Annotated in this window: 356 protein-coding genes, 1 other RNA gene and 15 pseudogenes (2 of these 372 only partly in view); 194 read left to right on the top strand and 178 right to left on the bottom strand. The window is 41.7% G+C overall.

Features of this window, described 5'->3' with window-relative positions; translation table 11 throughout:
• The 18 genes and pseudogenes from HUN01_RS12205 to HUN01_RS12120 all read left to right on the top strand — a co-directional run.
• Window positions 1-1480, top strand: the end of a protein-coding gene (locus HUN01_RS12205; protein WP_181931495.1) for a non-ribosomal peptide synthase/polyketide synthase. The gene continues 20312 nt to the left of window position 1, outside the view; only the last 1480 of its 21792 coding nucleotides appear in the window; its start codon lies beyond the left edge, outside the window; the stop codon is at window positions 1478-1480.
• Between the two features lie 2 nt (window positions 1481-1482).
• Window positions 1483-5847: a non-ribosomal peptide synthetase gene (locus HUN01_RS12200; protein WP_181931494.1), complete on the top strand. Its 4365-nt coding sequence runs from the start codon at window positions 1483-1485 to the stop codon at window positions 5845-5847.
• 207 nt (window positions 5848-6054) lie between these two features.
• Window positions 6055-8082, top strand: coding sequence for an ABC transporter ATP-binding protein/permease (locus tag HUN01_RS12195; protein ID WP_181931493.1), 2028 nt, complete (start codon window positions 6055-6057; stop codon window positions 8080-8082).
• Window positions 8083-8189: 107 nt separating this feature from the next.
• Window positions 8190-9359 (top strand): DUF6014 family protein, encoded by a 1170-nt coding sequence (locus HUN01_RS12190; RefSeq protein ID WP_181931492.1) that lies wholly within the window; start codon window positions 8190-8192, stop codon window positions 9357-9359.
• A 1137-nt stretch (window positions 9360-10496) separates the two neighbouring features.
• Window positions 10497-12626 carry a patatin-like phospholipase family protein gene (locus HUN01_RS12185; RefSeq protein ID WP_181931491.1) on the top strand — a complete coding sequence of 710 codons (2130 nt, stop codon included), beginning with the start codon at window positions 10497-10499 and terminating at the stop codon, window positions 12624-12626.
• A 188-nt stretch (window positions 12627-12814) separates the two neighbouring features.
• Complete coding sequence (locus HUN01_RS12180; RefSeq protein ID WP_181931490.1) at window positions 12815-13906, top strand: isocitrate/isopropylmalate dehydrogenase family protein; 1092 nt, start codon at window positions 12815-12817, stop codon at window positions 13904-13906.
• 139 nt (window positions 13907-14045) lie between these two features.
• Window positions 14046-14189 (top strand): annotated as a pseudogene (locus tag HUN01_RS36550) (3-isopropylmalate dehydratase); the annotation flags it as partial.
• A gap of 63 nt (window positions 14190-14252) precedes the next feature.
• A complete protein-coding gene (locus HUN01_RS12175) occupies window positions 14253-15599 on the top strand; it encodes a 3-isopropylmalate dehydratase large subunit (protein WP_420832810.1) in 1347 nt (448 codons plus the stop codon).
• A gap of 585 nt (window positions 15600-16184) precedes the next feature.
• Complete coding sequence (locus HUN01_RS12170; protein ID WP_181931488.1) at window positions 16185-16577, top strand: hypothetical protein; 393 nt, start codon at window positions 16185-16187, stop codon at window positions 16575-16577.
• 523 nt (window positions 16578-17100) lie between these two features.
• Window positions 17101-24057 (top strand): non-ribosomal peptide synthetase, encoded by a 6957-nt coding sequence (locus HUN01_RS12165; RefSeq protein ID WP_238846207.1) that lies wholly within the window; start codon window positions 17101-17103, stop codon window positions 24055-24057.
• A gap of 132 nt (window positions 24058-24189) precedes the next feature.
• Entirely contained in the window at window positions 24190-27420 is a 3231-nt protein-coding gene (locus HUN01_RS12155; protein WP_181931487.1) for a non-ribosomal peptide synthetase, read from the top strand.
• A 268-nt stretch (window positions 27421-27688) separates the two neighbouring features.
• Complete coding sequence (locus HUN01_RS12150; protein ID WP_181932664.1) at window positions 27689-35635, top strand: non-ribosomal peptide synthetase; 7947 nt, start codon at window positions 27689-27691, stop codon at window positions 35633-35635.
• Window positions 35632-39846 (top strand): non-ribosomal peptide synthetase, encoded by a 4215-nt coding sequence (locus HUN01_RS12145; protein ID WP_181931486.1) that lies wholly within the window; start codon window positions 35632-35634, stop codon window positions 39844-39846. The genes HUN01_RS12150 and HUN01_RS12145 overlap by 4 nt, the downstream gene beginning before the upstream one ends.
• Window positions 39847-39889: 43 nt before the next feature.
• Window positions 39890-41068, top strand: coding sequence for a 2-isopropylmalate synthase (locus HUN01_RS12140; RefSeq protein WP_181931485.1), 1179 nt, complete (start codon window positions 39890-39892; stop codon window positions 41066-41068).
• Window positions 41069-41216: 148 nt separating this feature from the next.
• A complete protein-coding gene (locus HUN01_RS12135; RefSeq protein WP_181931484.1) occupies window positions 41217-43007 on the top strand; it encodes an ABC transporter ATP-binding protein/permease in 1791 nt (596 codons plus the stop codon).
• A 200-nt stretch (window positions 43008-43207) separates the two neighbouring features.
• On the top strand, window positions 43208-44911 hold the full coding sequence (locus tag HUN01_RS12130; RefSeq protein ID WP_181931483.1) for a GUN4 domain-containing protein: 1704 nt from the start codon (window positions 43208-43210) through the stop codon (window positions 44909-44911).
• Window positions 44912-44936: 25 nt separating this feature from the next.
• Window positions 44937-45362 (top strand): hypothetical protein, encoded by a 426-nt coding sequence (locus tag HUN01_RS12125; protein ID WP_181931482.1) that lies wholly within the window; start codon window positions 44937-44939, stop codon window positions 45360-45362.
• A 153-nt stretch (window positions 45363-45515) separates the two neighbouring features.
• Window positions 45516-45755: a hypothetical protein gene (locus HUN01_RS12120; RefSeq protein WP_238846205.1), complete on the top strand. Its 240-nt coding sequence runs from the start codon at window positions 45516-45518 to the stop codon at window positions 45753-45755.
• A 581-nt stretch (window positions 45756-46336) separates the two neighbouring features.
• On the opposite strand, the gene HUN01_RS12115 is transcribed toward HUN01_RS12120, so the two are convergent.
• Complete coding sequence (locus HUN01_RS12115) at window positions 46337-46840, bottom strand: hypothetical protein (protein ID WP_181931481.1); 504 nt, start codon at window positions 46838-46840, stop codon at window positions 46337-46339.
• Between the two features lie 1028 nt (window positions 46841-47868).
• On the opposite strand from HUN01_RS12115, the gene HUN01_RS12110 reads away from it, so the two are divergent.
• Window positions 47869-48537, top strand: coding sequence for a phosphoribosyltransferase (locus HUN01_RS12110; protein ID WP_181931480.1), 669 nt, complete (start codon window positions 47869-47871; stop codon window positions 48535-48537).
• Window positions 48538-48855: 318 nt separating this feature from the next.
• Window positions 48856-51231, top strand: a complete 2376-nt coding sequence (locus tag HUN01_RS12105) for a glycoside hydrolase family 31 protein (RefSeq protein WP_181931479.1) — start codon at window positions 48856-48858, stop codon at window positions 51229-51231.
• Between the two features lie 36 nt (window positions 51232-51267).
• On the opposite strand, the gene HUN01_RS12100 is transcribed toward HUN01_RS12105, so the two are convergent.
• Window positions 51268-51417 carry a hypothetical protein gene (locus HUN01_RS12100; protein WP_181931478.1) on the bottom strand — a complete coding sequence of 50 codons (150 nt, stop codon included), beginning with the start codon at window positions 51415-51417 and terminating at the stop codon, window positions 51268-51270.
• A 130-nt stretch (window positions 51418-51547) separates the two neighbouring features.
• Between HUN01_RS12100 and HUN01_RS12095 the strand changes: the two genes are divergently transcribed.
• Window positions 51548-56077, top strand: a complete 4530-nt coding sequence (locus HUN01_RS12095) for a PAS domain S-box protein (protein ID WP_181931477.1) — start codon at window positions 51548-51550, stop codon at window positions 56075-56077.
• On the opposite strand, the gene HUN01_RS12090 is transcribed toward HUN01_RS12095, so the two are convergent.
• Window positions 56055-56210 carry a hypothetical protein gene (locus HUN01_RS12090; RefSeq protein WP_181931476.1) on the bottom strand — a complete coding sequence of 52 codons (156 nt, stop codon included), beginning with the start codon at window positions 56208-56210 and terminating at the stop codon, window positions 56055-56057. The two genes, HUN01_RS12095 and HUN01_RS12090, sit on opposite strands and share 23 nt — an antisense overlap.
• Before the next feature lie 602 nt (window positions 56211-56812).
• Here HUN01_RS12090 and HUN01_RS12085 point away from each other — a divergent pair.
• Window positions 56813-57424 carry a LuxR C-terminal-related transcriptional regulator gene (locus HUN01_RS12085; protein WP_181931475.1) on the top strand — a complete coding sequence of 204 codons (612 nt, stop codon included), beginning with the start codon at window positions 56813-56815 and terminating at the stop codon, window positions 57422-57424.
• A 212-nt stretch (window positions 57425-57636) separates the two neighbouring features.
• Here HUN01_RS12085 and HUN01_RS12080 read toward each other — a convergent pair whose 3' ends face one another.
• Window positions 57637-58119 carry a DUF4168 domain-containing protein gene (locus HUN01_RS12080; RefSeq protein WP_181931474.1) on the bottom strand — a complete coding sequence of 161 codons (483 nt, stop codon included), beginning with the start codon at window positions 58117-58119 and terminating at the stop codon, window positions 57637-57639.
• Between the two features lie 109 nt (window positions 58120-58228).
• Window positions 58229-59218: a DNA polymerase III subunit delta gene (gene holA / locus HUN01_RS12075; protein WP_181931473.1), complete on the bottom strand. Its 990-nt coding sequence runs from the start codon at window positions 59216-59218 to the stop codon at window positions 58229-58231.
• 216 nt (window positions 59219-59434) lie between these two features.
• Between holA and HUN01_RS12070 the strand changes: the two genes are divergently transcribed.
• A complete protein-coding gene (locus HUN01_RS12070) occupies window positions 59435-60223 on the top strand; it encodes a DUF1868 domain-containing protein (RefSeq protein WP_181931472.1) in 789 nt (262 codons plus the stop codon).
• A 171-nt stretch (window positions 60224-60394) separates the two neighbouring features.
• Here the strand turns inward: HUN01_RS12070 and HUN01_RS12065 are convergent, their stop codons facing one another.
• Window positions 60395-61180, bottom strand: a complete 786-nt coding sequence (locus HUN01_RS12065) for an RDD family protein (RefSeq protein ID WP_181931471.1) — start codon at window positions 61178-61180, stop codon at window positions 60395-60397.
• Between the two features lie 45 nt (window positions 61181-61225).
• On the bottom strand, window positions 61226-62071 hold the full coding sequence (locus HUN01_RS12060; RefSeq protein WP_181931470.1) for a hypothetical protein: 846 nt from the start codon (window positions 62069-62071) through the stop codon (window positions 61226-61228).
• A gap of 80 nt (window positions 62072-62151) precedes the next feature.
• On the opposite strand from HUN01_RS12060, the gene HUN01_RS12055 reads away from it, so the two are divergent.
• The 3 genes from HUN01_RS12055 (at window position 62152) to HUN01_RS12045 (ending at window position 64229) form a co-directional block, all read left to right on the top strand.
• On the top strand, window positions 62152-63105 hold the full coding sequence (locus tag HUN01_RS12055; RefSeq protein ID WP_181931469.1) for a stage II sporulation protein M: 954 nt from the start codon (window positions 62152-62154) through the stop codon (window positions 63103-63105).
• 30 nt (window positions 63106-63135) lie between these two features.
• The gene (locus HUN01_RS12050) at window positions 63136-63477 is read left to right on the top strand and encodes a hypothetical protein (protein ID WP_181931468.1); all 342 of its coding nucleotides are present in this window, start codon (window positions 63136-63138) and stop codon (window positions 63475-63477) included.
• A 182-nt stretch (window positions 63478-63659) separates the two neighbouring features.
• Window positions 63660-64229 carry a Uma2 family endonuclease gene (locus HUN01_RS12045; protein WP_181931467.1) on the top strand — a complete coding sequence of 190 codons (570 nt, stop codon included), beginning with the start codon at window positions 63660-63662 and terminating at the stop codon, window positions 64227-64229.
• Between the two features lie 68 nt (window positions 64230-64297).
• Here HUN01_RS12045 and HUN01_RS12040 read toward each other — a convergent pair whose 3' ends face one another.
• The 5 genes from HUN01_RS12040 to ssuD form a co-directional block, all read right to left on the bottom strand.
• A complete protein-coding gene (locus HUN01_RS12040; protein ID WP_181931466.1) occupies window positions 64298-65245 on the bottom strand; it encodes a D-2-hydroxyacid dehydrogenase in 948 nt (315 codons plus the stop codon).
• Window positions 65246-65387: 142 nt separating this feature from the next.
• Complete coding sequence (locus tag HUN01_RS12035; protein ID WP_181931465.1) at window positions 65388-66335, bottom strand: D-2-hydroxyacid dehydrogenase; 948 nt, start codon at window positions 66333-66335, stop codon at window positions 65388-65390.
• A gap of 395 nt (window positions 66336-66730) precedes the next feature.
• A complete protein-coding gene (locus HUN01_RS12030) occupies window positions 66731-67501 on the bottom strand; it encodes an ATP-binding cassette domain-containing protein (RefSeq protein WP_181931464.1) in 771 nt (256 codons plus the stop codon).
• A gap of 141 nt (window positions 67502-67642) precedes the next feature.
• Window positions 67643-68470: an aliphatic sulfonate ABC transporter permease SsuC gene (gene ssuC / locus HUN01_RS12025; protein ID WP_181931463.1), complete on the bottom strand. Its 828-nt coding sequence runs from the start codon at window positions 68468-68470 to the stop codon at window positions 67643-67645.
• 115 nt (window positions 68471-68585) lie between these two features.
• Complete coding sequence (ssuD, locus tag HUN01_RS12020) at window positions 68586-69734, bottom strand: FMNH2-dependent alkanesulfonate monooxygenase (RefSeq protein WP_181932663.1); 1149 nt, start codon at window positions 69732-69734, stop codon at window positions 68586-68588.
• A gap of 662 nt (window positions 69735-70396) precedes the next feature.
• Here ssuD and HUN01_RS12015 point away from each other — a divergent pair.
• The 3 genes from HUN01_RS12015 to HUN01_RS12005 all read left to right on the top strand — a co-directional run bounded on the left by HUN01_RS12015 (window position 70397) and on the right by HUN01_RS12005 (window position 73902).
• Complete coding sequence (locus tag HUN01_RS12015) at window positions 70397-71962, top strand: hypothetical protein (protein ID WP_181931462.1); 1566 nt, start codon at window positions 70397-70399, stop codon at window positions 71960-71962.
• Window positions 71963-72183: 221 nt separating this feature from the next.
• The gene (locus HUN01_RS12010; protein ID WP_181931461.1) at window positions 72184-72894 is read left to right on the top strand and encodes a TVP38/TMEM64 family protein; all 711 of its coding nucleotides are present in this window, start codon (window positions 72184-72186) and stop codon (window positions 72892-72894) included.
• Window positions 72895-72897: 3 nt separating this feature from the next.
• Window positions 72898-73902: a glycosyltransferase family 2 protein gene (locus tag HUN01_RS12005; protein ID WP_181931460.1), complete on the top strand. Its 1005-nt coding sequence runs from the start codon at window positions 72898-72900 to the stop codon at window positions 73900-73902.
• A 24-nt stretch (window positions 73903-73926) separates the two neighbouring features.
• Here HUN01_RS12005 and HUN01_RS12000 read toward each other — a convergent pair whose 3' ends face one another.
• Window positions 73927-75657, bottom strand: coding sequence for an iron uptake porin (locus HUN01_RS12000; RefSeq protein ID WP_181931459.1), 1731 nt, complete (start codon window positions 75655-75657; stop codon window positions 73927-73929).
• Window positions 75658-76478: 821 nt separating this feature from the next.
• Between HUN01_RS12000 and HUN01_RS11995 the strand changes: the two genes are divergently transcribed.
• The 11 genes from HUN01_RS11995 (at window position 76479) to HUN01_RS11945 (ending at window position 90834) form a co-directional block, all read left to right on the top strand.
• Window positions 76479-78098 (top strand): FAD-dependent oxidoreductase, encoded by a 1620-nt coding sequence (locus tag HUN01_RS11995; RefSeq protein ID WP_181931458.1) that lies wholly within the window; start codon window positions 76479-76481, stop codon window positions 78096-78098.
• Complete coding sequence (locus HUN01_RS11990) at window positions 78095-78424, top strand: 4Fe-4S dicluster domain-containing protein (RefSeq protein WP_181931457.1); 330 nt, start codon at window positions 78095-78097, stop codon at window positions 78422-78424. Before HUN01_RS11995 ends, HUN01_RS11990 begins: the two co-directional genes overlap by 4 nt.
• 19 nt (window positions 78425-78443) lie before the next feature.
• Window positions 78444-79499 carry an ABC transporter substrate-binding protein gene (locus HUN01_RS11985; protein WP_181931456.1) on the top strand — a complete coding sequence of 352 codons (1056 nt, stop codon included), beginning with the start codon at window positions 78444-78446 and terminating at the stop codon, window positions 79497-79499.
• 240 nt (window positions 79500-79739) lie between these two features.
• Window positions 79740-81257, top strand: a complete 1518-nt coding sequence (locus HUN01_RS11980; RefSeq protein ID WP_181931455.1) for an amidohydrolase family protein — start codon at window positions 79740-79742, stop codon at window positions 81255-81257.
• A 101-nt stretch (window positions 81258-81358) separates the two neighbouring features.
• Complete coding sequence (locus HUN01_RS11975) at window positions 81359-82837, top strand: amidohydrolase family protein (protein WP_181931454.1); 1479 nt, start codon at window positions 81359-81361, stop codon at window positions 82835-82837.
• Window positions 82838-83035: 198 nt separating this feature from the next.
• Entirely contained in the window at window positions 83036-84217 is a 1182-nt protein-coding gene (locus tag HUN01_RS11970) for an acyl-CoA dehydrogenase family protein (RefSeq protein ID WP_181931453.1), read from the top strand.
• A 363-nt stretch (window positions 84218-84580) separates the two neighbouring features.
• Window positions 84581-85402, top strand: coding sequence for a class I SAM-dependent methyltransferase (locus HUN01_RS11965; RefSeq protein ID WP_181931452.1), 822 nt, complete (start codon window positions 84581-84583; stop codon window positions 85400-85402).
• 314 nt (window positions 85403-85716) lie between these two features.
• Complete coding sequence (locus HUN01_RS11960; protein WP_181931451.1) at window positions 85717-86811, top strand: aliphatic sulfonate ABC transporter substrate-binding protein; 1095 nt, start codon at window positions 85717-85719, stop codon at window positions 86809-86811.
• A 37-nt stretch (window positions 86812-86848) separates the two neighbouring features.
• Window positions 86849-87739, top strand: coding sequence for a TauD/TfdA dioxygenase family protein (locus HUN01_RS11955; protein ID WP_181931450.1), 891 nt, complete (start codon window positions 86849-86851; stop codon window positions 87737-87739).
• Window positions 87740-88272: 533 nt separating this feature from the next.
• A complete protein-coding gene (locus HUN01_RS11950; RefSeq protein WP_238846203.1) occupies window positions 88273-89346 on the top strand; it encodes a sulfonate ABC transporter substrate-binding protein in 1074 nt (357 codons plus the stop codon).
• 444 nt (window positions 89347-89790) lie between these two features.
• Window positions 89791-90834, top strand: coding sequence for an aliphatic sulfonate ABC transporter substrate-binding protein (locus tag HUN01_RS11945; protein ID WP_181931448.1), 1044 nt, complete (start codon window positions 89791-89793; stop codon window positions 90832-90834).
• 202 nt (window positions 90835-91036) lie between these two features.
• Here the strand turns inward: HUN01_RS11945 and HUN01_RS11940 are convergent, their stop codons facing one another.
• Entirely contained in the window at window positions 91037-93496 is a 2460-nt protein-coding gene (locus HUN01_RS11940) for a PAS domain S-box protein (RefSeq protein WP_181931447.1), read from the bottom strand.
• Window positions 93497-93542: 46 nt separating this feature from the next.
• Window positions 93543-93770: a helix-turn-helix domain-containing protein gene (locus tag HUN01_RS11935; RefSeq protein WP_181931446.1), complete on the bottom strand. Its 228-nt coding sequence runs from the start codon at window positions 93768-93770 to the stop codon at window positions 93543-93545.
• Window positions 93771-94048: 278 nt separating this feature from the next.
• On the opposite strand from HUN01_RS11935, the gene HUN01_RS11930 reads away from it, so the two are divergent.
• The 5 genes from HUN01_RS11930 (at window position 94049) to HUN01_RS11910 (ending at window position 102190) form a co-directional block, all read left to right on the top strand.
• Window positions 94049-94333, top strand: a complete 285-nt coding sequence (locus HUN01_RS11930; RefSeq protein ID WP_181931445.1) for a hypothetical protein — start codon at window positions 94049-94051, stop codon at window positions 94331-94333.
• Window positions 94334-94516: 183 nt separating this feature from the next.
• The gene (locus HUN01_RS11925; protein ID WP_181931444.1) at window positions 94517-96715 is read left to right on the top strand and encodes a CHASE2 domain-containing protein; all 2199 of its coding nucleotides are present in this window, start codon (window positions 94517-94519) and stop codon (window positions 96713-96715) included.
• 367 nt (window positions 96716-97082) lie between these two features.
• The gene (locus HUN01_RS11920) at window positions 97083-100241 is read left to right on the top strand and encodes a tetratricopeptide repeat protein (RefSeq protein ID WP_181931443.1); all 3159 of its coding nucleotides are present in this window, start codon (window positions 97083-97085) and stop codon (window positions 100239-100241) included.
• A gap of 151 nt (window positions 100242-100392) precedes the next feature.
• The gene (locus tag HUN01_RS11915) at window positions 100393-100794 is read left to right on the top strand and encodes a hypothetical protein (RefSeq protein WP_181931442.1); all 402 of its coding nucleotides are present in this window, start codon (window positions 100393-100395) and stop codon (window positions 100792-100794) included.
• Window positions 100787-102190: a hypothetical protein gene (locus HUN01_RS11910; RefSeq protein ID WP_181931441.1), complete on the top strand. Its 1404-nt coding sequence runs from the start codon at window positions 100787-100789 to the stop codon at window positions 102188-102190. Before HUN01_RS11915 ends, HUN01_RS11910 begins: the two co-directional genes overlap by 8 nt.
• 85 nt (window positions 102191-102275) lie before the next feature.
• Here the strand turns inward: HUN01_RS11910 and HUN01_RS11905 are convergent, their stop codons facing one another.
• The 3 genes from HUN01_RS11905 to HUN01_RS11895 form a co-directional block, all read right to left on the bottom strand.
• The gene (locus HUN01_RS11905; RefSeq protein WP_181931440.1) at window positions 102276-103259 is read right to left on the bottom strand and encodes an RNA polymerase sigma factor, RpoD/SigA family; all 984 of its coding nucleotides are present in this window, start codon (window positions 103257-103259) and stop codon (window positions 102276-102278) included.
• 558 nt (window positions 103260-103817) lie between these two features.
• On the bottom strand, window positions 103818-105548 hold the full coding sequence (locus tag HUN01_RS11900; RefSeq protein ID WP_181932662.1) for a helicase HerA domain-containing protein: 1731 nt from the start codon (window positions 105546-105548) through the stop codon (window positions 103818-103820).
• Window positions 105549-105643: 95 nt separating this feature from the next.
• Window positions 105644-106438, bottom strand: a complete 795-nt coding sequence (locus tag HUN01_RS11895) for a glutathione S-transferase family protein (protein WP_181931439.1) — start codon at window positions 106436-106438, stop codon at window positions 105644-105646.
• A gap of 737 nt (window positions 106439-107175) precedes the next feature.
• Between HUN01_RS11895 and HUN01_RS11890 the strand changes: the two genes are divergently transcribed.
• Window positions 107176-107994: a fasciclin domain-containing protein gene (locus tag HUN01_RS11890; RefSeq protein WP_181931438.1), complete on the top strand. Its 819-nt coding sequence runs from the start codon at window positions 107176-107178 to the stop codon at window positions 107992-107994.
• A gap of 466 nt (window positions 107995-108460) precedes the next feature.
• On the opposite strand, the gene hemL is transcribed toward HUN01_RS11890, so the two are convergent.
• Complete coding sequence (gene hemL / locus HUN01_RS11885) at window positions 108461-109759, bottom strand: glutamate-1-semialdehyde 2,1-aminomutase (RefSeq protein WP_181931437.1); 1299 nt, start codon at window positions 109757-109759, stop codon at window positions 108461-108463.
• A 374-nt stretch (window positions 109760-110133) separates the two neighbouring features.
• On the opposite strand from hemL, the gene hisIE reads away from it, so the two are divergent.
• A complete protein-coding gene (gene hisIE, locus HUN01_RS11880; protein ID WP_069071976.1) occupies window positions 110134-110784 on the top strand; it encodes a bifunctional phosphoribosyl-AMP cyclohydrolase/phosphoribosyl-ATP diphosphatase HisIE in 651 nt (216 codons plus the stop codon).
• Between the two features lie 115 nt (window positions 110785-110899).
• On the opposite strand, the gene HUN01_RS11875 is transcribed toward hisIE, so the two are convergent.
• Together HUN01_RS11875 and HUN01_RS11870 are read right to left on the bottom strand one after the other, a co-directional pair.
• The gene (locus HUN01_RS11875; RefSeq protein ID WP_238846201.1) at window positions 110900-111793 is read right to left on the bottom strand and encodes a phosphotransferase family protein; all 894 of its coding nucleotides are present in this window, start codon (window positions 111791-111793) and stop codon (window positions 110900-110902) included.
• A gap of 161 nt (window positions 111794-111954) precedes the next feature.
• Entirely contained in the window at window positions 111955-113214 is a 1260-nt protein-coding gene (locus HUN01_RS11870) for an MFS transporter (RefSeq protein WP_238846199.1), read from the bottom strand.
• Window positions 113215-113702: 488 nt separating this feature from the next.
• On the opposite strand from HUN01_RS11870, the pseudogene HUN01_RS11865 reads away from it, so the two are divergent.
• Window positions 113703-113894: pseudogene (locus HUN01_RS11865) on the top strand (DUF2811 domain-containing protein); the annotation flags it as partial.
• Between the two features lie 494 nt (window positions 113895-114388).
• Here HUN01_RS11865 and HUN01_RS11860 read toward each other — a convergent pair.
• Window positions 114389-115108, bottom strand: coding sequence for a response regulator transcription factor (locus tag HUN01_RS11860; RefSeq protein ID WP_069071980.1), 720 nt, complete (start codon window positions 115106-115108; stop codon window positions 114389-114391).
• 647 nt (window positions 115109-115755) lie between these two features.
• Here HUN01_RS11860 and HUN01_RS11855 point away from each other — a divergent pair.
• Window positions 115756-116382 carry a CPP1-like family protein gene (locus HUN01_RS11855; RefSeq protein WP_181931433.1) on the top strand — a complete coding sequence of 209 codons (627 nt, stop codon included), beginning with the start codon at window positions 115756-115758 and terminating at the stop codon, window positions 116380-116382.
• Window positions 116383-116728: 346 nt separating this feature from the next.
• Complete coding sequence (locus tag HUN01_RS36060; RefSeq protein ID WP_257798125.1) at window positions 116729-116863, top strand: hypothetical protein; 135 nt, start codon at window positions 116729-116731, stop codon at window positions 116861-116863.
• 5 nt (window positions 116864-116868) lie between these two features.
• Here HUN01_RS36060 and HUN01_RS11850 read toward each other — a convergent pair whose 3' ends face one another.
• The 8 genes and pseudogenes from HUN01_RS11850 to HUN01_RS11820 all read right to left on the bottom strand — a co-directional run bounded on the left by HUN01_RS11850 (window position 116869) and on the right by HUN01_RS11820 (window position 123262).
• Window positions 116869-118245 (bottom strand): dihydrolipoyl dehydrogenase family protein, encoded by a 1377-nt coding sequence (locus tag HUN01_RS11850; protein WP_181931432.1) that lies wholly within the window; start codon window positions 118243-118245, stop codon window positions 116869-116871.
• Between the two features lie 207 nt (window positions 118246-118452).
• Window positions 118453-119202 carry an SDR family NAD(P)-dependent oxidoreductase gene (locus HUN01_RS11845; protein WP_181931431.1) on the bottom strand — a complete coding sequence of 250 codons (750 nt, stop codon included), beginning with the start codon at window positions 119200-119202 and terminating at the stop codon, window positions 118453-118455.
• A 112-nt stretch (window positions 119203-119314) separates the two neighbouring features.
• On the bottom strand, window positions 119315-120139 hold the full coding sequence (locus tag HUN01_RS11840) for an alpha/beta fold hydrolase (protein WP_181931430.1): 825 nt from the start codon (window positions 120137-120139) through the stop codon (window positions 119315-119317).
• 322 nt (window positions 120140-120461) lie between these two features.
• Window positions 120462-120869, bottom strand: coding sequence for a hypothetical protein (locus HUN01_RS11835; protein ID WP_238846197.1), 408 nt, complete (start codon window positions 120867-120869; stop codon window positions 120462-120464).
• 284 nt (window positions 120870-121153) lie between these two features.
• Window positions 121154-121279 carry a hypothetical protein gene (locus HUN01_RS36055; RefSeq protein WP_257798124.1) on the bottom strand — a complete coding sequence of 42 codons (126 nt, stop codon included), beginning with the start codon at window positions 121277-121279 and terminating at the stop codon, window positions 121154-121156.
• A gap of 487 nt (window positions 121280-121766) precedes the next feature.
• A pseudogene (locus HUN01_RS36545) lies at window positions 121767-121893 on the bottom strand (IS4 family transposase); the annotation flags it as partial.
• Window positions 121894-122052: 159 nt separating this feature from the next.
• The gene (locus HUN01_RS11825) at window positions 122053-122745 is read right to left on the bottom strand and encodes an HAD family hydrolase (protein WP_181931428.1); all 693 of its coding nucleotides are present in this window, start codon (window positions 122743-122745) and stop codon (window positions 122053-122055) included.
• A gap of 82 nt (window positions 122746-122827) precedes the next feature.
• On the bottom strand, window positions 122828-123262 hold the full coding sequence (locus tag HUN01_RS11820) for a GNAT family N-acetyltransferase (protein WP_181931427.1): 435 nt from the start codon (window positions 123260-123262) through the stop codon (window positions 122828-122830).
• Window positions 123263-123664: 402 nt separating this feature from the next.
• Between HUN01_RS11820 and HUN01_RS11815 the strand changes: the two genes are divergently transcribed.
• On the top strand, window positions 123665-128623 hold the full coding sequence (locus HUN01_RS11815) for a beta strand repeat-containing protein (protein WP_181931426.1): 4959 nt from the start codon (window positions 123665-123667) through the stop codon (window positions 128621-128623).
• An 86-nt stretch (window positions 128624-128709) separates the two neighbouring features.
• Here the strand turns inward: HUN01_RS11815 and HUN01_RS11810 are convergent, their stop codons facing one another.
• The 5 genes from HUN01_RS11810 to HUN01_RS11790 all read right to left on the bottom strand — a co-directional run bounded on the left by HUN01_RS11810 (window position 128710) and on the right by HUN01_RS11790 (window position 132130).
• Window positions 128710-128862 carry a hypothetical protein gene (locus tag HUN01_RS11810; RefSeq protein WP_181931425.1) on the bottom strand — a complete coding sequence of 51 codons (153 nt, stop codon included), beginning with the start codon at window positions 128860-128862 and terminating at the stop codon, window positions 128710-128712.
• Window positions 128863-128883: 21 nt separating this feature from the next.
• A complete protein-coding gene (locus HUN01_RS11805; RefSeq protein WP_181931424.1) occupies window positions 128884-130221 on the bottom strand; it encodes a ferredoxin reductase family protein in 1338 nt (445 codons plus the stop codon).
• Window positions 130222-130329: 108 nt separating this feature from the next.
• Window positions 130330-130683, bottom strand: a complete 354-nt coding sequence (locus HUN01_RS11800) for a phage holin family protein (protein ID WP_181931423.1) — start codon at window positions 130681-130683, stop codon at window positions 130330-130332.
• A 17-nt stretch (window positions 130684-130700) separates the two neighbouring features.
• On the bottom strand, window positions 130701-131141 hold the full coding sequence (locus HUN01_RS11795) for a hypothetical protein (protein WP_181931422.1): 441 nt from the start codon (window positions 131139-131141) through the stop codon (window positions 130701-130703).
• 329 nt (window positions 131142-131470) lie between these two features.
• Window positions 131471-132130 carry a hypothetical protein gene (locus HUN01_RS11790; RefSeq protein WP_181931421.1) on the bottom strand — a complete coding sequence of 220 codons (660 nt, stop codon included), beginning with the start codon at window positions 132128-132130 and terminating at the stop codon, window positions 131471-131473.
• 303 nt (window positions 132131-132433) lie between these two features.
• Here HUN01_RS11790 and rppA (HUN01_RS11785) point away from each other — a divergent pair, with 303 nt between their 5' ends.
• The 6 genes from rppA (HUN01_RS11785) to HUN01_RS11760 all read left to right on the top strand — a co-directional run bounded on the left by rppA (HUN01_RS11785) (window position 132434) and on the right by HUN01_RS11760 (window position 139542).
• The gene (gene rppA, locus HUN01_RS11785; RefSeq protein WP_181932661.1) at window positions 132434-133114 is read left to right on the top strand and encodes a two-component system response regulator RppA; all 681 of its coding nucleotides are present in this window, start codon (window positions 132434-132436) and stop codon (window positions 133112-133114) included.
• Between the two features lie 58 nt (window positions 133115-133172).
• Complete coding sequence (locus tag HUN01_RS11780; protein ID WP_181931420.1) at window positions 133173-134435, top strand: sensor histidine kinase; 1263 nt, start codon at window positions 133173-133175, stop codon at window positions 134433-134435.
• A 268-nt stretch (window positions 134436-134703) separates the two neighbouring features.
• Window positions 134704-136068 (top strand): IS4 family transposase, encoded by a 1365-nt coding sequence (locus tag HUN01_RS11775; RefSeq protein ID WP_181931419.1) that lies wholly within the window; start codon window positions 134704-134706, stop codon window positions 136066-136068.
• 494 nt (window positions 136069-136562) lie between these two features.
• Complete coding sequence (locus HUN01_RS11770) at window positions 136563-137318, top strand: class I SAM-dependent methyltransferase (RefSeq protein ID WP_181931418.1); 756 nt, start codon at window positions 136563-136565, stop codon at window positions 137316-137318.
• A 378-nt stretch (window positions 137319-137696) separates the two neighbouring features.
• Window positions 137697-138545 (top strand): S-formylglutathione hydrolase, encoded by an 849-nt coding sequence (fghA, locus tag HUN01_RS11765; RefSeq protein ID WP_181931417.1) that lies wholly within the window; start codon window positions 137697-137699, stop codon window positions 138543-138545.
• A gap of 511 nt (window positions 138546-139056) precedes the next feature.
• Window positions 139057-139542: a response regulator gene (locus HUN01_RS11760; protein WP_181931416.1), complete on the top strand. Its 486-nt coding sequence runs from the start codon at window positions 139057-139059 to the stop codon at window positions 139540-139542.
• Between the two features lie 303 nt (window positions 139543-139845).
• Here the strand turns inward: HUN01_RS11760 and HUN01_RS11755 are convergent, their stop codons facing one another.
• Complete coding sequence (locus HUN01_RS11755) at window positions 139846-140280, bottom strand: hypothetical protein (RefSeq protein ID WP_238846195.1); 435 nt, start codon at window positions 140278-140280, stop codon at window positions 139846-139848.
• A 290-nt stretch (window positions 140281-140570) separates the two neighbouring features.
• Window positions 140571-140876 (bottom strand): RNA recognition motif domain-containing protein, encoded by a 306-nt coding sequence (locus HUN01_RS11750; protein WP_181931414.1) that lies wholly within the window; start codon window positions 140874-140876, stop codon window positions 140571-140573.
• Window positions 140877-141429: 553 nt separating this feature from the next.
• Between HUN01_RS11750 and ilvA the strand changes: the two genes are divergently transcribed.
• Entirely contained in the window at window positions 141430-142941 is a 1512-nt protein-coding gene (gene ilvA, locus HUN01_RS11745) for a threonine ammonia-lyase, biosynthetic (protein ID WP_181931413.1), read from the top strand.
• Window positions 142942-143034: 93 nt separating this feature from the next.
• On the opposite strand, the gene HUN01_RS11740 is transcribed toward ilvA, so the two are convergent.
• A complete protein-coding gene (locus HUN01_RS11740; RefSeq protein ID WP_181931412.1) occupies window positions 143035-144075 on the bottom strand; it encodes a hypothetical protein in 1041 nt (346 codons plus the stop codon).
• Between the two features lie 10 nt (window positions 144076-144085).
• A complete protein-coding gene (locus HUN01_RS35310; protein WP_094327534.1) occupies window positions 144086-144331 on the bottom strand; it encodes a hypothetical protein in 246 nt (81 codons plus the stop codon).
• A gap of 189 nt (window positions 144332-144520) precedes the next feature.
• Here HUN01_RS35310 and HUN01_RS11735 point away from each other — a divergent pair, with 189 nt between their 5' ends.
• Window positions 144521-144742, top strand: a complete 222-nt coding sequence (locus HUN01_RS11735; protein ID WP_181931411.1) for a hypothetical protein — start codon at window positions 144521-144523, stop codon at window positions 144740-144742.
• Window positions 144743-144887: 145 nt separating this feature from the next.
• On the opposite strand, the gene HUN01_RS11730 is transcribed toward HUN01_RS11735, so the two are convergent.
• Window positions 144888-146324 (bottom strand): energy transducer TonB, encoded by a 1437-nt coding sequence (locus HUN01_RS11730; RefSeq protein WP_181931410.1) that lies wholly within the window; start codon window positions 146322-146324, stop codon window positions 144888-144890.
• Window positions 146325-146667: 343 nt separating this feature from the next.
• Between HUN01_RS11730 and HUN01_RS11725 the strand changes: the two genes are divergently transcribed.
• The 3 genes and pseudogenes from HUN01_RS11725 to HUN01_RS11715 all read left to right on the top strand — a co-directional run bounded on the left by HUN01_RS11725 (window position 146668) and on the right by HUN01_RS11715 (window position 149429).
• A complete protein-coding gene (locus HUN01_RS11725; protein WP_181931409.1) occupies window positions 146668-147321 on the top strand; it encodes a MotA/TolQ/ExbB proton channel family protein in 654 nt (217 codons plus the stop codon).
• Window positions 147305-147706 (top strand): ExbD/TolR family protein, encoded by a 402-nt coding sequence (locus tag HUN01_RS11720; RefSeq protein WP_069074637.1) that lies wholly within the window; start codon window positions 147305-147307, stop codon window positions 147704-147706. The genes HUN01_RS11725 and HUN01_RS11720 overlap by 17 nt, the downstream gene beginning before the upstream one ends.
• A gap of 354 nt (window positions 147707-148060) precedes the next feature.
• Window positions 148061-149429: pseudogene (locus HUN01_RS11715) on the top strand (IS4 family transposase).
• Between the two features lie 319 nt (window positions 149430-149748).
• Here HUN01_RS11715 and HUN01_RS11710 read toward each other — a convergent pair.
• The gene (locus HUN01_RS11710) at window positions 149749-150504 is read right to left on the bottom strand and encodes a thioesterase II family protein (protein ID WP_181931408.1); all 756 of its coding nucleotides are present in this window, start codon (window positions 150502-150504) and stop codon (window positions 149749-149751) included.
• A gap of 697 nt (window positions 150505-151201) precedes the next feature.
• On the opposite strand from HUN01_RS11710, the gene HUN01_RS11705 reads away from it, so the two are divergent.
• The 3 genes from HUN01_RS11705 (at window position 151202) to HUN01_RS11695 (ending at window position 154248) form a co-directional block, all read left to right on the top strand.
• Entirely contained in the window at window positions 151202-152902 is a 1701-nt protein-coding gene (locus tag HUN01_RS11705) for a sensor histidine kinase (protein ID WP_181931407.1), read from the top strand.
• Window positions 152903-153045: 143 nt separating this feature from the next.
• Complete coding sequence (locus HUN01_RS11700) at window positions 153046-153570, top strand: DUF937 domain-containing protein (RefSeq protein WP_181931406.1); 525 nt, start codon at window positions 153046-153048, stop codon at window positions 153568-153570.
• A gap of 123 nt (window positions 153571-153693) precedes the next feature.
• A complete protein-coding gene (locus HUN01_RS11695; RefSeq protein WP_181931405.1) occupies window positions 153694-154248 on the top strand; it encodes a pyridoxamine 5'-phosphate oxidase family protein in 555 nt (184 codons plus the stop codon).
• 34 nt (window positions 154249-154282) lie between these two features.
• On the opposite strand, the gene HUN01_RS11690 is transcribed toward HUN01_RS11695, so the two are convergent.
• From HUN01_RS11690 to HUN01_RS11680, 3 genes are read right to left on the bottom strand one after another with little or no spacing between them, the layout of a single operon-like run.
• Window positions 154283-154762, bottom strand: a complete 480-nt coding sequence (locus HUN01_RS11690) for a GNAT family N-acetyltransferase (RefSeq protein WP_181931404.1) — start codon at window positions 154760-154762, stop codon at window positions 154283-154285.
• Window positions 154763-154784: 22 nt separating this feature from the next.
• Window positions 154785-155441 carry a glutathione S-transferase family protein gene (locus HUN01_RS11685; protein WP_181931403.1) on the bottom strand — a complete coding sequence of 219 codons (657 nt, stop codon included), beginning with the start codon at window positions 155439-155441 and terminating at the stop codon, window positions 154785-154787.
• A 6-nt stretch (window positions 155442-155447) separates the two neighbouring features.
• A complete protein-coding gene (locus tag HUN01_RS11680) occupies window positions 155448-155732 on the bottom strand; it encodes a hypothetical protein (RefSeq protein WP_238846193.1) in 285 nt (94 codons plus the stop codon).
• Between the two features lie 177 nt (window positions 155733-155909).
• On the opposite strand from HUN01_RS11680, the gene HUN01_RS11675 reads away from it, so the two are divergent.
• Window positions 155910-156803, top strand: coding sequence for a LysR family transcriptional regulator (locus HUN01_RS11675; protein WP_181931402.1), 894 nt, complete (start codon window positions 155910-155912; stop codon window positions 156801-156803).
• Window positions 156804-156979: 176 nt separating this feature from the next.
• On the opposite strand, the gene HUN01_RS11670 is transcribed toward HUN01_RS11675, so the two are convergent.
• Both HUN01_RS11670 and HUN01_RS11665 read right to left on the bottom strand, forming a co-directional pair.
• Window positions 156980-157621, bottom strand: coding sequence for a transaldolase family protein (locus HUN01_RS11670; protein WP_181931401.1), 642 nt, complete (start codon window positions 157619-157621; stop codon window positions 156980-156982).
• A gap of 329 nt (window positions 157622-157950) precedes the next feature.
• Complete coding sequence (locus tag HUN01_RS11665; RefSeq protein ID WP_181931400.1) at window positions 157951-159357, bottom strand: sensor histidine kinase; 1407 nt, start codon at window positions 159355-159357, stop codon at window positions 157951-157953.
• Between the two features lie 539 nt (window positions 159358-159896).
• Between HUN01_RS11665 and HUN01_RS11660 the strand changes: the two are divergent.
• Both HUN01_RS11660 and HUN01_RS11655 read left to right on the top strand, forming a co-directional pair.
• Window positions 159897-160217, top strand: a pseudogene (locus tag HUN01_RS11660) (response regulator); the annotation flags it as partial.
• Window positions 160218-160742: 525 nt separating this feature from the next.
• Window positions 160743-161366, top strand: coding sequence for a glycosyltransferase (locus HUN01_RS11655; RefSeq protein ID WP_238846191.1), 624 nt, complete (start codon window positions 160743-160745; stop codon window positions 161364-161366).
• Window positions 161367-161665: 299 nt separating this feature from the next.
• Here the strand turns inward: HUN01_RS11655 and recA are convergent, their stop codons facing one another.
• Complete coding sequence (recA, locus tag HUN01_RS11650) at window positions 161666-162745, bottom strand: recombinase RecA (RefSeq protein ID WP_114082455.1); 1080 nt, start codon at window positions 162743-162745, stop codon at window positions 161666-161668.
• A 531-nt stretch (window positions 162746-163276) separates the two neighbouring features.
• On the opposite strand from recA, the gene HUN01_RS11645 reads away from it, so the two are divergent.
• The 13 genes from HUN01_RS11645 (at window position 163277) to HUN01_RS11585 (ending at window position 180074) form a co-directional block, all read left to right on the top strand.
• On the top strand, window positions 163277-163435 hold the full coding sequence (locus HUN01_RS11645; protein ID WP_181931399.1) for a hypothetical protein: 159 nt from the start codon (window positions 163277-163279) through the stop codon (window positions 163433-163435).
• Window positions 163436-163644: 209 nt separating this feature from the next.
• A complete protein-coding gene (locus HUN01_RS11640) occupies window positions 163645-163914 on the top strand; it encodes a type II toxin-antitoxin system Phd/YefM family antitoxin (RefSeq protein WP_181931398.1) in 270 nt (89 codons plus the stop codon).
• On the top strand, window positions 163901-164182 hold the full coding sequence (locus HUN01_RS11635) for a type II toxin-antitoxin system RelE family toxin (protein WP_181931397.1): 282 nt from the start codon (window positions 163901-163903) through the stop codon (window positions 164180-164182). Before HUN01_RS11640 ends, HUN01_RS11635 begins: the two co-directional genes overlap by 14 nt.
• A gap of 60 nt (window positions 164183-164242) precedes the next feature.
• Window positions 164243-165511, top strand: coding sequence for an exodeoxyribonuclease VII large subunit (gene xseA, locus HUN01_RS11630; RefSeq protein WP_181932659.1), 1269 nt, complete (start codon window positions 164243-164245; stop codon window positions 165509-165511).
• Complete coding sequence (gene xseB, locus HUN01_RS11625; protein ID WP_099102361.1) at window positions 165504-165731, top strand: exodeoxyribonuclease VII small subunit; 228 nt, start codon at window positions 165504-165506, stop codon at window positions 165729-165731. The genes xseA and xseB overlap by 8 nt, the downstream gene beginning before the upstream one ends.
• A gap of 81 nt (window positions 165732-165812) precedes the next feature.
• Window positions 165813-168071, top strand: a complete 2259-nt coding sequence (locus HUN01_RS11620; protein ID WP_181931396.1) for an ATP-binding protein — start codon at window positions 165813-165815, stop codon at window positions 168069-168071.
• Entirely contained in the window at window positions 168068-168541 is a 474-nt protein-coding gene (locus HUN01_RS11615; RefSeq protein ID WP_181931395.1) for a response regulator, read from the top strand. Before HUN01_RS11620 ends, HUN01_RS11615 begins: the two co-directional genes overlap by 4 nt.
• Before the next feature lie 2 nt (window positions 168542-168543).
• A complete protein-coding gene (locus HUN01_RS11610) occupies window positions 168544-171429 on the top strand; it encodes a response regulator (protein ID WP_181931394.1) in 2886 nt (961 codons plus the stop codon).
• Between the two features lie 739 nt (window positions 171430-172168).
• Entirely contained in the window at window positions 172169-175903 is a 3735-nt protein-coding gene (locus HUN01_RS11605) for a PAS domain-containing protein (protein ID WP_181931393.1), read from the top strand.
• A gap of 773 nt (window positions 175904-176676) precedes the next feature.
• Window positions 176677-177435 carry a sucrose-phosphate phosphatase gene (locus tag HUN01_RS11600; protein WP_181931392.1) on the top strand — a complete coding sequence of 253 codons (759 nt, stop codon included), beginning with the start codon at window positions 176677-176679 and terminating at the stop codon, window positions 177433-177435.
• The gene (ruvA, locus tag HUN01_RS11595) at window positions 177435-178067 is read left to right on the top strand and encodes a Holliday junction branch migration protein RuvA (RefSeq protein ID WP_094328759.1); all 633 of its coding nucleotides are present in this window, start codon (window positions 177435-177437) and stop codon (window positions 178065-178067) included. Before HUN01_RS11600 ends, ruvA begins: the two co-directional genes overlap by 1 nt.
• Before the next feature lie 149 nt (window positions 178068-178216).
• The gene (gene bioF / locus HUN01_RS11590) at window positions 178217-179410 is read left to right on the top strand and encodes an 8-amino-7-oxononanoate synthase (protein WP_181932658.1); all 1194 of its coding nucleotides are present in this window, start codon (window positions 178217-178219) and stop codon (window positions 179408-179410) included.
• Window positions 179411-179624: 214 nt separating this feature from the next.
• Window positions 179625-180074 (top strand): hypothetical protein, encoded by a 450-nt coding sequence (locus tag HUN01_RS11585; RefSeq protein WP_238846188.1) that lies wholly within the window; start codon window positions 179625-179627, stop codon window positions 180072-180074.
• Between the two features lie 396 nt (window positions 180075-180470).
• Here the strand turns inward: HUN01_RS11585 and HUN01_RS11580 are convergent, their stop codons facing one another.
• Window positions 180471-180611: a hypothetical protein gene (locus HUN01_RS11580; RefSeq protein WP_181931391.1), complete on the bottom strand. Its 141-nt coding sequence runs from the start codon at window positions 180609-180611 to the stop codon at window positions 180471-180473.
• A 78-nt stretch (window positions 180612-180689) separates the two neighbouring features.
• On the opposite strand from HUN01_RS11580, the gene HUN01_RS11575 reads away from it, so the two are divergent.
• Window positions 180690-181532, top strand: coding sequence for a DUF4351 domain-containing protein (locus HUN01_RS11575; protein ID WP_181931390.1), 843 nt, complete (start codon window positions 180690-180692; stop codon window positions 181530-181532).
• 164 nt (window positions 181533-181696) lie between these two features.
• On the opposite strand, the gene HUN01_RS11570 is transcribed toward HUN01_RS11575, so the two are convergent.
• Window positions 181697-182035, bottom strand: coding sequence for a hypothetical protein (locus HUN01_RS11570; RefSeq protein WP_181931389.1), 339 nt, complete (start codon window positions 182033-182035; stop codon window positions 181697-181699).
• 136 nt (window positions 182036-182171) lie between these two features.
• A complete protein-coding gene (locus HUN01_RS11565) occupies window positions 182172-184697 on the bottom strand; it encodes an AAA-type ATPase lid domain-containing protein (RefSeq protein ID WP_181931388.1) in 2526 nt (841 codons plus the stop codon).
• Window positions 184698-185302: 605 nt separating this feature from the next.
• Between HUN01_RS11565 and HUN01_RS11560 the strand changes: the two genes are divergently transcribed.
• Both HUN01_RS11560 and HUN01_RS11555 read left to right on the top strand, forming a co-directional pair.
• Window positions 185303-185455, top strand: a complete 153-nt coding sequence (locus tag HUN01_RS11560; RefSeq protein ID WP_181931387.1) for a hypothetical protein — start codon at window positions 185303-185305, stop codon at window positions 185453-185455.
• 84 nt (window positions 185456-185539) lie between these two features.
• A complete protein-coding gene (locus tag HUN01_RS11555) occupies window positions 185540-185863 on the top strand; it encodes a thioredoxin family protein (RefSeq protein WP_181931386.1) in 324 nt (107 codons plus the stop codon).
• Here HUN01_RS11555 and HUN01_RS11550 read toward each other — a convergent pair.
• Together HUN01_RS11550 and HUN01_RS11545 are read right to left on the bottom strand one after the other, a co-directional pair.
• A complete protein-coding gene (locus HUN01_RS11550; protein WP_181931385.1) occupies window positions 185850-186083 on the bottom strand; it encodes a hypothetical protein in 234 nt (77 codons plus the stop codon). The genes HUN01_RS11555 and HUN01_RS11550 overlap by 14 nt on opposite strands.
• Before the next feature lie 127 nt (window positions 186084-186210).
• A complete protein-coding gene (locus HUN01_RS11545; protein ID WP_181931384.1) occupies window positions 186211-188061 on the bottom strand; it encodes a S8 family peptidase in 1851 nt (616 codons plus the stop codon).
• Window positions 188062-188181: 120 nt separating this feature from the next.
• Between HUN01_RS11545 and HUN01_RS11540 the strand changes: the two genes are divergently transcribed.
• From HUN01_RS11540 to queF, 6 genes are all read left to right on the top strand, one after another.
• Window positions 188182-188616, top strand: coding sequence for a hypothetical protein (locus tag HUN01_RS11540; RefSeq protein WP_181931383.1), 435 nt, complete (start codon window positions 188182-188184; stop codon window positions 188614-188616).
• 17 nt (window positions 188617-188633) lie between these two features.
• Window positions 188634-188900, top strand: a complete 267-nt coding sequence (locus HUN01_RS11535; RefSeq protein ID WP_181931382.1) for a YciI family protein — start codon at window positions 188634-188636, stop codon at window positions 188898-188900.
• 37 nt (window positions 188901-188937) lie between these two features.
• Window positions 188938-189034: signal recognition particle sRNA small type (gene ffs, locus HUN01_RS11530), an RNA gene on the top strand.
• Window positions 189035-189059: 25 nt separating this feature from the next.
• Window positions 189060-189446 carry a phasin family protein gene (locus HUN01_RS11525; protein ID WP_181931381.1) on the top strand — a complete coding sequence of 129 codons (387 nt, stop codon included), beginning with the start codon at window positions 189060-189062 and terminating at the stop codon, window positions 189444-189446.
• Window positions 189447-189602: 156 nt separating this feature from the next.
• The gene (locus HUN01_RS11520) at window positions 189603-190004 is read left to right on the top strand and encodes a hypothetical protein (protein ID WP_069072742.1); all 402 of its coding nucleotides are present in this window, start codon (window positions 189603-189605) and stop codon (window positions 190002-190004) included.
• Window positions 190005-190111: 107 nt separating this feature from the next.
• A complete protein-coding gene (gene queF, locus HUN01_RS11515; protein WP_069072741.1) occupies window positions 190112-190525 on the top strand; it encodes a preQ(1) synthase in 414 nt (137 codons plus the stop codon).
• Window positions 190526-190628: 103 nt separating this feature from the next.
• Here the strand turns inward: queF and HUN01_RS11510 are convergent, their stop codons facing one another.
• The gene (locus HUN01_RS11510; protein ID WP_181931380.1) at window positions 190629-192029 is read right to left on the bottom strand and encodes a cytochrome c biogenesis protein; all 1401 of its coding nucleotides are present in this window, start codon (window positions 192027-192029) and stop codon (window positions 190629-190631) included.
• 29 nt (window positions 192030-192058) lie between these two features.
• On the bottom strand, window positions 192059-192799 hold the full coding sequence (locus tag HUN01_RS11505) for a cytochrome c biogenesis protein CcdA (protein WP_181931379.1): 741 nt from the start codon (window positions 192797-192799) through the stop codon (window positions 192059-192061).
• A 184-nt stretch (window positions 192800-192983) separates the two neighbouring features.
• Here HUN01_RS11505 and HUN01_RS11500 point away from each other — a divergent pair, with 184 nt between their 5' ends.
• Window positions 192984-200069, top strand: a complete 7086-nt coding sequence (locus HUN01_RS11500; RefSeq protein WP_181931378.1) for an AAA family ATPase — start codon at window positions 192984-192986, stop codon at window positions 200067-200069.
• A gap of 139 nt (window positions 200070-200208) precedes the next feature.
• A complete protein-coding gene (locus HUN01_RS11495; RefSeq protein ID WP_181931377.1) occupies window positions 200209-200370 on the top strand; it encodes a hypothetical protein in 162 nt (53 codons plus the stop codon).
• Window positions 200371-200419: 49 nt separating this feature from the next.
• On the opposite strand, the gene HUN01_RS11490 is transcribed toward HUN01_RS11495, so the two are convergent.
• Complete coding sequence (locus HUN01_RS11490; RefSeq protein ID WP_181931376.1) at window positions 200420-200719, bottom strand: 2Fe-2S iron-sulfur cluster-binding protein; 300 nt, start codon at window positions 200717-200719, stop codon at window positions 200420-200422.
• 146 nt (window positions 200720-200865) lie between these two features.
• Entirely contained in the window at window positions 200866-201726 is an 861-nt protein-coding gene (locus HUN01_RS11485) for a uroporphyrinogen-III synthase (RefSeq protein WP_181931375.1), read from the bottom strand.
• A 725-nt stretch (window positions 201727-202451) separates the two neighbouring features.
• On the opposite strand from HUN01_RS11485, the gene HUN01_RS11480 reads away from it, so the two are divergent.
• The gene (locus HUN01_RS11480) at window positions 202452-203489 is read left to right on the top strand and encodes a glycosyltransferase family 4 protein (RefSeq protein ID WP_238846186.1); all 1038 of its coding nucleotides are present in this window, start codon (window positions 202452-202454) and stop codon (window positions 203487-203489) included.
• Here the strand turns inward: HUN01_RS11480 and HUN01_RS11475 are convergent.
• A complete protein-coding gene (locus HUN01_RS11475) occupies window positions 203443-203691 on the bottom strand; it encodes a hypothetical protein (RefSeq protein ID WP_181931374.1) in 249 nt (82 codons plus the stop codon). The genes HUN01_RS11480 and HUN01_RS11475 overlap by 47 nt on opposite strands.
• Window positions 203684-203917: a hypothetical protein gene (locus HUN01_RS11470; RefSeq protein ID WP_181931373.1), complete on the bottom strand. Its 234-nt coding sequence runs from the start codon at window positions 203915-203917 to the stop codon at window positions 203684-203686. The genes HUN01_RS11475 and HUN01_RS11470 overlap by 8 nt, the downstream gene beginning before the upstream one ends.
• Window positions 203918-204619: 702 nt before the next feature.
• On the opposite strand from HUN01_RS11470, the gene HUN01_RS11465 reads away from it, so the two are divergent.
• The 4 genes from HUN01_RS11465 to HUN01_RS11450 all read left to right on the top strand — a co-directional run bounded on the left by HUN01_RS11465 (window position 204620) and on the right by HUN01_RS11450 (window position 211343).
• The gene (locus HUN01_RS11465; RefSeq protein WP_181931372.1) at window positions 204620-207292 is read left to right on the top strand and encodes a beta strand repeat-containing protein; all 2673 of its coding nucleotides are present in this window, start codon (window positions 204620-204622) and stop codon (window positions 207290-207292) included.
• A gap of 418 nt (window positions 207293-207710) precedes the next feature.
• Entirely contained in the window at window positions 207711-208517 is an 807-nt protein-coding gene (locus HUN01_RS11460) for a hypothetical protein (protein ID WP_238846184.1), read from the top strand.
• Window positions 208518-208988: 471 nt separating this feature from the next.
• Window positions 208989-210218 carry an MFS transporter gene (locus tag HUN01_RS11455; protein ID WP_181931371.1) on the top strand — a complete coding sequence of 410 codons (1230 nt, stop codon included), beginning with the start codon at window positions 208989-208991 and terminating at the stop codon, window positions 210216-210218.
• Window positions 210219-210365: 147 nt separating this feature from the next.
• Complete coding sequence (locus HUN01_RS11450) at window positions 210366-211343, top strand: hypothetical protein (RefSeq protein WP_181931370.1); 978 nt, start codon at window positions 210366-210368, stop codon at window positions 211341-211343.
• Between the two features lie 76 nt (window positions 211344-211419).
• Here the strand turns inward: HUN01_RS11450 and HUN01_RS11445 are convergent, their stop codons facing one another.
• Together HUN01_RS11445 and HUN01_RS11440 are read right to left on the bottom strand one after the other, a co-directional pair.
• Window positions 211420-212964 (bottom strand): hypothetical protein, encoded by a 1545-nt coding sequence (locus HUN01_RS11445; RefSeq protein ID WP_181931369.1) that lies wholly within the window; start codon window positions 212962-212964, stop codon window positions 211420-211422.
• Between the two features lie 189 nt (window positions 212965-213153).
• Window positions 213154-214599: a deoxyribodipyrimidine photo-lyase, 8-HDF type gene (locus HUN01_RS11440; RefSeq protein ID WP_181931368.1), complete on the bottom strand. Its 1446-nt coding sequence runs from the start codon at window positions 214597-214599 to the stop codon at window positions 213154-213156.
• Window positions 214600-214852: 253 nt separating this feature from the next.
• Between HUN01_RS11440 and HUN01_RS11435 the strand changes: the two genes are divergently transcribed.
• Window positions 214853-215407 carry a 1,2-dihydroxy-3-keto-5-methylthiopentene dioxygenase gene (locus tag HUN01_RS11435; RefSeq protein WP_181931367.1) on the top strand — a complete coding sequence of 185 codons (555 nt, stop codon included), beginning with the start codon at window positions 214853-214855 and terminating at the stop codon, window positions 215405-215407.
• A 61-nt stretch (window positions 215408-215468) separates the two neighbouring features.
• Window positions 215469-216308, top strand: a complete 840-nt coding sequence (locus HUN01_RS11430; RefSeq protein ID WP_181931366.1) for a DUF4351 domain-containing protein — start codon at window positions 215469-215471, stop codon at window positions 216306-216308.
• Window positions 216309-216313: 5 nt separating this feature from the next.
• On the opposite strand, the gene HUN01_RS11425 is transcribed toward HUN01_RS11430, so the two are convergent.
• Window positions 216314-217111 carry a hypothetical protein gene (locus tag HUN01_RS11425; protein WP_181931365.1) on the bottom strand — a complete coding sequence of 266 codons (798 nt, stop codon included), beginning with the start codon at window positions 217109-217111 and terminating at the stop codon, window positions 216314-216316.
• Window positions 217112-217478: 367 nt separating this feature from the next.
• Between HUN01_RS11425 and HUN01_RS11420 the strand changes: the two genes are divergently transcribed.
• The 4 genes from HUN01_RS11420 to ftsH4 all read left to right on the top strand — a co-directional run bounded on the left by HUN01_RS11420 (window position 217479) and on the right by ftsH4 (window position 221388).
• On the top strand, window positions 217479-217922 hold the full coding sequence (locus HUN01_RS11420) for a TOBE domain-containing protein (RefSeq protein ID WP_181931364.1): 444 nt from the start codon (window positions 217479-217481) through the stop codon (window positions 217920-217922).
• A gap of 159 nt (window positions 217923-218081) precedes the next feature.
• Window positions 218082-218759: a DsbA family oxidoreductase gene (locus HUN01_RS11415; RefSeq protein ID WP_181931363.1), complete on the top strand. Its 678-nt coding sequence runs from the start codon at window positions 218082-218084 to the stop codon at window positions 218757-218759.
• A gap of 477 nt (window positions 218760-219236) precedes the next feature.
• Window positions 219237-219422 carry a DUF2949 domain-containing protein gene (locus HUN01_RS11410; RefSeq protein ID WP_181931362.1) on the top strand — a complete coding sequence of 62 codons (186 nt, stop codon included), beginning with the start codon at window positions 219237-219239 and terminating at the stop codon, window positions 219420-219422.
• A gap of 91 nt (window positions 219423-219513) precedes the next feature.
• A complete protein-coding gene (ftsH4, locus tag HUN01_RS11405; protein WP_181931361.1) occupies window positions 219514-221388 on the top strand; it encodes an ATP-dependent zinc metalloprotease FtsH4 in 1875 nt (624 codons plus the stop codon).
• Between the two features lie 151 nt (window positions 221389-221539).
• Here ftsH4 and HUN01_RS11400 read toward each other — a convergent pair whose 3' ends face one another.
• The 5 genes from HUN01_RS11400 to HUN01_RS11380 all read right to left on the bottom strand — a co-directional run bounded on the left by HUN01_RS11400 (window position 221540) and on the right by HUN01_RS11380 (window position 228014).
• On the bottom strand, window positions 221540-224362 hold the full coding sequence (locus tag HUN01_RS11400) for a right-handed parallel beta-helix repeat-containing protein (protein ID WP_181931360.1): 2823 nt from the start codon (window positions 224360-224362) through the stop codon (window positions 221540-221542).
• A gap of 350 nt (window positions 224363-224712) precedes the next feature.
• On the bottom strand, window positions 224713-225912 hold the full coding sequence (locus tag HUN01_RS11395; protein WP_181932655.1) for an MFS transporter: 1200 nt from the start codon (window positions 225910-225912) through the stop codon (window positions 224713-224715).
• A gap of 89 nt (window positions 225913-226001) precedes the next feature.
• Window positions 226002-227174, bottom strand: coding sequence for a molybdopterin-synthase adenylyltransferase MoeB (gene moeB / locus HUN01_RS11390; protein ID WP_181931359.1), 1173 nt, complete (start codon window positions 227172-227174; stop codon window positions 226002-226004).
• A gap of 139 nt (window positions 227175-227313) precedes the next feature.
• Entirely contained in the window at window positions 227314-227772 is a 459-nt protein-coding gene (locus HUN01_RS11385) for a M67 family metallopeptidase (RefSeq protein ID WP_181931358.1), read from the bottom strand.
• Window positions 227769-228014, bottom strand: coding sequence for a hypothetical protein (locus HUN01_RS11380; RefSeq protein ID WP_181931357.1), 246 nt, complete (start codon window positions 228012-228014; stop codon window positions 227769-227771). The genes HUN01_RS11385 and HUN01_RS11380 overlap by 4 nt, the downstream gene beginning before the upstream one ends.
• A 1140-nt stretch (window positions 228015-229154) precedes the next feature.
• Between HUN01_RS11380 and HUN01_RS11375 the strand changes: the two are divergent.
• Window positions 229155-231842 (top strand): annotated as a pseudogene (locus HUN01_RS11375) (beta strand repeat-containing protein); the annotation flags it as partial.
• Window positions 231843-231975: 133 nt separating this feature from the next.
• On the opposite strand, the gene HUN01_RS11370 reads toward HUN01_RS11375, so the two are convergent.
• A complete protein-coding gene (locus HUN01_RS11370) occupies window positions 231976-234081 on the bottom strand; it encodes an acylase (RefSeq protein ID WP_181931355.1) in 2106 nt (701 codons plus the stop codon).
• 30 nt (window positions 234082-234111) lie between these two features.
• Between HUN01_RS11370 and HUN01_RS36050 the strand changes: the two genes are divergently transcribed.
• The 5 genes from HUN01_RS36050 to HUN01_RS11350 all read left to right on the top strand — a co-directional run bounded on the left by HUN01_RS36050 (window position 234112) and on the right by HUN01_RS11350 (window position 239584).
• Window positions 234112-234237: a hypothetical protein gene (locus tag HUN01_RS36050; protein ID WP_257798123.1), complete on the top strand. Its 126-nt coding sequence runs from the start codon at window positions 234112-234114 to the stop codon at window positions 234235-234237.
• A 223-nt stretch (window positions 234238-234460) separates the two neighbouring features.
• Complete coding sequence (locus HUN01_RS11365) at window positions 234461-235492, top strand: FecCD family ABC transporter permease (protein ID WP_181931354.1); 1032 nt, start codon at window positions 234461-234463, stop codon at window positions 235490-235492.
• Window positions 235489-236529: a FecCD family ABC transporter permease gene (locus HUN01_RS11360; RefSeq protein ID WP_181931353.1), complete on the top strand. Its 1041-nt coding sequence runs from the start codon at window positions 235489-235491 to the stop codon at window positions 236527-236529. Before HUN01_RS11365 ends, HUN01_RS11360 begins: the two co-directional genes overlap by 4 nt.
• A 129-nt stretch (window positions 236530-236658) precedes the next feature.
• Window positions 236659-237519 carry an ABC transporter ATP-binding protein gene (locus HUN01_RS11355; protein ID WP_181932654.1) on the top strand — a complete coding sequence of 287 codons (861 nt, stop codon included), beginning with the start codon at window positions 236659-236661 and terminating at the stop codon, window positions 237517-237519.
• Between the two features lie 244 nt (window positions 237520-237763).
• On the top strand, window positions 237764-239584 hold the full coding sequence (locus HUN01_RS11350; RefSeq protein WP_181931352.1) for an ABC transporter ATP-binding protein: 1821 nt from the start codon (window positions 237764-237766) through the stop codon (window positions 239582-239584).
• A gap of 110 nt (window positions 239585-239694) precedes the next feature.
• Here HUN01_RS11350 and HUN01_RS11345 read toward each other — a convergent pair whose 3' ends face one another.
• The 4 genes and pseudogenes from HUN01_RS11345 to HUN01_RS11330 all read right to left on the bottom strand — a co-directional run bounded on the left by HUN01_RS11345 (window position 239695) and on the right by HUN01_RS11330 (window position 243293).
• Complete coding sequence (locus tag HUN01_RS11345; RefSeq protein ID WP_181931351.1) at window positions 239695-240072, bottom strand: DUF1636 family protein; 378 nt, start codon at window positions 240070-240072, stop codon at window positions 239695-239697.
• 333 nt (window positions 240073-240405) lie between these two features.
• Window positions 240406-241386, bottom strand: coding sequence for an iron-siderophore ABC transporter substrate-binding protein (locus HUN01_RS11340; protein ID WP_238846182.1), 981 nt, complete (start codon window positions 241384-241386; stop codon window positions 240406-240408).
• A pseudogene (locus tag HUN01_RS11335) lies at window positions 241374-241751 on the bottom strand (TonB-dependent receptor domain-containing protein); the annotation flags it as partial. The pseudogene HUN01_RS11335 and the gene HUN01_RS11340, both read right to left, overlap by 13 nt.
• Before the next feature lie 279 nt (window positions 241752-242030).
• Entirely contained in the window at window positions 242031-243293 is a 1263-nt protein-coding gene (locus HUN01_RS11330) for a GAF domain-containing sensor histidine kinase (RefSeq protein ID WP_181931350.1), read from the bottom strand.
• A gap of 347 nt (window positions 243294-243640) precedes the next feature.
• Between HUN01_RS11330 and HUN01_RS11325 the strand changes: the two genes are divergently transcribed.
• Window positions 243641-244171 carry a DM13 domain-containing protein gene (locus HUN01_RS11325; protein ID WP_181931349.1) on the top strand — a complete coding sequence of 177 codons (531 nt, stop codon included), beginning with the start codon at window positions 243641-243643 and terminating at the stop codon, window positions 244169-244171.
• 161 nt (window positions 244172-244332) lie between these two features.
• On the opposite strand, the gene HUN01_RS11320 is transcribed toward HUN01_RS11325, so the two are convergent.
• From HUN01_RS11320 to HUN01_RS11255, 12 genes are all read right to left on the bottom strand, one after another.
• Window positions 244333-246828 (bottom strand): single-stranded-DNA-specific exonuclease RecJ, encoded by a 2496-nt coding sequence (locus HUN01_RS11320; protein ID WP_181931348.1) that lies wholly within the window; start codon window positions 246826-246828, stop codon window positions 244333-244335.
• A gap of 462 nt (window positions 246829-247290) precedes the next feature.
• A complete protein-coding gene (locus tag HUN01_RS35305) occupies window positions 247291-250947 on the bottom strand; it encodes a DUF4912 domain-containing protein (RefSeq protein ID WP_238846180.1) in 3657 nt (1218 codons plus the stop codon).
• A 731-nt stretch (window positions 250948-251678) separates the two neighbouring features.
• On the bottom strand, window positions 251679-253256 hold the full coding sequence (locus HUN01_RS11300) for a hypothetical protein (protein WP_181931347.1): 1578 nt from the start codon (window positions 253254-253256) through the stop codon (window positions 251679-251681).
• A gap of 108 nt (window positions 253257-253364) precedes the next feature.
• Window positions 253365-254207: a DUF2382 domain-containing protein gene (locus HUN01_RS11295; protein WP_181931346.1), complete on the bottom strand. Its 843-nt coding sequence runs from the start codon at window positions 254205-254207 to the stop codon at window positions 253365-253367.
• Between the two features lie 293 nt (window positions 254208-254500).
• On the bottom strand, window positions 254501-255196 hold the full coding sequence (locus HUN01_RS11290) for a rhomboid family intramembrane serine protease (protein WP_181931345.1): 696 nt from the start codon (window positions 255194-255196) through the stop codon (window positions 254501-254503).
• A gap of 35 nt (window positions 255197-255231) precedes the next feature.
• The gene (locus tag HUN01_RS11285) at window positions 255232-255885 is read right to left on the bottom strand and encodes a hypothetical protein (RefSeq protein ID WP_181931344.1); all 654 of its coding nucleotides are present in this window, start codon (window positions 255883-255885) and stop codon (window positions 255232-255234) included.
• A gap of 282 nt (window positions 255886-256167) precedes the next feature.
• Window positions 256168-257121 (bottom strand): YihY/virulence factor BrkB family protein, encoded by a 954-nt coding sequence (locus tag HUN01_RS11280; protein WP_181931343.1) that lies wholly within the window; start codon window positions 257119-257121, stop codon window positions 256168-256170.
• A gap of 28 nt (window positions 257122-257149) precedes the next feature.
• On the bottom strand, window positions 257150-258547 hold the full coding sequence (gene mgtE, locus HUN01_RS11275) for a magnesium transporter (protein ID WP_181931342.1): 1398 nt from the start codon (window positions 258545-258547) through the stop codon (window positions 257150-257152).
• A 44-nt stretch (window positions 258548-258591) separates the two neighbouring features.
• Window positions 258592-258945, bottom strand: coding sequence for a phage holin family protein (locus tag HUN01_RS11270; RefSeq protein WP_181931341.1), 354 nt, complete (start codon window positions 258943-258945; stop codon window positions 258592-258594).
• Window positions 258946-259217: 272 nt separating this feature from the next.
• Window positions 259218-260441, bottom strand: a complete 1224-nt coding sequence (locus HUN01_RS11265) for a PQQ-dependent sugar dehydrogenase (protein WP_181931340.1) — start codon at window positions 260439-260441, stop codon at window positions 259218-259220.
• Window positions 260442-260861: 420 nt separating this feature from the next.
• On the bottom strand, window positions 260862-262571 hold the full coding sequence (locus tag HUN01_RS11260; RefSeq protein ID WP_181931339.1) for an alpha/beta hydrolase: 1710 nt from the start codon (window positions 262569-262571) through the stop codon (window positions 260862-260864).
• 509 nt (window positions 262572-263080) lie between these two features.
• Complete coding sequence (locus HUN01_RS11255) at window positions 263081-264004, bottom strand: DMT family transporter (protein WP_181931338.1); 924 nt, start codon at window positions 264002-264004, stop codon at window positions 263081-263083.
• Window positions 264005-264485: 481 nt separating this feature from the next.
• On the opposite strand from HUN01_RS11255, the gene HUN01_RS11250 reads away from it, so the two are divergent.
• Window positions 264486-266390, top strand: a complete 1905-nt coding sequence (locus HUN01_RS11250) for a cytochrome-c peroxidase (RefSeq protein ID WP_338044542.1) — start codon at window positions 264486-264488, stop codon at window positions 266388-266390.
• A 252-nt stretch (window positions 266391-266642) separates the two neighbouring features.
• On the opposite strand, the gene HUN01_RS11245 is transcribed toward HUN01_RS11250, so the two are convergent.
• Window positions 266643-267944 (bottom strand): serine hydrolase, encoded by a 1302-nt coding sequence (locus HUN01_RS11245; protein WP_181931336.1) that lies wholly within the window; start codon window positions 267942-267944, stop codon window positions 266643-266645.
• 715 nt (window positions 267945-268659) lie between these two features.
• Complete coding sequence (locus HUN01_RS11240; RefSeq protein ID WP_181931335.1) at window positions 268660-269838, bottom strand: GNAT family N-acetyltransferase; 1179 nt, start codon at window positions 269836-269838, stop codon at window positions 268660-268662.
• 519 nt (window positions 269839-270357) lie between these two features.
• On the opposite strand from HUN01_RS11240, the gene HUN01_RS11235 reads away from it, so the two are divergent.
• On the top strand, window positions 270358-270678 hold the full coding sequence (locus HUN01_RS11235) for a DMT family transporter (RefSeq protein WP_181931334.1): 321 nt from the start codon (window positions 270358-270360) through the stop codon (window positions 270676-270678).
• 740 nt (window positions 270679-271418) lie between these two features.
• Here HUN01_RS11235 and HUN01_RS11230 read toward each other — a convergent pair.
• The 3 genes from HUN01_RS11230 to HUN01_RS11220 all read right to left on the bottom strand — a co-directional run bounded on the left by HUN01_RS11230 (window position 271419) and on the right by HUN01_RS11220 (window position 274270).
• Entirely contained in the window at window positions 271419-272438 is a 1020-nt protein-coding gene (locus HUN01_RS11230; protein WP_181931333.1) for a FecCD family ABC transporter permease, read from the bottom strand.
• Between the two features lie 174 nt (window positions 272439-272612).
• Entirely contained in the window at window positions 272613-273239 is a 627-nt protein-coding gene (locus tag HUN01_RS11225) for a 4Fe-4S single cluster domain-containing protein (protein ID WP_181931332.1), read from the bottom strand.
• Between the two features lie 404 nt (window positions 273240-273643).
• The gene (locus HUN01_RS11220) at window positions 273644-274270 is read right to left on the bottom strand and encodes a PadR family transcriptional regulator (protein ID WP_181931331.1); all 627 of its coding nucleotides are present in this window, start codon (window positions 274268-274270) and stop codon (window positions 273644-273646) included.
• A gap of 302 nt (window positions 274271-274572) precedes the next feature.
• Here HUN01_RS11220 and HUN01_RS11215 point away from each other — a divergent pair, with 302 nt between their 5' ends.
• Both HUN01_RS11215 and HUN01_RS11210 read left to right on the top strand, forming a co-directional pair.
• Window positions 274573-274749: a hypothetical protein gene (locus HUN01_RS11215; RefSeq protein ID WP_181932970.1), complete on the top strand. Its 177-nt coding sequence runs from the start codon at window positions 274573-274575 to the stop codon at window positions 274747-274749.
• A gap of 321 nt (window positions 274750-275070) precedes the next feature.
• The gene (locus tag HUN01_RS11210) at window positions 275071-275529 is read left to right on the top strand and encodes a helix-turn-helix domain-containing protein (RefSeq protein WP_181931330.1); all 459 of its coding nucleotides are present in this window, start codon (window positions 275071-275073) and stop codon (window positions 275527-275529) included.
• 67 nt (window positions 275530-275596) lie between these two features.
• On the opposite strand, the gene gatA is transcribed toward HUN01_RS11210, so the two are convergent.
• The gene (gene gatA, locus HUN01_RS11205) at window positions 275597-277057 is read right to left on the bottom strand and encodes an Asp-tRNA(Asn)/Glu-tRNA(Gln) amidotransferase subunit GatA (RefSeq protein WP_181931329.1); all 1461 of its coding nucleotides are present in this window, start codon (window positions 277055-277057) and stop codon (window positions 275597-275599) included.
• A gap of 410 nt (window positions 277058-277467) precedes the next feature.
• On the opposite strand from gatA, the gene HUN01_RS11200 reads away from it, so the two are divergent.
• A complete protein-coding gene (locus tag HUN01_RS11200) occupies window positions 277468-278820 on the top strand; it encodes a helix-hairpin-helix domain-containing protein (protein WP_181931328.1) in 1353 nt (450 codons plus the stop codon).
• Between the two features lie 201 nt (window positions 278821-279021).
• On the top strand, window positions 279022-279618 hold the full coding sequence (locus HUN01_RS11195; protein WP_238846178.1) for a hypothetical protein: 597 nt from the start codon (window positions 279022-279024) through the stop codon (window positions 279616-279618).
• Window positions 279619-279731: 113 nt separating this feature from the next.
• Here the strand turns inward: HUN01_RS11195 and HUN01_RS11190 are convergent, their stop codons facing one another.
• From HUN01_RS11190 to HUN01_RS11170, 5 genes are all read right to left on the bottom strand, one after another.
• A complete protein-coding gene (locus HUN01_RS11190) occupies window positions 279732-280334 on the bottom strand; it encodes a cytochrome c oxidase subunit 3 (RefSeq protein WP_181931327.1) in 603 nt (200 codons plus the stop codon).
• A 94-nt stretch (window positions 280335-280428) separates the two neighbouring features.
• A complete protein-coding gene (ctaD, locus tag HUN01_RS11185) occupies window positions 280429-282090 on the bottom strand; it encodes a cytochrome c oxidase subunit I (RefSeq protein ID WP_181931326.1) in 1662 nt (553 codons plus the stop codon).
• 13 nt (window positions 282091-282103) lie between these two features.
• Entirely contained in the window at window positions 282104-283030 is a 927-nt protein-coding gene (locus tag HUN01_RS11180; protein ID WP_181931325.1) for a cytochrome c oxidase subunit II, read from the bottom strand.
• 88 nt (window positions 283031-283118) lie between these two features.
• Window positions 283119-283736, bottom strand: coding sequence for a DUF2231 domain-containing protein (locus HUN01_RS11175; protein ID WP_181931324.1), 618 nt, complete (start codon window positions 283734-283736; stop codon window positions 283119-283121).
• Window positions 283733-284233, bottom strand: a complete 501-nt coding sequence (locus HUN01_RS11170; RefSeq protein WP_181931323.1) for a DUF2231 domain-containing protein — start codon at window positions 284231-284233, stop codon at window positions 283733-283735. The genes HUN01_RS11175 and HUN01_RS11170 overlap by 4 nt, the downstream gene beginning before the upstream one ends.
• A 1052-nt stretch (window positions 284234-285285) precedes the next feature.
• On the opposite strand from HUN01_RS11170, the gene HUN01_RS11165 reads away from it, so the two are divergent.
• From HUN01_RS11165 to HUN01_RS11145, 5 genes are all read left to right on the top strand, one after another.
• Window positions 285286-286287: a metal ABC transporter substrate-binding protein gene (locus HUN01_RS11165; protein WP_181931322.1), complete on the top strand. Its 1002-nt coding sequence runs from the start codon at window positions 285286-285288 to the stop codon at window positions 286285-286287.
• 150 nt (window positions 286288-286437) lie between these two features.
• Window positions 286438-287217, top strand: coding sequence for a metal ABC transporter ATP-binding protein (locus tag HUN01_RS11160; RefSeq protein WP_181931321.1), 780 nt, complete (start codon window positions 286438-286440; stop codon window positions 287215-287217).
• A 44-nt stretch (window positions 287218-287261) separates the two neighbouring features.
• On the top strand, window positions 287262-288125 hold the full coding sequence (locus HUN01_RS11155; RefSeq protein WP_181931320.1) for a metal ABC transporter permease: 864 nt from the start codon (window positions 287262-287264) through the stop codon (window positions 288123-288125).
• Between the two features lie 64 nt (window positions 288126-288189).
• Window positions 288190-288762 carry a chemotaxis protein CheB gene (locus tag HUN01_RS11150; RefSeq protein ID WP_181931319.1) on the top strand — a complete coding sequence of 191 codons (573 nt, stop codon included), beginning with the start codon at window positions 288190-288192 and terminating at the stop codon, window positions 288760-288762.
• Window positions 288763-288766: 4 nt separating this feature from the next.
• Window positions 288767-290893: a hybrid sensor histidine kinase/response regulator gene (locus tag HUN01_RS11145; RefSeq protein ID WP_181931318.1), complete on the top strand. Its 2127-nt coding sequence runs from the start codon at window positions 288767-288769 to the stop codon at window positions 290891-290893.
• A gap of 51 nt (window positions 290894-290944) precedes the next feature.
• Here the strand turns inward: HUN01_RS11145 and HUN01_RS11140 are convergent, their stop codons facing one another.
• A complete protein-coding gene (locus HUN01_RS11140) occupies window positions 290945-291316 on the bottom strand; it encodes a DUF2237 family protein (protein WP_181931317.1) in 372 nt (123 codons plus the stop codon).
• A gap of 654 nt (window positions 291317-291970) precedes the next feature.
• Between HUN01_RS11140 and psbA the strand changes: the two genes are divergently transcribed.
• Both psbA and recR read left to right on the top strand, forming a co-directional pair.
• Complete coding sequence (gene psbA / locus HUN01_RS11135) at window positions 291971-293053, top strand: photosystem II q(b) protein (protein ID WP_181929512.1); 1083 nt, start codon at window positions 291971-291973, stop codon at window positions 293051-293053.
• Window positions 293054-293382: 329 nt separating this feature from the next.
• Complete coding sequence (gene recR / locus HUN01_RS11130; protein ID WP_238846177.1) at window positions 293383-293940, top strand: recombination mediator RecR; 558 nt, start codon at window positions 293383-293385, stop codon at window positions 293938-293940.
• Between the two features lie 41 nt (window positions 293941-293981).
• Here recR and HUN01_RS11125 read toward each other — a convergent pair whose 3' ends face one another.
• From HUN01_RS11125 to dpdE, 7 genes are all read right to left on the bottom strand, one after another.
• Complete coding sequence (locus HUN01_RS11125; RefSeq protein WP_238846166.1) at window positions 293982-294164, bottom strand: response regulator; 183 nt, start codon at window positions 294162-294164, stop codon at window positions 293982-293984.
• Window positions 294165-294216: 52 nt separating this feature from the next.
• Window positions 294217-295167, bottom strand: a complete 951-nt coding sequence (locus HUN01_RS11120) for an AAA family ATPase (protein ID WP_181931315.1) — start codon at window positions 295165-295167, stop codon at window positions 294217-294219.
• 62 nt (window positions 295168-295229) lie between these two features.
• Complete coding sequence (locus tag HUN01_RS11115) at window positions 295230-296324, bottom strand: DUF4350 domain-containing protein (protein ID WP_181931314.1); 1095 nt, start codon at window positions 296322-296324, stop codon at window positions 295230-295232.
• Between the two features lie 390 nt (window positions 296325-296714).
• On the bottom strand, window positions 296715-297266 hold the full coding sequence (locus HUN01_RS11110; protein WP_181931313.1) for an ATP-binding protein: 552 nt from the start codon (window positions 297264-297266) through the stop codon (window positions 296715-296717).
• A 139-nt stretch (window positions 297267-297405) separates the two neighbouring features.
• Window positions 297406-297906 carry a DUF3850 domain-containing protein gene (locus tag HUN01_RS11105; protein WP_181931312.1) on the bottom strand — a complete coding sequence of 167 codons (501 nt, stop codon included), beginning with the start codon at window positions 297904-297906 and terminating at the stop codon, window positions 297406-297408.
• Window positions 297896-299413: a GNAT family N-acetyltransferase gene (locus tag HUN01_RS11100; protein ID WP_181931311.1), complete on the bottom strand. Its 1518-nt coding sequence runs from the start codon at window positions 299411-299413 to the stop codon at window positions 297896-297898. Before HUN01_RS11100 ends, HUN01_RS11105 begins: the two co-directional genes overlap by 11 nt.
• A gap of 224 nt (window positions 299414-299637) precedes the next feature.
• A complete protein-coding gene (gene dpdE, locus HUN01_RS11095; RefSeq protein ID WP_181931310.1) occupies window positions 299638-302952 on the bottom strand; it encodes a protein DpdE in 3315 nt (1104 codons plus the stop codon).
• A 625-nt stretch (window positions 302953-303577) separates the two neighbouring features.
• Between dpdE and HUN01_RS11090 the strand changes: the two genes are divergently transcribed.
• From HUN01_RS11090 to HUN01_RS11055, 8 genes are all read left to right on the top strand, one after another.
• The gene (locus tag HUN01_RS11090; RefSeq protein WP_181931309.1) at window positions 303578-303832 is read left to right on the top strand and encodes an RNA-binding S4 domain-containing protein; all 255 of its coding nucleotides are present in this window, start codon (window positions 303578-303580) and stop codon (window positions 303830-303832) included.
• A 47-nt stretch (window positions 303833-303879) separates the two neighbouring features.
• On the top strand, window positions 303880-304296 hold the full coding sequence (gene arfB, locus HUN01_RS11085; RefSeq protein WP_069068197.1) for an alternative ribosome rescue aminoacyl-tRNA hydrolase ArfB: 417 nt from the start codon (window positions 303880-303882) through the stop codon (window positions 304294-304296).
• Window positions 304297-304345: 49 nt separating this feature from the next.
• A complete protein-coding gene (locus HUN01_RS11080) occupies window positions 304346-304540 on the top strand; it encodes a hypothetical protein (protein WP_181931308.1) in 195 nt (64 codons plus the stop codon).
• A 566-nt stretch (window positions 304541-305106) separates the two neighbouring features.
• Window positions 305107-305991 (top strand): lipid kinase, encoded by an 885-nt coding sequence (locus HUN01_RS11075; RefSeq protein ID WP_181931307.1) that lies wholly within the window; start codon window positions 305107-305109, stop codon window positions 305989-305991.
• 97 nt (window positions 305992-306088) lie between these two features.
• Complete coding sequence (locus HUN01_RS11070) at window positions 306089-306694, top strand: exopolysaccharide biosynthesis protein (RefSeq protein WP_181931306.1); 606 nt, start codon at window positions 306089-306091, stop codon at window positions 306692-306694.
• Window positions 306695-307558: 864 nt separating this feature from the next.
• A complete protein-coding gene (locus HUN01_RS11065; protein ID WP_181931305.1) occupies window positions 307559-308116 on the top strand; it encodes a hypothetical protein in 558 nt (185 codons plus the stop codon).
• Between the two features lie 703 nt (window positions 308117-308819).
• Window positions 308820-309761: a class I SAM-dependent methyltransferase gene (locus HUN01_RS11060; protein WP_181931304.1), complete on the top strand. Its 942-nt coding sequence runs from the start codon at window positions 308820-308822 to the stop codon at window positions 309759-309761.
• A 381-nt stretch (window positions 309762-310142) separates the two neighbouring features.
• Window positions 310143-310919: an SDR family NAD(P)-dependent oxidoreductase gene (locus HUN01_RS11055; RefSeq protein ID WP_181931303.1), complete on the top strand. Its 777-nt coding sequence runs from the start codon at window positions 310143-310145 to the stop codon at window positions 310917-310919.
• A 278-nt stretch (window positions 310920-311197) separates the two neighbouring features.
• Here the strand turns inward: HUN01_RS11055 and HUN01_RS11050 are convergent, their stop codons facing one another.
• The 3 genes from HUN01_RS11050 to HUN01_RS11040 form a co-directional block, all read right to left on the bottom strand.
• Window positions 311198-311977 (bottom strand): photosystem II electron transport protein, Sll1252 family, encoded by a 780-nt coding sequence (locus HUN01_RS11050; protein WP_181931302.1) that lies wholly within the window; start codon window positions 311975-311977, stop codon window positions 311198-311200.
• 44 nt (window positions 311978-312021) lie between these two features.
• Entirely contained in the window at window positions 312022-312216 is a 195-nt protein-coding gene (locus HUN01_RS11045; RefSeq protein WP_181931301.1) for a hypothetical protein, read from the bottom strand.
• A gap of 101 nt (window positions 312217-312317) precedes the next feature.
• Entirely contained in the window at window positions 312318-312827 is a 510-nt protein-coding gene (locus tag HUN01_RS11040) for a hypothetical protein (protein WP_181931300.1), read from the bottom strand.
• A 543-nt stretch (window positions 312828-313370) separates the two neighbouring features.
• Between HUN01_RS11040 and HUN01_RS11035 the strand changes: the two genes are divergently transcribed.
• Complete coding sequence (locus HUN01_RS11035) at window positions 313371-314534, top strand: DUF58 domain-containing protein (RefSeq protein ID WP_181931299.1); 1164 nt, start codon at window positions 313371-313373, stop codon at window positions 314532-314534.
• A 140-nt stretch (window positions 314535-314674) separates the two neighbouring features.
• Here HUN01_RS11035 and HUN01_RS11030 read toward each other — a convergent pair whose 3' ends face one another.
• Window positions 314675-315331 (bottom strand): PEP-CTERM sorting domain-containing protein, encoded by a 657-nt coding sequence (locus HUN01_RS11030; RefSeq protein ID WP_181931298.1) that lies wholly within the window; start codon window positions 315329-315331, stop codon window positions 314675-314677.
• A gap of 437 nt (window positions 315332-315768) precedes the next feature.
• Here HUN01_RS11030 and HUN01_RS11025 point away from each other — a divergent pair, with 437 nt between their 5' ends.
• The 5 genes from HUN01_RS11025 (at window position 315769) to HUN01_RS11005 (ending at window position 319355) form a co-directional block, all read left to right on the top strand.
• The gene (locus HUN01_RS11025) at window positions 315769-316134 is read left to right on the top strand and encodes a ferredoxin thioredoxin reductase catalytic beta subunit (RefSeq protein ID WP_069068208.1); all 366 of its coding nucleotides are present in this window, start codon (window positions 315769-315771) and stop codon (window positions 316132-316134) included.
• Window positions 316131-316523: a DUF309 domain-containing protein gene (locus tag HUN01_RS11020; protein WP_181931297.1), complete on the top strand. Its 393-nt coding sequence runs from the start codon at window positions 316131-316133 to the stop codon at window positions 316521-316523. The genes HUN01_RS11025 and HUN01_RS11020 overlap by 4 nt, the downstream gene beginning before the upstream one ends.
• A 233-nt stretch (window positions 316524-316756) precedes the next feature.
• Window positions 316757-317254, top strand: a complete 498-nt coding sequence (locus HUN01_RS11015) for an LptA/OstA family protein (RefSeq protein WP_181931296.1) — start codon at window positions 316757-316759, stop codon at window positions 317252-317254.
• A gap of 30 nt (window positions 317255-317284) precedes the next feature.
• Window positions 317285-318013, top strand: a complete 729-nt coding sequence (gene lptB / locus HUN01_RS11010) for an LPS export ABC transporter ATP-binding protein (protein WP_069068211.1) — start codon at window positions 317285-317287, stop codon at window positions 318011-318013.
• Between the two features lie 226 nt (window positions 318014-318239).
• On the top strand, window positions 318240-319355 hold the full coding sequence (locus HUN01_RS11005; protein ID WP_181931295.1) for an LptF/LptG family permease: 1116 nt from the start codon (window positions 318240-318242) through the stop codon (window positions 319353-319355).
• On the opposite strand, the gene HUN01_RS11000 is transcribed toward HUN01_RS11005, so the two are convergent.
• From HUN01_RS11000 to HUN01_RS10975, 6 genes are all read right to left on the bottom strand, one after another.
• Complete coding sequence (locus HUN01_RS11000; protein ID WP_181931294.1) at window positions 319329-319490, bottom strand: hypothetical protein; 162 nt, start codon at window positions 319488-319490, stop codon at window positions 319329-319331. The two genes, HUN01_RS11005 and HUN01_RS11000, sit on opposite strands and share 27 nt — an antisense overlap.
• Before the next feature lie 65 nt (window positions 319491-319555).
• Complete coding sequence (locus HUN01_RS10995) at window positions 319556-320176, bottom strand: CP12 domain-containing protein (protein WP_181932650.1); 621 nt, start codon at window positions 320174-320176, stop codon at window positions 319556-319558.
• A gap of 322 nt (window positions 320177-320498) precedes the next feature.
• Window positions 320499-321095, bottom strand: a complete 597-nt coding sequence (locus HUN01_RS10990) for a CPBP family intramembrane glutamic endopeptidase (protein ID WP_181931293.1) — start codon at window positions 321093-321095, stop codon at window positions 320499-320501.
• A gap of 88 nt (window positions 321096-321183) precedes the next feature.
• Window positions 321184-322251 (bottom strand): DUF3326 domain-containing protein, encoded by a 1068-nt coding sequence (locus HUN01_RS10985; protein ID WP_181931292.1) that lies wholly within the window; start codon window positions 322249-322251, stop codon window positions 321184-321186.
• Window positions 322252-322369: 118 nt separating this feature from the next.
• Window positions 322370-322549: a hypothetical protein gene (locus HUN01_RS10980; protein WP_181931291.1), complete on the bottom strand. Its 180-nt coding sequence runs from the start codon at window positions 322547-322549 to the stop codon at window positions 322370-322372.
• Window positions 322550-322696: 147 nt separating this feature from the next.
• Window positions 322697-323017: a 2Fe-2S iron-sulfur cluster-binding protein gene (locus tag HUN01_RS10975; RefSeq protein ID WP_181931290.1), complete on the bottom strand. Its 321-nt coding sequence runs from the start codon at window positions 323015-323017 to the stop codon at window positions 322697-322699.
• A 274-nt stretch (window positions 323018-323291) separates the two neighbouring features.
• Between HUN01_RS10975 and HUN01_RS10970 the strand changes: the two are divergent.
• Window positions 323292-323507: pseudogene (locus HUN01_RS10970) on the top strand (hypothetical protein); the annotation flags it as partial.
• Between the two features lie 37 nt (window positions 323508-323544).
• Here the strand turns inward: HUN01_RS10970 and HUN01_RS10965 are convergent.
• From HUN01_RS10965 to HUN01_RS10950, 4 genes and pseudogenes are all read right to left on the bottom strand, one after another.
• Window positions 323545-323889: a DUF5615 family PIN-like protein gene (locus HUN01_RS10965; protein ID WP_181931289.1), complete on the bottom strand. Its 345-nt coding sequence runs from the start codon at window positions 323887-323889 to the stop codon at window positions 323545-323547.
• Window positions 323886-324179, bottom strand: a complete 294-nt coding sequence (locus HUN01_RS10960; RefSeq protein WP_181931288.1) for a DUF433 domain-containing protein — start codon at window positions 324177-324179, stop codon at window positions 323886-323888. The genes HUN01_RS10965 and HUN01_RS10960 overlap by 4 nt, the downstream gene beginning before the upstream one ends.
• 141 nt (window positions 324180-324320) lie before the next feature.
• Window positions 324321-324614 carry a helix-turn-helix domain-containing transcriptional regulator gene (locus tag HUN01_RS10955; protein ID WP_181931287.1) on the bottom strand — a complete coding sequence of 98 codons (294 nt, stop codon included), beginning with the start codon at window positions 324612-324614 and terminating at the stop codon, window positions 324321-324323.
• Window positions 324607-324945 (bottom strand): annotated as a pseudogene (locus HUN01_RS10950) (type II toxin-antitoxin system RelE/ParE family toxin). The gene HUN01_RS10955 and the pseudogene HUN01_RS10950 overlap by 8 nt, the downstream one beginning before the upstream one ends.
• Window positions 324946-325428: 483 nt before the next feature.
• Here HUN01_RS10950 and HUN01_RS10945 point away from each other — a divergent pair.
• The 9 genes and pseudogenes from HUN01_RS10945 (at window position 325429) to HUN01_RS10910 (ending at window position 335026) form a co-directional block, all read left to right on the top strand.
• Window positions 325429-325824 (top strand): hypothetical protein, encoded by a 396-nt coding sequence (locus HUN01_RS10945; protein WP_181931286.1) that lies wholly within the window; start codon window positions 325429-325431, stop codon window positions 325822-325824.
• A gap of 213 nt (window positions 325825-326037) precedes the next feature.
• The gene (locus tag HUN01_RS10940; RefSeq protein WP_181931285.1) at window positions 326038-326922 is read left to right on the top strand and encodes a DUF4351 domain-containing protein; all 885 of its coding nucleotides are present in this window, start codon (window positions 326038-326040) and stop codon (window positions 326920-326922) included.
• A gap of 12 nt (window positions 326923-326934) precedes the next feature.
• A pseudogene (locus HUN01_RS10935) lies at window positions 326935-327177 on the top strand (DUF4351 domain-containing protein); the annotation flags it as partial.
• A 359-nt stretch (window positions 327178-327536) separates the two neighbouring features.
• Entirely contained in the window at window positions 327537-330197 is a 2661-nt protein-coding gene (acnB, locus tag HUN01_RS10930) for a bifunctional aconitate hydratase 2/2-methylisocitrate dehydratase (protein ID WP_181932649.1), read from the top strand.
• A gap of 356 nt (window positions 330198-330553) precedes the next feature.
• A pseudogene (locus HUN01_RS36045) lies at window positions 330554-330844 on the top strand (nuclease-related domain-containing protein); the annotation flags it as partial.
• The gene (locus HUN01_RS10925; protein WP_257798598.1) at window positions 330821-332377 is read left to right on the top strand and encodes a UvrD-helicase domain-containing protein; all 1557 of its coding nucleotides are present in this window, start codon (window positions 330821-330823) and stop codon (window positions 332375-332377) included. The pseudogene HUN01_RS36045 and the gene HUN01_RS10925, both read left to right, overlap by 24 nt.
• Window positions 332378-332558: 181 nt before the next feature.
• Window positions 332559-332978, top strand: coding sequence for an endonuclease domain-containing protein (locus HUN01_RS10920; protein WP_181931282.1), 420 nt, complete (start codon window positions 332559-332561; stop codon window positions 332976-332978).
• Window positions 332979-333567: 589 nt separating this feature from the next.
• Window positions 333568-334209: a beta-carboxysome protein CcmP gene (locus tag HUN01_RS10915; RefSeq protein ID WP_104908762.1), complete on the top strand. Its 642-nt coding sequence runs from the start codon at window positions 333568-333570 to the stop codon at window positions 334207-334209.
• A gap of 10 nt (window positions 334210-334219) precedes the next feature.
• The gene (locus tag HUN01_RS10910) at window positions 334220-335026 is read left to right on the top strand and encodes a pentapeptide repeat-containing protein (protein ID WP_181931281.1); all 807 of its coding nucleotides are present in this window, start codon (window positions 334220-334222) and stop codon (window positions 335024-335026) included.
• Between the two features lie 567 nt (window positions 335027-335593).
• On the opposite strand, the gene acsF is transcribed toward HUN01_RS10910, so the two are convergent.
• The 5 genes from acsF to HUN01_RS36360 all read right to left on the bottom strand — a co-directional run bounded on the left by acsF (window position 335594) and on the right by HUN01_RS36360 (window position 338393).
• Window positions 335594-336649, bottom strand: coding sequence for a magnesium-protoporphyrin IX monomethyl ester (oxidative) cyclase (gene acsF / locus HUN01_RS10905; protein WP_181931280.1), 1056 nt, complete (start codon window positions 336647-336649; stop codon window positions 335594-335596).
• A gap of 74 nt (window positions 336650-336723) precedes the next feature.
• Window positions 336724-336897 carry a hypothetical protein gene (locus HUN01_RS10900; protein ID WP_181931279.1) on the bottom strand — a complete coding sequence of 58 codons (174 nt, stop codon included), beginning with the start codon at window positions 336895-336897 and terminating at the stop codon, window positions 336724-336726.
• Between the two features lie 321 nt (window positions 336898-337218).
• The gene (locus tag HUN01_RS10895; RefSeq protein ID WP_069068802.1) at window positions 337219-337524 is read right to left on the bottom strand and encodes a hypothetical protein; all 306 of its coding nucleotides are present in this window, start codon (window positions 337522-337524) and stop codon (window positions 337219-337221) included.
• 287 nt (window positions 337525-337811) lie between these two features.
• Window positions 337812-337988, bottom strand: coding sequence for a hypothetical protein (locus tag HUN01_RS36365; RefSeq protein ID WP_338044541.1), 177 nt, complete (start codon window positions 337986-337988; stop codon window positions 337812-337814).
• A 123-nt stretch (window positions 337989-338111) separates the two neighbouring features.
• The gene (locus HUN01_RS36360) at window positions 338112-338393 is read right to left on the bottom strand and encodes an adenylate/guanylate cyclase domain-containing protein (RefSeq protein WP_338044539.1); all 282 of its coding nucleotides are present in this window, start codon (window positions 338391-338393) and stop codon (window positions 338112-338114) included.
• Window positions 338394-338820: 427 nt separating this feature from the next.
• Between HUN01_RS36360 and HUN01_RS10885 the strand changes: the two genes are divergently transcribed.
• The 4 genes from HUN01_RS10885 (at window position 338821) to aroA (ending at window position 345233) form a co-directional block, all read left to right on the top strand.
• Window positions 338821-339840 (top strand): helix-turn-helix transcriptional regulator, encoded by a 1020-nt coding sequence (locus HUN01_RS10885; RefSeq protein ID WP_181931278.1) that lies wholly within the window; start codon window positions 338821-338823, stop codon window positions 339838-339840.
• Window positions 339841-340050: 210 nt separating this feature from the next.
• Window positions 340051-342633, top strand: a complete 2583-nt coding sequence (locus HUN01_RS10880; RefSeq protein WP_181931277.1) for a TonB-dependent siderophore receptor — start codon at window positions 340051-340053, stop codon at window positions 342631-342633.
• A gap of 22 nt (window positions 342634-342655) precedes the next feature.
• Window positions 342656-343624 carry an iron-siderophore ABC transporter substrate-binding protein gene (locus HUN01_RS10875; RefSeq protein WP_181931276.1) on the top strand — a complete coding sequence of 323 codons (969 nt, stop codon included), beginning with the start codon at window positions 342656-342658 and terminating at the stop codon, window positions 343622-343624.
• A 328-nt stretch (window positions 343625-343952) separates the two neighbouring features.
• The gene (gene aroA, locus HUN01_RS10870; RefSeq protein ID WP_181931275.1) at window positions 343953-345233 is read left to right on the top strand and encodes a 3-phosphoshikimate 1-carboxyvinyltransferase; all 1281 of its coding nucleotides are present in this window, start codon (window positions 343953-343955) and stop codon (window positions 345231-345233) included.
• A 375-nt stretch (window positions 345234-345608) separates the two neighbouring features.
• On the opposite strand, the gene HUN01_RS10865 is transcribed toward aroA, so the two are convergent.
• The 6 genes from HUN01_RS10865 to kdpA form a co-directional block, all read right to left on the bottom strand.
• Window positions 345609-347387: an iron uptake porin gene (locus tag HUN01_RS10865; RefSeq protein ID WP_181931274.1), complete on the bottom strand. Its 1779-nt coding sequence runs from the start codon at window positions 347385-347387 to the stop codon at window positions 345609-345611.
• 738 nt (window positions 347388-348125) lie between these two features.
• The gene (gene pabB, locus HUN01_RS10860; protein ID WP_181931273.1) at window positions 348126-350309 is read right to left on the bottom strand and encodes an aminodeoxychorismate synthase component I; all 2184 of its coding nucleotides are present in this window, start codon (window positions 350307-350309) and stop codon (window positions 348126-348128) included.
• Window positions 350310-350592: 283 nt separating this feature from the next.
• The gene (gene kdpC, locus HUN01_RS10855) at window positions 350593-351231 is read right to left on the bottom strand and encodes a K(+)-transporting ATPase subunit C (RefSeq protein ID WP_181931272.1); all 639 of its coding nucleotides are present in this window, start codon (window positions 351229-351231) and stop codon (window positions 350593-350595) included.
• Window positions 351231-351500, bottom strand: coding sequence for a potassium-transporting ATPase subunit F (locus HUN01_RS10850; RefSeq protein WP_181931271.1), 270 nt, complete (start codon window positions 351498-351500; stop codon window positions 351231-351233). The genes kdpC and HUN01_RS10850 overlap by 1 nt, the downstream gene beginning before the upstream one ends.
• Before the next feature lie 6 nt (window positions 351501-351506).
• Entirely contained in the window at window positions 351507-353648 is a 2142-nt protein-coding gene (gene kdpB, locus HUN01_RS10845) for a potassium-transporting ATPase subunit KdpB (RefSeq protein ID WP_181931270.1), read from the bottom strand.
• A 165-nt stretch (window positions 353649-353813) separates the two neighbouring features.
• Window positions 353814-355559 (bottom strand): potassium-transporting ATPase subunit KdpA, encoded by a 1746-nt coding sequence (gene kdpA, locus HUN01_RS10840; protein WP_181931269.1) that lies wholly within the window; start codon window positions 355557-355559, stop codon window positions 353814-353816.
• 829 nt (window positions 355560-356388) lie between these two features.
• On the opposite strand from kdpA, the gene HUN01_RS10835 reads away from it, so the two are divergent.
• The 3 genes from HUN01_RS10835 to HUN01_RS10825 all read left to right on the top strand — a co-directional run bounded on the left by HUN01_RS10835 (window position 356389) and on the right by HUN01_RS10825 (window position 358884).
• A complete protein-coding gene (locus HUN01_RS10835; RefSeq protein WP_181931268.1) occupies window positions 356389-357363 on the top strand; it encodes a cysteine synthase A in 975 nt (324 codons plus the stop codon).
• A gap of 80 nt (window positions 357364-357443) precedes the next feature.
• Complete coding sequence (locus tag HUN01_RS10830) at window positions 357444-357782, top strand: (2Fe-2S) ferredoxin domain-containing protein (protein ID WP_181931267.1); 339 nt, start codon at window positions 357444-357446, stop codon at window positions 357780-357782.
• Window positions 357783-357915: 133 nt separating this feature from the next.
• Window positions 357916-358884 carry a DUF5331 domain-containing protein gene (locus HUN01_RS10825; protein ID WP_181931266.1) on the top strand — a complete coding sequence of 323 codons (969 nt, stop codon included), beginning with the start codon at window positions 357916-357918 and terminating at the stop codon, window positions 358882-358884.
• A gap of 110 nt (window positions 358885-358994) precedes the next feature.
• Here the strand turns inward: HUN01_RS10825 and ygfZ are convergent, their stop codons facing one another.
• Window positions 358995-359990, bottom strand: coding sequence for a CAF17-like 4Fe-4S cluster assembly/insertion protein YgfZ (gene ygfZ / locus HUN01_RS10820; protein ID WP_181931265.1), 996 nt, complete (start codon window positions 359988-359990; stop codon window positions 358995-358997).
• A 136-nt stretch (window positions 359991-360126) separates the two neighbouring features.
• Between ygfZ and HUN01_RS10815 the strand changes: the two genes are divergently transcribed.
• Together HUN01_RS10815 and HUN01_RS10810 are read left to right on the top strand one after the other, a co-directional pair.
• Window positions 360127-360333 carry a type II toxin-antitoxin system HicB family antitoxin gene (locus HUN01_RS10815; protein ID WP_181931264.1) on the top strand — a complete coding sequence of 69 codons (207 nt, stop codon included), beginning with the start codon at window positions 360127-360129 and terminating at the stop codon, window positions 360331-360333.
• On the top strand, window positions 360323-360544 hold the full coding sequence (locus tag HUN01_RS10810) for a type II toxin-antitoxin system HicA family toxin (RefSeq protein ID WP_181931263.1): 222 nt from the start codon (window positions 360323-360325) through the stop codon (window positions 360542-360544). Before HUN01_RS10815 ends, HUN01_RS10810 begins: the two co-directional genes overlap by 11 nt.
• Before the next feature lie 68 nt (window positions 360545-360612).
• Here HUN01_RS10810 and HUN01_RS10805 read toward each other — a convergent pair whose 3' ends face one another.
• Window positions 360613-360876, bottom strand: a complete 264-nt coding sequence (locus HUN01_RS10805) for a hypothetical protein (RefSeq protein ID WP_181931262.1) — start codon at window positions 360874-360876, stop codon at window positions 360613-360615.
• Between the two features lie 66 nt (window positions 360877-360942).
• Window positions 360943-361959, bottom strand: coding sequence for a helix-turn-helix domain-containing protein (locus tag HUN01_RS10800; protein WP_181931261.1), 1017 nt, complete (start codon window positions 361957-361959; stop codon window positions 360943-360945).
• A gap of 136 nt (window positions 361960-362095) precedes the next feature.
• Here HUN01_RS10800 and HUN01_RS10795 point away from each other — a divergent pair, with 136 nt between their 5' ends.
• The gene (locus HUN01_RS10795; protein WP_181931260.1) at window positions 362096-362356 is read left to right on the top strand and encodes a hypothetical protein; all 261 of its coding nucleotides are present in this window, start codon (window positions 362096-362098) and stop codon (window positions 362354-362356) included.
• Window positions 362357-362465: 109 nt separating this feature from the next.
• On the opposite strand, the gene HUN01_RS10790 is transcribed toward HUN01_RS10795, so the two are convergent.
• A complete protein-coding gene (locus HUN01_RS10790) occupies window positions 362466-362954 on the bottom strand; it encodes a hypothetical protein (protein WP_181931259.1) in 489 nt (162 codons plus the stop codon).
• A gap of 163 nt (window positions 362955-363117) precedes the next feature.
• On the opposite strand from HUN01_RS10790, the gene HUN01_RS10785 reads away from it, so the two are divergent.
• Window positions 363118-365046 carry a serine/threonine protein kinase gene (locus tag HUN01_RS10785; protein WP_181931258.1) on the top strand — a complete coding sequence of 643 codons (1929 nt, stop codon included), beginning with the start codon at window positions 363118-363120 and terminating at the stop codon, window positions 365044-365046.
• Window positions 365047-365147: 101 nt separating this feature from the next.
• Here the strand turns inward: HUN01_RS10785 and HUN01_RS10780 are convergent, their stop codons facing one another.
• The 4 genes from HUN01_RS10780 to HUN01_RS36540 all read right to left on the bottom strand — a co-directional run bounded on the left by HUN01_RS10780 (window position 365148) and on the right by HUN01_RS36540 (window position 370994).
• Window positions 365148-366752, bottom strand: a complete 1605-nt coding sequence (locus tag HUN01_RS10780) for a serine/threonine-protein kinase (protein ID WP_181931257.1) — start codon at window positions 366750-366752, stop codon at window positions 365148-365150.
• Window positions 366753-367050: 298 nt separating this feature from the next.
• Entirely contained in the window at window positions 367051-367881 is an 831-nt protein-coding gene (locus HUN01_RS10775) for a squalene/phytoene synthase family protein (protein ID WP_181931256.1), read from the bottom strand.
• 1022 nt (window positions 367882-368903) lie between these two features.
• Window positions 368904-370433: an FAD-dependent oxidoreductase gene (locus tag HUN01_RS10770; protein ID WP_181931255.1), complete on the bottom strand. Its 1530-nt coding sequence runs from the start codon at window positions 370431-370433 to the stop codon at window positions 368904-368906.
• Window positions 370434-370868: 435 nt separating this feature from the next.
• Window positions 370869-370994, bottom strand: coding sequence for a tetratricopeptide repeat protein (locus tag HUN01_RS36540; RefSeq protein WP_420832809.1), 126 nt, complete (start codon window positions 370992-370994; stop codon window positions 370869-370871).
• A gap of 5 nt (window positions 370995-370999) precedes the next feature.
• Between HUN01_RS36540 and HUN01_RS10760 the strand changes: the two genes are divergently transcribed.
• Window positions 371000-371209, top strand: coding sequence for a hypothetical protein (locus HUN01_RS10760; protein ID WP_181931254.1), 210 nt, complete (start codon window positions 371000-371002; stop codon window positions 371207-371209).
• Between the two features lie 88 nt (window positions 371210-371297).
• A complete protein-coding gene (locus HUN01_RS10755) occupies window positions 371298-374438 on the top strand; it encodes a COR domain-containing protein (RefSeq protein WP_181931253.1) in 3141 nt (1046 codons plus the stop codon).
• 388 nt (window positions 374439-374826) lie between these two features.
• On the opposite strand, the gene HUN01_RS10750 is transcribed toward HUN01_RS10755, so the two are convergent.
• From HUN01_RS10750 to HUN01_RS10740, 3 genes are all read right to left on the bottom strand, one after another.
• A complete protein-coding gene (locus HUN01_RS10750; RefSeq protein WP_181931252.1) occupies window positions 374827-375378 on the bottom strand; it encodes a Uma2 family endonuclease in 552 nt (183 codons plus the stop codon).
• Window positions 375379-375423: 45 nt separating this feature from the next.
• Window positions 375424-376467 carry an agmatinase SpeB gene (gene speB / locus HUN01_RS10745; protein ID WP_181931251.1) on the bottom strand — a complete coding sequence of 348 codons (1044 nt, stop codon included), beginning with the start codon at window positions 376465-376467 and terminating at the stop codon, window positions 375424-375426.
• A gap of 156 nt (window positions 376468-376623) precedes the next feature.
• Window positions 376624-377055: a nucleoside deaminase gene (locus tag HUN01_RS10740; protein ID WP_181931250.1), complete on the bottom strand. Its 432-nt coding sequence runs from the start codon at window positions 377053-377055 to the stop codon at window positions 376624-376626.
• 18 nt (window positions 377056-377073) lie between these two features.
• On the opposite strand from HUN01_RS10740, the gene HUN01_RS10735 reads away from it, so the two are divergent.
• Window positions 377074-377997: a nucleoside hydrolase gene (locus HUN01_RS10735; protein ID WP_181931249.1), complete on the top strand. Its 924-nt coding sequence runs from the start codon at window positions 377074-377076 to the stop codon at window positions 377995-377997.
• 161 nt (window positions 377998-378158) lie between these two features.
• On the opposite strand, the gene gloA2 is transcribed toward HUN01_RS10735, so the two are convergent.
• Window positions 378159-378545 carry an SMU1112c/YaeR family gloxylase I-like metalloprotein gene (gene gloA2 / locus HUN01_RS10730; protein WP_181931248.1) on the bottom strand — a complete coding sequence of 129 codons (387 nt, stop codon included), beginning with the start codon at window positions 378543-378545 and terminating at the stop codon, window positions 378159-378161.
• Between the two features lie 166 nt (window positions 378546-378711).
• Window positions 378712-378906, bottom strand: a complete 195-nt coding sequence (locus HUN01_RS10725; RefSeq protein WP_238846157.1) for a hypothetical protein — start codon at window positions 378904-378906, stop codon at window positions 378712-378714.
• Window positions 378907-379132: 226 nt separating this feature from the next.
• Here HUN01_RS10725 and HUN01_RS10720 point away from each other — a divergent pair, with 226 nt between their 5' ends.
• Together HUN01_RS10720 and HUN01_RS10715 are read left to right on the top strand one after the other, a co-directional pair.
• Entirely contained in the window at window positions 379133-379354 is a 222-nt protein-coding gene (locus HUN01_RS10720) for a DUF433 domain-containing protein (protein WP_181931247.1), read from the top strand.
• Between the two features lie 110 nt (window positions 379355-379464).
• Window positions 379465-380106: a restriction endonuclease subunit R gene (locus HUN01_RS10715; RefSeq protein ID WP_181931246.1), complete on the top strand. Its 642-nt coding sequence runs from the start codon at window positions 379465-379467 to the stop codon at window positions 380104-380106.
• 187 nt (window positions 380107-380293) lie between these two features.
• Here the strand turns inward: HUN01_RS10715 and HUN01_RS10710 are convergent, their stop codons facing one another.
• Complete coding sequence (locus HUN01_RS10710) at window positions 380294-381358, bottom strand: ATP-dependent nuclease (RefSeq protein WP_203219532.1); 1065 nt, start codon at window positions 381356-381358, stop codon at window positions 380294-380296.
• A 114-nt stretch (window positions 381359-381472) separates the two neighbouring features.
• Between HUN01_RS10710 and HUN01_RS10705 the strand changes: the two are divergent.
• Window positions 381473-382507 (top strand): annotated as a pseudogene (locus tag HUN01_RS10705) (IS630 family transposase); the annotation flags it as partial.
• Here the strand turns inward: HUN01_RS10705 and HUN01_RS10700 are convergent.
• Window positions 382490-383122, bottom strand: a complete 633-nt coding sequence (locus HUN01_RS10700; RefSeq protein ID WP_181931245.1) for a hypothetical protein — start codon at window positions 383120-383122, stop codon at window positions 382490-382492. The pseudogene HUN01_RS10705 and the gene HUN01_RS10700 overlap by 18 nt on opposite strands.
• A 380-nt stretch (window positions 383123-383502) precedes the next feature.
• Between HUN01_RS10700 and HUN01_RS10695 the strand changes: the two genes are divergently transcribed.
• Together HUN01_RS10695 and HUN01_RS10690 are read left to right on the top strand one after the other, a co-directional pair.
• Entirely contained in the window at window positions 383503-383826 is a 324-nt protein-coding gene (locus HUN01_RS10695) for a type II toxin-antitoxin system Phd/YefM family antitoxin (protein WP_181931244.1), read from the top strand.
• Complete coding sequence (locus tag HUN01_RS10690; protein ID WP_181931243.1) at window positions 383804-384274, top strand: PIN domain-containing protein; 471 nt, start codon at window positions 383804-383806, stop codon at window positions 384272-384274. The genes HUN01_RS10695 and HUN01_RS10690 overlap by 23 nt, the downstream gene beginning before the upstream one ends.
• 237 nt (window positions 384275-384511) lie before the next feature.
• Here HUN01_RS10690 and HUN01_RS10685 read toward each other — a convergent pair whose 3' ends face one another.
• From HUN01_RS10685 to HUN01_RS10675, 3 genes are all read right to left on the bottom strand, one after another.
• Window positions 384512-384649 carry a hypothetical protein gene (locus HUN01_RS10685; RefSeq protein ID WP_181931242.1) on the bottom strand — a complete coding sequence of 46 codons (138 nt, stop codon included), beginning with the start codon at window positions 384647-384649 and terminating at the stop codon, window positions 384512-384514.
• 224 nt (window positions 384650-384873) lie between these two features.
• Window positions 384874-386154 (bottom strand): vWA domain-containing protein, encoded by a 1281-nt coding sequence (locus HUN01_RS10680; protein WP_181931241.1) that lies wholly within the window; start codon window positions 386152-386154, stop codon window positions 384874-384876.
• Between the two features lie 12 nt (window positions 386155-386166).
• Window positions 386167-387423 (bottom strand): vWA domain-containing protein, encoded by a 1257-nt coding sequence (locus HUN01_RS10675; protein WP_181931240.1) that lies wholly within the window; start codon window positions 387421-387423, stop codon window positions 386167-386169.
• Between the two features lie 238 nt (window positions 387424-387661).
• On the opposite strand from HUN01_RS10675, the gene HUN01_RS10670 reads away from it, so the two are divergent.
• The 3 genes from HUN01_RS10670 (at window position 387662) to HUN01_RS10660 (ending at window position 389902) form a co-directional block, all read left to right on the top strand.
• Window positions 387662-388324: an ATP-dependent Clp protease proteolytic subunit gene (locus HUN01_RS10670; protein WP_069072491.1), complete on the top strand. Its 663-nt coding sequence runs from the start codon at window positions 387662-387664 to the stop codon at window positions 388322-388324.
• Window positions 388325-388431: 107 nt separating this feature from the next.
• Window positions 388432-389043: an ATP-dependent Clp protease proteolytic subunit gene (locus tag HUN01_RS10665; protein WP_069072492.1), complete on the top strand. Its 612-nt coding sequence runs from the start codon at window positions 388432-388434 to the stop codon at window positions 389041-389043.
• A 238-nt stretch (window positions 389044-389281) separates the two neighbouring features.
• A complete protein-coding gene (locus HUN01_RS10660) occupies window positions 389282-389902 on the top strand; it encodes a J domain-containing protein (RefSeq protein WP_069072493.1) in 621 nt (206 codons plus the stop codon).
• Window positions 389903-390043: 141 nt separating this feature from the next.
• Here the strand turns inward: HUN01_RS10660 and HUN01_RS10655 are convergent, their stop codons facing one another.
• The 5 genes from HUN01_RS10655 to HUN01_RS10640 all read right to left on the bottom strand — a co-directional run bounded on the left by HUN01_RS10655 (window position 390044) and on the right by HUN01_RS10640 (window position 393231).
• On the bottom strand, window positions 390044-391243 hold the full coding sequence (locus HUN01_RS10655; RefSeq protein ID WP_181931239.1) for an aminotransferase-like domain-containing protein: 1200 nt from the start codon (window positions 391241-391243) through the stop codon (window positions 390044-390046).
• Between the two features lie 305 nt (window positions 391244-391548).
• The gene (locus HUN01_RS35300) at window positions 391549-391689 is read right to left on the bottom strand and encodes a hypothetical protein (RefSeq protein WP_181927386.1); all 141 of its coding nucleotides are present in this window, start codon (window positions 391687-391689) and stop codon (window positions 391549-391551) included.
• Between the two features lie 46 nt (window positions 391690-391735).
• Window positions 391736-391867, bottom strand: coding sequence for a hypothetical protein (locus tag HUN01_RS36040; protein ID WP_257797973.1), 132 nt, complete (start codon window positions 391865-391867; stop codon window positions 391736-391738).
• Between the two features lie 179 nt (window positions 391868-392046).
• The gene (locus HUN01_RS35295; RefSeq protein ID WP_238846155.1) at window positions 392047-392664 is read right to left on the bottom strand and encodes a hypothetical protein; all 618 of its coding nucleotides are present in this window, start codon (window positions 392662-392664) and stop codon (window positions 392047-392049) included.
• A 249-nt stretch (window positions 392665-392913) separates the two neighbouring features.
• Entirely contained in the window at window positions 392914-393231 is a 318-nt protein-coding gene (locus HUN01_RS10640) for a hypothetical protein (protein ID WP_238845426.1), read from the bottom strand.
• A 384-nt stretch (window positions 393232-393615) separates the two neighbouring features.
• Here HUN01_RS10640 and HUN01_RS10635 point away from each other — a divergent pair, with 384 nt between their 5' ends.
• Complete coding sequence (locus HUN01_RS10635) at window positions 393616-394176, top strand: putative antibiotic biosynthesis monooxygenase (protein ID WP_181932645.1); 561 nt, start codon at window positions 393616-393618, stop codon at window positions 394174-394176.
• Between the two features lie 53 nt (window positions 394177-394229).
• Here the strand turns inward: HUN01_RS10635 and HUN01_RS10630 are convergent, their stop codons facing one another.
• The 3 genes and pseudogenes from HUN01_RS10630 to HUN01_RS10620 form a co-directional block, all read right to left on the bottom strand.
• A complete protein-coding gene (locus HUN01_RS10630) occupies window positions 394230-394565 on the bottom strand; it encodes a XisI protein (protein WP_181931238.1) in 336 nt (111 codons plus the stop codon).
• A pseudogene (locus HUN01_RS10625) lies at window positions 394553-394964 on the bottom strand (XisH family protein). The gene HUN01_RS10630 and the pseudogene HUN01_RS10625 overlap by 13 nt, the downstream one beginning before the upstream one ends.
• Before the next feature lie 46 nt (window positions 394965-395010).
• A complete protein-coding gene (locus HUN01_RS10620) occupies window positions 395011-395616 on the bottom strand; it encodes a Uma2 family endonuclease (RefSeq protein ID WP_181931237.1) in 606 nt (201 codons plus the stop codon).
• A gap of 73 nt (window positions 395617-395689) precedes the next feature.
• On the opposite strand from HUN01_RS10620, the gene HUN01_RS10615 reads away from it, so the two are divergent.
• The 5 genes from HUN01_RS10615 (at window position 395690) to HUN01_RS10595 (ending at window position 399537) form a co-directional block, all read left to right on the top strand.
• Window positions 395690-396370 carry an NADPH-dependent F420 reductase gene (locus HUN01_RS10615; RefSeq protein ID WP_181931236.1) on the top strand — a complete coding sequence of 227 codons (681 nt, stop codon included), beginning with the start codon at window positions 395690-395692 and terminating at the stop codon, window positions 396368-396370.
• 95 nt (window positions 396371-396465) lie between these two features.
• On the top strand, window positions 396466-397212 hold the full coding sequence (locus tag HUN01_RS10610) for an SDR family oxidoreductase (protein WP_181931235.1): 747 nt from the start codon (window positions 396466-396468) through the stop codon (window positions 397210-397212).
• Between the two features lie 6 nt (window positions 397213-397218).
• A complete protein-coding gene (locus HUN01_RS10605) occupies window positions 397219-398157 on the top strand; it encodes an SMP-30/gluconolactonase/LRE family protein (protein WP_181931234.1) in 939 nt (312 codons plus the stop codon).
• 202 nt (window positions 398158-398359) lie between these two features.
• Entirely contained in the window at window positions 398360-398920 is a 561-nt protein-coding gene (locus HUN01_RS10600) for an antibiotic biosynthesis monooxygenase (RefSeq protein WP_181931233.1), read from the top strand.
• A 230-nt stretch (window positions 398921-399150) separates the two neighbouring features.
• Window positions 399151-399537 (top strand): mannose-binding lectin, encoded by a 387-nt coding sequence (locus HUN01_RS10595; RefSeq protein ID WP_181931232.1) that lies wholly within the window; start codon window positions 399151-399153, stop codon window positions 399535-399537.
• Between the two features lie 252 nt (window positions 399538-399789).
• Here HUN01_RS10595 and HUN01_RS10590 read toward each other — a convergent pair whose 3' ends face one another.
• Complete coding sequence (locus HUN01_RS10590; protein ID WP_181931231.1) at window positions 399790-401403, bottom strand: NAD(P)H-quinone oxidoreductase subunit 4; 1614 nt, start codon at window positions 401401-401403, stop codon at window positions 399790-399792.
• A gap of 733 nt (window positions 401404-402136) precedes the next feature.
• Between HUN01_RS10590 and HUN01_RS10585 the strand changes: the two genes are divergently transcribed.
• The 4 genes from HUN01_RS10585 (at window position 402137) to HUN01_RS10570 (ending at window position 410474) form a co-directional block, all read left to right on the top strand.
• Window positions 402137-404881: a toll/interleukin-1 receptor domain-containing protein gene (locus HUN01_RS10585; protein ID WP_181931230.1), complete on the top strand. Its 2745-nt coding sequence runs from the start codon at window positions 402137-402139 to the stop codon at window positions 404879-404881.
• A 133-nt stretch (window positions 404882-405014) separates the two neighbouring features.
• Window positions 405015-407813, top strand: coding sequence for a peptidoglycan-binding protein (locus tag HUN01_RS10580; RefSeq protein WP_181931229.1), 2799 nt, complete (start codon window positions 405015-405017; stop codon window positions 407811-407813).
• Window positions 407814-407897: 84 nt separating this feature from the next.
• Window positions 407898-408920: an NADP-dependent oxidoreductase gene (locus tag HUN01_RS10575; RefSeq protein WP_181931228.1), complete on the top strand. Its 1023-nt coding sequence runs from the start codon at window positions 407898-407900 to the stop codon at window positions 408918-408920.
• A 150-nt stretch (window positions 408921-409070) separates the two neighbouring features.
• Window positions 409071-410474 (top strand): collagen-like protein, encoded by a 1404-nt coding sequence (locus tag HUN01_RS10570; RefSeq protein WP_181931227.1) that lies wholly within the window; start codon window positions 409071-409073, stop codon window positions 410472-410474.
• 3 nt (window positions 410475-410477) lie between these two features.
• Here the strand turns inward: HUN01_RS10570 and HUN01_RS10565 are convergent, their stop codons facing one another.
• The 5 genes and pseudogenes from HUN01_RS10565 to HUN01_RS10545 form a co-directional block, all read right to left on the bottom strand.
• Window positions 410478-411038 carry an ABC transporter permease gene (locus HUN01_RS10565; protein WP_181931226.1) on the bottom strand — a complete coding sequence of 187 codons (561 nt, stop codon included), beginning with the start codon at window positions 411036-411038 and terminating at the stop codon, window positions 410478-410480.
• Window positions 411039-411510: 472 nt separating this feature from the next.
• Window positions 411511-411967 (bottom strand): annotated as a pseudogene (locus HUN01_RS10560) (ISL3 family transposase); the annotation flags it as partial.
• A 162-nt stretch (window positions 411968-412129) separates the two neighbouring features.
• The gene (locus tag HUN01_RS10555; RefSeq protein ID WP_238846146.1) at window positions 412130-415432 is read right to left on the bottom strand and encodes a type 2 lanthipeptide synthetase LanM family protein; all 3303 of its coding nucleotides are present in this window, start codon (window positions 415430-415432) and stop codon (window positions 412130-412132) included.
• A gap of 334 nt (window positions 415433-415766) precedes the next feature.
• Window positions 415767-416057 (bottom strand): Nif11-like leader peptide family natural product precursor, encoded by a 291-nt coding sequence (locus HUN01_RS10550; RefSeq protein WP_069069406.1) that lies wholly within the window; start codon window positions 416055-416057, stop codon window positions 415767-415769.
• A gap of 241 nt (window positions 416058-416298) precedes the next feature.
• Window positions 416299-416580 (bottom strand): Nif11-like leader peptide family natural product precursor, encoded by a 282-nt coding sequence (locus tag HUN01_RS10545; RefSeq protein WP_181931224.1) that lies wholly within the window; start codon window positions 416578-416580, stop codon window positions 416299-416301.
• Between the two features lie 432 nt (window positions 416581-417012).
• Between HUN01_RS10545 and HUN01_RS10540 the strand changes: the two genes are divergently transcribed.
• The 3 genes from HUN01_RS10540 to HUN01_RS10530 all read left to right on the top strand — a co-directional run bounded on the left by HUN01_RS10540 (window position 417013) and on the right by HUN01_RS10530 (window position 427135).
• Entirely contained in the window at window positions 417013-422637 is a 5625-nt protein-coding gene (locus HUN01_RS10540) for a PAS domain S-box protein (RefSeq protein ID WP_181931223.1), read from the top strand.
• Between the two features lie 604 nt (window positions 422638-423241).
• On the top strand, window positions 423242-424681 hold the full coding sequence (locus HUN01_RS10535) for an NHLP bacteriocin system secretion protein (RefSeq protein WP_181931222.1): 1440 nt from the start codon (window positions 423242-423244) through the stop codon (window positions 424679-424681).
• 198 nt (window positions 424682-424879) lie between these two features.
• Window positions 424880-427135, top strand: coding sequence for an NHLP family bacteriocin export ABC transporter peptidase/permease/ATPase subunit (locus HUN01_RS10530; RefSeq protein WP_181932644.1), 2256 nt, complete (start codon window positions 424880-424882; stop codon window positions 427133-427135).
• Here HUN01_RS10530 and HUN01_RS10525 read toward each other — a convergent pair.
• Window positions 427112-427633 (bottom strand): GNAT family N-acetyltransferase, encoded by a 522-nt coding sequence (locus HUN01_RS10525; protein ID WP_181931221.1) that lies wholly within the window; start codon window positions 427631-427633, stop codon window positions 427112-427114. The two genes, HUN01_RS10530 and HUN01_RS10525, sit on opposite strands and share 24 nt — an antisense overlap.
• A gap of 86 nt (window positions 427634-427719) precedes the next feature.
• On the opposite strand from HUN01_RS10525, the gene HUN01_RS10520 reads away from it, so the two are divergent.
• Window positions 427720-430599 (top strand): NHLP bacteriocin export ABC transporter permease/ATPase subunit, encoded by a 2880-nt coding sequence (locus HUN01_RS10520; protein WP_181931220.1) that lies wholly within the window; start codon window positions 427720-427722, stop codon window positions 430597-430599.
• A gap of 27 nt (window positions 430600-430626) precedes the next feature.
• Here the strand turns inward: HUN01_RS10520 and rppB are convergent, their stop codons facing one another.
• The 4 genes from rppB to HUN01_RS10500 form a co-directional block, all read right to left on the bottom strand.
• Window positions 430627-432015 carry a two-component system sensor histidine kinase RppB gene (rppB, locus tag HUN01_RS10515; protein WP_181931219.1) on the bottom strand — a complete coding sequence of 463 codons (1389 nt, stop codon included), beginning with the start codon at window positions 432013-432015 and terminating at the stop codon, window positions 430627-430629.
• The gene (gene rppA / locus HUN01_RS10510) at window positions 432012-432719 is read right to left on the bottom strand and encodes a two-component system response regulator RppA (protein WP_181932643.1); all 708 of its coding nucleotides are present in this window, start codon (window positions 432717-432719) and stop codon (window positions 432012-432014) included. The genes rppB and rppA (HUN01_RS10510) overlap by 4 nt, the downstream gene beginning before the upstream one ends.
• A gap of 125 nt (window positions 432720-432844) precedes the next feature.
• A complete protein-coding gene (gene vapC / locus HUN01_RS10505; RefSeq protein WP_238846144.1) occupies window positions 432845-433255 on the bottom strand; it encodes a type II toxin-antitoxin system VapC family toxin in 411 nt (136 codons plus the stop codon).
• Window positions 433230-433514, bottom strand: coding sequence for a type II toxin-antitoxin system VapB family antitoxin (locus HUN01_RS10500; RefSeq protein ID WP_238846142.1), 285 nt, complete (start codon window positions 433512-433514; stop codon window positions 433230-433232). The genes vapC and HUN01_RS10500 overlap by 26 nt, the downstream gene beginning before the upstream one ends.
• Before the next feature lie 478 nt (window positions 433515-433992).
• On the opposite strand from HUN01_RS10500, the gene HUN01_RS10490 reads away from it, so the two are divergent.
• Window positions 433993-434658: a permuted SH3 domain-containing protein gene (locus HUN01_RS10490; RefSeq protein ID WP_181931218.1), complete on the top strand. Its 666-nt coding sequence runs from the start codon at window positions 433993-433995 to the stop codon at window positions 434656-434658.
• 5 nt (window positions 434659-434663) lie between these two features.
• The gene (locus tag HUN01_RS10485) at window positions 434664-437795 is read left to right on the top strand and encodes an efflux RND transporter permease subunit (protein ID WP_181931217.1); all 3132 of its coding nucleotides are present in this window, start codon (window positions 434664-434666) and stop codon (window positions 437793-437795) included.
• Between the two features lie 71 nt (window positions 437796-437866).
• Here the strand turns inward: HUN01_RS10485 and HUN01_RS10480 are convergent, their stop codons facing one another.
• Window positions 437867-440206 (bottom strand): response regulator, encoded by a 2340-nt coding sequence (locus tag HUN01_RS10480; RefSeq protein ID WP_181931216.1) that lies wholly within the window; start codon window positions 440204-440206, stop codon window positions 437867-437869.
• 803 nt (window positions 440207-441009) lie between these two features.
• Here HUN01_RS10480 and HUN01_RS10475 point away from each other — a divergent pair.
• Window positions 441010-441201, top strand: a pseudogene (locus HUN01_RS10475) (tyrosine-type recombinase/integrase); the annotation flags it as partial.
• Here HUN01_RS10475 and HUN01_RS10470 read toward each other — a convergent pair.
• Window positions 441149-441475, bottom strand: coding sequence for a helix-turn-helix domain-containing protein (locus tag HUN01_RS10470; protein WP_181931215.1), 327 nt, complete (start codon window positions 441473-441475; stop codon window positions 441149-441151). The pseudogene HUN01_RS10475 and the gene HUN01_RS10470 sit on opposite strands and share 53 nt — an antisense overlap.
• Window positions 441472-441858: a type II toxin-antitoxin system RelE/ParE family toxin gene (locus tag HUN01_RS10465; RefSeq protein WP_181931214.1), complete on the bottom strand. Its 387-nt coding sequence runs from the start codon at window positions 441856-441858 to the stop codon at window positions 441472-441474. Before HUN01_RS10465 ends, HUN01_RS10470 begins: the two co-directional genes overlap by 4 nt.
• Window positions 441859-442227: 369 nt before the next feature.
• Between HUN01_RS10465 and HUN01_RS10460 the strand changes: the two genes are divergently transcribed.
• The 3 genes from HUN01_RS10460 to HUN01_RS10450 all read left to right on the top strand — a co-directional run bounded on the left by HUN01_RS10460 (window position 442228) and on the right by HUN01_RS10450 (window position 445978).
• On the top strand, window positions 442228-442443 hold the full coding sequence (locus HUN01_RS10460; RefSeq protein WP_181931213.1) for a hypothetical protein: 216 nt from the start codon (window positions 442228-442230) through the stop codon (window positions 442441-442443).
• Window positions 442444-442565: 122 nt separating this feature from the next.
• Complete coding sequence (locus tag HUN01_RS10455) at window positions 442566-444230, top strand: FAD-dependent oxidoreductase (RefSeq protein ID WP_181931212.1); 1665 nt, start codon at window positions 442566-442568, stop codon at window positions 444228-444230.
• A gap of 347 nt (window positions 444231-444577) precedes the next feature.
• Window positions 444578-445978, top strand: a complete 1401-nt coding sequence (locus HUN01_RS10450; RefSeq protein WP_181931211.1) for an ATP-binding protein — start codon at window positions 444578-444580, stop codon at window positions 445976-445978.
• An 84-nt stretch (window positions 445979-446062) separates the two neighbouring features.
• Here the strand turns inward: HUN01_RS10450 and HUN01_RS36535 are convergent, their stop codons facing one another.
• From HUN01_RS36535 to HUN01_RS10430, 4 genes are all read right to left on the bottom strand, one after another.
• The gene (locus HUN01_RS36535; RefSeq protein WP_420832788.1) at window positions 446063-446230 is read right to left on the bottom strand and encodes a hypothetical protein; all 168 of its coding nucleotides are present in this window, start codon (window positions 446228-446230) and stop codon (window positions 446063-446065) included.
• A gap of 367 nt (window positions 446231-446597) precedes the next feature.
• Window positions 446598-447080, bottom strand: coding sequence for a hypothetical protein (locus HUN01_RS10440; protein ID WP_181931210.1), 483 nt, complete (start codon window positions 447078-447080; stop codon window positions 446598-446600).
• Window positions 447081-447189: 109 nt separating this feature from the next.
• Entirely contained in the window at window positions 447190-447750 is a 561-nt protein-coding gene (locus HUN01_RS10435) for a hypothetical protein (protein WP_181931209.1), read from the bottom strand.
• A gap of 122 nt (window positions 447751-447872) precedes the next feature.
• Window positions 447873-448325 carry a cupin domain-containing protein gene (locus HUN01_RS10430; RefSeq protein WP_181931208.1) on the bottom strand — a complete coding sequence of 151 codons (453 nt, stop codon included), beginning with the start codon at window positions 448323-448325 and terminating at the stop codon, window positions 447873-447875.
• A 205-nt stretch (window positions 448326-448530) separates the two neighbouring features.
• Between HUN01_RS10430 and HUN01_RS10425 the strand changes: the two genes are divergently transcribed.
• From HUN01_RS10425 to HUN01_RS10415, 3 genes are all read left to right on the top strand, one after another.
• Window positions 448531-450084 (top strand): ATP-binding response regulator, encoded by a 1554-nt coding sequence (locus tag HUN01_RS10425; RefSeq protein ID WP_181931207.1) that lies wholly within the window; start codon window positions 448531-448533, stop codon window positions 450082-450084.
• A gap of 109 nt (window positions 450085-450193) precedes the next feature.
• On the top strand, window positions 450194-450565 hold the full coding sequence (locus tag HUN01_RS10420) for a response regulator (RefSeq protein WP_181931206.1): 372 nt from the start codon (window positions 450194-450196) through the stop codon (window positions 450563-450565).
• Between the two features lie 129 nt (window positions 450566-450694).
• A complete protein-coding gene (locus HUN01_RS10415) occupies window positions 450695-451738 on the top strand; it encodes a tRNA-dihydrouridine synthase family protein (protein WP_181931205.1) in 1044 nt (347 codons plus the stop codon).
• A gap of 28 nt (window positions 451739-451766) precedes the next feature.
• On the opposite strand, the gene urtD is transcribed toward HUN01_RS10415, so the two are convergent.
• The 6 genes from urtD to HUN01_RS10385 form a co-directional block, all read right to left on the bottom strand.
• Window positions 451767-452513, bottom strand: coding sequence for an urea ABC transporter ATP-binding protein UrtD (urtD, locus tag HUN01_RS10410; protein WP_181931204.1), 747 nt, complete (start codon window positions 452511-452513; stop codon window positions 451767-451769).
• On the bottom strand, window positions 452488-453609 hold the full coding sequence (urtC, locus tag HUN01_RS10405) for an urea ABC transporter permease subunit UrtC (RefSeq protein ID WP_181931203.1): 1122 nt from the start codon (window positions 453607-453609) through the stop codon (window positions 452488-452490). The genes urtD and urtC overlap by 26 nt, the downstream gene beginning before the upstream one ends.
• A gap of 27 nt (window positions 453610-453636) precedes the next feature.
• Window positions 453637-454797 (bottom strand): ABC transporter permease subunit, encoded by a 1161-nt coding sequence (locus HUN01_RS10400; protein WP_181931202.1) that lies wholly within the window; start codon window positions 454795-454797, stop codon window positions 453637-453639.
• Window positions 454798-454911: 114 nt separating this feature from the next.
• Window positions 454912-456228: an urea ABC transporter substrate-binding protein gene (gene urtA, locus HUN01_RS10395; protein ID WP_181931201.1), complete on the bottom strand. Its 1317-nt coding sequence runs from the start codon at window positions 456226-456228 to the stop codon at window positions 454912-454914.
• A gap of 750 nt (window positions 456229-456978) precedes the next feature.
• Window positions 456979-458118: an NAD(P)/FAD-dependent oxidoreductase gene (locus tag HUN01_RS10390; protein ID WP_181931200.1), complete on the bottom strand. Its 1140-nt coding sequence runs from the start codon at window positions 458116-458118 to the stop codon at window positions 456979-456981.
• Between the two features lie 25 nt (window positions 458119-458143).
• On the bottom strand, window positions 458144-459037 hold the full coding sequence (locus HUN01_RS10385; RefSeq protein ID WP_181931199.1) for an isopenicillin N synthase family dioxygenase: 894 nt from the start codon (window positions 459035-459037) through the stop codon (window positions 458144-458146).
• A 52-nt stretch (window positions 459038-459089) separates the two neighbouring features.
• On the opposite strand from HUN01_RS10385, the gene HUN01_RS10380 reads away from it, so the two are divergent.
• Both HUN01_RS10380 and HUN01_RS10375 read left to right on the top strand, forming a co-directional pair.
• Window positions 459090-459602: a GNAT family N-acetyltransferase gene (locus tag HUN01_RS10380; RefSeq protein WP_181931198.1), complete on the top strand. Its 513-nt coding sequence runs from the start codon at window positions 459090-459092 to the stop codon at window positions 459600-459602.
• Window positions 459599-460105, top strand: a complete 507-nt coding sequence (locus HUN01_RS10375; RefSeq protein WP_181931197.1) for a GNAT family N-acetyltransferase — start codon at window positions 459599-459601, stop codon at window positions 460103-460105. The genes HUN01_RS10380 and HUN01_RS10375 overlap by 4 nt, the downstream gene beginning before the upstream one ends.
• Before the next feature lie 298 nt (window positions 460106-460403).
• Here HUN01_RS10375 and HUN01_RS10370 read toward each other — a convergent pair whose 3' ends face one another.
• Window positions 460404-461373 carry the 3' portion of an AtzE family amidohydrolase gene (locus HUN01_RS10370; protein WP_181931196.1) on the bottom strand. The gene runs 410 nt beyond the window's last position, so the window shows 970 of its 1380 coding nt (coding positions 411-1380); its start codon lies beyond the right edge, outside the window; it ends in the stop codon at window positions 460404-460406.

Genomic DNA, 461373 nt, shown 5'->3' with positions numbered 1-461373 from the left:
AGAAATTGGTTGCGGAACGGGGTTACTGCTATCGCGCATTGCCAAGGGTTGTCAGCAATATTGGGGAGCCGATTATTCCATTGCCGCCATTAAGTACGTTGAGCAGGTTTGCAGCACGGTTGAGGGTCTAGAACATGTGCGGCTGCTGCACCAAATGGCAGATAACTTTGCAAGTATCCCCCAAGGAGAATTCGACACTGTAATTGTGAACTCGGTAGTCCAGTATTTCCCCAGTGTTGAATATCTGTTACAAGTTCTAGAAGGAGCGATCGCCACAATTGGCCAAGAGGGGACAATTTTTGTGGGCGATGTCCGCAGCTTGCCGCTACTGGAGCCATATCACGCAGCCGTACAGTTATCCCAAGCAATTGATGAAAGAAGTATTGAGCAATGGCAGCAGCAGGTACACCAGAGTGTAGCCGCTGAGGAAGAATTGCTCATCGAACCCAGCTTTTTCATCGCTCTCAAACAACGTTTTCCCCAGATTTCTTGGGTAGAGATTCAGCCCAAACGCGGTCATTCTCAAAATGAGTTAACTCAATTCCGCTATGATGTCACTCTGCATCTGGGTACTGATGTCCAAACACCAGTAGTTCCTTGGTTAGACTGGCAATTAGACCAACTTTCCTTTACCCAAATTAAAAATCAACTGCTTTCCGAGCAGCCGGAACAGTTGGGAATCAGACGCGTACCAAATCAACGGGTGCAGCAAGCATTACAAATTTGGGAATGGTTGTCCAATCCTCCTGGTGTCGAAACAGTCGGGCAATTGCGGGAAATACTGGCACAACAGCCAAAAGTTGGGATCAATCCAGAGCAGTTTTGGGAACTGGGGCAGGATCTCGGCTACGCTGTTCACTTAAGTTGGTGGGGCAGTAGTCAGGATGGTTCATTCGATGTGGTATTTTGCCGCAATAGTTCAACCCTAGGACACCAAGCGATCGCTTTTTGGGATAGTTCAACGGTTACTACTAAATCCTGGACTGACTACACTAACAATCCTCTACACGGTAAGTTAGTCCAGAAGTTGGTGCCCCAGGTGCGGGAATTTATCCAACAAAAGCTACCCAATTACATGGTTCCGAAAGCTTTTGTCCTGCTCAATGCTTTGCCCCTGACACCTAATGGCAAAGTGGATCGTCGGGCGCTCCCAACACCTGATACGGCTTCCAGAAATCTCTCAACTGGCTTTGTTTCTCCTCGAACTCCAATTGAAGCTCAACTAGTTCAAATCTGGGGTGAAGTTCTGGGACTGGAACGGATTGGTGTTAAGGATAACTTCTTTGAATTAGGGGGACATTCGTTGCTGGCTACTCAGGTTATTTCACGCAGCAATTCAGCTTTTGGACTTGATCTCTCTGTACAGAAGATGTTTGAGTTTCCCACTGTTGCTGCGATCGCATCCTACATGGAAGTAATGGATTGGGCAGCTGAAGATTTAGCGGAACCTGATATCACTGGCGAAATAGTGGAGTTTTGAGAATGACTAACAGCACATTTGATTTTCTTTGTCAACTCAGAAATTTAAGTATTAATCTAGAAACCGATGGCGATCGCTTGCGCTGTCATGCGCCTGAAGGAGCGTTAACTCCAACCCTGCGCCAAGAAATCGCCCAGCGCAAAACAGACCTGATTTTATTATTACAAGAGGCAAAGCAGCTTAAAGTCTCCGAGCAGTTGTCCATTCAACCCGTACTACGGGATGGTAAGCTACCACTGTCTTTTGCCCAACAGCGGCTCTGGTTTATCCACCAGATATCACCCGACAGTACTGCTTACAATATGCTGGAAGCTCTGCGACTAGACGGTTCGCCCAATATTGGGGCACTGGAGCAGAGCCTCAGCGAACTGATTCGCCGCCACGAGATATTAAGAACCACTTTTCCCACAGTAGACGGAAACCCGATCCAGCTAATTGCCCCTCCCACTGCCTTAACTTTGCCAATCCATGACTTGCAGGGGTTGTCCACCGAGGAGCAAACTGAGCAAATTCGACAAATAGCCAAGTCCATTGCATCCGAGCTTTTCGATCTGGCTGCTGAACCATTAGTACAATTCACCTTACTCCAACTGAATTCCCAGGAGTATGTACTGCTGTTGAAGATGCACCACATTATCTACGATGGCTGGTCTTTGAGCATCTTTTTCCGTGAGTTATCTCAGTTATATGCAGCTTTCACTCAAGGATTACCCAACCCACTAGCCCAATTACCTATCCAATACGCCGACTTTGCAGTTTGGCAACGCCAGTGGCTCACAGGCGAAGTTCTTGAGCGCCAACTCAATTACTGGCAAAAACAATTAGCAGGTGCGCCTCTAGTACTAGAACTCCCTGCTGATCGAAAACGTCCCCCAGTTCAGACCTTTCAAGGTGGAGTTGAGTGTTTTCAACTGGATCGCGACCTCACACAATGCCTCAAGCAATTGAGCCAGGAGTCAGACACAACCTTATTTATGACCCTACTGGCAGCTTTTTTGGTCTTGCTCTCTCGTTACAGTGGTCAGTCAGATATTGTTGTTGGTTCTCCGATCGCTAACCGTAACAGTCCAGCGATCGAACAGCTAATGGGGTTTTTTGCTAATACCCTACCATTAAGGGGCAATCTGTCTGGAAACCCCAGCTTTGCTGAGTTCTTAGCGCAAGTGCGGCAAACCACGTTGTCAGCATACTCCCACCAAGACTTGCCTTTTGAAATGTTGGTGGAAAAGTTACAGCCAGACCGAGATTTGAGTCGTAATCCCCTGGTACAAGTAATGTTTTCCCTCCAGAATGCGCCACAATCTTCTGCTAATTTGCCAGGTTTAACTATCCAGAATGTGCCGTTACCACTTGATGTCAAAGTCAGATTTGATTTGGAAGTGAACTACTGGGAAAATCCAGGAGGTCTGGAGGGTGTTTGGTGCTATAACACTGATTTATTTGATGCCACCACAATTACTCGCATCGGCCAACATTTTCAAACTTTACTCAAAGCAATTGTCGCAAATCCCAGAATGCGAATTTCTGAATTACCACTATTGAGTTCAGCAGAAAGACATCAATTGTTGGTGGAGTGGAACGATACTCAAGTCGATTATCTCCAGGATTTGTGTATCCATCAGTTATTTGAGAAGCAAGTTGAGAGGACACCCGATGCAGTGGCGGTGGTGTATGAAAATCAACAACTGACTTATGGTGAGTTGAATAGTCGTGCTAACCAGTTGGCGCACTATTTGCGCTCCTTGGGCGTGGGAGTAGATGTACTGGTCGGGTTGTGTGTAGAGCGATCGCTAGAAATGATTGTGGGACTACTAGGAATTCTCAAGGCGGGTGGAGCATATCTGCCACTTGACCCAGAGTATCCCCAAGAACGCTTACAATTCATGCTTCAAGATGCTCAAGTTTCAGTATTGCTAACTCAGCAGCAACTTGTTAATAGACTGCCACAACATCAAGCACAGCTTGTTTGTTTAGACACTGACTGGCCCTTGATTGACCAATGTAATCAGGATAATGCGATCGCGCAGTTTACCGTAGGTATCGCGGATGTGCAAGCAACTAATTTGGCTTATGTGATTTATACATCAGGATCTACAGGTCAGCCGAAAGGAGTTGAAGTGATTCACCGTGGCGTTAACCGTCTGTTGTTTGGCGTCAATTATGTTCATCTCGATACCACCCAAAGATTTCTTCAGTTAGCCCCAATTTCTTTTGATGCTTCCACCTTTGAGATTTGGGGAGCTTTATTACATGGTGCTAGATGCGTTCTTTTCCCAGGAAGTATTCCTACCGCTAAAAGTCTCAGGGATGAAATTCACAAACACGGCATTACGATTTTATGGCTGACGGCTGCTTTATTTAACTCCATAATTGATGATGATGAAAAAGCTCTGTCAGGAATTGAACAGTTACTAATTGGTGGGGAAGCCCTTTCAGTTGCTCACGTTCAGAGAGCTTTGGCGGCTCTGCCATTTACGCAAATCATTAATGGGTATGGGCCGACAGAAAGCACGACTTTTACTTGTTGTCACCCTATCCCTAGACAGATTGACGCAACCATAGAGTCAATTCCCATTGGCCGAGCGATCGCTAACACCCAAATCCACATCTTAGACGAATATCTACAACCAGTGCCCGTGGGTATGCCAGGAGAATTGCATATTGGTGGTGCAGGATTGGCACGCGGCTATCTCAACCGACCAAAGTTAACACAAGAGAAATTCATCCCCAATCCATTCGGTGGAAGCAGAGGGGCAGAAATTCTTCCTAATTCTCAATCCCCATTGCCCCTAATCCCCAGTTCCCAATCCCCAGTCCCCAGTCCCCGACTTTATAAAACTGGGGATTTAGCACGCTATTTGAGTGACGGCAATATCGAATACTTGGGACGCATCGATAACCAAGTAAAAATTCGTGGTTTCCGCATTGAGTTGGGAGAAATTGAAGCCGTACTGAGCCAACATCAAAATGTGCAGGTATCTTGCGTCATTGCCCACGAAGATACCCCAGGTGAAAAGCGGTTAGTCGCTTACATCGTGCCGCACCCACAGGTGACACCCACAGTAAGCGTTCTGCGTCAGTTCCTTGCTAAGAAACTACCTGCATATATGGTGCCAAATGCTTTTGTGATGTTGGAGTCCTTACCACTAACTCCCAATGGAAAAGTAGACCGCCGCGCCTTGAAAGCACCTTCTAACACCAGCAACTTAGACAAATTTGTTCAACCTCGTAACCAATTAGAACTGCAACTAGTACAAATCTGGTCAAAGATTCTGAAAGTTGACAAAGTGGGAGTACAAGATAACTTTTTTGACCTTGGTGGTCATTCCCTTTTAGCTCCCTACTTAATGACTCAAATTAAACAGCAGCTTGGTAAAGATGTCACCTTAACCAACATTTTTCAAAATCCAACTATTGAACAGTTGGCGACAATTGTACAAAAAGGCGCAGATGACCCTGATTCGTCTTGTTTGGTAGCAATTCAACCAAACGGTTCAAACTTGCCTTTCTTCTGCGTTCCCGGAGCAGGTGGCAGGCCTTTTTACTTCTATCACTTAGGACGTTATTTAGGAGCAGATCAACCGTTATACAGTTTTCAAAATGATTTATATAGTGACTTAGAGTCAGTTACTCGTATTGAGGATATGGCTAGTATTTACATTCAAGCAATGCAAGCTGTGCAGCCCCAAGGCCCATACTTTTTGGGAGGACATTCCTATGGTGGTAACGTCGCTTTTGAAATGGCCCAACAGCTAGTTGCTCAGGGACATGAAGTTGCATTGCTGGCGATAATTGATTCTTCAGCACCGACTTATAAGGATAAGCAAATGCTGATTGATTATATTAATTGGGATGATGCAATGTGGCTAGCGGAGGTGAGCAAAGGAATAGAACTTTATTTAGAAAAAAGCGTAGATATTTCCTACGATACTCTCCAAACCTTGACTATGGAGGAGCAACTAAAATACGTTTTACACTATTTTAAAATGGCTAATATGTTGGCTCCTAATGCTGAAATTACGCAGCTGAAAAATATCGTCCAAGCTTATAAAACTAGCTGTTTATGTCTAGTTGATTATCTACCAAAACAGATTTATCCGGGTAAACTTACGATTCTACGAGCTAACGAGGATATGCCAGAAGACCCTAATAGTGAGTTAAATGCTGAGGTTTCACAGGATTTATCCTTGGGCTGGAGCGAGTTTTGTACCGAACCAGTGGATATCGATTTTGTGCTAGGTAACCATATCACGATTATGGCTGAACCCCATGTCCAGGTTTTAGCCGAACGCTTGAAAGCTTGCATCCAGCAAGCATCAGCAAACTATAGCCATTTTCAATTCGATGAGGTACATGTGTGTAAATAGACCTAACCCCCTAACCCCCTTCCCGAAGGCGGGAAGGGGGAACAATTCAAAGCCTCTCTCCTACAAGGAGAGAGGTTTGGAGAGAGGTCAAAATTGTACTTCACGCTTATCGAGAACCGCTATAAGTACAAAGATCCTTATCACTGATTATTCAGTACTAAAAAGTGCTAAATCTGATTATAAAAGATTTCAATTTATTTCTAAAATATGCCAACCCAAGCTGTTCAAGCTCAACCCATAACAAATGCTTTTTCAAGTTTTACTCAATTTTGGGAAGATGTAAAAGCGATCGCAGGCCCTTACTGGTATCCAACAAAGCCCGGTGATAGAACATTTCCAGACGTTCTTCGCGCCTGGGGAATGCTTATTCTTCTGATATTACTAATAATCGGGCTTGTGGGCGTAACTGCTTTTAATAGTTTTGTTGGTCGCTATTTGGTCGATAGTCTTATTCAAGACAGAGATTATGATAAGTTCCTTAATACCTTAGCAGTTAATATTGTTGGGCTAGTCTTAGTAACCCTGTTAGTAGGATTTTCTAAATTCGTCAGAAAAAAAATTGCTCTGGATTGGTACAAATGGCTAAACAATCATATTTTAGATAAATATTTGAGCAATCGTGCTTATTATAAAATTAACTTTAAAGCCGATCTTGATAACCCAGATCAACGCTTATCTCAAGAAATTGAACCTGTTACCAATAGTGCTTTGAGTTTTTCAGCTACTTTTTTAGAAAAAGTACTGGAAATGACAACTTTTTTAATAATTGTCTGGTCTATTTCCCAACAAATCGCTGTTGTTCTACTTGCTTATACGATCATAGGTAATTTTATTGCTGTTTACTTAAATCAAACATTGAGTAAAATTAATCAAGAAGAACTTGAATTTAAAGCTGAATACAATTATTCCTTGACTCATGTTCGGAATCACGCTGAATCGATAGCTTTTTTTCAGGGAGAAAAACAAGAATTAAATATAATTGGACGCCGATTTAGTAATCTGATTAACAACACGGAACGCAAGATAAGTTGGGAAAGAGGTACAGAAATTTTTAGCAGAGGATATCAATCTGTTATCCAAATCTTTCCCTTTTTAGTACTCGCGCCTTTATATATTAGAGACGAAATTGATTTTGGACAACTAGGACAAGCCGCTTTAGCTTGTAATATGTTTGCTGTTGCTCTGGGACAATTAATAAATGAATTTGGTACTTCAGGACGCTTTTCTAGTTACGTTGATCGTTTAGCTGAGTTTTCAAATTCTTTAGAAGAAGTAACTAAGCAACCCGAAAATGTCAGTACTATTAAAACAATAGAAGAAAACCATCTTGCTTTTGAGCATGTCACCTTACAAACGCCCAACTATGAGCAGGTGATTGTCGAAAACTTATCACTTTCTGTTGAATCGGGAGAAAGTTTATTAATTGTTGGGCCTAGTGGTCGAGGTAAAAGTTCTCTGTTAAGAGCGATCGCTGGCTTATGGAATGCGGGAACTGGTCGTCTGGTGCGACCGCCTTTAGAACAAGTCTTATTTTTGCCCCAACGTCCTTATATAATTTTGGGAACTCTGCGCGAACAGTTACTCTATCCTCATACAAATCGTCCCATGAGCGATCGAGAACTCAAAGAAGTTTTACAACAAGTTAATCTACAAAACTTGCTTAGTCGAGTCGATGGTTTCGATACAGAGGTTCCTTGGGAAAATATACTCTCCTTGGGAGAACAACAACGCCTTGCATTCGCCCGATTATTAATTACTCATCCTAGCTTCACTATATTAGATGAAGCAACAAGTGCTTTGGATTTGGATAACGAGGAGAGCTTATATCAAAAGTTACGAGAGACAAAAACAACATTTATCAGTGTTGGACATCGAGAAAGTTTGTTTAATTATCATCAATGGGTTTTAGAACTATCACAAGATTCTAGTTGGCAACTTGTTACCGTGGAGGATTATCGGCGTCAAAAAGCGACAGAAATAGCCACTAATCCTCCTGAAAATACTGAAATCATCATAGATGTTTTACCCAATAATCAATCCCAAAATCCACCCGAACTAGGGACAATAACAGGCACAATTGCAGGGCTTTCTCATAAAGAAATGCAGGAATTAACAGACTATTCCCTTGCCAGTATTAGAAGTAGAGCAAGCCTTGGTAAGTCCACTACTGGCAAAGATGGCTTTACCTACCGCTACAACAAAGACTCCAAGGTGTTGAAATGGGTAAAAATTTAGCGTTTACTAATGCTTTTACCGAAAAACGAGCAAACTTTTGAAGCATAAATAGAGCAAAAGATAACATAATTTCGGACTCCAGCTAATTTCAATATTAGGTGTAAAAAATGACAATAATATTTGCAGATAAACAAGAATTAGCCAAACAAATAGTTCAATATATTAAGCAAGATGAAATTGCCATTGCTGTCAAAAAACTGCGTCAACAGGCGAAAAACTCTTGTGAACTTCCTCCAACTTGGCTACTCAATACAGCAGATGCTTTAGAAAATAACGATTGGAGTATCTTGTCTGAAGGCTTTATTAATATGGATTTTATTGGTAAAAATGGTTATTTCTTGATAATCGCACCTTACCAAATAAATCGACAATGCCAAAGCCAGGTAACTTTAAGTGCAATTTACGGCAAAATGCACGATAACTCTCAGCCATCTATTGAACAATTAGAAAATCTGAGTCGCGAAAAATTTGGAACCCTAAGCCAACCAATTCCAAGGAATCTTTCTTTTACCGAAATTGCTAGTTGCGGTAATGTCAGTGGTGAAATTAGTGAAGCCTTCATCGTCCCAAATGGATGGTCATTTCCTAACAGTGTTTGTGGCCCAGCATTAAACAATGCAAGCGAGCAGCGACGACGTTTTTTAGGTTCTAGTCGCCAATGCATTCAAAAAGTATTTGAACATGAAACAGCAAATTTACTATTAGGCCCCTTAGAAGACGAAATCAATAGTGAACGCTATCGCCATATAGATACTCAAGTTCATGAAGCAGGACATGCTAGTGGTTTAGGATTTGACTTCAAAGTAAAGCATAATCTCTTCCAAAACTATGCCTATGCTGGTGTAGAAGAATGGCGATCTGATAGTTTAGGGTTTGAGTTTGCAGCTTGCATTTTACCTGCTCAAGAAGCTGGGAAGTTGGTAGCTGTCAATTTTTGCATTCGCTTTGGCTTAGATGCTCACCGTTTAGGAGGCATAGAAAAAGATACGGATGTATATGCTAGCCTTATAAGCTTAGAACATCTTTTTCAAAGTGATGCTATATATATCACTAAAAAAGGTCAATTAGCTTTACGTAATTTGAGTTATCCAGGTTTACTCCAAGCCGTTGAACTCCATCGGACACAAGCATTATCTCTTACCCGAAGAGAGTTAAACCTTAAAAGTCCTACAGGTATTTTCTATCTGTACAAAATAGACATTCATCCATCAACTCAATCAATTTTTCAAGGGCTAGTTATGGAACGCTGTCAAGGAATTTGGGCAGAGTTACAATAATTAGCAATACTTCTCGGTTAAGCATTTTTAATTCGGAATCGGGTTTTGGGAAAAGGGCAAAGGGTAAGGGTTAAAGGTTTTTTATTTCCTATTTCCCTCTTAACCGAGAAGTATTACAATAATTAGTTTCCCCCTCTTTTTGGCGTTGTTGCATAAGTAGGGGGAATATTAAAATAATTCGTAATTCGTAATTCGTAATTTGTAATTAAGTTTTGTAAAGGATATTTTATCTACTTAACTGTCTTAACTGTCTTAACTGTCTACTTAACTGTCTTAAATGTCTTAACTGTCCACTTTTACTGTCTTAACTGTCCACTTTTACTGTCTTAACTGTCTACTTTTACTGTCTTAACTGCTATTGCATTTTCTTGATAAAGCTGAGATTATTTGAGAGTAGAGATTAAGCGCTTTGCCATACTACTAGCTTTGTGTATTTTTAACTTGGAATTGATTTCATTCTCAAGCTTAGATGGTAAAAGTTAAAGATTTTTTTTACCTTTTCCCCTTAGAGGATGTTTGAAAAGTTCTCTTGTCGTCGGCATCAAAAATTTTAGATCCCCCTAAATCCCCCAATAAATTGGAGGACTTTGATTCCGGTTCCCCCCTTTTTAAGGTTACAGTGTACACACAAGTCGAAAAAAGATCAATTTCTCATCATTGTTCTCTCGTTTATCTCGTTCCTATGCTCTGCATAGGAATGCCTGATTAGAGGCTCTGCCTCTAGTCAGATATTGAGTCAGAGACTCAATGAATGCATTCCCAGTCGGAGACTGGGAACGAGGAAATGCTTATCAAGCAAGTTAGGTTTTTAGGACTTGTGTGTACACCGTAGCCTTAAAAAGGGGGGTTAGGGGGGATCAAAAAGTGCCTAAAGTCACAGTGAAATACTTTTCAAACAACCTCTTAACCGACAAGTATTGAAGCACGTTGTTTTTAAAAAAGTTAGTCGATTTAATAAAAAAATTAATCTTTGGCTATAAAAAATTACTAATTTCCGATAAATTGCCTAATTAAGGCAAAAATACTTTTAACACAGGTAGTTCAAGAGATTTACTAACAAACATAGTTTATTCATCTATTGCATTGATTAATTAGAATTACGAATTACGAATTATCCTATTTGGAGATTAAACTCTTGTGACAAAGCAGGTATATAGCCAATCAGTTCTGACATTTGATGGACAAGATGATTACATAGACTTTGGCAAAAATGATTTTTCTGGTGTTTTTGCTCAAGGAAGTTCGGCCTTTACGATTTCTGGATGGGTGAATCCTCATCAGCTAACAGATAAAGCCACTACATACGGCACGCGCAATGTTTTTTTTGCTCGTTCTTCAGATCGATATAGTGATAATTTTGAGTTCGGCATCAGTGAATCAGGGAACCTAGATGTATTCATTGATGAGACTCTTGAGAAGAAAATTAAAACTTTTGGCAATGGAGAATTAACTATCGGACAATGGCACTTCTTTGCCATTGTTTTTAATAAAGGTCAACTGAGCATATATCTTGATGAGAATGAGTATTTTGGGTACTTTACAGGTGACTCTTTAAATAAAGCAACTAGTTCTGTGACACTGGGCGCGACTTTACACAACAACATATATTTCACAGGTCAATTAGCGAATATTAGCGTCTGGAATTATCCCTGTCCCCCAGCGGAAATTCAAAGGCATCGCGATCAGCCTTTAGTTGGGAATGAACAAGGATTAGTCGCTTACTGGAGATTAAACGAAGGACAAGGAAAAACTGTAAAAGACCAAACTGAAAATGGTCTTGATGGAAACTTGCGTGGCAATCCTAGTTGGGATGTCGCACAACTTCCATTTGGAATTACACAATCATCGAACGAGAGTGAGCCACAAGAACAGACAGCGAGTAGTTCCGAGGAGAGAAACCTTGCGGAGCCAGAAAGCCAATCTGTTGCAGAAGTTATCTCCGTTGAAGTAGTTGCTGTCAGTGAAACCGAGTTGCAGCAAGAGTCCGTTGAGGTTCCTCCAATTCTAGAAACTGGCATCCCAACCCAGACAACAACTGTGTTAGCGCCAGAGGAGCGTCACCCAAAGGCAAAAAAAGGGACAAAAAGACAGAGCGAAAAATCTGCAAACATTCAAACTCCCCAGCCAAAAGAGGAGAAAGCCGAAACAGTTCCAGTCGATATTCAACAGCAAACATTAACTCAGGAGCGATCGCCAAAAACTATGAATACGAAAGCTAATCCCAAATACAAAATACTTGCTATTGATGGCGGCGGTATTCGGGGCATTATCCCAGCCCTGGTACTAGCAGAAATTGAAAAGCGGACACAAAAGCCGATTTTTAGTTTGTTCGATTTAATTTCTGGCACTTCCAGCGGCGGAATTCTGGCACTCGGATTAACCAAACCCCGATTAGACTTAGAAGCCACTGATAGCTTACCCACCGCCCAATACAGCGCCGAGGATCTAGTCCAAATATATCTTGAGTATGGGGCTGAGATATTTTACGAGCCATTTTGGGAACAAATACTCGGTCAACTAGAAGATATATTCGTCCAACCAAAATATTCTTCTGAGGGGAGAGAAGAAATTATCAGGCAATATTTTGGCGACACTCCTCTAGAAAATAATCTCAAAGAAGTTTTCGTAACTAGCTACGATATCGAGCAGCGAATTCCCATATTCTTTACTAATAAAATCGAAAAGCAACAGACAGAATCGAAAAGATTCCGCAAGTTATGCTCAGGTTTTACCCTCACAGATGCGGCATTAGCAACTAGTGCAACTCCGACTTATTTTGCTCCCTATCGCGTTGCCAGTTCCCATAATACCAACGGTTTCTATACTTTAGTTGATGGCGGAGTAGTCGCTAATAATCCAGCTAATTTGGCTATTTTAGAAGCGCAAATTAGTAGACAAGAAAATAAACAAGTTTTGAATACAGATGATGTCTTGATAGTATCCTTGGGTACCGGTTCCCTGACGAGTGTTTACCCTTATGAAGAAGTGAAAAAATGGGGACTATTACAATGGGCAAACCCGCTGTTAAATATTGTGCTTGATGGTGGCAGTGAAGTAGTAGCTGGAGAATTAGAAAGGTTGTTTGAGGCTAATAGTAAAGGTAGTAAAAGTTCTTATTATCGATTTCAAACATTCTTAAAAAGTGAACTCGAAGCAATAGATAATGCCAAGCCAGAAAATCTGCGGCAGTTACAAACTTTAGCTAATACACTGATTCAAGAAAAAAGTAAAGAAATCGATGAGTTGATTAGTATTTTATTAACCTAAATACAGCGGATTTCAAGTTAGTGAACTACACAAGCTAAGTCTCAAAGCCAGGTATAAAGCCTGTTTTAATTCTGAATTCTGACTCCTGAATTCTGACTCCTGAATTCCGACTCCTGAATTCCGAATTCTACTGTATGAGCTTTTCTTGATGTTAATGGAGTTGAGCCAGTAATTTTCAATAGGTCGAAATGGGGTCTTTAAGTAAGCCATCTTATCGGATAGTCGCCATTCTTGGGGAAGGAATTGGGTCAGAAGTTGTGGAAGCTTCCTTAAAAATTCTGCAACACGTCGCTAAAATTGAAGGATTTACCTTACAGGTAGACTATGGCTGGCTTGGCGCAACTGCCTTTGAAGAACTGGGTAGTTACTTCCCTCAAGCTACCGCCGAACTGTGCGATGGAGCCGATGGCATTGTATTTGGTGCAGTTACTCAAGGCGGACTACTAGAACTCCGAAAGCATTTCGACTTTTTTTGCAATCTTCGTCCGATCCGTAGCGTTAAAAGTCTCGTACATAAATCTAGTCTTCGACCAGAGAAAATTCAAGGAATTGATATTCTCATCGTTCGAGAACTGGTCAGTGGAATCTATTTTGGCCCATCTGGACGCGGCTCAGATGATAAGGGAGATTATGGTTATCATACGATGCGCTATTACGATGAAGAGATTCGTCGAATTGCTCGCAAGGCTTTAGAACAAGCCCAATACCGCCGAGGATTACTCACCGTAGCCCACAAAGAAAATGCCTTGCCTTATTTGCCTTGGACTCGTCTAGTGGAAGAAGAAGCCAAAGAGTTTCCTGGCGTTGTTATCGAACCAATGCTGGTAGATAACTTAGCTATGCAAATGGTTCTGAATCCCCAACGGTTTGATGTAATTTTAGCGGGCAATTTGTTTGGAGATATTCTTAGTGATATTGGTGGTGCATTAATTGGCTCAATTGGTTTATTAGGATCGGCGAGTCTTAATGCTGATGGATTTGGTTTGTACGAAGCGATTCATGGTACAGCCCCAGACATTGCTGGGAAGGGAATTGCTAATCCTCTTGGCACCCTTGGAGCTTGTATTTTAATGCTTCAACAATGGGGGGAAGTGCGGGCTGCCCAACTAATTATTGCAGCGCAAGACCGGATTTTAGCTAAGGGATACCGAACAGCTGATTTATTTAGCCAAGGAGAAGAAATTTTAGTCAATACTGCAACATTAGTTGACCTTTTACTTGAAGAACTTTCAGTTGTGCAACATTCTCAATTAGGAGTGCTTCATGAGTCATGCAAATAACGTTTTGCACCTGGGAGATGATATCAATACCGATGATATTATTCCTGCCAATCGGGCGACAACAGATGACCCTGATTACTTAAAAAAGTATGCTTTAGAACATATTATTGGAGCAGGTGAACTGCTAAAATTCAATGTGATTGAAGCAGGAGAAAATTTCGGCTGTGGTTCCAGTCGAGAAGTTGCCCCCATTGCCTTGCAAGCTGCGGGAATTGAGAAAATTCGGGCGCGATCGTTCGCTGAAATTTTTTATCGTAATAGCATCAATATTGGACTACCCTTAGAAATTCTGGGGGAGAAACAGGAGAATCCTGTAGTTGATGCGATCGCACTAGCCGGTGGGTTAATGTCTTTTAATCAGCTGCGTCGTCAGGGTAAAATCACCATTCCTCGCAGCTTCACCCCGCCACGCCCCATGACTTTAGTCGAAAAACTCTTAGCTAAAGCCTCTGGAAATTCCTACGTCCAGCCAGGAGAAGTGGTTTTTGCCCAGGTCGATTTAGCCTTATCCCATGATGCTGTAGCCGGGCCTGTGGCCAAGATATTTTATCAAGAGTATGGAGAAGGAGCAAAGTTATGGGACTCCCAAAAGGTAGTTTTAGTAGCCGATCACTTTATCCAAGTCAACGACATCCGTGCTGATCACAAAGCTCATGTCATGTATGACCAGATGATTCAGTTTGCTAAAGTCCAAGGATGCCACTTATTTGATATGGTTTCCCCTGGTGAAGCAGCGGGCATCTGTCACGTTTTACTCCCAGAAAAAGGGTTTGTCCGACCAGGAATGCTGATTGCTGGTACAGATTCCCATACCTGCACCTACGGAGCATTGGGAGCCTTTTCCACAGGAGTAGGAACCACCGATATGGCTAATATTTATGCCACAGGAGATATGTGGATTCGTGTTCCTCCAACCCTAGTATTTGAGTTGTCTGGAACCTTGTCTCCTAAAATTAGTGCCAAAGATATTATCCTATTTATCCTCGGAAAAATCGGCTGTGCTGGCGCGACCAGTAAGGTAATAGAGTTTAGAGGGTCAATCCTTGCACAACTACCCTTTGATGAACGATTAACTCTAGCCAACATGGCTGTAGAGTGTGGTGCAATATGTGGTTTGATTGTTCCTGATGAGGTGACACGTGAGTATTTAAAAAACCGAACTTCACAAGAATTTGTAGAAATTAGCGGCGATGCTGATGCTGAGTATGAAAAGGTTTATCAATTTGACCTTAGTGATTTAGAAGCACAAGTGGCACGTCCCCCAAAACCGGATCAAGTAGTTGCCATTAGTCAATTAGAAGATATTCCGATTACCAAAGCTTTTATTGGCTCTTGTACTGGGGGTAAACTCTACGATTTAGCTCAAGCAGCCGAAGTTTTGCACGGTCGCCAACTGGCAGACGGTGTAAACTTGTTTATTGTACCTGCAACCATTGAAATTCGAGAACAAGCCCAAGAGTTAGGTTATCTCGATATTTTTGAACAAGCAGGAGCACAAATTCTCAAGACAGGTTGTGGGGCTTGTATCAATTCTGGACTTGGGGTTTTGGCAAAAGAAGAAGCAGGGATTTATGCAACCAATCGCAATTTTAAAGGACGTAGCGGCGATCCAACGGGCAAAAATTATTTAGCCTCACCAAGAACAGTGGCTATCTCTGCTGTAAATGGGAAAATTAGCGATCGCTTTGATTGAACTGGGGATGGGAGCAATGCGATTTTGTGAGATGGGTAAGCAGGGGCTACGTGTACACACAAGCCCTTTCCACCCCCTCTAACTCCCCCTTGGTAAGGGGGAGAACCGGATATTTCCCCCCTTTGCAAGCTACGGTGTATACACAAGTCCTAAAAACCTAGCTTGATAAGACTTTCCTCGTTCCCAGTCTCCGACTGGGAATGCATTCATTAAGTCTCTGACTCAATGCCAGATTGGAGGCAGAGCCTCAACGAGGAGCATTCCCATGCAGAGCATGGGAACAAGATAAACGAGAGAACAATGAAAAATCAAACTTTTTTGACTTGTGTATACACCGTAGCCTTTGCAAGGGGGGATTAAGGGGGGTAAATCCAGGGATTGGGGATTGGAACCCCAACTAAATCGAACTATCAGAGCGGGGTAAATTAGAGATAAAACTCAAAAAATATTAACCCAATCTGAGCGTGAATGACTTTTATCTAGCTTAGTCTAGGTTTTGAGATAGGTTTCTTTATTTACAAAGATTCTATTCTCGTACTCTTAGTAATGTTTTAACCAAGAAAAAAAGGATTTTAGGTAATTACAATGGACGAAATCGTTAAAAAACTTGCTGGTCTGGGTCTTCCTGGTATCATTCTCGTGATTTTAGCAGTCACATCAGCAGGTAGTAATGCTGCTATTGTTGCTGCCCTCACAGCCTTGGGAGGGCCCTTCGGCATTGTCGGAGGTATAGGTATACTTGGTCTAATAACGGTTGTAGGGGATACTGTCGCGGGATATGGAATTGAAGCTGTTCTCAAGGCCGTCTATACAGAACGTAGTAAAACAGAATCAGTGAGATATCTCCTCAAAGAAATTAAAGATTTACCCATTTCAGATGAGCTAAAACTCAAACTGAGAAATGAACTGAGTCCAGAAGTTATTATTGATACTGAAGAGATTCAGCCACCAAAAACAATTGAAATTGTCGAGGAATAATTTCACTATTACATTCGGTGACATTTTAAATCAAATAGCACTAATACTATTTTGGATTTTAGATTAAGATTTGGGAGTCTGAAAAGCTGACTGTACTTTGCTTTGAGACATCTATCCATTCATATTCTATTTTCCGATTGGTGTCAGGAAAGCGATCGCAGCAAATTGCTGTGAGCAAACAAAATGGCCTCTGAGTCTGATTTCATCGGATTAAAGCCTCAAAGGCCTATTCTTTTAAAGATTCGTGCAAGATATCTGTCAATACTGTTCGGTTAAGACAAGAGACGCGATGAATCGCCGTCTCTACAATAATCAGTCTTTCATCTTGAGGGCAAAAAACCTTAAACGAACCGTATTGAAATATCTGTTATCTAAGAGAAGAGAGGACTTTTTAAACATCCTCTAACAGAAGCCGAAAAATCGGTCTACCTATTTTTCCAAAAAATAGCTATAGAGCCGGGTCAAGCATATATTCAAAAACTATAACTTTACTAAAACTTTCAACCTTTATACTAAATTTATTATGGAAGAAATTGTCATTAACTCTACTCAGTATGTTGATGATTTTTGTGCTTTAACTGATCAGGAACGACATAAAGTATTAGTTGAATGGAATGATACAACGGTAGATTATCCCAAACATCTATGCATACATCAGTTATTTGAAGCACAAGTAGAAAAAACTCCAGATAATATTTCTGTCGTCTTTAATGAGGAACAACTAACCTATCAGGAGTTGAACCACCGAGCCAATCAATTAGCACATTATTTGCGAATTCTAGGAGTAGATACAGAAGTTCTAGTAGGCATTTGCGTTGAGCGCTCCTGGGAAATGGTAGTGGGTAGTTTGGGTATCCTCAAAGCGGGTGGAGCTTATGTGCCGTTAGATCCAACGTATCCCAAAGAGCGTCTAGCGTTGATGCTCTCAGATTCACAAGTGCAGGTGCTATTAACACAGCAAAAGTTTGCTGAAGGGTTTGCGGGTAGCGGAGTGAATGTGGTTTGTCTGGATACTGACTGGGAATCCATCAACCAACACAGCCAAGAGAATGCTATTAGTAATGTTACGGCTGAAAACCTCGCTTACGTTATCTACACCTCTGGTTCTACAGGAACACCAAAAGGAGTAGCTGTATCACATCGGGCTGTCAATCGGTTAGTATGCAACACCAACTACATACAGTTTATGCCGAGCGATATCTCCGGCGGTCAACTAAGTGTTGCTCAAGCTTCAAATACTTCATTTGACGCAGCTACGTTTGAAATCTGGGGATCTCTCCTCCACGGGGCTAGGCTGGTGGTAATTCCTCAGAATATTGTGCTTTCGCCCCAGTATTTCGCAACGTACATCCGCGAACAAAGGATTAGTGTATTATTTTTGACGCCAGCCTTATTTAATCAGTTAGCTAGTGTTGTCCCTGGAGCATTTAAAGACTTGCATCACTTACTAATTGGGGGCGATGTTCTTGATCTCAAGTCAGTGAAAGCGGTTTTCAAGAATGGGCCGCCACAGCGATTGCTGAATGCTTATGGCCCAACTGAGAGTACAACATTTGCTTGTTGGTATCTAGTACAGAATATTTCAGAAGAGGCTACAAATATACCGATTGGTCGCCCAATCTCTAATACACAAATCTATATACTGAATTCCCAACTTCAACCAGTTCCTATTGGTACTGTTGGTGAATTATATATTGGCGGCGATGGCTTGGCACGAGGATATCTAAACCGTCCAGAATTAACCAAAGAAAAATTTATCCCCAATCCTTTTGAGGAGGCAGGAGGCAGGAGGCAGGAGGCAGGAGGCGGAGGCAGAAGGCAGGAGGCAGGAGGCAGGAGGCAGGATAGCGCAGCGGTAGCGAGTCTGCAAGCGTCGGCGGGAAAGAGTAGATTATACAAAACGGGGGATTTAGGACGCTATTTACCAGACGGCAATATTGAGTTTTTGGGACGAATTGATCATCAGGTGAAGATTCGCGGCTTCCGCATTGAATTAGGAGAAGTTGAGGCGCTTTTGAGTCAACATTCGGATGTACAGCAGGCGGTGGTAATCGTCCGTGAAGATATCCCTGGTGAGCAGCGCCTTGTTGCCTATATTGTCCTTAATCAAAAGCGTGAAGCCATCGCCGCTACTCTAAAACGTTTTCTCCAGGAAAAGCTGCCCAACTACATGGTGCCAGCAGTCTTTGTAATTTTAGACTCGTTGCCCCTTACGCCCAATGGTAAAGTGGATCGTCGAAATCTTCCAGGTTGCGATCGCACACGCCCCGCTCTCGAAGAAACTTTTGTCGCACCTCGTAGCCCAATTGAGGAGACGTTAGCGATTATTTGGGCTGAGTTATTGGCACTTGAGCAGATTGGAGTCAATGACAATTTTTTCCAGTTGGGTGGTCATTCCCTAATTGCAACTCAACTCCTTTCTCGCGTGCGCGAAGTTTTCCAAGTCGAGTTGTCTTTTCACCACATCTTTGAAAACCCCAGCATCGCAGGTTTAGCTCAACTAATCGAACAGCATAGTCAGTTAGAACAGCCGTTGCAGCGTCCCACCATCCAACGAATTGAGCGTGAAGGACTCTTACCCGTTTCCTTTGCCCAAGAGCGAGTGTACTTTATTGGGCAAGTGGCTCCTGAAAGTAGTGCCTACCAATTCCAGGCAACTATGCGATTTAAAGGTCAGCTAAATGTGGCGGTATTACAACAATGCCTCAACGAGATTGTGCGGCGTCATGAAATATTTCGCACGACTTATCCGGCGGTGAATGGACGGCTATTTCAGATAATTCACCCAGCGTCACCAATCAGCTTTAAAGTTATTGACCTCCAGAGATTCCCGGAATCTGAGCGGGAAGCGGAAGTTCAGCGCCTAGTTGAGGCAGAAGTACAAAAGCCGTTTGACTTGAATCAACTACCACTAGTTAAATGGGTTTTGCTGAGGTTGAGCGACCAAGAACATTTATTGCTCCACATCGAGCATCACATAATTCATGATGGTTGGTCATTTAATGTATTTCTGGGTGAGTTGCTTGAACTTTATCAAGCCTTCTGTCTGGTTAATCCTTCCCCGTTGACTGAGCCAATCCTCCAGTTTGTGGATTTTGCCCATTGGCAGCGACAGTGGGTCAAAAGCCAGGAAGCCCAAACCCAATTAACTTATTGGCAGCAGCAATTATCCGGTAGTTCACCGTTGTTGGAATTACCTTATGATCGCCCGCGACCACCAGAGCAAACTTATAATGGCGATCAAATTAGGGTGGAACTTCCCATTAACTTGTGCGAATCTCTGCGAGTTCTGAGTCGTCAAGAGGGTGTCACCTTATTTATGACGATGCTGGGAGCTTTTTTGGTAATTTTGCACCGATACACTGGGCAGAACGACCTAAGCGTAGGAACTGCTGTTGCCAATCGGCGGATGCACGAGGTAGAAAAGTTAATTGGCATGATTGTCAATAACCTGGTTCTACGCACTGATTTGTCTGGTAATCCCACATTTCGGGAATTACTCGACCGAGTGCGTCAAGTCACACTGGAAGCATATAACAACGAAGATTTACCTTTTGATAAGGTGGTGGAAGTTCTCAAGCCAATACGGAATTTAAGCCACAATCCTCTATTTCAAGTGATGTTCAGCTTCCATGATTCTCCCATGCCGGATTTGAGTCTTCCTGGTTTGGACATTAGCTTGCATGAACCTATCAGCAATAAATCAGCAAAGTTTGATCTGGATTTCCTGGTTATACCGCGTTCTGAGCAACGCGTGCAGAACGGTTCTAAAACGGGAGCGAAGGGAATCACGTTAGTTTTAGAATACAACAGCGATCTCTTTGATGCTGCCACAATCCAACGAATGCTAGAGCAGTATCAAACTTTACTAGAGGGGATTGTTGCTAACCCAGAGCAGCGAGTTTCAGAATTACCACTGCTAACGGAGACTCAGCAGCAATTACTGGTGGAGTGGAATCAGACTCAGAAAGAGTACACCTTTAATCAGGGTATTCATGAGTTATTTGCAGCTCAGGTGGAGTTAACTCCCGATGCTGTAGCTATTCAACAAGAAGGTGAACATTTAACTTACCGTGAATTGAGCGATCGCGCCAATCAACTTGCCCACTATCTACAAACTTTGGGAGTCAAACCAGAAACCTTGGTGGGTATCTGCATTGAGCGTTCTTTAGAAATGATTATCGGCTTACTCGGCATTCTCAAAGCGGGCGGTGCATACATTCCCCTTGACCCTAGCTATCCCCAAAAGCGACTGGCTGATATTCTCGAAGATACTCAACTGAGCATTCTGCTGACTCAAGAAAGATTTAAAGAAAAACTACCAGATTATGCCGGGAAAACCATCTGTTTAGATACAGACTGGCAAATAATTACTCAACACAGTACAACCAACCCGATTTGCGAAGTTCAACCTCATAACCTCGCCTACATTATTTACACCTCTGGTTCTACGGGTAAACCTAAAGGAGTGATGATTGAACAGCGATCGCTAATGAATTTTGTTATCAGTGCTATGCATGAATATGGAATTAATGCAACTGATAATATTCTGCAATTTGCATCTCTCTGTTTTGATACATCTATTGAAGAAATTTTACCTTGTCTTTTAGTCGGCGCAACATTAGTACTGCGAACCGAAGAAATGTTGCACTCCAGCGATGAATTTTGGCGGTGTTGCCGAGAATGGCAGTTAACTGTTTTGGATCTTCCCACAGCGTACTGGCATCAATTAGTAGCGGAACTTACCTCTGAAGATTCCCGAATTCCCGAAAGTCTGAGAATGGTGATTATTGGCGGAGAAGAAGCTCAACTCGAAAAAGTGAAGCACTGGCACAGTAGTGTTGCTCACCTCTGCAATCCACCCCAATTACTTAATAGTTACGGGCCAACGGAAGCAACGATTATAACCACTTTATACCAATTATGTATAAAGAGACACATAATAATGCCCCCCTGTAGTCCCCCCTTGGCAAGGGGGGACGGCGATAGCCGGGGGGTGAATTATATGCAGCTTCACAAAAAAATGGTGTTAGATCGTTTAACTTCAACTAACTCCGTTTCAATTGGACGACCGATTAGCAATGCTCAAGTTTATATTCTGGATCAATATCTGCAACCAGTACCAATAGGAGTTCCCGGAGAATTGCACATTGGCGGAGCCGGATTAGCTAGAGGATATTGGCAACGCCCTGAACTTACGGCAAAGAAATTTATCGAGAATCCATTTTACAATCCAAAATCCAAAATCCAAAATCCAAAATTATATAAAACGGGGGATTCAGCACGTTTTCGCGCCGATGGCAACCTAGAATATCTCGGACGAGTTGACAATCAGGTGAAGATTCGCGGCTTCCGCATCGAGTTGGGAGAAATCGAGACGGTGCTGAGACAACACCCACAGGTATTTCAAGCTGTAGTCATTGCTCGTGAAGATATCCCTGGACAAAAGCGCCTTGTAGCTTATGTTGTTCCGCACCAGCCGCAACCAAACGCCGATGAAAAACTCCACCCACAAGGGGATGGAGTTTTTGGGCATGGGGAATGGGGAATAGGGCATGGGGAAGAAGCTACCAATGCCCAATGCCCAATGCCCCAAGCGACGGGGCGACTATCCCTCTCCACCCACAATGGAATGGAGTTTCCCGTCGCTTTCAATGAACTGCGCCATTTCCTGAAACAGAAGTTGCCTAATTATATGGTGCCCTCAGCGATCGCACTCCTGAAAGCCCTACCAATGACTCCGAACCAGAAGGTAGATTACCGCGCCCTCCCAGCCACCGAACTTTCACTGAGTGTAGAAGATAATTTTGTTGCACCGCAAACTCCCACAGAAGAGAAATTAGCAGCGATTTGGTCGGAAATTTTAAGACTAAAACAAGTCGGCATCCACGATAACTTCTTTGAATTGGGCGGCGACTCCATCCTCAGTATTCAGGTAATTTCAAGAGCCAATCAGGCGGGTATCCAAATTGCCCCTAAACAGCTATTTCAGTACCAAACAATTGCTGAGTTAGCTGCTGTGGCAGGAATTGCTCGCTCTGTCAAAGCCGAACAAGGGTTAGTGACAGGTACAGTAGCGCTGACACCCATCCAACACTGGTTTTTCGAGCAAAAATTGCCCGAACCTGATTACTTTAACCAGTCAGCCATGCTAAAAGTGCCGCCAGACTTGCAACCAGAGCTATTGCAGCGAGTCGTGCAACAATTGTTGATGCATCACGATGTTTTACGTTCGCAGTTTATACAAGAAGGGGAAAACTGGCAGCAGATTAACGCCCCTATCCAAGAAGTTGTGCCATTTAGCGTCATCAACTTGTCGCACCTGTCGCCAGAAGAACAACAAACAGTAATGAAAGCGACGGATGCTGAACTCCAGGCTAGCTTGAATCTATCAACTGGAGCGATCGCACAAGTGACGTTATTTAGATTAGGCAATGATAAACCCGGCAGATTACTGTTCATCATCCATCATTTAGTAGTAGATGGCATTTCGTGGCGGATTTTGCTCGAAGATTTGGCTACAGCTTACCAGCAAATCAGCCGTGGCAAAGCTATTAAACTACCACCAAAGACAACATCCTTTCAATATTGGAGCGATCGCTTAACAGAATACGCCAAATCATCAGATGAGTTGAATTACTGGCTGAATGAGTCTAGTCTAAAAGTTACCGCCTTACCAGTAGATTATCCTTCAGATCAAGAAAATAATACCTTAGCCTCAACCGCTTCTGTGTCACTTTCCTTAACTGAAGAACAAACCCGCGCCCTCTTGCAGGATGTACCCTCTGCCTACAACACTCAAATTAATGATGTACTGTTGACTGCCCTAGTGCAAAGCTTTGCCCAATGGACAGGAGAACGTTCTTTACTCGTTGATTTAGAGGGACATGGACGAGAAGAATTGTTTGAGGATGTGGATTTGTCGCGGACTGTGGGCTGGTTTACTACCTTATTCCCCGTTCATTTGCAGCTAGAAGAAGTTGAACAAGAGGCAGGAGAGGCTTTAAAGTCAGTCAAAGAACAACTACGGCGCATCCCCAACCGGGGCATCGGCTATGGCGTGTTGCGATATTTGCAGCCCGATGAGGCAATACGCACGAAATTACAGGATTTACCTCAAGCACAAGTGAGTTTTAACTACCTTGGTCAATTCGATCAGGTGCTTAAGGCATCTGCTGTATTGGGTTTGGCTGAAGAATTCAAAGCTGAACAAAGTTTAGTTAATCAGCGCCGCCACCTATTAGGAGTAAGCGGATTTATTCGTGCAGAAAGGCTGGAAATGACTTGGAATTACAGCGAGAAAATTCATAAACGAGACACCATCAAGGGTTTGGCCTTTGGGTTCATAGAGGCATTGCGATCGCTCATTACCCACTGTCAATCCCCTGGTGCGATCGGTCGTACACCTTCAGATTTCTCAGCAGCCAGACTCAGCCAAAAACAGCTTGACAAATTCCTAGCCAAAATTAAAACGAAGTAGTCATTGGTCATTTGTCATTTGTCATTGGTCATTTGTCATTCTCCCTTTGTCTCCCCAATCCCTAATCCCCAATCCCCAATCCCCAATCCCCAATCCCCAATCCCCAATCCCCAGTCCCCAGTCCCAAATATCATGAACAATATCGAAGACCTTTATGAACTTTCACCCATGCAGCAAGGAATGCTGTTTCATACCCTTTATGCGCCAGAGTCGGAAGTTTATTTTGAGCAGTTGCTTTGCACCCTCTCTGGAGAATTAAATTTTTCTGCTTTTGTGCAAGCTTGGCAACAGGTTGTGGTGCGACATCCAGCTTTACGCAGTTCCTTTTATTGGGAAGAGATAGAAAAGCCTTTGCAAATGGTGAGTAAACAAGTGGATCTCCCGTGGGAAAAGCTGGACTGGCGGCATTTAACAGCTGATGAACAACAACAGCAGCTAGAGGATTTTTTGAAATGCGATCGCCAAAAAGGATTTGATCTAGCTCAAGCTCCTCTAATGCGCTTCACTGTCATCCAGCTAGGACAGCAAACTTACCAATTTATTTGGAGTCATCATCATATCCTCTTTGATGGCTGGTCGATGCAGATTGTTCTCAAAGAAGTTTTAGCTTTTTATGAGGCTAATCAGCGAGGTGAACATTTACGCCTCCAACCTGTTCGCCCCTATCGAGAATATATTCAATGGTTACAGCAACAGGATATTGATCAAGCTAAGAATTTTTGGCAAAAATCTCTCGGAGGATTTGCAACTCCTACTTTTTTAATAGGTAACAGAGAACAAGAACAAAGAATATATAATGAGCAACCGTTTCAATTATCTCAAACGGTAACTGAAAAACTGCAATATGTGGCGCGACAGCACCATCTAACTTTGAATAATTTAGTGCAGGGAGCATGGGCATTACTAATTTCCCGCTACAGTGGTGAAAACGATGTGGTCTTTGGTGCAACTGTATCCGGTCGTCCATCAACGCTTGTAGGAGTGGATTCGATGGTGGGGCTATTAATAAACACCCTCCCCATACGGGTACAAGTCAGTGGAAAAACAGAGTTATTACCCTGGCTCAAGCATTTACAAAGCCAGACATTTGAGCAGGAACAATATGCTTATTATTCCCTGGCAGAAATTCAAAAAATGAGTGATATTTCTCCAGGAATACCACTATTTGAAAGCATTTTAGTATTTGAAAATTATCCGATAGATGCTGCTAAACAGGAAACTAAGAAAACTTTAGAAGTTAGTAATATTAGTTGTTTTGAACGCACGAATTACCCTCTGACTGTAGTGATTAATCCTGCTTCACAATTATCTGGCAGGGTTGTTTATGACACCAGCCGCTTTGAGCAACAGGCAATTGTCCGCATAATTGAAAATTTCCAAACATTGTTCACAGGAATAGTAACTAATCTACAACAATATATTTCTCAATTATCTCTACTCAGTGCAACTGAAGAAGAACAGTTAATTCTGCTAGAAAATCAAAAACTAACAAATTATATTAATTACAAATGTATTCATATTTTGTTTGAAGAACAGGTAGAAAAAAGCCCAAATGCATTAGCAATTGTATATAAACAACAATATTTAACTTATCGGGAGTTGAATAACCGCGCCAATCACTTAGCTCATTATTTACAAGCTTTGGGAGTTAAACCCGAAGTGCGGGTGGGAATTTGTGTCGAGCGATCGCTAGAAATGGTAATAGGAATACTGGCTATTCTCAAAGCCGGTGGAGCATACATTCCGCTAGATCCTGCTTATCCTCTAGAAAGATTGGCGTTCATGCTGGAAGATGTACAGACATCGATTTTATTAACGCAAAATCATTTACAAAATAGACTGCCAATCCATAATCAAACTGTGGTGAATCTTGACTCAGATTGGGAAATCATTGCCCAATACAGTGAAAACAATTTGCTCAGTGAAGTTAATCCAGAAAACTTAGCTTATATCATCTATACTTCCGGCTCAACGGGAACACCAAAGGGAACAGAAGTTACCCATCGCAGCATTATTGGTTTCATGTTTGGAGTCGATTATATTCACCTTGATGCAGAACAAATCTGGCTACAACATTCATCGATTTCTTGGGATGCACTAACCCTAGAACTTTGGCCGCCCTTGCTTTACGGTGGGTGTTGTGTGCTTTACCCAGAAAGAATTCCCACACCTGAAAATTTAAGCCGCATCATCCAAGAACAAAGGGTTAACACCCTGTTTCTGACTACTGCGTTATTCAATCTCATGATTGATAAAATGCCACAAGGTTTGTCAGACATAAAACAACTGCTATTTGGGGGAGAGTCTGTTTCTGTACCTCATGTTCGTCGCGCTTTAGAATTATTGCCGAGAACGCAATTAATTCATGCTTATGGCCCTTCCGAATGTACAGTTTTTACTTGTTGTTACCCGATTCCCAAACAACTTGCTGAAAATGTCCATTCAATTCCCATTGGAAAACCCATCGGCGATAGGATAGTTTACATATTAGATAAAGATTTACACAGAGTTCCAATTAGCGTTCCTGGGGAACTTTATGTGGGTGGGGCGAGTGTTGCGAGAGGTTATTTAAATCAACCAAGATTAACTAGTGAGAAATTTATTTGTAATCCTTTTATTGAGGGAGACAAACTCTACAAAACAGGAGATTTAGCACGCCGTCTCCCTGATGGAAATATAGAATTTATCGGTCGAATTGATACACAAGTAAAAATCCGTGGATTTCGGATTGAATTAGCAGAAATTGAAGCAATTTTAATTCAACATTCTGACATTCAGCAAGTTGTAGTTATGGCGCGGGAAGATGAACCGGGTAACAAGTATTTAGTGGCTTATCTAGTTACCAAGGATAATCAACCAACACCTAGAATCCTGCAAAATTTCCTCAAGAAAAAGCTGCCTGATTACATGATTCCCGCCATTTTCGTATTTATAGAGGCATTTCCCCTAACACCTAATGGTAAAATCAATCGCCGCGCTTTGCCCGCTCCAGATATTTCCCAAAGAAATCTAGAGGTTGATTTTGTTGCTCCTCGCACGCCAACGGAACAAGAATTAGCCACGATTTGGGCTGAAGTTCTCAAAGTAAAACAGGTGGGAATTCACGATAACTTTTTCGAGCTAGGGGGACATTCTTTACTCGCTACTCAAGTTGTTTCTCGTTTAAGAGAAGCCTTTTCTCTGGAATTCTCTCTCCGTTATCTGTTTGAAAATCCGACTATTGCTGAACTTGCACAAAAAGTGAGCGAACAACAAATTGAACAAGCAGAAAATGATGATTTAGCACAGATTTTAAGGGAAGTTGATCAGTTGTCAGAGGAAGAGGTGACACAACAATTAATTTTTTATACAAATTCTGTATGAAGATGCACATCATAATACCCCCCTGTAGTCCCCCGTGAATTACCCCCCTTAATCCCCCCTTGTAAAGGGGGGAAATAGAAAATCTAGTTCCCTCCCATTTGCAAGGGGAGGGTTAGGGTGGGGTAAAACTGATGCGGAAAAACAGGTGAGTAAACTATTTCAAACTTGTGTATACACCGTAGCCAAGGCATCGGGGGGGGTGAATTATATGCAACTTCACAAAGAAACGCCATTAGAATTATTTTTAATTACGAATTACGAATTATATATGAGCGATTTATTAAAACGTCTTGAAAGCCTTTCTCCAGATAAGCGAGAATTAGTTCTACAAAAACTGAAGAAGCAACAACAATCTCCACTCCTCACATCCGTATCGAGAGAACAACCCCTTCCCCTCTCCTTTGCTCAACAAAGACTGTGGTTTCTAGATCAATTAGAAGGCGCAAATTGTGTCTATAACGTCCCGTTTTTCTGGCAGATTAAGGGATTTCTGAATATAACTGCTTTAGAACAAGCTATTAGAGCAATTGTTCAACGTCATGAAGTCTTACGTACTAGCTTCTCTATTGTCGATGAGTCGCCTATACAAGTGATTCATCCTCATCCTCAATTGACAATGCAAGTGCTAGATTGGCGACAATTGACTGAAGAAAATCAGTTAAGTAGAGCCACTCAGTTAGCGACAAAAGAATTGCAACAGCCTTTTGATTTATCAAACCCACCTTTGCTGCGGGTAAAGTTGTTGCAACTGAATGACCAATCTTATCTGTTGTTGCTTGTCATCCATCATATCGTTTGTGATGGCTGGTCAATGGAAATATTTCGCCGTGAATTATTCAGCCTTTATACATCATTTTCTGCCGGAGAATCTTCTCCCTTAACTGAATTACCGCTGCAATATGCCGATTTTGCTCACTGGCAAAGACAATGGTTACAAGGTAAGGTACTCGAAACCCAACTCAATTACTGGCAAAAACAATTAGCTGAAGTCTCGCCTCTGTTAGAATTTCCCACTGATAAACCCCGCCCATCAGTTCAAAGTTTCAAAGGGCGTAGCGAGTTTTTGGAACTCAATCAGGATTTAACACAGAAGTTAAAGCGTTTAAGTCAGGAGTCAGGAACAACTCTGTTTATGACAATGCTTGCAGCATTTACGCTGTTACTTTCGCGCTACAGTGGACAGGAGGATATTGTTGTTGGTTCTGCGATCGCTAACCGCACCCATAGCCACATAGAAGCATTAATCGGGCTTTTTGTCAATACCCTAGCATTACGTACCAATCTACAAGGAAATCCAACTTTCTTAGAATTACTTGAACGAGTCAAGCAAGTAACACTGGATGCTTACGATCATCAAGATTTACCCTTTGAGAAACTAGTTGATGAATTGGGTAAGGAGCGATCGCTTTCTCATCATCCCCTATTTCAAGTGGCTTTCAGCTTGCAAAATGAAAAACTCCACCCACAAGGGGATGGAGTTTTTGGGCATGGGGAATGGGGCATTGGGCATGGGGAAGAAGCTACCAATGCCTATGGATTAACCCTTAAACGTTTCGAGTGGGAAAACACAACAACTCTGTTTGATTTGTCGCTGATTTTCCGGGAAACAGCCCAAGGGTTAACAGGAGAATGGGAATACGCAACCGATTTGTTTGAGGCTAAAACCATTCAACGGATGGCGGGACATTTTGGAGTTTTACTTCAAGGAATTGTCGATAATCCTCAACAACCAATCGATACTCTACCGTTGATGACAGAGGAGGAACTTCAGCAACTCCAAAACTGGAATCAAACTCAAACTGATTATCCCTTCAATCAAACTTTGGTTGACTTGTTTGAAGCTCAAGTTGCCAAAAACCCTAATAATCTCGCTTTGGTCTTTGAATCCCAAAGCCTAACTTACCAACAACTTAATCAAAAAGCGAACCAACTAGCTCATTATCTAATTCAAAATCACCAAATTCAGCCAGACACTTTAATTGGTATCTGCGTTGAACGGTCTTTAGAAATGATTATTGGTGTACTCGGTATCCTCAAAGCAGGTGCAGCTTATGTACCGATTGATCCTAATTATCCTAAAGAACGCATTGAGTTCATGTTAGAAGATTCTGGGACATCGTTGTTGCTCACCCAAAGTTTCCTATTAGACCAATTACCTTTAGCTAAACTGAAACACCAGATCATTTGTTTAGATCGAGAAACTTTTAGTTCGGCGTTAACAGATAATCCCAATCCTCAAAATAACCCTGATAATTTAGCTTATATAATTTATACCTCTGGTTCAACGGGACGACCCAAAGGAGTGATGATTGAGCATCGCGCAATTGTCAATCTAGCTTTAGCCTGGGCTGAAATTTTTCAAGTTCAACACCATAGCCGTTGGCTTCAGTTTGGTTCTTTTAGTTTCGATTTGTCTATTGGTGAAATTGCCACTGCTTTATCCGCAGGTGCTTGTTTGTACTTAGCCAATAAGGAAACTTTGTTACCTAGTCAAGCTTTGGTGGACTTGTTGTGCGATCGCAAAATTTCCCATTTCACCTTACCTCCTTCCGTCTTATCTGTATTACCTCAAGCCTCATTACCTGATTTGCAAGCCGTAATCGTTGGTGGTGAAGCTTGTACAGCAGAGTTGGTGACACACTGGGGAAAAAAACGGCGTTTCTTCAACTGCTATGGGCCGACAGAATCGACAGTCATCGCCAGTATATTTAGTTGTGAACCCAATGGAAAAAAACCCTCTATCGGTCAACCGTTATCTAATATCCGCATCTATATATTAGATACTCATCATCAACCGTTACCAGTTGGTATTCCTGGAGAATTATGTATTGCGGGAGTGGGTTTAGCACGAGGCTATCTCAACCGTCCCGATTTAACCGCCGAGAAATTTATTGAAGTTGAATTATTTGGCAAAACTGAGCGAATTTATAAAACTGGTGACTTAGCAAAAAGGAACTCTGATGGCAATCTTGAGTATCTAGGTCGTATTGATGCTCAAATTAAATTACGGGGATTTCGGATTGAACTTGGTGAAATTGAATCGCTATTATTGCAAAATTATTTAGTTAAAGAAGCGGTTGTTATTTTATATGAAACTGATAATAATCCCAGGTTAGTAACTTATGTCACGGCAAAGGAAAAATCCAGTAATTTAGCGAGTCAACTCAAAGACTACCTGAAGATTCGCCTGCCGAATTATATGATTCCTAGCCAGATTATCGTATTGGATCAGTTGCCCCTTTCCCCCAACGGAAAACTAGATCGTAGAGCATTACCAACACCAAATACAGCCACTTCTACGGACTTTCAAATACCAGTCACACCAACTGAAGAACTGTTGGCTAACTTATGGCAAAGTCTCTTAAAAGCTAAGTCTGTTGGTCGTCAAGATAACTTCTTTGAATTGGGTGGACATTCTCTATTAGCAACCCAATTAGTTACCCGCATTCGTGACACTTTTGGGGTAGAAGTACCTGTCCGCAAGGTATTTGAACAGAGTGTTTTGTCTGAGTTGGCAACAGAAATTGACAAAGCATCTTTAGTAATTGCTTTACCACCCATCACGCCACAACCTGAAAATGCTCCTAAAAATCTGTCATTTGCCCAATCGAGACTCTGGTTTTTAGCCCAACTTGAAGACACCGGAACCTCGGCTACCTACAATATGTCAACGGCGCTAGAACTTGAAGGCAAGTTGAATATAGAAGCGTTGCGTGCAAGTTTTGATTATCTCCTCGATCGCCATGCCATTCTACGCACCTATTTCCCCGCACTAGAAGGAGAGGCGCAAGTAGCCGTCCAAAATCTAGATGATATAGAAGTGCTGGCGATTACAGATTTACAGTCACTTAATCTCCAGACTCAAGCAGAAACCATACAACGGTTATCAGATAACCACGCTCAAGAACCCTTTGACTTAAATACCGGCCCCCTATTCAAAGCGAAACTGCTGCAACTGGGCGAACAGAAAAATGTGCTGCTGATTAATATGCACCACATTATTAGTGATGGCTGGTCAATGGGAGTGTTTAAGCGTGAATGGGAACAGACTTATGCTGCTTTTGCTGCGGGGAATGCTCCAAATTTGTCACCGTTGCCGATTCAATATAGTGATTATGCAGCTTGGCAGCGCAATTGGTTACAAGGGGAGATTTTAGAAACTCAGGAAAATTACTGGAAACAACAATTAGGTGATGCTCCCCAATTGCTGGATTTGCCCACTGATCATCCCCGTCCAGCACAACAAAGTTATCAAGGTGGGCGTGAAGAATATGGTTTGAGCAGCGAATTGACTGAGAAACTCAAAATTGTCAGTCAAAAACACGGGGTTAGTTTATTTATGACCCTGTTAACAGCTTTTAATATTTTGCTATGGCGTTACAGCCGTCAAGAGGATTTATGTATTGGTAGTGCGATCGCTAATCGCACCCATAGCCACACAGAATCATTAATTGGTTTTTTTGTCAATACCTTAGTATTGCGGAGCAAAATCAAGCCAGAGCAAGTATTTAGTGAGTTACTCCAACAAACCCGCCAAACTTGCCTAGATGCTTACGCTCATCAAGATATTCCCTTTGAATATTTGGTAGAACAGTTACAACCAGAACGCAGTTTGAGCCATAACCCCTTATTCCAAGTCATGCTCGTGTTGCAAAATACCGAAGGGGCAGGGACAAAAGTTAGTCTACCAGGACTTGATATTAAATGGTTGGATCAAAACTATCCCTTTGCCAAGTTTGACCTGACACTCGATCTCTGCGAAAGGGATGGTCAACTACATTGTATGTGGGAATATGCCACCGATTTATTTGAGGCAGAGACAATTGGACGCATGGCGGGACACTTTGAAGTCTTGCTCAAAGCAATTACCGAAAATCCTCAAGAGCCGATCAGTAAGCTGCCCTTGATGACAACAGCAGAAATCCAACAACTGCAACTTTGGAATCAAACCAACATTGATTATCCTCAAGATCAGACATTGGTAACGATGTTTGAACAACAGGCAGCACGAACACCCGATAACATTGCCGTGGTGTTTGAAGACCAAAGCCTGAGTTATCAAGAACTGAACCAGAAAGCTAATCAGTTAGCGCATTATTTGTTGGAACTGAAAACAAAGCAACAATTGCCTGATAATCCATTAATAGCGATTTGTGTGGAGCGATCGCTATCAATGCTCATTGGCTTGTTTGGCATCCTCAAAGCAGGTGGGGCGTATGTGCCAATTGACCCCAATTACCCACAAGAACGCATTCGTTTCATGCTCGAAGACTGTGGGGCAAAGGTTTTACTGACTCATACTCAACTTAAAGATAAAAAACTCCACCCACAAGGGGATGTAGTTTTTGGGCATGGGGAATGGGGCATGGGGCATGGGGAAGAGTCACCAATGCCCAATGCCCAATGCCCCAAGTCGGCGGGGGAGCAACCTCGATCATCCACAAGGGGATGGAGTTTCCCGCCGACTTTCGATAAAGAAACTCTTTCCCATTCCCCACTCACCACTCCCCACTCCCGAAAAATCCTATATTTAGATGAGGATAAATTTACCAACCAATCTCCAGAAAATCCTAAAATCCAAAATCAAGATGATTTAGCTTATGTGATTTACACATCAGGCTCTACTGGACGACCCAAAGGCGTACAAATACTACACCGTGGTTTAAGTAACTATTTGCACTGGGCAAAGGACTTTTATGCAGTAGCGCAAGGGCAAGGTACACCTGTGCAATCTTCCCTTAGCTTTGATGCAACCATTACCTCCCTCTATCTAACTCTCATTTGTGGGCGTACTGCCATATTAGTTAGAGAAAAACAAGAAATTGAAGCTTTAGCAAACATCGTCAAACAAAGCAATCATCTTTCCCTAGTCAAAATCACACCGTCCCATTTGGAAATACTAAATCAGCAACTAGATCCTGATGCTATGCCAAATCGGGTCAATGCCTTTGTTTTAGGCGGCGAGACATTACACGCTAACCAGATAATCCCGTGGCTAACTCATGCCCCTGATACCCGCCTGATCAACGAATATGGGCCAACAGAAGCGGTTGTGGGGTGTTGTGTCTACGAAGCAACTGGGAAAGTGGATCTAATTGGCGATTTATTAATCGGACAGCCAATTGCTAATGCACGTATCTACATCTTAGACAACCAAAACCAACCCCTACCTCCTGGAATCCCTGGGGAACTTTGTATTGCCGGTGCTGGTTTAGCCCGTGGCTATCTCAACCGTCCCGAACTCACAGCAGAAAAATTTATCGAACTCGACTTATTTGGCAAACAAGAGCGAGTCTACAAAACCGGAGATTTAGCCAGATGGTTGCCCAATGGTAATTTAGAATATCTGGGGCGAATTGACAACCAAGTAAAACTGCGCGGCTTTCGGATTGAATTAGGTGAAATTGAAGCCTCGTTAGCCAAACACCCGAAAATTCAGCAAGCAGTTGTGATTTTACAAGGAGAAGATCCAATGAATCAGCGCTTGCTGGCTTATATTGTCCCCACACCAACAGATGTAGAGACGTTAGATGCAACATCTGAACAGGTGAAATTATGGCAACAAGTTTTCCGTGATAGCTACTCTCAGCAACAAACCCTAATTGATGATCTAACTCTAAATTTAGCCGGTTGGAATGATAGCTACACAGGAGAACTCATTCCCCAAGCGGCAATGCAAGAATGGCGAGATACAATAGTTGCCCAAATTCTGGAACTTGAACCCAAACGGATTTGGGAAATCGGTTGTGGGACAGGGATGTTATTGTTTAAAATTGCGCCCCATTGTCAGCATTATCTGGGTACAGATTTTTCACCGGAAGCGTTGCAGTATATTGAACAACATCTCAAACAGCAATCTCTCAACGACAAAGTTACTTTAAAAATTAGTGCAGCTAACCAGTTTGATGGTATTGAGACAAATGCTTATGACTTGGTAATCATAAATTCTGTTATCCAGTATTTTCCCTCTCTGGATTACTTTTTACAAGTCTTGGAGGGAGCTATCAAAGCTGTGAAAACTCAGGGTTCAATCTTTATTGGCGATGTGCGAAATCTCCATTTACTAGAAGCCTTCTACACCGCAGTCGAGTTTTATCGCGCCCCCGATGAGTTGTCAATTAAGGACTTGCGTCAACAGATTCAAAAAAGCATTGATAGCGAAAGCGAATTACTAATTGACCCTGATTTCTTTATCGCCCTCAAACAAAGATTTCCTCGGATTAATCATGTGCAAATTCAATTGCAACGAGGTTATGCTCAAACGGAAATGAGCCGTTTTCGTTATGACGTTGTTTTACACCTAGATCGGTCAGATACTCCCGTTGCCGAATTACAATGCTTAGATTGGCAAGTTGAACAACTGAATTTGGAAACAATCGAGAGAATTTTAACAACTCAGCAACCGGATTTGTTAGGCATTAACAATATTCCGAATGCGCGTCTAACCTCAGAAATTTTGCTGTTAGAAGAAATTGCTCAATTAAATGGTACTGTTTCAGACTTAAAAGCGGCAGTTTTCCCAGCTAAATCAGGCATGAAACCCGAAGTTTTCCGAACTTTAGCGCGAGATTTACCCTATACCATTTTCATTCAATATAGCCCCACAAGTTTTGCTAATTACGATGTTGTTTTTCAAAGGAATATCCCTGGACAGGCAATATTACCAAGATTTGCTCAGGGTAAAAATTTGCGCCGGAAACCTTGGCAAGATTACTCAAACCAGCCGTTACAATATCGCAGCAATCAAGTTGATCCAACAATATTCGCTGAATGGCGTGATTTTCTGGGTCAAAATCTGCCTGATTATATGATTCCTAGCCATTTCACTGTGTTAGATAAACTACCACTAACACCAAATGGAAAAGTAGACCGTAAAGCTTTACCTATACCAAATGCAACCGTTGCATCAACAGATATTGAATTGCCTGTAACCTCGACAGAAAAATTGCTTGCCGAATTGTGGGCGAAGCTGCTTAAATGTGAAGCGATCGCCCGCTATGATAACTTCTTCAACTTGGGTGGACATTCTTTATTAGCCACCCAATTAATTGCCCGTATCCGTGATAAATTCAAAGTCGAGTTACCTCTACGTAAAATATTTGAGTTTCCCACTATCACTGAATTAGCGAGTTATCTTGATACCTGCATTTGGGTTAATTCCTTCACCACAGATATGCAAATTTTAAGCTCAGACGAAGAGGAAATTGAACTATGAACATGACACAAAATCAGCAAGTAGTTTCTTTAATGCTTCGTTTGCAGAACATGGGATGCAAAATTTGGGCTGATGACGATAAGTTACGAATTCGTACTAGTAAAAACGCCTTAACTTCTGAACTCAAGCAGGAAATTCAAGCCAACAAAGCAGATATATTAGTATTCTTAAATTCTGTCAAAACCACAACTATCATGACAGAAGAAATTCCGACCTTGCCAGATGATGCGCCCAAGCCCCTTTCCTTTGCTCAACAACGCCTCTGGCTGTTAGCGCAACTCCAAGGCCCATCAGCCAGTTACAATATGCCGATCGCTTTGCAACTGAATGGAAACCTCAATATTGATGCTTTGCGCTCTAGTTTGGCTTATCTGCTTAATCGGCATGACAGTCTGAGGATGTATTTCCCCACAGTGGCGGGACATCCCCAGGTTGCGATCGCAAATTTAGACGACATCGAAGTTTTAAGGGAATGGGGACTGGGAATTGGTGACTGGGAAAGAGTTTTACCAATAGGGATTTCCGACTCCCCAAATATCCAGCGTTTAATTGATGCTCATGCTCAAGAACCGTTTGACTTAAATACTGGGCCTTTGTTTAAAGCGAATCTGCTGCAACTCAAAGAGCAGAAATACGTGCTACTCATTAATATGCACCACATTATCAGTGATGGCTGGTCAATGGGGGTGTTTGTCCGTGAGTTACGACAAGTTTATACCGCCTTTGCCCAAGGTCAAACCCCAAACCTTGCACCATTGCCCATTCAATACAGCGACTACGCAAACTGGCAACGAAATTGGTTACAAGGGGAAGTATTGGAAACCCAGATCAACTACTGGAAAAATCAACTCAAGGATGCTCCCCCATTGCTGGAGTTACCTACCGATTATCCCCGTCCAGCATTGCAAAGTTACCGAGGCGATCGCGATCGCTATTCCCTATCGCCTAACTTAACTCTTGCCATAAAAACTTTCAGTCAGCAGCAAGGTGCAAGTTTATTTATGACTTTGTTGGCGGCTTTCAGTATTCTGCTTTCTCGTTACAGTCGTCAAGAAGACTTATGTATTGGTTCTCCTATTGCTAACCGCACCCATAGCCAAACGGAAGGATTAATCGGCTTTTTTGTCAATACCTTGATACTGCGTAATCAAATCAAGCCTGAGCAAAGTTTTATCGAGTTTCTGCAACAAACTCGCCAAACTTGTTTAGATGCATACTCCCATCAAGACATTCCCTTTGAGTATCTGGTAGAACAGTTGCAACCAGAACGCAGTATGAGCCATAACCCCTTATTCCAGGTTATGTTAGCACTGGAAAATAATGAAAGTCCCGATTTAAGTTTGCCAGGAATAGAGATTGAATGGCTCCCATTAACCTATCCCTTTGCTAAATTTGACTTAGTACTTCTGGTCATAGAATCTGATGACCAGTTAAATTTAATTTGGGAATACGCCACCGATCTATTTGATAAAAGTACTATACAAAGGATGGCGGAACAGTTTGAAGTTCTACTTCAGGGAATTATTGATAACTCTCAACAACCTATTAATACCCTCCCTTTGATGACAGCGCCCGAAATTCTAAAACTACAATGCTGGAATCAAACTAAAACTGATTATCCCCACGATAAAACTATAGTTGACTTATTTGAACAACAAGTTGAAAAACATCCTCATAATATCGCTTTAGTCTTTGAATCTCAACAATTAACTTATCAGCAACTCAATCAAAAAGCAAACCAACTAGCTCATTATCTAATTGAAAATCACCAAATTCACCCAGACACTTTAATTGCCATCTGTGTTGAACGGTCTTTTGAAATGATTATTGGTTTACTCGGTATCCTGAAAGCGGGTGCAGCATACCTGCCAATTGATCCAAATTATCCTAAAGAACGGATTGAATTCGTGTTAGAGGATTCGGGGACATCGGTATTACTAACCCAAAGTTACCTATTAGATCAATTACCTCTAGCTAAACTGAAATACCAGTTAATTTGTTTAGATCGAGTAACTTTTAGTTTTGCGTTAATAGATAATCCTAATCCTCAAAGTACTCCTGATAATTTAGCTTATGTAATTTATACTTCTGGTTCGACAGGGCAACCCAAGGGGGTGATGATTGAGCATGGAGGACTGGTGAATTTAACTTTGGCGATCGACAAAGTTTTGCAAATTAAACCTCAAAGCCAATTGCTTCAGTTTGCTTCTTTTAGCTTCGATGCTTCAATTTGGGAAATTGCTACTGCGATCGCCGCAGGGGCTTGTTTGTATCTGGCAAAAAAAGAAACCTTATTACCTAGTCAAGACTTAATGAACTTCTTAGAAGAACACAAAATTTCCCATATCACGTTACCGCCTTCAGTCTTATCCCTATTACCTCAAGCTGCTTTACCCGATTGCCAAACCATAGTCGTTGCTGGTGAAGCTTGTCCAACAGAATTAGTAGCAAAATGGGCAATAGGACGAAGTTTATTCAATGGCTACGGGCCAACAGAATCTACAGTTTGTGCTAGTATCGCACTCTGTCATCCTAATGGTAAAAAACCACCCATTGGTCAACCAATATCTAATATCCGCATCTATATATTAGATACTCAAAATCAACCATTACCTCCTGGCATCCCTGGAGAATTATGTATCGCGGGAGTGGGTTTGGCACGAGGCTATCTCAAACGTCCCGATTTAACCGCCAAGAAATTTATCAAAATTGAGTTATTCGGTAAAATTGAGCGAATTTACAAAACTGGCGACTTAGCAAGATGGGGGTTTGATGGAAACCTTGAGTATTTAGGCCGCATTGACGAACAGACTAAATTACGGGGTTTTCGGATTGAACTCGGTGAAATTGAATCGATTTTATTGCAACATCCATCAGTTCAAGAAGCAATTGTTACCTTATATAAAACTGATAAAAACCAAAGTTTAATTGCTTATGTAACGGGAATCAATAATGATTTGTCTACCCAATTAAAAAATAGTCTTAAATCCCGACTGCCCGATTATATGATACCTGCTCAGATCATCGTATTGGATGAGTTGCCTTTAACTCCCAATGGCAAAGTTGACCGGAAATCTTTACCTGCTCCAAATGGTGTAATAGAGGGCTTATATGAACCCCCACGGAACGAAATTGAAAAACAATTGGTGCAAATTTGGTCTGCTGTACTTGAACATCAAGACATTGGGATTCATGATAATTTTTTCGACTTGGGCGGTCATTCTTTATTAGCGATTAAACTGCTCAATAATATTCAAGAAGTATTTGAGCAACAACTTTCTTTAAGTAGTTTATTTCAAAATCCTACTATTGCTCAACTAGGAGAACAACTTTGTAATACTGAGGTTCAACAGTCAAATTCCGATTTAGTTTCACTCCAACCTCAAGGACATGCAACACCTCTATTTTTTCTTCCTGGCGCAAACGGACACGGCTTTTATTTTCGAGATTTGGCAATCAATTTAGGAACTAAGCGGCCAATATATGGACTCGAAACTCCAGGACGAGACGGCTCTAGCGTACTCCCTGAATCAGTAGCAACTCATGCAAGTCAACTGATTAATTTATTACGTCAACAGCAAGCTAAAAGTCCATATATATTAGCAGGATACTCTTCAGGTTGTGCCGTTGCTTTTGAAATGGCTTCCCAACTCGAACAGCAAGGTGAAATGGTAAGTTTACTAGCTATCTTGGACGCTGGAATAGTTTCTAAACCTGAGTATTTTACTGATAGAACAGAACTTGATTGGATCTGGCAATTGATTCGACGAATTGAAGTTTTAAAGGGAGTTTATTTAGGACTGCAATATGACGATTTAGCTGTTCAACCCAATGACCAAGCGAGGTGGGAACTGGCAGCAGAGTATTTGTACCGAAATAATATTTTACCCGAACATTCCACCCTTTCTTTACTCAAAACCAATATCAAAGTGATGAAATTGCTAACGCTCAACTATGCAAATTATCAGCCTACTCATCGAATTTCTGCTCCCATTGTTTTATTCCGCGCTCAAGAAGTTAAGGAGATTATTTTACAAGAACTACAAGCCTTTTCTGATTACGATCTACCCGATTGGGGATGGCAAAACTATACTCAAAAGCCTGTCAAGGTAATTTCTGTACCTGGAAACCACGGTCAAATACTTTATGAACCCCATGTCAACCTATTAGCCACCCAATTACAAGCCTTGATGGTAGATGGAGCAGAGTAGAGCATTCTGACTCCTTATTTAACATAATTTTGCGAGAGGTCTAATGAAAACACTTCCTATCAAAATTTACGATGAAACCCTGCGGGATGGAGAACAACAAGCAGGCATTTTTTTCTCTTACCCAACTAAACAAAAACTCGCCCATCTAATTGCTAAAACCGGAGTCGATGGACTCGATGTTATGCCCTGTGTATGTGAGCAAGAATCTGAACTGACTAAAACATTAGTATCAGAGGGATTAAATAGATTAATTACTGCCGCTACCTTAATGGAAAAGAAATATATTGATCAAGCAAAAGATTGTGGTGTTAAGCGCATTATCCTTTTTCATGGTCTTTCTGATCGACTCCTGTTTCTACGAGATCCTCAGATCCGTCTGATGAAGGAGTTTAAAGGAAAAACTATTGATGATGATGTCCCCGTTAACGTTATCAATAGAATTCGCCAAAATGCTATTGATGTAATTGTTGAAAATTTGCGCTATGCCACTACGGTTGCTGGACTCACTGTAGACTTCGCCGCGGAGGATGCCTCAAGAACTGATTTTGACTTTTTAGTGCAATGTATCCGCTCTTTTGGCCCTTATATTGAACACTTTTTGCTTTGTGATACAGTCGGAGTCCTCAGTCCAGAAAAGAGCTATGTCTGGATTAACGACCTGCTGCAACGTACAACTGCGGTTGCTTTCGGGGTACACTACCACAATGATATGGGCTTGGCTCTCGAAAATACTCTCCAATCCGTCATAGCTGGAGCGACTTTAGTATCGGGTACTTTTTGCGGGATTGGGGAACGAGCCGGAAATGTTGCTATTGAGCAGGTTTTAAATGGGTTGCGAGTCCGCTTCGGCATTGAAGTGAAGGGGATTAACTATGATGCTATCGACGCGGTGACTGATTACATCGAGCAATTGGGAGTTCGTCCAGCAGCACCTTACTCTCAAACCGCTCAACGCCACGAATCAGGTATCCATGTAAATTCTTTGTTTTGCGATCCTCAAAGCTATGCTGCTTTACCTTACAACACTATAGAGGTTCTCTTCGGCAAATGGAGTGGAGTAAGTAATTTTCAATATCTATTTGAAAAGCAACTGCAAAATCCTCAACCAATGAAGCAATATGAAAAAATGCGCTCAGTGATTAAATCTCTTTCCGTGGATCAAGAACGCTATTTTACAGCCAAAGAGATATTGGAATTATGGCAAAATGGGGTGTTTAAATAATCTATATTGTCATGTAGTAGCTAAGTAAAAAAAGATTAATTCAATATTTATTTGCCTTTTAAATTTTTACTTTTTCCTTGTTCAGTCAATAGAGTAAAATACCAAATTTATTCAGTCAGCATCAAGAGCCTCAACTTATTTTTACAACATGCAAGCCAAAACCATTCTTAATAAACCCATAATGAATCCTCCTTCAGCTTTTACTCAATTTTGGGAGGATGTTAAAGCGATCGCAGGGCCTTACTGGTATCCCACAGAGGCATGGGGAAGGGCATTCTCAGACGTGATTCGTGCATGGGGAATGCTCTTTGTTCTGATATTATTAATCATCGCGCTTGTGGCTGTAACTGCCTTTAATAGCTTCGTTAGCCGCTATTTAGTCGATGCGATCGTTGAAGAGAAAGATTTTAGTAAATTTGTTGATATGTTATTGGTTTATGGCGCTGCCCTGATCTGTGTAACACTCTTGGTAGGAATTTCTAAATTTGTCAGAAAACAAATTGCTCTTGATTGGTACGAATGGCTAAATAATCAGATTTTATCAAAATATTTTAGCAATCGTGCTTATTATAAAATTAACTTTAAATCTGATATTGATAACCCAGATCAACGTCTAGCACAAGAAATCGAACCCATTCCCAGAAGCGCTCTCAGTTTTTCAGCTACTTTATTAGAAAAAGTGCTGGAAATGATCACTTTTTTAATAATTGTCTGGTCAATTTCTCAATTTGTGGCAATTTGTTTGGTTGCTTATACGATTGTAGGTAATGTAATTGCTGTTTACTTAACTCAAGAATTGAATAAGATTAGTCAAGAGGAACTCGAATTTAAAGCTGATTACAATTATGCTCTGACTCATGTTCGTAATCATGCTGAATCAATAGCTTTTTTTCGGGGAGAAAACCAAGAGAAAAATATAATTAAGCGAAGATTTAGTAATATTGTCAAAAGTACGAAACGCAAAATTAATTGGGAGAGAAATAAAGATATTTTTAGCAGAGGATATCAGGCTGTCATCCAAATATTTCCATTTATAGTGCTCGGCCCTTTACAGATTAGAGATGAGATTGATTTTGGACAAGTCGGCCAAGCCAGTTTAGCTTGTAATCTGTTTGCTATTGCTCTAGCAGAATTAATCAATGAATTTGGAACTTCTGGAAGATTTTCGAGTTACGTTGAGCGGTTAGCTGAGTTTTCAGATGCGTTAGAATTTGTTACCAAAGAACCAGAGAATGTAAGTACTATCAAAACAATAGAAGAAAACCATCTCGCTTTTGAGAATGTCACTTTACAAACGCCAAATTATGAGCAGGTAATCGTCGAAGACTTATCACTTTCTGTGAAAGCAGGTGAAGGTTTATTGATTGTTGGGCCTAGTGGTCGAGGGAAAAGTTCTCTGTTGCGAGCGATCGCTGGTTTGTGGAATGCTGGGACTGGTCGTCTGGTAAGACCTTCCCTAGAAGAAGTATTGTTTTTGCCCCAGCGTCCTTATATAATTTTGGGAACTTTGCGCGAACAGTTATTATATCCTAATACAAATCGTCAAATGAGCGACGCAGAACTCAAAGAAGTTTTACAACAAGTCAACCTGCAAAACTTGTTGAGTCGAGTGGATAGCTTTGATACTGAAGTTCCTTGGGAGAACATATTATCGCTGGGAGAACAACAACGCCTTGCATTTGCACGATTGCTAGTTACTCATCCTAGATTCACTATATTAGATGAAGCAACGAGTGCTTTAGATTTGAATAATGAAGAGAGTTTATATCAACAGTTACAAGAGACAAAAACAACATTTATCAGTGTTGGACATCGAGAAAGTTTGTTTAATTATCATCAATGGGTTTTGGAACTATCACAAGATTCGAGTTGGAAACTTGTGAGTGTACAGGATTATCGACTGCAAAAAGCAAAACAAATTGTCATTAATTCCCTCTGAAAAAGCCTACGGTATACACACAAGTCAAAAAAGGGGGATTTTCTAATACTGGGGTGCTTAGGAGAGGTTTGAAAACACCCCCTAACTTTGGAAAGTCCGTTGCTACTAAGGATGGCTTTACCTACCGCTATGAGAAACACCCGGAGGTGTTGAAATGGGTAAGAGATTAACGAATATTCATACTTTTGCAAATCAAGGTTATGTTAACTAAACAGCAAAGACAACTAATTACTTACGAAGCTATTTCAATTTATGAACGAAGCTATCAATTACCAGTTCTCAAGAATAACGGTGTAAAAACAGTTCAGAAAAAAATTAGAGAACGTCAAAGATTAATTAAAGAAGGTGTACGATATCATCATAAGCTTGGTGGGATAATTAAACGAAAAGAAGAAATTAGCCAGGGAGAAATGTTTGATGAAATCCAATTATTTATTAAGGACTACAGTCATATTATTGATTTTCTAGAAACTTATCAGGATAGTTATCATAATTTTTTACTAACTCTTACAGACGATTTAAAAACATTATTTAAACATAAGTATTTGGAAATAAAAAATTTAGAAGAGGAAAGAAGAAAACTAGAACTAAAAAATGAGAAAAATCCGAAAATTCTTGATGGCTTAAGATGGGAGAAGCAAGAAAACTTTAAAGCAGTTTTACTGTTGAGCAATGCTTATTTTTTAATGTTAGAAAAAATTCGATTGCTTGGTGAAGGAATTAAAAACCTTGCAGAAGATACTAAAAATCAAAAAGAGATTGTTCGGCAAATAGTTAAAGATTTAGAAGTACATCAAGAAATTTACGAATATCAAAGAAAAGCCTATAAGGTTCGTCAAGATATAGCAAAAATTGCCCATACTGCAATTAATTTTGAAAATTCTTTACAAGATTACTTTAGTCCCTTTCAATCTTTAATAGATGAAGTCGTAAAAGTAGATGAATATTTCTATACAACTGTCGGAGATATTAAAAATCTAGGTGATAGTATTTTAAAGAATCAATCCAATTTATTTAATCTTAAAGAAAACGAGGCAATTTCTGAAACTTTCCTCGATTTTATGGTGACAAGTTATGATAAAAAAACTAGATTAAAAGATGCTTTTATTCAATCTCAATTACTAGATTGGCAAATCCATAATTTTGATTTGAGCGAAAATGGCGTCTTTTTAGACAAGGGTATTGATTTAATATCAAACTATATATCTAAGCAACTCACTGATCAAAGAGCAGAAGTAAATTTTGTCTCTACAGCACCTCTATCTACTGTTGAAGAAACAGGATTGATGGGACTGACTAATAACAATGTTAGGTTGACAAAAGAATTTTCCAGCAATCAAGATATTGATTATACCCAATTGCAGGATCTACTCGCGCAGCATAAGTGGAAAGAAGCTGACATTGAAACCACTAAGCTAATGCTAAAAGTCATGAATAAGAATTATTGGAATGAAGTTTACAAGGAAGATATTGATAACTTTTCTTGTCAAGAACTCCACACCATTGATCAACTTTGGGAACAATATAGTTATGGTTATTTCGGCTTCAGTATTCAGCAAACTATCTGGAGCGAAATGGGTGGTCAAGTAGACTATGAAACAGAGAAGAGGCTCGGCGATCGCCTTGGTTGGCGAAAAGAGGGAAACTGGCTAGACTATGAGCAATTAACTTTTAAATTGTCTCCGATGACACCGATGGGACACTTACCAGCCAAATGGTTACACTATGACCAAGATAGCTTTGACTTATCCGCAAAATCATCTACAGAACACCTTTCAATGGGAGCTTGGCGGGTAAAGTCTTGGTTAGTTTGGCAGATGCACTTATTTTTTTCTCGTGCAAAAAGTTGTAGCGAAACTTTCCCATGTGTTAATCACACATTTGTTAATAATAGGAAAAACTAGAGCTAAAGCTAACTTGAGGAGAAACATGAGTAATAGTAAGCATTCTGATGTAGAAATAGAAATTTTACTTTTGGGAAAATGGCGTTTTGATACGTATTCCGAAAAAATAACTATTGAATTTAAAGATGATATGACTTATGAGCAAAACAGAGTTCAAATGCTTCTTTTCTCTAAACCTAAAGAACTGATAACAGGTAATAAATTTACTGGTGTATGGTACGTAACTCAAAAAAAATTGCATTTAAATGTTAAAACTATGCCCAAATCCGTTTTTAATTTAAAGATACCACTAGCTTTTAAGATTTCTCTTGCAGATATGATAGCTACTTTAGGTTCTATATTTATGCCAGAAAGTTATGAAGTTATTAGAATTAATAGTTCTAAATTTTTGATCAAAGATAAAGAGCAATCAATTATTGGGACAAAGATAAATAATACTAGAATGTCCTAGAGCTTATAAAATCACTCTGCTATCACTGCATAGCTTTGACCACACAATCGAAATCGCCCCTTAACTCTAGTTTTTGGACAATTCGACGTGCTTCTTGAAGTAAATACTATGAAAGCTGAAATATAAAAAAAGCAACTCGATAAAAATCATCCAATGATAACAATTACAATTCGCATTGCTGAAGATGTCATTGAGGATTTGAAACGAGTAGCACCATTGTTAGGTTTTTCTGGTTATCAGCCATTAGTTCGCGCTTACATCGCACAAGGACTCCGAGCTGATCTTGAGCGACTTGAGGGTGATACTGTTTCTACATTGATTGCCAGCCTAAAACGGCATGGTATGAGTGATGAGATAATTCGTGAAGCACTCAGCGAAGTTACTGGACGGTAGTTTTCAATTCTGACTTTTCACGTCATGTGGAAAAGCCCATGAAAGACCTAGCCCCCTTCCCGACACGGGAAGGGGGAAAATTCAAAGTCTCTCTCCTTGTAGGAGAGAGATTTAGAGAGAGGTTTTCCAGATGACGTGAAAAGTCAGGTTTTCAATTCTCTGGTCGCAATCAGCAGTTAAACAAGGCAAGATAGGCAATCAATACAAGCTATACTATTAGAAAAAAATCGGTCTTGTATTTGTTATTAGAAAATAATCGCGCGTAGGCGTAGCCCGTCGTAGACATCGCAGGCTATACAAAAACTCTAGAATTCAGAAATGGCAAAAGTTTTCGGAGAGTGACAGAAGCGCTATAGTCCAATAGAAACCACGTCCACTCTTTAACATGGTTTGAATTAGTCAGATGAAAGACAAAGTTTTTCCGCCCACAAGGGACAGAGTATTCACCAATGACAAATGACAAATGACAAATGACCACTCAATAAAAGTAATTTTATAAGAGAATACGAAAGAACTTTAGCTGAGGTTTTGCTCGGCTCAATTTAAGATATACAATATTTTAAAAATAATCTCAGGAAATATTAGGCGCTGATGGCTTGTTGTTCAGATTCAACTAACTGATTGTTAGGTACATCAAATCTAATAGTACTAGCTGCCCAGTCTTTGAAATCGGGTGCTAGCCAGACTAGCTTGCACAGAATTTCATCATTGACCCATAACACCAAGGGAAACCGAAACTGTTTCCGAAACTCATCTCGCATGATATTGGTGCTGATGATTAGTTGGTTAATTGCCACTACAGATTCTAAACCCCTTACCATCAAAGCTTCGGGTTGAGTTGCACCAATTTCAGTTGTAATAGCTGTGTAAAGTTTGTCAGCCGCAGGTGAGAGCAAAATTTCGTGGATATCTGTTGATGAAAATTCTGTTAACAAGTTCAGCACTTGCTGCTGCCTTTGAACACAATTACAACATGCTAGTAACAGTGAAAACTCTCCACCAGAAACCATCATTGCCCTTGCCAGCCTCTTAGTGGCCGCAATACTGCTAACTGTACTGTTTTCCGAATTACTTAAGCTGATCATTAAAAAATCCTGCTTTTGATTTTAAAAAGAGTTGAGCAATATTCCGTTATTCTACCCTATTAATTTTTATTCAAAAGTGTTATGCGGGTAACTTGGATGAGTTTTTCTCTGTAATACTAAGCATTAGATAATGAATAAGTATATGGTGTATTATCTCATATTTACAATTAAGGGGTAATGTAAAGCTAGTATTAATATAATGTAAGTACAAGAGGGCAGGCGGAGAATTAACAATTGAATTATTACTGTATTCTCATAGATTTTCGCATAAGCCAGTAATTAAGTAATTATTTCTTAAGATAGAGTTTAAAAAAATACTCAGTAAAAGTTTAACAGCAATAATTGGGAAGTGGGAGAAAACTTAATTAATAGTAGTTTTCAATTGCACCCCTACTTAGATATAAGGTTTTTCCGCGTCATCCTTCTCCTGTGGTCGCCGCTGCGCGTAGCAAGCTTTAAGAGTCGGGATACGGGTGACACTCATTCTAATGCAATAAATTCGCTTAAGCGCTAACACGAGTTGTCTACGCTTACAGTGTTCACCGCGTTACCATATCGTCTCAACAAGCCACTTTACGACAGCTATAAGTAGAGCGATATGAATAATTCAAGGTTTGTAGTGTACCCCTTTGGGGAAGCAAACTAATTTCAAGATTTTTTACTCAAATAATATTTGTTGTCTTCCCCCTGCTCCCAAAGCTACCCCAGCGATGGGATATTTTTTTAGTTGGAAGTCCTTATCCGAATTGTATTGAGTGTGGATTCGTGAAATTGTGTCAGCCAAAGATGCAAAAATCTTTATCCATTAAAGCTAACTCATTCGTTTGATAGAACTATAGATCGAAGATGTCGCTCCGTTAGTCAGAGGACAGGGAATATTTAGCTTTCTATGATCAGTTCAGAACATCTGACCATAACGAAAAGTTTAGAATTTGATCCATTGTTTGAGGTGGATAGCCAAAGAAAAATACGTATAAATATTTATGTAAATATTTAAATTTTTGGAAACTAATTAGGGATGTTACACCATGCTATTCAAAGATCGGAGATTTGCGGGTCAAGTTTTGGCTAGGGAGTTAGCGGCTTATGCTAACCGCCCAGATGTCTTGATATTAGGTCTACCCAGGGGTGGCGTACCCGTTGCTTTTGAAGTTGCCAAAGTATTAAATGCTCCCTTAGATATTTTGGTGGTACGTAAATTGGGTGTACCTGATCAAGAAGAACTAGCTATGGGAGCGATCGCATCTGGTGGTGTGCGGATAATTAATGAATATATTATCAGCCTGGTGAAGATATCCGACGAAGTAATTGCCAGAGTTGCAGTCCAAGAAGAACGGGAGTTAGAACGACGAGAACGGCTTTATCGCGGAAATCGCCCCTTTCCAGACTTACAGGGACGCACAGTCATCTTGGTAGATGATGGTTTAGCCACAGGTGCAACTATGTGGGCTGCTGTTGTGGCTGTACGAAAGCAGCAACCGGCTCAGATTGTGATTGCTGTGCCTGTAGCCGCACCTGAAACTTGCCAAGAGTTGGAAGCTGAGGTAGACGAAATCGTTTGCGTCTCGACACCTAGTCCTTTCCACAGCGTTGGTCTTTGGTACAAAGACTTTCCCCAAACTACCGATGAAGAAGTCCGCGACTTACTCGCAAAAGCCACAAAGAATGGTGAAGAATATCTCTCGGCATCTAGATAAGGTTTAATGTTTGGGAATTAGCAAAATTAAGTTTCTGAGATGGGCTGTATGGAGTATGGTAGCTAGGGACTTCCAAATAATCCCATCGCTTTTAGGGCAGGGGGGCAGGGAGCAGGGGGATGAAAAGTCGTTGTGATTCCAAAAATTGGATAATTTATTTTTTGGAGTTCCCCTACAGAAACTTGTGCATTAGAAAATCACCTTTGCTCAAGAATATCTGCTAATTTTGCACCCAACTTCTAGCGAAAGAAAGAGTTTGAAGCTAGGTATGTCTGTAATCATGAATGCGGACAAGTGTTAACCAGCTGAATAACTGATATGCCGCAATATTTCGGAAAACTACCCACAACGAATCAACCTTGGACAACAGTTAGCAATGTAAAAGCTGTAACCTGGGACAATAATATTATTAATTTTGACTGTGGCAACTCACGCCTTACCCTCAGCGTACTTGCTCCCAATTTAATCCGCGTGCGTTTCGCACCAAGCGGGGAATTTATACCTCGCCGCCCTTGGGCTGTGACGCTAGATGATGCAGAATGGGCGACAACGCCTTTTGTAGTACAGGAAACTGAAGCAACGGTAGAAATTGAAACATCACAGATTCGTGTGTGCGTTCAGCGGGAAAAATGTCGCATCGCCTGTTTCGACAAAGCTAATCGTCCCTTTGCCCAAGATGCAGATATGGGGATGGGTTGGCGGATGGGCGCAGTTGCAGGGTGGAAGGAAATTGCAGCCGACGAACATTTCTATGGCTTTGGTGAACGCACAGGCTGGCTGGATAAACTCAGCGAGGTAAAAACTAACTGGACAACGGATGCTTTAGATTATGATGCACTTACTGATGAAATGTACCAAGCAATTCCATTTTTTATGGCTTTGCGTCCGCAGGTAAGCTATGGCATCTTTTTCAACACTACTTTTTGGAGTCAGTTTGATATCGGTGCTGAACAACCAGGTATTTGGAAAATGGAGACTCGTGGCGGTGAATTGGATTATTACATTATCTACGGCCCCGAACCAGCCCAAATCCTGAAGACTTACACTCAGCTAACTGGGAGAATGCCGTTACCGCCGAAATGGGCGCTAGGTTATCATCAATGCCGCTGGAGTTACGAATCAGAAAACGTTGTGCGGGAATTAGCAAAGGAATTTCGCCAACGTCGCATTCCCTGCGATGTTATTCACTTAGATATTGACTATATGCGCGGCTATCGGGTGTTTACTTGGAGTCCTCAACGCTTCCCAAACCCGGCAAAACTTATTAGTGATTTAGCAAAGGATGGTTTTAAAACAGTCACAATCATTGATCCTGGTGTGAAGTATGAACCAGAAGCAAATTATGATGTTTTTGATCAAGGAATAGAAAAGGACTATTTTGTACGTAAAGCTGATGGTGCGTTGTTCCACGGCTATGTTTGGCCTGAGAAAGCTGTTTTTCCTGACTTTTTACGTCCTGATGTGTCTAACTGGTGGGCTGATTTACACAAAAGCCTAACTGATATTGGGGTGGCAGGAATTTGGAATGATATGAATGAACCTGCCATAAACGATCGCCCTTTCGGCGATGATGGTGAAAAGATTTGGTTTCCGCTAGATGCACCACAGGGGGGAGGGGGAGAGAATTCAAAATTCAAAATTCAAAATTCAAAATTAAGAATTGATGTGACTCATACAGAAGTGCATAACTTGTATGGGTTGATGATGGCTAAAGCTTGTTATGAAGGGTTGCAACGGCATCGAAGCTCAGAGCGATCGTTTGTGTTAACGCGATCGGGTTATGCTGGTGTGCAACGCTGGTCTTCTGTGTGGATGGGAGATAACCAATCGTTGTGGGAGCATTTAGAAATGTCTCTGCCGATGCTTTGCAACATGGGACTTTCGGGTGTAGCGTTTGTGGGTTGCGATATTGGTGGATTTGCTGGTAACGCCACAGCTGAATTATTCGCTCGGTGGATGCAGGTAGGAATGCTTTATCCATTGATGCGCGGCCACTCGGCAATGTCTACTGCTCGTCATGAACCTTGGGTATTTGGCGATCGCGTTGAAGATATCTGTCGAGAATACATTAACTTACGTTATCAACTACTTCCTTATATCTACACTCTTTTTTGGGAAGCGGTAACAACAGGCGCACCGATTTTAAGACCATTATTGTACCACTTCCCCAACGATCCGAAAACTTACACTCTCTACGATCAAGTATTGTTAGGTGCGTCGCTGATGGCTGCACCAATTTATCGCCCTGGAGTTGAGCATCGGTCTGTCTACTTACCCGCTGGCACTTGGTATGATTGGTGGAGTGGCGATCGCTATGAAGGCCCGATTCACATTCTTGCCCATGCACCACTGGAAAGAATGCCACTGTATGTCCGTGGTGGTGCGATCGTTCCCATGCAACCTGTCAGACAATACGTTGATCAAGCCCCACTCGACGAGATCCGATTACGGATTTGGACTGGTAATAATGAATATCAGCTATTTGAAGATGATGGAAAAACAAAAGAGTATCAAAATACAAAATTTTCATCAATGAAAATAAGTGTATTTACTGATATTAGTCAAATAATAGTGGAAATTGAAGCGAGAGAAGGGGAATGGACACCCCCACCGCGTGAAGTGATTGTAGAAGTTGTTGGTATTGGAGAGCAACGTTTCCAAGACGATGGTCAGCATCATACTCTGCAATTTTGATATGGGGACTGGGGATAGGGGACTGGGTACTGGGTACTAGGAGGGAATAATTAGTAAAATTTGGTTGGGGTTCCCAATCCCCAATGCCCAATTCCCAATGCCCAATTCCCAATGCCCAATTCCCAATGCCCAATCCCCAATTCCCAATCCCCAATCCCCATTATTTCCATACTCTAAATTGTCCAAGAAAAAATATGCATATGGGTAGATGAAAAGTAAGTCAATAGGTAGCCTAAAATACAAAGGTTATAAAAGACTAACCTGTAAGAAATACTGAAATTTACTACGCTAGATAGATGCGGTTAGAGAACACTCAATGTTAAACATTAACCGCTTGCGGCTGCAAGATATCTTGAAAATTCCTGCCAATTCACTTGTGGCCAAAGTCGCAAGTGCAATCCCCATTTTGGTTGGCAGTTTGGTACTAGTTGGCTGGTGGCTTGGCATTGAAGTTCTTAAGCGCGGCTTTCCCGGTAGTCCTGCCACAATGAAAGTCAACACAGCACTGTGTTTTGTACTTTGTGGTCTGTCGCTGTGGTTATTTTTAAAAGCAGGGGAGAAAAGAAGCAGCAAAGAAAGAATAATTCAAAATTACCCCCACAATTCCACAGCCCGCAATGCCAAAGGGGGTTCGTTGAACCGACTCACTTTGCTAATTGCCAGAGTCTGTGCAATAGCTGTCACCACAATCGCTGTCCTCACACTCTGTCAATACGTGTTTGGCTGGAATCTTGGTATTGACGAGCTGGTGTTCCGTGATTCGCCAACTAGCATAGCGACATCACATCCGGGGCGAATGGGGGTGAATACAGCACTGAACTTTATCCTGGTCAGCGTAGCTGTACAGATTTTGATTCATCCAAAAACCCACCGCAGTTATTGGTATGCCCAGATTCTTGCTCTGGTAGCTACTTTAATTTCCTTTCAGGCGCTCATGGGCTATGCCTACAAGGTGCAAGTTCTCTATGGACTTGCCCCTTATACAACATCAATGGCCTTACACACAGCAGTGTTGTTCCTTTTACTAAGTATAAGCATTCTATGGGCGCGGGCAGAACAGGGGTTCATGAGGGTAGTTACGGGTGATACTTATGGCGGCTTACTTGCACGTCGTTTATTAGTTGCCGCGATCGCAGTACCTTTTGTATTGGGGTGGTTAATTGTTGAAGGTCAAAGGGCAGAAAAGTATGGCCCGGCTTTTGCAGTGTCGCTATTTGCCATTATTCTAATTGTAATTTTTACTATTTTGGTTTGGCAAAGTGCGTCGGTTATTGAACGCCTCAGCCATCAACGCGATCTTGCCCAAGAAGTAGTGAGAACCTACGAAGCTAAACTGGGGAGTTTCGTAGATTCTAACGTCATCGGGATTCTGTTTGGCGATGTGTACGGTGGTATCCACAATGCAAACGACGAATATCTGAGGATGATTGGTTACACGCGCGAGGATTTGTTAGCAGGTAGGGTAAGTTGGAGCAATATCACAGCACCAGAGTATCGATACTTGGATAAGCAAGGTGTCGCCGAAGCACAAGGAAATACCAACGCTGCTTGTACGCCCTACGAGAAAGAATATATTCGCAAGGATGGTAGCCGCATCCCGGTTTTAGTTGGTTACGTGCTGCTAGGAGAAAACCGAGAAGAGTCAGTAGCATTTATCCTCGACTTAAGCGATCGCAAGCAAGCAGAAGCAGAGCAACAAAAATTAGTATCGCTGGTAGAAAATAGCTCTGACTTTATTGGTATAACCACCCTTGAGGGTCAATTACTTTACATCAACGATGCAGGTCAAAAGCTGGTAGGGCTTGCCAGTCTTGACGAGGCGAGGCAAAAAGCAGTATTCGATTACGTTATGCCTAAAGACAAAGCCTATCTTCAAGAGCATATTCTGCCGACTGTGCTATTACAAGGGCGCTGGCAGGGTGAATTCGGCTTCCGGCATCTCCAGACAGGTCAACCAATACCAGTTGATTACAACATCTTCACTGTTACAGACAAAAATACAGGTCAGCCAATTGCCCTAGCAACTGTGACTCGCAACATCAGCGAGCAAAAACAGGCTAAGGAACAAATATTACAACTAAATAGGGATCTACAGCGTCGCATTACTGAGTTACAAACTTTGTTAGATGTAATCCCCATTGGAATTGGCATTGCCGAAGATCCAGAATGCCAAAATATCAAAGTCAATCCTGCTTTTGCCAAACAGTTGGGGATATCACCAAGTACAAATGCCTCCCTCAGTGCTCCCAGTGACGAAAGACCGACAAGCTTTAAAATCTACCGAGAAGGAAGGGAATTGTCAGCAGAGGAACTCCCGATGCAGTACTCTGCTGCTCATGGTGTCGAAGTTCTGGATTTTGAAATCGATGTCATCCATGAAAATGGAAAACTTGTCAAGCTGTTGGAGTATGTTGCACCCCTGTTTGACGAAGATGGTAAAACCAGAGGATGTATCGGTGCATTTTTGGATATTACGGAGCGCAAACAGGCAGAGGAAATACTTCTAAATCAGCACAAATGGCTAGAGGATGTTTTGAATCTGATGCCAAGACCCTTACTGTTTATCGAACCGGGAACGGCGCGGGTAACTTTTGCCAATCGCTCTGCTGACGAATTAGCTGGGGGTGAATTTCCCAAAGGTGTACCAGCGGCAGAGTATCACACAGTTTACCACTATACGGATGCGGCTGGCGATCGCATCCCCAATGAACTGATGCCAGGAGTGCGGGTTGCCCTTGGCGAACGTCTAGATGGTTTGGAGGTAGACTGGCATACTCCCACTGGTGTCCGCTCTCTACTGATATTTGCCGATACTCTGCCAGCAATGCACGGTCATCCAGCTACCTGTATCTTGGTGTTCCAAGATATCAGCAACCTCAAGGAGGCAGAAAAAGCACTCTCGTTAAGTTACAAAAGGCTAAAGCTACTATTCGACACAGCCAACGATTTACTATCGAGTCAGCAACCAGTAGTACTAATCGATAGTGTCTACCGAAAACTCGCAGACCAAATTGGTTTAGATGTTTACTTTAACTATTTGGTTGAGGATAACTCTCAGGTAATACGGTTGGGATCTTACAGTGGCATTTCCCCAGAACTGGCAAAGGAAATTGAGTCGTTGGCTTATGGTGAAGCGGTTTGTGGTACTGTAGCCCAGGAGTGTTGTGCAATAGCTCTAGAGAATGTCCAGCAATCAACTGACCCAAAAACAGAATTGCTTCGTTCTTTAGGCATTACTGCTTATTATGGTTATCCATTGATTGCCCAAGGACGGTTGCTGGGTACTCTTTCTTTTGGCAGCCGCACTCGGTTAAGCTTCACCGAAAATCAAAAGGGGATGATGCAAGCAGTGTGCGATCAAATAGCGATCGCAATGGAACGGGCTAGTTTAATTGCTTCTTTGCAACTACAAACTGAGCAGTTGCAAGAGGCCAACCGCATGAAGGATGAGTTTCTGGGGATATTGTCTCATGAGTTGCGATCGCCTCTCAACGCTATCCTTGGCTGGGCGCAATTACTGCAACGCAGCAAGCTTAATGAAACTCAAATGGCTAGGGCTACGGAGACAATTGAGCGCAATGCCAAAGCACAAACCCAGCTAATTGAAGACTTGCTGGATATATCGCGGATGATTAGAGGCAAGTTACGCCTCAATGTCCGCACTTGTAATTTGGTTTCCATGATTGAGTCGAGCCTAGAAACTGTTAGTCTAGCCGCCCAATCCAAGGAAATCGATTTGAGATTTTCTCTCATTCCTTCAAAAGAAACGCCAAATTTAGATTGCGGATTAGGAATCAATGGCGAAAATCTCGAATCAAGAGAAGCCCAATCCCAAAGCAATGAACGCTTAGAGAACAGCAAGCTTGCCGAAAATCCTCAATTTCTAGTTTCTGGGGATTTCGAGCGCTTACAGCAAATCATCTGGAATCTGCTATCCAATGCCATCAAATTCACACCCACAGGAGGACGGGTAGAAGTGCAATTGTCGGTGGTAAATGGCCCAGAAAAACCAGAGAAAACAGATCAAAAACTAGTTTTTGGGCATGGGGAATGGGGCATGGGGCATGGGGAAGAAGCTACCATTGCCCAATGCCCAATGCCCCAAGCGGCGGCGGGAGCAACCTCAAACACCCACAAGGGGATAGAGTTTCCCGCCGCTTTCAATAAATATGCCCAAATTCAGGTGATTGATACAGGCATTGGTATCAGTCCTGACTTTCTTCCTTACGTTTTTGATCGCTTTCGTCAAGCTGATAGTTCTAGCACTAGAACCTATGGTGGATTAGGACTAGGATTAGCGATCGTTCGTCATTTAGTAGAATTACATGGCGGTACTGTCCACGCAGATAGTCCGGGTAAAGAACAAGGAGCAACTTTTACAGTCAAACTACCACTTCTAAAGAGTGCCCCCCTCCATCCCTCTACCCCTCTGCCCCTTTGCCCCTCCGTCTCTAAGCACCCTTCCCTCCTTGGCGTGCGTGTGGTGGTTGTAGATGACCAAGCCGATACCCGTGAATTCATCACCACAGTCCTCGAACAGTGCCAAGCCGAAGTTAAGGCAGTAGGATCAGTTCCAGAAGCATTGCAGGTAATTACACAGTGGAAACCAGATGTTATAGTCAGCGACATCGGTATGCCCCAAGAGGATGGTTACTCTTTGATCCGCAAACTGCGATCGCAACCCCCAGAACTAGGGGGAAATATTCCCGCCGCAGCGTTGACAGCTTATGCTAGAGCAGAAGATCGGATGCGAGCTATACAAGAAGGTTATCAGCTACATTTACCTAAACCCATTGAGGCAGCTGAGTTAGCTACAGTAGTCGCTAGCCTTGTTGGACGGACTTAGAACGAATGGGGAATAGGGCATTGGGCATTGGGCATTGGGCATTGGGCATGGGGCATTGGGCATTGGGAATAGGGCATGGGGCATTGGGCATTGGGAATAGGGCATGGGGCATTGGGCATTGGGCATTGGGCATTGGTTATTCTCCTTGTCTCCCTCATCTCCCCCTGCTCCCCCTGCTCCCCCTGCTCCCCCTGCTCCCTGCTCCCTTACTTCTTCCCCATTCCCTCGTATATTTTTATTTCAGCATGAATAATGATTGTGTATTGGGGCGATGAGTACTTGGTATAAGCGGCTTCAATACAGTTCGGCTAGCTGGTTTGTTTCTGTATCTCACTCAACTGCATACCGCTATATCTCAACCGTATTGGGAGTTATCCGAAATATATTGAAAGCGGCTTCCGAAATAGGCAATTTAAGAGTTGTATTTAAATCATGTAACCTTAGCTAATTCAAACAGGTTACATGAAACTATAACTTGGATATATTAAGAAATTAAGGTTAAAAATAAAACTTTTGTTTACTTAGTTAGCTTTATTAGTCTGTGGTATTTCCTCTTTGTGTAAAGCTCTTACGTCTCTAAGACACTTCTTGTATGCTTTTTAACTTCTTTACTACATTTTCTAAATATATTTATTTAGAAAAATATGTATGTAAAAAAATGGATACAAGTAGTCTATATTTCAAGCCTCATGAATTTAATCAAACAAGTACTTTTTATACATTAAGATAACTCCTATGATCGCCCTAACAAACACATTAGTAAAAAAAGTATCTGAACCACAACAGCTAGATAGTATTGATTTACATGACTCGAAGCGGGCTGATTTTTTACAAGAAGTAATTGAAGGCTTAGAAGACGGTATATTAATTTTAAGCCAAGCAGGTGAAGTGGTTCATACTAATGCATCTGCTCATCGTCTTTGTTGTCAATTCAATCAAGATAATTGCAACGAAAATTTTGTACCGCCAGTCATCTGGGATCTTTGTGAATCCTTACTTAGCAGTCGGTATTTATTTTCTGATAAGCTCATCATTTTATCAGATGAGATTGTGCTGGATAAGTCAAATGTTTTTCGTGTTAGGGTGAGACTGCTAGATTTAGATGGGTTTGAAGTGCCTTGTTTGTTAGTGACTATCGAAAATCAGTATGAGTCCTTGAAAAGTTTAGCAATCACTGAAGTTAAAAAATTTGACTTGACGCCGCGAGAAGCTGAAATTTGGTTTCTCTATAGAAACAACTACAGCTACAAAGAAATTGCCACTAAGCTTTACATCACCATAAACACAGTGAAAAAGCACATGAAAAATATTCACACCAAGCGACAAGCATATCTTGCAGTTGAATAGTAGCAATAAAACAGGAGTCAGAATTCAGAATTCAGAAGTAAAATACTCTTTCTACCTGGCGTTGAGACGAATATAATAGGTAGATGTAATTAAATGCAAGATTAAATGCAAGATAAATCTTTTGTTCGTAGTGAGCGATTTATCACTTTATATAAGGTTCTAAATGACTAGAGCCACTTACTACGAGCTTTGATTTAATGAAGCCTTTCTACTTACGGAGATTCAGGAGTTTGTTGCAGGCGTAATAAGGTATTGTAAACCTGCCGTTTTAACAGATTGTTATTTTGTAGTTCTATAGTAATTTTGTTGAACTGATCAATGCTTAAACCATTATCTTCGACAATTTTTTGAGAGCGAGTACAGTAATTTACTGCGATATCTTGAGCTTTTCTGGGAAGACCATTTATGCTGTTAGAGTCGTTACAAACAATCTTAGGAATTTCTCCATTGCCAATCAGTTTTTTAATTTCTTCAAAGGCATTTTGACGTGCTGGCTCCATTGCTAGCACGGCTTGAGCGTAGTTGTTGATTTCAGTGTTATTAACTATTGGTGGTGGAGTTTGAGCGTAAGCTTGTGAACTCAGTGAAAAAGCGTTGGAAATCACACCCGCAGTGGCGATCGCGCCAAAAAAGAATGAATGATAAAGGATTCGCTTTCGGCTAGATCGGGAAAATAAATCGGAAATTTTCTTCATATAGTATGTGACACAGAACTACATCAGGGATATTATAAGGACTTTGAATTATTTTCGGAGTTGGAAGTTCCAGCAACTGCTCAATACATCAAGTTTTTATATTTGATTGTCAATTTCCTCGGCATACTTGGCAAAGTTCGATTATTTTAGTCTGGAGTGTTGACATTTCTGATGCTCCTTGCTTGAGGCTCACTTCTAACTCCAATAGCAGGGGTAAGCAATAGATTAACTGTTGCACAGAAAGTAGCCTGATTTCTTGCTGTAAGAAGTAGATCCGTTTGGGATTACCAATATCAGCAGCCTTAGCGATCGCTTGTTGATTGCGCTCACCACTTTCTATCATAATCTTGACCCATAGCCAGGTGCGAAATTGTCCAATCAGTGTGGCAACTATCCGTAATCCCGGTTCGGAAGCATTGCTCAAATCTGCCAAGGTTGTCAAAGCTTTAGCTGTATCTCCTGTTCTAATTGCTGCTGCTAATTGTAAGCTATTTTGAGTAGTATTTCTTACTAACTTTGTAACAGTATCTACGTCTAAAGGCTTATTGCTACCTTGGGCATATAGCCGCAATTTCTCTAACTCATTGTAAAGAAGTCGTGTATCATTTCCGACGGATTCTGCCAACAACTGGGCAGTATTGGCAGTCAGTTTCACACCCACAGTCTGGGCTGCTTGATTAACAGATTGCACCAGTAATTCTGTTTTCCAAGGGGGAATGAGGGGAAATTCTCGGAATTCGGTAGCAAATTGTTTTAACAATTTTGTGGATTTGAGCCGTTCATCTGGCTTATTGCGGCTGGTGAGCAATAAAAATGAGTTTTCGGGGATGACAGGTAGCGATCGCCCCAATTCTGCCAACACGTTCTCTGGACAGTGCTGACACAGGGTTGTATTTATCAGCCATACCAAGCGTCCACCAGCGCCAAAAGTGGGTGTCATGACTTGATTTAACCCCTGGATAGCAGCATCAGCTTGCTCTGGGGGGAATGCAGTGTAATTAAAACTTATCCAGTTGGGATCGAGGACGCGATCGCGCAAAACAGCGATCGCCTTTTCCATTGCAAAATCATCCTCACCCCAGTAAACATAGATTGGCATAGATAAATCTCATAATAGATGGGCATTGGGCATGGGGCATTGGGCATGGGGCATTGGGTATTGGTTATTTATTTCTCCCTTATCCGCCTCTCTGCCTCTTTCCCATGCCCAATCCCCCATTCCCCAATCCAAAAAACTAAATACTTTTAAAATCATTCTGTTAATCGGGGTAATTTTCCCTAAAATCTATCAAGTGAGAGCGTGAGGCTATAAAGATTGGACGACAACTATCAAACTTACTTAAATCGGTTAGCACGACTGACGCTGCCAGAAGCCTACAGATCCCAAGCCCAGCATATTCAGGAATCTTCTAAATTTCAGCCACATTCTGGGTTGAGACAAGCAGCGTCCTTTCCTGGCTATACGCTAATTACACCGCCGGCAGAAGAAGAATCACAAAACTCTGCTTTCTATACCAAATTACAGACTTACCAACAGGAACTTTTGCAGTTACCTGTAAACCGTGATTTGATTGTACCTCTAGCTCCTGCTAGCTTCCACGTGACTTTAGCAGATTTAATTTGGGACAGTGCTTACCTTGACGCCTGCGAAAAAAATCCCAAATTTGACGAGGAGTTACACTCTTGTTTAGCCGAAACCTTTCAGCAATATCAACAATTGATGACAAACAAGAGTCATCCGATTAAATGGCAAATGCTGGGGCTGATACTGATGCCAAGAGCTATAGCCGTTTGTTTAGTACCTCAAGATGAACGTTGCTACGAGGAAATTATTAAATTTCGCCGAACAATTTATCAAAATCCCAAGTTAATGGCCTTGGGTATTGAGCAGCATTATCATTTTACAGCCCACGTTACATTAGCCTATTTTGGGGAGGTTTCATCTGACTTAGACCGCGTAAGTTTCAGCACCATGCTTTCTCAATTGAATGAAAAATGGCTGTTGAATTTGCCAGAATTCTTGATCAATCGCGTCGAATTGCGAAAGTTTGACAACATGACACGCTATTATCGTGAACCAGACTGGCCGATTTTAGATTTTTGACCTTAGACAAGCATTAATCTGAACAAAAAATCTCAGAATTCAGCATTCAGCAGTCATATAGTAATCCTATTTGATTTGTAACAATTGCAACCGACAGATCCCCGACTTCTCAAATAAGTCGGGGATCTTGTTTTTCCCGAATTATTCAAGATTGCTATAGTTTTTTCTCGTTTAAAATTCTGGTTGCTGATAACCGAGGTAAATAGCTTCTAAAAATACATCAGGTGTTACACCTTCTGGCAACTTTTCTAAATTAATAATAGCTACAACTTGCTCGGCTAACTTTAGAGATAATGAGGCTCTTGCCTTCAATGACAATGCGCTACGCCGCTGCAAATACTCACGAATAACAGCAAAATCATCTGGCATCAATGGTGATAAATCGGCAATTTGTACTAACTCTTCGCGGAGTAACTTTGCCCGTTCTGAAATTGTTAATGTTGGAGATGTAGTGGGTGTTTGGGCTTGAATCACAATTGTACCAGCAGCCAAATCACCTAAGCGCTTTTCATGGCTACCCAACATAATTAAAAAAGCGCCAATAAACAAAGTTTCATCAAAGGGTCGTAGTAAAGCACGTAGTGTTGCTTGTTGTAGCCCGATCAGTCTACCATCATCTCGAACCACGCGAATTTTAGCAAATCGTTTACCAGGAGTTTGTCCAAACCATAAGGTTTCAAAAAATACAAAATACCCGATGTAAATTGCAAAGCCGATCAGGAAGAAAATTGCTATTAACCAAAGTCCTAAATTCTGAGCATTCGTAATCAAATCTTCAAAAAAATTGAACAGTTGAGTAGAAAAGACAGTCCAGGTAAGGAAAAATACAAGCAAGGTTACAGCCAAAACTGTATAGTCAATCAGCAATGCCAAAGCTCGATTACCAATTCCTGCTAGAGTGAATTCCAACTCTACACTTTCTGGAGTCTGGAATGTGATGCGATTAAAAAAGCGCATATTTTAACTAATTAAAAATTAATAGAGTTGGATTAAGGTGTTGAGTTAACGAAAATCTTGCGAGGGAGGTTCTCGTAATTGCAAACCTAGACCTTCACGCCGACTACGCAAGTCTAAGTATAAAACAGCTTTTAGTGCTTGCCAGAATGGCAGAACCAAAATTCCACCTATCAAGCTTCCAATCCAAGAAATAAAATACACAATTGAGTAGATAGTAGAACCTGGCTCAAGATTTATTAGGAATAAGCTAGGTATATAGTTTAATACAAACAGCAATGGTAGTGTTACGATAAAAGCAACTAAAACAACGCCCTGAATGCGAAATACTGAAGCTTTAGTTAACTCCCAACTTCTGGCAACACTTTCGCCACCATTGATATTTTCCTCAACTGCTAAGGGCACTTCAGCTATTATCCAACGGGAGTAGAACCAGGTTAGTCCTAATAGCACAAGAACTACCGTTACAATTACTCCCATAATTGTGGCTGTAATGCCTGCACTAACACCTAATATCCCTCCTAGTACTCCTCCGATCAACGCACCTATCAAACCGCCCACGATCGCCATTCCAAAATAAATTACCAGCAAAGATATACCTACTTGGAAACCAACTCTCAAAAATGACCAAAGACGTGGATTAATATGGTTCTTGGCAGTTTGAACACCTTCAGGTTGGTAAATCAATTCTCCAAAAGCCAAGCGTGAAATTAGTCCAGAAATGGCTGCATATTTTGCCCAGCCATAAATCGGAACTAGAATCCACAAGTGAGCGATCGCAGCTAGATTAAGATAAGTCTTCAGATGAGAACGATATAATCGCACCGCAGCACTGACAACATTACCGATACTCAGTGGTTGTATCTGACCGGAAGATCCAAAGTTTTCAGACATAATGGCAAATTTCCCTTGAAATTACGGAGAGGATTTTGAGGCTATCTTAAGCTAAGTTAAATTCAGTGTTCCCAAAATTCATGAATATTCAACGTTGGATTGCGCGACGAGAACCAAATTGGCAGCGTTTGGATGCGCTATTAAGGCAGATAGAAAAAAAAGGGCTAAAGTCCTTACGGGCAGCAGAAATTAGAGAGTTAGCGAGTTTGTATCGTTCCGTAGCAGCAGATTTGGCACGTGCCCGCACTCAGCAAATCGGCAATACTTTGATTCAAAGTTTACAATCTTTAACAACTCGTGCGTACACGCAGATTTACCAAGGTTCGCGGCGACAAGAATGGCAGGCAATTCTAGAATTTTACCGCTGGGGATTACCATCTGTAGTCCAGAAAACATTTGTATACATTGCTGCTGCAACGGCGCTGTTTCTACTGGGGGGATTAGTGGCTTGGTGGTATTCTTGGCAAAACCCCAGCTTCATGCCTTTAATCGTACCTGAAAACTTGATTACCAAGGTACGAGATGAGCAAAAATTATGGATGGGGTCAATTGTCGGCATTGAACCTCTGGCATCCAGCGGTATTATGATCAATAACCTAGCGGTGTCTTTTGGGGCTGTCGCCGGTGGGATCACTGCTGGGCTATACACAGCTTATTTGATGGTATTTAATGGCTTATTAATCGGTGCTGTTAGCACTTTGGTTGCTCAAAATAATCTAGCTTATCCCTTTTGGGCCTTTGTATTTCCGCATGGTTCCTTAGAATTACCTGCGATCTTTTTTGCTGGGGGTGCGGGATTTTTATTAGCAAGAGCAATTTTATTTCCTGGTAAATATCGCCGTGGAGATGCACTAAAATTTTACGGTTCTCAGGCGGTGCAGCTAGTATTTGGGATTGTGCCAATGCTGATTATTGCTGGTGTGATCGAAGGCTTCTTTTCACCTAATCCCAGCGTACCTGATGCCGTTAAATATCTGGCAGGAATAGGCTTATTTGTAATTTTGGTAATGTATTGTAGCCGCAAAAAATCATGAAATGATTAGCAGAAAAATCGTTATTACAAAGTGAAATTTATAGTTTACTGTCTACTTCAGGGTGTTTTTCTCCTCTGGCTAATATGGTGGGGAGTGTTGGCACTTCTATTACCATTCAATGAATATGAAGGGTCAAGCATTCCAATTCCAGATTGCGATACTGATGTTGAATTAGTTGCTTGGCTAAGTATGTGGGTAATATGGTTGACTACAATTATTGTGGTAGGTGTAAGTATTCGTCTCAGGTTTTGGCAGCATCTGAGAATGCTATGGTTCATCAACATTATTGCTATAATTTTTTCACTTAGCAGTATTGTGAGATATCAAGAATTGATTCATTACAGTGAGCAGCTTCAGCAATATTGTAAATAACGGGACATTCCACCCTAAATAATTTAATTATGATTATTTATCCTTTTGGTACTGTATTTTAGCTGCAACCAAACATTAAAGAATTTAGATGGCGGCTAATTGGCAAATTGAAAAAATATTTTAGAATAATGGTAAAGACTAACTAAGTAAATAAATCATCATAAATTGAAGCTAGAATAATCATGGTACAAACATCAAATAAAAGATGTACTCTAGAAGAGTTTCTCGCACTACCAGAAACTAAACCGTATTGTGAATACATTGACGGTCAAATTATTCCAAAACCTATGCCTCAAGGAAAACATAGCACTATTCAAGGAGAACTCTGTCCCACAATTAATTCTGTTATCAAAGTACAAAAAATGGGTTGGGCTTTTCCAGAATTACGTTGCACTTTTGGAGGACGTTCTATAGTTCCCGATGTTGCTGTATTCTCTTGGGCAAGGCTTCCTGTAGATGAAAATGGTGATATTGCTAATACATTTGCCGCAGCACCAGACTGGATAATCGAAATTCTCTCCCCTGAACAAAGTCATACAAAAGTTACAAAAAAAATCTTACACGCTCTCAATCACGGGACTCAAATGGGTTGGTTAATTGACCCTGATGAGCGATTTATTGCTGCTTATCCTGCGAGACAACAACCTTTACCTTTTGAGGAAAATGATTCTGCTTTACCAGTGCCAGAGTTTTGTCAGGGGTTACAGTTGACGGTAGGTGATATTTTTGGGTGGTTAAAGGTGACTCCATAATAAATATTAATCGCAGTAGTTTAGGATTAATGTTTCAGCCCAAGAATAATAGAATACATTCTATTTACTTAGTATCCAGCTTGTTTGTCTACAACATTCCGCAAGGGCTGACCGGTTTGGTAGCGTTTAAGATTGTCGATAAATAGTTCTGCTATGCGCTCTCTCAGACGTGGCGACAAGGCTGAACAATGGGGTGTGATAAAGGCATTCGGTAGCGACCATAAGGGACTTTCCGGTGGCAGGGGTTCGGTTGCAACAGTGTCTAATCCAGCACCCGCAATCCATCCCTCACGTAGTGCGGTGAGCAATGCAGCTTCATCTACTATTGCACCACGAGCAATGTTAATTAAGTAAGCAGACTGGCGCATAGAGCGCAATGCAGATTCATCGATCAAGCCTTTAGTTTCTAGAGTTAATGGTGTAGCGATAACTACATAGTCTGCTGCTGGCAGGAGCGATCGCCACTCATCAGCACCCACAACTTTGTCAAAATTCGGTAGGGGTTCGGGATGGCGGCGACTACCCCAAACTTTAACTCCAAAAGCTTTGGCGCGAGATGCGATCGCTTGACCAATATTCCCAGTGCCGAGAATTAATAAAGTCGCGTCTGCCAACTCCTCAAGAAACACTCCTCTTACCCAAGTGTGTTCATCCTGCAAAGTTTGCAATTTCCGTAAATTCTTGGCGTGATAAAGCATGAATGCCAGTACAAATTCCGAAATTGGAATTGCGTGCACTCCTGCGCCATTGGTAAGGATAATGTCCTTTTGCAAAAAAGTTGGCGTGAGGATGTGATTTACGCCAGCACTCGGTGACTGTTGCCAACGCAACGCGGGTGCTGCTGTGAGTACTTTGTCAAGGGTGGAGGTTTTCAGGTAAAATCCATTGACATAAATTTCTGCATCACTAGGATCACTATCAAGATTACCTTCACTATCCACTTCCACAACATCTATATCAGATGGTAGGAGTGGTTTAATATCAGCAATCAGATGATCGGGTAAAATTAGTTTCATTATTTGCTACTCCTTGATTCCATTTTGGATTTCGACTTCTCTCCGAGACGCTACGCGAACGCTCAGTCGAAGATTTTGGATTGTGCAACCCAATCGGCAGTACCTCTTCATTTTTAATTTTTAATTTTTAATTTTTAATTGTTTAGTATCCCGCTTCTTTGTCTACTACATTTCGTAAAGGCTGACCAGCTTGGTAACGCTTCAAATTGTCGATAAATAGCGCTATTGAACGCTGTTTACTTTTTGGGGAATGACCGGAAGTATGAGGTGTAATAAAAATGTTAGGAAGTGTCCACAAAGGACTTTCTGGTGGTAGCGGTTCTGAATTAACTGTGTCTAATGCTGCACCTGCAATCCAACCTTCTGTAAGCGCTTTTATTAATGCCGATTCATCGACTACGCCACCGCGAGCAATATTAATTAGGTAGGCATGATTTGGGAGCGATCGCAATACAGATTCATCAATAAGTTCTTTGGTTTCTGGAGTTAGTGGGGTTGCAATAACTACATAATCAACCCCTGGCAGGAGCGATCGCCATTCGTCAGCACCTACTACTTTATCAAAATTTGGTAGCTCTTGGGGATGACGACGACTGCCAATAATTCTTAAGCCAAAGGGTTTAGCACGAGCCGCAATTTCTTGACCAATACCACCAGCACCAATAATCAGTAAGGTTGCATCTGTCAACTCTTCGATGGCAAAGCCTCTTTTCCAATGACGTTCGGACTGTAAAGCATATAGTTCTGGCAGGTGTTTGGCATGAGCTAGTATATAAGCGATCACAAATTCTGCGATCGGAATTCCATGTACTCCGGCCCCATTTGTGAGGATAATATCTCTTTTCAAATAAGTTGATGTCAGGATGTGATTCACCCCTGCATTTGGTGCATGATGCCAACGCAGTGCAGGTGCAGCTTCTAGTATTTTATGCAAGGTCGGACTTCTGGATAAAAACCAACTGAAATAAACTTCAGCATCGCTAGCATCCCCATCTAAATTTCCTTCAATATCTACTCTTACAACCTCTGTCTCAGGCGGTAGATGAGGCTCAATGTCAGCAAAGAGATCGAGCGGTAAAATTAATTTCATGGTAGATAACCTCTTTCCTATTTACAATACCATTTCTAAAGAATGCTTCTGTTTCACTACTAAAATACCGACTATTTGCTACTAATACCAATTTTAATAATTACTTTTAATTATAGATGAAATCACTAAAGCAAAAATGCTTCCATTACACTTAGTAGCCTCTTTCAACACTAAAATATACTCAGCTATAATAATCCTAAATCATTCGTGAAAATCTCTCCACTTCTCTATATCTCTGCGGTAACCTGCGGCAAGCCACTCCGCATATATGTTATAAAAAACTATTTTTCCCATATCAGATAATATTGCTATATTAATAATATTAGTTCTCGAAGTAGCCTATTTTACCGCAGCTACCTCAAGCATTATATTAATCAACTAACAAAAGCTAAACTTCAACTACTCAACTGCAACAATTGGTTATTTGGTTGATTACCTTCATTGCTCATTACTCGCTGGAGAACTGTTTCTCTAATATTGACAAATGCTTCGCTACTTCTATCTCGCGGGCGTGAAAGTTTCACAGGTAAATCTAGAGAAATCTGTCCTTCATCAATCACTATCACTCGGTCTGCCAAGGCCACAGCCTCTTCCACATCATGAGTAACCAAAAACGCAGTAAATTTTCGCTCTTGCCATAAGTTCTCAATCAAATTCTGCATTTCTTGGCGAGTTAAAGCATCTAATGCTCCCAAAGGTTCATCTAATAACAACAAACGGGGTTGGCTGACTAACGCTCTTGCTAATGATACCCGTTGCCGTTGTCCACCAGATAAAACATAAGGCCACTCATCAGCCCGATCTTTGAGTCCGACTTTACCTAGTGCCCACAATGCTTTTTCACGCCAATCACCTTGTAAGCCTAACCCTACATTTTGGATAACGCGCTTCCAAGGTAACAAACGGGGGTCTTGAAACATCACTCTTACAGAACCGCTGAGTCTACGCAGTGGTTCTCCATCCAGTAGTATTCCGCCTGAAGTTGTTTTGTCTAATCCTGATACAAGACGCAATAAGGTACTCTTACCACAACCACTTCGTCCGACAATAGCGACAAATTCACCTGCTTCAACTTCTAAATTCAACGAATTTAAAACAGTTTTTTTGCCAAAAGCTTTCGTCAATTCCAAAATACTTAGTTGTGTACCCTGTACATTTGAACTCACTTGCAAAACCTCCTTATTTTAGAACAGTCGAGATTTAATTATTTGATGAGACGTTGAAGGAAGCAAATCACACTCAAAATAAATGAAAGTCAAAAGCTAAAATCAATGATTTTCAACCTTTGACTTTGGTGAATTTAGCATTTATGACCTTTGATAATTGGGGTTCCAAGCCAAGAATTTTGTTTCTAATCCTCTGGCAACAGCATCTGCTAATTTACCCAGCAATGCATAGATCACAATACTCAATACCACAACATCGGTTTGCATAAACTCACGGGCGTTCATTGCCATATAACCAAGACCGGAATCTGCTGCGATCGTTTCTGCCACAATTAGTGTCAGCCACATAATCCCCAAGGAAAAACGGACACCAACGAGAATCGAAGATAAAGCGCCTGGAAAAATGATTTGCCAAAGAAGTTGTGGTGTTTTCAATCCATAGACTTTTCCCATTTCAATCAGTCCAGGGTCAACGCTGCGGATGCCATGAAATGTATTGAGATATAATGGAAAAAATACGCCCATAGACACTAGAAATAATCTGGCTTGATCGCCAATACCAAACCAGAGAATTACCAACGGAATTAATGCCAAATTGGGGATAGTGCGGAGCATTTGCAATGAACTATCTAATAACTTTTCTGCTACACGGGAAAAGCCATTGAGTAATCCCAAACCAAACCCAATACTACCACCAACTATAAAACCAGATATCGCCCGCCCAGCACTAATTCCTATATGTTGAAAAAGTTCTCCGGTGGAGGCTAGTTTAATAGCTGTAGCGATTACACCACTGGGGGCAGGTAAAATTCTGGTTGAGAGGAAACCAGTTCTGGAAGCCAATTCCCAAAGTACTAGCACTAGAACGGGGACAATCCAGGGAACTATGTTCTGGAGTTGTGGGTTTTCTAACACCTTGCTCAGGGATATATTATCGTTGCTCTTGGTGTGTTTAAAAGTAATAGTCATGGAATTCTGGATTGTAGATTGTTCCAAAGGATGAATCTAGAAGTTTCGTCAACTTAATTCGCAATTATGAGTTATTAATTAGTAATTTGCTTTTCAATTACGAATTACGAATTATTCATGAAGCACTCGTTAGTTGTTTTGCAAATTTTTCACTGGTAACTATTTCGCTCACTGTACTCAATACTGGTGGCGTTAGCGATGTAGTTTCCCTCTGCAAAGGTAGGCGTGGAAATAATAATTCAGCAGTGCGATACGCTTCTTCTAAATGGGGATATCCAGAGAAAACGAAAGTTTCTATGCCCAAATTGTGATATTCCAGCATCCTAGCGGCAACAGTGTCGGGATCTCCAACTAGGGCAGTACCAGCACCACCCCGCACTAATCCAATTCCTGTCCATAGGTTGGGGCTAATTTCTAAGGTTTTTCGACTACCACCATGTAATTGACTCATGCGCCGCTGTCCTTCAGAATCAGAATTAGCCAAATTTTTCTGAGCTTTTGCGATCGCATCCTCATCCACATACTTAATTAGTTCATTGGCAGCATCCCAAGCAGCAGATTCGGTTTCTCGCACTATTACATGCAAGCGAATCCCAAAACGGACTGTTCTACCTTGTTCAGCCGCCAATTTTCTGACTTCGGCTATCTTTTGGGCTACTTGTTGTGGAGGTTCTCCCCAAGTCAGGTAAACATCTATATGTTTAGCAGCAACCCGTTTGGCAGCAGCAGATGAGCCGCCAAACCACAAGGGTGGATAGGGTTTTTGAACTGGTGGAAATAAGAGTTTACCGCCTTTGATATTCAGGTAGTTTCCCTGAAAATCAACTGTTTCCCCGCTGACGATACCCCGCCAAACTGTGAGAAATTCATCGGTTAAATCATAGCGATCGTCATGACTAAGATGCAAGCCATCCCCAGCTAGTTGTACAGGATCTCCACCTGTCACCACATTAATTAACAATCTTCCTTTAGAAATCCGGTCAAATGTTGCTGCCATCCGTGCAGCAGCACCAGGGGAAGTAATTCCTGGGCGAATTGCCACGAGAAATTTCATCTGCTTGGTGACAGATATAAAAGCTGCGGCGGTAATCCAAGCATCTTCACAAGAACTACCTGTGGGTAACAATGCACCCGTGTAACCTAAATTATCCACAGCTTGGGCAATTTGCTGCAAATAATCAGGTGTGGCAACACGAGAGCCAATATCTGTGCCTAAATAGCGTCCGTCATGAGATCCAGTAGGAATAAACCAGAGAATTTGCATGTTTGTCAAGGTATGAGGTCTTAAATCTACGATAACTCGACGCAATTACCGTAGATTTTGATTAGCATTTTACAGGAAATTATTTAAAAAACCAGTATAGATTAACGATTCATAAAGAAGAACTTCCCACCAAATTGACTCTTTAGCGGATAATCCTGGCAATCATGACACATCTATAGCAAATATGGCTGTCGTCAAGAATACAAGTTTTGTCTAGAAGCTGATTTTGTAGAACACGCGTTAGGGGCAATACTCTGCGGGTGACGCTCCTTCTCTGCGAGACGCTGCGCGAACGTCGCTACCGCTGCGCTAACGCTGAAAGCGTTCTCGTAATCTACATGAATTGCCTCTACCGTAAAATAAGGGTTTCGGCTATTTTTGCGTAATTTATAAAAGCCTCGCTTTATCAGCAAAGCCAAAAAATTCATGTTAGAAACCAACCATAAAGAAGCAAGTCCGTGAGAGCCAGAGAAAGCGCAGCTAAAGTACACCTAACTGAAAAACAAGCCCAATATTTTTAAGATTTTAGCTCAGAAATAAAGATGTAAATTATACATCTTGAAATGGCTGGTTACTTCCACATCGCCTAATTTAACTTAAAAAATATATTTAAATTTAACTGCCTATGGTAAAGTTTCACTGAGGTTTTATACTAAACAGTTATGAAAAAATACAATAGTACAATTGTATTACTAGCTTTACTAGGGTTAGCTAGTATACTTTTCTTACCGATAGTATATAAAGATACGCCAGGAGAAAGAGATACCTTCCGGATGGTAATGGGTATCATTGACTCAATTACATCTAATAAACCATTAGGAAGCAGTATGCTTTATGGTCGTGATATCTCTTTTGCATACTTTGTTTTATTAGATTTTTTCAGACCAATTTTTCAAACAAATTTGGCTCTGATAATTCCTTTCATGAACTATATAAATGCCTTGAGTGCTATTTTGACGGTTATACCTTTCTTCTTTTTAGTTAAAAGATATTGGGGAACTAGTATAGCTATAGTAGCAAATATATTACTAATGTTTCTTCCAGTTTGGAGGGTAACCAGCCAATACGGACATCCCATGACTGGAGCTGTATTATTCATGTTCATAGGATTAGCCTTGATTGGTTATCGCTCATTCTTAAGCTCTTTGAGATTAGGATGGAAAAAATTAATTTTATGGGATGTATTAATTATTGCTAGTTTTGCTTTATGTTTAATGTTCAGGCTCGATGCAATCCTAATGTTTCCTCTAATTCCAGCCTGTCTTCTTCTAGAAAATTATCCTTTTAAAAAGATTGTTTCTCCTTCGATTTTATATAGTTTTTTTCCAGTAATTATTTTTAAAGTAATGCAATCTCAACTCCCTCCAATTCCAGGGATTGAAAAGAGTAATGGAATAGTTGATCAACTTTTATTATGGAATAATCCTACTAGATACGTTGAGAATTTTTTGTTTGGTAACCTACTTTTTGTGTGGGGCTTAAATCCTTTACTATTTCTGATATTTTTTATATCCTGCATCTATTTGGTGTATAGAAAGAATTATTCATCTCTCTTATTTATCTTACCAACAGTTCTATTAAATTACATATTCTGGTTGCCAAATCCTGCTCCCGCCCGTCATTTTATCTATTTATCTCCTGTTGTAGCAGTTAGTATTGCAATTTTCTTAGCAGATATTTTCCCAACAGTAAAATCATTTGTAAAAAATAATACTAAGAGGGGAGTAGCACTCGCAGTAGTTTTAATATTTTCTGTTTTAATAAGCTTTAAATACTCCTACTCTGCGCCAATGTCAGAGAAATACTCTCACACAGTCAGAAGTTTAGGGAACGAATTACAACAATTAGAACCGAAAGGTCAGCCAATTTTAGTAATTGCCGATACTATTCCGGCAGTAGTTCAAATTCAACTTATATCAAAAGATACAAAAGTTAAATATGAAAAAACAAATGTTTTTACAGACGATGATATTACATATCAAAAACGATCTACTTTTAGACCTAAACCTTTATACATATCCGTAATCGTTGTAGAAAATCAAAAAAATAAGTTTATATGTTATTTCCAAGGTTGGAAATCAAAAATAAATGAAATACAGAGATTTTTGCAAGAAACAGATCAATATCAGAAAGGTTATCTTGTATTAAATATGTTGGATAAAGAGGCCAGAAAGGTTGACGTTGAAGCATCTAGCTTATCTAATAAGTTTGATATTTTAAAATTGTAATTATCAATTTGTTACCTTGTAAAAGAGGGAAAAGATGGGTTTTGGCGATGAGTCTGAAGATTGTATTATCTTAACTGACTAAAGTAACGAATAACGTCACTTAACTTTTTAAGTAATTTATTTACTCTGCTTTCCAAAACCAAGATTTTCACGAATTCAATGAAAGGGCAAATAGAGAGAAATTAGATTGTGTTTAGAAAAAAAGTAGGAGTAGAGTCCTAGTGTGGAACTTAAAAACTGGTGTTTTACTACTCACATTAGGTTGCATCGTTGCGACTGGTATAGCAGTATATCTTCTTGGCGGCGTTGAACCAGAACAAATTCAAGCTTTGCTGAAATATTCTGGAATTTGGGCACCTGTTATTTATGTTGCTTTGTACGTTGTAGCAACCATGTTAGTTTTGCCTTCAACAGTGCTCAATTTGACTGGAGGTGCAATTTTTGGGCCCTGGCTAGGAACTGTCTGGACTAGTGTTGGAGCTGTCATTGCGGCAATCATCGCCTTTGCTTTTACTCGTACTATTGGACGCGAAGCAATTGCAAAACGACTAGCAGGACGTTGGCAAGCAATGGATGCTGAGGTTCGTCGTGGAGGACTTTTTTATATGTTTGCCATACGACTAGTACCGATTATGCCCTATGGCTTGGTCAATTTCGTCGCTGGACTAACGTCGATTAGTTTTAAAGATTATGTTCTAGGTACAACATTAGGAACAGTACCGAGTGTCTTACCTTTTGTACTACTAGGTAGTTCTGGTTTGAAAGCAGTTAAAACAGGTGATTTCTTACCGCTAGTTCTCGCTTTAGGCTTAACTGGAATGTTGGTTGCGGGGTCTACTTGGTATCGAAATCGTCGTACTTTTCCTAAAAAAGCTATAGAAAACCTTAAAAAATCAGACTCATCAGATCACATTAACCCGAATAAGAAATAAACTATGCTACCAAAGTATTCATTTGTTATTCCAATCTATAACGAAGAAGAAATTATTCCCGAACTATACCGTAGACTGACTACAGTAATGAATCGGATGGATGGTCTTGTCGAATTAATTTTAATCAATGATGGTAGCCGCGATCGCTCCCTACAACTAATACGAGACCTCCATCAAAAAGACCCACGCGTTTGCTACTTGAGCTTTGCTCGTAACTTTGGTCACCAAATTGCAGTTACTGCTGGTCTCAATTTTGTCCGGGGTCAAGTTATCGTCATCCTGGATGCGGATTTACAAGATCCACCAGAACTAATTCCCGACATGGTTGAAAAATGGCGACAGGGGTATCAGGTCGTCTACGCTCAACGCAGTCAACGTCTCAAGGAAGGACGATTCAAGCGTTTTACTGCCTACTTCTTTTATCGTCTTCTGAAGAAGCTTGCAGATGTAGATATTCCTACTGATACTGGTGATTTTTGTTTAATGGATCGGCAAGTCGTAGATCTTCTTAATTCTATGCCAGAACGCGCCCGCTATATTCGTGGTTTACGTTCTTGGGTTGGCTTTCAGCAAACAGCAATTCGGTTCGAGCGCGACCCTCGCTTTGCCGGGGAAGTCAAGTACACTTTCAGCAAATCTTTAGCGCTTGCTATCAATGGTCTGGTGTCCTTTTCAATAGTACCACTGCGTTTATCAACCTATTTAGGGTTAGTTGCAGCGGTGGCGGCCATCTTCATGGCTTTATTAGTTTTGTATTGGCGTATTTTTGTCCCCAATTCGCCTTTAACCGGGTTTACGATTATTTTGATGGCAATTTTCTTTCTCGGATCTGTGCAATTAGTCAGTGTTGGTATCTTAGGCGAGTATATAGGGCGCATCTATGAAGAAGTTAAAGCCAGACCCCTCTATACTTTGGCAGAGGTAGGTGGTTTCTATCATAAATCCTCCAACTCAACGAAAAATTCTGACGAGTACCAAATGAGCGTGGGAGACGAGGGCACGAAATAGTTCAATAAAAGAAAAGTCTGTGGGCTAGAAAGTAAAGGTAGTGCGGAGAGCACCTACCCAAATCGGATCGTTGTTATCGTTATGTTCTGGTTTGGTAATTACATAAAAATCTGGAGTAATAGTGATGTTGTCATTTACCCGATAAGTGTAGAAAGCCTCAATGTGTAAAGAGGTACTTGGATCTTCTCGAAGAATCCCAGCGCCACTTCTATAATCACTACTCGTAACTTTAGGTGGTATACCAACGATAATCCCACCTACGTTGCCTTTTTTAAGCAAGTCTGGAAAACCAACTGTGAGTGCAGTATTAATGATTGTTGCATCACTATCACCGCCTCTGTTCTGGTGGGCGCGTGTATAGCCAAACCAACCGCCTAAAGTTAAGCTCCGAGTGGTTCTCCAGTTAAATTGAAATCCGAAGTTATCGGTTGTAGTGGAGTTTTGTTCAAAAGGATTTCTGGCGAAAGCGCTACCTGTACCACCAGTGACGTTAAAATTAGGGTCAGCACCAGTAGTGTTATCAGTATAGTATTTGCGGGCGTAGGTCAGTCCAAAATCTAACTGGCGAGTGGGCGATACGGTTAATTGAGCAAGTGCCAAATTAGTACCATTGAAAAGTCCACGGCCAGGGTTTGGGGCCTGATTATTATCTGCTATGTAACCTAAACTTAATTGCAATTGATCGCTAAACTTATACCCAAGAGCTAAACCAGCACCATCAAAACCTGGTCGATAAACAGTATGGTTGAATGTGGCAAACCGAGAGATCGCACCGTTTAGTCCAGCAATAGCACCATTTAAGGTGGGAGTAAACGTAGCTGGTTGAAGTGCTCTAGGGCCTACCCACACAGTAGCTTTTGAGCCTAATGGGAAACGATATGTTAACTGACTAAGATAGGTATCAGCTCTCCCGTCACCATCAATGGTAAAACGGGTCATCTGGGTTCCTGTAGTCGCCCCCAAGTTAGGAATGTTATTTCCCGCTGTTAACAGAGTGGTTAGTTGATCTCTACCAGTAAAGCTCGTTTGAAAGTTAAGTCTGGCACGATAAGCAAAGAAAGTTTGAGTCCCATCATTTGTATCATCAGCAGCTGTATTATTGGCGCGATCGCCAAATGTATCTGCTACCAAGAATGTTGCATCACCAACTAGTTTGGTAGTTGTCGAAAACTGATTGGCTTCTACCTTAGCTTGACGCGTCTCTAAGGCATCTACCCGTCCACGCAGTGTAGCTAGTTCAGATGCAAATTGTTCTTGGAGTTTTTGCAGAGTGGTTAAGTCTTCCTTTCGCACCAAGTCTCCAGTGCTAGTAACAATCAATTCGTTGAGGCGATCGAGGGCTGCATTCAAACCAGCAGCAAATTCGTAACGAGTCAGCGCCCGATTACCTTTAAATGTACCGTCTGGATATCCCGCAATCACGCCGTAGCGTTCAACTAGTGACTGCAAGGCTTGAAATGCCCAATCTGTAGGTTGAACATCAGAGAGTTGTGATACAGATGTAACTTGCTCTATGCGATCGCTAGGTACTGTTAAAACTGGAACTTTTGATGTGCTATCTGAAGGTTCAAAAGATGATTCAGATGAAGTTCTCTCAGTAATGCCAGTTGGGGTAATCTTGTCAATTGGTATGACTTGCTGTGTTGGTTGTGCTGTCTTTTCCACTTCAGCTGCACTTGCTGCTGAAGACAGGACTACGAGTCCACCAAACAAAGCTGGAATCACTAGCAAATAATTCCACAAAACTTTAGACATAGGTTGTTTTTTCCTCACACAATATCAATTAAATTCCGCTGCTCAATCTTTTTCGGTAGCTACAAGACCTTGTGGAAGAGAGAACATCATATAGTTGGTAGTAAGCACTTCAGTGCTTAAAAGGAAGGACTAAAGTCCTTCCTACGAACCTGTTTACCCATCAATTTAATTACTTAGTTACGCGCATTTTGTAACTTTTAGCTTTTCCAGATTTTTGCCATGAGGCTACTCCCAGAAACCAGATATTCCTGATTCCTTCTATGCCAATACACCTCACCAATTTTTTACCCCCGCTAAGAACAGCTAGGGATTTCGGAATTTATAAACTTTAGACACTAGACAGCCTGTTAGCTACTTTCGCTCTTGCTCGAACCCTGAGAAACTGGTAAGTAGATGCCTTGAGCCGGAATGGGATTCCTTGCTCTTGTTTGGAAAAACTATTAAACAACGGTAAGTCTATCGAAATTAAGTACTTTATGTACTAACATTGGATATTTGCACAAAGCACTAAAAAAAGCAAGTGTCTTAAGATAGATAACTAAGTTTAGTTTACATAACTTTATGTTTGAATTTATTTGCTAAAATGCTTGCTTTTTGCCTAAAACTGTGAAAAGCTTTGTTATGTCATAAACTACGGTTTATCGATCAAGATAAAGTAGTTGCTTGGCGGTGTGGTGGGAATTTGTAAGCAGCCAAAATTTATTCAGGCTACTGGTAGGCCACCAACAAGTAAATAGGCAAACAGATTTCTAAATATTTTGCAGCATCGATGGGGCGAAGACTTGATGCTTAAGACTTTATCGATGGGGGGGAAATTGTAGATGCTGAAGACGTTAACAACCGATTTTGAACTCGACTTAGAAGCAGATGTGCTTGTGATTGGAGGTGGGCCAGCTGGAACTTGGGCAGCTTGGAGTGCTGCATCAAGTGGAGCTAGAGTGATCCTCGTAGATAAGGGATATTGTGGCACAACTGGATGCGCCGCTGCATCTGGTAATGGTGTGTGGTACGTGCCACCCGATCCAGAAGCACGGGAAACAGCGAAGGCAAGTCGGGAATCGTTGGGTGGGTTTTTGTCCGATCGCAATTGGATGGATCGGGTATTGAATCAGACTTATACAAACGTCAATCAGCTAGCAGAGTGGGGTTATCCCTTCCCTACCGATGATGAAGGTAAACCCTACCGGCGATCGCTGCAAGGGCCGGAATATATGCGGCTGATGCGGCGGCAAATTCAACGGGCAGGAGTGAAAATTTTAGATAACAGCCCCGCCTTAGAATTACTGGTTGATGACGATGGTGCTGTTGCTGGTGCAACAGGTGTGAACCGTCAAACAGGTACTAAATGGATAGTGCGATCGCAATCCACAATTATCGCAACTGGTGGGTGTGCGTTTCTTAGTAAAGCGTTAGGATGCAACGTCCTGACAGGGGATGGTTACTTAATGGCGGCAGAAGCAGGTGCCGAGATGTCGGGTATGGAATTTTCCAATGCTTACGGCATCTCTCCCGCCTTTTCTTCAGTCACCAAAACCCTGTTTTATAATTGGGCAACTTTCACCTACGAAGACGGTACTATAATTCCAGGGGCAAGTTCTCATAGACGTTCAGTAATTGCCCAGACATTATTGCAACAGCCAGTTTACGCCATCATAGACAAAGCGGCGGAATCAATGCGGGCATCTATGCGTTTAGCACAGCCCAACTTCTTTTTACCCTTTGATCGTGCAGGTATTGATCCATTTACCCAACGTTTCCCTGTCACCCTGCGCCTAGAGGGAACTGTGCGCGGTACGGGCGGAATTCGGATTGTAGATGAGAGTTGTGCCAGTTCTGTGCGGGGACTCTATGCAGCTGGAGATGCAGCTACACGGGAACTGATTTGTGGCGGATTCACTGGCGGTGGTAGTCATAATGCAGCTTGGGCAATATCTTCTGGCTATTGGTCAGGGAAATCGGCTGCTGAATATACCCGTAGCTTGGGAGAACATAAAACTCAACGACAAGTTAAGGGTGTTGGAGAGGTAGGATTACAAAGTGGGAGCGCTCGCACTTTGGCAACTAATGAAATTATTCAGGCAGTTCAAGCTGAAGTATTCCCCTACGAAAAGAACTATTTCCGTACAGAACAAGGCTTAACCGAATCTTTGGGTAGGTTAAATCATCTTTGGCAAGAACTCCGCAATAGCCAGGTAACATCAGAGAAAGAGCTTCCCAGGGTGCGAGAAGCTGCGGCGATGGTAGCCACAGCGCGATGGATGTACAGCAGTGCCATTGAACGTAAAGAAACTCGTGGTATGCACAAACATTTAGATTATCCAGAACTTGATGCTAACCAGCAACATCACCTAATTAGTGGCGGATTAGATCATGTCTGGGTGAAAAGTCAGCCTTTAAATAGTAAAGAAAAGTCAGAATCCAAAATAGGAGCATTAGTGTGATTGAGTTGGTCAGCGAGTCGCGGTGCATAAAATGTAATATCTGCGTGAACATCTGCCCGACTAACGTGTTTGACCGTGTACCTGATGCACCGCCAACCATTGCCCGCCAGAGTGACTGCCAAACTTGTTATATGTGCGAATTGTATTGTCCAGTTGATGCTCTTTATGTTGCACCAGAAAGCGATATGCAGACTTCAGTCAACGAGGCAGAATTGGCAGAAGTTGGGCTGCTGGGTAGTTATCGTGAAAACATCGGCTGGGGACACAAACGCACCTCAACAGCAAAAGCCGATCAAACATTCCAAATTTTAAAGCAGATGAAATAGTGCGGCGGAGAGAAAAGTCATGCTGTCGTTCACAGTAGGAACAGATTTGATCATTAAAAATAAACTTCCTTCCAGATTATCAACTTCAGTGGCTTGTGTTCTACTGCTACTAACTACAGCATGTAGCCAAGGTGAAACTAAATCGGCACAATCCATTGAGGCTGTTAATGTCAATAACGCTGTCGCTGCAAATAACATTTCTACTCTACGAATAGGCTATGTAGGTAGTTCAGAACCTACAGGCTCACTTGGTTGGGCAAAGAAAAAGGGAATATTAGAGCGTGAGCTACAAAAAATAGGATTTAAAAACATTACTTTTGCGCGATTTCCTAACGGGCCGGATCTCAATGAGGCGCTTGTTGCCGGTCAATTAGATGTTGGCTCTTTAGGCGATACACCAGCCATAGTTTTGAGAGCAAGAGGTCAGGAAACCCGACTGTTGCGGATCAGCCAATTTAATACAACTGCTTGGTTAGTAGCTAAAAAGAATGGCCCGCGATCGCTTGCTGAACTAAAAGGTCAGAGAATAGCTACCCAAAAAGGTTCTTATATGCATCGATACCTATTGGGTTTATTAGCTGAAGCTAAAATTGCCAAAGATGTAAAAGTTGTTCACTTGATGAGTACTGAGGCAAAAGCCGCTTTAGAACGTGGTGATATAGCAGCTTATGCAACCTCAAGTGATATGGGGCCTTTTCTAAAATCAGAAGGGTTCCCAGTGATTGATTCTTCAGCAAACCATAAGGGTTTGTCAGGGACATCATTAGTTGTAGCAACCGAAAAATTTCTGGCGAAACAGCCTGATTTTCCACAAAAGTTTAACGGAATCCTGACAGAAGCAGCCAAGGATTTAAAAGCTAATTCTGAAGAATACTATCAGTACCATGCTCAAACTACTAAGTATCCCCTCGATATCATCAAAATATCGTACCCACTCCAACAAGTATCAGAAGAACCATTACCAGCCGAGGGAGTGAACCTTCTAGAAGGCACTAAGAACTTTTTAGTTTCTCAAGGGTTAGCAAAGTCAAACTTTAAATTAACAGAATGGGTTGCTGAAGAACAGCCTCGTTAACTTTTTTCATCTTATTGTTATAGAAATAATACTCCTCAGTTTGGAGGAAATGTCTACAAGTTTGTGGAGAAGGATATGATCAGCAAAGCTGAATTTTGGGATTTTATCGTTTACTAATTCCGCCACATTTTCTGTAAAGAAAAATCCAACTTCTTCAAAGAATTGCTGTTAAGAAGAAAGTAGACAACCTTCTTAAACAGTAGTATCTACCCAATCCAATTGAAAAATCAGGTAGAACCTATGACTATTGCGTTAGAACGTCCCAGAAAAACTAAGTCTGCTCAAATTCGGGAAAAACTTGGTTATCCGATCATTGATACCGATGTACATACCCAAGAGTTTCCCCCAGCATTCTTGGATTATTTAGAGCAAGTTGGTGGAACTGCGATGCCTACGGCGGGCTACGCCTACGCAGAGCGTTTTCAAGAACACTTACCCGGTGCATCTCGCTCTAAATGGTTCAAGCAATCTTGGGATGAGCGCCGCGCTAACCGCACCGCCCGCCCTCCCTTCTGGACTCGTCCCACTAACGACGCTTTAAATTTGGCCACCATTAGCTTGCCAAAGTTGTTACACGAACGCTTACAAGAAGCTGGTACAGACTTTGCCGTTGTGTACCCCAACTTGGCAACGATGGCGCCACACATCGGCAACGAAGAAATGCGGCGAGCTGTTTGCCGTGCGGCTAATACTTATCACGCTGAGATTTTCCGTCCTTATAGCGATCGCTTAACACCCATTGCTTCCATCCCCATGCATACGCCCGAAGAGGCGATTGAAGAGTTGGAATATGCGGTGAAAGTGCTGGGACTCAAAGCCATTCAAATCCCCGGACATATCCGCCGCCCGATTCCCGCCTTTGAGAAATATGGCGAAGAAGTAGCCAACGAAGCCATCTGGATTGATACCTTCGGCTTGGATAGCAAGTATAATTACGATCCCTTCTGGGCGAAGTGCGTAGAACTGAAAGTTGTACCCACCACCCACTCTTCCGGTATGGGCTGGATAAATCGGCGTTCCATTAGCAATTACCAATACAACCATATTGGTCACTTTGCATCAGCTGCGGAAGCATTATGTAAATCTCTGTTCTTTGGTGGTGTAACTCACCGCTTCCCAACGCTCAAGTTTGCTTTCTTAGAAGGAGGTGCAGCTTGGGGTGCTAGTTTGTATACCGATTTGATTTGGCATTGGGATACCCGCAATAAAGACCATTTGGTAGAAAATAACAATCCCGCCAATATCGATCGCGAAGAACTGTTAGAACTATATACCCGCTATGGTGGTGAATTAGTACATGGTCGCTTGGATCAACTAGGTAGCGGTTTAGGTTTCCACGCTGAATTATTATCTCCCCTAGAACCAGGTGATTTGGATGAATTCGCCGTTGCAGGAGTTACCAAGCCAGAAGATATCCGCGATCGCTTCTTGAATCATTTCTACTTCGGCACAGAATCAGATGATACCCGTGTAGCTCAAGCCTTTAACCGCAAAGCGAACCCTTATGGCGATCGTGTTAAAGCATTTTTGGGTTCCGATTCTGGTCACTGGGATGTACCTGATATTACTGCGATCGCTGCTAATACCTATTCAATGGTAGAACGCAAGATTATCACCGAAGAAGATTTGCAATACTTCCTGTCAATTCATCCCTTGGAGTTGTACACCAGCCTCAATCGTGACTTCTTCAAAGGTACGGCTGTGGAGAAAACCGCAGATGAATTTTTGGCTGGGAAATTAAGGCAAGAGACGCGATAAATCGGCGTCTCTACAAGAAGAATCAATCCTTTGTAGAGACGGCGATTTATCGCGTCTTTACTTTAACAATGCCTATAAACATTTGATGAGGGTGAAATATCATGACGATCGCTCTAGACCGCCCACAAAAAACTAGGTCTGCTCAAATTCGGGAAAAACTTGGTTATCCGATCATTGACACCGATGTACATACCCAGGAATTTGAACCAGCAGTCTTGGATTATTTAGAGCAAGTTGGTGGAACTGCACTTGTCGAACGTTTCAAAGAAAATTTACCAGGATCTTCCCGCTTTAAGTGGTACAAACAAAGTTGGGAAGAACGTTTTGCTTATCGCACCAATCGCCCTAACTGGTGGGGTCGTCCAACCAAAAATACTTTGAATTTGGCTACTATTAGCTTGCCCAAGTTGCTGCATGAGCGCTTGCAAGAAGCGGGTACAGACTTCGCCGTTGTGTACCCCAACTTGGCAACAATGGCCCCGAATATCGGCAACGAAGAAATGCGGCGGGCTGTTTGTCGCGCAGTTAACACTTACCATGCTGATATTTTCCGCCCTTATAGCGATCGCTTAACACCCATTGCCGCAATTCCCCTACACACTCCCGAAGAAGGGATTGAAGAGTTGGAATATGCGGTGAATGTTTTGGGACTCAAAGCAATTCAAATCCCCGGTTATGTCCGTCGTCCAATTCCTGCTTTTGAAAAATACGGCAAAGAAGTCGCTAACGAAGTAGTTTGGATTGATAACTTTGGCTTAGATAGCGAGTATGATTACGATCCATTTTGGGCTAAGTGCGTAGAACTGAAAGTTGTACCCACAACTCACGCTTCTAGCCAAGGTTGGACAACTCAGCGTTCTGTCACCAACGCCCAGTACAATCACATTAATCACTTCGCCTTTGCAGCAGAAGCATTATGCAAATCGCTGTTCTTTGGTGGAGTTACCCGCCGCTTCCCACAATTAAAGTTTGCCTTTTTAGAAGGTGGTTCAGCTTGGGGTGCTAGTCTATACGCTGATATTATTTGGCACTGGGAAACCCGCAACAAACAACATTTGTTGTCAAATAACAATCCTGCGATTATCGATAAGGAAGCACTCGTAGAGTTGTACACCCGCTACGGTGGCGAACTTGTAGATGGACGCTTAGATAAAATTGGTGACGGTTTAGGATTCCACCATCAATTATTGGCTCCAGAAGATCCAGGCGAACTCGACGAATTTGAACTAGCAGGAATCGAGAAGCCAGAAGATGTCCGCGATCGCTTCTTGAATCATTTCTACTTCGGTACGGAATCAGACGATACCCGTGTCAGCCAAGCATTTAACCGTGCAGCTAATCCCTTTGGGGACAGAGTTAAAGCTTTCTTAGGTTCAGATTCCGGTCACTGGGATGTGCCAGATATCACCGCCGTTACTGCCAACGCTTACTCAATGGCAGAACGCGAAATCATTACCGAAGAAGACCTCCGCTACTTCCTCTCAATTCATCCCTTAGAGTTGTACACCAGTCTTAATCAAGACTTCTTTAAGGGTACAGGTGTTGAGAAAGCCGCAAACGAATATCTAGCTGGGAAATAGGGAATGGGGAATGGGGAATAGGGAATAGGGAAAGAATTACTATGCCCCATGCCCAATGACCAATGCCCATCTTTACAACGTTCCATGTTCCATTTCCTCTGTTCACTTGTAGCGTGGGCCTTGCCCACTCTACATTTCTCCTAAATTCTGTGTCTGATTGCTGCCTACTGCCGAAACAATACCAAGGATGATTTGATTATGGTGCTAGATATTACAAAACCAAAGGATTACGTTGACCTAGCAACTTCTCTATCCAAGGAACTTGCTCAATCCGCAGTTGAAAGGGATGCCCAAGCCGGAGTTCCAGAACAGGAAATTAATAAACTGCGTGAGAGTGGACTGTTACCACTGGTTATACCTAAACAATATGGTGGAATTGGTGCAACTTGGATTGATGCCTTAAAAATTGTCAGAAAACTGTCAAAAGCGGATGGTTCAATTGGTCAATTGTATGGCAATCATCTCAATTTGACAGCTTTGGGTCACGTTTCTGGCACACCAGCCCAAAAAGAAAAATATTATAGAGAAACTGCTAAAAATAACTTATTTTGGGCAAATGCCATTAATACAAAGGATACTAGGCTGAAAATTAATCCAGAGGGTGAGAATTTTCGGGTTAATGGTGTTAAAAGCTTTGGTACAGGTATTTCTGTTGCAGATTATCGGGTATTCTCTGCTTTGGAAGATGGTGTAGAATTGCCCTTCATATTCATAATTCCCAAAGACAGAGAAGGGTTAGTTTCTAATCACGATTGGGACAATATTGGGCAACGTCGCACTGATAGCGGCAGTTATACATTTAACAATGTCCTAGTAGAGAAAGATGAGATTTTGGGGCCACCAAATCCTGCTGATAGTGCCTTCTTAACTTTTCTTGGTATTATCGCCCAGCTAACAAAAACCAACGTTTATCTAGGAATTACCAAAGGAGCCTTTGCAGCTGCTCGTGAATATACTAAAACGACTACTCAACCGTGGATTACATCAGGAGTAGATAGTGCGACTCAAGACCCATATATTCTGCATCATTACGGAGACTTTTGGGTGGAAATTCAAGCTGCGATCGCTCTAGCCGACCAAGCAGCCGAGAAGGTGCAAGCAGCCTGGGATAAGGATGTAGCGCTGACTCATCAAGAAAGGGGAGAAGTTGCGATCGCAGTTTCCGCAGCCAAGGCATTAGCTACTCGTGTAGGTATAGATATTACTAACCGTATTTTTGAAGTTACAGGAACTCGCGCCACAGCAACCAAATATGGATTTGACCGTTACTGGCGGGATTTGCGAACCTTTACCCTGCACGATCCTGTGGACTACAAATTGCGTGCGATCGGCGATTGGGTACTCAATGATCAGCTACCCGTCATCACGCAATATTCTTAGGTTACTGGGAATGGGGCATTGGGCATTGGGCATTGGGCATTGGCTATTTCCTCCCTATTTTCCCATTCACGTGCTAAGTAAGTCGGTGGAAACAAACCAAATTATATTACGAAACGGAGATAGGTCTAAAACCCTTATCAATGACAAATGACAAATGACAAATGACAAATGACAAATGACAAATGACCAATGACAAATGACAAATGACAAATGACAAATGACAGCCCCCACCAGTTAACTTTAATTGCACCGGCTTACTGAGGCGTTTTAGCTGTCTACTCGCTGTCTTGTAGGGTGGACTTTATTTAATCTCCACCTTACTTACCTAAATCCAAAATCTAAAATCTAAAATCCAAAATTGATATGACTCAACTAAAAACACTTCCCACCTACGACCCAAGTTTATTTGAGGGAGCCGCTGAGGTTTACGCTCAATATAGAACCAAATACCCATCTATTGTATTCGACAAACTGGCCGAAATATTTCATCTCAATGGTCAAGGAAGACTGCTTGATTTAGGTACTGGCCCAGGGTTGATTTCAATTCCTCTACGAACTAGATTTGAAGAAGTTGTGGCGATCGATCCCGATCCAGACATGATTGCAGAAGCCAAACGGCAAGCAGCAGCAGTTGGAGCAAATAATATTACTTGGTTAGAACAAGGAGCAGAGTTAATCGACTCTAGTTTAGGGAAATTTAAATTAACCACAATTGGCAGAGCCTTCCACTGGATGGAACGCGAATTAGTGCTTGAACGCCTTTATGAATTGCTAACTGATGATGGTGGAATAGCACTGCTGAACACTGGTGACAACCCTTGGGAAAGCAATCTACCTTGGAAACAAGCTGCTGTTGGAGTCGTGAAGAAATGGTTAGGTGATGAGCGGCGGACTGGACAACGAGGACAAGGCATTCGTAAACCAGTTGATCCTCCCCATGAAGTTGTAATTGGCAATTCGGCTTTTGCTCGTCAAGAAACCTATGAAGTGCCATTTGAAAAATCTTGGACTGTCGATAGCTATCTTGGCTACTTATACACTACAGCCTTCTCCCTCAAAATTTTCTATGGAGATAATGCCCCAGAATTTGAAAAGGATCTTAGAGAAGCGCTACTAGCAGTTGAGCCATCTGGACATTTTACAGAAGAACTCCAAGCTACAATCCTAGTTGCTTGGAAGCAGTAGCAAAATTGAACAGGAACAAGACAGAGTTTTACTCAAAAATTCCAACCTTCCACTAGCACGACATTGGAGTGAGTTATTCTCACTCCACTTCCTAAATTTTCCCTCCTAACTATTAAATTTTCAGTTCATCGAGTCGTAGTAGGGTGGGTCATACCCACTCTCTTTTCTAACTTAATATATAAAGTTTTAAGATTTACAAAAAACATTTAATTATTCTATGGTTCAAATAAATTAATAGGTCATATTTTTGTTCTTTATATTGCAATTAATCATAATTGTTCTAACCACCTACAGGAAAATAAATAAAACAACCAATGACAGTTTTAAAAGGAAAATTTGAATTTAGGAAAAGCCAGAGAAAAACACGTCGTTCTTTGTTGTTTGCTCTGGGCTACTGCTTAATGCTATCGACTGCCCTATCGAGTTGTAGTGAAGCAAAAAATAATACTCAAAAGTCTGCAACTTCCCCTGAATCTGTGGCTTCATCTAGCACTACAGAGAAGCAAGTAGTACGGATTGTACGTTCAAAACAACTTACCGCTCTAGCAGTTTTAGAAAAACAAGGTTCCTTGGAAAAACGATTAGAGCCTCTGGGTTTTAAAGTACAGTGGGCTGAGTTTGCGGCTGGGCCACAACAGCTAGAAGCCTTGAATGCCAATGGACTGGATATCGCATCTACAGCCGAATCGCCTCCTGTATTTTCACAAGCAGCAGGAGCGCCTCTTGTTTATCTAGCTACTACACGCCCCAGTGGTAAAGCTATTTCACTTTTAGTTCCTGCAAACTCTCCGGTTAAAAGTGTTACCGATTTGAAGGGTAAAAAAGTAGCTTTTCAGAAAGCCTCTATCGGTCACTATTTATTAGTTAAGGCATTAGAAGATGTAGGACTTAAACTAAGCGATGTCCAATCAGTTTTTCTAGCGCCGGCAGATGCAAATGCAGCATTCAGTCAGAGCAAGGTGGATGCTTGGTATATTTGGGAGCCATTCGCTACCAGAAATGTACAAAATAAAATAGCTCGTGTTTTAGCAGATGGTAGTAGGTTGCGGGATACTGCCAACTTTTATTCAACCTCACGCCAGTTTTATCAGGCTCATCCTGACGTGATTAAAGTTTTTCTAGAGGAGCTAGAAAAGGCAGAAATCTGGACTAAGGATCATCCCAAAGAAGTAGCACAACTGCTTGCTCCTGTAACTCAGCTAGATCCACCAACTCTAGAAATAATGCATAAGAAATATGACTATGGGGTGCTACCAATTACCGAGAAAGTCATTGTCAAGCAACAGGAAGTTGCAGACAAGTGGTACAGCTTAGGACTTATCCCCAAGAAGGTGAATGTTCGAGACGGGTTTTTGACACCTGAAGAGTACGCCAAAATCACTCCTTCAGAAGTTTTAGCGAATAAGTAGTTATCCCCAAGAAGACACTAAAACACAGAAGAATATTATGCCTAGCTCGACTTTGACACAGGTTAAAATTACCCCTATTGATGCCCCTTTGGGGGCTATAGTAACCGATCTTGATGCCAGTCAAGCGATCGCACCTGAAGTGATCTTACAACTTAAAGAAGCTCTGCGCGTAGACGCGAAGCGGCTTGTCGCCAGACATCGCCACATCTTGATCTTCAAAGGCCAAAAGCTCTCCGATCAACAACTTTTGAACTTCGCTCTATACTTTGGCGCACTCTTTGTACCATCTGATGAAACTCCAGTATTGGCTTCTAAACCAGGAGAAACTCCGGTAGTGATTCCGATTTCCCATGTTGATGGTGGCTATACCGGCACTGGAGAATTAACTTTCCATTCTGATCACAAATGGACTCCTACCCCATCTAGTGGTTCGCTTCTTTATGCTTTAGAAATACCAACTCATGGTGGAGATACTTATTGGTTAAATACCAATTTGGCATACGAAGCATTAGATGAAGCTACCAAAGAACGGATTGCAGATTTACAGTTAATTACCTACAATCCATTTTTGCAAGACCGAAATGCACCCCGCCCTTTATATCGTTTAGACAAAAGTATTCCTTTAATCAGTCCGATCTTTCCCCATCCTTTAGTTAGAACACATCCAGAGAGTGGTAAAAAGCATCTTTACTTAGATGCTACTACAGAAGTAGAAATTGTCGGGTTAGAGCCAGAAGAAGGATCTAAATTAATTGAACAGTTAAGGGAACATCTGAATCAACCCAAGTTCTACTACCAACACAAATGGTCAGTAGGCGATATTGTCTACTGGGATAATCAAGCTACCTTGCATTATCGTCAAGCATTCGATCCAAATGAGCGACGAGTATTGAAGCGAGTTAGCCTTGCAGGTAGTCGTCCCTTTTAGGATGTATAGCTCAGAAAATTAAGCTAATGGGCGTTTAGATTCTACATCTTATTAACGCAGTCAAGAGTTATTCTCGACTCTTGACCCTGGACAAGTCTGATAAGTAAGTTTGCATTTTAAAAACATAGTCTCAAATCTGCTGTCAACTATAGGGTAGATAATTCCTACCCTCCTTCCTCAACTAGACAGTATAAGAGACTTAATTCATCAAGATAAATCTATTAAAAAATAATGAACCTTTTCTAAATGCAACACTATATGCTTATAAAAACAAATAACTAGAAATACGTTTATTTTGTTTAAAAACTAGTGTTGATGAACACTTTATTGGAAGACAAAACTTGATAAAATTTAGCTTAAACTTAATAGGTTTCATTGCAGATTAAAACGCTGTAATGAGAATTAAGAAATTAATTTTACAAAAGATATGATTGTAAATTGAAAGTATTTTTAGTGGAAAAATTAAGTTGCCAATTGATGTTTTTTATCAGTAGTTAATCAAAAGTAGAGGTGTAAAATTGGTTAAAAATTTTGTGAGAACCAAGACAACAACAATCAGTAAATTATCGTTATTTGTCATACCTGGGCTTGTCGCTTTATCGACTACTTTAATCAGTTGTACGTCAACTGTATCTAACATAAATACAGGAAATAATCCTACAGCAGATCCAGCAGGGGCAAAGTCCGTAACTTTTAAAACAAAAGTACTGCGAATAGGATATCAAAGCTCTGGTGATTTAGTTAGAGTCAGAGGAGTTTTAGAAAAACGTTTGGAACCTTTAGGCTTGAAAGTAGAGTGGTCACAATTTGCTCAAGGGCCACAACTGATGGAAGCGATGAATGTGGGCAAAATTGATATTGGCTCAGTTGGAGAAACGCCTCCTATTTTTGCCCAAGCTGCGGGTGCAAAAATCATCTATTTGGCTGGTAGAAGACTTGGGCCTGATTCTGGTAAAGGTAGTGCGATCGCAGTTCCTAAAGGTTCTCCTATTAAAAATTTAGCTCAAATTAAAGGCCAAAAAGTAGTTTTTCAAAAAGGTTCTGCTTCTCACTATTTTATTATCAAAGCTTTAGAAGAGGTGAATCTAAAATATAGTGATATTCAAGTTCTGAGTATGCCCAATGTTGAAGCACGTGGTGCATTTATTCAGGGAACTATTCCAGTTTGGGTAACTGGCGATCCCCATTTAGCTTTGGTAGAAAAACTCCACGGTGCTCGTGTATTGCGAGATGCTACAAATATTGGTACTCCAGGGGGATATTACATAGGAACACGTGAGTTTGCTAAGGAAAATCCAGAATTAGTTCGTATCATCCTAGAAGAAATTGATAAAAATGGTCAATGGGCAGAAGCGAATCGTAAAGAAGTTGCCAAACTCATAGCACCTGTACTGAAAATTGATTTACCTATTCAAGAAGTAATTTCTAGCCGTGCTACTTATCGGTTGAGAGGAATTACTCCAGAACTAATGCAAGCCCAACAAAGTGTTGCTGATTTGTTCTATGACGAAAAAATTCTACCCAAAAAGATTGATATTAAAGAAGCACTACTAACACCTCAAGAATACGCAGCAATCACTCCCGAAACACTCGTCAGTGAAAAATAAAAAGAGAATTGGATTATGACTTAGTAGTTCACATATCAACTTTGGTGGGTGAATAAGTTCGTAGTAAGGACTTTAGTCCTTGTCTTGGGGGCTGTTCGTGCAGCGTTCCCGTAGGGTAGCCTTGACTAAGAACTTCGCAAAGTTAACTTGGCAGACTACTAGAGATTGGGGAGATTTAAATGTAGATTTAGACCCTAACTAAATCTTACTTATATTTTCTTCCCTAGTGCTTCCTGAAATTGAGAAAGTGAAGCGATCGCAATAATTCCATCTACTTACTTAAAACACCAATTTACTAGCTTTAAACATAAGTTTGTAAACTTGTATTTTAACTATTAATCGGTGTTTTGGGAGGTTGATATAGCAACTTCCAATCATCTTACTGGCGATCGAAAGTAAGGCGGAAAACTTAAAATCTAATACTTAGGAGGAAATTCTCAACTGATGAACAAACCATCTCGACCACAACGGCGCACATTTTTAAAGCGGATTGTTCAATATTCAGCACTGGGATTATTTGCTTTATCATCTCCCTTTGTAGATAGCTTTGTGCAAAGTACTCAAGCACAAACAAGACCCGGAATCACGGCAAAAGTAATCAATTTGGCTTATCAAACTTCTGGAGATATTGTTAAGGTCAAAAAAGTTATTGAGCCACGTTTCAATGCATTGGGTGTAAAGGTGAATTGGGTAGGGCCATTTCCAGCCGGGCCGCAATTGATCGAAGCGATGAATGCAGGTAAAGTGGATATCGGTAATGTGGGAGAGACACCGCCAATATTTTCCCAAGCCGCAGGTATAACAGAAGTTATCTATATTGCTGGACGCACGCCCAGCAAGGGAGAAAACCAAGGAATTGTGGTGAGAGCTAATTCTCCTATTAAGAAAATAGCCGATCTTAAAGGTAAGAAAATTGCTTTTCAGAGGGGATCGAATGCACACTATTTACTAGCAAAAGCCTTGCAAGAGGTGGGACTAAAAATTAGCGATGTTCAAATTGTTGGTTTGACTCCATCTGAAGCCCGTGATGCCTTTATTCAAGATAAAGTTGAGGTTTGGGTGGCTAGCGATCCTTTTTTGGCTCTTGTGGAAAAAATTGTCCCGATTCGTAATCTGAGAAATGCAGCAAAAATTAACACTTTGGGCGGCTTTTATCTTGGTAGGCGTGAATTTGTCACCAAAAATCTAGAATTGGTACGAGTGTTTTTAGAGGAAGCAGACAAGGTAGGAGAATGGGCTGAAAAAAACCCAACTGATGTTGCCAAAGCTTTTGCGCCGGAACTGAAATTAGATGTATCAGTTTTAGAAAAGGTAGCACGCCGACGTACTTTTAGATTGAGAAAACTCACACCTGCAATTATTGCTGAACAACAAAAAGTTGCTGACTTTTATTTTCAAGAAAAAGTTATCCCCCGTAGGATAAATATTAAAGACGCGATCCTGCCGACTCAACAATATCAAGCCATTACACCTCAACGTATCAACTAACCATGAAGAGTGCTGAGTGCTGAGTGCTGAGTTGAAAGACCGCCCACCAAAAGCGGGTATCAACCTTCTCTCTACAAGAAGATTCCGCTTGACTTCTGGCCTTGCTCTTACCGTAGTGCGGAAGTACTTAGTACTTCTTAAATTTACTCAGCACTCAATACTCAGCACTCAGCACTGAGTGGGTAAATAGGTAGAGGTAAGTTTATTCGGCGATTAAGTTAGCGATCGCATCTACTAATTCAGCTGGCTCTACTGGTTTGGCAAGATGCTTGTCAAATCCAGCTGCAAGTACCTGTTGGGCATTAATTTCTCCAGCATAGGCGGTAAGTGCGATCGCTCGAATTTGCCCTCCCTGCTTTGCCGGCAGTGTTCTCAACTGTCGCATGAACATACATCCATCCACTTCTGGCATCCCAATGTCGCTTAAAAGTATATCTGGCAAGGATTGGGCTAAAGTGGCTAAGGCTTCATATGCTGATGTTACTGCTGTTACATTTGCCCCATATTGCTCTAGCAAGAAAGCAATAAATTCTCGCGTATCTGTATCATCATCCACTACTAAAATTTTGATACCATTCAAATTTGAGGATGGCTCAGAGTTGCTGCTGTCCTGTCTAATCTCTAATTGATTTTGGATCAGTGGGAGTCTCACTGTAAAAGTTGCTCCCTGATCTTCGCCCCCACTTTCTACCTGGACTGTCCCGCCATGCAGTTCGACTAAGTGACGAACGATCGCTAATCCTAACCCCAATCCACCAAATTTTCTGGTGGTACTGCTGTTCTCTTGGCGAAAATATTCAAACACGTAAGGCAGAAAATTGGGGTCGATGCCTTTCCCTGTGTCGCTGACTTGAATCAGTGCTGAGTTGGAATTAGAACATAATGATAGTCGAATCTCAACCCGTCCCCCCTCTGGTGTAAACTTAACCGCATTTGAGAGCAGGTTCCAAACGATTTGCTGCAATCGGCTGGAGTCACCCAAAACTTGCCCCAAATTTGGTTCTAAGTTGATGTGCATCTCAATTGACTTCGCTTCTGCCGATAGCCGCACTGTCTCCATTGCTGCTGAAATCACAGATGTCAGATCAACTGGGTAGATATTCAAACTAATTTTACCTTGTAAAATCCGGGAGATATCCAGCAAGTCTTCAATCAGTTGAGCCTGTAACTTAGCATTTCGCTCAATAGTCTTTAGTGCTTGAGGGATGGTCTTTTCATCAAGTTTTTTGCTTTGGAGTAGCTTTGACCAACCTAAAATTGGGTTGAGTGGCGATCGCAATTCATGAGAAAGTACCGCCAGAAACTCGTCTTTTATCCGGTTGGCATTTTCAGCCGCCTGTTGAGATTGTTGTGTTTCTGTGTAGAGTCGGGCATTATCAACAGCGATCGCCGCCCGGCCAGCTAACTCTTCAGCCAACATTAGGCTTTTGGTGTTGTAGCAACGACCTGAAGAAGATACCAAAGTCATCGCTCCCAACACCCGTCCCCGAACGATTAGCGGTACACTCATACCAGATGTCGGATTTAGTTCTTGCAAGATTTTTAGGTGGCTGGCGTTGTGGCTTAACCCTTGTATCTGTTCATCAGAAATCAAATGAATAATTTGTGATTTACCCGTTCGTATTACTTCAGCAACACCTGCTGTTTCTGCCAAATCAGGCGGATAGTTTTGTAACTGTTCTACCAATTCTTGCTTCTCTGGATTGGCATGGGCTGCTGCAACTCGGCGGACTAATTGATTGTCACAAATAATATCAACTAAGCACCAATCAGCTATTTCCGGCACTGCCAAACGCACCAAACCTGCTAAGGTTGTCTCGTAGTCCAACGATGCAGCCAAAATCCCACTAGCTTCGGCGAGAAAACGCTGCTCATCTTCCACCTGCTTGCGCTTAGTAATATCACGCGAAGACGCTTGCATCTCTAAAATTTCTTGAGTTTGGCGATCGCGAATAGCTCGAATAGTTGCTTCCAACCAGATATAATGTCCATCTTGGTGACGGGCACGGTGAGTAATGGTATAAATATCTGGTAAATCGGCATTGACTGGGTAATTTCTCGCAATCTCTGCCAAATCGTCAGGGTGAACTAACTTATGACTAGGATAGCCGACTAGTTCCTCTGGTTGATATCCCAGTACTGTGTAGCAAGCTGGTGAAACGTACAGAAGAATTCCATCTACCGTATGGCGTGAAATAATATCAGTTGAATTTTCAGCCAGCAGCCGAAAACGCGCCTCACTCTCGCGCAGTTTTACCTCAGCTTGCTTGCGTTCAGTAATATCGACGCACATTCCCACCCATTCGCGGATTTCGCCTGTTTCATCAAGTATGGGCACACCGCGGATATTCATGTAACGGTATTCGCCGTCATGCCGCAGAACACGATACTCGGCAACTGCGACGCTGCGTGTCGGAAATGCCTCTTTCCAAATTGCCACCATCGAGGAACGATCTTCTGGGTGTAGTGCCTCAACCCAACCCCATCCTTTGTATTGTTCAGGACTTTGCCCTGTAAACGCTTGCCAGGTGGGAATATCATCAACAACTTTGCCCCAAGGTGCCGCCCTCCAGACGATGGATGCGCTTGCCTCTGCTAGTGAACGGTAGCGTGCTTCACTATCGCGCAACGCAATTTGCTGTTCGCTCAAATATTCCCGCAAATTTATAACCTCTTGAGCTTTCAGGTGATCAATGAAATAGGTATTGTTAAAAGTATTTGGCTAAAAGCGCCTCACCGGGTTCTCCCATTTGGTGTAATAGCTCTTTAATTTGTTTTATAGCCAGTGGCGAAGGTTGTGTTCGTCCGTTTTCCCATCTGTTTATAGTGTGAAACGAAACCCCTAACATTGTTGCCAGTTTTACCTGTGTAAATTTAAGGCATTGTCGAGTCTCACGAACCAACTGTGCAATTCTTAGCTGTCCGATTCCAGGCATAAGCTAACTATATTTTTATTTTTCTACCAGATATTGCAATATAACAGATGCTATAACTTGGACTGCACCTATCTATGGTATAAAGGTAGACCTATCAAAATGGGTAGAAATTTTATGATTCACCTTGAAAAGACTAGGTTCTAGAGGTTGTAAGTTGGTGATTATGTACTACAGTCAAAAGAATTGTATTCCGAGCTTCTTGCGCCATTTGAAATGGTATGTTTATTTTGGCCGTGCTGTACTAGTAATAGAGACGTTTCAATTCAGGGGATGAGAATATGAGAGTTTGGCTGGCCTGCTTTTTCGTGTTGTTTGCTTTGGCGGAACTGTTTGACTGGTTGCAAGAGTTTAATCTGCCATTACCTATCTATATTTTGGGTGGCGCTTTTTTAGCTGTTGCTTCTAACTATGATCGGATTTTTGACTCCTATTTTGCTGATTCCAGCATTGAAGCAGCACTTGAACAACCCCAGTTAGATTCACTAACCCCATCTACTAATCCTATATCTTTCCCAATTGCCAGTTCTGTTGAAGATGCTCAAACATCTCAAATAGATGATTAGCGATTATCTAGTTGACGCTGTGCATAAGCTTGCTTTCAGAGTAGGAATACGTCAAAGTCTCTAAGTATCAAGTAAATTGCTACATTAATAGGAGCTTCAGGTTAAGTAGCTTTTAACCTAGAGTCCGAAAATTAACTTTTACGCCTGCAACATCTACCCAATTCAGGCTACCGCCGCAACGCCGTGATTAGTGGATTATTAGAAAAACTCCGTTTCCCCTTTGTCAAAGTTCAGGATTCCCGTGAAACTTCCAAGAGCAAAAGCTGGCTGCCAACTATTTTTGTTACCAGTGTAGGAGTTACCGCCTTTATCTGGGGAGTTCGGGAACTAAGATGGTTACAGCCTTGGGAGTTAAGAGTTTATGACCAGATGTTGCGATCGCGTCCAACACAAGCACCAGATCGGCGGATTTTGCTAGTTAAAATCACTGATGAGGATCTCAAACGAGAAAAATGGACTATATCAGATCGGACAATCAATCTGCTATTAAAGAAAATCGAGTCCTATCAACCGCGAATTGTTGGTTTATATCTTTTCCAACCAGAAAACAACAATTTGGCGGCTAATCTTCAAAATCAAGATAACGTTATCAGTACTTGCTTGTTCAGCAGCTTGGGTAGAGATGAAATGCCACCGCCACCCAATTTTCCTATAGATAATGTTGGGTTTAGTGATGTGGTTGCTGATCATGAAAACGATCAAACTCTCCGCCGCAGTTTGTTATTTGCTCACTCTACAGACCAGAAATGTACAACATCATTTGCATTTGGTGCCCTAATTGCAATTAATTATCTGGAAAAACAAGGCATTGACTACCAGTTCACGAATAAAGGAGATTTTCAGTTAGGTAAAACCCTGTTCCCGCGTTTACAAGCTAATTCCGGTGGCTACCAACATCTGGATGCAGATGGCTATCAAATATTATTAAATTACCGTCACCCTGACAGCCTCGCCGAACAAGTAACCCTCACAGAAGTTCTCAGCGGTAAAGTTAACTCTAGTTTATTTAAAGACCGTCTTGTAATTATTGGCACCACAGCAGCTAATCTCCCTCCAGGTGGATTTTATACACCCTACAGCGCTTTGCCAGATCAACCAGCCAGAATGCCTGCTTTGTTTATTCATGCACAGATAGCAAGTCAACTTATCAGTACAGTGTTGGATGGGCGATCGCTAATTTGGTATTGGCCAGACTGGGTGGAACTTATTTGGGTGTGGGGTTGGTCGCTTTTAGGTAGTGTTTTAGCATGGCGATCGCAAAATCCGTTGCTTTTGCTAGTGGTAGTAGGGATAACTCTACTTGGGTTAGTAGTAATCTGCGTTGCTTTGTTTTTGCAAGCCGGATGGATACCGTTAATTCCTTCTGCTCTTGCCTTGGTGCTTAGTAGTATCTGCGTGATTGCTTATACTAGCTACCAAAATCAGCGGCAAACTCAGGTGATTATTCTGCAAGTTGAAAAACAACAAGAAGCGATCGCCCAATTAAATGTCCTCTTAGAAGACAAAACAGCAATCCCCGATTCGTCTCTTGACTTTCCTTCCCCAATCGATGCACCAGAAATAAAATCAGGTGATTTGCTTTTGAGTGGACGTTACAAAATATCTCAAACTCTCGGTGCTGGGGGATTTGGTCGGACTTATTTAGCACAGGATACTCAACGACCGGGAAATCCTACTTGTGTGGTGAAAAAGTTAATGCCAGCCCGTCAAGATATACGATTTTTGCAAGTTGCCCGCAGGTTATTTAATAGTGAAGCTGAAATTTTAGAATCTTTGGGTAAACATCATCAAATTCCCGAACTACTTGCTTATTTTGAAGATAACCAAGAATTCTATTTAATTCAACAATATATTCAGGGGCATACCCTAAGTGAAGAATTACCACCTGTGCAGAATGTGCAAAACGAATCATTTGTGATGGAGATGCTCAAACAAGTTTTAGAAGTTCTAGAATTTGTTCACCAGCATCGAGTGATTCATCGTGATATCAAACCGACTAATATTATTAGATGCGCTGAAGATAATCGGCTGGTGTTGATTGACTTTGGTGCTGTAAAATTAATGCAACCGCCAAGTAGTGAGCAAACAGAATTAGCCACAGTAGCCATCGGGACGCGGGGTTATGCACCTCCAGAACAATTTGCTGGTCATCCCCGTTTGTGCAGTGATATTTATGCTTTAGGAATGATTGCGATTCAAGCCATAACTGGGATACCACCGCAAGAACTCCACCCAGATCCAGAAACGGGGAATGTGATCTGGCGGCAATCGGTGCAAGTGAGTGAAGAGTTAGCGGCAATTTTAGATAAGATGGTTTGTTATCATTTTAGCGATCGCTATCAATCTGCCACCGCAGTTTTACAAGATTTGAAACGGATGTAGCTTTGGCGATTAGAAATTACGGCTGGACTATAATTAATTACACAATGTCATCGCAAAGGCTGAGATTACTTCGCTCTGCTTGCAATGACTGTAAATATTTTTGTTTATCTAAACTATAAGCTGACAATGCGATTGTTTTGGGTTACATTGCCATTGCATCGGCTAACAATGTCATTGTATTGACTAACAATGGCATTGTTTTGGCTAACAATGGCATTGCATCGGCTTGCAAAAATTAACTCACTTTACTTTTACCTTATCTTCTCAGTCCCAATCTCCAATTAAAAAAATTATACTTTCGCACCCCACTTTTTTTCAGTAAAATTGCTAAGATACACAACAACAAAAGCAATATATGGTTGCGGCAATGCTCAAGCAGCTCTGGCAGTGGCTCAAGAGGTCTTTTCAGCGTTTATTTGGCAACAAGCAGACTCCTCCTTTAAAAGAACAGACAAAAGTAGAACCACCGAAACAACTAACAGATGCGGAGTATGAATTGTTGTTTCTCCAGTTGTTGACAGAGATCAATGATGGTTTGAGTAGAGGAGGAGCAAAAGGTTTTTTGGTTGCAAAACGCATCAATGAGACTCGTTTGGTGGAGTGGTTGCAAGGTTTTGGCGAAGGATTGTTAGCTTCATCTATACCAAATGATGAGTTAGCAACGCGAATGGTGCGGCTGGGTAAGTTGAGTATCGGGGAAGTTAGTATTGTTGCTTATGATATTGGGAGGCGCTTGGGAGGAGGAACGAACCACAAAGGCGCAGAGGACACAAGAGAAGAAGAAAAGAGAGAAGAAGCGATTAAAGCTTTGTTTGTCGTAGGCTATAAAAAGTACGAGTCTGGTGAATTTGAAGCGGCTTTGTCCTTCTTTAAGCGCACTTTTGCTCTCCTATCTATAGATGTAAATGACGATGATGTCGCTTCCGTAGGCTGGGAATTTCGTGGTATCGCGCAGGATAATTTAGGGGAATTTGAAGAAGCGATCGCATCTTTTGACAGTGCCCTAAAAATCAAACCCGATAACCACGAAGCTTGGTTCAACCGGGGTGTAGCGCTGGGTAAATCAGGGCAACATGAAGAAGCGATCGCATCCTTTGACAGTAGCCTCAAAATCGAACCTGACTTCCACCAAGCTTGGATTGGCCGGGGTGTGGCGCTGGAGAAATTGGAGCGATTTGAAGAATCGATCGCATCTTTTGACAGTGCCCTAAAAATCAAACCTGACGACCACGAAGCTAGGTACAACCGGGGTTTGACGCTGGAGAAATTAGGGCAACATGAAGAAGCGATCACATCTTTTGACAGTCCTATCAAAATCAAACCTGACGACCACGAAGCTTGGTACAACCGGGGTAATACGTTGATGGATTTAGGGCGATTTGAAGAAGCGATCGCATCCTTTGGCAAAGCCCTCAAAATCAAGCCCGACGATCACTTAACTTGGTACAACCAGGGTTTATCGCTTGGTAAAATAGGGCGATTTGAAGAAGCGATCGCATCTTTCAGCAAAGCCCTCAAGCTCAAACCCGACGATCACAAAGCTTGGATTGGCCAGGGTGTGGCGCTGGGTAAAGTATCGCTGCGTAAATTAGGACACCATGAAGAAGCGATCGCATCCTTCGATAATGCCCTCAGAATCAAGCCCGACGACCACGAAGCTTGGATTAACCGGGGATTTGCCACAAGAAACGGAACTGGAGAGAGGACAGATTTCTCTTTCATATTTACTTTAGCTAATGCAGCAGCACCCAACCTCGCTTTAAAATTTAACAATCTTGATTTAAACAAGCGTGGCTATGAGGGTGAATTGGCAAGCTACGAGGAAGGGTTGAAGCATTGTCAGCAAGACACCCACTCAGAAGGTAGGGGCTTGTTGCATCAAAGGATAGGTGATGCTCATTACTTCCAAGCGCAAGGAAATTCTAATCCTCGCTATTTTTGGCGCAAAGCCGTCAACAGTTACAAAAAAGCACTACAAACTCTCACAGCAAAAGATTTTCCTGAATTACATCTAAAAATTTTAGAAGATTTAATTCGCGTCCAGTTGGATTTGAGGGAAACAACCGAAGCTATAGAACTCCAACGACAGGGTACTGATTTATTGCGGCACTTATTATTAAATGAATCAAATCGCTATGATAAAAGTAAAAAACAACTAGCTCTGAAATTTGCCTGGATTCAACAATTAACTGTTGATTTAGCTGTGCAGTCTGGAGATTTGCTGCAAGCGATTGAATTAGCAGAAGAGGGCAAAAATACTTGCTTGCGTTGGCTTTTGGATGGATGGAGTGATGAAAGTTCATCTCTGAGTTATTCAGAAATGCAACAACTACTTAATCCCTCAACTGCTATTATTTACTGGCATCTCAGCCCTCACGCCCTACACACTTTCATTCTTAAACACAACGCATCATCACCGATTGTCTTGGGAGAAACCGAGTTTGTGACTCAAGCGCAACGTTTACAAAATTTTGAAGGCTGGGTGAAAAATTGGAATGAACAATACGCCGATTATCGAGACAAGGCAAAAGACGAACAAAGCCACAAAAACCAACCTTGGCGACAGTTGATGCCAGAGAAACTTCAAGAGTTGAAAAATATCCTCTATATTTCTGCTATTCAAGAAGAATTAAACGGCATCACAAATTTAATTCTCATTCCTCATCGTGATTTGCACCGCTTACCACTCCATGCAATATTTACAGATAACTTCACCATTACCTATTTGCCTAGCGCCCAAATAGGTATTACCTTACAAAGGTTAAAGCAAACAAATCTCCGAGCAATTGGTGAATTGCCCCTATTGAGTGTAGAACATCCCGACAGTGAAGATTTTTCTATTTTGCCTCATGCAGAAATCGAATCTGCTGCTATTACCCAGCTATTCCAAAACCCTACGCCCAAGCGAATTTCTGGAGAAGCTGTGACGAATACCACACTTAAAGCAGCCCTAAAAGATAGTTACAGTATTTTTCACTTTACAGGACATAGCACCTATAACTTCGATAATCCTAAAAAATCTGCTTTGGCTCTTAGTGCCAAAGAGTTTCTGACTTTAGAGGAAATTTGCAATATTGAGAGCCTCAAAGGATATCAACTAGTTAGCCTTTCATCTTGTGAAACTGCTATCACTAGCAACCAAACTATCACTGCTGAATATGTTGGTTTAGTCAGTGCCTTTCTCTATCAGGGCGTTACCGATGTTGTTAGCACATTATGGACTGTGACTGACGATGCTAGTTGTTTTTTGATGATTTACTTTTACTGGCAAATAAAGAAAGGCAAAACACCAGCAGTTGCCCTCAATAAAGCAACAAAATGGTTACGTAATTTAACATTTAGTCAACTCGAAAGAATTTATCGAGTAATCTTGGCTAAGTTACCATCAAATGAAACAACTCTCCGTCCTTTTATCAGAAGAAAACTCAATCAAATTAGTCAAATGGAGCTATCAGAGAAGAAACAGCAACGTTTTAAACATCCTTACTATTGGGCAGCTTTCACAATTACTGGTGGATATAATTGATTTTTGATGCAATGTGGAAAAATCAACAAAAAACCTAACCACCGAGCAAGCGGAAAGGGAGAAAATTCAAAGTCTCTACCCTTTTATGGGAGAGGTTTGGAGAGAGGTTTCCTTGATAAGACTCACGTGTATATAATCATTTCAAAAACCTATGAAGCCTAACAACATAATTACTCTGACAGTCTTCCTGACTGCCCTCAAACAATTGGATGAACCTTTGCCAGAAAACATCCAAACTCAGCTAAATGATATTAGTAAAGGCTTAATAACCGATCCTGATAGTATTGGAAATTTAGACACGATCGCAGAAAGTTACCCACCCTTAGATAAAATTTATCAAATAGAATTTGCGAGAATTGAAGAAAATTCTAGCGAATGTAATAGAGGTGGATCACCTCTACCTTTACCAACTGAACAAACTGCGGAATTAACGAACGCAGTATTTAATGTTTTTAGTAACAATAATTCGGTAGCTGCTGCAAAGATAGCTGTAAAACCAAATCTTCTCCAAAGGGTTTGGGACTTCATTAATGGCAGAATAGAAAATGAATGAGAAAATTATTTATCCCAGTATTGATTTATTCCTCTACGATTTAAAAGATGGTTTAGGAGAAGATGAGACAAAAATCAACGGGAATTGCCAAGATTTTTGTCGGAAAATATATGGCGATTTAAAGAAAGCAAGCTTTCAGGAAAAGTACCAAGAATTCCTGAAGCATAAAAATAATGGTGGAGATGTAATTGAGTTGCTCGGTAAAGCCCAAAAAAGAGGCTTTCCATCACCTCTAGATGGCTATTATTATCCGCTGCAAATTGGTGATACTTACGCGCTGCAAGTTGACTATTCTGGTCAATTAGATGCTAACGGTGAGCCTAATTATGCTAATCAAGATATTGACAACGCACCTTTTAAGAAACTTAAAGAAGAAATTACTAATCGCTTATCTCAGCAAACAGGCACAATTGGACAAACGTGGTTACTTTGGGGAAAGCTAACGAATACTAAAACAGAGACAGAAGTTGAAGAGATAGCCAAAGAATGTTACACCAAAATTGTTAGTGATTACAAATGGCAAAGGGATTTTATTGGCAAGGGAAAGTTCCAAGAAGGTACGATTTTTGAATTGTGGTATTGTCCACAAAATTTAGGCGTAGATGGTAAAGAATTTTGGGATGAATTTAGAAAATCAAGCTATCACATCTTAATTTGGTTGTTTCCTGAACATATTTCACCAGATGAGATGAGCAAACAAGTACAAAATGTATATTATGATTTATTACGTTTATGGCAATATCGTCATAAAGTAGTTTGGTCATATTATCAAAGTCGCTATCAAAAACAGATTCTCAAAAAAGAATATATCGAAATTCAACCATCGATTAACCAGACAATCGAATTACCAAAGTTACTGCAAACCAACAGCTTAAAATTAAGTAAACTCCAAGAAACTCTCACAAATAATTTAATCAACTTATCAGACTACACGATTGCCTTAAACTATCTAGAAAATCAAAGTCGCATAATTCCATTAAACTTAGAAAATTATAAATCTCATTTAGCAGACATCGAGGCAAAATATACAAGTAGCGACTTAGAGTTTCTCAAAAAGTTTAGCGAAAGTGAATTTTATGGCAAAAAATATCAGCGACAAGTAGAAGCAGATTATGCGATTCTCAGCCCTGGATTAACCTTGCTGCAAAATCTCAATAACACCATCCAAGGTATTATCGACCTAGAGCAAACCAAAAGCGATCGCACTCTCAATACAACTATAGCGATCGCAGGTGTTGGACTCGCTACCAGCCAAATAGCCTCCGCCGTCATTCTCGCCCAGCCTAACGATTATCAACAACATCTCCGCTTTCGGGCTGAAGTTTTTGGGTGGAGTGTAGGCATAGGTGTCTTTTTTGCTGTACTAATCTTTATTGGCCTCCGCTTTCGCCGCTAAGTTTTCCGCAAAAAAAATCGCCCCCTAAATTCAGGAGGCGCATCACCAAGGTGGTGTAGAGACGCGGGATTTCGCGTCTCTGGTTTTAACTAGCAACGTATTCTTTAACATTGGCACGACGGCGACGCAGATGAGCCAAAGCTTGATGCTCTAACTGGCGCACACGTTCACGGCTGAGATTCAATCTCTCACCTACTTTCGCCAATGACATTTCGTTACCATCTTCTAAACCAAAGCGTAAAGCTACAACTTCTCGCTGTTGCGGTGTTAGTTCTGCTAGCAGGTTGTTCAAGTCTTGGCGTAAGAATTCCTGGTTGGTGTAATACTCTGGTGATGGGCCGTTATCTTCGAGCATTTCTTGCAACTCAGTATCCTGGTTATCGCCAACTTTAACATCCAAAGACACTGGTTGACGCGCCATATTCAGGTACTCCCGAATCTGAGCAGGTTCGAGTTCCAGTTCTTTGGCAATTTCCGCTGGAGTCGGCGATCGCCCCAAGGTTTGAGCCAACTCGCGTTGCACTTTTTTGATTTTGTTCAGTTTCTCGGTAATATGGATGGGTAAGCGGATAGTACGACCTTGTTGAGCGATCGCACGGGTAATCGCTTGGCGAATCCACCAGTAAGCATAAGTCGAGAATTTATAACCCCTCATTGGGTCAAATTTCTCCACACCCCGCTCTAATCCTAGTGTTCCTTCCTGGATTAAATCCAGAAACTCCATATTCCGCTTTTGGTACTTTTTAGCAATAGCAACAACCAAGCGCAAATTCGCTTCGATCATTTTTTGCTTTGCCCGCTTACCTTGCGCCACAGTTTGTTGGATCTCGGTTTCCGATTTTTGAACGTGATCAGCCCACTCTTGTGAACTCGGTTCGCGTTGCAACTTCTTCGCCAAAGCTTCCTTGGCGTCAATGAGCGTCATCATTTGTTGCACCTGCTTCCCAAAGACAATTTCTTGCTCACGGGTTAGTAGTGCTACACGACCAATTTCTCGCAGATAGGTTCGCACCATATCAGCCGTGAATTTGGTGTTGAGGTTTTCCGTTTGGGTATTGACAGTAGGCATTGGTGCGATGTCCTCTACTCCGTAAATAAAATGTATGTTTTCTTACTAAAATGGGTTGGAAAAAGTAGTACATCTATCACGAAATATCGGGAGCTACCAAAAGCAATTAATCAATTGATACAGCCGTTGTTAAGACGGTAAGCTCCCAATGATAGGTTCCCCTACCTTTCCTAAATTTTCAATCTAATCTTTTATAAGCACACTGGTTGTTTTGGAGAATTCTTCTTTTGGGCAGTTATGGTAACTGGTAAATCCGAAGTCGGTATGAGTTCTACTTAGCTTTATAGTACGATAAATCAGGCAGATAGTAAAGTATCTTAAGATAAAGCCCGTAATTATAATTCAAAATTGCCCGTTTGCAAAAAAATTAAACTTCCTTGAAATTACTGACTATATCTATAGTGACGCCAAAAACCCCTCTTCTGTTGCCAAAAACTAGCCGGATAACCGAACTTAATTTGCTGTCAGTATGGAGGGATGTTACGAATTAGTCATTGGTCATTGGTCATTGGTCATTGGTTGTTTGCAAATGACAAATGACAACTGACAAATGACAATCTAGAAACCAAGGTCAGCTTTGGCTAGTTCAGCCGCTGCGAATACTTCTGCGTCAGGTTTTTCTTCCCAGGCTGGCTCACCAATTTCTTCGTAAAAAGTTGCGTCATAAGGCCGGGTACGCACTACTACTGGCATAGGAACAGCGTGACCCAATATTAAAGCTTGTTGCTTCGAGTCTAACTTTGCCAACACCGATCGCAGTCCGCTACCACCAGATACACCTGTAAAAATTGCGTCAATGTCTTTTTCATCATTCAACAAAGCGGTAATGCGAGTCCCGATCTGGGACATAACTTCATTATCTATGCCCGACGGACGTTGATCAACTACCAAAAGTGTGACAAAGTACTTTCGCAATTCACGAGCAATAGTCCCAAAGATTGTACTTTGTACGATCGCTGGATCAAGAAAACGGTGCGCCTCTTCAATGGTAATCATCAATGGTGTGGGGCGATCGTTAGGATTTTTGCTTTGCAAAAATTTATCTGCTTTCTTGACGTAATGCTCATGAATCCGCCTGGTGATCATGTTTGTCACCAACATATAAGAGAGCATATTAGACTGGGAACCAAATTCTATCACAACATTCTTCCCAGATTCCAGACACTGGACAATTTTACTAATGTAATTCTGTGGGCAAACTGCTCGCATATACTTCAAGCTATCCATCCGCAAGAGTTTGCGCTGCAATGCCATAATCGAGCCTTTGTGTCCGCGCTTCTCGTCGCAGAACATCTCGATTTCTTCGTTAGTCATATTTAGCAACTGGACAATCCAAGACTTGCCAAATTCGCTATATAGAATATTGGCGTTATCTAAGGCTGCGTCAGAGAGTCCTAAATCTCGACTACATAATTTAATATCTTCAACTTCAATTTGCTCATAACTCAAATAAAGTTCTTGAGCATCACGCACACCCCGGCGCTTTGTCGATTCCGGGTCGAGAGTGTAAACTTCAACCTTACTAGGAAATAATTGCTTTAGTCCCTTAACAGTATTGACATTCTTACCTTCTGCAACAGCTTCCCAGCCATACTCAGAGTGCATATCAAAAATCAAATTTACTGCCGCATTTTTACGGATAACACCAGCTAAAAGTAACCGTGTCAGAAAGGATTTACCAGTACCAGATTTTCCAAAAACCCCATTACTCCGTTCCACAAAGCGGTTTAAATCGATACAAACGGGCACATCCATATCCAAAGGTTTGCCGATGGAAAAATTACGCCTTTGGGGGTCATCTTCCCAACCAAATACCCGACGAAAATCGTCAACACTGGCTTCGTAAACTTGACTAAAGTGGCTAGGAATAGTTTTAACAGGTAACAATTCCATCGTTGTGCTGGTTTGTGGCACAAATGAAGCCAAACCCTTCACTGATGGGAGAAAGGGATTTGCCGATTTGCCATTTGTTGGAGAGAAAGATTCTTCAGATTCGGGAGTGAACATCAACATCGGCGCGAGGTTGATAGTACCATAAGTACCGCTTCCGGCTAAAACATCTCGTAAAAAAGTGTCTTCCCAACTGGGGGGATTAGCAATAATTCTTGCATTAGCGGCTCCCAATGCTACATCTGTCAGCATACAAAAAAAACGCGATCGCATCCCTTGGACAACGAGAAATTTACCTACTCGCATATCTTCCACAGAAATGTCAGGATGCAATCGTACTTCTAAACCTTCAGTTAGAGAACCTTGAATGACCGAACCTAATGGCTGTCCCGAATTCATCTGATTAGTCATTTGTCATTTGTCATTTGTCATTGGTCATTGGTCATTTGTCATTCTCTACCTATGCCCCATGCCCCATGCCCCATGCCCATTATCTAATCAATCTGAATCGAAGTTGGCGCACTCCCTGTTGCTGAAGTAGTACTGATTAATGGTCTGCGGAATTGGGCGTAAAGGCGATCGCGCCAGGTAAAGAATGGTTCATAATCTATATTCTCTGAAAATATTGGTAATCCTTTACCTCTGATAGAAGCTGGTAAATCCAGATAGGGGCCAGAGGGAAACTTTAGCAATATCGATAATCCGGCTACTGCCAAGTCAGCTAAAGTCGGCTCATCTCCTGTTAAATAAGGACTATCTGCCAATAATAATGTTAAGGCTTCCAAGTCTTGTTTTAAAGATGCGATCGCTGACTGAATCACATCTGGGCTGTAACCTACGCCAAAACCCAACACTGTCAGTAAGTCGCTAGGTACTCCTCCAACTAGACTTTTAAATATATCTGGTGTTGAGGTGGGTAATAAAGACTTACGGAAATTTTGATCTTGACTTACGGCTGCAAATAGTGCTTTGCGACCTTTAATGCCTATGGACTCATCAGCCCATTCTTCTATTAATAAAGTTAAACCGCGTTTTTTAGGATCTTGCGGTATTATTGGGCGATCGGGGTACTCTAAGTCTAAATACTTAGCTATTTCCGTAGAATCCGCAATGTATCTATTACGATCCTTTAATACTGGGACTTGTTTCTGACCAGTCAGCCGGAACAGTTCTACCTGTCCAATCCCAGGCGTTACTTCTATTTTGCGGTAATCTAGTCCTTTAAAATCTAGAATTAGGCGCACTTTCTCTGAGTATTGAGAGAGTTCCCATTGGTATAATTCCAGCATATTGTATACCTTGTAACTGCTCAACTTTGTTAACTTTAACAATTGTATCTTTAGTTAAAGTAATTTGTATTGGCGTTAGTTGCTTAGTTGTCTATTTAATTGACATCAGCGTTGAACGGATGCCTGATTTTTGGCAAAATTATCGATTAAAAAAATATTATTTTCTAATTGATTCAAATATCAAATAATTAAATTATTTAATTCGGCATACATAAATAAACCTAACCCCTCAGTCGCAAGTCTTCAGTCGTTAGTTGAATTTCTGTCACCGTCGGACTATTGAGATATTTAGGTAATTAATTTCTGTACTTTTGTTGAATAATCAATGATTAATTCAGAGATATAGCCTTCTTGCATCTGGGATGCAGGATTTGTGAAACTACTATTTTACGTACAGATTTGTATATAAATTGGCTTTTAAGTAGAATCTTTCTCCAAGCCTATTGTAATTCATAACTTGTAGATGTAAGATTTTCACACTTTCTTATATCTGACGCTACACCAATGGGGCTTTTTAACTACTTATTTGGTGTCATTGAGAAAATTTGCTCAATTTATATAAAAAATATGCTAGATATGTTTCATACATGTGAGCGTGAGCCGGAGTTAGATATTTTACCTCACCAGCACAAATTATTCTGGTGAAAAATCTTACTTCCCTCTTGGGTTAGATTTTGTGCCTAGCAAAATGTTATAAATCTTTATGTAATGTGTGGACAAAAAGACAAACAAAATTTATGAAGACAAATTACACCAAATTGCTGACTACGTTAGCAGGCATAGCGGGATTTACTAGTTTCAGCGTCCTCACTACTTTACCATCTGATGCGAAATCGGCACTAAATCCTAATCCTAGTATTTTCAACGAAGCCCCTTATAACCAGGGACAACGCCTTCAAGCAAACGCTCAATACACACCTGCTGAGGCTACTTCCGAAGTACAAAAGGGTAATACCAAACGCCAACAAATAGCACAGAATAGTGGTGGAACGCTAAATCCCAGACCAAGTATTTTTAACGAGCCTCCTTATAACCGTGGTGGTGCTACACCTAGTGAACCTACACCCCGCACCCCACGTCCTGGAACTCAACCGACTACACCGACTACTCCACCGGCACCAGGGGCAACCGACAATCAAGGCAAAAATTTGTTAGCGTTGGCAGAGTCAAACGCTTCTTTTACAACTTTAACCAAGGCTTTGAAAGCAGCAGGATTAACTGGAGCTTTGCAAGGCACAGATAACTTGACTATTTTTGCACCCACTGATGCAGCTTTTGCCAAGTTGCCACAAGATGCTTTGCAAGAATTGTTAAAACCAGATAACAAAGAAGTGTTGCTCAAGATTTTAACTTACCATGTAGTATCTGGTAAGGTATTGTCCACTGATTTGAAGTCTGGCGAAGTTAAAAGCCTTGAAGGTGGTGCAATCAATGTTAAAGTTGATCCTGCTACTGGTGTAACTGTTAATGATGCTAGAGTGACACAGGCAGATATCACAGGCAGCAACGGTGTAATTCACGCAATTGATCAGGTGATTTTGCCTCCTGACTTGTAGTTTTGAAATCATAGTGCAACCTTTAGTAGATTAGGTTGGCATCAAATCTTAATAGGAAAAAATCCCGTTCAGATGGTAATTTTGGACGGTTTTTTTTGTAAATATCTGCTGCGAGTCAGTCAGGGAGGCGGCAACCCCAACAAGGGGCGTTCCCAGTCTCCGACTGGGAACGAGGTAATGTTTCAAAGCATTCTCGTTTACTAACTTTCACCTGGTCGCGGCGAGGCGTCCCCCACTATACCTTTATGTTAGTGGCGCGATGTTCGCCGCTCCGGGACTGGGGACTGGGAAAACATTCTAAAATTTGGGAGGGGTTAAAGCCCCGAACATCATTTTTCGTTTGATGACCGAATCCCCAATCCCTAATCCCCAGTCCCCAGTCCCTTTGACGTTAAGTTGACACCAATGAGTACTGCTGTGCGACTAACATGTGCTGCATCCAAACGAGAACTGCTATTGATTCACATCACAGGCTAGACATTACATCCCTTGCTACTGCTAAAGTCTGATCAATATCCTCTTCGGTGTGAGCAAAAGATGTAAACCCAGCTTCAAATTGAGAAGGTGCTAAGTAAATACCATGCTCTAACATACCCCGATGAAAGCGTCCAAATTTTGCTGTATCAGACTTTTTCGCATCTTCGTAGTTATGAACTGGGCCAGAGGTAAAGAATAAGCCAAACATCGCGCTGATTTGACCACCACAAACTGCATGACCAGTCTCTTTAGCGATTTGCAACAAACCATCTGCTAGCTTTTTAGTAATCCGGTCAAGATACTCATAAGTACCTGGCTTTTGCAGCAATTCTAAAGTCTTAATACCAGCAGTCATCGCCAAAGGATTACCAGAAAGTGTCCCAGCTTGATATACGGGACCTGCGGGGGCAACCATTGACATGATATCTCGACGACCACCATAAGCTCCCACTGGCAAACCACCACCAATCACCTTACCCAAGGTGGTTAAATCGGGTGTGACACCAAATTTTTCCTGAGCGCCACCGTAAGCAATGCGGAATCCGGTCATCACTTCGTCAAATACTAATAATGCTCCATACTCGTGCGTCAGTTCCCGTAATCCTTCTAGGAACCCAGCATCAGGCGCAATAAACCCAGCATTGCCGACGACTGGCTCAAGAATGACGCCAGCAATCTCGTCGCGGTTTTCTTCAAACAAGGCTTTGACGGATTCTAGGTCATTGAAAGGCGCGGTTAGAGTAGTGCTAGTTGCCGATTTAGGTACTCCCGGTGAGTCTGGCAAGCCAAGTGTGGCAACACCAGAACCCGCCTTCACTAGAAACGCATCGGCGTGTCCGTGGTAGCAACCTTCAAACTTGATGATTTTCTCCCGTTTTGTAAAAGCCCGCATTAACCGCAAAACTCCCATACAGGCTTCAGTTCCCGAATTGACAAATCTAACCATTTCGATGCTAGGAACGGCATCGATAACCATTTCTGCCAAAACATTTTCGAGGACTGAGGGAGCGCCGAAACTGGTGCCTTTTTCTAAAGCTTCATGCAATGCTGCAATGACTTCTGGATGAGCATGACCACAAATAGCTGGCCCCCAGGTGCCTACATAGTCTATGTATTGGTTGCCATCTATATCCCAAATATATGCACCTTTAACACGATCAAATACAATGGGTTGTCCACCCACAGATTTAAAGGCACGAACAGGAGAACTGACTCCTCCTGGCATCAGGTTTTGAGCGGCGGCGAAGACTTCTTGTGATTTTGTTGTTTTAATTGTGGTATTTACCAAAGTTCTCTCCTAACAGTGGGCAATAAAAAGCTCTATCTTAGGATAGGGTCAAACAGTGCTTAGAATTTCTATCCTATAAAATTAGCTGAACCATAAAAATAACAATATGTTATGCAAGTCGAATGAAGACTTGACGGAAACAGAATTCAGGAGTCAGGAGCCAGAATTCAGAATGAAGACGCTCATTCTGACTCCTGAATTCTTCTTCAAGATTTAAGGCATAATCAGGATTTTTGGCAGCCTTTATGATTGCATCAGTCTAAGAGTGTGTCACAGCTAGATAATATAGTTCAATTAAAAAAACATACCAGTTGACCTATTCTGAATGGTATCGTGAATCCATAAGTTATTCTCATTAGAACAAACTAGCTGGTATGTCTTCTAACGATTTGCGCTCACTGCATTACACTATCCCTGTTGAGAAAATTCGCTACGATGAACGGGGTCTGGTGCCTGCAATTGTCCAAGACTATCTCGATGGTACTGTCTTGATGATGGCGTGGATGAATCAGGAGTCGTTACAAAAGACTTTGGAAACTGAAGAAACTTGGTTTTGGAGCCGTTCCCGGCAAGAGTTGTGGCACAAGGGGGCGACTTCCGGGCATCTTCAAAAGGTGCAGAGTATCCGTTATGACTGTGATAGTGATGCGTTGCTCATTGGGGTAGAGCAATTAGGAGACATTGCCTGTCACACTGGAGAGCGCAGTTGTTTCCACCAAATAGAAGGGAAAATTGCTGCACCACCAGGGGATACATTGTCGCAATTGTTTCAAATAATATGCGATCGCCGCGATCATCCGACTGAAAGTTCTTATACCTGTAAACTATTTGCAGGTGGTGATAACAAAATTTTGAAAAAGATTGGTGAGGAAACCGCTGAGGTGGTAATGGCCTTTAAAGATGATGAAGCAGATGCGATCGCAGGCGAAGTGGCTGATTTGCTATATCATACTTTGGTTGCCCTAGCTCACCATCAAGTTGATTTAAAATCGGTGTATCGCAAGTTGCAAGAACGTCGTCAATAAAGAATATAAGCAAATGAATGAGCGAGTCGGGGAATGTGTAGATAAAAACTTTTTCCCCAACTTTGACAGTCTCTAGAATTAAACAAGCGTGCCATTTATTATTGGCTATGGCAGGTTAACTTAAGCGTGTACCTAAAGGTTGAACCTCTCTGGCTAAACCAATATGTGCCAATGACAATGAGATATGGTTAAACTTCACTCCAGCCAAAGCCCACTGAAGTTCAAGTGTCCCCACCCAGAAACGCGCCCGGTCGATGACATCTGGTAACATTGGATAGTCGCTTTCCATACGCCGCACAATACTTTCTCCGTAATTACCGAGTTGCACTGCAATATCACAAGCTGCATCTCCCAACCCAGCCGTACCAAAATCAATTAGACCGCTGATGCTTTCTGAAATCGGGTCAAATAGAATGTGATACACTGGCTTGTCGCCATCTATCAGTACGCGTGTGTAGTTGAGGTCAAGTTCACCTGTAATTACGGGCGCAAAATGTTCATGTATCCAAGTTTGCTGATGACGCCACAAGTGAGGAAAGAGAGTTTCCTGAACTTGCTCATACAATTGCAACCAATCTTCACGCGAACGTTCTGCATCAGATGAAGATACTCCAGCATTAACTAAAACTTCATAGGGGATGCTGTGCAATTGCTGATGAAATCTGGCTAGTTGGGCGATGATATGCAGTTGTGATGCTTCACTCAGCTTCAGCAATGTGTTACGAGATAGCGGTTCACCTTTAATAAATCTGTAGCAAGCAAAGCCTTCTTCCAGGTGTTCAAAGTGTGGAACTCGCAGTTCAACATACTTTTGCACCACTTCCAACACCTTAGCTTCATGGGAAAGTACCTGTTTTCCCCAGTCATCTTTGGCAAAGCGACATACTAGTTCGTGATTAACAATCACCACATCGTTAACCATTCCATCTTGATTAAAGTCAAGATGGTCAAGAGAGATATTGGGATAGACAGCACGAATTTTTTCGAGATACGAGGAAGGAATGTTCACAGTAAATCCTGACACCATCACAACAAACAAAAATCAAAATTTATCGGACTTTTAGCCGATCGCAGCGACTTATAATGATTTGGCTGTTTGTTGTATCAACGTACCACTGTGATTTCACTCCCTAAAAATTGCTAAACATAAGCATAGTAACATTTTGGTGATTAATCAGCCAAAATTCGATTGAGGTACTGTAAAATTACCACAGCGATCGCTACACTCAAGATGAAGCCTAGCCAGTAACCATTAGTAATAATTTGTGGTTGATCTAATGCCCATCCACCCAAGGGATGACCAATAAAAGAGCCAACAGCCCAGCACAAAGCATTAATGGAGAAATAGACGCCGCGCTGATTTTCCGGGGCTAAATCAGTCACTAAAGAAGCAGAAGATGGAGTATAGGAGACAATCGCTACAGCAAATACTCCTAATGCCAAAATTACCCAAACCAGATGATGAGATGTGGCTGTACCGCTTACCCAAATCAGTCCAAAACCAATTGCCCAGAAAATGGCAGAAACAGTGAGTGCGAGTGTATGAGAGCAGCGTTTTAAGATGCTGGTGACAGGTAACTGACAAACGATGGCGAACACCAGATGCCAAGCAAATAGTCCGCTAATGGTAGTTTCAGTAAATCCCGTGGCAGTACTTTCGACAAGGACAAAGTTTTTGAAGTAAAGCGGGAGGGTGCTGTGGATTTGAGAAATATAGATTGTAAAAAATATATTAACTGCTATGTAGACTAGGAAACGGCGATCGCTTAATACTGCCATCCAAGAAGCAAAATGTTCTGTCTTTTCAGATTCCTTTATTTGCTGTTGTTCCGTTTCAATAATTCCTACATAGACAACACCAAAAAATACCAGAAAAGAGATGGCATCAATGAAAAATAGCCATCGATAACTCCCAATGATCGCGATCAAAAACCCAGCAAGCACAATTCCGATCGCTAACCCCAGATTATCAGCTAGTCGAGCGATCGCAAAAGTTTCCCGACGATTGTCAATTTGGCTGGCGTCAGCAACCACAGCTTCAGCCGCCGGCCAATAGAAACCTATACCTAAACCGCTAATCAAGCTACCGATTACCAAAGAAGTGAAATTATTGGTTGTAGCTAAAACGAGAGAAGCAATTGCTGAAATCGCCGTCGCTAGCAATAAAGTGCGGCGGCGTCCCCAGTATCCAGAATCAGCCAAAGAACCACCCGCAATCCGCCCTACAACGCCGGAAATCGATGCGCTACCCAAGGCTACCCCCACACTGGTTGCGGATAAACCAAGTTGATTGACAAAAAAGATGGGGGCGTAAAACAGGGTACAGCCGGTGCCAACTTCCGAGAGAAATCTACCAATTGCGAAAATCCATACCTGGGGATGTATCGAAGGTAGCCACGATGACAACTGAGATTGAGAAGCTAATTTCATGAGTTTAAATGTCATAGCTTCGTGACATTTTTGTAATTCTTATCATTGGCTACAATTTTCCTCACTGATTCCACAGGGTTTCCACAGGGATTTTAACAGTTTTCCACAGGTGCTATACGAGCCAATAAGCTTCTTGCCGTCTGACTGGGGATTGTTAATTAACAGCAGCAAGGAACTTCAAGGACTGAGTTTTTGTAAAGCAAAGTAACAAAAAATAGGCTTAAAGCCTGATTGTTTCGTTCGTATTTATTTTTTATACAATCGTTTTTAACATTTCGCAGCATTGACAAACCCACCCCCTCTTGGCGCACAATGATTCGGCTTGCTTTTGTAATCCGTTCAACCGTCAGCATCAAATGTGTAAAATATATTACCGTTAGATGCAAGCGTAGATTGTCGGCTAGCGAAAGAGCGTGTGAGGTGGCCTAATTGCCGTTTCACCGCAAGCAACTTGTCCCTCTTGATTATCCTCATAGGAGGAAAATCTCATGAAAGCAACGGTTAGCATCTTTACAGAAATTCCCGAAACACTCCACGAATCCTTAAAAAACTACTTAGAAACCCATCCTGATTGGGATGAAAACAGAGTATTGACGGCGGCGCTATCATTGTTTTTGCTCCAAAATGGAGATAGCGATCGCCGTGCTGCGCGAGTCTACTTAGAAACTTTGTTTCACCACTCGTCAGTAGAAATACCCTGCATCGATTCACCAGCAACAGCTAATTTACTAGACACCCCATAGGTACTGGTATGAAGGGCGTTATTCTAGCTCATGCTGTTAATGGGGCATAGCTTACACGTGCCCCATTTATCGGATTTTAAGCCAAAGCGATCGCCCCATCTAGGGGGCAATAATTCAACGAAAATCGGCGGGAATCCCATACCTTCTCTACGAGACGCTGCGCGAAGCGAACGAGGGGTGAGAGGGATAGCCGCCCGCCGATTTAGTCATTAGTTATTAGTCATTGGTGCTAATAACCAATGACCAATGACTCGAAATCCCCCGGCTTGAAGCCGGGGGATGAGTTAAATAACTACCTGGTCTGTATTTGAGAAATATCTACCTATTTTGATTGATTGTCTAAATTTATCTTTTTACTAAAGCTAAAGAAATTCAATAACAGTTCCCCCAAGAGTTTACAGTCAAGAGTTAAAAAACTCTAGACTGTAAACTCAAGACTTCGCTTCCAAGTGCTGGGGATGAGCAGGAGATTCAAACTTATACCCTACGCCACGTACAGTTTGAATTAATGCTGGCTGACTAGCATCAATTTCAATCTTCTTGCGAATTTGACCGATATGGACATCTACAACCCGCTGGTCGCCGACATACTCATAATCCCATACCTCTTGGATTAGTTCTGCCCGCCGCCAAACTCGACCTGGATGACTGGCTAAAAAATGCAACAAGTCAAATTCCAAAGCAGTTAAGGGTACTGCTTGGTTATTAAGTGCTACCTCCCGTCGCACTGGATCAATCATCAGTTTTTCAAATACCAAGCGTTTTTGCTCGGCCGTAGTTATCACTCGCTGACGCCTCAAAATAGCTCCAACTCTGACTTCTAGCTCTCCTAGCCCAAAAGGCTTGGTGAGATAGTCGTCAGCACCTTTAGCAAAGCCGCGAATTTTGTCAGCTTCGTCAGCACGGCTAGTCAACATCAGAACAAAAACACCATTACGACTTTGCATCTCTTGGCAGAGGTTAAACCCAGTTACATCTGGTAGATTCACATCTAGAATCACCAAATCTGGGTTAAATTGCTCAAATAGAGTTAAGGCTGTCTTTCCATCTTCGGCAGCCTCCACCTGATAGTTCTGTTTAATCAAAAAGCGTTGGATTAAATTCCGAACCGCAGGGTCGTCGTCAACTACAAGAATCTTGGCAGGAGCCATGACCATTACTTTGCACAAAAATTCGTAAGATTAACAAGAGGGTTGCGTAAAAACGCAGTTGCCACTTTGGTACTAACTAAGAATCTACATGGCTCCGGTATAAGAATCCTGACTATTGAAAAATAAATACTCTAATCAGGATTGTGGGCAATGAGAACGCGAAACTTCTGTTAGCCACAGTGTATGAGCGCTCTGACTTTAGCCGCAACAGTTCTTAATACCAAGACACCTTCTTGATCTGAGTTAGGTGGTAACTTAAAACGTTTCAATTTTAAATCGATATGCGGATATATACCACAAGCGATTATTCAGTATAATTAAAAAAATTCGATTAAGGCACAGTAAGTTGCCAAATTTGAAACAGTAAAGTTGATTTTTTCATAAAAACTCTGCATTTTTAGGTACTCTCCGTTCAAATTCTAGATTAGAGCCAGAACTAAGCAACGACATGAGGGTATACACGGAGTTATAGCGATATGTTAAAGTGACTATGGTTGAAATTACAAAGTCGATCAAACTAACCCGTGCTACTATCCTGGTAGGGAATAAAATAGGTTGAGATTTTAATTTCGATCAAAATAAAACCTAAAGCTGTTTTTTCTTCGACAAAAAACTGCCGCTGACTGAGGCTGAAGTAACAAACTCCCATGAGCGATCAAAATCCCTACGAAAAACTTGGGGTATCAGAAGAGGCTAGCTTCGATGAGATTCAGGATGCTCGTAATCGCCTATTCGAGCAACATAGTGGCGATGCCAAGCATTTAGAAGTAATTGAAGCGGCTTACGATGCGATTTTAATGGATCGCTTACGGATGCGCCAGGAAGGTAAAATTAAAGTCCCTGAACGCATTCGGTTCCCAGAGTTGCGAGTGCAATCGCCTCCTAAAGAAAGTCCAACGCCTCGTGAGCAGTCACCTGCATGGCTGCAACGGATGCTGGATCAACCAACGCCTGCGGATATATTCTTACCAGGAGCTTGGTTTCTTGGTTTAAGTTCTATTAGCCTGTTTTATCCAGAGGGAGGCGATCAGGTTTTGCAGTTGGCATTGGTGGTTGGGGTAGGAACGAGTATTTATTTTCTCAATCGCAAGGAAGGTAAGTTTGGCCGAGCAGTTTTGTTCACCCTGGTCAGTTTAATTATTGGCTTAATCGCTGGGGGACTCTTTGCTATGTGGCTCTTACCACAAATACCATTTCTCAATCTGTCATCGAATCAGTTCTCTACTGTACTGACGTTTATATTCTTGTGGTTGGTTAGTAGCTTTCTACGCTAAATCTATATGCGTAAGTAAGCTTCTAAAAAGAAGATGTGATTGATGTGTATTGTTTATTTGGATGTGATATGTAGTAAGGGCACATAAGTATGTGCCTTTACTACGTATATAGCAATACAAAAGATAATAAACATATACTCATTGATATCATCTAGGACAAATGACTACTAAAAACTACATTAGTAGTACAAAAACGATTTGAGCAATTAGCATTTCAGGTGGCTACAAATAACCAGTCGTTTTTGAGGTACTCGCAGCAGTGAAATCCCAACAATTAGCAACCAGATTTCCCACAAGATGAATTCTACAGGCGTAACTTCTACTATAGGTATTGTGGGAATTGCTGTTGCCAGTAGTTCACTTTGCTCTGCCTCAATTCAAGCTACTGGAGGCGGCAGCCCTTCCAGAATGGGTTCCTAGCCTGGAAGCTGGGAACCAGTCAGAGCAAGGGCTGTATCTTTTCTTAGATTTTAGTGCATAACATCTTCACATATTCGGACACCCTGGCATATTATCTCCAAGCAGCAACCGTGCCAGGCTGGGTAAAGCTTCACCATAGGTGGGATGGATGTGAACCGATCGCTCTAACAACTGCCAGGTTGCTCCCGCTTCCATCAGGGATAAAAATACATGCACCAGTTCAGCAGTTTCGTACCCCACCAGGGTTGCTCCCAAGATTTTGTCTGTGTCGCTGTCGATTACCAGGCGATAAAATCCGAGGTCATGCCCCCACTCGATCGCACGCGCAATTTGGCTCATGGGTAAGGTGACAGCACACGCGTTGATCCCTTGTTTCTGAGCCTGTTCCAACGTCATACCCACTCGTCCAACCTGGGGTTCTGTGTAGACCGCATACCCAAGGACGCGATCGCTCCGTGTGCGGTTTTCTCCACACAAAATTGCTTTTAAGCGGCGATAGTCCTCCCACGATACATGCGTAAATGCAGGCTGTTTGGCAGCATCCCCGATCGCATACACTCCAGAACAGGTGGTATGAAACTGGTCATCAATTTTGACAAACCCCTGATCATCTAGCTCAATTCCACTGTTCGCTGCATTTAATGCACCTGTATTTGGTTTTCGTCCAATCACAACCAGCAACGCTTCTCCCTGGAGTTGTTCGCCACTGCTTAGGGTCAGCTTAAACACATTATTATCGTGGGCGACGTGATTCACATTAACTCCAAAGTGGAGCTTAATCCCATCCTGCTTTAATGCTTCTGCTAAGACCTCGCTGACATCAGCCTCTTCGTGTCCGAGGACGCGATCGCCCCGGACAATTAAGTGGGTCTGACTACCCAAACGCGCGAGTCCTTGTCCCAATTCCAAGCCAATATAGCCACCTCCAATCACCAATAAACGGGCTGGTAAGGTGTTTAAGTCAAAGAAATTGCGGTTGGTCAGGTAAGGAGTTCCTGCAAGTCCGGGAATGTCAGGAATCAGCGATGATGTGCCAGTGTTAATGATTACCAGAGGAGCCTGAAGGGTAACATCCCCACCTTTGACCGTCCGTTCACCGACAAAGGAAGCTTCGGCACAAATGACTTTGACACCCGCACTTTCCAATCGCTTGTGAATCCCCTGATTAAAGCTGCTGCGGATTCCCCGAACTCGCTCCATGACAGCGGGAAAATCCACTTCAACTTCCGTGTGGATGCCTAACTTCTGGCCCTGGCGCGATCGCCCTGCTGTATGAGCCGCTGCTAAGAAGGCTTTGGATGGAGTGCAGCCATAGTTGATGCAACTGCCACCTAAAGCATCCCGCTCAAACAAGACAACCTTACGTCCCTCATTGGCAAAATCAGCCGCCAGTGGAATGCCACCTTGACCACTGCCGATGACAATGACATCTGCTGTTTCCATCAGTGCTAAACTCCTTGGGGATAGTTTGTTTTCCTAATATTAGTACTTACGCAAAACTACGCGTGGTAGGGGCAATTCATTAATTGCCCCTACCGTTAAATCAGGGTTTCGGCTATTGTTTGCGTAAGTCCTAAACACTCTCACACTCAAAGTTAAAAACTCTCCACCCATTGAGGTGAGGTTTGGATGGAGTGATGACATTTAAAGTTAGCGAAGCCCACCCGCGATGTACAGAGTTTCGCCAGTGATCCAAGCGGAATCGGAGGAAGCAAGGAAGACAACGGCAGGGGCGATGTCTTGTGGCTGTCCAATGCGACCTAGTGGTGTCTGCGCTTCAGTCTGTTGGCGACCTTCGCTCTCAGTAATTCCTGCTGTGTGCGTACCTTCGGTTTCCACCATGCCAGGATTGATAGAGTTGACACGGATGTTACGTGAACCCAACTCTTTGGCTAGTGACCTCGTGATGGCATCAACAGCCGCTTTGGTAGCGCTATAGATTGAGGCATTGGGGGGTGTAAGGGTGCTGACGACCGAACTGATATTGATAATGCTGCCGCCTGCCGAACCGAAATGCTTGACGGCTTGTTGTGAGGTAAGGATTAATCCCAGCACATTCAAATCAAAGTGCTTATGGAAGTGTTCTTCGGTGATGTCTTCAAGTGGTGAAAATTCATAAATTCCCGCATTGTTGACCAAAATATCAAGCTTGCCGAAGGCTTGCTGCGTCTCTGCAAACAGATGTTCGATCTCTGCCTTTTTGGCAACATTTGCCTGAACTGCGATCGCCTTACCGCCCGTGCTGACAATCTCATCAACCACGCGATTGGCTCCTTCTTTGCTGGATGCATAGTTGACGACAACGCTTGCACCTTCGGCTGCGAGATGTTTAGCGATCGATGCACCGATACCTTTAGATGCACCTGTAACGACTGCAATTTTTCCATCTAGTTTTGTCATGCATTTTATTCCTGTAGTTGTTGGGTTTAAAATATCTGTCCTAAACAGGTGCGAACCTACAAGAATGCACCCATTGAGATTTTTAACGATGTCTCACATCCATGCATCCGCATCAGGATTTGATAAATTCCAGCAGATCGGCGTTGATCTGTTCCTTGCTCGTGTCACCCAGAGCGTGCGCTCCCCCAGGATAAATCTTCAAAGTCGAATCCTTGATGAGCTTCGCAGACAGAAGGGCAGAAGCACCAATCGGCACGATTTGATCGTCATCACCGTGGATGATCAACGTCGGCACATCGAATTTCTTCAAATCCTCGGTGAAATCTGTTTCCGAAAACGCCTTAATACAGTCATAGGCGTTCTTATGTCCAGCCATCATCCCCTGCATCCACCACGAATAGATTAGCCCTTGGGAGACTTTAGCACCGGGTCGATTGAAGCCAAAGAACGGGCCACTGGGTACATCCAGAAAGAACTGCGAGCGGTCGGCCAAAAATGCTGCACGAAAGCCGTCAAAGACCTCAATGGGTAGCCCACCCGGATTTGCCTCCGTCTTGAGCATGAGCGGCGGCACTGCGCCCATCAACACTGCCTTGGAAACGCGCTTGGTTCCGTGGCGGCCAATAAAGCGTGCCACTTCACCGCCGCCGGTAGAGTGTCCGATCATCACCGCATTGTTAATATCCAGCGCCTCGAAAAGCTCTGCCAGATCGTCGGCGTAGGTATCCATATCATTGCCGTTCCACGGTTGACTCGACCGTCCATGACCGCGACGATCATGCGCGATGCAACGATAGCCATGTGAGGCGAGAAAAAACATCTGCGATTCCCAAGCATCCGCGCTCAGTGGCCAGCCGTGGCTGAAGACAATGGGCTGTCCTGTGCCCCAGTCTTTGTAATAGATTTGCGTACCATCCTTAGTGGTGATTGTACTCATCTGGCTCCTATGTAAATTGTGATTTCCCAATCTGTATCTGGTTCGGACTGTAAAGATAACTGCATCCGCGATCGGTAACTGATCGATCAGTTGATACATGACTGATTTCAGTCAGCGATCTTCTTGATTTGTCAATACATATAAGCAAATTGCTACTAGATCAGTTGATACATAACTGATTTTGATGACCTGATTGCTCGCTCAGGTGGCTTATCTACCTTTCAATCAGTTGCCTTCATTATTCAATTTTGGTTCAACTGAGACCAGTCAAGTTCTTTAATTTAAGATACCAGTTAAGTTAGGGCTTACACACTTTGTAAGATCAACGGGTAACGATAAAAGCAGCCAGAGCGATCGCTACAACATCCTCAGCAAGGGCAGCAGGAACTGCACCAATCCGTTCAATGGCGGCTATCCGCACCGCCCGACCCCCATACGCACCGACTAGTGCACCCACAATCCCAAAGAGCGCTCCAACAAATGCAAAACTGCTATTTGCTCCGGTGACTAGCCATCCCACAATGCCACCACTGAGAATCCGAGCAATCAACGCAGGGGGACTGGTGCGAGAGGGAATTTGCGGCAGCATGTCGCCAATAAACTCAGCCACTGCCAGTACAGCCAGAACGATCCCGATAATCCCACCACGTGCCAGAAATAAAGCAGCAGGGGCTGTCAACGCTCGCAGTCCCGCAACTAACCCAAGGAGAAATGCAGAAATCAATGTCATGAACATAAACAGCCTTTCTGGTATATTTGGATGCCATCTTTAGTAACAATCGTGCTCATGAGATTATTCTTCCTTCAATGGGTTGATAATAGTCTGATTAGTCATTCGAGGGTTCGCAGTTAGATGTTCTTATTCTTCAACACTGGGTTCCAGTCAAACCACTCAAGTTATTTGAGTTAAAACTCAACTTATCAGGTTGTGCATGGTATTCGTGATATTCTCTGTAAGAAACTGGAAGATGTGTTGAGCCGAAGACACAAAATTTTCACGTAGCGCATCTCGGCTTAATACCAAGTGGATGCTACTGTAGCTGAAGCTGGCGCAGCTTGATAAACGTGTGTCAAGTACTGACGAGTTTCTACCTCTGCAATGAAGTATTGGCTCTTGTAGAAGCCAGAACTGAATGGCACTAAATATAAGTCCAAAGTCTTGTGTTGCCTCGTTTCCAGCCTGTAGGCTGGGAATGTATTCCTAGGGGCTGCTACCTCTGGTCAAGCCACTAGAAGCGGAGCCTCTCAGGATCGTTTCCCAGCCTGGAGGCTAGGAACCAGCTAGGGCGAAGTTTTCTTGCGACTAAGCCTTCTGCTCCCTACCTTTCTTTGTAATTTACTAACTTGCCAAAAAAAAATGTAGAAATATCTATTTTAAAATCTGTGTTATCGAAACAGAATTCAGGAGTCAGGAGCCAGAATGGGCTAAACGCCCCGCTACCGCTAACAGAATGAATTTTGAACGAAAGAGTGGATAGCGCAGCGTTAGCGAGTATTCGAGCGTCGCGTCTGAATCAATGGGTTTAAGATTAAGACCACCACTAAATCTTTGATTTAGTGGTGCAACAATTCAGTGGCGGGTCTGAATCCCCCACTGATTTCTTCTGACTCCTGAATTCTGACTTCTGAATTCTTCTTCATTTAATCTTTGAAATAAATCTCGCATACTTGTTAAGCTGTTATCCAGGCTATAAGATAGCCAGCACTCAAAGAAGAAACAACTGTTCAATACTGGATAATCGTTTTTTTGGCAGTCCTCTCTAAATATCTTTGACAATTTTGGGAAATGAATTTATGGGAACTGCTAAACTAAAATATTTTAATTCTTTGCCCAGAATCTCAGATATTTTGGGCTATTTTTATCAGCTTTTTGTTAACATTCAACACTTCTGGTTGTATCCTAAAGAGCCTTTCTAGACAAGGTGTTTAGCTTCTAAGACTAAATCTACAGCAGTGCTAAAATCCTTAACAATTAAATCGGGGTAGTAAAGTTCCAATTGGGTGCGATCGCGGATACCAGATTCCACAGCTATCACCTTAATACCATAATTTTTTGCAGCGGTGATGTCAGCTTCCGTATCTCCCACCATCCAGGTATCAGCGGCGGGGGGCAGTTCTTTTAAAGCCCTAGCCATCAACAAAGGCTTATCTTCAATATCGCGAGTTTTAACGTAGTCATTACTCAGGCAATAACAACGATTTTCCGGGAAAAATCTCCCTAAATCGTATTTTTTAAAGGCATAATCTAGTTCCCGAACTCGGCGCATGGTCATAACTGCTAAATCAATTCCAGCTTGTTGAATTTTTAACAGTGCATCCACGGCACCAGGTGCGAGAGTGTCATAGTTAAAATAAGCTTCTGTATGCACAGTTTGCCGCCGTAATTGGGCGAATTCTTGTGCTTGGGGTTCGTCTAACCCTGAATTTAAGGCGATTTGTTTTTCAGGAACACGCGATCGCTTTAACTGCCAAAATTCCGCTTTCGGAAGTTCTTGCACCGCTTGGTCTGGGCGACGGGTTTTTTCCAAGCAAAATTGATAAACACGGTAGTACCGTTCGGAAACATCAATAATTGGGCCGTCAAAGTCAGTAATCAGTCTTAGCATCGCTGCAAAATGTTAATTTTTATCAAAATTATCTCAGATATATGGCTATTTTTAGATCAATAATCTCCACCATTGAATTCAACTAAGTGTTTTTTCGTAAAGACTTTTTCAGAAAGTATCGACGATGACCGGAAGGAAAATCCTCTAACTCTCCAAAAACTTCATAACCCAAGTGCTGATAAAATTCAGGAGCTTGGAAGCTGTAAGTAAAAACATACGCGTGTAAGCAGCCACGATTAACAGCCTCTTGTTCTGCCGCTAAAAGAAGTGCTTTTCCATATCCATCACCTCTTAACTCTTGTGCAATCCACAGAGTACTAATATGGAGCCATCCCAAGCCGATAAAACCCTCCAAGCCGCCCACTACCTTTTTCTGGGAATCACGAAGCATTAAAAACAAGGGCGTATATTGGTAATCGCCAATCTTGCTTAGATTGAATTCGTGAAGTTGCTTGTCTACAAAGTCAACTTCTTTGAAGTCTGGCTGACTTTCAATTGATATTTTGTACTCAAGCATGTGAATGTTTATTTAGTGCCGTCAATAACTGCGAAGAATCCTAAAATCAATTGGGTTAATTAGTCTTGTCTTTACACCCGTGATTATTCGTAGTCTCTAGCCTCGATTTTTAAGCATCTTTAACTATAGTGACAGTTTGAAAAAATACAAGTAAGATGTAAGCGGTCAGATATCCGGCTGTATCAGCTAACTGATATTGACTAAATACAATACATAGATATAACGAATGAGTGGTTGACTAGCAGCTATCAAAGTTAAAGACTATCTACGGGTGTTCATCGTCCTTGTGTAATTGGTATTCGCCGCAAAAATTCTACCAACAGGTTTATCTAATTTTTGGAGACATTGCAGTGTAGTGTCTCTACATTAATTTGGGTTTCTATTTATATATCAGGTCTACCAATGAATAATTTTAAATATTTGGGTTGCATTACTTTGTTTGGAATTTTAGCTTCTGCATCAACGGCTATTGCTCAAACAACACCAGAAACAGAACCGATATTTACCCCCCGCTTTGGAGTACGCTACACCACTGAGGGAGCAGGATATGAATCATTTAGCAGTTTTGAGGGATTTTTGCCTGTTTTGCAAACTCCTGGCAATACTTTGACTTTCTTACAAGGGAAGGTTTTATTAGACAATGACTCGAATTTAGCTGGCAATATATTGTTAGGACATCGATTGTTTAGCGAAAAAGCTAATCGGATTATTGGTGGCTATATTTCTTATTCTACCCGTGACACAGGTAAGAGTAATTTTGATCAGTTAGGGCTGGGTTTTGAAGCTTTAGGTAGTTGGGATTTTCGCTTTAATGCTTATCTTCCCTTGAATTCTTCAGAAAACCAAGTTGACCAAACGAATCTGCCATACTTTCAAGGTGATTCATTAATGATACAGCGATCGCGCTTTTTAGAAGTGGCGATGTCTGGTGTAGATGCAGAAGTTGGTACACGCTTGACAAGCATTGGTAGTGGCGACTTGCGTGGCTATGCGGGTGTATACTACTACTCTGGTGGTCAATCGAAGGAAGCTTTTGGTTGGAAAACGAGAATCGAAGCTCGTCCTAATGATTTTTTGGGTTTGAGTCTTTCTCTACAAAATGATGACCTATTTGATACTAGGCTGGCTTTTAGTATTGGTGCAAATTTCCCTGGTAGTGGCGCTAGGAGAAGCAAGCCGAAGAAAGATAGCGCTTTAGCGCGGATGGCAACAACAGTAGAGAACCAAGCTGCTATTCTAGTTGCTGTTGAAAAAAGAACTGATGCTTTTGCTGCAACGGTTGAATCAGAAAGCCAAGGTTCTGCAAATAATACTGATACTCCGACAAATAATACTGATACTCCTACCAATAATAACCGCTCCATCATTATCCACGTAGCCCCTGGTGGTACTGGTAATGGTACATTTGAGTCTCCCTTTGGCACAATTGCCGATGCTTTGGCGGTAGCTAAAGCAGACAATGTGATTTATGTTCGTTCTAATCAAGATACTGCTTTTTCACCATTTACTATTCCCGATGGCGTTCGAGTATTCTCTAGTGGGCCTCTACAAGTAGTTAATGTCAAAGATTTGGGAGTCGTCACCCTACCTTTATCGGGTAGTGGGATACATCCAATAATTACTGGTATGGTTCCGACTGGAAATGGATTAATCACACTGGGTAACAATACTGTTGTTTCTGGATTTAATATTCAAATTCCTGGTACTGATGATGCCAGAGGCGTTAAGGGAACTAATATTAGTAATGTGAGAATTTTAGATAATAAAATCACCAATGCTTTTAGTGAAGGTATTTATTTAGAAAATGTCACAGGTACGGTAGAAATTGCCAGAAATACTATCAATGATACCCGCAATTCTGCAATTGATACTAGTTTAGAAAGTGGGATTTTTGTTTGGAATTACCAGGGTATTACGGATTTAACAATTACCGATAACCGCATCATCACCAACTTTGATGTTGATACTAATTATAGAGTAGATGGGATTGAAGTTAATCTCTGCCGCGATTTTAATGCGCTCTTTGTAGATAAAACTTGTACTAGCAACGCTAGCATTACAGCTAATATCCTCAATAACCAGATTACTTACAATGGTCAAGTTAATGGTGGTTCTGGTGCAGATGGTATCGATTTGAATTTAGGAAATTTAGGTCAAGGCACGTTTGTAGTTAGTGGAAATACCCTGACTAACATTGTTGATGAGGGGATTTCAATTAATGCCGTCGCCAGTTCTGAAGGTAATTTTACTATTGCCAATAACATTATCACCAATGTTGGTGATAGTAGTATTGAGGTTGATTTGCTCAAGCTAGAAGCTGCAACTCCGGCTGTCAATTTGTTTAATAGTAGTATTACTAGCTTCACGATTACAGGTAATACTTTAGATACGGCTGGTAATGACGGTATTGACTTTGAAGTGGCAGACAAAGCAGATGTAACACTGACTATTGCTAATAATATTATCCAAAATATTGGCAGTGGTGATAATGGCGATCGCGCTATTCAATTACAAGCAACAGATAATGCGATCGTTCGTCCTACAATTAATAGTAATACTATCAACAATATTTCTGGAGATGGTATACAACTAGCTCAAGTTATTTCTCCTACAATTACTAGCAATAACATTAATAATACAGGCGAGCGAGGTATTGTAGTAGAAACTGCTAGCGGCACAACAAATATTAGCGATAATACCTTAACCGATACCAACCAAGAAAGCATGAAGTTATCGGAAATCACAGGCACAGTAACTATTAGTCAAAACAACATCAATGGTAGCAACAATAATACTGGTATTGACTTTAGCAATATCACAGGTGATGTCAATTTAACAATTGCTAATAACCAGTTGACAGAAAACCTTAATGATGTCCGTGTCAGTTTAGCTGGTACAACTGGCACAGTAAAAATTAACGACAATACCATCATTAATAATGGTACTGCTGTGGATGTTCAATTAGGAGAAAATACCAGTTTAAGCATTGTAGATATCAAGAATAACCAAATCACAGGAACAGATACAAGTATCGCATCAAGTGGTATCAACTTCCAAGCATTTGAAAATGCAGTTGCGGGTAATATCACAGTTTCCGATAATACTATCAACAACATGACTAATGGTGATGGAATCAACTTGCAACTCAATGGTACTAGCAGTGCTAAATTTACAATTTCTAGTAACATAATCAGCAAGATACAAGATACAAATTCAGGAGACTTTAACTTTAGTGATGGCATAAACATAGAATTATTAGACAATGCTAACGCCAATGTCACTCTCTCCAATAACAACATTTCCCAAATCTCAGTAGGTAACGGGATTTATATGCAGTTAGCTGGTGGTAATAATGCTCAAGAAATTGCGATTAGCGATAATACTATTTCCCAAATCACCACAGAAGGTAATGGTATTGACCTGCAATTCTTGGATAATTTTGATGCTTCTAACATTAATCCAACTGTGAATCTTGCCAGAAATAATATCTCTGATGTTCAAGGAACTGGTATTAATGTCTTCAACCAAACTTTAGATAATACAGTCAATGTCATGGCTGATGCTAATATCATTAGTGATACTTCGGGAGATGGTATAAAACTACAACAGGTAACTAATCCTCAAGTTATCAACAACAACATTATTAATGCAGGTGAGCAAGGTATACAGGTAGAAATCGCAAGTGTTACTACTAATGTTAGTAACAATACAATTACAGATGCTCAACAAGAAAGTATTAGCTTATCTGAAGTCACAGGTACAGTTAGCGTTAACCAAAATACTGTTAATGGGATTAATAGCAACAGTGGTATTTTCATTAGCAATACTACAGGTGCAACAGCTTTAACAGTCAACAGCAATAATTTGACAGAAACCTTTAATGATGTTCGCATCAATTTAGCTGGTACCGCTTCGGGAACCTTACAAATTAATGAAAATACCATCACTAATAATGGTACTGCTGTAGATGTACAATTGTCCGATAGTGCTAACTTTAGTAGTATAACTATCAACAACAACCAAATCAATGGAGTCGATGCAGATATCACATCTAATGGTATCAACTTACAAGCGTTTAACGATGTTGTTGCTGATAATGTTATCGTCTCAGGAAATACTATCAACACCATAACCAATGGAGATGGAATTAATCTTCAATTTAATGGAAATAGTCGTGCTGCATTTACCATTTCTAGTAATACAATTAGCGATATCAAAGACACTGTTACTGGAGATTTTAATTTTACTGATGCTATTAATCTAGAGTTTTTTGATAATGCCAATTCTACAGTCAGTGTTACTGAAAATAATATCTCTGACGTAGCTGGACGCGGTATTAGTCTGGGTAACTTTAGCAATACAACTACTTTGGATGTAAGTATTACAGACAATCAAGTTTCAAATACCACTGCTGAAGGTATTGGATTAGATGATTTGCAAGGCAATGTAGAGGTAGTAAATAACACTATCGAAAATAGTCAAGCTGTAGGAATTAAATTGAGTGGTGGTGAGATAGCAAAAATTACTGATAATACTATCAACAATACAGGTACTCAAGGTATCCAGGTAGAAAATTCTAGCGGTACTATCAATATAGATAGGAATACAATTACTGATGCCAATCAAGAAAGTATTACCTTGTCTGAAGTAACAGGTACAGTTACCGTTAACCAAAATACTATTAATGGTCTTAACAATAGTTTTGGGATTTTTACCCAAAATTCTACAGGCAGTGTGGATTTAACAATTGACGATAATACTTTGTTAGAAAACCAGAATGATATTGGCGTCAATTTTTCTGGCATAGCATCGGGTACAGCACAGGTTAATAATAATACCATTTCTAATATTGGTAGTGGCGTGGATGTTCAATTAACAGACAGTGCTAATTTGAGCAGTATAACTATTAATAACAATCAAATTACTGGAGTAGACACAAGTACTGCCTCAAATGGTATAAATTTCCAAGCTACTGATGATGTTGCTGCTAACAATGTTACTGTTTCCGGTAATACTATTAACACCATAACTAATAAAGATGGGATGAGTTTTCAAGTCAGGAATAATTCTCAGACAATCTTTACAATATCTGGAAATACAATTACCAATGTGCAAGATTTTAATCCAGGAGATTCAGGTCTGAATGATGCTATTAACCTAAAATTCTTTGATGATAATGTTAGCAGTAGTGCTACCATCTCCAACAATGTTCTCTCAGTAATTGATGGAAGCGGTATTCATGCAACTAATAATGGCAACGATAGCACTAATTCCGTAGAGGTAACAATTACAGGAAATCAATTTAGTAACATAGATGATATTAATATTCGTCTTGAAAATATTTCAGATTTTCAAATATGACTATAGCAGAGTAATACATCTTTGGGTGAAGACGCGATTCATCGCGTTCTTTTTTCAAAAATAAATTAGACTTTTCAAACAATCTCTTAATTTAAAATTGCGCGTTCATTTAAATTTTTGTTTCCAGTCGGTTCTGTAGTTTCAGGGGGACGGTTTTGTATCCAAGCAAACAAGGCTGCACCACTTACTAAAATTAGAGTGATACTTGTGACAATTTGCAGCATAATACTGTAACGCATAATGAAATTTTAGATGAGGAGTTAAACAAGGTTGAAGTGTTCCATGTGAATGTTCGTCGGTGGAACTTCAAGTTGATGCAAGGCTATTTCTACTTGATCCATCATTTTTGGCGATGCACAGATGAAGTATTGCCGTGTTGCACGTCGTTTAGGTATGTAACGTTGTAAAAGTTCCTTATCTACATAACCACTCTCCCCTGACCAATCTTCTGGTAGTTCTTTGAGAACATGGATAATAGTCAAGTCTAATTTTTTCTTCAATTCATCCAGTTCTTCACGAAATGTAATGTCTTCCCAATTCTTGCTAGCGTAGATTAACAAATAAGGGCGTTCATCTCCTCGTTCAGCATGAGTAATCAACATGCTGATCATGGGAGTAATGCCGATACCTCCAGCAATGAGAACAAAACCGGCGGTGTCTTCGTAGCGATCTGTGGTAAACACTCCATAAGGGCCATCCAAGAAAGCTTTGGTTCCGGGTGGGACATCTTTAATAGTATTGGTAAAGTCTCCTAAAGCTTTGATACTGAACTCAATCTTTTCTGTGTTGTCGCCATTGGAAGACATCGAAAAGGGATGTTCTCGCATCCGAAACGGAGAAATTTCGAGGGTAATCCAAGCAAATTGACCGGGTTGGAAGCAAAAACCTTTGTGTCCTATCGGTCTAAGTGCGAGTGTCCAAACGTTACCGCTTTCGGGACGTACTTCCTCTACTAGATAAGGCTTTTTCAGCATTAACCAAGGTTTTACCAGACGCACATAAATTAGTAACCAGATAGCAGTGAGTGCGATCGCAGTCCATAATACTGCTTTCCAAAATAACCCTAAATAATTACCCACACCGATAGCGTGTCCCAAACCCAAGCCAACCGCTAAAACTGCCAAAATTCCATGAAGAGTCCGCCAAGGTTCGTAAGGAATCTTCAGTTGTTGTCGCCAGACGCTAGTAATAACCAACGCTATTAACGCCAAGGTTGCTAAAACAGCCATTCTGGCTCGCCACGGCGCTGTAAAAAAGTTCAATAATTGCAGTGTTTCTGGCTGCACTACGAACAAAATCAACGGATGAATCAGGACAAAGGTAAACGCTACTAACGAGATGTAGCGGTGAAACTGAAGAATGATATCAACGCCGTAGGAGGCTTCAATCCGATTAATCCGCGCGGTGAGGGCAAATTGCAATGCCATCATCGCCAAAGCAATGAAACCCAATGCAACTGACAAGTCAATCCAAAACCCTCTTCCTGTGAGTGGAGGATAAATGAGCAAAATTAGCAAAGGTAACAGGGTGATGAATATATACGCCCAAATCCAACCAAATGCGATCGCAACCGGACTCTGCATTAACAAACTTTTCATAACCCACCTCCTCTAAGTCTGTTGCTATGAGGGGCGCGTCTATTCACTTCCGACCAGTTCATCAGATTTCACCAGTTATATAAAATTGCTAAAATTGTTGTATTCTGTTCAGGTAATTGAAGCCACAAGTCTTAATAGAATTGAGTTAATAATTGCTAAAGTAATAGAACCTAGCAAAGCGCTCCAAAAGCCATAACGTAATCTAAAACCTGGAACAATTAAAGCCGACAATCCAAAGATGATGGCATTTAAGACAAAGAAAAATAATCCTAAAGTCAGGATAATAAATGGAAAGGTAAAAAATGTCAGAATCGGCAGCAAAACAGCATTCAGAATGCCAAACACTATAGCAGAAATTGCTGCTTTACCAAAACCATCTATTTCTATCCCCAAAAATGGCAGCCTAGCAATAATTAAAAAGCTAACAGCAGTTACTAACCAAGTAATGATGAAACCTATCATAATGAACCTCCTATTTTTTAATTAACTTTTCTTTGGCTCCGAAATATTGGAAGACCTAACTTTTTTCTGTTTTGTAATGGTTGGTAATCACAACAATCAATTGCTGCTTTTGTGAAAACAACAGAAGGATTTACCGCGCACTTGAGATAACTGTTTTTTGAAAAAAAATGACAGTTTTGACAGGGAGAGCCATCTAAATTATCTAGCTTATTAGTCTGTTCGGATAGTTTGAGTTTATGAAAAAAAACTATCCCGCCCATTATTAACAATATAAAAGGAGCCAAAATCAGAGATGGCTCGGAAGCTATTATAGTATTTGTATCCTCTCTATTAAGCTTCTCGCTATCACTCTTTTCTCTACTCAAACTTGCTCTAGATAGGTTTGTTTGACTTAAGTTGAATAGAGAAAGATTGAATTTGGCTGGTATATATTGTCCTAAAATTTCATTTGCTGACATATTATTTACCTCTTATCCAATTGAATTCTTCCTGTTATATTAGTCCTTTAGAGAAAATTGAATATAATGGCAAATTATTTTAGTAGCTAAACATTCCAACTGATTTATTCAATCTACAAAAAGAATGTGATCAGAAAGTGACGGTAAGGCAGTAATTTTATTTGCACTAAAATAATGCATACAAAAAACTGTACGCAAAGCTTATGTGTATAATCTTTAACTGAACCGTATTGGTATATGAATACTTAAGACGAGATGAATTCCATTACTGCTATGATTCACGGGAGGATTCTTTTTATTTGGGCTTTGGCTCTAGCTCCTTTGCAATTTCAATTACTAATTAAGATTGTCTCAGTTTTAGCAGCTTTCTCGGTTTGTATGCGTTGTTTAGGTTGTGGTTTAAACTGCGATTGATTTTTAACTTGATAACTGATAAGTTTTCTAATATCTTCAGGAGATAAATTAAGTAATTGAGCAGTCATGACTTCTAATATCTTAACTTCAGTGAATGGCAGCACAAAATTCAATTTTTTTAGCGCATTATTGGTAGTTCTAACCTCAAGAAAGCTAATTCCTTGCTTTTTTTCAATTTCAACTTTAATTGCTGTCAAATTCAGAGGTATTTTTACCTGTATTTGTTGATTAGGTTTTAGCTTTTTGATTTGAGGATATAATCCTAATTGTTGTGCGATCGCTACTTCGGGAAATTTTGAGTTGGGAATTTCTAGCTCTAATCTTTTAAGCATGGAGTTTGCCGTTATTATTTTAACTTGAGTAACCTGATCCTCTTGGTCTATATTTATATCAATTAGTGTAAAATTCAGCGCAAGTAAAACCTGTGGGAGTGTATCAGCTTGCAATTTATCTGGCGTTCTATAAGAGAGACTTAATAATTGCTTTGTTAGAAAATCACTACCAGCCCAAAAAGCAATTCCTACAAATAGCAAAGGCAAAGTTAATAGTAAAATTTGTGGACGCAAATCAGGCATATTTTTGAATTTATCAGTTTATAAATAATCCTAATGCCAATTCTATATGAGGCTACGCTTTATTCATGTAGAGGCAATACCCTGCGGTAAGCCGTTTTGCGTAAGTCCTACTAAATTTTTTTTATCGTCGCGAAGCTATAGCAGTGTTTATAACTACCTATTGGCAGATATACCTTATTCCTTATGGAGAAGAATCTAAAAGTTAAAATCTCAAATTAGATAGAAGACATAGAGGTAATTAACATATCTAATTTTAAAAGAGAGTTGATGATTTTATGGCAAGGCTTTACGCTAAAAAGTTTTATGCGGATTTTACTAGTAGAAGACGATTTGGAACAATTAGAACCATTACAAGGTATTCTGTCCGAGGCAGGATATATTGTAGATGCTGCGGAAGATGGGGAAATTGCACAATGGCTGATTTCACAAAAAAATTACGATCTATTAATTGTGGATTGGATGTTACCAACAATTAGTGGGTTGTCTCTGTGTCGTCAGTATCGTCTCTCTGGTAAAAATGCACCAGTATTGATGTTAACTGCTAAAGACACTACAGCCGACAAAGTTATGGGTTTAGATGCAGGAGCAGATGATTATCTAGTTAAACCTGCTGATTTGGTGGAACTCTTAGCACGAGTCCGTGCTTTGGGACGAAGAGTCCCTAATTGGCAGGGGTATAGTTTACGTATAGCAGATTTACAATTGCATTTAGCTGAATTAAGTGTAGAACGGAGTCAGGTAAAAGTAGAATTATCTCCACGTGAAGGACAATTACTAGAATACCTGATGCGTCATCCCAATCAGGTTTTAACTCGTAACCAGATTGAAGATGCTTTGTGGGAGTGTGGTATGGAACCAGAAAGTAATGCTTTAACTGTGCTAATACGCAAGTTGCGCCAGCGCTTGCAGCTATTGGGTGCAGGAGACTGGATTAGGACAGTTTATGGTATGGGTTATCGCTTAAATCCACAAGAATCAAATTAGAAGTGGGCAGTAAAAACTGGGAGAGTGAGAAAAATCAGAAGATTACCAATGACTACTTATGTTTAATCGCAGCCGTCGCAACCTCGCAAGTTGGTTCACGCTAACAATGGGCAGTATTTTAATTATGTTTGCGGCGATAGTGTACTACTGGGAAGTCATAGATAAGTTGGAGGAACTAGATCGATTACTTTATAAAAAAACAAGTGTGATGGCAGCTAATGTCAAGTCGGAGCTGCATAATGGTCAGCGACAGCTAGACTTAGAACATGTACCATTGTTGGGAAGTATGGTACAACCATTGCCGGATAGTCAACTAGTGTATGCAAGTTGGTACGACGAGCAAAAGCAACTTGTACAATTTTTTGGTACGATTCCTAGCGATCGCCTTTCAATCTCAGGTGGGTTTGATACTATCAAGACTGATAGCAAAGTCTGGCTACGTCAGGTGACGCTACCTGTTTACCAAAATAGTTTATTAATTGGTTATTTACAGGCAGCAATGCCGATGACGGCTACTGAAAATGCTTTAGCTGAATTCCGTATGGTTTTGGCTATCTCAGCGCCGATTACTTTAGGTGTGGTTGCCCTGACGGGTTGGTGGTTGGGAGGACTAGCAATGCAACCAATTCGTCACAATTACGATCATCTGCAAAGGTTTACAGCTGATGCTTCCCACGAATTGCGATCGCCTCTGACAGCAATTATTAGCAATGCTCAGTACGGCTTTTTATCTAAAACTACTGATCTGGAGGTGCAACGTCAACGCTTCCACAAAATTTTTGATGTCGCTAAGTCAATGAGTACTTTAGTAAGTAATTTGCTATTTTTGGCACGTTATCAAGGTAAATTACCGACTGAATCTTTACAAGTCACTGACCTCAATAATTTACTTGTGCAGATAATAGATGATTATGCCACCCAACCAGATGCACAACATCTTAGTTTAGTTTCTAAACTGCTAAATAATAGTATAACTGTACTTGGTGATGCTGACTTGCTCCGTCAAGTAGTTATAAATTTACTTAATAATTCTTGCAAATATACTCCTGCTGGTGGACAAGTTCAATTACGATTATTTACCCAATCACGTTGGGCTGTAATCCAAATTATAGACAATGGTATTGGTATTCCTGAAGCTGATTTACCATATATTTTTGAGCGTTTCTATCGAGTGGATAAAAAGCGATCTCGTCAAACTGGAGGATTTGGTTTAGGACTAGCTATTGCCCAACAAATAATTCAAGCCCACGGTGGTAAAATTAGTATTAAGAGCGTATTCCAAAAAGGTACAACGTTAGAAATTACTTTGCCTTTAAAGTAAAATTGATAAATTCTGGTTATATGGTTAAAAGAAAATGCAATTAGTGGGGGGATTTAGACCCAATGCTGATTGTGTAATAGTAGCAAACCCACTGTCTATAAGAGGTTGTTTGAAAAGTATTTCGCTGTGACTTTAGGCACTTTAGATCCCCCCTAACCCCCCTTTGCAAGCTATCCATTATAAACATCTTTCTTAACAGAAAATTGGACAAAAGCCAGAGATTGTGTATTGTCTATACGAAGAGCCGGAAGCATCGCAAAGTCAGCAAATGGAACAATGGATCACACAGGAACTAGAAAGAACCGAATTAGGTGACACCAGAAGAACCAAACGGTTAATCAAAATAGTCGAAAATTTAAGTGCGAAACCGGAAGCCAGTGTTTTGCAAGCAAGTGAAACATGGGCGCAAACGAAAGCCACCTATGACTTCTGGGATTCACCGTACATCAAACCATCCATGATTAGACAAGGACATATCGATGCGACAGTAGAGCGAATTACCCAACATAGAGTAGTCTTGGCAATACAAGATACCACAGAACTTAACTACACCAGCCACAAAGCTCTATCGGGAACAGGATATCTCGATAGTTCTTATGCCAAAGGGTTAAAAGTCCACTCAGTCTTCACTGTCTCCCCACAGGGAATACCATTGGGCATCATCGAGCAAGATGTGTGGTCAAGAAACGAAGAAGAACTAGGAAAATCTGAACAAAGGAAACAAAAACCGACAAAAGAAAAAGAAAGTCAAAGATGGCTTGATGCTTTGAAAAAAACTGACTCAATCATTCCCGAATCAGTACAAGTAGTGACGATTGCTGACCGAGAAGCCGATTTTTATGACTTATTTGCTGATGCTCGTCGTCCTGGGTCAGATTTTCTGATTCGAGCTACTCAAAATCGCTGTCTAGTTGGCAGTGAGCAGCATTTATGGTCAACTTTAGAGTCTGTTGAGTCGGTTGGCACAATGACAGTAGAGGTAAAACGCTCTGCGACTCAAACGCCAAGAACAGCCATCTTGAAGATTCGTCATGCCACAATTACCATTGCACCACCGCAGAATCGCCCCAAAACAGAACTTCTAGCACCGGTGACATTGCAGGCTATTTTAGTCACAGAAGTTGAGCCACCACCAGAGATCGAGCCGATTACCTGGTTACTGCTGACTACCTTAGAGATTACCTGTCTGGAAGATGTTCAGCTGTATGTGCGATGGTATAGTTATCGCTGGTTGATTGAACGTTATCACTATGTTTTAAAAAGTGGCTGTGGCATTGAGAAGTTACAACTCGAAACTGCCCACAGAATCGAGATGGCTTTGGCTACCTACAGTATCGTTGCTTGGCGTTTGCTGTGGCTGACTTACTTAGCTCGTTTTCAGCCTGATGCTAGTTGTGAACTAGTTTTAGCCACTCATGAGTGGCAAGTCCTCTACACCACTATTCATCATCAACTTTATCCTCATACTACACCACCGACTCTGGCTCAAGTGGTCAATTGGATTGCTCGACTTGGTGGGTTTTTAGGTCGCAAAAGCGATGGCTCTCCAGGTGTAAAAGTTCTCTGGCGTGGATTAAGTCGATTACATGATCTGGTTGAGGGTTGGCTGCTTTGCCAGTCTTTCAATAATTAATTATTGCTCCATCCTATCGTCGGTTTCTGCGGTGTTTTCCTTCTTCCACTACCGATAATTAGTTTTTTACACCAAAGTTGCCATGCGAAAATTTCACTTTTTCAAACTCTGTTGATTCTCGTGCCCATTTTCTCCTGTCACTTGTGATTTTTTGGCTTCCATCCTTCCCTACATAACTACTCTTTTTTGTCAATGTTCTTATTAAGAAAGATGTTTATAATGGATAGCTTAAAAAGGGGGGAACCGGAATCAAAGTCCCCCTTTTTAAGGGGAGCCACTGCGGTCTTGGGGATCTCCCCCATGAGCAAGTGGCGTGGATTTAGGGGGATCTAAAATTTTTGATACCGACAAGAGGACTTTTCAAACATCCTCTAAGATTTGCTCGTAAACAAATATTTTTGTCCAAAGTCCAAGATTTTAGTCTAAACTCCAGAAATAAGTAACCAGGGTTAACCTTGATTTCACAAAACTCTCACATTGAGGAAATAAGCAAAATGTCAGTGAACAGGAAACTCCAAAGTACTGAAGAGGAATCCTTGCGCCCTCAAGAGATATTCAATGAGCAATGGAAAATTTATCAGAAGTTGCTCAACGAAAATTTTATGAAACATCGTGATATTTATAATATACTGCACAACTTCCTAGTTAATTACTTTCCACAACCCTTTAATATGCTTGATTTTGGGTGTGGTGATGCCAGCTTCACTGCTCAAGCTTTATTAAATACTAACATTGCTACCTATAAAGGTATAGACCTTTCCACGCAAGCACTAGAAATTGCTAAAAAAAACATGGAGATAATTCCATGCAACTTAACTTTTATCCAAGGTGATTTTTCTCAATTAGATTCTGAATTGATTAACCTCCACATTCAGCAAGATAAATTTGATGTTATTCTCATCTCTTTTGCTCTCCATCACTTTCAACTTGAGCAAAAAGAAGATTTTATTGGTCAATTAAAACACCTTCTTAAATCTGGTGGTGTTTTTATTCTTATTGATGTTTTTCGTAGAGAAGAAGAAGACCGAGAAACATTCCTTACGCGATACCGAGATAATTTAGCGAAATATTGCTCCACACTCACGGCGCAAGACTATTCAATGATTGAAAACCATATTTCTTCATGTGATTTTCCAGAAACGCAACAAACTTTATATGAGATATCTCAAAAACAAGGTTTCAATAGGTTTGAATGCCTCTACCGCGACGATAACTTTGACGCGTCACGATTATTATGCATTTACAAATAAAGCTAATTTTGAAGAAGAATTCAGAAGTCAGAATTCAGGAGCGGAGCCGGAGACGCTCCGCCTCCGGTCAGAATGAAGACGCAGCGTTAGCGACGCAGGAGCGTCTGACTCGCTAACGCTGCGCTATCCACTATGAAGTTCAAAATTCATTCTGTTAGCGGATAGCTAAGGTTTAGCCCATTCTGGCTCCTGACTCCTGAATTCTGTTTCGATAATCGTTAGCGGCGGTTAGTTCATGCGATCGCTTGGGTTTTCCTCTTTCAACGTCCGCTTACACATGGCAAATCTGATGTAGTCAAATAATAGCGTGCTTATTACCAGGTAGTTCAGGGTAAAATAATCATTCTCCGCAACCCCCCAGGAAAGAGAATACAACCAATGGCTAGCCTCAACCTCATTTCAGAATATAAAAGCTTTGGTGGCAAACTCGGTTTCTACAGTCATCACTCCTCCACCTGTAACGGTGAAATGCGCTTTGCTGTCTATCAACCACCACAAGCAACTCAAAAACCTGTGCCGATTCTCTATTTCCTCTCTGGATTAACTTGCACAGAAGAGAATTTTATGGCTAAGGCTGGGGGAGTGCAGCGGTTTGCAGCTGAGTACGGTTTGATATTGGTTGCACCAGATACTAGCCCGCGTAATACTGGCATTACAGGTGAGGATGATGACTGGGACTTTGGCACGGGTGCGGGCTTTTATGTTGATGCTACAGAGGAACCGTGGCGTCAACACTACCAAATGTATAGTTATGTAGTCCAAGAGTTACCTGCTTTAATTACGGCAAACTTCCCCGCCCAACCTGAGAAACAAGGTATTTTCGGTCATTCGATGGGGGGACACGGGGCGCTTGTCTGTGCGATGAGAAATCCAGAACTCTACAAATCAGTATCAGCTTTTGCACCTATTACTGCACCTATGCGTTGTCCTTGGGGTCAAAAGGCTTTCAGTGGTTATCTTGGCAACAATCAAGAAAGTTGGCGTGCTTATGATGCTAGTGAGTTAGTTAAAAAAGTAGGATATCACAGTCCAATTCTTATTGACCAAGGCATTGCTGATAAGTTTTTAGCTGAACAATTACTGCCAGAAGTGTTTGAGCAAGCTTGTGCAGATATTAACCAGCCGCTAAACTTGCGTTACCAAGAAGGCTATGACCACAGTTATTATTTCATCGCCAGTTTTATTGAAGATCATATCCGTCACCATGCGATCGCTTTATTAAAGTAGTTTTCATCTATTTAGACTCCACATTTCTAGAGGATTCTTATTTAATTTTTGACAAAACTACAACAAAATATGGTATATGCACGAGTCTAACAGAAAATAATCATTCGGTCAGCATTTACAAACTGCCAGACTTTTCTTAATTTTTATATTGAAGTTAAACAAATAACCCCAGAAATGAAACAGCATCCTGTCATGCTGTAGCTAAATCAATCAGACATAAGTAACCCTACATCGGTTAACTCCTCTCTAGGGTTACCGAAGAGGCGGAGGGGCAGGGAGTAGGGAGCAGGGGGAGCAAGCAATCCCTGGCCCGTTCGCGCAGCGTCTCGCAGAGAAGCCGTGAAGCAAAGCGGAACATGGGTACAAGCCCCGGCCTTCCAGGGCGCTTGACGCTTGGTGGAGTAAAAGCTCCGTCTCAGTCCCTCCCCCTTGCTCCCTGCTCCCTGCTCCCCTGCTTCTTTTGACCAGATTCTTTAGCGCTGTTGCACGTGAACTCACGATTGGGGCTGCGATGTATTCAAATAATAAATTTCCTACTAATTATCCATCCCTCCAAGGGCTGCGAGTACTGCTTGTAGATGATAATGTCGATTTCTTCTGCTCTTTGATGACGCAGCTGTTGCAACTGTATGGTGTAGAGGTGCAAACGGCATTTTCAGTTCAGCAAGCTCTGGAAATATTTGGGCAATGGCAACCTGATGTCCTCGTGAGTGACATTGCCTTACCAAAGGAAGATTGCTATACCCTGATTCAACAAGTGAGAACCAAAGCAGGAGAGCGAGGGGAAGTGGTGCTAGCCATTTCTGTGACAGGCTATGCCCATGAAAAGATGTTTCAACGTGCTTTGTGTGCTGGGTTTGACCTCTGGTTCACCAAACCCCTGGATTTTGATGAGTTCTTTGCTGTCCTTAACTGTTTAGCGATTTGCCAACAGTCCTCATATGCGATCGCTCAACGGATTTTGGGTGATGTTCCTAGTACCGCAAGGCGGAATTAAAAATTAAAAATTAAAAAGTAAAAATGAAGACAGCGTAAGGGTTTTGTTGATTGGGAATGGGTGGTTTATTTCCGCCGTGCTGTACTAGACATAGCGATCTAAGTCTTGATCAACAAAACATTTTCAACTAGATTAATCAATTAAATCTTTATTCTGGAGAATGACTAGATTAAATATGAGCCATTCTTGCTAAAGGTATTTAGGACTCTTAGCCAAAGTAAGCTCGCTATTTGCTGATTGGGCGAACTTAGCCAAGCGCATATATTTTTAGTTGGTTGCAAAAATCAACTTCAGCACTAACCATTAAGATATTGTCGAATTTGCAAGAAGCCAAGCTTTCTGAGTCCATGCATTTTTAAATAACCCGACCTCTGGCACTTTTAATTCAAATGAATGAGGTGGTGACTGTAGCAACAAAGGCGAACTTTTGTCATGAGCCTCAACTAAATTAACTATCCAGGGAAGAAAGTCTAAGATTTCTTTTGGTAGTACAGTTAACTCAAAATCCCACACCAAATTAAGACCTCGGCATACTTGTCCTTTTCTAATCACCGTCACTCTACCAGCACTTTTGTTAATAGCCAATCGAAGAATGAATGGGCGGAATGGCACAAATTCATCTGGTGCTGTATAAGCGTATACATTTATATAGTTCAGTCTTTGCCTATGATCCATCCAAGATGCGATCGGTGAATTATTACTATAAGATGTACCAGTTATGCTCACTGGCATATTCATAGCATCTGCAAAGTTAGAGTAGAACTTATGCCTTAGCTCGCTAACAATATGTTTAGCTTCTGGGTTCATGGTTGCTACATCTGTGACAAAAACGGTCGCACGGCTTCATAAGAATACAGTTAATCCCTTCACTTTCGCCTACGATTATTTGAGTCATACTATATTTTTTTACTAAATAGATTTAATTAGTGCTTGGGTTGTGGCAAATAGTCCAGTCAATCAAAGCATAAAAAAAGGCAGACGCCTTGTCTGCCCTCAAGACCTTAGAGTTAAATTCTTGATTTTAGACCTTAATAGCGGGCAGAGCCACCGCCACCATAATTTCCTCTTCTACCACCAGAGGAACCTCCATCTGTTTTGGGCTTCGCTTTATTAACTTTTAAGCTCCGACCCATCCACTCGGCATTATCAAGGGCTTCAATTGCTGCTGTTTCTTCGGCGTCTGATTCCATTTCTACAAAACCGAAACCTCTGACGCGACCTGTTTCTCGGTCGATAGGCAATTGAACATTTTTGACAGTTCCGTATTCTGCAAAGACGTGCCGGAGGTCTTCTTCTTTAACCTCATAAGATAGATTACCGACGTAAATTGACATAGAATGTCTCCAGAATCAGGGGGTGTAGAGATTTAGATCCGGAGAGGTCTGTAATACAAGTATATATAAAAACAAACTACACAGCCGAATTTAATCTTCTATGCATATTTTAACATAAATTGAAAAGTTATGTTCATATGCAACAGCATACTTATTTGTTCATGTTAAGAGGATGTTTGAAAAGTTGTTTGTGATGTAACAAAGACTTGTAGACAATCCTAAATTTCCCTTAAAAAGGGGAATTTTGATTTATTTATCTCCTTTTTCAGGATGGCAGGGAGCAATATTTATACAACTTAATACTTTACAAACATCCTCTAAATATTTGGACAGTTGGTAAAACTAGTTTAAAATCAACCTACGAGCGATCGCATGAAGTTTTAAGTCACCAAATAATTCCAATCACTGAACTTATTTCTATTCAAATAGTATTAGTAATTTTTAAATTTTATTCACTCAAAATTTCAAGAGAGTGCAATTAAATAAAACCAGTGCGATCGCTTCTAACGTAAAATTAATCTCCATCCAGCATTTGCTAACAGCTTGACGCCCTATGTTTTGCGACTACCTGATCCAAATTCTAACTGCCCGTGTATACGATGTTGCCCAAGAAACACCACTGGAGTATGCTCCAAATCTATCTGCGCGGCTGAATAATCAACTCCTGCTGAAACGTGAGGATATGCAGTCAGTATTTTCCTTTAAACTCCGGGGTGCTTATAACAAAATGGTGCAACTGCCACCAGATATATTGGCACAGGGTGTAATTGCAGCATCAGCGGGAAACCATGCTCAGGGAGTCGCCCTTGCAGCCAATCGCTTGGGAACCAAAGCAATTATCGTCATGCCAGTAACCACACCCCAAGTCAAGGTAGACGCTGTTAGAATGAGGGGCGGAGCAGTAGTGTTACATGGAAACACTTACGACGATGCTTATAGCTATGCCCGTGAATTAGAAGTAGAAAAAGGACTGACTTTTATTCATCCCTTTGATGATCCCCATGTTATTGCTGGACAGGGAACAATTGGGATGGAAATTTTGAGGCAATATCAGCAACCTATCCATGCAATTTTTGTCGCAATTGGCGGGGGTGGATTAATTTCTGGGATTGGGGCTTATGTAAAACGGTTGCGTCCCGAAATCAAAATTATTGGCGTTGAACCAGTAGATGCTGATGCGATGTCTCAATCACTCAAAGCCGGACATCGGGTGCGCTTGTCCCAAGTGGGGTTATTTGCTGATGGCGTAGCGGTGCGGGAAGTAGGTGAAGAAACCTTCCGTTTATGTCAGCAGTATGTAGATGAAATTATTCTGGTGGATACAGACGATACTTGTGCTGCGATTAAAGACGTGTTTGAGGATACGCGATCCATTTTAGAACCAGCGGGTGCATTAGCGATCGCAGCTGCCAAAGCCTACGCCGAACGAGAGCAAATTGAGGGACAAACTTTAATTGCTGTGGCCTGCGGTGCAAACATGAACTTTGATCGCCTCCGCTTTGTGGCAGAACGTGCAGAGTTGGGTGAACGTCGCGAAGCGATCTTTGCAGTCACTATTCCTGAAGAAAGGGGAAGTATTCGCCAGTTTTGTGAATGTATTGGCAACCGGAATCTGACCGAGTTTAATTATCGCATTGCTGATGAAAAAACAGCCCATATTTTTGTAGGTGTACAAATTCAAAATCGTGCTGATGCTGCAAAGATGGTAGAAAACTTTGAAGCTCAAGGATTTAAAACCCTTGATTTAACAGACGACGAACTAACTAAATTACATCTGCGGCACATGGTGGGTGGGCATTCTCCCCTGGCTCACAATGAATTGCTCTACCGTTTTGAGTTTCCCGAACGTCCCGGCGCATTGATGAAGTTTGTTACTTCCATGAGTCCCGACTGGAATATTAGTCTTTTTCACTACCGCAACAACGGCGCAGACTACGGACGAATCGTTGTTGGTATCCAGGTTCCTCCCCATGAGATGGAAGAGTGGCAAGCTTTTCTCGATCACTTGGGCTATCGCTATTGGGATGAGAATAAGAATCCGGCATACAAGCTGTTTTTGGGATAGGTGGGCTGGGGAGATGGGGAGATGGGGGAGATGAGGGAGTAAATAAATTCTTCCCAATGCCCCATGCCCAATGCCCCATGCCCAATGCCCAATTTAACGAGAGCTACCCTTCAATATCAAATTGGAGTCCCAAGTATAGAAGCCGATTTGATTAGGAACCCTAGAGAATCTGCCTGTCCGATAGCCTCTAGATAGTTCATTCAGCACCTTATTTTTGATCTCTCTAATTTGCTGAGAATCTAGTTCTCCATAAATTCCGGCGATGACTTCAGCAACGCTGAAAACTTTACCTGGATTTTCTTCTAACAGAGAGGTGAGGGCATCAATTAAGAATTGACCCTCAAAGGCTTGGAGCATCGGTACTGTTTTCGTCGGGGGTATGAAAGGCTTCTTATTTTTGTTTTTGATACTCCTAGAAGCACCATTGCGATTACTTGGGGCTACCAAACTTAAATCCAGAGTATAACAACCTGGCTCATCGGGAATAGTTACCCAGTAATTCCTTTCTCTGCCTTGGGTAAGGGAAGATTGAACCCTACCTTTAACTACTTTGAATAGATTGGAATCTAACTCTCCATAAAGCGATCGCACGATAAAATCAATATGACAAACAGTCCCTATCTGCTCTTGCAATAGCTGTTTTATAGCTTCCATTCGCGAGAGGGCGTGCTGATATTGGGGTAGCATGGGAATTTCCGCTACCTTCGTTGAACTATCGTTGTTCTCTGGGACGATTTTTGGAGATGTTGATGTAGTTAGAGGTTGACTCTCTTTTGTATCAACAGCAGCAGAAAAAGAATTATCTATCTCAACCTGATCTGAGTCTTTTCGTACTGACCCTACAGACTCTCCCAAGTTGATTTCGTTGATGTCATCAAGGGGTGATAAAAATCGCAGAGAGCCTTCTTGGGAAAGATTTGAGGTTTCATCAGCCGCCGTCAGTCTTGATATCTGCTTGTTAGCATCAGAAAAAGACCAGTTAGACAACAACGCTTCTACATGATCGAGTTGCGATCGCGCCTGCACAAAAAGACGTTCATACTCTTCTGTGAGGCGAGCATAATAGTCTCGTAATTCCAACAGTGGTGAGAGAAAAGTCCCCGGAGGTGGTTCTAATTGTCCATTTTGAGTCATAAGGCGTCAATCAATTTAAATCGATGTCACTTTTGTAAGACATTGCTCTGGGTTTTGCTTTGTGAGATGTTGGCTGGGATTTCTTGGGCGGTTGGGGAGGGCGACATCTCTCACAATATAAGGGTCGAGGGCCGAAAGTCTCGCGCTTTGTCAGATCGTTACACTCTTTACAGACAAACTGGAAAACACGAGTATGAATCTGTCTTTTGTGCGCCCTGACAGTATATTCCCTAACATCAATGAATTTACTTGCCATAATCAGGAATTGTGAATTGCCGACGTTATCAATGTCCTATCAATATAGCTATTCAAGCAAATCAAACCGCATCAGTGTGTGTTTATGTAGAAGTTTTATTCAAATCAGTGAATTTGACATCTAGACATAAAGTGCAGATGAGCAACTTGAGAGTTAGCCATTGACTATCTTCTCAGCATATAATTGGTGATGAGCAAACACTACTACCATTCCTTAGGCGCAGGCGATTTTCATTGCCCTTATCAGAGAAATTGGGGATGGAGAAGTGCAGGATTACTCACTTTCACTTCCATCGATTTGCAAATCAAGCGATCGCCAGTGTGTCTAATTGCCCATCATAAAATTACCGCACTCCTAACCCCTCTTCCTCATGGTAGAGGGGTGACGCCTAACGAAGCCATTCCTGTCTAAAAAACAACCGCCTCCTGTTTTTAGGAGGCGGCGATTTAATAAATAAGCTCGTAGTCAGGACTTTAGTCCTTGAATTACGAATTACGTTAGCGCAGCGGTAGCGAGTCCGCGAGCGTCATTACGAATTACGAATTATGTTGACAGATTACTCCTGACTAGGAGCAGCAGGTTGCGATTGAGGTTTTTGACGTAAACCGCGTAAAGATTCCCGCAACTTGTTTTGGCTAGCAGTATCTCTTCGCCGCCGCCGATTTGTGGTTGGTTGTGGCTTTTGTGATGAATTAGTAGTCGCTCGTTCACGCTGGATGCGGCGTAAGGACTCTCTTGCAGTTCCTTGAGTGCGAGTTGTTCTAGCTCCAGATGATGGGCTTGTAGGAGTATTTTCGACTCTTTGGGGTTGCAACCGTCTACTAAATCCAGATATTGCTGGTTTTGATGGGGGTGACAACTCTCTGCGTCGGCGTCTTGGATTTTCCTCGGTGGAATTGGCAGCCCTTGTTTCCTGAGTTCTTTCTTCTGCTTGCCTTTGTGCCTGTCTTTGTGCTTGCCGTTCTTGAACTTGGCGCGATCGCCGTGAACCTTTGATGGCAAATTCAGTGGCGATCGATACTCCTTGTCTACCTCCTTCTGCGGGTTTTAATTTCCAGTTACGCGCTTGTCTGGCGGTTTCTTCATCTAAGTCGCGGTTTCCACTGGAGCGAGCAATCCGCACATTGGTAACATTACCTTGGGCATCAGTATCTACAGCTACTTCTACTCTGCCTTCAACTCCTCGCCGTCTTGCTGCCTCTGGATACTTAGCATTACATTCGCGGCAAGCTGCTCGGCCATTCCCATTACCATTACCTGAAGTGTTAACTTTTGGAAGTGTTGGCGCTGTTGCTACTGGCAGACGGTTTACTGGTTCATTGCCTGTTCCATTACCAGAGCCACTTCCTGAACCCGTACCACTACCAGAGCCAGAGCCAATTCCTGAACCCGTACCACTACCAGAGCCAGAGCCACTTCCTGAACCCGTACCTAAAGCAACACCAGAACCGGAGCCTGTGAGAACTCCACTACCACCGCCACCCCCGCTAGGGTTTTGACTGGCTCGTGAATCTCTTAAGCCGCTCAAAACTCCTCTTAACTGTTGACTGCTTTGGTTTGTGGAGGGAGCAACAGCCGTCACAGGGGCTTCTGTCTTGGGAGCAATTTCCCTATTTGTTGGTTGGGGGTTTTGAGTAGTTTGTTTTGGTTGTTCTTGAACTGGCTGAATTTTTGGTCTTTCAATAAATTCTTGTACTGGTTTTTGTACTTGTGGAGTTTCTATAGACTGTTTTTGGATAATTTCTGGTTCTTTTTTCGGTTCTTCTGGAATTTTTTCAAGTGGTTTTTCAGGTTCGGCAGTCGGAGAATCCACGATCGCAAATTCTATTGCGTCATCTTCTTCTGTGGGCACTCTCGTCAAATAATTACCTATGCCTGAGGACAGTACGCCGATATGCAGCGCCAGTGAACCTATTAGACTGTAAGTCAGAAAAGACTTGAGAGCCTCAACTTCTTTGGAACGTTGCTCGACAGTAATGCCGGAAAAGCTCATAGCTATTGCTACCTATTCTCACTAACTTAGTCATCTTAGAATGTACGGTTACAAATATCAAGTAAAAAATTAAAATTACTTGATATAGCCTTACGGAACCACGTACTAGTAAAAACATCTTTATCAAACTATTAACATCATGGTTTTCAGACAAAATTAATTTTTGTTTCAATTCAATTAAATTAGTTTATATAAAACATACAAACAATTAAATAAAATTCATGATGATTACATTTGAAAAAATTATCATTATATTTTATATTTTATTGAGAATAACTTTCAGCTTTCCGCTAGATTCTGGTAGTCTGATTTTGTACTGTGGATGAGGTTATAGAGGCACTACATGGGAATTCAAAATTTATTTGCAGCAGGTGGTGTGGTCATGTGGCCCCTGTTGGCATTTTCGGTATTGGGTGTGGCACTGATCATTGAGCGGATTCGGTTTTGGGTAAGGATCAATCAGCGTCAAAGCCGTGTGGTGCGAGATGTTTTGAACCTCTACCGACTCGATAATGTTGTCGGTGCAATGGATAAACTTCAGAAAAATGCAGATTTGCCACTCGCCCGGATTTTTCTCGCAGCTTTAGAATTAGAGGAGCCAAATCCAGAGGAATTTCGTTTGGCGTTAGAAAGCGAATCGCAGGCTGAGATTCCTGTGTTAAAACGTTTCCAAAACATTTTTGAGACAATCATTAGTTTGGCACCACTCTTAGGGCTTCTTGGTACAGTATTAGGATTGATCGCCTCCTTTGCCTCCCTAAATGTTGGTGACGTGGGAGGTAGCAAAACAGCTGGTGTTACCTCTGGGATTAGTGAAGCCCTAGTATCAACAGCATCAGGATTGATAGTTGCTATATTCATACTCATGTTTGCCAATACCTTTCGGGGACTGTATCAGCGGCAAATTGCCTTAATTCAGGAGTATGGGGGACAGCTAGAATTACTCTACCGCCGTCGTTATGAAAGAGGAGAAAAAACTTATGCGTCTACCAGATGAACCAGAACTTCCGCTACAGATTAACATTTTGCCGATGATTGACGTGATTTTTGCAATTTTGACATTTTTTATCATGTCAACTCTGTTTTTAACCCGTTCAGAAGGTTTGCCAGTAAATTTACCGAAGGCAGCTACGGCAAAACAACAGCAAGTTCCCTCTAAAATTACGATTACGGTAGATGAACAAGGAGTGGTAAGCCTAAACAAGAAACAAGTTGCAGTTGATGATTTGACACAGCAAGTGCGGACTTTAATTGGTTCAAACTCAGAAATGTTAGTAATTATTAATGCTGATGAAAAAGTTGGTCACGGGAAGGTAGTGGCTGTAATGGATCGGGTACGTGAGGTTCCAGGGGCAAAATTAGCGATCGCTACCCAAAAATAATAAGTATAAATATTACTTATCAATCAAGGCAGAAGGCAGGAGGAAAACTGCCCTCTGCTTCAGTAATAAAGTGAGCAGAGGAGCAAAGGTTTATGTGATGACCACAGGGGCGATGTTTACCATACTGAGTGATAAGTGCTGAATACTATTCTTCTTATACCAATTTAATGTGAAGTTGCACATATCTCGATCCCCCTAAATCCCCCTTAAAAAGGGGGACTTTGATAGATGTTTTTCCAGTTCCCCCCTTTGCAAGCTATCCATTATAAACATCTTTCTTAACAGAAAATTGGACAAAAGCCAGAGATTGTGTATTGTCTATACGAAGAGCCGGAAGCATCGCAAAGTCAGCAAATGGAACAATGGATCACACAGGAACTAGAAAGAACCGAATTAGGTGACACCAGAAGAACCAAACGGTTAATCAAAATAGTCGAAAATTTAAGTGCGAAACCGGAAGCCAGTGTTTTGCAAGCAAGTGAAACATGGGCGCAAACGAAAGCCACCTATGACTTCTGGGATTCACCGTACATCAAACCATCCATGATTAGACAAGGACATATCGATGCGACAGTAGAGCGAATTACCCAACATAGAGTAGTCTTGGCAATACAAGATACCACAGAACTTAACTACACCAGCCACAAAGCTCTATCGGGAACAGGATATCTCGATAGTTCTTATGCCAAAGGGTTAAAAGTCCACTCAGTCTTCACTGTCTCCCCACAGGGAATACCATTGGGCATCATCGAGCAAGATGTGTGGTCAAGAAACGAAGAAGAACTAGGAAAATCTGAACAAAGGAAACAAAAACCGACAAAAGAAAAAAGAAAGTCAAAGATGGCTTGATGCTTTGAAAAAAACTGACTCAATCATTCCCGAATCAGTACAAGTAGTGACGATTGCTGACCGAGAAGCCGATTTTTATGACTTATTTGCTGATGCTCGTCGTCCTGGGTCAGATTTTCTGATTCGAGCTACTCAAAATCGCTGTCTAGTTGGCAGTGAGCAGCATTTATGGTCAACTTTAGAGTCTGTTGAGTCGGTTGGCACAATGACAGTAGAGGTAAAACGCTCTGCGACTCAAACGCCAAGAACAGCCATCTTGAAGATTCGTCATGCCACAATTACCATTGCACCACCGCAGAATCGCCCCAAAACAGAACTTCTAGCACCTAGTGACATTGCAGGCTATTTTAGTCACAGAAGTTGAGCCACCACCAGAGATCGAGCCGATTACCTGGTTACTGCTGACTACCTTAGAGATTACCTGTCTGGAAGATGTTCAGACTGTATGTGCGATGGTATAGTTATCGCTGGTTGATTGAACGTTATCACTATGTTTTAAAAAAGTGGCTGTGGCATTGAGAAGTTACAACTCGAAACTGCCCACAGAATCGAGATGGCTTTGGCTACCTACAGTATCGTTGCTTGGCGTTTGCTGTGGCTGACTTACTTAGCTCGTTTTCAGCCTGATGCTAGTTGTGAACTAGTTTTAGCCACTCATGAGTGGCAAGTCCTCTACACCACTATTCATCATCAACTTTATCCTCATACTACACCACCGACTCTGGCTCAAGTGGTCAATTGGATTGCTCGACTTGGTGGGTTTTTAGGTCGCAAAAGCGATGGCTCTCCAGGTGTAAAAGTTCTCTGGCGTGGATTAAGTCGATTACATGATCTGGTTGAGGGTTGGCTGCTTTGCCAGTCTTTCAATAATTAATTATTGCTCCATCCTATCGTCGGTTTCTGCGGTGTTTTCCTTCTTCCACTACCGATAATTAGTTTTTTACACCAAAGTTGCCATGCGAAAATTTCACTTTTTCAAACTCTGTTGATTCTCGTGCCCATTTTCTCCTGTCACTTGTGATTTTTTGGCTTCCATCCTTCCCTACATAACTACTCTTTTTTGTCAATGTTCTTATTAAGAAAGATGTTTATAATGGATAGCTTAAAAAGGGGGGCTAGGGGGGATCTAATTCTATGCAGCTTCATACAAAATTGGTATTACTCAGCACTCAGCACTCGCAACTCAGCACTCTTCACGAACTGCCCTTACGCATCTGCAACTCTTGAGATATAAGTTTAAGTAATGATTGTTGGTGTGAATGGATAAAAAAGTGGTCACTGTTGAACTCATGTAATGAGAAAGCAGCGATTGTCTGCTCTTGCCATGCTTGCAGCTCCTCATGACTAACTTCTTGGTCTTGCAAACCACCAAAAACAGTAATAGGACACTCCAGTAGTTGTTTTTGAGTGTAAATATAAGTTTCCAGAACGGCAAAATCTGCCCGCAAAATAGGGAGAAACATCTGCATCAGTTCCGTACTCTCTAGTACTGCCTTGGGTGTACCGTTAAGATCGCGTAGCTCGTAAATCAAATCATGATCTGAGAGAATGTGTAGCGGTGGTTTTGTCAGGGGGATTTGGGGGGCGCGACGAGCAGAGATGAAGAGGTGAAAGGGAGCAAGACTATACTGAGAGCAGAGTAGACGTGTCAACTCGAAGCTAACTAATCCACCCATACTATGACCGAAGAAAGCGAATGGCTTGTCTAAATATGGTATAAGAACTGGAGCGATCGCTTCAACTAGAGATTCTAATCGCGTCAATGGTGCTAACTTAATCTGTCTTCCCCGTCCCGGATATTCCACAGCACAGACTTCGACATTACTAGGTAGATTATTAGGCCATGTGCGAAAAATTGCCGAGCTACCACCAGCGTAGCAGAAGCAGAATAAACGCAAGTTGGCTTGAGGATTTGGTTGTGGACAGATAACCCAGGAATTGAAGGTCATTTTTTTTACTCGCAATTTATTGTTTCTTTACTATATAAAGTCGGTTGGATTAAGTGGTCATTTGTCATTTGTCATTGGTGGATACCTCTAATTGGAAACCTGAGTGATATTCCAATACGGTTCGGATAAGAGGTTGTTTGAAAAGTATTGGGCGAATATCCCTCTTCTGTCACTCTCCGAAAACATTTGCCTTTTCTAAAATCTAGAGCTTTTGTATAACAAGCGATTGCGCGATTATTTTCTAATAACAAATACAAGTCCTATTTTTTTCTAATAGTATAGCTTGTATTGATTGCCTCATGAGGCTTCTAGCGATCACTTTCCCGGAAAGTGACAGAAGAGGGATATAATTCAATACAGTTCAGATAAGACCAAAACACTTGTAGAGACGGCGATTTATCGCGTCTCGAAAACCCAAAATTTTTGCCAATAGCCCTTAACCCAAGCATATTGGCATATAATTCGCTACTGGACTAACAAGAACTGAAAGTTTTTAACCCGCGCAGACTGGTTTTGTCTGTGTAGCCGCGACTTCTAATCTTCATAATTTCAGTATTTTTCGCTAGGGTAGAAAAAAGCAACTTTTGATAAACTAAGAGCGCATTTTGGATCAAATGTGTTTTTACTCACTTGCGGCTGGATTTCTTGTTTTTGATGAAAAAACACCTACTAAAAAAATTCAACAGCGAGTTGTACCATGATTGCGACACCTAAATTAAGATACTTAAACTGGGTAAAACAAGGATTCCACCAGCTTAGTATTCGGCAAAAAATTTTTTATGGCTACGGTCTGGCTTTGGGAATTGCAGTTTTGGGAACAACAGCGGGGTTGGTAATAGGCGATCGCTATTTCCAGCAAGCTAAACAACAAATGATCGTGGTTGATGAAGAAGCAAGCTTGTTAAGTAGTTTGCAAGGCGAACTCTTGGAAATACAGATTCACCAACAAGAAATACTGCCTTTTTTGCAGCAGCCGCAATCTTTGCAAAGGGGAGTTGCTGATTTCAAAAGCGATCTAGCGGATGCCGAAACCTTGCTTGCTCAAGCGCAGGAATTTAGTCAAACTATTTCGGAAAGAGATTTACAAGCTCTGTTCACAAAGTATAACAGCACGATAGCCGGATATTTTGAACAATTAAGGTTACTGATTCGGCAAATTTTGCCATTAAGTTCACAGCCATCGGGAGCTACAAAAGCGCAGCAATTAATCTCGAAATTCAGTCAAAGTCAGGATGCTCTCAAATTTTATCAATTTGCCCATGAGTTAACCGACTTTGCCAAAACGCTTCAAAAACGGCAAGATGAGGCTCATTTAGCTCAAGAACAGGCTGCGTTAATCCAAGCTCAGATTATTATTGTTAGTATGCTGCTGTCAGTGGCGATCGCTGCCATCCTAGCTTTCTACACAAGTACAATCATCGCCTATCCCATTAATGCGGTGACGAATATTGCCCAAAGAGTTACCCAAGAAGCTAATTTTGACTTGCAAGCACCTGTAATGACACAAGATGAAGTCGGAGCGTTAACTAGCTCCCTCAATCAACTTATTCATCAGGTGAAGCACCTTTTAGAAGAACAACAAGCCGAGTCCCAAGTCCGACTCATTCAAAGTGAGAAAATGTCTAGCTTAGGACGGATGCTGGCTGGTGTCGCCCACGAAATTAATAATCCGATAAATTTCATTTCTGGAAACCTCGTACACGCGAAAACCTATACTGACGATCTATTAGCGCTACTGCAAACATACAAAGCCGAAGTTCCTCACCCTTCGCCTGCGGTGCAAACATTAGCAGAAGAAATTGATTTAGAATTTTTGGAAGCAGATTTACCAAAACTCTTCAACTCAATGACAGTTGGCGCTGACCGCACGCGAGAAATTGTGCGGAGTTTGAAAGATTTCTCTCGTTTAGATGACGGGGAAGTGCAGTTAGTAGAGCTACACGCTTGTCTAGATAGTACGTTGTTGATTCTGAACAATCGGCTGAAAAATGGGATTAGCCTTGTTCGCAATTATGGAGAGATTCCACCGATTCCAGGCTATACAGGTTTACTTTATCAGGTATTTATGAATCTTCTCAGCAATGCCATCGATGCATTAGAGGAAAAATTGGCTGAAAATCCCGAATTTTTACCCGAAGTCACCATTATCACAGAATGCTGGCAGAATGATTTAGCGATCGTGCGAATTGTGGATAATGGCCCTGGTATTTCACCAGAAAATCAGCAAAAGATATTTGAAACATTTTTTACAACCAAACCACGCGGTATTGGTACAGGTTTGGGACTAGCGATCGCATATCAGATTGTGGTAGAAAAACATCAAGGTAAAATTACTTGCAAATCTGAGCTAAATCAAGGAACAGAGTTTGTGTTGGCTTTACCAATTTCTCATCCTTAAGCTAGTAGCTTTCAAAATTTTATTCGTTCATTATGAAGCTTGCGTGTCCTCATGTTTTAGGAGACTGACGCAAGTCTGCCTACACATAAAGACTCTAAGCTAGTTTTAGCAAGCTTTTTGAGAACAAAGGAAAAAACAAACTTATGGGACTTTTCGATCAAATCCTCGGTGCCGTCGCTAATCCCAATCAACAGGGCAGTTTAGGTCAGTTGGGAAGTATTGTTAACACTGTACAACAGTTGAGCGATCGTACAGGTGCAGACCCATCTACCATCCAATCAGTTTTGTCAATTGTGGGTGGTCAAGTGCGTTCTGCTTTACAACAAAAGCAAGCCACTGATGGGAATGAAGCTGCACAAACTCTAGTGAATCAATATGCTGGAACTTCTCCTAACCCCCAAGCCGTCAATTCGCTATTTTCTCCTCAGATACAACAACAGGTAGCTCAGATTGCTGCCCAACGCACTGGGTTAGATGCAGGGATAGTTCAACAATTGCTACCTTTAGCCGTACCTTTGGTACTGAATTTTTTGCAATCAGGTGCCAATGCTCAAAATCCCCAAGCTGGCGGAAATTCTGTACTGAATTCCTTCTTAGATGCTGACGGCGATGGTGATGTCGATATTGCTGATGCCATCCAAATGGCTAGTCGATACATCAAACGGTAACACTTTTCTCCACTCCCCACTCCCTTCTGATAAGCTAGACATCGGCAATTAGGCCTTGCTAGATTCCTAGCTAAGACATAGGCTGAGAAGATGGGAAATTTGCCAATATAAATCAGACAGTCTATGGCTAAACTTTTTGACTGTATTACTGAGGAACTGCAAGACTTTATTGTTGCCCAACACCTTTTCTTTGTTGGCTCTGCACCATTAAGTCCTACGGGCCATATTAACCTGTCTCCTAAAGGTCTGGATTGCTTTCGCATCTTCTCTCCCAACCGAGTAGGTTACGTAGACCTCACAGGCAATGCTAACGAAACATCCGCCCATTTGGAAGAAAATGGGCGGATAACCTTTATGTTTTGCGCCTTTGAGGAACCTCCCTGTATCCTGCGTCTTTACGGTCAAGGAAGCACGATTCTACCGAGTTCTCCAGACTGGAACTCTCTGTACTCTCAGTTTTTGCCGATACCTGGAACTCGTCAAATTATCGTTGCTGATATTGAAAAAATACAAATATCCTGTGGTTTTGGTGTACCACTCTATGAATATCGAGGTCAGCGCCAGACTCTATTAAACTGGGCTAATAAAAAAGGCGAAGAGGGAGTTAGAGAATATCAACAGCAGAAAAATCTCGTCAGCATTGACGGTTTACCAACACCACTGAGTAAACTAACCTGAAAGTTTGTTGCTTGTAAGGTGGGAACTAGAATGCCTACTCTACTGTAATACTTAGACCATCTAAGCGACACAATTTTACTTTATTGATGAGCTTTGCACCTATTTTTTCATAAAAATTGATTCCACCTTCGTTAGATACAGCTACAGTCCAATCAATTCTGCCGCAACCTTTTTCCTGTCCAATCTGGCGCAAGCGTAGCATTAACGCCTGACCAACTCGGTGGCTTCGATATTCAGCTTTGACATATAAATCATCAAGCCAAATTCCAGGTTTGGCTAAAAAAGTTGAATAGATAAAGTGATAGGTTGCCAACCCAATAATATCCCCATCAACTTCAGCCAAAAGAACAAAAGCAAGGGGTTTTTCTCCAAACAAATCAATTTCTAACTTTTGAGGAGTTGCTTCTACAGATTCAAGACAACCATCAAATTCAGCTTTTAAATGAATCAATTCCATTATGGCAGGAATATCTCTTTGATTTGCATCTCGAATTAAAATATTTCTACCCTTCATGTTCTTCTTATTTGCTATTTATCTAAAACTCGTATTGAGAGATAATTTCTGTCTCACTCTTTGCTGCATTTATCCACTCTTGCATTGCTGGAAGTGCCAAAACTGTCTCAACATAATCTCTAGAAATATTATCTAACTGCACATCATAGGTGACAAACCGCAGAACAACTGGAGCAAAAAACGCATCTGCAATAGTGAACTTGCCAAACAATAAATTGCCACCAGCCCCAAATTTTTGACGTGATTCTTTCCAGATACTAGTAATGCGGTCAATATCTTGTTGTACACCAGAAACTAAACCTTTACCAGGATATTTAGTACGGCAGTTCATTGGCATATTCTGACGCAAATTTTGAAACCCTGAGTGCATTTCCGCACTGATGGAACGGGCTAATGCCCTTGCATATTTATCCTCTGGCCACCATTGCAAAGTTGGAAACGTTTCAGCTAGATATTCACAAATAGCAAGAGAATCCCACACGGTTTGTGTATCGTGCAATAATACAGGTACTTTTCCTGATGACGAGTATTGCTGAATTTTCGATGAAAAATCTCGGTTGTTGTAGAGAGGAATCCGAATCTCATTGAATTCCAAACCGAATTGCTTCATCGCTAACCAAGGACGAAGTGACCAAGATGAATAATTTTTGTTGCCAATTACTAAAGTAAGTTGCGTCATTTTTTTTTAATATCTATAAAGCTGTTCAATCCACAGACACACATCAGCTTGAGAACCTGAAGAAAAAGATTTTCCCGTAGCAGGATCGTAAGCTTGCCAATAAATATTACCGTGGCGGTCAACCTTTTGCCAAACTTGTAATTCGTTAGGATTTTCTAGGAGTTTTTTGAGAAATTTTTCCCAGAAACTATGCAGAGATTGCCATAAATTTGAGTTATTTGTTTTCTGGGATAACGAACTACAATTTATTTCTATATCTTCTGTTGGTAGACACCTAATGTGATTATTCATAGAATTGTTTCTGAAAGTTGCTCAGTAAATAAAACAGTAGCAACATCTCAGTTAGGAATCAAATCATGGCTTGCATAGGTTCTATAAATGGGATTTATAGATATGAAAAGTCACTAATTCAACCTTTTTGTCACAATAAAGTCAGGATGTGTATACCCTTGTTTTAATCAATTGCCCATGAAATTATCCCAACTCCGAGCCATAGTTGCAGTAGCAGATCGTGGTAACTTTAGTGAGGCAGCCTTAGAATTGCAGCTTTCCCAACCTGCGATTAGTCATGCCATTGCCACCCTAGAAGAAGAACTGGGTGTGCCTTTATTTGCCAGAGGTCGTCACGGTGCGGTGCTGACACCGGCTGGAGAGCGGATTTTGTATCATGCACGTCAAGCAATGCAGCATATAGAGATGATGCAACACGAAGCAAACCTGCATAAAGGTTTACACGGTGGTCATGTGCGAATTGCGGCTTTTCGGAGTGTCGCCACCCATCTATTACCAAAAGCAATAGCCCAATTTCACGATCAATTCCCAGAAATTGCTGTCACAATCATAGAATGCTCTGCTTTCACGCATGTAGAACAGTGTTTGCGTGATGGACGTGCCGATATTGGTATTACTTGTCTACCAACTGGTGAGGAATTTGAAACCTGGGAAATTTTTCGGGATGAATATGTAGCTTTACTACCACCACATACCAAAATTAGCAGTCCGAAAATTACGTGGGAAGACATAGCAGCCTATCCGCCGGTTTTGCTTCCTTGTACACCCTGTGGACGCATTCTTCACAGCCACCTGAAGACTTTGGCAATTCCAATCAATACTGCTAGCGACATTCAAGAAGATTCCACAGTCGTTAGCATGGTAAATCAAGGACTCAGAGCAGCTATTATGCCCCGTTTAGCAGCTGTACCCATTCCCCCAAAGGTTCAGGTATATAGTTTACCTGCACCACTTGAAAGAGTTATTGCAACTGCAATTCTATCTAATGTTCTCCAAGTACCTGCGGTGTTCACATTTCTGGAGATGTTGAGAAAATTTGACTTTTATAGTTTAGCTAAATTCGCTTATTGATCACATATAGGACTCATATTTGATTGCTGAAAAAACTCCGTAAAACTAAAAAACTCTTCTTGCCTATTGCCTTCTTTCCTATTGCCTTCTTTCCTATTGCCTTCTTGCCTATTGCCTATTGCCTATTGCCTGTCTATGCAACTCAATTCAAAAATCAAAGCAGATTCCTATACGAATTACGAATTAGTTAAACCAATGCCTCCTTTAGCGAATTCTTCAACAGTTTTTTGTGAAAATTCATGAGTTGCGATCGCCTGCAACATTGCTAGTGGTAAAGTCAGATGATGCGCCCCAGCTTGCAATGATGCGGCTGCTTCTTCAGGAGATTTGATACTAGCTGCCAAGATTTCCGTATCACTGCCTTTGAGTACGCTAGCCATATCCCGCACCAAAGCAATACCATCACCTAATAACCGAGTAGCTCGATTTACATAAGCTATGGCAATTTTAGCTCCTGCTTCTCGTGCTACTGCTGCCTGTGCTGCACTGTAAATCGCTGTCACTGAACAGGTAATTTCTGGCGATAGACTCGCCACCACTTCAAAACCTAACGGTGTTGCGGGAATCTTCAAAATTGTTTGTGAACCAATAATCTCGAAAGCTTTTCTACCTTCAGCTAGCATCCCAGCTTTATCAGATGCCATAAGTTGATAGTATAACGGGCCAGAAGTCAAGGCAACCAATTTTTTCAGCGTGGTTTCTGGTGGAGTATCGCTTTGAGACAACAGCGTGGGATTTGTTGTAATACCTTTCACCCATCCCCAAAGCTTAACAACTTCAGCTTCCGATGCGATCGCTGAGTCCAAATATAGTGCCATAATTTTTCCTAAATGATTGTTAAAATTAATTTACCAGATGTGCAACTTAGACTTTCTTACCTATCAAAATATTCTGTACTATTTCCTAGCCCTTAGCATACTATAGGAATCATATTTGATTTTTGAAAAACACCGTACAACTCAAAAAGTCTATTGCCGCCGACACAAGTCAGTTCAAAAATCAAAGCAGATTTCTATATTGATTCAGGACTGCCATCCGGGAGCAGAAACACCGGGCGATTGGAAATCGCGGTTACACAAACGAAGTCCGCCTGCGTGGACTTTCTGAAACCTGCGTAGGCGGGTTTTGTTTGTATAGCCCCAGACTTCTAGTCTGAGGGCAATCTGCTTAATTTATTATTGATTATTACTGTTCCCTGTTGGGGAAATTTTATCGTAAAACTTGTTCCACCTCCTACCTCAGTATCTACATAAATTTCTCCGTGATGTATTTCTAAGCATTTTTTCACCACAGCCAGTCCTAGTCCACTGCCAACTATCTTGCCTACATTATTAGCACGATGAAAAGGCTCAAATAAATGCTGATGAAATTCTGAAGGAATTCCTATACCATTATCTTTGACTTGGAAAATTATTGCGTGTGGTTCACAACTAAGAATTAGAAAAATCCTTCCCTCTGGAGGTGAATATTTCATCGCATTTGAGAGTAAATTAGTCAAAATAGAATACAGTATATTTTCATCTAATTTGGCATGAGTACAGTTACCTTGACTGATAAATTTAATAGTATGCTGCTGTTGATTACAAAATTGGAGGTCTTCTATTAAATTAATGCAAAATGCTTCCAAATCCATCAGTTCTGGATGAAATTCCAATTTACCAGCTTCTGCCCTAGTCAAAGTTAAAATATCGGTTAGTAACTGGTTCATTGACCTAGCTGAAGATTGAATGCGATACAGATTTTTAAGTTTCTTCTCTTCTGTCCACTGCTGATTACTTTGAGCCAATAGTTGAGCCGACCCCAATATAATACTCAATGGTGTACGAAATTCATGGGATACCATTGAAAAAAAACGCAACTTCAATTCACTAAGTTCTTTTTCTTGAGCTAGAGTTTTTTGAATAGTTTCTGCTTGCTGGCGCTTAACTAATTGTTGATAAAGCAAAGCATAAACCCCTAGTAAAATAGCAAAACTCAAGAAAGTACCGAGGAATTCAATCAACATCCGGTTGCGGATATTATCTTGAGAATCTCTGACCGAAATTTGCAATAACTGTTCCTCTCTAGCTTGCATTTGGGTAAGTATTTCACGGATTTGATTACGGTTTTGGTTGCCTTGAATAATTAAAGGTGCTTGAATGGCAAAGCTTGATTTACCTACTTTTTTGAGGTTAATTGACTGTTTAGATAACTCAACTCTTTGAGTAATGAAGAATTTTAGCTTCGTTAGTTGCTGCTGTTGAGAGGAGTCATCAGCAAGTTGTTGCTGCAACTTTTGGACTTTGGCATCTAGGCTTTGCATTGCCTGATAGTAACGTTTGAGTTCTGATTGCTCTCCATATAGGATATAACCCCTACGTCCTGCTTCTGCATCGGTTAGTGTAGCAAAGATGTCGATAATATTTTTCATTACCTCATGCGTATCCTTCACTTGATTGCTACTTGCAATTAGCTGAGTAGCATTTTGGTAAGAAATAAGACTAGCTGTACCCATTAATAATAAACACAAGCCAAAAGCAGAGGCAATCCATTTCCTTTCCAGCGACCATTTCATAGAAAAAATCAATTAATGGTTCAGAGTCCATATCTTATCCAAGACCTTACATCAAAGTAAATATTTTCCAACAGAAGCCTAGTACCGCAAGGCGGAATTAAAACAATTCGCAATTCGCAATTCGCAATTACGTTTTGTGACGGGGATTTAGACCCCGACACAAAACGCTCTGCTTGATAGAAGCAGGGGACTTAAACCCCAAACTTTGTTAAAAATTAAAAATTAAAAATTAAAAATGAAGACAGCGTAAGGGTTTTTTTGATTGGAAATGGGTGGTTTCTTTCCGCCGTGCTGTACTAGTTCAGAATTACTTTTATTACTAACCGATTTTTACCCGATTTTTGCCTTTTATCTCCACAACTAGTTGTTAAAATTTTATATAAAATCAATTTCCTTGCACTAAAATGTCTCCAAATAAATTTAATTGTTTGTTTGGAGAATTTTAATTTTATATATTTCCTCGCCCAAAATCAAATTGAAAGTATTAAGGTTGGATATTGGGATTCATCCTAGTTTTTTAATTCACGAATATTCTAACAATGCGGATTTTGGTAGTTGATGATGATGTGCAGCTAGCAGAAATGCTAATGGAAGCCCTAACAGACCGTCAATATGTGGTAGATTTGGCTCAAGATAGAGAACAAGCGTGGGATTGCATCAAAGTCTTGGAATATGATTTAGTGGTGCTAGATATTACCTTACCCAAGTTAGATGGTGTGAGTTTTTGTCAACGCTTGCGATCGCCTATTGGGGAGCGTAGCCTGTCGCACAATCGCACAATACCTGTACTCATGTTAACAGCACGCGATACCCTTGGTGAGAAAATTACCGGGTTGGATGCTGGAGCAGATGATTTTATTGAGACAGTTCATGGATTGGGCTATCGCTTAAAGCAGCTTTAAAAAACTAACCGATTTCTACCTTATATTTGCCCATTATCTCCACAATTGATTGTTAGACTGCAATTAAATTACTGAAATTAACCTCATTACACTACCAGTTCTCCAAATCGATTTAATTATTGACTTGGAGAATTTTAATTTTGACCTCCGCTAACACACCACAACCTTAGAATGCTACCTTATGCTATCGCTAACATAGCCTAAGTGAATTTCAAAAATAAAAAACTAGTCTTAATATATAAGAATCCGCTTTGATTTATGAAATTATTTGCGTAGGTAGGGAATAGGCAACACGCTTCTTCAAGTTGTACTGAATTTTTTCAAAAATCAAATAGGAATCCTATAGAGATTTATTTAGTTAGATAGCATTACTTTTTTAATCACCGATTTTCCCCCATTTCTAACCGATATTTTAACTTTTAAGCGTAATATATCAGAACAAAAGTACGTTGGGAAGTTTATTTGAAATTTAAGGATATTTTTATGTCTCGTTTTTCAGTGGACAAAATACTTGCAGACTTCAAAGAACAACAACGCATTGAAACTTTGGTGAACGACCTGGGATTGGAAGCCGTTACAGTTTTCACTGGACGAATTTCTCAAGCGTTGTTACCTGCTTACTATGCCGCAGGGGATATCTGCGTTGTACCAAGTTACTACGAACCTTTTGGTTTAGTGGCGATTGAAGCAATGGCAGCCGGAACACCCGTAATTGCTAGTAATGTGGGAGGATTGCAGCATACGTTAGTGCATGGTGAAACCGGATTTTTAGTTCCTCCTCGTGATTCTAAAGCATTGGCGATCGCGATTCATAGTCTATTACAAAACCCAACTCTAAAACAAAGCTATGGCAATGCTGCACAAAATTGGGTTCAGTCTCGTTTTAGCACTCAGGGAGTTGCCACCCAAGTTCACGAACTCTATCAATCTTTGACACTTGATACATTTGTTCAAGAAATTATTCAAACTAAAAAGTTAACTCCAGATTTGGAAAGACAAATCCAAAATTTATTGAAGTCGAAAGCTTTGAAATCCAATGAAATTAAAGCTTTAGAAAAATTGATTGACTCTTTTTCTAATGGCATTGTCCAGTGGGCAACCAGTTAAATGAAATCATATTTCCTGCAAAATCACATTAGGGAAATGATTCTCGAAAAATCATTGAGCAAGACGTACATATCAAACATTCTTGTATTTAATACCAATTAAATTAATGATTGCAACACATCCTTAGATTGGGTAATGACGCGATTCATCGCGTCTCTACAAATGGTCTATTTGTCGCATTCTTTTTTCAAATTGGTATAACAATACTCAAATCTCGATTTTTGGAAAAAATAAGGTGCGTTATATCTCTTCATAACGCACCATTTATTAGCAGTTCCAGATTAATAAATCCACATTCCTTATTCTTCTGGCTCTAAATCAACTTCTTCCTCTTCATCTTCTTCACTGGCTTTAGCTACAGAGTTAGCAGAAACAACAGCGCCTTTATCTAGCTTTTCACGCACCAGTTTCTTAATTTCTTCAGCAAATTCCGGCTTTTCTTCTAGATACTTAATGGCGTTGTCCCGTCCTTGGGAGATATTATCGCCATTGTAACTATACCAAGCCCCCTTGCGGACGATAATGGAAGTTTCTTCTGCCAAGTCTACAATACAACCCAAGGTAGAAATGCCTTTACCAAAGATAATATCGAATTCCGCTATTCTGAACGGCGGCGCTACCTTATTTTTAGCGACTTTGACTTTAACGCGATTACCAAATTCATCTGTACCTTTCTTCAAGGTTTGAATTCGACGAATATCCAAGCGCACCGAAGCGTAAAATTTCAATGCGTTACCACCAGTAGTAGTTTCTGGGCTACCGTAGGTAACACCGATTTTTTGCCGCAACTGGTTAATGAAAATTACTGTACAACCAGATTTACCAATGTTGCCCGTAATTTTACGCAAGGCTTGGCTCATCAACCGCGCTTGCAAACCAACGTGAATATCACCCATATCGCCTTCAATTTCAGCACGGGGAACCAGTGCTGCTACTGAGTCAATTACTACAATATCAACCGCAGCAGAGCGCACAAGCTGATCAACAATTTCCAAAGCTGATTCACCCGTATCTGGCTGGGAAATCAGCAAATTGTCAATATCTACACCCAATGCCGCAGCATAAGTAGGATCAAGGGCGTGTTCTGCATCAACAAAGGCAGCAATACCGCCATTTCTCTGCACTTCGGCGAGTGCATGTAGCGCTACTGTGGTTTTACCGGAACTTTCCGGCCCATAAATTTCAATTACCCGCCCCTTGGGTAAACCACCACCCAATGCTAAATCTAGGGTAAGCGCTCCACTAGAAATCGTTTCCACCCGCATCCGGGTAGCATCGCCCAGGCGCATGATTGCCCCTTTACCAAAGCTGCGCTCAATCTGGTTTAGCACCATAGTCAGTGCTTTTTGCTTGCCGGAAGTATCGGTGTTGATAGCCATTTCTGCCTCTAATGCCTCTAATCTAAATATATGGTTTTAAGGAGTGTTGGTTTCGGAGCTTGAGTAGAACAGATATACTATTTTAACCAGAAAATTCTGGAATAGGACTTCTCAAATCAAAAAAGGGTGTGACAAGATCGTAACTTGATCGCTACCAGATTAGGGTAGTTTTGCACAATGATACCAACTTGCATTCAGAGATAGCTTTTTTTGGCTGGGTAAGCAAGAGTTTTCAAAGAAAAAATAAATTAGCTAAACAACACTGTCAGTACAACCGGACTCGTGAGCATTTGCGGAGGTTGCTCAATTAGGAGCGATCACTAATGTAAATCAGTATATCATCAACAGCGGCTTCATTATTAAGTAGCTGCTAGACTACACAAATATTACTTTAGAGTTCATTTATTCTCGTATGTACACTTATAAACTAACCCGCATTGTATTCAATGACGGCTCAGAAATCCGACCAGGAAACATGACCGTCATAATTAAAAAGGACTATTCATCAATCCGTGTGGTGAGTTAGAGTCAATGCTGACACAACAGGGTATTCAATACACGACTGACAAAAGAGGATGGATTACACAAGCTTTGCAACTGCTATCTAGGCTTGAAGTTAATGAAACTGAATATCCTTGGCGATTTATCAAAGCAATCCAAGAGCATCTTGTGGGCATAAAGACTCAATAAGGCTTTTGGTAGCAAGATACCCAGACTACTAGAGCTACGTTGGGGCAATTCTAGCAGGGCGATCGCATTTATATAATAATCAAAGTCGGCCCATCTCTTGCAAGGTTTTGATATGCTGTTCAGAATCATCTACAGGTTAAGCCAAAATTGAGATGAGAAGATTTATCTGCTAGAATATAGTCAAAATGTTTAAAATAGTCAAAACATATATGCAGACCTATACTCTCACAGATGCTCGTAACAAACACGGTGAGGTTTTTGATAAGGCTGCTACTGAGCCAGTTCTACTAACTAAGCAATCACGGCCTAGCCATGTGATTATCTCAGCAGAGAGCTACCAAAAATTAATTAATCGGTTGGAAGAATTAGAGGATATGGTTTTTGGTCAAGCTGCTGAAGTTGCTCTGAGTCAGTCCAAAATGATTGGTACAGAGGCTTTTACATCTGCATTAGAGCATTTAGCTAATGGCGAAGCTTGATGGTCTAGCAACTGTTCTTGATTTTCTGAACGGTTTACAGCCTAAAATAGCAGCCCAGATTGCAAAAAAGGTTTTGGCTTTGAATGTTGAGCCTTTACCTGCTGATAGTGAGCAGCTATCTGGTTATCAGGGTTTATATCGAGTTGATAGTGGTGAATATCGAATTATTTACAGGTATTTTCCCGATCAAGATTTAATAGAAGTGATTTTAGTCGGTAAGCGCAATGATGATGATGTCTACAAAAGATTGAAGCGTTTACTGGGTTAACCTTTGGTTTTCATTAAAATGCTAGAATCTCTCCAGCACAAATGCTTTCAGGCATCTTTGATGACTTTCGACCTTCCCGACTCTCTGATTCTTGACACAGCGCTTTCAGTATCTGGATTAACTGACTATATCCGCTTGCTGTTAGAGCAAGATGAACAATTGCGGCAAGTTTGGGTAACTGGCGAAGTTTCTAGTGCTAACCACCATCGGAGTGGGTTATTTTTTACGCTGCAAGATACCGATCGCACCGCCGGAATTAAGTGTGTGGTATGGAATAGCCAATTGCCAAAACTCACCCAAATGCCAGTTGCCGGTGAGCAAATAATTATTTTGGGTAGTATTCGCCTATATCCACAACGGGGAGAGTATCAGTTATCAGTTTGGCAGACTTTACCTGCTGGTGTTGGCTTACAGGCGTTGCGGTATCAACAACTCAAAAATCGCTTGCTGGCTGAGGGATTGTTCGACGCGCAAAGAAAGCGATCGCTCCCCATCCATCCCCAAACGATCGCTGTTGTCACTTCACCAACGGCTGCTGCTTGGGGTGATATTCAAAAAACCCTCAAACAAAGGTATCCAGGTTTACACGTTTTATTTTCTCCCGCTACAGTACAAGGTGAGCAAGCACCGGAATCTATCGTCAAGGCAATTGAGCGGGTGGAAAGAGATGGCCGCGCCGAAGTGTTAATTTTATCGCGGGGTGGTGGCGCGGTGGAAGAGTTGGCTTGTTTTAATGACGAACGAGTGGTGCGATCGCTGGCTAGTTGTTCTATTCCTGTAATTACTGGGATTGGCCATCAACGAGATGAATCTTTAGCAGATTTAGTCGCAGATGTATGTGTGCATACACCCACTGCGGCGGCGGAAATGGTTGTGCCAGCACTTTCAGAGTTGTATACTGAACATCGGCAAAGAGTTGTCGCTTTACATGAGGCGGTGCATGGCTTTAGGGAAAATGCTGAGAATAAACTGCAAGTATTACGTAATCGTTTGCGACGTTTGCGGTTAGATCGACAAGTGCAGCAGGAGGTGGAAAAGCTAGCTTGGAAGCGTCAGCATTTGGTGCAAATTACGACAGGGCGATCGCACCAAGCAACGCAGCATTTAGAATTATTGCGGCAGAAGTTGGCAACTCTTGACCCGAAAGCGGTGTTACAGCGTGGTTATGCAGTGGTGAGGCGGGAAGATGGGGCGATCGCACGTTCGGCGGCGGAGTTGGCTGTGGGGGAAGAGTTAATGATTCAGTTGGGGCAAGGTAGCGTTAAAGTGAAGGTTATGGAAATAAACGAACCGCAGAGGCGCAGAGGACGCAGAGAGTTGAATGGTTAAACGTAAGGGTGCTTCTAGTTCTGAGGAAGGTTGGAATTATGAGGCGAAGGTTGCTGAGATAGAGGGAATTATTACTCGCATTGAGGCGGGTGAGTTAGAATTGGAAGCTGTGTTTGACCAATTTGCAACTGCTGTGGAATATTTGCGTCAGTGCGAAGGTTTTTTGCAGCAGCGACAACAGCAGGTGGATTTGTTGATTGAAACATTAAGCCAAGAGTAGAAGCCAGAGTTTCTAGTGTAAGTTCAATTAGTCATTTCTGATTTATGCCAGAGTTCTAATGAGGAGTTGGAGAAACTGAGAATGACTGATGAAATCATTGATTTGACAAACTGCGATCGCGAACCAATCCACATTCCCAGTTTGATCCAGCCTCACGGGGTTTTACTAGTTTTGCAAGATCCCACCCTGGAAATCCTTCAGGTGAGCAGCAACAGTCAGGAAGTTGTTGGTTTTCAACCTGATGAATTACTCGGCAAGCCGTTGTCAGATTTACTTGATATCAAGCAGATAAAGCTGATTAAAGAATGTCTGACGGAGGATTTTGAGAGCGTTAATCCCTTAAATCTGTCCATTAAACATCATAATAAATTAATTCATTTTGATGGCATTGTTCATCATTTAGATAATATTATTATTCTAGAATTAGAGCCGAAAAAAGCGAAGGAGAAAACAGGTTTTTTTGACTTCTATCAACAGGTAAGAGGAACCATCACCCGCATTCAGAAAGCACTAACGCTGCTAGAAATGTGCCAAATTGTGGTAAAAGAAGTCCGGCGAATTACTGGCTTCGAGCGCGTCATGGTCTATCGATTCGATCGGGAAGGGGCAGGCTGTGTGATCGCTGAAGACACCAATCACGAAACGCCTTATTTGGATTTACACTATCCGCCTTCTGATATTCCCAAGCAAGCCCGACAGCTATACACCCTTAATTGGCTGCGGCTGATTCCAGATGCCAGCTACCAGCCTGTCACCTTAATTCCAGCGAACAATCCTTTAACAAATCAACCGTTGGATCTCAGTCTCTCGGTGTTGCGGAGTGTTTCTCCAATTCATCTAGAGTACCTGCAAAATATGGGCGTGACTGCCTCTATGTCTATTTCTCTGATGCAGGATCAAAAGCTTTGGGGATTGATTGCCTGTCACCATTCGTCACCCAAATATATTTCTTACAATATCCGCACTATCTGCGAGTTCATTGGACAGGTGATGTCTGTGGAACTGGCAAATAAAGAAGCAAGTGAAGATATTGATTACAAAAGTCAATTAAAGTCATTACAAACGCAATTTGTGGAAAGCTTGTCTCAGGCTGAGTATTTCCTGGATGGCATGGTGCAACTGAAATCTCAATTACTCAATCTGGTCAGCGCCACGGGAGCGGTGATATGTAGTGGCGACCAGTATATTCGAGTGGGTCAAACGCCATCGGAATCAGAGGTTCACGCTTTACTTGATTGGATTAAACCTCAACTGCATCATAACTTGTTTGAGACGCGATCGCTCACGAAAAATTACCCTGCTGCCGAATCATTTAAAGCGATCGCTAGTGGCGTTTTAGCCCTGGAAATTTCCAAAGTTCACCACAATTACATTCTCTGGTTTCGTCCAGAGGTAATTCAAACGGTGAATTGGGGCGGCAACCCCAACAAGCCTGTGGAAGTTTTCTCAGATGGCAGTTTAAGAATGTCTCCTCGCAAATCCTTTGAATTATGGCAAGAAACGGTGCAAGGATCTGCCCTACCCTGGAAACCTTGTGAAATTGAGGCGGTTACTGAACTGCGAAGTCTAGTTGTGGGCGTTGTATTGCGACAGGCAGACAAACTAGCATCGATGAATTTTGAATTACAACGGAGTAACGAAGAACTTGATTCTTTCGCTTATGTTGCCTCCCATGACCTCAAAGAACCGCTACGGGGCATTCACAACTACGCTAACTTCTTAATGGAAGACTATGCAGACGTACTGGATGATGACGGGATTGGGAAACTGCAAACCCTGGTACGGCTGACACAGCGAATGGAAGACCTGATCAATTCCCTCCTCCATTTCTCGCGGTTGGGACGCGCCGAACTGAGCCGGCAACCAGTGAATTTAAACGAGTTAGTGCAGCAGGTAATCACCACTTTGACCATTTCCCGACCGCAGAGTGAAGTTGAGTTTCGCATTCCTCAACCCCTGAAAAGCGTTCAAGGCGATCGCGCTCAGATTAATGAACTCTTCAGCAACCTGATTAGCAACGCTATTAAGTACAACGATAAACCCCAGAAGTGGGTCGAAATTGGTTTTATTGAAGGCAATGGCGAAAGAAAACTTGCTTCTACTTCTCTAACTTTCTACGTTCGTGATAACGGCATTGGCATCTCTCAAGAGCATCTCGACAAAATCTTTCAAATCTTCCGCCGCTTACATGGACGGGATGACTTTGGCGGTGGGACTGGCGTAGGGTTAACCATTGCCCGCAAAATTGTGGAACGTCACGGTGGTAGAATCTGGGTGGAATCTACACCAACTATTGGTAGTACGTTTTACTTCACCCTGTCAGCGGAGGCAAATACATGACTCGGATTTCAGCCTTCCCGATGCAGGAAACCCCACTACTTTTAATTGTCGAGGATAGCAACGAAGACTTTGAGGCACTGCAAAGATTTCTAGGGCGTTCTACCATTGCGATCGCTATTCAGAGGTGTGTAAATGGGGAACAAGCCTTGGCGTTTCTTTATCGCACTGGCAGCTATGTGGAGCGCGAAAAGTCGCCCCGTCCTGGCTTGATTGTGCTTGACTTGAACCTGCCCGGAACCGATGGACGAGAAGTGTTACGCCGGATTAAACAGGATGACAACTTGAAGATGATTCCGGTGGTGGTGTTTACTACCTCTAACAATCCTAAAGATATTGAAGTATGTTATCAATATGGTGTCAACAGCTACATTGTTAAGCCAATCAATTTTACTCAACTGAAACGAGATATTCAGATGCTTGTGGAATATTGGTTTGAAGTGACGACGCTGCCTGATTATCCCAAGGATTAGTCATGAGTCAGAGATGGCGCACTGTCTTAATTATCGATGATTCCCCAGAAGATCGAGAACTTTATCGGCGGTATTTACTGCGTGACCAGGAATATTCCCATACCATTTTAGAGGCGACACTAGGTAAACAAGGTCTGGAACTTTGGCAGCAACATCAGCCAGATGTGGTTTTACTTGATTATCGACTGCCCGATTTGGATGGACTGGAATTTCTAGCTCGGTTACAATCCTGCCTGCAACAGCCATGTTTCCCGGTGATTATGGTAACAGGACAGGGCAATGAAGCGATCGCAGTTCAGGCGATGAAAGCCGGCGCACAAGATTATCTAGTTAAAGGGCAAATTACCTCACAAGGGTTACACCTGGCAATGAATCGAGCGATCGCCAGCGTGCAGATGCGTACCCAACTGCAACAGCAAATTGAACGAGAACGCTTGACTAGACAAATCAGCCAGCAAATTCACCAATCACTGGAACTAGATCAAATTCTCCAAACCACTGTAACTGAGGTGCGCCAGTTTCTCCAGACCGATCGCGTCATCGTTTTTCAGTTAGATGCTGACGGAAATGGCATCGTTGTCGCCGAATCTGTTGTCGGAGAATGGCGAGCAGTCCTGTCGGCTAAAATCTATGACCCTTGCTTTGCCGAAAGTTGTATAGAACGCTATCAGCAAGGGCGGGTAATGGCAAAATCTGATATTTATGACGGCAGTCTTGCTTCCTGTCATGTGGAATTTCTCGCACAGTTTCAGGTAAGGGCAAATTTAGTTGTCCCCATTCTGCGAGATGACCAATTGTGGGGACTTTTGATTGCCCATCATTGTATCGCTCCGCGATCGTGGCAGTTGATGGAAATTGAATTACTCCAACAACTTGCAGTTCACCTGGGAATTGCTCTCCAGCAAGCTAATGCTTATGCCCAACTAGAGCAGCAGAGTGAAGCCCGTTATCGTGCCATTGTTGAAGATCAAACAGAATTGATTGCCCGGTATTTACCAGATAGCACCATTGAGTTTGTTAATAGCGCCTATTGTCGTTACTTTGGGCTAAAACCAGAGGAAATTCTTGGTAAGAGTTTTCAACCTGTGATTTTTGCAGAGGATCGGGAAATGGTGACTCGGTTGGTAAACTCTATGAGTGCCGAAAATCCCACCGTCACTATTGAGAACCGAGTGATTATCAACGGTGAAATTCGCTGGACTCAGTGGATCAACCGGATGATATTTAATCAGCAAGGACAATGTACAGAATTTCAATCTGTGGGACGAGATATTACCAAGCTGAAAGAGGCAGAAGCCCAACTGCGTCATAGTAGTGAGCGTGTCAGTTTAGCCAATGCCGAATTAGCTAGAGCCGCCCGACTCAAAGACGAATTTCTGGCAAATATGAGTCATGAATTGCGTACCCCTCTCAACTCAATTCTCGGATTATCTGAAGCCCTATTGGAGGAAGTCTTTGGCAGCTTAACCCCGAAACAAAGCCAGTTTTTAAAGACCATCGAACAGAGTGGGGAACACTTACTGGCATTGATTAACGATATTTTAGACCTATCTAAAATTGAGTCAGGCAAGATGGAGATTGAATTGCGTCCAGTCTCGCTTGATTCAGTTTGTGAATCTAGTCTCAATTTTGTCAAAGAACAAGCTCGACAAAAACAAATTCAACTAACCTGCGAAATCGATCAAACCATTACCGACATCGAAGCTGATGAACGGAGATTGCTTCAGGTGTTGGTCAATTTGTTGACAAACGCGGTGAAATTTACGCCCGATGGAGGTCGCGTTAAGTTTGAAGTCAAGATGAACTCGCCACAGCAAGCCGTTGAATTTCGGGTAATTGATAACGGAATTGGAATTTCCCCAGAAAATTTGAGCCAGATATTTCAGCCGTTTATTCAGTTAGACAGTTCCCTATCACGACGTTATACAGGAAGCGGACTAGGATTATCGATCATCCAGCGTATTGTCGATTTACATGGTGGCAGCATCCATGTCGAGAGCGAGGTGGGACAAGGAAGTTGCTTTAGTGTCATGTTGCCGTGGCATCCCTTATTTAAACAAGATGACTCACCATTACCTGAAGCTCCATTGAATGAAGGTGAAATCCAAAAAGCTTTAGTAGTAGAAGATTCCGGTGTGGCTGCTAACCAAATTAAACGATATTTTGCGGAATTAGGCGTAACTAGTGTAATTCACCCAGTTGGGGAAGGTGTCTTGAAAGTTGCTCTACAAGTCAAGCCGGATGTGATTGTGCTGGATATCTTGCTGCCTAAAAGTTCTGGGTGGGAAGTGTTAAGGGAGTTAAAAGCACATCCCCAGACTCAGAATATTCCGATTATTCTCATTTCAGTGGTGGATGAGCGATCGCGCATTTTAGAATTAAAATCTACTGAATATCTTTTAAAACCTCTCTCACGACAAAAGTTTTATCAAGCATTGAACCGGATTTTCACAAAGGTTCAATCGCCCAACCCACAAGCTGCCATTGTCATTGCTGCGGCCGAATCAGCCCAAGCCCCCAAAATTTTGTTAGCAGAAGACAATGAAGCCAACATCACTACGCTCATGAGTTACCTGGAGGCATATAATTTTCAGGTTATGCTTGCCCGCAATGGCTTAGAAGCCGTGCAAATGGCTAAACAGCATCAGCCTCATCTCATCTTGATGGATATTCAAATGCCACAAATGGATGGATTAGAAGCAACCCGGCAAATTCGTGCCGATACCAAAACCCACTCGATTCCGATCATTGCTCTGACAGCTTTGGTCATGCCGGGAGATTTAGAACGGTGTGTAGAAGCGGGCGCAAACCACTATTTAGCCAAGCCGATAAAACTCAAGCAGTTATTGGAGATGATCGCCCAGCAACTCTCAAAAACTGATAACTAGCAATTATAGTTCAACTTATATTCCGCAGATATAGAAAAAAGCTAATTTTTTTTAACTCATATCTAAAATAACCATAATAAAAAGTTTGTAGTGGGGACTTCAGTCCCCAAAGCTAGGACTAAAGTCCTTACTACAAACTTTAATTTTTTTATGCATAGATATTTATATCTATCTTACTTATTGAGTATATTTGCAATTGTGATAACGGCAATCGCATTCAGTTTGTATATGTTCTGCCATTGGTGTAATATCATGCTGAGTAAAAAAATTATCATTCAAACTGCAAAGCTTAGGGAGCAGAGAGAAAGAGGGTTTTAAGATTTTTACATAGATGACCACAATCATAACTAATGAATCAGATATAGTAATTCGAATTCAAACGTGAGAATATAAGGAGATTAAAAGCACCCAATTATAAGCTTTACAGCGATTTTAATCCCTCTGATTGAGGATTGCTATTACTATCTTCATAGATAATTTGTATTAGTAAGTAAATATTTATAGATTATCCTCTAGCAAATTGATATAAATTTTATCAGCACGCAAGAATAAAATTATACATTAAAATTATCAAGCAAGTTAACGCAAAGCAGATGTCAAGAGCGATCCCATAAATTCTATCTAATATGGTAAGATTCTGGCATTAATGAAAGGTTTTAGCATTTCTTGAAAAATGTCAAATTTTCTATGCCAACCTGCGGAAGGTGGGTTAATATCTACTTGAATTAATTAATTCACAATGTCTCAGCAACAGCGCACTCTTTTAATTGTCGATGATTCCCCAGAAGATCGAGAACTTTATCGGCGGTACTTGCTGCGCGATCGCGAACATTCTTACACTATCCTAGAAGCAACGCTGGGACAAGAAGGGCTAGAACTTTGGCAGCAACATCAGCCCGATGCTGTGTTGCTTGATTATCGACTGCCCGACTTGGACGGACTAGAATTTCTAGCACAATTGCAACCCTCAATACTACAGCCTTGCCTACCTGTAATTGTCATCACCGGACAGGGCAATGAGGCGATCGCAGTTAAGGCGATCAAAGCGGGCGCACAAGATTATATCGTCAAAGAGCAAATCACCCCAGAAGGGCTGCAAATAGCAGTCAATGGGGCAATTGAAACAGTGCGGCTACGTACTCAACTACAACAGCGGATTGAACGAGAGCGCGTAGTTGCACATATTACCCAGAAAATTCACCAATCGCCGAATCTGAATGAAATTCTCCAGACAGCCGTAGGCGAAGTCCGAGAATTTCTACACACCGATCGCGTTTTGGTTTTTCAGTTAAAACCTGACGGGGATGGCACAGTAATCGCAGAATCAGTTGGGGCACAGTGGCGATCGCTGCTCTCCCAGACTATGTACGATCCCTGCCTCGCTGAGAACTACTTGGCATGGAATCCGTCGGAAACTGTCAGCTACGATACCGCCTTTGTCGAAAATTATATCCAACGCTATCGTCAGGGTTACGTAACGGCAATTTTTGACATTCAGGATAGCAGTATCGATCCCTGCCACGTTGAACTGTTGGCTCAGTTTCAAGTAAAAGCTAATTTGGTAGTGCCGATTATTTACGATAACCACTTTTGGGGATTGCTAATTGCTCATAACTGTGCAACTCCTCGAAGGTGGCAACCCTTAGAGATTGACTTGCTCAAAGAACTGGGGATTCAAGTTGGCATTGCAATTCGCCAAGCGGAACTCTATCAACAGGTGCAGAATGAACTGACCGATCGCAGACGAGTAGAAGCAGAATTACGGGAGAGCGAAGAATGGCTGCAATTGGCACTGTCAGCCTCTCGGATGGGAACGTGGAACTGGAACATCCTAACGGGAAAAATTTCCTGGTCGGATAACCTGGAAGCCTTATTTGGACTGGAACAAGGAGAATTTGACGGTTCATTCGAGATGTTTGTGGCGCGAGTCCACCCTGACGATCGCGATCGCCTACTAGCAGCCATCGATCATGCGATCGCCACTAGAGAAGACTATGAAATTGAATTTCGAGTAGTATATCCCAACGGTAAGATTCGGTGGGCACTGAGTCAGGGCAAGGTACTTTACGACCAACACGGACAACCGATTCAGATGGCGGGTATCGATCTAGATATCACCGAACGTAAACGATCAGCCGAAACTCTGCGTGAGAGTGAGGAACGTTTTCGCCAACTCGCAGAAAATATTGATGCGGTGTTTTGGATCAAAGAGGTGTTGGAAAATCGAGTTAGCTATGTCAGTCCTGCATATAAAAAACTGTGGGGATTGAACCCGCAGGACTTGTATCAAGGACAACAAGCATGGATCGATCGTATCCACCCAGAGGATCGAGAAGCGACAGACAGAGCATTTCATGAAAAAGCTGTTGCCGGTCAATTTGATCAAGAATATCGGATTATTTTACCCGATGGTAGTATTCGCTGGGTTCGCGATCGCTGCTTTACGCTGCGAGATGAAACAGGAGAGATTTATCGGTTTGCCGGGATTGCCGAAGACATCAGCGATCGCAAACAGGCAGAGCTTGCTTTGCGCCAGAGTGAAGAATTTAAAAACCGTATTTTAGATAGTAGTTCTGACTGTATCAAAGTATTAAGCCTCGACGGGCGGCTGCTGTATATGAATACAGGTGGACTATGCTTAATGGAAATTGACGACTTAGATTCCTACCTGAATACTGAATGGCTCTGCTCCTGGGAAGACGGCTATCGGCAACAGGCAGAGCAGGCACTCGCTGCCGCTAAAACAGGTGAAGTCAGCATTTTTCGTGGATACTGCCCAACCGTAAAAGGCACTCCCAAATGGTGGGAAGTGGTCGTTAGCCCGATTTTGGATGCTTCCGGGCAACTAGAACGAATCTTATTGATTTCACGAGATATCACAGAACGTAAAAAGACAGAACTCCTATTGCAGGAGAACGAAGCCCGGTTGAAACTGGCGTACAAAGCTACGCGATCAGGAGTATGGGATTGGGGCATTACCCGCAACATAGCTCATGTATCTGAAGAATACTGTAATTTATTCGGGCTTGACCCAACCACACAGGAAGTCAGCTTTGAACTGTGGTTAAGTCTCGTGTACCCAGACGATCGCACTTCTGCCAATGAAATAGTGAGTCGTACCATCCAGCAACAGCAAGAGTATTATGAAACTGATTACCGCATTCTACACCCTGATGGCATTCGCTGGTTAGCAGCTAGAGCTAAGGTTTTCTATGATGCTGCGGGCAATGCAGTACGGATGCTGGGCAACGTGCAAGATATCACCGATCGCAAACAAGCTGAAATCGAACGCGATCGCCTATTGCAACTAGAACAATCAGCCAGAGCCGAAGCCGAACGCGCCAATCGGATCAAAGATGAGTTTTTGGCCGTTCTCTCCCACGAATTGCGATCGCCCCTCAACCCCATTCTCGGCTGGACAAAACTGCTACAAACCCGCAAATTTAGTGAAACCAAAACAGCCGAAGCTTTAGCCACCATCGAACGCAACGCGAAATTGCAAACTCAACTGATTGATGACTTGCTCGATGTCGCCAAAATTCTGCGCGGCAAACTCAGCATCGATGCGACTCCTGTAAATTTGGCCTTTGTGATTGAATCTGCGATCGACACAGTAAGAACCGCAGCTGTTGCTAAATCAATTTTGTTGCATCCGGTGCTGCCGAATATTGGGCAAGTCTCTGGAGATTCCAACCGCCTGCAACAGATCGTTTGGAATTTACTTTCTAACGCGATCAAGTTTACCCCTAACGGAGGACGGGTAGAAATCCGACTACAGCAACTCGATAATCAGGCAGAGATTATTGTCAGTGACACTGGCAAAGGCATTAACCCTGAGTTTCTCCCATATATTTTTGAGTCATTCCGTCAAGAAGATGTCTCAATTACTCGCAAGTATGGCGGGTTAGGATTGGGATTAGCGATCGTCCGGCAATTAGTTGAGGCTCACGGCGGCACGATCGCGGCTGATAGTCCAGGTGAAGGCTTGGGAGCCACCTTTACAGTCCAGTTGCCATTGCTGAATGTTGAACCGGAAATCAAGCGGCCAGATGAGTTGCCACAACCAGCACTCGAACTCACGGGTATTCGAGTTCTCACAGTTGATGATGATGCCGATGCCCGTGAGTTATTAACAGTATTGCTGGCTGAATACGGAGCTACAGTCTTGACTGTTGCCTCTGCGGCAGAAGTATTGGTAAACCTAGAGTCCTTTCAACCCGATGTCTTAGTCAGTGATATTGGAATGCCCGAAGTTGATGGTTATTCCTTGATTCAACAGATCCGCACTTTAACTGCCGAAAAAGGGGGAGAAATTCCCGCGATCGCTTTAACTGCTTATGCCAGAATTGAAGATTCTCAGCGAGCTATAACCAGTGGCTATCAACGGCACGTTACCAAGCCCCTCGATCCAGAAGAATTAGTTGAAGCTGTGGTGACGCTGGTACAGACTAAATTATACCATTCCTCAAAATGATTCGGTTTAATCCACGATACAGCAGATTTCAGGTAAATGAAGTACATATATAAAACCCAAAACCTTGTAGAGACGTAGCAGTGCTACGTCTCTACGTGTATTCGATTAGAGCGAAATCTGCTGTATTGCTCAAATTTAAACATTATTTATCTAAATTTGAGCGTTTGCAGCTAATGTTCTTTCATATATAAGAAACGCTTAAGCATTTGCTGCAAATGTATAATTAGTTGTTGCAAATGCTCTTCCATGTATAAGAAAGGTTTAAGTCTTTGTAACAATCATTGTAATGAACTTATAAATCTATTTATTACCCGAAATATAACCTGACTTTTCCCGGTATCTGGAAAACCTTACTTCTATTTCTCTCTTCCTTTAAGGAGGAATGGCACTAAATTAAGATGCAGCCCTTGCCCCAACTGCTTCCCAGCCTCCAGGCTGGGAAAGTATTTCTCTCGTTTATCTCGTTCGTTTATCTCGTTCCCATGCAGAGCATGGGAATGCCCCTCGTTGAGGCTCTGCCTCCAATCTGGCATTGAGTCTCTGACTCAATGAATGCATTCCCAGTCTGAGACTGGGAATGAGGAAAGTCGTCTTATCAAGCTAGGTTTTTAGGACTTGTGTGTACACCGTAGCCAATACATACGGGGAGGGTTAGGGTGGGGTAAAACGCTAGTTAATCAGCTATTTCAGACTTGTGTGTAGACTAGAAAATAAATCTCTTGCAAAAGTCTCTTCACGCGGTAGAATAACGAAATTTTGCAAGAGTTCTAATCATGAAACCATTTCTGTTTGTAACCGATTTAGATGACACCCTCGTATATCGGACTGTGGGTGATGACAGCGCTTTGCCAGAACTAAATCAACTGCTGAAGAGACATCGCCAAGAATACGGCACTAAGATTGTTTATTCTACCGGGCGATCGCCTGTACTTTACAAAGAACTCCAAGCCCAAAAAAATCTTTTGCAACCAGATGCCCTTGTCCTTTCCGTCGGTACAGAAATCTACTTTGATGGTACTGATACTCCAGACTCAGGTTGGTCAGAAATCCTCTCTGCGGGATGGGAACGGGAAACTGTATTATCTATTACCCGCAAATACCGTGAGTTAGTTCGGCAACCAGATTCAGAACAGCGTCCCTTCAAAGTGAGTTTTTTTCTAGAACAAGAAGTATCTGCGAATGTTCTACCACAACTTGAAGCAGAGTTGCAGAAATCTAAATTAAATGTAAAGTTAATCTACAGTAGCGGTATTGACCTTGACATTGTACCCCATAGCAGCGATAAAGGTCAGGCAATGCAGTTTTTACGCCAAAAGTGGAAATTTGCAGCAGAACAAACAGTTGTCTGTGGTGATTCGGGTAATGATATTGCTTTATTTGCTGTAGGCAACGAACGGGGAATCATTGTGGGGAATGCCCGAAAAGAGTTACTCCAATGGCACGATGAGTATCCCGTTGATCATCGCTACCTGGCAAAAGGTTTTTGTGCAGGTGGAATTATTGAAGGCTTAAATTATTTTGGTCTCTTGTAATGATTAGTTATCTAAAAGGTATAGTCGCTGGTATCCAAACAATTGGCGCTAATCGCGTGATTCTGACTCTGGAAGTGAATGGCTTGGGGTACGATTTGCAAGTTCCCCAACGGCTAGCAAACCAGTTACCAGAGTCGGGAGGAGTAGCGCAAATTTTTACCCATTTCCAAATTCGCGAAGAAGTGCCCTTTCTATATGGCTTTGCTTCGCCATCTGAACGCGATTTATTTCGCCACTTGCTGACTGTCACAGGGATTGGTGCAGCCTTAGCGATCGCACTCCTGGACACTCTGGAACTACCAGATTTAGTCCAAGCAATTATCGCTGGCAATACACAAATCTTAATTCAGGCTCCAGGTGTGGGTAAAAAAATCGCTGAACGCATCTGTTTGGAACTGAAAAGCAAATTAGTCGAGTGGCGCAAATCAGCCGGGTTCTTCGTCGCCACAGGTGGGCCAGCACCAGGAATTCTCGAAGAGGTGCAAATGACTCTCTTCGCCTTGGGATATACTGCCCATGAGGTCAGTCACGCCCTCCATGTAGTCAGTGAAGATATTGGACTACCCAAAGATGCCTATGTCGAAGATTGGATTAAACAAGCGATCGCTCATCTCAGTAGCGAACAAGTTTAATTGTCATTAGTCATTAGTCATTTGTCATTAGTTATTTGTTATTCTCCCTAACGCCCGCCCAATGATCAATACTTCTCTACGAGATGCTGCGCCAACGGCAAAGCTTAATGCCCCATGCCCAATGCCCTATCCCCAATGCCCTATCCCCAATGACTGATCCTTATGCTTGGCTAGAACAGTCCTTAGCAACAATTCATCGGGCAGACTGGTATCGTTCGGTACAACCTATCAATGGTCGTCCGGGTGCAACGGTGGTTTTAGCTGGGCAAGAGGTAATTAATTTTGCCAGTAATGACTATTTGGGATTGGCTGGGGATGAGCGGTTGATGGCAGCTGCAACTGCTGCGATCGCCGAATTTGGAACTGGTAGTACTGGTTCTAGATTACTCAGTGGGCATCGACAATTACACAGGGAGTTAGAGGAGGCGATCGCATCTACCAAACAAACAGAAGATTCCTTGGTATTTAGTTCAGGGTATCTAGCAAATTTGGGTGCAATTACTGCCCTCGTTGGCAAGCGTGATTTAGTTTTATCAGACCAGTACAATCATTCCAGTCTGAAAAATGGAGCGATTCTCAGTAGTGCAGCAGTTGTGGAATACCCGCACTGTGATATTGCAGTCCTAAAAACTCAGTTGAGTGAACAGCGGCAAAACTACCGACGCTGTTTGATTCTTACTGATAGCGTCTTTAGCATGGATGGCGATTTATGTCCATTACCTGCACTGTTGGATCTCGCTGATCAATTTAGCTGTATGCTGCTAGTCGATGAAGCCCATGCCACTGGGGTCATAGGAAAAACTGGCGCTGGGTGTGTCGAGCATTTTGGCTGCACGGGAAAACAGTTAATTCAAGTCGGCACTTTGAGTAAAGCTTTGGGTAGTTTAGGCGGATACGTAGCGGGAAGTAGCCTCCTAATTGACTTTTTGCGAAACCGCTCACCCAGTTGGATTTATACCACTGGGCTTTCGCCTGCTGATACGGCAGCAGCCCTAGCAGCAATCAAGATAGTGCAACAAGAACCGCAACACCGTGCCCAATTGTGGCAAAACGTACATTATTTGAAAAATTTACTGCAACAACAGTTACCAAACTTAAAATTACTGCCTTCTGAATCACCTATATTATGTTTTCAATTGCCCAGTGCTACAGATGCACTCAAAGCTGGAAAACAGCTAAGAGAGGCTGGTATTTTTGCCCCAGCAATTCGTCCTCCTACAGTGCCCACAAGTCGGATCAGAATATCTTTAATGGCAACTCATGAAGCAGCACATATTGAAAAATTGGTAGCAGTGCTGAAGGATATCAATTACACCGATCACGAGCTATCAAAGACTAATTAACGGAGTTTAAAGATTCATTTTAATTTTAACTTTTCACGGGATTTGAAAAGTCAAAAAGTATCACAGACAACAAAACTTTTTTTAATCACCGCACTCAAGAAAACTTTTCGAGTTATTCAACACTGATAGGATTGATCTAAAGACTTGTGGAATCTGCTCTTCCTAAACAGACTGGACTTGCATAAATTACTGTCAACAATTTTTGACTCACATCATGAATCGCTTTACCTCTATTTTGCTCGCCGGCTTGATAGCATCTGCTTCAGCCTTGGCTATTTCTCCAAAAGCTGATGCTAATACACCAGTGTCTTATCTTGCTGAGTTAGATAGCCACAGCTACGATCGCAACGATGATGGTAACTACGAACGTCATAGTCGTCGCTACAGAAATGGTGATGATGACCGCCGGAACGACCTTCGCAACATTCGTGACAATAATCGCCGTTATGACCGCGACAATAATCGCCGTTATGACCGCGACAATAATCGCCGTTATGACCGCGACAATAATCGCCGCTATGACCGCGACAATAATCGCCGCTATGACCGCGATAATAATCGCCGTTATGACCGGGACAATAACCGCCGTTATGACCGCGATAATAACCTTCGGAACATTCGTGATAATTACCGTCGCTATGAGCGCAACTGGGGTCGTGATTAATCCGTTTGCCTATTTATTAAGCTTAGTTCCAAGCGAACTGAGCATTGATTCTACTTGGCGGTAAGACAGACACAATCTCTTTTTTTACTTATATTCCAATATCTGACTTTTCACTCTTATTTAGAAAACCTCACTTCCATTCCCTAGAAAGGAAACTTAGGCGTTGCATATTTGCGGGATGATTTTGCTAGTTTTGTGGGATGGGCATCTTGCCCGTCCCTTGTATTTCAGGGCGGGCCAGACGCCCGCCCTACAAGAATCATCCCTTGATTCAGCAACGCCGAAACTTACTTAGGGATTAGGTTTAGGGTTAGCTTTTCTACACGATGTGAAAAGTCAGATTTTTATTAAATCAGGAATTTACTCTCAGCCTAAAAGCCTCTTTCTTATACAAATTTAATTAATGATTGCAACACATCCTTGGGTAAAGACGCGATCAATCGCGTCTCTAAAGATACGCTCAGAGTATAGTACCGAGCTTCCTTGAGCGATGGTGCGATGCCGATAGCAAAGCGTTAGCGAGTCTTCGAGCGTCATAGCCCGTCGTAGACATCGCCTACTCAAATCACTGCACGAGATCATAACAATACCTCGTTCAATTGTTAGCGATCGCAAATGTCTTTTGATAACCTCTGCAAACTGCTGTCAGAAAAACATCCTGCTACCTTTGCCAGTTGGGTATTAGGAACACCGCAAACTTCCGTCAAAGTCCTCAAAACCGAATTGAGTATCGAACCAATTCGCGCTGATTATGTAACATTTTTACAACTACAAGGACGCATTCTCCACCTGGAATTTCAAACCAAACTAGAATCTACGCCACCCCTACCCCTGCGGATGCTAGATTATTGGGTACGCTTGTATCGTTTATATCGTCTACCAATAACGCAAGTTGTCGTATTACTGCTTCCCCCTGCACCCGGAACAGTAATTGAAACTGTCTTCTGTGTCGAAACTACCCGTCATGAATATCGCGTGATTCGCTTATGGGAAGAAAATCCTGAACTATTCCTCAATGAGCCAGCTTTGTTACCATTAGCACCACTGGCCGCAACCACGCAACCTCAAGCTTTGTTGCAACAAGTTGTGGGAAAAGTTAATCAACTTGAACTAAGACAACGACCAGAAATTTCCGCGTATACCCAAATCTTAGCGGGGTTAAAATACAATCAAGACTTGATTCGACAATTATTTCGGGAGGGTATGATGCGCGAGTCAGTAATTTATCAAGAAATTCTCGCTGAAGGTGAACAACGCGGCGAACAAAGAGAACGAGCGCTGATTCTCCGTCAGCTTACTCGAAGGGTGGGAGAATTACCCCAAGAGGTGCTAGATCGTATTGAAACTCTCTCTTTAGAACAATTAGAAAATCTCGGTGAAGCATTGTTGGATTTTCAGGCGATCGCGGATTTAGAAACCTGGTTTGGTACATTAGACGTAGGAGTGAAAATAACGTAGGTACAATTTATGAATTATGCCTACCAAGGATTTAGGACAACGCATAATTATTTCACTCCTATGTCTATTAGATGAATTTTTCCATTTGAGCCAATGTCTGATGGCACTAGGGAAAAAATAGTTTCAGAAGAACGAAAGTGAGTTGAGCTTGTCAGATTGCCACATTAGAGTTCAATTAACTTGAAGCCCCAAGGTTTCAAAGCTGCTAAAGCTACTTCTTCACTTACACCTTCATAAGCTTCCCATTCCAACGGATGTTCTTTGGGATGTCCGTCGCCGACATTACCTGCAACTTTAATTATTGGACAGTTGGCGATGCGATCGCGCTCTAACCCTCTTGGAATTGCTAGTTCGATTTTGTGTCCGATAAACTTCGCTGTACTATCATTAGCTACAGATTCACGGATTAAACAAATATCACCAGCAGTTCCCCAAGTAGTTTGGTAGATGTGGAGGAACGATATATAGGCTGCTGGTTTGATGGATCTTTTGAGAACGTGCATTATCTGTAATCCTTACATTATGAGTGAGAAATCATATACGTATTTTCTATCATGTTATTTGGGAAGAAGAATGTTTTTAACTCACATTTTGCACCTAGCCCAGGCGATTAGAAACCGCCTGGTGGAATATATCAGCTTAAAACACGATAATTGCCCACATACTAACTCCCAACCCGATCGCAGCTAGGTGTTGCCAAAGGAGCGATCGCACTGGTTGCTTGGCAATCTTTTGCGTTAATAATATAGTCATTAACACTGAGAAAATTATGGTTGCACCTTGTAAGAAGGCAATCACCGCAGGGTGAGCAACCAATATTGGCAATTGTTCACCACTCAAACCAAGAGTAGCAAAGGTGACGGGTAAAATTCGCCCGCCTTCACCCAAGCCCAAACGCAAATAGTGAGCTAAATTTCCCCCCAAAACTAATGGTAGGTAGCCATAGGCAAGCTCTACAAATGATCGAGGCTTACGGTTAAAGTTGAACACTTGGAGCAAGCTATAAGCCCCAAAGGTAAGAATTGCTGGGATAATTAACACTAGCAGCGATAATCCCAAATGTTGCCAAAACTGAGTTAAATCTAGTTGTAACCCCAACCAAGACTGCAACTCTGGCAAGCGATGTAGATATATCCCACCCAACAGCAAAAACAATAATGCTACTTCATAAGTGCGGGGTACATGAGTTGTCCACAGTTCAATACCAGGGGGACGTAAGTTAAATTCAACGGAACGATGGGGACAAGCTTTGAGGCAAGTCATACACAGTACGCAATCTCGGTTATCTTCTAACTGCGCTGGGTGGGAGTATAAAGGACATCCATTGGTTTCCAGCCCTTCACCCTTTTGCGGCCCACCTTTATAACATTGATAAGTGGTACAACTAGCAGAACAAATACCTTGCTGTGCCCGGAGTTCCGTCATTGAGAGTTTGGCAAATAAACCATTCATCCCGCCAATGGGGCAGAGATACCGACACCAAAATCGCCGCTCAAAAAGAGCCGAGAAAATCATCGCCCCAGAGGTAATTAACAATAGTAAACAAGCGCTGAGGTAGGCAGTATTTTCTAAATGCCAGAGTTCTTCCCATAAAAAAATTAGGGAGAACAAACCAAACATGAACCATCCGCCCCATTTCTCAGCTTGTTCTCTTGGCCAGCGTTTGAGTTTTCGAGGCCACAGCCAGAGAGATAACTTTTGGGTAATTTCCCCGTAAATCATGAAGGGACAAACAGAACACCAGATACGTCCCAAAAAAGGAAAGAGAAATAAGAAGAAAGGCCACCACCAAGCCCAAAATAGATTTAATACGAAATTGCGATCGCGGGTTTGTGGCCCAATAAATAATACTGCAACTGTGATCGCAAAAGCCGTTGCAGTAAAACCATAGTTAATGCGATCGGGCCACCAAGGACTACGTAAAAACCGCCGTAAAGAGGGATAGGCATTTAACAGATTCACCCGAAATCGTTTTTTCTTAGTTTCGGCTGGCCAGAAAATTTCTTCTGTTAATTCATTGGCACCCTCAGCTTGCACGATCGCCCTTTCAACCAGATTTTTCAATTCTTTGAGGTTGCCAGGAAAATCATAAGACTGGAGGCGACGCAAAGCTTCTGGGGTAATGTGCGGTTTCGGAACGCCTCTAGATCGAATGTAGAGACTGGTATAATATTCAACCTGTGTCTGAATATCGGCTTTTCGCACCCGTAGCGGTGGTACTTTAATAATGTGACCAACAGAGCGTTCAATTGTCGGCTGAGTTTTTTCTGAAACAATCAGAATTCTGGCTTTACTGGGGCGAGGTTCAGGTGATGGTTCTCCAGAACGAGCCACGGGGGTATACGTACCAGTTTTGAGCAACTGCGTCACGGGAGATAATAATTCTTCGGGCAATTCTTGGATGTTGTTGAGAACTAGAGTACCTTCTCCCAACCATTCCAACAATCCTGGTTTGCCACCAGCGCGACCAAATAAATCTGCACCGCTCGTTTGGAGAATACCACAATTTACTTTAATAATTGGTTCTCGCCGTTTTGGAGAACCAAAGTGGATGAGGGCTGCTATGTTGTCTTTTTCTAACCCTGGTTCACCGAAAATATCTACTGATTTACTGTCAGCAGCAGCTTCTCGAATTTGCTCCCGCAGCCGCACAGCATAGCGACTTGTACCGACAATTCCCCGTTGCGCCTTAGTAACTAAATATGGCCGCAAAGCGAGGGAACGTTCTTGTTCATAGCCAAGTGCAGATGTTACTTGAGCTAATTCTTGAGCCAATTGACGCGAAAAAGCTTGAGCAATTTCGGGGTATTGGGTGGCTAATTCACGAAATTTAGCAGCAGGCACAACCCACAAGTGACATTCAGTTACTGTAGTAATTGTGAACGGAGTTAATTCATCCAACAGCAATTCTTTGAGTTCAATCACTGCTCCTGGAAGGAATCCACAAGCTAAAGCTGGGTTGGTTTCATTGGTGCTATTGCTTTCTAGTTGACCTTCTACAAGAATATAAAGAGCTTCTGGAGGAGTGCCTTCGCTAACTAAGTCAGTTTCGGCACTCACTACTTGTTCTTCAATTTGTTGAGCGATCGCATTTAAAACTTCTGGTGAGAGAATTCCTAAACTGGTGCGTTCTTGTAGCCATAAGACCATTTCTGGAGATGTCATCTTAAGTTCTCCGTGTAGGCTGCTGTATAACAAGAATTATCCCTTGAAAGCTGCTTCAAGAATTCATAATTTAGAACGAAGTTTAGATCGGACTACACTTTACCTTTTCCCTTAACTTCTCTAGTAACTTCCAAGACCTTTTTTCATTCTCCGAGATCAACAGATGAAGTCAGTAGACAGCTTTTTCAATCAATATTAGTTCTTATGCATTGAGAATATAAATGTTTTGAAAAACCACATCTGCCGTAGGGGTAATTCATTAATTGCACCGACGGCATTGATCTACTCATCATAAAATAATAATTAATAAAACCCTAAAAAACTATTTTGGTAAGTGCATACCATGATTAATTTGTACAGTGAGTAAGTCCTAAACCTATTACTATCATTATTTGAATCTTCAATCAATTTTACTACTGACTTCAATCCCAGTTTAGGAATTGCTAAAAGCTACTACGACTTGTTTAAGCAGTCTTAGAGGCTGTTTGAAAAGTCTAAATTATTACTTGCCTCTGCGACTAGAAGTCGCGGCCACACATACAAAACCCGTCTACGCGGGTTATAAAACTCTTTGAAATGGCGCAAGAGACTGGAATACAATTCTTTTGACTTTTGACTTCCATCTTGCGGTACTAGGAGAATTGATCGCATTAGTACAGGACAGCCATGCTGCTAAAGGCAGAACCTCACACAAAATTACCTTCGCTGCTTCTAGTAGCGAAGGAGGAAAAAATATCGGAGTAGGGTTTCAGGCTTAGGTTGACACGAATGCCCAGCTATATGGTAATATTTCATGGCATTATGCTAAAAAACTTTGCCTAGAATCAAAGAGTAGCCAACCCATGAGTTTAGCTGTGATTAAGTTCTCTTCAGAAGAGTGCGGCATCTGCCACAAAATGTCTTTTTATGACAAAAAGGTGGTAGAAGAACTGGGTTTAGAATTTATCGATGTAAAGATGCAAGATACGACTGCTTACCGCAAGTATCGCAAGATTTTATTAACTCAATATCCCGATAAATCAGAAATGGGATGGCCTACTTATATCCTCTGCAATTCTCCAGACGGGGAATTTAAGATTGTTGGTGAGGTAAAAGGAGGTCATCCCAAAGGGGAGTTTAGAAGTCGTCTGCAAGAAGTTCTGGATTCCACAGCTAATCAGAACTAATTACATCAAAAGATTTGACCTCCAGGACAGGGCCAATCATGGCAGTAGTCATGATATCTTCGCGCACCTGTCCTTTAACTTTTGCTTTTTGTCCGGCTTTGAGTAAGTCTTTGTCAGCCCCTCTGAGGATTTCGTAAGTAACACCCTCTTCTGTGACTAACGCCCATGCGCCTGTGCCAATATCACGGCGTTCGATTGTACCTGTAAGTGTAATGCTCATAAGAGTGCTGAGTGCTGAGTGCTGAGTGGGGGGGAGTTAGGAGTTAGGAGTTAGGAGTTAGGAGTTATAAAAATTGATTCCTCATGCGCTATGCCCAATGCCCCATGCCCCATGCCCCATTCCCCATTTATGCTATTTTTTCTTCGTTTTTCAATGCTAAACGAACAAGTCCATAACAAATTAGGGCATTGGCAATGAGGAAGAGACGTGCTAAGTTACCACTTCCTAATCCCCAAACTGCTGGATCTAAAAACGCACTTATAGTTAAGCACGCTGCTACACCTAAAGTTGAACCAATGGCAAACCATTTCCAACTAGGATGTCCTAGCAGCAATGCCATTAACACGATGGGAATCAGTACGCTAGCAAATAGGGGATTCAAGGCATCAGTTCCTTGGAGGGTATTGCCTAGTTCGGGAATTGAACTGCCCAAAACCCGGAAAGGCCATTGGGGAAGATCAAAAATATAGATTCCCTTGAGGAAGAATAATCCAGAACTACCAGCTATTAGTCCACTAGATAAAGACCAACTCCAAGTGAAGGGGAAGTAAACCCGTAAAAACCAAGCCAGCAGATAGGAACCAACTACCATTAAAATCTTTGGTATTAGTGCGATCGCACCACCATCAATCCAAAAGCCGGGGTTAAGATAGCCGCTATCCCGCAACCATCGAAAGAAATCTGGGAAACTGATTTGCCCACTAAAGGCTAGTTTGACTGCTGCTTCTGCATTGAGTTGTCCAGCGCCATAATAGTTCAAACCGTCATCCTGAATAACTCGTGCCGACTGCTTGAGGACTTTTAAAATTTCATCTGGTTCTTGGATGCCAGCAGCTTTGATTAATGCCGCAACACCAGCAACGTGGGGAGCAGCCATGCTTGTACCCTGGAAGCCCAGAAATACGCCTTCGCCTTTTTCATCGATGGTTTCTTGGAGAATCTTACCAGCTTCACTACCACCAGGAGCAGAGATATCTACCCCAGCACCAAAGTTAGAATAGGGCGCTCTTTCGCCATCTGGGCCAATTGCCGAAACGCCGATGACGTATGGATATCTGGCTGGATAGCTTGCCCCATTAGCGTTTTCATTCCCCGCAGCGGCAATAATAACTACACCTTTTCTATGGGCATACTCGATCGCTTGTTTCATCAACTGGCTTTCACCGCTACCGCCCAAGCTCATATTAATCACATCTGCGCCTTTATCGGCAGCAAATTTAATCGCTTCGGCAATATCGGCAATAGTACCACCACCATAAGAACTGAGTACCTTCAACGGCATCAAACTGGCTTCGTAAGCAATTCCAGCTACGCCATATTTGTTATTTGTGGCTTGGGCAATAGTTCCGGCAACATGAGTACCGTGGCCATTATCGTCTGTGGCTTCTTCTCGGTCGTTAACAAAATCATAGCCCTTGACGAATTTTGTCTCATACAAGTCGCGAACCTTGGTAATCCCGGTGTCAATCACTGCAACTGTGATGCCACTGCCTTTGGTTTGACTCCATGCACCTTCAATACCGATTTTGTGCAAGTTCCACTGCTTGCTGTAATATTGGTCATTGGGGCCAGTTAATGAAGGACTTGCTTCTTCGTCTTCTTGGGGTCGCAAAAATTCTCCTAGCCAAGCGGCTTCACCTGGTTGTGGAATCTTGCTGTAGATATAGTTTGGTTCAATGAATTCTGTAGCTTGGGCAAACTGAGATTTTTTCAGTTCTTGCAGCCGTTGGCGATCGCCCTTGATAATATACACATTATCTTTTTTGGAAAACTTGTTGTCTAATTGGGGTGTAACGTTATATTGTTTGGCGATCGCTTGCAAATTCTGTTCCACCACAGATGATGGAATATCTTCCCGAAAATCAAGCAAAATCGTCTCAAACTCTCCTTTAGCTGCCAATCCCTGAAAATTCAGGAAACCAAATATGGCAGATCCCAACCCAATGACAAACAAGCACAATAATATAAGTTTTCTCATATTAACTCATCACCGCTTTTTGCCAGTTTGCTCACTACCATAACTTATCTGCATCACTTGTTGGTGGATTTTGCACTTTTAGTTACAAGTTTCACTCAGGACTGAGGATTTTTTTAAACGATGGAACGTGGTCTTTTGTGGTTGCCCCTATTAGTAATGTTTTTCTGGTTGGCTTGGCAAGGCTCGAAGGAGTATCAAAAAGTTGAAGCCTATCGCGCCTGGGCAGAGCAATTTGAACGAGCTAAGTATGATATTTATTCTGTACTAGGTCAAAAAGGCAATAATCTAACTTGGGGAAAACCCACGCCTAAAGGGCCGATTAAACTAGAAACATTCTCTTTGCTTGATATCAAACAAATCGAGCTTTTAGTTAATGACAAATCAGTAGATGTAGAGAATCCACCGGAGAAAGGTCGTTCTATAGAATTAGAATTTCTATTTTCCGAATCTACTGGCTCAGTGCGGGTTCCGTTTACAGAAATCCCTTTGGCGGCAGAATGGGGTAAATTTTTGCAGGGAGTATTACAAGAATTGCGATCGCAACCACAGTTGTAACTGGAGTTAAAACGCTTATGCCTTGGTTTGTCAAAATTGAAGAGGGCAAAGTCGATAAACCTACCTTTGACCAATATGTACCTGCCCACAAAGCCTACATTCAGGACTTGATTACTAAAGGACACAAAGCCCGAACAGGCTATTGGGCGGAGCAAAGAGGCGGGATGTTGCTGTTTGAGGCAACCTCAAAGGCTGAAGCAGAAGCGATTGTAGCTGATGACCCGTTGGTGAAACACGGCTGCGTCAACTATCAACTTTATGAATGGCGAATTGTTATGGAATAACACACACTTACTGGATTTTAATGCTATGCTTTTATAAGACCTGGATCTATGCGATCGCAACACCCAAATCTTGTCAGAACCGGAAGGTAGCAGCAACACGGGAGGCTTGTGGTAGGCGTAGTCTCCGGGTCGCCCTATTTTTAGGAGCGGTCAGCAACAATGCCTGGTTTTGGAGATATTGTTCAAAAAGCTTTTTACCTCGGTGTTGGATTAGCTTCTTACGCAGGTGAGAAAGCAGGGGGAAAATTAGCCCAAGTGCGATCGCAAGTCCAAAAACTGGCAGATGAAATGGTTGCCAAGGGCGAAATGAACACCGAAGAAGCCCGCCGCTTCGTTGAAGAGATGATGAAGCAAGCCCAACAAGCCCAACCATCTGCTGAAACCTCTGAGACAACACCCCCTTCTGAACCTCGCCGCATTGAAATTTTAGAGGACGATGAAGAACCAACGGTGAAAGAGGCATCAACTGATGAGAATGTAGATAAGTTACGCCAAGAAGTGCTAAACCTGCAAGACGAGTTAAAACGATTGCAACGCGATCAATAAAAAGCATTTTTTGATCGAAATATTAGCAATCAGTGGCATCTTGACATGACACTTCGGATAGAAACTTGATAAGATACATTGCCTAGTGTGTAATTTAGTGCTTCAAGCCAGATAACACAAAGCGTCCTGTTTATAGCCTGCAAAGGTGTCAAGTTTATGGAACAGTGGCAAAAAGATTTAGTAGAAATCGTTGAAACAGTGGCTGATGAAGTAGAGCGTTTCTTCCTGGGAATGGGTGAAGTGGTTGACGCATTTTTTGAGTTAACGGAAGAAGTCACTGAGCAAGTACACAGTAACATTTTCACTGAAGTCGATCAGTATTTACAGGATTTGGCTGAACCAATGTTGGAAGCTTACTGGGAACTGGAAGACATTGTAGCAGATGTAGATCCGGGTTTTCCCTATTCAGTTGAACCCACAGCCGAAAAGAATCCTGCCTGTATTGGTTGTACTCACTACCACGGTCAAGTTTATGGTGGTAATTTGTTAGTTTGTGCTATGCATCCCAACGGTTGTGAAGATGAGAATTGTCCCGATTGGCAGAAGGAAGAGTATTGAGGGGAAGTTAGGAGTTAGGAGTTAACAAGCTACAAAATTACTAAAAGGACGTAAACTAATGACAAATGACAAATGACAAATGACAAATGACAAGTGACAAATGACAAATGACAACCGATAAATTATCTGAAAGTGCATCTCAAGCAAGCCAAGAAATGAAGTATGGCGAACGCGACATTGCGGAAGGTAAACTAATTACTTTTCCGAATCCGCGTGTGGGCAGACGATATGACATTAACATTACTTTGCCGGAATTTACCTGTAAATGTCCGTTTTCCGGTTATCCTGACTTTGCGACAATTTACGTTAGCTATGTACCTGATGAACGGGTAGTGGAATTGAAGGCACTCAAACTTTATATTAATAGTTACCGCGATCGCTATATTTCCCACGAAGAGTCTGCTAATCAAATTTTGGATGATTTTGTAGCTGCTTGTGATCCGTTGGAAGTCACTGTGAAAGCAGATTTTACGCCTCGCGGTAATGTACATACTGTGGTTGAAGTGCGTCACCAAAAGTAAGGTAAGTTTTAAACGCAAAGGGGCGCATTCGCAAAGCGTCTCGCAGAGAAGGAAATCGCAGAGGAACGCGGAGGATTACTCTGTGTTCTACTCTGCTATGGGTTTAAACTTCAATCGCCGTCTCTTTCTCCTCACCTTTTGGTTGTGAACTCAGGCGATCTAAAATTTCTAAAACTTCTTGTTCAAAAGCAACTTGGGCGCGATTAGTTTTGCCACCAACATATAAGCGATCGCCTTTTTGTAATGCCCATATTTGCGAGTGGGAAAAGTAACTCATCACCACACCCAGCATTAGCAAACCAAACCCTGTGTAAACAATTGGGATGCCTGGATCGGCTTTAATTTGTAAGCCAGTGCTACCAATGACATCCAGAATTTTCAGCTTCACGCCATTGATTTCGGTGAACATCCCAGTACGGACTGTATCAACGAGTTTGCCAGTGGCATCATAAATTAATACCATTCCTTGCAAGTCTTTCGCTAACAGAGAGACACCCTCACTCAAATCTGGTTTAGTTGGAACCCAGGTTCCCCAAATGCGCCCGTTCCCGTTGGTGTTCAATTGCGCCATCGGTAGCTGAAAAATGGGGCTATTGTTAAATTGGACGCGAACACCTGCAATTCCCCAATCAGTTTGATAGAAAGTTACGCCATGATAGCGCAGAGGTTCGTTGACAAAAATTTTCTTATGGTCAACTTCCTTTCCCTGATTATCCAAGACAGACATATCCGAATAAAATTGATCAATGCCGCCAGATGGAGTGTAGTCAATCCAAAAACGATTGACACGCACAGACCAATCTTTCGGGACTTGGGCTGCTGCTAAAGGGCCAGCATCGACAATATTTGTCACTTTAAATGTATCGCCACTGGCAACCATTTCTTGAGCCAAAAACCCAGTCATCGCCCCCCAAATTCCCCCTAGCAAAATAGCGACGATGCCAATATGAACGATAATTGGGCCGATGCGTCCAACTATTCCCTTACGGGCGTAGAGGAGATTTGCTTTTTCTGGATCTGGAAAAATTTTATAGCGGTGTTTCTGTAATATCTGGCTTAAGGAATCTAGGGAACCAGTATCTAGTTCTGCACTCAAAGCTAACTTTTGAAATTGCCGTGGTTCTTCGTAATATTTCCAGCGCTGGGCAGCTTTTAAGGCTGGTAACTGACGGGTAAAAGAACAAGCAGTTAAGCTAGTGCCAAATAAGATGAGTAATGCCAGAAACCACCAGGTACGATATACATGGTCTAATCCAACTACCTGAATTACCTTCCAAGTTAAGAAACCAAATAAAGCTGGATGTTCTGGGTAGTTGGCTTGGTAAAATGCGGGTGATTGACCTTGCTCGATTACAGTACCGGTAGAGCTAAAGATCGCAATCAATAGCAGTAGTGCGATCGCTAATCGTAAGTTAGTCAGTACAGGCAAAAGCTCTTGGCGTAAGAACTTCCCAGGTAATGCCCACCATTTTAATTCTTTGGACGCTGAATCTTCTAAAGTCATTATGTGTAAAAACTAACAAAGTATTGATATTAAAAACTGCCAAGGGGAATCCGAGAAATTAAGGAAAATACACCGAATCCTACCAATAGTGCCCCACTAACTGGGTTAATCCAACCAGACCAGCGACGCAATTCCAGTAATTTTTTAATTGAAGCTGTAAAAGTACCCGCCAAAATCAACGGCGTTACGTAACCGGCTGTGTAAGAAAGTAGCAAAACAGCGCCTAAAATTAAGTCTTGTGTGCTAGCAATCCAACTTAACAAGCTGGCTAAAACAGGCGTGCTACAAGGGGATGCCACTAAACCGAAAGTCAGTCCCAGCAAATAGGAACGCAATCCGGCCGGCAAATCTGGCGAAATCCAATTCGTTTCGCCCAAGGATGGAAATTGTAGAGGTAGTGCTTCTAATAAGTTCAGCCCCATGAGAATGGCGATAATGCTGACGATAATCGGCAAACCAATTCCCACTTGACCATAGACTTTTCCTACTAAACCTGCTATAATCCCTAATCCTGCCAATGTCGTTGCTAATCCGAAAGCAAACCAAGTTGATTGGGCAGCTGCTTGCAGGCGGCTTTTGGCTTCATAACCGCCGATGTAACCAATGGTAATTGGCAGCATAGAAAGCATACAGGGTGTGAGACTGGTGAGCAAGCCAGCGGCAAAGATGATACCAACACTCACCATGCTAAGGTGTGTCAGTTGGTTAGAAACGAGGCTGTTGGCAAATTGTTCTAGTTGGTAAATTTGGGTTTGCAGGTTATCAAACATGGGGAGTCTCTGAGCGGGAAATGCTTACTCTGCTTGAATTTTAGCCTATTTTTGCTTTTTGAGTCAGCAGAAGTGATTATCCGAACCTGATATCATCTAAATTTCATCTGCCCAAAGAAATGTATCTAAAATACAATAATTAAGCTCGGATTATCCCTGAAAAAGTACGGCTGGAGTATTTGGCATGATGATTGCATTACCCGGATTTAAAATTGTCACTTTGTTAAAAGCAGGGGTAAAAGCAGTCATATACCGGGGAATTAAGGTTAAAGATCAATGTCCGGTAATTATCAAAAGCCTACGTCCAGAACAGTGTACACCCAATAATATTGAACAACTTAAACACGAATATGCGATCGCACAAAGGTTAAACACCGCCGCCGCAGTCAAAGCTTACGCTTTAGAGATGCACCAGGGAATCCCTTATTTAATTATGGAGGATTTTGAGGCGCGATCGCTCGACCAGTTCATAGACCAATTTCAACAGCCTATTCCGTTTCTGAAGATTGCCATTGAAATCACTAACAGACTGGCACAAATTCACACTCATCACATTGTCCACAAGGATATTAAGCCGCAAAATATCTTAATTAACCTCGAAACTAATCAGGTAAAAATTGCCGATTTTGGAATTGCTGCCTTCATTCCATACCAACAGCAAATAGTTAGCAGTTCCAGTCGTATTGAAGGCAGTTTACCTTATTTATCACCTGAGCAAAGCGGGCGGATGAATCGAGGAATTGACCATCGCAGCGATTTGTATTCACTGGGAGTTACCTTTTATGAGATGCTCACAGGTCAGCTACCATTTCAAGGTAAAGATCCCTTAGGGTGGGTGCATTGTCATATTGCCAAATCTCCGCGATCGCCGAAAAAGCTAAACTCTGATATTCCTCAAATGCTTTGTGACATCATCATGAAATTGCTGTCGAAGGTTGCAGAAAAAAGGTATCAGAGCGCTTTAGGTTTGCAATTAGATTTAGAATGTTGCTTAAAACAATTGGAGACAACCGGACAAATTCAATCCTTTGTTTTGGGTGAACAAGATATCTCAGAGCGCTTTCAAATTCCTCAAAAATTGTATGGGCGAGAACTAGAGATTGCCAAGCTTTTACAAGCATTTGAGCGAGTTGTTAGCCAAGGTAAACCAGAAATAGTGTTAGTTTCTGGCTATGCTGGCGTTGGTAAATCAACTCTTGTTAAGGAGATTCACAAGCCCATTGTTAGAGAACGCGGGGTTTTTATCTCTGGTAAGTTTGATCAGTATAAACGAGATATTCCTTATTCCACTATCGTTCAAGCTTTTCAAACACTCGCTCGACAAATTTTAACTGAATCTGAAGATCAACTTGCTACCTGGAAAAAGCAAATACAATCAGCATTAGGGAACAATGGCAAACTAATCACAGATGTAATTCCAGAAGTTGAACTAATTGTTGGAAAACAGCCTCATATACCAGAGTTGGGGCCTGCCGAATCTAAAAATCGATTCAACTTAGTGTTTCAGAACTTTATCAGCATCTTTGCTCAAAAAGAGCATCCACTCACTGTTTTTTTAGATGATATGCAGTGGGCAGATAGCGCTACTTTGAATTTAATTCAAACTATTATTACTGGCTCTAGTATCCAGTATCTCTGCTTCATTTTGGTGTATCGAGATAACGAAGTAGATGTGTTACATCCCTTCAAACTAATGATAGATAAGGTTCGCCAGTATGGAGCAAGAACAACTGAAATTCTGCTGACACCGTTGAATCCTATCTATGTCAATCAGTTAATTGCTGATACCTTACATAGTTCAGCAGAACAAGTAGAAACTCTTACCAAATTGATTATCCAAAAAACTGACGGGAATCCTTTCTTTGTCAATGAATTTCTCAAAATATTACATCAAGAAAATCTGCTGAACTTTAATCATCAAGATGGTGTTTGGCAATGGGATCTAGCTGAGATTGAAGCCCAAGGTATTACAGATAATATTGTCAATTTAATGATTGAGCGGATGCAAAAACTTCCACTTGCAACTCAACAAGTACTGAAGTTAGCCTCTTGTATTGGTAATCGCTTTGATTTAGAAGTTTTAGCACTTGTTGGAGAACAATCTATTGAAAAAACAGTAGATGCACTTTTTGAAGCAATTTTAAGAGGATTAATTATCCCTATAGAGTCGGATGAAAGTATCCAAAAAAACTATCGTTTCTACCATGACCGAGTTCAGCAAGCTGCTTATGCCTTAATTGCTGATGAATTCAAGTCGGCAGTGCATCTGAAGATTGGGCAGCTTTTGCTGAAGAATGCTAGTTATGAACAAGTGAATGAGCAAATTTTTGATTTAGTCAATCAACTCAATCTCGCGGTAGATATAATTATTGAGCAGACAGAAAAAGATGAATTAGTACGATTGAATTTAATTGCTGGGAAGAAAGCAAAAGCATCTACAGCCTATACTCCTGCTAAAAAGTTTTTTAGTGTTGCCATGCATCTTTTAGGTGAAAATGCTTGGATTGAACAATATGAACAAACGTTTAGTTTATTTAGAGAACTAGCTGAGTGTGAATTCTTAACAGGCAATTTAGAACAAGCGGAAGAATTATTTGAACTACTATTGATTAAAGCAGAATCATATATTGAAAAAGCTAATATTTATATGCTGCAAATCAGACTCTACCAAGTCGCAGGTAGGTATGAAGAGGCGTTGATATTGGGATTAGCAGCTTTAAGAATTTTTGGTGTGATATTTCCTGATTCAAATGAGCAAATACAAGGTGCGATCGCAGTTGAAAAAAACCAGGTATTAACTAATCTAGATAAGAGACAAGTTTCTGATTTAATTGATGCACCAATAATTCAAGACCCCAATATTAAAACAGTAATTAGTCTGTTGACAACTTTGGGGCCACCTACTTATCTCGGTAGACCTAATATTTTTCCTTTAGTCGTACTCAAAGCAGTCAACTACTCACTTAAGTTTGGTAATACAGAAGATTCATGTTTTGCTTACAGCATGTATGCGATGTTGTTGGTTTCTATCTTCCATGATATTCCTACAGGCTACGCATTTTCTGAGATGACAATTCAATTAAATGAAAAGTTAAATGATTTGAAACTTAGAGGAGTTGTTCTACATATTCATGGAAGTCATATTAACGTTTGGTGTAACCATATTGCCACCGATATTCCCTTTTTAGAGCGGGGATTTATCGGCTGTGTAGAAGCAGGCGATGTGACGATGGCAAACTACAACGGTTATCAAGGATCGTGGCAAATTATCCAGTTAGGCTATCCACTTTCAGATACATACAAATCTCTAGAAAAATATATCGCATTTGCCCGCCAGTCTAAACATGAGGCTGTCTATCAGACAATCAGACTACAGCAGATGCTACTGATGAATCTGCGCGGACTAACTCACCAAAATCTGACTCTAAGTGATGATAATTTTGATGAATCACGCGCTTTATCTATTATTACAGATGCAGGGTTTGTTAGTGGAATTATTTTTTATCACATTATCAAATTAATTATCCTTTTTACATATCGACAGTATATAGAGGCTCTTAATTGTGCTTTAGAATTATCCAAGTTTCCAGTTACGACACTGGCATTACCGATTGAAACAGATTATGTTTTATATTACTCATTGACTCTAACGGCTCTTTATCCAACAGTATCTTCTCAAGAGCAAGAACAGTTTTTACAAACCCTAGAATCACATCAGCAACAATTGCAATACTGGGCTAAACACTGTCCTGAAAACTTTTTACATAAGTCTCAATTAGTAGCTGCTGAAATAGCTCGAATTGCAGGTCGGGATTTGGAAACAATGCGTTTGTATGAGCAATCAATTACTTCAGCCCGTGAGCAGGGATTTGTACAATATGAAGCTTTAGCTAATGAGCTAGCTGCTAACTTTTACTTTGAGCGAGAGTTTGAATTAATTGCCAAAACCTACTTGGAAGTAGCTAAAAATGCCTATATGCGTTGGGAGGCATTTGCTAAAGTCAAGCACTTAGAAGAATCCTATCCTCAACTATTGCCACAAGAACAGCTTGTCTCTAATGGAACGTTTATTACCACAGGTGAGCATTTAGACTTTTTGTCAATAGTTAAAGCCTCTCAAACTATATCTAGTGAAATTGTTTTTTCGCGGTTGTTGAAGACATTAATGCAAATTGTCGTCGAGCAAGCAGGAGCAGAAATCGGTTATTTATTGCTAGAACACGAGCAAAAGCTGGTGATTGAAGTAGAAGCGAAGGTTAATCCCCAAGCAGAAAAGCTCAATGTTTCTCGACTTGTATTAGAGAGTGAAATTTCACAAGTTATTCCTCAATTATTACTGAATTATGTTCAGCGCACTCAAGAAATTGTGATTTTGCAGAATGCGACTGAGGAAAATATGTTTTCCAAAGACGAGTATATAATTCAAAAACAACCTAAATCTGTACTTTGTTTACCGATCGCCCGTCAGTCGAAATTACTTGGTATTTTATATTTAGAAAACAATTTAATCTCCAGTGCCTTCACACAGGAAAAACTTTCTGCGCTGGAGATTTTGACGGTTCAAATTGCTATTTCTCTAGAAAATGCTTGTCTTTATCAAGGTTTGGAAAATAGCCAAGCACAACTCAACCTGGCTTTGAAATCTGCTCAAATCGGTGTTTGGAGTTGGGATATCGCTAGCGATCGCTTTGACTGGGATGAGCAGATTTATCAACTATTTGGGTTAACACCGGAAACCTTTGCTGGCACTTCTGAAGCAATTTTAGCTCGTCTGCATCCAGATGATCGGGGATTCCTAACTCAATCATTAAGTCGAGCGATTAACGAAGGCTTGGAGCATGATTTAGAATATCGAATTATTTGGGATGACGGCAGTATCCGTTACGCAGCCTGTCGGGGAAAAGCCTTTTTTGATGATGCGGGTATTGCCACACACATGAGTGGTGTTGTGCTTGATATCACCGAACGCAAACAATCTGAAGCCAAACGTATCCAACTAATTCAAGAGCAAACCGCCCGACAGGAAGCAGAAGCCGATCAGCAAAGAGCAGCGTTTTTGGCTCAAGTTAGTGCAACCCTCGCCTCTTCTCTTGATTACGAAAGCACGTTAGCAAGTGTGGCTAATCTGGTTGTGCCTTACTTGGCCGATTGGTGCGCTGTTGATCTGTTGCAAGATAATCAATCAATTAATCGGGTAGCAGTTGCCCACCGAGATCCAGAGAAAGTGAAGTTTGCTTGGGAACTCTATCAGCGTTATCCCAGAAAGTTGGATGCAGATGAAGGTGTGTCTAAGGTGCTGCGTACAGGACAAGCCGAAATGATAGCTGAAATTTCAGATGCAGTTGTAGCAGCAGCTATCCAAGATCCAGAACGTCTAAGGATTCTGCGTGAACTTGGTTTGAAGTCATGTATAATTTTGCCCTTGATGGCACGTGAAAGAATTTTTGGTGCAATTTCCTTTGTGACTGCCGAATCAGAACGTCGTTACAGCACCGCTGACTTGTTATTAGCAGAAGATGTTGCCCATCGAGCTGCGATCGCGATCGATAATGCCCGCCTTTATCAAGAAGCGCAGCAAGCACAAAAAACAGCAGAACGAGCATTGGAACGCATTGCCCGTCTCCAATCTATTACAGCTGCCCTTTCAGAATCCCTGACACCAGCCCAAGTATCTGAAGTGATTGTAGAGCAGAGCATGGCTGCCTTGGGAGCCACTTCTGCCCTCGTTGCTTTGGTGAATGAAAGTAAAACTGAACTGGAAATTGTGCGTGCTGTTGGTTATAAGCCGGATTTGATAGACGCGTGGCGTAATTTTGCCATCGATTCACCTTCTCCTTTAGCAGAAGCAGTGCGAACTGGGAAAGCTATTTGGGCTGAACCAACAGAAAATCGGATTGCTCGTTATCCACATTTGTCCCAAATATATGCCCAATATGACTTTAAAGCCTGGATTTCTATTCCATTAATGGTAGAGGGTTCGGCAGTTGGAGGTATAAGTGTGGGATTTACCCAGCCTCAACAACTAAGTGAGGAAGATCAAGCGTTTCTCTTGGCTGTGGCTCAACAATGCGCCCAAGCGATCGCTCGCGCCCATCTTTACGAAGCCGAACGAACGGCACGAAGCGCTGCTGAAGCCGCAAACCGCATCAAAGATGAATTTTTAGCAGTGCTATCCCATGAATTGAGAACACCACTCAACCCGATTCTGGGTTGGGCAAAACTGATGCGGAGTCGCAAGCTTGATCAAGCAACAAGCGATCGCGCCCTCGAAACTATTGAGCGCAACGCCAAGTTACAAACCCAATTAATTGAAGATTTGCTTGATGTGTCCCGTATCCTTCAAGGTAAACTTAATCTCAACTTCGGCCAGATTAATTTGGTATCAGTGATTGAAGCTGCGATCGAGACAGTGCGTTTATCAGCAGAGGCTAAATCTATCCAGATTCACAGAAGTCTTGAATCTGGTATTGGGAAAGTTTTAGGCGATGCTAATCGATTGCAACAAGTCTTTTGGAATATTCTTTCCAATGCCATTAAATTTACTCCTACTGGAGGAGAAGTAAAAATTAAATTAGAGCAAGTTGGCTCACAGGTACAAATCCGTGTAACTGATACAGGGAAGGGAATTGTACCTGAGTTTTTACCTTATGTCTTTGATTACTTCCGCCAAGCAGATGGTGCCACAACTCGAAAATTTGGCGGTTTAGGTTTAGGATTAGCGATCGTCCATCATCTCGTAGAACTTCACGGAGGAACTGTGCAAGCAGAAAGTCTCGGCGAAGCTAGAGGAGCAACTTTCACCGTCAGACTTCCATGCATACAGGATGAAAGCAAGGGAATCAAGGATGCAAAAAATAATTCCGCAGTTGTGGCGGCTCAGTCCTTTCCCCTATCTGGCTTAGAGATTCTCGTGGTGGATGATGATGCAGATATGCGAGAGTTTTTGCCCTTTATGCTGGAAGAATATGGTGCAACTGTTACAGTTGTCGCCTCAGCCATTGAAGCTTTAACTGCACTGAGTCAATCCCAGCCAAATATAATTGTCAGCGATATTGGGATGCCAGAAATGGACGGTTATATGCTGATGCGACAGATCAGGAGTCTGAAACCAGAGCAAGGCGGGACTATTCCAGCGATCGCTTTAACTGCTTATGCTGGTGAGATGGATCATCAGCAAGCGATCGCTGTGGGATTTCAACAGCATATCTCTAAGCCTGTAGATCCAGAGGAATTAGTGAAGGCGATAACATCATTAAGTAAAAGTTTGTAGTAATTGGACTCAATTGAGAAGCACTATATAAACTAAATAAAAAGCGCTCTCCAAAAGGGGAGCGCTTTCTAGTGTGAATTACTTAGCCTATAGAGATTTTTTAGGAAAGTGCAAAATTTTAAATCAAGTAAGGTGTGTGATGGCCGACAGTACGGCACTACCTCAGATTTTAGATGTCTTACGGAAATTCATCACTAACACAATGGCAGTTATGATGCTTTTTGATGCGTCTGCTTCTCTAGGAGATGCTGCGCTAAGGGTGGTACTCTTTTCGGAAAAACCGCAGGGTAGCCACCGCTGATTCTGCCTTCCCTACAAAACTTGCTCTTGATTAAATCCACATTTCTTAGTTAAGCGTTAAGCGCTTCCTCTTGATGGGTTTCGATTACACAATCAGAAAGGGGCTTGGCCACGCAGGTGAGAACCCATCCTGCGTCAATTTGATCGTTGTCTAAGAAGTTCTGATCATCTTGGTCAATTTCACCTGAAATCAGCTTTCCGGTGCAGGTAGAACAAGAACCAGCGTTACAGGAATAGGGCAAGTCTAGCTCATATTCCTCGTTAGCGATCTCTAGAATGTATTCATCTTCAGGGACTTCAATTACTTTTTCGCCGTCTGGGGTACGTAATGTAACTTTGTAAGTTGCCATGTAAAAAATCCTAACTCAATATAAACTCCATTTTTGATACTACGGGTTTATGTGCTGCTAGTCTAGAGTTGATTATGGTTGACTGTTTTAGATTCTCAAATGGTTAATGGGGCTAGTTTATATATATCAAAAGCTCCACACCAAAATCACAGAGGAAAAAATGCTGCGTAGGCGTAGCCCGTCGTAGACATCGCTTCAGCAAATCCCTCAAATGAACTATAATCCCTAGACACGATAGAGACATTCATACCCAACTTTCGCGCATTAGCAGTTGTATAAGGGCCGAAACATGCAATAATGCAACGTTCATAATCGCTTGGCGAATTGACCATTGTCAAAAAGCTTTCTACTTCCGCTGTGCTACTAAAGGCAATTACATCAATAATTCCTTGACGCATCAAGTTTAATTCAATACCGTAGATACTTTTGTTTAAACCCTGCGTGATATAGGTAGGGACACGAGTTACTTCTATACCCAATTTCTGCAAATCCGTAATTAAATTGGGTACAACATCAGGTTCAGGCAAACCAACCACTTCTGGAGCAGGTATCAGCACTTTTTTATCTTGAATTTGCGGAAGTTTCGCTAATTCAGCCACAATTCCGGCTGGGCTAGATTCTGCTGGAATTAAATCCACCTTGCCACAAAAAGACAATAAGCTTTCTGCATCTTTTCCTAAAGCACATAAGTGACATTTTTGTACCACAGAGATAGGAATATCTAAATCATTCATGCGGTGAAAAAATGCAGCGATCCCATTTCTACTGGTGAAGACAATCCAATCAAATTCGTCTATGTGATCTAGAGCAGCATCTAACTTAGTGTAGTTTGATAAATAGCAGGTTTCGATAGTAGGCATGACAACAGGTAAACCACCTTTCTTGATGATTTGTTCAGATAACCTATAAGCATAATTTCTCGGCGCTGTTACTAAAATTCTCTTGCCATATAGAGGTAATTCTCTAGATGGAGTCAGCAGGTTAATTTCTCTTGATTGGGTGTGCATTTGTTTATCGGAACAGGATTCAGGAGTTAGAATTCAGCATGAATTCTATACAACGGCTAGACTGAGCGCTCAGTCTAGCCGTTATACGCTGAATAATAGCGGTTCTCGCTTGAGTGAAGTATAAACAACCCAACTCCCTCTCTGCAAGCCAGGCTACGGTGTACACACAAAGTCAAATTACCCCCCTCAATCCTCCCAATGCATGCAGGATGGTTTCATACGAAAAAAGAAAAATACATAAGCCTTGATTTCTTGTTTTGTAGCATGGCTTTTTACCCCACTTCCATTCCTCTCCCCGAAACGGAGAGAGGCTTTGAAACCCAGTTTTAGTTTTTCTCTGGTTGTATGAAACCACCCTGCTCAATTCTCCCGATGCATGGTGGGAAAAAAGAAATCCGGTTCCCTCCCCTTTGCAACTACGGTGTACACACAAGTCGAATTACCCCCCTCAATCCCCCCGATGCATTGGGGGGAAGCCGGAAATCTAGTTCCCTCCCCTTTGCAAGGGGAGGGTTAGGGTGGGGTAAAACGCTGGTTAATCAGCTATTTAAGATTTGTGTGTACATCGTAGGCTTCGGGAAGGGGGTTAGGTCTATTTGCATACCTGTACCTCACCGGATTGAAAATGACTATATGACTCCTGAATTCTTTTTAATAAATCAAATGATGACATACAGCCTCCAATGAGGTCATGGTGTACATATCACATTTGATTCATCACTTATATGAACATTTTAATGCTATCTTCCACCTTTCCCTACCCAGCAACGCGCGGGGGAACCCAAGTCAGGACATTTAATTTACTTAAGTACTTGAGTCAACGCCATACTGTTACCCTTGCGACTCAACGCGAGAGCGATGTTACAGACGCAGAAGTAGCAGGATTACGCGATTGTGTGGATCATCTAGCCATTTTTGAACGCCCGCCAGATTCTCGAACCACCGGAATATTGCAGAAAATACAACGATTTGGTAGATTTTTGCAACAGGGGACACCCCCAAGTGTACTCAATCGTTACTCAGCTGAGATGCAAGCCTGGGTTGATAACTGGGTGGAAGCGGGGAAATGTGATGTGATTACCTGCGAACATAGCGTCAATGAAATTTATGTGCAGCCACATTTTCAGAAACAGCTAAAAACCATAGTTAATGTTCATAGTTCTGTTTACGCTACCTGTCGTAACCAACTAGCAACTGGCATTTCGGAAAATTCCCTCCGAGACAAAATTAATCTGCCACTTTTACGTCGTTATGAGCAAAGCTACTGTGCTAAGTTTTCGGCAATTGTCGCGACAACAGAAGAAGATAAAATTCAACTACAAGAATTTAACCCCAATAGTGAGATTACAGTTATTCCCAATGGCGTAGATTTAGTTTCTTTCCCCAACCGCACCAAAGATCCCGGAGGACATCGCTTAATTTTTATCGGTGCAATGGACAATTTAGCAAACATTGATGCTGTCTGCTTTTTCAGCAACGAAGTCTTGCCAGAAATCCAAAAATTGTATCCCAATACAACTTTCGATATTGTCGGTTCTCATCCGGTGCCAGAAGTTTTAGCACTTAATAAAAAGCCAGGGATTAATGTGCTTGGGCGTGTACCTTCGATGGCAGAATATTTACATCAAGCCACCATCTGCGTTGTACCCATGCGAACTGGGTTTGGCATTAAAAATAAAACTTTAGAGGCAATGGCAGCTGGTATACCTGTAGTAGCTAGCGATCGCGGTTTAGAAGGATTAGCCGTAGATGTTGCTGAGTAATCAAATAATTATCAACGTAGCGAAAAGCCGCTGCACCGTCGTAATCAGCAATGGCTATAGCTTGCAAGAAAACCTTTGAGGGAATTTCAAACCCTAAAAATTTTTCTGTTAAAATTAATAAATCTTCATCTGTGGCAGGAAAAGTAGTTTCTTCTGTCCCTTCCGAATCATAAAATATATCTTCAATTAATGCCTTATACACTTTGTACCTCCCCAAAAGCATAAGATGCAAAGCCTGTGATAAAGTTTAGCTGCTGATCGCGAGTTTGTAAGTTAACTGGGAGTTCAGTACCAGGACATCCTATCTCCCGTAAAATCTCTAAACAATAAGTACTGAGTTGAGTGTATGGAGCCTGCTCCAATTCTTGAGCTACTTCTAGAGCTATCTCCAGATTGACTTGGATAACCGTCTTTACAGGGTTGGTCATAAACACGCCCTCATAAACTGGATGCTCTCAGTTTTGATCACAAGGACAAATAGCGTAACGGTGTTTTTGCGGAATTTATGAAGAAGGGAAATTAAAATATCAGCGCATTTGCGGTAATGTATCGGAAGTTATGCAAACTAGGCTGAAAGCTAGGCAATTTTGATCTAAGTGCGAACGTTACCTTAATACGTATAATTATGTAAAAATAGTAATAAATCTTACCACAACCTTATAAATATTGCTGTGCCCCTACAACATAATCTATTCAATACTTTTTGGTTAAAGGGGAAAGGGTTTAAATTTACCTTTACCCCTTGCCTTTTAACCTTTACCCAGACGAAAAGAGAGATTCTTGGGTTTATCCGAAAAATTTTGATGGTCTATTTACTATTAATGGATACTTTAAAAAAGTAAAACAACCTATTCTCTTTATTTCAAAGAGAAAATGAATTTGTAGTGTATGAGTCTTATATTTTATTGTTTTCTAAAATTTATGGCACAGAATACCCGCATTTTGAGTCCCTTTAACAAATTTAAATAATTTTATTAAACAAGACCATTTTTCTCTCGCCAGATATATAAAATACCATTACTTATGTTGAAGTATATTTCATCATAAATTCATAATTCAAATCAATGTAGCATGCGAGTATTACGTTGATCAGGCGAACTTGATCTGCAAAACTATAAAGGTTATATATTATGTCCATTATTGTTGGTACTCCTAACAATGACTTTTTGGTGGGTACTAGTGGTGACGATCAGATTTCTGGTCGTGGAGGCAATGACAATATCTCCGGTGGTCTTGGAAATGACCTCATTGATGGTGGAGATGCTAATGATACGTTGGCTGGTGGTGGTGGCGATGATACATTTAAGGGCAGTCGAGGTGACGACAGCATTAATGGCGGAGATGGTGAGGATACCGCAGACTACAGCAACTTAGGTAAACGTGTCACCTTGTCAGGTGTAGGGACAGTTGAAAAAGCTGGTGGTTTTGGAACAGACACAGTTTTTCAAGTAGAGAAAGTAATTGCTGATGTCACTGTTGCCAACAACACTATAGATGCATCTCAATCTTTGTCTGGAGTACCTGCCGATGCTGACCTACAAGCTCAAACTATCTCTGCCCTCAATGTCCCTGGTCTGGGAACATTGACATTTAATGTAGTCAACTTTGATAATGTCATCGGCACAATTAACAATGACACTCTGAAGGGCGATAGCCAAAATAATCAATTAACTGGTCTTGCTGGTAATGACCTGATTGATGGTAGAGGTGGCAACGACAGCATTGATGGTGGACTGGGCAATGACACATTGTTCGGTGGTGCAGGTGATGACACCTTTAAAGGTGGTCAAGGTGACGACAGTATTAATGGTGGAGTTGGCACGGATACCGCAGACTACAGCAAATTAGGTAAAACCATCACCCTATCAGGTGTAGGGACAATCACCAAAGCTGATGGATTGGGAAAAGACCAACTTTTTCAAGTAGAGAAAGTCATTGCTGATGCTAGCGTTGCCAACAACACTATAGATGCATCTCAATCTTTGTCTGGAGTACCTGCCAATGCTGACCTACAAGCCCAAACTATCTCTGCCCTTAACGTTCCTGGTTTGGGAACATTAACATTTAATGTAGTCAACTTTGATAATGTCATCGGCACAATTAACAATGACACCCTGAAGGGCGACGGACAAAAGAACCAATTAACTGGTCTTGCTGGTAATGACCTGATTGATGGTAGAGGTGGCAACGACCTAATTGATGGTGGACAAGGCCGTGACACCTTGTTAGGTGGTGAAGGTAATGACACCATTAAGGGTAGTCAGGGTAACGACAGCATTAATGGTGGAGTTGGTACGGATACCGTAGACTACAGCAAGCTGGGTCAAACCATTACTCTCTCAGAAGTCGGGACAGTTAAAAAAGCTGGCGGATTGGGTCAAGACACTCTATCTCAAGTAGAAAAGATTATTGCTGATGCTAGTGTTGCTAACAACATTATAGATGCTTCCGCATCTTTAGCTGGTGTATCAATCACCGTTAATCTACAAAGCCAAACTTTGACAGCCAATAACGTTCCTGGTCTGGGGACATTGCCATTTACTGTAGTTAACTTTGATGATGTCATCGGTACAAATGCAGGTGACTTCATTGCTGGTGATAGCCAAAGTAACAAATTAACAGGTAATGGTGGCAATGACACATTTAAGGGCAGTCGAGGTAACGACAGCATTAATGGTGGAACGGGCTTTGATACCGTAGATTACAGTAGCTTAGGTAAAAAAATCACCTTGTCAGGTGTAGGGACAGTTGAAAAAGCTGGTGGTTTTGGAACAGACACAGTTTTTCAAGTAGAGAAAGTAATTGCTGATGCCAGTGTTGCCAACAACACTATAGATGCATCTCAATCTTTGTCTGGAGTAGCCGCTGTTGCTGACCTACAAGCCCAAACTATCTCTGCCCTTAACGTTCCTAGTTTAGGAACATTGACATTTGAGGTAGTCAACTTTGCTAATGTCATCGGCACAATTAACAATGACACCCTGAAGGGCGATAGCCAAAATAATCAATTAACTGGTCTTGCTGGTAATGACTTGATTGATGGTAGAGATGGCAATGACCTGATTGATGGTGGACTGGGTAATGACACATTGTTCGGTGGTGCAGGCGATGATACCTTCAAGGGCAGTCGAGGCAACGACAGCATTGATGGTGGAGATGGTACGGATACCGCAGACTACGGCAAACTGGGTAGAGCCATCACCCTATCAGGTGTAGGGACAATCACCAAAGCCGGTGGTTTTGGAACAGACACAGTATTTAAAGTAGAAACGGTTATTGCTGATGCTAGTGTTGCCAATAACACTATAGATTCCTCCGAATCTCTTGCTGGTGTATCTGTCATCGCTAATTTGCAGGAGCAAACTATCTCTGCTCTTAACGTTCCTAGTCTGGGGACAATAACATTTAATGTACTCAACTTTGATAATCTCATCGGCACAAATGCAAGTGACAGCATTACTGGCGATAGCCAAAATAACCGATTAGAAGGTAAAGATGGTAATGACACTATCTCTGGTGGCTTCGGTAATGATTCTATCACTGGTGGAAAAGGTAACGATGTTCTCACAGGTGGCGCTGGTGCAGATAAATTTATCTTCAACAGCGTTAATGAGGGTCTTGACACCATCAAAGATTACAACTTTGGTCAAAATGATGTAATCCAAGTATCTCAAACAGGGTTTGGTACTACTAGCCTCGGTGACTTTTCTTACGACAATACTAACGGTAATTTGTCTTTCCAAGGAACTCAGTTCGCCTTCCTTGAAAATCTCGCATCCAATTTGAGTATTCAGTTGGTCTAAAACTACTACTAGTCATAACCCAATGACAAGTTAAAGCTTTTTTGTAGTTTGTTATAAAAACACTGGCTATAGAACTAGTATTTGATTTTTGAAATACACGTAGGGTACGTTACTACTGAGATTTTTCATAAATAAATATGATTCCTATAGTAGTTGAGCAATAACAAATTGAGCGTGGTACAGACATGAGCAATTGTGTCTGTAAACCAGGCTAAAGTTGTGTTGCAAATGATGTTAGATTGTCAAGTATTAATAGCCAGACATAAACATATTTTGCAACATAAACATTAAATATAGTAGTTGTTTGAACTCTCTCCAATATTTGGCAGCGTATTGCCTTATGTTGGATGTTTAATTGTTGTATTTTAGTGATATTATTCTTTTTAATAAATTCAGGAGCAAGCCTGGTGGTATTGTTATGATCAATCGGTTTATGAAGTTATCTGTCAAATATTTACCAGTAATTACAGCTATAATAACGGTTCTTCCATTCCCAGCTAAAGCAGCTACATTTTTAGTAAATGAACGTGCTGCTTTCGGAGGTAATGATAAAGTGGATTGGGTAACTTTAGGTAAAGTATTTAATCCTGTAGCTCCTGACTTTTCTGCCTTTTTACCTAACTCTTTCTCAACAACCTCTCAGGATGGTTTAGGGTTGGATATAAATATAGCTCCAACTAATAATCCTCAAGTTACTCCACCGTTTGTCTTTCAAACTTTACCTCCACCTGGTATTCGGACTAACTTTGCCCAAGGAGATTTTATTCTTTTCGGAGGTATAGACCCAACAGGTTTTATCCCTCTTCCTCCTGGTACTCCTGATCCTGGTACTTTGGGGAACGGTGGGCCTTTTAGCATTAGTTTTGACCAGCCTGTTTTTGGTGCTGGTACTCAGATAGCTGTAGACGTTAGTAATTTAGAAGTTGAAACTTTTATTAACGCTTTTGATAATGCCAATAACCTGTTAGGTAGTTTCTCAGTTCTGAGTACTTCGTCGCTAGCATTAGATAATTCGGCAGTGTTCTTGGGCATTCGTAGTGACACTCCAAATATCTCGCGACTTGTTTTTAGCAGTTCTGCTCCACAATACGGCTTGGCCATTAATCAGTTAAGCATTATTGCAATTCCCGAACCGACTTACACCTTGGCTATATTAGCTTTTGGTGTTTCAAGTGCTGTTTTAAAAAGATGCCAACGCCTTCGCACTTCCACAATTTCTAAATAGCTTTTATTTCATAAGTTAGAGGTTTCATAAATATAGGACTCTGATTTGATTGTTGAAAATATGCTAAGACTAAAAATCCTATTTTATCAAGGTTTTATCTAAATTATTGTTCAACAATCAGAGATGATTCCTATACTCAAACTTATATATATAAGCACATAAGTTCCATATATTTTTATCTTTAGCGAAACTAAAGTCAATGTCATACAAAGAATTAGAACACATCATAGACACTAAAATACAAAAAGCTATACGGAAGCACGAGACGATAGTTGCTTTCATTAGTAGTATTATTGGTTTGATTTTTATAATGGGTTTGTTCCACGCTATTTCACTAAACCACGCTCAAATTCACACATTTTGCTTGAACTGATTACATTTAATTCAATGGATATTGACATTCAAGCATTCCCTGATGTCTACAAAACTAATCCAGGTTACGCATATTTTTTATAAAAGTGAATTGCACCTATGGAGAGTAAAAATAATGGCAGAGCTATATTCGTCTTATTTTTGACTGTATTTATAGACTTGCTCGGCTTCGGAATTATTCTGCCGATACTGCCTTTGTATGCTGAACAATTCGGCGCAAAACCTAATGAAGCGACTTTACTTGTAGCTATTTATTCTTTAATGCAGTTCTTATTTGCACCATTATGGGGCAGATTTAGCGATCGCTACGGTCGTCGTCCGATTCTATTACTCACTTTATTTGGTTCTGTAATAGCATACGCAGGGTTAGGCTTTGCCAACTCATTATGGATTTTGTTTTTTGCTCGTAGTCTGGCGGGGATTATGGCAGGGAATATCTCTACTGCTCAGGCGTACATCGCAGATATTACCACGCCAGTTAATCGCGCTCGTGGCATGGGGATGATTGGGGCAGCTTTTGGTCTTGGCTTCATTCTCGGCCCAGCAATCGGAGGTCTTCTGATCGGGTCAGATCCAGACAACGCTAACTTCCATCTACCGTCGTTGTTTGCAGCCGGATTATCTTTATTGGCATTGCTTTGTGCTTTGGTATTACTTCCAGAATCTCTAAATTCTGAAACTAGAGCCAAAATGCAAGCTCATCGCTACCGCCAACGACGGCTGAACTTCCTACAAGTGTTGCAGCGTCCACAGTTTTGTGTGCTTGTTGGCATCTACTTTTTTGTTACCTTTGCTGTTGCAGCGATGGACTCTACATTGGCTTTATGGTCTAAGCAGCAATTAAACTGGGGCCCTCAACAAACTAGTTATCTTTTTGCCTTCATGGGGATTGTCAGCACAATCATTCAAGGAGGACTCCTCGGATTTCTCAAGAAACAATTGGGTGAAATAAAGTTACTTACCTGGGGGATAGTAGGGTTAGGTTTAGGATTACTACTAATTGGATTAATTGGATTCTCACAAAGCTTAATTTTATTGTTGGTAGCCACCACCCTTGTGGCATGGGGAATTAGTGTCAGCCAACCAATATTAAACAGTCTGATTTCCCAGATGACAGCCCCAGAAGAACAAGGACAAATATTAGGAATTGCTAGTTCTTGCTCTGCGTTGGCACGTATCGGTGGGCCAATATGGGCAGGGGTTGGTTTTATGAAATTTGGGAGTTCTGCTCCTTTTTTGAGTGGATTTTTAGTAATGCTAGTAGCTTTGACTCTTAGTTTGCGAGTTACTAAAAGTGCATCTGAATCAAACACAGAACGTGTTGCCTGACAATCTAAGTCTTAGAGGATCTCTTAAAAGTTATGGCTGATGTATTCAAAACTTTAGATCCTCCTAAATCCTCCTTTTTAAGGAGGACTTTGAGAAGGTTATTCCCCCTTTTTATTAAAAATTACGAATTACTAATTACGAATTAATATGACAGGCCGCCGAGTATTGTTTTTAGGCATCTTTGTAAGCATCCTCCTCACCTACGCAATTTGGATCGGTGGGAGTATTCCTGCAAGTATCATCAAACTTCCTGACCAAGGATTAAACTGGTACTACTGGAAACTTCCCCAACCAACCTTTTGGAGTCGAGCGACGGCTTGGGGTATGTACCTTGGGCATCAGTTTAGCATTTGGGCGTGTATCTTGTGGGCGCAGCGATCGCAGTTGAAATACAAATCAGCGTTGCACCCGATTAATTACCTCATGCTGGCCATTAATGGTGCATTCATTGCATTACACTTTCTCCAGACTTATATTTGGTACGATGCTCTCGCTCAAGATACTTCAATTTGGGCTTCTCAAGGTGCGGTTGTACTTCTACTAGTGTTCGTACTGATTTTAGAAACGCCTCGACGCGGTTTGTTTTTTGGCAATTCTGTTCCATTCCATCAACAGTTTTTGCAAATTATCAAGCTGTACCACGGCTACTTTTTCTCCTTCGCCGCTATCTATACCTTCTGGTATCATCCAATGGAAGCGACTTCGGGGCACTTAATTGGTTTTTTCTATATGTTCTTGCTTCTGCTCCAATCGTCGTTGATCTTTAACCGCACCCATGTAAATCGTTGGTGGACATTCTCTTTGGAAGTTACGGTGCTTTTACATAGTGTCATTGTGTCGTGGATGCTAGGACAAACAAAGTGGCCAACATTTCTCTTTGGTTTTCTCGGCATTATGGTGCTTACTCAGCTTCACGGTTTACCTCTGGGTATCTGGACTAAACGTACTATCTACGGAGCCTTTCTAGTGAGTGTACTGGCCGTTTATGCACTAACTGAACGCGGCTTGGGTAGAATTTACGAAATAACCTATATCCCTCTGATTGAGTTTGGGCTTGTGGGCGTAATTTACTTAATTTTCCTGCTCATCTTATGGACAATTTCTCGTTTACCTGTGAAGACGTAATATCATGTTAACTCCAGTAAGCTGAATTGCAAAATTAGGATATGATATTAAATATTTGGGTTATTTAAGATAAATTTTAAAGAATTGAAATATTGTTTAAGTGTCCATAATTATGTCCTTTATTATCACGTTGTATAGGATAAGAAGCATTCTGTTTTGAAAGAATTGATTCTGCCCAATTATTAAGACTTCTATCGGAAATCCAATGTTCAAATTCATGTAGAGAATACACAATTGGCGGTATATTCAACCCCATACGAGAGCAATAGTCCGTTTGCTTTACCATCTCTTCAAATATTGTAGATGCAGCAATACTGTCATAAAAAGTCAAAATAAGAGGAATCACTGGCTTGTCGTAAAGATTTAAAGCTTTTACTGTGCTGCCAATTTGCTCAAATGCAGAATGAATTCGACACCAAACATCGGCAAGTTTATCAACATGAAAATAGGCGCTTGTATCGGCAGACATAATACTACTTTTGCATTCTAATAAGATATATGAGCTTAAAGTTTCAATGAGAAAATCAGCACGCTTATCTTTGCTAGAGGTAGAATTTTTGATTTCGGGAATTCTATGAAAAGAATTAGGAATAATAAAAGGAAGAAGTGTATTTTCAAGATAATCCTCGAATGAGCGACTTAATAATCCTTCTAACCTTTTCCTAGTACTATCCTCGAAAACAAGACCTCTAATCTGATTCCAACAAGATTCAGAAAAAGAGAAAGGATCTGGCAAACAGAATTTTTCACTATTCAATTTAATAAAAGGAACTTCTAGAAAATAATTGTAAAATAGAGGTTGATAATAATCAGGAACACTATTAAGTGTTTGATTGATTCTATTACGAAAGGAATTATCAGCTTCCGAGGAAAAAAGCTCACTATTTTGCTGAACAAATATTTTTATGTGTTCTGTGTTAATACCTTGTTTTTGAACTTCAACATCTATATCTAGAAATTGAGAGAAGTCCCAAAATCCTTTTCTATTATAAGAATTGCCAAACACCATTAAGCAACCTAGAATTTGTTTAAAGTAATTTATTTTACTTAGCTTTGTACGCTCAACAAAATCATCTGAAAATTTTTTATCGGAATGTTTATCCAGTAGCTCAATAAATTTTATCGTTCGATGTATGCGAGCAACTGGATATCCAAAACCTGCATTTTGAAAAGCTATTAGCCTTTGTGAGAATAAACCAGCTACATGAGTGTGAATTACTTCTAAATTCAAAACATTACTCAATTTCAACGACCAATTACGTGCTGTATTTTCATGTTCAGTTTCCCACTTTTGGATAGAACTTAATAGAGCTTCTGCTTCTTTATCCAGAATACGTTTGTCTGAAATGGTATGTTGATCCCAATTGTGGTAAGCATTAATTAAGCTGTCAAACACCTCAACACTAATATCCCCACGCCGATAGGGATTACCTCCACTAGCTAGTAACATAAGTCGGACAGCATAGTTACGTTCAGTATTGCTATGCAACCAATCTAAAGGCTCCGAGTATTTTTTCGGTTCCCACTTTTGCCAGCATTTCTTAGCTCCAATTTCTAGAACGGATGTTGAGTTGTAGCGGCGAATAAACTCACGTAGCTCAGAAAAACTTTTGAAATCCATTTTTAGTGAAAGAGCAGCAAGCTAAGATTGGACGTATCAAAATTATTATCATGATACCATATCAGCCTTAACTAAACATTAGATAGATATTTCCATAAATTAATTATGTGTTTCCCAAAATTATTGGTAAGCACAATTCATGAATTATGCCTATTCATTGTCGGAAAATTCTATTAAAAAATCACAATTTTACTCACCACCACTAATGTTTTTTTGTTGTTGATAACGTAGTTTAAACTGGTTTTGTTGGATTTTATGATCCACAATTGGGTCGGGATAGCCAACAGCATGACGTTCTAAAGGTGGAATTTTACCAGTAACTAAATATTCGGTATCTACAGACCGCAATTCTGATACCCATTGCCGAATATATTCCCCCTCTGGATCAAATTTTTGCGTTTGACTAGCTGGGTTAAAAATCCGCACAGGTTTAGGGTCCATACCGCTAGAAGCACTCCATTGCCAACCGCCATTATTAGCAGATAAATCACCATCAATCAGCTTTTGCATAAAGTATTTTTCTCCCAATTGGGGATTAATTAGCAAGTCTTTGGTGAGGAAACTAGCAACAATCATTCGACAACGGTTGTGCATCCAGCCACTTTCGTTTAACTGGCGCATTGCTGCATCCACAATTGGGTAGCCAGTTCTTCCTTCACACCAAGCTTGGAAATGTTCTTCGTTAGTTTCCCAAGGAAAGTTCTTAAAGGTTTCACGGAAAGCACCATCAGCTAATTCGGGGAAGTTATACATTGCATGTTGATAAAACTCCCGCCAAGCTAATTCCTGTTGCCATGTGCGGATATTAACTGCTGTTTCTTCACTGCGGCTGTTTTCTAGTGCTTCTATGGTGGCTTGCCAAACAGTGCGAATGCCAATTACGCCAAATTTCAAAGCTGCACTCAGTTGTGATGTTCCATCAACTGCGGGAAAATTTCGCTGTTCTTGGTATTCAGTAATAGCTTTAGCAGTAAATTCTTCTAGCCGTTCTTGTGCCGCCGCTTCTCCTGGTGGAATAATCAATTGTTCATCCCAGATAAATCCTAAATCTTTTGCTGAAGGTAATGCGATCGCTCCTGCAAGTTTTGCAATTTTCTGTTCAGCTTCTGTTAAACCCTCAACATTTTGCAGTGTTTCTAATGGTTGAGCCTTCGGTTTAGTAATCCAATTTTTCCAGAAGGGGGTGTAAACCGTATAAGGTTGATTACCACCCGTGCGGATCTCATCTGGGGAGTTGAGGATTTGATCCCAGTTTTGGTTCAGAAACTCAATGCCTTTTTCTTTGAGGGCATTTATGATGGTGCGATCGCGTTCTTGTGAATAAGGTTCGACATCCCAATTCCAAAAAACAGCTTTAGCTGTTAAAGCCTCTGCTAAAGCTGGTATCGCTTGTACAGGATCAGCATGGAGGATTAATAACTCACTGCCAGCTTTAGCATATCGCTCTTGGAGTTTCTGCAAGCAGCCAATCATATAAGTTACTCTCACAGGAGCAACATCATCCCGTTCTAAAATATGCGGATCAAGGCAAAACACGCCCACCACTTTCGGACTCCGCCGTTTTGCCGCAGCCAGTCCCGTATTGTCAGAAATGCGTAAATCGCGCCGATGCCAAAACAGAATTAAGTCAGACATTCCATGCTATATATAGTTCACCCGTACTAGCTTAGATGTTAGTGGTACCAATGAACATCATTCTGGCGATAAATTTCTTTTGTTGATTGGGCATTGATTATTCTGAAGCTCCATTTCCTTCATCTCCTCAATCTTTCCATGCCCCATGCCCTATGCCCCATTCCCGAAAACTCCGGTTTGTCAGTCGGGAATAGTGGCTTATTAACTCAAAGTTGAGTATACTCTTCTTAACAGTTAATTAGTCTTTTTGGTCATGGCTAACCTACTACTTGACGACGGTACGATTGAGAGCGATTTAGGCGAAATAGCTCGTGAACTTGCGCCTCTTGGCATTCAACTCAGACACTACGACCCAGGAACATCGCTCCTCTTCCCCAATCTGTTAGACCAGGACGTTTTAACTGAGTCAGAGAAACGTTATTGTGTAGAACTCCATAACAGCGTCTTTGAATTTATTCAGCAAGAAAATGGCGCTCTGTGGTGTGACTTGCTAAATGTGCATCCAGGTTCCTTCAATCTTCACCACCTGATAACGACTTACGGCCGTTACCATACTCATCCTGCGGCTGAACCCCTCTACGTGTTGGCAGGAGAAATGATTTATGGTTTCGTGCGACCTGATGGCAGTCAGGTACAGCTTTTAGTTCAGGCACAAGACTATCTCTACATTCCTGCTGGCGTTGAGCATTGGTGTAGCCCAACTGCATCGTTGAATTTCAAAGGGATACGCTATTTTGCCATAGCCGAAGGTTGGGTTCCCAATTATACAGGTACTCAAGTTAGTGATTCGCTCAACAAGCCGCGTTAAGGCTCAATTTTATAATCGCAAACTGTGATATTTATTACTTAATGCTTTAATTAAAAACTCAATGTCCATCGATAACGTTTGCCGCTATCTTTCAGAACAGTATCCCAAAAGCTTTGCCACCTGGTTGTTAGGTAGAACCCCAGCAGACGTTAAAGACCTCAAAACTGAGTTGAGCGTTGAGCCAGTTAGAGCAGACTGCATTATTCTGCTAAATCCCCAAGAGGAGATTCTCCATCTAGAGTTCCAAGTTGCACCTGTATCAGTCCCGCCAATGCCGATTCGGATGCTAGACTACTATGCGAGGCTGCGTCGGCAATACAGTTTTTATCCCATTGAACAAGTTGTCATCTATCTCAAAGAAACTACTGCAAACGCAGTTTTTATCGAACAATTTACCGATACTAATACAGTTCATCGCTTCCGTTCAATTCGGATTTGGGAGCAAGACCCCGCTCCTTTGTTAGCATCTGTTGGTCTTCTACCCTTAGCAGTTCTGGCGCGAACAGATTCCCCTGAATCTTTGCTCTCTCAAGTTGCTGCTCAGGTAGATATGATTGAAGAACCTAGCCAGCAAAGAAATATCTCAGCCTGTACTCAGTTGCTTGCAGGGTTAAAATATAACAACAATCTCATCACAAGCCTTTTGCGGGAGGAGCTTATGCAGGAATCTGTGGTCTATCAAAGAATTATTAGACAAGGAATTGAGCAGGGGAGACGAGAAGAGGCATTGTCAGTAATTATGCGCCAACTTCCTCGGCGAATTGGTATAGTTGCTCCAGAATTGCGATCGCAGATTGAAGCATTATCTCTAACTCAATTAGAAGATTTGAGCGAAGCGCTATTAGATTTCTCGACAGCAACAGATTTGATCGGGTGGTTCAATAGTATTAAAGAAAGCTGACTACTTTACTCAACTTCCTCACAGAGAATTAACAGTTTTTCCATCGCCTCTGCTAGAGAAATCAATTCTATCCAAGAGGAACCACTAACTAAATTTTGGGCGTGAGCTAATCGGTTTCGCAACTGTTCAGCAGACTTGAGAAAGCGTTCACCAAACCGCTTGGACTTTAATCCTAGTTGCTGGAGAAGTTCTGGCTGATTTAAAATCAACTCTCGCTTATCACAGAATTGCAGATAATCTAATAAATCGGTAGCTTCGTTTCTTTCTTGGCTCTCTCGCCATAGCCGTTGAGCAACTTCTAAGCGTTCAGGTTTGAGGACTTTTTGCCAAGAATCTTGAGGATAATAAATCCGCACCAGCCGCAGCAAATTCATTTCTAGTAGCGTTACTAAGCCAAACAGTAACATTCGCGCGGGTGCTTTCTGCAAGTCGCCACAGGTAACAATACCACTCACTTGATTGCAATCTAAGACAAACAATCGCGGAGTTTGTTGCAAAATTGGTAGTAACTTTATAAGTGGGGTGGAAATGGCTATTAGTTCTTTTGGATGAAACACCCGTTGATAGTCGCTACATTTTCCTGCTTTGCCTTGAATCAAATTAGAGCGTTCTACATAACCGCTGATAATATCTCCTGTCTCAACACCGATAACGTCAAAGTTCTTTTCCTGCATCCAATGCAGCACTTTTGTCACCTCAGCATCAGCTGGCATAGCTTTTAGCGGTTCTGCTACGTATTCAATAGTTATATTGTTCTCAAATAAACTCCGCAGGTCTTGAGAACGCGATTTTAGGTGTTTCATCCCCCTGCTGTGAACTCACATTAAATCATCCTACGGCACTTAGCGATCGCCACTATAATTTTCACTCAGATTACTTCTGCGTAGGTGTAGCCCAACTTAGACAACGCTATCTCAACAAATACCATAGACCAATATCATACTATCCTAGTTAGGATAAAGATAGTGGCGGTTAGACATTTTCCAGTAACAAAATATTTTGCAACTACAAAAAAATAAATATTTATGTAGTTATCTATATCAGATTAGTTGATTAATTTTCGCTAAAAATGCCAAAAATTCTCGCAAAAAAAATGTTATTACTAAAACGACATATCGAATTAATACTTGGTAGAATTTTACCAAGATAACCAAAATTGATAATATTATTATGCCAAGAAAAGAACAAGGATGGGTTACATTTCAAACCTCAGAGGACGAGCGGAAGATTCTAGAGGAGTTCTGCGAACAGTCTCAACGCACCAAGACTGAGATTTTGAGAGAACTTGTGCGTAGTCTCACTCAGCACTCGTCAGTGCCAGTATCACCACCAACTCAGCATGAAAAACAAGAAGATATCTACACTCAAAAGCCTGACATAGAAAGTAGTATTCAAAAGAAATCACTAAAAGTTAGCTCTCGCAATATTCTTAAAGGTGTTGTTAAACGAGTTGTTTATGGAGCAGTTAATAGTGAGGTAACTTTGGAAATTATTCATAAAGTAGAATTAACCTCAATTATCACTAGAGCTTCCGCAGAAGAGTTGGAACTATCTGAGGGAAAAGAAGCTTATGCAGTCATTAAATCTAACGATATTGTCATTGCTAGAGAATAGAAATACTTAGAGGATGTTTATAAATCAAATATTAAGGTATATTTGGTGCGTTACGACCGAATCATATTTTCTCTCAAAATCATATACCGTCGTCGGTCTAACACACCCTACTATAAATTTTATCTTTATTTTATAAACACTCTCTAAGCATGAAATGATATGGAACCGATTCGTATTTTTTACTTTTCCGATGTTCTCTGCGTTTGGGCTTATATTGCTCAGATTCGTTTGGATGAGTTGACAACAACCTTTGAAGACAAGATTGCCATCGCACAGCACTTTGTCCCCGTCTTTGGTGTTGCTCGTGAAAAACTGGAAAACCGATGGCGCGAACGCGGTGGATTGCAAGGATACAGCGATCATGTCCAGGAGGTTGCGAAAAAGTTCGATCACATCACCGTTCATCCTGATATTTGGACTAAAGTTACACCATTTTCATCCACATCCTGTCATTTGTTTCTCCATGCGATTCAACTACTAGAAGCGAAGGGTTTAGTAGAGCAAAATCAACAGGTATTTGAAAAAGCAACCAGGGCATTTCGGGAGGCGTTTTTTACCCAACTGGCAGACGTTTCTGACCGCAAGGTACAATTTGGAATTGCGGAGGAATTAAGACTGCCGATCGCAGCTATCGAAGCTCAGATCGATAGTGGTGAGGCTTATGCCAAGCTATCCCAGGATTTTGAATTAGTCAAAGAGCATACAGTTACAGTCAGTCCCACCCTAATTTTTAATGAAGGACGGCAGAGACTCAACGGCAATGTCGGCTATCGGGTCATCGAAGCCAATATTCGGGAGTTACTGCACAATCCTCCGGGAGAGCAATCCTGGTGTTAGGGAATTGCCTTAATTGAAAGACGCGATCGCATTATTAAGCCGCCAAAATGTATATTGCACATAAATTTCAGCAGTTTTAAGCATGACCGGAGGGGCGCTTTGCTCTTTGCTGAGGGAGCGAAAAAGAGAAATAACATTATGGAAGAGGATATGGGATTTATCTTTGTGTCTCATAATATCTGCGTTTTTTGTAACAGCGTTTTCTTCAGCAAAATTTTCTCATTTCTAGTGGTGTTAACTCTTTGAGTACGGTAAACCGTATTTGTTCGTTAGTTCCCAAAGATTAATTTAATTGTTAAGTTTAGTTACATAAATAAAAAAGCTGCAAATATTGCTAGACAGGAAAAATTATGACGATGGGTAGTATTCTTGAGGATCAAGACAAATTAAACAACTTTGCGATGCAACTTGAACATTGCATCACACAAGTCAAGCTCTCTCAGAAATAAAACTTATTTAACATTGTTTAACATTGCGATGAAAGCTACAGATCAATTGGTGCATTTTTTAGAAGCAGAGTTGGGTATTTCTGATGGAGCAATTTCTCTTGCTTTGCGGCATTGTGAGCAGACACCCAACTTTCTAGCCATGACCCTCTGGCAGTATGGGCTGGTAACACTGGATCAGTTAGCCCAAATTTTTGATTGGTTGGAAACAGTATAAGCTGCTGCTTCAGCTATTCAGATGGTAAATAGCGGACTTTCTGCAAAAGTCACATTTTCAACAGTTTTGATTTTAAGGATTGGTAACATCTATGGCAATTAAAGAACAGCCTAAGTCACCTCGGTTTCGGATCATCGCTAATATATTACTGGCAGTATCAGGGCTATTCCTGCTCTTAAATTTATTTTTGCCTGGTTTATTTGCTTCTGGCCCTACTGGTGTTCCTTATAGCTTATTCATTCATCAAGTCCAAGAAGGGGAAGTCGACCGCGTTTCCGTCGGTCAAAATGAGATTCGCTACCAACTAAAAACAGACAGTGCCGAGCCAGGACAGGTGTTTGCAACTACACCAATTTTTGATTTAGAGTTACCCAAACTGTTAGAACAAAAAGGAGTTGAGTTCGCCGCTACACCTCCACCCAAGAATACTTGGTTTACAACCCTCTTAAGTTGGGTGATTCCACCACTGATTTTTATTGGTATTTGGCAGTTCTTTCTCGCTCGTGGCGCTGGTGGCGGTGGCCCCCAAGGTGCGCTTTCCATTGGTAAGAGCAAAGCTAAGGTTTACGTTGAAGGCGAATCAGCTAAAATTACCTTTGCAGATGTAGCTGGGGTAGAAGAAGCGAAAACTGAGTTAGTGGAAATTGTGGATTTCCTCAAGACTCCGGGACGCTTTACACAAATTGGCGCTAGGATTCCCAAAGGTGTGCTGTTAGTTGGCCCTCCGGGTACTGGTAAGACACTTTTAGCGAAAGCCGTAGCAGGGGAAGCAGGAGTTCCATTCTTTAGTATTTCTGGTTCCGAGTTTGTAGAATTGTTTGTCGGTGTGGGTTCTTCCAGGGTGCGGGATTTGTTTGAGCAAGCTAAAAAACAAGCTCCTTGTATTATATTCATTGATGAATTAGATGCGATCGGTAAGTCTCGTAGCAGTAACGGCTTCTACGGCGGTAACGATGAGCGAGAACAGACCCTCAACCAATTACTCACAGAGATGGATGGGTTTGCAGCTGGAGATGCAACGGTAATTGTCCTAGCAGCTACCAACCGCCCCGAAAGCCTTGACTCTGCATTGCTACGTCCAGGGCGCTTTGACCGCCAAGTTTTGGTAGACCGTCCCGATTTATCTGGTCGGGAAGCAATTCTCAAGATTCACGCTCAAAAGGTAAAATTAGGAGATGATGTAAATTTAAAAGCGATCGCTACTCGTACTCCTGGTTTTGCTGGTGCAGATTTGGCAAACTTGGTAAATGAAGCAGCATTATTAGCAGCCCGAAATATGCGTGAAAGTGTTGCTCAAGAGGACTTCGCCGAAGCAATTGAACGGGTAGTCGCAGGTTTAGAGAAAAAGAGTCGCGTCATGAACGAGACTGAGAAAAAGATTGTTGCATACCATGAAGTCGGTCACGCAATGGTCGGGGCGCTAACTACAGGAAACGGTCGTGTAGAAAAGATTTCGATTATTCCCCGTGGGATGGCTGCTTTGGGCTACACTCTGCAATTACCAACTGAAGACCGCTTTTTGATGAATGAACATGAATTGCGGGGTCAAATTGCAACTCTATTAGGTGGACGTTCCGCCGAAGAGATTGTGTTTAACAGTATTACAACAGGTGCTTCCAACGATTTGCAACGAGCAACTGACTTGGCAGAACGGATGGTAACATCTTATGGTATGAGCAAAGTCTTAGGGCCATTAGCTTACCAACAAGGACAACAATCGATGTTTTTGGGTAATGGTGGAGCTAATCCCCGGCGGGCGGTGAGTGAAGACACATCCAAAGCTATTGATAGCGAAGTCAAGGAAATCGTGGAAACAGCCCACGAAGAAGCCCTAGAGATTCTTAGACAGAATCGAGACTTGCTAGAAGCGATCGCAACTCAACTCTTAGAAACAGAAGTCATTGAAGGCGAAAAACTGCACAATTTGTTGAGTCAGGTTAAACCTGTAGCTCATACTAATTCCTAATTACAACAATGTAATTCAACCATAAGGTAAGGGCACATAGCTGTCATTGGTGGCAACTTAACGTAAAAAGTTTAGTTTGCCCCTGGTGTCAGCTATGCTATATCTGCCCCATTTTGTAATTAATGATTTGGTAAATGGGATAATAAATTTACTAAAGTTCAGGTGGAATATCATTTAAACTAAATGTCCGCATTGATTCGCCAGAGAGATTTTCTCTCACAATACGGGTTTTAATTCGTCTCACCATTTTTTCAAAAATATTGCGTACATCCCGACCATTAGCAAAGTTATTTCCTCGATTTTCATACATATTGATGAATATAGTTTTCAAGCGCTCTGATACATTTTCAGTACATATCCATCCAGTTTTATTGTTATTACACATTGTCAGGAAAATAGAGTGCATTTCCTCACCTGTATAGTCAGGAAAATCTATATGAAAAGCAATGCGAGATTTTAAGCCAGAATTACTATTAAGAAAACTTTTCATCTCATTGGAATATCCAGCAAAAATCACAACTAGACGATGCCGATAATTTTCCATTAAGGCAATGAGAGTATTTATTGCTTCTCTTCCATACTCATCATGTATACCATTTGCTAAAGAATAAGCTTCATCAATAAATAAAACACTATCCAAAGCAGATTCAACTAATTCAGTTGTTTTTGATGCTGTTTGTCCTAAATATATAGCAACTAAAGAATCACGTTGAACTTCTATAAATTCTCCTTTTTGTAAAATTCCTAGTTCTTTAAATATTTCTCCTATTAAGCGAGCAATAGTGGTTTTTCCTGTTCCGGGATTGCCAGAAAAAAGCATGTGTCTAGTTTCTGATTCTTCAACTTCATGTCCTTCTTTTTTCAAACGTTGATTGGCAATTTCAGTATTAACAATTTCTAAGACTGCTTCTTTTACTGAGTCTAAACCAATCATGGTTTCTAATTGATCTAGCAATAATTCTAGGCGGCTGTTGTCAGATTTAATAGTTCTATTAGTATTTTGCTCTTTTGATTCTTTCGTCAACTCTTTTTTACTTTTTTCAGATGAAATATTCTCAGATATGGTATTATTTTTTGAATTTTTATTTTCTTTATTTTCTATGTATCCACTCACAATACAATCATTAGCTATGTACCAATCTTGTCGCTTATTATCAAAAACATTACAGTTATGAACTCTGAGATTACTTCTATCATCAAGATATATTCCTATACTTGCATTCGTAAAAATATCACAGTCTTCTATTGTACCTTGCCCATTATTTGTAACCTGAATTCCATTAGTTTGCCCATCATGTATTTGGCATTTACGAATCGTTGGATTACCTCCATTGTCAATATATATACCTGGATAAGCATTTGCAAAAATATCACAGTCTTCTATTGTGCCTTTACCTTTATTCTTTATCGAAATTCCATTAGTTTGCCCATCATGTATTTGGCATTTACGAATTGTAGGATTACCTCCATCATCAATGTATATACCTTGATGAGCATTCGCAAAAATATCACAGTCTTCTATTATGCCTTGCCCATTATCTGTAACACAAATTCCATTATTTTTCCCATCATGTATTTGGCATTTACGAATCGTTGGATTACTTCCATTATCAATAAATATACCTGGATTAGCATTCGCAAAAATATCACAGTCTTCTATTGTGCCTTGACCTTTATCTGTAACCCGAATTCCATTAGTTTTCCCATCATGTATTTTGCATTTACGAATCGTAGGATTACTTCCATTATCAATAAATATACCTGGATTAGCATTCGCAAAAATATCACATTCTTCTATTGTGCCTTTACCTTTATTCTTTACTGAAATTCCATTACTTTGCCCATCATGTATTTTGCATTTACGAATCGTAGGATTACTTCCATTATCAATAAATATACCTGGATTAGCATTCGCAAAAATATCACAGTCTTCTATTGTGCCTTGCCCATTATCTGTAACCCGAATTCCATTACCTTGCCCATCATGTATTTGGCATTTACGAATCGTAGGATTACCTCCGTCATCAATGGATATACCTGAATAAGCATTCGCAAAAATATCACATTCTTCTATTGTGCCTTGACCTTTATTATTTACCCAAATTCCAGTATGCCCATCATGTATTTTGCATTTACGAATCGTAGGATTACCTACATAATCAATATATATTCCAGATTCACTATTAGCAAAAATATCACATTCTTCTATTACACCGAAAGCGTTCTCTGTCACCCAAACCCCGTAACTTTGTCCATCATGAATTTTGCATCGCCGTACTATCGGATTAGCCCTATTTTCAATGTATATACACGAATGAGCATTGGCAAAAATATCACAATCCTCAATAAGACCTAAAGCTTTGTCTGTTAACCAAATACCATTTTTTATACAGCCATGTATTTTACATCCACTAATTTTTGGATTGGCATCTTGCCCAATAGTTACTCCTGGATGATTATTAGTAGTAATATCACAACCTTCAACAATGCCTTGAGTTTCGTTTCCAAAACATAACCCACCATTAATTTTGCATTGCCGAATTGTAGGGTTAGTTTTTTGACCTTGAATAAAAACACCTACCCACTCTGACGCTATTTCACAATCTTCTAGCATCAATTCCCCTTGAGGGATATACACAGCATTACCATAGCTGAATGGATGCCTTATAGTTAAATTTTTTATTTCAGATAGATGCGTTTGCATTTTTATACAGTTTTTGTCAGTCCCTGTGATAACAATATCTCTTCGCAGTCCATCACCAATGATAGTTAAAGGCTTATCAATAATAATACTTTCTTGATAAATACCACGACGAACCAAAATAGTTGCATCGGGGGAAGCATCATCAATTGCTTCGCTTATACTTTGGTAGCATCCTGATTCTCCCTGAGAAACAATAAGCTTTTTTGAGCCAAAAAAGAGCATAAGATTTTTTTTAAGCGTAGTAATACATATAAGCTTAAAACAACCCAAGTCTATTTTGCAGGCAGGTTAGAGACTAATTTTAAAAGAAGTAATTGATTATTACGAGATACAATAAATTATTAAATAATACTTTATTAAGTTTATGCTAAAAATGGAACTTTTAAAAAGGTTAACATTTTTTTGTGTATAAAATAACAAAACAAATTACAAAGCCGGTTTAGTATCCCCAGCCAGAGAATCTAAACGTAAACGCTCATAGGAGCAGTAACTCAAAAAGTCGGCGCTGCTGAATAAGGGGATGAATGTCTCACGCAAAGATGCAAAGAAAATCTATAAAATCATCCCGCATTTATGCAACGCCAGATTTTGATAAATTTCATCAAGCCAAAGATATTGCATTAAACCTCTGCGTTCCTCTGCGTTTCAAAAATGCCACTTACTGCAATACAAACACCAGCTACGAAAAATGCCAATGCACCCCCAGTTGCACCGATAAAAGGTGTTATTGCTTGTAACTTGGGAAATATAACACCAAACAAACTCATCGCTAAAGCAAATCCACCAAAATACATCCCAATTCCTAATCCCGCCCATCGCTGAGGTACTAGTTCTAAAGCAAAAGGAATTGCCCCATTGACAATTAAGCTAAAGCTAGCAACGATTAATAGAATTATCGGAATTTGTGCGCCCACAGATATCATCATTAGTAACGAGGGAATGATTGCACAGATCCCACAAAGCATTGCTTGACGATTACCAATTTTGACGGCGAAGATTCCTGCTGGTATGCTGGCAATTGCGATCGCTAATCCGATCCACACCATAAGCACATCAATATTATCAGTATTCAGTTGAGCTTTCAGTACTTTTCCCAAGACATCAAAGAGAAATCGGATACCCCACGCTACACCAAAACCAGTTACTAAAATCAAAGCCAATTTTTGTAACGGCAACTTTACTACTTCTATTTGGTGTCTATCCACAGGTGCTTCTGGAGGATTGACTAATCGCAACACAGCCGCCGCCGCCAGCATGACGAAAGAACCGATCGCAAAGGTATAAACTGGCCCTAAGCTGAGAATAAACTTGTGGCTTATCGGTCTAAAAGCCCCAATTACACCACCTGCTAAAGTTACAACACTTGCTGCTAAAGGTAACTGGGCTGGTGTAGAATACATCCCCAACAGGCACATCGCTGGAGAACGAAATATTGTCATTGCTAATGCCCAGGCTACCAATACTATAGGTAATAGCGATCGCATCACGGTAGTAGCTGGAATAAAACTCACAACACATGGTATGGCAATGAACAAAGCCGATGCGAGAATCATACCTACTGAGATGAAGGGAAACCGAGTCCCTACCCAGCGCCTAGCTTGATCTGAAAGTCCGCCCATCACAGGTTCCAGCACTGCACCCAAGGCATTTTCGACTATCACCAAGCCAACTGCCAGAGAGGCGGGAAAACCAAACTGAGTTAAAAGTTGTGGCAAATATATATTATAAATTAACCAGGTGAGGGTAATTGCTCCCTGTACCGCTGCCAACACCCAAACTTGCACCCATAAAATATTGAGATGAGATTTTGAGGCAATCATAAGGAGATGGGAATGGGGAATGGGGAATGGGGAATGGGGAATGGGGAATTGGGAATTGGTATTTTTCCCCATTCCCCCTTCCCGCTGCCCTAATACTCTGGAACTGAGGGATCGATTTCTCGACTCCAAGCGGTAATTCCGCCTTTGACATTAGTCCCGACAATCCCAGCTTCCTTGAGAATGGCGAGGGCTTTTGCCGATCGCCCGCCCATCTTACAATGAGCAATTAAGCGGTGTCCGTTCAATATTTCCTTCACCTTGGCAACGCCATTCCCATTTTCAATGTCTGGTAATGGTACCAACACTGAACCCGGAATCTTGGCAATGTCGTACTCATTAGGGTTGCGGACATCCAGCAGTACAAAATCCTTTGCACCACTATCCAGCAATTCCTTCAAATCCTTAACGGTCATTTCTTGACTTTCCATCTGCTGTTTTGCCTCCTCTGCCTTAGCTTGTGGAATTCCGCAGAATTCTTCGTAGTCTACCAGCTTTTCAATCACTGGGCGAATTGGGTTAGGACGGAGTTTCAACTCCCGAAATTTCATATCTAAGGCGTTGTATAACAGCAATCGTCCATTGAGAGTGTTACCTTGTCCTAGAACAATTTTGACAGCTTCAGTTGCTTGGATTAAACCAATAATTCCTGGCAAAATTCCCAATACGCCACCCTCTGCACAAGAAGGAACCATTCCTGGTGGTGGTGGTTCTGGGAAAAGGTCACGATAATTCGGCCCACCTTCGTAGTTAAATACAGTAGCTTGCCCTTCAAAGCGTAAAATTGAACCGTAGACGTTGGGCTTATTCAGCAATACGCAAGCGTCGTTAACTAGATATCTGGTGGGGAAGTTATCAGTACCATCCACGACGATATCGTAAGGTTGAAGAATTTCCAGGGCGTTTTCGGAAGTTAAGCGAGTTTCGTATAAATCAACCTGACAATAGGGGTTAATCTCGTGAATGCGGTTTTTTGCCGATTCAATCTTGGGTTTACCCACCCAAGATGTCCCGTGGATTACTTGGCGTTGCAGATTAGAAGTATCGACAACATCGAAATCGACAATCCCAATGCGTCCAATACCCGCCGCCGCCAGATATAAAAGTAGTGGTGAACCTAGTCCACCTGTACCGATACACAATACACTGGCGGCTTTCAGGCGTTTCTGTCCTTCTAGTCCTACTTCCGGTAAAATCAGGTGTCGGGAGTAGCGTTCGTAATCGTCTTTGGTCAACTGGATTTCGTCCAGATTGGGGTTGAGCATAGCAGTTATGATCTGGGAGAGCGGAATATTATCCTATCGAAAAACTGTATCTGTTATGGAGATGTCTAGTGGGGAAGATGAATTTTCATCCGTGGTAGCGGCTAAAACCGTTACGAGTGAATGTCTTTAAACTAAACAGTTAAATTATATTTTCAATTTTCTCTGCTTGGAACTGATGAGTATCATTAAGGCTCCAGCTTTGAAGTTCTCCAGCTTTACCGTTTTGGACGGAAACTATTATATACGAGTATCCTTGCCAAGCATATAGGCGATCGCATTCTGAAGGGATAGCAGGATGATCTGGATGGGAGTGGAAAATGCCGATAATATTCAGTGAGCGATCGCGTGCTTCCTTTTGTGTTTTTAGCATAACTTCGGGTGCGATCGTATATTGCCGTCTTTTACTTTCTGTTGTACGTTCCCCTGGAAACTCAGCAACCGCTTCTGCATTCCAGGCATTTTCTGTTGGCATGACTTCTACCACAGTTTTGCCCTCATTAACCAGATAGCCCAAAATTATACCGCAACACTCGTCTGGATAGGTGCTTTCGGCATGGCTGCGGATGGTTTGCAAGTGTTCTTGGCTAAATCTGATCATCTCTGCGTTTGTAATTTTGGTAAGCGATCGCGATTATTGCACAGATATTTAATATATCTAACCTGGACATCATGATCATAGTTTAGCTGTAGACGAATCCAGGCATCACAACGTTCAAAAAGGACAATATGTATTAGGCGTTGCTGAATCAAGGGATGTGATTCCTGTAGGGTGGGCGTCTCGCCCTGAAATACAAGGGACGGGCAAGATGCCACTGGTGTCAACTTAACGCGAAACCGCACGTCCGCCAGGGATTGTAAATCCCTGTCTCATAGCTAAAGTCCTCTGAAGAGGACTTCATAGCGCAAAAATTTTCAGTCTACTTCAGTAGACTTGAGCAATTAGTCAGGGATTTACAATCCCTGGCGGGTGAACAACACCCAATCAGTACGCTATTTTTGGCTTAAGTTGACACCAGTGGCTTTTCGGCCCATCCCACAAAACTAGCAAAATCATCCCGCAAATATGCAACGCCATGTATTATTTTTGAACGCTGCATGAGTACGGATGGTTGCAAGTATTCTTAGCTAGCTCTTGTTATATCTGCGTTTGTAACTTTAGTAACCTCCAACAATTCTTGTTTTAGATACAATGCATCGCGAGGCGTAGGCGTAGCCCAACCCAAGCATCGCTTGATCTTCATCATCGCAAATAAGGTATTTTTCTGATCAATCCTTCGAGCATTCTCAAAGTTAGCTGCCTTGAAAGCCTTTGCTCAAACTTCTTTGTGACTGCTGCTGTCTGCAAGTTCTTGACCATAAATTCTCAAAATGTGAAGAACACACTACTAGCACATACATTTCTCGGCATATAATATAAAGAGTATGCAAAGATAGTTCTTTAGCTATAGACATCTAAGTAAATATTCAGTATTTAGTTAGTATCAGGTTATTTAGATGTTCTCTATTTTTAAGCGAAACGTTTACAGGCAATAGCCCACAACAAGGGTATAAAAATCCCTTTCCTTGTCAATATATAGTTAACTGTTCTCTATTTCCAAGACAGTAGGACTAGTTATGTCAAGGTGTTGTGTGAGTTTCAGGCATTTAAGCTTGATTTGACGACGTTTTTCAGCGATTCCTAAGTTGGGCATAGCTGCAACTATTCTATCAAGGATGGTTCTAAAAAGACTGACAACTGAAACAACCTATTTGAGTACATCTACATGGTCATGACTTTGTACAGCTTGTGAGACTTTGATAAGTGTCACTTGCAAGCTAGTCAACAGAGTGGATTTTTGAGAAAAATTAGCGTCCTTCAAGGATGACATCAAATTATTCCGAAAGCGTCAATTCTCGGCGAATTCTTGTGTTTTAAAACGCACTAATTCAGCGCTGAGAACTAAAAATTACTGAAAAAACTGATTTAGGAAGGTAAAAGTTATGGCAAATATCATTGGAACTAACGGTAATGATGCTCTACTGGGCAGTAACGGCGCGGATACAATTAACGGTAAAGCAGGTAACGATATAATCACAGCCAAGAAGGGTAATGATATCCTGACTGGTGGCGGTGGCAAGGATAAATTTGTTTATAACTTGGGCGACGGTACTGATACCATCACCGATTTTGGTGGCATAGGTAAAGGAACAAATCCAACAGCAGCAGTCATTGCCGAAGTGGATACCATCAAATTCCAAGGTGCTGGCTTGAGTGCCCGAAATCTACTGCTTACCCAGAATGGCAGCAATCTAGAAATCACCTTTGAAGGGGTGGATGGTGCCAAAGTTCTCCTCAACAACTTCAAATTAGAAAACTTAGAAAATCTGAATGCTTCTGGTGCAAGACCAGCTATTGGCAATATCCTGTTTGATGGGCAAACCAGCATCACCGACAGCTTTGATGTCCTCGATGTCAACTCCACTGAGACTAGTCTGAGCAACAAGAACAGGGTGACTTTCCTCAATGATCTATCCAATAACATTACAGGTTTAGACGACTCCAATGATGTCATCAATGGTCAGGGGGGTAATGACAAAATCGACGGTAAAAGTGGCAACGACCTTTTGAGAGGTGGTGCGGGGAATGATACCCTCCTTGGTGGTGAAGGCAATAATACTCTCCTTGGTGGTACTGGTGACGATAACTTGAGTGCTAACAGTTCAACAGGGGATAATTTGCTCTCTGGAGGCGATGGCAATGATTCTCTCTCCGTCTCTGGCTACGTGGAAGTCAACTACCCAGACGGGTATGACTTTCGCTCGTCTGGCAAGAACACCCTCAACGGTGGCGCTGGTAACGATACCTTAAATGCTAGCGGTTCAACAGGCAATAACCTGCTTTTTGGGGGCGATGGAAATGATTCTCTCTCCATCTCTGGCTACTACGAAGGAAACGGCTACTTTAATGACGACTCTCGCTCATCTGGCAAGAACACCCTCAATGGTGGTGCTGGTGATGATTACTTGATTGCTAGCGGTTCAACAGGCGACAACCTACTGGAGGGTGGTGATGGAAATGATTCTCTCTCCATCTCTGGCTACTACAAATACACTCCCTACGAAGACCCGTATGAACCCCGCAACCTCTCCTCTACATACGACTCTCGCTCATCTGGCAAGAACACCCTCAATGGTGGTGCTGGTGATGATTACTTGATTGCTAGCGGTTCAACAGGCAATAACCTGCTTTCTGGGGGCGATGGTAATGATACTCTCATTGGTGGTACGGGAAATGATACCCTCTTTGGTGGTAGAGGGAATGACTCTCTCGACGGTGGTAGTGGTAACGATATCTTAAATGTTGACTCTTCACCAGGCAATAATCTACTCTCTGGTGGTGATGGCAATGATACTCTCTCGGCATTAGGTGACTACTATGGCGATGTGGTGTCTGGCAATAACACCCTTAAAGGTGGCGCTGGTAATGATAGCTTGAGTGCTGACGGTTCAGCAGGCGATAACCTACTGGATGGTGGCAATGGTAATGATTATCTCTCTGTCTCTGGTGGCTACTACGATCCTGAAGTGTCTGGTAATAACACCCTTAAAGGTGGCGCTGGTAATGATAGCTTAAGTGCTTTCTTTTCAACAGGCGATAATTTACTGGATGGTGGCGATGACAAAGATAATCTCTCCGTCAATCTTGCCAGTGGTAATAACACCCTCAACGGTGGTGCTGGTGACGATTACTTGAGTGCGAATATTTCGACAGGGAATAACCTGCTTTCTGGTGGGGATGGTAATGATTCTCTCTTTGCCTCTGAGTTCGAGGGCTACAGGTTTGATAACACCAGTGGTAATAACACCCTCAACGGTGGTGCTGGTAAAGATTACTTGAATGTTAACCATTCACGAGGTGCTAATCTGCTCTCTGGTGGCGATGGGAATGATACTCTCTCCGGCTCTAGCTATGGCTACGGCTTCGGAGGATCTTTTTATAACACCACTGGCAATAACACTCTTAACGGTGGTGCTGGTGACGATAACTTGAATGTTGACTATTCATCAGGCAATAATCTGCTCTCTGGAGACAGTGGCAATGATTATCTATCCGCCTCTGGTTACCAATACGATAAGGACGGCAACTACGGCGAAGGAGTTTATCGCAGAGCATCAGGCAATAACACCCTTAATGGTGGTGCTGGTGGCGATAAGTTAATTGTTGATTACTCAACAGGCAAGAACCTCCTGTTTGGGGGTGATGGCAATGATACTCTCTCCGCATACGGTGCATTAGGCAATAACACTCTTAATGGTGGTTCTGGAAATGACTACCTCACAGGTGGTTTTGGCAATGACACCCTCTATGGAGGAGATGGTATTGATACATTTACCTTCAGTAGTTACAAGCAAGGTGTTGATCGTCTTTATGACTTCAACGCCACTAATGAACTGATTCAGGTATCGGCTACTGGTTTTGGTGGTGGGTTATCAATACCTTCACTTTCGGCTAGTCAGTTTACCCTTGGAACGTCTGCAACGACAAGCAATCAACGATTTATCTATGACAATATTACAGGTGCACTGTACTTTGACCAAGATGGTAGTGCGGGTGGATTTGCTCAGGTAAAATTTGCACAATTATCTGCCGGATTGTCATTAAGCAAAAACAATTTTGTAGTTGTTTAATCGTAATTAGCACCAGCCTTTGCCCTGGCTGGTTCCCAGCCTGGAGGCTGGGAACCGATCCTGAGAGGCTCCGCCTCTAGTGGCTTGAGCAGAGGCAACACAGGATTTTGGGCTTATCTTCGTGCCATTCACCTCAGAATATTTTACGTTCTTCTAGATGGGCAAGAATATCTGAGCGATCGCGCCACACAGTCCGCAACTTTTTGTTAGCGAACATCTGTAACTGGTCGCTAATGTGGGGCGATCCGGGTTGAGTTGCATTACCATAGCTGGTGAGTGCCATTGCCCGTACAGGGTTAGAAAATTCAATTGCAGCCACATAGGAATCACCTCCAAATGCTTGGAACTGACCGTTTGCTCCAGGAGCAGAATTCAGTACCCGAAAAATTCCCAGGCTATCATCCCCACCATTACCAGGCAAATCCACATCACCCAACCGTAGCCGAAAAACCTGGCCCCACGGTACATCAATTGCCCCATAAGTCTTTTCTACCTCTGCTGCGGCTGCTTGCAGAGTTGCAACTGCACTTTCAGGATTAGCTAAACCATCGGGTGTGGTGCGTGGAGAATTTTCATTCCAGGGTTTACTAAATGTCTTATCTAAGTCCATCTGGTGTACCCAAAAAGCAAATAATACGGCCCCGCGACTATCTGCATCAGCTTGGCGATCCCAGGCTTCTAAGACATTCGCTGCTTTTTGCCCTAAGTCCTGACCGTACTTGCGTGCAGCCGGAATTAAATCATCCAAAATCCGATCAGCTAGTTCCATACGGGTAGAGTGCTTGTATGCAACCATTTCATCAAAAGAGATTTTGTCATCCTCAGCCAACATCCTTACAGAACGTTGGGAGCGGAAACCCATGAAACGAGGTGCCATGTAAGGCGGGTAATTATCTGCTTTAATGGCGGTTGGAAATGTAGTTGTCCAAGGTGGATCGTTTGTATTTTGCAACCAGCCACTCTTCGGATCAACTATGCGCGGTAAATCTTTGTAAGGATGAATTTTTGTCCACAAGGTTTTAGATGTATTTCCTGGGATTATGCCTTCCCAGTATTCAAAATCACCACTAGAACGCACGGGAACTTGACCGTTGAATAGGTGCATAATATGCCCTTCTCGATCCGCATACATCACCGTAAACATTGGCAATTGCAAGCGCTGGAGCGTTTTTTCAAACTGGTTAAGGTTTTTTGCTCGTGCCATATCCCACCACTGCTGGAGTACACCTGGTCGATCAAGACCTGCAACTCTTAGCGCTACGGCTTTACCATTTTTCTCGGCTACTACAGGCCCGTGGACAGAACTTTTCACTACTAATGGTTGCTCTTGTAAGGAGCCATCTTTCTGCTTCACCTTCAAGGAAAGGGTTTTCGTCTGAAAGTTACGAACTTTGTCATCAAACCGGTACCCATTACCGGCCAGTGTGAGTTCATAAATATCCCAACCATCATAGGTATTAACAGTGTGAGTCCAACCCAAGTTGTTGTTGAATGCGATCGCTAATACGGGAATACCTACAAGTGTGGCTCCATAAGCATCTATTCCTGGGGCGGTGATTTGGGCTTCGTACCATAAAAATAAATCTGACCAAGGTAGGTGTGGGTTCGCTAGCAACATAGCATTCCCATCGACAGAATGACTTGGTGCGATCGCCCAACCATTAGATCCTGCTTGCAACTTTTCTTTGCTCAGACCTAATACTTGCTCCGGATTGACCACAAAGGTGAAATTGAGTACCCGATGTAAGTGAGCCATGACATCTTCTGCCTTGACTGGTAACACCAACTCAACTTGATCATCAATTAAGTTAGGATTTTGTTTTGCATAAGCATTGATCCCAGTAGCAAAAGCATCGAGATAACTACGAAAAGCTGGACTTTGTGCCTTGTACCAAGAACGAGCGCGTTCTGGTACTCCCGCAGTTTGTACCCAACGATCTGATTCGAGGTATTCCTCTCCCCAATATTCCGCCGCGCGTCCTCGTGCTTGACCATAGAGACGCAAAAGTAAATCTCCATGACTTTGCATTTGTGCCCAACCAAAGGCATAAAATGCACTCTGGTCATCTTTACCGTAAATATGCGGTACACCGTATGTATCCCATAATATCTCTGTTGATTTTGTTGGTACAGCTACAGCGCGGCTTCCGACAAACAAAACCAGTATTAAGCTGAGTATAAAGGGTAAAACGCGTATTGATTTTCTTTTGTAAACTCTGAGTAAAGTATCAATCCTCATTAACACCACCATTTACAGATGTAACGACTGGTGACTGAAACTGCTTATTGGGAATTGGGCATGGGGCATTGGGCATTGGGCATTAATTATTCTCCTTTGCTTCCCAGTGCCCAGTCTCCTCTTGGCACGCAAGTAACTTTGACAAAGCAGATTTAAGCCGATCTCACAATATCACTTTATTGAGAAAATATATCAAAACTGTAATGACATCCCTTATTCCGTTTAAAAAATGGAAAAAGGCTACATAATCATGTAATCTATATATTTATCAAGAAAGATTATCAATTCTATGATTAAAATGCTGTTAAATATTGATATTATCTATTGAAAAATAACTAGCCAAGCAGAGCGTAATAGTTTCAAATGACGGCAGGATCAAATGATAAAAGCAACTACACTCTCACCTAGAGAATTGAAAAAGCCACCCATTACAGCCTTCTTTGGTCTGATTTTGGGACTATGTATGCTACTAATTTGCTTGGTGTACAGTGTGACGCTAGGTGCAGCAGAAATACCTCTAGGTAAGATTTTGACATCTTTTCTAGCCTTTGATGGTTCCTATGATCACTTAGTTATTCAGACTGTGAGATTACCGCGATCGCTAATTGCTATCCTTGTTGGTTCATCTCTGGCTGTATCGGGAGCATTGATGCAGGGTTTAACGCGAAACCCCTTAGCAGATCCAGGCATTTTGGGTATTGAATCGGGAGCCGCTCTTTTTGTCGTTGTCGCAACTTTTATTTTTGGTAGCTCATCCCTAAATGTTTATGCTCTTGCGGCATTTCTGGGTGCGGGAGTAATAGCGGTGTTAGTTTACATCCTTGGCTCTCTGGGACGAGGAGGAGCCACCCCACTGAATCTGACAGTAGCAGGAGCGGCGTTAACTGCTCTGATTTCTTCCTTCACCACCGGTATCCTCATTGTCAGTCAACAAACACTTGAACAAGTTAGATTTTGGTTAGCTGGTTCATTATCTGGTCGAGATTTTAATTTATTCTTACAACTACTGCCTTTCGTCGGCATCGGATTAGTAGTAGCTTTTGCCCTCGGCAGACAAATTACCACTATGAGTTTAGGTGAAGATGTCGCCAAAGGTTTGGGTCAGCAGACAGCTTGGATCAAAATATTTACCGCTATCAGCGTAGTTTTACTAGCAGGAAGTTCCGTCGCTCTTGCAGGGCCAATCGGCTTCATTGGTTTAGTCGTTCCCCATATAGTGAGATTTTATATTAAAGCCGATTATCGTTGGATATTACCTTATTGTGCAGTTTTGGGTGCTATTTTACTCTTGATCGCAGATATTGCCGCCCGTGTATTGCTCAAACCACAGGAGTTACCTGTAGGTGTAATGACAGCAATAGTTGGCGCTCCTTTTTTTGTCTACCTGGCTAAGTCGAAGGTGAAAAAATGAGTTTTGATTGGCTAGTCATTCGTTCCCAAGCGATATCTTTCCGAATTGACCGACGTGTACCAATCATATTGCTATGTTTGGCAGTAGCGATCGCAGTAGCGATGGTAATGAATGTCGGGCGTGGGGAATATCCAATCTCGCCTTTAGATATCGTGAAAACTATATTAGGTTTAGATACAGGAAACCCAGACCATCAGTTCGTGATTCAGAGTCTACGTCTACCCCGCACCCTTGTAGCTTTTATGGTGGGAATGGCGTTGGCAATTTCTGGCACTATCTTCCAAGGACTGACACGCAATCCATTGGCTGACCCAGGTATTATCGGCATCAATGCTGGGGCGAGTCTGGCGGCGGTTACAGTAATTATACTATTCCCATCAGCACCAATTTACACCTTGCCTTTGTCGGCTTTTGCTGGTGCATTGCTGATGGCGATTTTAATTTACTCCCTGGCTTGGAATAACGGTAGTTCTCCGATTCTATTAATTTTAATGGGTGTTGGTTTATCTGCGATCGCCAGTGCCATAACCAGCTTAATGATTACCTTTGGCGAAATCAATGACGTTAGTAATGCTTTGGTTTGGTTAGCTGGGAGCGTCTACGGTCGGACTTGGGAGCAAGTCTTTTCTCTGTTACCTTGGTTAATTGTTTTTGTCCCAATGGCTTTGACACTAACAAGACATTTGAACGCTTTAAATTTAGGAGATGATGTCGCCAAAAGTTTAGGTAGTCAAGTGGAATGGCAGCGTGGTTTACTCGTGCTGGTGGGTGTAGCCTTAGCCGGTGCAGGAGTCGCCACCGCCGGAAATATTGGTTTTATTGGTTTAATCGCACCTCATTTAGGACGACAGTTGGTAGGTGGAACCCATGAAGGCTTGATTCCTACTTCCGCACTCTTGGGAGGAGTGATTGTTGTAATGGCAGACTTGCTAGGAAGAACCCTGTTTGCACCTATCGAATTTCCTTGTGGCGTCGTAACTGCTGCTATTGGTGCTCCTTATTTTCTTTATTTATTAATTCGTAACCGCAAAAAATAAGAAGCTGGGGATTGGAGGAGATGTGGTTTAACTTTGCTCACCAACCGAGAGATGAGGAGATGGGGGACGCAAATAAAAACAAATGACAAATGACAAATGATAAATGATAAATCTAAAATGGTTTCACTTATGAAAGGACTCTCAACCAAAAGTCTGTCTTTAGCTTACGATGGTGCGCTGATTATCCGTGACCTAAATTTAACAATCCCCACCGGACAAATTAGTGCTTTAGTTGGTGCTAATGGTTGTGGTAAATCAACATTATTACGAGGTCTGGCAAGATTACTTAAACCCTGTGGCGGTACGGTCTATCTTGATGGAACATCTATTTTTAATCTTTCCACCAAAGAAGTAGCACAGCAGTTAGGTATTTTGCCCCAAGGGCCAGTAGCACCGGAAGGTTTAACAGTGCGAGATTTGGTAGCACAAGGACGTTATCCTTATCAAAATTGGTTGCAGCAGTGGTCGGAAAAAGATGAAAAAATCGTGCAGCAAGCACTAGAAATTACAGATTTGTTGAAATTAGCAGATAGAGCATTAGATACTTTGTCTGGTGGACAACGACAAAGAGCTTGGATTGCAATGGCATTGGCGCAAGATACAGATATTTTACTTTTAGATGAACCAACTACTTTTTTAGATTTGGCGCATCAGATAGAGATTTTGGATTTATTGTATGAGTTGAACCAAAATCAGGGACGGACAATTGTGATGGTGCTACATGATTTGAATCAGGCGTGTCGTTATGCTGATTATTTAGTTGCAGTCAAAGATGGTCGAATTTTTGCTGCTGGAGAACCAAAGCTAGTGATGACTCAAGAAATGGTTCAGGAGGTTTTTGGGTTGGAGTGTCGGATTATTCCTGACCCAGTAGTAGAGACGCCGATGTGTGTACCGATAGGACGCAAGGGAAAAGTAAATAATAAAAAGGAGTCAGAATTCAGAATTCAGAATTCAGAATACTCTACCCATGAAGGGATAGAGTTTTAAATGAGTGAAAAAAATTTCATCCTGGTTTCGCGCCACTTGCGGGCCAGGTTTTAAACCAATATTCATTACCCAGTCGTACAGAATTCATACTGAATTCTGACTCCTGACTCCTGAGTTCTGAATTCTTCCTATAAATTTTCTGCAATGACTGATTCGATTTCTACTAAAGACATTGCTTAAAAATACATTTTCTAGTGCAGATTATTTTAACTCACATTCACCTAACTACAAACAACAAATAGTCGTGACAATCACATCACAATCTCCTAAAGTATCTAAAAATCGTAGTAATTCAGCCCATCCTTTACAACGCTTGCTCAACTATGGCAGCCAATATCGCCAACAAATTTGGCAAGCAACAACATTTTCGATCATCAATACGCTTTTAGACTTAGCACCACCGTGGTTGATTGGTACTGCGGTAGATATTCTCGTCAAGCAGCAAGATTCTCTAATTGCAAAGTTGGGAATAAGAGATGTATTTTCGCAATTTTTATTGCTTTCTTTTGTCACTGTCATTATTTGGATATTTGAATCACTTTCTCAATACGCCTATGATAGAATTTGGCGTAGTCTAGCTCAAAATATCCAGCATAGTTTACGCTTAGATACTTACAATCATGTCCAAGAATTAGATTCAGCTTACTTTGAAGAAAGCAGCACTGGTCGTTTGATGTCAATTTTGAATGATGATATCAATCAGTTAGAAGATTTTTTAAATTTTGGAGCTAATGACATCATCCAGATTAGCACTTCACTCATTATTTTAACTGTTGGTGCTTTCTTTGTTTTACCTCCTTCCATTACCCTAGTAGTAATGTTACCCATGCCATTTATTGTTTGGGGTTCCTTTACTTATCAAAAGCGTCTGGAAGCTCGTTATGCTGAGGTGCGGGAAAAGGTAAGTTTTTTGAATTCACGATTGGCAAATAATCTTAGTGGAATTAATACAATTAAAAGTTTCACCGCTGAAGATTATGAAAGCGCTAGATTGGCGGGAGATAGCGAAGCATATAGAAAAAGTAACACCAAAGCAATTAAACTTTCTGCCGCATTTGTGCCCTTAATTAGAATGCTAGTTTTAGTAGGGTTTACAGCCTTATTATTTTGGGGAGGGATGGCGGCATATACTGGTCAAATATCTATTGGTAATTATAGTGTTTTACTCGTTTTAGTACAGAGATTATTGTGGCCATTAGTAACATTAGGAGAAATATTCGACAAATATCAAAGGTCAATGGCTTCTGCCAATCGGATTATGGATTTATTAGATGCTCCCATTAACATTATTAGAGGAAATATATCTTTAAATGTTGCTCAGGTACGTGGTGAAATTGACTTTAAGCAAGTAACTTTTTCTTATCTAAATAGAGAACCAGTAATTAAAAAACTATCTTTACATATTCCCTATAGCAAAACTATTGCTATAGTTGGATCTACAGGTTCCGGGAAAAGTACCTTAGTTAAATTACTACTGCGATTTTATGATATTTCTTCTGGAACAATTACTATTGATGGTATTGATATCCAAAAATTAAACTTACGTGATTTGCGTCGTAGTATCGGTTTGGTTAGCCAAGACGTATTCTTATTTCATGGTACGATTGCTGAAAATATCGCCTATGGTACTTTTGATGCTACCGATCAACAAATAATTGCAGCTGCGAAAATTGCCGAAGCTGATGATTTTATTATCCGCCTACCCCAAGGTTATGAGACAATAGTCGGTGAACGGGGTCAAAAATTATCTGGTGGACAACGCCAAAGAATTGCGATCGCTAGGGCCGTTTTAAAGAATCCACCAATTTTGATTTTAGATGAAGCAACATCAGCAGTGGATAATGAAACTGAAGCTGCTATTCAGCGTTCTTTGGAACGCATTACTGCTAATCGAACGACAATAGCCATAGCTCATCGTCTTTCCACTATCCGCAATGCTGATTGTATTTATGTGATGGAATATGGAGAATTCGTTGAGTCGGGAACACACGAAAAATTGTTGGAGAAGAATGGGATTTATGCTGGTTTGTGGAACGTGCAATCGGGAATGAAAAATCTTGGTTAGTAGGGAAATGAATTAGATTAGTGGCGATCGCAATCCTCTGGAAGTAGCGGGTAAGTGCGATTCCTGATGATCCGATAATTTAGAGTCAAATCAAACATATTTTACCAAAGCTATGATTTTACAGGCGGAATTTGCGCGAAAATCTTAGACTGCAAAAGTTCGGGAAATTTTTCCCAAACTACACCGCCTTTACGACTCTTGATATACAGTTGCATAAATTCTATTAATGCTGCTGAACTTTCTTCTGGGGAAAGATTGACAAATAGATAGGTGGGTTTCTCGTGGCTAGATACAGATACAACACAGCCTTGACTGCAAGCCCAAAGACACCCAACAGGCTGAATTTCTAGTTCGTCAGGATGGAATTGTTCACTACATAAAGTATTTAGTTTGTCAAGTAAAGTATTGCCATCGAAAGGTGGATTTTCTGGTCGTTTTTCAGATGAACGGTGGCAGGCTTTGCAGACGAATAGCGTGTGTTTAGTCATGGGTTAAGGTGTGTTGACTAGGTATTTAAATAAATCATCAATTACGACATCAGTCGCAAGCAGATTTGACTCTCTCCAGGTTGATAATTTTATTAAGTAAACATGATTTTGCTGAACGGCTTTAAGCGTTTTACATAGTGGCTTTTGTTTGAGTTATTTCAATGATTTTTCATCGTCATCTCCATAAATTCTTATAAATATAATATCACCGTCTATCCCCTATACTTCTTCTTCAGGAATAAAAAGGTATCCCTTTGTAGTAAAAACATCTTGCTTCATCAGAAAAATAGTAGCCGGATTTACAGACGAATATGATGTGTTTGGGGATTTGAGTTAGTGAGCGTTGACGAGGTATTTAAATAAGTCATCAATAACTGCATCAGTTCCCAGCATATTTGTTGCAGCCCATGCCATAAAATCAACATAATAAACGTGATTCTCTTGAACAGCTTTAAGTTTTTTCCAAAGTGGTTCTTGTTGTTTTTTTGCCAGAAATTTATTGCCATTTCTTGAAAAAGTTGTCACAAATAAAATATCACCATCAGCTTTTTTTAATTCCTCTAAGGAAATAGGAAAAGCTCCATAGGTTGAATCCATATTTTGTGAGGCTGGACGCTGCAAAAGCGCATCACTGATAATGGAGCCAGGAAATGAGTTTTTGGAATCAATGTATATCTGCTCACGCCCAACAGTTATAAAGGATATTTTTTTGCCTTGATAGCGAGTTCCTAATGCTAGTTTTAGCTTTTCTATTCGCTGATAGTAGCGATCCCAAAGTGCTTTTTCAGCATCTTGCTTCCCCAAGGATTCAGCTACAAAACTCAGATGTTTTTGCCAGCTTATGTAATCAATCTCACCTAATACTGTAGGAGCAATTTTAGATAGTAAAGGATAAATTGGCTTGAACCAATCTACACCAATAATTAAATCTGGTTTGAGTCGTAACGTTGCTTCTAAATTTGGTTGTGAAAGTCCAAGTAATTTTATTCCCTCCGTTTCACCATTAATGGATGTCAGAGAGTTTCCCTGTATGTAAACTTCGTTAGTTGTCCCGATGGGTTTAACCCCAAGTGCAAGGACATTGCCTAAAGTACATGAGGATAAGGTAATAACACGCTGGGGGTTAACGGGAACACAGGTTTCCCCCATTGTGTGTTTAACCATGCGACATTCTGCGGTTGGTTGTTTAGGTAAAGAGGATATATTTTGAGATGTGTGGAAATTGCAAGCTGTAACTAGAGTAAATCCGAAGATGCCTAATATTAGCCAGTAATAAAAATGTCGCATGATTGTCTCAATTATTAAAACTGCCAAGAAATAGTTCCTTGAACTGTAAAAGGTTGTCCATAATAAACACGATTACCTAATGAGCTTTCAAAATAGTCTATGTCAAATAGATTTTTGAAGTTGAGTGCGGCTCTGAATCGATCTTGTTTATAGAAAATAGAGGCATCAGTCCGAAGATAGCTAGGGACATCGTAAGTGTTGTCAAAATTAGCGCGATCGCCTACAAAAAACAAGCCTATTCCCGCCCCTAACCCTTGTAAGTTACCTTTTTGAATTTCGTAGCTCGTCCACAAGTTGAAAGAATGATTAGCACTATTTGACAATCGGTTTCCAGGTGTCAAAGTATTATCTTTCGTAATGCGGGCATCGATATAAGCATAGCCAGCAAAAACAAAAATTTATAAAAAAGGACTAAGCCTAAGTCAAATTTACTTGGAGATAAATAAGAAATATTTCTAATATTGTTGCATAAAATTACTAGTACAATTACCTTAACCTCTCACCGATGGTCGCGGAGTGTCTCGCAAAGAAGCCTCATCTAATACCAATTCAATTAATGATTGCAGCACATCCTTGGGTAAAGACGCGATGAATCGCGTCTCTACAAATGGTCTATTTGTCGCATTCTTTTTTAATTGGTATAAATTACTACCGCCTCTCTGCTGTCTCCTTCACAAAACTACCGATAATTGGACACTCACGGTAGTTCCTGTTAAGAGGTCAGAAGAGATTAACAGTTTCCCACTATGAGCATTGACGATGCGTTTGGTAATAGCAAGTCCTAGCCCAGTGCCACAAGGTTTTGTAGAGAAGAATGGTTGAGAAAGTTTAGTGATAACTTCTGATGGAATTGGCTCACCGCCATTGTGGATATTAATGTAAACTTTATCTATATGCAAATCCACTTTCCATTTAACGATATCTCCTGGTGCGATCGCTTCGCAAGCATTACGGACAATATTGATAAATACTTGTTTAAGTTTGTCTTTATCTCCCAAAATTTTTACTGTAGGTGATGCCGGAATAAATTCAATTTGTCGTTCCAGAGCTTCTGGCATTTCACGAATGCATACAAGCAAGTCATGAATGAATTCATTCACATCTAATTCACAAAGTTGTAACACTTGAGGCTTGGCGTAGAGCAAAATTTCACTTAATAGACGTTCTAAACGACTAGCTTCGCTCAGTGCCAAAGTTAATCGTTCTTGAGCAGATTCAGTCAGAATGGTTTTTCGGAAATACTTCAATCCCATGAGCATTGTAGTCAAAGGATTACGAATTTCATGCACAATAATGGCAGCAAATTCACCAATTGCTGCTAGTCGTTCTTGTTCTAAAAGTTTGGCTTGGGCTGCTTGTAATTCTGCGGTGCGTTTTTCTACCTCAGCCTCTAGAATATGATTAAATTGGCACTGTTGTTGATAGAGATGATAGTTGTCAATTGCTGTTGCAGCTCGTTCAGCAAACAATTCCACTATTTGGATGTCTTCTTTTGTAAAATCACGTGGTTGATGATTAAAAGAACAGATAGTACCAATCACTTCATTTTCAGCAGTCCGCAATGGTATCCCCAAATATGCACAATAACCTTCTGGAGCCTGTCCATACTCTGGGTATTTTTGAGCATCTTCCACTGCTAATGAGTGACCAATTTTGATCACAGTGCCAGTGAGTAAACCATGTAGTGAATAAACATGTTCGCCTTCACCCATTTCGAGACTACTGGCTAAAACAGTTTCAAAGCCCTCTTGGCAAAAGGTAACAACTGTCCAATCAACTCCAATGAGTTCGCTGACTCCGCAAGCAATATTGTGCAAATAGCTACTGAGTTCACCAGTTCGATAGTTCAAAGAAGATAAACGTGCTATGATTTGCCGCTCACGCTGCCAATTTTGGTTGTGCAACAACATTTCGTTATCACTGGTTTTGCTCATGGATGCCTATTGCATGGGTTTTGAAGGAGGCTGCGAGGCGCAAAGAAAGATTTTAGATATATATGCTATTTACATACAACAAAATTGTATTATTTTACTTAACTAAATGTAAAATTATACAACAATTTAATAACTAGAAATGCAGCCCAGGAACGATTTAAAGAATTCAAGACTTGAAAGTTTAGATTTTGCTGAGAAATCCATAAGAATTTTTTAAACAAAATCTCAGCTTTCTAGATATTAATCCTTAGATATTCATAATTTTTAGACTAATTATTCAAGCAATAATTGGTTCAAAGTTCAACTAAAAAGCTATATTGTTGATTAATTATTGAGGTATTTGAATCATGAAATTCAGAATTTTATTAATCCTAAGTTTTTCTTCTATTGTCATGGTTAGCTGTACTCCAGAAGTATCAAGTAATCAATCTAAGAAAAGTGCGATCGCTGTGAATACATCTGTTCTTACATCTTCAACTCCGGCGAAGTCTTTAGCCCCTTTAGCACAATCTCAAAGGTCAACTGCTACCAAGTCAGGCACTTTTGTTTCTGGAGAACATCCAACGCAGGGAAAAGTCAATATTACAACCAAAGACGGTAAATCATTTCTAGAGCTTGAACAGTCATTTAAAACCTCTGAATCAGGCCCGGATTTAGTAGTAATTTTGCATCGTTCAGATAATGTGATTGGTTCAACTAAGCCACCAGCTTATTCTTTAAAAAATGGAGATCATATCATTATTGCTCCATTAAAAAAATATAGTGGTGCTCAAACATATTCTATTCCTAATAATATCAATTTAGCAGATTACAAATCTGCCGCTATCTGGTGTCGCAAGTTTAATGCTACTTTTGGCGCTGCTAATTTGAGTAGTTGAAGAAAAATTCAGAATAACTAATTTGACCAAAACAATTGTAAATTCGCTTTTTCGCCTATTCGCAATTAAAATGCGCGGCTATTTAATTGGATAATTGTTAATTAATGAGTTTCAAGCCCCCACTGATTGCGAATTGCGAATTGCGAATTGGTTTGACCTACTTAATTGTCGTAGCTGGCGATCGCAATAATAGTAGATAAAGGCACTTCAGCAAAATACTGTTGCTGAAATTGTTCTTCTCGGACAGCAGCTAAAAATCGTGCAACGGCTGCGTCGGCAAGGTTTTCGGCACTATCGCTTGGATGCCAGGTGATTTGCAAAGAACGGTCTTGTCGTGTGACTGTAAACCCTAAATATTTTAAAGCTTTGATTCCGACAAGTAAGGTTTGGTCGCTGATGCCGATTTTCTCTAAAAGTTGTACGCGGGTAACTAGTTGATTTGTGCGACTGAGATATTTGGCAATTCCTACAAGAGTTAGCCAAATTTGATTGGGTGGTTGGTGCTTGGGTTTAGACCAAGCGATCACTAATTGTTGCTGATTGTCAACCCCAGATCCAGAGCGGCTTGTCATTAAACATCGCCGCAACCACATACGTAAATCATCCCAATTAGTGGGACAATCTTCAATAATCAGTGCTGTTTGCGGTAGCGGGGCGTTGAGCTTGTGCTGAGTGCTGTTAGCGGTAGCGGGGCGTTTAGCCCGTGCTGAGTGTTCCTGATTCCGTAAGTCTAGGATGAAGGGTGTTAGCGATAGTGGGGCGTTGAGTGCTGAGTTAACAGAAGAACGCACAGCAATTAATCTGATTTCATAACGTTTTTTGAAGGTGTTGTAGTCTAATTCTGCTATGCAATCACACCTTCCTATGGGCAATTCATCTTTGTAGTGTCCCCACCATATACCAGGAAAAGCACTTCTGCTGGAATCATCCCGAATGTCAAACTCAGTTTTAATGTACTGTACTTTTTTTCCTTGCCAATCCTGCTGATTGCGATGCCAAGAATTTTCAAACCAACAGTTTTGAATTAGCAATTTCGGAACAGGATTACCCATTCCACAAGGTTCTAGCAGTTTCAGTTCCAAAAATAACTCTTTCCCCAAGTCTGCGACTGTCACCGTCAAGTCTGCTTGCACGGTTGGTGTTAGGGTTGTGCTACCTAACGTTTGGCGCAACTGTTGATTAATCGCCGCTGTAAATAAAGGAATATTTTCCACCAACAAACTTAAACCAGCTGCAAAAGGATGTCCCCCAAAGCGATGTAACAAATGTGCTTGGTCTTTCACCAGTTGGTATAAATCGACAGAATTTACCGAACGGGCAGAACCACGAGCTAATAACAGTGCTGTTAGCGGTAGCGGGGCGTTTAGCCCGTGCTGAGTGCTGAGTTCTGAGTTAGAAGATAAAGAAGTAATTTCTCCCTCTGCTCCCCTGCTCCCCTGCTCCCCTGCTCCTTCCGTACTTAACAAAATCGTTGGGCGTCCTGTTTCTTGTGCTACCTGTCCGGCGACTAAACCCAATACACCCGCAGGCCATTGGGCATCTTCTAAGACTATGACGCTGGTGGTTGATAAGTCTAATTGGGTGAGTTTTTGCGCCACTTGTGCTTGCACATCTTTTTGTAAAGATTTGCGGCGGGTGTTGGCGAGTTCTGTAACTTCGGCTAGTTCGTTACAACGTTTGGCATCGCGGCTAGTTAATAATTCAACGCAGAAACTAGCATCACCTTGAATGCGGCTAACGGCGTTAATTCTTGGCCCCAAACCAAAGGAAATATCTGTGGGGCGATCGCCATTTTTCTGGCACAATTCTAATAATCGCCCTACCCCTGGACGCCGCCGCTCTGCTGGTGGTTGTTTAAAATCTTCTTGCAGTCGTTGAATTCCCATCTGTGCCAAGTAGCGACAATCTCCACTTAACTGCACTAAGTCGGCAATTAATCCAACTGCAACTAAATCTAATAAATCCTCTAACGGATATTTTGCAACATTAGGTAGGGTTTGATAGAGTGCTTCCACCAACTTATAAGCTACCGCCACCCCAGAAAGATTAAATAACTGATGTTCCCTTGGTAAATAACGGGGATTGATAATTGCTGCGACGGGTGGGCGTTCGGCGGGTAAGGTGTGATGGTCTGTAACTATTACATCTATGCCTAACTGTTTAGCATAGATAATTTCCTCAAGGTTTGTACTACCTGTGTCGCAAGTAACTATTAATTTACAACCTTGTTTTGCTAAGTTATCAATCCCTTGTTCATTAAGTCCGTGGGATTCTTTCAGGCGATTGGGAATGTAGTAAGTTAACTGAGTATTTTGAGCGAAAAACTGCCCCAATCCGTCCCAAAGTACAGATGTGGCGGTAATGCCATCGGCATCGAAGTCTCCCCAGATGGCAATTATTTCTTTAGTATTGCGTGCTTGTTGCAACCGTGCGATCGCCAGCTGCATTTCTTGCCCAAACTCAAAGGGACTCTTTGGTTGATAAGCTTTATGGTTGATAAAAGCTGTTAATTGTTGATTATCTTTAATTCCTCTTTGCCACAACAATTGCGCTGCATACAGTCCACTTGATGCAGGTGTATACTGTTTCACCGCTTGGATAAACCACTCTGGTGGTTGTTCACTTGCAGATATAGTCCACTGCTGTTGTTCTGGCATATAAATACATCTTGGTAATGAAGTCCAAACCCTGGATTTACCCCCCTTAATCCCCCCTTGCAAAGGGGGGAAATATCTGGTTCTCCCCCTTGGCAAGGGGGAGTTAGAGGGGGTCAGAAGGACTTGTGTGTACACCGTAGTCTTGCAAAGGGGGAGTTAGAGGGGGTCAGAAGGACTTGTATGTACACCGTAGCCCCAGGGGATTAAGGGGAGCCAGTGCGGTCTTCCCCAAGTAGAACATCTGGCGTGTGGGGTGCAATGACTATGGGAATTATAACTAATTATGCGGACATGATATTAGGCATAAAAACCCTAACCTGCGTAAATTGGGTTGAGGAACGTAGCAAGATCCCCGCAGGGTAACCCAACAACTAATGCTTGATGTTGGGTTTCACTTCCTTCAACCCAAGCGTATTGCTTTTAAGGGAAGAATCGGGTTAGAGAGGATAACTCAGGGTAATGTTAGCTTTCGGAAGTTTCCTGGGAGAACCTCTTATGGATAGTTCTTGTGGATTCTCCATCAGCAGCTACCGTTATGAGATAGTCCATTAAACCATCTGAAAAGGGGAGACGTAAGTGGAAAGTACCATCGGGTTTGATTTTGATGGAATGACCACCAATGTTTACGCTTGTATTTGGTTGGGTTGCTCCGTGAATAATCAACTCAGCATCGGCCACAAACCAAAAATCTCCGTGGGGATGACTGAAGACACGAACGTTAGGTGAACGGGCTATGAGTAACCAACGATCGCCATCAGCGATATAGCCAATTTCAACCATGTAGTCGCGATCGCTGACGGGAATTGCCACAAAGCGATCGCGTGCTACCTCTTCACATTCATACTGCTGTACAAGCTGGGGACTTTGATAACTCAAGTCAATTCCAGTCACATCGTAAAGCCGCACTACCAATTGGGAACCACCCTGTTGATGCAGCACTTCCTTCTGAGCCTGGGAAATGTACCAAGAGACATAAGCCCATTTGGGAGTGCGGGGTGTGAGGGCAATATTGCTCTCTTCTTCGCTGATCTCTTCTTCTACATCTACCAACTCAATAGCTGTTTCGCTTGTTAACGCTACATCTTCAACGGTGGGATCTGTTGTGGGATCTGGATAGACAGGACTGAAAACACGAACGATTGCTGACTGGGCGATGAATAACCAGCGATCGCCATCAGCGACATAGCCAATTTCAGCTATGTAATCGCGATCGCTGATGGGAATTTCTACAAAGCGATCGTGTGCTGTCTCTTCACATTCATACTGCTGGACAAACTCAGGACTTTGATAACTCAGGTCTATCCCAGTGACATCATACAGCCGCACTAGCAATTGAGAGCCGCCTTGTTGTTGCAGCGCTGCTTTCTTGGTTTCGGAAATCTCCCAAGAGACTTCAGCCCATTGAGAAGTGCGGGGTGTGAGTACAATAGTGCTCTCTTCTTCACTGCTGTCTTCTTCACCGATCTCTTCTTGGACATCTACCAAGTCAATATCTGTTTCATCTGCAATTGCTACATCTTCAACGATGGGATCTGGGTAGATCGGACTGAAGACACGAACAATAGCTGAACGGGCAATGAATAACCAGCGATCGCCATCAGCGGCATAGCCAATTTCAGCTATATAGTCGCGATCGGTGACGGGAATATCCACCAGACCATCGTCTGCTGTCTCTTCACATTCATACTGCTTTACAAGCTGAGGACTTTGATAACTCAGGTCAATGCCAGTCACATCGTAGAGCCGCACTACCAACTGATAGCCACCTTGTTCCCTTAGCGCTGCTTTCTTGGCTTCGGAAATCTCCCAAGAGACATAAGCCAATGTATAAGTATGTGGTGTGAGCACAATATTGCTCTCTTCATCTGCATCTACCAAACCAATACCTGTTTCGGCTGCAATTGGCTCATTGTCAACCGTAGTATCAGTTTCTCCTTGGGCATCTGATCCCAAAGTGGTAGCCCAGGCTCCCATCCCTGCGCCTGCTGCTAAAGCCGCAGCGGTGGCAAAGTCTGTGGAGTCAGCTTCAGCCACACCTTCCCCAATAGTCGGTTCTGCTGGAGATGTTTCTTCTGGGAAATCGATAGTGGGTTCGGCTGCGTCCGCCACCACATTCAATACATCTCCTGGAAATGGAAATTCTGGCAAATTTAGCAGTGAGGATGTGTCTGCTACTGACGGTTCCACATCATCTGTGACATCATTTGCCACTTCCCCAGACTCCGGTAAGGGAAGTTCATCTACTGAGTCTTCAGTTGAGGTAATACTATCTAGCCAGTTCAATTCTGCCTGAAGTTCCTCATCTATCTGATCTTCATTAACTTCTGTGTCCCAATACGCAAAACTAGATGTTGCTTCTGGCACGTCTGGTAATTCTGGAAGTGGGTCTGTTACCTCAGATGAAGGCAGTTCTACATCAGATACTTCTTCTGGAATATTAGCCAGATGAGGATATGGAGTATTAACTACCGCAGCTGGGGCTTCTATATCCCATGCAACTTCATCAGACTCAGGATTACTTGCCTCAGTATAATTGTCTAACTCAATTGTCTCATCAAGCGGGACTATTTCTGTTTCTTTGTTGGTAAAGGCAGACCAGGTAGCCGCCCCGATGCCCGTTGCTAGAGCCGCACCACCAGTTAACGCTGCGGCTCCTAAGTTGTTATTGTTATTTTGCGATCCATTAGCAACACCTGAAGTTGTGCCTTCATACAGGTTAGAAGTGCCATTAGTTGCCTCTTGGACTAAATTTGATGTCCCCTGAGTAGCATTCTGGGTCAGGTCAGATTGTGTTTGAGCATAGATGTTGAAAGGAGTGCGATCGGGGGTTTCTTGCTCTTGGAATTGCGGTACTGGCTGCTCCTCAAGCATCGCTCCGTTCAGGGAGGAAACTGTGCTCGATGCCAGCACAGTTGTTTCTCCATCCTCTGTGTTGGGTGGATGAGGATTTGATTCTGGTAAGTTGTCTGTTTTCTCTGTGGGTAATGAGCGTTTTCCGAGAGTCCACCATAGTAAGGCTCCAGCTACACCCAGAAAAAAGACAGGTAGTAGCAACCAAATTGGTGTTTCTTTGTTGACAATTGGACTGTTTTGTGCTGGCGCAGCCGCCACAAAGGGCTGTTCGCCAAATACAGAAGCACTGGCATTAGGGGAAGGCGTAGCCGCTGGTGTTGTCTGGGCACTGGGGGAAGCAGCGACAGCAGGTTGTAATACCCTGGTTGCGATCGCCTCTGCTTCAACAGTCATCGCTTGTTCTATAGCCTGTTGTCCTGGGGGTGCTAGGGTAAAGCCGAGAAAATCTACTGTGGTTAAGTTAGGATTTTTTTTGTAAACGTAAACTAAAGGTTGCGAGAAGGGATATCTAGCATCATCTGGCAAGGCTTGATGTAATTGCAGAACTCGCACATCTTTCAACTTCGATACCTGATTAGCTAATACATAGCTGATGCCATCTTTGCCTAATTCTTTGATGACTTCTGCGGTATCATCCTCAGTTAGTTGGGTAGCATTGGCTCCTGTCGCAAACTCAGCAGTCTTGAAGGCTGGATAGGTACGAAAAGTATTGCGAGTTTCACTCGTATTAGGGTGATCGATTAACCTAACCTTCCCTGAAGGCCCTCCTAGCTGTGACCAATTTGTAATTTGTCCCCGGAAAATCCGGGCAAATTGCCTACTAGTCAAGCTTCCTTTGAAAGGATTATCTGCACCAACGACGATCGCAATCTTTTCACGGCGCAAGCGAACTTGCTCTAGTCCTTGGGCTTTTTCTGCTGGCGTCAATCCACGCCCCATTGCTACTATGTCAACTTTGCCATCTAGCAAATTTTTCAGCGCCGTATCAGTGCCGTTAGCAGCAACTTCAACTTTTGTGCCGGCAAACTGTTTTTCAAAACTTTCTTTCAGGCTTTGGTTGATTGCACCCAAGCTATTTGAACCGTCAATCCGCACTATTGATCCATTCTGCACTGTTTGCGGCAGTGCAAAAGAGGGAGTTTCAGGTGTAGATTGTGCCAGCATGGGTTCTGATACCATCAGAGTTGCTGCCATTGGGGTCGTAGCTAAGGCAACCCATAATACCAGCCTGACTATCGAAGTATCTTTTTTTTCTTGTTGCCACATATGCCCATTATTAAAGTAAAAAATAGAAAGCCTGCCAGTCCTAAATCGTGATCTTTTTTAAGGATGATGGAGGAGACGCGCTAATTATACATCTGAGTTATCTTTAGTTCTAATTACTTCAAGTTACTTGTGCTGGTTTATACTTCGTCTTGGTTCATATAGCATGATAATTTATACTCTAATTGCCAAAGTCTGTTTACTATAAATTCTTCTAAGTTATATTGCAACTTATACCAAGTTAGTAGCTTATGGCCACGATTATGAATTATTGAATTACTAAAACTGGTAAAGTGTAGCAAATTCAATATTTTTTAACAATATTATTTTCAGTAGTGCTGAGTTCTGAGTATCCTTTTGTCTTAAATAAGTACTCATTCAGGGCTTACGCAAACAAAAGCCGAAATACCCTGCGGGTGACGCTCCTTCGTCGCTAACGCTGAAAGCGTTCTCGTAAGTGTAGCTGCTTCTCTAAGAGAGGCTGCGCCAACGCGTAGCTTGCTTCTTTGCAGGAGTATGCGTCTATTGGGTACTCCGCTTTGTTTTTTTTTACGATTGTACCTCATAATAGATGCAAGTGCTGTATGCTCTTGAGCCTCTTATATTTAATTGTGCCTAGCCACTTACTTAAGCAAGTTGCTAGTAAAGACTTTAATCCTTAGTTTTTAAGCAATAAAGTCCTTACTACAAACCCTCAAAACTAGCTTTAAGTATTAGCTTTCAGAAAGTCTTGATTATATTTTGTGGTGAGCAATCTTATCTGCGAAAAGATTAAAAAAATGTTCTGTCTGTGTATCTTCTCCACCCCAGCCAGGAATTTTATTTCCTATTCTAGTGAAAAAATCATAGATGATAAATTGAGCAATTTTTTTCTTTCTTCCTTTAGCAGAGTAAATAATTTGACAAGGATAGGCAAGCATTCCCAGAGTAGGGATTAAGCCAACAAAAAAGGCAATCCAAGGAATTTCATGCCTACTGAGCGCTGCTTGTAAGATTCTCCAAGATGTATAAACTGTTCGATAAACTGGGCCTCCTATAATTAACCACGTAATGAAAATAAATTCATCAATTAGCCCTAGTACATAAAGAAGTGGTACTAGTAAGTATTCAATAACTTTAATAAATATTTTTATACCCAGATGAACGCTGAAATCATTTAAATAATCGCTAGTGCTTTCCTGTTTTAATTGCTGCAATAGACTGTTAGCTTCTTCGTTCATTAGTTGTTTTCTATTTCGCCAATACTCGATTCTTTTAGCTAGATAATTTCTGGCGATGTTAGACCTATAACGATGAGATGAAATAAATTTCCACAATTGATAAAAAAATTGTAAGTAGGGGATTTTTAGGAGTTTATTGATAATAGCAATAGGTAATTCAATAAAAAGCTTATATACCAATTGAACTATTATTCTCAGCAACTCTCGTCCATACCACAACAACGGGTGTTCAGAATACCATTTAGCTTGTTGTTCGTCAATTCCTCCTTTTTTGAATTGATATTGAATACTGCGATCAACTCTCCTCATTGACTTCCACTTTTTTTGGTGAAACTCTAATTGGAAAATATTCTCTAAAACTTCAGCATACTTTTGAGTACCCAAGCTATTTTCTAATTCTGCCCTATATCTATTTAAATATCTGTTTAATTTATCCGTATCTACATCATCGAATAATGCCCGTCTATATTTTATTGATTTAGGCAAATAAAATGAAAAAAGTGCTAAGGGATTCAACCCAAATAAAGCTGGTACACCCGATTCTAAATCTATCCAAACAAAAACATACTTTCCTGGGGTATCGTTTGCTAATAAAAAATTATTTAAAGCTGTGGGTGTTCCTTTACCAGCTTGCCAAACTAGTCCATCAAGACCTGCTGCAATTAATTTTTTCTGTAATGGCAGCATAATATCAGAAACTAAGGCAGGTAATTCGCCTATTCGCTCATGATTACATGGTTGACGTAAGGAAACGTGTCTCCCAACAATAAATTCTGTATCTAGTTGATAGGCTTTAAATTCTTGATTCCAAGAAGTGGCGATCGCTTCTGCAACTTTTAAAGTATCGCCGAACCAAAACTGAACTAATTCAGTGAGAATTCTCCGGCGAAAAAAAGCGCATTGTATCGCATCTTCATTCCAAACATAAGGATTCGGAGAGCCGAAGAAAAAATAATGAATTATGCTAGCAATTTTGTCTGTATAAAATATTTTTTTTGCTATTAAACCTTCCTGACTAGAGACTAAAAATACCTGTCCTGACCTACCAGCCCCCAGCAATTTACCAGGAAAATTATGCTCTAATTGTGCCATTTAGTTTGATTTTACCTTTGTTTTATTTGGGGGGCTAATTTCTAAATCCTTCTCCCAAGCTTAGGAGAAGGATTTAGGGTGAAAGCTTTTAATTCATGTAAAAAAAACTTACTTTTCTGTCATAGAACGCCCTTGAGTATCTATGTCAAGTTCTTCGCGTCTAACAGTTTCTTGAGCTTGAACTGTGTCCTGTTCTACAACTTTCTTGACTCGCACCTCTTCTCGTACAACAGCTTCTTTGCGGATATCAGCCGTTTCTTCGTAAATATCCATACGAGCTACTTCACCTTCGCGGAAAGTTGCGTCACCTGGACGAGTTGGCGTAGCATTTGTGGGGCTTGTACGCTCAATTATTACTCGCTCTTTTTCTACTGGTACTGCAACACTGGTAGTATCAGTTTCGATGTGTTTACCAACAGAAACTTCCCCTGTCTTGCGGCGTTGCTTGCTAGCAATCAATCGTTCTTCGTACAGCTTCAGAGTTTGACCATCCTGTTCGTTAATATTGTATAACGAGGGTTCTTGCTCATGTTTGTAAGTGCTGCGGTCATAAGCAGCAGGCTGTGTCTTAGTAGGAGTAGCAGCCGAAGGCCGATAAATACCGCGTACTTGCTCCTCGTAGTCGTAATCAATCGTTTCTAAGTCATCAAAATTGGGCAAGTTTTCCACTTGCTCTCTAGTCAGACCTTTGGCATATATTCGCTTGTCAGTATAATGAACGTCAGCAAGACCAACAGGTAGCAAGACTTTTTTACCAAAAATCCAGAAGCCTGTATCCACTACAAAATAGCGGAATTTACCTGTTTCTTCATCAACTAAAATGTCATGAACTGAACCAACTTTTTCATTTGTTGCCGTATAAACATCAAAGTTATTGATGTTCATATCATCTACTCCAGAAGAATTTTTTCGATAGTCTGGGTAGGATTGTTCTAGTTTTACAAGTGCCATTTCTTTATTCTCCAATGTTTGATCTATTACTTACCATTTTAATAAGATTTATTAAAGATTCCTCTTACTATTGGAAGATTAACTAGTAGTAATTTTTGATTTTATATTGATATTAATATTTTTGTAGTTAGTAGATTTATAACAAAATAAAATTAGATATTGGGTTTTTCTATAGAAAAACCCAGTGGTAATAGTTGGGAAGGGGATATTCAATGAGTATGATTGTTTAGCGATCGCACGCACCCAGATTATTCACCCAAAGTAGCAGCTATTGAATGAGATATTTAAATTTTCTAGCGGCGTTTATACAAGCCAAATAAAGGAGCGAGAATTGCTCCAAAGACGAAGCCTCCCGCGTGTGCCCAGTAAGCAATCCCCCCACTTTCCATACCAATATTAGAGCGAGCCTGTAAGCTAGCAATACCATAGAATGCTTGCTGGGCAAACCAAAACCCAAGAAAGAAAAATGCTGGAACTCGTACCGTAGTCAAGAAAAACCCCAAGGGAATTAAGGTCAGAATTTGAGCTTTTGGGAAACGGAGAATGTATGCACCTAAAATTCCAGCGATCGCACCACTAGCACCCAAGGAAGGAATCGTTGAATTTTGTGAAAAAAACCACTGAGATAGCGCTGCTAAAACACCGCACGTCAGATAAAAAATTAAATATTTCACATGACCCAAGCGGTCTTCAATATTGTTACCAAAAACCCACAAAAACAGCATATTTCCTGCTAAGTGTAAAAAACCACCATGCAAGAATTGAGATGTAATCAAGGTCATCCACTCTGGTATTACCTGACTCTCCAAGCCACTAGGACAAGTGGCTGAAAGTTGGCATGGTACTAGCGCCGCCGTGTAGAAAAATCTTTGTAATTGTTGCGGCGTCAGATTCAGTTGATAAAGAAAAACCAGAATGTTAGTAACAATTACCCCGTAGGTAACATACGGGGTAATTGTTGTTGGGTTATTATCGCGCAGAGGAACCACAGTTATTTTTTCTGATAATTGCGACTTGAAAATATTTAGAAGTTGTAGCCAACACCCAGTAAAATTCCTACATCAGTTTCATCAATAAAACTGATATTTACCCCACCCGTTGCTGTAATCTGTGGGGATAAAGGCACATCTACACCACCAGAAATCAATGCGCCCACAGTGCTATCTCTACCTGTAGAAACTGCAATACCACCACCGATATAGGGGGCTATACTCAACTGGGTCACTTCCAAATTTTCTACAGGAAAATCTACAGTGAGTGGCACAAGAAAAACTGTATTATCTCCAACTAAAGCCGCAGGACGAAAAGACAAATTTTGTGTAAGTCCTATTTTGCTAATTACAGCAAATGAACCTTCACCTACCCGTGTATTGCCAGTTAAACCAATGTTACCAGCAACACCAAAATAGCTAGAACCCGAACGGGTGGCTCTACCAGGTTCAAAAGTTTGAGCTACCTTCTCAGATTGAATGGCTGAGGAAGGCTGTGTTGATTCTATAACCAAGTCAGATGCAGAATTAAGATTAGTAGCAGGAGTTTCACTTACTTGTTCTGCTTGATTTGTAAGAGTATTAGCCGAAGAAGAGTTTTCAGCACTAGCTGGTAAAATACTACCAATAACAGCCACAGTAGCACACGCTAGTAGAATATAAGTGCGCTGGACAAGAGTTGTAATCATAAATATTCCTTCCTTTTTATCCTCTTGTTTCTAGTATTAGCAACAAATGTGAAGAGAAAGTGACAGATATTAAATTTTTGCTAGTAATCTAGTTGAAATTGTTTTATTTGGTGATAAATTTACTCAATTAAAAAACATAGTTAAAAGTTATGCTACCACTATTTATAGAAGTCCAGTATTTGGACACCGCAAATATCTAATCCTTTAGATATAAATTTACTTACGAGTTAAATTAAACTTTTTGATAATTAATTTATAATTTATGTAAATTAAATAAAGTTTTTATCGATAACGCTTGGGCCTGCCTTGATTATTATCTCTATCCGAATTAGGTTCTTGAGATTCGTTTTGATTTTTGCCGGAAGTATGTATAGCATATTCTTCTGGGATAATAGGAGAGCCATTCATTTTGGCGTAATTTTTAGTAAACTCTGCTCCTAAAAATAAGATATGAGCGGCGTAATAAATCCATGTAGTAATAATTACGAATGAGCCAGCAACACCATACGCAGAACCAATATCAGTTTGGCTAAGAAATAACCCAAAGAAAAACTGACCAATCATAAATAAGATGGTGGTAATTGCCGCACCCACTCCAGCACACCGCCATGCAACTTGAGCATCGGGTAAAATGGTATATATTGCGGCAAATAGAAATGTTAGAATACTAAATGAAAGTAAAAAGCTGAGAGCTTGCCACAGAGAACTTAATCCAGGTAATAAATCGCTTAAGTAATTAACTGTGATGAATAAAACGTTTCTGACTATATAAGAAACAAATAGTAAAAAAGCAATGACTAACACCATTGCAAAAGATAAAACCCGTTTCCGCAAAAAATGAAAGATTTGCCGTTTGGGTTCTGGTTTGACTTCCCAAATTTTATCGAGCGCATACTGAATTTGGGCAAAAACTCCAGAAGCACCAAAAATGAGAAAGCCAATATTAAAAATTAGTTGTAACAATCCCCCCCTAGCATCTTGTCTTAAATTTGCGATCGCAGTAGCAAGTAATTCTGCGCCTTCTTTACCAACTATTTCTGTCATTTGGTCAACAATCTGTTGTTGCGCTGTGGCTTCTCCATAAATTGCGCCAAGGATTGTGATAATAATCACCATTAAAGGTGCAATAGAAAATACTGTGTAATAAGCTAAGGATGATGCCAAAAGAGATACTTCGTTAACTTGCCACTCGGAGAATGTTTCTTTTAAGAGTCTCCAAACTTGTGTTAAGCGCATAATGAAAATTGTTTGGCTGGCGGCCTGCTCATATTTGTAAAATGACCCTTGCTATCATTAAATAAACAAACACTCCTAAAACATCTACCGCAGTAGTAATAAATGGGGCTGACATTAAAGCTGGATCTAAACCGAGCGAACCAAATAAAAACGGTAAACCAGAACCAGAGAAAGCGGCAATGATAGTAATTGCCACCAAACTCATCCCCACTGTAATTGCAATTGGCAAACTGCCTTCCAGGAAGTAAGCCCAGATAATAACTGCTACTCCTAACATCACTCCCAATAGCGCCCCTGTAATTGTTTCCCGCGTCACTATTTGCAAAGCTTTTTTGATACCAACTTCCTTCAGATTCAGACCTCGAATCACAACCGTTGAAGATTGCGCTCCGACATTTCCACCTGCATCAATCAACAAGGGAATAAAAGCAGCTAAGGCAACAACTTGTTTTAAAACATCTTCTTGAGAGCTAATGACAGTAGCAGTGCCAGTATTGGCAATTAAGAGAACAAATAGCCAAACAACCCGTTTACGCGCTGCTGTTAATATATTTGTCTGGAAATAGCGATCGCCCCCAGCTTCCAACCCGCCTAAAGTATAAATATCCTCAGTGGTTTCTTGCTCCAAAACATCTAGCACGTCGTCAACGGTGACAATGCCAACTAGACGCTGTTCTGTATCTACTACAGGCACAGCTACTAAATCGTAGTGTTGGATGACTCGCGCTACTTCTTCTTGGTCTGTATCTGTGTGGACGAAAACTACATCGCAGGTCATAATTTCACCCAGCCTTTGCTCTGGCTGGGCAATCACTAAATCTCTAAAGGAAAGAGTTCCGGTAAGGCGGCGTTCTCTATCAGTCACGTAAAGGTAGTAGATAGTTTCAGCCGCACTAGCGAAAACGCGAACCCGTTCAATGGCTTGGCTAATCGTTAAACCTTCCTTCACAGAAAGATATTCTGTAGTCATAATTCGCCCAGCCGTGCCTTCTTTGTAGCCTAGAAGTAGAGCAGTGGCTTCGCGTTCATCTGGACTGAGTTGTTCCAGTAGTCGGCGGACGACTTTAGCAGGTAATTCGTCAAATAGTCGCGCTCGGTCATCGGGCGACATCTTATCTATAATGTCGAAAACTTCTTGATGTCTCAACTCTGCAATCAAGGATTGTTGCACACTAGAGTCGAGATATTCATAGACTTCGATTGCCTCTTGTTTTGAGAGTAAGCGAAAAGCTATAGCTTGCATAGCTTTTGGCAAATCTTCAATAGCTTGGGCAATATCTACAGGTTGTACAGGTACTAACAGAGCTTTCGCTCCCTGGAAGTTTTCTTGTTGTAGTAATGCTTCGAGTTGCGATCGCACTAATTCTACAAGTTCTTGTCGGGACACATTTGATCGTCGTGTAGATGAAGGTGGATTCTCTGTCAAAGACACCTCCTTGATGACTTAATGAAGATTTACACCAATCAATCTTAAGTTACATTTCTAACTAAAAGTCCTAGTACGGTAGAAACAATTGTCAGAACAACTGAACCTAATAATGCAGGTAAGAAACCAGCAACAATAAATCCAGGAACGAGAAATCCTACCAGCAAAAGCATGAGCGCATTAACAACAAAGAGAAACAAGCCTAGCGTGATAATGGTAAGGGGAAATGTTAAAATCACCAAAAAAGGTCGAACAATTGCATTGACTAACCCTAAAATCAATGCGGCAACTGCGGCTGTACTAAAAGCGTTAAACTCAAAGCCTGGTACAAAATAGGCTGTGAGTAATAGTGATAGAGCGCCAACTAGCCAAGTTAGTAAGAAGTTTACTATCAACATTCGTAACCCCTTTCTCTAGCAATCTTCATTATTGCCAAAAAATGTGAACAAAAAGTGACAGCACCAACTACTGCTGCTACTTGACTTGCAACAAAATTTGAAAAATTTACCGAAATAATTACTAATTCGTAATTCGTAATTCGTAATTATAAAGAGAGAGAAAAATAATTACTATAAACGATTTCGGCGTTTTTGAATAAAAGGATGAAATAAAAAAATCAGTGTTTTAAAACTCTTGCTCTCTATATCTAGGCGTGAGCTTTTCATCTTTTTCATTTGGTAATGCGGAGAATTTTATCCTGCTGTGAAGGGCAACTCCCTCGTCCATCACAGTTACTAGTTGTGACATACAACTCGCCATCTGGCCCCATAATTGCCTCTCGGAGTCGTCCGTATTTACCTTGCAAATACACCTCATGACGCTCGACTTGCTGGGGTGATTGTGGGTTGAAAACGACACGCTGCAAGTGTTCGGAGCGGAGGGTCGGAATGATTAAACTACCCTTCCATTCAGGAATAGAATTTCCGGTATAAATTGCTGCCCCACCTGGAGGTAAAGCTTGACGCCAAACAATGGACGGAGTGATCAGTCCTTCTCCTGATTCACAACGGTAGATGGTGGGCCAGCCAAGGTTGTCTCCTGCTCTGGCGACACTAACTTTATCGTGACCACTTCTACCTAACTCACCACTAGGGCCGTGGTCTGTTACCCATAGTGTTGATGCATCATGCCAATCAAACCCTTGAGTGTTGCGAATACCAGAGATATATACGGGATTTTTTGGAAACGGATTGTCTTGCGGCACTTGTCCATCAGGCGTCAGACGCAAGATTTTCCCAGCAAGGCTATTAACATCCTGGGAACTTTGCGGGTCTCGCGCATCGCCAGTCCCAATATAGAGCATTCCATCAGCACCAAAACGAATGCGACCACCGTTGTGATACACCGCTACGGGAATATCATCGAGAATTATTCTATCTGATGAAGCACTGAGTCCACTTTGGGATAATCGCCATCGTTCAACGCGATTCACCTGCGACCCATTTCTATCAGCAGTATAGTACACGTAAAAAAGTCGGTTTTCGGCAAAGTTGGGATGAGTCGCAATGCCAAGTAAACCACCTTCACCGCTATCTGTAACATCAATAGTAGCTACAGGTTTTTGGACAAGTTTACTATCCCGCACAAGGCGAACCCGTCCAGGTCTTTCACTGACTAACATATCTTGGTTTGGGAGAAAGGCAATTCCCCAAGGAACCTCAAGACCTGTTACCACTTCTTCAGCCTGTACATTTACCTCTCCTTGTGAACCAAAGCCATTATCAACGAGAGTACATTGATTATTGGTAGAAGTTTTTTGACTGACTTGTTCTGTTGCTTCTGTTTCTTGATTGTTAGTGTTTGCTGATTCAGATGTTGGTGAGATGCAAGAAGAAATTCCTAGTGTAAACATGGCAATAACTAGTTTGCCTGCAACAATTCTTGTCATGTTCATAACTATATTTTTCCCAAAATTTTCTGCTTGTGTAGCCTTTCAAATAGCTAATTGAAGAATACTTAAAAATTCAAAATTTAGGAACAAAGACAAAGACTCCGTTCCTAAATCCTGAATTCTGATTTATCCATTAGATAACAGTGTTATAGAAACATTCTGTAAATGTACTAGGGCTAGGGATAGAGGTGGTGTTTTGACTATCCAGTTACTATTATAAATATACTCAACCTCATAGCCTCTATCCACAGACCTACTTCAAGCCTAACAGAGTCGAACGCAAGTAGTTTCTCAAAAAGAGGTTTGAAAATTTAGTGGTGGGTATCGATTTGACACCCAATCCTCAGTTTTATTTACGTCAAATAAAAATCATCACATGCAGCAATGTAACGCCAATATCCAACATCCAAAATCCGAAGCTGACTATGGTGTTGGGGAGTTTTTTTTTGCGGGTTTGCCTCCTTTGATATCCAGTAATTGAGTTAATTCGGTTGTACTTAATGACTTTACGAGACTCAACCCAAGCGATTTACTAGAAATACTTTGAGTGTAGGCGGCGTTCAAATAAGGGGTGTATTGCGGCCTTCCTGCAACGTAGGTTTGGAAGAAAGGTAAACTCAAAACATTCATGTAACGACGCGCTTGGGAAGCATCACCAATCATATCGGCAGGTAATGCTACTTGTTGATTTGCAGGGTTTCCATTGCCAATGGTGGAAAAGTGGGTACCACCTTCAAGCATGACGAGATACTTTTGTGAATTCGCCAACCAGGAGAAAGGTAAAATTTGCTCGGATAAAGCTGGTGCAACTGTATCATCACTACTGCTGACAATCATCACTGGAGTTTGGATGTGACTTAAGCCAGCTTTGCCGAAAATAGAACTAGTAATGGGATTAACTGCGATCGCAGCTTTCACTCTCTCATCCCGCAGGTTATAATCCTTGCCAGACTTGCTGATGCTCAATTCCAAAGCCCGACACTGAAGCAGTAAAGACATATTCCAGGTATTTTGCAGTGCTGCTGGTTGACAGTCTTGTTTTAGCTGCTTGAAGTTGATTTTAGCGCCTGCTAGAGCCAAGGCTGTGTAGCCTCCCAAAGATTGACCAAGTACTCCGACTTGTTGCAGATTTAACCGACCTTTAAACCGTGAATCAGATTGATTACCTTTTTCCAATTGATTCAGTATATATGTTACGTCCATTGGTCGGTCTTGAAATTCACTCGGTTCTGCTACTTCAATGGCGCGTCCATTTAACAGCGAACGCAATTGTTTAGTATCACTACCAGGATGATTGGGAACGGCAACGGCAAATCCGTAGGAAGCTAGATGAGTGGCTAAATATTGAAAGTTGCTGCTGTCTAAACCCAAGCCGTGAGAAATTACAATTATGGGTGCAGTCTTCTGGACATTGGGAATGTAAACATCAGTTAATAGAAGCCGATTGCGCGTTGAGTCGAAAAACTTCAGAGTGTATTTTTGCGACTTCAACTTTCCCGGAACCTTTAAATCAGGTAATTGCGAGAAATTTGGTTGTGAAATGGTATCAGCTTCTATTTTAGACTTTTGGGAAACTGCTGCGATCGCTTGATGGGTTTGGTTAACAAGTCTCTCCAATTCTGTAGCTATTTCCAGAGTCTCGGCGACATCAAGACGAATGCTGCTACTGGGATATTTACGCAACACATTCAAAAGTGTCAAGCCTCCCGATTCAGCAGAGGCTAAAATTAGCGCCGAACGCAAAGCACCAAATCCTGGTTCTGGTTGATTGGTTTTAATGACTTGCGCCAACCGATGCAGTAAAAATTCTCCTTGTGGTGTGTAGAGAAGTTGTGAAACTACTACCGGACTAACTTTCACACGATTGAGTAAAATCCGCCGCAATTCTTGAAGCTGTTGTAGAGGCAGATATTGCTGATATCCTGCCAAGTCTTCGTTAATTACGCCTGTTTTGGCGTAGTTTTCTAAAGTCGTGACTGAAATGGAAAGCTCTAAAGCTGAATAAGATGCATAAATCCGCTCTGCTGCCAAGACAGAATTGCTAATTCCAAACGTTGGCAGCACCATTGAAAGAACCAGCAATAGAGAATTTTTTCTTAGGGTGCTGGCCCAATTACCAAACAAACTATTCATCGCTCAACTTTTTCGGTGGTCTGGTTTTATCAGGTGTTGGCTTTGGTAGTTATTCGGGCGCCCTGCTTGGTTTACTTAAAGTTCTTAGCCTCAATTTTATCAGAACAGAATTTAGGAGTCAGGAGTGATAATTCAGGATGAATTATGTATGACTTGCGAATGTAGCTTGCTTAAGATAATGGGTATAAATGGGTTTCAAATTCCTACCAAAACTAGTATCTGGTAGTAAACAAAAAAGTAGTGATTCCCAATGCCTAGTAATAGATTCTGACTCCTAAATTCTGATTTCTGAATTATTCTTCAATAATTTTTTCGGCTATCAGGTCAACAATTAAATACTACAGAGTCACAGGGATGGGTAAAGTATCCAGATGACTTCAGTAGTTTGCCTTCACTATTAAATCATAACAAATAAAAAATAGTCTGCCTCAGTATTTATGTTGTAGCTTTGAATATTGCACCAATTTACTAGATGGAAAACCCAGTAAAAATCCGGAAAAATATTCTGATTAATCAGCTTTTCCCAAGGCGATCGCTACTGAACCTGTGACTACGAAACCCGCTCCTAAGATGGCGATGAAAGTGAAGTGTTCTGATGGTATCCAAGAAGGTGCAATAACTGATACAACTGCGACTAATATTAATGTCACAATGGGAGCTAAAGCGATTACCGCACTTACTCGTGATGCTTCCCAATGTTCTAATGATTCGGCAAATGCACCGTAAGCAATTAAAGTGTTCAACGCACAAAAAACCAACATTCCTAAATGAAAGCTGTTAAGTATAAAAAGTGATTTTACTCTGGCTAGAGGAGTGAATAATAAAGCACATCCCCCATAAATAATCAACATGATACTAGGAGAAGATAAAGATTGTAATAACTGCTTTTGTGCCAAAGCATAAATAGCCCATGCTACTGCTCCTAACGCAATCAAAACACTACCTAGTATGTATGTGCTTTGGGCTGTAATTAAATTTGTTAGTTGTTCACGAAAGAATAAAAGATAACCACAAATCATTACACTTACACCAATCCATTGATACAGTCTGTAACGTTCTTTAAAAATAACTAACCCTCCTAAACCTAATAAAAGGGTAGATAATTGAATGAGAACTTCAGCGTTAGCAGGTGATGTTAGTGCTAAACCTTGCATGAACAGAAAGTAATTAATCCCTAAGAAAAGTGTAGCGATCGCTAATAATTTCCAAGAAGCAGAGCGTAGTTGTTCTAATTTTGGTAATTTACCGCGTATTCCTAAATACAAAGCAAGTAGTATAAATGATGCCAAAAAGCGAAACCAAATAACGGTATAGACATCAAGTGCTTGCAGAGTTATCGTCAAAGCAATAGGTAAAATTCCCCACAATAAAACCGTCAATAGCGATAATGCTAGCCCTAAGCGCCAGCGTCCAGAACTTTGATGTAGTGACATTCAAATATCCTACTGAAAGTAGGGCTGACAATAAATTAAAACGTATCTAATTTGCATATCTAGATTTTACAAGTTGTTATTGAGAAACTCTCTTAATAGTTTGCTTCATATAAATTCAACATAGAACAACTTATCTACTCTACCCAATTTATTTTGAGCCAGTAGATGGCGTTTTTTGTTTACATAAAATTAGTAAATTGCGTAATTACTTTACATGAATATTAAATTTTGGACTTCCACGTAAGTGTATGATTTATTTCGGCGTCACTTTAGTATAAAAATTATGGGGTTTATACCCATCATAATCTTAGTAGTCTTTATTACAGGCTTATCAATTTACTTGCTACTAACCTCCAAAGGTCGATTTTTGCTCAAATCTGTGGTGACAAAAATCAAGCGCCAAGAGTGGAGATTCGGATATAGCAAGCTTAAATACTTGAGATCAAGATTTTTAAAGACTACAACAATTGCTGTCCTTATTATGGCAGCAGTAATCGCTGGAAATACTGTATCGGCACAGGTTACGGGATCGCCTCCAGTTTCGCTCAAGAGCGTATCGGTTCCAGAACCTGACAATCTTGGAGACTTCGTAAAAGACAAAGTAGCTGCAATCAAGTTAGGAAAAACTCTTTTTTGGGATATGCAGGTTGGGAGTGATGGACAGACCTCCTGTGCTAGTTGTCACTTCCATGCTGGAGCCGACAATAGATCCAAAAATCAGATCGCTCCTGGGCTTTTGCGGATCAACTCTGATGGTACAGAAAATCCAGATACAGTTTTTAATGTAGGCGGCCTACCAAACTACCAACTCAAACCAGAAGATTTTCCCTTCCACAGTGACATTAATGATGTCAGTTCTTCTCAGGGGGTTTTCAATACAAAGTTTGTGGATGTCACACCTGGTAATGCGGAAGACCAAGTGAAAAATGAGCCAGATCCGGTTTTTAACGTGGGAGGCGTAAATGTGCGCCGCGTTGAACCGCGTAACACACCAACTGTAATTAATGCAGTATTCAACTTCCGCAACTTCTGGGATGGAAGGGCACAGGATATCTTTAATGGGGTGAATCCCTTCGGTTTGAGAGATCCTAACGCCTCTGTTGTCAAAGCAGAAAACCCAAATCAACTCAAGTTTGTCAAAGTTAGCCTGAATAATTCGTCTTTGGCTTCCCAAGCGGTTGGCCCGCCACTCAGTTCCTTTGAGTCGTCGGCTGATGGTCGCACCTTTGAAGAAATTGGTGATAAGTTCGGGCGAATTGACAGAAAATCTCGTAGTGCTAGTAAGGGTAAAAAGCTTCCCCGAAAACTGGCGAAAAAGTTATCTCGCCTCAAACCGCTAGGCAAACAGGTTGTGCATCCACAAGACAGCGTTTTAGGTGCAGACAGTAGATGGCCTAAACCGGGACTGAAAGATAAAACTTACGATCAACTGGTTAAAGATGCCTTCAAACCGGAGTGGTGGAAGTCTAATCAACTCATCCAAGTTGATGCTGAAGGTAGACGGAGTTTTGTCAAAAAACCTGATAACTCTTCCGAAACCGATGAGTACACGCTATCGGAGTATAACTTCTCGTTATTCTTCGGGCTGGCAGTTCAGATGTACGAGTCTACACTTATTTCCGACAATACACCCTACGATCGCTTCTTGGAAGGAAACACCACCGCTCTCACCGAGCAGCAGCAACGAGGGAAACAACTCTTCGAGGGTAAAGCTCGGTGCATCGGTTGTCACGGTGGCCTAGAACTTACCAACGCCTCGGTGAGCAATATAAAGAAGCAACGACTGGGAACCATAAACATTCCCAATCTCAGAATTGTCTTTGACAATGGCTTCTTCAATCTTGGTGTTAGACGTACCCTAGAAGACACTGGTGTTGGTGGTCAAGACCCATTTGGCAACCCGCTTTCAGAGTCGCGAGTTGCTGCTTTGGATAAATTCCCATTACTTCTCGGTTCAAACCCCAATATTACAGTTAGCCCCAATGACAGAATAGTTGCAGATGGAAGCTTTAAGACTCCCGGATTACGCAACATAGAACTAACCGCCCCTTACTTTCACAATGGTGGTTATTTGACTCTGCCGCAAGTGGTGGACTTCTATAATCGTGGTGGAGATTTCCGCCCGCAAAGTGCCCTCGCCCCGTTGGGACTAAGCCAAACTGAACAAGATGACTTGGTAGCCTTCATGAAAGGACTCACCGATGAGCGAGTTCGTTATGACAAAGCGCCCTTTGATCATCCGCAATTGTTCATTCCCAATGGACATCCAGGGGGTAACTCTACGTCCGTTATTAATGATGGTACTGGCAAAGCCACAGATAGCCTACTGGAAATTCCTCCTGTTGGTAAGAATGGTGGTAGTGGTACGCCAAATTTCTTGAGTTAACTAGCAAGTTAACTCAGGTGAGGGAAATGAGGGAAGGATTTATTCAATAAGAGGCAGGGGGAAAAGGAGCAAGGGGAAATGACTCCTGACTCCTGCCGTGAAGCGGAGCGGAACATGGGTCTGATTCACCCACAACAACCAAGCGTGGTTCTCGAAGAGGGAGGGGTGGAATCCCCTTTCTGTTCTATCCCCCTTGCTCCCTGCTCCCTGCCCCTTTTCCTCTTCTTCAATAATTCCCTCTCGTCCCCATTACTAAGGAGTGCGCTCGCTAGAGTTCGGTTCTATATTGCTAACTCTGGTTTGGCTTAGATAATTGTAGACTCTGCGAGAAACTTCACGGACAAAATCTCCAGCTCTGCGATCGTGGTTTGGTCTTTGCACCAAAATGCCTGCTAAATAGCTTTTACCGTTGGGCATTTCAATAATACCCGCATCACCAATGATGAATCTCAATGTGCCAGTTTTGTGAGCAATGGTAGCTCCTTTACCAATACCAGCCGGTAGCAAACTATTAGTTTTGACACGGCGCATAATCCCTAAAACTTGATTGCGGCTGTTTGGAGATAGCAAACGATTATTAGAAACTAACGCCGCCAATCTGACTAAATCTTTGGAACTGGTTGTATTTTTGCCAGGAATATCTGGAAGTAAATTCTGCATTGCCGTATTTTGCAATCCCCAGCCACGAAAACGTTGGTTAACTTTTGCTGTACCACCCAAACGATCAAGAACCATATTTGTGGCGGTATTATCACTAATGGTCATCATCAAGGTAGCAGTTTGGAGGACGCTAAATTTAGTTCCAACGGGTTTGTATTTCATAGTTCCGGCTTCACCAACCCTTAAATCGCGCCGCATCACTAACTTATCTGTTAGTTTAATTCTACCAGCGTCTATTTCTTGGAAAAGAGCTACTAATAAGGGAAATTTGATTGTACTGGCAGCAGCAAATCTTTTTTCGCCATTAATATCTATATAGTTACCTGTATCTAAATCTAAGAAAAATATTCCGGGGTTTAATGATTTATAAGTTGCTAACAACGCCCGAATTTGAGAACTGATGCCCTGCATTTCTTGACCAAGGTTTACAACTCCCGCAAATGTTGAAGCATCTGTGGAATTGATGGCAATATCTTGTCTATTTTCCCCAGTAATGTTATTGGTTTGACGGTCAAATGAGTTAAATTTTACAATCCAATGAGAACGAGAATCTCCCTTGATGGATAGATTACGGGAATCAATATGATAGCCTGGAGCTAATTCTACGACAAAACGAGTTGTTTTACTATCTAGTTTTCCGATCCGAATTTCTTTGACTGCATTACCAAAAGCTTTTTTAACACTATCTGAATTAAAACTAGTTCCAGGTAAGTCAATTACCAATCGATTAGGATTATCTAATAAAAAGGCTTTTGGTTGAATTCCAGAAGTTGTAGTTAGGTGTAATTGATTTTGCTTAGAATCAAAGTACCAAGACTGTAATCGTGAAGCTTTAGCTTGTCCTGCAAATAGAAGCAAACTGCTTAAACCGATCGCAAGTAAATGTGATTTCATTTTGATGATTGTAGGTATGCAACTATGTAGCAACTAATCAACTTTACCTTAGATTGTTTTCTGCTGATCATACTGAAATTCCGGAAAAAAAGCATAAATCCCATTGACTTATTTTTTTGATGATAAATAAGTAGAGAACATCCAATTTTGTGGCTCGTAGTTTGCGCTATTTTCTCTCAAACGCAAACTACAAACCTTAATTGATTCACCTATACTTACTTATCTATAGGAATCCGCTTTGATTTCTAAACTAATTTGCGTAGGCAGGCAATAGGGAATAGGCAACAGGCAACAGTCAAGAAGGCTTCTTAGTTGTACTGAGTTTTTTCAGAAATCAAATATGAGTCCTATAGGATCAGATAGTCATGATTTATCAAAAAAAATCGCTGGTATTTTTCTTTATGATGTGAATTGACAACAGAAATTGCTAATCTAGCCGAAGGACGAACTAATGATTAATTATGTTTCCAACTTATGTTTTTTTGATTGGGGAACGTTGGGGATGTGAGGTAAAAGGGACTGGGTGTAAAATCGAAAAATTATGGTGCTTGCTCTTACCCACCAACTTTTATGTATGGTGGGGGACTGCGACGCTCGATTACTCGCTAACGCTACGCTAGCGCCGCGACCAGTTGAGCCAAAACTTGAGGCACAACAATTTAATCGCTTCCCCATTACCCCTTATCCCCAGAGGGGCCCACCTTCCCCACTCCCTTTAAAAGAAATCAGGCATCCAAGGCGAAGCACCTGCAAATATTTGCGTAGCTGCTAAGATAGCCTTTTCTGTCCCATTAAGTTTTCCCACTTGTTGCAAATGGTAGGGGGTGAACAAACTTGTATACAATGGTGCCAATTCGCGGATATTTAGCTGTAACTCTCCCTTTCCGCCTTTTGTGACTTCACCACGTCCGTTGGCGACAGAAAGAATGAATTTACCATTGTTTGCAGGTAGCAAATTATCTTGAATTTCTAGGTGCAGTTCAGCTTGGATTTCCGATGGATAACCCCGTGCTTCCAGTGCCTTGACTACATCTATTACCCGAAACAGCCAACGACTCTCACGCCATATTTTGGCAGTTTGCTCTGGTAGTAGCAATGTCAGAGAATCAATTGCAGAACTCTTCCATCGCACCTGGTGAATTTGAGAGCGATGATTTGCCAGAAAAGACCAGAAAGTTTGTGCAGCAGCAACTGTGCGAAGTACCCAATCTTTTACCCAAAGGATTTCACCATCTTCTGTTCGCTCTTGAGTGAAGATGATATAGCCTTGGGGTTGCTCTTTAGTACCAATAAAATAGGCATAGACTGTTTCCTTCTCATCGGGCTGGATTATTCGTTGCCATATTGCTGGATGTCGGTCTAAATATCCATGCGTTAGTCTCGCTTGCTGCTGATATAGTTCATGAAAAATTTGATGATTGATGCTGACTACTGGTTCTAAAGGCAGGGGTTGCTCCCGCACTTGGATATTCCTGGTAGAAATTTCCCAAATACACCAGCTACCTCCCTGCTCATACCCTACTTTTCGGTACAAAGTTTGAACAGCTGGATAAAGAGCGGAAATTGCTACGCCCCTAGCATAAAGTTCTTTGAGCATGTGCTGCATGAGAGCGATCGCAGCTCCCGAACCACGATACTCTGGAGCAATGCCCACTGCCGCAATTCCTGTCATTGGTACACGCACACCACCCCACCACTGACCCATATCCAGAGTTGCCAATCCACCAACTACTTGCTCCCATCCCCGAATAATGCGGAAATTTTCTACCCCAATCAGGTTGATATAAGCTTCTTCACCACCAAGTCCGCTGATAAAACACTGCTCAAGGATAGTCTCAAGCTGCTTAATATCCTGTGGATGAGCAAGAGTGCTGTATTCAAATTGAGCCGTCATTTTCTATACCATTATTAGTACAAAATCACAATCATACTACAGCAGTCGTTACCCCAATGGTTCACCAACTAGCTTGAAAATGGGGATTGAGGAAGAAAGATTTTTATGTGTCTTGGTGTACTCAGCTGATGATGGCTATTTAGTACGTAATGGTGGAAATAAACATATCATTCCATCTGGCTAAAAAGTCTAATTTAATACAAAGTTAGAAGCACGGCAGTATCCACTTCAGCTTTATTAGAGCAATCCTGATATAATAAATTTTCGGATCATCCTGACTTGAGATGTAGTAATAGATAATCTCTTCATAGGGATAGGAAGCTTTTTCCTTCACCAATCAGCTATAAAGCCCCATAATCATGCTCCTAGTCACGCTAAACTACATTACTACGCGTTCAATTTTAACTGTCAGGACACTTAAACTTATCTATTAATGAGTGGCTTCAGGACTGTTTATTCGATTGATATGGACTGGTGCGCCATCCATCGGTTGCTGTTAACAAATCACTTACAAAAAATATGTCAATCAGTTGGATTTACCTCATCATAGCAATCGTTTTTGAGGTTTCAGGCACAACTTGCATGAAATTATCGCAGGGATTTACTAAAACACTTCCTTCGGTATTAATATTTGTCTTCTATGGACTTTGTTTTACTTTTTTGACTTTTGCTCTCAAGAGACTTGAAGTGAGTGTAGCTTATTCTGTCTGGGCTGGATTGGGAACTATCCTAGTTGCGCTTATTGGTATTATCTGGTTTCGGGAATCTGCCACATTGATGAAACTTTTGTCAATCGCCTTAATAATCATAGGGGTAATTGGTATAAATGCAAGTGAATAAATTAAATAAGTATGAGTTTAGGAAAATATCTTTGAATTGATAGACAAAAATGAGATGCTTCCTATCAGTGCTTATTGAACAGAATTCAGGAGTCAGGAGTCAGAATTCAGTAATGTTTTCTGTATGACTGGCGGATGAATAACCAGCATTTTTGCACCCCCACCAAATCGTAGATTTGGTGGTTTTCAAGACGCTCGCGGACTCGCTAACGCTACGCTATCAGTTGCGGGTCTGAATCCACGACTGATTTATTCTGACTCCTGAATTCTTCTTCAATAGAATATTTCTAGATCAGTCTAAACAATCAGTCTTTAAACGGACATGATCTTAGACATTGCCCAGATAAAAAATACCTCGTCAATGTTAAAATAGACGAGGTAAATAAACCAAAACTGATCATTTTGCTGGTTGCTGTTGTAGAGAATACACCAGCAATTTTTATTGTTCCGCTAGCAGAGCAAAATGAGCAGACTTAGCTAAATGCTCTTAAAAGTATAGTAAACCTCGGTAAATATAGCCCACAAGTAATTGACTTTTAATACTTTAGCAGAGACCATCAAAGTCATGCAGCCAAAATGGCAAGTTTTTTATACACTGAGGCGTAAAGAACATTGCATAATAGTATCAACTTACAGCCATTTTCAGTAGTTCAACCATAGCTTGGGGATGCACAATTGTGAATCCACACAACAGATTGTGCTTCAAATAGATGAAAAAGGCTTTAGCACCAGCTTATTAGGTCAAAATTTATTAAACCCAGCAGAACGACGATAAAGTAACCAGATGAACAGTGGTGAACCCAGCAAGGCGGTGACGGAACCTACTGGTAGTTCTACTGCTCCTAGCCTAGAGAGCAAATCTGCAAAAGTCAGTAACCATGCACCTGCAAGGGCGGAAAGTGGTAAAACAAAGCGATGATCTGTACCAACGATGAGGCGTACACCATGAGGGACAACAAGACCAACAAATCCAATCAAGCCACTGATGCTGACGGCACCTGCGGCTAATAGAGTGGCGACACCACCAATTAACAGGCGCGATCGCGTCAACGAAACCCCCAAACCCACAGCCAAATCATCTCCTAAAGCCAGCACGTTTACCGATCGCGCCAACAAGCATCCCCCGATCAATGCAACGATGATATAAGGAGCAGGTGTAGCAATTTCTTGCCAACCCCGTCCATTAAGACTACCAACTAACCAACTGAGCGCAATTTGAATTTGACCGTCTTCAGCTAAAAGCAGCAATGTACTTTGTACAGCACCAAATAAAGAACTCACCGCCACTCCACCTAAAATCAACCGCTCAACAGAAATCCCCGACCCCGCACGACCGAGTAAAATAACGATCGCAGAAGTCAAAATAGCCCCCATCCACGCTGCTAAAGGAATTGCGATCGGGAATATTTGCCACACGATCATAAGAATCACAATTAATCCTGCACCCGCTGAAATGCCTAAAATAAATGGATCAGCAAGACTATTACGTAACATTCCTTGTAGCAGTGCTCCTGACATTCCCAAAGCTGCACCGACAATGAGAGCCGCTGTAATGCGTGGAAGACGCAAATCCCAGAGAATTGTCTGTTTAATTGGATCGCCTTTGTGGAGAATGGCTTGCCACAATTCCGACATATTTAAAGGTACTGCTCCTTGAGAAAGCGACAGTACTAGCGTTACCACCAGTGCTGTACCAAGAAGGAAAACAGCCCAAAATACACGGTGTTTAGCAAAAATTGTCTCAAATGGTCTAGCCAACATAATTCGTAATTAATAATTCGTAATTATTACCCTAAAACTGAAGTCGCTTGCTCAGAAAAATGAATCATGCCTTTTATCTCCATCAATGAACTGAAGTACTATGACTTTCGTTACAAATTACGAATTACGAATTACGTTAGCGCAGCGTTAGCGACGCAGGAGCGTCATTACGAATTATTCCGTCAATTCCAGCCCACCTTGATAGCCAGTGACAATGCGACCACCATCTTTGAGGATGTGGATTTCTATCTGGTCGCTAGCCCAAGTAATTTGGTCTTGAAAAGCTGGGTTTAACACACGAACCCGTTGATTACTGGAAGAAACTGGAGAATCGGGAGAATTAATTGCTAGAGATTGTACAAAAGGCCCGTCAATCAAGATATCGAGTTGTTCTAACAATTCTTGGGAACCTGGTGGTGCGGATTGGGACTGTAGCTGCTTAAGAGTAAACCCAGTAAAAGACATTACATTTAACCCAGCAGCTTTGACTTTCCGAGCTAAAGATGCCAGGGCAGTTGCTTGCCAAAATGGTTCTCCACCAGAGAATGTTACACCCATATTGCGGGGATTGCTAAGAATATTCTCGGCAAGAGTATCAACAGCAATCAATTGGTTAGCCTCAAATGACCAGGAGTTAGTATTAAAGCAGCCAGGACACTCACGAAGACAACCTTGTACCCAGACAACTGCACGACAACCAGGGCCATTCACTTCTGACTGATCAACATAACCCATAATGTTGAGATAGCCAGGGGGAATTTCCATGAGTGCTAGCGATGGGTCAGTTGGCTTAATTTCCATCTCTTTAACTCCTTTGAACTGTTGCCTGTTAACTGTTAAATATAGCGAATCTCCAGTTATATAACCGTGACAATAGTTATATACAGGAGAATAAAAAAGGCAGGATGCAGGCTTTAGTGTTGGCAGCAAGCACTAAAGTGCTTAGAGGATGTTTGAAAAGTTTTGGGCGAATATAATTCGCTACTACACAGGCTAAGTCCACCTGCGTGGACTAGCAGAAAATCGAGTTTTATAACCCAATACGCTTGGGTTAAGGGTTATTGGTGTAGATAATTGGTCTTTGAAGACGCGATAAATCGCGTCTCTACATCAGGGTTTTGTTGCTCATTCTGAACTGTATTGTTTTATAACCCGCGTAGGCGGGTTTTGTATGTGTAGCCGCGACTTCTAGTCGCAGAGGCAACTTATTTTTCAGCCAGAATCGCGTAAATTTCCCGTTTAACTTGCTCTAAAAGCTCACGAACCCGATTTATTCGCTCCATATTGCCACTACGAGCAACCTGCACCACAACAGCAGCTAATTCGGTTGCCGCATTCCGCAGTTCAATAAACTCTTGGGGCTTACCTGTCACAAAACTTTTGAAGGTATCCCAAGGAGAGTCCGAAGTTTCCTGTTGGGTACGTTCTGCTAATAATTGTCTACCCTCATCCGTAATCGTGTAAATCCGTTTGCCGCCTTCCTGTGCGCTCTTGAGATAACCACCTTCTTCCAGCAATTGGAGTGTTGGATACACTGAGCCAGGACTGAGGCGACGGAAACCACCATAGCGATTTTCCATCTCTTTAATCAGGTCGTAACCATGACTAGGATGCTCGGATAACAATTCCAGCAGGATGAACTTGATGTCACCCCGACGAGTCCGATATTCATCTCCCCAACCACGACCAAACATTTCATTGCCAAAGTGTTTCTCATGATGTCTACCATGATGCTTGCCATGTTGAAACCAAGACCTGACAAGCAATGAATCATCTTCGTTAACTCCTGCCCATGCAGGTGTCCCAAAGCGTGACCGAAAATGTCTAAACATAAGTGAATCTCAAGTCAACTTTCTCTAATATACGATATATCGTGATATATTGCGATATATCGGAATAGGATTTTGATGAAGATTTTTGAAGTGTAAAAGGGATTGGGGACTGAAAAGAGGCAGAGGGGCAGGGAGCAAGGAGAGCAAGCCCTGCCCCGGAGCTGTGGAGCGGAGCAAAACATGGGTATGAACGCAAACAGCGTGTCGCAGACAAGCCCCGCCGGGCGCTCTTATTGGGGCGGAGTACAAGCTCTGTCTCAGTTTTCCCCTTGCTCCCAGCAAGAACTGCTCCCCTGCCTCTTTTGACGAGTCCTCGGAATAACATTGGATTTTCAACTCGCGGTGGATTTCAAAGTGAGGCAGAGCGAGATGAGCAAATGACGCGTGATTCTCATCAAGACATTGCTTGGGTACGAGCGGGTAGAGAACGGTCTGGAACACAAGCGAACCTAGACAGACGTGTGAAACTTCAGACTTAGTGTAACCGTCATTGAATGGAAGCGATACATACGGCAACCTGAAGCAGGAACGCTGCAATTAGCCCAGTCCAGAGTAGCGGCTGTGAAAACACTTGTATTATAAATTGCACATGGCTAATTTCCTTTCAAGATTTTCTCTTCTAGCTAAGGTATAGAATAAGACAGAAATTATACTTAATGCGAGATGTCTTAGCATTTTAAAATACAGGATTAAGCCACAATCAAAAAATTTTATCCTAAAATCAAATATTCAGTGAATTTACGTATGCACATTTAAGTCTTCTCAATGAATAGTAGAATTAGCCCATACAGGAGAAGACAGTGACGCTCTTAAACGAAGCTCAAATAGAGCAGCTAAAGGAAATAACCACACACTTGCGACAAGTAAGACAAGAAAAATCCATCCGCATAGAAGAAATAGCCGCTCAAACACTAATTAGAGCAGGTGTTTTGCAAGCTTTAGAAGAAGAACGATTTGAAGAATTGCCTGAGCCTATTTTTGTTCAAGGATTCATCCGTCGCTATGGAGATGCTTTAGGACTGGATGGAAATGCTCTATCGTACACCTTTATAAGCAATGTTGTCCGCCAAGACTCCAATAACAATCATAAAAATTCAGACAACAAGCCAAATACATACATACCTCTTGTTTTTACCTACATTCTATTATTACTAGCTGCATCTACTGGCCTTTTATATATACTTAACCCACCACAAATTGCATCTGAAACCGTGACTCCAGAAGTCAATGGTGAACAATCAATAGTCACTAATCAGTGAGTGGGGAAGATGGGGAAGATGAGGGATAAATAAGCAGTGCCCAATCCCCAATACCCCATGCCCAATTTCAAGATATTTGCGGTTTACGCAGATGCCAAGTAGTGGATTGCTCATAGGCATAAGCTACCTGAAACAGTAGGTCTTCTCGGAGCACATTGCCAATTAACTGTAATCCTATCGGTAGCCCATGATCATCAAAACCACATGGCAAACTTAGACTAGGTAAACCAGCAAGATTCACAGGAATAGTCATCAAGTCAGTTAAATACATACTCAAGGGGTCAGTAGTTTTTTCCCCTGCTTTGAATGCTGTAGTGGGAGATGTGGGACAAACTAACACATCAACCGCACCAAAAGCCTTTTCAAAGTCTTGCTTAATCAAAGTACGGACTTTTTGCGCTTTCAGATAGTAAGCGTCATAATAGCCAGCCGAAAGGGCATAAGTGCCAATCATAATCCGGCGTTTGACTTCTGTACCAAAACCAGCAGCACGGGTACGAGTATACATTGATAGCAGATTATCGGCATCAGGAGCACGGTACCCATATTTAACGCCATCGTAACGAGCCAGGTTGGCTGATGCTTCGGATGGGGCGATAATGTAGTAGGTGGGTAAGCCATAGCGAAAACGGGGACAAGAAATTATATGAATTTCCGCTCCCAAACTTTGTAGCTGATCTACTGCTTTGGTAACAGCTTGTTCTACTACAGCGTCTAAACCTTCACCAAAAGTTTCTTTAATGATACCAATTCTTAGCTGACCTCTGGGTTTGAAGTCTGGTTTTAAGCTAGCTGCGTAGTTAGGAATGGCAACTTTTAGGCTAGTAGAGTCTTTGGGATCGTGACCTGCGATCGCACTTAATAATATTGCCGCATCTTCTACCGTGTTTGCAAATGGCCCAATTTGATCTAAAGATGAAGCATAAGCCACCAAACCATAACGGGAAACTAAACCATAAGTTGGTTTCATCCCCACCACACCGCAGAAAGATGCAGGTTGGCGAATCGAACCGCCAGTATCAGAACCGAGAGCAACTACACATTCTTGGGCCGACACCGCAGCCGCAGAACCTCCCGAAGAACCACCTGGAATTCGTGACAAATCCCAAGGATTAGACGTGACTTGGTAGGCAGAGTTTTCTGTAGAACTGCCCATTGCAAACTCATCCAAGTTGGTTTTGCCTACCATTACCGCCCCAGCATCAGCCAGTTTTTGTGTCGCCGTTGATTCATAAGGCGGCACAAAATTTTCTAAAATCCGGGAAGCGCAGGTGGTGGGAACTCCCTTGGTACACATATTGTCCTTGATACCCACAGGAATTCCTGCTAGCAGTCCAATTTCTTCTCCCGCAGCGATTTTGGCATCCACAGCACCCGCTTGCTCTAATGCCCGTTCTGCCGTCACACACAAAAAGCTGTGCAGTTTCGGCTCTAACGCTTGAATGCGATCTAAAGCTTCTTGGGTAATTTCAACGGCAGAACGTTCTTTCTTAACCAGTTGTTGGTGCAACTCGCGGATGGATGCCATGATTGCTCTCTTTATGACTCACTCAAGTCATTGATTCTAGTACATATTGGTCGATATTGGTATTGCTATTGGGCATTGGGTATTGGGCATTGGGCATTGGGCACTGTTTATTTCTCCCTCATCTCCCCCTGCTCCCCTGCTTCTTCCCCCAGGGCAAACCATCTAATACTAAGCGGATTGATATGTATTGAAATGTGTTTAATAACTTTAAAAAAGTAGCAAATATATGGCTATTAACTGTCTATTGAATAGTTTACCAAAGTTTTGATATATATTTGCTACTTTTGTGTAAGAGTATAGCAGTGTTTTCTAGTGATATAATTTTGTATTACAAGTACTATTAAGAATACATTTTTTACGATTTTATCAATTAATTAATTTCGTAAAACTTTTTTCAGGGGTAGGGTAGGATGATAAAAATAGCTACACGCAAATATTTAGGCAAACAAAATGTCTATGACATTGGGGTTGAGCGTGACCATAATTTTGCGATCAAAAATGGCTTAATAGCTTCCAATTGTTTCAATAAATCCCATTCAACTGCTTATGGTTATGTAACTTATCAAACAGCATATTTAAAAGCTAATTACCCATTGGAATATATGGCGGCCCTGTTAACAGCTAACAGTGGTGATACCGATAAGGTACAGAGATATATTACTAACTGTACAAATATGGGTATTTCCATAGATCCGCCAGATATTAATCGTTCTGGTGTTGATTTTACGCCAACGGCAGGAAAGATTCTGTTTGGATTTTCGGCGGTGCGTAACGTGGGGCAAAATGCGATCGCTTGTATTTTGGAAGCGAGAAATGAGACAGGAGAGTTCAAGACTCTTGCTGATTTTTGCGATCGCGTCGATTTACGTGCTGTTAACCGCCGAACTCTAGAGTCGCTGATTTATTGTGGAGCCTTTGACAAAATTGAACCCAACCGCCAACAGTTAATTAACGACTCAGAATTAGTGTACGATTGGGCACAATCTCGCGCTAAAGACAGAGCCAGTGGTCAAGGGAATCTGTTTGATATATTGGGCGATGGTTTTTCTTCGACTCAGAATAAAAGAGCAAATAATGCCTTTGAGACTGCTCCCAAATCTAAACCTGTGACGGATTTACCCCCACAGAAAAAGTTGCAGATGGAGAAAGAATTATTAGGCTTTTATGTATCAGATCATCCACTGAAATCCTTACGACAAATAACACCACTTTTGACTCCAATTAACCTTTCACAACTGGGAGAACAAAGGGAAGATACAAGGCTTTGTGCAGTTGTCATGTTAAATAACGTCAAAAAAGTGGTGACTAAAAAAGGCGATCAGATGGCAATTTTGCAAATAGAAGACTTAACTACACAATCAGAAGCAGTAGTTTTTCCTAAAACCTATGAACGCATTAGTTCCCTACTCCAAGTTGATACTAGATTAATTATTTGGGGAAAAGTAGATCGACGCGATGAGCAAACTCAATTTATTCTTGAAGATGCAGAACCAGTGGAAACAGTACAAATGGTGATGGTGGAATTAAACCCTCAGCAAGCAGGTAACATGGAAGACTTACATCGCTTGAAAACAATTTTGCAAGAACATTCAGTAGACAAAGAAAAGGCAAAAATGCCAGTGATTGGAATTATCCAAACTGAAACTTCTCGTAAACTTGTTCGCTTGGGTTGGCAATTTTGTGTACAAGATTCTAGAATAACCGTTCAAGCTTTGCAAAATGCTAGTTTTCCTGCTCATATAAAATCGCTGACTGGTAGCTGACACCAGAAGTGAAAAATCTACCAATACTGAAAAGCAGCTTAAAAATTCGTTGATTGAACTGTCAACAGTAAATTGCCTTAAGTATTCAGGATTTTAATCGTTTTTTTAGTTACTTATGCGGATGATAATTTCCTTTAGGGAGTGGTATCTTTTTATGCTAATACCCTTAAGGCTGCGACCGGGGGAAGGAGTTAGAACTTGATGATTGTAAACGAGCTACATAGATTTGTTTCATACTGTAAAAAAATTCAACCCCAAACTCACGAGGACATTCAAAAATTTTTTGAAGGAGTGATATTGTTTCCTTATGATAAGGAACTTCTATTACAAGCTTATTTATTTCTGAATATTAAAGAATTGTTCCCCTCGTGTGCTGAATTGCTGTTATTTGAAAAGTCTCCAATTTCAGATTATACAGATTTAGGAAAGTGTGATTTTGTCTTCTTGACCTTTAAAGGTAGTCTCTTTTTAATTGAAACTAAGTTTATTGATACAGAAGCAACTGGAGCGACAGAACGGAAAAGAAGAAATAAACATAGAAATAAGGTGTTTGAGCAAGTTATTACTCTAAAAGGTCGATTTAGCGAATATTGGAATATGAGGCTAGATCAATTAGAGTGCGGGGTTTTCACAACAGATCCAGAAGTTGCTTGGCGAGGAAATGGTGTGAATGTCATATCTAAATCAATATCTATAGATAAACTCGAACAATGGCGAAGAAGTTATCACAGTAGTGAAAAGTTTTTATCTCATCAAGAGGGGTCAAAGTTTGAGGAGAAGGTTAATTTGAAAAGTTGAGCCAAGACCCAAATATACTTCTTAGAGTGAATGGTGTATGGGGCATAAAAGTAATTAACAATGCCCCATACACCAACCCAGATAATTTATCTGGGTTTTCCTTCCATCAATCCTTACTGCCAAACATAGATCAGGATAAACAAAATAATCCAGATAACATCGACGAAGTGCCAGAATAACGAGGTTGCGTTGACGCCGAAGTGACCTGTATCGTAGTTGCCAGGTAGGAAAGAACGTACCAAAATTATCAACTGCAACAGGATACCAGTGAAAACATGCAAACCGTGGAAGCCTGTAAGCAGATAAAACGTTCCACCAAATACCCCGGAAGTGAAACCAAAGGCGAGGCCGTTCCATTCAATCGCCTGTCCAACTAAAAAGTAAGTTCCCATCGCCATTGTTGCCAAGAGAAACAGGCGGAATTTTACTAAGTCGTGGCGTTGAAGGGCGCGTTCTGCTAAGTAAATTACAAAGCTACTAGCAACCAGAATTACTGTGTTGATTGTCGGTTCTTTTATTTCTAGTCCAGAAACACCAGCTGGTAGCCAGTTAGGGGTTGTTGTTTTGTAGATGGCATATCCGGCGAAAAAACTCAAGAAAATGACGCTTTCTGAGAGGAGGAAGACGATGAAGCCAAACATTTTGTTGCCTTCTTCGTCGTGGGTATGTTCTGCGGCTGTGTGGGGCAATTCGTGGGAATTGATATAGCTTTCCATTTTGGTTTTTGAGGGGGAGTTTGAAACGCAAAGGTACGCGGAGGGAAGCGCGGAGGTGCGCGGAGGGTTTTTGCGTCTTCCCGATGGTTGGCGTTTATTCTGGGAGGTTGGCTGTTAAGCGTTCTGATTTGCCGTAGCCGTAGGGTTCGGAGATGATGATGGGAGTTTCTTCAAAGTTTTCTACTGGAGGGGGTGAAGAAACTAACCACTCTAGTCCGATTGCTCGCCAAGGGTTAGCGGGTGCTTTCTCGCCTTGCATCCAAGAAATCACCATGTTGAATATGAAGGGCAAGGTGGACATTCCTAAGAGGAATCCGCCGAGGCTAGCGATGATGTTCCAGAATTGATACTCAGGGGCGTAGGAAGCAACTCGGCGTAACATTCCTTGCAATCCCAAGGGGTGCATGGGCAAAAAGTTGAGGTTTGTGCCGATGAAGGCTAACCAGAAGTGGATTTTACCCCAGCTTTCGGAGTACATTCGCCCGGTCATTTTGGGGAACCAGTGATAAATGGCTGCAAATAAGCCCATCGTCACAGTGCCGTAGAGGACGTAGTGGAAGTGTCCCACCACAAAGTAGGTATTGTTAACGTGGACATCGACTGGCACTGAAGAAAGCATGATGCCTGTGATTCCGGCGAAGACAAACATGACTAATGCACCCAAGGCGAAAAGCATGGGGGTATTTAGCCGCATTTTACCGCCCCAAATAGTTGCTACCCAAGCAAATACTTTAATTCCTGTGGGGACAGATACAAACATCGTTGTCATCATGAAAATCAACCGCATCCAGCCAGGTGTACCACTGACGTACATGTGGTGTACCCAAACAATACCGCTGACTACTGCAATCAGCATTGATGAAACAGCAACTACTTTGTAACCAAATAGGGGTTTACGTGAATAAACTGGGAAGATTTCTGAGAAAATGCCGAAGACAGGCAAAATAATCACGTAAACAGCGGGGTGGGAGTAAAACCAGAAGTAATGCTGGAACATCACTGGATTCCCACCCTTGGCAGGGTCAAAAAAGGCAGTGCCAGCAGTGAGGTCGAGTAGCAGCATTACCGCGCCAGCTGTTAGGGCTGGCAGTCCAAAAAGTTGGATGATTTGGGCGCTAAATACTGCCCAGACAAACAACGGCATTTTGAAGAAGCCCATTCCTGGGGCCCGCATCTTGACAATGGTGGTGACAAAGTTCACTGCCCCCATAATTGAGGATACGCCGGATATTGCCACCGCTAACAGCCAGAGAACTTGACCATTAATCAAGTTACCTGTGGGATTCTGGAGACTGACTGGCGGGTAAGACCACCAGCCGGCTTGGGCTGGGCCTCCAGGGACGAAGAAGCTACCCATCATCAAAATCCCAACTACTGGTACCATCCAAAAGGCGACGGCATTCAGGCGGGGAAATGCCATATCTCGCGCCCCAATCATTAGGGGCACTAGATAGTTAGCAAAACCAACCAGTGAGGGAAATGTCCACAAGAACAGCATCACAGTGCCGTGCATGGTGAACATACCGTTGTAGACGGTGCGATCGACTAAATCTGATTCGGGTGTCATCAGTTCTCCCCGCATCACCATCGCAAAGATACCGCCGACGAGAAAGAAGAAGAATGAGGTAACGAGATACTGAATACCAATTACCTTGTGGTCAGTACTAAAGCTGAAGTATTCTTTCCAATTACTTGGAGATTCATGGTTATGCTTCTCATCAGGGAGAAGGATACCTTCAATAGGAACATTAGTCATGGTTACTTTCCTTTCAACCAGGTGAATTGACTAGAGGAGGTGCAGCAGGTGGAACTGTAACCCAACCAGTTTGAACTGATTGATGGGATGTTTGGGCATACTCAGAAGCCGCTTGATTATTTGCTATGGATGGCTTTTGGGTTGCAGCTTGTGCCAGCCATTGCTGATAATCTTCAGGAGATTCCACGACTACATTCGCTTGCATTGTTGCAAAGTATGTGCCGCTATATTGGGAATCGGTCAATCGGTATTTACCGGGGCGAATGGGAGTAAATTCAAAGTCGATCGCATGGTTGGGAATAATATCCTGCTTGAGGCGAAATGCAGGTATATAGAAGCCGTGGAGAACGTCTTGTGATTTCAGCGCTAAACGTATTCTGCGATCGCTAGGTAAATGCAATTCGGTACTGGTAATATCTCTTTCTGGGTAATGAAAAACCCACGCCCACTGTTTAGCTAGTACGTCGATTTTTTCTACAGGTTCCGCTAAGGCGTTAGCTGGCGCATCTTTTGGTTCTGCATAAGCCGATTCCATTCCCAATGGATTATGCAGGTGAACTATTTCCGATGGGCCTTGAATTCCCATTTGTTCGTAAACTTGGTAGCTGTAGCCCGCAATCCACAACACTAACAGAATGGGAATTGCTGTCCAGACAACTTCTAAGGTGATATTACCTTCAATTGGGGGGCCGTCGGTGAAGTCATCTTTGACTGCCCGATGGAAGATCACAGAATACATTAAAGTACTTGTGACTCCCAAGAAGATGAAAGCACCGAGGGTTACTAAGAAGCTAATCAAATCATCAATTAGTAGGGATTCGGCCGCTGCTTGGGGAGGAAGCCAGGAGTAAGACTGCTTGCCGATCCAGAGACTCAGAGAAGTCACTGCGATCGCGCCTGTAAGCAGCGTCAAAATATTTAAAATCTTCTGGATTTTCATTGTCTTTGGTTATTGGGCATTGGGCATTGGGCATTGGGCATGGGGCATTGGGCATGGGGCATTAGTCAAATGACAAAGGACAAATGACTCATTTGAGTGTTGTGTTGAGGTCTTGGTGCGATCGCAGCAAATTATCTGCTGTATTGTGTACGCCAAATTCGGCGGCTAGTTGCGCTCCTAGTGTGCCGTGGATGTACAGAATGAACATGATTGCTATGCCTGCGAACAGATAGATCCATTGCACTTCTCTATCTGTCTGTTTATATTCTTGTTTGCCCCAAACGAAGCGCTGCCATGCTCTCCAGATGGTCATGCCAACAATCAGCGCTAATAAGAACACACCACCCACACCATGCCAAAGCATAGTTTCCATTGCCTGCAATCCCCAGGCACTCTTCATATCAGCTGGTGGTGCTGCCAACAGCATTTCGTAAAAGCCTGCTCCCACTGTGAAAAATGTAATTATGCTGGCAGCTAACATGTTGTACCAGCCAACATCAAATAAGTTGTCACGTTCTACAGTAATTGCCAAAAATTTGAAGACCCATTTTTCAAAGGGGAACAGAACACCAACAATATCAAAGGTCATCGCAATGATGAACAAACCTATTGTCAGATGCACTAAGTTGGGATGAATGGGAATTGTGTAAGGTAATCCGTTTGCGCCTAGAGAGCCGCTCAATTGGTCAATCAATTCTGAGTTCATCGCAACAAACCATCCTTTACTGCTTCCACAACTGGTACTGTATGCAATCCATATACCCAAACAAGTTCATCTCCGAGATATACTTGCAAGCCAACTATTAGGGTTAAAACTAGTCCGGCTCCCAAATAATAAATGGGTACTTTTTGCGGGTTGCGGGCACGAATTACATAGCGCCAAGCTGTAATCGCTGTGATAATTCCCGAAAGCGACCAACCAATTAGCGTATGTAAATTCAGCACCGATTTAGCTAGGCTGTAGGGCTGTGCTAACCCTGCTTCAAACTGACCAAAAATAATTGCAACGAAGATTGCGATCGTGGCAACTAACATATTCCACCAACTCACCTCAAAAAGACCGGATTTACCAGTAAAATAGCCAATTACATCACAGAAGAAGGAAAACAACACCATCGCAATTACGAAGTGGACAACGATGGGATGAATCGTATCTGGATAGGGCAAATTGTGGTCGTTCAAGGATGTCAAATACTCAATCATTGTCTTCTCCTGGACATATCTACTGCACTTTGGTCAATAAATTTTGGATTTGTGATCGCGCAGTCTTAGCAAGCGTCTTTTAGATTTATTCCGTCCCAGACGAGAGATAAACTAGAAGACCCTAATCAAAAATCTCAAATCGCTAGTCAAACTTCAATAATTTATGGACACTCACTAACATCACCACAAGTATCCATCCATAATTGACCGAATTCTGTTCAATATCTGCGCTGTTCAATACGCTTAATCATGTCTTAGCTTTTTGTAGTCAAATCTAGTTAAATTGCCTACATGGAATAATTTTGGTTTTGATTCATTTCCTTATGCTAATAGTCTGCAACAGCAATTCTTGATGTAGCTAAATCAAATCGCTGTCGTTTGTTGATTTGCTTAACCTATCCTTTAGCTTAAGTAAATTTTTATGAATTGTCAAAACAATAAATATTAAACTTTTAAAAGTTAGGAATTTGACAAAAAAATATTTTAATAATGTATTTGTTTTTGCATTTTTTTAAATATAAAAAACTCCAGATACGATATTTGTCTGTAAGGTATTTCACAATAATCAAATATTTGTTTGTAATGCAAATAACAAAAATGTTTGAACCACCCAAAAAGCCCCTGAAAATCAGAAAAGGAAGGAATCAAGCTATAAAAGTGTCGAATCCAGGTTAAGTCAGAAACCAGTAATACAGTTTATAAGAAGAATTCAGAACTCAGAAGTCAGAATGGGCTAAACGCCCCGCTACCGCTAACAGTATGAATTCTGTACGAGTGGGTGACGAATATTGGTTAAAATCGTACAACTCTTAGAGACGCTACCGCGAACGTCCCGCTACGCTAACGCCCGAAGTCAAGCGAAAAAAATTAAAATATTCTCGCCTTAAAACTCTATCCCTTTATCGGTAGAGTATTCTGAATTCTGTATTCTGACTACTGTTTTTATTGCAACAGGTTCGCTTTTTTCTCTGATATTCTTTTCATAATTCTTTCATTTTTATCTTCCTTCTGCTAAAGTGAAACAAAAGTGAGAAGATTATGAAATTCCTATAATGAGATTTAATATCAATAACTTTCAGATGCAACTACCGCAGTACGGACAAAAATTGGCTGTAGTGTCTGGGCTGCTATTGGGACTATGTTTGGGTGGGTGTAGTCCGTCAACCTCCAATTCTCAACCACAGTTAAGTCCAAACCCAGGCACAACTACCACCAGTAATCTAGATAAAAAAGATAAAAAAGTAGTTCTTACCACCTTTACAGTCATTGCAGATATGGCGCAAAACGTGGCGGGAGACAAGGCGACTGTCGAATCTATCACCAAACCAGGAGCGGAAATTCATGGTTACGAACCAACTCCTAGCGATTTGGTGAGGGCGCAAAAAGCAGACCTAATTTTAAATAATGGTCTGGATTTAGAGCGTTGGGCACAGAAATTGTATAACAGTGTTCCTAATGTTCCTCACGTTACTCTAACTGAGGGGATTGAACCTGTAGAAATTGCGGAGGATGCCTACAGAGGAAAACCTAATCCCCATGCTTGGATGTCACCACAAAATGCCTTGATATACGTAGAGAATATTCGCAAGGCATTAGTTAATTTGGATTCAGCGAATGCAGAGACTTATAATACCAATGCCAAAGCATACAGCGAAAAAATTAAGGAAGTCGATGATAGACTGCGAAAAGCCGTGTCGGTAGTTCCAGCAGACAAGCGCTACATGGTAAGCTGTGAAGGCGCATTTTCATACGTTACCCGCGATTATGGCTTGAAAGAAGTTTATCTCTGGGCGGTCAACTCTGAACAGCAAGCTACTCCCAAACAGCTAGAAAAAGTCATTGAGACAGTTAAGAAAAATAAAATACCTGTAGTTTTCTGTGAAAGTACGGTGAATGACGGAGCACAACGTCAGGTAGCTAAAGAATCGGGAGCAAAGTTTGGTGGAGTGTTTTACGTTGATTCCCTATCTCCATCTGATGGACTAGCACCGACTTATCTAAAGTTGCTAGAACTTAATATTACTACTCTAACTCAGGGGTTAGAGGAAAAGTGAGCAAGTATGTGAGAATAAATATAATTATTAAAAATTGGCTTGTAGTAAGGACTTTAGTCCTGCTTTGTTCTCTGTAAAACATTACATATTTGCCAAAAGCACTTGAGTTGCTCACTAAAAAATACTGCTTAATTCTAGAGGTAATTTTTAATGAAATCCATTTCTATTGATGTCGAAAATCTGACGGTTGCTTACCACGGCAAAGTTGCTTTACATGGTGCTTCTTTGCAAATCCAAGCAGGTTCAATCAGTGGTTTAGTGGGGATGAATGGTAGCGGTAAATCAACATTGTTTAAGGCGATTATGGGGTTTTTGAAGCCAGTCACGGGACGGGTTTTGATTAATGGCTTACCGATAAAAAGTGTACAGAAAAAAAGCTTAGTAGCTTATGTGCCACAGTCAGAAGAAGTGGACTGGAATTTTCCAGTAAGTGTCCATGATGTGGTGATGATGGGACGCTATGGATACATGAATATACTGCGAATTCCATCGGCGAAAGATCAGAGAGTGGTGAGGGAGAGTTTAGAGAGGGTGGAAATGTGGTCGATGCGCGATCGCCAAATTGGAGAACTCTCTGGTGGACAAAGAAAACGTGCTTTTCTCGCCCGTGCTTTGGCCCAACAGGGAACAGTTTTACTATTAGATGAACCTTTCACTGGGGTAGATATCAAAACTGAAAAAGCAATGATCGACTTATTACTAGAATTGCGAGAAGAAGGTCATACAATTTTGATTTCTACCCATGATTTAGCTTCTATTACTACTTTCTGTGACCAAGTAGTACTCATCAACCGTACTATTTTAGCTTATGGCGATACATCCGAAGTCTTCACAGAAGAAAATCTCTCACGGACTTTTGGTGGTTCTCTTGGAGATTTATCTCTCAGCAAAAGCAAAATAATCCGTGGTAATCAAAATGAATTCGATTAATTTAAATTGGTAATTGATATTCCTGATATTATAATTTAAAAAATATGAATACTCTCGCATTCGTAGACTGGTTAACCGCACCCCTACAGTATGAATTCATGGTGAAGGCAATTTGCGTAAGTGCCTTAGTTGGGGTGGTATGTTCTGTTTTATCTTGTTTTATGACCCTCAAAGGTTGGGCGTTGATGGGAGATGCTGTTTCTCACGCAGTAATGCCTGGGGTAGTAATTGCTTATGTTTTAAATATTCCTTTCGCCGTGGGCGCTTTTGTCTTTGGAGTAGGTTCAGTTATTGCCATTGGTTATATCAAAGCGAAGACGAGAATTAAGGAAGATACTGTCATCGGACTTGTATTTACAGGATTTTTTGCTCTTGGTTTGGTGCTAGTTTCCAAAACTCCAAGCAGCGTAGACTTGACGCACATTTTATTTGGGAATGTCTTGGGTATTTCTAATGAAGATATTATCCAAACGGTGATTATTAGCGTCATCACTTTAGTAACAATAGCAATTTTACGCAAAGACTTACTGTTATTTTGTTTTGACCCCACTCATGCACGTTCCATCGGCTTGAACACAGGAGCGCTTCACTATATTTTACTATCATTACTGTCGCTAACTGCTGTCGCCGGACTCCAGACAGTGGGAATTATTCTCGTTGTAGCTATGTTAGTTACTCCGGGAGCAACGGCTTATTTATTAACAGACCGTTTCGACCACATGATACTAATTGCAATGGCATCTGGAGTATTTTCTAGTGTTATGGGGACTTACATCAGCTATCATATCGATGGTGCAACTGGGGGTTGCATTGTGGTGTTGCAAACCTTGTTGTTTGTCATAGCAATGATTTTTGCACCTAAGCATGGGTTACTGGTAAGAGCAAAGAAGCAAGAAAACACTGACTGATTCAGTATGAAAGAGCCTTTGCTATTTACGTAACACACATTCCGTAGGTGTGAGGGCTAAACAAGTGTCGTTTAAAATTGTGGTAATTGGTACTTCCTTAGGCGGATTATCTGCATTGAAAATCGTTCTGGGAAATTTACCAGCGGACTTCACTGTGCCGATCGCGATCGTGCAACACCGTCATAAAGAGTCTGGGAACACACTTCAGGAGTTATTACAAGAATCCACTTTGTTGAAAATTCGAGAAGTGGAAGACAAGGACGAAATACTACCAGGATATATATACATAGCTCCAGCAGATTATCATTTACTGGTTGAACCAGGTCACTTTGCCCTTTCAACTGATGAGCCTGTTTCTTATGCTAGACCATCTATTGATGTGCTGTTTGAGTCGGCAGCCGATGTCTACACTGAGCAAGTTATTGGTGTAATCTTGACAGGAGCAAACCAAGATGGTATGCAAGGTCTTAAGAAAATAAAAGAGCGGGGAGGAATTACTATTGTACAAGAACCTGCCACAGCTGAGAGCGACATTATGCCAGAAGCAGCAATTTCTGCTGTTACAGTAGACTGGATTTTGACACTCTCAAACATTGCTTCCCAGATGGTCAAGCTTTGTCACTTATCACAGAAATAAACCGATGCAGATGGAATCCAAAGTCAACATCCTCCTAGTGGATGATAAACTAGAAAATTTGCTGGCACTAGAGGCAATCCTAGAAAAACTAGGGGAGAATCTCGTGAGAGCTACTTCTGGGGAAGAAGCTTTGCGGTGTCTGCTGCATCAAGATTTTGCAGTGATTTTGCTAGATGTGCAAATGCCAGGGATGGATGGCTTTGAAACTGCTACCTTGATTCGCAATCGGGGGCGATCGCGTCACACTCCAATTATCTTTCTCACCGCCTTTAGCACCAGCGACCAAATGCTGTTTAAAGGCTATGCTTTGGGTGCAGTTGATTATTTGCTCAAACCATTAGACCCCAATATCCTGACTTCTAAAGTCATAGTATTCGTAGAACTATTTAAGAAAACAGAAGCCGTCAAGCAACAAGCAGCGCAATTAGTAGCTGTCAATACAGAACTCAGGCAAAGTGAAGAACGATTCCGATCGCTAAGTACCTGCTCACCCGTTGGCATTTTTGAAATTGATACTGAAGGCGGTTGTAAGTATACTAATCCTCGCTATCAGGCAATTTGTGGTTTGAAAGCGGCAGAGAGTCTAGAAAAAAGATGGCTGGAATCTGTTCATCCAGAAGACAAAGAACGAGCAGTTGCTAGTTGGTCTGCCTACATTCGTGAAGGTCGCGACTACTCAGAAGAATTTCGCTTTCAAACTGCTCATGGTAGCGATCGCTGGGTTCAGGTTCGCTCATCACCGATGCTTTCCGGTCAAGGGGAATTGGTGGGATATGTTGGCACTCTTGAAGATATTACGGAACGCAAGCAAGCAGAAGAAGTCCGCGCTCAAGTAATTCGAGAACAGACAGCAAGACAGGAAGCAGAAGCCGCAAATCGGATGAAAGATGAGTTTCTTGCTGTTCTCTCGCACGAACTCCGCACACCCCTAACCTCGATGCTGGGCTGGTCAAAAATCCTCCGCGCCAAGAAACTTGACGAAAAAGCCACTTCCCGCGCCTTGGAGGCGATCGAACGCAACGCTACATCTCAAATGCAACTAATCGAGGATATTTTGGATGTATCTCGGATTATCCGGGGTCAGTTGCGGTTAAATGTATCTGCGGTGAATCTGCTCTCGGTGATGGAAGCAGCATTAGAAGCAGTGCGTCCTCTTGCAGAACCAAAAGATATTAAGTTAAATACTGTCCTGGATACTTCCATAGGGTCAGTTTATGGCGATCCAGCCCGTTTACAGCAAATAGTTTGGAACCTACTAACTAATGCCATTAAGTTTACGCCTAAAGGTGGTAGGGTCGAAGTCAGGCTATCAAAATATTTGGGATTTTCGATTTCAGATTTGGAATTGGGATCTGATGGTGAAAATTTAGACTCTTTAGACACTGATAAAAGCAGTAATCTACAATCCAAAATTCAAAATTCAAAATCCCAGTACGCCCAAATTCAAGTTGTTGATACAGGAATTGGTATCAGTTCCGAGTTTTTACCCAAAGTATTTGAGCGTTTCCGGCAAGCAGACAGCACCACAACGCGATCGCACAATGGACTAGGACTAGGACTAGCGATCGTCCGTCATCTAGTGGAACTACACAAGGGGACAATATTTGCCCAAAGTTTAGGTGCTGGACAAGGAGCAACTTTTACTGTGAGACTACCACTGCTACAAGACAATAGGGGTAATAGGGCGAGTAGAGAAGCCACAGGAGAAATTTCTTCTGTGGCATCAACGCCCCTTGCTGGATTAAGAGTGTTAGTTGTAGATGATGAAACAGATACCCGTAACTTTCTCAGTTTTATGTTTGAGGAGTATGGAGCTTTTGCCACTGCGGTAGCATCAGTTGATGAAGCGTTAGCAGTACTTGAACAAGCAAAACCAGATATACTGATTAGCGACATTGGTATGTCAGAGCAGGATGGTTATACACTAATTCGGAAGCTGCGCTCTTTAGAACCAGAAAAAGGCGGACGTATCCCCGCGATCGCTTTAACAGCATACACGCGAGAGGAAGACCGTTTAAAAGCTCTTTCAGCAGGGTTTCAGCAGCATTTATCTAAGCCAATTGACCCCACGAAATTAATTGCTGTGGTTGCCAATGTATTAGAACTAACTTTGGAAGTTACAGTGAGTTGATTAGTCATTTGTCATTTGTCATTTGTCATTGGTCATTTGTCATTTGTCCAATCAAGACGAAGTTAGGGCGTGTTTTTTCAGTTCGTCTAAGGAAACCACTTCCAAGGCTCTAGCATGGGTTGCTGAAAGTATTACGGGTGGAGCAACGCCAGCTTCGAGAGCTTGTTGCCAGCGAGAAGCACATAAACACCAGCGATCGCCAGGCTTCAATCCAGGAAAATTAAAATCAGGAACAGATGTACTGAGGTCGTTCCCGTGCGATTTAGTGAACTCCAGAAATTCTAATGTCACTTGGGCACATACGACGTGAGATCCGAAATCCTGTCCACCTGTACGACAAAAACCGTCGCGGTAAAACCCAGTCATGGGAGAAGTACAGCAAACCTCTAGGTTTCCATCGATTACGTTTTTAGCGTCTGTCATCGTTAATTGGTTGTACTTGATTTTTCTACTTGATATTAAGCTTATATTTATTGTTAATTCCCTGGTTGAATTAAAATTTCTATCTCTCATTAATTCCGAAAAGCAGGGAATTGTAGAATCACTTAAATCAAAATCGCTAAAAAAACCTCTCAGCACAATATTTAAGAGCGATCGCTCTCAAAGGGACTGAGTTTTACCCTTACCGAGTATTTAAATAAAAACCCCTGGCTAACTACCAGAGGTAATGCAAGTCAGTACTTTTCGCATGGAATGTATCCTACTCAAATACCATAGCAACCCTCTAATTTACAGATATGCCATTCTGCCAAACAAAAAAGCCCCCAGTGGTAAGCTGAGGGTTAATTTTTTCTAGAATAGCGGTAATATACAAAGCTATTATTCCCAGATGAGTAGGCAAATAATACTTATAGCCCTTTTAAAGAGCCATATAACCAAATATTGTAATGTCACATAAAAGAGAGCTTCGGCGTATTCTGCCTTGTTGTTTGCTTTTAAATAAGCAAAACTAATAACTCACATCAGGTTTACTGAAGTAATAAAACTTGATTACAAATTGTAAAGCAGTGTAAAGTAGCTCCACAGGCAAAGACTTTACTGCCTGATTCATAAATAACTAACCGCACTTATAAAACAATGACAACAACCTTACAACGTCGCGAAAGCGCCAACGTATGGGATCGATTCTGCGAATGGATCACCAGCACCAACAACCGGATTTACATCGGTTGGTTCGGCGTCGTAATGATCCCCACCTTGCTAGCAGCTACCGCTTGCTTCGTAATCGCCTTCATCGCCGCTCCTCCAGTAGACATCGATGGAATCCGTGAACCAGTAGCAGGTTCCTTGATCTACGGAAACAACATCATCTCCGGTGCAGTAGTACCTTCATCCAACGCTATCGGCTTGCACTTCTATCCAATCTGGGAAGCAGCTTCCTTAGATGAGTGGTTGTACAACGGCGGCCCTTACCAATTGGTAGTTTTCCACTTCCTGATTGGCGTATTCTGTTACATGGGTCGTGAATGGGAACTATCCTACCGCTTAGGAATGCGCCCTTGGATTGCGATCGCATACAGCGCTCCAGTAGCAGCAGCAACCGCAGTCTTCTTGGTATACCCCATCGGACAAGGTTCATTCTCTGATGGTATGCCTTTGGGTATCTCAGGAACATTCAACTTCATGATCGTGTTCCAAGCAGAACACAACATCTTGATGCACCCCTTCCACCAACTAGGTGTAGCTGGTGTATTCGGCGGAAGCTTGTTCTCTGCAATGCACGGTTCACTAGTAACCTCTTCTTTGGTTCGTGAAACAACCGAAACCGAATCTCAAAACTACGGTTACAAATTCGGTCAAGAAGAAGAAACCTACAACATCGTTGCAGCCCACGGCTACTTCGGTCGTCTAATCTTCCAATACGCTTCTTTCAACAACAGCCGTTCACTGCACTTCTTCCTCGCAGCATGGCCTGTAATCGGCATCTGGTTCACCGCCTTGGGTGTAAGCACAATGGCGTTCAACTTGAACGGTTTCAACTTCAACCAATCAATCATTGACTCTGAAGGTCGTGTGATTGCAACTTGGGCGGATGTAATCAACCGCGCTAACCTGGGTATGGAAGTAATGCACGAGCGTAATGCTCACAATTTCCCTCTAGATTTGGCTGCTGGCGATTTTGCTCCTGTAGCTCTTACTGCTCCTGCTATCAACGGTTAATCATAAGCTTAAGGCGCTATCCATAGCGTCTCTACAATTTAAAAAAGCGTCCTCTGGTGACAGGGGGCGCTTTTTTATTTGAATCTACATAACCTAAATTAAGGTTCTTGTCAGCTTATAGTACAAAATTGTGGGTTTTCGAGACGCGATAAATCGCCGTCTCTACAAGTGTTTTGGTCTTATCTGAACTGTATTGGAGTCTGCTTGACTCCTGATAAATAAAATGACCAATCCAAAATTCTATAAGAATGTCATCATAGTTAAGGTAAAAACATTCTGGAGACAAGACAACGGTTTACGCACGCCCTTTAGCACGGTTAATTGAGCAATTGCAACGCCTACCGGGAGTTGGCCCTAAATCTGCCCAACGACTGGCTTTGCATATTTTGAAGCGACCAGAAGCAGAAGTAGAAGCTTTAGCACAAGCTTTAATTGAGGCAAAAAAACAGATTGGTTTGTGTTCTGTTTGCTTTCACTTATCGGCTGAACCTGTTTGTGAAATTTGCCGCAATGCCAATCGTGACAACAATACTATCTGTGTTGTAGCAGATCCTCGCGATGTGATTGCGCTGGAAAAAACCCGCGAATACAAAGGCAAGTATCACGTTTTAGGTGGGGTAATTTCGCCGATTGATGGAATTGGGCCAGATCAGTTGACTATACTGGCTTTGCAGCGCCGGGTGAGTCAGCAAAAACCTCAAGAAGTAATTCTCGCAATTAGTCCGAGTGTGGAAGGGGAGACAACAACACTATATATTGGTCAGTTACTGAAACCATTTACCAAAGTGACGCGGATTGCTTTTGGTTTACCTGTGGGTGGTGATTTGGAGTACGCAGATGAGGTGACTTTGGCGAGGGCGTTGGAAGGACGCCGGGAATTGGATTAGGTTTGAGTTAAACTTTGGATTACAGAGAATTTTGAACTACACTATTCTTCACTCCCGACTCTTTCCTTAAGCAAATCTGCAATTGAGGTAAGTAATTCAGTTGGTTGGACTGGTTTGGCAATATGCTTCTGAAAACCAACTGCTAAGACTAGATCGCGATCGCTTTCTCCAGCATAGGCGGTAAGGGCGATCGCTGGAATTTCCCCACCCTTCTCCTTGGGCATGGCTCTAAGCAGCCTAATCAGGCTGTAGCTATCCATTTCTACAAATAATTTTTTACCTTGGAACTGGTACTTGGTTAATTACCGACGCAATTACTGCATCCATTTGTAAACCATCCAGCATTGCTTCTGGTTTCAAAATCAGGCGATGACGTAGCAGCGGCGATGCAACTGCTTTAACATCATCTGGTGTGACAAAATCTCTTCCAGTTAACCAGGCTAATGCTTGAGATGTCTGCAACCAAGCACCGGCAGCGCGAGGCGATGCACCCAAAGTTAAATCAGGATATTGACGCGATGTTCTCACCAACGCCAACAAATAATCAACGATCGCTTCTGATACTTTAACTTCTTTGACTGCTTGTCGTGCTTGCAAAATATCGGCTACTGTTGCAATTGGTTTCAAACGGCTAATATCCAAACGCCTTGCTGCAAAACCCGCTTGACGATTCAGTAACATTTGCTTTTCAGCAGCTTGATCTGGATAATCTACCACCAGCTTAAATAAAAATCTGTCCAACTGCGCCTCTGGTAAGGGATAAGTCCCCTCAAATTCCAGAGGATTTTGGGTTGCAATCACCCAAAATAAATCTGGTAAGGGCAAACTTTCACCATCTAGCGTTACCTGCATCTCTTCCATTGCTTCCAGTAGCGCTGCTTGGGTTTTGGGAGGAGTACGGTTAATTTCGTCAGCTAGCAGCACTTCGGTAAATATTGGCCCTTTTTTCAAAGTGAAATTGCGGCTATTTAAGTCAAAAATATTTGTACCAGTAATATCTGAAGGTAAAACATCTGGTGTTAGTTGAATCCGGCGAAAATCCCCTTGGATTAACTGCGCTAACACTTTTACTAAGAGAGTTTTACCAGTTCCCGGTACTCCTTCTAAAATTACGTGTCCACCCGCTAGCAGTGCTACTAAAAGTTGTTGTATTAAGCTAGATTGTCCGACAATAACTTGATTAATACCTTGACCGAGACGAATTAAGATAGGATGTGTTTCGCTCATATTTTTATTAATAAATAACCAACACAGAGAACAATTCCAAAAAAATAATTACGAATTACGAATTACGAATTACGAATTAATCTAATGGTTCGCCATTTCCCCAACCAGCTTAACAGTTCTCGTTCACTGATGGGTTGTTTGCGAGATTGTAGCTTTAAAACTGCATCTAATTCTCCTGCACTTGCGCCTGTTTTTTCTATCCAGAAATTAATTAAGGCTTGGCGTTCTAAAAGTACTTGCCCTAATCCCAAAGCTTTTTGGAGTTGTAGTTGTTCTTGTTTACCCACCATATCTACAACAAAGTTGGTGGTATCAGCTTTCTGCAACACTCCCGCTAAAGCTTGGATGTATGCTTCGCTGTTATCTGCAACTGGTGTATCTAAAGCTACTGGTTTGCCAAAGCGGCGATTCTGTGCCCAAGTTAGTACTAATAGCAGGATACCTACCTGTATCAATATTGGAAATAAAGGAGTTTTAGCAAAAAAACTAAATAAATTTCCTTCGCTTTCTTTCTTTCTGACATCGGCATCTTTATAGCCGTGGATGTATTCATCGACAAATACTGTGTTGCTTTTTTCAGTTACTAAACTGGCTAGATACTTGAAATTACTTAAATAATCTTGGTAGGCGTTGGCGGCTAAATAAGGAGTGGTAGAAAAAATTACCTTTCCCTGTTTGTAATTTTCTTCCCAGACAACAGCACCAAAGCGATCGCCTAAATCAACTTGCTGGGAGTTAGCTTTTTTATATCGTCTACGTGTATCAATTTTAATATCACCTTGGGGAGATTTCTGCATAGTGCTAAACTCCGCTTCTGTAACCCGCCCCCCAGCCCCCAAAATTACCAAAGTATTCCCTTTTTCTACCCATTCACGCTCTTGATTATCCAGTGTCGTCTCCCTTGGATAGCCGCCTACCTGTAGTAGAGTAACTGGGCTGTTTTCTGGCTGAATATCACTAAAAGGCTTTTGCCAGCGCTTGATAGAAGTTCCCTGCTGTTGCATAAAAGCATACCAAGCACCATAGCCATCAGGGGCGCGGTTATAGGTAGAGCCAGTGTTAAGTTTAGTATTATTGGGAGCCGCAACCAAACTAAGTAAAACGATCGCAGCGAGTGCGATCGCTCCTATCCAAGCAAGGCGATTTGAACGTTTCATTTTCGATCACTATAAATGACTTCGTTTCAGTATCACTAGTGCTAATACTTACTTATTTTTCCGGTAAAGTCAAAAATATAGTTAGTTGTTTTACACCAGTTTTGATTTAATTGGAAGTTGTAAAAAACCCCACCCTATGTAAGGAGTGGGGTTTATACGGTAACTAAGGCTATTTAACCGCACATAGATAATATCAGATATGGCAATTGACAGCTAGGTTAGGACATAAACTGATGGGAAAACCTCGACACTAAGAGACTTTCAAGCCTATTGCCTATTGCCTGTTCCCTATTGCCTGTCTCCTGCTATATCAATCAAATTGCATAAGCGATCGCCCTGATACAAGCAAGGCGATTTGAATGTTTCATTATACTAAGACTGAGGAAATTCTCATTCCGATACTGCTTTAGCCACTAAACTTTCAATGAAAGTATATATTTTGTCCTCACTCTTAGCAGCATTACACATTAGATAGGGAATGTTTAATTTATCCCTTATGTACTCAGCGTTATAAATTTCTTGTTCTTGAAAAGATCGCAGCAAAGCTAGATCATGTTTCACACTGTCTCTTGAGCTTAAACGAGTATAAATATTTTCAGGTTCATCAACTAAAACAATAATAGCACTAGCGCAAATGCTTTCAAATGTTGAGTATGGGATTTTAGTGATTTTATTATCCTTGTTTAAGAGACAAAAATGCCCATCAATTAAATACGTGTTTTCATTATTTAAATACTTGTTTATCGCTTCTACTAGAATTTCTTGATTTCCGGCAATATTCTCAACTCGTTTGTTACGAAGATGTTCCTCTGTCTTTTCTCTGGCAATCAGATTGCTCGCTGAAAAATGTTCGATATTAAATCTTGATTCTATATTTTTACAAAGCGTTGTTTTACCAACACCATGCACTCCACCGACGAAGATTATTTTCCGTTTTACCATATTGTTTATTTATGAAAAAACAACAAACATGATGAGTTTTAAATATACACAACGATTTACTGACCCGTAAACTCTACATATTTGGCCACGCGATCATTTTATTTAACGCTGAAAATCGAGTAGAATTAATCGACTCTATTTACTGCAATGCGAATAAACTCAACTGTTCACTTAGCCTCCCTTCCTGCATTAACTGATTTCTCCCCTTGTTAAGTGCATCAATCCATTCAGACTGAATGTACCAATTCTGACGCCAGTTGATTGTGGCTTGTGGAGGTGTAAAATTAGAGCAACTTTCGTGTATTTGTTTCAGAGAAATTGAAGGAAAAAGAAAGCTTTCATATATAAAAGTGCCGTATGCAAATTCACAGTTTTCAAAATACATATCATAAAAATCTTTGTCTACTCCCAGAATGTGGTGATACTTACTCCACATCTTACAGACAGGTAAGGATATAGTTTTATCAGCAATAAAACCTCCCCTTATAATAGAATCAGGTGTTGTCTCATACAAAAGAATTAGATCACCTAATTCCATCCCAATTGAACGCTTTCGCAACTCGATTTTTTTACTACCATCAATAATACGTTCAGCATACATTCGTTTGATGCTTAGAGCTTTAATGTATTTAACCTGCATAAAAACCTCCAAGTTCAACAGCTATTTTATAACGTTCTATACGAAGGCTGTGCATTGTTTGCGGTGGCCCATTGAGAACACCATTGCTGCGTAAGTCATTTAGATGAACTACTTGACTGAGCGGCATTAGGAAATCAAACTCAACGGCGTGCCGTTCTTGTTCCTCACTACCGATCTCTTCTAAGGTGAGAACACCCTTCATACCCAAATCACTATAGAGTTTAGTTGGTGTTCCAATGTATCGATTAACAATTCTGGCGATCGCTACTATACCAGATATAGGACGGCTGGCATAGAACAATATTAATGATCCTCTCATGTCATCTTGTTTACAACTACATCGTCCATAGTAAACTGTCTTGCCAGCTTGAAATATCTGAATTAAGAATTGAGGACGAATTGGTATAACATAGGCTGTTTGAGGAGTGTAAACTGACTCTGCTGGATAAGTCAAGTTGAGCCAAGAATGCAGAGAAAATTGGTTAATTAAACTACCATTAGAAGCACTTAGCTCAACTGTTGCATCATTAAACTGAATTTGTTCAACTTCTTCTCTACCCGCAGGATTATAAGAAGTCGATATTATTGATGGAAATAGAATCTTTGCCTTATTTAGTGCGTCTAAACTACTCTTATCAGATTCATAAAAGAATAGTTTTGTTAAGAACCATTCCGGTTGATGAGCTTCACGTTCGTATATTTCCCTCCCTATGCCTTCTACCCAGAACCCATAACGTTCAAAGAATTTAACGAGTTCGACTCTGGCTGTGGTAACGAAAGCTCTTCTAATTCGTTCTGATTTCCATTGTTCAAAACAAGTTAAGATTAAGTTTCTTCCGATACCACTACGTCGATAATTCTCAGTAACAAAAAGAGTTGATAGTTTCGCTATTCCATTCCCTTTCGGCTTCCAAATAGCAACTCCAATAGCTTGTCTATCTCTATAAGCTACGTTAAAAACAGCATCTGAACTGCTCATTGTTCTATCAAACCATTGAGGAAAGCCTGGATAAAGCGGAGATAGTTCATCATCAAGTACTTTGACTAATTCGATCTCACGCCTAAACTCGCTACCACTAAGCTTTCTTACCCCAAATGCCGAAACGATAGAATCGAATGATTCTCCTTCAATATCTCTTCGTCCACCCCCTAATTCTGAGAAATCATCAATGATTACAGCTCGATAAATCCTATCAAGGAGATCCTGTAATTCTTTTTGATTGGGAAACCTAAACCACTCGATTCCAGGTGCTTCTGAAATATGATATCCCTGATTTTTCAATTGGGAATGAATTGTTGTTTCCACCCACTCGCCCGGAACTTTGACTGCACCCAACAATTTAGGTTCTTCTGCATGTGAAGTTCTAATCTGTCCACGTATGCGCTGTAATGCTAATTCTTTAGGATCAGCATCAATACTGCCAGAAGTTCTGCCAATTTTAACTCGTGGCTGTTCCCGCAGATACGAAGGAAATGAATAAATGTAAAGAACTATCTGAATCTCCATATCTTATGCACGGTCAACATAATGCTGCCTTACTTTATTGAGTATAAATAAGCAAAGTCTTTAGACTATTTATTATAACTAAATCACGAGTTTTAGCTGTAATTGTCAACTGTTTATGCTAATTTAACCACAAATGCGAACGATAACGAGAATAAAAACCCACGTAACCCCTATTTACAGGCGGGGTTAGCGCGGGTATTGTAGGTATCTAACGAGAGACCATATCAATCAAATTGCATAAGCGATCGCCCCGATACAACAATAAAACCGACAGAATCAAGCCTCAGAAGGGGCTGGCGAATTCCCTCTAGAATAGCTGCATTTAAAGCAGTTTCTATCTTCAATTCTTCAGCTAATGCATTATCCCAACTTTGCTGGTTCAAACGCAGGCGTAATTGTTCTACTCTATTGGCTAATTTCTTTTCGGCAACTTTAGCACAACTTTGGCACAATTCAATAAAATCGGGACGATTGGAAAGTAATTCCGCAGAAGTATTACGCACTTGATAGCAGAAATTTTGCCACTTACTAGGGTCAACAAAATCGTCAATAATTTCTAAGCGCTCTTTTGCTAGATTGTAATCTCGTCCTTGATTATTGTTTTTATCTTTATATGGACGTTGCAAAATACTTAAAAGGGCTTTATCCTCAACAACACGTATTGGCTCATTGCGACCATCAACATAGATTGTTTCTATAATTGGCGGAAATAAAGCATCAACACGTCGCTGCAAGTTTTTGAATTGAGAATTATCTAGTTTATTATCTAGTAAAACTTGTTTGGCATTTCTTAAATTTGCTTCAACTACATAATTGCATTGAAAACCGAACCACTCTTTCCCTTCTTTCGCATCCCAAGATGCATCAGTGCGCCACATCGCAAAGGCTTCACCTCGGTCATCCCAGTTTATATAGCTCCAGAGGGCTTCTACAAATCCTTCCCCAACTCGAAAGAGTTTAACACCAGGATTCTGGTTTGCTACCCTGCGATTATAAGTACCAAATTGGTCTAGATAACTATCAGCAAAACGGTTTTTTAACTCATTTATGGGAACCAATGTCCGCGTTGAAGGTTGATAACGTCGCATATCTGATGAATCTGGATTATTGAGTCCTCTGAATCCCAGCGCGTCACAAATCCAGCCTTCAATGGCTCGTTTCATTTCTAGATGACAAGCATCGTAATTATCTAGCTCTTGAAAATACTCGGTGGCAATTTCATCGTTAGCGTCAATTTCATCTAGAGCATTTTGTTCGCTAATCTTTGCTATTTCAGTTTCAATTTGCTCTTGAATTGGTGAAATCATTTCTAACAATCCAGCAGCACTTGATTGAAACAAAGTTGTTTCCAATTCTGCAAGTTTCTCATCCACATAAAACTGGAGACTGGCAATTGATTGTTGGAAAATACCAAACCCATCTTTTAATACTTTATACCAAGCATTGTGAGGGCTATCTTCCAAATATGGGCCAATCAAGGCGCAGGATTGGATGCCAATTTTGCTGCCAATGCGGTCAAGTCTGCCAATTCTCTGTTCTAATTGATTAGGCGACCAAGGAAGGTCAAAATGAATTAACCAATCGGCAAACTGGAGGTTACGCCCTTCTTCTCCAGAGCGATCGCATACTAAAATAAAGCAGTTTGGGTTATCCTTGAACCTATTTAAGCCTTCCTCAACCTTGTCTGGTGATTCTCCAAATTGATGGCTAGCTATTGTCTCTGCACCAAAGGTATCAGATAAATACCGGACAATTTCGCCACAAGTTTGCACAAAACTGGTAAATACAATAAATTTGGGCAGAATATCACCAGTAATTGGTCTCTTGATTCTCTGCTGTATTCTCGTGATGAATTCCTTTTGATTCTTCCGAATGTTTGCGGGAATTTTGAAGTATGTACCTAACTGATTCAGCAGGACTGTTTTCAAATTTTCCCTCCGTTCTCCGTCCTCTTGAGGTTGACGAATAATTTTTAGGAAGGATTGCAGAATCTCTTCTTCGCCTGCGAATTTGGGGGTTGTAGTTAAGATGCGAACATCATCTTCTTTAAACTCCTGGATGAGTTTAGCATGAGGTTTACCAGTTAAACGGGCGGTAATTACCTGTTCTAAAATTCCTAACCAAGTACCAGCAGCTAAGAATAACAGCAGAAAAATTCGCTGATATTGCTTGTCACTAGGAGCAACACTACGCCATTGATTGAGTAGTTCGTGGATATCAAGCGATCGCTCGTCCAAATCATACTCTTCTTTCGGCGTAAAATTCCGGTCAAAGATCACATCTTCCACCGCAGCGCGACGGTTGCGAAGCATTCGGCGGTGTAATCGATAGGTATCGCTGACGTGGACACGAATCGCTTGGACGATTTGCTCTTGCTCAGTAGAATTTGTTTGTAAACAATTTTCTAAATCATCCGCCAGCTTCAGTAAATACTCATCCTCAGTAAAGAGGTTTCGTAGTTGCTGCAAGTTATTTTTGAGAACCAGAGGTTCCGCACCTTCTTTAAAAGAAAGGAGAACTTTACCAACTTGCTGACGGCTTTCTACTTTGGCGCGAAAACCTTCTAAATCACCAATTTTATAGGTTGTCGGGTCAAGCAAGTGCAACATGGCCAGAAAATCTTGCTCATGGTTGAGAACAGGAGTGGCAGATAATAAAAGTAAGCGATCGCTTTTATGAGCAATTTCTTTGCAAGTCTGAAAACGCTGGCGCACTGTTGCATCCTTAGAGGTCGCCATTGCCGCGATGTGATGGGCTTCATCTAAAATTAAGCAGCCTATCCTTGCTTTCAGGTTGATTTTATGGATATCTTCAACCGCCAGCACCGCTACCCGTTTACCAAAATGGGAGATGTAAAACTTGTTTTCTAACTCAGTCCGCCATTGTTTAAGCAAATATTGCGGAACTAATATCACCGCCCCTTTTTTCGGTTCATCCAGGAGGAACTGACGGAGAATCGCACCCGCTTCGATGGTTTTTCCGAGTCCCACCTCGTCTGCTAGCAAGTAGCGCTGAATTGGGTCTTCCAGTACCCGCCGCACAACTTCAACTTGGTGAGGATAAAGATTGATATTTGCCGAAATCAATCCTGTCATCCCGCGACTGACAGCGCGTTGCTTAATCAAGGATTTCACGAAGGCCAATCTTTTATCGTGGAAGTAGGGCGTTTCGTGACCCTTCATCGCCAGAGTTTGGATGGGGTCTGTATTTGGGAGATTACAACGAACGTAAATATCTTCAACAGATGCGATCGCAGTTTTCTTGTCTGGTAAATCAATTTGATACATTTCCGTATCTTCATCCCAGATGAAAACTCTGCCAACTATCCATTTATCATCATGGGTTTGGGACTTAATATAGCATCGAGCCTGGGGTTCAAGCCTGACCTGAGAGAGCGAATTTAAAGGTAAAGTTTTTTGAAGACGTTGCCCTATAGAGCAGAAATACTCAACGTTCGCATTGGCATCAGATATTTCGGTAACTTTTCCGATACCCAAAGAGTTATTCTGGGACTGTACCAATAAACCAAGCTTAATCATAGATCCAGTCCCCTGAACACAGTAAAAGAACCTTCCAGACTAGTTTTTTTCACCTATATCTGGAAATTTTGTCGATCAACATTATAGATAATAAACTGGTATTACAGTTTTTCGTTTTAGCGATCGCTATGCTTTTATGAAGATACAAAAGCTTACTTAAAATCAGCATATTTGTGCTATTACCTAAGATTACTGACTTTTGAGTATAAATTCATCTTCCGATTGATAGACTCAGCAGCATTCAAGTCTGGCATATCACTTTGAGACTAAGCTTCACCTCAAGAATATCCATTTAAACTGGACAAAGTACTTTAGGCTTCATTTAATTTCATCTAGGCTGATATATAGCTCGATAGATTCACGTTTTACCTTGATCACGCCACGATACAATTAAGAGGATGTTTGAAAAGTTATCTTGTCGGTATCAAAAATTTTAGATCCCCCTAAATCCACGCCACTTGCTCTACTTGGGGACACCCCAAGACCGCAGTGGCTCCCCTTAAAAAGGGGAACTTTGATTCCGGTTCCCCCCTTTTTAAGGGGGGTTAGGGGGGATCTCAAAGTGCCTAAAGTGACAGCGAAACACTTTTCAAACAACCTCTAAGGTAATGTAGTTTTATTTACGATGAAGAAAGTCAGAGACAACACAATTAAGTTAAATCAATTTTTAAAGTTGATGGGTATAGTGCCAACTGGAGGCCAAGCCAAACTGATGATTCAAGGTGGCGATGTCCAAGTAAATGGTATGTTAGAAACCCGACGAGGACGGCGACTAGTACCAGGTGATAAAGTGACAATACAAGGACAGACTTTAGAGGTGAATTTAAACAACAATGAAGACCCAGATGAAGTAATAGATTTCACCGAACAAACCGAGTAAAGAAAGTTTATCCCAAATTTAAAAGTTTCTCTTTTTCCTTGTGAGTAATGCTGCAAATTTCCAACAAAGTTATTATCCCACAGACTGATATTGAAATTACTGCGATTCGCTCCCAAGGAGCCGGAGGCCAAAATGTTAATAAGGTTTCCACTGCGATCCACTTGCGCTTCGACATTGTGGCTTCATCATTACCCGACTATTATAAACAACAGCTTTTAAAGCTGAACGATAGACGCATTACCCAAGAAGGAGTTGTCGTAATCAAAGCCCAGGAACACCGAAGCCAAGAGAATAATCGGGAGTCAGCCTTGAAACGACTTCAAGAACTCATTCAAAGCGCAGTTGTAGTGACAATAAAACGCAAACCCACCAAACCAACTCGCAGTTCTCAAAGAAAGCGCCTTGACTACAAAACTAAGCGCGGACAGGTTAAATCTAACAGAGGACAGGTGACAGATTGTTGATTCATCGATTATTAGTAGAAAATATACGTATTATTCAATGTTAAAAAAGATGAATAAGACATTACTAAAGATTTTGATGTTTGGGCGTTTAATCTTGTTTATCCTCTCTCCCTTTGCGGCCCTTGCTAGTTTAATGCTTATACTATTAGTCGCGGCGTTTTTCTTTTTACTAGGAGACGTATTTCAAGCAATTATTGGTGGTGATACTGGTCCTAAAGAGTCACAAGAGCAAAAATCCCAATGAAAATAGGGATTTCCAGGACAAAGCTGGTTTCAAGCTGCGATCGCTTTAGCGTAGACAGTTTCCAACATGTCACATAATGAGTCCTATATATAATTGTTTTTTCAACCAAAAATTAAATAATTGTAATACCGATTACCTGTGAGGTTGCATAGAAAAAGTGGCTTGAGAAATTTATCTCACCAAGTCTGATTTTGTGTGGCTTCACAAATAATTTGTATAACTATTAATACAAATCAAATCTCTAAATATGTATCTATACTAATGAAAAATATCCATTTTTCGGGGCATGATATTATTTGAATAATCCTCTATTTATTAAAATAAATACCTAAATTCTAGTTGAGTGTCAGTAACAATTATATTTACTTAGTATTGATCCACTGAATACTAATAGAGCTAAACTAGATAAAAGGAAAATTAAAAAGTTAGCATTCACAATATAATAAGTGTTAACAAAATAATTTTTTATAAACTTCATAACAACCTAAACACTTTTTTATAGTTACCTTAAAGCAAAATATATAGATGCGGATAATTGGACATATCAACTACAAAAGGTACTAACCATGAGTTCCCGCGCACTGCTGTTAGTAAATCGTCATGCCCGCCAAGGGGAAAAGGGTCTGTCAGAAGCGATTGAATATCTGAAGACACTCGACTTTGATTTAATTGAGGAGTCTACAGAAAATCCCAAACATCTTGCTGAAGTTATACTTCGCTATCAGCATCAAGTTGACTTCGTAATTATTGGTGGAGGAGATGGCACTCTAAATGCCGCAGTAGATGCTTTAATTGATACTCAGTTACCTTTGGGAATCTTGCCTCTGGGAACTGCCAACGATCTAGCAAGGACTTTGGGAATCCCCAATTCCCTTAGCGAAGCTTGCAAAATTATTGCAGATGGAAATTTACAGCGCATCGACTTGGGTTGTGTAAACGGCAAGCATTTTTTTAACGTTGCCAGTCTGGGATTGAGTGTAAAAATTACCCAACGACTTACCAAAGAAGTCAAACGCCGTTGGGGAATATTTGCTTATGCTGCTACTGCATTGCAAGTGCTTTGGGAAGCTAGACCTTTTTCTGCCGAGATTGTGATCAAGGGTGAATCGGTTCGCGTCAAAACAGTGCAAATTGCTGTGGGTAACGGCCGCTATTACGGCGGCGGTATGGCAGTGGCTGATGATGCCACAATAGATGACCAAAGGTTAGACCTTTATAGCTTAGAAATTCAACACTGGTGGCAAATTATATTATTACTACCCGCAATGAGACAGGGGCGACATATACATTGGCAGAATGTGCGTTCTCTTCAAGGTCAAGAAATAGAGGTGTATACTCGCAAACCGCGCCCTATTAATACAGATGGTGAAATCACTACTTACACTCCTGCTCATTTTCGGGTTATACCTAGAGCTATAGCTGTTTTAGTACCCTCAAAAATCAGGAGTTAGGAGTTATTCAATTTTAGATTTTAGATTTTCCTTCAATCCAAAATCTAAAATATCTCCCTCTGCTACAAATGTGGGAACTCGCATCAACTCACGCCAAATGCATCTGAGATTTTCTGAAGATATAAAGTCCCTGTTGCAACGCCTAGCAGAACAACCACTGACTCTAGGTGATATTCTGGCAGAAACCTCAGAACGAGGCTTCAGCCTGGTAATTACATTATTAGTTTTGCCCTTTTTATTTCCTATGCCACCAGGATTAACTGGCCCTTTTGGTGGTGCTTGTTTACTATTGTCAGCGCAAATGCTTTTAGGGAGGCGATCGCCTTGGCTACCCAAAAAAATCGCTAACTACCAATTTCCTCGTCCCTTTGCCCAGTTGCTTTTGCAAAATTTGGGACGTCTTACCAAAGTTTTCCAGAAAATCGCCCGTCCCCGATTGCCAAAAATAGCCCATAATCCTTTAATTTGGCGAATCAATGGGTTTTGTATCTCTTTATTAACAATATTACTAATATTACCAATTCCGTTTACAAATCCCATTCCCACTATAGGGATTTTACTTTTGACTGTTGCCACCATCGAATCGGACGGTTTATTAATTTGCATCAGCTACGGTATTACTGCCCTGATTACCTTGCTATTTGGATTTCTTGGTTATGCAGTATGGTTAGCTCCCAGTTTGTTGCCATCTATATTTAAATAATAAAAGCCCCCAACTAAAAGCTGAGGGCTGTAATTTATTAGGGTGCATCTACCATTTATTAATCCACTTTATTTATTGCCATATCCGGGTAAATTATATTTTTGACAAAATTTATTTTCTTACCTATTAAAAATATCAGCAATAAAAAAGCCTTCAACTAAAAGCTGAGGGCTGTAATTTATTAAGGTGCATCTACCATTTATTAATCCACTTTATTTATTGCCATATCCGGGTAAATTATATTTTTGACAAAATTTATTTTCTTACGCATTAAAAATATCAGCAATAAAAAAGCCTTCAACTAAAAGCTGAGGGCTATGATTTAATTAAGGTGCATCTACCATTTATTAATCCGCTTTATTTATTGCTATATCCGGGTAAATTAGACTTTTGACAAAATTTATTTTTCCCGAATAAAAAATATCAGCAATAAAAAAAAAGCCCCCAACTAAAAGCTGAAGGCTGTGATTTAATTAAGGTGCATCTACTATTTATATATCCGCCTTAGTTCTTGCTGCATCAGGAAGAATTGAAAAAAAATGGATGGCTGTAGAATTGGTTTCGTTAGCTACAACGCTAGTACTAGAAATAAATCACCCATTCCCAATCAACAAAACCCTTACGCTGTCTTCATTTTTAATTTTTAATTTTTAATTCCGTCTTGCGGTACTAGCCTCAATGAGGATCACCTACGGTTTTTGACTAGGTAATCATTGACCGACTTCACAGTAATTTTACAAATATCTTGATTTTCCTCTGGATACACAAAGTTTCTGTTAATATCTCTAATCGGATATCCGCAATAGTACTAATTTAGTTTATTAGTTGGGTATATGACTATAAAAGTTAGACACACCCAACTTGATGAAGCGATCGCAATTTCTATTAGCCCTTGCTAGTCTTAGTATTGTCGGGGGAAGCTTTTTTCTGAGAACAGCTTTTAGCAGTACTAGCCAGCCTAAAATAATAACTGATACATCACGCTACAAAGAAATTCGTAATCAACTATGGTCTAATAATGACCAAGTAAAACATTTTCCTCATGAGATTCCCACTGATGCCAAAGGTGTTCGCATTGCTTACTCTCCCAAATTTTTGCAAGGAAGTGGTTTTTTTCAAATTAGGCTGAAAGAGCCGCCAAAAAAGATAGAAAAATTACTTTCGCAATACAGAAGTAGTGCAAAGCACAAATATAGGGGTGGAAACACAAATGACCACATAAACCAGCCTAACGGTGTGCCGACAACTTTCTTCTACACCAGTGACTCTCCTGCGGAATCTTTTCCAGCTAATTATGAAATACTCGTATTAAATACAGAGGACAAAGGTAGACCTGGCTTCAAGTGGAATCATGGAGATAGCTACGGCGTTGCTATTAATAGTACTGCTTCAGAAATTATTTATTGGTCTGAAAAATGGTAATTAGCAATTTAAAATAAATTTAAATCATCATGATAAAAACCATTCATTATTTAGGACATCATACTTCAGAAAGAATACCTAAATGAGTGGTTTCATACAAGAATAGAAAAACTAAAACTGTGTTTCAAAGCTTTAACTCCCCTTGAAGAGAGGTTTTTCGAGGGGTAAAAAGCCATTCCACAAACCAAGAAATTAAGACTTGTGTATTTTTCTTTTTTCGTATAAAACCACCCTGCTACTGAATTTTTAATTCAGTAGTCTTCAATCAGTCGAGACTTCAGAAGCTAATACCAATTCTATCTGAGGCTCCGCTTTATTCGCGTAGCGGCAATACTTTGCGGGTTGACGCTCCTTCTCTGCGAGACGCTGCGCGAACGTCGCTAACGCTGAAAGCGTTCTCGTAAGAGTAGCCGCTTCTCTACGTTCGCGTAGCATGTCGTAACGCTTCGCGTAGCTTGCTTCGACCTAGGAGTATGCGTCTACATAAATTGTCGCTACAGTCTGTAGTTTTGTATCAGTTTTATAGGCGCATCTTCAAACAGAAATAGTATAAAACTGATTGATAATTATGAATTACCTTGACTGTTCTTGTATAAGAAGTAACAAGTTTTAAGTACTTTTCTTATACAAGAACACATCTAACTGCTACAGTTCATAGTGTTGTGTTCAATTCCCAATAAGTTAAGCAATAGAGGTATGCAAAATGAAAAATCTAGTAAAGAGCCTTCTTGATGAACGAACCAAATCGGTGATTAGATCATCTGAACTATATCAAGCTTTATACAATAAAATGCATTCAAGCAAGCTAGCTGTTGCGGGCAAAAGGCTTGATATTTGTGCCAATGAAGTTGCTATCTATCTACTTCAGTCTGGTAAAGATAAATATGTATTACGTGATAAAATTTGCCTTGAAATTGGAAGTGGATGGTTGTTGACTCATTCGTTAGTCTTTTACCTTCTTGGAGCCAAAAAGGTTTATGCAACGGATGTTTATCCGTTATTACAACCAGAAAATATTTTTAAAGCCGTGTGTAAATCTGTAGATTGGAGTATTTTAGATAGTCTATCTACATTTGAAGATCGTGAGATTATTGACTTACGTTTAAAGAAACTACTTTCATTAAAAAATTTATCCGTAGAAGTCTTACAAGACTTGGGTATAGAATACGTTGCTCCAATTGATTTATCTCAAAAACTACCTAGTAAAGAAAAAATAGATTTCATCTTCTCCAAATCTGTGTTAGAGCATGTACCAGTTGATGATGTTGTGCCACTTTTAAAAAATCTTGTAAATAGCCTTTCTAAAGATGGCTTTATGTTTCATCTCATTCATTTACTCGATCATAAAAATTTAAGAGAAAGACCATTTGATTTCTTTGTTTATCAACAAGAAGCTTACTCGAGAGAGTTACAATCAAGGTGGGGAAATCGAATTAGACGAAGTGAATGGAAGCACATATTTTCTAATCTTAAGCACTTGGACTCTAGATTTGTATTTGAGTGGTCGTGCAAGGATAGAGAATTACCAAAAAAAATTGACTCGTCTATTCAATATACAGATGAAGAAGACTTAAGAATCTCCCATATCGGTGTAGCTGGAGAATTCACATCGCTTACGAAGGTCAATTCTTATACCAATTCTTGATGAACACTCATAGAAAGAACCCAACCTCCCCAAGGCACCTCCCCGATGCCTTGGGGAGGTTGGGAGGCAATATTATTTCGGATGAAACTAACAATCTCTCTTTTGGTCTGGGGAAAAGTTAAAGGGCAAGGGGTAAAAATAAATTCAAACCATTTCCCCCCTAAGAGAAAAGTATTGGGTTGGGAGGGGTAAAAATAATGTGCCACTTCACAGAGAATTGGTCTTAGGAAAAGAGAAGTTTTGAGTGGAGGCTTTCTCCACTTAGGCTTTATTAATAGGTATGGCTTTTACTCTTTTGGGTATATCACTTTGGGTAGTTAAAACTTATAGCCAGCATAGTTAAAATTTTAATGGTGATTAAAAACTATCTGAATATGTAGAATGCCAACTGCTTTAATTACTGGTGCCTCTAGTGGTATTGGTAAAGCCTTTGCTCAAGAACTAGCCGCACGCAAGACAAATCTTGTACTTGTTGCTCGTTCTGAAGATAAACTAAACCAATTAGCTACAGAATTACGAGAACAACACAAAATTCAAGTAGACGTTATAGTAAAAGACCTCACCGAACCTAATGCAGCTGCCAGTGTATTTGATGCCACTAAAATAAAAGGGTTAAGTATTGATTTGTTAATCAATAATGCTGGTTTTGGTTACTATGGCGACTTTGCTGAAGGTGATGGAGGAAAACAAGTTAAAATTGTACAATTAAACATTTTAGCATTGGTAGATTTAACCCATAAATTTCTCCCATTGATGCGGGAACGTCGCTCTGGAAGCATTATTAACGTATCCTCAATTACGGCTTTTCAACCAATACCATACCTTTCTGTTTATGCTGCCAGTAAAGCTTTTATTCTCAGCTTTAGTGAAGCGCTATGGGCAGAAAATCGTCAATATGGTGTACGTATTTTAGTTACTTGTCCAGGGCCAATAGAAACAAACTTTTTTGCAGAAGCTAATTTTCCTCCAGCGCTAGCAAGCAGTACAGATAAAGTGTATTCTTCCGAAAAAGTGGTTTGGGAATCTTTAGAGGCTTTGGAAAAAGGGTATCCAACTGTTATTAGTTCTGATACGAAGACTCAAATTAGAAGCAAATTATCTCGACTCGTACCGCGGAAACTTCTGCTGAATATGTTAGCAAAACGCTTTCAAGCCTAATACCATTTCTGTTTGAAGATGTGCCTATAGGACAATACGCTTGGGTTAAGGGTTATTGGTCTTTGAAGACGCGATAAATCGCGTCTCTACATGAGGGTTTTGTTGCTCATTCTGAACTGTATTTGCCTATAGGACTGATGCAAAACTACAGACTGTAGCGGCAATTCATGAATTGCCGCTACGCAAATAAACCGCAGCCTCACATAGAATTGGTATAAGTATATATTTACAAGTTAGGAGTTAAGAGTTAAAACTCGTAACTTCTCACTCTTCACTGATTACACATACCTTGTTAATTGAACTCGGTAACGGTCTTTTTTTGTAACGGCGATTTCGCCAACTTCTAAACGTCCTTTAGAGCGAATGGCGATTAAGTCGCCTGATTTCACTTGAGAACTAGCTTGGGTAACTTCCTTCCAATTGACGCGGACATCACCAGCATCAATGAAATCAACCATTTTGCTGCGGGACATGCCAAAACCAGCAGATGCGATCGCATCTAATCGCAAAGAAGCCTCCACAGTAGTTAATTCTTTTTTCTTTGGTTCCCGAACCCTTAGTTCAGTTACCTCAATCTGCTGAGTTTTCACAGGAACCGATCGCACCTGTTTAAGACTCATTTCCAAAAATTCCACCAACTCTGGTGCGACAATCGCCTGCGCCCCTCGTTCTCCCAAGACAATAACATCTCCCGTTTTTTCACGAACAATTCCCGTTCCCAACATTGCGCCTAAAAAGTCGCGGTGAGAGGCGGTATCAAACAGGAAATTACCAGCAATTTCCACGGCAACAAGGCTGACTTGAGATTGATCTAAGGGAAGTTCCGAACGAGCGATCGCTATTCTTTGACGTTCAGCTTGCGGATATCCACCCCACGCCGTCAATTGCACTTCTGTTAATCGGTTAAACACTCGTTGAATTTCTACCAATTCTGGGGGAGATAGGAAATCAGTCAAAACCACTTCCCAAGTTTTGATCGCTTGCTCTGCTTGGTCGATTACACGAGCTACACTATCTCGATTTTCAACACCTTTTAAAAGTTCTTCTCGTGGCAACATTCTTAAAAATTATGAGTTATGAATTGAGAATTAATCTGCTATAACTATCTCGATTTTAACTTTAATTCCAATTTCAGCAGATTTTCATCTCTACCAATTTGTTGCATTCCGAATTTTTCCAGAATGCAAATTGAGGCAGTGCGATCGTTCTTTTGAGTTCCGGCTGAGATAAAGGCAAAATTGAGCAGTGTTTCTACTGTTTCAAAAAAAAATCCCTGCTGGCGATCAGCTGATAGCACTTCCTATTGGAATTTGTTTTTGATTGCAGCGACTTAAACCACCTCCAAAAAACAGGAAGCAACTCAAGTCGCTGTGTCGGAATGTGTAAACTATGATTCATTCAATACACAGTATTGGTGTCAGCATAACCTTGGATATTTTCTGGATCAAACTGACGTAATATTCGGGTTGCTTGGCGAGTCAGAATTTCAGAACCTTGAACGGCAACTAAGTATTTACCCGCATCTAAGCGGTTGCGATAGGGTAAAGCATCACCACTACCTATGAGTAAACCGACTCCACCACCCACTAACACACCACCCATAGCACCACTCGCAGCACCCAGCAGTCCGCCAACGATGTGATTGCCAACTTCACCCGCCCACGCAAAAGTATCTAAACCAGTGATGAGGCTGAATGTAAAACCTGCAAAAAAGCCAAATGGTATCAGCCAGGTTGCCATCAGTTTTGCTTGCTTTTTAGCTTGGTCTTTGGGGTCAATTAAGCCAAACTCGTCAGCCGTTTTATACCCCCTCCCCAGGATGGTACTGTTTATGCCTTCTTTTTCTAAAGCTAAGTAAGCAGCTTCGGCTTGAATGCGGTCTTGTAATACGGCAACAAGGTAATTCATTGATTTTGCAATTTGTCTAATAGAAGTTTTGCCTTAATTAACAGCGTATCAGTCCTGGTCAAATCAAACCGTTGTGCGGAGTCATTTGTCATTTGTCATTGGTCAAATGGCACTAGGTTAAGACACGACACAGCCTTTGCTCTCAATGGTTCCTAGCCTGGAGCCTGAGAAACGGCTCTGCCTTCTCTTCGTTGACGATAGGCAGTAGCCCTTTCGGAAGACATTCCCAGTCTTAAGTCCTAACCGTGTACACACAAGTCGAATTACCCCCCTTAATCCCCCCTTGCAAAGGGGGGAAAAATCCGGTTCTCCCCCTTGGCAAGGGGGAGTTAGAGGGGGTGAGAAGGACTTGTGTGTACACCGTAGGTATTAAGGCTAGGAACGAGGTGATAATCAGGCTAAACAAACCTTTGGGCTTTTCTTAGTCCTAACCAATGACCAATAACTAATGACTAATGACCAATGACAAATGACTATTATGGATTTTTTAGTAAACCCCTGAAATACTGTGAATTACGAGTGGCGTTGGGTTAAAAAAGAAACATGAAAATCATCAAACCCATCACCAATTGGTTAGAAACCCGCGCCAGTGCCCCTGCATACGGCGGTTGGGTACTAGCAGCAACGGCGATTTGTTTTTTTGGGGCAGGTGTAAATACGATGGCTGGTTGGCTGTATGCCATTAGCGGCATCAGTTTTGCCCTTTTGGGTGTAGCAGCCATTTTACCGCCGCGATCGCTCACCGGTCTATCCATCACTCGCCGTCCTATGCAACCTGTGTCAGCAGGCGATGATCTGACTGTCGAGTTAGAAATCCGCAATCAGACACAGCAGCCTGTAACTTTGTTGCAAGTCGAGGATATGCTGCCTTTCGTTTTAGGGAAATCAATACAAAAAGCGATAGAAACAATTCCTAGTCAAGGCAGTTACCGTTGGGTATATTACCACCCTACCCAGCGCCGGGGCGTTTATCGCTGGCACACAGTCGAACTGGGTTCTGGTGCGCCTTTAGGATTGTTCTGGTGTCGCCGTCAACGTGATTGTGCAGCCACAGCGATCGTCTATCCCACAGTCTTACCTTTGTCTACCTGTCCCTTAGTAGATGAAATGGGGCAAGAAGAGAGCAAAAGGGGCGATCCTCGTGGCAGACCCTTGCAGACAGCGACAACGGGGTTGGTGCGATCGCTGCGTCCTTACCGCGTTGGAGATCCGACTCGTCTGATTCACTGGCGGACTAGCGCCCGCTATGGGGAATTAAGGGTGCGGGAGTTAGAAATGGTGACAGGTGGACAAGAAATAGTTATTGCCCTTGACAGCGCTAGCAATTGGGAAGAAGAAAACTTTGAACAAGCAGTAATTGCCGCAGCATCACTGTATTTTTATGCACAGCGACAGCAATTACAGGTGCAACTATGGACAGCATCCACAAATTTAATAAAAGGCGATCGCTTTGTACTAGAAACCTTAGCAGCAACAACCGCCCTAGAAGATGCTAGTCCAGTAGTTCCTAAAAGCTGCTCCTTGATTTGGCTGACTCAAAACCCCCTGAGTCTCTCTACTCTTCCTCAAGGTAGCCGCTGGGTTTTGTGGCCAAATATTTCCTCACCAGCAGAACAAGAAGTAATCAATTGGGAGCATCCTGGTATAGTTTTGGAAAGCGATCGCCCTCTGCAACCCCAGCTACAAAAAACATTACATTCGTATTGATCGATACCTTCACCGAAAAACTACACTCTAGAAGGGCTATACGAACAAAGCCTACCTTTACAGATTGTAAAGCTTTTAGCCCACGGAGGTGGGTTTTGTTCGTATAGCCACAACTTCTAGGCATTCTGGCAAAGTTTGAGTTAACTTTGCTTTAGCTGTTTACGTCTTAATACCAAACCAGCATTTAAAGCCCCGATTGCTAGTAGTGCTGGTAGCAATGTAGGTTCGGGAACAGATGTAGCTTTTTCATTAAAGGTAAAGTTATCTAGCGCAAACTGTGTCCCGGCACCACCCGTCTCTACAAGATAATCTGGCTCAACTCCACCAAAGGACGTAAACCTTAATTCATCAACACCAAAATAATCAAAATTAACTAAAGTTGGCTGTGTCGTATCTACAACCACAGTTTTTGAATACAGGGTTGCACCGCTATTTAAACCTTCTACAGTAACCGAAAGACCATCATTCCAAGCAGCTGTTAAATAGGCACTGTTGAAGTCAAAAACACCATCACTGACTAGGGCTGGGTTTCCAAACCCGTTGAAAGCAACGTAGTCTCCTGACACTCTGCCATTGTCATAACCTGTACGTGAGATAGCATTCGAGCCATTCGTGTAGTAAAAATTATCCCAATTAAATCCACCGTAGCCGTTAGGAATTAGAGTGAAATCTGGAATAGGCGCTATATCATCAAATGTTAAAACAGCTGCTTGTGCTACTGCTCCTATTCCCAAAACAATGATTGTTGCTCCGATCGCAGCAGTCGATAACTTTTTCGCAATGATTGAAGTGGTCATAAATAGTAAAAGTTGTAACTCTTGTTTTATGAAACACATCAAAGTTTACACTAGGTAGCAAAATAGACAAGTTCTTTTAATGATTTTTTTGATAAAATATTATAAAGTTATGATAAATAAAACTCAGTACAATGAATAAATCAAGTAAATAATACAAAAGCTTGGGGAAGGGGCGCACTCCGTATCTACCCTTAGATGCGTCACAGCATCGTTTTTTGGTGAGAATAAATCAACCTCTTGACTTTTAAATTCTGCCTCAAGATGTAATTTGAATTTTGATTAGCTTAGAAGTAAGCTTCTGTGATTTCCTAGATTTTATCTGATCCCAGCCCACCGGACATATCAGCCTTTGAACAAGCAAGGTTGGGGAAATCCACCCAGTAATCCTCACATGAGGCTGAGGTACAATGCAAAGAAATATTTAAATTATGAGCGACATGATCACATCAGAACATAACACAAAATCCAGCGATAAAAGCCTAGAGGCAATGCGGCATTTTTCCGAACAATACGCCAAGCGGACTGGAACATACTTCTGTTCTGAACCTTCTGTTACCGCAGTTGTGATTGAAGGGCTAGCCAAACATAAAGACGAACTAGGTGCGCCTTTATGTCCCTGTCGCCATTATGAAGATAAAGAGGCTGAAGTCCATGCCACGTATTGGAACTGTCCCTGTGTGCCAATGAGAGAACGCAAAGAGTGCCATTGTATGTTGTTCCTTACCTCTGACAACGAGTTTGCTGGAGACAAACAAGACATCTCTCTCGAAACAATTAAAGAAGTACGAGACAGTATGGGATGAGCGAAACCATCCCCCAAGAGTTTTGGCAAGGCATAGAACAGTTCAATTCTGGTCAGTTCTACGCCTGTCATGACACTTTAGAGGCTTTGTGGATTGAAGCCAGCGAACCAGAAAAAACTTTTTATCAAGGTATTCTCCAAATTTCTGTAGCCCTATATCATTTGGAGAATCGGAACTGGCGAGGTGCAGTTATTCTATTGGGAGAAGGCGGCAATCGCCTACGGCGTTACCCATCTAGTTACGGTGGCGTTGATGTAGATGAACTATTGAGTCAGAGCGCAGCATTGTTGACGACATTACAACAAATAGGGCCAGATAAGATTACATCTGGCGATTTGGGAAAAGATCAAATCTTATCTTTACCTAAAATTGTGCTGACTACTGATTAGACTTCTGATGAAATTAGTTATGCGTCGCCCCAAATCCTTGCTAGGCAGAATTCATGAATTCTGCCTACATCATTTTTACTCAGATACCAATTACCTGAAACCTTGAGGTTGGGGGTAGCGTCACTATTTCAGCCAGTAGTTATCGTAAATCACTCCAGATTGTATATTTCATATCTGGATAAAGTACTTGAGATAATTAGAATACAAGCTGCAATCCTGAATCCCAAACTCCTATGATGCCCTGCTATCAATTGCCCATATCACAAATGCGTCGCTTTGGATTAGCTTTAATGCTGCCAGCTGCACTCTTGGGCGCTTTTACATTCCCTACCCAACTGCAAACTGCTACTGCACAAACATCTGAAGCAAATCGCCCTTTGACTATCCGTGCTGATGTGCAAGAATATGACGCCAAAAACCAAGTAATCACCGCTCGCGGTAATGTGCAAATGTTGTATCCTTCTCGCCAACTTCAAGCAACATCTGCCCAAGCGCAGTATTTTAGTAAAGAACGCCGAATTGATTTCACGGGTAACGTCTATATTTTGCAACAGGGTGGTAATAGTATTCGGGCAGAGAAGGTAACCTATTTAATTGATGAAGGGCGATTTGTCGCTCTACCTCAATCCAACCGTCAGGTAGAGTCCATCTACATGATTCAGGAATCAGAGAATAATGCACAAACTGCGGCACCTGCCCCACAGACACCAGCATTCAAGCCTTCTAATTAGCATTTACCACCAAGAAAGGGTGCCTCCAGCGTGAAAATTGTTTTAGAGAATATTCACAAATCTTACGGTAAGCGAGTAATTGTCAATCGTGTAAACCTTTCTGTTGCTCAGGGCGAAATCGTTGGTTTGCTAGGTCCCAATGGGGCTGGTAAAACAACGACCTTTTACATTGCTACAGGTCTAGAAAAACCTAATCAAGGAAAAGTCTGGCTAGGTAATCTGGATGTTACGGGAATGCCAATGCATAAAAGGGCACGATTGGGTATTGGTTATTTAGCACAAGAACCAAGTGTTTTTCGTCAACTCTCGGTACAGGATAATATTCTGTTGGTGCTAGAGCAAACGAATGTGCCACGATGGGAGTGGTCAAGACGACTCACAACTTTACTGCGGGAGTTTCGGTTGGAAAAATTAGCCAATAGCAAGGGCATTCAACTTTCTGGTGGTGAGCGACGACGGACTGAATTAGCAAGGTCTTTAGCGGCTGGGCAAGAAGGGCCAAAATTTTTACTTTTGGATGAACCATTTGCAGGAGTTGATCCGATCGCAGTTTCAGAAATTCAGCAAATTGTGGCACAATTGCGCGATCGCGGCATGGGAATCTTAATTACAGATCATAATGTCCGCGAAACCCTGGCCATCACCGATCGCGCCTACATCATGCGCGAGGGACAAATCCTCGCTTTTGGTGGTGCTGACGAACTCTACGGTAACCCCCTCGTGCGGCAATATTATTTAGGGGATAATTTTCAAGTCTAAATTAACAATTATTTAATTAATAATTTCAAAGGTTATTTTGATTTTTATTCTTAAACATGAATTTATTAGTTAATTTTTTGCTATTTAAAATTAAATTTTGATACTAAATACAGTAGATATACTTTGCTTCACCAGGGTTGCCAATATTTAACTGTTAAACCAGCTTATGATATCAAAGAAGTTCACGTCTTTTTACAGTCTCCATTCGCTGTTGCCTTTTACGATCATGGATCGCTATCTTGCCAGCGAATTGTTAGCGCCGTTTTTCTTTGGTGTCGGAGCTTTTTCATCAATTGGCGTCACTATTGATGCTGTATTTGATCTGGTCAGAAAAATCGTAGAATCTGGGCTACCCATAGATATTGCTATTCAAGTTTTTTTGTTAAAGTTTCCCAACTTTATCGTTTTAGCTTTTCCCATGTCTACGCTGCTGGCTACTTTGATGACCTACAGTCGTCTTTCTAGCGAGAGCGAATTAATTGCCCTGCGTGGTTGTGGGGTGAGTGTTTATCGCATGGTGCTAACTGCTGTGATGTTGAGTCTTTTAGTCACAGGAATGACGTTTGTGTTTAACGAACAGATTGCGCCAGCAGCAAATTACCAAGCGGCGATGACTTTAGAGAAAGCTCTTAAATCAGACAAACCAACTTTTAAACAGCAAAATATTTTCTATCCTGAATACCAGGATGTTGTCCAGCCAGATGGTTCAAGGAGTAGGATATTGACACGCTTGTTTTACGCCGACCAATTTGATGGTAAGCGTATGACAGGTTTGACGATTATAGATCGCTCAACAAAAGGTCTGAATCAAATTTTGGTATCTGAATCTGCCCAGTGGAATCCTTCTCAAAATGTCTGGGATTTTTACAACGGCACGATCTATTTTGTCGCTGCCGATCGCTCCTATCGCAACATCGTTAGATTTGAACAGCAACAATTGCAACTACCGCGCACGCCGTTAAGTCTGGCAGAAAAAAGCCGAGACTATGGTGAAATGAATATTTCTGAAGCACTAGATCAACTAGAAGTAGAATATCTTGGTGGCGATCGCCAAAAAATTCGTAAACTCCAAGTGCGAATTCAACAAAAAATCTCTTTACCCTTTGTCTGTGTAGTTTTTGGCTTGGTAGGCGCAGCGATGGGAAGCATACCCCAGCGGACTGGAAGAGGTACCAGCTTTGGGATTAGCGTCGTAGTAATTTTTTCGTACTACTTAATTTTCTTTATTAGTGGTGCGATCGCACAAGCCGGTGTCCTCTCTCCCTTTATGGGAGCTTGGTTGCCCAACTTTGCTTTTTTGGGAATAGGTTTATTCTTATTGATGCGAGTTGCGAAACGGTAAATTGAGAGACACGGGGAAATCAGAGGCAATTTTACCTTGTCCCCCTTGTCGCAATACGGTTTGGTTAAGGCAAAAGACGCGATTCATCGCGTCTTTGTGATAAATTATCGCGTCTTTGTGATCTAAAATTTTCATCAAAAAGCCTGGTTTAACCGAACCGTATTGCCGTCCCCCTCGTCTCCCTCATCCCCCCACCTCAATTACGGGTGATAATTTCGGCATTCGGGTGCATCTGGATTTTCCTTGCAGTATTCTTCAAAAGAGACTTTGGCTGATACCATACCCTCAGATTTCTGATGAGCTGCTTCTGCTTGGAGTTCTTCTACTTCATCCCAGGCGACTGCACAGGGTTTAGAATAAGCACCTTGTTCGGTGCAAATAGCACGAGCCTGATCAATTGCTTTTTTAATTCTCTCTTCCAGCAGTAACGCTCTTGGCGCTTCTACAAAGTCGCTTTTGGTCAAAATGTCGGTAATTGAGATGATGCCCAGCAGCTTGCCTTGAATCACAGGTGCGCGATGAATACCAGTGTTAGCAAATAACCGTGCTACATATTCCACACCCAAATCAGGATTGACCACAATGCAGGGCTTGCTCATAATTTCATAAACCCGTACTTGCTTTGGGTCTTTACCATAGGCTGTGATCTTATAGACAATATCCGTTTCTGTGACAATACCATAAGCATCATTGTCATAGCGGCGATCCACAACCAGCGCCCGCAATCCTTTATCTTTCATCAGCCCCACCGCTTCAGCAACAGTTGCCGAACCGCGAATGGTAACTACCTCTTTGGTCATGATATCTTCAGCTTTCATCATTGCTGTAGTCTCCTGGTTAATAGTCCGGTGCAGCACTGCGCCCTCATGGACGTATCGAAGCATTGCAGCGCACAGTTGGCTAACTAAAAAGTAAAAAAAGTTGAACTTTTGCCCAGCTACAACAATAAGTTAGACCAGTTATCAATTTCTGATGTTATCCAATGTGACCAAATAATTACTAATTCGTAATTCGTAATTCGTAATGACGCGACGCTCCTGCGTCGCTAACGCTTCGCTATTGCGGACTCGCTACCGCTACGCTAACGTAATTCGTAATTGAAGAGGGTACAGCAGTCTTTGGAAGCGCTATATTTAGAGCCATTTATTTTTTGATTGCCGACAATTGCCACATTTTCCAGAAATAGCTAGAAGTCCAATTAGTAATAATGTGAGCGACAATCGGTACCAATAAGTTGCCCGTGACCAGGGTGCTATATGCCAATATCATCCCGACAATCGTTGCCCAAATCACATAGGGCCATTGTTGGGAACCGCTAAGATGCAAGATACCAAAGCAAAGACTGGATACAATTACAGCTGTAAAATCAGAGCCTAAAGCTGGCAGCATCACACCTCTAAATAATAATTCTTCACTCAAGCCTGGTAGCAACCCCAGCCAAATTAAGTCTGGTAAAGCTAAAGGTTTTAGTACTACTTCTAGGTAATAATCTGCACTTTTACGATAGGCAGTCCAAAGGCGATAAGTTAAGCCACTTAACGCGGTGATGAGGAATCCCAATCCTACACCTAAAAGCAACTCTCTTTGGTTCAAATCCCAAAAAAATAGAGAAAAGTTGCCAAAGTATAACGAAAGTTTGGCGACTATCAACAAAATGATTGCAGTCGCTCCCATCGCTCCAAGTACTTGGATGCGCGTCAGGTATGGAATTTCTGGCTCTTGCTTTTGTTGTTCAACCACGGGTTTTTAAGGGGAGCAGGGGGCAGGGAGCAGGGGGGCAGGGGGGCAGGGGAGCAGGGGGCAGGGGGCAGGGGAGAATAACAAACGACTAATGACTAATGACTAATGACTGCAAAGGTAATAATTTGGGGCGGAGAGCGGAGGGATTGATGCCTGCTTTGTGTGCCACTAATACACCCACTGCTTCTAAATATGAGTTTACCTGTATAGTTTTGATCCCCAACGGTTGGGGAGGAACTTTTATCAGAGTTTTATTTTCTTCTACTGTAATTATTTGGCATCGTCTTTGGCTTAAACTCAGTAAAGCACTACTACCACAAGCATTTGCAGGTGCGATCGCAGCATCCACTTCATCTACCCAAATATCTTCTTGCTGCGACCCGATTGCTCCTTTTTCTACTATAAATTGTGGGGCCCGACTTAATCCTACAAGGACGCACGGCAAAAAAGTATAGCCCAATTCTTCGGCGGCGGAACGGGGGGATAAATCAGGTTGTGGAGGTTCGCTCAAAAGGGCGGGAGAATGGGCGCAAGGAATTTGAAAGGTTCGCACTAGCAAATGGCTAATTACGGCTTCTGCACCCGCTAAAGGATCTACACCTTCACCCTGGCGGTATTTCTGTACTGCTTCCTCATCCATATCATCAGGGAAACGGGCAACAACTGCGATCGCTTCTGCCCCCGCTTTTTTAATTAATATCTCGGCTGCCCTTAACAAGCTATCTGGGTTGCCAATTGTTCCCCAACTAGCTCCCGATGCTGTAGTCCGTAATTCTACATTTAATGGGGCATCAGTAATTACATAATCTGTAAGAGTCAATCCCAGAGTTGCTCTAACTGCATCTGCTGCTTGTATATGTCGTAGCCGTAACTCTGGCTCAATTGCTTGGTCTAAAAGCAAACCTACTTTGTTGTTGCGGACTGGACGCAAACCCCAGCATCCAGAGGCGAATTTGTCAAGTCCGTAACCTTCAACATAGAAAGCGTTTGGAAGATTCCAGTATAAACTTGCACCATTAAGGACATTGGGGTGAGTAATTAGGCGATCGCAAACCTGTGATATAACTTTGGCAACAGGTAAAGCATCTCCGGCATAACCCCCAATGGCAGCCCCAACGCCTGTTGGTACGATTAAAATAGCGGTGTATGGACGCATATTGAGTTAGGAGTTATGAATCAAAAGCCATCAAATACTAACTCTTGTACAGACGCGATTCATCGCGTCTCTCTTAATCGCGTCTCTCTTAATCGCGTCTCTCTTAATCGCGTCTATCCTAACTCTGAACTGTCGTGACAACGGCCTCAACTGTAGCTTTTTGTTCGTCAGTATCCACAGAAGTAACTGCCCAACGCAGAGGTTCGCCTTGTTTCTTTAACTCTGTTTCAATTACTTCTAGTAACTCTGCGGGAGTTTCTTGTAAATCAATTTCTGCGGTAATAAAATGAGTCGTCATTTTGGTAAATCCTGTTGATTTGTAGTTTCTAGAATAGCTGATTTCATCTGCGATGAAATACTTATGTAATTTATCAGATTTAGTAATCTCAGTGAACAGTTATTCAGTTATGAATAATCATCCGATATACTGATAACTGTTCGCTGATTATTTGCCTTTGCCAAATTGTAACTGATAAACTACATCTTCCTTTTCTGTCTCCAGTTTCAAATCAGAAAGGGGTTTGGCAACACAAAGCAATACGTAACCTTGCTTTTGCAAATCTGGACTAACGCCCATACCATCAGCTTGATCCACAGTTCCCTCGCTTATTTGACCGGCGCAAGTTGTGCAGACACCTGCATTACAAGAACTCGGCAGTTCCAAACCAGCAGCTTCGGCAACTGATAAGATCGTTTCATTTTCAGGAACTTGCAAGGTATGAATTTTGCCTTGGTGATCAATTTCTACAGTGTAAATTTTGGGCATATACAAAACAAGCGTGATGCAACGGACAAATTTATTAGTTTATCTGAATTAGTTAAAAATATCCAGATATTACTATAAAAATTTAGGTAAAAGATTGATAATTATAGCAACTAATTCTGAATAAGTTATAGATTAGTAACATTATTTACTATACAATACACCAATGAATTAGTTAAATTTGCTTACTATGAATATGCGCGTAGGCGTAGCCCGCCGTAGGCATCGCGTTTCTTTAGAGACTGTATCTGTAAGTCTGCCTTTTGGCATTGGTTCGATGTCTTGGAAAGTTGACACCACACAAAAGAAGGCGGCTTGGTCGCTTTATGTAGAATTGGTGACGCGCATTGCTGTACAACCTTTGTCAGTTGACCAGGGTTTGGTACGAGAAGCGATGAACTCTCTTTATAGTTTATTTGGTACAACCCGCGAAGTTCTCAAAGCCGCCGGGCCGGATGTGGGTGCTTCTCGTGATTCAGTGGGGGGAATTGCGTTTTGGGCGAGGCATGAAAACTCATAGCATTACTGCGCTAAATATACAATAATTGATTAGCAATTTCATCTGCTGTCAAAGTATCAAGAAGGATAGCAACCCTCTCAGCAATTTCATAGGTATTTCTACGTTTAGCAATAAAAATCCCTGCATGAGTTTGACTATTAACTACATAATTTGTGTGTAATTCCTCAAAATCAAGTCGGTTATGAGTTAAAATGCAATGCCCAATGGATACAGCAAAAGCTAGTTGTGTTTGATCTGGTTCTCCTAACATTTGCTGTTCTCGTACTGTCGTTGCATCAAAACCTCTTGCTAAGAGTAAAGTAGCCACAAGAACATCTACATCTTCATCAATATAAACTTGAGCAAAAATCGTCATTTTTGATTTAATCTTGCTTTAATAGCTGGATGGACTAATTCATCAGGGACATGATTACGCTCGATATATTCATTGATTTCTGCTTGATTATCTAAGTAAAAACTCAAAGCATCAAAGACTTGCGCTAAAGTTAAATGAGGTAAGTGTAGCGGGATTTCTTCTGGTCTAATACCTAAACGCCAATTTTCAACAATTGCTCTCACAGGCGTTCTAGTTCCCTTAATAATTGGTTCACCTGATAAAATATCAGGCTGTCGGGTAACATAGCGAGAGTTTGTTGTAGTTGTCATACTGATGCAATTTTTAGCAGTATTTTTGTTAATATATCACAGACTAAATTGAATGCGATGCCTAGTTTGGGTTACACCTACGCATTTTAATTGTAAACACTGAGGAGCGATCGCCATTATTCAATAGTAAAAAAACTTGAATTATGGCTTCACTGTTACTGCAAAATGTAACCCTAAGTTATCCAACAAAGAATTTAGACTGTAAAACTCAATTTCGCCTTTATCTGATAGCATTTGGTCAAGTTTATTGTAGAGTTCCTTGACTTGAGCAGCAAGCTGATCAACTCCACCATGCGCTTCTATGACATTTTTCAGCGCCTTACTCAACATTTTTGGGTCGCCTTCTTCTAAAACAACTTCAATATAAGCTGCGGCTTCTAGTGGATTTTTTAAGTCTTGAATCAGCTTTTCATGATAGCTTGTACTTTTAGGCATAATCTCTACTCCTGTAGTCTTCCCAATATTCCTTTGCTTTGGCAATATCCTTTTCTTGAGTGCTTTTATCACCACCACACAAAAGAATAACAACTGTTGAGCCTTGCTGTCCAAAGTATATGCGATAGCCAGAACTGTAATCTATTCTCAGTTCAAAAACTCCATTACCAACTGATTTACAATCACCTAAATTACCTGCTTATACTCGGTCGAGCCTTGCTCTAATTTTAGCTTTTGCTTTTATATCGCGCAAAGAGTCAAACCACTCAGAGAAAGGATTTATACCATTAACGCTTAAATAACTCCTGATCTCCTTTGGTGAAACTTCCATCTTGAAATTTTTTCCAACTCTGCGATCGCTGTAAATCAACAATATACACTATGTATCGATGATTGCACTCACAAACAAACTTTGGTCATCAATGTTACAACGTTAAGCGTTAAGGTTATAACATTAAGTCTTAAGGTTACAACATTAAGTCTTAAAGCTAGAACATTAAGTCTTAAGGTTACAACATTAAGCCTTAGAGCTAGAACATTAAGCCTTAAGGTTGCAACATTAAGCCTTAAAGTTAAAGCGATCGCTGTTGACATAGAATATAGACCATTTGTAGGGGCACGGCAATACTGTGCCCTATTGTCTATTGCTTAAACATAATATTATTTTGCTGAAAATCAACCTTTGATGATTAAATTCCGAGAAATCACGGACATAAATAAAAACTTTTACTAAAAAAAATGCGTTTTTTGCTGAACCAAAATCCAGGCTAATTGAGACAGAATAGCTCTGTAAAGCTGTTAAAAGCGTAAATTTATGCCTCGAAGAAAACGTAGTTCCCGGATTCTAGAAAAAGCTGAGTTTAGAGTTGCCGGACTGAAAGCTATCGATCCAAATATCAATTTTGATGATACTTGCAACTTGCAAAATCTGAATCAATTAATAGACAATTTTCATAATATGCTTGATGATTATAACGCTGCTATAGCTATGATTGACTCTTCTAGAAAAAAGCTGGATGAGATGGAAAAAGCCTTAAGTCAGGTTTCAGACAAAATGCTGATGGGGGTTGGTTTCAAGTACGGCAAAAACAGTAATGAATATGAACTTGCAGGTGGCGTTCGAGACAGCGAACGTATCCGCAAAAGCAGATTGACACGCTTGAAATCTAACACAGATAAAACATCAGATGAAAATGCAATAACCGCCTAGTACCGCAAAGCGGAAGTCAAAAGTCAAAAGGCTTATAAAATCTGCTTTTAACTTTTTTAGAATGGTATCTGTAAAAATTTAAGGTGTCCAGCAGATCCCCGACTTCTTTGAGAAGTCGGGGATCTATTTCATTCTATTTCATCGCGAATGATTCAGGGCTGCTATATAATAAGACTTTGCATTAACCCAAATTTTCCGAAATCTTAAAATTGAATGACCAGGTTTATCCATGATAAATTCGCCAAAGACTATCTAGAAGAACTACTAAAAGATTACGGAGAAGTCAAGGCATCAGAAAAAGTCTCAGGAGAGATTAAAGAAATAGATGTTTTATTCACTCCTGCCAAACAGCAAAACTCTAATATAGAAATACTGGGTTTGCTAGGAAGATTTGCTCAACAGCCTGCAATAATAGAACCATACCGCAATCCAGCTTCTACCGATGAAATCTGCGACTGTATTCTCAAATTATTAGAAATCAAGGCTCTCCTACGACGAGAAGCTAAGGCAAATAAAACCAAACTTCAGGATTCAGAAATTCCCAAATTGTGGGTTCTTACACCAACCATATCTAAAACTAGATTGTCTAGCTTTGGAACTATGCAAAAAACAGGTTGGTTATCAGGAGTGCATTTTCTGCCAGATGCCTTGCGAACAGGAATTGTAGCAATACACCAACTACCGCAAATACCAGAGACATTATGGTTGAGGCTTTTAGGTAGGGGAAGTGTGCAGTCACAAGCGATTATCGAGTTGCAAGCGTTACCATTAGATCATCCATACCAAAAAGAAACTCTTGAATTAGTTTACAACTTGCGCGAAAACTTGAGAGTAAATCAAGAATTAGAAGCAGATGATAGGGAGTTAATTATGCGATTAGAGCCACTTTATCAAAGAGACAGAGAACAAGCTATACAGTCAGGAGAACAACGTCTAGTTCTACGCTTACTCAATCGCCGTATTGGTGAGATTGATACGTCATTAATCGAGCGAATTCAAGGCTTATCGCTTGAACAATTAGAGAATTTAGGAGAGGCATTGCTAGATTTTTCTAGTGTTGCTGATTTAGAAACTTGGTTAAACCAACAATCAATCTAATTCATTTCGATTAATAAAGAGTTAATTATGCGATTAGAACCACTTTATCAAAGAGACAGAGAACAAGCTGTACAGTCAGGAGAACAACGTTTAATTACACGTCAACTCAATCGCCGTATTGGTGAGATTGATACGTTATTAATCGAGCAAATTCAAGGTTTATCGATTGAACAATTAGAGAATTTAGGAGAAGCATTGCTAGACTTTTCTAGTGTTGCTGATTTAGAAACTTGGTTAAACCAACAATCAATCTAATTTATTATTACTACACCTGGCGACTAGAAATCGCGGCTATACAGACTTGTGTTGAGCATCTCGACTTCGCTCGATGGAGCCGGAGTCGAAATACGAAACCCACACTTCGACAAGCTCAGTGACCGCCTCCGTGGGTTAAAAATTCTTGATTTACTCTTAGTCCACGGAAGTGGACTTTGTTTGTGTAGTAGCGAATTCCATTCGCCCAATACTTTTTAAACTTTCAGTATAAAAAAGCTTGCTAATAACCGATTACCAGTAAGGCTTTCATCAGAAAAGTAAGCTAAACTTTTATAGCCGAGTATTGCCTAAAAATATTTCATAATTGAAGGGAGAAAATCCCAATGGAGAACATAAAAATGCTAGAACAATATCGTAAACACGTTGCCGAAAGAGCAGCACTCGGTATTCCCCCTTTACCATTGGATGCGAAGCAAACCTCAGAATTATGTGAATTACTGAAAAATCCGCCAAAGGGTCAAGAGGAGATATTATTACATTTATTGAGCGATCGCGTTTCTCCTGGTGTTGATCCAGCAGCTTATGTCAAAGCCGGATTTCTCACCGCCATTGCCAAGGAAGAAATCACCAGTCCGTTGATTGCGCCCATCGAAGCAGTGCAATTGCTGGGCACAATGATTGGTGGTTACAACGTGCAATCTTTAATCGATTTGCTGCAATTGCCCACCGTATCCGTCTCCGACTCATCTGAAACGCCTCTAGTAATGGGTGGACAAGGAAAGGAACCCATCGCCGCTTATGCTGCCAACGCCTTAAGCAAAATCCTTTTGGTGTATGATGCCTTCCACGATATTTTAGAGTTGTCTAAAACCAATCCTTTCGCCAAGCAGGTGATTGACTCCTGGGCGGAAGCTGAATGGTTTACCATGCGCCCCACTGTACCAGAAGCAATTACTGTCACCGTTTTTAAAGTTCCTGGCGAAACCAATACCGACGACTTATCACCCGCCCAAAGTGCCACAACTCGCCCAGATATTCCCTTACACGCCTTAGTAATGTTAGAGTCACGGCAACCTGGAAGCTTACAAACCATTGCCGAATTGAAGAAAAAAGGGCATCCTGTAGCTTACGTTGGGGATGTAGTTGGTACAGGTTCTTCGCGTAAATCTGCAATTAACTCAGTACTGTGGCATACAGGAAATGATATACCTTTTGTGCCAAACAAACGCGCTGGGGGTTATGTTTTAGGTGGTGCGATCGCGCCAATCTTCTTTAACACAGCAGAAGATGCCGGTGCTTTGCCTATTCAGTGCGATGTCACCAAACTCGAAACCGGCATGGTAATTACCATCCATCCCTACAAAGGCGAAATTACCAACGAAACAGGCGAAGTCATTTCCACCTTTGACCTTAAACCTGATACCATCCTCGATGAAGTCCGCGCAGGTGGACGCATCCCCCTACTTATCGGACGTACCCTCACCGACAAAACTCGTCTTGCACTTGGTTTAGAACCCAGCACCGTTTTCACCCGTCCCCAACAAGCCTTTGATACAGGTAAAGGCTACACCCTAGCACAAAAAATGGTAGGTAAAGCTTGTGGATTACCTGGTGTCCGTCCCGGCACATCCTGCGAACCCATCATTACTACCGTTGGTTCTCAAGATACCACAGGCCCCATGACCCGCGACGAATTGAAAGAACTCGCTTGTCTTGGTTTCAGTGCAGACTTAGTAATCCAAAGTTTCTGTCACACAGCAGCTTATCCCAAACCAGTAGATATCCAAACCCATCACGAACTCCCCGATTTCTTTGCATCTCGTGGTGGCGTCGCCCTTCGTCCCGGTGATGGTATCATCCACTCTTGGTTAAACCGGATGCTGTTACCCGACACCGTGGGAACTGGCGGCGACTCTCACACCCGCTTTCCCTTGGGTATTTCCTTCCCCGCTGGTTCTGGATTAGTAGCCTTTGCAGCCGCCTTGGGTGTCATGCCTTTAGATATGCCAGAGTCAGTTTTGGTAAGATTCAAAGGAGAATTGCAACCAGGTATCACCCTGCGGGATGTCGTGAATGCCATACCCTACGTAGCAATTCAAAAAGGTTTGCTGACAGCAGAGAAGCAGAATAAGAAAAACATCTTCTCCGGGCGAATTCTGGAAATAGAAGGTTTGCCAGATTTAAAAGTTGAACAAGCCTTTGAACTCACCGATGCTAGCGCCGAACGTTCTTGTGCCGGATGCACAATTAAATTGAGTGTAGAGACAATTTCTGAATATCTGCGTTCTAACGTAGCATTGCTGAAAAATATGATAGCACGGGGCTATCATGATCCGCGTACTATGTTGCGCCGTGTGGCAAAGATGGAAGAATGGTTAGCAAATCCCGTGTTATTAGAAGGCGATGCCGATGCGGAGTATGCCGAAATAATTGAAATTGATTTAAACGAAATCAAAGAACCAATTGTTGCTGCTCCCAATGACCCCGATAATGTTAAGTTATTATCGGAAGTTGCTAATGATCCAGTACAAGAAGTATTTGTCGGTTCTTGTATGACAAATATCGGTCATTATCGGGCAACAGCGAAAGTTTTGGAAGGCGCAGGTGAAGTAAAAACTCGCCTGTGGATAGCGCCACCAACCCGCATGGATGAACACCAATTAAAAGAAGAAGGTGTATACAGCGTTTTTGGGGCTGCGGGTGCTAGAACAGAAATGCCAGGATGCAGTTTGTGCATGGGTAATCAGGCGCGAGTTGCTGATGGCACAACAGTGTTTTCTACCTCTACCCGCAACTTCAATAATCGCATGGGTAAAGATGCGCGAGTATATCTTGGTTCAGCAGAATTAGCCGCAGTTTGTGCCCTGCTGGGACGGCTTCCGACAGTGCAGGAATATTTGGATATTGTGGCGAGTAGAATTGAGCCTTTTGCCGATGATTTGTATCGGTATTTGAACTTTGATCAAATTGCCGGTTTTGAGGATGAAGGGCGCGTGATTGCGTTGGAAGATATGCCAAGGCTTGAGGATATTTTGGGTATGCCTACGGCGGCAAGATAGTAAGAACTGTTATTGGCTTTAGCCTGGAGCGTTGCGAACTAAGCCCACACCTGTGGGCTTTTGTAATTTAATATAGTATTTTTTAGGGATTACTACTGAGGTCATTGCTTGAGAATGAATAATACAGCGCTTACCGCTATTATGCAATACAGTTTTTCTTCTTGCCCCTCTCCTAGCATAGTTTTCAGCTTTGAGGATGATGTACCTCATAGCTGCCGGAAGTGCTGTAATGTGAGTTTATGTCTAAATGAATAAAGCAATTTCCTACTCTTTATCAAAGAATAAAAAATGTCAATACTATTACCTTCTGAAGAAAATATTACACGGTTAAAGGTTCAACCGACCAAGGGAGAAAAGCATTTACTAGATTTCTTAAAAATCTTCTTCCAAATAATTATGAAATATACTCTCAACCCTTTTTAAATGGAGATAAGCCAGATTTTATTATCATGCGAGAGAATTACCGAGTGATGATAATAGAAGTTAAAGACTGGGATTTAGAATCTTACTACATAGATAATAATAAAAAATGGAGATTAAAGCACAACGATGCAATTATAAAATCTCCTATTGCTCAAGTAAAAACTTACAAAGACAATTTATATAATTTACACATTGAGAACTTGTTAGAGAATAAAATAGATAATCAAAAGTTTTTTGGAATTGTTTCTTGTGCGGTTTACTTCCATAATGCAAACCAAGAGAAATTAAACGATTTTTTATCAAATTCTTTATCAGATAATGACAACAGATATGTAAAAGCATTTGGAAATGACTCTATTAATATTGAAAAATTTAGAGTAATACTTAGTGAACAAGGGCTTTATAGACCATCACCACTTTTTAATGATACTATTTATAAGAGTTTCAGGCGCTTCCTTCAACCACCACTTCATACTTTAGAAGAAGGTATACCAATTCCCTTTAATCCACAACAGAAAAAATTAGTTAAGAGTGAGGTTACTCTTGGAGGTCGAAAAATTAAAGGAGTAGCTGGTTCTGGTAAAACGCAGATATTGGCACAAAGAGCAGTAAATGCTCATAAAAGAACTAACAGCAAAGTTTTAATTTTGACTTATAATATAACTCTTAAAAACTATATTCATGATAAAATTAGTGATGTGAGAGAAGAGTTTAATTGGGATAATTTTTATATAACTAATTATCACAATTTTTTAACAGCAGAATTTAATAATTTAGGACTAGAAATTAAAATACCACAAGATTTTGAGAACTGGACTAGTGAGGAGAAATCAGAGTATTTTGAAAAAAAATATTACTCTAATGAAAATATTTTTGAAGATGTAAAAGAGAAAATACAGAAGTATCAGGTAATTTTAATAGATGAACTTCAAGACTATAAGGAAGAATGGCAGAGAATCATAAGAAAATATTTTTGGGATGAAGGTGGAGAATATGTAGTGTTTGGTGATGTTAAGCAAAATATTTATGATAGACCATTAGATGAAGATAAAGGTTTTAAAGCAGTAGGTATACGTGGTGATTGGAATGAACTAACGCAATCATTTAGACTTACAACGAAGATAGCAAATATAGCTTTAAAGTTTCAAAAAGATTTTTTTAATGATAAATATGAGGTAGATAAACTTATTAAAGTTAATTCTCAGGGGAGTCTTTTCGATCTAGAAGAGTATTTTCAATATCTTTACTATGATAAATTAACAAATATAAAAAATATAGTTGATGATATCTATTCTCTAATATTTCAATTAAATAAGCATCCTAATGATATCTGCTTTTTATCACCGCAATTAGAAATACTCAAAGAAGTAGATTATTTAATCAGAAATTATAAACATGAAAATACTCAGACAATATTTGAAACGAAAGAAATGTATGAAAAGTTACAAAGCCAAAGCAAAAATCCTGAAAGTGATATAAAGAAACTTAGAGAAAACAAAAAATTAAATTTTTGGATGAATCCGGGAAATGTCAAGTTATCTACCATACATAGTTTTAAAGGTTGGGAGATAAATACACTTTTTCTTATTATTGAAGCTGGTGTTAATGATACCAGTGAACAAGAAATTTCGATAGATGAGTTGATATATACAGGAATTACAAGATGTAGACATAATCTCATAATAATTAATATTGGTAATTCTCGATATCACAGTTTCTTTAAAGAACTGATTGAGGATGATTTTTTGAAAACTTGAAAACTCGTCAAGATTATGAAATGCGATCGCACCTCCGCACTTTACACACAGACCTAACCCCCCAACCCCCTTCCCTTGTAGGGAAGGGGGAGAAATCCGGCTCCCCTCTCCGCTTCGGAGAGGGGCTGGGGGAGAGGTCAATCATAATCTAAAACTAAACACCTATTTTCACACTTTATAAATGAATAATCCAACACCCGAAGAACCCTATCCACCGAAAAAAGAGGGAACTCGCAATATTGTAATCGGCTACAAAGCAGACTTAGTTAAAGTGCAACGTGCCAAAGAACTTCGTCAGCAAATGACACCAGAAGAAAAAATACTTTGGCAACATCTTCGTGCTAATCGCCTGAATGGTTTTCACTTTCGCCGTCAACAGATTATCAATGGCTTTATCGCAGATTTCTACTGTCACTCAACTGCATTAGTGATAGAAGTAGATGGCAAAATTCATGAACAACAAGCCGAATATGATGCAGAACGGGACAAAGTTTTGTTAGCTAGGGGACTGCGTTTGTTGCGAATTAAAAATGAAGAAGTGAGACACGAACTTGATAAAGTCTTGATGCGTATTTCCACAGCTTGTTCTCAAGAGACCTAACCCCCCAACCCCCTTCCCTACGAGGGAAGGGGGAGAAATCTAGCTCCCCTCTCCGCTTCGGAGAGGGGTTGGGGGAGAGGTCAATAATGCATCTTTGTCAGATACATACATCATGTAATATCTGGGAATTTCGTTTTTGAAACTTCTCCTAAATACTTTCACTAGAAAACTTTAGTATTATCTGCCTTTCAACGCTTTTGGTGGTTAGCATAGGCATCGCCTATTTATTTCTATTTCTTAATTCCATTTTCTGCGTATTTTGTCAATACCCAAGTCCTGAATTTATTTATTTGTTGGAAGTCCCTTACCCAATAGTCAATTTGGGGTTAAAACTGGGGTAATGTAAAAGGGTCAGGGTGTTTACAAAGCAGCTGTGTTGAATAAAAATTATGTTGTCCGATCAAAGCAGATTTTATCCCATGACGACGAGGGTCTTCTGAATAAGCATAGGCTTCTATGAATTGCGATTTGATACACGGGTGTATATCCGTTAAACGGAATTTGCGCTCCTTAATACCATATATTGTCAAGTTAAGCGCTTATATCTTGCAATAGATAACTTTTACCCTCACGACTGGAGAGCAAAATCTTGGGAATAGAATTACGCAGTTTCGTATTTCTCGACAACCTGCAACCTCAACATGCAGCATATATGGGAACAGTAGCCCAAGGCTTCTTACCATTACCAGGAGATACATCACTGTGGATTGAAATCTCTCCTGGTATCGAAATTAATAAGATTACGGATATAGCCCTGAAATCTGCCTCTGTCCGTCCAGGAGTACAGGTAGTTGAACGACTCTACGGACTATTAGAAGTTCATTCTAGCTCCCAAGGCGAAACACGAGCTGCTGGTCAAGCTATTTTGGCGGCACTGGGAGTCAAAAGAGAGGAATGTCTGAAACCGCGGGTTATTTCTAGTCAGATTATCCGCAACATCGATGCTTATCAAACACAACTGATTAATCGCACGCGCCGGGGACAGCTACTACTAGCAGGTCAAACACTATATGTATTAGAAGTGGAACCTGCTGCTTATGCCGCACTGGCTGCCAATGAAGCGGAGAAAGCAGCGAGGATTAACATTCTTGAAGTTCAAGCTGTAGGTAGCTTTGGACGGCTTTACTTAGGTGGACAAGAACAGGATATTCTAGCAGGGGCGGCGGGAGCATTAACGGCCATTGAAAGTGTCGCTGGCCGGGTAAATTCTCTGGGTGGGCGTCAGGAGTAAAGGAGAGAAAATGGCAAATCGAGAGCATCTAACTTTACTCAAAGCAGGTGCAGTTACATGGATTGAGTGGAGAAAGAAAAATCCCCAGATTGAACCAGACCTCAGCAGCGCGAATCTGCAAGGCGATAATCTTAGAGGCGCAAACCTCCAAGGGGTAAACTTGAGAAAAGTGGATTTGAGTAATGCTTTACTGGTGCGAGCAAACCTCAGTGGTGCTGACCTCAGTAGTGCCAACCTCTACAAAGCCTTTTTAATTGAAGCTAACCTGAGTGCGGCTAACTTCAGTGTTGCTAACTTGAGTGGTGCTGTACTTACGCAGGCAGATTTGAGTCATGCCAATCTGATTGGAGCCGATTTGAGTCAGGTGGATCTTAGAGGTGCTGCGATCGCATATGCTAATCTGATTGGCACTGACTTAAGAGGCGCTAACTTGAAAGATGCCGATTTAGGTTCAGCAAAGCTGATGCGGACTAACCTCTCTTTTGCCAACCTCATTGAAGCTAACTTGATTGCAGCAGACCTCAGCGAAGCGAGTTTGTATGAGACGGAAATGTTGGGTGCTTATCTTTACAAAGCTGACCTTTACAAAGCTAATCTGAACAAGGCTCACCTCAGTGGTGCATACCTGTTGCGGGCTAACCTTAGTGAAGCTGACTTGAGTCAAGCAGACTTGAGTTGGACTAACCTCAGAAGCGCAAATTTAGCAGGGGCAAATCTCAGAGGAGCTAACCTTAGAGGAGCCGACATTAGGGAAGCTAACCTTAGCGGTGTAAATCTTCAGGAAGCAATTATGCCTGACGCTTCAAGGCACAATTAGTTTACAGCCGACATTTTGCAACTCAGACTGTCACAATCAGTTTTTTGGGATTTTTATGATTGTAGTTAAAGATCCCAGCCAAAACTTACTGCATTTAGAGGTTATTTGAAAAGTCTAATTTATTACTCATCGGGCGACTAGAAGTCGCGGCTATACAGGCAAAATGCACCGAACTGGGTTAAAAACTCTTGATTTTGTATTAGTCCACGGAGGTGGACAATGCTAGTGTAGTAGCGAATTCTATTCGCCCAATACTTTTCAAACATCCTCTTAAACTGAACGAAACCTCATCTATGTTGAAACCTAGAGTTTTTTAAAAGATATATTTATGTAGGTTGGGTGGAGTGAAACGCAACCCAACATTACCACCAAATTTTATGTTGGGTTACGCTATCGCTGCACCCAACCTACAAAACTACGGTTCTCAAGGTAGACGAGGTTTAATAAATATCTGGTGAAAATTAATTCTGCATTCCTCGAAATCCTTGGTAGGGACAATTCATGTAGACGCGGAGCGGCTTTCCGCATGGTATTGTCCCTACACTCATTTTTGGAGATGCCTAATAGCTAACGAACCGTTCCCCGCAATACTTCAGTATCAATGGGTTTGATCAGATAAACTAACAGCAGATTCCAAACAATTGCTGCAATCAAAGGTAGTTTGCGAATTAGCTTCACAACTTTCGGCGCAGAACTGCTCTCAATCTCTGCAATTTTCAAGTTGTAACCTGCACAGCGTTGCAGCCGTGGGAAAAACTTGGGGTGTTCAGTATTCAGCATCACCGGAAAAGCCCGTCCCGCAGTTTCATTGGTGTTGCGGACAACTTGGAAATCAAATTCTGTGGCATCAAGTCCCAGTGATTTGTAGAACCCGGAACGTTCATGAACTGTCAAGGTGTGGGTAGCAAATACTGAGAGTAAGAAAAACCGACTCCACAGCCTAGATTTCCAGGTGTTCCAAAGTTGCGGTTGAGAACGCAATAATGCTTTGAATATATCTCCGTGACGGTTTTCGTCCTGACACCAACTCTCAAAATAACGGAAGATGGGGTAAAACTCGTTTTCTGGGTGCTTTTCTAGATGTCTGAAAATAATAATGTAACGCCAGTAGCCGATTTTTTCTGAGAGGTAAACGGTGTAAAGTACCCACTCAATCGGGAAAAACGTATAGGTACGGGTTTTAGTAACAGTGGCTAAATCCAGGGAGACTTTAAAATCGCCCATTGCTTTGTTGAGAAATCCGGCGTGGCGAGCTTCATCACGCGCCATCAGTTGAAATATTTCCGCTAGCACTGGACTGCGATTTTTCAGCTTGCGGGATAATTCCTTGAATAGCAAGAAGCCAGAAAACTCAGAAATGCAAGAACGTTCCAAATACTCGATAAACGCCTGCCTTGCTTCACCACCAATGTGTTCCCAAGAATGCTCAAAGGCTTCATCACGAACAAAATGGTGGCGGTTGTAGTCTGTCCGCATTTCTGTCAACATCGCCTGCAACTCTGTTTCTTGGGCAGACAAATCCAGCTTGGCTGCGGTTTCAAAATCTGTAGTATAAAACCGGGGAGTGAGTACCGTTTCTTTACTGGGGGTTTTAATTTCTGGCTTGGGTAGAGTGTTAACCATGAGTGATGAGGCGATAAGTTAATAGTTCTATAACTATAAAGTTATGATAAATGTGATTATTTGGCTAGCCCTCTTCACAATCCTTTAGTAAACTCGGAATTTCTAAATTCTTCTTCAATCATAATTCTTTCCTCCTGCCTCCTAGCTTGAAAGTGCTGTACATGGATAGCGGGGCGTTGAGCCAGTGCTGAGTAAAAATACCAGTCTCCAATCCCTCTTTCATCCAAGGCTTTTGAAACTCGTTTCATCGGGACTGCCTTTTTCATAACACGGATACTAGCCGCGAAAGTGTAAAGGGAAAACCTTTGAAGGCTAGGGTTTAGATATTTTATTAAGTTTTTAAATTTCCCTATCTAAATCCAGTATATAGATATACAGACATATACTAATATTTGCTTAACCTTACTCAAAGTTTCAGAGGTTTTAATCTGGGGAGTCATTCCGATAATTCTCTGCAAGAGTCTAGAAATCACACAATATTGCTTTAATCTGATCAAATCACAGTAGTCTAAATAAAAATCCCCGCCACAGTGGACAGGGATAGTAGTTTTTAGCTAAGACTTGTCTTGTTAGCTAACAAAATCTTTGTGAGCAGTGACAAGCATCTGAGCTTGCCTTAACACGTTTCCGAATAAATAAATAGGAATCTGCCAAGCTGCAACGGTAACTTCTTTGACAATATCCTGTACACTAATTGCGATTAATTCATGTTCTGGTGGCTCTCCCTCAACTGCACCAGACCAAGTAAAAGCTAATAAGAAATCATCGTCTCCAGGTAAGGATGCAATCAAGCATTCTTCTGGTGTTGGCTGGCAAATAATTCCATGATCGTTTGCAAGTTCTACTAGTCTTTGAAAGTTGTTTACGTTCGTCATTTGTCCTTGGGATGTAATGTAATCTCAGTTTTAGAAAAAATCATATTTTTATCTCCAGAACTCAAGTTAGTTGCTCTATAGCATATATTACGAATTATTAATTATTCGGTCAGAGTTAGGAGTTATTGGAGTTGAATCAGGCTTAAGTCCAAAATCTTACCGCGATCGCCTGGTTCTATCAGCAACAATTGTTACTGTTTTAAAAAAAGCTAGAGTACCTACTTTTTCGGTTTACCCTATTGACATACACCTCCTTTCTTTACCATTCCAATATTGATGCCCTAATTTCACCCAGGCTGAAGCAGTGCATTTAGAATTGCAATCACTTTTGGGGGAATAGCTGTAAACCGAAGCAGAAAAAGATGCTCGTCAACATTAGATTGTTGAATCACCTTGGCATAGATATGTTCTTCTTCTGTAGCCATTTCTGCATCAATCAATAGCTTGAGTTTGAGATTACTCAAGAGTTATAAAGAATGTGGCGATCGCAATTTCGCCCCTTTTTCTGAGAGACAAATCAATGCTCCCAGAAATATTTTTCCCACTGCATGTTTTTCCTGCAAAATAGTGTATTCCACAGGTATTTATTAATTGAGAATGACCATTTCTTCATCATCTTCAGGCAAGGATAAATTATATTGACCACCAATGCCACGAATTTCACAAATTGTCACAGGGTGTTTTATCCCCTTGGGTTCTATTTGTAGTTGCCCAGCAATTTGGAGGTCAATATTAGCATCCTTACAGCTATTTTCGGAAATTAAAATCTGTCCTCCCACGGTATAAGACTCAATTCTGGCAGCCAAATTAACATGACTGCCAATAACTGTATATTGAGCGCGTTTTTGAGAACCAACATTTCCCGCCACAGCCTACAAAATATAGAGATGGTTTAATCCATTTCATATTGATAATGCCTGGGTTCTAGATTATTCAGGTGAATAAATAAAGTATTCCCAAAAGCAAGATCAGATTTTGCACGTAGAAATAATTACAAAAAATTGGATAGTTTCGGATTTAGCAGCACGACAAGCGACTTGATACACAGTTACTTTTCTTACAGTAAATTTCGTGCAACAATTAAGAATCTTTCTTATTTAAAGATATAGCCAGTTAGGGTACTGACTGTTGGAGCGTTAGCTATGCTCTCTGCGAGACGCTACGCGAACGCCTGACTTGTCAATTTTCACTGAGCATTGCATCCAGTATTTAGGTGTTCCCTTTCGGATAACTTGAAAAAGCGCTTTAGTTTCAATCATATATCAGCTTGATAATGACAGTAATTATTATTAAACTATGACAAAAATTCTTACAGATACAGATTGGCAAGAATTATGGGCAGAAAGTGAGCAAAATGGTCACGCTTCTTTTCAATCAAAGGGTTTTGAAACTATCCGTAAAGGGAAACTTCTAGATGTCTCTCATACCTATGAGTGCTGGTCAGAATTACGTAATGGACTATCTATTTCAATACATCAGGAAGAGTTTATTGATGATCTTGTGTGGGTTAGAGATATTTTTGATAAATCTCAATTTGGCTTGAGTTTTTTCCTCTCAGGAAAAGTGAGAATTGAACGCCACGGTTTAACTGACAAGACAGACGAAATAGTAGGCAGATATTATTCAGAATGTAACTGTGACATCAAAGAAACTGAATGGTGGAAAGCTGGTGAGAAGTTTTCACGAATTTATCTGAAAATTGAACCGCAGGAATTTTTTCAAAGTTTTGGTGAAGAAGAATTAGAACAGATACCAATTTCCCTGCGCCAAGCAGTGATGAATGGTAAGGTACAGCCTTACTACCAGCAAGGGGAAATCACACAGCAAATGTGGAAAGTCTTATGTAATATCCTCAAGTGTCCCTATCAAGGCTTGATGAAGCGAATGTATTTGGAAAGTCAAGCAATAGAATTGATTACGCTTCATTTTCAGCAAATTCAGGAGCAGGAGATACGTAATCATAGCTTTCCAGGGAAGAATTTGAGAGATGTTGAGAGAATTTACCAAGCTAAAGAAATTTTGTTGGGTAATCTAGAAAATCCACCCAGCCTGATAGACTTAGCACGACAAGTAGGGATAAATGAATTTAAATTGAAGCGTGGGTTTCGTCAAGTTTTCGGGACATCTGCGTTCAAATATTTGCACAACTATCGCCTGGAAAAAGCGAAACAACTTTTAGCATTAGGAGATATGAAGATTGAAGAAGTAGCATTTAGGGTAGGTTTTGACAGTCGCAGTTACTTTGCTTTAGCTTTTCGCAAAAAATTTGGATTGAATCCCAAACAATACTTTCAACATCATCACAAATCCCTCTAGCGTTCAGAAAAAATCCCTCTAGCGTTCAAAAAAAATCCCTCTAGCGTTCAAATTAGAAATCTGAATCCCTTATTGTACATAAACTACTAGTTTAGTTAAGAAATATTCCTAACAGCTTGTTGGGATAGATGGAGTGGTCTAATACCCTAACCTGTAACGGGAGAGGGGTTAAAAGTCTGATGAATATGTTGATGTGAGGGAGATTTGGTGATGAGATTAATAAAATCGCTTTCCGGGCTGATGTTTACAGCCTCATTTTTTATACTCGTAATACAGTCAGTGTTGGCTGAAACTGATGGAGTAAATTCAGTAAATGTTAGAGATAAACGCAAATTTATATCAACTATTCCCCAGTTGAGTGAGGTAGAACTTCCTCATCATGCTGGACTGTTGTTAACTCAGAACCCTGGTACAGAAATAATAGTAGAAGTTACAGGGGTACGCATCACCAAAACGGAAAAAGGTGTTGAGATAATTTTAGAAACTGCTAAAGGTGATGCTCTCAAACCTATTCAGAAGAATGAAGGCAATAAATTAATTATCGATATTCCCAATTCGCAATTGCGTTATGAGGGTGGTGATATATTTCGCCAAGAAAAACCATTTGCCGGAATTGCGGAAGTATTGGTAGTTAATCAAGATAATAATACTATCCAGGTGACAGTAACGGGGGAGACTGAACTCCCAACAGTTGAGTTATTTGATGGAGATGAAGGGCTGATTTTTGGTGTGACACCTGCTGCAACTGCAATGCAGCCACCACAGCAGCCAACAAGTGAAACACCGCAAGAGGAACCAGCAGCGCCAGCTGATGAACCGATTGAGTTGGTGGTGACAGGGGAGGAAGACAAGTATCGCGTCACGAATACCACCACCGGGACAAGAACTGATACACCTCTGCGTGACCTTCCCCAATCGATTCAGATTATTCCTCAAGAAGTGCTGCGCGATCAACGCGCCGATATTTCCAGTGCGCTTATTAATGCCCCAAGCGTCCGCACTTCATCTCCAACTAATTTTGAAACATTGCGGATACGAGTTCGAGGATTTTTTACCCAGCCTACACTAAACGGTTTCAAAGACTCTTTATCTTCTAACCTTGGGCCTGACCTTACAGGAATTGAAAGAATAGAAGTCCTGCAAGGGCCAAACTCTATTTTATTTGGTTCATCATCACCAGGGGGAACGGTTAACTTTGTGACGAAACAGCCCCTACGCGATCCTTACTACTTTGCCGAAGCAACTATTGGTAATTTTAACTTTTACCGTGGTGAAGTGGATCTGTCTGGGCCGTTAGACGATGCGAAGAAAGTACTATATCGGCTTAACGCATCATACCGAGATCAAGAGTTTTTCATTGACTCTAGCAAAGCTAGAAATCTAGTGATTGCGCCGGTAGTGAGTATTGAACTTGGAGAAAATACAAATCTAACTGTTGAAGGCATTTACAAAAACATAAAATCTGAAGGAATTAGTTTTGGCTTGCCTGCAATTGGAACAATACTTTCTAACCCTAATGGCAAAATACCCCGCGATCGCAACGTAAATGAAGGTAGCATTAACACCGAAGTTTCTAGAATTGGGTACACATTAGAGCATAAATTTAGTGAGGCTTGGTCATTTAAAAATTCATTTCAATATAGCAGGTATTATTCTCCTGATTTAGGCACTTTCCCCGTAGGGCTTTTAGATGATAATCGCACTTTGGAGAGAATCTACATAGAAGGACTCTACGATCAACGCGACTATAGGCTTTTGACCAATGTTATTGGTAAGTTTGCAACTGGCTCAATTAAACATCAATTACTATTTGGCTTTGATTTGGGCAGACAAAGTATAGATTCTAGCGGTATTGATCGAGAAATTGCTCCACTTGATTTGTTCAATCCGATTTATGGTCAGCTACCTGGTGCAATTACATTTGAATCTGATACCAATACCGTGACCGATGAGCTTGGCTTTATCGTGCAAGATCAAGTAACAATTGCAGACAATTTAAAGCTGCTACTTAGCGGTCGATTTGATAACTTCAAGCAAACTGACAAAGACTTTCTCGCAGATACAGAAACAAGTCAATCCGGGAGTGCTTTTAGTCCCCGTGTGGGCATTCTATATCAGCCAATCCCACCTATTTCTCTCTATGCTAACTACAGTCAATCATTCCAGCCAGCAATTGGTCGAGCCTTTGATGAAAGTGAATTTAAGCCAACCAAGGGGACTCAGTTTGAAATTGGAGTCAAAGCAGATTTGAATGACAGGCTTTCAACTACATTGGCGTTGTACGATATTACCCAATCGAATATTGTAACTGACGATCCAGATAACTTAGGCTTTGCTGTTCAAACTGGAGAACAGCGTAGTCAAGGAATCGAACTCAGTGTTGCGGGTGAAATTTTATCAGGATGGAACATCTTTGCTAGCTATGCTTACAACGATGCCCGCGTCACTAAAGATAATATCATTCCAGTCGGGAACCGTGCATTGCAGACAACTCCCCATGCTGCCAGCTTATGGACAACCTACGAAATTCAACGAGGAGACTTACAAGGTTTGGGCTTTGGTTTGGGACTTTTTTATGTAGGCGATCGCGCCGGAGATGCTGGAAATACATTTGAAGTACCCAGCTATTTAACAACTGATGCTGCTATCTTCTACAAGCAAGACAGATTACGTGCTGCGATCAATATCAAAAACCTCTTTAATGTGGATTATTTTGAAAATGCCTTCAATCGATTGCGAGTCTCTCCTGGTGCGCCATTTACTGTGCAGGGAACTATTTCTTGGACGTTTTAAAAAGTAAAAAGTCAGGGTTTTCATGAAGAGGTTTATACGCCGTCTCAGCTATCTGCTATGTCTGGGAATTGTGGCATTTATACTTGTTTGTGCCTGTAGCCCAAGTAACTACCAAGATGCCACATCTCCAACATCTTCAGCAGAAAATTGTCGAATCATAAAACATCCAATGGGGGAAACCTGCGTTCCACTCAATGCTCAACGAATTGTAGCTTTAGATATCCTGAGTCTTGGTGAAACCGTTGCTTTGGGTATCAAGCCAATCGCAGCAACAATATGGTCTCGGACAGAAATCAATTCCGAAGTTCCCCCTTATTTAGCAGAAAGAATCAAAGGAATTGTTTTACATAGTTATTCTACTAGCCAACCCAATTTAGAGACAATTCTGCAACTTAAGCCCGACTTAATCATTAGTCCTTCAGATCCGTCATCACGAGGGCAGTATCAGCAATTATCACAAATTGCTCCTACCGTATTAGTTCCTTGGGCAGAGATTTCACGAGATTGGAAACAACACTTAAAAGAAACCGCAAAAGTTTTTGATAAAACAGAGGTAGCTACTCAACTCTTAAATGGCTACTCTCAAAGAGTTGCAAAACTAAAACAGAGATTACAGAATAATCGTCTTCAGCCATTTCAGGCATCATTTGTATATGTTAACTCTGGAGGAGTATATCTTGGTATGAAAAAATCCTTTTCTGGCACAATTTTAAATGATATTGGGCTGCTATCTCCTCAATCATCTAATAATTTATCCTTGCCCATTTCCGAGGAAAGTTTTTCTGAAATTGATAGTGATGTTATTTTTATCGGATGTTATCAAAAAAATGATTGCTCTACTTTAGAAAAACTTCGGGGAAAACCCTTATGGTCTAAAGTTAAAGCTGTCCAAAACAAACAAGTATTTCCTGTAGATTTTCAGAGTTGGTATGGATTTGATTTTCTTGCCGCTCATGCTGTACTGGATGACATTGAGAAGTATTTAAATTAACAAACCTCTAACTCATGGAAGGAGGTCAATGAGTGTTGCTCTCTTCAGACAGTTCGGTGAGGAGGTACACCATACTCAGCACTCTTCATGCCGTGCGGTATTAGAGGTTGTTTGAAAAGTCTAAATTATTGCTTGCCTCTACGACTAGAAGTCGCGGCTACACATACAAAACCCGCCTACGCGGGTTATAAAACTCTATTTTCTGCTAGTCCACGCAGGTGGACTTAGCCTTCAAACATCCTCTTAGGGAAGGAAGAAGAAACACCCCTTTTGCTCACAATATGGCAATATATAAAGTTGTAGCTAACCGCCTACGTAGAGGTTTAACGTGGATACCATTGCAATTCCTGCTTTAAATCGGCCAGTGGATGCCACGGTAGAAATTCCCGGTTCTAAAAGTCTTACTAATCGGGCGCTGCTTGTTGCAGCTTTGGCGCAAGGTGACTCCATTTTAGAAAATGCCTTATTTAGTGAAGACAGCGAGTATTTTGCCAAATGTGTAGAGCAATTGGGTATTCCCATTACTTTGAATCCTAATCTGGCTCAGATTCAGATTGCAGGAAGGGGAGGTGAAATCCCAGCTAAACAGGCAGATTTATTTGTGGGTTTATCAGGTACTACAGCACGATTTATCTCGGCGCTGGTAGCACTGGGTAATGGCGAATATCGGCTAGATGGCGTTCCTCGGATGCGAGAACGACCGATGGGTGACATGCTGACGGTGCTGCAAACGGGTGGAGCAACAGTTAACTTTGAGGAAAACTCCGGGTTTATGCCCTACACCCTCTATAGTCAGGGATTCGCTGGCGGAAATTTTTGCTTGAAAGCCAACCAAACTAGTCAGCAACTTTCGGCATTGCTGATGATTGCGCCTTACGCTCAACAGGATACGATTTTTGAAGTTGAGGGTACGCTGGTTTCTCAGTCTTACATCAAAATGACCTGTAGCCTAATGGCAGATTTTGGTGTTGAGGTGATTCAGATTGGCGAGAATCAATTTCAGATTAAAGCTGGTCAACGTTACCAAGCTCGACATTACACAATAGAACCCGATGCGTCAAATGCCTCTTACTTTTTCGCCGCCGCCGCCGTTACGGGTGGACGGGTGCGCGTCAAACATTTGACTAAACAATCCTGTCAGGGTGATATTCTCTGGCTGAATGTTTTAGAACAGATGGGTTGCCAAATTAATGATTCCGATGATTACACTGAAGTGACGGGGCCGAAGCAATTGCAAGGCATCGACATTGATATGAATGATATATCGGATTTGGTGCAAACATTAGCAGCGATCGCACCCTTTGCCAGTTCACCGATTACCATTCGTAACGTAGAACATATTCGATATAAAGAAACCGATCGCATTAAAGCCGTGGTTACAGAGTTGCGTCGGCTAGGAGTGAAGGTTGAAGAATTCGCAGATAGATTGAAAATTGAGCCTGGCCCCATTACCCCTGCGGCGATTGAAACCTATCACGATCATCGAATGGCGATGGCTTTTGCTGTCACGGGCTTAAAGGTTCCAGGGATTGTAATTAAAGATCCTGGCTGTACAGCTAAGACCTTTCCAGATTACTTTACCCGATTCTTCCAAATGTTAGAACAATAAGAGACTGACCAAATAATACTAATTCGTAATTCGTAATTAAAGAAAGGTACAAGCACCTTGATTTATTTACGAATTATGTTGACCAGTATTTTTGTCGCGTCTGTTATACCGGGCGTTGTATATTTGCGGGATAATTTTGCTGGTTTTTAGGACGGGCAAGATGCCCGTCCCTTGTATTTACCCACTCAGTGCTGAGTGCTGAGTGCTGAGTGCTGAGTAAATTTAAGAAGTACTTAGTACTTCCGCACAGGGCGTAAAAGCCCCGCAAGAGTGTGGGCGGTCTTTCAACTCAGCACTCAGCACTTGGAACTCAGCACTCTTCATAGACTTTCAATCAGCTAGTTGTCAGCCCCTACAGCAATTTGCTGTAAACCTTTAGAAGGTGAAAGTTGTTCTCAACGTGCCGATAATTGCATCGTCGTTATCACTGTTTTGACCAGGAGAGGTCAACCAGATGACACCAGGGGTAATTGAGATGTTATCTGACACGCGATACTTGTAAAATCCTTCAATGTGATAAGGTACATCATTACCAACTAAATCTGGTCGGTTAAAGGCATAGGGTTCTGCACCAGCAAAAATACCTAAAACGTTACCTTGTTTACCGAAGTCAGGCAAGGCTATGCCAAGACCATAACTCCAAGCTTCATAATCATCATCAGCACCAAAGCCTGTGACATCGTGGTAAGAAACGAAGCCACTAACTGATAGTTTGTCGCTCGGTCGGAAGGCTGCCGATATTCCGTATGAATTACTGGAAGATCCGTCTAGGGCAGTTAAGGTGTTAGCTTGACCAGTACCTACGACACGGTTCGCGCTACCCAAACCAGCACCTGCATCAAATAAGCTACCACCTCCAGCACCATGATATCCATGAACGTAGGTAGCAGCGATCGCAAAGCGATCTCCAACACTAAAGTTCAACTGTCCCAAAGCTGCGTAGTTACCATTGAATAAACCTTGATTTATTCCAGGATTATTAGCATTTGACGCTAAGTAGCCTACAGTCAGTGAACTTGGTTTCAAAAAGCTACCACCGCTACCAAAGGGTAAAGTCAGGGCTGCACCTGCACCACCACCAATCCGATAGATGGGGCTTTCAGAAGCAAAGGTAGATAATGCACCATTACCACCATCAAAGTCCTCAAAGTAAGGATTGTTGGTGGCAGCATAATCGCTATGAATACCTCCGGTGGCCGCAAAGTAAGCTTGGGCTGGGCCTATGGGTACGTAATATGCCAGCCAGTCTATACTGACAGAGTTGCCAGTGTCACCACCAATTTGAAACGTTTGCTTGCCTTCACCAGTATCGATAGGAAGACCGGCGCTATCCAGTTGTGCAAAAGCTCCGGCATTGCTTGCTGCAAGACGAGTGTGTAAAACGTCTTTACCTGTGAAGCTGGTTTGCAAGTCTAAACGCACCCTATCTTGGAAGACAGTATTGTTAGCATCGCCAGTATTACCGCCAAAAATGTCAGTAACGGCAAAAATAGCTTCACCCACCAATTTAGTGGTAGTAGAAAACTGATTTGCTTCTAGTTCAGCAGTTCGTGCTTCTAGAGAATCTACTCGACCACGCAGAGTTGCCAATTCTGCCGAGAATTCCTCTTGCAAACGCTGGAGGGTCGCCAAATCCTGTTTTGACACCAAGTCAGCAGTTGCCGTCGCAATCAGTTCATTAACCCGATCTAAACAAGCATTCAAACCTGCGGCAAACTCATAACGAGTCAGTGCCCGGTTGCCGCGATAAGTAGAATTGGGGTATCCTGCAATACAACCGTAGCGTTCAACTAGGGATTGTAAAGCTTGGAATGCCCAATCAGTCGGCTGTACATCAGAAAACTGAGAAACTGATGTGACTTGAGACAGTGAATTCTGATTCTTGCCTTCGCTGCTGTAGCGATTAACTTGTTCTAAAACCTGATTTCCATCAGTCTTTGCTTGGGCAAATAACTGCTGATTAATTTTTGGTTGTTCTGTTTTGATTGATAGTGAAGTACCAATAGCTTCTGGTGCTTCTGTCTGAGCGTATTTTACCTTTGGATCTTCAGAAAAGCTTGCTAATTCAGTAGCTACAGCCTTAGCGGAAACCAACACCGTCACTCCCAAAACTACTGGACTTAGTACCAGAGTTTTCCACAATAGATGAGACATTTTTTATTTTCCTTTCCCAAAAAATAACCCAACTCAGTAGGTTTAAGAAAAAGAGAACAAGCAATTATTCTACTTGATTGGAAATTCTATCAGATTGTAGTGATCTAAGCTATATCTAAAAAATTTTCCTGGATAAAGAATCGTAAAGTCTTGCAGATGACTTGTTTGCCTAAAGGTGGTGTTTATCCGGGAATTTAGCTCTATTTTGTGCCATTTATGCACTTTAGCTTCTTGTTTTTAACCCTGATTTTCGATAGAGCCTTTTTATATCAAATACAGTTCAGTTAAGCATTTCTTGCTTCTCTTTGCGTCCTACCCTTCTCTTTCTGCTGACGGAGATACTGCGCGTAGCTTGCTTCCACGAAGTGGTAAGGGAAGCCACTTCATGTCCATGCGTCCTTTGCTGCTGCGGCAAGCTGCTTTGCGTCTAAGTTAAAAAAGTTGACTTTAACAAAGAGTTTTAGCTTTAACTGAACTGTATTGCTTTTTATCTTGCTAGAATGACAGATTTTCACTAGAGTTGGTCATATTTATAGAAAATTGTGAAATTGGCTGAAACTTTTACTTTGCCGCAATGAAAAAGTCATGGTTGAAAATTGATGCAGCTTTTTGAGCTAAACACAATTCACGAGTCAGACTTGAGAATATCGATTTCTTGTCTAAATTCAGAGAGATGATTTATGAGTGAGTTTACCTCCAATCCATAAATTACGAACTACGGCAAATGCTTCCTCAGATTTAGACAGTCAATTTTTCAAAACTATCAGCAGTTGTTTTTTCTAGTCCTAGAATGGGATAGATATCTGGCTCAAATGTTCCCTGAATAGTCAGAACTAAAGCGTCGATTAAGGCTTTGGCTTTCAGCAGCGTTTCTTGAAACTCCATCTCCGGGTCAGAAAGGGCTATAATTCCGCCACCGATACCGATGGAGGTTTGATGAGGAGTCAAAACAGCAGTCCGAATGACAATATTCAAATCGGCTGAACCATTCAAGCCCAAAAAGCCGATCGCTCCTGAATACACTCCCCGCGCCTCTTGTTCTAGGCGATCGATAATTTGCATGGTGCGGATTTTGGGCGCACCAGTCATCGATCCTCCGGGAAATGAAGCCTGCACACAATCCACCGCTTGTAAGTCTGAACGTAACCGCCCGCGTACTGTTGTCACCAACTGATGTACTGTTGGGTATGTTTCCACATCCATTAATTTTGGTACGTGGATGCTACCAACTTCACAGACTCGTCCCAAATCATTGCGTAACAGATCCACAATCATCAGATTTTCAGCTCGGTCTTTTTCGCTGTTGCGTAGCTTCTCACGGAGGATGAAATCGGCTTCGGGGGTTTCTCCTCGTGGTAGGGTTCCCTTAATGGGCTTAGTTTCTACCCATCCTTGGCGATCAATCTTTAGAAACCGTTCTGGAGATGAGCAGGCGATCGCTACACTCGCCGCAGGCATCGCAATTTCACCAAAGCGCAAAAATGCAGAGTAAGGAGCAGGATTGATTTTACGTAATGTCCGATAGAACGTCAATGGATCGGGGGTTGCATCGGTGTAAAGTTGATTCGTCAGGCAAACTTGATAGGTTTCCCCTTCGTGAATTTCGTCCAAGCAATGGTGAATATCTTGGATGTAATTTTGGTAAGTGCGACTCAAACGGAACTTAACTGGCTGACAATTTTCCTGGGGTAGAACTGAAGAAAGAGGATCTAAAGTTTCCAGTTGTTGTTGGATAGTATCAAACCAAGTTTCTACCGGTTCTGTTTGTCCTTTTTTGATTAATTGCAGCAAATAAAGGCACTGTTCTTGATGATCGATGGCAATCATGCGATCGGCAAGTAAGAAAATTGCGTCAGGTAATGGTGAAGAATGTACCAATGATGATCCACATTCTGCCTTGAGTTCATAGCCAAAATAGCCAACAAATCCACAGTTAAAATCAAACGGTAACTCATCAGCTTGGCAACTTCGGAGGTCAATTTCTCGTTTGAGATACTCAAAAATACTTTCGCTACGATAGGTAACACGATCTGACTGTGTAATTATGAGTTCTTGTGTTTGGGTATGGTAGCGTACCAAGAGGCTGTTTTCCCCATTCCCATCGCCCATAAATGAGAAGCGAGATAGACTGGCTTCCACGCGGCTACTGTCTAACCAAAAGGCATTTGTTGCTTGCTGAAACAAATGGACAAATATTTGTTCTGTGTTCGGGCAAATATCCAGTTTGCGCCGATGAAGTTCAAACTTCTCTTCCTGTTCTTGGCAAGGTTTATCGATAGGAGGAGTAATAAATCCAGATTCGATCCAATACTGCTTTTCTGGACTTTTTGAAGATTTTTCTATAAATTGCAGCGTTATATCTCGAAAGTTTTCTAGTAATCTTTGCCCATATTCTGTACAGATAGACTCTGGGTGAAACTGCACACCCCAAAAAGGTAGATGCCGATGACGCAATCCCATCACCAGTCCTTCTTCAGTCCAAGCAATTTTTTCTAGACACTCAGGTAGTTCATCAGCAACTAGCAACGAGTGATAGCGCACCACAGAAAAATTACTAGGAATACCTTGAAATAGTGCCGAATCATTATGATAAATTTTACTGAGTCTACCGTGTCGAACTTCTGGTGCATGAATTACTCTTCCACCATGTAGGTAGCCAATTCCTTGATGACCCAGACAAACTCCTAGCAAGGGCACATCAACGTTCTCAATTATCTGTCGGCAGATTCCAAAATCTTCTGACCTTTCTGGACGACCGGGGCCAGGTGAAATCACAATGTTGTCAAATGCAATTTCTTTTAGTTCATCCCAGGTAAGCTGATCGTTACGAATTACCATAGGCAGTTCTCCATTTACCTCAGCAATCATCTGGTAAAGATTAAAAGTATAAGAGTCATAGTTATCAATAATTAATGTTTGCATACATACTCAATTAACTACCATATAGAACATTTTTGCACTCAGAATAGCAATTCGTGAATAACAAAATTCCCGACTTATTTAATAAGTCGGGAATCTAAGCCTTTCGATTTTAAGTAATCTATAGATACAGCAGTTTTCTTTTGCATATAGTACAAAACTAGGGATTTTAAGGCAGGAACTCTTTATATCTGATGCGTGAGTCCTCCATTTTGTACCTTAGTTACTTGCAAACTGCTGTAATGATTCTGACAGTAGCACATCCTTTTCGTTATTTCCTACGCATTTATCCCTTAATCTTATCCAAAGCTAAATTCAGCTTCAAGACATTAACTCCAGGTTCGCCAAAGATGCCGAGAAAGCGACCATCGGTATTTTGAGAAATCAACGTTTCTAGTTGGGTAGGCTGAACTCCTCGCGCTTTAGCTACTCGTGCAATTTGTGCGATCGCAGCTTCGGGCGTAATATGGGGGTCAAGGCTGGAACCGGAGGTGTAGACTAAATCGCCAGTCGGCTGTACACCTGCTGTTTTCAGACGATTGAAGTCGCCTTCAACTTTTTTACTGGCGTCGGGGTCATCTTTCCCTTTGATGCGTTCCATTAATGCGGGATTACTGGGAGCCAAGTTACTAGCACCAGAAACTCCGGTTCTTAAAACTCCCGCGTCGTCCTTTTTGGGATCGGCTGTGCTGTAACTCGTGGTACTGGGACGGCTGTTAAAATAGCGATCGCTACTAAAAGGTTGACCAATCAAAGCAGAACCCACAACTTGACCTGTGCTATTTTGCAGTAGACTACCATTTGCTTGAAAGGGAAACACAATCTGCCCAATGGCAATCATCGCCAAAGGATAAATAATTGCGACTATTACCCAGAGTACCAAGGTAGAACGAATAGCTCTGCTAGCTTCACGTGCAAAACTCATTAGAATTTCTCCGGTACAAACATTACAAAAAATAGATAGATGGAAAGCCCTAGTGTCACCAGTCCCAACAGCCCCAATCCCCAAGATTGACTGCGGGAAAGTTGTTCACCAGTAGCGGCATAGACTAGAGGTGCAACTACTAGGTTGAAACACATCGCCAAGAACAAATACAGTGGTAGCTTTTGTCTACGCCATTGACACCAGATTTCGGTTATTTCTTCTAATACTTGGGATGCTGCAATCGCACGGCGGATATGAACGGGTTTCATAGTAAATTAAGACAAAGGTAGGATAATATCTATCAGTTTGATGGCAATGAAGGGAGCAACGATGCCGCCAAGACCAAAGATGAAGATGTTGCGACGTAGCAGTTGATCTGCTGTTAAAGGTAAAAACTTCACCCCTTTGAGTGCTAGCGGAATTAATGCCGGAATAATCAAAGCATTGTAAATCAGCGCCGAGACGATCGCAGATTGGGCACTCTTTAATCCCATAATATTAAGTGCGCCGATTCCAGCGGCGGCAAAGATCGTGGGAATGATCGCAAAATACTTGGCAATATCGTTAGCGATGGAGAATGTTGTCAAGGCTCCACGAGTAATTAGCAGCTGTTTACCAATCGTTACTAGGTCAATCAACTTGGTGGGATCAGAATCTAAGTCCACCATATTAGCAGCTTCTTTAGCAGCTTGCGTCCCAGAGTTCATTGCCACACCCACGTTTGCTTGAGCCAAAGCAGGCGCATCGTTAGTACCATCCCCGGTCATGGCCACCAGTTTACCCTGAGATTGTTCCGAGCGAATCACCTCAATTTTGTCTTCTGGAGTCGCTTCGGCAATGAAATCATCCACCCCGGCTTCTTGGGCAATCACCGAAGCGGTAATCCGATTATCACCCGTGAGCATGATCGTCTTAACACCCATGCGGCGGAGTTGGTCAAATCGTTCCCGCAGTCCCGGTTTGACTATATCTTTGAGGTAAATGACACCAAAAATCTCGTCATCTTGGCAGACAGCTAAGGGTGTACCACCTAACCGGGAAACTCGCTCATAAGCTGCATCTATATCATCAGGAACATCGCCGCCACGGGAACGAACAAATCCCTTAATGGCATCCACCGCCCCTTTGCGAATTTGTTTGCCATCGGGTAGATTCGTGCCACTCATCCGGGTTTTGGCGGAAAATTCCACACCTTCGGCTTTGTCAATGTTAAAGTTTACCCCAGCCTGGGACTTTTCTGCTAAAAGTACAATTGATTTGCCTTCTGGTGTTTCGTCAAACAAGCTAGCAGCTAAGGAAACTTGCGCCACATCTTTGATTGAGTGATTATTTAGCGGAATAAACTCGTCAGCCATCCGGTTTCCCAAAGTGATTGTGCCTGTCTTATCCAGCACCAAGGTATTGATGTCACCACAAGCTTCTACTGCTCGTCCAGAGGTCGCAATCACGTTAAATTGAGCAACTCTATCCATACCAGCGATGCCGATCGCACTGAGTAAACCACCGATAGTTGTCGGAATCAAAGCTACCAGTAGGGAGATAAGAATAGCAACGCTAGCACCTGCACGCAAACTGTTTCCCGCCTCAACACCAAAGGCCGTGCTGATAAAGCTGGCGATGTAGTCCACGAAGGGAGGCATAGTTGCCACTACAATCAGGAATACCTGTGTTAATACTGCCAACAATACCGTCAAAGCAATCTCGTTGGGAGTCTTGCTGCGTTCTGCCCCTTCTACCAGGGAAATCATGCGATCGATAAAGCCTTGACCAGGATCAGCACTGATACGAATTGTCAACTCATCGGAGAGTAAGCGTGTACCGCCTGTCACCGAACTGGCAATATCTGTACCAGGTTGCTTCAATACAGGGGCAGATTCCCCAGTAATCGCCGACTCATCCACCGAACCGATGCCTTTAATGACATCCCCATCGGCAGGAATCATATTATTTGCAACCACTTTTACCAAATCGCCCCGTCGCAGTTCCGTAGAATTGACTTGTTGTACAGAACCATCGGGGAGAATTTTATTAGCGATCGTATCCGATCGCGTCGATCGCAGTGAATCAGCTTGTGCTTTACCGCGTCCTTCAGCCACAGCTTCGGCAAAATTGGCAAAAACGAGAGTGAAAAAGAGAATGAAGGTAATCAACCCGTTTAACAGCCGTTGTTGGTTGACATCTGCCTGGATTGTGCCAAACAGATTTGGGTTGAGGGTAACAAGAAAGGTGACAATTGTCCCCACCCAAACAACAAACATCACTGGGTTTCTGACAGTAATTCGCGGATCAAGCTTGACAAATGACTCACGAATTGCTCTTTGGTAAAGTCCCCGCATATCTGTTTTGGGGGTATGCTTACGCGAGTCACGAGTTCCAGATGGAATACGAGGGGAGGGAGAATCAGTTGTAGTTGGCATATATTAGATTTTGGGAATGGGGCATTGGGGATTGGGGACTGGGGATTGGTAAGAAAATTAAGTTCTTAGTTCCTAGTGGTCTATCGCATTAATTTTGCTGGGCTACGAGATCCCCGACTTCTTGAAGAAGTCGGGGATCTGACCACCGCTAACATTCCCCACTCCCTAGCCAATGCCTTTGGCGATAAAAAATGCTTCACCAATGGGGCCTAATGCTAATACTGGGAAGAATGTCAGTGCGCCCAAGATTAAAATTACGCCTGCGGTAACGCCTATAAATAGTCCGGTATCAGTTCGCAATGTCCCAGTCGTATAAGGAACAGCTTGCTTACGAGACATACTATCTGCTAAAAACAGCAAACCGATGATTGGAACATAACGTCCAGCTAGTAAACTGAAGCAGGTACTTAAGTTCCACCACAAAGCGGTTAAAGTTGGTGCTGTACCTGTAGACATCGCAAAAGGTGAAGGTTGAGAATCTCCTAAACCTTCAAAGCCAGAACCGTTGTTAGCAGCAGCGGAGGCATATTCATAGATAACTTGAGCAAAGCCGTGGAAACCGGGATTGCTAATTCCTGATAGTTGATCAGGAAACGCTAGGGCGATACCTGCGGGAATCATAATTGCGATCGGGTGAACTAGCAGAAGCAAAAAACTAGCAAGGACAACCTCGCGTTTCTCAATCTTGCGTCCGAGAAATTCTGGTGTGCGTCCCACCATCAGCCCTGTGGCGAACACAGCTAGAATCAGGTAAGCGAACAAGTAAGCGGTTCCAGTACCCTGTCCACCCCAAATAATTTGCAGGAACATATTAGAAAGGGTAATAAAACCACCGTTGGGCATAAATGAGTCGTGTAAACTGTTGACTGCGCCGCACATAGTACCAGTTGTACTCGTTGCAAATAATGCAGATTGTGCCCAACCAAACCGGACTTCTTTACCTTCTAAATTCGGTTGCTGACTACCCAGCAGTGCATTCACAGCCGGATTGCCGTTGTATTCACCAATGGCAGTAACGATGATAAATATTACATAGAGAACGCCCACCATACCGTAGACTAACCAAGCTTGCTTAGTGTTATTTGCAAACAACCCATAAGTGTAGATTAGGGAAGTGGGAATCGAAAGCATCGCCACAATCTGAATCAAATTAGAAAATCCGTTGGGATTTTCAAAGGGGTGTGCTGAGTTGATGGCGAAAAAGCCGCCGCCGTTTTCCCCTAATTGCTTGATAATTTCATAATGAGCAACAGGGCCACGAGCGATCGCTTGACTGATATTCGGATCTTCCAAGGTGGGAAATACAACTACACCCGCCAGTGTTTCGGGAACGCCAGCTGCCATGAGAGCGATCGCGCCGATAATACAAATAGGCAGCAAAATTCGGGTAATCGAGCGAATCAAGTCTACATAAAAGTTGCCCAACGATCTACCAGTCAATCCCCGAATAAAGGCAATCCCCACGGCTAACCCAGTCGCCGCAGAGGTAAACATGTGATAACCAAGTCCCCACATTTGGCTGCCATAGCTCATGTAGGTTTCACCAGAATAATGCTGCTGGTTGGTGTTAGTAATAAAAGAAATAGTCGTATGCAGCACTGTATCCCAGGTTGGCGCATCTATCTTGGTTGGGTTTAATGGCAGCCATCCTTGATTCATGATGATCAAGAAAATCAGCAACCCCATTGCTAAGTTGCTGTATAGGATTGCCCGCCCATACTGCCAGCCGGTCATATTTTCTTTAGTTTTAACCCCAACCAAAGAATAAAGTACTCGCTCAACCGGATTCAAAATCGGATCGAGAAAAGTACTTTGCTCTAGGTATACACGCGCCATATAGCGCCCAAAGACTGGAGTAATTGCTACTACAATCAGTAGCGTTAATACAATTTGAATCCATCCTTCTAGCATGAGTTAATCAAACTCCAATATGAGTAAACTTGAGATATTATCTTGCTATAAATTGGAAACTTTTATGAAGTATATTGGCATCATTGTTAATCAACCTATAATTATGGGCTTGATTCGTAAATCATGAAGCTTTTTGTTCAAGAATACAAGGTATAAATTGATATTTGAACTAGGCTATAGAAGAAATATATTTCTATATATACAAGTCTTCAGAGCGTTTATCTCGATCTATATCTGCAAATATAGAAAGACAGCTAAATCCTAAACAAATAGCTATCCCAATACGGTTCGGATAAGGTTTTTTGATAACATGCCCTAGATCGCGTCTCTTTTCTTAACCGAACCGTATTGATAGCTATCCCTCTTCAATCACTCTAGGCATAGTAAAATAAAAGTAAAAAACTGAATCTTTCTGATATGAAAATATCTGAAATAGCTGATTAACCAAGTTTTTACCCCACCCTAACCCTCCCCTTGCAAAGGGGAGGGAACTAGATTTCTTTTTTCCCCCCTTTGCAAGGGGGGATTAAGGGGGGTAATTTGACTTGTGCATACACCGTAGCCTTGAAAAGGGGGGAAAAGTTTCTAAAAGTCCCCCAATTTATCGGGGAATTTAGGGGGATCTAAAACGTTTTGCTACCAAATAGAGGACTTTTCAAACAACCTCTTAGAAACTTTAGTAAAAACATGTGTTCTTTCTGCCTCCCGCCTCCTGCCTTTCTTTGTAAGCAATCAACTGGTACTCTGAAACCAAAAATGGGATAAAGCTTACATGCTGATGCCACTATAAGCCAAAATTTTTATAGACACTCACACAGGTATAGTCAAAATGGATATTAAAAATGGCTTCGTCGGTGCTATTGGCAACACACCTCTGATTCGCTTAAACAGCTTTAGCGAAGAAACAGGCTGTGAAATCCTTGCTAAAGCAGAATTCCTCAATCCCGGCGGTTCCGTCAAAGACCGCGCCGCACTTTACATTATCGAAGACGCAGAAGAGAAAGGTCTACTCAAACCTGGTGGCACTGTCGTAGAAGGAACTGCTGGTAATACTGGCATTGGACTGGCACATATTTGTAACGCCAAAGGCTACAAATGCCTAATTATTATTCCCGATACTCAGTCACAAGAAAAAATAGATGCACTGACAACACTAGGAGCAGAAGTTCGTCCCATCCCTGCTGTACCGTACAAAGACCCAAACAACTACGTCAAGCTATCTGGCAGAGTCGCTGCTGAGTTAGAAAATGCCATTTGGGCAAATCAGTTTGATAACTTAGCCAATCGCCACGCCCACTACGAAACCACAGGGCCAGAAATTTGGGCGCAGACAGATGGTAAAATAGATGCATGGACAGCTGCAACTGGTACTGGTGGTACTTATGCTGGGGTAGCGTTGTACTTGAAGGAACAAAATCCGGCAATTAAATGCGTTGTTGCCGATCCACTGGGTAGTGCACTTTATAGCTATGTCAAAACTGGCGAAATCAATATAGAAGGAAATTCCATCACCGAAGGCATCGGTAACGGTCGCGTCACAGCCAATATGGAAGGCGCACCTGCTGATGATGCCATCCAAATCGATGACCAAGAAGCTTTACGAGTAGTTTACCAACTGCTGAGAAAAGATGGGCTATTAATGGGTGGTTCAACAGGTATTAATGTTGGTGCAGCTGTTGCCCTAGCCAAGCAGTTGGGCCCAGGACATACCATTGTCACCATTTTATGTGATAGTGGTTCCCGATATCAGTCGCGAATATTCAACCCTGAATGGTTAGCCTCAAAAGGACTTTCAATAGATTAGTCATTAGTCATTAGTCACTAGTCATTAGCAAAGGACAACTGACGAATGACTAATGACAAAGGACAAATGACAAATGACAAATGACAAACATAACTCAACCATCAAACTTCCCGATAATAGATCAACCCTCTTCTCCTAGATGTGTACGGGTTTGTCAAAATCGCACCTGCAAAAAGCAAGGTGCCCTCAAGGTATTAGCAGCTTTTGCCGCTTTGCCAATCCCTGGTGTGGCGGTAACGGCTAGCAGCTGTTTAGGACAATGTGGCAATGGGCCAATGGTGCTGATATTACCCGATGAAGTCTGGTATAGCGGCGTTCAACCCGATGAAGTATCTCTACTGGTAGAACATCATTTGCTAGGTGGCCAAAGAGTCAAACAGATGCTCTATTATCGATTTCATCCCCAAAAATCAAACTAATTGAAGAAGAATACAGAATTCAATTCTGTTAGCGGTAGCGGGGCGTTTAGCCCATTCTGGCGACTGACTTCTAAATTTTGTTTTGTTAATAATATCAATGTCTGCAATCTTGTTGACTGAAGCGAGGCATCCAATGAATATCCAACAGCTGCGTCAATCCTTAAAACACAAGTGGCTGATTTACTACGATCAAAATATTTCCTGGCTGGTCAAAATGCGAATTTGGGGGACTTATGATGGTCTGCGGCGTCCTTTGTCCGGTTTTATTTTGGCAACCCTGTCTGTTTTGGAACCCCAGTTTGATGAAATACTTTCTTTTATGCTGGAACTGAATAACGATCCAGATAAAATAGTCATCGCTTTAGGTCTTAATTTCAATCCTGATGAAGAGTTACGTTTAATAAAATTAGAACATTCTATGGCTACAAGCCAAGTTGAAAGCGAGTCGCCATACCAGAAGTATTCTGAAGATAAAGATGTGTCATCGGTTGTAACTGCTAGCAAGATTGCGTCTCATTCTTTTGCTGAAACTCTAGACTCAAACTTGCCACGCGCCGATGAACCAGTGCCATCATTTACAGCTAATACTGTTACTGAGGTAGTCCGCACACGCAAACCTGAGTTGGTAGTTGCATTTGCTACTAAAACGGCTCCAGATACTCCAGTAAAAACTCCATCATCGGGTTTTATAAGCGAATATCAGCCACTACAATCACCCCTTAAACGCCTCCCTTCAGGAGCATCGCTGACAATGACCACTGAGGTTAATAGTAAAGCCAAAACTATGCCATCTCTAGTATTAGCAACAGAGGTTTCTAGCAACAGTAAACCAGTGCGTAGTCGTCAGACATCGCCACCTGGGCGACTTCCTTTAGGTGCATTTCTGGCAATTACCACCGAGATTAACAGCAACGGCAAACCAGTGCGATCGCTATCAATTACTACTGATGTTAAAAGCAACGGCAAACATCCGCATATTCAACCACAAGACGTTAAAAGCAAAGTGAATTTACCAACCACTAATGCCCGTAGTCTAGCTTCTTGGGTAGATGAATTTTGTCAAGGTACTAGATGGGACGAGAAAGACGATATTTTTATTTGAACAATCATAACAATAGATGGAACGCCAAAAAGCAATTACCACTAGAGACGCGTTAGCGCACCACGCTACGCTAACGCATCTCTATTCTTTCTTAATTACGAATATACAAATTACGGGTATTCGTGAGAAACAAACGGGATTTCTACTACTTCACCCTCAGTTTCTCCCACTTGGACTTTTAAGCCTACGCCACCAGCTTTGGTGCGAATATAACCTAGTCCAAAGTAACCATCAGCGGTTTCTGTATAACTGGTAAGTTTGCCAACCTTTTCATCTCCAACTGCGATCGCACTTCCAATTTCCGCAGGAGCACTGAGACGAATGCCAAGCAAGTGTTGCTTTACACCTTTATATGTATTTAATCGGGCGATGGTTTCTTGCCCAATATAGCAACCTTTATTAAAAGAAATTGTTTGCCACAAACCAACTTCCAGCGGATTGTAGTCATCTGTGAGTTCCGCATCTGGGGCGGGGCGACCTTGTAAGATTCGCAAAGCATTCCAGGCGCGATCGCTCATTTCTACCGCCCCAGCTTCTAACAATTTGTTCCACACCGTTGATTTATCAGTATATGGGAAAGTGAAGGTGTATCCGGGAGCAGCTAACCCGCTACCCACAGCAATCCGCACTCCTTCAGCCGGAGCGATCGTGTATACTTGATGACTACCGTAAGGTTGACCGATGAGTTCGCCAATACCTAACTTTTCTAAAACAGCGTCGCTTCCTGGGCCAATCAGGCTGAAGGTGTTGGTGTATTCTGTGATATCAGATAATTCCACCTTGTCGGCATAGAAAATATATTTATCCAGCCATTCCATGAGATATTGGCGGCGGTTGGGTGAAACCAGCAAGATTACCGCATCTTCTCGAACATAGGCGGTTGCTAAATCAATTGTTCTGGCTGTGGAAGTGACAAAAACCGTATCGCAACCTTGTCCAGGCTTGAGTATTTGGAAATTGTTAGTACTTTGGTTATGTAAAAAATTGAGGCGATCGTCGCCAGATACCTTGATGCGTCCCCAGGCGGTGCGATCGCATACTGCAACCCCAACTCTGGCGGCTTCGATAGCTGCTGCGTCTTTCTCGTCAAGTGTAGATGTTGGCATGGTGATGAGAAGTTGCCCTGTTTCAATGTTGTCGCACTGGAAATCTTAGCAAATAAGCGTTTGCGGCTTCAATCTACCTCTGGTTTTCTTCTGACGTATAATCAAATCAAAAGAAAGTGCCGAACAATAAAAACTTATGAAGCGAACTTTTACTGCAAGTATATGGCAGGAAAGTAACTGGTTTGTAGCACAGTGCTTGGAGATTGATATTGCTAGCCAGGGCGAGACTGAAACTGAGGCATTAGCTAATCTTGAAGAAGCTTTGTCACTGTATTTTGAACCACCAGTAGCTACTATTATTCCTCAAATTAAGACACTTCAGGTAGAAATAGGTGCCGCTTAAACCATTACCTTATCGTGAAGTTAAGCGTAGATTAGAGGCAGCAGGCTTTGGGGAAGTTAGCCAAAAGGGTAGTCACGTAAAGTTTGCCAAATCTACCGATGAAGGAACCCGTACTGCGATTGTGCCTCGTCATCGAGAAATTACTATTGGTACGCTGGGCAGTATTTTACGACAAGCTGGGATAAGTGTAGAAGAGTTTGAGGGTTTGTAAGGTAGGCGTAGAAGTGAAAGGGGTTATGCTTAAAGCGATCGCTTCAAAGCTTTTTATGAACTCTCTATTTATCCTTTACTGTCCAAAATTTTGAAAATAGCTTCGCGGCTGACAGTTTCAGTATTTTCACCTTCTTTAATAGCCCTTTCTAAGGCTATATCTTGCCGCAAACTCTGCCCAATGTAAAACTTGAGTAATGCATCAAGTGTCATGTCACGATTAGCTGCTACTTTTTCGAGCGATCGCAATGTATCTGTTGGTATCTTTATTGATACTGTTTCTGTAGCACGGGGTCTTAAGTGTAGTTCTAGTTCTTCTTCAGGCTTGTTCATATAGCTGGATGGGCAGAAATAATGCGTATTCACCTAATATTTTGTATATAAAATGCGTTTTATATATTAATGTTTATCCATTAAAATTTTTCCAAAATAACTAAGAAAGTCTTGCAGGGCTTCCTTTAAATTAATGGATACCTTCCACATATTCCACTTCTCATCAAAACGCTCATCGGAATTAACTACTAAGTAAGCGTTAGCATCACTCAAAGTTTCGGGGTTAAATTCCTCTAAGGTGATGCTGGAGATAGCAATGTATCTGCGCTCGTATTCTTTATAAGCATTCATAGCGAAGGATATTACATCAATTGGAGGATCTTTCTTATAACGTCGTGTATTTATGCAACAATCGCCCACTGTTTTACCTTCAACTTGCAAGATTTGCCAATAATTAAGATGGAGTGATTCTAAAAAAATATCTTTTTTACTAGGTAATACCCAAAACCTTCCCTTTATAAAAAGGTCTATATCTTCTAAGACATCAGTGTATTCCCAATACTTCAGATTGAGTAAATGTGGTTCTAAAATATCTAAGGGTATAGAAATAGATAAATTCTCTTTCTGTTTTGATAAAATTAGTTGATAAGGATTACTTCCATTTTCAAGATTTTTAAGTCGATAGCCTACATCTTGCGATGTCTTGCTCATCTTAAACTTTTGCTCAAATCCGAGCGCCTCAAGTATATTGATAGCCAAAAACATCAATTCCTCTCCAGACTCTTCTACAATTTCGTCATCTGACAAAGCTAAAGAAGTCACGCCATCATAGTTTATCTTTTGCGGTTGGTTGCTAGCTTCATTGGTAATAGCAAGAGAGCAATTACTTACCCACTCAGGTTTGTACTTGAGAAATAAATCCTTTAACTTGTCTCTTAAAGGGCGATCGCCTGGAAATTCGCTTTTAATACCAAAATCCTTATATACATTTGAGATTTGCTTGCGTACAGTTCCTTCTGCACGTCCCCTAGACTGAGCAATCTCATCATTAGTGTATCCAGCCAGCAACAATTTCAACACCTCTACTTTGCGAGATGCTTTCCTTAGCTTTTCCAGAGCTTCATTAAACTGCGGACTATTCATACTTTTCAGAATACCGCATTTTCTTTAATCTGCGTACTTTGCGTATTGCGCGTATTCAGATTTGCTTTATGGGTGTCCATTGCTTTGCGTATCTGCGTAATGAGCATCATATACACAGAAGCGTTTGAGTGAACCAATGGAAAATGATTCTAGATTTGTCCAATTAGAAATACCAGGAATTGAGCAATTTCTTATCCAAAAAAAAACTGTCTCAGAAACAACCAAGATGACTCTACAAGCTATTACAGATATTTCGGTTAAAAGTCCAGATAATCAAATCACATTCCATCAATTAGCAATACCAGGGATAGAAGAATTTATCGCCAAATTGAAAACACAGTCAGAATCTAACAACTCAATTGACTACATCCGCATGAGTGAAGATTTTGCTGCTTGAAGAAAAAGCGTAGGCGCAGCCCAACTTAGGCATCACCTTACCTGATTAGCCCACGCAGGTGGGCTTTGTTCGTATAGCCCCAGAATTCATTCTGAGGCATTTATATTTATTACCCTTCTGGCAATTTAGCAAACGCCTGTTCAACTAACTCTTTTGACTTAGCATCCAAACGCAACCAATCCACTTCACCAAGTTCATCAATTAAACTAGTATCAATATCAGCAGATTCCTTCTGTGGGGTGTATTCAAAAAAACACACCTGATAACACAGTTCCCACAAATCGATACTTGCTTCTTGCTGTTGACGCTGCAAACGTAGATGATATCCTGGATGGGGCATCGGCAGACGAGTCAGAGTCTTTCTGATTTCATCTGCTTCTTGGGGCGTTGCAGTTTCCATTGCTTGCAACAGTTCAGTCACCAATGCTTTGATTTCATCAGTGGTGCTAGGCGGCCAAATCAGGACATCATGGTAAGTTCCCGTCCAGGGAGATTCATCAAGCAGCTTGCGGATGTTGTCGATAACGCGAATGAAAGCAGGTTGCATGAGGATTTCAGCCTGCTGCCATGCAACTGGATTTGTTATTTTAGGTGGCATTGGTAATAAACAGGGGCACTAAAAGAAAAATAAACAGTCTGCGTTTATTAAAAAGCTGCGTTTTTAATCTAAATCTTTTCTCAAGATAGCGGATTTCATTGAAGAAAATTTGGAGATATTTATTACCAGCTGGAAAATTAGGTAATAACTCTGGGGAGGGAATATGATAGGCAAGCTACTAGACCATCGTTACCAAGTAATTCGAGTCCTCGCGATGGGAGGATTTGGTCAAACATACATTGCCCAAGATACTCGGCGGCCCGGCAACCCTATTTGCGTTGTCAAGCACCTCAAACCCGGAACTGACCCCAGAGTTTTTGATACTGCTAAACGCCTGTTCAACAGCGAAGCCGAAACCTTAGAAAAACTAGGGAACCATGACCAAATACCCAGGCTACTAGCATATTTTGACGAAAACCAAGAATTCTATTTAGTACAAGAATATATTGAAGGACATACCCTAGCTGAGGAACTTATACCTGGTAAGCGCTGGAATGAAAGCCAAGTGATTCAACTGTTGCAGGAAGTTCTGGAAATTCTCGAATTTGTCCATCGCCAAGGCGTGATTCACCGCGATATCAAACCGGATAATATTATCCGTCGCGCCTCAGATAATAAGTTCGTTTTAGTTGATTTTGGAGCAGTAAAGCAACTGCGTACACAGATGGTAACAGTGGGCGGACAACCCTCTGCCACAGTCGTTATCGGTACTCCTGGCTATATGCCCACAGAACAAGGGCAAGGTAAACCCCGTCCCAACAGCGACATCTATTCCCTTGGCATCATTGCCATTCAAGCACTAACAGGATTACAGCCAACAGAATTGCAAGAAGACCCAGAAACGGGGGAAATCATCTGGCGTCATTCAGTAACCGTAAACCATCGACTGGCGGCAGTGTTATCCAAGATGGTGCGTTATCACTTCAAAGACCGCTACCAAAACGCTACAGAAGCACTGCAAGCCTGTAAAGATGCGATTAATCCTGTACCTACACTTTCCACACCTCAAGAAGCCGCCAAAAATTCTAGTTACCAAGCAGGCAAATCTCAGCCTCAAGTATCTCGGCTGCAAACTGTTGCAGTTGCACCAGCAAATCCTGTCCCCGCGAAACCTGCGCGTAAAGACTCTAGTAAATCCGACCCCTGGCCGATATTAATTGGCATATTATTAGCGGGTGGTGCGGCTGCCTTGGTAGCAAATGTATATCCAAATGTAAAAAATTTAGCTTTAAATCTTACAGGTAAGGATACCGCCTTAGCAAACAAATGCTCGGCTGTTGTCGTCGGAAATTCTAATATTCGTTCTGAACCTAGTTCGATAAATTCTGATAATGTTTTGCAAACAGTTGCTGATAACACCAATTTCGAGGTGACTGGCAAGCGGACAAGACGAGGTTGGATAGAAGTTAAACTTAAATCTGGTCGTTTGGCTTGGGCACACTCGGAGGTGATCACCAATAATCAAGAATGGGGTTCTTGCCTACGCGACAAGGGCATTGCAACTAAGATTGTAGATGATAGTACCCTGATTGCGACTCGAACAATTCCCAAGGCAAAACCAAAATCGAGAAATGTAGTAACTCCATTACCAGAAAAGCCAAAAGGGTCAACTGATGATGGTGGGAAATCAGAACGATCGCAGCCTAGTGATAACAGTGCCAATATTATAGAACAAGCCAGAAAGAAGTACGAATCAGGAGATATAGTGGGAGCGATCGCACTTTTAAGATCGATTCCGGCAAATGCTGCTTCTGGTATCCAAGAGACAGGCAAAATGATTGCCCAGTGGCAGGAAGATTGGGCGAAAGCCGAGGCGTTATCTAATGAGATCAACAAAGCAATAGATGATGGTAAATGGGATAAAGTTTTAGATTATAGAAACCATCCAGAAAAATTGCCTAATACTCAATATTGGCGAAACAAAATAGAACCATTATTTAAACAAGCGGCCGAAAATCTAGCAAAACAGGCACTACCGAAAGTAGAAAATCAAGGTAATCAGAAGAGTACCGAACAAAAACTTCCTGATCCTAACCAACCTGCCACTACAGAGAGTCCTAATGCTACAGAAACTCCTCAAAGTGGTTTTTAACAGTTACGAGTGCTAAGTGAAGAAAGAGTACTCAGCAATGATGTATGCGGGTATTAGCCCCGCTCCCGCTAACGTAACTCAGCACTCTTCATACTTTCAAATTACAATAAACCTCGTTTTCCATTGGGGCGCACAGTCATCCAATTTGTTTTTGCTAGTGCTAGCTGCTCATCAGAAATTTTGGCACTGGTGAGATTAGCACCACACAAATTAGCTCCTCGGAGGTTAGCATTGCTAAGATAAGCATTGCTGAGGTCTGCACCTCGCAGGTCTGCTCCTTCTAAATCAGCATGGTTAAAGTATGCTTTGGTCAAATTAGCATCTTTAAGATTTGCTCGAGTGAGACTGGCTCTGCCAAAGTCACTATTGTGAAGATTAGCTCCCTGAAGATTGGTTTTTTGCAATTGAGCAGAATGGAAATTTGTTTGGGATAAGTCAGCCCCTTGCAGATTCAGCAAATTTAAATTGTGTAGGGCAAAATCCCGTCTTCCCTTCAGATAGGCTGTTAATAAACTTTGAGTATCTAACTTCCGCTCAACTCTAGAATTTTGAACTTGTGAACCATTACTGTTGCTGTTAGCTAAAGTGGTTGATTTGACCATTCCAGAACCCTGGTGCAATCCACCCGCTTCTGCTGCCTTGGCTCGTCTAGCGCGAATTGCTGCCGCTACCTGCGCTACTCCTGTATTGCTAACACCAGTAGAAGGGTGATTAGATAAAACAGCAGAATTTTCCAGGTAGCTGTGTGTTCGCTCTTTAGAACTATTATCAGATTTAATCAGTAAACCCTTGGCTAAACTATCTAAATAGGGTTCTATTTCCAAGGCTCTGAGAACTTCTGCCGCTGACTGATAGCGACTACGTACAGACACGTCTAACATTTTTCGCAAGACATTGCTCAAGTGGTCACTCACTTGCACAAGCTGCTCCCACATCATCTCGCCAGTGTTGGGATTGTAATCTAAATCTTTAGGAGTTTTGCTAGTCAGTAAATAAATGCATGTCACCCCCAGTGCATAAATGTCACTGGCGTAGACTGGACGCATAGCCATTTGCTCTGGAGGTGCAAAACCAGGAGTACCAATGGCATAAGCAGTTAATGCTGTCTGTCCTGATGGACTTGCCGCACCTTGACTGATTTGGTTTTTGACGGCACCAAAGTCAATGAGTACCATTCTGGCATCTTGAGTGCGGCGAATTAAGTTGGCTGGCTTGATATCACGGTGAATCACCTTTTGCTCGTGGATGTATTGGAGAAGTGGCAAAACTTCGCTCAAAAATTGTTTGACTCCAGTTTCGCTCAAGATGCCGTTAAGTTTGACCTCCTCCTGCAAGGTATCACCACTGATGTATTCTTGAACTAAGTAGAATTGCTCATGATCTTCAAAATAATCTAACAATCTTGGTACTTGGGGATGATTGCCAATCTTACCTAGAGTTTTGGCTTCTCGCTCAAAGAGTTCTCTGGCCATCTGTAAAACGTGTGGGGCGCTTCCTGATGGGCGTAATTGTTTGATTACGCAACTCGGTTCTCCTGGTAGGCCTTGATCATTGGCTAAGAAGGTTGCTCCAAAGCCACCCTGACCTAATGGTTTGATCACCTGGTAGCGATCGCGCAACAGTAGTTGCGAGCCACAAGACTGACACCTTTGGCTATATGCCAAATTTTCTGGATTGGGACAGGTAGGATTTAAGCAGTAGCTCATGCACTCTCAACTCGCTGCACGAATAATCACGGGGAGTGTTATACTCCCTTTCAATTATTTAGATATTAATCAACTCCTGCCAGGTCATTTTTGCTGGAAATCCTTTGAAGAGTTGCTAAAGTTTAGCTAATATTACGTAAAGTGACTGCTAGAACAAGATAATTTATTATACTTACACGGATAAATTTGGAGGGCAGTGCCCAATGCCAGTTGCTTTACTTGGAGAAACCCCAAGACCACACTGGCTCTCCGACAGAAAATCACTGTAGGATTTTGGATGCCCAAATTTGGAGGCAATTTAGCTAGCTTTCATGTTTACACTAATCAATTGTTCGATAAGGGCAAAAACATCACTACGGCTGAGTTTCTCTTTACCATTAGCAAGGGCGTCAAGAGTTCCATTAGCCAAGGTTAAGGGAATTTGGCAAAAATCTAAGGCTGGGCCAGTAGGAAGGTCTTTAGTATAAGCTTCTGCCAGGGCTAGATTGCGCCGGGCATACTCTTGCATATTTTCTACATTCCAACCCTCTGGGAAGAATTCTACCCCACGCCCCAAATCTTCAGTATGGTTACGCAGGATATTAACTGCTTGTAAGCCCCGACCAAATCCAATTGCCTGGGTACGGTTCGTTTGTGTTCCATCGTACCAAGCCCATAAGTCCGAAAGTAACAATCCCACTGCACCTGCAACCCCAAAGGTATAACGATCCAAATCGGCTTCGGTGTAAATTTTCCAGTTTCTTTCTGCCCAATAAGCCATCCGGTCTGCCATTGCAGCAGTGGCATCCCAAATTCGAGGTGCAATGGTGTCTGGTGCTAGCAGCGACCATTCTCTAATGCTCAAAGTGACTTCTTCTAATGAATTCTCATACCCACTAAATCCTGCAAAGAAAGCATCTACCGCGAAGCCATCAACCCCTGCCTGTAATGTCAGGCTAATGCTTCTTAATAACTTCGCTTTAGTAACATTATCTAATTCAGGATGATCTTCAATTTCATCAATGGCACGCATACACAAATATGCTGATGCTACTGCTTCTTGCAATCCTGGCGGTAAAAGACTAATTGGTATATAAAAAGTTCGGCTAGTTTCTTTGAGGATTTGCAATGCATCTCTACGTAAATTCATGTTTTCACTCCCCGCTTGATTTTTGCACCACATGAAGTTTGCAGTTTTTTGATGATACTGGATATAGTTTTGACTAAACCTTAAAAACTATAGACTATAAGATACGCTAGTATTTCATCTAAAAATTAATAGTTTTGGTGTTGCAATTAACAAAAGTCTCAAATTGATCAAAGTCTAGTCCAGTATATAGGTTTTTGGTTGCAAAAATGTGTGAGGTGTCGTTTGATATAGCTTTCATAAACTTTTAATATAGATATAAAGAATTATGGTAATATTTGGTTGAATATCACAAAATTTTTCCATGAGCAAACATGCATTTTATGGATTTGAAAGCGTTTAAAGTCTGCGTTAATCTGACTAAAAAAGTGTAATTATTGTATATATAAAGACAATTTAAGAACAGATGACAACGAATAACAGCATTTGTACGCACTTTTAGATGCGAACAGCTGTTTTCCGAAGAATTAAGGTAAGTTAAATTGGACACAGAGGGCTGCGACGGTCTACGTCTACGCTAATCAGATATTGACCATAACCCATAACCATAAGTTCCCGTATATTTACTACATTGACAATAAAAAAGTGGGCTGTTTTCCCACTCAACAAAAAGTTTCTGAATATTTTTACATACGAACTGATGCCACCAAAGGAATTAAGGGTTTAACAAGAGAGGCAGGAGGCAGGAGGAATAGAAGAATATTTTCCTCTGTCTCCTGCGGCAACCCTATGGTGTACACACAAGTCTGAAATAGCTGATTAACCAGCGTTTTACCCCACCCTAACCCTTCCCTTGCAAAGGCTACGGTGTATACACAAGTCTGAAATAGTTTGCTCACCTGTTTTTTCGCGTCATTTTTACCCCACCCTAACCCTCCCCGATGCATTGGGGAGGGAACTAGATTTCTTTTTTCCCCCCAATGCATTGGGGGACTAAGGGGGGAATTCGACTTGTGTGTATACCGTAGTCTGCGGCAACCAGAGGGAACAACGGTCTAAGTCCCTCACCAAAATCTTTGCCTACTTCATTTATTTTCCATTGGTGTTAGTCCATTAATGGCTGGCCCGTTGATTACCTGTCCCTGCGTATTAAACCGCGAACCGTGACACGGGCAATCCCAGGTTTTTTCTGAGGAATTCCAGGCGACGATACAATTGAGGTGAGTACAGATTGCAGAATGTTCGTGCAATGTACCGTTTTCGTCTCGATAGGCTGCGACTTTTGTCAAACCACGCCGCACGACTGCACCTGTACCGGGAGTGACTTTTTCGACGGAATCAACATCCCCTGGTGTCACCCACTCTAAATACTGGGTAGCAACGTTAATATTCTCAGATATAAAATCACCTACTCCACTAATTCTCGCACGCGATGGGTCATAAAGCTCTGCCCAGGTATTCTTTCGCCCTAAAATCAAATCTGTTAAGAGTATGCCCGCGATCGTCCCGTGGGTCATTCCTATGCCTGTATCACCGGTGACGATGTAGACGTTTTCCTCGTCAAAGGGGTTTTTGCCAATGTAGGCTATACCATCATCAGAATTCATTACCTGACCTGACCAGCGAAATAAAACTTCCTGTGCCATCGGGAAACGTTCTCGCGTCCATGTCTCGAGTTTGGCATATCGTGAGGAGGCATTGTCAGCTTGTCCGGTTTTGTGGTCTTCGCCGCCAACAATTAATACATCATACTGTTCGTCAATGCTTTGGGTTCGCACGTAGTGGTAAGGATCGAGGGTATCCCAGTAAAGCGCTTTAAAAACAGAATCACGAGGCACTTTTGCACCGATGACAAAAGTCATATATGGAGCCTGCTTAAAGTGCATAGTAGCCAAGTTACTGATTGGTGAGTTGGTGGCTACTACCACAGCATCAGCTGTTACAACTTTACCACTGCTCGTCTCAACGCGGGCGGGTAAACCACCTTTGATTTTTTCTACGTGTGTTCCTGTGTAAATTCTACCGCCACGGCGTTGAATGGCTTCTGCAAGCCCACTTAGATACTTCAGCGGGTCAAATTGCCCTTGTTGGGGAAAGCGTAGACACGCTCCTGTATCAAAATCAGTCAGCGGCGCTTTTTTCACCATTTCTACATCAGTAAGTCCAGCTTGGTGTACTGCTTCTAACTCCTGCTGAATCTCATCTATTGATTTTAGGTCTGGGGGAAAAAGATAGCCGTCAAGTCGCTCAAAGTCACAGTTAATGTTTTCTTGAGTTGCGATCGCCTCTATAGTATTAATTGCTGTTGTATGACTTTGGGCAACAAGTTTTACACCTTCTTTACCGTGCATTTGCTCCAGTTCGTGGTAAGGATAACTTAGCACGTTCGATAGGTGTGCTGTTGTTCTTGCCGTTTGACCGCCACCAATGGGGCCATCATCTAACACGACTACTGACTTACCTTGGCAGGTTAACATATAGGCAGTTGACATCCCCGCTATCCCAGCACCGACAACGCACACATCTGCATGAGTATTTTCGGTAAGCACAAGTTGATCTGGGACTTCTGCCGTTGTCATCCAAATAGAAATAGTTTTACCAGAGTCGTTTCGCATATTCTTATAGAGTCTCAAGCCAAATTTAGTGACTGGAAAGAAAGTTTTAGGGATAAGGGCGATGGCAAGGTAATAGGATTTATGCACAAGATATCTCTCAACTCCTTAACAAGTTGGATCTAGAGAGTCATCCTTTTTTAAGGCTTGGTTGAGGGAGCGATTTTTCAGATTTTCAGTGTGTAGGTATTGACTAAAAAGGAAAGAGAAATGAAAAATATTTTCGCGTTTTCCTTTTTTGTTGTGCCTCAATATACTTTACAATCCTTGCTAAAACTAAGTTAAGATGTGTATTCCAGCTTGTTGTTTTGTAAGTCTAAACTATTATTTATAAATAAAGTATCTGTAGCATGATAGACATTAAAAATATACTTTATTGGGGATGAAGCTAGCAAAAAAATGTACTATGAAAAGAGGTGAGATTCTTCTATAATTTCTTTAAATTTTGATTAAGCATGAATTATCAATATTGATGAAGCTATTAGCTTGTAGTGCTAATCCCAGATTATGGTGAGAGATTTCAACGTTAGGGTCGAGGCGTAAGGCTTTTTGGTAGGCGGCGATCGCCTTTGATTTCTTGCTCAGGGATAATTGTGCGATCGCAATTGCCCAATTCTCAAAGTCAACAAAGCGATACCTGCGGCGGATTGCGCCAACGCCTTTTTAACTCGGCAGTTCGTGTTCAAAGGTGCAAGCTTGGAGTTCAGAGGTGGAATGATGAGGTTGTGAAGGGGAGCGTAGAACCACAGGATCGCACATTGCCTCAATGCAATCCTTGATACAGGGTACATTATTAGTTAGGTCAATTTTTCTGCTGCGCGTCCAAGCAGCAACTCGTCGTCAGGCATCGCCTCCATAAAACCCCAAATGACTAACGAAGAACTGCTGAAAATTATTGAACAAGCTGTCAGAGACAAGGTGACAAAATTAGACCTTTCTGGCAAAGGCTTAACAACGCTGCCACCGGAAATAGGACAACTCACCAACCTGCGATCGATTGACCTCACCTCCAATAAACTAAGGAGTTTACCACCGGAAATTGGACAACTGACTAAGCTGCAATCGCTCGACCTCGGCAGTAATCAAGTCAGCTGTCTGCCACCGAAAATTGTCCAACTCACCAACCTACAATTGCTCGACCTCAGCAGTAATCAACTGAGCAGTCTGCCACCGGAAATTGTCCAACTCACCAACCTGCGATCGCTCAACCTCACTTGGAATCAAGTGAGCAGTTTGCCCCCGGAAATAGGACAACTCACCAAACTGGAATTGCTTTTCCTTACCTGGAATAAACTGAGCAGTCTACCATCGGAAATAGTCGAACTCACCAACCTGCAAACCCTCGACCTCAGCATTAATCAACTGAGTAGTCTGCCACCGGAAATCGTCGAACTCATTAACTTGCAATCGTTGTCCCTTGGTATGAATAAACTGAGCAGTCTGCCACCGGAAGTCGTCGAACTCACCAACCTGCAAACCCTCGACCTCACCTGGAATAAACTGAGCAGTCTGCCGCCGGAAATAATCAAACTCACCAACCTCCAAACACTCAACCTCAGCAGAAATCAACTGAGCAGTCTGCCGCCGGAAATAGTCAAACTCACCAACCTGCAAACCCTCAACCTCAGTGACAATAAACTGAGCAGTCTGCCACCGGAAATAATCGAACTCACCAACCTGCAAACCCTCAACCTCAGTGACAATCAACTAAGCAGTCTGCCGTCGGAAATTAGGCAACAGCCAAATCTGAACAAGCTGGATCTTCGTAGTAACCCAGTCCCCATTCCACCTGAGATTTTGGGGTCAAAAGATTTAAAACAAGATCCAGGCGATGTGAATGAAATTCTCGATTTCTATTTTCGAGTGCAAGATCCAGCCGAAACCGAACCATTCTACGAAGCAAAATTCTTGATTGTTGGCGAAGGGGGAGCCGGCAAAACGTCTTTAGCTAAGAAAATCAAGGATGAAAACTATAAACTACAGCCAGATGAAAAATCAACCGAAGGCATTGAAGTGATCCAATGGCACTTTACACTGCCCAATGGCAAAGATTTTCGCGTCAACATCTGGGATTTTGGCGGTCAGGAAATCTACCACCAAACCCATCAGTTTTTCCTCAGCAAGCGTTCTCTCTATGCTTTAGTTGCTGACACTCGCAAAGAAAACACTGATTTTTACTGGTGGCTGAAGGTTGTCGAACTTTTGAGCGACAAAAGCCCAGTTTTTATTATCAAAAACGAAAAACAAGACCGTCAGTGCGAAGTTGATGGAGGACAGTTACGAGGAGAATTCAGCAATCTGGAGAAAATACTGGCAACCAATTTAGATACTAATCGCGGTTTAGCGGAGATTAAAGACGCTATTCAGCTATACATCAGCAATCTTGACCATATTGGTACACCTCTACCAAAACTCTGGGTAAGAGTCAGAGCAGCGTTAGAGAACTATTCCCGAAATTACATTAGCTTTGCAGAATACTGTAACCTTTGCCAACTCAATAATTTAACTGACCGTAAAGATATGCTGCGCTTAAGCAGCTATCTCCATGACCTTGGCGTTTGCCTCCATTTTCAAGACGATTCTACACTCAAACACTACGTCATCCTAAAACCGGAATGGGGTACAACTGCTGTTTACAAAGTTTTAGATAATCAAACTGTCAAGCAAAATCTAGGTTGTTTTACCAAAGAAGGCCTCGAAGATGTTTGGAAACGTAGCGAATATGCTGATATGCACGATGAACTACTTCAATTAATGATGCGATTCAAGCTTTGCTACAAAATTCCTGGTCGCCGTGACACCTATATTGCGCCTCAATTACTTTCCATTGAAAAAGCTGAATATACCTGGGACGATCGCAATAACCTAATCCTGCGCTACACCTATACATTCATGCCCAAAGGCATCCTCACCCACTTTATTGTCGAAACGCATCCTTGGATTGAACAGCAAAAACTCGTTTGGAAAAGCGGTGTTGTTCTCAACAAAGACCAAACTCGTGCTGAAATCATTGAAAAATACAATCAACGGGAAATTCAAATCCGTGTAGCCGGAAACCGCAAAAAAGAATTAATGGCTGTTGTCACTCATGAACTCGAAAAAATCCACAACTCTTACGAACGTTTGCAATATCAAACTTTAGTTCCTTGTAATTGCGAGACTTGCAAAAATCTGCCCACACCTTATTCCTATTCTCTAGAGAAACTCAACAAACGCTTGAGCGATCGCCGTTACCAAATTGAGTGCGAAAACAGCTATGAAATGGTAGATGTCCGCAGGTTAATTGATGATGTTATGTTTCAAGCCATTAAAACAGATGGGGAACTCAACCCCCAAGTTGCACAGTTGCAAAGCGAACTGGAGCAAGAGAGAAATGAATCATTGACCCATCGTTTACGAGATAGTGAAGAAGAACAAAAAAAGATCGTGAATAGTCACTCTGCAATGGAATTCGAGAAGGAAATTTTCATCTCTTATGCTTGGGGGGGAGAAAGTGAGCAATTTGTCAATAAACTAGATGGGACTTTCCAGGCAAAAGGAATCAAAATTATCCGTGATAAACGCGATTTGGGCTACAAAGGATTAATTAAAGTCTTCATGGAACGGATTGGACGGGGTAAATGTGCGATCGTAGTTATTAGTGACAAGTATTTAAAATCTCCCAATTGCATGTTTGAGCTAGTGCAAATTGCTAAGAATGGTGAATTTTATAATCGAATTTTCCCGATTGTGTTGTCGGATGCTCAAATTTATAACCCTATTGCAAGACTTCAATATATTAAGCATTGGGAAGACAAAATTAAAGAATTAGATGAAGGGATGAGAAGCGTTAGTGCAGCGAATTTGCAAGGATTTCGTGAGGAAATTGACCAATACACCGAGATTCGCAACACGATCGCGGAACTGACTAACCTGCTAAAAGATATGAACACACTCACACCTGATATTCACAGCAAATCAGGGTTTGAGGAATTGCTGAATGCGATCGCACACCGTTTAGATGAGTAAAAATAGACTATTAGTGAAGTTTAAAGGTGAAGCGATGTCTCCGACGGGCTACTCCTACGACCTTTTTACTCGACAATTCGTGTTCCAATTACGAATTACGAATTGGTATTATCCCTCTTCTGTCACTTTCCGGGAAAGTGATCGCTAGAAGCCTCATGAGGCAATCAATACAAGCTATACTATTAGAAAAAAATAGGACTTGTATTTGTTATTAGAAAATAATCGCGCAATCGCTTGTTATACAAAGGCTCTAGATTTTAGAAAAGGCAAATGTTTTCGGAGAGTGACAGAAGAGGGTTATAGCGTTTCCCAGGCAAATGAGGTACACCTAAATCTTGCTCACCAAGGTTAATAGCTTTAAAAACGTACCTCACTAGATCGGGAACCGCTATAGCCACCCAAAAACCTGCTCAACCGTCAAATCCAGTGTTAAAAACTTTGGTGTGGGAAGGCGATCGCTACCTATCAACTCAATAGGTTCGTGTCCTGGTAAAAATGCTAAAATCAGTCGTTCCTCTGGATCAATTAACCATCCTAGCTGAGTACCATGTTTAAGGCAGTGCAAAATATTACTGATAACTTTAGTAGCTCTTTGCTCAGGTGAAAGAATTTCTACAGTCCAGTCGGGATAAATTTCAAAAGCATTGGGTACTTCGCCATCAGCTTCAAAAGGAATTCGTTCCCAAATGAATACAGCAGCATCGGGAACAATAGAACGTCCACCAAATGTACAGCGCAATTCTGGAAAGGCGAGGGCAATTTGTGAGCTTTCGGCAACTTGATTTACAGCATCACAAAACCTGAGTTGCAAACGAGAGTGTTTGCCTTGAGGCATAGGTTTCTGGTAAATTTGACCGTCAATAAACTCACTGGCAGGCTTGGTTTCTGGCAGTTTGAGGAATTCTTTGAGGGTGAGAGACGAAGGAGTTGCTGTTGTCATCGCCTTGAGTTTAGTATCATTGCCACTCTGCCAAAATTTTATCGCTTATATTTTCTGCTGAGATAAATCCATCAAGTTTGCCAGCTTGTAAACTACCCGCGCTCCAACATTACCATCCCACTCGGCATCACCGACTTCGCAGATATCAAAGCCAATAATTTTTCTGCCACTATTGACTAATTCCCGGAACAGACAAAAAGTTTGCTCTAATTCCAACCCACCTGGAACAGGAGTACCTGTACTCGGACAGAGTTTTGGATCTAGACCATCTATATCAAAGCTAATATGAACATACTCAGGTAAATGACTGATAATTTCTCGGCATAAATCAATCCAAGTTGTTCCAGAGTAAAGCTTTTGCTTAATAGCTGGGTCGTAATAAGCAATAATGCGACTATCAGATTGGTCAATCATTTGCACTTCATCATGACTAATATCACGCAAACCCACCTGCACCAGCTTGGAAATTTGCGGTATTTTCATCGCATTAAACATGATAGACGCATGAGAAAACTCAAATCCCTCATAAGCATCGCGTAAATCTGCGTGGGCATCAATATGCAAAATGCCATAGTTTGGGTAGTTAGCCGCTAATGCTTGAAAATAACCTAAAGGTGAACTGTGATCTCCACCAATGACTGCAACTCGCTTACCATGATTAATTGCTTCTTGACAATTTTCAAACAGCCATTGATTAACCTGTTCACCAGCCTGATTAATTTCTGTCAGCACAGGTGTTAAATCTGGTGTATCTGAAAGTTGTTTACCTTGGGCTAATCGCTCAATAATTTTTGCTGCCAAAGTACGATAGTATGTGTTCTTCTCTAAAATATCTTGGGGAATTTCCACCATGAAAATTCCCTGCTTCCAACCATTAGGGTTATCAAAATCGAACAAATCTAGTTGAGTCGAAGCATCTAGAATTCGCTGTGGGCCGTTAGCAGTGCCAGCACCATAGGAAACAGTGACTTCCCACGGCACACCAAAGACAATCAGGTTTGCAGACTCGTAATCGCAAGGCAAACCTAAGAGGTTGCCATTTACTTCACCTACGCCGCTGGGATTGTAGTCTTGTAGTTGATTACTCATCAAATATCTTCTGGATTTAGGTAGATGGACAGCACGCCGCCTAGTGGACATCTGCATTGTAATACAAACAAACAAAGTAGAAAGTGGGGAAGCAGGGGGAAGAAGAACTATTGATCCATGCCCCATGCCCCATGCCCTATGCCCAATTCCCAATAACTATTTACCAATATCTTCATTCCATAGTTCGGGGTTAGCTTCAATAAACTCACTCATCATTTGTTCGCATTCGTCAAGATTAAGATCAATTACTTCCACGCCGTGAGATACCATAAATTCTTTAGCACCAGGAAAAGTTCTGGATTCTCCAGCGATGACTTTTTTAATGCCAAATTGTACCACTGCCCCAGCGCACAAGTAACACGGCATTAAGGTTGAATAGAGTGTTGTACCTCTATAACTGCCAACCCTTCCAGCATTGCGGAGACAATCGATTTCGGCGTGGGTGACAGGATCTCCGTCTTGCACACGTTTATTGTGTCCTTTGCCGAGAATTTTGCCATCTTTGACGAGAACCGAACCAATGGGAATTCCACCTTCTTGTCTGCCTTGTTTGGCTTCCTGAATTGCAGCTTTGATAAACTCATCCATATTAATAATTCTCCTTTTATGTCAAAACAACTAGTATTAATGGATCACGATGGTGGTGTAGATGATTATCTAGCAACTATGCTGCTGTTGACGATGGATCATATTCAACTCCTTGGTGTTGTCGTCACTCCAGCAGATTGTTACGTTCAACCGGCTGTTAGTGCCACACGTAAAATTATAGATTTGATGGGATTTTCTCATATCCCAATTGCAGAAAGTACTGTGCGCGGGATTAATCCATTTCCTACTCTCTATCGCCGTGATTCGTTTATCGTTGACCATCTCCCCATTCTCAATCAAAGGGAAACCATCACTACGCCTCTGCTTGCCGAAACAGGTCAAGATTTTATGATCCAGGTGTTACGTGACGCATCAAGCCCCGTAACATTGATGGTAACTGGGCCGTTGACGACGGTTGCAGTAGCTTTGGACAAAGCACCAGACATTGAAGCCAAGATTCACAAGATTGTGTGGATGGGGGGTGCGTTAAATGTCCCTGGTAATGTAGAAAAAAGTCTGGAAGCGGGACAAGATGGTTCTGCCGAATGGAATGTTTATTGGGACGCGGTTTCAGCCGCGCGGGTATGGCAAACCCAAATTGAAATTATTATGTGCCCTTTAGATTTAACTAACAATGTCCCTGTCACATCAGAATTAGTGCAAAAAATGGGACGACAACGCCAGTATTCCATATCTGATTTAGCTGGACAATGTTATGCACTAGTTATCCCCCAAGATTATTATTTTTGGGATGTTTTGGCAACAGCTTATTTGGGACATCCAGAATTTTATCAACTGCGCGAATGGGAAACAGAAATTATCACCACTGGTCTTAGTCAGGGGCGTACTAAAGTAGTTCCCGGTGGTCGGAAAATTTATGCAATGGATAAAGTCGATAAAGAGGCTTTTTATAATTACATTTTGCAGCAATGGGCAAGATAAAAAATAAGCCCCTACAGCGCATAGTTTTGCTTTAGGAGACAAGAGGATGAAGACCGTTATTGCTGGAGTAACCCCAATACGGTTCGGTTAAGGCAAGAGACGCGATAAATCGCCGTCTCTACAAGTGTTTTGGTCTTATCAGAACTGTATTGTATTAAAGCTTAATTTTCATAAATCTCTAATGGCAAATTATCTGGGTCTTTAAAGAAAGTAAATTTCTTACTTGTAATTTCGTCAATTCTAATATTTTCTGTTTCGACACCTTGGGATTTTAAGTAATCAACAGTTTTTTCTAGATCATCAACTTTAAAAGCAAGATGTCTTAAACCACAAGCTTCTGGACTACTAAATCTTTGAGGAGGATTTGGGAAAGAGAATAACTCTATCTGAGCACTTTCTCCAACTCGTAAATCTAATTTATAAGAATTTCTCTCGGCGCGAAAAGTCTCTTCAATAATCGAAAAGCCTAAAGTTTCAACATAAAATTTTTTCGAGCGTTCATAGTCAGAACAAATAATAGCTACATGATGAATTCCAGTAGTTTTCATGTGTACTTTTCAAGCTAATAATCATTTACCTGTAGCACTTTTAGCAGAGTTTTGCTAGTCTTTGCAAGATAAAGGCTTTAGCAAAGTGCTAATCTGGAAAATGCAAACCTTAATGCCATCAGCCTTAAAGACGCTGATCAATACACCAGAATCTATATACGTCTTTTTAAGACTCACGGAATCCACCGCGACGTGCAGCAAGTTCAAGTCCTATTTCATCTTCGTTGAGAAGTTGTAATCCAGCAGCGATCGCTCGTTGTCGGATTGACCATAATTTTTTGGCTAAGGGTATTTGTGGCACAAAATCAGATTCGGGGGGTGTTGTTTCTGACTCAGATTTAAGTACTTCAACAAACTCCAAAACTTTTTGTTGCTTTTGGGGTGTGAGTTCTCGCCAGTCTTCAAGTAGTTTAACTTGATTACCCCTAAATACTTGGCTATTGAATGATTTTTCTATTTTAGTGGCAGAAGCCTTATTTCCTGTTCCTTGCTATAAAATTTTGCTTGGAGTACAATCGTTTCTCATTAACTTGGTATGAAGCAATATACATTGACGATGATTTTCATAAGGAGCTAGGGTTACTTCCATGAAATTAGATCGCATTACCAGCAATCCCAATCGCATGAATGGACAGCCCTCTATTCGTAATCTTCGGCTTACCGTTCGTCGAGTGATTGAGTTATTAGTTACCTACCCTAATCGTGAAGAACTGCGCCAGGAGTTTCCCGAATTAGAAGATGAAGATATTCACCAAGCCTTAATTTTTGCATCGTCCTACTTGAGCGATCGCTATTCCTGTGAGTCGTGATTTCTGGGCGATCGCTCTTTTGCTCTTATATATATCGTATATTAGGTATTGGAGCCTAGATCAAATGTCTAGACTTTTAAACTTCATGTAATTACTACAAGAATTTAACCGTGATTACAAATGCTAGTAGCCTTACCCTTGGCGCTCTCCGTCAAACTTTTGGCTTGAGACTAGACTCTAGCGATCGCTTTTTTGATGAATGGTTAAATAATGCGCCGACTCTAACCGAAGCGGAACTACAAGGACTAGATCGCCTCACTCGAAACTATACCTATCTCAGTCAAGAAGAACCACCTCTCGAAGAAATTGTTAAGCTTGTAGTTATATCACCATTGCTAGATTTAGCAGGTTTCTATCAGTTTCCTTTTTTGGTAAAAGCAGAAGTAAGTACCAATATCGAAGTTGCAGACGAAGCTAATGCTATTGCAGTTCAAGGCAGGATTGATATTTTGGTGATTCAAGATAGTTTTTGGATTTTGGTAATCGAGTCAAAGCCTGCAAGACTAGACGTTACGGCGGGAATTCCCCAAGCACTTACTTATTTGTTGAGCGCTCCCAACTTACAGTCAAGTTGTTATGCAATGGTTACAAACGGAAGAGAAGTATTGTTTTTGAAATGCGATCGCCACCAAAATTTCCCTCAATATACTAGATCCCATACTTATCGGTTACTTGAAAATACATCAGAACGTATCCAAATTTTGCAGGGACTTAAACAAATTGGGGCTTATATTGGCGATTTGAGGAGTTAGGCGATCGCTATTCCTGTGAGTCGTAATTTTTAGGCGATCGCTTAATAATTATTGGTCTTTGCTACAAGAAGTTGGCGATTACGAAGCTAAAAACTGTCTGCCAGCAATGAACTTGATACGCAGAACAAAGCTTCGTTTAACCACTGAACCGTCAATTCCTTGTAAGTACTGTTAGTCATTTTTTTCGTCATGCAGTGAACTGTTGAACAAACTGTCTTGCTACCTCAAGTTCAGAGTCATTCTTTAAGTCTTTTGCTAGCACTTCACTTACCCATTTCGGCCCGTGGTTTCCGATACTTTTAACGAAACCTTCTAATTCACCTACTTCTAAAACTAGTAGGCCAATAGATTTAAGTTTTATTTGTAATCTGTCAAATGCTTGAGTTGCGTCTCCATTAGGGATAAATGGTTTACCTACTTCCTTAGCATATGCCCAAGCAGAAGCTTTTTTTAAAGACTTCTGAATTTGTCTAATCTTTTCCAAAGGAAAGATTTGCTCTTTCGTACTCTCAAAAATTTCTTCAATTTCCTTTTTCAGTTCTGTTGTTTGCAATTCAGGTCTTTTTTGATCAATGGAATTCTTGACAATTCTCCAATCTTTTTCTATATCCTGCCAATCCCCTCCTAGTTCACTATAAATATTCTGTAACGGATTACTATCATTTAAAATATCAAAGTCTGAAACAACTTTCATTGGAACATTTAGCTTCTTTAATGATTTTATTACTACTGGAATTCTATGCTTGCCGCCGCAATGAATAAAAAGAATATCAGGGATAATCTCATTTGTATTGTCGTAAAGACTAGATAGAATTGCCGAATATAATCTACAATCAGAATCACTTTCACAAATAACTACATTGGTATGGAAAAGTCCATTAAGTACGTTAGAATGTCTCAGTAACGAGTCATTCCAAATACTTTTAATGTCTTGACTATCCAGAACACTTACTGTATTGATTGACCCGCTTCGTTGAATTCTAACGATTCTCAAATTAGAAACATTTGCATCAAGTAATCCTTTTAAAAAATCTTCGCTATGAGTCGCCAAGAATAGTTGTCTCTGGGAAGGTAAATTTTTCGCTAACATTTTCCCTAAAAGTCTTGCCTGAGGTGGATGAAGAAATGCTTCTGGTTCATCAATGAAAAGCATAGAATAATGAGAAATAAAGGTTGTGAGCAAAACCCCGACAAAACTTCTCATTCCGTCTCCTTGTTCATCCAAACGATCTAGTTTTTGAAGCTCATTCAAATAGTTATTTGAAATTCTATAGGAATCATATTTGATTTCTGAAAAAAACTACGAGATAATACGGACAGAATATTTGTCTAATAGCTAACAATGATAAACCAGCATCTACAAGCCGCGATCGCAGAACTACAAGAATTTATAGATGATCGCCCAGATGCGCGTGAGGTGAGGAAAGCGTTGGCAGTCAAATTGGTTTATCAAGGCTACAAGTATGAGGAAATTCAAACAATTTTAGATGTGTCACTGGGTTCGATAACAAGCTGGAAGCAAGCTTATGAGGAAGATGGAATTTCGGGACTGCGCCTGAACCACAAGGGAAAAAAAAGTTACTTAACTGCTCAACAACGAGAAGAAGTTTTAAGTTGGTTGCAAACAAAAGAATGTTGGGAACTTGGTGAACTCGAATATAAATTGGCTTTTGAATATGATGTAACTTATGAGTCAAAGCGGAGCTATTATGACTTATTTGATGCGGCAGGAATTAGTTGGAAGAAAACTACTTCTTTAAATCCAAAAGCTGACGAGGACGCTGTTGCTGCAAAAAAAAAAGAGATTGAAACACTATTGGCAAGGCATCGGCAGGAAATTGAAGAAGGAAAGTTGAGAGTATTGCTGCTTGATGAGTGTCATTTAATGTGGGGAGATTTAAGTGGGTATGTCTGGGGAAAAACTGACCAAGAAATAGCAGTGAGAGTTGTTAATATACGAGACAAACAGACATACTACGGGGCAGTTGACTATCTGGAGGGAAGCTTACTACTAAAAGCGTATAACGCAGGTAACTCAGAAAATACAATTGATTATCTACGTTATTTATTAGATCAGTCCCCCAATCAAAGATTACTTCTTTTTTGGGATGGTGCTTCTTACCATCGTTCACATCTGGTTCAAAACTTTTTAGGCGAGGTAAACCAAGATTTGTCTCAAGAGGAGTGGAAAATTCACTGCGTCCGCTTTGCTCCTAATTGCCCGTCACAAAATCCAATTGAGGATATTTGGTTACAAGCTAAAACCTGGGTGCGGCGTTTCTGTGCCTTGATTCCTTCGTTCTCACATCTCAAATGGATGTTTGAGTGGTTTATCCGGCACACTACCTTTGATTTTGCGACTCTTCAAATGTACGGAGCTTTTTCAGAAATCAAATATTAGTCCTATATCTTCACCATTATGCAAAACTGGTTTTTCTCCTACATAAAGTGGCACCTCACTTCCAGCATTTCTATGAACAATAAGGTCTGTCCCAAATGCTTGTCTAAAATAATTACTGAATTCGGATTCTAAGTTGTCATTTTTCTGAAGAAAATGAATTGGATGTTGAATTGGTTCAGTAATTAATTTAATATTAGGGGCGGGATTTGCTGCTTTCAGCCTATCTTCTGTTCCTAACATATTTGCAAAAACTGCCGTTAATTCACCTAAGCCATTGTCAGAATTAATCCAAAAGCCTTCAATACTAGGTCTATAAATATTAAAACCAAAACCTTGAAGATTAGGCTCTGGATTGCCTTGATATTTCTCTATAGATATTTTTTCTAGAAAAGATTTAAAACCCGCTTCATCACCTTCCTTGCAAATTGTTAAATCCCTTAGAACTTTTGCGTTTTGTTTACCATTGACTTTTGACTTTAAAAGGCTTAATGACTCTTTCAAGGTAGCACTTTTTCCAGCATTATTTGGTCCAACAAATACTACTATTTCATTCGCCTTTAGTACAATCTTAGTGCCATTGTTAAACTCTATTTCGCTTATCGAAATTTTTGTCATATAGCAATCTGAAATGAGTTATAGCTTAATTGACTTATCTGAAAACGCCCAAGATAATCGTTATCCAATTACAAAGCGGACGATTAAAATTGGAGTTGTAACGCAACTGCGGTTTAAGTACAGCTTGTTTAGGCAATTTAATAGTTAAACAAGCCGTTTGGATAAAATACCACAGGTTATACTCTAAGTCAAACGCGATCGCCTCAATTATCTATCTGCTAAAGGCTTTGCGGTATGCGATCGCTATTTCTGTGAGTCGTAAAGCGTTAGGCGATCGCCTCAATTATCTAACTGCTAGAGGTTTTGCTGATAACTTAAGAACAAGGAAATAGGCGATCGCGTAACATAGAATTATAACTGACTTCAAAACAGCAAATTATATGCTAGAAGCAAATATACGCGACAACCAAGAGCTTTCTCAGCTAATCCAACAAGCCAACTCTAAGCGAGAAGCGATCGCCTTAGTCCAAGAAGGGCAACCAAAAGCAGTGCTGTTAAGTTTAGAAATGTTTCAACATTTGATAGGGATTAGCGATCGCCGAGAACAGCTATCAAACGAAGCATTTGCAACTATGTCGCATCAACTTTTTACCAAATATGGCTATGACTCGACCGACAAAATTATGGAACTTATTCAGGATGTAAAACAAGAAATATCAACAGAAAGAGAGCAAAGGCTAAATGACGGTGAAATCAAAGTTTAGTTTGCCCAAATCAATATTTCTCGATACAAATATCTACATTCTGGGAGCGCTTGATTTAGCCAGCGATGAAAGCAAAATTTTATCCTTGCTAGTAAGTGATGAAAATAGCGATGAGCAAACTAGAGTTATCTTCTCTCAAGAACTTATCGATCAAATCTTACGAGTTGGTAAACGCTTGCAAAACAAAGACTGGTCAAGTGGTCTGTTAACAAGACTTTGGCAGCAATTGAAAGTAGATTTCATATTTGTAGAAGACCAAGATATTCAAGCGATCGCTGATGCTGGCATAATTCCCCGTGAAGATGCAGGTGTTTACCTGACTGCCAAGCAAGGAAAAGCAAAATGTTTTGTATCCAGAAATTACAAACTAATTCGCGCACTTGTCGAGCAAACTGAAGAATTTGAATGTTTCACTCCAAGCGAGTTCTTACAAAAATATGCCCCATAAGCTAGATAAACTGATTTGTTTGAGCGATCGCATCAATATCCATCTCCTAAAGGCGATCGCTATTCCTGTGAGTCATGATTATTAGGCGATCGCTTCAATTATCTAACTGCTAGAGGTTTTGCTGATAACTTAAGAACAAGGAAATAGGCGATCGCGTAACATAGAATTATAACTGACTTCAAAATGGCAAATTATATGCTAGAAGCAAATATACGCGACAACCAAGAGCTTTCTCAGCTAATCCAACAAGCCAACTCTAAGAGGTTGTTTGAAAAGTGTCAGCTTGAGCCTTAAATGCAACTCAGAGAAGCGATCGCAAGTTCCACAACCCTCATTCTCTCGTTCAATTTCTCGATAGCTAGAGTAGTCAAACATACGTTGGATGACTTTTCAAACATCCTCTAAGCGAGAAGCGATCGCCTTAGTCCAAGAAGGGCAACCAAAAGCAGTGCTGTTAAGTTTCATCAGAGGTTTGACTTACTAAATTGGCTTGTTTATTTAAGTAATTCACGCATTTATTTTGGTGTATCGTTTATTTGTAGTTAATTAATTCTGCTTAATTTTTGCATCGTCCTACTTGTGCGAATTCAAAAAAGTTACTATTCTTGTAAAACAGTCTTTGATACAATCCTAGTTTTCTTCAGGTCAGCTTCAGAAAGTTCTTCTCCAGCTTGCAGGCGAGTGGCGGAAGTTTGCAACACTGTCGCTGCACCTTTATCTCCAATTTGTAAAGCGGTTTTAGCTGCTGTTTGTAGCATCGTGGCTGCACCAGTGCGATCGCCTTGTAGCAATTTCGCCTCGGCTAATTGGGTTTGACGATACTTCGCTAATGCCAAAATAGACTGTTGTACCTGGGGATTGGATGTTGGTTGATACGCCCGCACTACATCTGCATAGACTGGTACAAGGGGCGAAAGTAAGCCTTGTTCATTAACTAATGGGTCATCATAACGGATTTGCAGATGCCCGATCACTTGTTTCCCTTCTGGCAACTGTCCCAGATAAATGTTAGCCAAAACTACCCGTTCTACATCCTGCATCAAATCTCCCAAACGCACAGCAAAGCTACCATCAGCTTCGGCTTCCACTGGTAACTCGATTGTGTCTGGGGCAACTTGGGCAATAGGTTTCAATTCTGCTAATCGGACATTGGGCACTAGAGATAACAGCAAGTAGGCATTTGTTAGCCCAATTGACTGAATCCGGCCAAATAGTCGGCTAAATTGCTCCACAGCTTGTTCAGGATGTTCAATATGAGCTAGAGTACCACCACCGACATCGGCAATTTTTTCTAGCAAATCTTGATTCCAGCTATTGCCAAATCCGAAAGTGTTGATAGTTAGGTTCAGTTTGGCAGCTTTTTGCGCCAGTTTGACACAGCGCTTGTTGTCATCTCGCCCAATATCCCACTTCCAAATCCGCAAACTGCTTTCACCATGCCCATCCGTCAGCAGAAACGCCTGGGAAACAGCGCCTCTTGTACCCTTCATCAGTTCTGTAATTCCCAGTTCCAAACCCTCGGCGATCGCAGTACCGCCGCTAGCAGTCAGTTTGCTTTTGATTTGAGATTTGATGCTTTCGGGGTCTTCGATCGCTTGGTTGGGGATAATGACTTCCGCAGAACCGGAAAAAGCCACAACTGAAATGCGATCGCCTACTTTCAACCGATCAATTAATCCTTCCACTGCCTGGATCACCGTTTTTATCGGTTGTCCATGCATGGAACCACTTTTATCTAAAATCAAGCAGAGATTAAGGGGAAGATTTTGATCAGACTCACCAGCGAGCGCAAAAATTGTAATTGCCAATTGACGTTGGCTACTTGTTTGAGCCACATCAACATTATTGTCATTTAACGCCGAGAGCAATTTAACTTTCATCTAAACCTAAGTTTACTGGGGAGGGGTATCTTGCAAAACTGTTTTCGAGACAATTCTGGTTTTCTTGCGATCGCTTTCAGATAAATCTCCGCCAGCTTGTAGCTGGGTGGCAGAAGTTTGCAACACCGTCGCCGCCCCAGTATCTCCCATTTGCAGCGCAGTTTTAGCAGCCGTTTGTAACATCGTCGCCGCACCAGAGCGATCGCCTTGTTGCAATTTCGTCTCGGCTAGCTGGGTTTGGCGATACTTCGCTAATGCCAAAATCGACTGCTGCACCTGGGGATTAAGGTCTGCTTGGTAATTTTTCACGACATGGGCATAAACTGGGATATTTGCTGTCAATAAACCTACCTTGTTGGCGGCTGGATCATCGTAGCGGACTTGCACATTAGCGATCGCTTGTTCACCTGCTGGCAATTGTCCCAAATAAATATTAGCTAAAATTACCCGTTCTGCATCTTTCATTAAATCTCCCAACCGCACAGTGAAACGTCCATCAGCTTCTTGTTGCAGTGGTAACTCAATTGTGTCTGGGGAAACTTGGGCAATCGGTTTGAGTTCCGCTAGCCGGACATGGGGCATCAGGGAGAATAGCAGATAAGCATTAGTCAATCCCACCGTTTGAATCCGGCTGAACAGGCGATTAAACTCTTCCACTGCCTGTTCGGGTTTTTGAATATAAGATAAAGTACCTAAACCAGCATCAGCAATTTTTTCTAAAACATCTTGGTTCCAATTGTCACCAAATCCCAAAGTGTTTAAAGTCAAATTATAACTAGCGGCCAATTGAGCGAATTTTAAACAGCGATTATTATCACCGTGTTCATTTTCACCGTCGGTTAATAAGAAGGCTTGAGAAACAGTATCTTTTTTTCCCTTTGCCAACTCCTCAATCCCCAAACGCAATCCTTCATCAATCGCAGTTCCACCATCGGCATTGAGGCGATTAATTTGCTGTTTGATTTTTTCTGGATCTTCGACACTTTGACTAGGTACTAAGACTTTGGCACGGTGATCGAAAACTACAACACTGAGGCGATCGCCAGGATTGAGTCTATCTACCAGACGATTCGCGGCTTTTTTGACCGTTTCTAGCGATCGCCCGTTCATCGAACCACTATGATCGAGAATTAAGCATAAATTCAGGGGTACATGGCGGTCTTGAGTCTCTGCGATCGCCGAAATCGAAATTCCCAACTGACGTTGACTATTCAGTTGACTCGCGTCCAAATTACCATCATTCAAGGCAGGGTGCAGACTAACCTTCATAACACAAAGTCCCTATTCAGGATACACATATTAATAAATAACTTCAAAGCACTACTTTAGCTCTACGGAAAACCTATCCAACATAAATACACTAATATAATCAGAATATCTTAGAAGCCAAGCATTGGCAGATGCGAAGCCGCCTTCAGCATTAGGGAGAAATCCGCACCTTGAGGGAGGCGTGCATCGCGCTAGGATGTATTACAGTTAACGGCATAGTTTCAGGCGATCAGTTGCTATGGACATTTCCCCAATTAAGGCTGTTCAAGCCCCATATTACGGCGATAACTTTTACCGGACACCACCGCCAGATTTACCTTCCCTCTTATTGAAGGAGCGAATTGTCTATATTGGGATGCCACTGGTGCCTGCTGTCACGGAATTAATCGTGGCCGAATTGCTATTTTTGCAATCCGACGACCCCGAAAAACCGATTAAAATCTATATCAACTCCACCGGCACTTCCGGTTACAGTGGCGAACCTATTGGCTTTGAAACCGAAGCCTTCGCCATCTTTGACACCATGAAATATATCAAGCCTCCTATCCACACCATCTGCGTCGGTTCCGCGATGGGTATGGCAGCGATGCTTCTCAGTGCTGGTACAAAAGGCTGCCGCGCCAGTTTGCCTCACTCCTCGATTATCCTGCATCAGCCCAAGAGCTACGCCCAAGGTCAAGCAACGGATATTCAAATTCGCGCTAGGGAAGTTTTGGTAAATAAAGGAGCCTTAGTTGATATCTTGCATCGCACTACTGGACAGCCTCCAGAAAAAATTACTAAAGATATGGATCGGCTGTTATACCTAACACCTTACGAAGCGAAGGAATACGGACTGATTGACCGAGTTTTTGAGAAAGAAGAACTCGCCAATCCCCCACTTCCTGCCAGTGTCCTCTAGTAAGTGCTGAGTGCTGAGTAGAGACGCGATTAATCCCGTCTGTACAGGAGTTATGAGTTATTCCTAACTCTCCTATCGCCCCCAAATTATTAAGAACGGAGTAAATTATGCCTATAGGCGTTCCTAAAGTTCCTTACCGGATGCCCGGTGGACAATATACAGATTGGATTAGTATCTACGATCGCCTTTACCGAGAACGGATTATATTCTTGGGGCGAGATATTGATGATGAAATTGCCAATCAAATTATCGCTGTAATGCTGTATCTGGACTCAGATGATCCAGGTAAAGATATTTATATATACATCAATTCTCCCGGTGGAATGGTTACATCTGGCATGGCTATTTTTGACACCATGCAACATATCAAATCAGATGTAGTGACTATTTGCGTCGGTTTAGCTGCTTCAATGGGGTCTTTTTTGCTGGCAGCTGGCACAAAAGGCAAACGGTTAGCACTGCCTCACTCACGGATTATGATTCACCAGCCATCTGGTGGCACTCGTGGACAAGCAACCGATATCGAAATTGAAGCTAAAGAGATTCTTAGGATTCGTCACCAGCTTAATGGCATTTATGCTGATAAAACTGGTCAGACCATAGAAAAAATTGAAAAAGATATGGATCGTGACTTTTTCATGTCTGCTCAAGAGGCTAAGGAATACGGTTTAATTGACCGTGTAATTGAAGACCGAACCTCGGTAATAACTGGGGAATAGGGAGGCAGAGGGGCAGGGGGGCAGAGGAGCAGAGGAGCATGGGAGGCAGGGGAGGCAGGGGAAGAATAATTAATTGCCCCATTCCCAATGCCCCATTCCCCATGCCCAATGCCCTTCTTTAAACAAACTGTCAACATTGAACTTTAAAATAGCAAATTAGCCCTTATTATTAATAGTTCAGGCTTAAAGCTCATAGCTGGTAGCCCCTAGCTCGATATTCGATAGCTCATAGCTCAAGATGGATCTTGGAGATTGCTACCGTTTACTAGGTTTAAGATCGGGAGCTTCTTTTGCTGACATCAAAGCGTCTTACCGACGACTGGCGCAGCAATATCACCCCGATATCAACCCAGATGACAACAAAGCCAAAGATAAATTTATTGCCTTGACAGAGGCTTACAAACTCCTGCTGACAGTAGTACTGCCAGAGGAAACTGTTGCCCATTCAAGTCATGTGTCAACTGCGCGTAATGACACCAAGGCAACGCAGCGGCAGAAAACACCAGTAACAACGGTGACAAGCCAAGAATCAGGGAAACCAAAGCCGCCGAATCTGTTGGAAATAGAAGAACGGCTAAAGTGGAAGACTTATGAGCAATTGCAGCGATTTTTGCAAGAAAGACGATTTCCGCAAGCGATCGCTCTGGCGGAAGCTTTAGCAGATCGCTTGTCAACAGATGCAGAAGTCCGCCAATGGCTAGCGATCGTCTATCAAATTTGGGGACGGGCGCTTATTTCCGAAAAACAACTGCTCAAAGCCAGAATTTATCTCAAAAAAGCTCTGAAGACAGACCCCCATAATAAAACTCTCTGGTATGAAGTCCAGCGCGATTTCCAACGCTTAGAACAAATTTTTTAAGTTTACAAAATTTATCGAGGAAGGCAGGAGGCAGAGGGCAGGAGGCAGGAGTAAGACTGCCTGACGCCTTGCTTTTCTGTAAGAGTACGCGGACTCGCTAATGCTGCGCTATCTGCCTCCTGCCTCCTGCCTCCTGAAGAATTACCGCCATTCGCGCAACACTGCTCCCAAAACAGCGATTCCCTCAACAATCTTCTCGGTTGGTTGAAAGCTAAAAGCTAACCTGATGGCATCATCTCCCTGTCCATTGGCATAACAGCGAGTCCCTGACAGAAAGCTGATGCCGTGTTCATTAGCAGCGGTTAGGAGTGCTTTGGCGCTGATATCTGGCGGCAATTTACACCAAACGAAAAAGCCTCCACCCGGTCGCAAAGCAACTACATCACTGGGAAACTCGTGAGCGATCGCTTCTAACAACAAATTGCACTTATGTTTGTAGCAGGCGATTAACTCCTGAATGTGATAATCTAGTTTGCCTGTAGCACAGTAGCGGGCGACCACATGGCTGACAAACGGCCCTACTGGCCCCTCACTTTTGAACATTGCCAACCGCTCAATAATTGCTGGATCGCCACAAGCCCAGCCCAGCCGGATACCAGGCGCAATAATTTTTGAGAAGGTACTCACGTATAAAACCCACCCCTCCTTGTCGAGGGTTGCCAAGGGAGGCACCGCTTCCCCTTGGAAGCGCAAATCGCTGTAAGCATCGTCTTCCACCACCAGCACGCCATACTCAGCCGCCAGTGCTACTAGCTTTTGGCGGCGAAATAACGGCATAGTAGCGCCTGTGGGATTATGAAAGGTGGGGATGGTGTAAATAAACCGGGGTCGAATGCCCTGTTTCTTCAAATCGCTCAAAGTTTCTTCTAAGGCGTCCACATCCATCCCCAACTCATCCACAGGAATGGTAATTACGCGTGCGCCAGCGTGGACAAATCTACTAACTACTCCCAAGAAGGTTGGCCCTTCTACAATTACTACGTCACCAGGTTCGACAAACACATCTGGTAGCAAGCCCAAAATCTGACCAGAACCATAGCCAATGATCAGGCGATCGCGATCGGCAGCGATTCCTTTAGCCTGCAAGCGGAGGATGATTTGTTCATACAATTGGGCTGAAGGTGGCCCGTAATTCAGGGCGATCGGAGCCTCTTCTGCCAGCACAGCAGCACTTGCAGCAGCCAAGTCAGCGTGGGGAAAGAGAATTGGGTCAGCTAAACCGTAGGCAAAGCTAACAGTAATAATTTTGGTTAACTCAGTGCCGTAAGTTGGTGGTGCAAGGTTTCTAGCTCGTTCGGCGAATAAATCAGTAATTTGGTAAGTAGAGGTGGTGAGAGCCATAGAGGGCGAGTTGTCTTCTAGGTTTATGAATATATCAGCATTGCCCGCAAGAAATACTGATAGTCAGCTTTATTCTAAATCTGAACAATGCTACCGTGTTTTCTAAGTAAAGTTTAGTTTTGGCTAATGTCTCATCAATATCTCGACGAGCAAAAATTTTAGACTATTTTTGAATCGAGAGTTTATGTATCGGCTCAATAAGTCGGGGTAGCGAATAAAAGTAAAAAGACTTGCTAACATCCAATTTATTGAGAGTTAACTAGATTGTTCTAACGCAGGGATTCTATTTGAATGCAAACGCTTGACTATAAAGGTTGAGGATTAATAGAAAATTTTGAGCGAATAATAGTGTCCAATTCGGGGATTTTATCAGAGAGAGAAATCCGGTCATGTATATATTCAAAGAAGCTGATTCCCAATTTACGAGTAGTGGCAACAAGAGACATAAAAATGTCCCATGCCTTAGTACCCTCACTCGTTTGAGTGGCGTAACTAATTTTTTCGTCGCTGCACCATAGTCCTAGCAGCTAATTCCGCCGGATTATTATGTAAAGGTAAGTTTGGATACTCTAAGACCAGCAGTAGTTCAGACTCTTTAGCTGCCGTTAATTTTTTTTCGCTCATCTAATTGTTTATATCCAGTTTCAGTACCGAATAGCTGACAGAATTTAGTCTTTAATTCCTGTTTGGTTTTTTGGGGGAAGGGGGAATTTCTGTAAGCGACTAATTCTCGGTAGTAATCCCAAAATTCCCCTAAAAATTTGTCTAATGTTTGTTGACAAAAAACCAACAAATGGACTTAATTATTTATAATGTCTGGCTTCATGTACCCAACATAAAGCCAAATTATCTGTAATTAATTTGAATTGGGGTGCATCATCGCAGACCAGAAATTCTACCACTGGTATTTGAGATTGCTGATGATAGAACGAAATTGCAGCAGCTTCCAAAACACGAGTCCGGTATTGAGAACCTAGCTTGCTTAAATACGTATCCAGCAATGAATTAAACTCTAATTCAGTCAAAACTGTTTCTTGCGGCAACAATTTCATTTGATTGTGCCATTTAGTTGGGACATTAAAACTTGTAAGCAACTCGTAAGTCAGCCCATTTAGAACATATTCAAGCTCTTGTCTATTTTGCAAGACCCCAATTACGCTTAGTCGGTCTTTCTTAGCTGTAGTTGAGTAGACTGTGTACCAGGGGTTACAAATTACATTCGTGGTCTGATTTACTCCTTTAACACGGGCACTTGTTTGGTCTATATGCTGCCACGAGCTACTTTCTAACCCAGATGTATAAACTTGATTATATTCAGCTTCAAAATCGCCTAAGTTTTTGATGAGTAGATTTGATAAATAGCCAGCCGACATTGAGATCCCAATATTCTCTAAAAACTCTAGCAACTTACCTTGGGTCATATTACCGCCGTAATATAAGCTAATTACTAGAGCTTTTATTCCCGACCAAATTCTCCATCGTAACCAGGTGGCAAAGATGCTAAATACGTTTTTCCAACACTAGGCGAGTAATATTTTTTCTTTCCCGGAATAATACGTTATCAGTTAACAGTGAAATATCTTGAATGATTACCTCTTCATAGCCTTTGAACTGTGCATCAGGCGGTAGCTCACTCGCCGGATAATCCAGAATGCATGTCCTGTCTACTTTTATGCTCTGATTTTTGCTACTTTTCGTATGTTTTTTTTGGGAGTGTGTCGTTCTTTTTCGGATGAATGATTGCTCTTGAACCCTTTCGACTGATTGCTCTTGATTTCTGGTTTCCCCTGTTCGCCTTTCAGACGATTGTTTTCGTCCCGTAGTTTTTGGTTTTCTTCACGTAATTCTTTTATCTCTGATTGTTGCTGCTCTATGACGTTTAGCAGAACAGTTAATGTCTGGCGCAAGGATTCGTCTGCAAACTTTGAGGGGTCGATGGTTTGCAACAATGCCTCTACTTGTTTTTCTGGAGATTGCTTTTGCGCCATGTCATATATTCTACGACCCTATGTGCATCTCTCTACTTTGTTATTTTTTCTACTACCCCGATTTATTGAGCGGATACGAGTTTATAACCTTTTAGTATTTTCAATATTTTGACTTATTCAAAAGATAAAAAACCTACATTTTGTGTCATAAATGATGAACAGATAAGTTAACCATGAAAAATATTCATATTAATAACCTATACACAATAATTAAAATCCAAAACTTAAAAATATTTCACAGCAAGAAAATTCATCCTCGCTCCGCAATAAGCAAGCTATGTGAAAAAATCCAAAATCTAAAATCAAAAATGATGAACTCAAACATGCTATGGTGACTAAAAATTACATCATTTACTAACATTGATAGTGGCATAACTAATGGAGATGGAACAGGACGCTCAATTTGTAACCGTGGTAATTACACAACTTGTCAAACCAGGATGTGAAACTGCTTACGAAGCTTGGTTGAAAGAGATTACCAGAGTTTCTAGAGCATATATGGGTCATCTGGGAACAAATGTGATTTGTCCCCAACTTGGAGTGCGAAATGAATATGTGATTATCTTCCGGTTTGACGGTTATGAAAATTTAAAGGTGTGGATGACATCGCGCGATCGCGAATATTGGCTCAATCAAGGTAAACATTTGGTTGAATCTGATCCTCATGTTCAACAACTTAGTGGATTAGAAGCTTGGTTTTCTCTTCCCGGTCAACCACTGAAAACTCCACCACGCTATAAAACAGCATTGCTAACTTGGGGAGCCGTATATGTGTTAATTAATTTGTTGAGTACGTTTGTAGTCCCCCTACTTCGTGGTTTACCACCCTTAATTATTTCGTTGATCGTTACGATTACTATGGTTTTACTATTAACATATATTGTCATGCCTAGAGTTAGCCGTTTGTTTAGCTTTTGGCTATATCCTAAATCACGAAAAATTTAGCAATTGAAATGACTTTAACTAATTCTGCGGGTTTAACGTAATTACGGATTATCTTAACCAACAGCGAACTCAGTAAATTGTCGTTTAAATGGGGAATGAAAAGCCAAAACGATGTCTTTTTTTGGTATACCTCGATTAATAAGTTCATTGGCGATACCTCCTTCAGTACCATCGTGTTGAATCCAAATTTTTTCGTTTTTAATATCTAAATGCAAAACACAGCCATATACACGGCGCTTATTTGACCATCCTGCGTGAACAACTTGGTAGCGATCGCGTTCTCGATCAAAAATAACTTCTGCTTCGACTTCTTCGTTGCTGGCTTTGATTTCACTGTAAGCTAGCAGCAGTTCTTGAATAAGTTGACGGTATTGTTCTACTTTTGCCATTTTACAATTGCCTCCTCTTCTGGGTCGAAAACAATCAGCCGAACTTGGTAACGTTGGATTAATAAGCGTGGTAGTTCTAAGGTAAAAAAAGAACGATAGGTGTCTAAGGGAACTGCTAAATATAGAAGTCTCTCAGGTTGTTCTTGTTCAAGTGCTAGTTGATATTTGAGAAACTGTCCTAAAGCAGTACTAAACTCAGTTGTAGTAGATGGAGCAACAAAACTTTTAACTTCAACTGCAATTTTTTCTTGATTTCGTTCAGCTGCTAAAACTTTCTCTGCACCAAGGTCGATGTACATATCCAAACCACCAAAACGCAGAAAAAGCGGGTCATTAGTGATGAGCCAGGCCTCTTTCTCCAAAGCGCACTGCATCATGGAATATGTCTTTCGCCGCCATAGATTCCTAGAATTTTGATTTCGGTACTATAAAACTAGCTTACTCCCTACCAAACCTGACTTAAATCCAAAACAAACCCAGGTAGCAACGGTTCACCAGAAAGTATCTTAGGATTATCTAATACCTCAACCGCAATATTAGGACAATAAATAAAAACTCGGCGCTGTTTTCTATCAATTAACCAACCAAGTTGAGTGCCATTATCAATATACTCTTGCATCTTGTCTTGCAAAATTCGTAAGTTATCGCTCTCAGAACGCAATTCAATTACAAACTCAGGACAAATCGGTGCAAATTTTTTTCGCAGTTCTGGTGGTATGGCTTCCCAGCGATCGCGTTTTATCCACGCTGCATCTGGAGAACGCACCGCACCATTGGGCAAAGTAAACCCACCACTGGAACCAAACCCTACACCTGTACCGTCTTGTTTTGTCCACACCCACAACTGCCCAACTAAGTTAAAATTGCGTTCATCAGTTTCAGAACCAGTAGGGGGCATAATCACTAATTCTCCAGCAGGATTACGTTCGATACGAAAGTCGCGGTTTAACTGACAAAATTCATAAAACTGGTCTTCGGTTAGTGCGATCGCAGGTTGCAATTGCAAAACCACTGGTATAATTTCTGTGGCTACAGGTAAGTTGGTGGTCATAATTGCTTTGTGGCTACTTCACCTGCTTTAACTATAATCTTTTCACAATCTACGGTGGAATGAGGGTTAACTCATGAAGATTGGAATTATTGGCAGTGGAAACATGGGGCGCTCTCTAGGTATACTCTGGGCAGAGCAGGGGCATGAAGTATTTTTTGGCTCTCGTGATGCCGAAAAAGGAAAAGCAACAGCAGAGTTCGCAGGACGCGGAACGCAAGGTGGTACAAATGATCAGGCGGCGGCGTTTGCTGATGTAATTTTGTGGACAGTACGCAGCATTATGCCAAAAGAGTTGCTTTCTCATCCTGAAGTTCTCGACAATAAAATTATTATTGATTGCAATAATCAGGATATTCCTGAAGGATTTGCTTATCCACCAATAGTAGAATCTCTAGCCGAAAAGCTTGCTAAAGATATACCTCAAGCGCAGGTGGTAAAAGCTTTTAATACGATGGCGCAGGAAGTCTTTGAATTAGCACCTGAACCACTAAAGGATTATGGAGTTTCTGTTTTTGTTGCAGGAGATGATGAACAAGCCAGAAAAACAGTAATGGGGCTTGCTGAAGAAATCGGATTTTTAGCAGTAGATTCTGGTGTTTTACGTAATGCTCGATTGGTAGAAGGCTTAGGAGATTTTATTCGCCTGATTATAGGTGGTCAAAAACAAGGTGTTTATGCAACTATCTCTGTCAATGTCTTACCTACAGCGTCAGAACAACGCTTAGGTGGACGGCAAGCTTCGAGTTTGAAGTAAGTCAGATCATTAATTGAATACATTGCTGCAATCAACTTGCTTAATTCATTGCATCTCAGTACAGTAAAATCAAAAACAGTTTCAAGGTCATAAAAATGACGACTCAAAAAAGGATTGCTGTGGTAACAGGCAGTAATCGAGGGCTAGGATATGCTATTTCCCGTCAATTATCCCAAATTGGCAACCGCGTAATTCTGACGAGTCGTAATGAAACAGATGGTCTTGCTGCTAAAGGGCAGCTTACCAATGAAGGGCTTGATGTTGACTATCACACGCTGGATGTCACGAATGATGGAAGTGTGCAACAGTTTACCGACTGGCTACGTGAAACTTACGGCAAGGTAGATATTCTGGTCAATAATGCAGGCGTGAATCCCACAACTAAGCCGGAGGAGTCCAGCTTACTAACTGTGCAACTGGAAACGATGCGATCGACCTTTGAAACTAATGTTCTAGCGGTACTCAGAATTTCTCAAGCATTAATTCCGTTGATGAAGGTGCAAAACTACGGTCGCATTGTCAATATCTCAACGGAAATGGCATCTCTGGTATCAGTTCCCACTGATTACTACCCTTTAGCGCCTTCTTATCGACTCTCAAAGGTGGGAGTGAATGCACTAACTGTGCTTCTCGCCAAGGAACTCCAAGGTACTAATATTCTCGTAAATGCCTATTCTCCAGGTTGGATGAAAACAGATATGGGGGGAGATAATGCCCCGTTCACGGCAGAAGAAGGAGCCGAAACTGCTGTCTATTTAGCAACACTTCCCAATGGAGGAGCGCAAGGACTGTTTTTTGCAGAGATGCGAAAGTTTGGTGGCCCCATTCAATTACAATGGTAGGTTAATATGGGAAATTCCGCAGATTTACCGTCTATTTACGCAGATAAGCCGATTGAATTAGCACCTGCTAAAATTATTACCTCGTTCCCAGTCAATACTTTTTTGGAAAATCTAGCGATACCTGCGGCGGGCTACGCCTACGCACCAGATGGCACAATTTTTGTAAGCAATCACGAAGTTGGCGAGATTGTTGGCATTACCCCAGATGGCAATCAGCAAATTTATGCCACTGTTGAAGGCAAAGTAAGTGGTCTTGCTTTCACTACCAACGGCGATCTGGTGGCAACAGGATGGAATGGTGATTCTATACCCGTGGTTTCTCTAGTTAAAAGTGATGGCACGGTGGAAACGTTGCTGACACTGCCAGACGCAATGTTTCTCAATGGCATCACGCCACTTTCCGATACTCAGTATTTGACAGCAGATTCCTATCGTGGTGCAATCTGGCTGATTGATGTTGCTCAACCCAGTGGATCAATTTGGCTAGAACATCCAATGCTTGCTCGTAGCAATTCAGAGAGCGTGTTTCCGGCTGCTAATGGCTTGAAGCGTTTTGGTGATTTCCTCTACGTTTCAAATACGGAAAAAATGTTGCTGTTGCGGATTCCCATTGATACCGCTAATAAACCAGGTGAGCCGGAAATTTTTGTTGAGCAGACCAATATTGATGACTTTGCCTTTGATGTAGAAGGCAACCTTTATGGAGCAACGCACATTTACAACAGTGTGGTAAGAATTGCACCCGATCGCAGTACTACTATTATTGCTCAAGCCGAGTCAGGTGTAATTGGTAGCACAGCAGTGGCTTTTGGTCAAAGTGAGGGCGATAGCACCGCGATTTATGTTGTAACTAATGGTGGAATGTTTTTACCTCCACCTATAGGTGTCGTTCCTGCCAATGTTGTTCGGCTTGAGGTTGGAAAAGCTGGATATCCCTTGGGTTGAGAATGATGCAATTTTAGATTTTAAATTTTGGATTTTGGATTAAAACTTCTAAATCCAAAATTTAAATTTGTTTGCTCTCCAACGAATTTGTACTTGTTTTACGAAAAGCAAGCTACTTGAAATAAATCCAAAATCCCCAAGCCTTGAATTTATTCATAGGATCAATCCAAAATCTAAAATCCAAAATCCAAAATTGATAAAGATGGAACAGGACGATCAATTTGTGACTGTGGTTATTTCACAACTGGTAAAACCAGGATGTGAAAAGGCTTACGAGGCTTGGTTGAAAGATATTACCAGTGTTGCTAGAACTTATCTAGGGCATCTAGGAACAAATGTTATTCGTCCCCAACTTGGAGTGCGAAATGAATATGTGATTATCTTCCGGTTTGACAATTATGAAAATTTGAAAGCGTGGATGACATCGCGCGATCGCGAATATTGGCTCAATCAAGGTAAACATTTGGTTGAATCTGACCCTTATGTTCAAGAAATTTGTGGATTAGAAGCTTGGTTTTCTATTCCCGGTCAACCACTGAAAACTCCACCACGCTATAAAACAGCATTGCTAACTTGGGGAGCAGTATTTGTGTTAATTAATTTATTGAGTACGTTTATAGTCCCCCTACTTCGTGGTTTACCTCCCTTAATTATTTCGTTAATCGTTACGATTACTATGGTTTTGCTGCTGACATATATTGTCATGCCTAGAGTTAGCCGTTTGTTTAGCTTTTGGCTATATCCTAAATCACGAAAAATTTAGCAATTGAAATGACTTTAACTCAACTCTCCTAATCAAGAGTGATAGGGTTCCCTTTGATTATTTCGTTGATCATTCGCGTAGCTTCTCGTAGGTAAGCTTGTTGCTTACGTATTTTCTCGTAGATTTTGAGTATAGTTAAAAACTATTAATTTTAAATAGAGAAAAATCCAAAAGTATAAAATGTTCTCTTGGTTAGTTTAACCAATCATCTACTTTAAGACAGAGGACTAATGCTGAAAATTTGTGCAACTTTTTTGTGTGCTATCTTCCTGAGCTTTAATTTAGTCATCGGTAACGCTTGGGCAACTGGTCAATTTTCTCAGACTTGTCAAGATATTAGTATTGATGGCTCAACCCTAACAGCTACTTGCGAACAAGCTGATGGATATACTCTTTCTACAACTTCTATCGACTTAAATCCATATATCGCCAATCTTGATGGAGCATTAGACTGGGATGGAGATAAATTTGCTCTGACCTGCGACAATATTGGTTTAGCTGGTGCTAGCAGACTCCGTGCGGAATGCGAGAGAGCTGATGGGCAGACATATCTCGGAACATACATTGATCTTAATGAACACATTGCCAATATTGACGGAACCCTCAAGTTTGAATAATTTTTAACCAGATGGTAGTAATCTGTCAAATTTATTTTGATGCTTAGAGAGACGCGATAAAACGCCGTCTCTACAGGGAATTTATCCATCAATTATTTATTGACAGACTCGTAGGGTCAATCCATGAATTGCCCCTACCTAGAAATCTATTTCAACTCAATAATTCCAAAATTTTAGGGGCGGTTTCGTAACCACCCCTTTATTCCCCTAATATTTAGAATTTACTTGCAGACCCCTTAATGGGAAGTTAATTTACTCAGAAATGTTAATCGAACTTTCAACTTGAGAAGTAGCCAATGTTGGTGCAGAGAAAATCCGCGAGTACACACTTGATGGTTGTTGATGAGCAACGACTGGTAGAACTTCACGAGCATGGGCGGCTAATTCTACTGCTTTCACATCATAAGTCTGCGTTGCTAATTTGGGATAGAAGCCGATACCGATAATTGGCAGCAGCAAACAAGCGGTAATAAATATTTCGCGGGGTTTGACATCAGATATTACAGCATCCAAGTGCAACTCTTGACTTTGCTCACCGTAGAACACTTGACGCAGCATCGACAGTAAATAAATTGGTGTCAAAATTACGCCAACAGCTGACAGCAGCACAACTACAACCTTGAAGCTGGAACTGTAAACGTCACTGGTGGCGATACCCAGAAATACCATCAACTCACCGACAAAACCACTCATTCCTGGTAAGGCGAGAGAAGCCATTGAACCAATGGTAAATAAAGCAAAGGTTTTGGGCATTACCTTGGCCATACCGCCCATTTTATCCATCATCAAGGTGTGGGTGCGATCGTAAGTCACGCCAGACAGGAAGAACAAGCTAGCAGCAATCAAGCCGTGGGAAACCATTTGTAGCACTGCACCGCTGATACCTAGTTCTGTGTAGGAGGCAATCCCAATCAGCACAAATCCCATGTGGGCAATTGAAGAGTAAGCCAAGCGGCGTTTGAGATTGGTTTGGGCAAAGGCACAGCAAGCACCGTAGACAATGTTAACTACACCCAAAATTGCCAGCACTGGGGCAAAAGTCACATGAGCATTTGGCAACATTTCCACATTGAAGCGGATGAGAGCATAACCACCCATTTTTAACAACACACCAGCCAAAATCATTGAACCGGGTGCTGATGCTTCACCGTGGGCATCGGGTAGCCAAGTGTGTAAAGGAAAAATCGGTAACTTCACACCGAAGGCAATCAAGAAACCTGCATAAACCAACAACTCCAAGGTTTTGGGGTATTCTTTCATTCCCAGAGTCGCCATGTCGAAGGTGATGGTATCTCCAGAGAATGCCATTGCAAAACCGGCAATCAAGATAAATATTGATGCAGCGGCGGTGTAGAGAATGAACTTGGTAGCTGCATAACGGCGGTTTTGTCCTCCCCAGATGGAAATCAGCAGGTAAACCGGCACTAACTCGATTTCCCACATGAGGAAGAACAACAGCAAATCCTGGGCGACAAATACGCCAAGCTGGGCGCTGTACATCGCTAACATCAAACCATAAAATAATCGCGGCTTGGTAGTAACTTTCCAAGCCGCGAAGATTGCGAGGGTATTTATTAAGCCTGTCAGAAGCAGTAAGGGCATCGATAAACCATCAACCCCCACAGCCCAATGCAAACCTAACTGCGGTATCCAAGGATAGTTTTCTACAAGTTGGAGTGTTGAACTATGAAAGTCGTAGTTATACCAAAAAGCATAAATCATCAGTGCGAAGTCGGCGATCGCAACTCCCAGACCATACCACCGGACAGTTCTACCTTCTTTGTCTGGGATTAAGGGGATGGCTAAGGCAGCCACCAAGGGTAAGAGGATTATGGCTGTTAGCCAGGGAAATTCAATAGCATTCATCACTTCTGACAATCAATTTTCCTTCTCGCTTTTGATTACATTATATTAAGGAATTTTTACTTTTGTAAACATTGTTGAACTCTATAAAGATTAAATTTTTGCTTTTGATAAGAATATATACTCATCGAATGTCAGTTTTTCAGGATAAATAAGAATAAATACTTATCGGATTTTGCCGATTCCATTCTAAATGTAAACTTTTGCAACGTCAACTTTCGCTGTCGTTACAATATCGTTGCATTTTCTGTTTAAGCCTACTTGTCAGGGCTGGATGGCAGCCTAGGAACGAGGAAAGCCTTATCAAGCTAGGTTTTTAGGACTTGTTTGTACACCGTAATATTCAGTCTATTCTTGCCATTGCTTGACCTCTGGAGCGCTTCGGTGTGGCGACCCGTCACTTTGGCTATTTGCACTTGTAGAGACGTAGCAATGCTACGTCTCTTTTTGGGAACATATATTGACAAAAATACATGGATGTGTTTCAAAGCAAATAATTGTTGTTCAAATAAATGAAAAAGGAAATAAACTTGCCCTTATTTGAACATTCACTTTAAGCTTTGTGCCAAAGTAGCTAATTTTGATCTGTTACTGAAAATTTTTCTAAAAGATCATATAGTAAGAACATTTAAACAATAGATGAAACTTGCATTCAACTAATTCTTTTTCCGAAGTATATAGAATTTTGACGTAAATAGTAAAAAAACAGTATTTTATTTAATTTATCGAAATTTATATGGCTGAGGCGTTTATTTCCTACTCTCGCAAAGATAAAGAGTTCGTTCAAAAGCTTTATGAAGCGCTCAAGCAACAGAAGCTAGATATCTGGGTGGACTGGGAAGGAATTCCACCCACTGCAGATTGGCGGAAAGAAATTTATGAAGGAATTGAAGCCGCTGATAATTTTATTTTTATTATTAGTCCAAATTCAGTCGCTTCTACAGTCTGCCGTGAAGAGATTGCACACGCCCGAAAGCACAATAAACGTTTAGTGCCAATCGTGTGGCAGTATGCTGAAGGTATTGATCCCGAATTAGCCAAAATTAACTATATTTTCTTCCAAGAAAGTAATGATTTTGAGCAAGCTTTTCAATCATTACTCAAAGCACTTGATACTGACCTAGCTCATGTTAAACAGCATACCCGCTTACTCATGGGAGCCTTGGAATGGGATCAGAAAAAACGCAACAATAGTTATTTGCTACAAGGTAGTGAACTCGAAGAAGCAGAGCAATGGTTCACCCAAGGAGCGGGGAAAGAACCTTTGATTACATCACTCCAACAAGAGTATATTGGCGAAAGTCGTAAAGCCCAGAAGATACGTCACAGAAAAAGACTAATTGGCCTGACTTCTGGGTTGTTGATTTCAACGGGATTGGCTATATTTGCAGCTATTGGCTGGAAGCAGGCTGATCAACTGCGGATAGAAGCACAAAAATCGGAACTCCGAGCCTTAATTTCAGCGTCAGACGCACGTTTTACCTCCAATAGAAATACGATTGATGCCCTGATAGAAGGTTTAAAAGCCGGCAAGCAACTCAAACAATTAACTCAAGCCAAAGCCAACATTCCAATTCAGGAACAGCAAGAGGTGATCGAGGTGCTGGGACAGGCGGTTTACTGGGTAAGAGAACGCGATCGCCTCCAGGGACACAGCAATTATATCCAAAGCGTTAGTTTCAGTCCCGATGGAAAAGCGATCGCTACAGCTAGTGGAGACAACACAGTAAAACTTTGGAACAAACAAGGTCTTTTGCAGAAAACTTTAAAAGGACACCTAGATCAAGTAGTTAGTGTAAGTTTCAGTCCTAATAGTCAAATTCTTGCTTCTGCCAGTTTAGACGGAACAGTGAAACTCTGGAAACAGGATGGCAAGGAACCTAAAACCTTTAAAAAGCTGAATACTAAAATTCGATCTGTAAGTTTCAGTCATGATGGCAAGATTCTTGCCTCTGGTAGTGACGACAACATTGTGAGACTTTGGAACATAGAGGGTCAGGAACTCAAAATGCTCAAGGGGCATACAGGCACTATCTATAGTTTGAGTTTCAGCCATAACGATCAAATCCTTGTTTCTGCCAGTTTAGACGGAACGGTGAAACTGTGGAACAAAGACGGTAAAGAACTTAAGACCCTAGAAGAACATAATAATACAGTGACTAGCGTGAGCTTCAGTTCTGACAATATCCTTGCCTCTGCCAGTTTAGATAGAACGGTGAAACTTTGGAATACTGAAGGGAAATTGCTTTCAACTCTTGAGAAATCCGAGGCACAAAGTAGTCGGATATACAGCGTCAGTTTCAGTCCCGATGGTCAGACCCTTGCCACGGGTAATGATGATAATAGCGTGACACTCTGGCAGAAAAATGGCCAGGAACTTACTACCTTTAGAGGACATAGTAGTAGAGTCAATCAAGTTACTTTCAGCCCCGATGGTCGTACCCTTACATCTGCTAGTCAAGATAAGTCAGTGAAACTGTGGCAAATTGACCGCCCTTGGCAGACTATTCTCACTGGACATCAGGCTGGTGTCAATCGCGTGAACTTCTCAGGTGATGGAAAAGCGATCGCCACCGCCAGTGATGACGGGACGGTGAAACTCTGGAATCAGCAGGGTAAGGAGATTAAATCGCTGAAGATCAATGACTACACAATCTGGGATGTGAATTTTAGCCCAGATGGTCAGATAATTGCCGCCGTCAGTTTAGACGAAGGGGTTGTGAGACTGTGGAATCAGCAAGGTCAGCTACTCAAGACTTTTAAGCATGGCGATCGCATTCGCATTCATAGTGTGAGTTTCAGCCCAGACAGCAAAATGATTGCCACCGCTAGTCAAGATAGAACAGTGAAACTTTGGAATCGCCAGGGTCAGTTGCTAAGACCTTTAGACCATAGCGCTACTGTCTATAGCGTCAGTTTTAGTCCAGACGACAAGATGATTGCCACTGGTAGTAATGACGGGGAAGTGAAACTCTGGAATCGGCAAGGTCAGTTACTCAAGATTTTAAAGCATGGCGCTTCTGTCTACAGCGTCAGTTTTAGCCCTGATAGTCAGACCCTTGCTAGTGCTGGCGCAGATAATAGAGTAAAACTTTGGCAGCTTGATGGTGGTGCGATCGCTAGTCTTGATGGGCATAGTGCTGCAATCTGGCAAGTAACTTTTAGTCCTGACGGCAAGATGATTGCCACTGCTAGTGATGACGGAACGGTAAAGCTTTGGCACAAAGACCAGACTTTGATTATTACTCTTACTGGTCACAGTGGTGAGGTCAATGGGATCAGTTTCAGCCCTGACAGTAAGACTCTCGTTTCTGGCAGTAAAGATGGTACAGCTATTTTGTGGAATGTAGAAAATCTCACCCTAGATAATTTGATGGGGCGTGGGTGCGATTGGCTGCATGATTATCTGAAGAATAACCCGAATGTGAGTCAAAGCGATCGCAATCTGTGTGAAGGAGTTCAAACTCAGGCTAAATATTGATTTCGACAATTTTCACTATTATTTCAAGTGGTCAAATGCTTCAAGAAAAGTAATAAATCTTAACTATTTTTTTGCATAAAAAAAACCAAAACGATAGATAAGCATAAGAGCATAAATCTGAGAGGGCATCACTGTGTATAAAAAATCAACAGGCTGGGTACCAGACTACCCCGATTTTAGAGACTATCGCATGGACGAAATCAATCAAAAGTTAATGATCACAGTCCAAGATATACAGATAAATAATGATAATGATTCCCAAAACAGTATAGAAGAATTGTTTGAGTTATTAAATTTAATAAAAAATGGACTAAGTTCAACTCTCGACGAGACACTCGCCTCAAAGTTCAACAATTTTCAGAAAAAGATAAATAAAGGTTTCAAATTAGTCAATGCTAAAGCTCTTAAAGAACAGATATTTTTAGCTCATGGTTGTGCAGGGCAAGAAGTCTATAATCTTCAACAGAAGTTGCTGGAATTTACCAAATATAAGCATATTTTTGGAACTGAGACACAAAATATTAGTAAATTTGTAGATGATTTTTCAAAATCAGATTATATGGAACATGGTTATATAGAATATGGTTATTTTGGTGAAAATACAAAGGAGGCAGTAAAACGATTCAAGAGTATTTTTGGTCTCTCAATTATCTCAGATGACAATGTTGATAGTGTTGTAGATCAAGTAACACTCTATACTTTAGACCAAGTTTTAGAAATCTTAAAACTTCAAAAAACAGAAGAAACTTCTAAAGCTAAAAGCACGGAAAAAACAATTAAAAAATTTGGAATGTTTGATCCAGAAATTAAAGACATTCAGATAAAACTCAATAAACTAGGCTATCTCAAAAATTTAGGAGAAAATAACGGGGCAATAAAAGGATTCTTTGACTATCTAACAGAGGATGCAGTTAAAGAATTTAAAAGACAATATGAGCCTTCAAAGGTTGCTCGTGTTGATGGAATAGTTGATGGAATAGTTGACGAAAAGACAAAGAGAAGACTAGATAATATATATAATGCACAAGCAAAAAAATCTTTCGGTAATGATAAACTTAAAAAAGTACAGCAGCTTTTATGTGAGTTAGGAGAATTTGATGGACAAGTAACAGGGTATTCTAGTCGGCAGACAGATACAGCTATAAAATCATTTCAAGCTAGATATGAAATAGAAATAGAAAGGGATGATATTGATTGCACAAAAACCTTACAAGTATTAAGTGACTTAGTTGCGCTCAAAAAACAACAGCAACGGGAAGTTTTACCTGCATCCTCAACAATACCCATAACCCTTTATGAAATAATCTTAAGGGTTTTTGAAATTTCTGAATTGAAACCTGAACATTTTGTTAATGAAAAAATAATTCCAAAAGCTACGGATAGTGTTAATTCTGATCTCGCCAAACACCGAGGTGCCTTGAAACGAGCAATTGATATGATAGTTAAATTGGTTGCTCAACTAATTTCTCCTTTAGCTAAACATAGAAATCTTGAAAAAGCTGTAAGAGACGTATTAGATAAGCTAGATCAATGGTTCGATAAATCTGAATACGTTAACTATATCCGTCAAGAAAATAATCAACAAGGGAATAATAAATTAAGTATTAATGCTAAAAAGAATAAATCTTCTCAGCAAAAGTTGTGGGAAAAATCTAGTATTTCTTCTCAAGCAGAACAGGAAACAAACTTATTTAAAGACTGGGATTTAAATCCAGTGTCTTTATACATAGCTATTTCAGCAATTTTAAATTTCAAACAATCCCTGAGTAATATTGATAAGAAAATTACTGATCAAGTTTGCCTGGATAAAGATAGAAAAAAGAAATTAGCTACATCTTTAAAAAAGATAGATGATATATTTAAATCTATCAAAGATTTAGAAATTAGTCTGAATTCTAATCCTCAAGTTCAGGGAGAAAATAATTCCAAAACTCAACCGAATAATCTGAGAACAGTCATCCAAATATTACCCGAACGTCAAGATTATCCAAAGCATTTGCAGAAAAGTCTAGAGTTTCAAAGTGATTTACAACTTCCGTTAGAAGGACATTTACAAAAATGTGTAAAACAAAAACAAGAAAATAGCAAGAATGTAACTGTATATTTATTAATGCCAGAATTTGTAGATTTAACCTTCTGGTGTTCTCCAGTTGAAGACCAAGGCTCATTGGATTCATGTACGGCACATGCTGGTGTTGCTTTAATGGAGTACTTTGAGAAAAGAAGTTTTGATAGATATGTCGATGCTTCTCGGCTCTTTCTTTACAAAGCAACACGCAATCTCATGCATCGTAAAGGTGATGCAGGAGCATCTCTTCGGGAAACTATGCGGGCAATGGCATTATTTGGCGTGCCTCCAGAAGAGTATTGGCCCTATCAAGAAGACAAGTCTGATGAGGAACCAACCCCTTTTTGCTACTCTTTTGGTCAAAGTTATCAAGCATTGAAATACTTTCGTCTAAATCCTTTGGGCACTACAGAAAATATACTGTTATTCCGAATTAAAACAGCTTTAGCCGCTGGTTTTCCCTGCGCCTTTGGGTTTACTATGTATTATTCCATCGAGGATTTAAACCCAAGTGGGTATATTCCATACCCAGTTAAAAACGATAAGGTAAAAGGAGGTCATGCTGTTGTTGCAGTTGGCTACGACGACCATAAAGTAATAGAGAATGCTGATGGTAGTAGATGCTCACAAGGAGCATTGCTAATCAGAAACTGTTGGGGAACCCGTTGGGGTGAAGGGGGCTATGGTTGGCTTCCTTATGACTACGTATTGAAAGGCTTGACAAATGATTGGTGGTCGCTGCTCAAGTCTAAGTGGTTTGAGACAGGACACTTCGGGTTAGAAGCAAACGATTGGGTGTCTAATTTGGGGGGAGGGCCTACAGATGGTACACCGGAAGAGAAGCCTAAGCCGCCTGGAAATTAGGGCAAACGCACGTAGTTTAGCAAACCCTTGGTGATAAGGATATTGATGAAAAAAATCGCCTAAAACATGAGAGGAAAATAACTTATGTCCGATTTAATTAACAAACAAATCATCCTCAAAAGTCGTCCAGTCGGCGAACCAAAAGAGAGTGATTTTGCTCTGCTAGAAACACCAACTCCCGAACCAGGTGAAGGCGAAATTCTTAGCCGCACCATTTATCTATCTCTCGACCCTTATATGCGTGGTCGCATTAGTGGAGGCCAGTCTTATGCTGCACCTGTAGAATTAGGTTCAGTTATTGTCGGTGGTACAGTCAGCCAAGTAATTAAATCAAATCATCCTCAATTTCAAGTAGGGGATTTTGTTCTTAATAGTAACGGTTGGCAAACTTATGCTGTCTCTAAGGGTGAGACACTGCGTAAACTTGATCCCACTCAAGCACCTTTATCCTATAGTTTAGGTGTACTGGGTATGCCTGGCTTGACTGCTTATGCTGCTCTGCTTGATATCGGTCAACCTAAAGAAGGTGAAACTGTTGTGGTTTCAGCTGCTTCTGGGGCTGTCGGTGCAGTAGTAGGTCAAATTGCCAAAATTAAAGGTGCGCGAGTAGTGGGAATTGTCGGGAGTGACGAGAAGCGGGATTATATAGTTAAGGAATTAGGTTTTGATGTTGGCATTAACCGCAAAACTCAAGAACTTGATTCAGCGCTCAAAGAAGCTGCCCCGAATGGCATTGATGTTTACTATGACAATACAGCAGGTGTGATTTTAGAAACTGTCTTGCAGCAGATAAACCTTGGAGCAAGAATTCCACTAGTAGGTTTGATTTCAGAATATAACGCCACATCTACTACACCAGGGCCTAATTTAATGCCACTACTAATCAAACGGGCTTTAATCAAAGGTTTTCTAGTTGGTGATTATCAACATCGGTTTAATGATTTTTTGCGTGATATTACTGGATGGTTGCAGTCTGGTCAACTGAAGTATAAAGAAGACGTAGTTGTTGGTTTAGAGAACGCTCCTGGTGCATTCATCGGTTTACTTCGAGGTGATAATTTTGGCAAGTTGATTGTTAAAGTCAATGACGATCCAACAGCAGCTTAATCGGTTATTCAGTTGGGTATGTGGTACGTTGACACTCAAATTATTTCCAAATGAGCGAAAATTCTGGCACACCACTGGATAAAAGGGAGCAAATTGTTGAAAATAAGCGTCAGGAGTAGTTAATTCAACTAAAGTTTTAGGTGTAACTAGATGCACAATGGTTTTAGGAGTAAGCTACCACTACTGCTGACATTTTGCTTATTTACTAGCTTTTTGCCTGCTTCTGGTTCAGTTTTATGTCCAGCCGTTGCCTCTGACGAATACTATAAAGTAGCCAGAAATTATGGCAGAGATGGACGCACAGGAACCGATGGGCGATCGGGTAGAGATGGTAGCAGCGGTGAAAACCAAAATATTTTTGTCAATGGTTCACCTGTAAATCTTGATTTGTCGGGTAAAGATGGTGAAGACGGGGAAGACGGGGAACATGCTGATCGACCTGACTGTGGTTATCAACGCAATCGCGTCAGCCACGACATAAACGCCCCTAATGGTGGTAATGGTGGTAGTGGTGGCAAAGGAGGAGATGGGGGAAATGGTGGTTCCCTCACAGTCTATTACAGCAATTTGGCAGACTTACGGAACATTTCCGTCCAGGCAACTGGTGGAGAAGGCGGGCGCGGCGGTAGAGGTGGCAACGGTACGGAGGGTTGTAACTGTCACAGACGGAGTTGGGAAGTGAAAACCTGCAAGGGAACTCCCGGTAGCTCTGATTACAAGTGTACTGAGAAGGTTTATCGATGTAGCGATGGTAGCGATGGGCGAGATGGCAGCGATGGTAGCGATGGTAGCCAAGGGCGCTTAGGAATTTTGAGTATTGTAAATAGCAACGAACCTTTGGCAGCGGATACTCCAACTGTGCAGCTAGCAATTTCGCAACTGATAAACAAACAGGTCAACCTCTCGAAGAATAAGTGGAATATTCGTAAAGGGGCAACTTCTCTACTTGCGCCTGGTGCTGCGATCGCTGATGATTATCGAGAGTTTGAACAACGTCTAGAAGAGGCTTTTCAAATAGTTTGGCAAGAAAGACAACCCATTACCAGCTTTGACAATCAGGTTGTAACACTAAATTTAACTGATAACAAACAAGTAGAAATTACTTTTCCTGAAGAATTATGGGTTGAAGGTAACACCAAAAGTGACGCTAACTTAACAACATTTACCGTCAACCATGCCATTCCCAAAAAAGATGTTACCCGGTTAGCTGTCGCAGAGTTTGCCGATGCAGGACAAAACCTCAACTTAAAAATAGTCGATTTGGCAGCAAAGTCTGATGCTATTAATACTCAGTTTCGCGTGAAATTCCGCGCCCAGGATAGCTTGCACGGTTTTTCTGGCTACAAAACTGAATATGAAGGGGATATTCCCAACGAACTTGTGACTCGTGACTATAACCGTTTTACTCTAGCTTTGGGCAAGCTGAAAATTCCTGATGAAGCTTTACGCCCTGGTATTAACGTTGATATCGAAGTCGTAGCAACTCGTTCTTTGGGAATACGTTCTGCGAAGCAAACTATTAGCTGGCAGGGTACAATCCGCAAGCCTAGATAAAGTTTAGGAAGATTTTTTCCCATCTGAAACCATTTGCGAGAGAATATAGGCTGCAAAATCTAGTAACTGATCCAGCATAAAACCAATAATACCGATGTAGATGATCACCTGGATGATGTAATCAGCATTGCCAGCTTTATAAGCATCCCACAAGGTAAAGCCAAGTCCTTTTGGCCCTGTTAACATTTCTATGGCAATAACTATAAACCAGGCTACCCAAATGCTAACTTTCAAGGCATGAAATAGATGAAATATAGCTACTCGAAAGTTGTTATTCTGTCTCTTAAAATGTCGCATACCTATTGCAGTATTAATAATCATCGTCCAGAGAGTTCCTAGAAAAACTACTATAATAGCAGCCGATTCACTCTCTTGAAATGCTATTAAGGCAATAGGCAGCAGGGCTATAGGAGGGATACTATGTGGTATCTGAAATATCAGCCTAAATAGCTGATATATCATGCTATTCATACCTATGAAATATCCGATAAAGCTACCCAATACGGCTGCTGGGATGTAACCCACAAACAACCGTTGCAAGCTAGCTAAAATGTCTAAGAACATATTATTTTCTCTGCCTCAGTTCTCATAAAAACATTTGGGAAATACTGCGGCAATAACACAAAAAGTGTATTTTAATACGCTTTTTATTTGATTGGCAAAAGATTTTTATATCTTCTCCTCCTTGATAAATAATCAAAAAAACTTAGGTATTATTACGATGAGATAGTAGTAGTACAAAGAAGAGGTAAAACTTTGATTTACTAAACTTTATCAGAAAAGCAAATGGTGATTAGTAAATTAAATACAATTTCCAGAATTTACTTGCTTGCTGATTGTAACAAGTATAAACATGTACAACTTTTTATACTAAATAAAGAGCCAAATTTGTTATTAACAATACAGAATATCTATACAATGGGTAGATGAATGTAAAATCCCGGATTTCTCACCACACCTCTTAAAGCCTGCGCTTGTGCAGAGGAGAAGTAATGAGTAATGAGTAATGAGTAAAATTTCGGTTCTTCAGCTACTTTTATGGAGAATTAATAGAAAAGTGCCAGTTTAATAAACTGCGTAAGCGAAAATTGCTAAAATTACGAAAGCCATACCCAAGTCTTTTAATTAACTTGAGTTTATTATTAATTCCTTCTACAACACCACGCTTTTGTTCTGCCGTCAAAATAACCAACTATTTCCCCAAACCATCTCACCATTGTCCCTAGACTTTTCGGAAAAAATGAACGAGCATCATACATCCAGTCTAATAATTGAGTGATGCTATCTCCCCAAGATTTAGTTGTGTCAAATATCTGGCGGAATTGTTCTTTAAGTGCGTGCATTTTAGCGAGATTAGGCGAAATTTCTCGCACAGATTGTAATTTAAATTTTTGCTTTTTATTTAAAGAGTCTTCATTTTTTAGTAAGCTATATTTACTCTTGTTTAATGCTTCTAATTTTTTGGCTTTTTCTGATTCATCATCTAACGACAATTCTACAAAGTCAAGTACTTGCTGCTGTAACTTTAAAATTTTGAGATGACTCGCTTTTGGGCTTTTATCAGCAACCAACACCTTGAGAGGGCTAGTTCTGACCCTATTAGCGTAAACTAATAGGGTCTGGTCAAAAGCTATTTTTGAGTATGAACAACAAGCTCAATCCCACAATAATATTGAAGGCAAATTATTGTTCGCCAAACGCAGCAATTGATAACCAATTCCAGATATACCGGGTAAAAAGCCAGGATTAAATACAGAATTGGGTAAGTTGGGGAACAGTTGATAAGCTCCAGTTTGCTTGGCTCTAGCCACAACATTTGTTACATTCTGGTGAGCAATTTGATGCCAATCAGGACGGGAACAGATTTTTGCACCGACTAACAGCACTTCCGCCCGTCCAAAGTTGCCACAGCACAAGTGATCGATCGCTTGTAAGCCAAAACTCTGAGTAGTTTGGAGAGCAATTTCAATTTCTTGTTGAATTTCCGGCGTTTCCACGATTCTCAAACTGCCTAAGCGTCCCAAACCAATGCCGGCTGCACCATGACACCACTTATTTGCAAAGTCAAGTTGTCCTGGTTGTCCCATTCTGCGGAAGTCTGGCCAGTTGGCTGTGGACTGGCAAAAGACGCTACGCTCATACTCGATTCCTGCTAAACCTGCTTCTAAGTACTTGCCCTCTGAGGTGGCGGCATAAAGTCTGAGCAAGGCGTAAGAGATACCTGCGGCTCCATGAGAGAAGCCAGTTAAGGGCTTATCCCAATAAGTATGCCAAGCTTTGGGCGCACCGTTGTGGCTAACTTGACGGTTGATTAAATGTTGTCCACAGGCGATCGCTTTTTCTAATACGGTTGCTTCTCCTGTGGCTTGATACAGGGATAATAACCCTAAAATTGCCCCAGCTGCACCACTCATAATATCCAAGTGTTCGTCGGCAGCAATTAGTTCTGGTGTCATCAACTCGGCTAATACTTGAGCGTCTGGCAACAGCGTTGCATCGTTGAGGAGTTGACTAATTTTCACCAGGCTATAGATCATCGATCCTAAACCTGTTGCACCCCCAACGCCCATGAAACGGGCCATGCGTTCCCAAGTTTCTGGATCAATGGTGTGGATTTGGCGACGCAGAGATTGTACTGTCCTCAATGCTAAATCACGGTAACGGGAATCACCAGTTACTTGACTTAGTGCAGCTAAAAACAAAGCAACTCCAGAGCGTCCATCACAAAGAGAATTGTTTAATACTTGCAGTTGATATCGTTCGGCGCGAGGTATAAAGTCTAAACCAATCCAGTTAACGCTGCCATCAGGGTCAGAAATGGCTCTGGTTTCCAGTTGAGTGGCGATTTCCTTGGCTTCAGCAATCAATTGTTCCGAATTTAGCAACGGTAACGATTCGCCTTGCCATTGCCCACCTTGGCGGCTGAAAGTGGTTGCAATCTTGGCATCGAAGGAGCCTTGAATAATCGCTACTTGTCGAGCTAGGTCGGTTTCATCTAGAGATTGTAACTGGTTGAGCAGGTCTTGGTAACTGGATTGCTTGAAGTAGTTGGGAATGGAAGAAGAACCGTTTAAACTCAGTTCATCAACCACAGCGCTAGCCGTGAAGAAGGGAATATCCAATTGTTCCATTGCTCGGAGTTCTGCGCTCAAAACGGGAAAGGCGTTTGGTTTATCTTGAGCAACTAGAAAAGCACGGCTGAGAACATCGAGTTGAATGCTGTAATCTACGCCGTGTTTGAGGTAATCGGGTGCTAAAGCTTTTTGAAGGATGATGCCATAGATGCGGGTGTTGCGGAAGATAAAGCGCACCTGCTGATTTTGCATAGCAGATAGCAAACTTTGGCGTGAAATTAAGAAATCTTTGTGCGCCATCAAAAAGCGATACATCTGCTCAAACCCAGTGGTGATTTGCAGTTGATAATCGTTTGGAGACAGAGCAACTTCACCCAAGAACGGTACATTTTTCCCAATCGGCAAGGTTACAGGCTCAGACAACAGGTGCATATTATCTGTATTAATATTCTGCCAGCGCGGCACTTTGCGGGGAGATAGTCGGGGATCTGTGCTGCCTAGACCGCTAATATCATAAGCGACACTGCGATCGCCACTAAAGTCCCAACGCGGTAAAAGTCCGGTGCGGAGTACGGAATCCCAAAATTGTCGTGTGGCGGTTGTTTCTAAATCTTGGGTAAGCGGTGAGTCTTCAATGAGATTTGGTTCGTGGTGCAGCAGTGTTTCCATGTCAATCAGCACCAGATGTTCGCCATTGGCAATTAAGTTTTCGTAATGGCAATCTGTTCCCCGCAAAGCGTAAAGCACACACAACAACATCCCAGAACGCTGATAGAATCGTTTTGCAGCTGCTTCATCAACACAAGGCAACTGTTCAACATATTCTACCCAACCGTAACCTTTACGCTCCAGCACCTGAATGACTTTAAAATCTAAAAGATTGCTGTGTTGATTGCACCAATCTAAAAATTGGTTAAAGACAACCTCTAATCCTAAATCTTTGGGTTTATAAACAAGTTTAAGTCCAGACTCAAAGGTGAGTAAAATCACCGTTCGTCCGCGTTTGTGTGAATCGGAAATGGATGTTTGAATTTCGGCAACTTTGTTTTGAGAAAATGGGATAATTCTTTCATTAAAAGTTCGTTGAATATCCGTCCTATCTGCAACTAAACGTTCGAGAAATTCAGCAGTAAACTCAACCCAAAAATTGACGGCTGTTGCCACTAACCGACCGAGAACTGGATACTTCTGGAAGAAGGTCAGCATTCCATCTTCCAAGAGTTGATTGACGAACTTGGTGTAGTGAGTGTTATTATGTCCCGTTTCCATTCCCAGCAAGCCGAGCAAGCTTTGACCAAAAGGACGCACCTGAGAAAATTCAAAATCTAATGTCTTAGTGCAAATTCCTGCTAATCGTTTCAGTAGACCACGTTCTAGAGAACTGTAAGCGTCGCGGGAAAGAATCGATAAGGAAAGAAAATCTTGGGTAAATTGACTGTCGCAGCGAGTCAGTAATTGCTGTCTGGCTACCAAGATAGCAGGCAAAAGAATATCTTCAAAGGTGATCGGATTTTGTGAATCTATTGGTAGAAATACTTCGGTTGCAGAATTGAATCCTGTAGCGGTTTGGATGATTTGCTGCAAGGTTTCTGCCCACTCAGGCAAAGGTTGATCGGCAAGCAACTCGATGGTTCCCAATTTGGAACTAACAGGATCGAGGTCTAGCCCTTCCCACTGTAAGCGTTTGTGCAACGTATCCAATTTACCTTCTGCTGCAACTTCGCACCAGCGATCGCGCCGACGGTTAATTTCTTGTTCGTTTACTCGATCGACTGCAAATCTGCTTTCATCAAGGCGTTCCCAGATAAAGCTAGCATTGGCAGCGATCGCTCTTAAATCGTCTGATATTTTCTGTTGGGATAAGCGAACAACTTGTTGAACCATAGCTGGATTTCTCATAGTGGGAGTTAAAAGGTAAGTATCAATTCTGGTTTACGTTTTAATAGTTAGCATTAAAAACAATAGCGTGCGTCTGAAATAAATTTTAAATTAAGTACTAATTAGGTCAGTATCTAGGCATAAATAAATTTAAAGTTTGTAGTAAGGACTTTAGTCCTGATAATCCTTGCTCTGAGCGATAAATCGCTCACTACAAACTAGGAGTTTATTTTATATTTAATGATGTCTACCTACTTAGGCATAATTAAAATAACTTGTAATTATTAATTGAATTAGTTGGGGTACAAGCCCCCAACAAATAAAGACCAAAAATTACGAATTACGAGAGATAGCAGTGTCCGCCACCACAGCCGGCTGTATGACATAGTTTGGGCGCACTATCAGCCATTGCACCGCCACTAACACTGAGTAATTCTTCTTCGCTCAGTTCGTTGGAATCCACAAAGGTCAGTTCTGACAGCATTTGAGCTACGCTTTCGGCTGTGAAAGTATAACCTTTTTCTGCACTGGCAATTAACAACAGTTTGATGGCTTCTGTTTGGGTAACTGCTGCTTGTATATTCTCGCGTAGTTGGCTATTTTGGAGTAGGCTTTGAATTTGTGACAACATAATTGTATTCCCTCAGAGTTGGTGATAGTAATTGTTAATTTAATTCCCTCTTTTTCTTGATTAAAAAAGTAAAGAGGGAATCTGTTAGGCATTATCTCTTTCTGCGTTGAACCTCATTACCAAGTATGGAAATTATCCAAATTAAAATATTGGGAAAGTTGGATATAAAAAGCTGTTTTAGAAAAACAACCTGACCTTGGAGGCTACAATGCCAAAGAGAAAGAGAAGCTACATACCTTTTTTAGCAGTGTCCGCCACCACAGCCTTCTGTATGACATAGCTTAGGCGCACTATCAGCCATCAATCCACCACTAACACTAAGTAATTCTTCTTCGCTCAGTTCGTTGGAATCCACAAAGGTTAATTCGGCCAGCATTTGAGAGATGGCTTCAACTGTGAAGTTATAACCTTTCTCTGCACTAGCGATCGCTAGCACTTTGATGGCTTCTGCTTGGTTAGCTGCTGCTGTTACTTGCTGTTGTAGTTGGGCGTTTTGCAGCAATTCTTTAATTTGGTGTAGCATACGTTTCTTCTCCGTTTGTGTTGACTTATTGATACGGCAGAGATATGTGCTTGTTTTGAGCGGTGTTCTCTGCTTTTCTGATTTGAATTTAGACAGAAATAGGGGAGAACTAGGGGAGATAAGTGCAATTGCGGAAAGATTTTTCAGCACAGATTAATTGGGGATGGGGCATTGGGAATGGGGCATTGGGCATGGGTAAGAAGGGCAAAGGGGAATGGGTAAGGGGGAAAGGGTTTATTTCTTCTTCATCCTTTTCCCTCTTGTTGCTCCCCTGCTCCCTGCCATCTCTATGATGCTGATATCTGCATAGCTGCTGTAATATTTGAAGCCAATATGTAGTTTTGCTGTAGTTAAATATCCTGATGATCAACTAAAGATACAATCGCTATACCAAATTGATTGATCTATCTAGGAGATATTAAGGAGTTGGTGATGAGCGCTAAACAATTGGAGCAGGTAAAGCAATTGCAAGCTACCCTCACCAAAATGGAAGTAACATTAGGTGCGATCGCTGATGCTGTAGTCTGGGTAGGAGAAGACCGACGCATTCAATGGTGTAATTCTAGCTTTGAGGGTTTGGTGAATCAACCCCACAACACTGTCTCCGGTGCGAAGTTAACTGACTTGCTACCCCTAGCACAAGCAGGACAACCAGTTACTTTACCAGCCTATCCTGATGTGCGGATACTCAATGGTGAGTACGAAACAACAAATTACCAGTTGCAGCAGGGTGAGCATACTTTAACACTACAAATTTCTGGGAACTGTGCCGGACTGACTGACGATCGCTGTGCAATACTGGTGATTCGGGATATCACACTGACTCAACGAACTCAAGAATCCTTACAAGAGATTGAGGAGCGTTTGCAGACATTAATTAACGCTACACCAGATATTATCTGTTTAAAAGACGGTGAGGGAAAATGGTTACTATCAAACCAGGCTAACCTGGAATTTTTACAGTTAGAAGGCGTTGATTATCAAGGCCAAACAGACTCAGAACTAGCAAAATTTAGCAATTTTTATCACGATGCTTTGCTCAACTGCGACAAAACAGATGAACAAGCTTGGCAGATGGGATGTGTGCATCGGGTAGAAGAAGTTATACCCCGACCTGATGGGACGGTGAGCAGTGTAGATATGATTAAAGCTCCCCTATTTCACCAGGATGGTAGACGCAAAGCTCTGGTGGTGTTAGGGCGGGATTTGAGCGATCGCAAACAAACTCAAGTTGCTTTAGAAAACTCTTTATCTCTGTTAAGCGCTATCTTTGAATCGATTCAAGATGGTATCTTAGTAGTCGATAGCTCAAGTAATATCACTAGTTACAACCAAAAGTTCTTAGAAATGTGGTCAATTCCACCAGAACTTTTGACAGAACCAGATCATCCTCAACGGTTGGCGTATCTGGCAAATCAGCTAAAAGAACCGGATGTATTTTTGCAACGAGTCCGAGGATTGTACTCACAGCCAGAGCTAGTTAGTTACGACTCATTAGAATTGCGCGATGGCAGAGTATTTGAGCGCTATTCCTGTCCTCAGCGCATCGGCGAACAGATTATTGGTAGAGTGTGGAGTTTCCGCGACATCACCCAACGCCAAAGGGCAGAAGAAGCACTGCGACAAAGTGAGCTACAATATCGCAGTATTTTTGAAGCTATTAATGATGGACTATTTATTACTGAAATAGAAACTGAAAAAGTCACCGAAGTTAATCCGGCGGCTTGTCAGATGCACGGTTACTCTTATGAAGAATTTCTCACTTTACATCCATCTGTTTACATTCACCCAGACTCACATTCTGTTTTTTTAGAGTTTCTCGAAACAACGCAATCTGGTGAGCAATTTTATGGGCCAGCAGTTGATATCTGCAAAGATGGCACTTTGATAGATGTGGAAGTGAAAGGGACAACTTGCATTTACAACGGTAAGCCGCACATCTTAGCGATAGTGCGCGATATTACTGCTCGCAAACGCACTGAGGAAGCCTTGCGACAAAGCGAAGTCCAATATCGGGATTTGGTGCAAACAGCCAACTGCATCATTCTACGTTGGGACGGTAACGGTAACATCATATTTTTAAATGATTACGGTCAAAGGATTTTTGGTTTCGATTTAGATGAAATTATCGGGCGTAATGTTATCGGCACAATTGTTCCAGAAACCGAAACTTCTGGGCGCGACTTACAAACATTAATGGTTGATATTTGTCAACACCCAGAAAACTATTTATTCAACGAAAATGAAAACTTATGCCAAAATGGCGATCGCGTCTGGATAGTCTGGGCAAATAAACCTATTTTAGATGAACAAGGAAACTTAATCGAAATACTTTCAGTCGGTACTGATGCCACAGAACGCAAACGTGCCGAAGCAGCCCTCCAGGAAAGTGAGTTAAAATTCCGCAGCATTGTTGAAAATGCCAATGATCTGATATTTGTCCTCTCGCCAAAGGGAATTTTTACTTATCACTCGCCGAATGTGACTGCAACTATGGGTTACAGCCTGGAGGAAATCGAAGGTCATTCGGTGGTGGAGTTTACCAAACCTGAAGATTTAGCAATTAGCGTCACCGCCTTACAAAGGGCTTTAACTGGCGAAAAGCTGACTGATATTGAGGTGCGATTGCGACACAAAGACGGTAGCTGGCGATGGTTCAACTTTAACACTTCCACAATCAACACTCCCAGAGGTGAAATTGCGATCGCAGGTGTGGGACGCGACATCACAGAACGCAAGCAAGCTGAAGAAGCCTTGCGTCGTAGTGAAATGAAATACCGCAACATCTTTGAAAATTCCCAAGTGGGGATTTTCCGCACCTGCCAAAAAGATGGATTGATTATCGATGCTAATCAACGTGGTGCTGAGATATTAGGTTTTACCTCTGCTGCTGACTTAGTTGGCAAGTATTTCACAACTGACTTATATGTTAATCCAGACGATCGCACGCGGATGCTAGCAGAGTTAGAAAAGGATGGTGAAGTTCGTAATTTTGAAATAGCACTGCGGCGCTTGGATGGTTCAGTTGTTTGGTTACTGTTGTCACTCCGCCTCAATGCCGAAGAATCCTGTCTCGATTCTGTCTTTACAGATATCAGCGATCGCAAACAGCAAGAACAGGCTTTACGCTTAATTGTTGAGGGCACAGCAGCAAAAACAGGTGATGAATTTTTCAATTCCTGCGTTCGTTACCTTGCCGAGGTATTGCAAGTTCAATATGCTCTAGTCACTGAGTTTGGTGATGAGCCAAAAACTAAAGTCCGCACTTTAGCCTTTTGGTGTGGCGGGGCTATTAACGAGAACTTGGAGTATGAATTGCAAGGTACTCCTTGTGAACATACCTTGGAAGGCAACCTCTGTCACTACCCTCAAGCAGTACAAGCCGCTTTCCCCCAAGATGCAGATTTAGTGAAGATGAATGCCGAGAGTTTTTTTGGCGTTCCTCTAACCAGTTCATCCGGCGAAATCATCGGACATCTAGCAGTGATAGATGTCAAACCAATGAAGCACGATCCGGGACGGGAACTGATTGTCAAAATTTTTGCTGCCCGTGCCGGTGCTGAATTGGAACGGAAACAAGCAGAAGCAGCCCTACAGGAAAGTGAGTTAAAGTTTCGCACTATCGTTGAAAAGGTTAACGATATGCTGTTTGTCATCAATCCTGATGGGGTATTTAACTATATTTCTCCTAATATATTGAACACTACAGGATTTGCCCCCAGCGAAATGGAAGGTAATTCCTTGGCATCCTTTACTCATCCTGATGATGTGCCAATATGTTTTGAAGCCGCCCAAACTATCCTGGCAACAGGTGAGGGAATTTCGGGAACTGAGTACCGCGCCAAACATCGAACTAAAGGCTGGGTTTGGCTAACTGCTAATGCAGTCCGCACACAAGATGCCCAAGGTAATTTTCAGATTGTGGGTGTAGCTCGTGATATTAGCGATCGCAAACAAGCAGAAGCAGCTTTACAACGTCGGACTCAAGCCGAAAGTTTACTCAGTAGCATTTCTCGCCAATTTATTGACCAAAATTTAGAAACAGCAATTAATTTTACACTGCGAGCGATCGCTGAGTTTATTAGTGCCGAACACAGTTGCATCTTTGAATTATCCGAAGATCAAAGGCGGTTCGACCTCATTCATGAATGGTGTGGCGAAGGTGTCGAGCCTTTGATTGATCTTGCCAAAGGATCACCTGTGGAAAGTTTTCCCTATTTTTATGCTCCAATCCTGCTTGGCAACCATATACAAATCCCTTGTGTGGCAGAATTGCCTCCTGATACAGCAGAGAGGAAGCTATTTGAGGGGATGTCGTTTAAGTCTGTAGTTGCTGTACCCATGCTTCACTCTGGCGAAGTAGTTGGATTTGTCGGTACAGCGATGATCCACTTGTGTCAAACCTGGAGTCAAGAGGATCTGAATCTATTAAAGCTGGTAGGTGAAATAATTGCGATCGGTCGAGCCAGACATCAAGCAGAAGAAGCGCTGAGAATTGCCAAAGAAGCCGCCGAAACTGCCAACCGTGCCAAAAGTGCTTTCCTGGCTAACATGAGCCACGAACTTCGCACGCCTCTGAATGCCATTCTGGGTTTTTCTCAGTTAATGGAACGAGACACTAGCCTCAACTCAAACCAGCGTGAATCTTTAGCTACCATTAACCGCAGTGGCGAACACTTGCTCAACCTGATTAACGATGTTCTAGAAATGTCCAAAATTGAGGCTGGACAAATCATTTTCAACCCTGAAGACTTCGATCTTTATCTGCTGTTGCAAACCTTACAAGAGATGTTCCAGGTAAGGGCACAAACAAAGCAATTGTTCCTCAGATTTGAAATTGCTCCCAATCTTCCCCGTTATATCCAGACAGATGAAGGTAAACTCCGCCAAGTTCTTATTAACCTTTTGGGTAATGCCGTCAAGTTTACTCAAACAGGGGGAGTAACGTTACGAGTCAGATTAGGGAGTGAGAGTAGAGGAGCAGGGGAGGCAGGGGAAGCAGGGGAAGCAGGGGAGGAAGAACTATTAAGCCCTGCCCAACCCCCAATGCCCAATGCCCCATGCCCCATGCCCCATGCCCCATGCCCCATGCCCAATACCCCATCCCTTCACTTTGAAGTCGAAGACACTGGACGGGGAATAGCACCAGAAGAAATGAATAACCTGTTTCAGCCTTTTGTTCAGACAACAAGCGGTATCCAAACCAAGGAGGGAACTGGACTAGGGCTGACTATCAGCCGTCAATTTGTGCGGTTACTGGGGGGCGATATTCACTTGACGAGTAGCCTTAGACAAGGATCTACTTTTAGTTTTGACATCCAAGTGAATTTAGCCGCAGCTTTGAAAGCTGCACCAAAATTGAGTAAGGGACGTGTACTCAAGCTGGCAGCAGACCAACCATCTTACCGTGTTCTGGTAGTGGATGACCGCAAAGAAAACCGCGATTTAATTGTGCAACTTCTTGGTAGCATTGGTTTTGAGATTGAGGCTGCGAATAATGGACAAGAAGCGATCGCAATTTGGCAAACCTGGCAACCTCACCTAATTTGGATGGATATGCGGATGCCTGTAATGAACGGTTACGATGCAACAAAAGAGATTAGAGCCAGGGAAAAAAATATAACTACAAATCACCACACCGTAATTATTGCCCTAACCGCCAGTGCTTTTGAAGAACAACAAGCAAGTATCTTAGCCGCAGGTTGCAACGACTTGGTTCGTAAGCCATTCCGGGAGCAAGTGATTTTTGAAAAAATCGCTGAATATTTGCAAGTGCGTTATGTTTACGCAGAAGAAAGCAGTGAAGAAGCCACAAACAACAACCTAGATAATATTCAATTTTCCATCTTGGATCTTCGATCTGCAATTACCGTTATGCCTACCCAATGGATAACAGAACTTAATCAGGCAGCCGTTGAAGTCGATGCTGAAAGGATTTTCCAACTAATTGAGCAAATTCCACAAACACATTCTGCTTTGGCAGAAAAATTGGCAAATTTAGTCCGCAGCTTCTGCTTCGATGAAATTATCGGATTAACGGAGGAAAATTGTAACTGAGTTCAGAGCGGGTAAATTGCTGGAAGTCAGTTTAGGACTTACGTGCTAGACAAAATAATTATCTTGTCTATTATTTGTATAGCCTGCGATGTCTACGACGGGCTACGCCTACGCGCGATTATTTTCTAATAACAAATACAAGACCGATTTTTTTCTAATAGTATAGCTTGTATTGATTGCCTCATGAGGCTTCTAGCGATCGCCTTCTCGGAAAGTGACAGAAGAGGGATATACACCGTAGCGATGCATTGGGGGGAAAGAAATCTAGTTCCCTCCCCAATGCATCGGGGAGGGTTAGGGTGGGGTAAAACCCTGGTTAATCAGCTATTTCAGACTTGTGTGTACACCGTAGCCTATAAGGAGAGAGACTTTGAATTTTCCCCCTTCCCGATACGGGAAGGGGGCTAGGGGGTTAGGTCTTTGGTGGGCTTTTCCACATGACCTGAATTGTCAGCTAAATATAGTATTGGTGATGTTTGTGCTTTGTTGAAGCAGTAGAAGCGATCGCTTCCTTTATTTCTCCCCTAGTTCTCCCCGATCGCACTTTAATCTTAAAAGTCTAGAAGTCTTAAGGTTCTGGGTGCTTTCAGCAAGAAGGAGAACAATGCAACTCAAACACAGCCACATCTATCGCCAAGAAGCCCTAGAACGCTTATCTTCACCAGAACAACTGGATCAAGCGATAAATGTAGTCAAGCCTCAAGCTTGGTTGACTTTATCTGCGATGAGCTTTGTGGTTGCTGTGGCTGGCGTTTGGAGTGTGTTCGGCAGAATTCCCCTCACCGTCACAGGCCAAGGTATCTTGATTAAACCGCACCATGTTGTGGAATTTCAAGCACCCAGTTCTGGCCCATTACTAACTCTCAAGGTGAAGCCGGGGGATATTATTAAACAAGGTGATGTACTGGGTATTATCGACCAATCAGCTTTGAAACAGCAGTTGCAGCAAGAGCAGATAAAGTTGCAACAACTGCAAACCCAAAATCAAGAAACTGACAGGCTACAAAAGCTGCTGATTGACCAACAAATTATCACCCTTGGGCAGCAAAAACTGGATTTGGAAAATAATCTGCGCCGAGAGCAAGATGCACCCAAGTTACGCGATCAAACCCAAAGAGCGATCGCTCAAAAACGCCAAAGCATTAATTCCCGCAAACAACAAATCAATTACTTACTCAAAACTCTTAAAGGTCGGGTTGATAACCGTCGTCAGCTTTTTGAGCAGCACGTCATCAGCCAAGATATGCTAGTGCAAGCTGAACAAGAATATTTTAATACTCAAAGCGAACTATCAGATATTGACGTGCAACTAAAGGATCTTGAAATTCAAGAAACAACAACGCAACGAGAATATCTGGAAAATCTTAATAGAATTGACGAAATTAAAACCAAAATTAAAGATATTAATACTCAAAATACTAAATTGCGCGAACAAGACTTAAAGCAATCAATTAATAAAACAAATCAAATTCGGGAAGTAAAGCGGCGAATTGCCCAGTTAGAACTGCAATTATCTCAAGATAGTAGAATTATTAGCAAATATAATGGTCACATTCTCGAACTGAGTGCTGTCCCTGGACAAATGATGAATCCGGGTAGTCGCTTGGGGTCAATTGAGGCTGAACAGCCAAATTCAAAACTTATGAGTCTTGTTTACTTTGCTAATAAAGATGGTAAGCAAATCAAGCCAGGGATGTCCGTACAAGTGACTCCCAGCTTTGCTAAACGTGAGCGCGAAGGTGGCATTATCGGAACGATCGCAGATATTTCTTCATTTCCGGTAAGTACACAAGATATTATAGCGATCGTTGGTAACAAAGAAATTGCCGCCAGTCTTGCGGGTAAAGGTGAAGGTCAGGTGCAAGCTTTTGTCCAACTCCAAGAAAACCCGACATCAGTAAGTGGCTATAAATGGTCATCCTCTGATGGCCCAGCCTTAAAAATATCCTCCGGCACAACTACCTCTGTTCAAGTAAAAGTTGGAGAAAAAGCACCCATTTCTTATATTATTCCTATGCTACGCTCTTGGACGGGAATTTATTAAATTGGGAATAGGGCATAGGGCATGGGGCATTGGGCATGGAGGTTAAAACTTGAACGTTCAGCCTCAGAAGCTCAACTTCCACCTTCAGAAGCTCAACTTTCACCCTCAGAAGCTCAACTTTCACCCTCGGAAGCTCAACGTCCACCCTCAGAAGCTCAACTTCCACCCTCAGAAGCTCAACTTTCAAGTTCTTGCCCCATGCCCCATGCCCTATGCCCCATGCCCAATTCCCAATTATTAAATCGTGTCCGCACTTCTACACTTTTGCAAATGGAAGCGGTCGAATGTGGTGCAGCTGCTTTAGGAATAATTCTGAGCTATTACGGGCGGATTGTGCCACTGGCTAAACTGCGTGAAGAATGCGGTGTCTCGCGGGATGGAAGTAAAGCTTTTAATATCCTCAAAGCTGCCAAAAACTATGGACTCAATGCTAAAGGTTTAAAACTGTCTCTGGAAAACGTCAAAACTACCCGTCTTCCCTACATTGCCTTTTGGAATTTTAACCATTTTCTCGTAGTAGAAGGATATAGCAAAAAACGTGTCTACCTCAACGATCCTGCCAATGGTCGCAGAACAGTGAGTTGGGAAGAGTTCGATCGCGCATACACGGGTGTTGTGCTGACAATGGAACCAGGAGCGGATTTTCAGAAGGGAGGCAAAAAAAATCACATTGTCTCAGCCTTAAATAGCCGCTTACAAAACTCACGAGTTACTATCTTATTTTGCTTGCTTGCGGGGTTATTACTAACATTGCCTCGGTTAGCTGTACCAGCCTTTTCTCAGGTATTTATCGATGAGATTTTAATCGAAGATCGGCAAGATTGGTTACGACCTTTGCTGTTAGGAATGCTGTTAACGACTTTATTGCGAGCATTCCTTGCCAGATTGCGGCTTACCTACCTGCGGCGATTAATGGTTAAGTTATCAGTCAGCACATCAGGACAGTTTCTCTGGCATATCCTGCGATTGCCCATTGGGTTTTACGATCAACGCTTTGCTGGGGAAATTAGTAGCCGGGTGCAACTTAATGACCGGGTGGCAGAAGTACTCTCAGGGCCTTTGGCAACCACAGTAATTGACGCGGTGATGATGATATTTTATCTGCTGATCATGATTCAGTATGACCAATTGCTGAGTGCGATCGCAGTCGGTTTTGCTTTAATCAACATTCTCGCCCTCCTATTTTTATCGCAAACTCGTGTAGATACAAATATGCGCCTAGCTCAGGAATATGGCAAAGTGGGTGGAGTAACGATTAGCGGCATCCAAACGATAGAAACCATCAAAGCTTCTGGGCTGGAGTCAGATTTATTTGCTCGGTTTGCGGGTTATTATGCTAAAGCCATGAACGCCCAACAACAATTAGGTTTACAAACTCAAATTCTCACCACATTACCTACAATTTTGACAGCCCTAACCACAGCTTCTATTTTGCTGGTTGGTGGTTTACAGGTAATGAAGGGCAATCTCAGTATTGGAATGCTGGTAGCCTATCAAAGTTTAACACTGAGTTTTTTAGAGCCAGTTAATAGCCTCGTTAATTTCGGCAGTACACTCCAAGATTTAGAAGCTGATTTAAACCGCCTTGATGATGTATTGCAAAACCCCGTTGATTTGGAAGTGGAGGGGAGGCGGAGAGCAGGGGAGGCAGGGGGAGCAGGGGAGGCAGGGGAGGCAGGGGGAGCAGGGGGAGCAGGGGGAAAAATTACTTCCTCATCTCTCTGGCAATTACACGGTCATGTTGAGTTACGGAATGTCACTTTTGGCTATAGTCGTGTAGAACCTCCGTTGATTGAGAATTTGAGTTTGACTGTTAAGCCAGGGCAAAGAATAGCACTTGTGGGGGGGAGTGGTTCTGGTAAATCCACAGTTGCTAAATTAATTTGTGGTCTTTATCAACCTTGGGATGGGGAAATCTGCTTTGATGGTGTAGAGCGATCGCAAATTAAGCGTTCTGTTTTAGCTAACTGGTTGGCAATGGTTGAACAGGATATCTTTTTATTTGCCGGGACTGTCCGAGAAAACATCACTCTTTGGGATTCGACTGTACCAGAAGTTGATTTGGTGCAGGCTTGCCAAGATGCAGCGATTCATGATGCGATCGCATCTATGCCTGGAAAATATGACTTTGAGTTAATCGAAGGCGGTATGAATATTAGTGGTGGACAACGCCAGCGTTTAGAAATTGCCCGCGCTTTGGTGAGAAATCCCACAGTCTTAGTACTGGATGAAGCAACCAGCGCCTTGGATGCAGAAACAGAGTTGATTATTAACCGTAACTTGCAACAACGTGGTTGTTCATGTATTGTAGTAGCCCACCGCCTCAGCACAATCCGCGATTGCCATGAAATTATTGTGCTAGAGCAAGGTAAAATCGTGCAGCGTGGAACCCATGAGGAATTATGGCAGCAAGGCGGAACTTATGTTCGCTTACTTCACGCGGCAGAGGCATAATATCGAGTTTGAGAAGATTTCTTGGAAGTATTCGTTTTCAAGGATAGACATAATTACTAACGAAGAATACTTATCTTTTTGCCTCAAGGCTTCTCGCAAAACTCCTTCCTCTTGAAAGCCGACTGATTGATAAACATGTCTAGCACGTTGATTGTGTTCAAAGACATCTAACCAACAACGATGAGCATTATAGTCTTCAAAAACCTTTTTGAGGATGATGCGTAACGCACGTTTGCCGTATCCTAGTCCTGGTTCAGCAACGATAATTCGAGTTAATTCAATACTACGGTTCGGTGATTGTAAGCCAGACAAAATAGCGTAGCCTTGCGTTTCTCCTGAAACATTTTCAATCATTAAATAATGTTTGTCAGCACAGTGTAAGTTGCTGCTGTGTTCTTCTCGACTCCAGCAGAGGATAAGGTCTTTGAATTCATCTCTGGTTTCTTGAGTAAAGATGAAGTCTATATCGTTTAGGTTAGCAGTTCGTAATTTTATCATCAAAAAAAAATTTGTTATATTCAGCCGGGATACAATAGTTTTTTATATCTTTTTCTACTCGTCGAACTCATATCGATTTACCTTCAGTGAATTCTCTTCCTAAACCATACTTTCTTCAAGCAAACGAACCAGTACTGTTGGATAATTCAGAAACTGTCTGGATAGTTCAGTCTGGAACATTAGCAGTGTTTGCAACTAGAGTTAAAAACAGTTTACCAAAGGAGCATCGCCGCTATTTGTTTCATGTGAACGCTGGTGAAGTCTTGTTACCGGAAGTAATAGCACAAAGCCAATGGAATTTTGTAGCGATCGCAATTGAACCCACCCAATTATGCCAGATGTCAATGGTTGATTTGGTTAAGGGAATCGCGGCGGCTGACTCTCAAGCCATAGAACTTTTAGAAGGTTGGGTAAATAATTTAGGACAATCTCTTAGTGCCCAGCAGACAGTTTTGACTACGCCATTAAACCTTGTGCAGACATTAGGGCGAGATTTTTCATTATCCCCTGGTGAAACGCTACAGTGGAGCCAACAAACACTTCTATGGGTGAAGTTGCGGCAAGGCAATACTCACTGGATGGGAGTTGAGGAATTAACCTTGAATTCTGCCTCACCAGCGTTTCCACTCACGAGTGATATGTGGCTGGAGGCAGAAAATGCGGTTATCGGAGAGATGTTGCCAACGGCAGATTTAGAAAATTCCGAGGAACTCCTGGCAGGTTTAGCCACTTTGCATACTTATTTCTTTCACTACTTCAGTTTACTGGCAAATAAAGAAGCAGAAGCAGAATTTCGGCGATTTCAGGAACGTGAGCAATTTAATCAGCAAGTAATAAAGGGGGCACTCTCTGACTTAGCAACAGTATTGCAGCCACAGCAGGAGGCGGTTTTTTCTCAGGAAGGGCCGCCCTTATTGGTAGCATTTGGTGCAGTCGGGCGATCGCTGGGAATAGAGATTCGTCCACCAGCAGAGGATTTGAATTCTATTAAAGACCCTGTAGGGGCGATCGCACAAGCATCACACATTCGTATCCGCCGGATAACTTTAGCAGATGGCTGGTGGCGTCAAGACCAAGGGGCAATATTAGCTTATACTCAGTTGGAAAAGCAGCCAGTGGCGTTGTTACCTACAGATAATCGAGATTATGTAATTTTCGACCCCGTAGCGCGGACTCGGACACTTGTAAATGAATCAATAGCAAAAACACTGTCACCATTAGCCTACGTTCTGTATCGACCGTTACCCCAAGTTGCGCTCAAAGCCATCGACCTGCTACGGTTTGGGGTCAAGGGTTATGAAAAAGACATCGCCAGTATTTTAGTGGTAGGGCTACTGGGCACAATATTGGGCATGGTTGCACCACAAGCAACAGCAATTTTAATCAATCATGCCATTCCCGATAGCGATCGCGCTTTACTTTGGCAGATCGGATTGGTTATGTTTGCAGTCGCCTTTGGACAGTTAGCTTTTCAAGTTGCCCAAAGTATTATTACTCTAAGAGTCGAAAGCGCCACTGATAGCATATTACAGCCAGCCATCTGGGATCGTTTACTCAGATTAAGTCCTAGCTTTTTTCGCCAGTACACTTCTGGAGATTTAGTCAACCGCGTTATGGCGGTGAGGGAAATTCATCAAAAACTCAGTGGTGCTACGCAACGGACGTTGTTGAGTGGAGTTTTTGCCTTATTCAACTTAGTACTGATGTTTATTTACAGTTGGCAACTAGCGCTTGTGGGCGTGGGTTTAGCAATATTTGCCGCTGTGGTTACAACTGTTGCAAGTTTCCTCTTGGTGAAGAAATCGAAAAAAGAGCAAGAACTCAATGGCGTAATTCAGGGACTCACCGTCCAACTAATTAACGGTGTTGCCAAGCTGCGAGTCACAATGGCAGAAGAACGTGCATTTGCAGCTTGGGCAAAAAAGTACAGCCAGCAGATCCGACTGAAGGCGAGTTGGCAAGAAATTAAAGATGGTATTTCTATATTTAACGAAGCACTCCCTTTAGTAAGTTCTATACTGCTGTTTGGGTTTGCTATGTTGTTGATGCAGACACGCCTGACACTGGGTACATTCGTTGCTTTTAACTATGCTTTGGCGATTTTTATCAAAGGAGTAATTGACCTGAGCAATACTGTATCGGAAATTTGGAGTATTGTACCAATATGGGAACGAGCAAAACCGATTTGGCGATCGCAGCCTGAATATGACTCAACCAAGGTTAACCCCGGTCAATTAAACGGCCGCATTGCCCTAAATCGTGTCAGCTTTCGCTACTCGGAAAATGGCAGCTTAATCCTCAATGATGTCAGCCTCCATGCCGAACCAGGGGAATTTGTTGCGATCGTTGGGTCTTCTGGAAGTGGAAAATCAACGATATTACGGTTGTTATTGGGCTTTGAAACTCCATTGGCAGGTAGTATCTATTATGACGGCAAAGACTTAGCAGAGATGGAACTCCAGGCTGTGCGAAGACAGTTAGGAGTGGTGCTGCAAAATGGAAAAATCGGTACAGGATCGGTTTTTGATAACATCACCGCCGGGGCTTTGGTTTCTCTAGAAGAAGCTTGGTCAGCAGCACAGATGGCAGGTTTTGCTGATGATATCAAGCAAATGCCAATGGGGATGCATACGATCGTCGCTGAGGGTGGTAGTAATCTCTCCGGTGGACAACGGCAAAGATTATTGATTGCGCGATCGCTTGTTTCCAAGCCTAAAATTATCTTGATGGATGAGGCAACCAGTGCTTTGGATAACCGCACCCAGGCAATTGTGACTGAAAGTTTAGCTAAGTTAAATGCTACCAGAGTGGTAATTGCCCATCGCCTCAGCACAATTCGTAATGCCGATCGCATCTATGTTATTGACGCTGGTAATGTTGTGCAGGTAGGTAATTTTTCGGAATTGATTGCCCAATCAGGGTTATTTGCCAGACTGGTAGCCCAACAGTTAGAAGGGGAGCTTTAAGGAACTCCAAAAAATAAATTATCCAATTTATTTAGAAGATAAAACTTTCATCTCTAGCGTAAAAATACTACCTTTTCCCACCTGACTTTCAACTTTCAGATGCGCTTGATGTTTTTGGGCGATCGCCTGAGCAATTGCTAGCCCCAATCCTGTGCCTCCGGTTTTACGAGAGCGATCGCTATCAACACGGTAAAAGCGATCAAAAATTCGCTCCTGATCAGCAAGCCCAATCCCAATACCCGTATCTTTCACCGCAATGACAACAGTGTAATCACTCTTGACTAAGCTAACAGTTACATATCCCCCTCTGGGTGTGTACTGGATGGCATTGGCAATCAAGTTTGACACTAAACGGTAAAGTTGCGATTCGTTACCTAGAGCATAAACCTCGCAAGTGGGAATTTGGCAGGTTAAGTTAATATCAGCAGCAGTGGCCAGCTCTAAAAATTCTTCGGTCAAATCGCTCACCAAATCATTTAAGCAACAGGGCTGAAAAGGTTTTGCCCCTAAATTTTGCTCAAGTGAATTTTGCTCCAAACTGGTCAACAAGAGTAAGTCAGCGATCAAATAGCTCAACCTCCGCCCCTGCCGTTCAACAGTATGAAGCATCATTTGCATATCTTGTTGATTTGATTGCGGTATGTGGAGGATAGCTTCTACAGTTGCCAACAGGCTGGCGAGGGGCGATCGCAATTCATGGGCAGCATTAGCGGTAAACTGTTGCTGTTGCTGATAGGACTTGTAAATCGGCTGCATTGCTAATCCTGAAAGCCACCAACTGGAAGTAGCAACCAAGCTCAGAGCAATAGGCAAACCAATCGCCATAATCCATTGAATTCGGCTGATTTCCGCATCAAAATGTTCTAAAGTGCGCCCAATTTGCAAATAGCCCCAGGATGAATCAGCATTGGCTTCATCAGCTAGATCATGGGTATTGGCACTATGCAAAATCGTGGTGAATTGGTGATAGCGAATGCCGTTAGCCGTGCGAAAGGTTTGCCATGAAGTGCGGTTGAGAGTTGGTGGCAGAGATAGGGGTTGATTGGGTGAAAAAGCCAGGAGTTTCCCTTGATGATTGAACAGCCGAATATAATATGTGGTGCGATCGCTAATGCCGATGGTGTGCCGTTGAATCAGCGTCGGGGTAGCCTTGCAAGGTTGTCCACTCAAACAAAGATCGGGAAAAATTTGTTGCAGCACAGCAGTCGGTTCTTCGGACGGCGGTAACAGTGGTTCGACGCTATCGTGTAAAGTTCCAGCAATTGACTCAATTTCGCGCTCCATTGCTGCCCAGTTTGTTTGTACCGTTGCGCGATACATCCCCAAGCCAGAAACACTCAAAATCACGCCCATAACTCCGGCATACCAAAGGGCTAACCGCAGACGACTGCGCCGAAAAAGTGAGTAGCTATTCATGGTTGAGAATGAAGTTGGGAGTTAAAGCGATAGCCAGCACCTGGAACAGTTTCAATCGGGCAGGGACAGCCATGATTTGCTAACTTGCGACGTAGTAAGCGCATTTGCGCCGCAACTACATTACTAATCGGTTCTTCATCCATGTCCCAAAGTTGTTGACGCAATTTACTACCGGGAATGATGCGATTGGGGTTCTGCATCAAATACATGAGTAGCTGAAATTCTTTGGTGGTTAAGGAAATGACTAGGGGCGTAGATCCATCTGAATTCACTCGTAGGACATTGTTTGCTGTATCCAGAGTAAAACCTGCAACAGTCAGCGTGGATGGTTGTAGTTGAGGCGATCGCCTCTGAAGGGCGCGCAACCGTGCCAGCAATTCTTCCATTACAAACGGTTTGACTAAATAATCATCAGCCCCCGCATCCAGCCCTGCTACACGATTTTCCGGCTGACCTAAAGCAGTCAGCATCAGCACTGGTAAGGGATTTTGGTGTAGTCTGAGCTTCTGACATAACTGTAATCCCGACATTTCGGGCAGTAGCCAATCAACAATAGCAACTGTGTAGTCTGTCCACTGGCTTTCAAGACAGAGCCATGCCTGAGTGCCATCTGTTACCCAATCCACCACATATTTTTCACTAATTAAGACTTGCTTGATTGCCAGTCCCAAATCTGCTTCATCTTCCACCAGTAAAATTCGCATTGCTCCAGGGAAATCAACCATGAAGCTCTGATCTTACAAAAACATCTGCAATTTCACCTGGATTTCATCTGCCCTTTGGCAAACTATGGAGAACTTTTTGACTGTCTTAAGTACGATTAGATGATTCAAGGCTGAAAACGAAGGTGTTGGAGAGATCGCACTTGAGCAATGGTCTCGAAGTCACGATCATCATGGATCAAAAGCAAATTATTTTCCAGTGCCACTTGAGCAATACAGCAATCGATTGGACTACGAACGGTAAGCCCTTGGCGGCGCAAGTCGTAGTAGATACGTGCAGCCTCTTGCCACGAAGAAGGCGTGAGTTCAACGTAGTCTTGTGTTTCAAGATAAGTAGAGAGGAGAGTCCACTCTTGCTCATTCAGACTACCTTGCAACAATTCAAGCTGGGTGAACCGAGTGAGTTGTACCTGGCGATTCGCAATCAGGGTTTCAAGCTTCTGGCGAACTTGACCACTGCGATCACGGAAGACGCTGATCCACACAGATGTATCAATCAGCAACATGACGAGTTTCACGTAGGGCTTTATAATCAAAATCTGGGGCAAATTGAATCTGTCCCGCAAGGTCGAGAAGGTTTTTCTTACGGCGCGATCTCACGAATTCTTGTAGAGCAAGATTCATCAATTCTTCTTGGGTTGTGAGGTTAGTCAGTTGAAAAGCTTCGTTGAGAAGCGATTCATCAAGGTTAAGGGTAATTTGCATAGATATGGATATTGGATTGAAGTAGGCATGATTATTCTCTTTACATTTTAACCAAATAGATGACCAAGCCACCTCTGGGCATATCTTTGTATGTATTACTCCTAATTACGTGAGCATGACTGTCCAGCTTATTATACGGAAACTTTCAGTATAATCTTTTTCTCAATCCTAATATATCAAGCATTACAACGAACTCCTGTCTGAATATACGGAAAACTTCTTTTTTACATTGCTATCTGGGTATTGTACAGAATTTTTCCGTATAACTACCCTTCATGGGAGAATTATATGGAATTTTCCCGTATATTCCTTGGTGTTATATAGAAATTGTCACCCAATCCACCACATATTTTTCGCTAATTAAGACTTGCTTGATTGCCAGTCCCAAATCCGCTTCATCTTCCACCAGTAAAATTCGCATCACTCCAAGGAATCAACCATCAAGCTCTGATTTTACAAAAACATCTGCCATTTCACCTGGATTTCATCTGCCCTTTGGCAAACTATGGAGAACTTTTGTTTAATTCAGTATCCATTGTGAGGAGTGATTATGAAACCTTTTATGGTAGTGAGTTCCATTCTGGCAGCCAGTTTAATTATCAGTGCGCCCACAGTTGTATTTGCTCACACTGGACATGGTGATGAATTTCAAGCAACGGGTGGCATTAATCGCGTGAAAGTCAATACTCAAACCGATCAACTGTTAGGTATTGTTGTCACGCCGATCGCCTCCTCTGCCAAATCTGGAGCTAGTGTCATGATTCCGGTGACGGCACTGGTTGATGCCAACGGTAAACAGATAGTCTTTGTGGAGTATAAGAATTTTTATGAGCCAGTAGAAATTACAACTGGCGCGACCAAGGGCGAACTAATCACTGTTACCAAAGGGTTGTCAGTTGGGGAAAAGCTCGTTACTCAAGGTAGTTTGTCGCTCTATGCTGAATCGCGTAAAACTCAAACCGCCAATACAGCAACCAGTCCAGCCGCGATCGCCACTCCTAAAAAAACTGATACAGCCCATGCTCAAGCAGATGCTAAAGGAATACCTCATAGCCATGATACTAGCGGTAATCTCGTCTCACAGGCTGGTGAAACAACTCAGCAATCGGGCGGATTCCCGATGGGTATCTTAGCAGGTGTCGGTGGTGGAGTCGTGCTTGTCGGCGGAGCGATCGCTGTTATGGCAGGCAATCGCAAGAACAAGGGAGGCGTTTAATTGAGATGTTTAATTCTATTCTCAATCAGATTCTCAAAAACTCAATTACCCAGCGTTGGTTTATAGTTATTTGTGCGATTCTAGTGACGGCGTGGGGAGTATTCACTGTCACTCAGATGCCACTGGACGTTTTTCCTGAATTTGCGCCCCCCCAAGTGGATATTCACACCGAAGCAACTGGACTAACTCCAGAGGAAGTAGAATCACAAATTACCGTGCCGATTGAAAGCGCGGTGAATGGTTTGCCGGGGGTGACTACGGTGCGTTCTTCCTCCAAAGTCGGACTATCTATGGTGCAGGTGGTCTTTGACCAGGATGCCGACATTTACAAAGCGCGGCAATCAGTGACAGAACGACTCCAACAGGTGACAAATCAGTTACCTGAAGGGGTGCATCCACCGGAAATTTCACCGTTAGCATCGCCGTTGGGTACGATTTTACAGTATGCCTTTACTGTGAATGGGCAGGGGAAAACCTCGCTGATGGATTTACGCCGTCTGGTGGATAGCACCCTGAGCAACCAAATTTTGTCTGTGCCGGGAGTCACCCAAGTCACCGTTTACGGTGGGGATGAACGACAGGAACAAGTGTTAGTTGATCCAGAAAAAATGCGATCGCTCAATGTTTCCCTGACTGAAGTTACCAATGCTGCCAAAGGTGCAAATTCTAACGCTCCTGGTGGATTCTTAATTGGTGGTGGTCAAGAACTATTGGTACGCGGTATTGGGCAGGTAAAATCAATTGCAGACTTGCAGCAATCTGTGGTCAAGGTGCAAGATGGTAAACCGATTTTGCTCAAAGATGTGGCGGAAGTACAAACGGGTGCGGCACTAAAGCGGGGGGATGCTAGTTTTAATGGGCAGCCGGCTGTGGTGATGATGATTAACAAACAGCCTGATGTCGATACCCCCACAGTAACAAAAGCAGTAGAAGCGGTGCTGCAATCCTTGCAAGCAAACTTTCCCCCTGATGTGCAGGTGGCGCGAACATTCCGACAATCTAACTTTATTGATACTGCTATTGGTAATGTCAGCAGTTCTCTCATTGAAGGCATCATCATCGTGTCGGTGATTATGCTGTTATTTCTAATGAATTGGCGCACCGCCGTAATTACTCTGAGTGCGATTCCTCTGTCGCTGTTAATTGGCTTAATGTTCATGAAAGCTTTTGGCTTGGGCATTAACACCATGACCTTGGGCGGTTTAGTCGTAGCCATTGGTTCAGTTGTGGATGACTCAATCGTGGACATGGAGAACTGCTATCGGGGACTGCGAACTAATCAGGCGCAGGGCAACCCGAAGCATCCCTTCGAGGTGGTGTATGATACGTCAGTGGAAGTGCGGTTAGCCGTGATTTTTTCCACGGTGATCATCGTAGTCGTGTTTGCACCAATTTTTAGTTTGACAGGTGTTGAGGGCAATATTTTTGCACCGATGGGTTTGGCGTATTTGCTCTCAATCTGCGCGTCTACTTTGGTGGCCATGACCCTTTCACCTGCCCTGTGTGCAATTCTGCTGGCAAACCAAACCCTACCGCAAGAAGGTACATTCATTTCCCGTTGGGCAGAACGATTGTATCGTCCATTGTTAAATCTATCGCTGCGATTGCCCCAAATCATTCTGGGTGTAGCACTTGCAGCTTTGGTTGCTGCAAGTGCCATCGTTCCCTCCCTCGGACGGGTGTTTCTGCCCGAATTTCAGGAGAAATCATTGGTAAATTCAATGGTTTTATTTCCGGGTGTTTCCCTAGATATGACCAATCGGGCTGGGATAGCACTGTCCAGTGCGCTCAAAGATAATCCTTTGTATGAGTGGGTGCAAGTGCGATCAGGACGCGCTCCAGGAGATGCAGATGGGGCGGGAGTGAGTATGGCTCATGTGGACGTAGAACTGAGCGATCGCGCCCTCCAAGACCGCGAAGGCAGTATTAAACAATTGCGGCAAGAGTTCAATAAACTGCCTGGTGTAGCATCTAACATTGGTGGATTTATTTCTCACCGCATGGATGAAGTGCTGTCGGGGGTGAGAAGTGCGATCGCTGTGAAAATCTTTGGCCCGGATTTAATTGAACTACGAAAGATTGGCGAACAAGTGCGAGATGTGATTGGGCCCATCGCTGGTGTTGTAGATTTGCAGCTTGAACCCCAACTACCCATTCGTCAGGTACAAATCCATTACGATCGCACGGCTGCCGCAACCTATGGATTGAATATGGAGCAGTTATCAAACGTGGTGGAAACTGCTTTAAATGGTCGTGTGGTATCGCAAGTGGCAGAAAATCAGCAGCTTATTGATATTTCTATCTCCTTGACCGAGAAAGCCCGCAATAGTTTAGATGCCATTCGCGCTATTCCCATCACTACCCCAACTGGTCAAACCATCCAACTGGGTGCTGTAGCCAAAGTAGACTATGGTATGGGAGCGAATGTTGTGAATCGGGAAGACGTGTCACGGCTGATTGTCGTTTCGGCAAACGTTGCCGAGCGCGATTTGGGCAGTGTTGTTAGTGATATTCAATCCCAAATTCAACAGAAAATCAAACTCCCTAATGGCTACTTCATCCAGTACGGTGGACAGTTTGAATCGGAGCAGCGTGCTACTAATAATCTCCTGGTGTTTAGCATCCTGGCAGCGATCGCGATTGCTGTGTTGATGTTCTTCTCCGTTAAATCGCTCTCCGCGACGATCACCATCATGCTCAATCTGCCTTTGGCTTTAGTAGGTGGTATTATCTCCATTGCTTTGAGTGGCGGTGTGATTTCGATCGCTTCTTTGATTGGATTCATTACCCTATTCGGCGTTGCTGTCCGCAATGGCTTGTTGTTGGTAGACAACTACAACAACAAGTTTGCTCAGGGAATGCCCCTCAAAGATGTGATTGTCAACGGTTCTCTAGAACGAGTGAACGCCATTCTGATGACTGCACTCACTTCTGCGCTAGGGATGCTGCCTTTGGCGATCGCCAGTGGAGCCGGCAATGAAATTCTGCAACCCTTAGCAATTGTAGTTTTGGGCGGTTTATTTACTTCTACAGCTTTGACTTTATTGGTTATTCCTGCTCTCTACGCCAAATTTGGCAAACAGTTGATGCCTAAACAGAAACCCGTTTTGGTTAACCAAATATGGTCAAACGAATAACGATGTTGTTGTGATTTTTCTTTCTCCCCCTGCCTACACCGCGATAGGATATTTTTTTAGTTGGAAGTCCCTTAGTTCTGCTTCAGCATAGAATTAGCAACTTGGTATAAAGATTGGATGTTTAGTCCATCATTAGGATACTCAACCACAGCAAAATTACAAGTTACCTGGAAGCGATCGCCATTGGGAGCTGTAAAGACTTGCTGGCGGAGCTTGGTTAAAATGTCACTGAGGCGATGTTTGACCACAAGCCCTTCTGTTTCAGTAAACCCAGAAACTCCGACCACAAATTCTCCATTACCCCAATATCCCAATATTTCGCCACTGCAAAATGCCGATTGGAATAGACGACTCCATCGTTGCAATACTTGATTACCAGCCTCATGCCCATACTGGATATTAATTTGACGTAAATCGCTAATATTCAAGATTATTAAGCAAACCGATTGCTGATTTTTCTCGGCTTGAGTAATCAAGTGCTGTAAGTCGCGGCTAGACTGTAACTGATTTGCTAGCCCGGTTAAGGGGTCTTTGGTAGAGAGCGACTGAAGTAGGCGGCTGCGTTCTAGGCGGTGGGTAATCCTTGCCAGCAGTTCTGCCCCCACAACGGGTTTAACCACATAATCATCTCCCCCAGCAGCAAACACTTGCTGCACCGTTTCCATCTCCCGGTGAGCCGTCAGAAATACAATTGGCAATTCCTGCCATTGCGGATCTGTGCGAACTGCCTGACAAAGTTCTATACCACTAATTTGGGGCATTTCCACATCCAAAATCAACAAATCTGGTGCAGTAGATTGCAATACCTCCCAAAAACGTAGGGGATCGTCCAATCCGGTCATTCGCATTCCCCAAGGTTCTAACATTGGGCCTAGTGCTGCTAAAATCAGTGGATCATCATCAACTACTAATACATTTACTGTTAAAGAGCGGGTAAACTGCAATATTTGAGACGCAGTTTCCCAAACTTGATTTGCTGTGACAGGCTTGACGAGAAAACCCCGCGCCCCAGACTGAGCCAAAGTCACGCGATCCACTAGCTGATCAGTGACAGCCAGCGCCAGAACAGGTACAGGAGGAGTATGTGTTGCTAAGTCCAACATGAATGCCAAACTTTCTTCTCGCTGCCCGATCTCATCTACATTCAGCACTACTAAATCTGGTGATGTGGTTTGCAAGAAGTTTTTTGCAGCTTCTAACGTTGTTATTTGTTGCCAACGCATTTCCATAGAAGATGCTAGTTGTTGCAACTGTGAACCCAGTTGTAAATCAGGGTCAATCAGTAGTAACTTCGGATTTATCTCTTCCCCAATTGAGGTAGCAGTTTGATTAACTACCTTTTGTGCCATTAGGTTTAACAAGTTGCCTAACTCTTGGATCAGCGATATCAGTTGGTGTTTTTGGGCTGGTAATAACTCTCCATCTTTGTCTAAAATCTGTTCAATTTCCCGTGCTATTTGAGTTCCTGCTTCTTGCTCAAACATTCCCAAAACACCAGCTAGCTTGTGCGCTTCCCGTTCTGCCGATTTACGTAATTCTATAGTTAGTGTGCCGCTAGAGAGTTCTAAGGCTGCTTGTTGCAGTACCTCCATTCGCTGTGTCATTAGCCCTTGGTATTGACTCCACAACCCACTCATTGCTTGGTTAAATTGCTGTTCAACGGATGGAGAAGTATCGGGTACAGAGGAATCCCGATCTGGATTTTTTTGAGTTATTTTTTCGCTATTTCTACTAGTAGCTTTTTGGGATTTTAAGCGATATCCCAAACCATAAACATTTTCAATCCAGTCTACGGCTCCAACTACTTTCAACTTGTGTCGCAACCACTTAATATGAGACTTAACAGTTTCCTCTTGGGGTGGATCGTCAAAAGTCCAGAGATGTTCGATAATATCTCCCCGACTAAAAACCCGCAATGGATTCCGTAGTAGTAACTCCAGCAGACTATATTCTTTGGGTGTTAAATCCAAAACCTGATTATCGTATGTTACCTCGCAAATACTTGGATCTAACCGCAATGCCCCAACTTCTAGCACTGGAGGACGGGGAGTATCGCCGCGACGTAACAAAGCGCGTACCCTTGCTTGGAGTTCTCCCAAATTTAAAGGTTTAATGAGATAATCATCTGCTCCAGCATCGAGTCCACGAATGCGATCGCTAGTTTCATCTTTTGCTGTGATCAACAAAATAGGAGTGGAACGGCCACTAGAACGTAAGCGCTGACATAAAGTAATGCCATCGAGTTTCGGCAGTCCAACATCTGTTAATATCAAGTCGTAGTTCGTACTTTGGGCATATTCCCAGCCAATTTGTCCGTCTCGTGCGATTTCAACAGCATAGTGTTGTTGGGTAAGAGACTGCAACAAAACACTCGCTAAAATTTCGTCATCTTCGATCAGCAAGATTCTCATAGCAACTTACTCCACTAGGACTAGCCCAACAAATCAATGCCGATTAGCTTATTGCCTATCGCTGGCAGTGGCAATTGGACGGGTAACGAAAGCACAAGGCAAAATCGAAACTGCGATCGCAGCTTATCAATAAGCCATCAATAATATTAAATCGTTGCGGGTGGATTTAGCTGCCGTAAGTCCCGATGTACAATTTTCTTCCCGCAATGCAGTTAAGTCGGTTCACCGCAAACTGGTTGGATTGCTTGTGAAATCAGCTTCACAAAAAAACTGTACTGAACTATATTACATTTTCCCGCATTTCTCACAAGCTTAAGGCGTTTGATGTAGCAGAGGAGAAGTAATGAGTAATGAGTAAGAAGTAAGAAATTTTGGTTCTTGCGTCCGTTTTATGGCTGAATTCTGAAAAAAAATATATTGGTTTTTTGGATATAAATATTGAAGAAGTTAAAACGCCAATTAACTCTTTAGAGGTTGTTTGAAAAGTGTTTTGCTGTGACTTTAATCACTTTTAGATCCCCCTAAATCCCCCTTAAAAAGGGGGACTTTAAGAAGTTTTGCCCCCCTTTTTAAGGGGGGTTGGGGGGATCAAGAGTCCGTGGGGCTACTCTAGAAGACTTGTGTGTACACTGTAGCCTTTCTAAGGAGGGTTAGGGGGGATCTAAAATTTTTGATACCGACAAGAGGACTTTTCAAACATCCTCTTAGACGAAATTTACAAATTTGCAAAAATCTTAAAAGATAGGGCAATATTTTTAGCTAAAAATAAGATAGAAGCAGAAGTAACTGAACAATAAAATTTTTGCAAACAAGGTGGGATCATAGGCGTGTCTACCCACAGCTTTAGGTGTAGCGCGCTTACCCAGATGAGTAACGCTGGTATCCCACTGAGAGTTATTCAGGAAATCTCTGGGCATTGGAATTTAGAACAGTTGCAGATGATTAGTAAACAACTGTTGTCCGAGCTTGCTTACGATCTTCAGGCTTTCTTTTGATAATAATTTCTACATCATTATCTAAATCATTCAAAAATTGAAATAGTCTATCAATTGAAAAACCTGAAAGTCTACCTCTAACTAATGCTGAGACTTTTGGCTGATCGATTCCTAAAAGTTCAGCAGCTTGGACTTGTGTTAAATTGCGGAAAGTGATAGATTCGCTGATTTTACGTGCTAATTCAGCTTTCACTAATCTTTCTTCAGAATTAGGTAAACCTAAGTCAGAAAAGACATTTCCACTGCTAGTATAAACGCTATTTTCTTTAGTCACTCATCTACTCCTTTTTCTTTAGCAGCTTCTTCTAAATAGTCTTCTTGGGCGGCTTTTAAGCTCTTTTTTACTAAATCTATATCTTGTTGTGATGTAGCAATACCGTGCTTTGATTTCTTTTGAAATGCGTGTAATAAGTAAACAAACCCCGCAAATTTCACAGTGTACACTGCTCGGTATGTATCTCCATCAAAATCATCTACGACCTCTAAAACCCCACCCCCTTTAAAACCATGCAAGGGTTTTGCATCAGGATGTTTACCCCCATGTTGTGCTAAATCAAGAGCGTAACCCATTACGTCCTGCACGTCTTCAGGGAAATCCTTCAAGTCATCTAAAGCGCTTGCAATGTATTTGAGAGGTTTTTGGTGAGTTTTACTCATACAATAGCTAGTATGCTAAATCTAGCATACTATGTCAATAAGTGGATCAGTTGTATCAAAACCAGTACACTACCACCAATATTTAATTAGGCCACCGCCCCCAGTTAGTCTAGCAAACAAGCATTACAGGTAAGCGTCCATAGGGCGGGCGAGACGCCCACCCCACAAGAGTTAATTGAATATTTTTTATTTAGAAGTCCCTAATTCAATTTCAGATTAACGCGACTGACCAAAATAGTTTTATGATTCTCTACGAAAGCATATTGTGAAATTACCAAAATATTCTCAAGCTCATTCTGAAACATGGTGAATGGTGAATCACCTAAACCTTCTTCCAAGTTCAAATAAAGTGCAGGGAGATAAACAAGTATGGCTGAACACGTATTTCATAACCAACTGGGTTTAGAAGAACAAACTGAAAAACTCGGAAAGCAAGCATTGAGCTTGGGTTTGATTCCTAGCTTTGTGGTACATTACTTTCCCGATACTTGGGTATTTTATATACCAAATGAAAGTCAATCCGAACCTCTGACACCAGAAGAGGCATACTTTCGTTTAAAACAACTGGTTAAAAATAACGGCTAGTACAGCGCGGCTTAAATCAAGTTACCATTTTAAAACTTGCAAAAGCGCTGATATCCAAAACTTTTGACTTTTGACTTCCGCCTTGCGGTACTAGGCACTGCAATTGTTGAGTAACAGTAATTATGGCGAAACCAGCAATTTTAACCGTCGATGATGATCCAGAGGTGCTGCAAGCAGTGTCACGAGACTTACGGCATCAGTATGGCGATCGCTTCCGTATTGTTCGGGCAGATTCGGGTATTAACGCTCTGGATGTGGTGCAGCAACTCAAATTACGGAATGAAGCTGTTGCTCTATTTTTGGTAGATCAACGTATGCCCCAGATGGGAGGTGTAGAGTTCCTGGAACAGGCAAAAGACATCTTTCCCGATGCAAAACGTGCCTTGTTGACGGCGTATGCAGATACGGATGCTGCCATTAAATCAATTAATAGTGCCAGACTTGATTATTACTTACTCAAGCCCTGGAATCCACCAGAAGAGAAGCTATATCCGGTTTTAGATGATTTGCTTGATGACTGGCTAGCTGGATTCCGCCCACCCTTTGAAGGGATTCGAGTCATTGGTAATCGCTGGTCGCCTTTTTCACATCAGGTGAAAGATTTCCTAGCACGTAACCAGATTCCATTTAAGTGGTTAGATATTGAACTGGAACCAGAGGCGGCAAAACTGGTGGAATACGCCCAAGCTGATTGTAGACAACAATTGCCCTTGGTGCTGTTTCCCGATGGTTCCCGGTTAATTCAACCATCTAATTTAGAGATTGCTGCCAAAATTGGACTGCAAACTCAAGCAGAGCGTCCTTTTTATGATTTGGCGATCGTGGGTGCTGGCCCTGCCGGACTGGCCGCCGCCGTCTATGGCGCTTCCGAAGGATTGAGTACTGTCTTAATTGAGCGGGAAGCGCCAGGAGGACAAGCCGGTACGAGTTCGCGGATTGAGAACTATTTGGGGTTTCCTATTGGCTTGAGCGGTAATGATTTGGCAAGGCGGGGAGTCACCCAAGCGCGGCGATTTGGGGTAGAGATTCTCACACCTCAAGTAGTAACTGGGGTTAGGCTGGAAAATCCTTATCGGATTCTGCAATTAGCAGATGGGAGCGAGATTAGTTGCCATGCACTTTTAGTTGCAACCGGCGTTTCCTACCGTTGGCTAAAGGTTCCAGGAGCCGAAAAGCTGACAGGGGCAGGAATTTACTATGGTGCTGCCATGACTGAAGCGATCGCCTGTAGCAACGAAGAGGTTTACTTGGTAGGCGGGGCAAACTCTGCTGGACAAGCAGCAATGCATTTTTCTAAGTATGCCAGCAAAGTGATCATGTTGGTGCGGGGTGAGTCACTATCATTGAGTATGTCCCAATACTTGATTGACCAAATTGCCGCGACTGAAAATATCCAAGTTTGTACAGGTTGCAGTGTCGTGGAAGTGAAGGGAGAGAAACATTTAGAAGCAATTGTGATTGCCCATGCCAAGACTGGACAAACTGAAACCGTGCCAGCGCGATCGCTCTTTATTTTCATCGGTGCTAGCCCCAAAACAGATTGGCTCGATGGTGTTATTCAACGCGATGCTCAGGGGTTTATCATCACAGGGCCAGACTTAGTGCATAATGACAAATCTCCTCGTGGTTGGAATTTGGAACGCTCTCCTTTTTTGCTAGAAACCAACATTCCAGGCATCTTCGCAGCCGGAGATGTCCGCTACGGCTCAATTAAGCGCGTGGCATCCGGTGTGGGAGAAGGTTCGATCGCTATTCAATTCGTTCACCGCTACCTAAGTAATGTTTAAGGGAAGCGGTAAATACCAAGCTGTTTAAGTAAAATCTGCAACCCCTCCCCCCTGCCCTCTCAACTACGGCGTACACACAAGTCTCTTGACCCGCACCTTAGTTGCATCGACCTGCAAAAATTAACGTGAGTTCGATGAACCTCTCCCTCCCAGCCTCCCTCTCCGAAACGGAAAGGGAGGAGCAATGAAAAATTCAGCCTTTTGCTCCCCTCTCCGTGTCGGAGAGGGGTTGGGGGAGAGGTCAAATAAGACTTGTCGAACTCACGTAAAATTAACCCACCCTACGTTACACATCAACTTTAAAAGACTTGTGTGTACACGGTAGGCCCTCTCAAGGAGGTTCATTAATGTTATGTATTGAGGAATTAGTTAACTTAGACGCGTTTCAACAACTTCCCAAAGAGCGATTACAGTGGGTTTGCGATCGCGCTCAAACAGTTGAACTTTCTGCCGGAGAAGTGTTGTCCCATGAGGGAGATCCTGTATGTCGCTTATTTATCTTAGTCAAAGGTAAAATCAACATCACCCGCCGCAGTGAAGGAGTTGAAATTCCCATCGGGCAACACGAAGCCCCATCCTTTTTTGGTGAAATTCCAGTACTCACAGGCGAACCTGCACCTGTGACAATGCGGGCATTAACAAATTGCCGCATTTATGAGATGAAGGGAGAAGACTTTCGTAAACTGCTGCATGAATGTCGTGATTTTGAGCAGATGGTCTTCCGAATTATGCAAAGTCGTGTCCGGGGGCTAGAGTCTTTCATTCGTGGGCGGGAAAAGATGGCAGCTTTAGGGACACTTGCCGCCGGTTTAGCTCATGAACTCAACAACCCAGCCGCCGCCCTGGTTCGGACTTTAGGAGAAATGCCAGCCGCCATCCTAGAGTTACAACGAATGAACTTAGTTTATGGGCAACGCAATGTTGACGAAGCCCATACTCAACACTGGTTGAGAGTACGCGATCAAGGCTATGATGCGATTTTGAATAATCGCCTAGATCCTGTAACCTTAAGCGATCGCGAATCCATATTGCTGGAATGGTTAGAAGACTATGGTGTGAAGCAAGCATGGAAATTAGCAGAACCTTTAGCGGAAGGTGGTGTTGAGGTTGAAAGCTTAGAGCAATTAATGGAACGTTGGCGCAACGATGACACAGAATTGCGAGAAATGGGATTGCACTGGCTAGCGCTTTCCTTTGAAGTCATGTCAATGATTAAACATGGTTTGCGAGGATCTGAGAGGATTTCTGAACTTGTGCAAGCGATGAAGTCTTATTCTTACCTCGATCAAGGCACTCAGCAAGAAGTAGATATACATCAAGGCTTGGAAGATACCTTGCGATTGTTTGCTCATAAACTCAAGTGCGGTGTCCAAGTGCAACGCAATTACGATCGAGGTCTTCCGAAAATTCTTGCCTATGGCAGTGAACTGAATCAAGTGTGGACAAACTTGATTGACAACGCCATTGATGCAATGGATGGTAAGGGATTGCTGGAAATTACAACATACCATTGCGATCGCTTTGCCCATATTGACATCATCGACTCAGGCAGTGGAATTCCACTTGAAATTAAAACGCGCATTTTTGAACCCTTCTTTACCACCAAATCAGTGGGGCAGGGATCGGGATTGGGTTTAGAAACTACTCGCCGGATTGTAGAGAATCGCCATCACGGTACGCTTTCATTTGAGTCGCAGCCAGGTAGAACTTGTTTCACCATCTGCTTGCCTTTGACATCAGAAATTTGACCCCCCTAAATCCCCCCCGATGCATTGGCTACGGTGTACACACAAGTCTAATTACCCCCCTTTTTAAGGGGGATTTAGGGGGATCTAGAACGTTTTGTTACCGATTCTCCGGCCAAAATCAGCTTGTGAATATGACTGATTTTCGATATGCACGAGAAAAAAAGTTTTTTGTTCTCGAAATTTTACTTGTACTACTAAATCGGCTTCGTATTGTTCGCCAGCTGTGACATCGGTAAATACTTCTTTGTCCAAGAATTTTAAAGAGTCAGGTTCTAGATAAGCAATTACCTGGGAAAAAATAATTATAAAAATTCTATAAAAAATGTTGCAATCAGTTCTTTAAATAAACGGTCGTGGTCAATCATGTTAGTATTGGTTTACATATTAGTTGATTCTAAATCATTACCTTTGCTCCTTTCCTCACTTCTGTTATTTACCATAACCAAAGAGCTATACCCGCCACAGGCAAAGCTCTTTGGTTGCAAAAGTACTGAAATTAAAGAAATTAAGATAGCAATCCTGAATCATTTGCGATCAACAAGATCCCCGATTTATTTGAGAAGTTGCAGATATGCTGTTTGCGAAAATTGCAAACAAATAGGATTCCTATAAATATTTCTCAAGTTGCGGCTAAAGCTGGTTCTGTCAAAAAATATTTCAGATTTTCTTGCTGAGTGGCAAATTTTAAATACTGAGATGCCATTTCTGGTGTTAGCAATTCTATCATTAATCTGTTTTCCACCCAGAACTCAATCACATCAAAGAAAGAATCGCGATTACAGCGAACTACGCGCCAACCTTCACGGACACCGATTTGTTCAATTTCTTTCTGACTAATGGGTACAGAAATAGCTGCATGAATATCTGTATAAATAGAGGTAATTGCAGTATGAACAAATACGCATTCTTCATCATTTTCACCAGGTTCAATTTGAGAGCCTAAAGGATAAAGTTCAATGGCTGTACCGTATTCATCAAAAGGTATAACCATATAGCTTCCTGGGTTAGGAGGAAATGGAACAGCTTGCGCTTTTAAGATTTCTGCCAGAACTTGGGCAACATGACTAGGGTTTCTAACAGCAATTGAAATATGGTGAATCATGGAATAACCTCAGTTCGATATTTTATAAATTAGGAAACAATCGGGGAGAACTAGGGGAGCAAGGAAGGGTGGGAAGAGAAAAAAGCTTAACTCTTGAATGCTTATTGGCTTATTGAGGTCGTCCGTAATGAGCTTTACCTTTACCATCGGCAGTCTCAAGCACTAGAACTTGCTGCCCGTACTCATTCGTCTCAATCGACCACTGATAAGTCTCAGGCTTTGCTGTATTGCGGCTGGAGTAAGTGCGCCCGCTATTACAAATTTGCCCTTTGGATGTGCTGTCACTGGGTTGGAAAGTCAGGCGTTGAGCCTCAATTTTAACTTTGCCTTTTTCCTCTATGAAGAGGTTAGACGCACAGTTGTAAGTGTTGATTTGAAGCAGCCTATTTCGCTTGTAGTTTCCGTTAGATGCGAGTTGAAATTGATCGCTGGAACCGTTTGGGGCTGCTGACTGCCCTGTGTAACTATCTTGGTATTGGATGGACGAGATTCGACCATATCGCCACTCGCCCTGGAGTTCAGCAGGGACTCCAGTATCGTTTTTACCTGCCTGACTTGCGCTTGGGTAAAAAATAAGGCTAGCGGTTAGTCCCAAACTCAAGGCACTAGAAGCGAAAATGCGGACAGCTTTTGGCATGGAATAGAGTTGGTTGTTTGTTAGTGAGTACATTTGGCTTTTGTAGAAATAGATTTATTTACCAACTAAAGTGATTTAGGGCGCGAAGTTTGCGTGTTTATATATAGCAGTTACCAGTAGCACAGCTAGCTGTGCGCTGCATTCCAATGAAACGTTCACGCAAGAAATTGCAATCCATATTTGTTCAAAACAGGTTGCACTTTTTCCATGTTTAACGATGAACTATCTGCGACTTGACCCATTTCTTCATAAAAGTTTTTTGCACCTTTAGGTGAAACTAAAACCAGAAATTTAGCAGTAGCAGAACGAATCTTGAAGGCGTGTGGTGCATTGTGAGGAATGTTAACGAAAAAGCCTGGTGATGCCAAAATTGTTTCTGTACCAACTTGGATGTCTAATTCCCCTTCTAGAACATAAAATGCTTCTTCCCAAGGGTGAGTGTGCAGTGGCGGGCCATTTTCTTCTGTATCTGTAATTTCATAAATCGTCCAAGCTTGATTTGTCTCTTCCCCAGTTACTTTTGTTGTAAAATGTGAACCAAGAATTGAGAATTGATTACCTTCTCCTGGTGCAAGAATAGTTGGTTTACGTATGGTTGAACTTTGCATACAAGTTACTCCTCGTTGTGTAATTTGGTAGGTGTAATCTACAAACTTGATTTGATGTTTTTAACATTAGAAATTAATCGGGGAGAACTAGGGGAGATAAATGGGTAATTGATATTTTTTTTGTAACTGATTATTAAGATATGGAACTAAGGTTAAAATTTCTAGAAAGAATTAGTAGCCTATTCTGGCTAAAGTCGATATTGCCATGCCTAAAGAGCCACTCAACTTGCCAAAAGCAGACATACTGGTGATTGATGACACGCCAGAAAACCTAAACCTCCTATCTGCCATGCTGACGGAACAGGGATATAAAGTTCGCAGCGTAACTAAAGGTTCTACGGGGTTACGGGGAGCAAATGCAGTTCCCCCAGACCTGATTTTGTTGGATGTGAATATGCCGGAGATGAATGGCTATGAAGTCTGCCAACACCTGAAGGCAAACGATCGCACCCGCGAAATTCCGGTGATTTTTATCAGCGCTTTGGGTGATGTGCTGGATAAGGTGAAAGCGTTTGCAGTTGGTGGCGTGGACTATATAACTAAGCCTTTTCAACTAGAAGAGGTTTTAGCACGAATTGAAAATCACTTGACGATTTGGAAGCTGCAACAACAACTCCAAGCCCAAAATGAGCGGTTGCAGCAGGAAATTTATGATCGCGCCAAAGCAGAAGAGAAGTTCACTAAAGTTTTTCGCTCTAGTCCCAATCCGATCGCGATCGCTACCATTTCGGAAGCTCGTTTTATTGATGTCAATCCCAGTTTCTTGAAGATGAGCGGCTATTGTCTAGAGGAAGTGATTGGTGACACGGTTGCTGAACTTAATTTCGGTAAGGATGCAGTAGCGATCGCTCAGACCATCCAACTTTTATCTGATACTGGGTCACTCTATAATCAGGAATTTGAATTTTCTACCAAGTCTGGAGAGGTCAAGACTATACTGCTATCTATCGAATTGATTGACCTGGGTGGGGTGCAATGCGCTTTATTGATTGCCAACGACATCACCGAACGTAAACGCTTGGAAAACGAATTTATCTCTTTAGTTAGTCACGAATTACGTACACCTTTAACCTCTACAATGGGAGCGTTAGATTTATTGGGTGCAGGACAATTAGGAACTCTAACTGAACAGGGACAAAAAGTTCTGAGCATTGCTACTACTAATACTGAACGACTGATCCGATTGATAAATGATATTCTCGATTTAGAGCGGATGAAATCAGTCAAAATCTTCATGCAGAAGGTGAAGTGCAACGCTGCTGATCTGCTGATTATGGCAACAGAAACAATGCAGGCAATGGCAGATAAATTGCAAGTTAAACTGATTGTCGATCCTCTAGCAATTGAACTTTGGGCAGATCCCGATCGCCTATTACAAACTCTGACTAACTTAATAAGTAATGCTATTAAGTTTTCTGAACCAGGTGATACCGTGTGGATAAGTGCCACACTCGCAGAACACAAGGGTGTTGAGTTGGGAGAAAATGACCATTCTTCAACACAAAGCCCTCTATTACCCAGTTTCCTGCTGATTACTATTCGAGATGAAGGGCGAGGAATTCCTAAAGATAAATTGCAACTAATCTTCGAGCGCTTTCAGCAGGTAGATGCATCCGACTCCCGCAAAAAAGGAGGAACAGGTTTAGGACTGGCTATTTGCCGAAATATTGTCCAGCAACATAACGGTAAAATCTGGGTTCAGAGCACTTTGGGTGAAGGTAGCACGTTTTATGTACTGTTACCTTTACCAGCTTTCTAATAAATGGCTTTTAACTGTTTAATTCTCCCCTGCTTTTCCCCGATTTAGCTTTAGAATATCTCAAGAGCGATCAAGCAAATTAGCACATACATCGTGGAAGAGTGTCATTATGAGCAAAAATATCTTGATTGTTGATGATGAAGAAGATGTGCGGGCGATCGCAAAGTTGGGATTAGAAATGGGTGCTGGCTGGAATGTTTTGACAGCTAGTTCTGGTCAAGAAGCCTTAAACGTAGCTCTTAACCATAAACTAGATGTCATCCTACTAGATATGATGATGCCTGATATGGATGGGCGTGCAACTCTGCAACAATTGAAAGCTAACCCCGCCACTCAAAAAATTCCAGTAATTTTATTAACAGCCAAATTTCAGCAATCGGATCGAGAGAGTTTTACTGATTTGGATGTTGCTGCTATTTTTGCCAAGCCTTTCCGTCCATTGAAACTGGCAGAGCAAATCAGTGAAGTTCTGGGCAGTTAGTCTGACTTTGATTTCTGCAAACCTTACACTCGTTTAATCAAAGAAAACAGTATTATGAAGCAGGAATCGTGTGACTTCTAGTCATGCGAGGTTCAAAGACTAATGCTTTGTCGAACCCTCTTCATCTCTATGTCCCAGGTATCGCCGCTCCCCCAATCGTTGCATCCAGACTTACCCCTCACGGCTCTTGCGCCAATGCAGGATGTAACAAACCTCTGGTTTATGAAGGTGATTGCCCACTACGGCAGTCCTGACTACTTTTTCACCGAGTATTTCCGCGTGAATGACACCTCACGGCTCAATCGTGGCATTTTGACAGCAATCACCGAAAACGACACCGGTCGCCCCGTTTTTGCTCAAATGATTGGCGAAAGCATTCCAGATTTAGTGAGAACAGCAAAGGAACTCTGCAACTATAATATCGCTGGAGTTGACTTGAATATGGGCTGTCCAGCACCTAGAATCTATCGCAAAAATGTTGGGGGTGGATTGTTGCTCTCACCAGAAAAAGTGGATCGGATTTTGGGAGAACTGCGTTCTGCTGTGAACGATCGACCTTTGACCGTTAAGATGCGCGTAGGCTTTGAAAATACAGATAACTTTTACAAAATTCTAGATATAATCAATCGCCACAGCATTGATTTGCTGAGTTTGCATGGTCGCACCGTGAAAGATATGTACCACGGGGCAGTGAAATATGATTTGATTGCTGAAGCAGTCAAACGGGTTCATTGTCCAGTGCTTGCCAATGGCAATATCGACTCTGCGGCAACTGCTGTGGAAGTGCTTTCTCAAACGGGCGCGGCGGGTGTGATGGTGGGACGCTGGGCGATCGGGAATCCTTGGCTTTTTAATCAAATTCGGCAGGCTTTGCGCTTCGAGACGATCACGCCCGTTCCTTTAGTAGAGGTACGCAACTATATCGATCGTTTATGGCAAACCCCCACAGCGGCAACTATGCCAGTGCGATCGCGCGTAGGCTACCTCAAAATGTTCCTCAACTACATTGCCCTAAGTGTTGACGCTGAAGGTCACTTCCTCCGGCTGATGCGACAGACCCAGACCGAGGTAGAAATGTTTAACCTCTGCGATCGCTTTCTCCTTACTGATCTTACGAAAACTTTAGCCCTAGCACCCTCCTTTAACCTTTTCCCAAACCCTATTCCGAGTTAAAAATGCACAAAGCGAGCAGTATTGAAATCTACTCTTCCTGTTTTCCCAAATATACTTCAATAACACGAGAGTCATTTTGAATTTCCTCAAAATTCCCTTCGCACAGCACCGAACCTTCATGTAAAACTGTTACTTTCTTGGCAATTTGCCGCACAAATTCCATATCATGTTCAATTACTAAAATTGAATGACTTTGTGCTAATGCTAAAAGCAGTTCGCCGATGTTATAGGTTTCTTCATCTGTTAAACCCGCAACTGGTTCATCAACCAGTAATAAGTCTGGTGACTGTGCTACTAACATCCCAATTTCTAAACGTTGCTTTTCACCGTGGGAAAGTAAAGCTGCTCTAATATCAGCTTTAGGTGTTAAACCGATGGTTTCTAATAATCCTTTAATATTATTCTTTTCAACAGCATTAGAAGCTTCAAACAAAGTAGAAAAGACATTTTTATTCTTATTACTGGTAATTTCTAGATTCTCACGGGGCGTTAAATTCAGGTAAATTCGAGGTGTTTGAAACTTGCGGCCAATTCCCAATCGTGCAATTCGATATTCAGGTAAAGAACGTAGGTTTCTTCCTTTGAATAAAACTCGCCCAACGGTTGGTTGCACTTTCCCTGTAATCACATCCAGAAATGTTGTCTTTCCCGCTCCATTGGGGCCAATTACTACCCGTAATTCACCCACATCCATGCTAAAGTTAAGCTGATTTAGCGCCCTAAATCCGTCAAAATTAACAGTTACGTTTTCAGTTTCCAATATTTTCGCGTTCATGTTGCACTTCGGGGTCTTCTTCCAAGGTGGGATATGTAACAATTTGTTGATGGCGGTGGAAAAGAGAAATATTCTGACTACGCAACCATCCCACGATACCGTCAGGAAGGACTGTAACGACTATCAAAAATAGTGCGCCTTGGAAAAATAGCCAGATTTCAGCAAATTGTTCGCTTAAAAAAGTGCGGGCATAATTTACTAACAAAGTTCCAACAATCGCCCCAATTAAAGTAGCGCGTCCCCCCACAGCTACCCAAATCACCATTTCAATCGAAAAGGCAATATCCATTGCTCTGGGTGAGACAGAACCACTCTGAATGGTGTAAAATGCTCCTGCTATGCCTGCGATCGCACCGGAAACTGCAAACACCACCACTTTAAAATCTGTAGGGTCGTAGCCAGAAAATCTTACCCGACTTTCATCATCACGAATCGCTATCAACAACCTCCCAAAGCGTCCGCTTGTCAACCAGCGACAAACACCGTAGGTGGCTGCGAGAAACACTACCGTCAGCGTGTAGAAAATCAATTGCGTCTTGGCATCGCTGACCGTTGCCCCAAACAAAGTTGTAAAATCTATCAGTCCGTTCGTACCGTTGAAAAATTGTTGTTGACCGTTAAAGAAGTTGAAAAATACAATAGTTCCAGCTTGGGTCAAGATAGAAAAATAAACTCCCTTGAGGCGATTCCGAAATACTAAATATCCTAATATTCCCGCCAATAACCCTGGAATTAGTACCACAGCAGCTATTGTCAAAGGAAACGAATAAAAAGGTTGCCAAAAGGCGGGAAGTTCTGTAACCCCATAAAGCCCCATGAAATCAGGCAATTCTCCAGTAGGGACTTGGAGTTTTAGGTACATTGCGATCGCATATCCACCCAAACCAAAGAAAATACCATGTCCCAAACTTAGTAAACCAGTATAACCCCAAATCAGATCGATACCCAAAGCCACGATCGCCAGTGACAAAAATCGCCCCAACAAATTCAGGCGAAACTCCGAAAGCAGCAGTGGCATGATAATTATAAGGAAGAGTGCGATCACAATCACCACCCCCACCTCAATTAAAATTAACCTTCCCCCCTTCTTTATCATTCTCTGTATCCTCTGCATCTCTGCGGTTTAAACATCAACAGTACGTCCCTTCTGCGGAAAAATCCCCCCAGGCTTCCACTGTAAAAACACAATAATCAGCGCAAATACCATTACCTTGGCCATACTCGTCGTGGCAAAAAAAGTAAAGAAATCAGCTAAAGGTTTAACAGGAGTCAACAACAAAGCCAAAGTCCCAGAACCAATTAAAAAATTAGCCGTACCAATACCCAAAGCTGCCAAAATAGTACCGGCTAAATTGCCCACACCTCCAACGACAACAACCATAAAAGTATCAATAATATAGTTTTGTCCCGTATTTGGCCCTACAGAACCAAGCAAACTAATCGCACATCCCGCCACACCAGCTAAACCAGAACCCAGTGCAAAAGTAATCGCATCAACCTTTTGAGTTGGGATACCCAAACAAGCACTCATACTCCGGTTTTGCGTCACAGCCCGAATTCTTAAACCCCAGCTAGAACGTTGTAAAAATAAGTAAATTCCTGATACACAGATTATTGTTAAAGCAATAATAAATAATCTGGCAAAGGGTAATTGTACACCACCTAAAGACATCCCTGCTTGTAACCAAGTAGGCGCAGTTACATCCACATTTTGAGCGCCAAACCAAGGTTGAGTCACTGCTAACTGATAAGTTTGACTCAATAAATTGCCTGTTGTGATTGTCACCCCCAGCGATAATAAAAATATCACCGCCACAATCCAGTTACGAACTCTTCCCAAATCTGTGCGGGAATTTAAAATCCATAAACCTCCAAAAAACAACAGAGAAAACAAAGCGATACCAATTATCAATACCCAATTCACACTGCGGACAAACTGCTGAAAAATTAAACTGACTCCCCAAGTTGCCAATAGAGTTTCTAACGGGCGTCCATAGAGATAACGAATCACGCCTCTTTCTAGAATTAATCCCACAGCAGCCGTGAAAATAAAAGCAACAATCAAAGCCAAAAATATATAAACTTCAAACCACACTCCGCCCAATTGCTTACATACATTTTGTACAACATAAGTTGTATAAGCGCCGAACATCATCAATTCACCATGCGCCATATTGATGACGCCCATCAATCCAAATATAATGGCTAGTCCCAACGCGGCAATCAATAATACAGCGCCAATACTAATGCCATTAAATACAGCTTCTAAAAATCCTGCTAACACTTATTTCTCCATAACAGCTATCAGCTTTTTTAGTCATTAGTCCTTTGTCCTTTGTCATTTGTTGCTTGTAACTATTAACCGATGACTAATGACTAATGACTAATGACTAATGAATTAAACTTTCTTGAACTTACCACCCTTAGCCGGGTCAGTCCAATCACAAGCAAATCCTTTAGTCTCTTTTACAAATTGATTCCAAGGAACTGGCTCAACTGGTGTTGGAGTAGCATAGACAATATCAAACAATCCATCTTGTCTAACTTGACCAATCCGCACAATTTTAGATATGTGATGATTGGCATCCATTGTCACTTTGCCTTCAGGCGCATCTAGAGTTTGACCATAAGCCGCCGCCCGCACTTTCTCTAAATCAGTAGTTCCAGCTTTTTGTACTGCTTGCTTCCACAAATAAACTGCAATGTATGCTGCTTCCATTGGGTCATTTGTCACCCGGTTTTCACCGTATTCTTTCTTGAAAGCTGCCACAAACTTCTTATTAGCAGGTGTATCTACTGTTTGGAAATAATTCCAAGCTGCATAGTGACCTTGGAGATACTCTACACCAATTGCTTTAACTTCTTCTTCAGCAATACTTACAGACATAGAGGGATATTTATCTGGTGTCAATCCAGCCCCTTTCAACTGTTTGAAGAAAGCAACGTTGCTATCACCATTCAAAGTATTATAAATCACGCCGCCATTAGGCAAGTTTTGTTTGATTTTAGTGATAATTGGTGTAACTTCTGTGTTACCAAGAGGTAAATAATCTTCACCAACGGTTTTTCCACCTAAAGCTTCTAATTGGGCTTTAATGATGGTATTAGCTGTACGGGGAAAAACGTAATCAGAGCCAACTAAAAAGAATTCTTTGCCCTTATTTTTTAACAGCCAATCAACAGATGGTTCAATTTGTTGATTTGGCGCAGCGCCAGTGTAGAAAATGTTTTTAGAACACTCTTGACCTTCATATTGCACAGGATACCAGAGCATGTGATTTTTGCTCTCGAATACTGGCTTGACGTTCTTACGGCTAGCAGAAGTCCAGCAACCAAAAACTACACTTACTTTATCTTGATCGATTAGCTTAGTTGCCTTTTCTCTAAAAGTATCCCAGTTAGAAGCACCATCTTCAGTAATTGCTTCAATTTGTTTACCTAAGACACCACCAGCAGCGTTAATTTCTTTGATTGCTAATTTTTCAGCATCGACAACGCTTTTTTCACTAATAGACATGGTACCACTCAGAGAGTGCAAAATACCTACTTTTATGGTGTCACCCGCAGTTGCCGCAGCTGGTGAAGCAGCAGGAGGCGCAGATGGAGTCTCTGTTGCAGTTCGAGAATTATTCGCGCAAGCTTTTAAAAAAAAGCTGCTTCCAAAAGTTGCAGAACCGTAGATTAAAAACTTGCGTCGGTTAAATTGTCTTCTCATATCTTTATGAATTTTCCTCTTGATGAATCAGCCAACTCATAGAAAGCTGACAATACCAATCTTTAAAGTGTGATATTAGTGCGATAGTTTACTAGTAAAAAGTGACGAGCGATACAAAAAAGTTTGTTTTTGTAATAAAAAACAAACTTTTTAAGATTAAGCTTTGTTAATTTTCTAAAGATTCCCATATCTATGCAATGCGTTATGGAGGAACAAAACCTTTCTTCTCCACGAATGTCTGAGATTCGGCTATATCTTTTTTCAAAATTCTAGTCGCTACTGAACAGATAGCTGCTAGGACTTACGCACTGTACAACTTAATCATGGTATGCATATACGAAAATGGGTCGTTTCAGCCTTTTATTAATCGTTCTTCGATGGTCATCTGTAGGGATAAAGCACAGTGCTCATTGGTGTCAACTTAAGCTAGAAATAGCTTTGCTGCGGGCTTCATAACCCGCCAGAGAATGAATTCTCTGGCTCATAGCTAAAGTCTACTGAAGTAGACTGAATATTTTTGAGGATATCATCTAGTCATCTTCAGATGACTTTCGCTATGATTCTTGGAACTTCAGTTCCTTTCGGGACATAGTTTTTGCGTTAAGTTGACACCAATGAGCAATGTGCTTTACCCCTACGACAGACGTGCTTTTTCAAAGAACCCATATTTGGTATTTTCTGTCAATGCGTAAGTCCTAGCTGCTTAACACAGCAATACCAGTAATATTTGTGTTTTTCACTGCGGGGTTTTTAGATTAGCATTTTTGTAATTATTTCATCTTCGTTGCCAGTTGCAAAATTAGCAAAGCGTTTTGCCAAAGGTGGTATAAGTACTAGGGGATTGCTAAACCCAGAAAAAACATGAACGCCTTCAAATCCTGGGATAGCACCAATTAAGGGTAGTTGATTGCTACTAAATGCCACTAGGCAATGATACCAAGTCCCTGGTAAATTCTCCAATGTTGGTAAAATTTGACCAACACTTCTTCGCAACCATTTTTCGCTTACCTCTGAGTTTACCTTGGCATGAGGATCTGCGATCGCACGGCTAATTTGACCGATGCGGATACTACCATCTTGAAACTGAATTGCACCCGCATCTAAAATTGGCGGTACTAAATTATTACTAAGTTCATCCCACGATTCATCAACTTGAGTAGATTCAGCTTCTAGTTGAAACCGTTGCAGATTAGCCGGCATAACTAAGGTGCGTAGCTTGATATCAACGGGTGGGGTTTCAATGATTTCTGCATGGGTAAAATACAGCTTGATGGAAACACCAGCAGATTTTAGAAGCTGACGGCTGATTCCACCCGCACAAATGACAACATTCGCGCTGTGGTAAGTTGCATTGGTGGTTTTGACACCATCTTGCAAGACTTGTAAAACTTGGGTAATCTGCATTTCACCCCCAGCACGTTCAAAGGCTTGGATGTAAGCTTGCGCTGTTTTTTCTGGGTGAATATGACCATGTTTGACAGTTAAAGCACCAGATATCGCCTCTCGATTTAGCTGCGGTTCCAACTCACAAGCTTCTTGGACACTGAGTAAACGAGGTGGAATGGCAAAATGATCATATGATACAGCAGTTGCGTCTGGGTCATTAGCGGCTGAAATCGTCAGTAATAAATCTAATTCCCGAAACTGGATATCAGCGTCTAACTCTTGAGATAGGATATGGTAACGTGCGATCGCTTCTTCGCACAATAGCCGAGTTAATGGCGTATTGCCAGACCAATAGGCAAGTCCACCATAACTATAGCGAGTTGCATTCTGTGGTGTGCTGTATTGCTCCAACAAAAGTACAGCAAAACCTGTTTTTACTAATTCGTAAGCGAGTGCAGCACCCGTAATTCCACCACCAACCACAATCCAGTCGTATATTTTCATATTAAATATCTTTCTTAACTACGAATTACGAATTACCATAACTTGCTTGTAAACGACTTAAAAGATATTCTCCCGCAAGGATAGGGGGATAAATAGGCGATTGTTCTTTCTGGCAACTTTCCAGACAAGTAATTTCGGTGTCATCATTAGGATGACAGAAAAAAGCGATAGAATACCGGGACTGCTTCACTCTGTCATCATTGGGAATCATCACTCGATGCTTAGTTGAGCAAAATACATGATTTGTCCAGCGTTGCATTAAATCGCCAGTATTGATTACTACAGTATCAGGAATTGCAGGCGCGGCAATCCACTCTCCAGATGTTGTCTGTACTTCCAACCCGCCAATGTCATCTTGGAAAAGTAAGGTAATACTGCCATAATCAGAATGTTCACCAGCACGAACTTGTCCGGGTTTGGATGGTGTTTGCAATGGGGGATAGTGTAATAGTCGCAAGGTATGATTTTGTTGATTATGTCTTGTCGTAAAATAATTTTCTGGCAACTCCAACGCCAATGCATAAGCTTGTAATATCGTATTGGCAAGTTCTGTGCAACTATCATAAAAGGTGACAATAGAAGCATCTATCCCTACAGCCGCTTGTTTGTTGACATTCAACGCCTCTTTTAAGTCGCCTGGATTATTGGGGTTAAGACGTTCTCTCTCAATCCCAACGTAACCCGTGTTACTAAATTCATCACTCCAAGCTTGCTTTTGCTTGACTTCTAAAGGTAGATTGAAGAAAGATTTGCTGTGAGTGAATACTTGATTTATTAGGTTTTTTGATATCCCCGAATTTTGCAAGTACATGAAACCAATTTCATGACAAGCTTGACAAATTTGTTTCACAACAGCTTGCTGAGTTGCTGCGTTGCTACTGCTGAAGGCAGTTAAATCAATTACTGGAATGATGACCATTGATATTTCTAAATTTTTGATTTTGTTTAATGATTTAGCGGAAGGATAAACTTTGCTTAAAATTATTCAGATAGAGACTGACGAACATAAATCTTATATACAGGAAATATTTTGGGAATATTTTAATGAGACTAAGTTAATATTCAGCGATCAATTCGGTATTAATTTAGATGTTAATACATTCTTTGAGCAATATATGACTCAACTTCACGAATTTCTACCCCCTTCAGGACGCTTTCTTCTGGGACAATCCGAGGCAAAAATAGTCGGCTGTGTTTGCTTGCGAAAGATTGGTGAAGATGTTGGCGAAATTAAAAGGATGTATGTAAGACCAGAATTTCGCCGAAAAGGAATCGGTCGGGCATTGTTACAAGATATCATCAATGAAGCTGTCTGCATTGGTTACTCAAGGATACGTTTAGACAGCGCCCCTTTTGCAAAGGAAGCACAGGCACTTTATCGTGCATTTGGCTTTCAGGATATCAAACCATATTTGGAAAAAACAGAAATTCCTTTAGAACATCGTGCAAACTGGATTTTTATGGAATTGATTTTAAAATCATGAATATTCGTTGTGAAACTTTGACAGACTACCCAGCAATAGCTGAGGTGAATACATTAGCCTTTGGACAAGAAAACGAGGCTAAACTTGTAGAGAAAATTCGCCGTTCTCACCGCTATATTCCAGAACTTTCGTTAGTTGCAGAGATTGAAAATGTTGTAGTCGGTCATATTTTATTTAGCTATATTGACTTAGTGGATGAACAGACATTACAGGTACTTGGTTTAGCACCTTTGGCAATTCATCCACAGTTTCAAAGACAAGGAATTGGTAGTGCATTAATCAAAGCCGGGTTAGAGATAGCAGAGGCAAATAAAGAAGCCGTAGTAATTGTACTAGGTCATCCCCAATTTTATACTCGCTTTGGCTTTAAAACTTCTGTTGTTTATGGAATCGAGTCTCCCTTTCCAATACCAAAGGAGTTCTTCATGGTTAAACCACTACAAAGTTATCAGGAAAGTTATAAGGGAAAGGTTGTTTATCCATCTACTTTTGATGGAGTCTAAGTCACGAACAGATTCAGTCGTTTACCATTTGTAGAGACGCGATGAATCGCGTCTCTACAAATGGTCTATTTGTCGCATTCTTTTTTCAGATTGGTATTAGAGGATGTTTGAAAAGTCCTCTTGTCGGTATCAAAAATTTTAGATCCCCCCTAACCCCCCTTAAAAAGGGGGGAACCAGAATTAAAGTCCCCCTTTTTAAGGGGGATTTAGGGGGATCTAAAAGTGATTAAAGTCACAGCGAAACACTTTTCAAACAACCTCTTAGATGGGATGACAAAAAATCATCGATTATTCAAAATCACTGGTGCTGAACTATACATTTTGCTTCTAAGGCAGCCGCAACCCTTAAAATCAACGCTTCATTATATGGTGATGCTATCAATTGTACACCTAAAGGTAATGCATTTTGGCGATGGATTGGCACTGATAAAACGGGTAAACCAATGAAAGATAATGGTTGAGTAAATAACCCTAAATGAGGACGGACGAGAATTTCTTCGCCATCCAAATTCATCGTTTGTTGACCAATTAACGGTGCGGAAATTGGTGTAGTTGGGGCAAGAATTACATCAACATTTTGAAATACTTCCCGCACGCGATCGCGATACCATCTTCTAAACCGTTGTGCTTGGAGATACCAACTACTAGGAATTAGCGCCCCAGCCAAAAAGCGATCGCGTGTTGCTGGATCAAAATCTTGAGGACGCAATCGCAATTTTTCCAAATGCAGATTTGCGCCCTCGCTAGCTGTAATTATAAAAGCTGCTGCACGGGCGCGGTGTGCTTCTGGTATGATTACGTATTCAGTGACTTCTATTGCATCAGCTACCTTTTGTACTGCTGCTAAAGCTTCCGATTCTGCGCCTTTGGTGAAATAATCACCAGCGATCGCAATTCTGATATCAGAAATATCCTGTTTAAGTTGTGGTAAAACCAATTCAGGCGGACGCTTTGTACAAATTGGATCGCGATCGTCTTCTCCCTGAAGCACATCAAACACTGTAGCGATATCCTGTACCGATCGCGCAAAAGGGCCAATGTGGTCAAAACTGCTAGAAAATAAAGCTACCCCAGCACGAGATAACCTCCCGTAAGTCGGCTTGAAACCAAAAACGCCACACAACGCCGCCGGAACGCGAATGGAACCATTAGTATCAGAACCCAGCGTCAGCGGTACTAACCCAGCAGCAACAGCCGCAGCTGAACCACCTGATGAACCACCAGCAACTCGCTGTAAATCATGGGGGTTATGAGTAGCGCCGTAATGG

Source organism: Nostoc edaphicum CCNP1411 (assembly GCF_014023275.1).
GTDB lineage: Bacteria > Cyanobacteriota > Cyanobacteriia > Cyanobacteriales > Nostocaceae > Nostoc > Nostoc edaphicum_A.
The sequence above is the reverse complement of the archived record's forward strand: the minus strand, read 5'-3'. Positions and strand labels throughout refer to the sequence as shown.

Excerpts from the sequence above, each read along its gene's own strand:
- HUN01_RS12200 (WP_181931494.1), top strand. The coding sequence starts at position 1,483 with ATGACTAACAGCACATTTGATTTTCTTTGTCAACTCAGAAATTTAAGT.
- HUN01_RS12195 (WP_181931493.1), top strand. The coding sequence starts at position 6,055 with ATGCCAACCCAAGCTGTTCAAGCTCAACCCATAACAAATGCTTTTTCA.
- HUN01_RS12190 (WP_181931492.1), top strand. The coding sequence starts at position 8,190 with ATGACAATAATATTTGCAGATAAACAAGAATTAGCCAAACAAATAGTT.
- HUN01_RS12180 (WP_181931490.1), top strand. The coding sequence starts at position 12,815 with ATGGGGTCTTTAAGTAAGCCATCTTATCGGATAGTCGCCATTCTTGGG.
- HUN01_RS12175 (WP_420832810.1), top strand. The coding sequence starts at position 14,253 with ATGTCTTTTAATCAGCTGCGTCGTCAGGGTAAAATCACCATTCCTCGC.
- HUN01_RS12170 (WP_181931488.1), top strand. The coding sequence starts at position 16,185 with ATGGACGAAATCGTTAAAAAACTTGCTGGTCTGGGTCTTCCTGGTATC.
- HUN01_RS12165 (WP_238846207.1), top strand. The coding sequence starts at position 17,101 with ATGGAAGAAATTGTCATTAACTCTACTCAGTATGTTGATGATTTTTGT.
- HUN01_RS12155 (WP_181931487.1), top strand. The coding sequence starts at position 24,190 with ATGAACAATATCGAAGACCTTTATGAACTTTCACCCATGCAGCAAGGA.
- HUN01_RS12150 (WP_181932664.1), top strand. The coding sequence starts at position 27,689 with ATGAGCGATTTATTAAAACGTCTTGAAAGCCTTTCTCCAGATAAGCGA.
- HUN01_RS12145 (WP_181931486.1), top strand. The coding sequence starts at position 35,632 with ATGAACATGACACAAAATCAGCAAGTAGTTTCTTTAATGCTTCGTTTG.
- HUN01_RS12140 (WP_181931485.1), top strand. The coding sequence starts at position 39,890 with ATGAAAACACTTCCTATCAAAATTTACGATGAAACCCTGCGGGATGGA.
- HUN01_RS12135 (WP_181931484.1), top strand. The coding sequence starts at position 41,217 with ATGCAAGCCAAAACCATTCTTAATAAACCCATAATGAATCCTCCTTCA.
- HUN01_RS12130 (WP_181931483.1), top strand. The coding sequence starts at position 43,208 with ATGTTAACTAAACAGCAAAGACAACTAATTACTTACGAAGCTATTTCA.
- HUN01_RS12125 (WP_181931482.1), top strand. The coding sequence starts at position 44,937 with ATGAGTAATAGTAAGCATTCTGATGTAGAAATAGAAATTTTACTTTTG.
- HUN01_RS12120 (WP_238846205.1), top strand. The coding sequence starts at position 45,516 with ATGATAACAATTACAATTCGCATTGCTGAAGATGTCATTGAGGATTTG.
- HUN01_RS12115 (WP_181931481.1), bottom strand. The coding sequence starts at position 46,840 with ATGATCAGCTTAAGTAATTCGGAAAACAGTACAGTTAGCAGTATTGCG.
- HUN01_RS12110 (WP_181931480.1), top strand. The coding sequence starts at position 47,869 with ATGCTATTCAAAGATCGGAGATTTGCGGGTCAAGTTTTGGCTAGGGAG.
- HUN01_RS12105 (WP_181931479.1), top strand. The coding sequence starts at position 48,856 with ATGCCGCAATATTTCGGAAAACTACCCACAACGAATCAACCTTGGACA.
- HUN01_RS12095 (WP_181931477.1), top strand. The coding sequence starts at position 51,548 with ATGTTAAACATTAACCGCTTGCGGCTGCAAGATATCTTGAAAATTCCT.
- HUN01_RS12090 (WP_181931476.1), bottom strand. The coding sequence starts at position 56,210 with ATGCCCAATGCCCAATGCCCAATGCCCCATGCCCTATTCCCAATGCCC.
- HUN01_RS12085 (WP_181931475.1), top strand. The coding sequence starts at position 56,813 with ATGATCGCCCTAACAAACACATTAGTAAAAAAAGTATCTGAACCACAA.
- HUN01_RS12080 (WP_181931474.1), bottom strand. The coding sequence starts at position 58,119 with ATGAAGAAAATTTCCGATTTATTTTCCCGATCTAGCCGAAAGCGAATC.
- holA (WP_181931473.1), bottom strand. The coding sequence starts at position 59,218 with ATGCCAATCTATGTTTACTGGGGTGAGGATGATTTTGCAATGGAAAAG.
- HUN01_RS12065 (WP_181931471.1), bottom strand. The coding sequence starts at position 61,180 with ATGCGCTTTTTTAATCGCATCACATTCCAGACTCCAGAAAGTGTAGAG.
- HUN01_RS12060 (WP_181931470.1), bottom strand. The coding sequence starts at position 62,071 with ATGTCTGAAAACTTTGGATCTTCCGGTCAGATACAACCACTGAGTATC.
- HUN01_RS12055 (WP_181931469.1), top strand. The coding sequence starts at position 62,152 with ATGAATATTCAACGTTGGATTGCGCGACGAGAACCAAATTGGCAGCGT.
- HUN01_RS12045 (WP_181931467.1), top strand. The coding sequence starts at position 63,660 with ATGGTACAAACATCAAATAAAAGATGTACTCTAGAAGAGTTTCTCGCA.
- HUN01_RS12040 (WP_181931466.1), bottom strand. The coding sequence starts at position 65,245 with ATGAAACTAATTTTACCCGATCATCTGATTGCTGATATTAAACCACTC.
- HUN01_RS12035 (WP_181931465.1), bottom strand. The coding sequence starts at position 66,335 with ATGAAATTAATTTTACCGCTCGATCTCTTTGCTGACATTGAGCCTCAT.
- ssuC (WP_181931463.1), bottom strand. The coding sequence starts at position 68,470 with ATGACTATTACTTTTAAACACACCAAGAGCAACGATAATATATCCCTG.
- ssuD (WP_181932663.1), bottom strand. The coding sequence starts at position 69,734 with ATGCAAATTCTCTGGTTTATTCCTACTGGATCTCATGACGGACGCTAT.
- HUN01_RS12015 (WP_181931462.1), top strand. The coding sequence starts at position 70,397 with ATGAAAAAATACAATAGTACAATTGTATTACTAGCTTTACTAGGGTTA.
- HUN01_RS12005 (WP_181931460.1), top strand. The coding sequence starts at position 72,898 with ATGCTACCAAAGTATTCATTTGTTATTCCAATCTATAACGAAGAAGAA.
- HUN01_RS12000 (WP_181931459.1), bottom strand. The coding sequence starts at position 75,657 with ATGTCTAAAGTTTTGTGGAATTATTTGCTAGTGATTCCAGCTTTGTTT.
- HUN01_RS11995 (WP_181931458.1), top strand. The coding sequence starts at position 76,479 with ATGCTGAAGACGTTAACAACCGATTTTGAACTCGACTTAGAAGCAGAT.
- HUN01_RS11985 (WP_181931456.1), top strand. The coding sequence starts at position 78,444 with ATGCTGTCGTTCACAGTAGGAACAGATTTGATCATTAAAAATAAACTT.
- HUN01_RS11980 (WP_181931455.1), top strand. The coding sequence starts at position 79,740 with ATGACTATTGCGTTAGAACGTCCCAGAAAAACTAAGTCTGCTCAAATT.
- HUN01_RS11975 (WP_181931454.1), top strand. The coding sequence starts at position 81,359 with ATGACGATCGCTCTAGACCGCCCACAAAAAACTAGGTCTGCTCAAATT.
- HUN01_RS11970 (WP_181931453.1), top strand. The coding sequence starts at position 83,036 with ATGGTGCTAGATATTACAAAACCAAAGGATTACGTTGACCTAGCAACT.
- HUN01_RS11965 (WP_181931452.1), top strand. The coding sequence starts at position 84,581 with ATGACTCAACTAAAAACACTTCCCACCTACGACCCAAGTTTATTTGAG.
- HUN01_RS11960 (WP_181931451.1), top strand. The coding sequence starts at position 85,717 with ATGACAGTTTTAAAAGGAAAATTTGAATTTAGGAAAAGCCAGAGAAAA.
- HUN01_RS11955 (WP_181931450.1), top strand. The coding sequence starts at position 86,849 with ATGCCTAGCTCGACTTTGACACAGGTTAAAATTACCCCTATTGATGCC.
- HUN01_RS11945 (WP_181931448.1), top strand. The coding sequence starts at position 89,791 with ATGAACAAACCATCTCGACCACAACGGCGCACATTTTTAAAGCGGATT.
- HUN01_RS11935 (WP_181931446.1), bottom strand. The coding sequence starts at position 93,770 with ATGCCTGGAATCGGACAGCTAAGAATTGCACAGTTGGTTCGTGAGACT.
- HUN01_RS11930 (WP_181931445.1), top strand. The coding sequence starts at position 94,049 with ATGAGAGTTTGGCTGGCCTGCTTTTTCGTGTTGTTTGCTTTGGCGGAA.
- HUN01_RS11920 (WP_181931443.1), top strand. The coding sequence starts at position 97,083 with ATGCTCAAGCAGCTCTGGCAGTGGCTCAAGAGGTCTTTTCAGCGTTTA.
- HUN01_RS11915 (WP_181931442.1), top strand. The coding sequence starts at position 100,393 with ATGAAGCCTAACAACATAATTACTCTGACAGTCTTCCTGACTGCCCTC.
- HUN01_RS11910 (WP_181931441.1), top strand. The coding sequence starts at position 100,787 with ATGAATGAGAAAATTATTTATCCCAGTATTGATTTATTCCTCTACGAT.
- HUN01_RS11905 (WP_181931440.1), bottom strand. The coding sequence starts at position 103,259 with ATGCCTACTGTCAATACCCAAACGGAAAACCTCAACACCAAATTCACG.
- HUN01_RS11900 (WP_181932662.1), bottom strand. The coding sequence starts at position 105,548 with ATGAATTCGGGACAGCCATTAGGTTCGGTCATTCAAGGTTCTCTAACT.
- HUN01_RS11895 (WP_181931439.1), bottom strand. The coding sequence starts at position 106,438 with ATGCTGGAATTATACCAATGGGAACTCTCTCAATACTCAGAGAAAGTG.
- HUN01_RS11890 (WP_181931438.1), top strand. The coding sequence starts at position 107,176 with ATGAAGACAAATTACACCAAATTGCTGACTACGTTAGCAGGCATAGCG.
- hisIE (WP_069071976.1), top strand. The coding sequence starts at position 110,134 with ATGTCTTCTAACGATTTGCGCTCACTGCATTACACTATCCCTGTTGAG.
- HUN01_RS11870 (WP_238846199.1), bottom strand. The coding sequence starts at position 113,214 with ATGAAATTAGCTTCTCAATCTCAGTTGTCATCGTGGCTACCTTCGATA.
- HUN01_RS11860 (WP_069071980.1), bottom strand. The coding sequence starts at position 115,108 with ATGGCTCCTGCCAAGATTCTTGTAGTTGACGACGACCCTGCGGTTCGG.
- HUN01_RS11855 (WP_181931433.1), top strand. The coding sequence starts at position 115,756 with ATGAGCGATCAAAATCCCTACGAAAAACTTGGGGTATCAGAAGAGGCT.
- HUN01_RS11850 (WP_181931432.1), bottom strand. The coding sequence starts at position 118,245 with ATGGAAACAGCAGATGTCATTGTCATCGGCAGTGGTCAAGGTGGCATT.
- HUN01_RS11845 (WP_181931431.1), bottom strand. The coding sequence starts at position 119,202 with ATGACAAAACTAGATGGAAAAATTGCAGTCGTTACAGGTGCATCTAAA.
- HUN01_RS11840 (WP_181931430.1), bottom strand. The coding sequence starts at position 120,139 with ATGAGTACAATCACCACTAAGGATGGTACGCAAATCTATTACAAAGAC.
- HUN01_RS11835 (WP_238846197.1), bottom strand. The coding sequence starts at position 120,869 with ATGACATTGATTTCTGCATTTCTCCTTGGGTTAGTTGCGGGACTGCGA.
- HUN01_RS11825 (WP_181931428.1), bottom strand. The coding sequence starts at position 122,745 with ATGCTAAGACTGATTACTGACTTTGACGGCCCAATTATTGATGTTTCC.
- HUN01_RS11820 (WP_181931427.1), bottom strand. The coding sequence starts at position 123,262 with ATGCTTGAGTACAAAATATCAATTGAAAGTCAGCCAGACTTCAAAGAA.
- HUN01_RS11815 (WP_181931426.1), top strand. The coding sequence starts at position 123,665 with ATGAATAATTTTAAATATTTGGGTTGCATTACTTTGTTTGGAATTTTA.
- HUN01_RS11810 (WP_181931425.1), bottom strand. The coding sequence starts at position 128,862 with ATGCGTTACAGTATTATGCTGCAAATTGTCACAAGTATCACTCTAATT.
- HUN01_RS11805 (WP_181931424.1), bottom strand. The coding sequence starts at position 130,221 with ATGAAAAGTTTGTTAATGCAGAGTCCGGTTGCGATCGCATTTGGTTGG.
- HUN01_RS11800 (WP_181931423.1), bottom strand. The coding sequence starts at position 130,683 with ATGATAGGTTTCATCATTACTTGGTTAGTAACTGCTGTTAGCTTTTTA.
- HUN01_RS11795 (WP_181931422.1), bottom strand. The coding sequence starts at position 131,141 with ATGTCAGCAAATGAAATTTTAGGACAATATATACCAGCCAAATTCAAT.
- HUN01_RS11790 (WP_181931421.1), bottom strand. The coding sequence starts at position 132,130 with ATGCCTGATTTGCGTCCACAAATTTTACTATTAACTTTGCCTTTGCTA.
- rppA (WP_181932661.1), top strand. The coding sequence starts at position 132,434 with ATGCGGATTTTACTAGTAGAAGACGATTTGGAACAATTAGAACCATTA.
- HUN01_RS11780 (WP_181931420.1), top strand. The coding sequence starts at position 133,173 with ATGTTTAATCGCAGCCGTCGCAACCTCGCAAGTTGGTTCACGCTAACA.
- HUN01_RS11775 (WP_181931419.1), top strand. The coding sequence starts at position 134,704 with ATGGAACAATGGATCACACAGGAACTAGAAAGAACCGAATTAGGTGAC.
- HUN01_RS11770 (WP_181931418.1), top strand. The coding sequence starts at position 136,563 with ATGTCAGTGAACAGGAAACTCCAAAGTACTGAAGAGGAATCCTTGCGC.
- fghA (WP_181931417.1), top strand. The coding sequence starts at position 137,697 with ATGGCTAGCCTCAACCTCATTTCAGAATATAAAAGCTTTGGTGGCAAA.
- HUN01_RS11760 (WP_181931416.1), top strand. The coding sequence starts at position 139,057 with ATGTATTCAAATAATAAATTTCCTACTAATTATCCATCCCTCCAAGGG.
- HUN01_RS11755 (WP_238846195.1), bottom strand. The coding sequence starts at position 140,280 with ATGAATATGCCAGTGAGCATAACTGGTACATCTTATAGTAATAATTCA.
- HUN01_RS11750 (WP_181931414.1), bottom strand. The coding sequence starts at position 140,876 with ATGTCAATTTACGTCGGTAATCTATCTTATGAGGTTAAAGAAGAAGAC.
- ilvA (WP_181931413.1), top strand. The coding sequence starts at position 141,430 with ATGTTTTGCGACTACCTGATCCAAATTCTAACTGCCCGTGTATACGAT.
- HUN01_RS11740 (WP_181931412.1), bottom strand. The coding sequence starts at position 144,075 with ATGACTCAAAATGGACAATTAGAACCACCTCCGGGGACTTTTCTCTCA.
- HUN01_RS35310 (WP_094327534.1), bottom strand. The coding sequence starts at position 144,331 with ATGGCAAGTAAATTCATTGATGTTAGGGAATATACTGTCAGGGCGCAC.
- HUN01_RS11735 (WP_181931411.1), top strand. The coding sequence starts at position 144,521 with ATGAGCAAACACTACTACCATTCCTTAGGCGCAGGCGATTTTCATTGC.
- HUN01_RS11730 (WP_181931410.1), bottom strand. The coding sequence starts at position 146,324 with ATGAGCTTTTCCGGCATTACTGTCGAGCAACGTTCCAAAGAAGTTGAG.
- HUN01_RS11725 (WP_181931409.1), top strand. The coding sequence starts at position 146,668 with ATGGGAATTCAAAATTTATTTGCAGCAGGTGGTGTGGTCATGTGGCCC.
- HUN01_RS11720 (WP_069074637.1), top strand. The coding sequence starts at position 147,305 with ATGCGTCTACCAGATGAACCAGAACTTCCGCTACAGATTAACATTTTG.
- HUN01_RS11710 (WP_181931408.1), bottom strand. The coding sequence starts at position 150,504 with ATGACCTTCAATTCCTGGGTTATCTGTCCACAACCAAATCCTCAAGCC.
- HUN01_RS11705 (WP_181931407.1), top strand. The coding sequence starts at position 151,202 with ATGATTGCGACACCTAAATTAAGATACTTAAACTGGGTAAAACAAGGA.
- HUN01_RS11700 (WP_181931406.1), top strand. The coding sequence starts at position 153,046 with ATGGGACTTTTCGATCAAATCCTCGGTGCCGTCGCTAATCCCAATCAA.
- HUN01_RS11695 (WP_181931405.1), top strand. The coding sequence starts at position 153,694 with ATGGCTAAACTTTTTGACTGTATTACTGAGGAACTGCAAGACTTTATT.
- HUN01_RS11690 (WP_181931404.1), bottom strand. The coding sequence starts at position 154,762 with ATGAAGGGTAGAAATATTTTAATTCGAGATGCAAATCAAAGAGATATT.
- HUN01_RS11685 (WP_181931403.1), bottom strand. The coding sequence starts at position 155,441 with ATGACGCAACTTACTTTAGTAATTGGCAACAAAAATTATTCATCTTGG.
- HUN01_RS11680 (WP_238846193.1), bottom strand. The coding sequence starts at position 155,732 with ATGAATAATCACATTAGGTGTCTACCAACAGAAGATATAGAAATAAAT.
- HUN01_RS11675 (WP_181931402.1), top strand. The coding sequence starts at position 155,910 with ATGAAATTATCCCAACTCCGAGCCATAGTTGCAGTAGCAGATCGTGGT.
- HUN01_RS11670 (WP_181931401.1), bottom strand. The coding sequence starts at position 157,621 with ATGGCACTATATTTGGACTCAGCGATCGCATCGGAAGCTGAAGTTGTT.
- HUN01_RS11665 (WP_181931400.1), bottom strand. The coding sequence starts at position 159,357 with ATGAAATGGTCGCTGGAAAGGAAATGGATTGCCTCTGCTTTTGGCTTG.
- HUN01_RS11655 (WP_238846191.1), top strand. The coding sequence starts at position 160,743 with ATGTCTCGTTTTTCAGTGGACAAAATACTTGCAGACTTCAAAGAACAA.
- recA (WP_114082455.1), bottom strand. The coding sequence starts at position 162,745 with ATGGCTATCAACACCGATACTTCCGGCAAGCAAAAAGCACTGACTATG.
- HUN01_RS11645 (WP_181931399.1), top strand. The coding sequence starts at position 163,277 with ATGCTGACACAACAGGGTATTCAATACACGACTGACAAAAGAGGATGG.
- HUN01_RS11640 (WP_181931398.1), top strand. The coding sequence starts at position 163,645 with ATGCAGACCTATACTCTCACAGATGCTCGTAACAAACACGGTGAGGTT.
- HUN01_RS11635 (WP_181931397.1), top strand. The coding sequence starts at position 163,901 with ATGGCGAAGCTTGATGGTCTAGCAACTGTTCTTGATTTTCTGAACGGT.
- xseA (WP_181932659.1), top strand. The coding sequence starts at position 164,243 with ATGACTTTCGACCTTCCCGACTCTCTGATTCTTGACACAGCGCTTTCA.
- xseB (WP_099102361.1), top strand. The coding sequence starts at position 165,504 with ATGGTTAAACGTAAGGGTGCTTCTAGTTCTGAGGAAGGTTGGAATTAT.
- HUN01_RS11620 (WP_181931396.1), top strand. The coding sequence starts at position 165,813 with ATGACTGATGAAATCATTGATTTGACAAACTGCGATCGCGAACCAATC.
- HUN01_RS11615 (WP_181931395.1), top strand. The coding sequence starts at position 168,068 with ATGACTCGGATTTCAGCCTTCCCGATGCAGGAAACCCCACTACTTTTA.
- HUN01_RS11610 (WP_181931394.1), top strand. The coding sequence starts at position 168,544 with ATGAGTCAGAGATGGCGCACTGTCTTAATTATCGATGATTCCCCAGAA.
- HUN01_RS11605 (WP_181931393.1), top strand. The coding sequence starts at position 172,169 with ATGTCTCAGCAACAGCGCACTCTTTTAATTGTCGATGATTCCCCAGAA.
- HUN01_RS11600 (WP_181931392.1), top strand. The coding sequence starts at position 176,677 with ATGAAACCATTTCTGTTTGTAACCGATTTAGATGACACCCTCGTATAT.
- ruvA (WP_094328759.1), top strand. The coding sequence starts at position 177,435 with ATGATTAGTTATCTAAAAGGTATAGTCGCTGGTATCCAAACAATTGGC.
- bioF (WP_181932658.1), top strand. The coding sequence starts at position 178,217 with ATGACTGATCCTTATGCTTGGCTAGAACAGTCCTTAGCAACAATTCAT.
- HUN01_RS11585 (WP_238846188.1), top strand. The coding sequence starts at position 179,625 with ATGAATCGCTTTACCTCTATTTTGCTCGCCGGCTTGATAGCATCTGCT.
- HUN01_RS11580 (WP_181931391.1), bottom strand. The coding sequence starts at position 180,611 with ATGACGCTCGAAGACTCGCTAACGCTTTGCTATCGGCATCGCACCATC.
- HUN01_RS11575 (WP_181931390.1), top strand. The coding sequence starts at position 180,690 with ATGTCTTTTGATAACCTCTGCAAACTGCTGTCAGAAAAACATCCTGCT.
- HUN01_RS11570 (WP_181931389.1), bottom strand. The coding sequence starts at position 182,035 with ATGCACGTTCTCAAAAGATCCATCAAACCAGCAGCCTATATATCGTTC.
- HUN01_RS11565 (WP_181931388.1), bottom strand. The coding sequence starts at position 184,697 with ATGACATCTCCAGAAATGGTCTTATGGCTACAAGAACGCACCAGTTTA.
- HUN01_RS11555 (WP_181931386.1), top strand. The coding sequence starts at position 185,540 with ATGAGTTTAGCTGTGATTAAGTTCTCTTCAGAAGAGTGCGGCATCTGC.
- HUN01_RS11550 (WP_181931385.1), bottom strand. The coding sequence starts at position 186,083 with ATGAGCATTACACTTACAGGTACAATCGAACGCCGTGATATTGGCACA.
- HUN01_RS11545 (WP_181931384.1), bottom strand. The coding sequence starts at position 188,061 with ATGAGAAAACTTATATTATTGTGCTTGTTTGTCATTGGGTTGGGATCT.
- HUN01_RS11540 (WP_181931383.1), top strand. The coding sequence starts at position 188,182 with ATGGAACGTGGTCTTTTGTGGTTGCCCCTATTAGTAATGTTTTTCTGG.
- HUN01_RS11535 (WP_181931382.1), top strand. The coding sequence starts at position 188,634 with ATGCCTTGGTTTGTCAAAATTGAAGAGGGCAAAGTCGATAAACCTACC.
- HUN01_RS11525 (WP_181931381.1), top strand. The coding sequence starts at position 189,060 with ATGCCTGGTTTTGGAGATATTGTTCAAAAAGCTTTTTACCTCGGTGTT.
- HUN01_RS11520 (WP_069072742.1), top strand. The coding sequence starts at position 189,603 with ATGGAACAGTGGCAAAAAGATTTAGTAGAAATCGTTGAAACAGTGGCT.
- queF (WP_069072741.1), top strand. The coding sequence starts at position 190,112 with ATGACAACCGATAAATTATCTGAAAGTGCATCTCAAGCAAGCCAAGAA.
- HUN01_RS11510 (WP_181931380.1), bottom strand. The coding sequence starts at position 192,029 with ATGACTTTAGAAGATTCAGCGTCCAAAGAATTAAAATGGTGGGCATTA.
- HUN01_RS11505 (WP_181931379.1), bottom strand. The coding sequence starts at position 192,799 with ATGTTTGATAACCTGCAAACCCAAATTTACCAACTAGAACAATTTGCC.
- HUN01_RS11500 (WP_181931378.1), top strand. The coding sequence starts at position 192,984 with ATGATGATTGCATTACCCGGATTTAAAATTGTCACTTTGTTAAAAGCA.
- HUN01_RS11495 (WP_181931377.1), top strand. The coding sequence starts at position 200,209 with ATGGCCGACAGTACGGCACTACCTCAGATTTTAGATGTCTTACGGAAA.
- HUN01_RS11490 (WP_181931376.1), bottom strand. The coding sequence starts at position 200,719 with ATGGCAACTTACAAAGTTACATTACGTACCCCAGACGGCGAAAAAGTA.
- HUN01_RS11485 (WP_181931375.1), bottom strand. The coding sequence starts at position 201,726 with ATGCACACCCAATCAAGAGAAATTAACCTGCTGACTCCATCTAGAGAA.
- HUN01_RS11480 (WP_238846186.1), top strand. The coding sequence starts at position 202,452 with ATGAACATTTTAATGCTATCTTCCACCTTTCCCTACCCAGCAACGCGC.
- HUN01_RS11470 (WP_181931373.1), bottom strand. The coding sequence starts at position 203,917 with ATGACCAACCCTGTAAAGACGGTTATCCAAGTCAATCTGGAGATAGCT.
- HUN01_RS11465 (WP_181931372.1), top strand. The coding sequence starts at position 204,620 with ATGTCCATTATTGTTGGTACTCCTAACAATGACTTTTTGGTGGGTACT.
- HUN01_RS11460 (WP_238846184.1), top strand. The coding sequence starts at position 207,711 with ATGATCAATCGGTTTATGAAGTTATCTGTCAAATATTTACCAGTAATT.
- HUN01_RS11455 (WP_181931371.1), top strand. The coding sequence starts at position 208,989 with ATGGAGAGTAAAAATAATGGCAGAGCTATATTCGTCTTATTTTTGACT.
- HUN01_RS11450 (WP_181931370.1), top strand. The coding sequence starts at position 210,366 with ATGACAGGCCGCCGAGTATTGTTTTTAGGCATCTTTGTAAGCATCCTC.
- HUN01_RS11445 (WP_181931369.1), bottom strand. The coding sequence starts at position 212,964 with ATGGATTTCAAAAGTTTTTCTGAGCTACGTGAGTTTATTCGCCGCTAC.
- HUN01_RS11440 (WP_181931368.1), bottom strand. The coding sequence starts at position 214,599 with ATGTCTGACTTAATTCTGTTTTGGCATCGGCGCGATTTACGCATTTCT.
- HUN01_RS11435 (WP_181931367.1), top strand. The coding sequence starts at position 214,853 with ATGGCTAACCTACTACTTGACGACGGTACGATTGAGAGCGATTTAGGC.
- HUN01_RS11430 (WP_181931366.1), top strand. The coding sequence starts at position 215,469 with ATGTCCATCGATAACGTTTGCCGCTATCTTTCAGAACAGTATCCCAAA.
- HUN01_RS11425 (WP_181931365.1), bottom strand. The coding sequence starts at position 217,111 with ATGAAACACCTAAAATCGCGTTCTCAAGACCTGCGGAGTTTATTTGAG.
- HUN01_RS11420 (WP_181931364.1), top strand. The coding sequence starts at position 217,479 with ATGCCAAGAAAAGAACAAGGATGGGTTACATTTCAAACCTCAGAGGAC.
- HUN01_RS11415 (WP_181931363.1), top strand. The coding sequence starts at position 218,082 with ATGGAACCGATTCGTATTTTTTACTTTTCCGATGTTCTCTGCGTTTGG.
- HUN01_RS11410 (WP_181931362.1), top strand. The coding sequence starts at position 219,237 with ATGAAAGCTACAGATCAATTGGTGCATTTTTTAGAAGCAGAGTTGGGT.
- ftsH4 (WP_181931361.1), top strand. The coding sequence starts at position 219,514 with ATGGCAATTAAAGAACAGCCTAAGTCACCTCGGTTTCGGATCATCGCT.
- HUN01_RS11395 (WP_181932655.1), bottom strand. The coding sequence starts at position 225,912 with ATGATTGCCTCAAAATCTCATCTCAATATTTTATGGGTGCAAGTTTGG.
- moeB (WP_181931359.1), bottom strand. The coding sequence starts at position 227,174 with ATGCTCAACCCCAATCTGGACGAAATCCAGTTGACCAAAGACGATTAC.
- HUN01_RS11385 (WP_181931358.1), bottom strand. The coding sequence starts at position 227,772 with ATGATCAGATTTAGCCAAGAACACTTGCAAACCATCCGCAGCCATGCC.
- HUN01_RS11370 (WP_181931355.1), bottom strand. The coding sequence starts at position 234,081 with ATGAGGATTGATACTTTACTCAGAGTTTACAAAAGAAAATCAATACGC.
- HUN01_RS11365 (WP_181931354.1), top strand. The coding sequence starts at position 234,461 with ATGATAAAAGCAACTACACTCTCACCTAGAGAATTGAAAAAGCCACCC.
- HUN01_RS11360 (WP_181931353.1), top strand. The coding sequence starts at position 235,489 with ATGAGTTTTGATTGGCTAGTCATTCGTTCCCAAGCGATATCTTTCCGA.
- HUN01_RS11355 (WP_181932654.1), top strand. The coding sequence starts at position 236,659 with ATGAAAGGACTCTCAACCAAAAGTCTGTCTTTAGCTTACGATGGTGCG.
- HUN01_RS11345 (WP_181931351.1), bottom strand. The coding sequence starts at position 240,072 with ATGACTAAACACACGCTATTCGTCTGCAAAGCCTGCCACCGTTCATCT.
- HUN01_RS11330 (WP_181931350.1), bottom strand. The coding sequence starts at position 243,293 with ATGAGCAAAACCAGTGATAACGAAATGTTGTTGCACAACCAAAATTGG.
- HUN01_RS11325 (WP_181931349.1), top strand. The coding sequence starts at position 243,641 with ATGAAATTCAGAATTTTATTAATCCTAAGTTTTTCTTCTATTGTCATG.
- HUN01_RS11320 (WP_181931348.1), bottom strand. The coding sequence starts at position 246,828 with ATGCCAGAACAACAGCAGTGGACTATATCTGCAAGTGAACAACCACCA.
- HUN01_RS35305 (WP_238846180.1), bottom strand. The coding sequence starts at position 250,947 with ATGTGGCAACAAGAAAAAAAAGATACTTCGATAGTCAGGCTGGTATTA.
- HUN01_RS11300 (WP_181931347.1), bottom strand. The coding sequence starts at position 253,256 with ATGGCACAATTAGAGCATAATTTTCCTGGTAAATTGCTGGGGGCTGGT.
- HUN01_RS11295 (WP_181931346.1), bottom strand. The coding sequence starts at position 254,207 with ATGGCACTTGTAAAACTAGAACAATCCTACCCAGACTATCGAAAAAAT.
- HUN01_RS11285 (WP_181931344.1), bottom strand. The coding sequence starts at position 255,885 with ATGATTACAACTCTTGTCCAGCGCACTTATATTCTACTAGCGTGTGCT.
- HUN01_RS11280 (WP_181931343.1), bottom strand. The coding sequence starts at position 257,121 with ATGCGCTTAACACAAGTTTGGAGACTCTTAAAAGAAACATTCTCCGAG.
- HUN01_RS11270 (WP_181931341.1), bottom strand. The coding sequence starts at position 258,945 with ATGTTGATAGTAAACTTCTTACTAACTTGGCTAGTTGGCGCTCTATCA.
- HUN01_RS11265 (WP_181931340.1), bottom strand. The coding sequence starts at position 260,441 with ATGAACATGACAAGAATTGTTGCAGGCAAACTAGTTATTGCCATGTTT.
- HUN01_RS11260 (WP_181931339.1), bottom strand. The coding sequence starts at position 262,571 with ATGAATAGTTTGTTTGGTAATTGGGCCAGCACCCTAAGAAAAAATTCT.
- HUN01_RS11255 (WP_181931338.1), bottom strand. The coding sequence starts at position 264,004 with ATGTCACTACATCAAAGTTCTGGACGCTGGCGCTTAGGGCTAGCATTA.
- HUN01_RS11250 (WP_338044542.1), top strand. The coding sequence starts at position 264,486 with ATGGCAGCAGTAATCGCTGGAAATACTGTATCGGCACAGGTTACGGGA.
- HUN01_RS11245 (WP_181931336.1), bottom strand. The coding sequence starts at position 267,944 with ATGAAATCACATTTACTTGCGATCGGTTTAAGCAGTTTGCTTCTATTT.
- HUN01_RS11240 (WP_181931335.1), bottom strand. The coding sequence starts at position 269,838 with ATGACGGCTCAATTTGAATACAGCACTCTTGCTCATCCACAGGATATT.
- HUN01_RS11235 (WP_181931334.1), top strand. The coding sequence starts at position 270,358 with ATGTCAATCAGTTGGATTTACCTCATCATAGCAATCGTTTTTGAGGTT.
- HUN01_RS11230 (WP_181931333.1), bottom strand. The coding sequence starts at position 272,438 with ATGTTGGCTAGACCATTTGAGACAATTTTTGCTAAACACCGTGTATTT.
- HUN01_RS11225 (WP_181931332.1), bottom strand. The coding sequence starts at position 273,239 with ATGGAAATTAAGCCAACTGACCCATCGCTAGCACTCATGGAAATTCCC.
- HUN01_RS11220 (WP_181931331.1), bottom strand. The coding sequence starts at position 274,270 with ATGTTTAGACATTTTCGGTCACGCTTTGGGACACCTGCATGGGCAGGA.
- gatA (WP_181931329.1), bottom strand. The coding sequence starts at position 277,057 with ATGGCATCCATCCGCGAGTTGCACCAACAACTGGTTAAGAAAGAACGT.
- HUN01_RS11200 (WP_181931328.1), top strand. The coding sequence starts at position 277,468 with ATGATAAAAATAGCTACACGCAAATATTTAGGCAAACAAAATGTCTAT.
- HUN01_RS11195 (WP_238846178.1), top strand. The coding sequence starts at position 279,022 with ATGATTGTAAACGAGCTACATAGATTTGTTTCATACTGTAAAAAAATT.
- HUN01_RS11190 (WP_181931327.1), bottom strand. The coding sequence starts at position 280,334 with ATGGAAAGCTATATCAATTCCCACGAATTGCCCCACACAGCCGCAGAA.
- ctaD (WP_181931326.1), bottom strand. The coding sequence starts at position 282,090 with ATGACTAATGTTCCTATTGAAGGTATCCTTCTCCCTGATGAGAAGCAT.
- HUN01_RS11180 (WP_181931325.1), bottom strand. The coding sequence starts at position 283,030 with ATGAAAATCCAGAAGATTTTAAATATTTTGACGCTGCTTACAGGCGCG.
- HUN01_RS11175 (WP_181931324.1), bottom strand. The coding sequence starts at position 283,736 with ATGAACTCAGAATTGATTGACCAATTGAGCGGCTCTCTAGGCGCAAAC.
- HUN01_RS11170 (WP_181931323.1), bottom strand. The coding sequence starts at position 284,233 with ATGATTGAGTATTTGACATCCTTGAACGACCACAATTTGCCCTATCCA.
- HUN01_RS11165 (WP_181931322.1), top strand. The coding sequence starts at position 285,286 with ATGAGATTTAATATCAATAACTTTCAGATGCAACTACCGCAGTACGGA.
- HUN01_RS11160 (WP_181931321.1), top strand. The coding sequence starts at position 286,438 with ATGAAATCCATTTCTATTGATGTCGAAAATCTGACGGTTGCTTACCAC.
- HUN01_RS11155 (WP_181931320.1), top strand. The coding sequence starts at position 287,262 with ATGAATACTCTCGCATTCGTAGACTGGTTAACCGCACCCCTACAGTAT.
- HUN01_RS11145 (WP_181931318.1), top strand. The coding sequence starts at position 288,767 with ATGCAGATGGAATCCAAAGTCAACATCCTCCTAGTGGATGATAAACTA.
- HUN01_RS11140 (WP_181931317.1), bottom strand. The coding sequence starts at position 291,316 with ATGACAGACGCTAAAAACGTAATCGATGGAAACCTAGAGGTTTGCTGT.
- psbA (WP_181929512.1), top strand. The coding sequence starts at position 291,971 with ATGACAACAACCTTACAACGTCGCGAAAGCGCCAACGTATGGGATCGA.
- HUN01_RS11125 (WP_238846166.1), bottom strand. The coding sequence starts at position 294,164 with ATGCCCAAGGAGAAGGGTGGGGAAATTCCAGCGATCGCCCTTACCGCC.
- HUN01_RS11120 (WP_181931315.1), bottom strand. The coding sequence starts at position 295,167 with ATGAGCGAAACACATCCTATCTTAATTCGTCTCGGTCAAGGTATTAAT.
- HUN01_RS11115 (WP_181931314.1), bottom strand. The coding sequence starts at position 296,324 with ATGAAACGTTCAAATCGCCTTGCTTGGATAGGAGCGATCGCACTCGCT.
- HUN01_RS11110 (WP_181931313.1), bottom strand. The coding sequence starts at position 297,266 with ATGGTAAAACGGAAAATAATCTTCGTCGGTGGAGTGCATGGTGTTGGT.
- HUN01_RS11105 (WP_181931312.1), bottom strand. The coding sequence starts at position 297,906 with ATGCAGGTTAAATACATTAAAGCTCTAAGCATCAAACGAATGTATGCT.
- HUN01_RS11100 (WP_181931311.1), bottom strand. The coding sequence starts at position 299,413 with ATGGAGATTCAGATAGTTCTTTACATTTATTCATTTCCTTCGTATCTG.
- dpdE (WP_181931310.1), bottom strand. The coding sequence starts at position 302,952 with ATGATTAAGCTTGGTTTATTGGTACAGTCCCAGAATAACTCTTTGGGT.
- HUN01_RS11090 (WP_181931309.1), top strand. The coding sequence starts at position 303,578 with ATGAAGAAAGTCAGAGACAACACAATTAAGTTAAATCAATTTTTAAAG.
- arfB (WP_069068197.1), top strand. The coding sequence starts at position 303,880 with ATGCTGCAAATTTCCAACAAAGTTATTATCCCACAGACTGATATTGAA.
- HUN01_RS11080 (WP_181931308.1), top strand. The coding sequence starts at position 304,346 with ATGAATAAGACATTACTAAAGATTTTGATGTTTGGGCGTTTAATCTTG.
- HUN01_RS11075 (WP_181931307.1), top strand. The coding sequence starts at position 305,107 with ATGAGTTCCCGCGCACTGCTGTTAGTAAATCGTCATGCCCGCCAAGGG.
- HUN01_RS11070 (WP_181931306.1), top strand. The coding sequence starts at position 306,089 with ATGCATCTGAGATTTTCTGAAGATATAAAGTCCCTGTTGCAACGCCTA.
- HUN01_RS11065 (WP_181931305.1), top strand. The coding sequence starts at position 307,559 with ATGAAGCGATCGCAATTTCTATTAGCCCTTGCTAGTCTTAGTATTGTC.
- HUN01_RS11060 (WP_181931304.1), top strand. The coding sequence starts at position 308,820 with ATGAAAAATCTAGTAAAGAGCCTTCTTGATGAACGAACCAAATCGGTG.
- HUN01_RS11055 (WP_181931303.1), top strand. The coding sequence starts at position 310,143 with ATGCCAACTGCTTTAATTACTGGTGCCTCTAGTGGTATTGGTAAAGCC.
- HUN01_RS11050 (WP_181931302.1), bottom strand. The coding sequence starts at position 311,977 with ATGTTGCCACGAGAAGAACTTTTAAAAGGTGTTGAAAATCGAGATAGT.
- HUN01_RS11040 (WP_181931300.1), bottom strand. The coding sequence starts at position 312,827 with ATGAATTACCTTGTTGCCGTATTACAAGACCGCATTCAAGCCGAAGCT.
- HUN01_RS11035 (WP_181931299.1), top strand. The coding sequence starts at position 313,371 with ATGAAAATCATCAAACCCATCACCAATTGGTTAGAAACCCGCGCCAGT.
- HUN01_RS11030 (WP_181931298.1), bottom strand. The coding sequence starts at position 315,331 with ATGACCACTTCAATCATTGCGAAAAAGTTATCGACTGCTGCGATCGGA.
- HUN01_RS11025 (WP_069068208.1), top strand. The coding sequence starts at position 315,769 with ATGATCACATCAGAACATAACACAAAATCCAGCGATAAAAGCCTAGAG.
- HUN01_RS11020 (WP_181931297.1), top strand. The coding sequence starts at position 316,131 with ATGAGCGAAACCATCCCCCAAGAGTTTTGGCAAGGCATAGAACAGTTC.
- HUN01_RS11015 (WP_181931296.1), top strand. The coding sequence starts at position 316,757 with ATGATGCCCTGCTATCAATTGCCCATATCACAAATGCGTCGCTTTGGA.
- HUN01_RS11005 (WP_181931295.1), top strand. The coding sequence starts at position 318,240 with ATGGATCGCTATCTTGCCAGCGAATTGTTAGCGCCGTTTTTCTTTGGT.
- HUN01_RS11000 (WP_181931294.1), bottom strand. The coding sequence starts at position 319,490 with ATGAAAATTTTAGATCACAAAGACGCGATAATTTATCACAAAGACGCG.
- HUN01_RS10995 (WP_181932650.1), bottom strand. The coding sequence starts at position 320,176 with ATGATGAAAGCTGAAGATATCATGACCAAAGAGGTAGTTACCATTCGC.
- HUN01_RS10985 (WP_181931292.1), bottom strand. The coding sequence starts at position 322,251 with ATGCGTCCATACACCGCTATTTTAATCGTACCAACAGGCGTTGGGGCT.
- HUN01_RS10980 (WP_181931291.1), bottom strand. The coding sequence starts at position 322,549 with ATGACGACTCATTTTATTACCGCAGAAATTGATTTACAAGAAACTCCC.
- HUN01_RS10975 (WP_181931290.1), bottom strand. The coding sequence starts at position 323,017 with ATGCCCAAAATTTACACTGTAGAAATTGATCACCAAGGCAAAATTCAT.
- HUN01_RS10965 (WP_181931289.1), bottom strand. The coding sequence starts at position 323,889 with ATGACGATTTTTGCTCAAGTTTATATTGATGAAGATGTAGATGTTCTT.
- HUN01_RS10960 (WP_181931288.1), bottom strand. The coding sequence starts at position 324,179 with ATGACAACTACAACAAACTCTCGCTATGTTACCCGACAGCCTGATATT.
- HUN01_RS10955 (WP_181931287.1), bottom strand. The coding sequence starts at position 324,614 with ATGCCTAAAAGTACAAGCTATCATGAAAAGCTGATTCAAGACTTAAAA.
- HUN01_RS10945 (WP_181931286.1), top strand. The coding sequence starts at position 325,429 with ATGCCTCGAAGAAAACGTAGTTCCCGGATTCTAGAAAAAGCTGAGTTT.
- HUN01_RS10940 (WP_181931285.1), top strand. The coding sequence starts at position 326,038 with ATGACCAGGTTTATCCATGATAAATTCGCCAAAGACTATCTAGAAGAA.
- acnB (WP_181932649.1), top strand. The coding sequence starts at position 327,537 with ATGCTAGAACAATATCGTAAACACGTTGCCGAAAGAGCAGCACTCGGT.
- HUN01_RS10920 (WP_181931282.1), top strand. The coding sequence starts at position 332,559 with ATGAATAATCCAACACCCGAAGAACCCTATCCACCGAAAAAAGAGGGA.
- HUN01_RS10910 (WP_181931281.1), top strand. The coding sequence starts at position 334,220 with ATGGCAAATCGAGAGCATCTAACTTTACTCAAAGCAGGTGCAGTTACA.
- acsF (WP_181931280.1), bottom strand. The coding sequence starts at position 336,649 with ATGGTTAACACTCTACCCAAGCCAGAAATTAAAACCCCCAGTAAAGAA.
- HUN01_RS10900 (WP_181931279.1), bottom strand. The coding sequence starts at position 336,897 with ATGAAACGAGTTTCAAAAGCCTTGGATGAAAGAGGGATTGGAGACTGG.
- HUN01_RS10895 (WP_069068802.1), bottom strand. The coding sequence starts at position 337,524 with ATGACGAACGTAAACAACTTTCAAAGACTAGTAGAACTTGCAAACGAT.
- HUN01_RS10885 (WP_181931278.1), top strand. The coding sequence starts at position 338,821 with ATGACAAAAATTCTTACAGATACAGATTGGCAAGAATTATGGGCAGAA.
- HUN01_RS10880 (WP_181931277.1), top strand. The coding sequence starts at position 340,051 with ATGAGATTAATAAAATCGCTTTCCGGGCTGATGTTTACAGCCTCATTT.
- HUN01_RS10875 (WP_181931276.1), top strand. The coding sequence starts at position 342,656 with ATGAAGAGGTTTATACGCCGTCTCAGCTATCTGCTATGTCTGGGAATT.
- HUN01_RS10865 (WP_181931274.1), bottom strand. The coding sequence starts at position 347,387 with ATGTCTCATCTATTGTGGAAAACTCTGGTACTAAGTCCAGTAGTTTTG.
- pabB (WP_181931273.1), bottom strand. The coding sequence starts at position 350,309 with ATGCAAACATTAATTATTGATAACTATGACTCTTATACTTTTAATCTT.
- kdpC (WP_181931272.1), bottom strand. The coding sequence starts at position 351,231 with ATGAGTTTTGCACGTGAAGCTAGCAGAGCTATTCGTTCTACCTTGGTA.
- HUN01_RS10850 (WP_181931271.1), bottom strand. The coding sequence starts at position 351,500 with ATGAAACCCGTTCATATCCGCCGTGCGATTGCAGCATCCCAAGTATTA.
- kdpB (WP_181931270.1), bottom strand. The coding sequence starts at position 353,648 with ATGCCAACTACAACTGATTCTCCCTCCCCTCGTATTCCATCTGGAACT.
- kdpA (WP_181931269.1), bottom strand. The coding sequence starts at position 355,559 with ATGCTAGAAGGATGGATTCAAATTGTATTAACGCTACTGATTGTAGTA.
- HUN01_RS10835 (WP_181931268.1), top strand. The coding sequence starts at position 356,389 with ATGGATATTAAAAATGGCTTCGTCGGTGCTATTGGCAACACACCTCTG.
- HUN01_RS10830 (WP_181931267.1), top strand. The coding sequence starts at position 357,444 with ATGACAAACATAACTCAACCATCAAACTTCCCGATAATAGATCAACCC.
- HUN01_RS10825 (WP_181931266.1), top strand. The coding sequence starts at position 357,916 with ATGAATATCCAACAGCTGCGTCAATCCTTAAAACACAAGTGGCTGATT.
- ygfZ (WP_181931265.1), bottom strand. The coding sequence starts at position 359,990 with ATGCCAACATCTACACTTGACGAGAAAGACGCAGCAGCTATCGAAGCC.
- HUN01_RS10815 (WP_181931264.1), top strand. The coding sequence starts at position 360,127 with ATGAAGCGAACTTTTACTGCAAGTATATGGCAGGAAAGTAACTGGTTT.
- HUN01_RS10805 (WP_181931262.1), bottom strand. The coding sequence starts at position 360,876 with ATGAACAAGCCTGAAGAAGAACTAGAACTACACTTAAGACCCCGTGCT.
- HUN01_RS10800 (WP_181931261.1), bottom strand. The coding sequence starts at position 361,959 with ATGAATAGTCCGCAGTTTAATGAAGCTCTGGAAAAGCTAAGGAAAGCA.
- HUN01_RS10795 (WP_181931260.1), top strand. The coding sequence starts at position 362,096 with ATGGAAAATGATTCTAGATTTGTCCAATTAGAAATACCAGGAATTGAG.
- HUN01_RS10790 (WP_181931259.1), bottom strand. The coding sequence starts at position 362,954 with ATGCCACCTAAAATAACAAATCCAGTTGCATGGCAGCAGGCTGAAATC.
- HUN01_RS10785 (WP_181931258.1), top strand. The coding sequence starts at position 363,118 with ATGATAGGCAAGCTACTAGACCATCGTTACCAAGTAATTCGAGTCCTC.
- HUN01_RS10780 (WP_181931257.1), bottom strand. The coding sequence starts at position 366,752 with ATGAGCTACTGCTTAAATCCTACCTGTCCCAATCCAGAAAATTTGGCA.
- HUN01_RS10775 (WP_181931256.1), bottom strand. The coding sequence starts at position 367,881 with ATGAATTTACGTAGAGATGCATTGCAAATCCTCAAAGAAACTAGCCGA.
- HUN01_RS10770 (WP_181931255.1), bottom strand. The coding sequence starts at position 370,433 with ATGCGAAACGACTCTGGTAAAACTATTTCTATTTGGATGACAACGGCA.
- HUN01_RS10755 (WP_181931253.1), top strand. The coding sequence starts at position 371,298 with ATGACTAACGAAGAACTGCTGAAAATTATTGAACAAGCTGTCAGAGAC.
- HUN01_RS10750 (WP_181931252.1), bottom strand. The coding sequence starts at position 375,378 with ATGACAACAGCAACTCCTTCGTCTCTCACCCTCAAAGAATTCCTCAAA.
- speB (WP_181931251.1), bottom strand. The coding sequence starts at position 376,467 with ATGAGTAATCAACTACAAGACTACAATCCCAGCGGCGTAGGTGAAGTA.
- HUN01_RS10740 (WP_181931250.1), bottom strand. The coding sequence starts at position 377,055 with ATGGATGAGTTTATCAAAGCTGCAATTCAGGAAGCCAAACAAGGCAGA.
- HUN01_RS10735 (WP_181931249.1), top strand. The coding sequence starts at position 377,074 with ATGTCAAAACAACTAGTATTAATGGATCACGATGGTGGTGTAGATGAT.
- gloA2 (WP_181931248.1), bottom strand. The coding sequence starts at position 378,545 with ATGAAAACTACTGGAATTCATCATGTAGCTATTATTTGTTCTGACTAT.
- HUN01_RS10720 (WP_181931247.1), top strand. The coding sequence starts at position 379,133 with ATGAAATTAGATCGCATTACCAGCAATCCCAATCGCATGAATGGACAG.
- HUN01_RS10700 (WP_181931245.1), bottom strand. The coding sequence starts at position 383,122 with ATGACAAAAATTTCGATAAGCGAAATAGAGTTTAACAATGGCACTAAG.
- HUN01_RS10695 (WP_181931244.1), top strand. The coding sequence starts at position 383,503 with ATGCTAGAAGCAAATATACGCGACAACCAAGAGCTTTCTCAGCTAATC.
- HUN01_RS10690 (WP_181931243.1), top strand. The coding sequence starts at position 383,804 with ATGACGGTGAAATCAAAGTTTAGTTTGCCCAAATCAATATTTCTCGAT.
- HUN01_RS10685 (WP_181931242.1), bottom strand. The coding sequence starts at position 384,649 with ATGTTTGACTACTCTAGCTATCGAGAAATTGAACGAGAGAATGAGGGT.
- HUN01_RS10680 (WP_181931241.1), bottom strand. The coding sequence starts at position 386,154 with ATGAAAGTTAAATTGCTCTCGGCGTTAAATGACAATAATGTTGATGTG.
- HUN01_RS10675 (WP_181931240.1), bottom strand. The coding sequence starts at position 387,423 with ATGAAGGTTAGTCTGCACCCTGCCTTGAATGATGGTAATTTGGACGCG.
- HUN01_RS10670 (WP_069072491.1), top strand. The coding sequence starts at position 387,662 with ATGGACATTTCCCCAATTAAGGCTGTTCAAGCCCCATATTACGGCGAT.
- HUN01_RS10665 (WP_069072492.1), top strand. The coding sequence starts at position 388,432 with ATGCCTATAGGCGTTCCTAAAGTTCCTTACCGGATGCCCGGTGGACAA.
- HUN01_RS10660 (WP_069072493.1), top strand. The coding sequence starts at position 389,282 with ATGGATCTTGGAGATTGCTACCGTTTACTAGGTTTAAGATCGGGAGCT.
- HUN01_RS10655 (WP_181931239.1), bottom strand. The coding sequence starts at position 391,243 with ATGGCTCTCACCACCTCTACTTACCAAATTACTGATTTATTCGCCGAA.
- HUN01_RS35300 (WP_181927386.1), bottom strand. The coding sequence starts at position 391,689 with ATGTCTCTTGTTGCCACTACTCGTAAATTGGGAATCAGCTTCTTTGAA.
- HUN01_RS36040 (WP_257797973.1), bottom strand. The coding sequence starts at position 391,867 with ATGAGCGAAAAAAAATTAACGGCAGCTAAAGAGTCTGAACTACTGCTG.
- HUN01_RS35295 (WP_238846155.1), bottom strand. The coding sequence starts at position 392,664 with ATGACCCAAGGTAAGTTGCTAGAGTTTTTAGAGAATATTGGGATCTCA.
- HUN01_RS10640 (WP_238845426.1), bottom strand. The coding sequence starts at position 393,231 with ATGGCGCAAAAGCAATCTCCAGAAAAACAAGTAGAGGCATTGTTGCAA.
- HUN01_RS10635 (WP_181932645.1), top strand. The coding sequence starts at position 393,616 with ATGGAACAGGACGCTCAATTTGTAACCGTGGTAATTACACAACTTGTC.
- HUN01_RS10630 (WP_181931238.1), bottom strand. The coding sequence starts at position 394,565 with ATGGCAAAAGTAGAACAATACCGTCAACTTATTCAAGAACTGCTGCTA.
- HUN01_RS10620 (WP_181931237.1), bottom strand. The coding sequence starts at position 395,616 with ATGACCACCAACTTACCTGTAGCCACAGAAATTATACCAGTGGTTTTG.
- HUN01_RS10615 (WP_181931236.1), top strand. The coding sequence starts at position 395,690 with ATGAAGATTGGAATTATTGGCAGTGGAAACATGGGGCGCTCTCTAGGT.
- HUN01_RS10610 (WP_181931235.1), top strand. The coding sequence starts at position 396,466 with ATGACGACTCAAAAAAGGATTGCTGTGGTAACAGGCAGTAATCGAGGG.
- HUN01_RS10605 (WP_181931234.1), top strand. The coding sequence starts at position 397,219 with ATGGGAAATTCCGCAGATTTACCGTCTATTTACGCAGATAAGCCGATT.
- HUN01_RS10600 (WP_181931233.1), top strand. The coding sequence starts at position 398,360 with ATGGAACAGGACGATCAATTTGTGACTGTGGTTATTTCACAACTGGTA.
- HUN01_RS10595 (WP_181931232.1), top strand. The coding sequence starts at position 399,151 with ATGCTGAAAATTTGTGCAACTTTTTTGTGTGCTATCTTCCTGAGCTTT.
- HUN01_RS10590 (WP_181931231.1), bottom strand. The coding sequence starts at position 401,403 with ATGAATGCTATTGAATTTCCCTGGCTAACAGCCATAATCCTCTTACCC.
- HUN01_RS10585 (WP_181931230.1), top strand. The coding sequence starts at position 402,137 with ATGGCTGAGGCGTTTATTTCCTACTCTCGCAAAGATAAAGAGTTCGTT.
- HUN01_RS10575 (WP_181931228.1), top strand. The coding sequence starts at position 407,898 with ATGTCCGATTTAATTAACAAACAAATCATCCTCAAAAGTCGTCCAGTC.
- HUN01_RS10570 (WP_181931227.1), top strand. The coding sequence starts at position 409,071 with ATGCACAATGGTTTTAGGAGTAAGCTACCACTACTGCTGACATTTTGC.
- HUN01_RS10565 (WP_181931226.1), bottom strand. The coding sequence starts at position 411,038 with ATGTTCTTAGACATTTTAGCTAGCTTGCAACGGTTGTTTGTGGGTTAC.
- HUN01_RS10555 (WP_238846146.1), bottom strand. The coding sequence starts at position 415,432 with ATGGTTCAACAAGTTGTTCGCTTATCCCAACAGAAAATATCAGACGAT.
- HUN01_RS10550 (WP_069069406.1), bottom strand. The coding sequence starts at position 416,057 with ATGTTGTCACAAATTCAAAGCCTACTCCAAAATAGCCAACTACGCGAG.
- HUN01_RS10545 (WP_181931224.1), bottom strand. The coding sequence starts at position 416,580 with ATGCTACACCAAATTAAAGAATTGCTGCAAAACGCCCAACTACAACAG.
- HUN01_RS10540 (WP_181931223.1), top strand. The coding sequence starts at position 417,013 with ATGAGCGCTAAACAATTGGAGCAGGTAAAGCAATTGCAAGCTACCCTC.
- HUN01_RS10535 (WP_181931222.1), top strand. The coding sequence starts at position 423,242 with ATGCAACTCAAACACAGCCACATCTATCGCCAAGAAGCCCTAGAACGC.
- HUN01_RS10530 (WP_181932644.1), top strand. The coding sequence starts at position 424,880 with ATGCCCCATGCCCTATGCCCCATGCCCAATTCCCAATTATTAAATCGT.
- HUN01_RS10525 (WP_181931221.1), bottom strand. The coding sequence starts at position 427,633 with ATGATAAAATTACGAACTGCTAACCTAAACGATATAGACTTCATCTTT.
- rppB (WP_181931219.1), bottom strand. The coding sequence starts at position 432,015 with ATGAATAGCTACTCACTTTTTCGGCGCAGTCGTCTGCGGTTAGCCCTT.
- rppA (WP_181932643.1), bottom strand. The coding sequence starts at position 432,719 with ATGCGAATTTTACTGGTGGAAGATGAAGCAGATTTGGGACTGGCAATC.
- HUN01_RS10490 (WP_181931218.1), top strand. The coding sequence starts at position 433,993 with ATGAAACCTTTTATGGTAGTGAGTTCCATTCTGGCAGCCAGTTTAATT.
- HUN01_RS10485 (WP_181931217.1), top strand. The coding sequence starts at position 434,664 with ATGTTTAATTCTATTCTCAATCAGATTCTCAAAAACTCAATTACCCAG.
- HUN01_RS10480 (WP_181931216.1), bottom strand. The coding sequence starts at position 440,206 with ATGAGAATCTTGCTGATCGAAGATGACGAAATTTTAGCGAGTGTTTTG.
- HUN01_RS10465 (WP_181931214.1), bottom strand. The coding sequence starts at position 441,858 with ATGAGTAAAACTCACCAAAAACCTCTCAAATACATTGCAAGCGCTTTA.
- HUN01_RS10460 (WP_181931213.1), top strand. The coding sequence starts at position 442,228 with ATGGCTGAACACGTATTTCATAACCAACTGGGTTTAGAAGAACAAACT.
- HUN01_RS10455 (WP_181931212.1), top strand. The coding sequence starts at position 442,566 with ATGGCGAAACCAGCAATTTTAACCGTCGATGATGATCCAGAGGTGCTG.
- HUN01_RS10450 (WP_181931211.1), top strand. The coding sequence starts at position 444,578 with ATGTTATGTATTGAGGAATTAGTTAACTTAGACGCGTTTCAACAACTT.
- HUN01_RS10440 (WP_181931210.1), bottom strand. The coding sequence starts at position 447,080 with ATGATTCACCATATTTCAATTGCTGTTAGAAACCCTAGTCATGTTGCC.
- HUN01_RS10435 (WP_181931209.1), bottom strand. The coding sequence starts at position 447,750 with ATGTACTCACTAACAAACAACCAACTCTATTCCATGCCAAAAGCTGTC.
- HUN01_RS10430 (WP_181931208.1), bottom strand. The coding sequence starts at position 448,325 with ATGCAAAGTTCAACCATACGTAAACCAACTATTCTTGCACCAGGAGAA.
- HUN01_RS10425 (WP_181931207.1), top strand. The coding sequence starts at position 448,531 with ATGCCTAAAGAGCCACTCAACTTGCCAAAAGCAGACATACTGGTGATT.
- HUN01_RS10420 (WP_181931206.1), top strand. The coding sequence starts at position 450,194 with ATGAGCAAAAATATCTTGATTGTTGATGATGAAGAAGATGTGCGGGCG.
- HUN01_RS10415 (WP_181931205.1), top strand. The coding sequence starts at position 450,695 with ATGTCCCAGGTATCGCCGCTCCCCCAATCGTTGCATCCAGACTTACCC.
- urtD (WP_181931204.1), bottom strand. The coding sequence starts at position 452,513 with ATGAACGCGAAAATATTGGAAACTGAAAACGTAACTGTTAATTTTGAC.
- urtC (WP_181931203.1), bottom strand. The coding sequence starts at position 453,609 with ATGATAAAGAAGGGGGGAAGGTTAATTTTAATTGAGGTGGGGGTGGTG.
- urtA (WP_181931201.1), bottom strand. The coding sequence starts at position 456,228 with ATGAGAAGACAATTTAACCGACGCAAGTTTTTAATCTACGGTTCTGCA.
- HUN01_RS10390 (WP_181931200.1), bottom strand. The coding sequence starts at position 458,118 with ATGAAAATATACGACTGGATTGTGGTTGGTGGTGGAATTACGGGTGCT.
- HUN01_RS10385 (WP_181931199.1), bottom strand. The coding sequence starts at position 459,037 with ATGGTCATCATTCCAGTAATTGATTTAACTGCCTTCAGCAGTAGCAAC.
- HUN01_RS10375 (WP_181931197.1), top strand. The coding sequence starts at position 459,599 with ATGAATATTCGTTGTGAAACTTTGACAGACTACCCAGCAATAGCTGAG.